Annotated in this window: 436 protein-coding genes, 4 tRNA genes, 3 rRNA genes, 1 other RNA gene, 1 pseudogene and 2 riboswitches (2 of these 447 running past the window's edge); of the genes and pseudogenes, 263 read left to right on the forward strand and 182 right to left on the reverse strand. The window is 40.5% G+C overall.

Annotated elements, in window-relative coordinates; translation table 11 throughout:
• The 4 genes from IEZ33_RS05655 to IEZ33_RS05670 form a co-directional block, all read right to left on the reverse strand.
• A protein-coding gene (locus IEZ33_RS05655; RefSeq protein ID WP_191602722.1) for a protein kinase domain-containing protein crosses the window boundary here: on the reverse strand, positions 1 to 2,342 show its 5' portion. 1,873 nt of this gene lie to the left of the window's left edge; 2,342 of the gene's 4,215 nt are visible here — the first part of the coding sequence; it begins with the start codon at positions 2,340 to 2,342; its stop codon lies beyond the left edge, outside the window.
• Between the two features lie 4 nt (positions 2,343 to 2,346).
• A complete protein-coding gene (locus IEZ33_RS05660; RefSeq protein WP_191602723.1) occupies positions 2,347 to 3,387 on the reverse strand; it encodes an FHA domain-containing protein in 1,041 nt (346 codons plus the stop codon).
• Positions 3,388 to 3,720: 333 nt separating this feature from the next.
• A complete protein-coding gene (locus IEZ33_RS05665) occupies positions 3,721 to 6,573 on the reverse strand; it encodes an HD domain-containing phosphohydrolase (RefSeq protein ID WP_191602724.1) in 2,853 nt (950 codons plus the stop codon).
• A gap of 125 nt (positions 6,574 to 6,698) precedes the next feature.
• Positions 6,699 to 7,535 carry an aminoglycoside phosphotransferase family protein gene (locus IEZ33_RS05670; protein ID WP_191602725.1) on the reverse strand — a complete coding sequence of 279 codons (837 nt, stop codon included), beginning with the start codon at positions 7,533 to 7,535 and terminating at the stop codon, positions 6,699 to 6,701.
• 187 nt (positions 7,536 to 7,722) lie between these two features.
• Here IEZ33_RS05670 and IEZ33_RS05675 point away from each other — a divergent pair, with 187 nt between their 5' ends.
• From IEZ33_RS05675 to IEZ33_RS05725, 11 genes are all read left to right on the forward strand, one after another.
• Positions 7,723 to 8,154: a hypothetical protein gene (locus tag IEZ33_RS05675; protein ID WP_191602726.1), complete on the forward strand. Its 432-nt coding sequence runs from the start codon at positions 7,723 to 7,725 to the stop codon at positions 8,152 to 8,154.
• Between the two features lie 37 nt (positions 8,155 to 8,191).
• Positions 8,192 to 8,620 carry a toxin-activating lysine-acyltransferase gene (locus IEZ33_RS05680; RefSeq protein ID WP_191602727.1) on the forward strand — a complete coding sequence of 143 codons (429 nt, stop codon included), beginning with the start codon at positions 8,192 to 8,194 and terminating at the stop codon, positions 8,618 to 8,620.
• A 111-nt stretch (positions 8,621 to 8,731) separates the two neighbouring features.
• Positions 8,732 to 8,995 (forward strand): hypothetical protein, encoded by a 264-nt coding sequence (locus IEZ33_RS05685; protein ID WP_191602728.1) that lies wholly within the window; start codon positions 8,732 to 8,734, stop codon positions 8,993 to 8,995.
• Positions 8,996 to 9,465: 470 nt separating this feature from the next.
• On the forward strand, positions 9,466 to 9,768 hold the full coding sequence (locus IEZ33_RS05690; protein ID WP_191602729.1) for a hypothetical protein: 303 nt from the start codon (positions 9,466 to 9,468) through the stop codon (positions 9,766 to 9,768).
• A 50-nt stretch (positions 9,769 to 9,818) separates the two neighbouring features.
• The gene (locus tag IEZ33_RS05695) at positions 9,819 to 9,968 is read left to right on the forward strand and encodes a hypothetical protein (protein WP_191602730.1); all 150 of its coding nucleotides are present in this window, start codon (positions 9,819 to 9,821) and stop codon (positions 9,966 to 9,968) included.
• A 272-nt stretch (positions 9,969 to 10,240) separates the two neighbouring features.
• A complete protein-coding gene (locus tag IEZ33_RS05700) occupies positions 10,241 to 10,447 on the forward strand; it encodes a hypothetical protein (RefSeq protein WP_191602731.1) in 207 nt (68 codons plus the stop codon).
• 505 nt (positions 10,448 to 10,952) lie between these two features.
• Positions 10,953 to 13,250 (forward strand): peptidase domain-containing ABC transporter, encoded by a 2,298-nt coding sequence (locus IEZ33_RS05705; protein ID WP_191602732.1) that lies wholly within the window; start codon positions 10,953 to 10,955, stop codon positions 13,248 to 13,250.
• Positions 13,234 to 14,589 (forward strand): putative HlyD family type I secretion protein, encoded by a 1,356-nt coding sequence (locus tag IEZ33_RS05710; protein WP_191602733.1) that lies wholly within the window; start codon positions 13,234 to 13,236, stop codon positions 14,587 to 14,589. The genes IEZ33_RS05705 and IEZ33_RS05710 overlap by 17 nt, the downstream gene beginning before the upstream one ends.
• On the forward strand, positions 14,586 to 15,971 hold the full coding sequence (locus IEZ33_RS05715) for a TolC family protein (protein WP_191602734.1): 1,386 nt from the start codon (positions 14,586 to 14,588) through the stop codon (positions 15,969 to 15,971). Before IEZ33_RS05710 ends, IEZ33_RS05715 begins: the two co-directional genes overlap by 4 nt.
• Positions 15,972 to 16,009: 38 nt before the next feature.
• Positions 16,010 to 17,182, forward strand: coding sequence for a cupin-like domain-containing protein (locus tag IEZ33_RS05720; protein WP_191602735.1), 1,173 nt, complete (start codon positions 16,010 to 16,012; stop codon positions 17,180 to 17,182).
• Positions 17,183 to 17,207: 25 nt separating this feature from the next.
• Positions 17,208 to 18,650, forward strand: a complete 1,443-nt coding sequence (locus tag IEZ33_RS05725; RefSeq protein ID WP_191602736.1) for a gluzincin family metallopeptidase — start codon at positions 17,208 to 17,210, stop codon at positions 18,648 to 18,650.
• A gap of 14 nt (positions 18,651 to 18,664) precedes the next feature.
• On the opposite strand, the gene IEZ33_RS05730 is transcribed toward IEZ33_RS05725, so the two are convergent.
• Genes IEZ33_RS05730 through IEZ33_RS05740 form a run of 3 tightly spaced genes read right to left on the reverse strand, consistent with a single transcriptional unit; the run spans position 18,665 to position 23,080 of the window.
• On the reverse strand, positions 18,665 to 20,248 hold the full coding sequence (locus IEZ33_RS05730) for a cryptochrome/photolyase family protein (RefSeq protein ID WP_191602737.1): 1,584 nt from the start codon (positions 20,246 to 20,248) through the stop codon (positions 18,665 to 18,667).
• A gap of 4 nt (positions 20,249 to 20,252) precedes the next feature.
• Positions 20,253 to 21,773, reverse strand: coding sequence for a cryptochrome/deoxyribodipyrimidine photo-lyase family protein (locus tag IEZ33_RS05735; protein WP_240009646.1), 1,521 nt, complete (start codon positions 21,771 to 21,773; stop codon positions 20,253 to 20,255).
• Positions 21,752 to 23,080 carry a DASH family cryptochrome gene (locus IEZ33_RS05740; RefSeq protein ID WP_191602738.1) on the reverse strand — a complete coding sequence of 443 codons (1,329 nt, stop codon included), beginning with the start codon at positions 23,078 to 23,080 and terminating at the stop codon, positions 21,752 to 21,754. Before IEZ33_RS05740 ends, IEZ33_RS05735 begins: the two co-directional genes overlap by 22 nt.
• A 181-nt stretch (positions 23,081 to 23,261) precedes the next feature.
• Between IEZ33_RS05740 and IEZ33_RS05745 the strand changes: the two genes are divergently transcribed.
• Positions 23,262 to 24,188: a GAF domain-containing protein gene (locus IEZ33_RS05745; protein WP_191602739.1), complete on the forward strand. Its 927-nt coding sequence runs from the start codon at positions 23,262 to 23,264 to the stop codon at positions 24,186 to 24,188.
• A 186-nt stretch (positions 24,189 to 24,374) separates the two neighbouring features.
• On the opposite strand, the gene IEZ33_RS05750 is transcribed toward IEZ33_RS05745, so the two are convergent.
• From IEZ33_RS05750 to hemC, 13 genes are all read right to left on the reverse strand, one after another.
• The gene (locus IEZ33_RS05750; protein WP_191602740.1) at positions 24,375 to 24,911 is read right to left on the reverse strand and encodes a flavodoxin; all 537 of its coding nucleotides are present in this window, start codon (positions 24,909 to 24,911) and stop codon (positions 24,375 to 24,377) included.
• A gap of 34 nt (positions 24,912 to 24,945) precedes the next feature.
• Positions 24,946 to 25,833, reverse strand: coding sequence for a helix-turn-helix transcriptional regulator (locus tag IEZ33_RS05755; protein ID WP_191602741.1), 888 nt, complete (start codon positions 25,831 to 25,833; stop codon positions 24,946 to 24,948).
• Positions 25,834 to 26,003: 170 nt separating this feature from the next.
• Positions 26,004 to 26,267, reverse strand: a complete 264-nt coding sequence (locus tag IEZ33_RS05760; RefSeq protein ID WP_191602742.1) for an amphi-Trp domain-containing protein — start codon at positions 26,265 to 26,267, stop codon at positions 26,004 to 26,006.
• Positions 26,251 to 27,837: a metallophosphoesterase gene (locus IEZ33_RS05765; RefSeq protein WP_206696910.1), complete on the reverse strand. Its 1,587-nt coding sequence runs from the start codon at positions 27,835 to 27,837 to the stop codon at positions 26,251 to 26,253. Before IEZ33_RS05765 ends, IEZ33_RS05760 begins: the two co-directional genes overlap by 17 nt.
• Positions 27,838 to 27,862: 25 nt before the next feature.
• Positions 27,863 to 28,597 (reverse strand): histidine phosphatase family protein, encoded by a 735-nt coding sequence (locus IEZ33_RS05770; RefSeq protein WP_240009647.1) that lies wholly within the window; start codon positions 28,595 to 28,597, stop codon positions 27,863 to 27,865.
• Between the two features lie 97 nt (positions 28,598 to 28,694).
• On the reverse strand, positions 28,695 to 29,792 hold the full coding sequence (locus tag IEZ33_RS05775; RefSeq protein ID WP_191602743.1) for an HprK-related kinase B: 1,098 nt from the start codon (positions 29,790 to 29,792) through the stop codon (positions 28,695 to 28,697).
• Complete coding sequence (locus IEZ33_RS05780; protein WP_191602744.1) at positions 29,792 to 30,682, reverse strand: GAK system ATP-grasp enzyme; 891 nt, start codon at positions 30,680 to 30,682, stop codon at positions 29,792 to 29,794. The genes IEZ33_RS05775 and IEZ33_RS05780 overlap by 1 nt, the downstream gene beginning before the upstream one ends.
• Positions 30,675 to 32,345: a phosphotransferase gene (locus IEZ33_RS05785; protein ID WP_191602745.1), complete on the reverse strand. Its 1,671-nt coding sequence runs from the start codon at positions 32,343 to 32,345 to the stop codon at positions 30,675 to 30,677. The genes IEZ33_RS05780 and IEZ33_RS05785 overlap by 8 nt, the downstream gene beginning before the upstream one ends.
• 235 nt (positions 32,346 to 32,580) lie before the next feature.
• The gene (locus IEZ33_RS05790; protein WP_191602746.1) at positions 32,581 to 33,387 is read right to left on the reverse strand and encodes an SHOCT domain-containing protein; all 807 of its coding nucleotides are present in this window, start codon (positions 33,385 to 33,387) and stop codon (positions 32,581 to 32,583) included.
• A gap of 350 nt (positions 33,388 to 33,737) precedes the next feature.
• Complete coding sequence (locus IEZ33_RS05795) at positions 33,738 to 34,967, reverse strand: heme biosynthesis HemY N-terminal domain-containing protein (protein ID WP_191602747.1); 1,230 nt, start codon at positions 34,965 to 34,967, stop codon at positions 33,738 to 33,740.
• On the reverse strand, positions 34,964 to 36,337 hold the full coding sequence (locus IEZ33_RS05800; RefSeq protein ID WP_191602748.1) for a uroporphyrinogen-III C-methyltransferase: 1,374 nt from the start codon (positions 36,335 to 36,337) through the stop codon (positions 34,964 to 34,966). The genes IEZ33_RS05795 and IEZ33_RS05800 overlap by 4 nt, the downstream gene beginning before the upstream one ends.
• The gene (locus IEZ33_RS05805; protein ID WP_240009648.1) at positions 36,338 to 37,096 is read right to left on the reverse strand and encodes a uroporphyrinogen-III synthase; all 759 of its coding nucleotides are present in this window, start codon (positions 37,094 to 37,096) and stop codon (positions 36,338 to 36,340) included. It abuts the gene before it with no gap.
• Positions 37,097 to 37,101: 5 nt separating this feature from the next.
• On the reverse strand, positions 37,102 to 38,025 hold the full coding sequence (gene hemC / locus IEZ33_RS05810) for a hydroxymethylbilane synthase (RefSeq protein ID WP_191602749.1): 924 nt from the start codon (positions 38,023 to 38,025) through the stop codon (positions 37,102 to 37,104).
• Positions 38,026 to 38,207: 182 nt separating this feature from the next.
• Here hemC and argH point away from each other — a divergent pair, with 182 nt between their 5' ends.
• A complete protein-coding gene (argH, locus tag IEZ33_RS05815) occupies positions 38,208 to 39,614 on the forward strand; it encodes an argininosuccinate lyase (protein ID WP_191602750.1) in 1,407 nt (468 codons plus the stop codon).
• A gap of 108 nt (positions 39,615 to 39,722) precedes the next feature.
• Here the strand turns inward: argH and IEZ33_RS05820 are convergent, their stop codons facing one another.
• Entirely contained in the window at positions 39,723 to 40,676 is a 954-nt protein-coding gene (locus tag IEZ33_RS05820; RefSeq protein ID WP_191602751.1) for a hypothetical protein, read from the reverse strand.
• A 168-nt stretch (positions 40,677 to 40,844) separates the two neighbouring features.
• Here IEZ33_RS05820 and lptM point away from each other — a divergent pair, with 168 nt between their 5' ends.
• From lptM to trxA, 6 genes are all read left to right on the forward strand, one after another.
• Positions 40,845 to 40,964, forward strand: coding sequence for an LPS translocon maturation chaperone LptM (gene lptM, locus IEZ33_RS20985; RefSeq protein ID WP_420844871.1), 120 nt, complete (start codon positions 40,845 to 40,847; stop codon positions 40,962 to 40,964).
• Positions 40,965 to 40,975: 11 nt separating this feature from the next.
• Positions 40,976 to 42,229 carry a diaminopimelate decarboxylase gene (gene lysA / locus IEZ33_RS05825; RefSeq protein ID WP_191602752.1) on the forward strand — a complete coding sequence of 418 codons (1,254 nt, stop codon included), beginning with the start codon at positions 40,976 to 40,978 and terminating at the stop codon, positions 42,227 to 42,229.
• Positions 42,230 to 42,240: 11 nt separating this feature from the next.
• Positions 42,241 to 43,071 carry a diaminopimelate epimerase gene (gene dapF / locus IEZ33_RS05830; protein ID WP_191602753.1) on the forward strand — a complete coding sequence of 277 codons (831 nt, stop codon included), beginning with the start codon at positions 42,241 to 42,243 and terminating at the stop codon, positions 43,069 to 43,071.
• A 9-nt stretch (positions 43,072 to 43,080) separates the two neighbouring features.
• A complete protein-coding gene (locus tag IEZ33_RS05835; RefSeq protein WP_191602754.1) occupies positions 43,081 to 43,749 on the forward strand; it encodes a DUF484 family protein in 669 nt (222 codons plus the stop codon).
• The gene (locus IEZ33_RS05840) at positions 43,746 to 44,456 is read left to right on the forward strand and encodes an HAD family hydrolase (protein WP_191602755.1); all 711 of its coding nucleotides are present in this window, start codon (positions 43,746 to 43,748) and stop codon (positions 44,454 to 44,456) included. Before IEZ33_RS05835 ends, IEZ33_RS05840 begins: the two co-directional genes overlap by 4 nt.
• Before the next feature lie 103 nt (positions 44,457 to 44,559).
• Complete coding sequence (trxA, locus tag IEZ33_RS05845; protein ID WP_191602756.1) at positions 44,560 to 44,889, forward strand: thioredoxin TrxA; 330 nt, start codon at positions 44,560 to 44,562, stop codon at positions 44,887 to 44,889.
• Between the two features lie 93 nt (positions 44,890 to 44,982).
• Here trxA and IEZ33_RS05850 read toward each other — a convergent pair whose 3' ends face one another.
• Positions 44,983 to 46,410, reverse strand: coding sequence for a peptidoglycan DD-metalloendopeptidase family protein (locus IEZ33_RS05850; RefSeq protein WP_191602757.1), 1,428 nt, complete (start codon positions 46,408 to 46,410; stop codon positions 44,983 to 44,985).
• Between the two features lie 107 nt (positions 46,411 to 46,517).
• On the opposite strand from IEZ33_RS05850, the gene tyrS reads away from it, so the two are divergent.
• The 4 genes from tyrS (at position 46,518) to rrf (ending at position 53,467) form a co-directional block, all read left to right on the forward strand.
• A complete protein-coding gene (tyrS, locus tag IEZ33_RS05855; RefSeq protein WP_191602758.1) occupies positions 46,518 to 47,825 on the forward strand; it encodes a tyrosine--tRNA ligase in 1,308 nt (435 codons plus the stop codon).
• A gap of 449 nt (positions 47,826 to 48,274) precedes the next feature.
• A 16S ribosomal RNA gene (locus IEZ33_RS05860) occupies positions 48,275 to 49,812 on the forward strand.
• Positions 49,813 to 50,206: 394 nt separating this feature from the next.
• A 23S ribosomal RNA gene (locus IEZ33_RS05865) occupies positions 50,207 to 53,092 on the forward strand.
• A 260-nt stretch (positions 53,093 to 53,352) separates the two neighbouring features.
• Positions 53,353 to 53,467 (forward strand): 5S ribosomal RNA (rrf, locus tag IEZ33_RS05870).
• The 16S, 23S and 5S rRNA genes sit together here, the layout of an rRNA operon.
• 840 nt (positions 53,468 to 54,307) lie before the next feature.
• Here the strand turns inward: rrf and IEZ33_RS05875 are convergent.
• Positions 54,308 to 54,910: a LysE family translocator gene (locus IEZ33_RS05875; protein ID WP_191602759.1), complete on the reverse strand. Its 603-nt coding sequence runs from the start codon at positions 54,908 to 54,910 to the stop codon at positions 54,308 to 54,310.
• Between the two features lie 99 nt (positions 54,911 to 55,009).
• On the opposite strand from IEZ33_RS05875, the gene IEZ33_RS05880 reads away from it, so the two are divergent.
• Positions 55,010 to 56,407 carry an aminotransferase-like domain-containing protein gene (locus IEZ33_RS05880; protein ID WP_275672802.1) on the forward strand — a complete coding sequence of 466 codons (1,398 nt, stop codon included), beginning with the start codon at positions 55,010 to 55,012 and terminating at the stop codon, positions 56,405 to 56,407.
• Positions 56,408 to 56,539: 132 nt separating this feature from the next.
• Here IEZ33_RS05880 and IEZ33_RS05885 read toward each other — a convergent pair whose 3' ends face one another.
• Positions 56,540 to 57,253, reverse strand: coding sequence for a glutamine amidotransferase-related protein (locus IEZ33_RS05885; protein ID WP_191602761.1), 714 nt, complete (start codon positions 57,251 to 57,253; stop codon positions 56,540 to 56,542).
• Between the two features lie 213 nt (positions 57,254 to 57,466).
• Positions 57,467 to 59,860, reverse strand: a complete 2,394-nt coding sequence (ppsA, locus tag IEZ33_RS05890; protein WP_191602762.1) for a phosphoenolpyruvate synthase — start codon at positions 59,858 to 59,860, stop codon at positions 57,467 to 57,469.
• 216 nt (positions 59,861 to 60,076) lie between these two features.
• Here ppsA and IEZ33_RS05895 point away from each other — a divergent pair, with 216 nt between their 5' ends.
• The 19 genes from IEZ33_RS05895 (at position 60,077) to IEZ33_RS05985 (ending at position 76,085) form a co-directional block, all read left to right on the forward strand.
• Positions 60,077 to 60,880: a pyruvate, water dikinase regulatory protein gene (locus IEZ33_RS05895; protein ID WP_191602763.1), complete on the forward strand. Its 804-nt coding sequence runs from the start codon at positions 60,077 to 60,079 to the stop codon at positions 60,878 to 60,880.
• Between the two features lie 434 nt (positions 60,881 to 61,314).
• On the forward strand, positions 61,315 to 64,017 hold the full coding sequence (rnr, locus tag IEZ33_RS05900) for a ribonuclease R (protein ID WP_206696911.1): 2,703 nt from the start codon (positions 61,315 to 61,317) through the stop codon (positions 64,015 to 64,017).
• A 29-nt stretch (positions 64,018 to 64,046) separates the two neighbouring features.
• Positions 64,047 to 64,814 (forward strand): 23S rRNA (guanosine(2251)-2'-O)-methyltransferase RlmB, encoded by a 768-nt coding sequence (rlmB, locus tag IEZ33_RS05905; RefSeq protein WP_191602765.1) that lies wholly within the window; start codon positions 64,047 to 64,049, stop codon positions 64,812 to 64,814.
• Between the two features lie 10 nt (positions 64,815 to 64,824).
• Positions 64,825 to 65,895, forward strand: coding sequence for a nicotinate-nucleotide--dimethylbenzimidazole phosphoribosyltransferase (cobT, locus tag IEZ33_RS05910; protein WP_240009649.1), 1,071 nt, complete (start codon positions 64,825 to 64,827; stop codon positions 65,893 to 65,895).
• Position 65,896: 1 nt separating this feature from the next.
• Entirely contained in the window at positions 65,897 to 66,688 is a 792-nt protein-coding gene (gene cobS / locus IEZ33_RS05915) for an adenosylcobinamide-GDP ribazoletransferase (RefSeq protein ID WP_240009650.1), read from the forward strand.
• Positions 66,685 to 67,284 carry a histidine phosphatase family protein gene (locus IEZ33_RS05920; protein WP_191602768.1) on the forward strand — a complete coding sequence of 200 codons (600 nt, stop codon included), beginning with the start codon at positions 66,685 to 66,687 and terminating at the stop codon, positions 67,282 to 67,284. Before cobS ends, IEZ33_RS05920 begins: the two co-directional genes overlap by 4 nt.
• 80 nt (positions 67,285 to 67,364) lie before the next feature.
• Positions 67,365 to 67,988, forward strand: a complete 624-nt coding sequence (locus tag IEZ33_RS05925; RefSeq protein WP_191602769.1) for a trimeric intracellular cation channel family protein — start codon at positions 67,365 to 67,367, stop codon at positions 67,986 to 67,988.
• Complete coding sequence (gene cobO / locus IEZ33_RS05930; protein WP_240009651.1) at positions 67,988 to 68,596, forward strand: cob(I)yrinic acid a,c-diamide adenosyltransferase; 609 nt, start codon at positions 67,988 to 67,990, stop codon at positions 68,594 to 68,596. The genes IEZ33_RS05925 and cobO overlap by 1 nt, the downstream gene beginning before the upstream one ends.
• On the forward strand, positions 68,590 to 69,639 hold the full coding sequence (locus tag IEZ33_RS05935; protein ID WP_191602770.1) for an endonuclease/exonuclease/phosphatase family protein: 1,050 nt from the start codon (positions 68,590 to 68,592) through the stop codon (positions 69,637 to 69,639). The genes cobO and IEZ33_RS05935 overlap by 7 nt, the downstream gene beginning before the upstream one ends.
• Positions 69,640 to 69,771: 132 nt before the next feature.
• Positions 69,772 to 70,383 (forward strand): YitT family protein, encoded by a 612-nt coding sequence (locus IEZ33_RS05940; protein WP_191602771.1) that lies wholly within the window; start codon positions 69,772 to 69,774, stop codon positions 70,381 to 70,383.
• 75 nt (positions 70,384 to 70,458) lie between these two features.
• Entirely contained in the window at positions 70,459 to 70,986 is a 528-nt protein-coding gene (locus IEZ33_RS05945) for a GNAT family N-acetyltransferase (protein ID WP_191602772.1), read from the forward strand.
• 25 nt (positions 70,987 to 71,011) lie between these two features.
• A complete protein-coding gene (locus IEZ33_RS05950) occupies positions 71,012 to 71,704 on the forward strand; it encodes a pseudouridine synthase (protein WP_191602773.1) in 693 nt (230 codons plus the stop codon).
• A 71-nt stretch (positions 71,705 to 71,775) separates the two neighbouring features.
• Complete coding sequence (locus tag IEZ33_RS05955) at positions 71,776 to 72,150, forward strand: DUF2750 domain-containing protein (protein WP_191602774.1); 375 nt, start codon at positions 71,776 to 71,778, stop codon at positions 72,148 to 72,150.
• A gap of 93 nt (positions 72,151 to 72,243) precedes the next feature.
• Positions 72,244 to 72,591, forward strand: a complete 348-nt coding sequence (locus IEZ33_RS05960) for a BufA1 family periplasmic bufferin-type metallophore (protein WP_191602775.1) — start codon at positions 72,244 to 72,246, stop codon at positions 72,589 to 72,591.
• A gap of 11 nt (positions 72,592 to 72,602) precedes the next feature.
• Entirely contained in the window at positions 72,603 to 73,439 is an 837-nt protein-coding gene (gene bufB, locus IEZ33_RS05965) for an MNIO family bufferin maturase (protein ID WP_191602776.1), read from the forward strand.
• A 6-nt stretch (positions 73,440 to 73,445) separates the two neighbouring features.
• Positions 73,446 to 74,207: an HvfC/BufC N-terminal domain-containing protein gene (locus IEZ33_RS05970; protein ID WP_191602777.1), complete on the forward strand. Its 762-nt coding sequence runs from the start codon at positions 73,446 to 73,448 to the stop codon at positions 74,205 to 74,207.
• Between the two features lie 7 nt (positions 74,208 to 74,214).
• Positions 74,215 to 74,754 (forward strand): DoxX family protein, encoded by a 540-nt coding sequence (locus IEZ33_RS05975; protein ID WP_191602778.1) that lies wholly within the window; start codon positions 74,215 to 74,217, stop codon positions 74,752 to 74,754.
• 137 nt (positions 74,755 to 74,891) lie between these two features.
• Positions 74,892 to 75,419, forward strand: coding sequence for a pyridoxamine 5'-phosphate oxidase family protein (locus tag IEZ33_RS05980; RefSeq protein ID WP_191602779.1), 528 nt, complete (start codon positions 74,892 to 74,894; stop codon positions 75,417 to 75,419).
• Positions 75,420 to 75,446: 27 nt separating this feature from the next.
• A complete protein-coding gene (locus IEZ33_RS05985; RefSeq protein ID WP_191602780.1) occupies positions 75,447 to 76,085 on the forward strand; it encodes a TetR family transcriptional regulator C-terminal domain-containing protein in 639 nt (212 codons plus the stop codon).
• 57 nt (positions 76,086 to 76,142) lie between these two features.
• On the opposite strand, the gene guaD is transcribed toward IEZ33_RS05985, so the two are convergent.
• The 4 genes from guaD to dbpA form a co-directional block, all read right to left on the reverse strand.
• The gene (guaD, locus tag IEZ33_RS05990; RefSeq protein WP_191602781.1) at positions 76,143 to 77,459 is read right to left on the reverse strand and encodes a guanine deaminase; all 1,317 of its coding nucleotides are present in this window, start codon (positions 77,457 to 77,459) and stop codon (positions 76,143 to 76,145) included.
• Positions 77,459 to 79,837 carry a xanthine dehydrogenase molybdopterin binding subunit gene (gene xdhB, locus IEZ33_RS05995; protein WP_191602782.1) on the reverse strand — a complete coding sequence of 793 codons (2,379 nt, stop codon included), beginning with the start codon at positions 79,835 to 79,837 and terminating at the stop codon, positions 77,459 to 77,461. Before xdhB ends, guaD begins: the two co-directional genes overlap by 1 nt.
• The gene (xdhA, locus tag IEZ33_RS06000; RefSeq protein ID WP_191602783.1) at positions 79,830 to 81,296 is read right to left on the reverse strand and encodes a xanthine dehydrogenase small subunit; all 1,467 of its coding nucleotides are present in this window, start codon (positions 81,294 to 81,296) and stop codon (positions 79,830 to 79,832) included. Before xdhA ends, xdhB begins: the two co-directional genes overlap by 8 nt.
• 365 nt (positions 81,297 to 81,661) lie before the next feature.
• A complete protein-coding gene (gene dbpA, locus IEZ33_RS06005) occupies positions 81,662 to 83,047 on the reverse strand; it encodes an ATP-dependent RNA helicase DbpA (protein WP_191602784.1) in 1,386 nt (461 codons plus the stop codon).
• 306 nt (positions 83,048 to 83,353) lie between these two features.
• Here dbpA and IEZ33_RS06010 point away from each other — a divergent pair, with 306 nt between their 5' ends.
• Positions 83,354 to 85,645: a bifunctional diguanylate cyclase/phosphodiesterase gene (locus IEZ33_RS06010; protein WP_191602785.1), complete on the forward strand. Its 2,292-nt coding sequence runs from the start codon at positions 83,354 to 83,356 to the stop codon at positions 85,643 to 85,645.
• Between the two features lie 764 nt (positions 85,646 to 86,409).
• Entirely contained in the window at positions 86,410 to 87,819 is a 1,410-nt protein-coding gene (locus tag IEZ33_RS06015; RefSeq protein ID WP_191602786.1) for an alanine/glycine:cation symporter family protein, read from the forward strand.
• Between the two features lie 158 nt (positions 87,820 to 87,977).
• Here the strand turns inward: IEZ33_RS06015 and IEZ33_RS06020 are convergent, their stop codons facing one another.
• From IEZ33_RS06020 to IEZ33_RS06065, 10 genes are all read right to left on the reverse strand, one after another.
• Positions 87,978 to 88,913 carry a LysR family transcriptional regulator gene (locus IEZ33_RS06020; protein WP_191602787.1) on the reverse strand — a complete coding sequence of 312 codons (936 nt, stop codon included), beginning with the start codon at positions 88,911 to 88,913 and terminating at the stop codon, positions 87,978 to 87,980.
• Between the two features lie 46 nt (positions 88,914 to 88,959).
• Positions 88,960 to 89,973, reverse strand: coding sequence for an ABC transporter ATP-binding protein (locus IEZ33_RS06025; protein WP_191602788.1), 1,014 nt, complete (start codon positions 89,971 to 89,973; stop codon positions 88,960 to 88,962).
• On the reverse strand, positions 89,970 to 91,022 hold the full coding sequence (locus IEZ33_RS06030) for an ABC transporter ATP-binding protein (RefSeq protein WP_191602789.1): 1,053 nt from the start codon (positions 91,020 to 91,022) through the stop codon (positions 89,970 to 89,972). The genes IEZ33_RS06025 and IEZ33_RS06030 overlap by 4 nt, the downstream gene beginning before the upstream one ends.
• Before the next feature lies 1 nt (position 91,023).
• On the reverse strand, positions 91,024 to 91,962 hold the full coding sequence (locus IEZ33_RS06035) for an ABC transporter permease (protein ID WP_191602790.1): 939 nt from the start codon (positions 91,960 to 91,962) through the stop codon (positions 91,024 to 91,026).
• The gene (locus tag IEZ33_RS06040) at positions 91,959 to 92,939 is read right to left on the reverse strand and encodes an ABC transporter permease (protein WP_191602791.1); all 981 of its coding nucleotides are present in this window, start codon (positions 92,937 to 92,939) and stop codon (positions 91,959 to 91,961) included. Before IEZ33_RS06040 ends, IEZ33_RS06035 begins: the two co-directional genes overlap by 4 nt.
• A gap of 58 nt (positions 92,940 to 92,997) precedes the next feature.
• Complete coding sequence (locus IEZ33_RS06045) at positions 92,998 to 94,527, reverse strand: ABC transporter substrate-binding protein (protein ID WP_191602792.1); 1,530 nt, start codon at positions 94,525 to 94,527, stop codon at positions 92,998 to 93,000.
• Between the two features lie 549 nt (positions 94,528 to 95,076).
• A complete protein-coding gene (locus IEZ33_RS06050) occupies positions 95,077 to 95,934 on the reverse strand; it encodes an ABC transporter permease (protein WP_191602793.1) in 858 nt (285 codons plus the stop codon).
• A complete protein-coding gene (locus IEZ33_RS06055) occupies positions 95,934 to 96,767 on the reverse strand; it encodes an ABC transporter permease (protein ID WP_191602794.1) in 834 nt (277 codons plus the stop codon). The genes IEZ33_RS06050 and IEZ33_RS06055 overlap by 1 nt, the downstream gene beginning before the upstream one ends.
• A gap of 115 nt (positions 96,768 to 96,882) precedes the next feature.
• A complete protein-coding gene (locus tag IEZ33_RS06060) occupies positions 96,883 to 98,031 on the reverse strand; it encodes an extracellular solute-binding protein (RefSeq protein ID WP_191602795.1) in 1,149 nt (382 codons plus the stop codon).
• A 69-nt stretch (positions 98,032 to 98,100) separates the two neighbouring features.
• Positions 98,101 to 99,165 carry an ABC transporter ATP-binding protein gene (locus IEZ33_RS06065; RefSeq protein ID WP_191602796.1) on the reverse strand — a complete coding sequence of 355 codons (1,065 nt, stop codon included), beginning with the start codon at positions 99,163 to 99,165 and terminating at the stop codon, positions 98,101 to 98,103.
• Between the two features lie 167 nt (positions 99,166 to 99,332).
• Between IEZ33_RS06065 and IEZ33_RS06070 the strand changes: the two genes are divergently transcribed.
• The 7 genes from IEZ33_RS06070 to IEZ33_RS06100 all read left to right on the forward strand — a co-directional run bounded on the left by IEZ33_RS06070 (position 99,333) and on the right by IEZ33_RS06100 (position 104,529).
• Positions 99,333 to 100,112, forward strand: coding sequence for an MBL fold metallo-hydrolase (locus IEZ33_RS06070; RefSeq protein ID WP_191602797.1), 780 nt, complete (start codon positions 99,333 to 99,335; stop codon positions 100,110 to 100,112).
• A gap of 36 nt (positions 100,113 to 100,148) precedes the next feature.
• On the forward strand, positions 100,149 to 101,195 hold the full coding sequence (locus tag IEZ33_RS06075; protein WP_240009652.1) for a LacI family DNA-binding transcriptional regulator: 1,047 nt from the start codon (positions 100,149 to 100,151) through the stop codon (positions 101,193 to 101,195).
• A 14-nt stretch (positions 101,196 to 101,209) separates the two neighbouring features.
• Positions 101,210 to 101,995 carry an inositol monophosphatase family protein gene (locus IEZ33_RS06080; protein ID WP_191602799.1) on the forward strand — a complete coding sequence of 262 codons (786 nt, stop codon included), beginning with the start codon at positions 101,210 to 101,212 and terminating at the stop codon, positions 101,993 to 101,995.
• Between the two features lie 142 nt (positions 101,996 to 102,137).
• Complete coding sequence (gene ylqF, locus IEZ33_RS06085) at positions 102,138 to 103,157, forward strand: ribosome biogenesis GTPase YlqF (protein ID WP_191602800.1); 1,020 nt, start codon at positions 102,138 to 102,140, stop codon at positions 103,155 to 103,157.
• Positions 103,158 to 103,166: 9 nt separating this feature from the next.
• A complete protein-coding gene (locus IEZ33_RS06090) occupies positions 103,167 to 103,547 on the forward strand; it encodes a YacL family protein (protein ID WP_191602801.1) in 381 nt (126 codons plus the stop codon).
• A 71-nt stretch (positions 103,548 to 103,618) separates the two neighbouring features.
• Positions 103,619 to 104,224, forward strand: a complete 606-nt coding sequence (locus IEZ33_RS06095; RefSeq protein ID WP_191602802.1) for a hypothetical protein — start codon at positions 103,619 to 103,621, stop codon at positions 104,222 to 104,224.
• A 107-nt stretch (positions 104,225 to 104,331) separates the two neighbouring features.
• A complete protein-coding gene (locus IEZ33_RS06100; RefSeq protein WP_191602803.1) occupies positions 104,332 to 104,529 on the forward strand; it encodes a YwbE family protein in 198 nt (65 codons plus the stop codon).
• Between the two features lie 7 nt (positions 104,530 to 104,536).
• Here the strand turns inward: IEZ33_RS06100 and IEZ33_RS06105 are convergent, their stop codons facing one another.
• Both IEZ33_RS06105 and IEZ33_RS06110 read right to left on the reverse strand, forming a co-directional pair.
• Positions 104,537 to 105,469 (reverse strand): LpxL/LpxP family acyltransferase, encoded by a 933-nt coding sequence (locus IEZ33_RS06105; protein WP_191602804.1) that lies wholly within the window; start codon positions 105,467 to 105,469, stop codon positions 104,537 to 104,539.
• Positions 105,447 to 106,166 carry a 3-deoxy-D-manno-octulosonic acid kinase gene (locus tag IEZ33_RS06110; RefSeq protein WP_191602805.1) on the reverse strand — a complete coding sequence of 240 codons (720 nt, stop codon included), beginning with the start codon at positions 106,164 to 106,166 and terminating at the stop codon, positions 105,447 to 105,449. Before IEZ33_RS06110 ends, IEZ33_RS06105 begins: the two co-directional genes overlap by 23 nt.
• 121 nt (positions 106,167 to 106,287) lie before the next feature.
• Between IEZ33_RS06110 and IEZ33_RS06115 the strand changes: the two genes are divergently transcribed.
• Entirely contained in the window at positions 106,288 to 107,307 is a 1,020-nt protein-coding gene (locus tag IEZ33_RS06115) for a glycosyltransferase family 9 protein (protein ID WP_191602806.1), read from the forward strand.
• Between the two features lie 63 nt (positions 107,308 to 107,370).
• Here the strand turns inward: IEZ33_RS06115 and IEZ33_RS06120 are convergent, their stop codons facing one another.
• Entirely contained in the window at positions 107,371 to 108,324 is a 954-nt protein-coding gene (locus tag IEZ33_RS06120; RefSeq protein WP_191602807.1) for a methylenetetrahydrofolate reductase, read from the reverse strand.
• A 163-nt stretch (positions 108,325 to 108,487) separates the two neighbouring features.
• On the opposite strand from IEZ33_RS06120, the gene IEZ33_RS06125 reads away from it, so the two are divergent.
• From IEZ33_RS06125 to ppnP, 4 genes are all read left to right on the forward strand, one after another.
• Positions 108,488 to 109,030 (forward strand): DUF1285 domain-containing protein, encoded by a 543-nt coding sequence (locus IEZ33_RS06125; protein ID WP_191602808.1) that lies wholly within the window; start codon positions 108,488 to 108,490, stop codon positions 109,028 to 109,030.
• 131 nt (positions 109,031 to 109,161) lie between these two features.
• Complete coding sequence (locus IEZ33_RS06130; protein WP_191602809.1) at positions 109,162 to 110,499, forward strand: DEAD/DEAH box helicase; 1,338 nt, start codon at positions 109,162 to 109,164, stop codon at positions 110,497 to 110,499.
• 124 nt (positions 110,500 to 110,623) lie between these two features.
• Positions 110,624 to 111,517 (forward strand): transcriptional regulator GcvA, encoded by an 894-nt coding sequence (gene gcvA, locus IEZ33_RS06135; RefSeq protein WP_191603558.1) that lies wholly within the window; start codon positions 110,624 to 110,626, stop codon positions 111,515 to 111,517.
• Between the two features lie 77 nt (positions 111,518 to 111,594).
• Positions 111,595 to 111,882 carry a pyrimidine/purine nucleoside phosphorylase gene (ppnP, locus tag IEZ33_RS06140; protein ID WP_191602810.1) on the forward strand — a complete coding sequence of 96 codons (288 nt, stop codon included), beginning with the start codon at positions 111,595 to 111,597 and terminating at the stop codon, positions 111,880 to 111,882.
• 84 nt (positions 111,883 to 111,966) lie between these two features.
• Here ppnP and IEZ33_RS06145 read toward each other — a convergent pair whose 3' ends face one another.
• Both IEZ33_RS06145 and gloB read right to left on the reverse strand, forming a co-directional pair.
• Positions 111,967 to 113,634, reverse strand: coding sequence for a lytic transglycosylase (locus IEZ33_RS06145; protein ID WP_191602811.1), 1,668 nt, complete (start codon positions 113,632 to 113,634; stop codon positions 111,967 to 111,969).
• A 60-nt stretch (positions 113,635 to 113,694) separates the two neighbouring features.
• Positions 113,695 to 114,468: a hydroxyacylglutathione hydrolase gene (gene gloB / locus IEZ33_RS06150; RefSeq protein ID WP_191602812.1), complete on the reverse strand. Its 774-nt coding sequence runs from the start codon at positions 114,466 to 114,468 to the stop codon at positions 113,695 to 113,697.
• Positions 114,469 to 114,558: 90 nt separating this feature from the next.
• On the opposite strand from gloB, the gene IEZ33_RS06155 reads away from it, so the two are divergent.
• The 4 genes from IEZ33_RS06155 to dnaQ all read left to right on the forward strand — a co-directional run bounded on the left by IEZ33_RS06155 (position 114,559) and on the right by dnaQ (position 116,986).
• Positions 114,559 to 115,299, forward strand: a complete 741-nt coding sequence (locus tag IEZ33_RS06155) for a methyltransferase domain-containing protein (RefSeq protein ID WP_191602813.1) — start codon at positions 114,559 to 114,561, stop codon at positions 115,297 to 115,299.
• Complete coding sequence (gene rnhA, locus IEZ33_RS06160; protein WP_191602814.1) at positions 115,296 to 115,739, forward strand: ribonuclease HI; 444 nt, start codon at positions 115,296 to 115,298, stop codon at positions 115,737 to 115,739. The genes IEZ33_RS06155 and rnhA overlap by 4 nt, the downstream gene beginning before the upstream one ends.
• A gap of 126 nt (positions 115,740 to 115,865) precedes the next feature.
• The gene (locus IEZ33_RS06165) at positions 115,866 to 116,198 is read left to right on the forward strand and encodes a YggL 50S ribosome-binding family protein (protein WP_191602815.1); all 333 of its coding nucleotides are present in this window, start codon (positions 115,866 to 115,868) and stop codon (positions 116,196 to 116,198) included.
• A 71-nt stretch (positions 116,199 to 116,269) separates the two neighbouring features.
• Positions 116,270 to 116,986, forward strand: coding sequence for a DNA polymerase III subunit epsilon (gene dnaQ / locus IEZ33_RS06170; RefSeq protein WP_191602816.1), 717 nt, complete (start codon positions 116,270 to 116,272; stop codon positions 116,984 to 116,986).
• A 102-nt stretch (positions 116,987 to 117,088) separates the two neighbouring features.
• On the opposite strand, the gene nhaB is transcribed toward dnaQ, so the two are convergent.
• The gene (gene nhaB, locus IEZ33_RS06175; protein ID WP_191602817.1) at positions 117,089 to 118,591 is read right to left on the reverse strand and encodes a sodium/proton antiporter NhaB; all 1,503 of its coding nucleotides are present in this window, start codon (positions 118,589 to 118,591) and stop codon (positions 117,089 to 117,091) included.
• Positions 118,592 to 118,751: 160 nt separating this feature from the next.
• Between nhaB and sohB the strand changes: the two genes are divergently transcribed.
• Positions 118,752 to 119,774: a protease SohB gene (gene sohB / locus IEZ33_RS06180; protein ID WP_191602818.1), complete on the forward strand. Its 1,023-nt coding sequence runs from the start codon at positions 118,752 to 118,754 to the stop codon at positions 119,772 to 119,774.
• Between the two features lie 78 nt (positions 119,775 to 119,852).
• Here the strand turns inward: sohB and IEZ33_RS06185 are convergent, their stop codons facing one another.
• A complete protein-coding gene (locus tag IEZ33_RS06185; RefSeq protein WP_191602819.1) occupies positions 119,853 to 120,593 on the reverse strand; it encodes a CsiV family protein in 741 nt (246 codons plus the stop codon).
• The gene (gene mfd / locus IEZ33_RS06190; protein WP_191602820.1) at positions 120,590 to 124,006 is read right to left on the reverse strand and encodes a transcription-repair coupling factor; all 3,417 of its coding nucleotides are present in this window, start codon (positions 124,004 to 124,006) and stop codon (positions 120,590 to 120,592) included. The genes IEZ33_RS06185 and mfd overlap by 4 nt, the downstream gene beginning before the upstream one ends.
• Positions 124,007 to 124,570: 564 nt before the next feature.
• Between mfd and IEZ33_RS06195 the strand changes: the two genes are divergently transcribed.
• Genes IEZ33_RS06195 through sthA form a run of 9 tightly spaced genes read left to right on the forward strand, consistent with a single transcriptional unit; the run spans position 124,571 to position 133,212 of the window.
• Positions 124,571 to 125,908, forward strand: a complete 1,338-nt coding sequence (locus IEZ33_RS06195) for a Na(+)-translocating NADH-quinone reductase subunit A (RefSeq protein ID WP_191602821.1) — start codon at positions 124,571 to 124,573, stop codon at positions 125,906 to 125,908.
• A 3-nt stretch (positions 125,909 to 125,911) separates the two neighbouring features.
• On the forward strand, positions 125,912 to 127,108 hold the full coding sequence (locus tag IEZ33_RS06200) for an NADH:ubiquinone reductase (Na(+)-transporting) subunit B (protein ID WP_191602822.1): 1,197 nt from the start codon (positions 125,912 to 125,914) through the stop codon (positions 127,106 to 127,108).
• Positions 127,101 to 127,895, forward strand: coding sequence for a Na(+)-translocating NADH-quinone reductase subunit C (locus IEZ33_RS06205; RefSeq protein ID WP_191602823.1), 795 nt, complete (start codon positions 127,101 to 127,103; stop codon positions 127,893 to 127,895). Before IEZ33_RS06200 ends, IEZ33_RS06205 begins: the two co-directional genes overlap by 8 nt.
• A 2-nt stretch (positions 127,896 to 127,897) precedes the next feature.
• Positions 127,898 to 128,560 carry an NADH:ubiquinone reductase (Na(+)-transporting) subunit D gene (locus IEZ33_RS06210; protein WP_191602824.1) on the forward strand — a complete coding sequence of 221 codons (663 nt, stop codon included), beginning with the start codon at positions 127,898 to 127,900 and terminating at the stop codon, positions 128,558 to 128,560.
• Entirely contained in the window at positions 128,560 to 129,168 is a 609-nt protein-coding gene (nqrE, locus tag IEZ33_RS06215; RefSeq protein ID WP_191602825.1) for an NADH:ubiquinone reductase (Na(+)-transporting) subunit E, read from the forward strand. Before IEZ33_RS06210 ends, nqrE begins: the two co-directional genes overlap by 1 nt.
• Positions 129,169 to 129,208: 40 nt before the next feature.
• A complete protein-coding gene (gene nqrF, locus IEZ33_RS06220) occupies positions 129,209 to 130,435 on the forward strand; it encodes an NADH:ubiquinone reductase (Na(+)-transporting) subunit F (RefSeq protein ID WP_191602826.1) in 1,227 nt (408 codons plus the stop codon).
• Positions 130,436 to 130,495: 60 nt separating this feature from the next.
• Positions 130,496 to 131,521 (forward strand): FAD:protein FMN transferase, encoded by a 1,026-nt coding sequence (locus IEZ33_RS06225; RefSeq protein ID WP_191602827.1) that lies wholly within the window; start codon positions 130,496 to 130,498, stop codon positions 131,519 to 131,521.
• A 30-nt stretch (positions 131,522 to 131,551) separates the two neighbouring features.
• Positions 131,552 to 131,785: a (Na+)-NQR maturation NqrM gene (gene nqrM / locus IEZ33_RS06230; protein ID WP_191602828.1), complete on the forward strand. Its 234-nt coding sequence runs from the start codon at positions 131,552 to 131,554 to the stop codon at positions 131,783 to 131,785.
• Between the two features lie 32 nt (positions 131,786 to 131,817).
• Positions 131,818 to 133,212, forward strand: coding sequence for a Si-specific NAD(P)(+) transhydrogenase (gene sthA, locus IEZ33_RS06235; RefSeq protein WP_191602829.1), 1,395 nt, complete (start codon positions 131,818 to 131,820; stop codon positions 133,210 to 133,212).
• Between the two features lie 64 nt (positions 133,213 to 133,276).
• Here sthA and IEZ33_RS06240 read toward each other — a convergent pair whose 3' ends face one another.
• Together IEZ33_RS06240 and IEZ33_RS06245 are read right to left on the reverse strand one after the other, a co-directional pair.
• Positions 133,277 to 133,831 carry a hypoxanthine-guanine phosphoribosyltransferase gene (locus IEZ33_RS06240; protein WP_191602830.1) on the reverse strand — a complete coding sequence of 185 codons (555 nt, stop codon included), beginning with the start codon at positions 133,829 to 133,831 and terminating at the stop codon, positions 133,277 to 133,279.
• 33 nt (positions 133,832 to 133,864) lie between these two features.
• Complete coding sequence (locus IEZ33_RS06245) at positions 133,865 to 134,707, reverse strand: YihY family inner membrane protein (protein WP_240009653.1); 843 nt, start codon at positions 134,705 to 134,707, stop codon at positions 133,865 to 133,867.
• Positions 134,708 to 135,084: 377 nt separating this feature from the next.
• Between IEZ33_RS06245 and IEZ33_RS06250 the strand changes: the two genes are divergently transcribed.
• The 8 genes from IEZ33_RS06250 to IEZ33_RS06285 all read left to right on the forward strand — a co-directional run bounded on the left by IEZ33_RS06250 (position 135,085) and on the right by IEZ33_RS06285 (position 143,658).
• A tRNA-Arg gene (locus IEZ33_RS06250) sits at positions 135,085 to 135,161 on the forward strand.
• A gap of 119 nt (positions 135,162 to 135,280) precedes the next feature.
• The gene (gene tig / locus IEZ33_RS06255) at positions 135,281 to 136,615 is read left to right on the forward strand and encodes a trigger factor (protein ID WP_191602831.1); all 1,335 of its coding nucleotides are present in this window, start codon (positions 135,281 to 135,283) and stop codon (positions 136,613 to 136,615) included.
• 73 nt (positions 136,616 to 136,688) lie between these two features.
• Positions 136,689 to 137,321: an ATP-dependent Clp endopeptidase proteolytic subunit ClpP gene (clpP, locus tag IEZ33_RS06260; protein ID WP_191602832.1), complete on the forward strand. Its 633-nt coding sequence runs from the start codon at positions 136,689 to 136,691 to the stop codon at positions 137,319 to 137,321.
• A gap of 16 nt (positions 137,322 to 137,337) precedes the next feature.
• Positions 137,338 to 138,618: an ATP-dependent protease ATP-binding subunit ClpX gene (clpX, locus tag IEZ33_RS06265; protein ID WP_191602833.1), complete on the forward strand. Its 1,281-nt coding sequence runs from the start codon at positions 137,338 to 137,340 to the stop codon at positions 138,616 to 138,618.
• A gap of 226 nt (positions 138,619 to 138,844) precedes the next feature.
• Positions 138,845 to 141,232, forward strand: a complete 2,388-nt coding sequence (gene lon / locus IEZ33_RS06270; protein ID WP_191602834.1) for an endopeptidase La — start codon at positions 138,845 to 138,847, stop codon at positions 141,230 to 141,232.
• Positions 141,233 to 141,354: 122 nt separating this feature from the next.
• Positions 141,355 to 141,627: an HU family DNA-binding protein gene (locus IEZ33_RS06275; protein ID WP_191602835.1), complete on the forward strand. Its 273-nt coding sequence runs from the start codon at positions 141,355 to 141,357 to the stop codon at positions 141,625 to 141,627.
• Positions 141,628 to 141,671: 44 nt separating this feature from the next.
• Positions 141,672 to 141,748, forward strand: a tRNA-Asp gene (locus IEZ33_RS06280).
• Positions 141,749 to 141,828: 80 nt separating this feature from the next.
• A complete protein-coding gene (locus IEZ33_RS06285) occupies positions 141,829 to 143,658 on the forward strand; it encodes a SurA N-terminal domain-containing protein (protein ID WP_191602836.1) in 1,830 nt (609 codons plus the stop codon).
• Between the two features lie 92 nt (positions 143,659 to 143,750).
• Here the strand turns inward: IEZ33_RS06285 and IEZ33_RS06290 are convergent, their stop codons facing one another.
• Genes IEZ33_RS06290 through IEZ33_RS06320 form a run of 7 tightly spaced genes read right to left on the reverse strand, consistent with a single transcriptional unit; the run spans position 143,751 to position 151,631 of the window.
• A complete protein-coding gene (locus IEZ33_RS06290; RefSeq protein ID WP_191602837.1) occupies positions 143,751 to 144,659 on the reverse strand; it encodes a Dyp-type peroxidase in 909 nt (302 codons plus the stop codon).
• A 43-nt stretch (positions 144,660 to 144,702) separates the two neighbouring features.
• Positions 144,703 to 146,499, reverse strand: a complete 1,797-nt coding sequence (locus tag IEZ33_RS06295; RefSeq protein ID WP_191602838.1) for a BatD family protein — start codon at positions 146,497 to 146,499, stop codon at positions 144,703 to 144,705.
• 17 nt (positions 146,500 to 146,516) lie between these two features.
• Positions 146,517 to 148,277 (reverse strand): vWA domain-containing protein, encoded by a 1,761-nt coding sequence (locus IEZ33_RS06300; RefSeq protein ID WP_191602839.1) that lies wholly within the window; start codon positions 148,275 to 148,277, stop codon positions 146,517 to 146,519.
• Positions 148,277 to 149,272, reverse strand: coding sequence for a VWA domain-containing protein (locus IEZ33_RS06305; RefSeq protein ID WP_191602840.1), 996 nt, complete (start codon positions 149,270 to 149,272; stop codon positions 148,277 to 148,279). The genes IEZ33_RS06300 and IEZ33_RS06305 overlap by 1 nt, the downstream gene beginning before the upstream one ends.
• A complete protein-coding gene (locus IEZ33_RS06310; protein ID WP_191602841.1) occupies positions 149,265 to 149,747 on the reverse strand; it encodes a DUF4381 domain-containing protein in 483 nt (160 codons plus the stop codon). The genes IEZ33_RS06305 and IEZ33_RS06310 overlap by 8 nt, the downstream gene beginning before the upstream one ends.
• On the reverse strand, positions 149,747 to 150,655 hold the full coding sequence (locus tag IEZ33_RS06315) for a DUF58 domain-containing protein (protein WP_191602842.1): 909 nt from the start codon (positions 150,653 to 150,655) through the stop codon (positions 149,747 to 149,749). The genes IEZ33_RS06310 and IEZ33_RS06315 overlap by 1 nt, the downstream gene beginning before the upstream one ends.
• Positions 150,656 to 150,665: 10 nt before the next feature.
• Positions 150,666 to 151,631, reverse strand: coding sequence for an AAA family ATPase (locus IEZ33_RS06320; protein ID WP_191602843.1), 966 nt, complete (start codon positions 151,629 to 151,631; stop codon positions 150,666 to 150,668).
• Positions 151,632 to 151,757: 126 nt separating this feature from the next.
• Here IEZ33_RS06320 and IEZ33_RS06325 point away from each other — a divergent pair, with 126 nt between their 5' ends.
• Positions 151,758 to 151,979 carry a DUF2835 domain-containing protein gene (locus IEZ33_RS06325; RefSeq protein ID WP_191602844.1) on the forward strand — a complete coding sequence of 74 codons (222 nt, stop codon included), beginning with the start codon at positions 151,758 to 151,760 and terminating at the stop codon, positions 151,977 to 151,979.
• Between the two features lie 78 nt (positions 151,980 to 152,057).
• Entirely contained in the window at positions 152,058 to 153,092 is a 1,035-nt protein-coding gene (locus IEZ33_RS06330) for a quinone-dependent dihydroorotate dehydrogenase (protein WP_191602845.1), read from the forward strand.
• Between the two features lie 100 nt (positions 153,093 to 153,192).
• On the opposite strand, the gene rmf is transcribed toward IEZ33_RS06330, so the two are convergent.
• On the reverse strand, positions 153,193 to 153,402 hold the full coding sequence (rmf, locus tag IEZ33_RS06335; protein ID WP_191602846.1) for a ribosome modulation factor: 210 nt from the start codon (positions 153,400 to 153,402) through the stop codon (positions 153,193 to 153,195).
• A gap of 127 nt (positions 153,403 to 153,529) precedes the next feature.
• On the opposite strand from rmf, the gene rlmKL reads away from it, so the two are divergent.
• The 3 genes from rlmKL (at position 153,530) to IEZ33_RS06350 (ending at position 157,063) form a co-directional block, all read left to right on the forward strand.
• Entirely contained in the window at positions 153,530 to 155,740 is a 2,211-nt protein-coding gene (rlmKL, locus tag IEZ33_RS06340; protein WP_191602847.1) for a bifunctional 23S rRNA (guanine(2069)-N(7))-methyltransferase RlmK/23S rRNA (guanine(2445)-N(2))-methyltransferase RlmL, read from the forward strand.
• 81 nt (positions 155,741 to 155,821) lie between these two features.
• Positions 155,822 to 156,679: a formyltetrahydrofolate deformylase gene (purU, locus tag IEZ33_RS06345; protein WP_191602848.1), complete on the forward strand. Its 858-nt coding sequence runs from the start codon at positions 155,822 to 155,824 to the stop codon at positions 156,677 to 156,679.
• Positions 156,680 to 156,802: 123 nt separating this feature from the next.
• Positions 156,803 to 157,063 carry a formyltetrahydrofolate deformylase gene (locus IEZ33_RS06350; RefSeq protein WP_191602849.1) on the forward strand — a complete coding sequence of 87 codons (261 nt, stop codon included), beginning with the start codon at positions 156,803 to 156,805 and terminating at the stop codon, positions 157,061 to 157,063.
• 76 nt (positions 157,064 to 157,139) lie between these two features.
• Here IEZ33_RS06350 and IEZ33_RS06355 read toward each other — a convergent pair whose 3' ends face one another.
• A complete protein-coding gene (locus tag IEZ33_RS06355) occupies positions 157,140 to 158,210 on the reverse strand; it encodes a DUF3549 family protein (protein WP_191602850.1) in 1,071 nt (356 codons plus the stop codon).
• Positions 158,211 to 158,280: 70 nt separating this feature from the next.
• On the opposite strand from IEZ33_RS06355, the gene IEZ33_RS06360 reads away from it, so the two are divergent.
• The 4 genes from IEZ33_RS06360 to can all read left to right on the forward strand — a co-directional run bounded on the left by IEZ33_RS06360 (position 158,281) and on the right by can (position 161,111).
• Entirely contained in the window at positions 158,281 to 158,616 is a 336-nt protein-coding gene (locus IEZ33_RS06360; protein ID WP_191602851.1) for a YqcC family protein, read from the forward strand.
• Entirely contained in the window at positions 158,613 to 159,521 is a 909-nt protein-coding gene (locus IEZ33_RS06365; RefSeq protein ID WP_191602852.1) for a DUF1853 family protein, read from the forward strand. The genes IEZ33_RS06360 and IEZ33_RS06365 overlap by 4 nt, the downstream gene beginning before the upstream one ends.
• 112 nt (positions 159,522 to 159,633) lie before the next feature.
• Positions 159,634 to 160,494, forward strand: coding sequence for a putative RNA methyltransferase (locus IEZ33_RS06370; protein ID WP_191602853.1), 861 nt, complete (start codon positions 159,634 to 159,636; stop codon positions 160,492 to 160,494).
• Positions 160,494 to 161,111: a carbonate dehydratase gene (can, locus tag IEZ33_RS06375; RefSeq protein WP_191602854.1), complete on the forward strand. Its 618-nt coding sequence runs from the start codon at positions 160,494 to 160,496 to the stop codon at positions 161,109 to 161,111. Before IEZ33_RS06370 ends, can begins: the two co-directional genes overlap by 1 nt.
• Positions 161,112 to 161,189: 78 nt before the next feature.
• On the opposite strand, the gene IEZ33_RS06380 is transcribed toward can, so the two are convergent.
• Both IEZ33_RS06380 and IEZ33_RS06385 read right to left on the reverse strand, forming a co-directional pair.
• Positions 161,190 to 162,143, reverse strand: coding sequence for a LysR family transcriptional regulator (locus IEZ33_RS06380; RefSeq protein WP_191602855.1), 954 nt, complete (start codon positions 162,141 to 162,143; stop codon positions 161,190 to 161,192).
• Between the two features lie 162 nt (positions 162,144 to 162,305).
• A complete protein-coding gene (locus IEZ33_RS06385; protein ID WP_338040943.1) occupies positions 162,306 to 163,499 on the reverse strand; it encodes an AGE family epimerase/isomerase in 1,194 nt (397 codons plus the stop codon).
• Between the two features lie 139 nt (positions 163,500 to 163,638).
• On the opposite strand from IEZ33_RS06385, the gene IEZ33_RS06390 reads away from it, so the two are divergent.
• Both IEZ33_RS06390 and IEZ33_RS06395 read left to right on the forward strand, forming a co-directional pair.
• On the forward strand, positions 163,639 to 164,874 hold the full coding sequence (locus IEZ33_RS06390; RefSeq protein WP_240009654.1) for an ROK family transcriptional regulator: 1,236 nt from the start codon (positions 163,639 to 163,641) through the stop codon (positions 164,872 to 164,874).
• Positions 164,875 to 165,069: 195 nt separating this feature from the next.
• Positions 165,070 to 166,572 carry a TyrR/PhhR family helix-turn-helix DNA-binding protein gene (locus tag IEZ33_RS06395; RefSeq protein WP_191602856.1) on the forward strand — a complete coding sequence of 501 codons (1,503 nt, stop codon included), beginning with the start codon at positions 165,070 to 165,072 and terminating at the stop codon, positions 166,570 to 166,572.
• 128 nt (positions 166,573 to 166,700) lie between these two features.
• Here the strand turns inward: IEZ33_RS06395 and IEZ33_RS06400 are convergent, their stop codons facing one another.
• Both IEZ33_RS06400 and IEZ33_RS06405 read right to left on the reverse strand, forming a co-directional pair.
• Positions 166,701 to 166,862, reverse strand: coding sequence for a hypothetical protein (locus IEZ33_RS06400; RefSeq protein WP_191602857.1), 162 nt, complete (start codon positions 166,860 to 166,862; stop codon positions 166,701 to 166,703).
• A 178-nt stretch (positions 166,863 to 167,040) separates the two neighbouring features.
• Positions 167,041 to 167,865: an HAD family hydrolase gene (locus IEZ33_RS06405; protein WP_191602858.1), complete on the reverse strand. Its 825-nt coding sequence runs from the start codon at positions 167,863 to 167,865 to the stop codon at positions 167,041 to 167,043.
• A 195-nt stretch (positions 167,866 to 168,060) separates the two neighbouring features.
• Between IEZ33_RS06405 and IEZ33_RS06410 the strand changes: the two genes are divergently transcribed.
• Positions 168,061 to 168,270: a DUF1289 domain-containing protein gene (locus tag IEZ33_RS06410; protein ID WP_240009655.1), complete on the forward strand. Its 210-nt coding sequence runs from the start codon at positions 168,061 to 168,063 to the stop codon at positions 168,268 to 168,270.
• On the opposite strand, the gene IEZ33_RS06415 is transcribed toward IEZ33_RS06410, so the two are convergent.
• Both IEZ33_RS06415 and IEZ33_RS06420 read right to left on the reverse strand, forming a co-directional pair.
• Entirely contained in the window at positions 168,267 to 168,617 is a 351-nt protein-coding gene (locus IEZ33_RS06415; RefSeq protein WP_191602860.1) for a HopJ type III effector protein, read from the reverse strand. The two genes, IEZ33_RS06410 and IEZ33_RS06415, sit on opposite strands and share 4 nt — an antisense overlap.
• A 58-nt stretch (positions 168,618 to 168,675) precedes the next feature.
• Positions 168,676 to 169,878, reverse strand: coding sequence for a Bcr/CflA family multidrug efflux MFS transporter (locus tag IEZ33_RS06420; protein ID WP_191602861.1), 1,203 nt, complete (start codon positions 169,876 to 169,878; stop codon positions 168,676 to 168,678).
• 329 nt (positions 169,879 to 170,207) lie between these two features.
• Between IEZ33_RS06420 and IEZ33_RS06425 the strand changes: the two genes are divergently transcribed.
• Both IEZ33_RS06425 and IEZ33_RS06430 read left to right on the forward strand, forming a co-directional pair.
• On the forward strand, positions 170,208 to 170,663 hold the full coding sequence (locus IEZ33_RS06425) for a PA2169 family four-helix-bundle protein (protein WP_191602862.1): 456 nt from the start codon (positions 170,208 to 170,210) through the stop codon (positions 170,661 to 170,663).
• A 51-nt stretch (positions 170,664 to 170,714) separates the two neighbouring features.
• On the forward strand, positions 170,715 to 171,167 hold the full coding sequence (locus tag IEZ33_RS06430; RefSeq protein ID WP_191602863.1) for a PA2169 family four-helix-bundle protein: 453 nt from the start codon (positions 170,715 to 170,717) through the stop codon (positions 171,165 to 171,167).
• A 93-nt stretch (positions 171,168 to 171,260) separates the two neighbouring features.
• Here the strand turns inward: IEZ33_RS06430 and IEZ33_RS06435 are convergent, their stop codons facing one another.
• The 8 genes from IEZ33_RS06435 to IEZ33_RS06470 form a co-directional block, all read right to left on the reverse strand.
• The gene (locus IEZ33_RS06435; RefSeq protein ID WP_191602864.1) at positions 171,261 to 173,252 is read right to left on the reverse strand and encodes a response regulator; all 1,992 of its coding nucleotides are present in this window, start codon (positions 173,250 to 173,252) and stop codon (positions 171,261 to 171,263) included.
• 33 nt (positions 173,253 to 173,285) lie between these two features.
• Positions 173,286 to 173,747, reverse strand: coding sequence for a response regulator (locus tag IEZ33_RS06440; protein WP_191602865.1), 462 nt, complete (start codon positions 173,745 to 173,747; stop codon positions 173,286 to 173,288).
• Positions 173,734 to 175,227: a sensor histidine kinase gene (locus tag IEZ33_RS06445; protein WP_191602866.1), complete on the reverse strand. Its 1,494-nt coding sequence runs from the start codon at positions 175,225 to 175,227 to the stop codon at positions 173,734 to 173,736. Before IEZ33_RS06445 ends, IEZ33_RS06440 begins: the two co-directional genes overlap by 14 nt.
• Entirely contained in the window at positions 175,224 to 175,463 is a 240-nt protein-coding gene (locus IEZ33_RS06450; protein WP_191602867.1) for a histidine kinase, read from the reverse strand. The genes IEZ33_RS06445 and IEZ33_RS06450 overlap by 4 nt, the downstream gene beginning before the upstream one ends.
• Positions 175,464 to 175,496: 33 nt before the next feature.
• Positions 175,497 to 176,825, reverse strand: coding sequence for a sigma-54-dependent transcriptional regulator (locus tag IEZ33_RS06455; protein ID WP_191602868.1), 1,329 nt, complete (start codon positions 176,823 to 176,825; stop codon positions 175,497 to 175,499).
• 162 nt (positions 176,826 to 176,987) lie between these two features.
• Positions 176,988 to 177,896 (reverse strand): mechanosensitive ion channel family protein, encoded by a 909-nt coding sequence (locus IEZ33_RS06460; protein ID WP_191602869.1) that lies wholly within the window; start codon positions 177,894 to 177,896, stop codon positions 176,988 to 176,990.
• Between the two features lie 52 nt (positions 177,897 to 177,948).
• Positions 177,949 to 178,146, reverse strand: coding sequence for a hypothetical protein (locus IEZ33_RS06465; protein ID WP_191602870.1), 198 nt, complete (start codon positions 178,144 to 178,146; stop codon positions 177,949 to 177,951).
• Positions 178,147 to 178,218: 72 nt separating this feature from the next.
• The gene (locus IEZ33_RS06470; RefSeq protein ID WP_191602871.1) at positions 178,219 to 178,395 is read right to left on the reverse strand and encodes a DUF1328 domain-containing protein; all 177 of its coding nucleotides are present in this window, start codon (positions 178,393 to 178,395) and stop codon (positions 178,219 to 178,221) included.
• 335 nt (positions 178,396 to 178,730) lie between these two features.
• Between IEZ33_RS06470 and IEZ33_RS06475 the strand changes: the two genes are divergently transcribed.
• Complete coding sequence (locus IEZ33_RS06475; protein WP_191602872.1) at positions 178,731 to 180,566, forward strand: ABC transporter ATP-binding protein; 1,836 nt, start codon at positions 178,731 to 178,733, stop codon at positions 180,564 to 180,566.
• 121 nt (positions 180,567 to 180,687) lie between these two features.
• Here IEZ33_RS06475 and IEZ33_RS06480 read toward each other — a convergent pair whose 3' ends face one another.
• Positions 180,688 to 182,811, reverse strand: a complete 2,124-nt coding sequence (locus IEZ33_RS06480; protein WP_191602873.1) for a TRAP transporter permease — start codon at positions 182,809 to 182,811, stop codon at positions 180,688 to 180,690.
• Between the two features lie 124 nt (positions 182,812 to 182,935).
• The gene (locus tag IEZ33_RS06485) at positions 182,936 to 183,964 is read right to left on the reverse strand and encodes a TAXI family TRAP transporter solute-binding subunit (RefSeq protein ID WP_191602874.1); all 1,029 of its coding nucleotides are present in this window, start codon (positions 183,962 to 183,964) and stop codon (positions 182,936 to 182,938) included.
• Positions 183,965 to 184,222: 258 nt separating this feature from the next.
• On the opposite strand from IEZ33_RS06485, the gene IEZ33_RS06490 reads away from it, so the two are divergent.
• The 4 genes from IEZ33_RS06490 to IEZ33_RS06505 all read left to right on the forward strand — a co-directional run bounded on the left by IEZ33_RS06490 (position 184,223) and on the right by IEZ33_RS06505 (position 188,395).
• On the forward strand, positions 184,223 to 184,837 hold the full coding sequence (locus IEZ33_RS06490; RefSeq protein WP_191602875.1) for an HAD family hydrolase: 615 nt from the start codon (positions 184,223 to 184,225) through the stop codon (positions 184,835 to 184,837).
• A gap of 93 nt (positions 184,838 to 184,930) precedes the next feature.
• Entirely contained in the window at positions 184,931 to 185,686 is a 756-nt protein-coding gene (locus tag IEZ33_RS06495; RefSeq protein WP_191602876.1) for a class I SAM-dependent methyltransferase, read from the forward strand.
• 90 nt (positions 185,687 to 185,776) lie between these two features.
• Positions 185,777 to 187,729, forward strand: a complete 1,953-nt coding sequence (acs, locus tag IEZ33_RS06500) for an acetate--CoA ligase (RefSeq protein ID WP_191602877.1) — start codon at positions 185,777 to 185,779, stop codon at positions 187,727 to 187,729.
• Between the two features lie 24 nt (positions 187,730 to 187,753).
• Positions 187,754 to 188,395 carry a response regulator transcription factor gene (locus IEZ33_RS06505; protein WP_191602878.1) on the forward strand — a complete coding sequence of 214 codons (642 nt, stop codon included), beginning with the start codon at positions 187,754 to 187,756 and terminating at the stop codon, positions 188,393 to 188,395.
• Here the strand turns inward: IEZ33_RS06505 and yidD are convergent.
• Positions 188,392 to 188,622 carry a membrane protein insertion efficiency factor YidD gene (gene yidD / locus IEZ33_RS06510; RefSeq protein WP_191602879.1) on the reverse strand — a complete coding sequence of 77 codons (231 nt, stop codon included), beginning with the start codon at positions 188,620 to 188,622 and terminating at the stop codon, positions 188,392 to 188,394. The genes IEZ33_RS06505 and yidD overlap by 4 nt on opposite strands.
• A gap of 128 nt (positions 188,623 to 188,750) precedes the next feature.
• Between yidD and IEZ33_RS06515 the strand changes: the two genes are divergently transcribed.
• From IEZ33_RS06515 to IEZ33_RS06525, 3 genes are read left to right on the forward strand one after another with little or no spacing between them, the layout of a single operon-like run.
• Positions 188,751 to 189,626 carry a prephenate dehydratase gene (locus IEZ33_RS06515; RefSeq protein WP_191602880.1) on the forward strand — a complete coding sequence of 292 codons (876 nt, stop codon included), beginning with the start codon at positions 188,751 to 188,753 and terminating at the stop codon, positions 189,624 to 189,626.
• On the forward strand, positions 189,623 to 191,635 hold the full coding sequence (locus tag IEZ33_RS06520) for a TonB-dependent receptor plug domain-containing protein (protein ID WP_191602881.1): 2,013 nt from the start codon (positions 189,623 to 189,625) through the stop codon (positions 191,633 to 191,635). Before IEZ33_RS06515 ends, IEZ33_RS06520 begins: the two co-directional genes overlap by 4 nt.
• A 21-nt stretch (positions 191,636 to 191,656) precedes the next feature.
• Complete coding sequence (locus IEZ33_RS06525; RefSeq protein ID WP_191602882.1) at positions 191,657 to 192,571, forward strand: hypothetical protein; 915 nt, start codon at positions 191,657 to 191,659, stop codon at positions 192,569 to 192,571.
• Here IEZ33_RS06525 and IEZ33_RS06530 read toward each other — a convergent pair.
• Positions 192,545 to 193,306, reverse strand: a complete 762-nt coding sequence (locus tag IEZ33_RS06530) for an alpha/beta fold hydrolase (RefSeq protein ID WP_191602883.1) — start codon at positions 193,304 to 193,306, stop codon at positions 192,545 to 192,547. The genes IEZ33_RS06525 and IEZ33_RS06530 overlap by 27 nt on opposite strands.
• 68 nt (positions 193,307 to 193,374) lie before the next feature.
• Here IEZ33_RS06530 and IEZ33_RS06535 point away from each other — a divergent pair, with 68 nt between their 5' ends.
• Positions 193,375 to 193,980 carry a CDP-alcohol phosphatidyltransferase family protein gene (locus tag IEZ33_RS06535; RefSeq protein WP_191602884.1) on the forward strand — a complete coding sequence of 202 codons (606 nt, stop codon included), beginning with the start codon at positions 193,375 to 193,377 and terminating at the stop codon, positions 193,978 to 193,980.
• Between the two features lie 15 nt (positions 193,981 to 193,995).
• On the opposite strand, the gene yfaE is transcribed toward IEZ33_RS06535, so the two are convergent.
• From yfaE to IEZ33_RS06575, 8 genes are all read right to left on the reverse strand, one after another.
• The gene (gene yfaE, locus IEZ33_RS06540) at positions 193,996 to 194,295 is read right to left on the reverse strand and encodes a class I ribonucleotide reductase maintenance protein YfaE (protein ID WP_191602885.1); all 300 of its coding nucleotides are present in this window, start codon (positions 194,293 to 194,295) and stop codon (positions 193,996 to 193,998) included.
• Positions 194,279 to 195,412, reverse strand: coding sequence for a class Ia ribonucleoside-diphosphate reductase subunit beta (gene nrdB, locus IEZ33_RS06545; protein ID WP_191602886.1), 1,134 nt, complete (start codon positions 195,410 to 195,412; stop codon positions 194,279 to 194,281). Before nrdB ends, yfaE begins: the two co-directional genes overlap by 17 nt.
• 107 nt (positions 195,413 to 195,519) lie before the next feature.
• The gene (nrdA, locus tag IEZ33_RS06550; RefSeq protein WP_191602887.1) at positions 195,520 to 197,784 is read right to left on the reverse strand and encodes a class 1a ribonucleoside-diphosphate reductase subunit alpha; all 2,265 of its coding nucleotides are present in this window, start codon (positions 197,782 to 197,784) and stop codon (positions 195,520 to 195,522) included.
• 302 nt (positions 197,785 to 198,086) lie between these two features.
• Complete coding sequence (locus IEZ33_RS06555) at positions 198,087 to 198,821, reverse strand: heparan-alpha-glucosaminide N-acetyltransferase (protein WP_338040944.1); 735 nt, start codon at positions 198,819 to 198,821, stop codon at positions 198,087 to 198,089.
• 68 nt (positions 198,822 to 198,889) lie between these two features.
• Positions 198,890 to 199,531 (reverse strand): pyridoxamine 5'-phosphate oxidase, encoded by a 642-nt coding sequence (pdxH, locus tag IEZ33_RS06560; RefSeq protein ID WP_191602889.1) that lies wholly within the window; start codon positions 199,529 to 199,531, stop codon positions 198,890 to 198,892.
• Between the two features lie 2 nt (positions 199,532 to 199,533).
• Positions 199,534 to 200,166: a 2-polyprenyl-3-methyl-6-methoxy-1,4-benzoquinone monooxygenase gene (gene coq7 / locus IEZ33_RS06565; protein ID WP_191602890.1), complete on the reverse strand. Its 633-nt coding sequence runs from the start codon at positions 200,164 to 200,166 to the stop codon at positions 199,534 to 199,536.
• An 11-nt stretch (positions 200,167 to 200,177) separates the two neighbouring features.
• Positions 200,178 to 200,519: a histidine triad nucleotide-binding protein gene (locus IEZ33_RS06570; RefSeq protein ID WP_191602891.1), complete on the reverse strand. Its 342-nt coding sequence runs from the start codon at positions 200,517 to 200,519 to the stop codon at positions 200,178 to 200,180.
• 35 nt (positions 200,520 to 200,554) lie between these two features.
• Positions 200,555 to 202,804 carry a 7TMR-DISM family protein gene (locus IEZ33_RS06575; RefSeq protein ID WP_191602892.1) on the reverse strand — a complete coding sequence of 750 codons (2,250 nt, stop codon included), beginning with the start codon at positions 202,802 to 202,804 and terminating at the stop codon, positions 200,555 to 200,557.
• A 53-nt stretch (positions 202,805 to 202,857) separates the two neighbouring features.
• Here IEZ33_RS06575 and IEZ33_RS06580 point away from each other — a divergent pair, with 53 nt between their 5' ends.
• The 15 genes from IEZ33_RS06580 (at position 202,858) to IEZ33_RS06650 (ending at position 215,287) form a co-directional block, all read left to right on the forward strand.
• Positions 202,858 to 203,118, forward strand: coding sequence for a hypothetical protein (locus tag IEZ33_RS06580; RefSeq protein WP_191602893.1), 261 nt, complete (start codon positions 202,858 to 202,860; stop codon positions 203,116 to 203,118).
• 149 nt (positions 203,119 to 203,267) lie between these two features.
• The gene (locus IEZ33_RS06585) at positions 203,268 to 203,450 is read left to right on the forward strand and encodes a Flp family type IVb pilin (protein WP_191602894.1); all 183 of its coding nucleotides are present in this window, start codon (positions 203,268 to 203,270) and stop codon (positions 203,448 to 203,450) included.
• Complete coding sequence (locus IEZ33_RS06590; RefSeq protein WP_191602895.1) at positions 203,450 to 203,899, forward strand: A24 family peptidase; 450 nt, start codon at positions 203,450 to 203,452, stop codon at positions 203,897 to 203,899. The genes IEZ33_RS06585 and IEZ33_RS06590 overlap by 1 nt, the downstream gene beginning before the upstream one ends.
• 23 nt (positions 203,900 to 203,922) lie before the next feature.
• A complete protein-coding gene (locus IEZ33_RS06595; protein ID WP_191602896.1) occupies positions 203,923 to 204,705 on the forward strand; it encodes a CpaB family protein in 783 nt (260 codons plus the stop codon).
• A gap of 20 nt (positions 204,706 to 204,725) precedes the next feature.
• Positions 204,726 to 206,093, forward strand: a complete 1,368-nt coding sequence (locus IEZ33_RS06600; protein WP_191602897.1) for a type II and III secretion system protein family protein — start codon at positions 204,726 to 204,728, stop codon at positions 206,091 to 206,093.
• Positions 206,090 to 206,611, forward strand: a complete 522-nt coding sequence (locus IEZ33_RS06605; RefSeq protein WP_191602898.1) for a hypothetical protein — start codon at positions 206,090 to 206,092, stop codon at positions 206,609 to 206,611. Before IEZ33_RS06600 ends, IEZ33_RS06605 begins: the two co-directional genes overlap by 4 nt.
• Positions 206,612 to 206,614: 3 nt before the next feature.
• The gene (locus IEZ33_RS06610; protein WP_191602899.1) at positions 206,615 to 207,886 is read left to right on the forward strand and encodes a CpaE/TadZ family protein; all 1,272 of its coding nucleotides are present in this window, start codon (positions 206,615 to 206,617) and stop codon (positions 207,884 to 207,886) included.
• Between the two features lie 21 nt (positions 207,887 to 207,907).
• Positions 207,908 to 209,185 carry a TadA family conjugal transfer-associated ATPase gene (locus IEZ33_RS06615; RefSeq protein ID WP_191602900.1) on the forward strand — a complete coding sequence of 426 codons (1,278 nt, stop codon included), beginning with the start codon at positions 207,908 to 207,910 and terminating at the stop codon, positions 209,183 to 209,185.
• 1 nt (position 209,186) lies between these two features.
• Positions 209,187 to 210,113, forward strand: coding sequence for a type II secretion system F family protein (locus tag IEZ33_RS06620; RefSeq protein ID WP_191602901.1), 927 nt, complete (start codon positions 209,187 to 209,189; stop codon positions 210,111 to 210,113).
• Entirely contained in the window at positions 210,110 to 210,973 is an 864-nt protein-coding gene (locus tag IEZ33_RS06625) for a type II secretion system F family protein (RefSeq protein WP_191602902.1), read from the forward strand. The genes IEZ33_RS06620 and IEZ33_RS06625 overlap by 4 nt, the downstream gene beginning before the upstream one ends.
• Positions 210,966 to 212,345, forward strand: coding sequence for a tetratricopeptide repeat protein (locus tag IEZ33_RS06630; protein ID WP_191602903.1), 1,380 nt, complete (start codon positions 210,966 to 210,968; stop codon positions 212,343 to 212,345). Before IEZ33_RS06625 ends, IEZ33_RS06630 begins: the two co-directional genes overlap by 8 nt.
• Entirely contained in the window at positions 212,345 to 212,821 is a 477-nt protein-coding gene (locus tag IEZ33_RS06635; protein WP_191602904.1) for a TadE/TadG family type IV pilus assembly protein, read from the forward strand. Before IEZ33_RS06630 ends, IEZ33_RS06635 begins: the two co-directional genes overlap by 1 nt.
• On the forward strand, positions 212,805 to 213,374 hold the full coding sequence (tadF, locus tag IEZ33_RS06640) for a tight adherence pilus pseudopilin TadF (protein WP_191602905.1): 570 nt from the start codon (positions 212,805 to 212,807) through the stop codon (positions 213,372 to 213,374). The genes IEZ33_RS06635 and tadF overlap by 17 nt, the downstream gene beginning before the upstream one ends.
• Positions 213,375 to 213,385: 11 nt before the next feature.
• Complete coding sequence (locus tag IEZ33_RS06645; RefSeq protein ID WP_191602906.1) at positions 213,386 to 214,645, forward strand: TadE/TadG family type IV pilus assembly protein; 1,260 nt, start codon at positions 213,386 to 213,388, stop codon at positions 214,643 to 214,645.
• A 3-nt stretch (positions 214,646 to 214,648) separates the two neighbouring features.
• The gene (locus IEZ33_RS06650) at positions 214,649 to 215,287 is read left to right on the forward strand and encodes an OmpA family protein (RefSeq protein ID WP_191602907.1); all 639 of its coding nucleotides are present in this window, start codon (positions 214,649 to 214,651) and stop codon (positions 215,285 to 215,287) included.
• Between the two features lie 96 nt (positions 215,288 to 215,383).
• Here the strand turns inward: IEZ33_RS06650 and purD are convergent, their stop codons facing one another.
• The 10 genes from purD to dsbD all read right to left on the reverse strand — a co-directional run bounded on the left by purD (position 215,384) and on the right by dsbD (position 226,480).
• Positions 215,384 to 216,667, reverse strand: coding sequence for a phosphoribosylamine--glycine ligase (gene purD / locus IEZ33_RS06655; protein ID WP_191602908.1), 1,284 nt, complete (start codon positions 216,665 to 216,667; stop codon positions 215,384 to 215,386).
• A 23-nt stretch (positions 216,668 to 216,690) separates the two neighbouring features.
• Positions 216,691 to 218,268 (reverse strand): bifunctional phosphoribosylaminoimidazolecarboxamide formyltransferase/IMP cyclohydrolase, encoded by a 1,578-nt coding sequence (gene purH / locus IEZ33_RS06660; RefSeq protein WP_191602909.1) that lies wholly within the window; start codon positions 218,266 to 218,268, stop codon positions 216,691 to 216,693.
• A gap of 82 nt (positions 218,269 to 218,350) precedes the next feature.
• Entirely contained in the window at positions 218,351 to 218,629 is a 279-nt protein-coding gene (gene fis, locus IEZ33_RS06665; protein ID WP_191602910.1) for a DNA-binding transcriptional regulator Fis, read from the reverse strand.
• Between the two features lie 90 nt (positions 218,630 to 218,719).
• Positions 218,720 to 219,703 carry a tRNA dihydrouridine synthase DusB gene (dusB, locus tag IEZ33_RS06670; RefSeq protein ID WP_191602911.1) on the reverse strand — a complete coding sequence of 328 codons (984 nt, stop codon included), beginning with the start codon at positions 219,701 to 219,703 and terminating at the stop codon, positions 218,720 to 218,722.
• A gap of 157 nt (positions 219,704 to 219,860) precedes the next feature.
• Positions 219,861 to 221,183: a zinc-ribbon and DUF3426 domain-containing protein gene (locus IEZ33_RS06675; protein WP_191602912.1), complete on the reverse strand. Its 1,323-nt coding sequence runs from the start codon at positions 221,181 to 221,183 to the stop codon at positions 219,861 to 219,863.
• Between the two features lie 47 nt (positions 221,184 to 221,230).
• Positions 221,231 to 222,115 carry a 50S ribosomal protein L11 methyltransferase gene (gene prmA, locus IEZ33_RS06680; protein WP_191602913.1) on the reverse strand — a complete coding sequence of 295 codons (885 nt, stop codon included), beginning with the start codon at positions 222,113 to 222,115 and terminating at the stop codon, positions 221,231 to 221,233.
• Positions 222,116 to 222,177: 62 nt separating this feature from the next.
• The gene (gene accC / locus IEZ33_RS06685) at positions 222,178 to 223,518 is read right to left on the reverse strand and encodes an acetyl-CoA carboxylase biotin carboxylase subunit (protein ID WP_191602914.1); all 1,341 of its coding nucleotides are present in this window, start codon (positions 223,516 to 223,518) and stop codon (positions 222,178 to 222,180) included.
• Between the two features lie 20 nt (positions 223,519 to 223,538).
• Positions 223,539 to 223,982, reverse strand: coding sequence for an acetyl-CoA carboxylase biotin carboxyl carrier protein (gene accB / locus IEZ33_RS06690; RefSeq protein WP_191602915.1), 444 nt, complete (start codon positions 223,980 to 223,982; stop codon positions 223,539 to 223,541).
• A gap of 63 nt (positions 223,983 to 224,045) precedes the next feature.
• A complete protein-coding gene (gene aroQ / locus IEZ33_RS06695; protein WP_191602916.1) occupies positions 224,046 to 224,495 on the reverse strand; it encodes a type II 3-dehydroquinate dehydratase in 450 nt (149 codons plus the stop codon).
• Between the two features lie 137 nt (positions 224,496 to 224,632).
• On the reverse strand, positions 224,633 to 226,480 hold the full coding sequence (gene dsbD, locus IEZ33_RS06700; protein ID WP_191602917.1) for a protein-disulfide reductase DsbD: 1,848 nt from the start codon (positions 226,478 to 226,480) through the stop codon (positions 224,633 to 224,635).
• A gap of 128 nt (positions 226,481 to 226,608) precedes the next feature.
• Here dsbD and IEZ33_RS06705 point away from each other — a divergent pair, with 128 nt between their 5' ends.
• Genes IEZ33_RS06705 through IEZ33_RS06715 form a run of 3 tightly spaced genes read left to right on the forward strand, consistent with a single transcriptional unit; the run spans position 226,609 to position 229,005 of the window.
• On the forward strand, positions 226,609 to 227,400 hold the full coding sequence (locus IEZ33_RS06705; RefSeq protein ID WP_191602918.1) for a tetratricopeptide repeat protein: 792 nt from the start codon (positions 226,609 to 226,611) through the stop codon (positions 227,398 to 227,400).
• A gap of 10 nt (positions 227,401 to 227,410) precedes the next feature.
• Positions 227,411 to 228,460: a DUF2333 family protein gene (locus IEZ33_RS06710; protein WP_191602919.1), complete on the forward strand. Its 1,050-nt coding sequence runs from the start codon at positions 227,411 to 227,413 to the stop codon at positions 228,458 to 228,460.
• Positions 228,461 to 228,462: 2 nt separating this feature from the next.
• Positions 228,463 to 229,005 (forward strand): GNAT family N-acetyltransferase, encoded by a 543-nt coding sequence (locus IEZ33_RS06715; RefSeq protein WP_191602920.1) that lies wholly within the window; start codon positions 228,463 to 228,465, stop codon positions 229,003 to 229,005.
• A 74-nt stretch (positions 229,006 to 229,079) separates the two neighbouring features.
• On the opposite strand, the gene IEZ33_RS06720 is transcribed toward IEZ33_RS06715, so the two are convergent.
• Complete coding sequence (locus tag IEZ33_RS06720; protein WP_191602921.1) at positions 229,080 to 230,420, reverse strand: anti-phage deoxyguanosine triphosphatase; 1,341 nt, start codon at positions 230,418 to 230,420, stop codon at positions 229,080 to 229,082.
• A 125-nt stretch (positions 230,421 to 230,545) separates the two neighbouring features.
• On the opposite strand from IEZ33_RS06720, the gene IEZ33_RS06725 reads away from it, so the two are divergent.
• On the forward strand, positions 230,546 to 230,836 hold the full coding sequence (locus IEZ33_RS06725; protein WP_191602922.1) for a LysR family transcriptional regulator: 291 nt from the start codon (positions 230,546 to 230,548) through the stop codon (positions 230,834 to 230,836).
• 28 nt (positions 230,837 to 230,864) lie between these two features.
• Here IEZ33_RS06725 and IEZ33_RS06730 read toward each other — a convergent pair whose 3' ends face one another.
• From IEZ33_RS06730 to pabB, 3 genes are all read right to left on the reverse strand, one after another.
• Positions 230,865 to 231,599 carry a phosphoadenylyl-sulfate reductase gene (locus IEZ33_RS06730; RefSeq protein WP_191602923.1) on the reverse strand — a complete coding sequence of 245 codons (735 nt, stop codon included), beginning with the start codon at positions 231,597 to 231,599 and terminating at the stop codon, positions 230,865 to 230,867.
• Between the two features lie 130 nt (positions 231,600 to 231,729).
• Positions 231,730 to 232,380, reverse strand: coding sequence for an NUDIX hydrolase (locus tag IEZ33_RS06735; RefSeq protein WP_191602924.1), 651 nt, complete (start codon positions 232,378 to 232,380; stop codon positions 231,730 to 231,732).
• Between the two features lie 4 nt (positions 232,381 to 232,384).
• Positions 232,385 to 233,791 (reverse strand): aminodeoxychorismate synthase component I, encoded by a 1,407-nt coding sequence (gene pabB / locus IEZ33_RS06740; RefSeq protein WP_191602925.1) that lies wholly within the window; start codon positions 233,789 to 233,791, stop codon positions 232,385 to 232,387.
• Between the two features lie 69 nt (positions 233,792 to 233,860).
• On the opposite strand from pabB, the gene IEZ33_RS06745 reads away from it, so the two are divergent.
• The 6 genes from IEZ33_RS06745 (at position 233,861) to IEZ33_RS06770 (ending at position 238,658) form a co-directional block, all read left to right on the forward strand.
• The gene (locus IEZ33_RS06745; RefSeq protein ID WP_191602926.1) at positions 233,861 to 234,733 is read left to right on the forward strand and encodes an alpha/beta fold hydrolase; all 873 of its coding nucleotides are present in this window, start codon (positions 233,861 to 233,863) and stop codon (positions 234,731 to 234,733) included.
• Between the two features lie 163 nt (positions 234,734 to 234,896).
• Positions 234,897 to 236,225, forward strand: coding sequence for a DUF5610 domain-containing protein (locus IEZ33_RS06750; protein WP_191602927.1), 1,329 nt, complete (start codon positions 234,897 to 234,899; stop codon positions 236,223 to 236,225).
• 91 nt (positions 236,226 to 236,316) lie between these two features.
• The gene (locus IEZ33_RS06755; protein WP_191602928.1) at positions 236,317 to 236,820 is read left to right on the forward strand and encodes a GspH/FimT family pseudopilin; all 504 of its coding nucleotides are present in this window, start codon (positions 236,317 to 236,319) and stop codon (positions 236,818 to 236,820) included.
• The gene (locus IEZ33_RS06760) at positions 236,814 to 237,158 is read left to right on the forward strand and encodes a hypothetical protein (protein ID WP_191602929.1); all 345 of its coding nucleotides are present in this window, start codon (positions 236,814 to 236,816) and stop codon (positions 237,156 to 237,158) included. The genes IEZ33_RS06755 and IEZ33_RS06760 overlap by 7 nt, the downstream gene beginning before the upstream one ends.
• A 54-nt stretch (positions 237,159 to 237,212) precedes the next feature.
• Positions 237,213 to 238,133: a type II secretion system protein gene (locus IEZ33_RS06765; protein ID WP_191602930.1), complete on the forward strand. Its 921-nt coding sequence runs from the start codon at positions 237,213 to 237,215 to the stop codon at positions 238,131 to 238,133.
• 15 nt (positions 238,134 to 238,148) lie between these two features.
• Positions 238,149 to 238,658, forward strand: a complete 510-nt coding sequence (locus tag IEZ33_RS06770; protein WP_191602931.1) for a hypothetical protein — start codon at positions 238,149 to 238,151, stop codon at positions 238,656 to 238,658.
• 121 nt (positions 238,659 to 238,779) lie between these two features.
• Here IEZ33_RS06770 and IEZ33_RS20990 read toward each other — a convergent pair whose 3' ends face one another.
• The gene (locus tag IEZ33_RS20990; RefSeq protein ID WP_420844872.1) at positions 238,780 to 239,061 is read right to left on the reverse strand and encodes a PP0621 family protein; all 282 of its coding nucleotides are present in this window, start codon (positions 239,059 to 239,061) and stop codon (positions 238,780 to 238,782) included.
• 34 nt (positions 239,062 to 239,095) lie between these two features.
• On the opposite strand from IEZ33_RS20990, the gene IEZ33_RS06775 reads away from it, so the two are divergent.
• From IEZ33_RS06775 to IEZ33_RS06860, 18 genes are all read left to right on the forward strand, one after another.
• Positions 239,096 to 240,748, forward strand: a complete 1,653-nt coding sequence (locus IEZ33_RS06775; RefSeq protein WP_191602932.1) for an NAD+ synthase — start codon at positions 239,096 to 239,098, stop codon at positions 240,746 to 240,748.
• Positions 240,749 to 240,846: 98 nt separating this feature from the next.
• A complete protein-coding gene (gene murI / locus IEZ33_RS06780) occupies positions 240,847 to 241,683 on the forward strand; it encodes a glutamate racemase (protein ID WP_191602933.1) in 837 nt (278 codons plus the stop codon).
• 63 nt (positions 241,684 to 241,746) lie between these two features.
• Positions 241,747 to 242,625, forward strand: coding sequence for a DMT family transporter (locus tag IEZ33_RS06785; RefSeq protein ID WP_191602934.1), 879 nt, complete (start codon positions 241,747 to 241,749; stop codon positions 242,623 to 242,625).
• 112 nt (positions 242,626 to 242,737) lie between these two features.
• Positions 242,738 to 243,430 carry a CsgG/HfaB family protein gene (locus IEZ33_RS06790; RefSeq protein ID WP_191602935.1) on the forward strand — a complete coding sequence of 231 codons (693 nt, stop codon included), beginning with the start codon at positions 242,738 to 242,740 and terminating at the stop codon, positions 243,428 to 243,430.
• Between the two features lie 7 nt (positions 243,431 to 243,437).
• Positions 243,438 to 243,815: a DUF4810 domain-containing protein gene (locus IEZ33_RS06795; protein ID WP_191602936.1), complete on the forward strand. Its 378-nt coding sequence runs from the start codon at positions 243,438 to 243,440 to the stop codon at positions 243,813 to 243,815.
• Positions 243,812 to 244,471 (forward strand): DUF799 domain-containing protein, encoded by a 660-nt coding sequence (locus tag IEZ33_RS06800; RefSeq protein ID WP_191602937.1) that lies wholly within the window; start codon positions 243,812 to 243,814, stop codon positions 244,469 to 244,471. The genes IEZ33_RS06795 and IEZ33_RS06800 overlap by 4 nt, the downstream gene beginning before the upstream one ends.
• 322 nt (positions 244,472 to 244,793) lie before the next feature.
• On the forward strand, positions 244,794 to 245,555 hold the full coding sequence (locus IEZ33_RS06805) for a MipA/OmpV family protein (RefSeq protein ID WP_191602938.1): 762 nt from the start codon (positions 244,794 to 244,796) through the stop codon (positions 245,553 to 245,555).
• A 145-nt stretch (positions 245,556 to 245,700) separates the two neighbouring features.
• Entirely contained in the window at positions 245,701 to 246,801 is a 1,101-nt protein-coding gene (locus IEZ33_RS06810) for a sensor histidine kinase (protein ID WP_191602939.1), read from the forward strand.
• The gene (locus IEZ33_RS06815; protein ID WP_191602940.1) at positions 246,798 to 247,556 is read left to right on the forward strand and encodes a LytR/AlgR family response regulator transcription factor; all 759 of its coding nucleotides are present in this window, start codon (positions 246,798 to 246,800) and stop codon (positions 247,554 to 247,556) included. Before IEZ33_RS06810 ends, IEZ33_RS06815 begins: the two co-directional genes overlap by 4 nt.
• Before the next feature lie 303 nt (positions 247,557 to 247,859).
• Positions 247,860 to 248,879, forward strand: coding sequence for a GTPase RsgA (rsgA, locus tag IEZ33_RS06820; RefSeq protein WP_191602941.1), 1,020 nt, complete (start codon positions 247,860 to 247,862; stop codon positions 248,877 to 248,879).
• 88 nt (positions 248,880 to 248,967) lie between these two features.
• Entirely contained in the window at positions 248,968 to 249,159 is a 192-nt protein-coding gene (locus tag IEZ33_RS06825; RefSeq protein WP_191602942.1) for a DUF1289 domain-containing protein, read from the forward strand.
• Between the two features lie 133 nt (positions 249,160 to 249,292).
• A riboswitch (TPP riboswitch) is annotated at positions 249,293 to 249,395 on the forward strand.
• 167 nt (positions 249,396 to 249,562) lie between these two features.
• Entirely contained in the window at positions 249,563 to 251,614 is a 2,052-nt protein-coding gene (gene thiC, locus IEZ33_RS06830) for a phosphomethylpyrimidine synthase ThiC (protein WP_191602943.1), read from the forward strand.
• Positions 251,614 to 253,230, forward strand: a complete 1,617-nt coding sequence (thiE, locus tag IEZ33_RS06835) for a thiamine phosphate synthase (RefSeq protein WP_191602944.1) — start codon at positions 251,614 to 251,616, stop codon at positions 253,228 to 253,230. The genes thiC and thiE overlap by 1 nt, the downstream gene beginning before the upstream one ends.
• Before the next feature lie 15 nt (positions 253,231 to 253,245).
• Positions 253,246 to 253,446: a sulfur carrier protein ThiS gene (gene thiS / locus IEZ33_RS06840; RefSeq protein WP_191602945.1), complete on the forward strand. Its 201-nt coding sequence runs from the start codon at positions 253,246 to 253,248 to the stop codon at positions 253,444 to 253,446.
• A 4-nt stretch (positions 253,447 to 253,450) separates the two neighbouring features.
• Positions 253,451 to 254,242 carry a thiazole synthase gene (locus IEZ33_RS06845; protein WP_191602946.1) on the forward strand — a complete coding sequence of 264 codons (792 nt, stop codon included), beginning with the start codon at positions 253,451 to 253,453 and terminating at the stop codon, positions 254,240 to 254,242.
• Complete coding sequence (thiH, locus tag IEZ33_RS06850) at positions 254,242 to 255,429, forward strand: 2-iminoacetate synthase ThiH (RefSeq protein WP_240009657.1); 1,188 nt, start codon at positions 254,242 to 254,244, stop codon at positions 255,427 to 255,429. The genes IEZ33_RS06845 and thiH overlap by 1 nt, the downstream gene beginning before the upstream one ends.
• 237 nt (positions 255,430 to 255,666) lie before the next feature.
• Positions 255,667 to 256,977, forward strand: a complete 1,311-nt coding sequence (paeA, locus tag IEZ33_RS06855) for a polyamine export protein PaeA (protein ID WP_191602947.1) — start codon at positions 255,667 to 255,669, stop codon at positions 256,975 to 256,977.
• Between the two features lie 138 nt (positions 256,978 to 257,115).
• Positions 257,116 to 257,511: a hypothetical protein gene (locus tag IEZ33_RS06860; RefSeq protein ID WP_191602948.1), complete on the forward strand. Its 396-nt coding sequence runs from the start codon at positions 257,116 to 257,118 to the stop codon at positions 257,509 to 257,511.
• 107 nt (positions 257,512 to 257,618) lie between these two features.
• Here the strand turns inward: IEZ33_RS06860 and aroA are convergent, their stop codons facing one another.
• Both aroA and IEZ33_RS06870 read right to left on the reverse strand, forming a co-directional pair.
• The gene (gene aroA / locus IEZ33_RS06865) at positions 257,619 to 258,893 is read right to left on the reverse strand and encodes a 3-phosphoshikimate 1-carboxyvinyltransferase (protein WP_191602949.1); all 1,275 of its coding nucleotides are present in this window, start codon (positions 258,891 to 258,893) and stop codon (positions 257,619 to 257,621) included.
• A gap of 81 nt (positions 258,894 to 258,974) precedes the next feature.
• Entirely contained in the window at positions 258,975 to 259,862 is an 888-nt protein-coding gene (locus IEZ33_RS06870) for a MurR/RpiR family transcriptional regulator (RefSeq protein ID WP_191602950.1), read from the reverse strand.
• Between the two features lie 206 nt (positions 259,863 to 260,068).
• Here IEZ33_RS06870 and alc point away from each other — a divergent pair, with 206 nt between their 5' ends.
• The 3 genes from alc to IEZ33_RS06885 all read left to right on the forward strand — a co-directional run bounded on the left by alc (position 260,069) and on the right by IEZ33_RS06885 (position 263,008).
• Positions 260,069 to 261,061, forward strand: coding sequence for an allantoicase (gene alc / locus IEZ33_RS06875; RefSeq protein ID WP_191602951.1), 993 nt, complete (start codon positions 260,069 to 260,071; stop codon positions 261,059 to 261,061).
• A gap of 104 nt (positions 261,062 to 261,165) precedes the next feature.
• Positions 261,166 to 261,696, forward strand: a complete 531-nt coding sequence (locus tag IEZ33_RS06880) for an ureidoglycolate lyase (protein WP_191602952.1) — start codon at positions 261,166 to 261,168, stop codon at positions 261,694 to 261,696.
• Between the two features lie 10 nt (positions 261,697 to 261,706).
• A complete protein-coding gene (locus IEZ33_RS06885; RefSeq protein ID WP_191602953.1) occupies positions 261,707 to 263,008 on the forward strand; it encodes a urate hydroxylase PuuD in 1,302 nt (433 codons plus the stop codon).
• A gap of 109 nt (positions 263,009 to 263,117) precedes the next feature.
• On the opposite strand, the gene IEZ33_RS06890 is transcribed toward IEZ33_RS06885, so the two are convergent.
• Both IEZ33_RS06890 and IEZ33_RS06895 read right to left on the reverse strand, forming a co-directional pair.
• Positions 263,118 to 263,756 carry a GNAT family N-acetyltransferase gene (locus tag IEZ33_RS06890; protein ID WP_191602954.1) on the reverse strand — a complete coding sequence of 213 codons (639 nt, stop codon included), beginning with the start codon at positions 263,754 to 263,756 and terminating at the stop codon, positions 263,118 to 263,120.
• A 48-nt stretch (positions 263,757 to 263,804) separates the two neighbouring features.
• Positions 263,805 to 264,308, reverse strand: coding sequence for a YchJ family protein (locus IEZ33_RS06895; RefSeq protein ID WP_191602955.1), 504 nt, complete (start codon positions 264,306 to 264,308; stop codon positions 263,805 to 263,807).
• A gap of 80 nt (positions 264,309 to 264,388) precedes the next feature.
• On the opposite strand from IEZ33_RS06895, the gene sbcB reads away from it, so the two are divergent.
• The 5 genes from sbcB (at position 264,389) to pyrC (ending at position 272,187) form a co-directional block, all read left to right on the forward strand.
• A complete protein-coding gene (gene sbcB / locus IEZ33_RS06900) occupies positions 264,389 to 265,849 on the forward strand; it encodes an exodeoxyribonuclease I (RefSeq protein ID WP_191602956.1) in 1,461 nt (486 codons plus the stop codon).
• 15 nt (positions 265,850 to 265,864) lie between these two features.
• Positions 265,865 to 266,887 (forward strand): AI-2E family transporter, encoded by a 1,023-nt coding sequence (locus IEZ33_RS06905; protein ID WP_191602957.1) that lies wholly within the window; start codon positions 265,865 to 265,867, stop codon positions 266,885 to 266,887.
• A gap of 284 nt (positions 266,888 to 267,171) precedes the next feature.
• Complete coding sequence (locus IEZ33_RS06910) at positions 267,172 to 269,058, forward strand: DEAD/DEAH box helicase (RefSeq protein ID WP_191602958.1); 1,887 nt, start codon at positions 267,172 to 267,174, stop codon at positions 269,056 to 269,058.
• Between the two features lie 119 nt (positions 269,059 to 269,177).
• Positions 269,178 to 271,145 (forward strand): LTA synthase family protein, encoded by a 1,968-nt coding sequence (locus IEZ33_RS06915; RefSeq protein WP_191602959.1) that lies wholly within the window; start codon positions 269,178 to 269,180, stop codon positions 271,143 to 271,145.
• 7 nt (positions 271,146 to 271,152) lie between these two features.
• On the forward strand, positions 271,153 to 272,187 hold the full coding sequence (pyrC, locus tag IEZ33_RS06920; protein ID WP_191602960.1) for a dihydroorotase: 1,035 nt from the start codon (positions 271,153 to 271,155) through the stop codon (positions 272,185 to 272,187).
• A 66-nt stretch (positions 272,188 to 272,253) separates the two neighbouring features.
• On the opposite strand, the gene IEZ33_RS06925 is transcribed toward pyrC, so the two are convergent.
• A complete protein-coding gene (locus tag IEZ33_RS06925; RefSeq protein WP_191602961.1) occupies positions 272,254 to 272,769 on the reverse strand; it encodes an NUDIX domain-containing protein in 516 nt (171 codons plus the stop codon).
• Positions 272,770 to 272,868: 99 nt separating this feature from the next.
• Positions 272,869 to 272,953, reverse strand: a tRNA-Leu gene (locus IEZ33_RS06930).
• Between the two features lie 178 nt (positions 272,954 to 273,131).
• Here IEZ33_RS06930 and IEZ33_RS06935 point away from each other — a divergent pair.
• From IEZ33_RS06935 to IEZ33_RS06965, 7 genes are all read left to right on the forward strand, one after another.
• A complete protein-coding gene (locus tag IEZ33_RS06935) occupies positions 273,132 to 273,863 on the forward strand; it encodes a DUF599 domain-containing protein (protein WP_191602962.1) in 732 nt (243 codons plus the stop codon).
• Positions 273,853 to 274,554, forward strand: a complete 702-nt coding sequence (locus tag IEZ33_RS06940) for an O-methyltransferase (RefSeq protein ID WP_191602963.1) — start codon at positions 273,853 to 273,855, stop codon at positions 274,552 to 274,554. The genes IEZ33_RS06935 and IEZ33_RS06940 overlap by 11 nt, the downstream gene beginning before the upstream one ends.
• A gap of 174 nt (positions 274,555 to 274,728) precedes the next feature.
• The gene (htpG, locus tag IEZ33_RS06945) at positions 274,729 to 276,657 is read left to right on the forward strand and encodes a molecular chaperone HtpG (protein ID WP_191602964.1); all 1,929 of its coding nucleotides are present in this window, start codon (positions 274,729 to 274,731) and stop codon (positions 276,655 to 276,657) included.
• A 234-nt stretch (positions 276,658 to 276,891) separates the two neighbouring features.
• Positions 276,892 to 277,809, forward strand: coding sequence for a sensor domain-containing diguanylate cyclase (locus IEZ33_RS06950; protein WP_191602965.1), 918 nt, complete (start codon positions 276,892 to 276,894; stop codon positions 277,807 to 277,809).
• Between the two features lie 152 nt (positions 277,810 to 277,961).
• Complete coding sequence (locus tag IEZ33_RS06955) at positions 277,962 to 278,501, forward strand: DUF3750 domain-containing protein (RefSeq protein WP_191602966.1); 540 nt, start codon at positions 277,962 to 277,964, stop codon at positions 278,499 to 278,501.
• Between the two features lie 72 nt (positions 278,502 to 278,573).
• A complete protein-coding gene (locus tag IEZ33_RS06960) occupies positions 278,574 to 279,338 on the forward strand; it encodes a GNAT family N-acetyltransferase (protein ID WP_191602967.1) in 765 nt (254 codons plus the stop codon).
• A gap of 225 nt (positions 279,339 to 279,563) precedes the next feature.
• The gene (locus tag IEZ33_RS06965) at positions 279,564 to 279,971 is read left to right on the forward strand and encodes a GFA family protein (protein ID WP_191602968.1); all 408 of its coding nucleotides are present in this window, start codon (positions 279,564 to 279,566) and stop codon (positions 279,969 to 279,971) included.
• A 79-nt stretch (positions 279,972 to 280,050) separates the two neighbouring features.
• Here IEZ33_RS06965 and IEZ33_RS06970 read toward each other — a convergent pair whose 3' ends face one another.
• The 3 genes from IEZ33_RS06970 to IEZ33_RS06980 form a co-directional block, all read right to left on the reverse strand.
• Positions 280,051 to 280,680 (reverse strand): class I SAM-dependent DNA methyltransferase, encoded by a 630-nt coding sequence (locus tag IEZ33_RS06970; protein ID WP_338040949.1) that lies wholly within the window; start codon positions 280,678 to 280,680, stop codon positions 280,051 to 280,053.
• A gap of 24 nt (positions 280,681 to 280,704) precedes the next feature.
• Positions 280,705 to 281,790 (reverse strand): Fic family protein, encoded by a 1,086-nt coding sequence (locus IEZ33_RS06975; RefSeq protein WP_191602969.1) that lies wholly within the window; start codon positions 281,788 to 281,790, stop codon positions 280,705 to 280,707.
• A gap of 156 nt (positions 281,791 to 281,946) precedes the next feature.
• Positions 281,947 to 282,267, reverse strand: a complete 321-nt coding sequence (locus tag IEZ33_RS06980) for a type I restriction-modification enzyme R subunit C-terminal domain-containing protein (protein ID WP_206696913.1) — start codon at positions 282,265 to 282,267, stop codon at positions 281,947 to 281,949.
• Positions 282,268 to 282,355: 88 nt separating this feature from the next.
• On the opposite strand from IEZ33_RS06980, the gene IEZ33_RS06985 reads away from it, so the two are divergent.
• Complete coding sequence (locus IEZ33_RS06985; RefSeq protein ID WP_191600835.1) at positions 282,356 to 283,549, forward strand: IS4 family transposase; 1,194 nt, start codon at positions 282,356 to 282,358, stop codon at positions 283,547 to 283,549.
• A 163-nt stretch (positions 283,550 to 283,712) separates the two neighbouring features.
• On the opposite strand, the gene IEZ33_RS06990 is transcribed toward IEZ33_RS06985, so the two are convergent.
• The 5 genes from IEZ33_RS06990 to IEZ33_RS07010 form a co-directional block, all read right to left on the reverse strand.
• Positions 283,713 to 284,468 (reverse strand): GntR family transcriptional regulator, encoded by a 756-nt coding sequence (locus IEZ33_RS06990; RefSeq protein WP_191602970.1) that lies wholly within the window; start codon positions 284,466 to 284,468, stop codon positions 283,713 to 283,715.
• Positions 284,469 to 284,510: 42 nt separating this feature from the next.
• On the reverse strand, positions 284,511 to 285,632 hold the full coding sequence (locus IEZ33_RS06995; protein ID WP_191602971.1) for an ABC transporter ATP-binding protein: 1,122 nt from the start codon (positions 285,630 to 285,632) through the stop codon (positions 284,511 to 284,513).
• A gap of 33 nt (positions 285,633 to 285,665) precedes the next feature.
• A complete protein-coding gene (locus IEZ33_RS07000; protein WP_191602972.1) occupies positions 285,666 to 286,526 on the reverse strand; it encodes a carbohydrate ABC transporter permease in 861 nt (286 codons plus the stop codon).
• 9 nt (positions 286,527 to 286,535) lie between these two features.
• The gene (locus IEZ33_RS07005; RefSeq protein WP_191602973.1) at positions 286,536 to 287,471 is read right to left on the reverse strand and encodes a carbohydrate ABC transporter permease; all 936 of its coding nucleotides are present in this window, start codon (positions 287,469 to 287,471) and stop codon (positions 286,536 to 286,538) included.
• Positions 287,472 to 287,547: 76 nt separating this feature from the next.
• A complete protein-coding gene (locus IEZ33_RS07010; protein WP_191602974.1) occupies positions 287,548 to 288,819 on the reverse strand; it encodes an ABC transporter substrate-binding protein in 1,272 nt (423 codons plus the stop codon).
• Between the two features lie 238 nt (positions 288,820 to 289,057).
• Between IEZ33_RS07010 and nagB the strand changes: the two genes are divergently transcribed.
• From nagB to nagA, 3 genes are read left to right on the forward strand one after another with little or no spacing between them, the layout of a single operon-like run.
• Positions 289,058 to 289,858 (forward strand): glucosamine-6-phosphate deaminase, encoded by an 801-nt coding sequence (gene nagB / locus IEZ33_RS07015; RefSeq protein ID WP_191602975.1) that lies wholly within the window; start codon positions 289,058 to 289,060, stop codon positions 289,856 to 289,858.
• Positions 289,855 to 290,736: a glucosamine kinase nucleotide-binding domain-containing protein gene (locus IEZ33_RS07020; RefSeq protein WP_191602976.1), complete on the forward strand. Its 882-nt coding sequence runs from the start codon at positions 289,855 to 289,857 to the stop codon at positions 290,734 to 290,736. Before nagB ends, IEZ33_RS07020 begins: the two co-directional genes overlap by 4 nt.
• Positions 290,733 to 291,872: an N-acetylglucosamine-6-phosphate deacetylase gene (gene nagA, locus IEZ33_RS07025; RefSeq protein ID WP_191602977.1), complete on the forward strand. Its 1,140-nt coding sequence runs from the start codon at positions 290,733 to 290,735 to the stop codon at positions 291,870 to 291,872. The genes IEZ33_RS07020 and nagA overlap by 4 nt, the downstream gene beginning before the upstream one ends.
• A gap of 10 nt (positions 291,873 to 291,882) precedes the next feature.
• On the opposite strand, the gene IEZ33_RS07030 is transcribed toward nagA, so the two are convergent.
• From IEZ33_RS07030 to IEZ33_RS07045, 4 genes are all read right to left on the reverse strand, one after another.
• Positions 291,883 to 292,626, reverse strand: coding sequence for a TSUP family transporter (locus IEZ33_RS07030; RefSeq protein WP_191602978.1), 744 nt, complete (start codon positions 292,624 to 292,626; stop codon positions 291,883 to 291,885).
• A 50-nt stretch (positions 292,627 to 292,676) separates the two neighbouring features.
• A complete protein-coding gene (locus tag IEZ33_RS07035) occupies positions 292,677 to 293,426 on the reverse strand; it encodes a DUF3726 domain-containing protein (protein WP_191602979.1) in 750 nt (249 codons plus the stop codon).
• Positions 293,426 to 295,147 (reverse strand): hypothetical protein, encoded by a 1,722-nt coding sequence (locus tag IEZ33_RS07040; RefSeq protein ID WP_191602980.1) that lies wholly within the window; start codon positions 295,145 to 295,147, stop codon positions 293,426 to 293,428. The genes IEZ33_RS07035 and IEZ33_RS07040 overlap by 1 nt, the downstream gene beginning before the upstream one ends.
• A 238-nt stretch (positions 295,148 to 295,385) precedes the next feature.
• On the reverse strand, positions 295,386 to 296,279 hold the full coding sequence (locus IEZ33_RS07045; protein WP_191602981.1) for a LysR family transcriptional regulator: 894 nt from the start codon (positions 296,277 to 296,279) through the stop codon (positions 295,386 to 295,388).
• A 96-nt stretch (positions 296,280 to 296,375) separates the two neighbouring features.
• Here IEZ33_RS07045 and IEZ33_RS07050 point away from each other — a divergent pair, with 96 nt between their 5' ends.
• The 4 genes from IEZ33_RS07050 (at position 296,376) to IEZ33_RS07065 (ending at position 301,019) form a co-directional block, all read left to right on the forward strand.
• A complete protein-coding gene (locus IEZ33_RS07050) occupies positions 296,376 to 297,821 on the forward strand; it encodes an aldehyde dehydrogenase family protein (RefSeq protein ID WP_191602982.1) in 1,446 nt (481 codons plus the stop codon).
• Positions 297,822 to 297,834: 13 nt separating this feature from the next.
• A complete protein-coding gene (locus tag IEZ33_RS07055; protein ID WP_191602983.1) occupies positions 297,835 to 298,827 on the forward strand; it encodes a membrane dipeptidase in 993 nt (330 codons plus the stop codon).
• A gap of 133 nt (positions 298,828 to 298,960) precedes the next feature.
• Positions 298,961 to 300,520, forward strand: a complete 1,560-nt coding sequence (locus IEZ33_RS07060; RefSeq protein ID WP_191602984.1) for a BCCT family transporter — start codon at positions 298,961 to 298,963, stop codon at positions 300,518 to 300,520.
• Positions 300,521 to 300,638: 118 nt separating this feature from the next.
• Positions 300,639 to 301,019: a RidA family protein gene (locus IEZ33_RS07065; protein ID WP_191603563.1), complete on the forward strand. Its 381-nt coding sequence runs from the start codon at positions 300,639 to 300,641 to the stop codon at positions 301,017 to 301,019.
• A 257-nt stretch (positions 301,020 to 301,276) separates the two neighbouring features.
• Here the strand turns inward: IEZ33_RS07065 and IEZ33_RS07070 are convergent, their stop codons facing one another.
• Positions 301,277 to 302,401: an FAD-dependent monooxygenase gene (locus IEZ33_RS07070; RefSeq protein ID WP_206696914.1), complete on the reverse strand. Its 1,125-nt coding sequence runs from the start codon at positions 302,399 to 302,401 to the stop codon at positions 301,277 to 301,279.
• Positions 302,402 to 302,504: 103 nt separating this feature from the next.
• On the opposite strand from IEZ33_RS07070, the gene IEZ33_RS07075 reads away from it, so the two are divergent.
• A complete protein-coding gene (locus tag IEZ33_RS07075) occupies positions 302,505 to 303,395 on the forward strand; it encodes a LysR family transcriptional regulator (RefSeq protein ID WP_191602985.1) in 891 nt (296 codons plus the stop codon).
• A gap of 35 nt (positions 303,396 to 303,430) precedes the next feature.
• Here IEZ33_RS07075 and IEZ33_RS07080 read toward each other — a convergent pair whose 3' ends face one another.
• Both IEZ33_RS07080 and IEZ33_RS07085 read right to left on the reverse strand, forming a co-directional pair.
• Positions 303,431 to 303,628: a CPXCG motif-containing cysteine-rich protein gene (locus tag IEZ33_RS07080; RefSeq protein ID WP_191602986.1), complete on the reverse strand. Its 198-nt coding sequence runs from the start codon at positions 303,626 to 303,628 to the stop codon at positions 303,431 to 303,433.
• 305 nt (positions 303,629 to 303,933) lie between these two features.
• Entirely contained in the window at positions 303,934 to 304,734 is an 801-nt protein-coding gene (locus tag IEZ33_RS07085) for a response regulator (protein ID WP_191602987.1), read from the reverse strand.
• 340 nt (positions 304,735 to 305,074) lie between these two features.
• Here IEZ33_RS07085 and IEZ33_RS07090 point away from each other — a divergent pair, with 340 nt between their 5' ends.
• Positions 305,075 to 305,521, forward strand: coding sequence for an MOSC domain-containing protein (locus tag IEZ33_RS07090; protein ID WP_191602988.1), 447 nt, complete (start codon positions 305,075 to 305,077; stop codon positions 305,519 to 305,521).
• A gap of 48 nt (positions 305,522 to 305,569) precedes the next feature.
• Positions 305,570 to 305,740, forward strand: a complete 171-nt coding sequence (locus IEZ33_RS07095) for a hypothetical protein (RefSeq protein ID WP_191602989.1) — start codon at positions 305,570 to 305,572, stop codon at positions 305,738 to 305,740.
• A gap of 93 nt (positions 305,741 to 305,833) precedes the next feature.
• Here the strand turns inward: IEZ33_RS07095 and IEZ33_RS07100 are convergent, their stop codons facing one another.
• The gene (locus tag IEZ33_RS07100; RefSeq protein WP_191602990.1) at positions 305,834 to 306,247 is read right to left on the reverse strand and encodes an HPF/RaiA family ribosome-associated protein; all 414 of its coding nucleotides are present in this window, start codon (positions 306,245 to 306,247) and stop codon (positions 305,834 to 305,836) included.
• Between the two features lie 123 nt (positions 306,248 to 306,370).
• On the opposite strand from IEZ33_RS07100, the gene nhaR reads away from it, so the two are divergent.
• The 3 genes from nhaR to IEZ33_RS07115 all read left to right on the forward strand — a co-directional run bounded on the left by nhaR (position 306,371) and on the right by IEZ33_RS07115 (position 308,512).
• Positions 306,371 to 307,261 carry a transcriptional activator NhaR gene (gene nhaR / locus IEZ33_RS07105; RefSeq protein ID WP_191602991.1) on the forward strand — a complete coding sequence of 297 codons (891 nt, stop codon included), beginning with the start codon at positions 306,371 to 306,373 and terminating at the stop codon, positions 307,259 to 307,261.
• An 83-nt stretch (positions 307,262 to 307,344) separates the two neighbouring features.
• A complete protein-coding gene (locus IEZ33_RS07110; RefSeq protein WP_191602992.1) occupies positions 307,345 to 307,836 on the forward strand; it encodes a 2-thiouracil desulfurase family protein in 492 nt (163 codons plus the stop codon).
• Positions 307,837 to 307,936: 100 nt separating this feature from the next.
• Positions 307,937 to 308,512: a nucleoside deaminase gene (locus tag IEZ33_RS07115; RefSeq protein ID WP_191602993.1), complete on the forward strand. Its 576-nt coding sequence runs from the start codon at positions 307,937 to 307,939 to the stop codon at positions 308,510 to 308,512.
• Positions 308,513 to 308,554: 42 nt separating this feature from the next.
• Here IEZ33_RS07115 and lnt read toward each other — a convergent pair whose 3' ends face one another.
• The 5 genes from lnt to miaB form a co-directional block, all read right to left on the reverse strand.
• Entirely contained in the window at positions 308,555 to 310,090 is a 1,536-nt protein-coding gene (gene lnt / locus IEZ33_RS07120; RefSeq protein ID WP_191602994.1) for an apolipoprotein N-acyltransferase, read from the reverse strand.
• A gap of 63 nt (positions 310,091 to 310,153) precedes the next feature.
• On the reverse strand, positions 310,154 to 311,023 hold the full coding sequence (locus tag IEZ33_RS07125; protein WP_191602995.1) for an HlyC/CorC family transporter: 870 nt from the start codon (positions 311,021 to 311,023) through the stop codon (positions 310,154 to 310,156).
• Positions 311,024 to 311,035: 12 nt separating this feature from the next.
• Positions 311,036 to 311,500 carry an rRNA maturation RNase YbeY gene (gene ybeY, locus IEZ33_RS07130; RefSeq protein ID WP_191602996.1) on the reverse strand — a complete coding sequence of 155 codons (465 nt, stop codon included), beginning with the start codon at positions 311,498 to 311,500 and terminating at the stop codon, positions 311,036 to 311,038.
• Positions 311,500 to 312,489, reverse strand: a complete 990-nt coding sequence (locus tag IEZ33_RS07135) for a PhoH family protein (RefSeq protein ID WP_191603565.1) — start codon at positions 312,487 to 312,489, stop codon at positions 311,500 to 311,502. Before IEZ33_RS07135 ends, ybeY begins: the two co-directional genes overlap by 1 nt.
• An 84-nt stretch (positions 312,490 to 312,573) precedes the next feature.
• Positions 312,574 to 313,923 (reverse strand): tRNA (N6-isopentenyl adenosine(37)-C2)-methylthiotransferase MiaB, encoded by a 1,350-nt coding sequence (miaB, locus tag IEZ33_RS07140; protein ID WP_191602997.1) that lies wholly within the window; start codon positions 313,921 to 313,923, stop codon positions 312,574 to 312,576.
• Between the two features lie 253 nt (positions 313,924 to 314,176).
• Between miaB and IEZ33_RS07145 the strand changes: the two genes are divergently transcribed.
• Positions 314,177 to 314,887 (forward strand): hypothetical protein, encoded by a 711-nt coding sequence (locus tag IEZ33_RS07145; protein ID WP_191602998.1) that lies wholly within the window; start codon positions 314,177 to 314,179, stop codon positions 314,885 to 314,887.
• Between the two features lie 38 nt (positions 314,888 to 314,925).
• Here the strand turns inward: IEZ33_RS07145 and IEZ33_RS07150 are convergent, their stop codons facing one another.
• Positions 314,926 to 315,381, reverse strand: coding sequence for an EVE domain-containing protein (locus IEZ33_RS07150; RefSeq protein WP_191602999.1), 456 nt, complete (start codon positions 315,379 to 315,381; stop codon positions 314,926 to 314,928).
• Positions 315,382 to 315,502: 121 nt separating this feature from the next.
• Between IEZ33_RS07150 and IEZ33_RS07155 the strand changes: the two genes are divergently transcribed.
• Positions 315,503 to 316,606 carry an HD domain-containing phosphohydrolase gene (locus tag IEZ33_RS07155; protein WP_191603000.1) on the forward strand — a complete coding sequence of 368 codons (1,104 nt, stop codon included), beginning with the start codon at positions 315,503 to 315,505 and terminating at the stop codon, positions 316,604 to 316,606.
• A 54-nt stretch (positions 316,607 to 316,660) separates the two neighbouring features.
• Positions 316,661 to 317,584 carry a histone deacetylase family protein gene (locus IEZ33_RS07160; RefSeq protein ID WP_240009660.1) on the forward strand — a complete coding sequence of 308 codons (924 nt, stop codon included), beginning with the start codon at positions 316,661 to 316,663 and terminating at the stop codon, positions 317,582 to 317,584.
• A gap of 100 nt (positions 317,585 to 317,684) precedes the next feature.
• Here IEZ33_RS07160 and IEZ33_RS07165 read toward each other — a convergent pair whose 3' ends face one another.
• Genes IEZ33_RS07165 through IEZ33_RS07175 form a run of 3 tightly spaced genes read right to left on the reverse strand, consistent with a single transcriptional unit; the run spans position 317,685 to position 321,824 of the window.
• Positions 317,685 to 318,356, reverse strand: coding sequence for an RluA family pseudouridine synthase (locus tag IEZ33_RS07165; RefSeq protein ID WP_191603001.1), 672 nt, complete (start codon positions 318,354 to 318,356; stop codon positions 317,685 to 317,687).
• On the reverse strand, positions 318,356 to 321,178 hold the full coding sequence (gene rapA, locus IEZ33_RS07170; RefSeq protein ID WP_191603002.1) for an RNA polymerase-associated protein RapA: 2,823 nt from the start codon (positions 321,176 to 321,178) through the stop codon (positions 318,356 to 318,358). Before rapA ends, IEZ33_RS07165 begins: the two co-directional genes overlap by 1 nt.
• Positions 321,179 to 321,200: 22 nt before the next feature.
• Positions 321,201 to 321,824 carry a YigZ family protein gene (locus IEZ33_RS07175; protein ID WP_191603003.1) on the reverse strand — a complete coding sequence of 208 codons (624 nt, stop codon included), beginning with the start codon at positions 321,822 to 321,824 and terminating at the stop codon, positions 321,201 to 321,203.
• Positions 321,825 to 321,884: 60 nt separating this feature from the next.
• On the opposite strand from IEZ33_RS07175, the gene IEZ33_RS07180 reads away from it, so the two are divergent.
• Positions 321,885 to 323,225 (forward strand): DNA recombination protein RmuC, encoded by a 1,341-nt coding sequence (locus IEZ33_RS07180; RefSeq protein WP_191603004.1) that lies wholly within the window; start codon positions 321,885 to 321,887, stop codon positions 323,223 to 323,225.
• Positions 323,226 to 323,243: 18 nt separating this feature from the next.
• Here the strand turns inward: IEZ33_RS07180 and IEZ33_RS07185 are convergent, their stop codons facing one another.
• From IEZ33_RS07185 to IEZ33_RS07195, 3 genes are all read right to left on the reverse strand, one after another.
• On the reverse strand, positions 323,244 to 324,389 hold the full coding sequence (locus tag IEZ33_RS07185) for a cation diffusion facilitator family transporter (RefSeq protein ID WP_191603005.1): 1,146 nt from the start codon (positions 324,387 to 324,389) through the stop codon (positions 323,244 to 323,246).
• A gap of 184 nt (positions 324,390 to 324,573) precedes the next feature.
• Positions 324,574 to 325,479 (reverse strand): recombination-associated protein RdgC, encoded by a 906-nt coding sequence (locus IEZ33_RS07190; protein WP_191603006.1) that lies wholly within the window; start codon positions 325,477 to 325,479, stop codon positions 324,574 to 324,576.
• Between the two features lie 2 nt (positions 325,480 to 325,481).
• On the reverse strand, positions 325,482 to 326,060 hold the full coding sequence (locus IEZ33_RS07195) for a thymidine kinase (RefSeq protein WP_191603007.1): 579 nt from the start codon (positions 326,058 to 326,060) through the stop codon (positions 325,482 to 325,484).
• Between the two features lie 366 nt (positions 326,061 to 326,426).
• Here IEZ33_RS07195 and IEZ33_RS20995 point away from each other — a divergent pair.
• Together IEZ33_RS20995 and IEZ33_RS21000 are read left to right on the forward strand one after the other, a co-directional pair.
• Positions 326,427 to 326,795: pseudogene (locus IEZ33_RS20995) on the forward strand (methyl-accepting chemotaxis protein); the annotation flags it as partial.
• A 102-nt stretch (positions 326,796 to 326,897) separates the two neighbouring features.
• On the forward strand, positions 326,898 to 327,203 hold the full coding sequence (locus IEZ33_RS21000; RefSeq protein ID WP_240009692.1) for a CZB domain-containing protein: 306 nt from the start codon (positions 326,898 to 326,900) through the stop codon (positions 327,201 to 327,203).
• 57 nt (positions 327,204 to 327,260) lie between these two features.
• Here IEZ33_RS21000 and ybfE read toward each other — a convergent pair whose 3' ends face one another.
• Positions 327,261 to 327,563 carry a LexA regulated protein gene (gene ybfE / locus IEZ33_RS07205; RefSeq protein WP_191603009.1) on the reverse strand — a complete coding sequence of 101 codons (303 nt, stop codon included), beginning with the start codon at positions 327,561 to 327,563 and terminating at the stop codon, positions 327,261 to 327,263.
• Between the two features lie 29 nt (positions 327,564 to 327,592).
• Between ybfE and IEZ33_RS07210 the strand changes: the two genes are divergently transcribed.
• Entirely contained in the window at positions 327,593 to 327,802 is a 210-nt protein-coding gene (locus tag IEZ33_RS07210) for a DUF2788 domain-containing protein (RefSeq protein WP_191603010.1), read from the forward strand.
• Between the two features lie 62 nt (positions 327,803 to 327,864).
• Here the strand turns inward: IEZ33_RS07210 and IEZ33_RS07215 are convergent, their stop codons facing one another.
• Positions 327,865 to 329,874, reverse strand: a complete 2,010-nt coding sequence (locus tag IEZ33_RS07215) for a carboxy terminal-processing peptidase (protein ID WP_191603011.1) — start codon at positions 329,872 to 329,874, stop codon at positions 327,865 to 327,867.
• Between the two features lie 120 nt (positions 329,875 to 329,994).
• On the opposite strand from IEZ33_RS07215, the gene IEZ33_RS07220 reads away from it, so the two are divergent.
• A complete protein-coding gene (locus IEZ33_RS07220; protein ID WP_191603012.1) occupies positions 329,995 to 331,305 on the forward strand; it encodes a M18 family aminopeptidase in 1,311 nt (436 codons plus the stop codon).
• Positions 331,306 to 331,412: 107 nt separating this feature from the next.
• Here the strand turns inward: IEZ33_RS07220 and IEZ33_RS07225 are convergent, their stop codons facing one another.
• Positions 331,413 to 332,717 carry a TolC family outer membrane protein gene (locus IEZ33_RS07225; protein ID WP_191603013.1) on the reverse strand — a complete coding sequence of 435 codons (1,305 nt, stop codon included), beginning with the start codon at positions 332,715 to 332,717 and terminating at the stop codon, positions 331,413 to 331,415.
• A gap of 140 nt (positions 332,718 to 332,857) precedes the next feature.
• The gene (locus tag IEZ33_RS07230; protein WP_191603014.1) at positions 332,858 to 334,114 is read right to left on the reverse strand and encodes a hypothetical protein; all 1,257 of its coding nucleotides are present in this window, start codon (positions 334,112 to 334,114) and stop codon (positions 332,858 to 332,860) included.
• Between the two features lie 106 nt (positions 334,115 to 334,220).
• Here IEZ33_RS07230 and IEZ33_RS07235 point away from each other — a divergent pair, with 106 nt between their 5' ends.
• Complete coding sequence (locus tag IEZ33_RS07235) at positions 334,221 to 335,003, forward strand: 5'-3' exonuclease H3TH domain-containing protein (RefSeq protein ID WP_191603015.1); 783 nt, start codon at positions 334,221 to 334,223, stop codon at positions 335,001 to 335,003.
• Between the two features lie 98 nt (positions 335,004 to 335,101).
• Complete coding sequence (gene gltX / locus IEZ33_RS07240) at positions 335,102 to 336,583, forward strand: glutamate--tRNA ligase (RefSeq protein WP_191603016.1); 1,482 nt, start codon at positions 335,102 to 335,104, stop codon at positions 336,581 to 336,583.
• A 91-nt stretch (positions 336,584 to 336,674) separates the two neighbouring features.
• Here the strand turns inward: gltX and IEZ33_RS07245 are convergent, their stop codons facing one another.
• The 8 genes from IEZ33_RS07245 to IEZ33_RS07280 form a co-directional block, all read right to left on the reverse strand.
• Positions 336,675 to 338,561 carry a methyl-accepting chemotaxis protein gene (locus IEZ33_RS07245; protein ID WP_191603017.1) on the reverse strand — a complete coding sequence of 629 codons (1,887 nt, stop codon included), beginning with the start codon at positions 338,559 to 338,561 and terminating at the stop codon, positions 336,675 to 336,677.
• A gap of 198 nt (positions 338,562 to 338,759) precedes the next feature.
• On the reverse strand, positions 338,760 to 339,074 hold the full coding sequence (locus IEZ33_RS07250) for a DUF3301 domain-containing protein (RefSeq protein ID WP_191603018.1): 315 nt from the start codon (positions 339,072 to 339,074) through the stop codon (positions 338,760 to 338,762).
• A gap of 34 nt (positions 339,075 to 339,108) precedes the next feature.
• Positions 339,109 to 340,494 (reverse strand): sigma-54-dependent transcriptional regulator, encoded by a 1,386-nt coding sequence (locus IEZ33_RS07255; protein WP_191603019.1) that lies wholly within the window; start codon positions 340,492 to 340,494, stop codon positions 339,109 to 339,111.
• A complete protein-coding gene (locus tag IEZ33_RS07260) occupies positions 340,495 to 342,576 on the reverse strand; it encodes a sensor histidine kinase (RefSeq protein ID WP_191603020.1) in 2,082 nt (693 codons plus the stop codon). It lies immediately after the preceding gene.
• Between the two features lie 63 nt (positions 342,577 to 342,639).
• Positions 342,640 to 343,590 (reverse strand): AEC family transporter, encoded by a 951-nt coding sequence (locus IEZ33_RS07265; RefSeq protein WP_206696915.1) that lies wholly within the window; start codon positions 343,588 to 343,590, stop codon positions 342,640 to 342,642.
• Between the two features lie 11 nt (positions 343,591 to 343,601).
• Positions 343,602 to 344,279: a response regulator gene (locus tag IEZ33_RS07270; protein WP_191603021.1), complete on the reverse strand. Its 678-nt coding sequence runs from the start codon at positions 344,277 to 344,279 to the stop codon at positions 343,602 to 343,604.
• Positions 344,280 to 344,288: 9 nt separating this feature from the next.
• Positions 344,289 to 345,707: an ATP-binding protein gene (locus tag IEZ33_RS07275; protein ID WP_191603022.1), complete on the reverse strand. Its 1,419-nt coding sequence runs from the start codon at positions 345,705 to 345,707 to the stop codon at positions 344,289 to 344,291.
• A 232-nt stretch (positions 345,708 to 345,939) separates the two neighbouring features.
• Positions 345,940 to 348,777: an FAD-binding and (Fe-S)-binding domain-containing protein gene (locus IEZ33_RS07280; RefSeq protein ID WP_191603023.1), complete on the reverse strand. Its 2,838-nt coding sequence runs from the start codon at positions 348,775 to 348,777 to the stop codon at positions 345,940 to 345,942.
• A gap of 399 nt (positions 348,778 to 349,176) precedes the next feature.
• Here IEZ33_RS07280 and IEZ33_RS07285 point away from each other — a divergent pair, with 399 nt between their 5' ends.
• The 6 genes from IEZ33_RS07285 to prpF all read left to right on the forward strand — a co-directional run bounded on the left by IEZ33_RS07285 (position 349,177) and on the right by prpF (position 356,276).
• Positions 349,177 to 349,890 (forward strand): YebC/PmpR family DNA-binding transcriptional regulator, encoded by a 714-nt coding sequence (locus tag IEZ33_RS07285; RefSeq protein ID WP_191603024.1) that lies wholly within the window; start codon positions 349,177 to 349,179, stop codon positions 349,888 to 349,890.
• A 92-nt stretch (positions 349,891 to 349,982) separates the two neighbouring features.
• Positions 349,983 to 350,129: an oxidoreductase-like domain-containing protein gene (locus IEZ33_RS07290; RefSeq protein ID WP_240009661.1), complete on the forward strand. Its 147-nt coding sequence runs from the start codon at positions 349,983 to 349,985 to the stop codon at positions 350,127 to 350,129.
• 193 nt (positions 350,130 to 350,322) lie between these two features.
• Positions 350,323 to 351,216, forward strand: a complete 894-nt coding sequence (gene prpB / locus IEZ33_RS07295) for a methylisocitrate lyase (protein ID WP_191603025.1) — start codon at positions 350,323 to 350,325, stop codon at positions 351,214 to 351,216.
• Positions 351,217 to 351,244: 28 nt separating this feature from the next.
• Entirely contained in the window at positions 351,245 to 352,375 is a 1,131-nt protein-coding gene (gene prpC / locus IEZ33_RS07300; protein ID WP_191603026.1) for a bifunctional 2-methylcitrate synthase/citrate synthase, read from the forward strand.
• A gap of 82 nt (positions 352,376 to 352,457) precedes the next feature.
• Positions 352,458 to 355,052 (forward strand): Fe/S-dependent 2-methylisocitrate dehydratase AcnD, encoded by a 2,595-nt coding sequence (gene acnD, locus IEZ33_RS07305; RefSeq protein ID WP_191603027.1) that lies wholly within the window; start codon positions 352,458 to 352,460, stop codon positions 355,050 to 355,052.
• A gap of 42 nt (positions 355,053 to 355,094) precedes the next feature.
• The gene (gene prpF, locus IEZ33_RS07310) at positions 355,095 to 356,276 is read left to right on the forward strand and encodes a 2-methylaconitate cis-trans isomerase PrpF (RefSeq protein WP_191603028.1); all 1,182 of its coding nucleotides are present in this window, start codon (positions 355,095 to 355,097) and stop codon (positions 356,274 to 356,276) included.
• A gap of 321 nt (positions 356,277 to 356,597) precedes the next feature.
• Here the strand turns inward: prpF and IEZ33_RS07315 are convergent, their stop codons facing one another.
• Positions 356,598 to 357,446 carry a LysR substrate-binding domain-containing protein gene (locus IEZ33_RS07315; RefSeq protein ID WP_240009662.1) on the reverse strand — a complete coding sequence of 283 codons (849 nt, stop codon included), beginning with the start codon at positions 357,444 to 357,446 and terminating at the stop codon, positions 356,598 to 356,600.
• Between the two features lie 108 nt (positions 357,447 to 357,554).
• Here IEZ33_RS07315 and IEZ33_RS07320 point away from each other — a divergent pair, with 108 nt between their 5' ends.
• Both IEZ33_RS07320 and IEZ33_RS07325 read left to right on the forward strand, forming a co-directional pair.
• Positions 357,555 to 358,478 carry a DMT family transporter gene (locus IEZ33_RS07320; RefSeq protein WP_191603029.1) on the forward strand — a complete coding sequence of 308 codons (924 nt, stop codon included), beginning with the start codon at positions 357,555 to 357,557 and terminating at the stop codon, positions 358,476 to 358,478.
• A gap of 357 nt (positions 358,479 to 358,835) precedes the next feature.
• On the forward strand, positions 358,836 to 360,413 hold the full coding sequence (locus IEZ33_RS07325; RefSeq protein ID WP_191603030.1) for a phage tail sheath family protein: 1,578 nt from the start codon (positions 358,836 to 358,838) through the stop codon (positions 360,411 to 360,413).
• Positions 360,414 to 360,474: 61 nt separating this feature from the next.
• Here IEZ33_RS07325 and IEZ33_RS07330 read toward each other — a convergent pair whose 3' ends face one another.
• Positions 360,475 to 360,963 carry a 6,7-dimethyl-8-ribityllumazine synthase gene (locus IEZ33_RS07330; RefSeq protein WP_191603031.1) on the reverse strand — a complete coding sequence of 163 codons (489 nt, stop codon included), beginning with the start codon at positions 360,961 to 360,963 and terminating at the stop codon, positions 360,475 to 360,477.
• Positions 360,964 to 361,082: 119 nt separating this feature from the next.
• Positions 361,083 to 361,234: riboswitch (FMN riboswitch) on the reverse strand.
• A gap of 199 nt (positions 361,235 to 361,433) precedes the next feature.
• On the opposite strand from IEZ33_RS07330, the gene IEZ33_RS07335 reads away from it, so the two are divergent.
• A complete protein-coding gene (locus tag IEZ33_RS07335; RefSeq protein ID WP_191603032.1) occupies positions 361,434 to 361,940 on the forward strand; it encodes a GNAT family N-acetyltransferase in 507 nt (168 codons plus the stop codon).
• Positions 361,941 to 362,242: 302 nt separating this feature from the next.
• Here the strand turns inward: IEZ33_RS07335 and IEZ33_RS07340 are convergent, their stop codons facing one another.
• Positions 362,243 to 363,124: a LysR family transcriptional regulator gene (locus IEZ33_RS07340; RefSeq protein ID WP_191603033.1), complete on the reverse strand. Its 882-nt coding sequence runs from the start codon at positions 363,122 to 363,124 to the stop codon at positions 362,243 to 362,245.
• A 102-nt stretch (positions 363,125 to 363,226) separates the two neighbouring features.
• On the opposite strand from IEZ33_RS07340, the gene IEZ33_RS07345 reads away from it, so the two are divergent.
• Complete coding sequence (locus tag IEZ33_RS07345; RefSeq protein WP_206696916.1) at positions 363,227 to 363,649, forward strand: hypothetical protein; 423 nt, start codon at positions 363,227 to 363,229, stop codon at positions 363,647 to 363,649.
• A 235-nt stretch (positions 363,650 to 363,884) separates the two neighbouring features.
• Here IEZ33_RS07345 and IEZ33_RS07350 read toward each other — a convergent pair whose 3' ends face one another.
• The 3 genes from IEZ33_RS07350 to IEZ33_RS07360 are packed head-to-tail and all read right to left on the reverse strand — an operon-like array spanning position 363,885 to position 367,010.
• Positions 363,885 to 364,205 carry a YdbL family probable chaperone protein gene (locus tag IEZ33_RS07350; protein ID WP_191603034.1) on the reverse strand — a complete coding sequence of 107 codons (321 nt, stop codon included), beginning with the start codon at positions 364,203 to 364,205 and terminating at the stop codon, positions 363,885 to 363,887.
• 10 nt (positions 364,206 to 364,215) lie between these two features.
• Positions 364,216 to 364,413, reverse strand: coding sequence for a YnbE family lipoprotein (locus tag IEZ33_RS07355; protein ID WP_240009663.1), 198 nt, complete (start codon positions 364,411 to 364,413; stop codon positions 364,216 to 364,218).
• A 59-nt stretch (positions 364,414 to 364,472) separates the two neighbouring features.
• Entirely contained in the window at positions 364,473 to 367,010 is a 2,538-nt protein-coding gene (locus IEZ33_RS07360; RefSeq protein ID WP_191603035.1) for an intermembrane phospholipid transport protein YdbH family protein, read from the reverse strand.
• 188 nt (positions 367,011 to 367,198) lie between these two features.
• On the opposite strand from IEZ33_RS07360, the gene IEZ33_RS07365 reads away from it, so the two are divergent.
• From IEZ33_RS07365 to IEZ33_RS07375, 3 genes are read left to right on the forward strand one after another with little or no spacing between them, the layout of a single operon-like run.
• A complete protein-coding gene (locus IEZ33_RS07365) occupies positions 367,199 to 367,993 on the forward strand; it encodes a glycoside hydrolase family 25 protein (protein WP_191603036.1) in 795 nt (264 codons plus the stop codon).
• Positions 367,990 to 368,922, forward strand: a complete 933-nt coding sequence (locus IEZ33_RS07370; protein ID WP_191603037.1) for a hypothetical protein — start codon at positions 367,990 to 367,992, stop codon at positions 368,920 to 368,922. The genes IEZ33_RS07365 and IEZ33_RS07370 overlap by 4 nt, the downstream gene beginning before the upstream one ends.
• A 38-nt stretch (positions 368,923 to 368,960) precedes the next feature.
• Positions 368,961 to 369,383 carry a GNAT family N-acetyltransferase gene (locus IEZ33_RS07375; protein ID WP_240009664.1) on the forward strand — a complete coding sequence of 141 codons (423 nt, stop codon included), beginning with the start codon at positions 368,961 to 368,963 and terminating at the stop codon, positions 369,381 to 369,383.
• On the opposite strand, the gene IEZ33_RS07380 is transcribed toward IEZ33_RS07375, so the two are convergent.
• The 7 genes from IEZ33_RS07380 to IEZ33_RS07410 all read right to left on the reverse strand — a co-directional run bounded on the left by IEZ33_RS07380 (position 369,380) and on the right by IEZ33_RS07410 (position 376,508).
• Positions 369,380 to 370,411, reverse strand: a complete 1,032-nt coding sequence (locus IEZ33_RS07380; RefSeq protein ID WP_191603038.1) for an adenosine deaminase — start codon at positions 370,409 to 370,411, stop codon at positions 369,380 to 369,382. The two genes, IEZ33_RS07375 and IEZ33_RS07380, sit on opposite strands and share 4 nt — an antisense overlap.
• A complete protein-coding gene (gene xdhC, locus IEZ33_RS07385) occupies positions 370,395 to 371,219 on the reverse strand; it encodes a xanthine dehydrogenase accessory protein XdhC (protein WP_191603039.1) in 825 nt (274 codons plus the stop codon). Before xdhC ends, IEZ33_RS07380 begins: the two co-directional genes overlap by 17 nt.
• Before the next feature lie 47 nt (positions 371,220 to 371,266).
• Complete coding sequence (gene uraH, locus IEZ33_RS07390) at positions 371,267 to 371,620, reverse strand: hydroxyisourate hydrolase (RefSeq protein WP_191603040.1); 354 nt, start codon at positions 371,618 to 371,620, stop codon at positions 371,267 to 371,269.
• Positions 371,621 to 371,774: 154 nt separating this feature from the next.
• Positions 371,775 to 372,842 (reverse strand): BMP family ABC transporter substrate-binding protein, encoded by a 1,068-nt coding sequence (locus IEZ33_RS07395; RefSeq protein ID WP_191603041.1) that lies wholly within the window; start codon positions 372,840 to 372,842, stop codon positions 371,775 to 371,777.
• A gap of 109 nt (positions 372,843 to 372,951) precedes the next feature.
• Positions 372,952 to 373,884, reverse strand: a complete 933-nt coding sequence (locus tag IEZ33_RS07400; protein ID WP_191603042.1) for an ABC transporter permease — start codon at positions 373,882 to 373,884, stop codon at positions 372,952 to 372,954.
• A gap of 3 nt (positions 373,885 to 373,887) precedes the next feature.
• On the reverse strand, positions 373,888 to 374,964 hold the full coding sequence (locus IEZ33_RS07405; RefSeq protein ID WP_191603043.1) for an ABC transporter permease: 1,077 nt from the start codon (positions 374,962 to 374,964) through the stop codon (positions 373,888 to 373,890).
• Positions 374,961 to 376,508, reverse strand: coding sequence for an ABC transporter ATP-binding protein (locus tag IEZ33_RS07410; RefSeq protein WP_191603044.1), 1,548 nt, complete (start codon positions 376,506 to 376,508; stop codon positions 374,961 to 374,963). The genes IEZ33_RS07405 and IEZ33_RS07410 overlap by 4 nt, the downstream gene beginning before the upstream one ends.
• 572 nt (positions 376,509 to 377,080) lie before the next feature.
• Between IEZ33_RS07410 and uraD the strand changes: the two genes are divergently transcribed.
• From uraD to rlmM, 4 genes are all read left to right on the forward strand, one after another.
• Complete coding sequence (uraD, locus tag IEZ33_RS07415; protein WP_191603045.1) at positions 377,081 to 377,605, forward strand: 2-oxo-4-hydroxy-4-carboxy-5-ureidoimidazoline decarboxylase; 525 nt, start codon at positions 377,081 to 377,083, stop codon at positions 377,603 to 377,605.
• A 118-nt stretch (positions 377,606 to 377,723) separates the two neighbouring features.
• A complete protein-coding gene (locus tag IEZ33_RS07420) occupies positions 377,724 to 378,815 on the forward strand; it encodes a GGDEF domain-containing protein (protein WP_191603046.1) in 1,092 nt (363 codons plus the stop codon).
• A gap of 41 nt (positions 378,816 to 378,856) precedes the next feature.
• A complete protein-coding gene (locus tag IEZ33_RS07425) occupies positions 378,857 to 379,528 on the forward strand; it encodes a TIGR01621 family pseudouridine synthase (protein WP_191603047.1) in 672 nt (223 codons plus the stop codon).
• Between the two features lie 71 nt (positions 379,529 to 379,599).
• Positions 379,600 to 380,652: a 23S rRNA (cytidine(2498)-2'-O)-methyltransferase RlmM gene (rlmM, locus tag IEZ33_RS07430; protein WP_191603048.1), complete on the forward strand. Its 1,053-nt coding sequence runs from the start codon at positions 379,600 to 379,602 to the stop codon at positions 380,650 to 380,652.
• An 82-nt stretch (positions 380,653 to 380,734) separates the two neighbouring features.
• Here rlmM and IEZ33_RS07435 read toward each other — a convergent pair whose 3' ends face one another.
• Positions 380,735 to 382,411 carry a L,D-transpeptidase family protein gene (locus IEZ33_RS07435; protein ID WP_191603049.1) on the reverse strand — a complete coding sequence of 559 codons (1,677 nt, stop codon included), beginning with the start codon at positions 382,409 to 382,411 and terminating at the stop codon, positions 380,735 to 380,737.
• Positions 382,412 to 382,445: 34 nt separating this feature from the next.
• Positions 382,446 to 382,694 (reverse strand): YkgJ family cysteine cluster protein, encoded by a 249-nt coding sequence (locus IEZ33_RS07440; protein WP_191603050.1) that lies wholly within the window; start codon positions 382,692 to 382,694, stop codon positions 382,446 to 382,448.
• Between the two features lie 157 nt (positions 382,695 to 382,851).
• Between IEZ33_RS07440 and IEZ33_RS07445 the strand changes: the two genes are divergently transcribed.
• Positions 382,852 to 384,093 (forward strand): diguanylate cyclase, encoded by a 1,242-nt coding sequence (locus IEZ33_RS07445; RefSeq protein WP_191603051.1) that lies wholly within the window; start codon positions 382,852 to 382,854, stop codon positions 384,091 to 384,093.
• A gap of 86 nt (positions 384,094 to 384,179) precedes the next feature.
• Here IEZ33_RS07445 and gatB read toward each other — a convergent pair whose 3' ends face one another.
• Genes gatB through gatC form a run of 3 tightly spaced genes read right to left on the reverse strand, consistent with a single transcriptional unit; the run spans position 384,180 to position 387,390 of the window.
• Positions 384,180 to 385,625, reverse strand: a complete 1,446-nt coding sequence (gatB, locus tag IEZ33_RS07450) for an Asp-tRNA(Asn)/Glu-tRNA(Gln) amidotransferase subunit GatB (RefSeq protein ID WP_191603052.1) — start codon at positions 385,623 to 385,625, stop codon at positions 384,180 to 384,182.
• Between the two features lie 2 nt (positions 385,626 to 385,627).
• Positions 385,628 to 387,088, reverse strand: a complete 1,461-nt coding sequence (gene gatA, locus IEZ33_RS07455) for an Asp-tRNA(Asn)/Glu-tRNA(Gln) amidotransferase subunit GatA (RefSeq protein ID WP_191603053.1) — start codon at positions 387,086 to 387,088, stop codon at positions 385,628 to 385,630.
• A 14-nt stretch (positions 387,089 to 387,102) separates the two neighbouring features.
• Positions 387,103 to 387,390, reverse strand: a complete 288-nt coding sequence (gene gatC / locus IEZ33_RS07460) for an Asp-tRNA(Asn)/Glu-tRNA(Gln) amidotransferase subunit GatC (protein ID WP_191603054.1) — start codon at positions 387,388 to 387,390, stop codon at positions 387,103 to 387,105.
• Positions 387,391 to 387,637: 247 nt separating this feature from the next.
• Between gatC and IEZ33_RS07465 the strand changes: the two genes are divergently transcribed.
• Genes IEZ33_RS07465 through IEZ33_RS07495 form a run of 7 tightly spaced genes read left to right on the forward strand, consistent with a single transcriptional unit; the run spans position 387,638 to position 396,715 of the window.
• Positions 387,638 to 388,681, forward strand: coding sequence for a rod shape-determining protein (locus IEZ33_RS07465; protein ID WP_191603055.1), 1,044 nt, complete (start codon positions 387,638 to 387,640; stop codon positions 388,679 to 388,681).
• Between the two features lie 46 nt (positions 388,682 to 388,727).
• Positions 388,728 to 389,534 (forward strand): rod shape-determining protein MreC, encoded by an 807-nt coding sequence (gene mreC / locus IEZ33_RS07470; RefSeq protein ID WP_240009665.1) that lies wholly within the window; start codon positions 388,728 to 388,730, stop codon positions 389,532 to 389,534.
• Positions 389,531 to 390,004 carry a rod shape-determining protein MreD gene (mreD, locus tag IEZ33_RS07475; protein ID WP_191603056.1) on the forward strand — a complete coding sequence of 158 codons (474 nt, stop codon included), beginning with the start codon at positions 389,531 to 389,533 and terminating at the stop codon, positions 390,002 to 390,004. Before mreC ends, mreD begins: the two co-directional genes overlap by 4 nt.
• 12 nt (positions 390,005 to 390,016) lie before the next feature.
• Complete coding sequence (locus tag IEZ33_RS07480; RefSeq protein WP_275672803.1) at positions 390,017 to 390,628, forward strand: Maf family protein; 612 nt, start codon at positions 390,017 to 390,019, stop codon at positions 390,626 to 390,628.
• Positions 390,621 to 392,075 carry a ribonuclease G gene (rng, locus tag IEZ33_RS07485; RefSeq protein ID WP_191603057.1) on the forward strand — a complete coding sequence of 485 codons (1,455 nt, stop codon included), beginning with the start codon at positions 390,621 to 390,623 and terminating at the stop codon, positions 392,073 to 392,075. The genes IEZ33_RS07480 and rng overlap by 8 nt, the downstream gene beginning before the upstream one ends.
• Positions 392,075 to 395,881: a YhdP family phospholipid transporter gene (locus IEZ33_RS07490; protein WP_191603058.1), complete on the forward strand. Its 3,807-nt coding sequence runs from the start codon at positions 392,075 to 392,077 to the stop codon at positions 395,879 to 395,881. The genes rng and IEZ33_RS07490 overlap by 1 nt, the downstream gene beginning before the upstream one ends.
• Positions 395,882 to 395,887: 6 nt before the next feature.
• Positions 395,888 to 396,715, forward strand: coding sequence for a carbon-nitrogen hydrolase family protein (locus tag IEZ33_RS07495; protein WP_191603059.1), 828 nt, complete (start codon positions 395,888 to 395,890; stop codon positions 396,713 to 396,715).
• Between the two features lie 26 nt (positions 396,716 to 396,741).
• On the opposite strand, the gene yjgA is transcribed toward IEZ33_RS07495, so the two are convergent.
• The 9 genes from yjgA to IEZ33_RS07540 form a co-directional block, all read right to left on the reverse strand.
• Positions 396,742 to 397,272: a ribosome biogenesis factor YjgA gene (yjgA, locus tag IEZ33_RS07500; protein WP_191603060.1), complete on the reverse strand. Its 531-nt coding sequence runs from the start codon at positions 397,270 to 397,272 to the stop codon at positions 396,742 to 396,744.
• A 6-nt stretch (positions 397,273 to 397,278) separates the two neighbouring features.
• Complete coding sequence (mgtE, locus tag IEZ33_RS07505; protein WP_191603061.1) at positions 397,279 to 398,631, reverse strand: magnesium transporter; 1,353 nt, start codon at positions 398,629 to 398,631, stop codon at positions 397,279 to 397,281.
• A gap of 24 nt (positions 398,632 to 398,655) precedes the next feature.
• Positions 398,656 to 398,925: an HPr family phosphocarrier protein gene (locus tag IEZ33_RS07510; RefSeq protein WP_191603062.1), complete on the reverse strand. Its 270-nt coding sequence runs from the start codon at positions 398,923 to 398,925 to the stop codon at positions 398,656 to 398,658.
• A gap of 2 nt (positions 398,926 to 398,927) precedes the next feature.
• Positions 398,928 to 399,383 carry a PTS sugar transporter subunit IIA gene (locus IEZ33_RS07515; RefSeq protein WP_191603063.1) on the reverse strand — a complete coding sequence of 152 codons (456 nt, stop codon included), beginning with the start codon at positions 399,381 to 399,383 and terminating at the stop codon, positions 398,928 to 398,930.
• Positions 399,384 to 399,400: 17 nt separating this feature from the next.
• On the reverse strand, positions 399,401 to 400,870 hold the full coding sequence (locus IEZ33_RS07520) for an RNA polymerase factor sigma-54 (protein ID WP_191603064.1): 1,470 nt from the start codon (positions 400,868 to 400,870) through the stop codon (positions 399,401 to 399,403).
• Positions 400,871 to 400,944: 74 nt separating this feature from the next.
• Positions 400,945 to 401,670: an LPS export ABC transporter ATP-binding protein gene (lptB, locus tag IEZ33_RS07525; protein ID WP_191603065.1), complete on the reverse strand. Its 726-nt coding sequence runs from the start codon at positions 401,668 to 401,670 to the stop codon at positions 400,945 to 400,947.
• The gene (gene lptA / locus IEZ33_RS07530) at positions 401,670 to 402,185 is read right to left on the reverse strand and encodes a lipopolysaccharide transport periplasmic protein LptA (RefSeq protein ID WP_191603066.1); all 516 of its coding nucleotides are present in this window, start codon (positions 402,183 to 402,185) and stop codon (positions 401,670 to 401,672) included. Before lptA ends, lptB begins: the two co-directional genes overlap by 1 nt.
• Complete coding sequence (gene lptC / locus IEZ33_RS07535; protein WP_191603067.1) at positions 402,160 to 402,720, reverse strand: LPS export ABC transporter periplasmic protein LptC; 561 nt, start codon at positions 402,718 to 402,720, stop codon at positions 402,160 to 402,162. Before lptC ends, lptA begins: the two co-directional genes overlap by 26 nt.
• 34 nt (positions 402,721 to 402,754) lie before the next feature.
• Positions 402,755 to 403,717: a calcium/sodium antiporter gene (locus tag IEZ33_RS07540; protein WP_191603068.1), complete on the reverse strand. Its 963-nt coding sequence runs from the start codon at positions 403,715 to 403,717 to the stop codon at positions 402,755 to 402,757.
• A gap of 199 nt (positions 403,718 to 403,916) precedes the next feature.
• Here IEZ33_RS07540 and IEZ33_RS07545 point away from each other — a divergent pair, with 199 nt between their 5' ends.
• The 10 genes from IEZ33_RS07545 to IEZ33_RS07590 all read left to right on the forward strand — a co-directional run bounded on the left by IEZ33_RS07545 (position 403,917) and on the right by IEZ33_RS07590 (position 411,033).
• Positions 403,917 to 404,687, forward strand: a complete 771-nt coding sequence (locus IEZ33_RS07545) for an ATP-binding cassette domain-containing protein (protein WP_191603575.1) — start codon at positions 403,917 to 403,919, stop codon at positions 404,685 to 404,687.
• Positions 404,687 to 405,469, forward strand: coding sequence for a lipid asymmetry maintenance ABC transporter permease subunit MlaE (mlaE, locus tag IEZ33_RS07550; RefSeq protein WP_191603069.1), 783 nt, complete (start codon positions 404,687 to 404,689; stop codon positions 405,467 to 405,469). The genes IEZ33_RS07545 and mlaE overlap by 1 nt, the downstream gene beginning before the upstream one ends.
• 1 nt (position 405,470) lies before the next feature.
• On the forward strand, positions 405,471 to 405,938 hold the full coding sequence (gene mlaD, locus IEZ33_RS07555) for an outer membrane lipid asymmetry maintenance protein MlaD (RefSeq protein WP_191603070.1): 468 nt from the start codon (positions 405,471 to 405,473) through the stop codon (positions 405,936 to 405,938).
• Positions 405,938 to 406,558: an MlaC/ttg2D family ABC transporter substrate-binding protein gene (locus IEZ33_RS07560; RefSeq protein ID WP_191603071.1), complete on the forward strand. Its 621-nt coding sequence runs from the start codon at positions 405,938 to 405,940 to the stop codon at positions 406,556 to 406,558. Before mlaD ends, IEZ33_RS07560 begins: the two co-directional genes overlap by 1 nt.
• 4 nt (positions 406,559 to 406,562) lie before the next feature.
• Positions 406,563 to 406,859 carry an STAS domain-containing protein gene (locus IEZ33_RS07565; RefSeq protein ID WP_191603072.1) on the forward strand — a complete coding sequence of 99 codons (297 nt, stop codon included), beginning with the start codon at positions 406,563 to 406,565 and terminating at the stop codon, positions 406,857 to 406,859.
• Between the two features lie 154 nt (positions 406,860 to 407,013).
• Positions 407,014 to 407,253, forward strand: coding sequence for a BolA family protein (locus tag IEZ33_RS07570; protein WP_191603073.1), 240 nt, complete (start codon positions 407,014 to 407,016; stop codon positions 407,251 to 407,253).
• Positions 407,254 to 407,269: 16 nt separating this feature from the next.
• Positions 407,270 to 408,532, forward strand: coding sequence for a UDP-N-acetylglucosamine 1-carboxyvinyltransferase (gene murA, locus IEZ33_RS07575; protein ID WP_191603074.1), 1,263 nt, complete (start codon positions 407,270 to 407,272; stop codon positions 408,530 to 408,532).
• 1 nt (position 408,533) lies between these two features.
• A complete protein-coding gene (gene hisG, locus IEZ33_RS07580) occupies positions 408,534 to 409,169 on the forward strand; it encodes an ATP phosphoribosyltransferase (protein ID WP_191603075.1) in 636 nt (211 codons plus the stop codon).
• An 8-nt stretch (positions 409,170 to 409,177) separates the two neighbouring features.
• Positions 409,178 to 410,488 carry a histidinol dehydrogenase gene (hisD, locus tag IEZ33_RS07585; RefSeq protein WP_191603076.1) on the forward strand — a complete coding sequence of 437 codons (1,311 nt, stop codon included), beginning with the start codon at positions 409,178 to 409,180 and terminating at the stop codon, positions 410,486 to 410,488.
• Positions 410,489 to 410,490: 2 nt separating this feature from the next.
• Positions 410,491 to 411,033: an SRPBCC family protein gene (locus IEZ33_RS07590; protein WP_191603077.1), complete on the forward strand. Its 543-nt coding sequence runs from the start codon at positions 410,491 to 410,493 to the stop codon at positions 411,031 to 411,033.
• On the opposite strand, the gene IEZ33_RS07595 is transcribed toward IEZ33_RS07590, so the two are convergent.
• Positions 411,027 to 412,082: a S1C family serine protease gene (locus IEZ33_RS07595; RefSeq protein WP_191603078.1), complete on the reverse strand. Its 1,056-nt coding sequence runs from the start codon at positions 412,080 to 412,082 to the stop codon at positions 411,027 to 411,029. The two genes, IEZ33_RS07590 and IEZ33_RS07595, sit on opposite strands and share 7 nt — an antisense overlap.
• A 19-nt stretch (positions 412,083 to 412,101) precedes the next feature.
• On the opposite strand from IEZ33_RS07595, the gene IEZ33_RS07600 reads away from it, so the two are divergent.
• The gene (locus IEZ33_RS07600; RefSeq protein WP_191603079.1) at positions 412,102 to 412,863 is read left to right on the forward strand and encodes a Nif3-like dinuclear metal center hexameric protein; all 762 of its coding nucleotides are present in this window, start codon (positions 412,102 to 412,104) and stop codon (positions 412,861 to 412,863) included.
• A 23-nt stretch (positions 412,864 to 412,886) separates the two neighbouring features.
• On the opposite strand, the gene IEZ33_RS07605 is transcribed toward IEZ33_RS07600, so the two are convergent.
• Entirely contained in the window at positions 412,887 to 413,339 is a 453-nt protein-coding gene (locus tag IEZ33_RS07605; protein ID WP_191603080.1) for a ZapG family protein, read from the reverse strand.
• Between the two features lie 127 nt (positions 413,340 to 413,466).
• Between IEZ33_RS07605 and zapE the strand changes: the two genes are divergently transcribed.
• The 8 genes from zapE (at position 413,467) to IEZ33_RS07645 (ending at position 419,584) form a co-directional block, all read left to right on the forward strand.
• Positions 413,467 to 414,564 carry a cell division protein ZapE gene (gene zapE, locus IEZ33_RS07610; RefSeq protein WP_191603081.1) on the forward strand — a complete coding sequence of 366 codons (1,098 nt, stop codon included), beginning with the start codon at positions 413,467 to 413,469 and terminating at the stop codon, positions 414,562 to 414,564.
• Between the two features lie 188 nt (positions 414,565 to 414,752).
• Complete coding sequence (gene rplM, locus IEZ33_RS07615) at positions 414,753 to 415,181, forward strand: 50S ribosomal protein L13 (RefSeq protein ID WP_191603082.1); 429 nt, start codon at positions 414,753 to 414,755, stop codon at positions 415,179 to 415,181.
• Between the two features lie 14 nt (positions 415,182 to 415,195).
• Positions 415,196 to 415,588 carry a 30S ribosomal protein S9 gene (rpsI, locus tag IEZ33_RS07620; protein WP_191603083.1) on the forward strand — a complete coding sequence of 131 codons (393 nt, stop codon included), beginning with the start codon at positions 415,196 to 415,198 and terminating at the stop codon, positions 415,586 to 415,588.
• A gap of 186 nt (positions 415,589 to 415,774) precedes the next feature.
• Positions 415,775 to 416,368, forward strand: coding sequence for a ubiquinol-cytochrome c reductase iron-sulfur subunit (gene petA, locus IEZ33_RS07625; protein ID WP_191603084.1), 594 nt, complete (start codon positions 415,775 to 415,777; stop codon positions 416,366 to 416,368).
• Positions 416,368 to 417,603 carry a cytochrome b gene (locus tag IEZ33_RS07630; protein ID WP_206696917.1) on the forward strand — a complete coding sequence of 412 codons (1,236 nt, stop codon included), beginning with the start codon at positions 416,368 to 416,370 and terminating at the stop codon, positions 417,601 to 417,603. The genes petA and IEZ33_RS07630 overlap by 1 nt, the downstream gene beginning before the upstream one ends.
• Positions 417,604 to 417,605: 2 nt before the next feature.
• Positions 417,606 to 418,388: a cytochrome c1 gene (locus IEZ33_RS07635; protein WP_191603085.1), complete on the forward strand. Its 783-nt coding sequence runs from the start codon at positions 417,606 to 417,608 to the stop codon at positions 418,386 to 418,388.
• 94 nt (positions 418,389 to 418,482) lie between these two features.
• A complete protein-coding gene (locus IEZ33_RS07640; protein ID WP_191603086.1) occupies positions 418,483 to 419,115 on the forward strand; it encodes a glutathione S-transferase N-terminal domain-containing protein in 633 nt (210 codons plus the stop codon).
• Between the two features lie 82 nt (positions 419,116 to 419,197).
• Positions 419,198 to 419,584: a ClpXP protease specificity-enhancing factor gene (locus tag IEZ33_RS07645; protein WP_191603087.1), complete on the forward strand. Its 387-nt coding sequence runs from the start codon at positions 419,198 to 419,200 to the stop codon at positions 419,582 to 419,584.
• Between the two features lie 29 nt (positions 419,585 to 419,613).
• Here IEZ33_RS07645 and IEZ33_RS07650 read toward each other — a convergent pair whose 3' ends face one another.
• The 3 genes from IEZ33_RS07650 to IEZ33_RS07660 are packed head-to-tail and all read right to left on the reverse strand — an operon-like array spanning position 419,614 to position 422,376.
• The gene (locus IEZ33_RS07650) at positions 419,614 to 420,207 is read right to left on the reverse strand and encodes an SIS domain-containing protein (RefSeq protein WP_191603088.1); all 594 of its coding nucleotides are present in this window, start codon (positions 420,205 to 420,207) and stop codon (positions 419,614 to 419,616) included.
• A 5-nt stretch (positions 420,208 to 420,212) separates the two neighbouring features.
• Complete coding sequence (locus IEZ33_RS07655) at positions 420,213 to 420,596, reverse strand: YraN family protein (protein ID WP_191603089.1); 384 nt, start codon at positions 420,594 to 420,596, stop codon at positions 420,213 to 420,215.
• On the reverse strand, positions 420,556 to 422,376 hold the full coding sequence (locus IEZ33_RS07660; protein WP_191603090.1) for a penicillin-binding protein activator: 1,821 nt from the start codon (positions 422,374 to 422,376) through the stop codon (positions 420,556 to 420,558). The genes IEZ33_RS07655 and IEZ33_RS07660 overlap by 41 nt, the downstream gene beginning before the upstream one ends.
• Positions 422,377 to 422,417: 41 nt before the next feature.
• Here IEZ33_RS07660 and rsmI point away from each other — a divergent pair, with 41 nt between their 5' ends.
• The 4 genes from rsmI (at position 422,418) to rluF (ending at position 425,892) form a co-directional block, all read left to right on the forward strand.
• A complete protein-coding gene (rsmI, locus tag IEZ33_RS07665) occupies positions 422,418 to 423,278 on the forward strand; it encodes a 16S rRNA (cytidine(1402)-2'-O)-methyltransferase (protein WP_191603091.1) in 861 nt (286 codons plus the stop codon).
• A gap of 31 nt (positions 423,279 to 423,309) precedes the next feature.
• Positions 423,310 to 424,572, forward strand: a complete 1,263-nt coding sequence (locus IEZ33_RS07670; RefSeq protein WP_191603092.1) for a DEAD/DEAH box helicase — start codon at positions 423,310 to 423,312, stop codon at positions 424,570 to 424,572.
• 72 nt (positions 424,573 to 424,644) lie between these two features.
• On the forward strand, positions 424,645 to 425,127 hold the full coding sequence (locus tag IEZ33_RS07675) for a YehS family protein (protein ID WP_191603093.1): 483 nt from the start codon (positions 424,645 to 424,647) through the stop codon (positions 425,125 to 425,127).
• 21 nt (positions 425,128 to 425,148) lie between these two features.
• Positions 425,149 to 425,892 (forward strand): 23S rRNA pseudouridine(2604) synthase RluF, encoded by a 744-nt coding sequence (gene rluF, locus IEZ33_RS07680; protein ID WP_191603094.1) that lies wholly within the window; start codon positions 425,149 to 425,151, stop codon positions 425,890 to 425,892.
• 31 nt (positions 425,893 to 425,923) lie between these two features.
• Here rluF and IEZ33_RS07685 read toward each other — a convergent pair whose 3' ends face one another.
• Together IEZ33_RS07685 and IEZ33_RS07690 are read right to left on the reverse strand one after the other, a co-directional pair.
• Positions 425,924 to 426,094 (reverse strand): DUF2986 domain-containing protein, encoded by a 171-nt coding sequence (locus tag IEZ33_RS07685; protein ID WP_191603095.1) that lies wholly within the window; start codon positions 426,092 to 426,094, stop codon positions 425,924 to 425,926.
• Between the two features lie 75 nt (positions 426,095 to 426,169).
• Positions 426,170 to 426,255, reverse strand: a tRNA-Leu gene (locus IEZ33_RS07690).
• A 153-nt stretch (positions 426,256 to 426,408) separates the two neighbouring features.
• Between IEZ33_RS07690 and queA the strand changes: the two genes are divergently transcribed.
• From queA to secF, 5 genes are all read left to right on the forward strand, one after another.
• On the forward strand, positions 426,409 to 427,470 hold the full coding sequence (gene queA / locus IEZ33_RS07695) for a tRNA preQ1(34) S-adenosylmethionine ribosyltransferase-isomerase QueA (RefSeq protein ID WP_191603096.1): 1,062 nt from the start codon (positions 426,409 to 426,411) through the stop codon (positions 427,468 to 427,470).
• 32 nt (positions 427,471 to 427,502) lie between these two features.
• The gene (gene tgt / locus IEZ33_RS07700; RefSeq protein WP_191603577.1) at positions 427,503 to 428,621 is read left to right on the forward strand and encodes a tRNA guanosine(34) transglycosylase Tgt; all 1,119 of its coding nucleotides are present in this window, start codon (positions 427,503 to 427,505) and stop codon (positions 428,619 to 428,621) included.
• A 71-nt stretch (positions 428,622 to 428,692) separates the two neighbouring features.
• The gene (yajC, locus tag IEZ33_RS07705) at positions 428,693 to 429,019 is read left to right on the forward strand and encodes a preprotein translocase subunit YajC (RefSeq protein WP_191603097.1); all 327 of its coding nucleotides are present in this window, start codon (positions 428,693 to 428,695) and stop codon (positions 429,017 to 429,019) included.
• Between the two features lie 75 nt (positions 429,020 to 429,094).
• Positions 429,095 to 430,945: a protein translocase subunit SecD gene (gene secD, locus IEZ33_RS07710; protein ID WP_191603098.1), complete on the forward strand. Its 1,851-nt coding sequence runs from the start codon at positions 429,095 to 429,097 to the stop codon at positions 430,943 to 430,945.
• A 9-nt stretch (positions 430,946 to 430,954) separates the two neighbouring features.
• Positions 430,955 to 431,866 (forward strand): protein translocase subunit SecF, encoded by a 912-nt coding sequence (gene secF / locus IEZ33_RS07715; RefSeq protein WP_191603099.1) that lies wholly within the window; start codon positions 430,955 to 430,957, stop codon positions 431,864 to 431,866.
• A gap of 104 nt (positions 431,867 to 431,970) precedes the next feature.
• On the opposite strand, the gene asd is transcribed toward secF, so the two are convergent.
• Positions 431,971 to 432,828: an archaetidylserine decarboxylase gene (gene asd, locus IEZ33_RS07720; protein WP_191603100.1), complete on the reverse strand. Its 858-nt coding sequence runs from the start codon at positions 432,826 to 432,828 to the stop codon at positions 431,971 to 431,973.
• Positions 432,829 to 432,855: 27 nt separating this feature from the next.
• Positions 432,856 to 434,349, reverse strand: a complete 1,494-nt coding sequence (locus IEZ33_RS07725) for an HDOD domain-containing protein (protein WP_191603101.1) — start codon at positions 434,347 to 434,349, stop codon at positions 432,856 to 432,858.
• Positions 434,350 to 434,474: 125 nt separating this feature from the next.
• Here IEZ33_RS07725 and motA point away from each other — a divergent pair, with 125 nt between their 5' ends.
• Together motA and IEZ33_RS07735 are read left to right on the forward strand one after the other, a co-directional pair.
• Positions 434,475 to 435,329 (forward strand): flagellar motor stator protein MotA, encoded by an 855-nt coding sequence (gene motA, locus IEZ33_RS07730; RefSeq protein WP_191603102.1) that lies wholly within the window; start codon positions 434,475 to 434,477, stop codon positions 435,327 to 435,329.
• A gap of 33 nt (positions 435,330 to 435,362) precedes the next feature.
• Complete coding sequence (locus IEZ33_RS07735; protein WP_191603103.1) at positions 435,363 to 436,265, forward strand: flagellar motor protein MotB; 903 nt, start codon at positions 435,363 to 435,365, stop codon at positions 436,263 to 436,265.
• A gap of 19 nt (positions 436,266 to 436,284) precedes the next feature.
• Here the strand turns inward: IEZ33_RS07735 and rsgA (IEZ33_RS07740) are convergent, their stop codons facing one another.
• On the reverse strand, positions 436,285 to 437,313 hold the full coding sequence (gene rsgA, locus IEZ33_RS07740) for a small ribosomal subunit biogenesis GTPase RsgA (RefSeq protein WP_191603104.1): 1,029 nt from the start codon (positions 437,311 to 437,313) through the stop codon (positions 436,285 to 436,287).
• Between the two features lie 72 nt (positions 437,314 to 437,385).
• Here rsgA (IEZ33_RS07740) and orn point away from each other — a divergent pair, with 72 nt between their 5' ends.
• From orn to ftsW, 24 genes are all read left to right on the forward strand, one after another.
• Positions 437,386 to 437,928, forward strand: coding sequence for an oligoribonuclease (gene orn, locus IEZ33_RS07745; RefSeq protein WP_191603105.1), 543 nt, complete (start codon positions 437,386 to 437,388; stop codon positions 437,926 to 437,928).
• Positions 437,929 to 438,068: 140 nt separating this feature from the next.
• Positions 438,069 to 438,542, forward strand: coding sequence for a tRNA (adenosine(37)-N6)-threonylcarbamoyltransferase complex ATPase subunit type 1 TsaE (tsaE, locus tag IEZ33_RS07750; RefSeq protein WP_191603106.1), 474 nt, complete (start codon positions 438,069 to 438,071; stop codon positions 438,540 to 438,542).
• A gap of 79 nt (positions 438,543 to 438,621) precedes the next feature.
• Positions 438,622 to 439,962, forward strand: coding sequence for an N-acetylmuramoyl-L-alanine amidase (locus tag IEZ33_RS07755; RefSeq protein ID WP_191603107.1), 1,341 nt, complete (start codon positions 438,622 to 438,624; stop codon positions 439,960 to 439,962).
• Positions 439,963 to 439,997: 35 nt separating this feature from the next.
• On the forward strand, positions 439,998 to 441,923 hold the full coding sequence (mutL, locus tag IEZ33_RS07760) for a DNA mismatch repair endonuclease MutL (protein ID WP_191603108.1): 1,926 nt from the start codon (positions 439,998 to 440,000) through the stop codon (positions 441,921 to 441,923).
• Entirely contained in the window at positions 441,923 to 442,855 is a 933-nt protein-coding gene (gene miaA / locus IEZ33_RS07765) for a tRNA (adenosine(37)-N6)-dimethylallyltransferase MiaA (RefSeq protein WP_191603109.1), read from the forward strand. The genes mutL and miaA overlap by 1 nt, the downstream gene beginning before the upstream one ends.
• 97 nt (positions 442,856 to 442,952) lie before the next feature.
• Positions 442,953 to 443,198 carry an RNA chaperone Hfq gene (hfq, locus tag IEZ33_RS07770; protein WP_191603110.1) on the forward strand — a complete coding sequence of 82 codons (246 nt, stop codon included), beginning with the start codon at positions 442,953 to 442,955 and terminating at the stop codon, positions 443,196 to 443,198.
• 34 nt (positions 443,199 to 443,232) lie between these two features.
• The gene (gene hflX / locus IEZ33_RS07775; protein WP_191603111.1) at positions 443,233 to 444,519 is read left to right on the forward strand and encodes a ribosome rescue GTPase HflX; all 1,287 of its coding nucleotides are present in this window, start codon (positions 443,233 to 443,235) and stop codon (positions 444,517 to 444,519) included.
• Between the two features lie 40 nt (positions 444,520 to 444,559).
• Positions 444,560 to 445,804 (forward strand): FtsH protease activity modulator HflK, encoded by a 1,245-nt coding sequence (gene hflK / locus IEZ33_RS07780; RefSeq protein WP_191603112.1) that lies wholly within the window; start codon positions 444,560 to 444,562, stop codon positions 445,802 to 445,804.
• Positions 445,804 to 446,673 carry a protease modulator HflC gene (hflC, locus tag IEZ33_RS07785; RefSeq protein ID WP_191603113.1) on the forward strand — a complete coding sequence of 290 codons (870 nt, stop codon included), beginning with the start codon at positions 445,804 to 445,806 and terminating at the stop codon, positions 446,671 to 446,673. Before hflK ends, hflC begins: the two co-directional genes overlap by 1 nt.
• Positions 446,674 to 446,789: 116 nt before the next feature.
• A complete protein-coding gene (locus tag IEZ33_RS07790) occupies positions 446,790 to 446,987 on the forward strand; it encodes a DUF2065 domain-containing protein (protein ID WP_191603114.1) in 198 nt (65 codons plus the stop codon).
• Positions 446,988 to 446,999: 12 nt separating this feature from the next.
• Positions 447,000 to 448,178 carry an ATP phosphoribosyltransferase regulatory subunit gene (locus tag IEZ33_RS07795; RefSeq protein ID WP_191603115.1) on the forward strand — a complete coding sequence of 393 codons (1,179 nt, stop codon included), beginning with the start codon at positions 447,000 to 447,002 and terminating at the stop codon, positions 448,176 to 448,178.
• Between the two features lie 33 nt (positions 448,179 to 448,211).
• Complete coding sequence (locus tag IEZ33_RS07800) at positions 448,212 to 449,510, forward strand: adenylosuccinate synthase (RefSeq protein ID WP_191603116.1); 1,299 nt, start codon at positions 448,212 to 448,214, stop codon at positions 449,508 to 449,510.
• A 162-nt stretch (positions 449,511 to 449,672) separates the two neighbouring features.
• Entirely contained in the window at positions 449,673 to 450,380 is a 708-nt protein-coding gene (locus tag IEZ33_RS07805) for a response regulator transcription factor (protein ID WP_191603117.1), read from the forward strand.
• Complete coding sequence (locus tag IEZ33_RS07810) at positions 450,377 to 451,681, forward strand: HAMP domain-containing sensor histidine kinase (RefSeq protein WP_191603118.1); 1,305 nt, start codon at positions 450,377 to 450,379, stop codon at positions 451,679 to 451,681. Before IEZ33_RS07805 ends, IEZ33_RS07810 begins: the two co-directional genes overlap by 4 nt.
• Positions 451,682 to 451,733: 52 nt before the next feature.
• Positions 451,734 to 452,086: RNase P RNA component class A (gene rnpB, locus IEZ33_RS07815), an RNA gene on the forward strand.
• A 203-nt stretch (positions 452,087 to 452,289) separates the two neighbouring features.
• Entirely contained in the window at positions 452,290 to 452,745 is a 456-nt protein-coding gene (gene mraZ, locus IEZ33_RS07820) for a division/cell wall cluster transcriptional repressor MraZ (RefSeq protein ID WP_191603119.1), read from the forward strand.
• On the forward strand, positions 452,742 to 453,683 hold the full coding sequence (rsmH, locus tag IEZ33_RS07825) for a 16S rRNA (cytosine(1402)-N(4))-methyltransferase RsmH (protein ID WP_191603120.1): 942 nt from the start codon (positions 452,742 to 452,744) through the stop codon (positions 453,681 to 453,683). Before mraZ ends, rsmH begins: the two co-directional genes overlap by 4 nt.
• Positions 453,684 to 453,687: 4 nt before the next feature.
• On the forward strand, positions 453,688 to 453,948 hold the full coding sequence (gene ftsL, locus IEZ33_RS07830; protein ID WP_191603121.1) for a cell division protein FtsL: 261 nt from the start codon (positions 453,688 to 453,690) through the stop codon (positions 453,946 to 453,948).
• On the forward strand, positions 453,945 to 455,699 hold the full coding sequence (locus tag IEZ33_RS07835) for a peptidoglycan D,D-transpeptidase FtsI family protein (protein ID WP_191603122.1): 1,755 nt from the start codon (positions 453,945 to 453,947) through the stop codon (positions 455,697 to 455,699). The genes ftsL and IEZ33_RS07835 overlap by 4 nt, the downstream gene beginning before the upstream one ends.
• Positions 455,700 to 457,184 carry a UDP-N-acetylmuramoyl-L-alanyl-D-glutamate--2,6-diaminopimelate ligase gene (locus IEZ33_RS07840; RefSeq protein WP_191603123.1) on the forward strand — a complete coding sequence of 495 codons (1,485 nt, stop codon included), beginning with the start codon at positions 455,700 to 455,702 and terminating at the stop codon, positions 457,182 to 457,184.
• Entirely contained in the window at positions 457,174 to 458,523 is a 1,350-nt protein-coding gene (locus IEZ33_RS07845) for a UDP-N-acetylmuramoyl-tripeptide--D-alanyl-D-alanine ligase (RefSeq protein ID WP_191603124.1), read from the forward strand. Before IEZ33_RS07840 ends, IEZ33_RS07845 begins: the two co-directional genes overlap by 11 nt.
• A gap of 14 nt (positions 458,524 to 458,537) precedes the next feature.
• Positions 458,538 to 459,620 carry a phospho-N-acetylmuramoyl-pentapeptide-transferase gene (mraY, locus tag IEZ33_RS07850; RefSeq protein WP_191603125.1) on the forward strand — a complete coding sequence of 361 codons (1,083 nt, stop codon included), beginning with the start codon at positions 458,538 to 458,540 and terminating at the stop codon, positions 459,618 to 459,620.
• An 8-nt stretch (positions 459,621 to 459,628) separates the two neighbouring features.
• The gene (murD, locus tag IEZ33_RS07855; protein ID WP_191603126.1) at positions 459,629 to 460,975 is read left to right on the forward strand and encodes a UDP-N-acetylmuramoyl-L-alanine--D-glutamate ligase; all 1,347 of its coding nucleotides are present in this window, start codon (positions 459,629 to 459,631) and stop codon (positions 460,973 to 460,975) included.
• Positions 460,972 to 461,373 carry the beginning of a putative lipid II flippase FtsW gene (ftsW, locus tag IEZ33_RS07860; RefSeq protein WP_191603127.1) on the forward strand. It continues 804 nt past the right edge of the window, so 402 of the gene's 1,206 nt are visible here — the first part of the coding sequence; it begins with the start codon at positions 460,972 to 460,974; the stop codon falls past the right edge of the window. The genes murD and ftsW overlap by 4 nt, the downstream gene beginning before the upstream one ends.

Here is a 461,373-nt window from a genome sequence, read left to right on the forward strand (position 1 = left end):
ATAAAGGCTTGTGTGTCCTCTAGTGTGAGCGGCTCAAGAAGCAGTGCGTCGATAGGATGGTGTTGTAACCTAGCAGGAATTGTCTGGCGGGACGTGGTGACAATGGCTGGTTTGAACGCACGGCGATCGGTGTCGAGGGTGCTTGTTGTGCTATTGTCTTCCATCAAATAGGCGATGAAGTCTAATGTTGTCGGGTCAGCCCAGTGTATGTCTTCAAAAATATAGAGGGCATTTTGGGCATTATGGTGGCTATTTTTCGGCTGCGTGATGGATAATAGGTAGGCTAGGCCTTCAAAAAGCAGTGATTTTTGTACCTTGGTATCCAGTGTTGATAGCTTCAGTGTCTCAAGGTCGTCAATGCTTAGCCACGCCGCTAATATGGTCGTTATGTCAGATTGGCTGCCAATAAACGTCCCTTTATTAATCAGCGATTCCAGCTGAACACCTTGCTTTTCTTCTTTATTAAATACCGTGTTAAGTAAGCTTTTTACAAGGGAGATGACTGGGTATAAGGCGTTATTAATGTATTCCGGTAAAGATTGAAAAATGGTCTGAGAACGAGAAGACTCTAAGCGTCTAAATTCATGAATTAAACGAGACTTACCAATACCGGCTTCGCCGTAAAGGTGAAGGGATTTTTTAGGCCATGCGGTTGAGGCGTGTTCTGCGTTATCGTCCTGAACCATGGTTTCGGCTAACGCGTTTCGTAAACTCGCTAATTCTTGTGTGCGGCCAATTAAGTCGCTGGAATTTCTAGTGCCACGTATAAAGCCAAAGGCCTCGATTATTCGTTCGGCTTTGAGTTTTACGTTTGGTATCTGAGCTTTTTTATGTTTTTCTGTCGCATCGTCAAATTGGTAATAGGGCGCTAGAATCGCCTTAGTATCCAGTGAGCAAAGAATGCTTTTATTGTTTCCTAAATACGCTAAGTCCGTTGCGCAATGATTCGCAAACCCATCTGGAACCTGACTACCGCGTTTTAATAACATGTCGCTGTGGATGCCAATATTCAGTTCAAACGCGCAGCCATGGAGAGCGTTCATCATTGGCTGTTGCTTGTTTGCCAAACTGATAATGTCTAACGCTGTACGTGCGGCTAAGCGGGCATCATGATCGCTGGCTGTGGGGTGTCCAAAATAAAATAATGTCATGTCACTTAAGTTGCCGACATGGAAGCCCCCATATCGTCTTGCTATATCAATGCATTGACTACGAGTGGCATGGAAAAACGTTTCAATAACACTTAAATTTGAGTGCGCTTCTTCTAATCCTTTGACTCGCATTCTAAGGGCTAGAGTCGTTATTTGCTTTCTTTCGGTGATCTGGCTGGTATCCACTGGAATGAAACTTGGATCATCTTTTCTAAGAACCAATGTGGCGTCGGTATTATCATGCTCAGAGTCGAATGTACTCGATGGTTTTTTTGCGCTGATGGGCAAAATTAAGCCAACGAGATTGCTGATCACTAATTGATCTAACTGGCGGTAAAGTTCTTCCGCGCTGCTAACTCGCTCACTGGCATTTTTGCGCAATACGGTTTGTAACAAGTGACCTAGCGGGTGCGACAATAAAGTAGAAGGGATTGGGACGGCGGTATCGCTTAAATGTTTGTGATAGGTTTCAGCCGCACTGGAGCCGTAGATGGCCGGCTCGCCTGTTAGACATTCGAGAAAAACTAACCCCCATAAGTAGAGGTCCGAGCTAAATGTGGCCAGCTCGCCGCGTAACTGCTCTGGTGAGCAATAGGTTGGTGTACCAATAGACTCTTGTGTCATGGTCAACATTTGGTAGTCTTCAGCTCTTTGACCAAGCGTGAGCGTACTGATACCAAAATCGAGTAATTTAACGTGTGCTTTGACCCCTGATAAGGAGAGCATAATGTTCGATGGTTTTATATCTCGATGAATAATGCCTTGTTTATGGGCATGAACCAGCGCATCGAGCACCTGCAGCATGATGTGATAGGTTTCTTCAACATCGAGTGCGCCTTTTAGTTTTATGTATTCGTTGAGAGAGGTTCCATCAACGAATTCAAATACACTGAAAACATTGGTGTTATTAACGCTGCCCTTATCGAGTAAGCGAACAATATTTGGATGAGAGAGTTGGCAAACAAAATCACATTCTCTTTCAAAACGCGCTATTTGACGTTGTCTGTCCTTGTCGTCAGCGTGTTTTTCTAAATGAAGAAACTTGATGGCGACACTTTGATTTGTCTTTTGGTGTGTTGCGTGATAAACAACACCAAACCCTCCTTGGCCAATTTGCCGCTCTAACGTATATTCATCTGATTGAAATTGTTGAGCAATGTTTGTATGGTCTGGTGTTGTTAGTTCTGACATGGTATCAATGGCAACCTATATTTGCTTCTTGTTTATTCCCTTTCTTAATGATTATTTTTGACGCATTCAGCCTTACTTCACCGTCCTTGAGTTGAACTAATTGACATGCATCAAAGCCACTAAAGCTGATACTGTCTCTTAGGCGAGTGCGTAATCTATGCAGTCTAATGCGAGCATTATCTGGCTCTATGCCTAATTCTTTAGAAAGGTCATTTAAATTGATCCAGCCTTGATTGTTTTCTGCATAACCTTGCGATCGATCATCAATGGATTTACGTGCTAGGCATAACATAAGATAGAGTTGGCTCTGAATTCGAGTTCCTTCAATGACAGAGGTTTGAATTGAATCATGGATTGATAACTTAACTTCTTCTTCGTCATCAGATACCTCTAAACGAAACTCCAAATCATCTAAGGATTGAGCGATTGGTCTGTTTTGAACTGTTTTATATTCTATATGATTATATTGCAAGCAATATGGGCGACCTTCTATGTTGACTATTTCGCTGTCTTGAAGGCAGAGATTGTGCTGGTTATCAATAAGGTGCCATTGATCATTTTTATAATGCATGGTGCATTTGTCAGAGATGAAGGTCATGGGCTTTTGTAAATAGATAGGAGAATAATTTTTTTGAATATTCACCATCATATCGCAGGGCTCGTTGCTGTTGATCATGGTGAAACTTTCACCTGTCTTTGAAGAAAACACAATCACATCGTTCTCTTTCAGCGGATAAATTTGTGCCTTTATAAGTTTATGTTCATTAACCCAAATGCCATTGGTGCTCTTGTCTTCAATAAACCAGCTGTTGTCTTTCCAAAAGATAATCGCATGGATACGTGAAATATCACTACGAGTTAGGTGAGTGTGGCAGTTATCTGCGCGCCCGAAGGTATGATAGGTTCGTAGGTGGACGTTATGTCCTGAAGATGATTGCAGAGCGCCACTTTTGGTGGGCCGTTTAGATACGTGATAAGACTCCAAGAATGGCATGCTAGTGTTATTTGCATGAGATGATGCTTCAAAGCTCTTTACATTTGGCATAATGACAGATCCTTTTGATATCTATTTAAACACGATAAAATTATGGATTTCCGTAGTTGAAAAGGCTAATCTCACCGTATTATTACGCAGCGCTAACTTTAGCTACAGGTTTATGTTTTTATATAGCACTAATCATTTCTAGTTTCTAGTATCAAACCCTGCTTGTCTACCGCTTTTAATATTAAAAAATAATTTTTTGCTTTTATACTGATTTGGTTGAATTGTGTACGCTAGTGTAATGGCATTCTATTGAAATTGTGTTACAAGGAATGGTTAAATAGAGGGTTGTTTAACGAGTCTAGAGCATGAGTATTTGGTCATTACTTGCGACGATTATTCTGATTTTTTCAAGATTTTTTGTTTATCAATAAAGTCAATTTGTTGAGGTTTCAAGTAAGATTTTGCATAGTCAAGATAGACCTCAGATTCAATAAAGAAATAAAACGTTTCTTTATCAATGTGTTGGTTTTTTACCATAGAGGCTAATATTCCTAAGCTTTCTGAGAGGGTTTTGGCTTCTTTATAAGGACGGTCAGCCGAGGTGAGTGCTTCAAAGACATCGGCGATCGTCATTATTTTCTCAGCAACGCTTAATTCCCCCGCTTTTAATCGTCTTGGGTAGCCTTTTCCGTCCACACGCTCGTGGTGATTGCCTGCAATATCTGGCACTCTTTTTAAATCGTCTGGTAAGGGCAAGGTGGACAGCATTCTAATGGTTTGAACGCTGTGGTCGTTAATCGTAAAACGTTGTTCGGTGGTAAGCGTGCCATGTTTCACGGAGAGATTATAAAGTTCACCTAAGTTATTTTCGTATTCAGGCAGTTCCATATCAAACCCCCAGACATTGTTAGGGTTGTCTTTTTCTACAGGAGGGCGTTTCTCATTCCATAAAATAAGATGTTCCGGTTTATCATCCAGCAGTTTTTCTAAAGCGGGCAAACGTTCAACGTTCATGGGTAATCTTTCTTTTTCAGCTCTCGAAAGTCCCATCGATGCATCGAAGTGACGCCACCATGTTTTTTGTGAGATTGTTTTCAGGCGCTCTATGCCATCTTTTGAAAAGTTTTCGCTGCCTATATTGGCTTGGGATATAAATTCGAAATCTTGTTTTAATTGATCTTGAGTTTGGTTTTTCTTTTTCAGAAGATGGGCTTCATTCTGATGGTCTAACCGACCTTTTAAATACTCTATTTCTGCGTCTCTCCAGAGAACGTCGAATCGAGTGCGTATTTCATGAATACGATTATAGAGCGCCTCTAATTTTGTCGATTTGTCTACTATGTGTTCCGGGGTAATGATTTTGCCACAATCATGCAGCCATGCGCCTATGTGGAACTCTCTTTTTTCTTGTTTGGACATTTTGAAGCGTTTGTAAGGGCCTGCTTCTGTTTTCTCTGCGGCGTTTATCATCATTTCCGCCAGTGTTGGGACTCTTTTACAATGGTTACCCGTATGATGTGATTTTTCATCTACAGCATCGGCGAGTAGTTTTACAATAGAATCAATAAATGTGTTTTGAGATTCGATGTTGTTTCGTGTTTCTATGGCCGTTCCAACGGCCCCAGATACTTCCTGCACAAAACGCTGAAAGGAATCATCCCGTAGCATGTGTTTTTTGTCTAATAAGACTAATACGCCAAGCAGTTTATCTTGGCGATCTAACAGCGGGATAATAAAGAGAGACGCTTTATCTTCTTGGTTAAAAATTAGCCTAAATTCATCTTGAATGTCTTTATTCTCGAGGCTTTTACAGCGGATCATCTGCTGTAAAAGGCTCGTATTATGTGTGGTGGTTAAGGCAAATTCAGTGGCTTCTTTGCTTCGAAGGTAAACCGCGCCCCCTTTGCATTCTGTAATGGATACCAAATGAGACAGTACTTTTGCTAACATTTTTTCTAAATCTGGGTCTCTTGCTAACTCTTTTGAAATAGATTGAAACTCTCTAATAGTAGACGCCATTTTTTGAGTTGATTTCGCCAGTGTATTTACTTCTTTAATAAAGGAATTTACGGCGATAGTATGACTGAAATCGAAATTTCCTAAGGCATTCACCTCGTTAGCTAAACGTTTCAAAGGCCTTGAAATGAGGAGCCCAAGAATCCAGCCAAAGAGGAGTAATACAAGAATGACAATCAAGGACACTTTGATCTGAGTGATTAAATGACGGTTGGATTTTTCAAATAAGTCTGCTTCTTTTACTGCAAAGAGGAGAGACAGAGGCGTTGCTTGGTTTTTATCAATATCAATTTTTATTCCGAACCAAGTATTATTGTTATCGTTTAAACGTATAAGTGTGTTAAAGGGTTGTTTATGATCGGCTAAAAAACTGAGTGCCGGTTGTTGTAGTTCATCTAATTTAGCCAGTCTTAAGCCATCATTATCTGATTTAATTAAGTCCTTGGTGATTGGGTAGCCAATCACATTATTCTCAGGGTCAGTAAGCGCAATAACAGTGTGTTCCGATGGTTGTAAAGATTGCATAATGGATGAAAAATCTTTTATTGAGGCGTCTAACCCAACCACCGAACGTGTTTTGTTGTTTTTTAACGCGACGGTTATGCCGGCTTCTTGAGTGGTGAAAAACACATAAGGTGTTGTAACGACGATGTCTTCTGAGCGTTGAGCTTTTTGAAACCAAGGGCGTAATCTTGGGTCGTATTGATAATCTTTAGGATGTCTTGTTTCTATTAATACCAAGTTTTCATCATAGAATAACCAGTTAGGTTCTGCTGTTGAATGGCCGGTGTTATTTTCAATACTTTGCAGTAAAAAAGACGCTCTTGAAGGCGCATTTAACTGGCTTTTTGCTTTAGGCTTCAAATGCCGTAACAAGAAAAAGTCACCGTTCTCATAGCCAACATACACTGAGCTCAGTATTGGCAAGCTTTTTAAGACCGTAAAGAGCACAGGCAGTCTGTCTAATCGTTGTTCAAGTGTGTCGAGAGTGGTTATTGGATCAAGCTCAAGCAGTTGAATTGTGTTTTGGATCGGGTGTGTTACTTGCTCTAATTGAAGGTTGATTGTTTTAGCCACATGCTTTGCACTGTCTTCAACATGTGAAACCAGTACATCTCGATTGCTAAAAAAAGATTGAGTCGTTAGAAAAACAGCCAGCATTAACATGCATAAAACGATAACAGAGCTTACTAACAACTGAACGCTAATACCTTTTGTGGCATTTTTCATGCTAATCCTTTTAGAGCTAAGATTTTTAAATTATCTTAGCTCTCTTTTCATATTTTTTAAAAGGATTAATTAGTCATTTATTTCATTTCTATTCTTGTTAGGGAAACTATAACGCAAGTGCCTGATCAAGCTTGCTTGTTTTTCTGCTTTTTAATTTCAATTGAAATAATTTTAAGAAGCGATTTTCTTTCAATGTAATTACAAGATATTAATCTCGATGACGCTACAGGTAAACGCCAGCGTTGAATTTCTCTTTTAAGCTCTTTGGTGGTGAGATGTGGGTTTTCTTTACAATAGGCTTCAATAAAGGTGTGAATAATCAGTTTTCTAAAGAGAATAATGACTATTTTTAAGTAAAGGGGAATGTTGTTTGCGATCGAGGAAACTTGGAATTGAATAATAGCCAGTGTTAAATCGGCTATTTTGGGCCCTCGTGCTACGCCGCCCCAATCAATTATGTGCAAATTATTCTCCGCTATCATGATATTTCCAAAATGAAAATCACCATGGCAGAGGTCGTTGCCATCTTCTAGAGTCGATAAATAATTAATGATCATCTTCTTTTCTGATGGGGTTAATAAAATAGTTTGATTTATCCTATCGGCTAGTTGCTCCTTAAAAGACGCTAAACCCATGGTGCTAAGTTGGTGAACACTTTCGAAGAGTTGGGCGGAACATTTTACATGTGTTATTAATTTAAATGGAGATTTAGACACGTCTTCAATTAGTGTGAGCCCACGTATTTTTTGGAAAATAATGCCTTGTTGAGACCCCACTTTAACCAGGTCATAAACGGCCGGAGTACGAATACCCAGTTTATTTATTTCGTGAGAAGCATCAAATTCATATTGAGCGACTTTAGGGTCTATATGTTTATGGAAAAGTTTTAAAACATAATTTTTTCGATATTCATATACATTTGCGCAATGCCCCGATCCAATGACTTTACCAAAATGCATCATGATTGCCCCTCAATCCTTTGAGATTATGTTTTTTCAAAAGAAAGTAATGTTTTTCGTTTTAGATGTCAAATATAGAATTGTTTTGATTGTGATTTAAAAGTTATAACGATATTATTTTTTATTATTGACAGAGATAGGATTAATAATTAACCTATTTGAACGTTAAATTTACAAGGACGTAAAGATAATGATGTACAACACTCATAAATCGCTTTTACCTACTGTTAAAGATGTAAATGAACTCTCCTTTTGGCAAGCATTAGGAGTGTCTTCTATGCTGGTATCTTGTCATGTCGATTATTCTAAAATGATGGTGCTGGATCTATTCGAACTAATCAATAAGTCTATTAAAAACCAAGAACTCATTTTGTTTTTTAATCATGAGAATAAGCCTACTTTTATGGCCGTTTACTCTACTTTATTAAGTGATTGGGATGCTTCTATTATGATAAAAAGTAATAGTGATGATGTCATATTATTTGAAAATATTATTTCACCTTTTTCCTCTCCAATACATTGTTATCGATTCCTTAAGTTTTACTGTCAGAAAAACTCAATTCCATCAATGCAAGCCTATGTTTTGGCGTTAGAAAAAAAATCTGTTAGAAAAATTTGGTAATGTAAATAATATTAATCGGATGATAAAAGGTGAATCAATGGATTTTGAAACGTCGCTAGGAATGTGTGTGTGGTTATTATCTCAGTCTGAATACCATAAGAAATGGAGTATAAGAAATCTTGACTCTGAAATAGTCTCTCCTTTACTACATAATCAATTGAAAATTTATTTTGATGAGAGCCAAAACCCTATTGGCTTGGCTTCATGGGCATGGATAGGCGAAAAACAGAAAAACAGAATTTTACAAGATAAAGGGACTTTAGCGTTTGATGAATGGCAATCTGGAGAGTTCTTATTGTTTCATGATTATATTGCGCCTTGGGGCCATGCTAAGGCGATTCTAAAAGATTTAAGGACTCATGTTTTTCCGAATGAGACCGCCTTTAGCTTAGGTAGAAATATGGATGGCTCAATTCGTAAGGTATATCAGTGGAAAGGCGTCAATGTGAATAAGAAAATATTTTAAAGAAAAAAGCACTAAAATTTAGAAGGTTTTTCCTTCTAGGAGCCGCGCAGCTAATACATGAATGTTAGCTGACTATTCAAACGTGAAAAACTGTAGAAAGGAGTTCTATTTATGTCACGTATTTATAAAAAAACCAGCAATGCTAGTTCATCACTTTTATCCGGTATCGCATTTGGAGGCGGAGGTGGTGGAGGAGGTGGCGGTATTTATACGAAACGAAGTTGGAGCGGAGTGTCTAGCGAAGAAAAAGCCGCCGCTTGTGCGGCAGGAGCTACGGCAGGCTCTCTTTTGTCTACTTATTCTCCACATCCAGTAGGTAAAGCTGTTGGAATCGCGATCTCAGCAGGAACCGCCTATATCTGCACGGACGACTAAATATTATTTTTAAGTAATATTTATAACAGAAGTGTTACGCTTTTAAAGTGCGTAACACATCAACTAAAATATAATTCGAAACTAAGATCTCCTTAAAATGATAAAACATACAGTATCACTTTTAATTATTTTAATTATATCTTCATATTTTATATTCTCATCTGATCTAGATAAGATATTTAAGTTTTTACTAATGCTTGTTGTATTTGTTTGTCATTATTGTTGTGGATCAGAATACAGAAAAAAATAATTTGATTTTGTTAATAAGATGTTTTGTTTTAGATGGTTGGTAATATAATTAAAACCAATTTTTAATGACTAGAAAAGATGTCAATTTACATAGTACGATATTTTAAATAATATAAACGTATTAAAATTTAGAAGGCTTTTCCTTCTAATAACAGCGCAGCTAATACATGAATGTTAGCTGACTATTCAAACGTGAAAAACTGTAGAAAGGAGTTCTATTTATGTCACGTATTTATAAAAAAACCAGCAATGCAAGTTCATCACTTTTATCCGGTATCGCATTTGGAGGCGGTGGAGGCGGTGGTGGTAATAATGGCGCGCGGCGCTCTGTTCAAGCTCGTCGTGAAGCTCAATATGGAAATACATGGAGTGATTCAACATGTGATACTTTAGGTGATACAAACGCGGTATCAGGTACCGTTTCATTTGTGTCTGGTGTTACTCCTGGAGGTCAAGCTGTATCATTAGCTGCCGGTTTAGTCTCGGCAGCAGGAACAGCGATCCAATATAATAACTGTGACTAGAGAAAACACCCTATATTAAATTTGATATAGGGTGTTTTATAGGATGTTAGATGACTAGAACTCAAAGAGCTATAATTCCTGGTATGTTAGCCTCTTTTTGGCTTGGTAAAACGAATCCAGAATTCATTGATGGTGTTGTTATCGTGTTAATCTTGATAATAATAGCTTCTATTAATATTTATTTTGAAAATAAATATTAATAGAAGGAGGGCTTTATATGTTAATAATGTATCTATTTATTTTATGGTTTTAGTTTAAAATATATGAGAATTAAAAATTTAAAATGTTATAGAGATGGTTCGAAAGTTATACTGCCAATCACTGTGATTTTGAAAATGTAAATAAAACGATATTTTAAATAATATAAACGTATTACAATTTAGAAGGCTTTTCCTTCTAATAACAGTGCAGCTAATACATGAATGTTAGCTGACTATTCAAACGTGAAAAACTGTAGAAAGGAGTTCTATTTATGTCACGTATTTATAAAAAAACCAGCAATGCACGTTCATCACTTTTATCCGGTATCGCATTTGGTGTGGTGGTGGTGGTGGTGGTGGTGGTGGTGGTGGTAGTTTTTGGAGTGAACCTGATACTATTTGCACTGGCGCTGCGAACGTGGCTGCTTATGGTTTTACAACATCGGCGACAACAGTCGCTACTATTGGCGGCGGACTAATCGCAGGTCCTGTAGGAGCGACATTAGCAGGTACGACAACAGGCTTGGCCACTCAAGCATTATCAGGTGATATCTATAATGCAGTTTATAATGACTGCATGGGTGCTTTTGAGGATTAAAAATAAAAGAGCATGGTGTAAAAGCCATGCTTTTTGGATTGTGTAATTATGAAATTATTTTTTCTTATCTTTCTTGTAATGATTTTTATAAAGTCATGTTTTTTGTTTATTTTTTATGATGGGTTTATTAAATTAGAAAGCATAATTCATCTTCTTGTTCTTTCAGTTTTAATTTCATTTTTTATAACTAGAGCTAGAAAATAAGTTTTATTTATTTATTTATTTATTCGGGCGTTGATCTGTTTTTATGCATCGTTGGTCTTATAGGACTTGCTATTCATAACAGTTTTCTTTGGTTTATATGCTCATTCAGAAATGATTTTGAGTAGTTCACTAAAATTAAGGGTTTTGTAAAATATCAACAGCTAGGACGCATGGAGGCGCCTATGACTAATCACTACGCTAACAGAGTACCAAGAAGAATTCCTGCATTGGTCAAAGAAGATTTTCTTAACCAACTAGATCAATCTTTGAGCGATCTTGGTATTAACGCTCGCTTAGGTCTGTTGTTATCTGCCAATATTATTGATAACCATATTGCGACTACTATCGTGATGAAAACGCTGGAGCAATATAATGACGTTGACTATCAATGGATGGATTTCAGTGCTCTTTTTAAGTCTGGCCTTCCGAAAGAAGCGCAGATCATTCTTTTATCAAAGAATGGTGATACGTTTCTACTGAGTCGGGGAGAAGGTGATAACTTTATTCTACGTACGTTTTTTCATCTCGATCAAGAGGTGTTCCGTCACCAAGACACACTATCGAATTTGATGAAAGACTTTAATATAGTGGCCCAGGCTTTGGTTATAAAAAGTGCTTGTACATCACCAAAAAAAGAAAACAAAAGTCCTCAAAACTACACTTATCATCATTTCTTTCGCCATAAAAAAACCATTCTAAGTATCATTGGTTCGGCTGTTTTTATGGCGTTATTGGGTGTCGCAACGCCACTAGGCTTCCAAACCTTTACCGATAAAATATTGCCTTATTCGGCAACCGGTTCGTTGTATGTTGTGGCGACCTTTTTATTATTATCCGCTATCGCATCAAGTGTTTTTAAATGCTTCCATGATTTTCAAGAAAATGTCTTGTTTGCTAAATATCAGAACGGGTTAGGGAAAGACGTTTTTAATCGTTTATTGGGCATGGAGGTTGCTTATTTTGACCAGCATAAAGTTGGCGATTTAACTAAATTAGTGGATCAGGTAAAAGAAGCGTCTAACTTTTTAATCCGACAAGCTTTGGCGTCTGTTGTTTCGGTTATCTCTTTGGTTATTGTGCTGCCTATTTTGTTTATTTACAGTGCTAAGTTGACGGGAATAGTACTGATTATTGGAGTGTTAATGGCGTTTACTATTGGCGTTGCACTTAAGCCAATTCGTAACAGAGTGATGCAAGCGTATGGTTACGATGCTGGTTTTCAATCAACTTTAATTGAGACTCTAAAGGGGATGAAAACCATAAAATCTTTATCGAATGAATCGCATTTTCGTAATAGAGCCAATATCTCTTTGGAGACCAATTTGTATGGGGGCTTTAATGTTGCAAGACTAAGTAATGTTGTAAGTGCATTGGTTAACTTTCAAAGCCAACTCATTACTATTTCGGTGATTTTCTTTGGTGCACAAGCTGTATTTTCTAATGAACTGACCATAGGCCAATTGATTGCTTTTAATATGTTGGCAAATAATGTGGTGAATCCATTGGTTGCTTTGGTGATGACCGCAAGCGGTTGGGAAAATTTTAAGCTGGCCAATAATAAATTGAATGAACTGCATACTCAGACGTCTTCAGAAAGACCATTGTATTCAGACAAGATCGATTTGAATGGTGATATAGAATTTGATGATGTTTGGTTTTGTTATCCTAAGCTAGAATCAGAAAGCACAGACCTAAAAGAAGAAAAGTATGTATTGAAAGGCGTCAGTTTTTGTATCTCCCAAGGTGACATCATGGGTATTGTTGGAAGCAGTGGCTCTGGTAAATCCACAGTGGCGGCCTTGCTAATGGGGTTTTATAAACCAACGAAAGGGAAGATTAAAATTAATGGTTTTGATATCAGCTTGCTAACTCCTGAGTTATTGCGATCTCATATTTCTTCAGTTCAGCAAACCAGTTTTTTATTTAATGCCTCAGTAATTGAAAACATTCACCTTGGTCGATTGGGCTCTTCTGTAGAGGATATTCAAGGTGCATTAAAAGGCGCTGGGGCGGAAGACTTTGTCGACACTATGCCGCATAAAATGTATACGAAACTGTCAGAGGACGGTGATAATCTATCAGGAGGCCAAAGACAGAGACTTGCCATTGCTAGAGCGTTGGTGAGACAAGCCGATATTTTGCTGTTCGATGAAGCGACTAGCGCACTAGATAATCAGACGGAAGATAGAATAAAAGAGACGATTTATAAGGCGTGCCGAAACAAAACGGCATTAATCATTGCCCATCGTTTAAATACCTTATCTTACTGCGATAAACTGATTGTGATGACTCAAGGTCGTGTTGAGATAATAGGAACACATGAAGATTTGATTCAAACTGAAAACAGTTACAGCAAAATGTGGTCGTCTCTCTCTAGCCGAACAGATGAGAAGAGGGCGCTGAACAATACATTACCTAAACAAGGATGTTTAAGTAAGGCACTTAAGGAAGAGAATCAAGCGCATGCGATACAGTTTTAGAGAGATACATACCCTCAATATTTTGAGTGATAACCCTATATACAGCCAATATTTTAGGACGCCTAATGATCTGAAAGTCATGGTATGGATAATTCTACTTTGTTTTTTGGTGGCCACTGTAGGTGCGTTTTTGTTCACGGTTGATAAGATTGTGCCTGCACGAGGGATTATTGACACCAAATCTGAATTGTTTGACGTTCGCAATACCGAACCTGGTTTTATTGAAAAAATGTTTGTGAGGGAAGGCGATCTAGTCAACATGGGTCAAGTATTAATTCAATTCGATACCGAATTCATTGACCTTGAAATAAATAGCTTACAGCAACAAAAGGACAATTTATCCAGAAATATATGGAGCGATTTTTTTCAAATAAAAAAATTAATTGATACTCAGACAAAGACAACACTGAGTCTTTCTTTGGAGAAGATTCCCAATCCTATTAATCAATTAGGTTACGGAGAGTATTTGTCAAAACCATTTCTCGATACTAAAGCGGTTAATGACGAGCGTCAGCGTAATTTAGTCGAGCAAGTACGGTCTGGTCAGCGCCAACAGGACAATATTCGCGCTCGAATAGTGTTACAACAAAAAGAAAGGCAAAGAATAAAGCGTTTGTATATAGATGGTATTGAAAGTCTATCCAGTCTTGATCAAGTTGAAGCCAATGTGTTGTCATTGCAAGCGCAATATGAAAGTAACCTTGATAAGGTTCAGTCTTTAGAGGCCGAAATTCAACAGTTAGAAAAACAACAAACTCAAGCGCAAAGCGAATACGTATTGGATCGGTTGATCCGTATACACGATCAGTTGGATAACTTTCATCGAATTGAATTTGAGTTATCGTCAAAGCAACGTACCAAAACAGACCTTAAGGTAACATCGCCGATTGATGGAACCATTGATGCTTTAATGGTTCAAGGTGACAACGAGCGAATACCAGAGACAACAACACTGCTTTCTATACGACCACGCTACTCTGAACAAGATTTAGAAATAGATATTCAAATTCCGGCAAGTTATGCCATTTGGGTGAATCCCGGCATGGTTTTTCGAGCTAGCTCCCTAGGGAACAATCCTGATGATCATGGTTATATCTTAGGAGAAATTACATTTATTGCGGCGTCTTCGCAAATTGACGAGTCATCGAGTGAAAGGGTTTATCGAATGAAAGGGAAAATTTCGGAAATAAAAGCGCTAAGAGTCGATTCTAAGGAGACATTATTACGTCCTGGAAGCGCCTTAACTGTTGACATTCGTGCTGGTGAAAGGCGTTTAATCAATTATATTTTTGATCCTTTTACTAAGTATCTACGGACAGCCCTAAGTGAACCATCATGAATCGTTTAGTCATCGTTGTTTTATGGTTTTTCTCTGTTGAGTGCTTCGCTGAACAAGTATTAAATTTAAAGCACTATCTGGATCTTCATCTTAAGCAAAATCATCGGTTAACAGCACTGTTAATACAGCAACCCAGTCAATCTTTAGCTTTACAAATCGGTCGAGAGTATTGGAAGCCCAGTGTATCGGCTGTTGCCGCAGTGGAAGAGCAACGATCAAGTAGTTTGGCTGATCAAATGTCTTTCCATCAATTCAGTGCGGGTATTGAGAGCCAGTGGGTATCGGATATTGGTACACAGGTCACACTGAATATAAGCCAATTGAATGGTGAAGGTCTGGGTAAAGAGGTTTTATTTAAACAGCAAAGTGCACAAAAATTGACAGCGACCATTACTCAGCCTTTATTAAAGCATAACCGTGTGCGTTATCAGCATATTGAGCAGAGATTAGCTGAAAACCAATGGTTGCAATTTATTAATTCGCAAAACCAAGTGAAATTGAATGTGTATCGTGATGCTTTATCTGGTTTTTTAGATTATCAAATTGCTTATGAGAATTGGGCTCTTCAATCGGCTTTATTGACCAGCATAAAGAAGACCGAAATGTTAGTCGAAAAAATGTATGAAGTCGAGAAAGCGACACTGTACGAGCGCCAGCAAGCGCGTCTTCAACGTCTGACTCAAGAGGCTGAGGTGAACAGTGCATTTTCTCAATTGGCTGTTTCTCAAAGTGCCGCTTATCTTGAAGTACGGTCAAATGAAACATTGTTACTTCAGCCTTTTTCTTTAACGGAATTTATTCGCTTAATGATTGACTCGGCGAGCGTTCCTTTGCGGTTAGATGAACATCCTGATTACTTAGCATTAAGACTAATGTATGAGTCGTCAAGTTTGGCGTATCAGAAAGAAGAAGACGCCTTAAAGGCTAATCTGGATGTTTTTTATCAAATTCAAAAGACGCATTATCAAACGTCCATGAATGAAAAAGAGGAGGTTTTTGGGTTGCGGTTTTCTTATTTATTAACCAATAAGAGTGTTCAGCTGCAACGGTCTTCGTTGAAAGCCAAAGTCGAGAGTGCGGAATTGGAACAGCAATTAGCCTTGCACAAAATGACTGTGCTATATGATGGCTATGTAAAAAACAGTCAAAGTCTAGCCAAGCAAGTGGGTGCATTGGCCAATCAAGTCGAGTTGGCGAAAACGGGTCTAGAGCAACAAAGGCGACGTTATCAAGTTGGTAAGGCCAGTTACTTTTCATTAGAAGAGGTGCAAAAGGAGTTGATTGATCAACAAATTGAATGGTTAGGTAAGCAAAAGAACTTAATTGAGTCGTTAATTCTAGTGTCCTACTACACTCAGTTTGATATTAGAAATGCCCTATAAATGTGTTTATTTAGAGCCACTATTTCAAGGATGGAAATATGCAAAAATTAGTGAGTATGGAAAATATGAGTGTCAATGTTCGATCTGAGTATCAATCACCCATTGTCGCCACGCTGGCGCAGTCTTTAAAAGATGGGTTTGAAAACCCAGAGAAACTCTCTGGGCGTTGCCAATTCGAATTTTTTGAAGAAAATGGAAAAATACATTTTTTGTCGGTGCAATTTGATCCTGCCGTTCTCACTCTCAGTGCAGAGCCTTTTTTAGAAAGTGATGCACAAATCAGTATGCCTCTCAGTGTTGCCGAAAAAATAATAGCGAACCTTGAGGGTGTGGATTATCGCGACCCAGACATTATTGGTAAAATGAACATGTCTGGAAACCTTCATATTGTGAATCATCTTGCTAAAGCCTTGGTTAAACCATCCAGGGCAACTCAATCTACGTTTGATGACGCAACTGAGCGTTATAGAGAGGCTTACTCTATGACGTCCATTCTTTATCTGGATTCACCGACTGAATTGCAAATTTTAGAAACAATTGAATCAAAGCAGCCGTTTATTATTCGTCATTTGGAAGCGAATAATGGTGGGCAAATAAAATGGACGCTTGAGCAACTGAGAAGCAAGTACGCGGATGTTTTGTTGAGAGTTCGATCAGCAACAGAGAAAGAAACGGTCGCTGATTTTATTGATAAGCTGATGCACTTAAAAAAGCAGAAGGCGACAGACATTATTGAAGGCCATACAAAGGTGTATACGGAAGGCTGTTCTTTGCCTTGGCAAATGATAGACGATTTTTTACCCCACTACTTTACTCCCCATGATTTTACTGAACCGCAGATCTGGTTGGGTTCCGTTCCTATTGATGCTCCTGCGAGTAGTCTACACAGGGACCCGTTAGACGGTTTTTTATATCAGCTTATAGGGCGCAAAAAAGTGATTTTGTTCTCTCCTGATCAGGCTCGATGTTTATACCCGATGAAGGCGTATAACAATTATCAACCTTGTTGGGTCAAGCCAGAGTCTGCGAACTTTGACTTATTTCCACTTTTTAAAAGCGCTCGACCTGTTGACGTTATTTTAGAGGCTGGTGAAATTTTGGTGCAACCCGCTGGTTGGTTTCATGCCGTTTATTGCCTTGATTCACCGACGTTCTCAGTGAGCTATTTTCTTAGGTTTCCTGTCGGTGTTGAGTCATCTGAGCTGAGTTAAAATGGTTAGAGTTAGGGAAGGGAGTATGTCTTTTCAAATGCAATACGATCAATGGCGCTTTACTGTGTTTGGGGGACGTTTTCCCCAATATAATCGCCTTAATGAATTAAACGATGAGTTAACAGGGGAATTCAAAAAGGCCTTGATCGATGAACTTGCGAGCGTTCAAAAAAAAGCCTTGCTATTCAGCCAATCGTCGCTGGTGTTTGAACAGAAAGTGGCGTGCTTTGAGGCGTTAGATGCTCAATTTGATTCTTTGGAGTCCATGCTGTTTTTGCTAACGATACAGTATCCAAATGAGGACTTTCGTGAATGTCAGGCGTACCTTAATGATACCGAAACACTCTTGTTTAAAAGTGTCAGTCAATTTATGACTAAGCTGTTAATGGCGTCTTCAAACATGCTCCCTTTATGGGGGAAACGATTGCAAGAAGAGCACAGTACACCGCCTCAAAATAACGCATCAGGGGACGATGGTCTAGGCTTAATAACAGCAGACAGTGGCTTTATTGAGCAATTGCAACATCGGATCAAATCTGACCCTATCGAACAGAATGGTTACCCTAAAAGCTTTAATCAAGTGTGTATCAACAACGGTCGCTTTATAAAAGAGAAGGTCTTGAAAAGCGATGTCACTACAAACTTGCATTTAACACAGTCTGACGACGTGTTCCGTCGATCAAGGTCGTATTTCAGCGTCATTATGTCTGCCTCAGTACAAAGCAAAACACTTAGTCTACAAGGATTAAGGGCTATCCAGAGACAACCATGGCGTGATTTTTATATTTCCATTATAGAAGCCATTCAGTTTATAGAAAGGCAGTTTTCTAAATACGATGAGCGTTTTCAAGGTAAGGTGATGAATGCTTTTTTAGCGGGGAGAATTCGCTTTGTTGAGGATGTAGCGGCGGCTTCATTTTGTTTCGATACCCCTAATGGATCGTTTATTCAGGTGACTTTTGTGGGGGATCTTGAGTCATTGGCTCTGCTTGCTCATGAATGTGGTCATTTAATTCATCAAGAGTTAATTCGGGATAAGTGGGTATTAAGGCAGGATATCCAAACGTGCCTAACAGAATCCATCGCCATGTATTTTGAAAACCGAATCGTGAAAGATAGGTTGTTAGAGGAAGCATATGATGCCGCTGTCTTTCAGGCGTGGCTACTGAGGCAATACAATGAATGGGTTAATCGACATGAACTGTTTGAGCGATTTGAACTGGGTCTTTATAAGCTTGATAGGGTAAACCAAACTCAGGTTGCTCATTTATGGAGGACGCTCATTAGAGACTATTATCCCTGTAACATTGTTTTTGATCCGATGTTTGAATACGAAGGCTTTAAAACGCCTCATTTAAGTTTCTCGCCTTTTTATCACTCGGTCTATCCAATTGCGTATTTATACGCCATCGATATAAATGAAAAGAGGTTGAAAAAATTAATAACGCTTCTCAGTCTCCATATATAGATTAGTGTCATAAATTAGAGTGTATTGAGGGAATTGAATACGTCGTTTGCCTTATTTAAAATGGCGCTTCTATCCTCTTCTGATTGTTTGTCCCAATTTCGATAGATCATGCTCATTCTTGGGTTGGAGGCCAATTTTTCGCGATGTTTATTGATAAAGTGCCAATAGAGACTGTTAAAGGGACACGCTAGATCGCCAGTCTTTTGTTTCACTTTGTAGTGACAGTTAGAACAATAGCTGCTCATTTTTTGGATATAATTACCACTGGCGGCATACGGTTTTGACGCAACCCAGTTGTCGGCAAATTGACTCATGCTACGTGTATTTGGCAATTCTACCCATTCAATGGCATCAATATAAATACCTAAATACCATTGATCGACTTCTTTAGGGTCGATACCCGCAAGCAAACAAAAGTTACCTGTTACCATGAGCCTTTGAATATGGTGGGCATAGGCATAGTCCAAAGATTGCTTTATCGATTGAGAAACACAGTGCATTTTTGTATTACCATCCCAAAAAAATGACGGCAGTGCCTGTTTTGCTTGTAATTGGTTTTGTTGCGTATAATCCGGCATATTCACCCAATACATGCCTCTTACATACTCGCGCCATCCCAGAATTTGCCGAATAAACCCTTCAATTTGAGCCATACTAATTTCTTGATTATCTTGATAAGTCTGTAATGCGGCTTTGATCACTTGCATTGGAGACAGCATTTTTGAGTTAAGTGCAAAAGATAATCTTGAATGATAGAGGCTCCAGGCATAGGCCGACTGATCCGTCATCGCATCTTGAAAACGACCGAAATTCACTAATAAGTTTGAGCAAAAAAACGTGAGTAACGCTTTTGACTGTTGTCGGCTATTAGGCCATATAAGGTTTTTTTCAGGCTGGCCAAGATAGGGAATTTGATGGCGGTGAATACGTTCAAGGATATGTTCTACCGAATTCTGAAAAGTCAGTGGTTCAGGGATATCCTCTAAGTTCTGTGGCTTTAATTTATTTCTGTTTTGCTGGTCGAAATTCCATTGACCCTGAACGGGCTCACCGTTATCTTGCATTAAAATACAATACTTCTTTCGCATTTTTCGATAGAAGGCTTCCATACGAACGGTTTTATTGGGCTTAAAGTGCTGCTGAATATCTGCAAACGGCAGTAAAAAATGTTCGCTTTCAACTTGGTTACATACCCATTCGCTCTTAGATGAAAAGGTCTCAAGTTGTTGACTAAGGCGATATTCATCCGGTCTCTGGTATTCAAATTCTTCTATTGAAAATTGCTTACACAAACGATGGATTAAAGAGGGAAGGTCTTTATCATTTTGGGTATCATCTAATGTTAAATAGCAAACATGGTGACCTGATTTAATTAGGGCATGAGCAAAGTTTTCCATCGCCGAGAAGAAAGCGCAGAGTTTATGAATATGATGTTTTACATAGAGTGCCTCTTGATGCAATTCGGCGATTAAATACAGCACCTCATTTGGCTTTTTTTCACCATTGGTTTGTGGATGAGAGTTGTTAAACCAAGAGTGGCTTGCATTAAGTTGATCACCCAGAATGAGTCGAAGTGTTCGGTATGTTTTATTTAGCATAAGGTTACTTTTTTGATTTAGTCACTTTTTTAGTTGGGCGAATGTGTGTTTTTAAAATGCGATATTTTTCACTTTTTACATCTGTTCGCTTCTGAAACCCCCATAAACGATCCCTAGCGGCTTTGGATGCCGGTCTAAAATCGATAATGGGACTTGGGTACTCTCGACCAATTTCTATCTCATACATCGCTTCTTCCATGGGGGTCAATTCCCATGGTTTATGAACAATTTCATTGGGTATGCAGTTGAGTTCTGGTACCCAGCGTTTAATAAAGAGGGCATCAGAGTCATGTTCTTGAGATTGTAAAATCGGATTGTAAATACGTATGGTGTTGGTGCCTGTGATACCGGCTTGCATTTGAAATTGTGGGTAGTGGATGCCGGGTTCAAAATCCAAAAAGAGTCGTGCTAAATGATGTACACCCAAACGCCAGTCAATGTTTAAGTGATGACATAAAAAGCTAACTAACATCGCCCGCATTCTAAAGTTAATGTAACCTGTATGATGCAGTGCTCTCATACACGCATCAACTAAAGGGTAGCCCGTTGTTCCTTGCATCCAACAAATTAGGTCTGATTCTACTTTGTCGTCTTTTCGATAAGGGTAATTATGGTAAGCTTGATTGACTGCACGTAATTCCATATCGCATTCAGATTCAAACTTTTGAATGAAGTGACAATGCCAATGGAGCCTTGAACTAAATGCAATGAATGTTCGACGCCATTTGGGTTTATTCCAGTGTTCTAATAGATATTGATAGACTTCCCTTAGACTGATGTTTCCCCAAGCTAAGTAAGGTGATAAACGAGAGCAAGCAGACCGACTCAAGGATGGACTTGAGATAGAGTAGTAATAAGCTTTGCCTCGTTCCTCAAAAAAACTTTCCAAGGTTTTTATCGCCAGTGTAGGGCCTCCCGTTTGCATGCCCTTTTTAGTTGTCTGCCAAGATTCTGGGACTGTTATCGGTGTGGGTTCAAAAGCAAACCAGAAGATCTTCTTTAATTCAATTTTAACGATCGGTCTTCTCATAATTTTATCCCAATGCTTGTCCCAGTCCACCCGGCTAACAAGCCCTCTTATGACGGCGGCTGTCGGCGACTCAATCCATGTTATTTTCTTTTTTTGAACCCAGTTGCTAATTATTTTATCGCGTAAGTATGTTTTTCTGATTCCTGTTTCTTCATAGCTAAAGAGGTGACTAAAAGGCGTCTTTCTGAACAGTGTTTCTAACGCGTTGATCGCCTCATCAAGTACAATGTGTATTTGTGTATGATATTGAGATAATTGCCGATTAAGGTCCGCTAATGATTGCCAAACGAAACGCCAATGACGCTCATCGTAGTGAGGATCTGCAATTAATGATGGTTCAAAAATATAAAGCAGCATGATAGGTTTTTTTTTCTCGCTTGCCGCTAATAATGAAGCGTGATCGGTTAAACGAAGATCCCGTTTTAGCCAGACAACAACGGGTAAGTCAGGTGAATTTGTGTCTAGGTGATTCATTATAAAATTTGAATGGGCCAATCGGCTGCATCCACAGAGTCCAGTTGACGGTCAAATTGATCTCCTTGCCATTTCGAAATAAAAGCCCCATTTGGATCATATATTTGAGTTTGTTTTTCTAAATTAAAATGACGACCTCCTTTAGGGTCTGCTCCCACCCCAGCGATATATTGCCAATTCCCCCAGTTAATCGCGACATCATAATCAATGAGTTTTTCTTCAAAGAGCGCTGCGCCATAACGCCAATCAATACCTAATTCGTGAATTAAACAACTGGCGGCTAATTGACGACCGCGATTACTTATATAACCGGTTTGGTCCAGCTGATTCATACAAGCATTCACAATAGGGTAGGGTGTGCTTCCATTACACCATTTTTGAAACCGCTCTGCGTAATAGCGGCCTTTATTTGATTTACCAGTAATGCCTTGGGGTTGAAAAAGTTTGGCACCATAGTATTGAGCATATAAATGAAAATATTCTCGCCATAAAAGCTCAAAGTAAATCCAGTAAGTTGACTCATTTGCTCCATGCTGGTTTTCATAGTCAGTGAGTGACTGTAAAACTTGTCTAGGGGAGAGGTTGCCGTTCGCTAACCAAGCTGAAAATTTGGTGGAATTTCCCCAACCTTCTAATGCATTGCGAACGCTTTTGTAGGATGAAGGAGAATTGCTTGAAAAATAGGCATCAAGCTGATTGTGAGCCGCCCTTTCTCCTCCTGAAAAAAAGTAGGGAGTCGGTTTCATATTTGCCTTGTTTACAATAAAGCGGCTTGCTGGAAACAGAAAAGAAAATGCGTCTAAACTTGCAGGAAGAGAATAGGGTTTATCGATCACGGTTGGCGGATCGAATGATTCGACTTGACGGCGGAATTGACTAAATGTTGAGGGGACGGTATTAAATTCAATCGCCTTTTTATCAAAGAGTGTGAGACCATCTTCAATCACAAAACGCACATCATTAAATTGCCTTTTTAATGATTCAAGGATTTTACTTTCGTCCACTCCAGGGTGCCTATGGCGATAGAAAGATGTTACAGGTATGTCATCAAGTAGGGCTTTGAAGGTTTGGGATGCAGAGTAAGGAGAAAGGAGCAGTTTATTACCAAGTTTTTGTAAACTACGATCTAGATTATGAAGACTTTCTTCTAAGAAATTTTGCCTGCGATTGCCGATGTGTTTTGTACCAAATACACTCATCGAGTGATTGACCTTGTTCACGCAATAGATACACAAGAGCACATCAACTTCAAAGGAGGCTAATTGCATTAATTTATTGTCATTTACTCTTAAATCATCACCAAACCAATAAATGCCTATTTTCTTCATGACTCGTATTTCTCTTAATTCTTCTTAAATCTATACGATATTTAATGTAGGCTAGATCATTGTAGAAACGATAATTGAAAAATAACGCATCAAACACCAATCGTTTTTTAAGTTAAGATGATATAAAGGGTTTGGTTGAGCCATTGAAATACGTTAGTTTAACTGGATGTTGGAGGATTTTTTGGATATTCCGCAGGTTCCTGATATTGAAAAAAATCGGTTAAAAAGTCTAAGATCTTTAAATATATTAGATTCTTCTGCTGAAGAACGTTTTGATCGAATTACGAGAATGGCCAAGCGTATTTTTAATGTGCCGATCGTACTGGTTAGTCTGGTTGATCAAAATCGTCAATGGTTTAAGTCTTGTATTGGATTAGACGTACGAGAGACGTCTAGAGACATTTCTTTCTGTGGTCATGCCATTTTAAAGGATGAAGTATTGGTAATAAAGGATGCGAGCAATGACGAGCGTTTTTTTGATAATCCTTTGGTTACTCATTCTCCCAATATTCGGTTTTATGCTGGTTGCCCTGTTAGGTCTGAAGATGGGTATCGATTAGGGACATTATGCTTAATCGATCAAGAGCCAAGAGCGTTTTCTGAAGAGGACATTGAAGCACTAAAAGATTTGGCTAATATGGTTGAGCTAGAGCTTGCAGTGATTCATTCTCTGACAACGGACGACGCCACAAAAACGCTCAATAAGGAAGGGTTTACGATTCTGGCTCAAGACCGACTTGATTCTTGCCTAGAAGCGGACATCCCCGTTGCGGCAATTACCCTTAAAATTGATGATTTTCAATCCATAAATGATACCTTTGGGAGCGAGGAAGGAAAGCGTATCCTTGAAATGCTCACAAAATTTTTTAACACTGAGAGTTCCGATATTGAGCTATTTGGTCGCTTAGGTGATTGTACGTTTATTGCTTTATTAACAAATAAAAGTATTGATGAGATGGCCTCTTTGATGCAAAACCTGAGTGACACATTTAAAAATAGAGAAAGAGAAACCTACTTTAAATATGAGGTAACCTTTACTTACGATGTCGTCAGGTTTAGCTCTGATGTACCTTGCTCAATTCAGGCTGTTATAGATGAATCTGAATAAAATAGGAAATGTGTGGCTACCCTCAGCTAGGAGAGGTGAGAGATGAGAGAGTAGCCACTCTCCACGCATTAGAAAAAGTGTATAAATATTCTACTAAGATAAGTCGCATTTGGCCATTCGGGGCAGCGAATGGGTGCAATTCCAAATAGAGACGCTTTCTTATCTTAGGTGCCAGTCAGCGAATATTTATGCCGCTTCAAGTTCTCTTTCTGCGTAAAGTTGGATAACCCACTGTTCAATCCTTTGATCAGTTAGGTCAAACTGTTGATCTTCGTCGATCGCTAATCCTATAAAATGTGTTTTGTCCTGTACACACGCCCGTGATGCTTCAAAATCATAGCCTTCCGTTGACCATTGTCCGATGAAGTTTGCTTTTGTTGGAAGTAACTTTTCATACAGCCACCCCATTGCATCCACAAAGTAATCGCCATAGCCAAATTGGTCACCTAGCCCGTATAAAGCGATGGTTTTATCTTCTAAAGAGAGTTCGCTCAGTGCGTCTCCAAGGTCTTCCCAGTCAGATTGAATGCCACCAAAGTCCCATGTTGGTATTCCTAAAATCAACATGGAATAGTCTTCTAACAAGCTAAGTTCTATGTCTTTAATGTTAAATAATTCAACATGTATTCCAAGCTCAGTATATTGAGCCGCGATTTTATAGCCAACTTCTTCTGTGTTGTTGGTATCGGTTCCATAAATAAGAGCAATCGGTGTCTGGCTCATAATGTAAACTATTCCTGTCCATTACTAATTTTAATTAATGAATTTGTCTATATTGAGTGCTATTCACGCCAAAATGTTGCGTAAATACACTTTCAAATTGCTCTTCTGAAAAGCCACTTTGCTTAATAATATGAGGTTTGGCGTTAGGGTCTTTTCTGAGTTTTTCCGCGGCAAATGCAATGCGTATTCTTTGGTGATACGACTCAATAGATTGTCCTACTAAATGCATAAAGCCAATGGACAGAGCGTCAATATTTAGTCCAACTGAGAAGGCGAGTTCATCTAGGTCAAGCACTTTTCCTGCTGGTACTTCCAAAAGGTTCTGGGCCTTAAATAACTTGCTTTGACACCCTTCACATTCTGATAAGTGTTTCAGCATCTGTATTTGTTCAATTAAGGTGAACATACAAGCGTAAATATGTCCTGCTAAGCTAATGGACAACCCTGTGTGATTAAGCATCGACTCACATAACTTTGAGACGGTTCTAGTTAAAGGCAGAGTGATATAAGGGTCAGTGTTGCCTAATATTTGCTCCATACTGGTAAAGTGTTGAATGACCTGGTCTTCTGTTTGACCTAGAATCAAAGATAAGTACTCAGTACTGATAACCACTTGAAGTAAACTGCGTTCCTCAAATTGCTTCATTGAGAACTGTCCAGAGATAACGTCTTTTTGATAGTGGATTTGTACTGAGTGAATGTCATCAACGCTTTGAATCGACTTGGACCCTATAAAAGAGAAGTACACACCTTTCTTTGCTGTTTCTGTAAAAACGGTGTCTTTTTTGGCTCGCAAATGCATATTGGAAAATTGCAAGCCTGCCAGTAGGTGTACCTGCTTTTTGTGGCCCTGAACCCACTCATGTAGAGTATCTTCGACATCCCCGTGGTCGTCATAAATATCTTGCATAGTTAAGTGCATCGCCGTTTATTCCTGCTTCATTGATAATGGTTATCATTAAAAAGCATTTATATTTTAAATGCAAGTGATTCTCATTATTTTTGGTAAAGAAAGAGTAAATATGTAACTTGGGAATGAAGAGCACGTTTTTTTGTTGTTCGGGCTATGTCAAAGGACATCACCCGAACGTCTTATGCTATTTTTAATGGGGTGGTTGATAGGGGTTTATTCTGCTTGTTCCAGCTTACTTTTAGTTCAATTTTATGACGTGACGCGCCTTCACTTGCGGTGATTTTAAAGTCCAATAAACCATTGGGTTGTAATGTAAGAACGCCTTCTTCGTCTGAAAAAGTGACTTCTCCTTTGCCAATACCCTCTGCAATGGAGATGAGTAGCTCTTGAATCGATTGAGGGTCTTGTAATGAAACGTGTTGAAACTCATTTTTTAATCGCATTACGTATACTCATCTTCAATGTTTTGTTAAGTTGTTTTAACGTTTTTTTTTCGGCTTTACTCTTTACCGCATGTTCTTTTTTTACAGCCTTTAAGAAGCGTTTTGGCTGAAGCACCTTGACGGTGTCGAAATCTGAACTCAGGCCGACAATGCGCCCTTGAGGCTGAATCATAGTAACGCCGTATCCAACACCCATCAGCCCCTCTTTTATTCGAGAGTTTCTATCCAGTGTGATGTCACATTCAATATGCAGCAATCCTTGCTTAACATTTAACTGTTGCCCTTGATGGTAATTTACATGACCACGAACAACCGCGTGGATACCGCTCTTGCGAATAATAGCCACACCATCTCTTGTGAGGGGCTTGTCAGACTTGCGGTATTTTGTTCGAAAGGTGTTCGCTACTGAGCTGTAGTAGAAATCGAATAGGTTGTTGTGTAGCTGCTTTTTAAAGCATTTGTTCAAGTAGGAAACGTCTTTTTTGGCAATTAATTTACTGATGGTGTCATCCACTCCTGCATGAACAAACAGGAAAGAACCTTTTTTATAAGCAAGTTGCATCTCTTTAAAAAACCACGAAAATTCGCCTTTTTTTGAAAGGAATAACTCTTGGCACTTTTCTGCTGTTGCGTAAACCTGTGGCAAGGTTAAGCCGGCTTTTAAGCAGTTTTTTTCAAATGAATGCGTTTTTGTGCGCATTTTTTTAAGCTCACGCTCAATGCCTTCATCGGGTACTAGGTTTTTTGCAAGTACAGGAAACGCGATAAACCAGTTATCTGAAGGAAATAGTCTCGCTTTGCATTCCGCTTCATTTGGTGTTCCTTTTTGCCAATCCGTATTGGCTAAGTATAGATCGAATACTTCCTTGAGCAATGGAACGACTTTATTTCCCATTCGTACAAACATATGTTCATTGCCGGTATCTCGTTCGCCTGCAATAGAAAGTAAACCAATCAATAAGCGCAAGTCGTGATTTCCGGCTAATAATTTCACATCGGCCCCAAGGTCGATAAGTTCTTTTAACTTCCGTAATAAGGATAAATTACTCGGGCCTTTATCAAGGCAATCCCCACCAACAATAAAGGTGCACTTTTTCCCCTGTTTCGTGAGCGTTAACTGCCCAAACGCATCATGGGTTACACCACCCGTTGTTAATAGTGAGGCCTCAAAAGCATCGGCATCCGCATGAGGGTCTGAAATAAAGAAAAGGGGCTTTGATGGCCACTGCCATTTTGGTTGTTTGTGTTCCGGGTGGACGGCTCGGAAAAGAGTATCTTGTTTATTTATTAATGCATCGGCAGAGCCTTTTTCAAGTGGCCAATCTGCGTGTTTTAATCGCTTTGAATCTGTTTTAGTTAATAATGCTTTAGCGGATGCAAATAGGGCGTTATTTGATTCTTGACTGACCATTCTGGTGTCGTCGCTTTTCTGTAATTGCTTTTTGGACGGCTTTTTAATTTTCTTTATAGTATTAGTTATCTTAGACGCATTATTTGCTTTTAGTTCGGCCACTTTCTTCAAAGAGCTAGACTGTGGAACAAGAGTTAATGCTGGTGAAGAAAGTGCCATAAAAGTGCCTATAAATGTCGTGTTGTTAATCGTTAAACGAATTGAGCTGCTGACGAATCTTCCATTCGCCTGCAATGTGTTGCCATTGACCGTCTATTTGTTGTTGGATCATCACTGCGCGTCCATGGTGCATGCTAAACTGTTTAATATCGCACATGTTTATGACATTTAAATGAAATGCCGCATGTCGAAAAGACGCACCATGGCCAAAAAACAATCTAACTTCTTTGTCTGTTTCAGTGGGTTCAGTAACCAAATGCTTTTTAATCGATTGATTTACCAAGTAATTTGAAACTCGCTTGCCAGCCATCATTAATGATTCAGCGCCTTGAAGTGGTAAACAATAATGACTGTCTGATTTCCAATTTTCAGGTGGTACTTCAAATCGAGGGTCAGATTTTAATACGTCTTCTATTTCTTTTATCGTTAAATTGGCGAGGCTACCAACGCTTCTTTCTGATAGGTCGTTATGGGTTATATGAGTAGGTGCCTCTGAAAAAATATCAGCCAGTTCTCTTTGATAAATCTCCGCTGTTTGCCAAGCTCGTAATTGATTTGATGAATGAACAACAGGATGGAGTGCCCAGTTATTCTCTTTTATGAATGAGGCAAACTTTTTAGCTTCTAGCACAATTTCTTGTTTTCCTGCTTCTGATAGTTGAAAGGGTTGCAACGCACTGGGTGTGTTTTTCCTTTGGTGATAAGCACCGTGACGAATTAACGCAAGAATGGGAAAAGAAGAGAAAGCCATTGTGGTCATATTGTTCTCAAAGCGCCTTTTTAATTCAGGATTAGGGTGATTGGATGTTAAAGCATCCTGTCGCCACTTCTAGCTTATGGCGACATGATGCTCTACTTTATACTGTCTCGTTTTGTGTGAGTTCTAGGTAGGTTTTTGCCAGATAATCAAAATCGACACCCCCAGAAACTTCGTAAACAGTCACTTTATTTAAAACGGCTAAATAGTTCTCTAAGGCTGGAATTTCTGGGCCTGAGAGAAATTCGCCCTGTGTGTTTTGATAAAAAGGCCCTGGGCTTTTCATAATGGCGCCGATTAACTCTTGATTCTCTTCTGGATTCACTTTTTTAAGCTCAGGCTTTGCCGAACTTTTTCTATCCCAGTTTAATAATAAAACTGTGTCTAACGTGGCTTCTAGATCAATTTTGTTTTCGCCATAAACCTCGTCAATCATGACATCGTATTTTTGTTCTAAATCCCAAAGTTCAGCTTGTGGCAAACGCTTAAGCTTCTCTTGTTCTTCCGTCTCAAGAATAGACAGCAATCTCGGGTTATGTAAAATAGTGCCAGGGTTAATACGTGGAAGTTTAGGTACACCACGAGCGATAATGTTGTCACGATCATTTGTTAAAAATAAGCGATCATTGGAAATAAACTTCGCATGTGGGTGATCCATTAGTTTTAACATTAAAGTGGATTTTCCTCCGCCAGAGAAAGCCGCAACGGCGGTACCCTTGCCACAAATGCTGACTGCGGCGGCATGGCAAATAACGTGATCCTGTTGCTGTAAATAATTCATGTACTGGTTATTAATAAAGTTAACCACTTGATTGATGTTTTTCAGACAGGGACCAATGGCTAAACGGCTAAAGTTACTCTGGAAAAATACCATTCCGGTTCTTACTTTATGCAGTAATCGACCTTGGTGCATGTCAACATAACTGTCTTTACGACCGGACTTGCCCGCTTCTCTTGCCCAATCTGCCCAAGGGTAGCTAGGTGCTGGTTTGTCACTTTCTATAAGATAAATGACTATGTCTGCTGTGGCTTTATGTTGTGGGTAGCTGCAGAAATAACTTTCTAATTCAAACATTAATTTAGCGGTATTACTCAATACAGTGATATGACAATGGCTTAAATCAAGATCAAATTGGTAGCGACATGACTCTGTGTTGATGTCAAGTTCTTGTGTGATTGTGTTTAGATGAGTATTCATTATTTACCTAATGTTGTTAAAACGTAATGGCTATAAGCGTCGGCGGCATCGACGTTGCAGCCTTCTAATGCGCCTTTGAATCCACCAAAAGCGGAAACTTCAAAGACAATAGGGCCTTTATCCGTGAGCGCAATATCAACGGTGGTGAAATCTAGATTGAATGATTTTTGGGCAAGATGACCTAACTCAATAAGCGCTTCGGTAGGCTGATAGTTTTCATAACGTCCCCCGTCGTGGATTGTGGTATTCCATGCGTCGCTTTGAGATACGCGAGCGTAGGTGCAGACATACTCACCTCCAATAAACACCATCCCTAAATCCATGCCAGAAAGGTTGACCTTTCTCTGCAGGTACATCATGGGGTTACTTACCCTAAAAGACGTCAGAGCATCTCTTAATTCTTCATCCGATTGACTCGACTCCAATATGGTCATACCTCTTGCCTTGGTTGAGAAGAGGGGCTTCAGGACGGCACGGCCATACTGCTTAATGGCGTTAATGGCCTGATCAATATGTTCTGTCACAAAAGTGGAGGGCATAGGGATGTTGGCATTACGTAAACTAATGGTGCAACTTAAACGATCAACCAAACGAAGTATGCTTTCAGCTGAGCTGAAAACACGCACACCAGAGGCTTCTGCGACACGCAATAGCTCGATTCTGTCTAACATACTTGGACTATATTCTTGACTGGCTTTTTTGACAACTAAACCATCTAGTTCGCAAAGGTTTACCCCATTTGCAAACAGACTTTTGTTTTCTAAATCGAGTGCAATATCCGCCATATCAATAACTAAGCGAAAGCCTGTTTTTTCCTCTAGCTTATCGGCCAATACTTCTGTTGACCATTTACCGGGAATGCCAATAACGCCAATACGTAGATTACTCAATGAATAAGTCCTCCAAAGGGATGATAAATAAGTGTTCTTGACCTTTTTCTATCGCTAGGACTTTATCTAGCAGGTAATTTGAGCGTAGATACATGCGTTTAGATAAATTAGGGTCAAGGATAAAGCGTGTAGAAGAGGCAAAGGAACGAATTAATCCAAGCGCAATGCGTAATTCAAACGTCGTGTCGTTTTGAATAGGTTCGGATTGTCGAATGGATTGAAAGAAATGCATGGCCACTTGCATCATTTTATCGCGGCGTTGCTTGTCAAGAATGGTCAGTCTATATATGGAAACCATAAAAACCGAAATGTCCTGTGCATAGTCCCCATACTTGGATCTATGCAGGTCGATAAAATTAATCCGCTTTTCTTCAGGGTCATAGATGATGTTGTCTAGATTAAAATCTCCATGAGTATAAACTGAAAATGGGCATCTCCATTGGATTTCTTTGACCTGAGCGAGTTTTAACTTTTCTTCAAATGAGTGTTGTAACACGCCACAAATCATGGCGTTTTGTGTGTCAAACTGAGGGTGCACAGCGTAGATGCTAGGTAAGCGTTTGCGGAGCTGTTGGATAAACTGGGCATCGGCCTCCTCTGCTGTTTTAGTTTGCGACCAAATAGAGTTTAAGGTGGTTAATAAATGCTCTATGGCGTCATCTAAAACCAGTTTATTACCATTGACAATTAACGACTCAAAGGTAACACCTGGAAGGTGCTCTATTAGTAAAGAGGCGTTTTTTTTGCGGCTATTGTATGCCAAAATTTTAGGCGCGAGTCCGGGGTAGATGTGGTGCCAACGCTCAACCCCTTGACGTTCCTCTTTGAGTTTCTTTTTTTCACCTTCCTTGAAAATTGCGAGATAGGAATTGTCTTGTTGGCCATCTTCTGTTTGTCTTCGAATACCTGAGATGGCACTGCCTGAGCGAGTTTCAGCAACCGTTTCAATTTGAATTTCATCTGAGTTGAATTCAAACTCATCCGCCACACTGGATAAAGAATGGTATCTGTGTCGATTCATTTTTTGGCCAATGCTTATAGACAGCACCGTATCAGAAATTTGCGTCATAATGTCTAACATTTGTCTGATCAATGAGGTGCAAAATATCGCCTGAGTAACGACCGTATTTAACGTAATGGTCGCTTCAGAGTTGATGGCCGCACTGAACTTTGATTGAAAGTTACTTTGTAAGCTGATGCTCTTTTTTCCAAGTTTGATCGCTTTTTGGGAATTGGACTCATTGAGGATCGATTCAACTGATTCAACAGCCATTCGTATCTGTCTTATAAGTGCGGCGTATTCTGACATTGGAATAAGGGCCTGTAGCGACAGATAATCCTCTTTAGTTAAAGGGGTTGGTTTAGAGAGTTCTTTTATTGACTGTCGAGCGAGTTGAATGAGTGAATGAATTTCTTGAGACAAATGCTCTAAAGCTTTCAGTCGAAATCGATTTGTGTCGTTCTTAGACTCTTTAATTTCATTGCCAACGGCATTTTGAATGCGAAAAAATAAATTTGCGGAATAGCCAGATCGTCCATAAATTTGCTCTGCAAGTATTTCGCTGGGGTGTAAGAAAAACAGTTCTACCTGTAAAAATTGTTGGCTAATTTCAATGAAGAAAAAATGCAGAGTTTCATTGGTAACCTTATTTAATTTTGCCATCGACAGGTAAGTAACCTATTTAATATGAATATCAAAAGAAATTTTTGTTAAAGCAAGCTAACAAAAAATCAAAACGAATCAGTTCGTATTAGTATAGAGAAACTTTAAGTGGCTTTGGTTACGGTAAGATGACAGTTAAGGAAATTGCAGTTGAAGCCGGTGACTTAACATAGTTTAAAGTGAGAAGAGACAAGTAAAACCTGTCTCTTTGATAAGATTTAATCAATGTATTCGTTTAGATACGATTTAACAATTCTGCTTTTTTATTATTGTAGTCGTTTTCTGAAATAGCACCGGCATCACGTAATTTTGCCAGCTTTTCAATTAATCCAATGATGTTATCAACCGATGTGTCAGACCCTGAGTTTAATGAATTTGTTCCCTGAGTATTCGGTTGAGGCAAAGTATGATTGTTTTGTGGCACAAACGATGGTTGATGGTTTGTGTCTAAAAAATTATTTTGTGGTGGTGGCGTTGGTGCTGAAGTTTGAGTGCTACCAGATACAACAGGCAAACTGTTTACGGCAATCGTTCCATATTGACTGCTGAACGTTAGAGAGTCGTTTCCGCCTTGTTGTTGGCTGACACCACCAATATTGTTGTCTAATGTATCGTATACTGTAACTTGACCGTTTACTTCTACCGCTAATCGATTAGGAAAAACAGCATAGCGGATGTTATTTTGAGCACCGCTGCTAAATGGTTGCCCTAGGCCCAGATCTTGTGGCCACCACTGGTTACTGTTTCTTGAGCCTATTGGTAAAGGTGCAAAAATTTGACTATTAGAAAGTGCGTTTGCCAAGTCATTACATAAATTGTCTACAGTCATTTTCAACCCATTGTTGAACATATCGCCAACCATTGTCATTCCACCGCGCATCCATTGCCCAGACCCGCCTAACTCTGGGCAACTAAATTGCGCCATTGTACAGCCACCATTATTGACGGCAATCAACATATGAAGCACTGCATCGTAGCTAAGGTTGTAACGTTGACTAAGGTCGTTAATAAGTTGCTGGCCTTGAGGGGTTAAATTTTGCATTTGATTACTCTCTTGTAGTGGCGGAGAGCTGTTCTTTGACTAAGATAATACAATTAATCAAAGCAGGTGCAGCACTTGCTGGACGACAGGTTCCGTAGGCGTGCAGTCTATCACATCTATATCAAACAAAATTATGACAATTGACTTTATTTTGATCAATTTTATAGTGCATACGATTGAGGGTTATCTCAACGGATTTGTGTCATTGCTTTGAGAATGTTAAGCAATTGATAAATAAAAAATATCAATTTCGCTTTGATCGAAGCAGGCAGTAAAGAAGAGCGAATACTGATTCGCTTGAAGATAAAAAAACCACAGCATACGTTTAATTTATACTGTGGTTCTGTTTTTTAAGGTAGAGGCAAAGCTTTTAAGTGTTTTGCTGAATGCTGTAAGCTAGTTAACATTAGCTGCTGACTGTGTTCTTTTTCTCCCAAAGCATTTAATAGTCTTCCAAGTTCCCCTAAAGCTTCACTGCTTTGGTCAATATCAATAGCAGACTGATAATAGTCTTTTGACTTACCCCAAAGCTTTTGTTGCTGGCTTAATCGACCACACACTAACAATAAATTGGCACTTTGCGGGTGCACTTTAAGCCATGTTTCCGCAGTCTGTAAGGCATTTTTGGAATTAGTATGATTAATATGTCCATATTCAAAAATTAACGTCTCTGACCACTGATGATTTAAGCTCTGTCTTATAAATTCTTCCGCTTTTCTGGTGTTTTCAAAACTGATTAGCGATCGAGCGTATAAAACACGCATATTCTCGTCTTTGTCTATTTCGCTGAATTTATGCCAAATGTTATCCATTTCTTTAATCAGGTCTTCTTCTTTGTGACCTAATTTTTTACGGTATTGCATGTTATCTAAAAGGGCTAAAAAAGCTTTCTTTTCCAGTTCAAGCATATTTTCCGTGTCTAAAATGCCTTCTTTTTTGAGTTTTGGTGTTAGCGTTAAAATAGCATCCCAGTCTTTTAGGTGGGTATAAGCCTGAACGAGCATTTTTAAAACCTGTCTATGCTTCGGTTTTACCTTGTGCAGTCTTAGTAGGGTGGCCAGCGCACTTTCATAATGTTTTTGACGCATTTGAATTTGGCTTTGAGCAAAGCTGATTGCAAAATCGGCTTCTGGTGTCGACTGATGCGCTGTCTGTAGCCATGTTTTTGAGCGTTCATGCTCTTCTTGTTCGCTGGCTGCGTAGGCGGCTCCGATATAATTAATTAACGGATAGGGGACTTTATCTGCACTCTTTGTTAGGAGCTTCTCTGCCCGCAACCAGTTTCCACCGACCAATTCCAATAAGCCTCTAATGGTGTTTCGTGACGCACGTTTTTGGCTTATGTTGCCTGTTAGTTTTGCTAAGGATGATCCCGGTCTCAGGGTGGCAAACAGAATACGTTTTGCCCAGCTTAAGGCAACAAGTAGAACCAATATAAATAACAAGAATACCCAGAAGCTGGTTTCAATGGTAACGCCAGCAAAAGCAATTAGAATGTAACCAGGATCTTGCCTCATTAATAACCCAAGGGTTCCCCCTAGAATTAAAAAAATAATCATTACTAAGAGGAACTTTCTCATGCGCTTACCTCTTCTGGACTAATTTCTAGGGCTTTCTCTGTGCTCTCTGTTGGTGGTTGTTGATGTTTTTCTTCTACTGGTTCAGTTGTGTTTGGCTCGGTTGCAGAGTCTTCGATTGTGGCATTATCAGAAGTCGAGTTTATTGGTTCTACTGGTGGTGTATTTTCTCTGGTATAAGTGGATGTTTGTTCTTTGTGTTCTTCCACTTTTATCGATTGGTTATTATCGCCTATGGACTGCCACTCTTTCATTAATTTCTTAATCGCCGTTAGCGAATCCCTCGGTAATGGCAGTTCTGGCTGAGGGTTGATTTGTTGCAACGCCGTAATGCTTGTCATAAAGGCAACGACAGGTTTTGCTTTAAGATCAAAATGAGTACTGACGGCTTCTACAACGTGATTCAAAGAAGTTTGATAAACAGTGCGTTGCTTCTTCAAAAGCGCAAGCTGGGCAACACTGATCTGAACTTGAATTGAACTGACCAGCTCTTGATAATCTGCCGCCGGCAATAGGGCCTTTATGGGTTTATGGTTATAGTTGATCACGATCAAAGATTTAACGGATGCCCACAGTTCAGTCCATGTTGACTGCAGCGTTCTTTCTTCTTGGTCGCTGTTGTTCGCAGCGTCGTTAGATGCGTTGTTCTTCATCCACTCTTTAGATGGCTCTCTTTGTGGAAGTTGCTCTATTTGTGTTGCTAAAGCATCTAGCTGTAAGTAGAGCCCTTCAGTATCAAATGCGGTGGTTGCCTTCAGGGATTGAATGTCTTTTGCGATGGCTTTTCTAGTTTCAAAAAGAATGGGATCGGCCATTTCTCCTAAGATCTGATCTGCAGACGATAATAGGCTCTCTGCCCCGGTAATATCACTTTCCATTAAAAGTCGTTGGTTGGCTAAGCGAATCAGGTACTCTGATTCCGCAAGTTTCCAATCTTCTTTTGTGGTGTTGCCTATTCGATGTAGCTGTTGACCAAAAGACGCCAATTTATTATTTTGCTGACTAACCTGTGCCTGCGCACCGTTAATGTTTTCAATGATTTTTTTGATTTCTTTATCTTGCTGCGCCACTCTTTTTTCCATAGAAGGCAGTGATTGAGCAAGGGTGTTTTGTTGTGTGACTTTTTGATCTAAATTGTTTTGTGTACGGCTAAGTTGTGAAACTTGCTGAGAAATAGGTTGTATTGTTTTTACAGTGACTTGTTGTTGGTAGATACTCCATCCGCTCATACCAATGGCAACCACGCCTATGGCGATAGCGACTAATGATAGTTTATTTTTGTTGTCTTTCTCTGACTCCGCTATCATTTGACCCTTGTTTTCAATTAATTGGTCTGTGTCCGAGGCCGTCTTATTCGATGCATTTTCTGTCATTTAAATATCCTGTAAACAATCAATGGCTTGCAACATACTGTTGTCGTCTGCACCAGGTGCTTGTGCGACAGATTGCCAGCCGTGGCGTAAAGCTAATTCAGCCACTCGCTGACTTGGAGTAATTATTGTCTTATCACACCACATTTTTGCATGTTTTGCTAAAGAAGCTTGTAAATTTTCTAACCCTTCGCCACTGGTGATTAAAATTAGATTAGCAGAATCTCCAGAACTTAATTGATCGAATGGGTGATTTATGGGGGCGCGTTGGTATAAATTAAGATACTCTACTTTTGCGCCTCGCTGCTCGAGAATCTCGGCTAATGTTGGTCTACCGCCTTCACCTCTAATAATCAGTACTTTTTTATGTGCTAGTTCTGATAGCGCTGACCAGGTTAATAAATCTTCAGTGGTTTGGCCTGAATTTGTTGTTGCAGGAATGCCTTCCTGTTGCAGCAGTGCCGTGGTGCCTTTGCCTATACCTACCCAAATAATGCTTTCAGGGAGCATTGGCCAACATCGGTCTAACCATTTAGCCGCTTCACGAACGGCATTTTTACTGACAAAAATAACAAAATCATATAAGTCGATATCAAAAATTTTCGATTGTATAGCGGCTTTCTTTTGAGGGTCGGTGATCGGGCAAATATCCATCATGGGGATGGCAATAGGAAACGCTCCCAGAGATTCATAAAATAAACAGCTGTGCTGGTTTTCAGGTTCTGGCCGAGTAATTACAATTTTTTTTCCGGATATTTGCATCTTGATTAACCCATTACATCGGCAAGTAGCTTATCGGCTCCCTTGCTTAGAAGTTCTTCTGCCAGCTTTGTGCCCAATTCGTCTGCGCTTTCTTTAGAACCGAATGACTCAGCCGTGATAACGGTTTGTCCGTCAAGAGAGCCCACTAGTCCACGTAAATAAAGTGTATCTGAATCTAAGGTAGCAAAGCAGGCAATAGGCGCTTGGCAACCGCCATTTAAGCGTTTATTAACCGCTCTTTCAGCGGTCACACAATAATGTGTTTCTAGGTGGTTTAATGGTTCTAGTAACGCATTAACTTTGTCGTCATCTAAGCGAGATTCAATGCCCATAGCCCCTTGGCCGCCAGCAGGTAAACTGATATTGTCTGAAATGTAATCTCGAATACGGTCTTCCATTTGAAGTCTAATTAACCCTGCAGACGCTAAAATAATGGCATCGTATTCACCCTTGTCTAATTTTTTTAGACGAGTATTAACGTTGCCTCTCAAGTCTTTTATAACCAAATCTGGACGCATTCTTTTCAACTGGCAAGAGCGTCGTAAACTGGATGTTCCCACAACAGAACCGACGGGTAACTCATCGAGGTGCGTGTAATTATTGGAAACAAAGGCGTCAGTTGGGTTCTCTCTCTCACATATTACGGCCAAACCTAAACCATCAGGAAAATCCATTGGGACATCTTTCATTGAATGTACGGCTATGTCAGCACGTTTTTCAAAAAGAGCACGCTCTAGTTCTTTAACAAATAGGCCTTTACCGCCAATTTTAGAGAGAGGTGAATCGAGTATCTGATCGCCTTTTGTCGTCATTCCTAACAACTGAACGTCTAGCTCTGGGTATAAGGCTTCAAGTTGATCTTTTACATTGTTTGCTTGCCATAAGGCAAGTTGACTTTCACGAGTGGCGATAACAATTTTTTCTTTCACGAGGGCTCCTAAATAAAGGGGGCTATCTTTATCTGAAAACGAATTTCAATGTGATAAGTTGGTGGTAGCGTATTGCTCTATGATACCCACAAAGACACCATGCGTCATCCTCAAAGCCTTTATAAAACCTCTTGGTTAAGGTACTCTTTGAGCCTTTGTTGACCTAAGTGGGAAGGAATTGAATGACTGATACAACTAAAGCGACGAATCAACAGTGGGGTGGCCGTTTTTCTGAGCCTGTGGATGCATTTGTTGCGCGTTTTACGGCCTCTGTTGAATTTGATCAACGCATGGCAAGTCAAGATATAAAAGGCTCTATTGCTCATGCTACTATGTTGACGCATGTGGGTGTATTAACAGAGTCAGAGCGCGATCAAATTATTCAAGGATTAGAAGAAATTGAAGGTGAAATCGATCGTGGTGAATTCCAATGGTCAATTGAGCTTGAAGATGTTCACATGAATATCGAAGCTCGTTTAACTCAAAAAATTGGCATTACAGGAAAAAAACTGCATACGGGACGATCTCGTAATGATCAAGTCGCGACAGACATTCGTTTATATATGCGTGATGAAGTTGACTTTTTGCTAGAAGAAATTACGCGTATGCAACAAGGGATTTTAAGTCTAGCTGAAAAAGAAGCGCATACTATTATGCCTGGCTTTACTCATTTACAAACGGCTCAGCCTGTGACTTTCGGTCATCATTTAATGGCTTGGTATGAAATGGCACAGCGTGACTATGAGCGTTTGCTTGATTGCCGTAAACGCATTAATATTTTACCTCTAGGTGCCGCCGCATTGGCAGGAACCACTTATCCTATCGATCGAAATATGACGGCTGAGTTGCTTGATTTTGAGCGTCCGACTTATAATTCATTGGACTCTGTGAGTGACCGAGATTTTGCTATTGAATTCACTTCTGCGGCTTCTATTATCATGATGCATTTGTCCCGCTGGGCAGAAGAAATGGTTATGTGGGTATCGGCACAGTTTAATTTCATTTTTCTACCAGATCGCTTTTGTACTGGTTCGTCAATTATGCCGCAAAAGAAAAACCCAGATGTACCAGAGTTGGTTCGTGGTAAAACGGGTCGAGTTTATGGGCATTTGATTGGTTTGCTTACTCTAATGAAGTCACAGCCGCTGGCTTACAACAAAGATAATCAAGAAGATAAAGAACCTTTATTTGATGCGGTTGATACATTAAAAGGGTCTTTGCGAGCCTTTGCTGACATGATTCCTGCTATTCAGTCCCGTAAAGAGTATATGTTCGAAGCCGCACGCAGAGGCTTTTCAACGGCAACGGATTTGGCGGATTATTTGGTTCGTGAAGGTGTCGCTTTTCGTGATGCTCATGAAATTGTGGGTAAAGCGGTTGGCTTTGGAGTGCAAGAAGGCCGCGACTTGTCTGAGATGACATTAGAAGAGTTGCAATCCTTCGGCAGTATGATTAAAGCCGATGTGTTTGATGTATTAACTTTGGAAGGTTCTGTTGCGGCACGTGATCATGTTGGTGGAACGGCACCAAGACAAGTGCTACTGGCCGTAGAAAGAGCAAGGTCTGAATTGGCGGAGCGTTTAGTCTAAAATCCTTTTCAATATGCGGTTACGACCTGGTGAAAAAGGAGATCTATGGACCTCCTTTTTTATGAATTCATTACCCAATCCTTTATTGCTTAGTTGATTTTTGACCTATTACTGATTCGGGTCGAATTCAAGACCTAACAATCGGGAAAACGGTGAGTTAGGGCTAAGCATTTCAGGGGTGATACCAAATTCAAAATGAAAAGACTCTTTTTGATTATTGCAGCCTGCAGGTACAATAAACCATTCGCCAGATTCTCCTTCGGGAGGCATTTTCCAGCAAATCCCTTTTATATTGACATAGCGCGTGCCGTCCGAATCTTTTGTTATTTGATACCCCTTGTTTTTGATGAATCCTTTTAAATATTGTTTTTGCTCTTGAATAGCCTCTTGTAGCGCTGTTTTATATTCTTGTGAAAACACATTTTTGAACATGTCGTCGTTTTTCTGTTGTAACGTTGGAAGCGACTCTTGAACTATCTCAAAAGAATTCGCTAAAGACATCGGTTGTTCGATTTCAGTGTAGTTTTTTAGGTCAATAGAGACCGCTTCATTATTGCTTTTTATTGTTCTGATGGTTGGAAACTCTGGCGGTTGTGTCTTTGATGTCTTTGCGCTGTCGTTATGTTGTTTTTTTGCAACGTCAGAGACGATTGTTGTTTGCTGGGGGGAGGGACTTTTTTCGGCCGTTTGATTTTTTTCTATTCGTGAGTCTGATGTATCTGCTTTTGAAAGCCGCTGGCTATCTTGCGTTTGCTTGTTTTCTTTTTGGTTCCCTACGGCTTTGCTTGCTTCAATACTTGCTTGATCTGTATTTGAGGGCGTGGGTATTTCAGATGCAACTTCTTGAGCGTAATTTAGCTGTACGGAGATGGTGTTTTTGAATTGATTTGGTCTTGTATCTTGTGATCCTGTCAGCAAATAGAGGCTGTCTATAGCGTAGATGCCTATTAAATGGGCAGTGGATACAAGGATTAAGACTAAAAACCATTTTTTTACAGATTCCAAGAATGGTTTTTTACCGTCTTTATAAGGGGGGTTACCCTCGTTACTGTTAATGCTCATTCCTTTCGTAAAACGCGTAGGTCAAATAGGCGTTAAGAATACTATATAGATCCATTCGTACAAGCGTTTTAACACTAAATTTACGATGAGTTTTAATCTATGAGGCTTGGGTATTGCGACACTCACAAGTATACTGTCTAGATTATAGTAATCTAGTTGAGATCAGTGATGTCTAAGTGGCTCTGCGTAATCTTTTTTTCAAGCCTTATCATTGCTTGTGGCAATAAAGGCGCATTATACCTGCCTAAAAGTGAAAAAAACGTTGAGACGATATCGTCTAAAAATTAAGGAGTTATTGAGTGGATTTTTTTAATTATTCAGCAGATACATTGCATGCTGAAAACGTGTCTTTAGATCAAGTTGCTGAGATTTATGGTACGCCGACTTATGTTTATTCTAAGGCCACAATTGAACGTCATTATAGTGCTTATGCGGATGCCTTTTCTTCTTACCCAACCTTGATTTGTTATGCGGTAAAAGCGTGTTCTAATATTGCATTCCTTAACGTTTTAGCAAAAATGGGATCTGGATTTGATATCGTTTCCGTTGGTGAGCTTGAGCGAGTTATTCGTGCTGGTGGTGATCCTGCTAAAGTAATGTTTTCGGGCTTGGGTAAGCAAGCTCATGAGATGCAGCGGGCGTTAGAAGTTGGCATTCATTGTTTTAATGTTGAATCAGAAGCTGAACTGTATCGCTTAAACGATGTGGCAGGCTCATTGGACAAAAAAGCGCCTGTTTCTCTTCGAGTAAACCCCGATGTTGATGCTAAAACCCATCCTTATATCTCCACTGGCTTAAAAGAGAATAAATTTGGCATTGATATTAAGGATGCGGTTCGTATTTACCAATTGGCTAATTCATTGCCGCATTTAGATGTCATGGGTGTGGATTGTCACATTGGCTCCCAATTAACAGAGTTAAGGCCTTTCCTGGATGCTTTTGATCGACTTATGACCTTAATTGATGAGCTAAAGAGCGTTGGTATTACCATTAAACATGTCGATCTAGGGGGGGGGTTAGGCGTTAAATACCGTGATGAAGTTCCTCCTTCGCCAGCAGAGTATGCTGAGCTAATTTTACAGAAAGTCCAAGGTCGTGATTTTAGTCTTGCTTTTGAGCCAGGTCGTTCTATTGCGGCAAACGCTGGGGTAATGTTGACTCGGGTAGAATTTCTAAAATGTACAGATCATAAAAACTTTGCCATTATTGATGGCGCCATGAACGATTTGATACGCCCTGCCTTATACAGCGCTTGGATGGATATCATTCCAACAAATTTAGCCGCTAAAGGTGATGGAGAAAAAATTTATGATCTTGTTGGGCCTGTGTGTGAAACCGGTGATTTTTTAGGTAAAGAGCGTCGCCTTAATTTAGCGGCAGGTGATTTATTAGCGGTTCGTTCTGCTGGCGCATATGGGTTTACTATGGCGTCAAACTATAATAGCCGAAATCGCGCTGCTGAAGTGATGGTTGATGGTGATCAAGCATACCTTATTCGATCTCGCGAAACGATTGAGCATCAACTTGCTGGTGAACAGCTTTTACCTAAATGAGGGATTGAGTTGTGTTATTAAAATTCACGAAAATGCATGGTTTAGGAAATGACTTTGTGGTCGTTGATGCGGTCTCTCGTAAAGTTTTTTTTAATAAAGAGCAAATAGAAAGATTGAGTGATCGTAATCGAGGCGTCGGCTTTGATCAACTTTTGATTGTTGAGCCGCCATTAAACCCTGAAATGGATTTCCGTTATCGAATTTATAACTCTGATGGTACAGAAGTAGAGCATTGCGGTAATGGTGCTCGTTGTTTTGCTCGGTTTGTTCTCGAAAAGGAGCTAACGAATAAAACCATCATTAATGTTGAAACCCGTAAGGGTCGTATTCAATTGAGAGTACTCAATGATGGCCAAGTAACGGTAGATATGGGTGAACCAAGCTTTATTCCTGGAGATCTTCCGTTTACAGTAGATAAGGTCGAATCGTTATACACTTTGCGTGTTGGCGAAAAAAATATTGATATTACCCCTGTTTCTGTAGGTAATCCTCATGCGGTTCATAAAGTAGACTCTCTAGAAGATGATTATGTAGCTACGATTGGTAAGGCTTTAGAGTCTCATGGCCGTTTTCCGAATAATGTTAATGTTGGTTTTATGCAGGTACTCAATCGTTCTGAAATACAATTACGTGTTTATGAGCGTGGAGTGGGTGAAACACAGGCATGTGGAACCGGTGCTTGCGCCGCCGTTGTTGCTGGTATTCAGCAAGGTTGGTTGGATTCAAATGTTGTGGTTCACCTTACGGGTGGCGATTTGCAAATTGAATGGCAAGGGGAGGGCTCTCCCATTTTAATGACAGGACCCGCCTCAAAGGTGTTTGAGGGACAAATTTACTTATAAAGGTAATCTATGAAAGAATCTGACGTCGCTCAATATTTATCTGACAACCCAAGCTTTTTTAAGCGTCATTTAGGCGTGCTGGAGTCCCTGTCTATTCCTCATCCAGTTAATGGTGACGCTATTTCTTTGTTGGAAAGACAGGTTATGTTATTGAGAAAAACGGCGTCAGATCACCAGTCTGAATTCCAGAGGTTGGTAGCGGTTGCTCGTGAAAATGAATCGATTATGCTTAAAAGTCGTCGACTTATTCTTGCCGGTTTAGAATCCGATTCTTTGGATGAGTTTCTGTCCTTAATGGATGATATTCTTCGTAATGAATTCGATATTTTGTTTAATAATTTTATTTTATTTTCAAATGAACCCCATTCTTCAAACGTGCGTATTTCGAGCGTTGATGATGCAGAGCCTGTCTTGAAAGAGATTTTATTGCGTTCAGGGTGTTATTCTGGCGTTTTATCTGTGGCGGAATCGCACTATTTATTTGGTGATGTGAGCGATAAAGTTATGTCAGCCGCTGTGCTGCCCCTTGTGTCGCGGATTAATGGCGATGTAAGGTATTTAGGCGTTTTAGCGTTAGGAAGTAGTTCACTAGAGAAGTTTAGTAAAGACAAAGGAGATTTGTTTTTATCTTACTTGTCTGAATTATTAAGTGCGATTTTACTCAGGTTAATAAAATGAACTTGATTACGTTTGATTTAGATAACACGTTGTGGGACGTTGAACCTGTTATTATTCGTGCCGATTACGCTATGGAAAATTGGTTTGATGACCGCTTTCCAGAATTTTCTCGAAAGTTTAATCACAATAAACTCCAAGAAATAAAAATGGAGCTTATTGCAAAAGACCCTTTACTTAAAGTGGATATATCTAAGGTGAGGGTAGAGATGTATCGTCGTGCCTTAATTCTTTTTGGTCTACCTCAAGAAGAGTCTATTAAAGTGGCTGTATCAGCGTTTGCACACTTTAATGAATGGCGTCAAAAAGTGGATCATTATCCTCATACAAGAGACATGTTAAAGCAGCTAAAGAAAAATCATCGCCTTGCGGTTATTACGAATGGTAATGCGGATGTCTTTCACCCTTATGTTGGTCTTGGCGATGTGTTTGAGTTTGCTATTCGGGCTGACAAAGAGGGAGTGTCAAAACCGGATGTCAGTTTGTTTAGGAAAGCGGCCGATGCAGTAAACCTGCCAACAGAAGATGTTATTCATATTGGTGATAACCCTTATGATGATGTTTTTGGTGCAAATCAAGCTGGATGTCGAAGTGTCTGGTTCAATCGGCATGGTGCTCGGCGATGGAAAGACGATTGGCCGGGCAGACCTGATGCTGAAATACATTCGTTGATTGAGTTACCTAGTGTTGTTGCCTACTTAACCAGATAGTTAATTACTATTAAGTTATTAGGTAATTTTCATTTTTACAGTTTAAAAAAAATGCTAAACTTGACGCATTATTAATTGAAGTGATTATTTAAAGGAAGTTCAAATGGGTGATAATACCGTTCAAATTACAGATGCTCAATTCTCTGAAGAAGTTCTAAATTCAGATGTTCCTGTGTTGGTTGATTTTTGGGCACCATGGTGTGGTCCTTGTAAAATGATAGCGCCAGTTTTAGAAGATGTTGCTGAAGATTATTCAGACAGATTAAAAGTGGTTAAACTTAATGTCGATGAGAACCAGGAGACAGCTCCTAAGTATAATGTTCGCGGTATTCCAACTTTGTTAATTGTCAAAGGTGGAGAAGTGATTGCTACTAAAGTTGGTGCGGTATCAAAATCTCAACTTGTTGAATTTGTTGAAAGTGCAATAAAATAAGTTTCGATTAGATTGTAATTGAAATAAAAAAGCAGCGTGAATCGCTGCTTTTTTTTGGCCTTAACGTTTAGGTTTCAAGTAAGTCTATGTAAACTAATTCCGTATATTGGCTAATTTTTCTTGGTATTCCATTGAGTGGTAACCTTCAAGCATTGATGTAATCTTTTTTGAGTATGGAAGGTATTTTTTCAGATCCTTTTTAGGCATTGGATCATCGTTCGGTAGTTTTACTGTAACAGGGTTCTTATGTACTCCGTTTATCCTAAACTCATAGTGTAAGTGTGGGCCTGTTGCCCAGCCTGTCTGTCCAACATAAGCAATGGTTTTTCCTTGTTTAACTCTTGCGCCTTTACGAGTCCCTCTTGCGAAGCTTCGTAAATGTGCATACAGCGTTGTGTAGCCTTTACCATGGTCTATTATGACGACATTGCCATAACCATTTTGTTTGCCAGCAAAGCTGACTTTACCATCTCCTGCTGATTTAACTGGCGTTCCACTAGATGCGGCATAGTCTACACCCCTATGAGGGCGGCTAGTCTTGAATAGTGGATGAATTCGGTTTGGATTGAATTTAGACGAAATTCGGGTGAACTCAACGGGGGTGCGTAAAAACGCTTTACGCATGGCCAGTCCATCAGGTGTGTAATAGCTGGAGCCACTATTTGTTGCATAGCGAATGGCTTGATACATTCTGCCATTGTTTATGAATTGCGCGGCTAAAATGTTACCAAGACCAATTTGCTCACCATCAAGATACTTCTCTTCATACAGAATACTAAATGTATCCCCTTTTCTTATGTCCAGAGCAAAATCTATGTCCCACCCGAAAATGTTTGCCATTTCAATGAGGAGGCGTTGGTCAATACCTGACTTTAAACCATCAACAAACAAAGAATTGTTAATAATGCTTTCTTTGTATGTTTGCACAAGATCGGGTTCTCTGGTGATGCGTGTCGAGTTGAACGTTTTGTCTTCACGAGTGAATTCAATCTTCTCAAGTTTGCTTTTTACAAGAGTTAATTTTTGTAATTCTTTAGTGCTTTCTTGAATTTCAAATTCAAGAGTTTGTCCAGGTCTCATCTTTAAAAGATCATTTTCTTTTTTATCGGCCTGAGACACTCTGTAAATATCGGTTGCGGATACTCCGTGCTTGGCCAGAATAGTAGAAAGAGAATCACCAGCACTGACGGTTTCTTGCTCATGTAAGTAAGTGATCTCTTTCTTTTTTAGGTTGTCTGGAATCGGTAAATCTGCAAGCTCAGTTGTCTTATTTGGTATGGTGCTAATAGTTGTCTGTCGTGTTTCATCCTCAATAGGAGCGGCCTCTGCTTTTTGGAGAGGCGCAATAAACGAGATCGATTTATCGAGATCGTCCATGTCTACAATTTGTAAGTTGGCTTCAAGTGTGATGGTTTTTGTTGATTGATTTGAGCCATCAGGAAGCAGCGAAATTATCAAAAGTAATAGGGTAGAGATTACTACTAATAATAGTAGGAGTTTAAATGGAAGTTTTTTAATCAAGACAATACCTAAAATCTAAAATAAAGCCCTGTAATGCTACCAATATTGCCTTTATAATTAAAAGCTTTTAACACATTAATTACATTATTATAGATTTGGATCGAAATATGAGTACAGGTACAAATGTTCTATTGGCTGATTTACACGCTCGAGGCTTAATTTCTCAATTAACTGCTGAAAATGAATTGCATGAACACCTGAATACGGGCAGCCGAACCTTGTATTGTGGTTTTGATCCAACAGCAGACAGCTTGCATATAGGAAGCTTAGTTCCTTTGTTAATGTTAAAGCGTTTTCAATTGTCTGGCCATAAACCCTTGGCACTAGTTGGTGGTGCAACGGGTTTGATTGGTGACCCAAGTTTTAAGGCTGTTGAACGTAAGTTAAATGGTCCTGACGTTGTCGAAGAGTGGGTTGCTAAGTTACGCAAACAAGTAAGCCAGTTTATTGAATTCAATGATCAGCCTAATAGTGCTGAAGTGGTCAATAATTATGATTGGACTAAAGAGCTTAGCATTCTTGATTTTTTAAGAGACATTGGAAAGCATTTCTCTATTAATTCAATGATTCAAAAAGAATCGGTTAAACAACGAATTAATCGAGAAGGGGAGGGGATCTCCTTTACCGAATTTACTTATATGATATTGCAGTCTTATGATTTTGCGGAATTAAATCGTATGAATGGTTGCTCATTGCAAATTGGCGGTAGTGATCAGTGGGGTAATATTACTGGTGGAACAGACTTAACACGGCGTCAAAATGGTAATCAAGTATTTGGTTTAACAATGCCGCTTGTTACCAAGTCTGACGGAACAAAATTTGGAAAGACAGAATCGGGAACTATCTGGTTAGACAGCAATAAAACCAGTCAGTATGCCTTTTATCAGTTTTGGTTAAATACCGCTGACGCTGATGTTTATAAATTTTTAAAATACTTCACTTTTCTGTCAGTTGAAGAAATCGAAAGTATTGAAGCGAAAGACATTGAGAGTGAGGGCCGACCGCAGGCTCAAGGTATTCTTGCAAAAGAAGTTACAACTTTGGTGCATGGTGCTGAAGGACTTGCGGCAGCAGAAAGAATCACGGCAGCGCTCTTTAATGGAGTAGCAGAAGAATTAAGTGAACAAGACCTAGCGCAAATACAGCTTGATGGGTTGCCTTCTAGCACATTAACTAGTGGATCACTAGTTAATGTGCCTTTGACCAGTTTATTAAGTGAGCATGGCCTTGCGGCAAATGGTAAACAGGTAAAGGATGCGCTTACTCGTAATTCATTATTTGTTAATGGTGTTGCTAAAGGAATGGAAGATAATATGAGCGCAACTGAAATATTCGCTCAGACTAATGGTTATTATGGAAAATACTTTCTAGTTAAACTGGGCAAAAAGAAACATCACTTATTTGTATTAGGTTAGTCATCACATTAATTGATATTTCTTGGTGTTTAAAAGGCGTTTCGGCGCCTTTTTTGCTCTGTTTAGGTTGTATTTTGTTCATGTGTTACGTTTTCATTAAAGTTTTGAACTTTTTTTAGTTAAATGCCAAAAAAGGGTTGCACTAAATCTGTAGATCCTTAATATACGCCCTCGCTGACACGGACAACCACTCAGAACAACGAGTGACTGCCCAGAAAGAAGAAACAAAATACTGTGTTCTTCTTGTCTTACTTTAGTCAGCACGCTCTTTAAAATAGTTAATCAGATAATTTGTGTGGGCGCTCGCTGGAGACTTCGAAAAATTTGAAGTCTTACGAGAGTCCAAACACTTTCAATTCGTTCTTGTTTGTTTGATTTATCAAACAAACATTTAAGTTTAGTTAGAGTTAAATTTGAGTAAGCAAGCTGATTTATCAGCACAAGATCTTAAACTGAAGAGTTTGATCATGGCTCAGATTGAACGCTGGCGGCAGGCTTAACACATGCAAGTCGAGCGGAAACGATGTAGCTTGCTACAGGCGTCGAGCGGCGGACGGGTGAGTAACGCGTAGGAATCTGCCTAGTAGTGGGGGACAACATGTGGAAACGCATGCTAATACCGCATAAGCCCTACGGGGGAAAGGAGGGGATCTTCGGACCTTTCGCTATTAGATGAGCCTGCGTGAGATTAGCTTGTTGGTGAGGTAAAGGCTCACCAAGGCGACGATCTCTAGCTGGTCTGAGAGGATGACCAGCCACACTGGGACTGAGACACGGCCCAGACTCCTACGGGAGGCAGCAGTGGGGAATATTGGACAATGGGCGCAAGCCTGATCCAGCCATGCCGCGTGTGTGAAGAAGGCCTTAGGGTTGTAAAGCACTTTCAGAGGGGAGGAAAGGTTGTTGATTAATACTCAATAGCTGTGACGTTACCCTCAGAAGAAGCACCGGCTAACTCTGTGCCAGCAGCCGCGGTAATACAGAGGGTGCAAGCGTTAATCGGAATTACTGGGCGTAAAGCGCGCGTAGGTGGTTTGTTAAGTCGGATGTGAAAGCCCAGGGCTCAACCTTGGAATGGCACCCGATACTGGCAGGCTAGAGTACGATAGAGGAGTGTGGAATTTCCTGTGTAGCGGTGAAATGCGTAGATATAGGAAGGAACATCAGTGGCGAAGGCGACACTCTGGATTGATACTGACACTGAGGTGCGAAAGCGTGGGGAGCAAACAGGATTAGATACCCTGGTAGTCCACGCCGTAAACGATGTCTACTAGCCGTTGGGTTGTAATGACTTAGTGGCGAAGCTAACGCAATAAGTAGACCGCCTGGGGAGTACGGCCGCAAGGTTAAAACTCAAATGAATTGACGGGGGCCCGCACAAGCGGTGGAGCATGTGGTTTAATTCGACGCAACGCGAAGAACCTTACCTACTCTTGACATCCAGAGAATTCGCTAGAGATAGCTTAGTGCCTTCGGGAACTCTGAGACAGGTGCTGCATGGCTGTCGTCAGCTCGTGTTGTGAAATGTTGGGTTAAGTCCCGTAACGAGCGCAACCCTTATCCTTATTTGCCAGCACTTCGGGTGGGAACTTTAAGGAGACTGCCGGTGACAAACCGGAGGAAGGTGGGGACGACGTCAAGTCATCATGGCCCTTACGAGTAGGGCTACACACGTGCTACAATGGCGCATACAGAGGGCGGCGAACTTGCGAAAGTAAGCGAATCCCACAAAGTGCGTCGTAGTCCGGATTGGAGTCTGCAACTCGACTCCATGAAGTCGGAATCGCTAGTAATCGTGAATCAGAATGTCACGGTGAATACGTTCCCGGGCCTTGTACACACCGCCCGTCACACCATGGGAGTTGATTGCTCCAGAAGTAGCTAGCTTAACCTTTCGAGGAGGGCGGTTACCACGGAGTGGTCAATGACTGGGGTGAAGTCGTAACAAGGTAGCCCTAGGGGAACCTGGGGCTGGATCACCTCCTTAAACGATACGAAGCTCTGGTGAGCGTTCACACAAATTATCTGATGACTACTTTATAGCGGCAATTGTACTAGGATAGAGTCCTAAGCAAGGTGTTGATGAAAGTGATTATGTGATGACCTGTCATCATATTCTTCGTCTTATTCATAAATGTCTGACTTAGTGCTTTGCACTAAACTTGCTCTTTAACAATGTAACTTTTTGAAATAGACGATAATCAAGCGTCAAACCGGTGGAAAGCATCTTTCTCTTTATTGAGAATAACCTGGATGACTTTCTAAAATCGTAAAATCCAGTGATGACACAAAAGCATCGTTGGTATGTGATCTAAGTGTTGTTTTGATACTGGCTCTTCTTTAAGAAGCGTTAGGCATCAAAAAACTACTTTGGGTTATATGGTCAAGTGACCAAGCGTGCACGGTGGATGCCTTGGCAGTCAGAGGCGATGAAGGACGTGGTAATCTGCGATAAGGTTCGGGGAGTTGATAAACAAACTTTGATCCGAACATTTCCGAATGGGGAAACCCACCCGCTTGCGGGTATCATTAACTGAATACATAGGTTAATGAGGCGAACTCGGGGAACTGAAACATCTAAGTACCCGAAGGAAAAGAAATCAACCGAGATTCCCTAAGTAGCGGCGAGCGAAGGGATTAGCCCTTAAGTTGATTTGGTGTTAGTAGAACAAGCTGGAAAGCTTGGCCGTAGAGAGTGAAAGCCTCGTATACGAAAACGCCTTATCAATGAAATCGAGTAGGACGGGACACGTGGTATCCTGTCTGAATATGGGGGGACCATCCTCCAAGGCTAAATACTCCTGACTGACCGATAGTGTACCAGTACCGTGAGGGAAAGGCGAAAAGAACCCCGGCGAGGGGAGTGAAATAGAACCTGAAACCGTGTACGTACAAGCAGTGGGAGCGGACTTAGTTCCGTGACTGCGTACCTTTTGTATAATGGGTCAACGACTTATTTTCAGTAGCAAGGTTAACCATTTAGGGGAGCCGTAGGGAAACCGAGTCTTAATAGGGCGTTTAGTTGCTGGGAATAGACCCGAAACCGGGCGATCTATCCATGAGCAGGTTGAAGGTTGGGTAACACTAACTGGAGGACCGAACCCACGTACGTTGAAAAGTCCGGGGATGACTTGTGGATAGGAGTGAAAGGCTAATCAAGCTCGGAGATAGCTGGTTCTCCTCGAAAGCTATTTAGGTAGCGCCTCGTATCTCACCATTGGGGGTAGAGCACTGTTTGGGCTAGGGGGTCATCCCGACTTACCAACCCCATGCAAACTCCGAATACCGATGAGTGCAATTACGGGAGACACACGGCGGGTGCTAACGTCCGTCGTGGAAAGGGAAACAACCCAGACCGTCAGCTAAGGTCCCAAAGTTACAGTTAAGTGGGAAACGATGTGGGAAGGCTTAGACAGCTAGGAGGTTGGCTTAGAAGCAGCCATCCTTTAAAGAAAGCGTAATAGCTCACTAGTCGAGTCGGCCTGCGCGGAAGATATAACGGGGCTAAAACTGTACACCGAAGCTACGGATGCAAGATTTATCTTGCATGGTAGAGGAGCGTTCTGTAAGCCGTTGAAGGTCAAGCTGTAAGGCAGGCTGGAGGTATCAGAAGTGCGAATGTTGACATGAGTAACGATAAGGGGAGTGAAAAACTCCCCCGCCGGAAGACCAAGGTTTCCTGTCCCATGCTAATCAGGGCAGGGTGAGTCGGCCCCTAAGGCGAGGCAGAAATGCGTAGTCGATGGGAAACAGGTTAATATTCCTGTACTTATGTATATTGCGATGGAGAGACGGAGAAGGCTAGGCTAGCACGGCGATGGTTGTCCGTGTTTAAGGTAGTAGGTTGAAGGCTTAGGTAAATCCGGGCCTTCTTAAGACCGAGAGCTGATGACGAGTCCTCTTTTGGACGAAGTAGTTGATGCCATGCTTCCAGGAAAAACTTCTAAGCTTCAGATATACATGAACCGTACCCCAAACCGACACAGGTGGTCAGGTAGAGAATACCAAGGCGCTTGAGAGAACTCGGGTGAAGGAACTAGGCAAAATGGCACCGTAACTTCGGGAGAAGGTGCGCCGGTTAGTGTGAAGGATTTACTCCGTAAGCATTGACCGGTCGAAGATACCAGGTGGCTGCGACTGTTTATTAAAAACACAGCACTCTGCAAACACGAAAGTGGACGTATAGGGTGTGACGCCTGCCCGGTGCTGGAAGGTTAATTGATGGGGTTAGCGTAAGCGAAGCTCTTGATCGAAGCCCCAGTAAACGGCGGCCGTAACTATAACGGTCCTAAGGTAGCGAAATTCCTTGTCGGGTAAGTTCCGACCTGCACGAATGGCGTAACGATGGCCACACTGTCTCCACCCGAGACTCAGTGAAATTGAAATCGCAGTGAAGATGCTGTGTATCCGCGGCTAGACGGAAAGACCCCGTGAACCTTTACTATAGCTTCACAGTGAACTTTGAACCTACTTGTGTAGGATAGGTGGGAGGCTTTGAAACTAGGACGCCAGTTCTAGTGGAGCCAAACTTGAAATACCACCCTGGTATGTTTGAGGTTCTAACTCAGGTCCCTTATCGGGATCGAGGACACTGTGTGGTGGGTAGTTTGACTGGGGCGGTCTCCTCCCAAAGAGTAACGGAGGAGCACGAAGGTGTGCTCAGCATGGTCGGAAATCATGCGAAGAGTGTAAAGGCAAAAGCGCGCTTAACTGCGAGACAGACACGTCGAGCAGGTACGAAAGTAGGTCTTAGTGATCCGGTGGTTCTGTATGGAAGGGCCATCGCTCAACGGATAAAAGGTACTCCGGGGATAACAGGCTGATACCGCCCAAGAGTTCACATCGACGGCGGTGTTTGGCACCTCGATGTCGGCTCATCACATCCTGGGGCTGAAGCCGGTCCCAAGGGTATGGCTGTTCGCCATTTAAAGTGGTACGCGAGCTGGGTTTAGAACGTCGTGAGACAGTTCGGTCCCTATCTGCCGTGGACGTTTGAGATTTGAGAGGAGCTGCTCCTAGTACGAGAGGACCGGAGTGGACGAACCTCTGGTGTTCCGGTTGTCACGCCAGTGGCATTGCCGGGTAGCTATGTTCGGACGGGATAACCGCTGAAAGCATCTAAGCGGGAAGCCTCCCTCAAGATGAGATCTCACTGGGACATAAGTCCCCTAAAGAGCCGTTGAAGACTACGACGTTGATAGGTTGGGTGTGTAAGTGCTGTGAGGCATTGAGCTAACCAATACTAATTGCTCGTGAGGCTTGACCATATAACACCAAAGTGGTTTTAAGTGATAAAGAGAGACTGAGAAAACTCGAAAAGAGAAGGGTCAAACGCATCATGAAAAGATCATAGAGACACAGATTACGACGCGCATCAGCGATGATGTGGCTGGTTTGATACTTGGTTATCGCTATTTCAAAAAAGCATTGTTAAAGATTCAAGCACGTACTGGCGTGTTGTGAGTGAACAAGCTGGATTAAGCCTAAGGGCTTAACACAGGCACTCAGAACGAACGCAACCGGTTTGCTTGACGATCATAGAGACGTTGAACCACCTGATCCCATCCCGAACTCAGAAGTGAAAAGCGTCATCGCCAATGGTAGTGTGGCATTCGCCATGTGAGAGTAGGTCGTCGTCAAGTTTCAATTAGAAAGCCCTGATGGCTCACGCCGTCAGGGCTTTTTTTCGTCTGTAGGTCATATATGGACGGCAAAATGTGCGTCTTGTCAGGTTAAATCAAGCGAAAAGGTTGTGCTTTAGCGTAACAATCATCAAGGATATCGCCTCTGTTGTTGGCATAAATACCGACCTTGTATGATGATTTTAATGGTTGTTGATGTATATTATTTATACCATTATCGGGAGGCCGAAGCGACCTTGAGGCACTATTCTGACCTCGTATATTGAGTGGCCCCCGCCTCATTTACTCATCTCGAAGAGTATCAAGAAGCGCCCTCAGGTGACTTCGTATTACCAGGTTGAGCGGTAAAAAAGTGCGAGGTCGGGAACCGATAATTATTATCTAACTAAATTAGCGAGTACGCAAATTATGAGCGCATTTGTAGGTATTGATATCGCGATAAAAACGCTTGCTCTCGTCGTAAGTCAGAATGATAAAAAACCATTTTAGAAAATCGGATTTAGCGTTTGCGTACCGCGGCTCTAGAAATGATTAAAGACGATGAAAGGCATGCTCAGTGTTACCAACAATGCAAAACTGAGCCACTTCAACAATTGAAAACTAAACACTCTATATTTGATACATTCGAACCTTTTCTTCACTCTTGTGTTGCTCAAGCCAGCCTCATGTATTTATCAACTGTTGTTCTATTTAGAGTGATAAAGGCTTTGGGTTGCAAAGGAAGTTTGTCTTTATTATGACCGTATTTACATCAGTATCGAGGAAGTAAACTTTAAGGAGAGATTGAGCTTTTCCTATGATTAAAGGTGCTTTACTCCTGCAGGCAGAATTAATGTGTATTTATATAAATATCATTGGTAGCGTTGACAAAAGTAGAACTCCCATAATGCTGTTAAATATTCGATGAAATTTTGGTTGTTGAAGTCTAGCGGAGACTAACTTTCCTATTGTAATCCACATAAAAGAACCGGGTAGGGTCGCAATATTAAACATGATAATGCCGAGTAAAGCAGATGGCCAAAAAAGGTCACCATTTAGTGTGAAAGCCGAACTTGCGGTAATTAAGCTCGCCCATGACTTGGGGTTGATGGCTTGAAAGCTAGCCGCTTGGAGTACGCTCATAGGCTTAAGGTGGCTGTTTGTGTTGTGTATTTTTGCCGTCGCGATTTTTATAGACATATAAATAATATAACCCGCCGCCATAATAGTGCATACCTTGTGCATATATGGCCAGATTTTAAATAACTCTCCGAGTCCTAGTAGAATGGTTATATGCAATATTGTCATTCCTAAGCGGATTCCAATTACGTGTGGCAGTGTTTTTTTTATGCCAAAGTGCGCACCAGAATGAGCTAATAAAATATTATTCGGACCTGGTGTCATTGTGCTTATTAAGCAAAAGAGTATGAGTGCAGGTGTTAACTCGAGTAGTGCGCTATCCATATAACAATCCCAAAATAAATAATTGTATTGATACAATTAATGTTGTAATGTGATTTTATATTCTCATTTAATACAATTTTGGGCAATTATTTTATTGTTATGGATACAATTTTTAATTTCACGAAAAATGACTTTTTTCAGGTATGTTCGAAGCTTCCAAAATATAAGGCTCTGGTGTTTTTGATTGAGCAAGCTATTCATTCTAAAGAACTACAGCACAAACAAAAGCTCCCCCCTCAGAGAGTGTTAGCGGATCAACTAGGCATTACGCACGGTACGGTTACAAGAGCTTATGATTTGCTTGAAAAAAAAGGATTGGTAGAAGCAAAGCTTGGTGCTGGAACTTATGTGAATGCGTCAGCTAGTGTCTTTTTAGATGAAAAGCTGGTTAAGGAATATGACTTTGCCTCCAGTATGCAACCAATGCTTGGTCAGCAATTTCTTGTTAAAGATGCTCTAAATGATCTTTCTGATGATTTGAGGTCAATAGAAGAGGTTATGAATTATTTCCCTAAAGGGATTCAAAAGCATAAAAAAATTGTTGCATCATGGCTTGCAACGAAAAAAATTGAAACAGTCGCAACGGATATCGCTTTTACTCAAGGTGCGCAGCAAGGAATTTATACTTGTCTTAATATTCTTTCTCAACAAGGAGATTACGTTTTGCATGAAGAGTTGGCTTACCCCGGCTTTTTTCGTGCGGCTGAGGCGAATAAACTGAAAACTATAGAGGTTCCATTAACGAGTGAGGGCTTGGATTTAGTCTCATTGGAAAAATATTGTCAGGAATTTAAACCGAAGTTGCTGTATATCACGCCAAACATTCAAAATCCAACAAATATTAAATACTCAAATGCGCAGTTAGACTGTATTGCAAAATTGAGCATAAAATACCAGTTTTATATAATTGAAGACGATGTAAATTATTGCTTACCAGAAAACTGGAGTATCCCTCTGCAACAAAAAATTCCAGACAGAGTCTTTTATTTGTCGAGTTTATCTAAGTATGTCGCAGGCGGATTAAGAGTTGCCTATGCTCTGGTTCCCAAGGCATGGCAACAGGCCTTTAATTTAAACATCCACAGCCAATGTTGGATGGTGTCAACCTTGTCTACAGAGCTTGCAACGCGTTTTTTACTTGAGAAAACCTTTTTATACAATCAATTTCAATTAGAAGAAGAAATGCGATTCCGGCAGCAGGCTTTTGAGGATTTTTTAAAAAAGCATGCGTTAACCGCTCGTAGAGGGGGGCTAAACATTTGGTTGACCTTGCCTAGTTATATAAATGCGCATCAGTTTAATAATTTTCTGGCATTAAAGAAGATTAAAGTCCGAGTAGCTGACTTATTTCGGTCGCCTAAATCCTCTTTGCCTTCGGTTAATTGTCTACGTATCTCGTTAGGCGGTTTTAATACAAGGGCAGATTTTAACGAGGGGTTAGACGAGTTTGAAAAAGCGCTAATGGAGTTTAATGACCAACAGGATATTGTCATTTAAATCTTATTGATTGTTAACAATGTTGTGCTCGATGTTTGTGATTAATTCAGGATTTCGCGCTCAGATTTAAGTGTAGGTCTTTCAATTTTTCACCAAATAGTTCGTGTTGAGAAAGGTTCATTGTCTATTAAATTACTGAGTAAGGAAGCGGTGGATCCATTTTCTAACGACGGCTTCGTCTGTTTTTTTCTTCAATGATTCGATAGCTTTCAATATAGTCTCTTCTGGAATGACGTCTTTTTTTAAGTTCATAAGGTCTTGTAAATAGTTTTTGTCGAACTCGGGATGCCCTTGCATTGTTAGGATATTACGGCCAATACTTAGCATATGATTTGGGCAAAAGTCATTTTTTAAAATTACTTGGCTATTTATTGGAGCTTGAACCACTTGATCTTGATGAATAACAATGAAATTCAGCGGCTGTTTTTCATCATTTGTATTCCAAGGCATAGAAATAGTAGAGGCAAAGCGAGTCGTTGAAATGCCTAAGCCCCAACCTTTAGGTGATTTTTCAACCTTCCCGCCAAGTGCCTGAGCAATGATCTGATGTCCGAAACAGATGCCGAGTAATTTTATCTTTTCTTGTTTTTGAATTGAACGAATGAAATTCTCTAATGGCGGGATCCAACTGTGTTCTTCGTAAGCTCCGTGGCGGCTCCCAGTGATTAGGTAGGCATCGCATTCCGATATATTTTGGGGAAATTGATGACGTTCAATATCATAGATAGAAAATGTTAGCGCCGAACTGGTAGGTGATAAAAGATCAATAAACATATCACTGTATTCACCGTGCTGATTTACTAGGGCTGTATTAACGGAATCACATTTCATAATGCCTAGTTTCATGCTTTTCCTTCCCTTCATTTTAATGTAACAGACAGTGACTTATATTCGAGAAGATTATTCATAATTCTGTCTACAAAATCCATTGAAATTTTTCGTATTGAAATAAAAAAAGCCCCAATACAATATGTAATGGGGCTAAACTAGAGAGAGACTGCCTAAAAAATGTCGCTTCAAGGGGGACAGCGAACCATTAGATAGACAGGATAGCTGTGATTAAACAGCCTTCTGATTTGATGTGTTACTTTTCAGTACCTCATCAAGATGCAGCCAGGTTTCCAGAACGGTGTCTGGGTTTAAAGAGATGCTTTCGATGCCTTGTTCAACTAACCAATCAGCGAAGTCGGCGTGATCCGATGGTCCTTGACCACAGATCCCAACGTATTTTCCTTTTGCCCTACACGCGGAAATCGCCATTTTTAGAAGCGCTTTGACGGCATCGTTACGTTCATCGAATTTGTCCGCGATTAAGCCTGAGTCACGATCCAGTCCTAGTGTTAGTTGTGTTAAATCATTAGAGCCGATAGAGAAACCATCGAAATACTCTAGGAATTGATCGGCTAATAGTGCATTTGATGGTAGTTCACACATCATAACCACTTTTAGACCATTGTCTCCACGAGCCAACCCTTGCTCTTTGAGTAGTTCCGTTACTTGGCGTGCTTCTTCCACTGTTCTAACAAAAGGAATCATTATTTGCACATTGGTAAAGCCCATCTCATTGCGAACTCTTCTGATTGCCTCACACTCAAGAGCAAAGCAGTCTTTAAAGGATGGGTCTATATAACGGGCTGCACCACGGAAACCAAGCATTGGGTTCTCTTCATCTGGCTCAAACAATGGGCCACCAATTAAGTTGTGGTACTCGTTCGATTTAAAATCGGATAAACGAACAATCACAGGCTTATCAGAGAAAGAACAAGCAAGAGTTGAAACACCTTCGACCAGTTTGTCGACATAGAACTCAACTGGACTATTGTATCCAGCAATGCACTGAGATATTTCTTCTTGTAAGCTAGCATCAAGTGAGTCGAACTCAAGTAGCGCTTTAGGGTGAATGCCAATCATTCTATTAATGATGAATTCTAAGCGAGCAAGGCCGATGCCTGCGTTAGGTAGCATGGCAAAGTCAAAGGCACGATTCGGGTTACCGACGTTCATCATCACTTTTACAGGAATGTCAGGCATATTACCGACTTCAGATGTGATCACTTCAAAAGGTAAAATATCTTTATAAATCATGCCCATATCACCCTGAGCACAAGATACAGTGACGGCTTGGTTTGTTTTTAATACTTTGGTCGCATCACCACATCCAACAACCGCTGGAATGCCTAATTCACGCGCAATGATGGCCGCATGGCAGGTTCTGCCTCCTCTATTTGTAACAATAGCAGAGGCTTTCTTCATAATCGGTTCCCAATCTGGGTCGGTGATGTCAGTAACAAGCACATCCCCTTCTTGAATTTTGTCCATTTCGCTAATTGATGATAGAACTTTTACTGAGCCAGCGCCGATTTTATGTCCAATGGCTCGACCTGTTATCAAAATATCGCTCTCTTGTTTTAAAACGAATCGCTCCATACTTTGGAGGTTTGATTGGCTGCGAACCGTTTCTGGTCGGGCTTGTACAATGTACATCTTTCCATCGATACCATCTTTGGCCCACTCGATATCCATTGGGCGCTGGTAATGTTGTTCGATAATACAGGCTTGGCGAGCTAGGTCTTCAATCTCCTCATTTGTCAGAGAAAAGCTGTTTTGTTTTTCTAATGTAACAGGAACAATTTGTACCAGTTCTTCCGAGCCCGACGGTGCGTATTCCATTTTTTGTGCTTTACTGCCTAATGTTTTTCGAACAACAGCAGGGCGTTTATTGGATAACGTTTTCTTATGAACATAGAACTCATCTGGGTTTACAGAGCCTTGAACCACCATTTCACCCAAACCGTAGGCGGCTGTGATAAATACAACGTCATCAAATCCTGACTCTGTGTCTAAGGTGAAAAGCACGCCGGAAGCTCCAATATCGCTTCGAACCATTTTTTGGATCCCAGCAGAAAGAGCGACGCCTTTGTGCTCAAATCCTTGATGCACTCGATAAGAAATGGCTCGGTCATTAAATAAAGAAGCAAAAACGCGTTTAATAGAAAGCTTGATACTTTCTAAACCGCATACGTTAAGAAAAGTTTCTTGTTGGCCCGCAAAAGACGCGTCAGGTAAATCTTCGGCCGTTGCTGAAGAGCGAACCGCAAAAGAGGCATCATTGTTATCAGTACTAAGAACAGTAAATGCCGCTTCAATTTCTTGATTAAACGCTTCAGAAAAAGAGGCATCTTCAATCCACGTGCGAATTTTTAACCCGGCATCGGCCAAAGCATGAACGTCATCGACGTCTAATGAGTCTAATAAAGTATGAATACGGTCGTCTAAACCGCTTTCAACTATAAAGGATTGATAAGCGTAAGCCGTGGTAGCAAATCCATTAGGAACTTGAATTCCCAAACGAGTTAGATTTGAGATCATTTCGCCAAGAGAGGCATTTTTTCCGCCAACTTGATCAACGTCTGTCATTTTCAGATCTTTAAACCACTTGATAAATTTGCTCACGATGACTCCTAATGTTTACGCGATATTATTTTTATAACTTGTGTTTACGAACCAGATTATTTTCGGTGTAATGAAAATAACAATCACACGCTTCCCACAAAGCAGACTTATTGTAGGGAGATTCATTGGAAGGAATAAACCTGAATATTTGATGTAGTTTTATTTCAATCAAGAAAGTTGATCTTGTCAAATAACAACAAAATGGTGGAAAAACGTATGAAAGTGTATTTTGTATCAGATGGCACGGCTATTACAGCCGAAGTGTTTGGCTCGGCTATGTTGTCTTTTTTCGATGTGAAAATTGACACCTTAAGTGTGCCTTTTTTGACAACAGAAGATAAAGCGAGAGGTTTCTGTAAGCAAATTAATAATGAAATTGCATTAGGTCATCAAACCTTAGTTTTTTATACGATCTCAGATCCTGTGATTAGCGATATCATCCAAACAAGTGACAGTCATTGTTACAATTTATTTGGTGATTTATTGTCTCCTATAGAAAATGCGCTAGGGGTAAAGGCAAGGCCGACCGCTCAAAAAGCACATGGCATAAAAGAAGGGGTATACGATGGTCGTATTGATGCAATAAATTACGCCTTAGCCAACGATGACGGGTGTTCAATAAAAAATTTAGATGAGGCACATGTTATTTTATTAGGCGTTTCTCGTTCAGGAAAAACCCCCACCAGTTTGTATTTGGCCATGCAATATGGAATTAAAGCGGCAAATTATCCGTTAACGGAAGATGACTTTGATCCGCTCAAACTTCCTAAGGCACTTAAAGAGCAAAAGAGAAAGCTTTATGGATTAACGATTGATGCAAATAGGTTGCATGAAATTCGCACAGGAAGAATGGCCTCGAGTAAATATGCCTCCTTACGTCAATGCCGATATGAATTGTCTGAGGTAGAAACACTTTATAGACAAGAGCGGATTCCATTTTTAAACTCGACGCGACTTTCTGTGGAAGAAATTTCCACCAAAGTAATGGCGGATATGAACTTAGATCGACATAGAGTCTAGTAATTGATCAGCGAATACATCTAAAAAACTGATCTATTCGCTAAAATCATGACTTCTTTACACGAAAAAGACTTTTTCATCCTATTGGATACCCAAAGTTATTTGCATAAGGAAAGGTAAACGCATGCAAAAAAGCGAATAATCAAGACTTTGTTGTCTACTTTCACTGTATCTTGTGCTGTTATCGCACAGAATGGCTTCTTTAATTGCTTTATACTGTTTTTGGTTAAAGTGAATTCTTCTCTTCTTAGTATTAATGAATGCCCACCTTGCTCCATCTATTAAAGAGTATTCTTTGAGAATGATCTATAATGGGTAAAAATTGTCATACCTCATTGTTATTATCAATTCTGCTTGTTTGAGTTCGGTATAGAGGTTAGGCAAAAACCATTACAAGCAACCTATATGTATAGGCTGTTTAATTGAAGGATAGAATGACTTTGAGTAAAAAAAATATAAATGATCCCTTTCTCCAGCGTGAAGCCTCTAAATATGAAAACCCCGTTCCAAGCCGTGAGTTCATACTGGAGTTCTTAGCCGGTGAAAACCGTCCTATTGGGCATGAAGAGATGTGTGGGATTTTTCAACTTCAGAATGACGATGAGATTGAAGCGCTGCGTCGTCGTTTAATTGCTATGGCACGAGACCATCAGCTTAACTCACTTAATAATGAATATACCGTACTCGAAGAATCAGACCTTATTGAAGGTAGAGTTCAGGGAAACAAAGAAGGTCATGGATTTTTATTACGTCAAAATGACGATGATATCTTTTTGTCCTCACGTCAAATGCAAAATGCAATGGACGGTGACTTAGTAACTGTTAGGTTGTCAGGTCGAAATGTCAAAGGACGTTTAGACGGCATTATTGTTGAGGTCTTAGAACGAAAAAATCATCGCATAGTGGGGCGTTATTATGAAGAGAGCCAAGTTTCTTTTGTGACACCTGAAAACCCTCGTATATCGCAAGATATTTTAGTTTCAAAAGAATCTGGATTAACCCCGAAACATGGGCAATATGTTGTCATAGAGCTGTTAACTTTCCCAGAAAAAGGCCAAGCCGCTACGGGCATCATAACCCAGGTATTAGGCGACTTTATGGCTCCAGGTCTAGAGATAGACATTGCTATCCATAAATTTGATATTCCAAACGATTGGCCTGCCGCTGTGTTACAGCAAGTTAAGCATTTCGGTTTTGACGTCGATGAAGCCGATAAGGTCAATCGAGTCGATTTACGTGATACGCCTTTTGTCACTATTGATGGCGAAGATGCGCGCGATTTTGATGATGCTGTTTACTGTGAAAGAACACCGGGTGGTTGGAAATTGTTTGTTGCCATTGCCGATGTATCGCATTATGTGAAAAAGGGCACGGCATTAGACGAAGAAGCGACAGTGCGTGGTAATTCGGTGTATTTTCCTGGTCGCGTTGTGCCAATGTTACCAGAGGTCTTATCGAATGGTTTATGTTCATTAAATCCAGACGTTGACCGTCTTGTTATGGTGTCTGAAATCTCTTTAACAACGCGTGGCAAGATGCGTGGTTATAAGTTTTATGAAGGTATTATTCGTTCTCATGCCCGTTTAACTTACTCGAAAGTTGCTAAAATGATTGCAACGGAAATAGATGATCAAGGTGAGGCATTAAGGCAGAGATATGCTTCTTTAGTATCCCATATCGACTCTTTATTTGGTCTTTATAATGTTCTCAAAGACGCTCGTGCTGAACGTGGTGCAATGGAGTTTGATACCGTTGAGACTCGTATGGTGTTTGATCAAGAATCTAAAATTGAGCAAATTGTTCCTATTGAACGAAATGATGCGCATAAGTTGATAGAGGAATGTATGTTGTGCGCAAACGTTGCGACCGCTGAGTTTCTATTAAAAGCCAATATCCCTGCATTATTTCGTGTGCATGAAGGGCCAAAAGAAGAGCGTTTACAAACGTTAAGAACGTATCTGTCTGTTTTAGGTCTGGAATTGGGTGGTGGGTTAAAGCCGACGCCCGATGACTACGCGTTGTTATCTCAACAAATTCACGGTCGAGTTGACGCTCGTAGTATTCAAACTATGATGTTGCGTTCAATGAGTCAGGCGTCTTATCAAGCGGATAATCATGGCCACTTTGGCTTGAATTATACGGCCTATACACACTTTACCTCTCCTATTCGTCGTTACCCTGATCTCTTGGTTCACAGAGCCATTCGATATTTGATTCGCGGGGAAGGTCGTCCTAAAGTAACTCAGGCATACCGAGTACCGAATAGTCCAGAGATTAAAAAGAATAAAATTTACAGCTACGATGATGCTCAAATGGATGATTTGGGAACCAATTGTTCCATGACGGAAAGACGTGCGGATGAAGCTACGCGTGATGTTGAGTCATGGCTGAAATGTCAGTACGTAGAACAGCATATTGGGGAGGGTTTTGATGGTGTTGTTACTGCCGTCACGCCATTTGGCCTTTTTGTCGAACTGAAAGATTTATTTGTAGATGGTTTAGTCCATATATCATCGTTAGGAAAAGATTACTTTATCCATGACCCTGATTTACAAGCCATTATAGGCGAACGTTCAGGACGTGTTTATCGTTTGGGGGATGTGCTTAAGGTTGTTGTTGCTAAAGTTAATTTAGAACAGAGAAAGATTGATTTAGACCTGCAAAATGATGGCACGGCAAATAATAAAAGTCGTCGTCCTAAACCTATCAAGCGTGACGATGTATCAGAATTAGACATGCAACTTGCTCAACTGCCTTCATTGGAGCTGGGTGGAAGGGCTAAGAAGAAGGAAAGGTCCGATTCTGGTACTGAAAACGCTTTTAAAGTGGACGCTGAAGAAGTCGCTCTTACAAATACCAATGAGGCGGTCAGTAATAAGCCTAAGCATCGTAAAGGGAATGGCGAGAATACACGACCAAGTAGAACTAAGGTGAAAAAAAAGCCAACAAAGAAAGTTGATTTAAAAAGTAACGGTGATGAAAAAGTAAAGCCGAAAAAGAAGAAAAAACCTTTAGTAAAGAGCAAAGACAGTAATGCGCAAAAGGTAAAGGTTAAAAAAGATGCCGATACCGCTGTAAAAAAGACGAAGAAAAAGTCTAAAAAAAGTAATGCTAAGCCGAGATCCGGTACAGCGTAATACAATTATAAGTTGAAAATTAGGTAATTATGTCAGATTTAGAATGGGTTTACGGCATTCATGCTGTTGAAAATTTATTAGCTCAACAGCCAGATAAAATCAAAGAAGTGCGTTTTCAAGAAGGCCGTGATGATAAAAAAATTCAACGATTAACAAAGCTGTGTCGTGAACAGAAAGTGACGCACAATATTGTGCCACGAAAAGATATAGATAAGCTTTTCTCGAGCCATAAAGAAAGGGTTGTACACCAGGGTGCCGCTGCGCTTGCAGAAGTGACTAAAGCTGGAGATGAAGCCGATCTTCATAAATTGATAGGGGCGCTGGATGAACCCGCATTAATTGTCATTTTAGATGGTATAACTGACCCACATAATTTAGGTGCTTGTTTACGTAGTGCCGATGCGGCCGGTGCTCATGCCTTAGTGATGCCAAAAGATAAATCGGCTCCATTGAATGCAACGGTAAGCAAAGTAGCTTGTGGCGCGGCTGAAAGCTTGCCTGTTTTTTCTGTCACGAACCTTGCTAGAACAATGAAGAAGTTACAAGATCAAGGTGTCTGGATTTTCGGCACGGCAGGGGAGGCCACTCAAACTATCTACGAACATGACTTAACCATTTCAAGTGCCATTGTTATGGGGGCCGAAGGTGATGGTATGCGCCGCCTAACCCGTGAGCAATGTGATTATTTGGTGAAGTTGCCAATGGCGGGTGTGGTATCGAGCTTAAATGTGTCGGTTGCTACGGGTGTGTGTTTGTATGAAATCGTTCGTCAGCGTGCAGTAAAAAATGAATCTTAGGGATACCTTTGTGAAAGCATTTGATTTTCCAGACATCAGGCCTTTGTCTAGGGCATATGAGTCTGCCTTAATGGGGAGAATAAATAATAAAACGAAACCGCTAGGTTCTTTAGGTATGTTGGAAGAATTGGCTTTGACTTTGGGGTTGATTCAAGGCTCAGAGACCCCCCAAGTTGATAAACCTAAAATGCTGGTTTTTGCGGGCGATCATGGCGTAGTTGCTCAAGGTGTTAGTCCTTTCCCGCAGGAAGTGACGTGCCAAATGGTCATGAATTTTTTAGCGGGTGGAGCGGCCGTAAGTGTTTTTTGTCAACAGCATGCTGTGCCTTTACAGGTAGTTGATGTCGGTGTGAATGGTGAGTTTGAATCCATGCCGCTGTTGACAAATCGTAAGGTTAATATGGGAACAAAAGATTTTTCTGTGGCGCCAGCCATGACAGAAAGTGAATTTCTACTTGCTTTAAATGCGGGTGTTAAAGAAGTCGATGTGGCCCATTCCGAAGGTAAAAATATTTTATTGTTTGGTGAAATGGGAATTGGAAATACTACTGTAGGCGCGGCCTTGATGAGTGCCATTTTGTCTAAGCCTGTAAGGGAGTGCGTAGGCGCTGGCGCTGGGGTAACGCATGAGGGAATTGAGAAAAAAATCTCTGTTATAGAAAACACCTTTGCTCGAATTGAAGCCCATTATGACACGCCAATCGCTCAGTTGGATGCAGATGTTCTTGCTCAAGAGCTTGCTGGGTTTGAGGTTGTTGCTATTGCCGGTGCTATGTTACGCTCGGCTGAATTAGGCATTGCTTATGTTGTTGATGGCTTTATTTGTACATCGGCGTTGTTATTAGCATCAAAGCTGAATAAAAGTGTGGTGGATTATGGGATTTTTGCTCATCAGTCTCATGAAAAAGCCCATCTTGATATGCTGGCCCACTTTAAAGCGAAGCCTATTTTGTCCTTATCCATGCGTTTAGGTGAAGGTTCAGGCGCCATAGTCGCTTTGCCTATTATTCAAAGTGCGGCCCTATTTCTAACGAATATGGCCAGCTTTGAAAGTGCTGGAGTGAGTGAGGGGAATGGGTAGCATGCTCCCATGGGCAGACATAAAGGAAAGTGCTAGGCGATCTTTGGTTACTTACACTCGTATTCCTTTATCTGTTGATTGGGGCCAACCGACACCGAGTTTACCTCCCATCGCCTGTTTGCCATGGGTAGGGTTGTTAGTTGGTATTCTCAGTGCTTGGCCACTCGTTATTGATTTTCTTGGGTATGAATTACAGGCTTTATTCATGCTACTTACGGCGGTACTGATAACGGGTGCGTTCCACGAAGATGGCTTAATAGATGCGGCCGATGGGCTTGTGGGCGGTTGGACTGTTGAAAAACGGTTAGAGATAATGAAAGACTCTCGGATCGGTAGCTATGGGTCTATTACTATCTGGTTTGCTTTGTCTCTAAAGTTTTTACTGTTATTTAGAATACTTAATGAATCGAATTCGGTTTGTTGGGTTATTGTTATTTGGTTATTTATTCATTCTGCTGCTCGCGTTTTACCGCTATATATCACTAGAAAATTGCCCTATGTCACTTCAGGTGTGAGTAAAGCGGCTAACATGATTCAAACCTTATCTTTTAAACAGCTGTGCTTTGCGATTACCCCTGCCTTTTTATTGGCTCTTTTCTCTTTTGGTTTACTCGGTGCTATGGTCTTTGGTGGGCTTATTTTTGCGCTTAATTCTTTAATAGGCATCTATTTGAAGCAAAAATTGGATGGATTTAATGGCGACACTTTAGGGGCAAGTGAACAAATAGCCGAAGTTATTCTGTTGTTGATGTCACTGTTTTTTATCATTTCATTGCAGGGAGTGATGCTTTGAGACTTTTTTTAATCCGTCATCCCAAGCCAAATGTAGCCACTGGAACCTGTTACGGACAAACGGATTTAGATTTAGCAGAAGGTTGGGAAATACAAGCTGAAGCGCTTAAAAATTGGTTGAGTAATCGTTTGCAAGGGCAAACTTGTTTTCAACACAGCCCATTGAAAAGGGCCTCTTCCTTGGGTGATTATTTACACAACCAGTCTAGTATTGAGCATGAGTTAGTCGAATTAAACTTTGCTGATTGGGAGGGTCTACTCTGGAAGGATATACCTCATAATCAAATTGAAGCGTGGGGGAGTGATTTAGAATTCTCGGCACCATTTAATGGTGAGTCCTTAAATGAGCTTCGACAGAGACTCTCAGTTTGGTGGACGCATCAACAGAATCAGTCGTTTGATAATCTTGTCGTTGTTACTCATTCTGGTGTGATTAAAGTTCTCGTCTCCATGTTGTGTGGTTGGCCTATGAATAAGTCCTATTTAATAGATGTTGGCTTTTGTAGTGTGACAGAGTTGTCTATTCAAAGAGGCTCTTCTGCTCAGGATGCTTATATTATGCTTAAACGACTGGGTGCGGGCGATTGGGTTATGTAGAAATACAGGGCCCAGAAAGACATGGCCCAAAAAGACCTTGTTTAGAAATAGAGTTAATGCGTTATGGTGAATAAAGAATTATGACATTATATATTTTGGGAATGATTGGCATCGCTGCTTTTGCCATCACAGGTGTGATCTCATCTGGTAAAAAGGGCATGGACCTATTTAGTCTGGTTTTTTTAGGAATGGTTACCTCGCTTGGTGGTGGCACCATTCGTGATGTGATTCTGTCTATGGAAACGGTTTATTGGGTAAAAGATACATCTTACCTTTGGGTAGCGGCTCTGTCGTCTATGTTTGCTTTTTTTGCAGTGCGTGTCATTGAGAATAGAGAAGGTTTGTTTAATTATGCGGACTCTTTTGGACTAGCCTTGTTTACCGTCGTTGCAACAGAAAGGGTGCTGCTCTACGGTTTTTCCCCAACGATTGCCATTACAATGGGTATCATTACAGGGATTGCTGGTGGAATGATCCGGGATATTCTGAGTCATAGGCCACCATTAGTATTAGGAAAAGAGTTTTACGCTACTCCTGCGTTTCTTGGTGCGTGCTTTATTGCCGCTTTAGAATCGGTTATTCCTGATCATGAATTTAACGCTATTTATGCTGTATCATTAATTTTCATATTACGTGTATTAGCAATACGAAAAGGACTTTACTACCCCAATTGGCTTTTATATCAAAAAAAGAGACATGATTAATGAGTGTTAATACAGAGAAAAACACAATGAATGAAGCACGTTTATTGAAAAAGAAAGCCATTGTTGATGAACGGATTGCGGCGGCAACAGATGAGCGTGGTGTAACAATACTGCTCACTGGAAACGGTAAAGGAAAAAGCTCTAGTGGTTTTGGAACTATGGCTCGTGCTATAGGGCATGGACAAAAATGTGCGGTTATACAGTTTATTAAAGGGCGAAAAGAAACGGGTGAACAGCTATTTTTTGGGCACCATCCTTTGGTTTCTTTTCATGTTATGGGTCATGGTTTCTCTTGGGAAACTCGTAATCCTGAACTGGAAAAGCAGGCGGCTGAACAAGCGTGGGAATTAGCGAAAACTATGTTAGCCGATCCAGAGATCCATTTTATTTTATTGGATGAGGTGACCTATATGTATAAATATGGCCATTTAGACGTGGAAGAGCTATTGGACGCTTTAGCCTCCCGCCCAATTCATCAGAACGTTATGATGACCGGCAGAACAGCTCCTCGTCGATTACTTGATACGGTTGATACCCACAGTAAAGTTGAAAATGAGCGCCATGCTTTTGCAAATGGGGTAAAAGCGCAGGTGGGGATTGAGTGGTAGTTCGAGTTGCTACGTTTAATACGGCGTTAAGTCGAGCGAATCGTGGTGACTTAGCGCGATCTTTAGCCAGTCAAAATGATCGTCAAGCCCAATGTATCGCCCAAATTATTAAAGAAGTATCACCGGATATTCTGTTATTAAATGAATTTGATTATGACGGCCGTGGCCTCAGTCTAGAGTCGTTTCAGACGCATTATGTGTCTCCTATTACAGATGTTTACCCTTATACTTTTATTGCGCCTGTTAACACCGGAATGCCTTCGGGACGTGATTTAAATAAAGATGGTGTAGTCTCTAATAGTGGTAGCGATGCCTTAGGCTATGGTTTTTTTCCTGGTCAATATGGTATGGCTATGTTGTCTCGATTTCCTATAAAAGAGAACTTATCACGGACTTTTCAACAGTTTCTGTGGAAAGATTTTCCTGATGCTTTATTGCCAAAGAACGCTGTTGGGGATGACTGGTTTGACCTTGGCGACTTGGCTGTTCTTCCTTTAAGTTCTAAATCTCACTGGGATATCGCGATCGAGATTGATGGGCGTATTGTACATTTTTTATGCTCTCACCCAACGCCACCGGTATTTGATGGGGCAGAAAGAAGAAATGCATGCCGAAATCATGATGAGATTCGCTTTTGGACTGAGTACCTTAATCAAAATCAGAGTCTTTATGACGATTGTGGGCATATTGGTGGGTTAGCCAAAGGGGCTTCATTTGTCATTCTTGGAGACTTAAATGCATCGGTTAGTGAGGGTGACTCATTAAATGGTGGGATAGGAGGATTACTATCACATCCAAGGGTGAACTCGAATGTGATCCCTTCTAGTAAAGGATCAAAGGAATATTCGCCAAATGTTGTTAATGCTGAATACCATACGGCCAGTTGGAAGGTAAGGGCTGATTATGTTCTATCTTCCGTTGATTTAGCGGTTGTTGATTCAGCGGTTTTTTGGCCTGATTCAAGTGATTCGAGGTCAGTATTAGTGACACAAGCCTCGGATCATCGTTTGGTATACCTTGATTTAAGTATTAAAGACAGTTAGACCTGTATTGAATACTATACGTAGGTTGTCTTTTTTATATCACAGTGTTTTGTATTTACTTCTTATAGGCGGTGTCTTACTTTAGAATTACCTTTCCGGCTTTGTGCCAAAATGAGTAAAGTAGAGAGAGAAATGAGTTCAAAAAATGGCGTTGCAAAACACAGTTTCTTGGAAGATATACAAGCCATGGTTATCGGTACGTTACTGGTTTCGTTAGGCGTCACAATTTATGGTGAGGTAGGGTTATTGACTGGAGGGACAGCAGGTTTGGCTTTTCTTGCTCAATATTCAACCTCTCTAAGTTTCGGTACCGTCTTTTTTATTATCAATTTGCCGTTTTATTGGTTATCAATAAAGCAAATGGGCTGGGAGTTTACAGGTAAAACTTTTTTCAGCGTATTTTTAGTATCCTTTTTTTCAGAAATGACCCCAAACTTTATTCATTTTGAAGAGATAAACTCGCTTTACGCGAGTGTTGTTGGTGGCTTTTTAATTGGTGCCGGTTTTCTGATGCTTTTCCGGCATAATGCCAGTTTAGGAGGGTTAAATATTTTAGCTCGATATCTGGCTCATACGCGTGGTATTTCAATGGGAAAATTTCAAATGTGCGTCGACAGTGCGGTTATTTTCCTTTCGATTTTTACTGTTGATTGGACGTTAATTGTTGTTTCTATTATTGGTGCTGTTGCTCTAAACTCGATTATTGCTGTTAACCATAAGCCTGGTCGATATAATGTTACTTAAATGTATTTAGTTCATATCATGAGTTGGAGCGGTTAATATAGGCGCTCTACTATTAGTATTAGGCGAGAAAAATTGATGGTGTTATTAAAGTTAGAAAAACTTGAGCCTTACTTGGACGATCTAGTCCTTTTATTGATTGATGCTGTTGAAAATGGTGCATCTATTGGCTTTTTACCACCTGTAAGTGAAGAAGAAGCAAAGAACTATTGGTTAAAAATTCAAGATGAATTATTGAGCTATGATCGTCAGGTGTTGGCCGTAAGGCATGAGGATCGTTTAGTTGGAACCATTCAAATTGAAACGTCCCCTAAGGCCGATGCGTTACATCGTTGCAAAGTTGAAAAGTTAATAGTTTTGCATGATTACCAAGGGAAGGGCTTCGCCAAAGCCCTTATTGAAGGGGCGGAGAGAGTCGCTGCATCAATGCAAAAGCAACTGATTTTTTTAGAAACAAGAACGGAAGATTCTGCCTCATATTTATTTACTAAAATGGGCTATATTACCAGTGGAGACATACCTAATTACGCGCGTGGTGCCAGTGGCAATTTAGAAGCAACCACCTTTTTCTACAAAGAAATTGAACCTACGTTCGAAACGTTTTAATCCTACAAATTCACGAGAGAATCCATTGAGACTAGATTTCTATGTATCCCATGCTGAAGGCATGAGTCGTAAAGACGCAAAAATTAACATCACTAAAGGTCGGGTCGAAATCAACGGCACTGTGATTAAAAAAGCCAATCATCAAGTTAAAGAAAGTGATGAGTTAACGCTGGATGACGTTGTTTTGAGTTGGCCTACAGAACGGTATTATTTACTTCACAAACCTGTTGATTATGTCTGTGCGACGCAAGATGATGAGCACCCAATCGTGTTGGATTTGTTGCCGGTTAATCTGCATAAAGATTTAAAGGTCGTTGGACGTTTAGACAAAGACACGACAGGCTTACTGTTGCTAACAACGGACGGACAATGGTTGCATCGTATCACGTCGCCTAAGCACGAGTGTTCAAAAACCTATTTAGTGCATTTATCGTATCCTATTGATCAGCAAGCCGTGACAAGGTTAATGGAGGGCGTTATGTTGAATGGCGAAGCCGCACCAACGCGACCAGCTAAAGTGGAGATTGTTACTGAGACTTGTATTCGATTAACCATCCAAGAAGGTAAATACCACCAGGTTAAACGCATGTTAGCCGCTGTAGAAAATCACGTTGTTGCATTGCATAGAGAAAGTATTGGGAACGTTCGTTTAGATGAGACATTAGCGTTAGGTGAGTTTAGAGCGCTAACCCCTAAAGAAGTAGACTCTTTAAATTAAATTGTGCTTACACGGTTCCCTTTATATTCAAATACATGAATATACCATGAAAAAATACAAGAGAGTGTTTTATGTCGCAAGAATTATCGGTAGATCAGAGAGTTATGTTATTGGCCTCCCCTGATGAAGAACGTTTAACCTATTTCATAGAGCAAGTTAATGTCTCTAATGAAGTGTGGAGCCTAAGCAATGACCAAGGCTTTGTGATGGTAGAAACAGATGAGGGTGATTGCGTTATGGTCTGGCCTGATGCTGAGTTTGCGGCTCAATGGGCGGTGGATGACTGGGATGATTGTGAGCCAGTGTCGATTGATCTTGATACTTTTAAGTCTACTTGGCTACCGAGTTTGATTACAGATGAAGTGTCTATTGCTGTGTTTCCGAACATTGAAGATGAAGGGAAATTATTGTCGGCCGTGACCCTGACAGAAAAACTTCAAAAATAAAACGATAAAAAAATGAACTAACCTTTTTCATAGCGGTCTATTATTTCATATGCGCATTAATTAACTTTTACATCACATTATGAGGCAATTACTATGAAATTAAATTTAAACAAAGCTCTAATCGCTGGTGCGGCGGCGGCAACCTTTTCAACAGTAGCCGATGCGAAGCCAAACGAACAATTATCCATTGCGCCAAATGCTCCTGATGCGATTAAAGCACAGTTTTCTGAGTGGGTGGGTGGTGATAGCATCCGTGGTCGTAAAGATCGTTGTTATGGTATTGCCTTGTCAGGCGAAAACGATTGTAAAGCGGGTGCAGGAACAAGTTGTGAGGGTACATCGACTGTAGATTTCCAATCTAATGCTTGGACGTATGCTCCTAAAGGAAGTTGTGAATTTATTATGACGCCTAATGGTAAAGCGTCCAAGAGTGCGTTTTAAGTTAGTTCCTGATGATATCGCATCCTTTAAAAGGGTTAGCGGGTATTAATTTAAAGCCTCAACACTACGATGAGGCTTTAAATTTATCAGATGAAAGTGTTTGGTTTGAATTTCACACTGAGAATTTTTTTGTGGGGGGCGGCCCTCGTTTAGATTACCTGCAGCAAATATCACAACGTTTTCCAATTAGCTTACATGGTGTTGGGGCGTCATTAGGAAATGTTTTTAATGGTTTTCTTGAGCATTTAATGCAAGTAAAGCAACTCGTCAAAGAGTTTAATCCTACTTTAGTTTCAGAGCACGCCACTTGGTCAGCTCATCAGAAAAATTATTTTGCTGATTTATTGCCATTACCTAAAACCTTGCTGGCATTACAGCAACTGTGTGATGGTATTGATCGTTATCAAAATGCCATCGGTCGTCCTATTCTTATTGAAAATCCGAGTAATTATTTGAACTTTATGTCTGAACTCGATGAAGCCGATTTTTTAATGGAAGCAGTTAGTCGAACAGGTTGTGGATTGTTAATTGATGTCAATAATTTATATGTAAGTCATCGAAACTGTGGTTTAGATGTCGTCAATTATTTTTCTCGCATAGAGCCCGCTGTGGTTGGTGAAATTCACATTGCAGGTTTCTCAAAAGATGAAAAGTTGGCCGATTCATTGTTGATTGATAGTCATGATTCCCCTGTAGATGATGAAGTCTGGCGTTATTTGTCATTAGCGCTAGCGCGGTTTGGTCCTGTTCCTGTGTTATTAGAAAGGGATGATAAGATTCCTTCTTTTTCTGAATTAAAATCTGAACGAGACGTTGCCCAGTCATTATTAAACACATTTAATTTGTGAGGCTCTATGAATTCATTGGCTGACTATTTTAATGTGTTTTCTTACTACTTGAAAACGGGAGAGAATGAGGGTATTAGTGGTTTTTTAGAGGAAGATAATAATACGGAAGTTATCAGTATTTATAGAAATGGTTTTATAAAATCATGCTTATCTGCATTAAAAGCAAACTACCCCAGTGTTGTTAACTTATTAGGTGACGACTACTTCTCTCAAATAGCCAAAAAATACATTTTTGAGTTTCCTCCAATGCACGCCTCACTCATTCATTATGGAGAGGGATTCTCTGATTTTTTGTTATCAGAAATAACGGATCTAGCTTATCTAAAAAGCTTTTCGTTACTGGACCAGTGTTGGTCGTGCTCTCTTCATAGTAAAGAAAGTGATGTTTGGGATATAGGCCGTGTAAATCGCATGATTTCTGAGGGGGTGGATTTGAGTCAGCTACCTGTGACCTTAGTCGAATCCGCTCACGTTATTCATCTTGACTATAATGTATTTGATACGTGGATTTTTCTAAAAAATAACAACGTACTGACTCAACCAATTGCGCTTTCTCAAGAGGTACAATCTATATTGATTTGGCGCTGTGCGGGCGAAGTTAGGGTGCGAGTGCTAGAGCCACTAGACCGGATGATTTTAGACACCTTAAAAACAGGTGCGAATCTAGAAGTGGTTACATCTAATGCTCTGAAGATAGAATCGCATTTTGATGTATCGACCTATTTTTCAGAGCTTTTACAAAATCGATTATTAACCTTGGTCTCATGAGGTGCTTATGAGTGTCTATTCAAAGTTTGTCCGTTTTTACCGTGTTCTATTTGATAAAGTAAGTCATTGGTTAGTGCCTTTTGTACTTTTTGGTTTTCGTCTTCAAATTGCCAATGTATTCTTAGCTTCTGGCCTGTCTAAATGGAATGGTTTTTTTCAGTTCAATGCGGATAAGTATGATTTGTTTCTGTATGAGTTCTTTTGCCCTGATCCAATTAGACCAGGGGCCTTATTGCTGTGTAATCCTGATACATTAGATTATGAACCCGGTTCGACTATGATTGGGTTTATTGAATTTTTGGCTGTTATGGCTGGAGTGGTTGAAGTGGCCTTGCCGATATTATTAATTGTTGGTCTGTTATCACGTTTTGCTTCTATTGGTTTAATTGGCATGACCTTATTTATTCAATTAGCTGTTTTTCCTGAATGGGGGCATTGGGTTAACCCGGCATCTTGGTGGTTTGGTGCTTTGATGGTGCTACTGGTTTTCGGCCCAGGTAAATTTTCTCTCGACCGATTTATTGGCCTCGAGAAAAAGAGTGAGTAGGGAGGAAAGCGATTATATAAGTGACGTTGGGATCTTGGTTATTTGTTTTTGTTATACCTGTTATATTTTTTTTATGACGTGGTGTGTGTGAAGTTATGATAATATGTCGTTTTTCAGTATTAAAATAAGCCTACAGCATGAAAAATAAAGCTTTACAGCATCAATTAAATACCGAAGTAATGGCTTTGTTAGAAAATAAAAAAAGTATTTTCTTATCTTCCGTAAGCAAAGATGGTTCACCACATGCTTCTTACGCACCCTTTGCAATGCAAAATGACGCCTTATTTATTTTAATAAGTGGCCTTGCTGCACATACGCAAAACTTACTACATACGCCTAATTTATCGGCTCTGATTGCTGAGGATGAATCTCAATGTGATGATATCTTTGCGCGCCTTCGAGTGACTTACGATTTGAATGCAGAAGTGATTGATCGAGACAGTGAGGCTTGGCGAGATGGCGTTTCATTATTGTATGCTCGTTTTGGTGAAAGAGTTGAGCAAATTAGCCTGTTAGGTGATTTTGTTCTTTTTAGATTGACCCCAACAAAGGGCCGGTTAGTAAAGGGGTTCGGCAAAGCTTACGATATTTTAGGTGGGACATTGGCGGGTGAAGAATTGGTGCATATCTCACCAAAAATGCTATCAAATGGATCGCAACTTTAAAATAACAATGAAAGATAAGGGAATCCCGTGAGTAAACGACAGGTGAATCGTGAAGAGATATGTGTGCGTATTCTTGATGCGGCTGAAATTGAATTTGGCTTAAAAGGATTTAATGGTGCGAGTTTACAGCACATAGCTGAACGAGCAAGTTTACCTAAAGCCAATATAGTGTATTATTTTGAATCTAAGTTAAACCTGTATAAAACGATTCTTAATAGAACAACAACTATCTGGAATGATGTCTTTGATAAAGCAACGGCTGAGGATGATCCAGCCGTCGTGTTAGATAAATTCATTCGAACAAAGTTAGTACAAAGTATTGAGAGGCCAAGAAGTTCACGTATTTTTGCTATGGAAGTGATACAAGGTGCTCATCATATAGAGGATTTTTTGACGGAAGAGCTGCAGCCTTGGTTTAAGGGAAGAGTGGCGGTAATTGAAGCATGGATAGCACAAGATAAAATGAAAGCCGTTGACCCTGCAAGTTTAATTTTTATGATTTGGTCTACTACGCAGCATTACGCTGACTTTGAATCACAAATAACCAAACTTACCGAGACAGAAACCCTTAATTACGACGCGTTACATACTATAGGGAATACCATCAGTCAAATTATTTTGTCTGGCTGTGGTTTGCAAGTGCCTGGCACGCCGTTAGAAGACTAATTTAAAGGAAACCGTTTCATCATGAAGTGAAACGGTTTATCAAAACGCATTGCTTTTCTATTTTTCTTCTTCTCTAGTATGAACACACTTACCCGCAGAATAGGTTTGACGGATGGTTCTGTCATCACCTAATGTCATAAGAACAAAAAGGGTTTCATCTAAACTTTTAGACTGTGCTAAGCGATAGTTCAATAAAGGCGTTGCTTGATAATCAAGTACAACAAAGTCGGCCTCTGTACCGACTAAGAGGGTGCCCACTTTATCCTCTAGCCTAAGCGCTCTCGCACCGCCAAGAGTGGCTAAGTAAAGCGATTTAAATGGACTTAATTTTTCACCTTGCAGTTGAATAACCTTATAGGCTTCGCTTAATGTTTGCAAAAGAGAAAAACTTGTACCGCCGCCGACGTCCGTTCCTAAACCAACATTCACACCGTACTCTTCCGCTTTGTTTAAACGAAATAAACCACTACCTAAAAAGAGGTTAGATGTTGGACAAAATGCGATAGCCGACCCTGTTTCATTTAGTCTATGGTACTCGTCATCACATAAATGAATTCCATGAGCGAACACGGAGCGATCGCTAAGCAGGTTATGCTGGTCATACACATCTAAGTAATTAGTGCAGTTAGGGAAAAGGGACTTTACCCACTCACATTCTTGCGTGTTTTCTGAAAGATGAGTGTGCATATAGAGGTTATCAAATTCTTGCAGTAATTCTCCTGCTTTGGTTAACTGCTCTGTTGTGCTGGTTGGGGCAAATCTTGGCGTAACGGCGTAATGTAAGCGACCCTTTTCATGCCACTTCTGAATAAGTTCTTTACTGTCTTGGTAACCGCTTTCTGGCGTATCAACTAAAAAATCGGGAGCGTGTCTATCCATCATGACCTTGCCGCCAATCATTCTTAAATTACGGGCTTCAGAGGCTTCAAAAAATGCGTCAACGGATTCTTTATGGACGGTCCCAAACACTAATGCGGTTGTCGTGCCATTGCGCAGCAACTCATCTAAAAAAAATTCGGCAACGGATCGAGCATGCGCCTTATCATGAAATTCACCTTCAGCTGGGAAGGTATAGTTATTCAACCAATCCAGTAATTGCTCACCATAAGACGCAATGATGCCAGTTTGCGGGTAATGGATGTGTGTATCAATAAAGCCTGGGGTAATTAAACCGTTGGTAATTGTTGTAATGTCCGCTATGTCTTTATAGATAGGCAATAGGTCCGTGCTATTACCTAAAGCAATGATTTTATCGTTTTCAACGACAAGTAAGCCGTCTTCAAAATATTGATAAGATGCCTCGATGCCCACTACAGCAGGGTCGTCTAAGCTATGAAGGATTGCTGAACGCCATGCTCTTATTGATAATGTCATTAAATGCTCTTATTTTGTTGGTTGATTTTATGTTTCATTGATTCGATACCAAATAAAATTCTTTCAGGTGTTGCCGGGGCATTAATCTCAGGTTGGTAGCGATAATCACTCATAGAGGATACCGCGTCCTTGAGTGCGCACCAAACGGCGATCCCTAACATAAAAGGAGGTTCGCCTACCGCTTTAGAATGATAAACAGTCTGCTCAGGGTTTTTTCGACTTTCAACGAGTTTGACTCGTAAATCTAATGGTGTATCTGCAATAGCGGGTATTTTGTAACTGGCTGGTGAATTAGTCATCAGTCGACCTTGATTGTTCCAGATGAGTTCTTCTGTGGTTAACCATCCCATGCCTTGGATAAATCCTCCTTCAATTTGACCAATATCGATGGCTGGGTTTAGGCTTGCTCCGACATCGTGCAAGATATCTGTTCTTGATACTTTGTATTCACCCGTAAGGCTATCAATTAAGACTTCACAGCAGGCTAAACCATACGAAAAGTAGTAAAAAGGTCGGCCGCTTGCTGATGCACGATCATAGTAAATTTTAGGTGTCTTATAATAACCCGTACTGGATAGTGAAATCTGATTGAAGTAGGCCAATTGAATGAGCTCATCAAAAGAACAAAAATGGGTGCCAGCACGAACATGGCTATTACTAAACTCAATCTCTTGCTCAGAAACTTGATAATGTTTTGCGGCCAATGCAACAAGTCTTTGCTTGATTGTGATAGCGGCATTTTGTGCGGCTTTACCGTTTAGGTCTGTGCCAGAAGACGCCGCCGTAGGTGATGTATTTGGCACTTTCTCTGTGTTGGTCGCGGTTATCTGTATGCGGTTACAGTCGACCTGTAATACTTCAGCAACGATCTGCGCTACTTTCGTATTTAACCCTTGCCCCATTTCTGTACCACCATGATTTAAGTGGATACTGCCATCAGTGTAAATATGAATAAGCGCACCAGCTTGGTTCAAAAACGAGGAGGTGAATGAGATGCCAAATTTTACAGGTGTCATTGCAAGTCCTTTTTTTAAAATGGGACTTTGCTTATTAAAATGGATGACTTCTTGTCGACGATTGTAGTAATCGCTGCTTTCTATCAGTTCTTGTGTCATCTCTGGCAAAATATTGTGTTCTACCGTCTGATGATAAGGTGTGGTATTTCGAGCATGCGTACCGTAGTAATTAAGGCGACGAATATCGAGCGGGTCTTTATTGAGGTTTCGGGCAATGGTGTCCATAATATTTTCAATTGGCACCATTCCTTGAGGACCTCCGAAGCCTCTGTAAGCGGTATTGGACGCTGTATGGGTTTTACAGCGGTAACCCGTGATGGTTGCGTCGCCTAAATAATAGGCATTATCCGCATGGAACATGGCTCTATCAACGATGGCACCAGATAAATCTGGCGAAAAACCACAATTACCAGCCAGTTTTATGTCTACTCCATGCAATCTACCATCATTGTCGTAGCCAATATCGTAGCTGACAAAAAATGGATGACGTTTGCCTGTCATCATCATGTCTTCCATTCTGGGTAGCCGCATTTTTGTCGGCTGTTTTGTTAGGTGTGCGATCACGGCACATAAACAGGCTGGCATTGAGGCTTGAGTTTCTTTACCGCCAAACCCACCTCCCATGCGACGCATATCAACAACCACATTATTCATGGATACATTTAAAACACTGGCAACCAGTTTTTGAATTTCAGTGGGGTTTTGGGTTGAGCTGTAAACGACCATTCCTCCGTCTTCGGTTGGCATGACAGAGGCGATTTGCGTTTCTAAATAAAAATGTTCTTGGCCGCCAATATGAAGTTTCCCTTGTAAACGGTTTGGCGCACTGTTAAGAGCGGTCTTAGAATCACCTTGTATATGCTGATGAGTTTCTAATACAAAATGCTCTTTTGCTAGTGCTTCCTCAACATCTAAAATGGCGTCAAGTTCTTCGTACTCTATAATGGCGGCTTGTGCGGCTTTTCTAGCCGCGTCGTGACTGCTGGCGGCAACCGCTAAAATAGGTTGACCATAATATTCAACAAGGCCTTCAGCGAGTAACGGATCTCCAGGGGCGACGGCGCCAATATCGGCATTTCCAGGAATGTCTTTTGCTTGAATAACAAGCCTCACTCCGGGTATTTGGTAACAGGGTGCTGTATCAATTGAAAGAATGCGTGCATGTGCTTTATCACTCGTGCGTGCATATAGGTGAAGTTGATTCGGGAATTCAGCTTTGTCATCAATATACAGTGCTTCACCAGATACTTGTTTCTCAGCACTTTCATGCTTTATTGCACGGCCGACACCTGTCGTAATGGATTGGGTGAATTGTTTTTCTAATTCTGCTTGAGTGCTTTTTTGAGTGAATGAACTAGACATAGGCCGTTACTCGCGTTAGTGAATAATCTCTGTTGTTACCTTGAGCCAGTTGCGTTTGAGTTTCTAAGTAGTATTTTCGTAGTAAATTTTGCCCAACTAATAGCCTGTATTCTTTGGAAGCTCTAAAATCACTTAATGGAGCAAAATCGTTTACGAGTGACTGACAGGCCTGCTCAAATGTTGATTCATTGAACTCTTTTCCTATTAGTGCATTTTCACAGTGGCTTGCTCGTTTTGGTATACCTGCCATCCCACCAAATGCCGCTCTTGCTTCTATGATGATTGAGTTTTCAAGAGTGATATTGATGCCTAAGCAGACGGCGGAAATATCATCGTCTAAACGTTTAGATATTTTATAGGCTTTAAACAAAGAATTGGTTTGTTTTGGAATAATAATTTTTTCAATAAACTCAGCCGATTGCCTAACGGTTTTTTTGTAGTCTACGAAGTAATCTTCAATGTTGATTATTCTTTTTTCATGACCACGGCGAAGTTGCAGTTTTGCACCGAGCGCGATGAGTAGTGGTGGTGAATCGCCTATTGGAGAGGCATTGGCAATGTTTCCGCCAAGGGTGCCTTGATTACGAATTTGTAGAGAAGCAAACCTATGCAATAGGTCGCCGAAATCCGGGTATTCATTTTTCAATAGTTTATAACCGTCAGATAAGGACAGGGCTGCGCCTAATTCTAAGCGGTCATCGAAGGAATCGCTTCCTTTCATATCCGTTACATTACCGAGATAAATTAAGGTGGTGAGCTCTTTGTGAAATTGCGTCACGTCTAGTGCCAGATCGGTTCCCCCTGCAAGTAAATGGGCATCAGGGTGATCTTGGTAGCATTTGGCCAGCTCGTCCGTTGTTTGTGGTGAGAAGCATTGATGTTTTGAATCTCTAAAGCCTTCTTTTGTGATGGGTGGAATGGCTTTTAGTAATTCTACAGTGGGCTGCTCTAGGGCATCAAAGGTATCGGCTTTCGTGTTATTACAGGCTTTCTTTGTTGCGTCGTAGATGGGTCTGTATCCCGTACAACGACACAGATTGCCAGATAACGCCTCTGTGGTTTTACGTTTGCAATATTCGGTATTATTTTTTTGCAGAGCAAAGATAGACATAACAAAGCCTGGTGTACAAAAACCACATTGCGAGCCGTGACATTCTGCCATGGCTTCTTGCACTGGGTGCAATTGACTTTTATTTTGTAAGTCTTCAACGGTAATAAGCTGTTTACCATGTAATGCGCTGATAAAGGTTAAGCAGGCATTTACACTTATATATCGCAAACGCTTTCCCGTCTCGTCTGGTTCTGCTAACACCACTGTACAGGCACCACAATCCCCAGAGGCGCAACCTTCTTTTGTTCCTGTCTTATTACGAACATTCCGCAAATAATTCAATACAGTCAGGTTAGGATCAAGGTCATGCTCAGTGCATAATTCTTGATTAAGTAAAAATTGAATCAAAGGAATCTCCTTAACGGCAGCTTTTTAGAGGGCAATGAAATATTTTTAGCACATATAGACATAAGTTTCATGGTTCAAAAGAGAGTTTAGATAAATTTTGTCCGATCGGTCAAATATTGAATTGAATATTCTTTCTTTTGGGGTGGTTTATAGTAGAAAACACTGTGTTAATGGATCTTGTGTTCAATTCAACGCGTAATTTAGTGTGCAATGAATGAAGGGTTTTAGTAAGGGCCTGATAGATTGAATATGGAGGATCGCTCCTTTCCATAATAAGGAGCTGGTTTGAGTACGGAGCTGGATTGGTTATGTGCCATTATAGAAATGGCACATCGATTCTACGAAAGGGTAGAGGTAATGATCTCTTAGCGAAGCGGGCGAACTTTAATTTTTCTGCCTTTAATTTTACTGTTTTCTAGCGCTTTCACGGTAGATTTGACTAAATCACTTTGAATCGCAACATAGGCTTGGAAATCAAACACATCAATTTTGCCGACTTGGTCTTTTTCTAGACCTACGCCGGCTGTAAGTGCGCCAACAATGTCTCCTGGTCGGAGCTTATTTTTACGTCCAGCATCGAATGCTAAAGTCGTTACAGATGGAAATAAACGGTAGCTAAAATCCATTTCTGGATCGATATCGGTAAAGCCTGCCGTCATACCAAAGCGCTCTTCTACACCCTTTACTTTGTAGTCATCCTTATTCGTCACCAGGTTGACAGCGATGCCTTTTGCTCCTGCGCGGCCTGTACGGCCAATTCGATGAGTATGCACATCGATATCACGAGTCATATCAAAGTTGACAACCATATCTATTTCTTTCACGTCAATTCCTCGAGCGGCAACGTCAGTGGCCACTAAGACAGAGGTGCTGCCATTACTAAATTGAACTAGAACTTGATCACGTTGACGTTGATCTAAGTCTCCGTGAATAGCTTTAGCACTGACTTTATTGTCATCTAACCAGTCCGCAACCGCCTGAGATTCAATTTTAGTATTGCAAAAAACAATGGCTTGACGAGGTTGGTAATGACGGAAGCTTGCTAATAGACTTTCGAGTTTTGTTTCTTTATTGACACGCACGAAGCACTGTTCTATGTCGGGTGAAAGTTCAGAACTTTGCTCAACTTTTATACTAATAGGCTCGTGTTGGAATTCTTTACTAAGTTGAATAATAGTCTCTGAATAAGTGGCCGAGAAAAGCAACGTTTGCCTTCTGTCAGGCGTCTGTTCAATAACGGTGCGGATACTGTCAATAAAGCCCATATCAAGCATGCGATCAGCTTCGTCAAGTACTAGGGTATTTAGATGATTGATTTTTAATGTATCTTTACGTAAGTGCTCTAATAGTCGCCCAGGCGTACCAACAACAATGTGAGCACCATGTTCTAAAGACCCTATTTGAGGTCCAAATGGCATGCCCCCACAAAGGCTTAAGATTTTTATATTGTCTCGGTAACGCGCTACTTTTCGTATTTCTTTGCAAACCTGATCGGCAAGTTCACGAGTCGGACACATAACTAATCCTTGAACGCCAAAAAACTTAGGGTTGATTTTTGCTAGCATGCCAATAGCAAATGCCAACGTTTTACCACTGCCTGTTTGAGCCTGAGCAAGTACATCTGAGCCATTGATAATAGGAGGCAAGCTCTGCTCTTGGATTGGTGTGAATGTTTTGAAACCTAAATCAGATAAAAGAGAGGTAAGTTCAATTGGCAATGTTACTGGTAGATTATGAGTAAAGGTGATCACGGTGGGCCTAATTCGGAAAGATAAAATGGCGTTAATTTTAGCACGATTATTGAGAACATGCTGATTAAAGTCTGCCTGTTATTGATATTGGTAGGTAATTTTTAATGGTTTATTTATCTAACTGTATTATTTGTCATAAATGCTGTTTAACTAATGAAACCAGTGGCGTTATTGATGATAATAGTCACTGTTGATATGCCTTTTTGTGCTTAGCTATTTGCAATAAAAGACATATAGTTACATTTTTATATTTTTCATAGACTGAATAAAACCTTATAGTGAAACCATTGGACAAGGGGAAGTAGCGTGTATTCTAAAGATTATCTAAATAAGTCTTACTTGTTGGTTTTCTTTTTGATTTCCTTTTGTGGTGTGTTTGCTGCGTTTGGTTTATTTCAAGGTGAAAAACAGCGCATTATTTATGAACAAGAAGTATTTGCAGATCAATTTTCAGAGTCGTTGTTAATGGCTCTAAATGACTACAAACTTGAGACGTTGTCTGTATCTGCATTTTTTCATTCTACAGAAAATTTGGATGTTTCTTATGAGCAATTTATGCGCTTTGGTGAAGCCTTATTTTCCAAGAAAATTTATCCGATTAGGAATGTATATTTTGCAAAATACATTCATAAAAATGACATAGACGAATTCTTATTAGAACAAGCCAAAATAACGGGTGATAAAAACATCCAGTTGCGTACAGATAGCGCTCAAGGGTCTTATCTTCCTCTTACTTATGGCTACCCTGATGTAATCACACATGGTGTTGACTTGCTTTCGAATCACCTCCCTTATAAAACGCTGGCTAAAGAGGCCATGGTAACCAGTGATACGATTATGACACCGCCTATCGTATTGCCTCGAGATAAAGTGCGAGGGCTTGATCATAAAAATGCATTTGTATTGAGGCACGCGCTTTTCAATAAAAACAATGAGTTTAAAGGACTTGTTGGTATAGCTTTTACCATTGAGGGGCTCTTATCTCAAGCAAATATGGATATAAATGAGGGGTTTTCGTATCGTTTAGCCGATATTACAGACCTTTCAAAAGATGAGCCTCCAACTTGGTTTTTTGAGAGTAACAATCATTTTTTTCACCTTTTAGCTTCAAAAGAAATGCAAAAAAAACAATTTGAATTTGCAGGGCGCATTTGGCTTATTGAAAGTGGTTTTGAGGACACGCCACACTCATTAATTCAATGGAAAATTTTTGTGGTTCCTTTGTTTACGTATTTGTTTCTGTCTCTTATTGTTAGTTTTTTTGTTTATAAGTTAAGCCGTGCTTATCGTTCCTCGCTAGATAAAGCGGAATATTTTTTATTAACGGATGAGCTAACCGGTTTAAGTAGCCGATATGACATTAATGAGCAAGTATCAGAACAAATTTCAAAATCAAAAAATGGATCTATGTTTGCGGTATTGTTACTCGATTTGGATCACTTTAAAACGGTCAATGATGCGTTTGGTTATTCTGTCGGAGATAAATTGCTGGTTAAAATCGCTCAACGGTTACGAGGGGTCCTTCCCGAAGATGCAAAAATAGGGCGTATTGGAGCGGATGAATTTTTTGTTGTCTTATCTGTTGTTTATGTATTAGATCGCTTAGCGATTACTGAGTTGGTACAAAAAATCATTAATGAAATTAGTGAAAGCTATATTGTGGATGAAAGAAATTTAACGGTGGGCTGTAGCGTTGGTATCTCAATGTATCCTGAGTTTGGCATGGATGGGCCAACATTAATGAAAAATGCGGACATGGCCATGCACAAATCAAAAACACTTGGCCGCTCTACTTATTATTTCTATGACAGTGAAATGGGAGACCGTTTAAAACGCAATGTCTTAATTGAAACTCGATTGCGTCTTGCAATGAAAAACAATCAATTAGAGCTCTATTTTCAACCTAAAGTGGACCTATTGACGTTACGCTGTATTGGGTTAGAGGCGTTATTGAGATGGCAGGATGATGAGTTAGGCAGCGTGTCTCCAGCTGAATTTATTCCAATAGCTGAAAGTTCAGGTATTATTTTGCCTTTGGGCGAATGGGTTATCGAACAGGCCTGTATTCATATGGTTCAGTGGCGTGAAAAAGGAGAGACGGTACCCCCAATTGCTATTAACTGTTCAGCGGCACAACTTAGAAGAGATGACTTTTTAGAACGCTTAGTGAGTTTTATTGAAAAATATGGAATAGATACTCAGTACATTGAGTTAGAGGTGACGGAATCTATCTTGATTGATGATGCAGAAAGGTGTGCTGAACTGTTGCGAGAGGTGAGTGCTTTAGGGATGAAGATTTCGCTAGATGACTTTGGCACAGGTTACTCCAGTTTAAGTTACTTAAAAGATCTTCCTTTTGACTGTGTGAAAATAGATCAGGTTTTTATCCGGGATATCTTAGAAAATGAAAAGCATGCCGCATTAACCTTAGGTATCATTCAAATGAGCCATAGTTTCGGATTAAAAGTTGTTGCAGAGGGGATCACAAGTCAAGAGCAGTTGGATTTACTGAGGAAGTATGGCTGTAACTTTGGGCAGGGTTACTTATTTGGTAGGGCTTATCATTCTGATCAAGTGGTATCGAATATCGAAGCCTAAGACATCTATAGCCGTTAGTTCTATTTGACCGTGAGTACCTTCATCTCAGACTTTTTTCGGCGTTCAGAAAAGAGAAAACAACGATCTAGTTGACTTCAATTTATTGTTACAAGAACGCTCTATCCGCTTGGATCCTACATGCCTTATAAGAGCGCTCTATTTATCATTTAAAAAAGGCGCTTTAAGGGGAATAAAGCGCCTACAGTCGGTTTAGATCATTAAAACTCCAAACCGTATGCTACTGTTAGGGTTCTACTTCTGTCTTCAAAATACAATTCATTCGCTGTTACCAAGCGTTGCGAGCAATTGGTGAAGTAGTCTTAATTTAAGAGGTTTTCTTTAGATATATTCAATTTTCCTGCGGATGATTTAAAGTCAAATGAAGAGTCGACCACTGTATAACGATCAAATTCTGTTAACGGAAATTAAATGATATATTAAGAGTTAATGATACTCGTTATTATTTGTGATGTATACTGTTTCACTTTATAAAATCTTAGATTGTTTCTATCTTAATGATAAGTAAGCGAGGAGGCGCGGTTCCGGTTTCTCTGATTAGTCTGAGTTTTTCTTCGTCTGCACTGTCTTCCTGGCACTGTCTTCATGACATTGTTTTCACGTTTGCTTTTAACGCATTAATACTTAATGAATAGAGCTTGATAGATTAGGTAAAGGTATCCATCAAAGGTTAAGTGTTTAGTTTTGGTGCAAAAACATTTAGTATACCCGCGAATTATTACACTCAGAAGCATAGGGCATGTTTTATGGATCCAATTATTAATTTTCTCAATGGTATTTTTTGGGGATACATTCTGATTTATGGGTTATTGGCAGTAGGGATTTATTTTACCGTCAGATTAGGTTTTTTACAGATTAGACACTTCCCAGAATTTATTCGCACAGTCCTGAAAGCGCCAAGTAAAGACCGTGGAGGCATTTCTCCTTTTCAGGCGCTTTGTACTAGTCTTGCCTCTCGTATTGGTACAGGTAATTTAGCCGGTGTTGCTGTGGCTATTACATTAGGTGGTCCTGGCGCTATTTTTTGGATGTGGATGGTGGCTCTTGTAGGTATGGCGACAGCTTATGCGGAAAGTACACTAGCACAGCTGTTTAAGGCACGAGATGAAAACGGTCAATTACGTGGCGGTCCAGCATTTTATATCGCCAAAGGGTTGAATGCGCCTTGGGCTGGAGCAATTTTTTCAGTGTCTTTAATTATCGCATTCGGCTTGGTGTTTAATGCTGTTCAGGCTAACTCTATTGCAGGGGCGATGGAAGGTGCATTTGATTTGCCTCCTATGGGTGTTGGTATCTTTGTTGCTATTTTAGCTGGTATTGTGATTTTTGGAGGCATTCGCACTGTTGCAAAAGTCTCTGAGTTAGTCGTGCCTATTATGGCTGGCCTTTATCTTTTGGTTGCCTTCTACGTAATTATTGTCAATCTCTCTGAAGTGCCCCATATTTTAAGTTTAATTGTTAAGAGCGCATTTGGTTATGAGGAAGCGCTTGGTGGGATTGCTGGCGCTATGCTAAATGGTATTAAACGTGGCTTGTTCTCGAATGAGGCTGGTATGGGCTCGGCGCCAAACATCGCGGCTGCAGCGACGCCAAATCCACATCACCCTTCTTCACAAGGGATGGTGCAAGGCTTAGGTGTTTTTATTGATACAATTCTTGTGTGTACGGCCACTGCGATTATGATTTTACTTTCAGGTGTTATTGAAGGTGGTTCTAGCCTAACGGGTGTTCCACTGACACAAGAGGCCATGGGAGTTCATATTGGATCGGCGGGTACATATTTTATCGCTATCGCTATTTTCTTCTTCGCTTTCACTTCCATTATTGGGAACTATTCCTACGCTGAAAACGCGGTTATTTTTTTGAAAGGCGGTAAATTAGGTGTTTTAGCCTTGCGCGTTGTTGCTTTAATGATGGTTGTTTGGGGGGCTTATGAAAGTGTCGCGACCGTGTTTAATTTAGCGGATGCTGCCATGGGGCTAATGGCGACAATTAACTTGATTGCCATTAGCTTGTTGTCTGGACTTGTTGTGAAGTTGACTAGAGATTATTTCGAGCAACGAAAAACAACGGATTCTCCTATTTTTGATCCTAAAGATTATCCGGAAGTCTCTGATAAAATAGATTTAAATATATGGGATGAAAGCAAAAAGTAATATTTTTTAGTTTTTATTCATTGATAAATAAAATGCCTCTTAGTTAAACTTGGAGGCATTTTTATAGAAAGCCATTGCATTTATAGAAAGCAGGGATGGCACTTTAAAGTGCTTACCTTATTGAACGCCATGGTTATCCCTGTGAAGTAAGGCAGTGATTAAAAGCGTTTCTTATGTTTTAAGCGTTCTTTGAGACTTTCCCAGAAAGTATTTAAATTAGGATTTTTGTTCATTTTTGAGCGATATAAACGTATTTCTAATGGAATGTGCCATTCTTTTTCTCCTGCAAGGGCAACCTTTCCATATTCAAGTGTATCTGACATCAACCGGGATGGGACCCAGCCAATACCAAAGCCTTCTTTAATCATCGCCTTTACATTTATCGAATGGTAGTTTTCGTTTATTGTTTTTAATTGCGCGACCTCTTTTTGCCGTTGTAAATGGTGCAAGATAACGGGTTGTAAAAAAGAGTTATCATAATAACCGATGTGCGGCAGTGGCTTACGGCGGTTTCCAGGCAGTGCGTATTTTGCTTCGCCCTCGTTATTGATAATACTAAAAGGGATTAATGTTTCATCGGCAATAACGCAGTATTCATAATTTTCGTCTTCTAAAGTATGAATAAACGGTATCGCTGGATGCCAAAAACATAACATTAGATCACATTGATTTTCTATTAAAGCATTGATAAAGTCCATCCCAGACCAAGAGCTCGATTTTAAATTACTGTCTAATTCCATGCCAATTTCTTGGCTAAAGGGTTCAATTACGTCTTTATAAAAGCTTAAAAATAGCGTTTGTGTCGTAGCAAAACTGATCTGAGCTTCGCCTTGTTTTCTGATCTCTTGGCATCGCTCTTTTGCATCCCTTAATTGGCGTGTAATTAACTCGGCACTATGAAGAAATACTTCCCCTTCTGGCGTCAGTGATAAGGGCAGTGTGTTGCGGTCAATTAGTGTGACTTTCATTTCTTCTTCAAGTAACTTAATGCGACGACTAAACGTAGGTTGCGTCACATTTTGTTCATCAGCTGCACGAGAAAAATGCCGTGTTTTTGCAAGCGCAATGAAGTCTTCAAGCCACCTTATTTCCATAATAACACTCCTTTTTCTAGAATGTTAAAGTCAAGAAAGTCGTGTTTCATAAACGGCTCTCCTCCACGGCATGACAAGCGACGATGCTACCATCGGACTGTTTTTGCATCTTTGGTGTTTCTTGTAAGCACCTTTCTTGAGAGAAAGGACAGCGGGCTTGAAAAGGGCAACCGACGATGGTTTTGTAGGGCGTAGGTACTTCTCCAATTAATCTAATGGGCTTTTGAGTGTTGTTGTCTAGCCTAGGAATGGCGGACAAAAGGGCTTGAGTATAAGGGTGTTTTGGCGCCTCAAACAACGTCTTTGTTGGTGACAGTTCACAGATAGTGCCTAGGTACATGACAGCGACGCGGTTGGAAAAATGTTCAACCACAGAAAGGTCATGAGTGATAAATAAGTAAGTTAACTCATGCTCGGCTTGTTTATCCATCATTAGGTTAAGAACTTGGGCTTGTACTGAGACATCGAGAGCGGCTAAAGGTTCGTCAGCAATAATTAAATGCGGATCAACAGAGAGTGCACGCGCAAGGCTAATTCTTTGGCGTTGCCCCCCAGAAAATTCGTGAGGATAGCGATCGACCCAAGAGTTTGAGATTCCAACAGACTCAATTAATTGGGAGACTTTTTCGTCTACCTCTGTACTCGATAGATGCGGGTTGTGAAAGCGAATGGGTTCACTAAGTGTTTGATAAATGGTCATCCGCGGATTTAGAGAAGAATAAGGGTTCTGAAAAACCATTTGCATACGGCGGCGAAAAATTAAACGCTGACGATCATTTAAATTATCAATACGTTGATCTCCGTAGTAAATTTCGCCAGCATCTGGTTTTAGTAGCCCTATAATGGATCTGGCTAAGGTTGATTTTCCGCACCCAGTTTCTCCAACAATACAAAGAGTTTCCCCTTTATGTAGCGTTAAGCTAATACCATTCAAAGCATAGACAGTATTTTGCTTTTTATAAGAACGTCCCTTATTAAGGCGCCATTGAGACATCCATTTTTCATTAACGGTAAAGCGTTTCTCAAGATGGCTAATTTGCAGAAGTGGAATACGTTTCATAGATCCCTCTCGTTACGCTTATCTACATTGTCTTGCAAAGTGTCTTTTGTTTCGAGATCAAGGGTACTAATATCAAGCTCTTCCAGCATCATGTCTTCCACCATAAAACAAGCGACATGAGAAACTCCGTTGTATAAAAACTCAGGTTGCTCTTGTTTGCATTTATCCATTGCGTAAGGGCAGCGGGTATGAAAAGCACACCCTCTAGGTCTGTCTGTTAAAGAAGGCATAGCACCTTTAATTTGATTTAGTCGTTGTCCTGGAAGTGACATCTGAGGTAGGGCATTCAGTAAACCTTGAGTATATGGGTGTTGAGGATCGTTAATGATTTCAAGAGTAGGCCCTTGCTCAACAATCCGACCCGCATACATAACTATGGTACGCTCTGCTACACGAGATACGACCCCTAGGTCATGGCTTATTAAAATGAGTGCAACATTATTATCGTCGCAAATGTGTTTAAGTAACTCTAAGATTTCGGCTTGAATGGTAACATCTAGGGCGGTTGTTGGTTCATCAGCAATAATAATATCTGGTTTCATTAGTAGGGCGATGGCTATGATGACACGCTGACGCATACCACCGGATAGTTCATGAGGGTATTGGTTAAAACGATTTTCTGGCGATGCAATTTGTACTTGAACCAGTTTCTCAACAGCAAGGTTTTTCGCCTCATGCATACGTAAATCTGTGTGACTGCGAATGGCTTCAACCATCTGTTCCCCAATGGTTAGTACAGGGTTTAATGTCATCATTGGGTCTTGAAATATCATGGCAATGCGTTTGCCACGAATATGGCGCATTTGCCGATTAGATAAATGGCTCAATTCATCGCCATTTAATTTAATTGACCCTGACTTTATGTAACCAGGACGACTAATTAAATTGACAATTGAAAAACCTAAAATAGATTTCCCCGCTCCGGATTCTCCAACAAAAGCAATCCGTTCGCCATGTTTTAAGGAAAAATTAATGTCGATTAGCGCCGCTAGGTCTTCCTGTTTCAATTGGAAAGAGACATTAAGGTTACGAACGTCTAACAGATCCATATTAGTCCTTATATGCTCTAGGGTTTAGGTGGTCTCTGAGCCAATCGCCAAGAAGGTTCATAACTAAAATAAGTACAATCAATGTTAGGCTTGGTAGAACACAGATCCACCAAGCGCCTGCAAACATATAGGTAAAACCAGAGGAGATAAGTGAGCCAAGTGAGGGTTGTGTTACTGGCATACCTAATCCTAAAAAGGACAGGCCAGCTTCCGCAATAATGGCATTGGCAATTTGAATCGTAAAGATAACCAACAAAGGTGATACCGTATTGGGCAGAATGTGTTTGAACATAATTCTGCCAGGCCCTATGCCCATAATACGAGCGGCATCTATGTATTCTTTTTGCTTCTCAGATAAAACCGACGCTCTTACCGTTCGAGCAAACAAAGGCCATTCAGCCAGCCCGATGACGAGTATAAGCATATACATAGCCAGATGTTGATAAGAGGCCATACCAAAAATAGCTTGGAAGAGTGCCATTACAATAATGGCGACCATCATGTTAGAAAAAGACAATTGAATATCGGCACAACGCATCAAAAAATTATCCAAGCGACCGCCAAAATAGCCAGACATTAATCCAATACAAATACCTAAAACCCCTTGAATCAGGACGGCAAAAATACCGATAGTTAAAGATAAGCGTGTTCCATAGAGAATAACGGATAATAAATCTCTACCTTGTCCATCCGTACCGAGTAAAAATCGACTGTCTCCATCAATCCAGTAAGGTGCAATTTCAGAGTTCGCTAAATCCATAAAATTTGGATCGCGAATATCAAATGGTGCGATAAGCGGGGCGGCTAAGGAAATAACGCAATAAAATGCAAAAATTAGCAGCGACATAACCGCAATTTTATCACTTAAAAAACCGTGCCATAGATGAATCCAATGTTTTGACCTTTTTTTATTGTGACGCTCTTTAGAGGTTTCTTTCATAATCCATGACTCGATAAACGGACTGTCGGGTTAACTAATCCGTATATAAGATCAACCAACGTATTAGTAATAACAAACATTGCTCCAACAACCATTAAATAGGCTGAAATCAGCGGGGTATCGACGCGGCTAATCGCATCCAAAAACAAAAAACCCATTCCTGGCCATTGAAAAATAGTTTCAGTTAATATTGTGTAGGCAACTAAGGTCCCTGCTTGTATACCCGCAACAGTAATGATCGGGAGTAATGTGTTTTTTAGCGCATGAATAAAGTAAATACGCACAGGAGACAATCCTTTTGCCCAAGCAAACTTAATGTATTCAGATTGTAACACTTCCATCATTTCTGAGCGTATTAGGCGAACAAACAGTGGCATTAATGATAAGGCTAAAGTTAAGCTAGGTAGGAATAAGTGCTTAATGCCATCCCATGAAGTAAATCCTGTTTCCCAGAATGAAAAAACAACTTCCGTTTCTCCACGACCAAAGCTCGGTGCAATTTGCCATTCAACAGAGAAAAAATACACCAAAAATATAGCGATAATAAAAATAGGCACAGACAAGCCGATAGTGCTAAAAAACATGAGGGCTTTTGAAATTAAACTTTTCGGTCGAATGGCCGCAATAACACCACATGGAATGGATATAAAAATAATTAAGAGAATAGCGGAAAAGGAAAGCTCGAGAGTGGCAGGAAGTTTTCTTAAAATAACGTCTAAAGCTGGCTCTTTATAGTAATAAGAAACGCCCAAATCACCTTGTAACGCTTTTTTTGCAAATCGAACGTACTGAGCATATAAACTGTCGTTTAGCCCTAGTTCATCACGGATTTTCTCTCTTTCTTCTAGTGTTACCGATTGACCAACCATTTGTTGTACTGGATCACCCAATCGCCCTTGTACAAGGAAACTTATGATGCTGATCACCGTCATAACAATTAGAGCTTGTACAAAGCGCCTAAATAAAAACTGTAACATGGGTTAAAAAAATCCTGTTGATTGGTATGGTGTTATTTTTTTTTGAGAGTTTTGGCCATTATTCAACAACGAGGTCACCTAGATAAGGATAATTTATGTTATTTACGATATTTTCAATTCTTAAGTTCTTTTTGGACGCCCACGAGAGGCTTTGCCACAATAGAGGTATGATGGCCGACTCTTTCGCTAGAATATGCTCTATTTCTTGTAAAAGTTGAGCGCGTTTTTTGGGATTCATTTCATTGTTTGCGGCACGTATACGATCATCAATTTTTGCATTGCAATAGCTGCTGGCATTATAAGCACCCAGTCCCGTATTTCGATCAGTGCAAGCGATTAAAAATTCAAATAAATTATTTGAATCATTCGTGTCTGATTGCCAGCCCACCATCATAATATCAGCATTACGATTATCAAATTCTTGGAAATATTGCGCTTTTGGGAGTGTTTTTAATTCAACTGAAATGTTGATTCTGGCAAGCATGGCAACGACGGCTTGTGAGATTCTTTCGTCATTAACATAGCGATTATTTGGTGCCATCATAGAAACTCTAAAGCCATCCTCATAACCTGCTTCCGTCATCAGTTGCTTCGCTTTGGTTAAATTGTAGAGAGGCTTAATTTCCTCTACATGACCCAAAAAGGGAGGGGCGCTGAGTTGTCCCGCGGCTTCTCCAAACCCTTTTAATATTTTCTCCACAATAAGAGGTTGGTTGATCGCAAGATTGATCGCTTCACGCACTTTCTGACTACGAAATTCAACTCTCCTTGATTGATTCATATGTAAAAGTAGAATTCGAGTACTGGGCATGCTGATAAATTTAATATCTGACGAACGTTTTATTCTAGGAATATCAAGCGGTGAAATAGGGTGGATTAGGTCAACGTCACCGGATAATAGGGCGGCTAAACGTGTTGAGTCAGAACGGATCGGGGTGAACTTGATATTATCAACGTTTCCAGGAGAATTGATATCCCAGTATTGAGTAAAGCGCTTAAAGTTAAGTTCAACCCCAGGTTCCCGTTGAGTCAGTATGAAAGGACCTGTGCCTGATATATTTTTTGATGCAAAAGTCTCACCAAATTTTATAATTTCATCTCGACCATTATAAAATTGGCTGTCCATGGGGAAGACATAGGTCAAAATATTTAAAATTAGCGGAGTCTGTTGGTGCATAATGACATCAACCGTGAATGGATCGACTTTTTTGGCCGCGGCGATGGCATTAAACATGGCTCGAAAATCTGGCGAATGTTTCAAGCGTTGAATGGTAAAAACAACATCGTCTGCTGTAAGCGTATTTCCAGTATGAAAAATTACGCCTTCTCGTAAATGAATTCGCAAAGTTAGATCATTGATCTTTTCCCAGTGAGTTGCTAGTCGCGGTTCAAATTCATCGGCTTGATTACGGCGTAATAAAGGGTCGAAAACCAAATGAGAAAGTTGCAATGTGGCCTCGGATAATTGCTCATGAGGATCTAAGGAGACCGCATCAGCATCAAATGCCATGGATAACGAAGCCGCATGAGCACTAACGTTAGCAAACCATACAGTAATAGTGACCAGTAAAAGGGAGATTTTTCTCATTATTATTCCTTTTAGACCAAAGAAGACTTTTATTATACAAAAATACTAAAAGTCAGTTGGGTTGGTTCTCATTAATTAAGATAATCAAAAGCATGGTACAGAAAGACGCTTGAAAAATCAGCTGTTCTCTTTTTAAAGGGGAGGTTTAGTCGTTTTCTTTTTAGTGAAAAATGAGTGACTAATTGAGAGAAAATGCGTGTTGTATTTTTAGGAGACAACTATATCAGACATAAAAAAAGCGTAAAAAAACCTAATTTGACTGCGATTAGTTCAGGTAACCGCATTGATGTCAAATCAGGTTATTGAACGATTATAAGACGCTCATTTTTTTTTACTTTGATTTGCGTCACCTAAATTTTGGTTTAAGTGCATGCCGTTTTGATACTTATTCCATCACAAGTCCACTTTTGTGCACTGAGCCTTACCAAAAATTGTTTGTGTTTAGACAGTGCGGTGTCGAAAAGAGTGATTACATTACTTTGTTGACGTGATGTCTACCTGTCAGAATACGAGCACTAGCGTTCTGACAGGCAATGAGAAAGAAGACTTTTATTTTCCAATTTTTGATAGCATTTCTGGTTTCATGAATTTATTAATGATGATCATAAACCCAATGGAAGGAATCAGTAGGATCAATGCGGTGATAGAGGCGATTTGGTAGTTGCCTTCCATGCTGGCTGTATAAAGCAATAATGGTAAGGTGGTAATATCTGGTGCGCCGACAAAGAAAGTTCCGGTGAACTCATCCAATGATTCTAAAAATACAAAAATGCAGCTGGCTATAATACCAGGCATGGCTTGCGGTAGTATAATGTGAAAAAAGGTATAAACAGGGCCTGCCCCTAAGTTGCGCGAAGCGCGCTCAAGCATGGGGTCTGTTGATGAAAACGCTGCGACACTGATCCAAACGGAAAACATTAATCCATGGACGCTGTGAACTAAAACAACCCCTAACAAGGTTCCATTTAGGCCGAAATCATAGAATATGCGAGCAATATTGATGTAAACCGTTAAATTTGGAAATGCTTGCGGAATTAAAAAAAGCAGCATCCAAAACGCCCTAAATGGCATGCTTCGCTTTGACAAGGCATATCCTGCAGGCACAGATACTAATAAACAGACAATCACAGTGAGTACGGCAATAAATATGCTGGTCATTAAAGAGCCCGAGACGTCACTGTAAGGGTTGAATACTTGGTGCCAATATTTAAATCCCCATTCAGAGGGCAGAGCATGAGGAAAATACCAAGTTTCTGCCACAGTCCAAATTAATAAATTGGTAATAGGGCCAAATAAGGCAAAGGCTAGCAATAAAATGAAAATACATTGTATCCAAAAACTAGTACGCATTTTATTTAATAGAAACGTTCGCAAAAGAGGTGTTTGATATTTTATTGAATTTACCATTAAATCGCTCCTTTCTCTTTTAAGCTTTGGTGAAGGTAGAACCAGGCTAACCCGGCACAAATTAGATAAGAGACGAGCCCAAGGGCATTGGCGACATGGTAATCTCCATAAGAATTAATCCTAAACGCCATATCCGTTGCCATCATAGTAGGTGTACCAGTGCCTATCATTAACGGTACAGAAAGAACGGACATAATGGTAACCGTCGACAAGATCATAGCGACTCCAATCGTAGGGGTAATTTGCGGCAACATGATTTGAAAAAGAATACGAATCCGAGAGGCGCCTAAGTTTCTCGCGGCACGGATCTGAGACTCGTCTAATGCGGCCATCGCGCCAGTAATAAGTAATGTGCAGAAAGCCAGCTGCTTCCAGACAAAAACAATGATAATGCCACTCCATCCAAGAAAGGATACGGTTTCAAGCGGGGTTAGCATTCCTGAGGCAATAAAGGCATTATTCATTAAGCCATTTTTGGCAAGAAAGGTTCGCATCATCTGTGCCGTTACAATAAACGGGATAAAAAGGGGGATGCGATAAATAAAGCCAAGAAGGCTAACGATAGAGCGAAACGGAGATAAAGTAATTAAAGCGGCAATGCTAATAGACAAAATAGCTAATAGTACAACGGAAGCCAATACTATGATGATGGTAAAAAGAATGTCATTTGAATAGAGTTCAAAGGCTTTTTCTAAGTGCGCTAGAGTGAGACCACCCTCGTCTGTAGTGATGGCCGAGTAAAGAGAAAAAAACAATGGATAAAGGAAAAAAAGACCGACCATAAGTGCGGCGGGTGCAATTAACCATAGGTTGTAAGATGTTGAAGAACGCATGGGAATATCCTAACAGAGAAGATTCTTTGAATGCCTAAACCTTCAATTAAGTAAAGGCATTCAGAGCCTACTTTTACCCCATGAAGGGGTAAAATCAGTATTAAAAGAGCTAATTTTAATTAGACACTTTACGCTCGTAGCCTTCTTTAATGTCATCAAAATAAGGCGCTATAGGAAAGCTTTTGCCATACTGGGATAAATCATTGGGGGTGATTTCGGCAAAGAGCTTTGTCCATGTCGCTTTGTCTAAATTACCTTGAACATGCTGTGCGTCGATGCCTGGATACCAGTTAAAGCGTTTTACAATACCTTCAGCCTGAATATCTGGGCTGGTTGCCATCTCAATAAATTCACGTGCCAATTGAGCATTTTCCGCTTTTATTGGTGTAACATAATACATCGGTTGCCCTGGCATTCCCGGAGCAATAAGAGACAGCTTCATTGATGGTGGGATTTTGCCTTGGTCCTTCCAGCTATAAAACATGTCGACCCATACTGGCCCCATAAAAATTTCACCACGATTCAACATATCCAAAGTGCCCGCATTCCCTGGAGTAAACGTGATGTTTTTATTGAAGGCTTTCAGTTCAGAAAAAGCCTTGTCCCAGCTTGTTGCTATATCTTTATTATAAGGTGCGCTTGACAGGGTAGCCGCCTCAGTTCCATAGGCATAAATCCAACCAGTCACAAAGCTCACCCCTGACATACCGTTCTTTATGCCGTTATAGCCAAATGCTTTTGGATTATCTTGAGTCCATTTCACTAATTCATCGTAAGACTTTGGTGGTGTTTTAATAAAATCACTATTATAGGCAATTGCCGTTTGGCTGTGGAACATAGGCATTACATAACCATTTACATCAACGCCAAGAGCATTCTCAGCACTGTCACGAGTCACTAATGTTCCTGTTTTGATATCGGAGCGGTACTTAGCTAGTAAACCGTCGGCCACCATTTCACCACCGATTTTTTGGTGTACAACCGCCACATCGACATCCCAGTGTTCTAAGCCACTGTTCTTTTGTGCAGACAGTTTTTCGAGAATCTTATGGGATCCTGCATCGCCCGGGCCGGTACCAACTATATTGATTTTAACCCCTGGGTGAGATGCTTCAAATTTAGGCGCTAAATAGGTTTTGACATAATCAACCATATTCTGGCCACCTGCAGAGACAACATTTAGTGTCGTTTCTGCTTGTACGTACCCAGAAAACTGAGTAAGGCCAATTGAAGCAAGTGCAATGATCTTAGTTTTCGTTAACATGGTTTTTCCTCATTTGTGTAATGTGCAAAATGGCAATTAAATCGATAATGGATTTTGATACAGAGCATATTAAAAAATATGCAATGCATCGGCTGGAACGCATAGGGTTACGGGAGTGTCCTCAAGCAGGTTTTCATGATGATCTGCTTGAATTGTGTGCTTCCCGCAGTGCACACTAATTTGATAACTCCCACCTAAAAAAGCGCTTTGTTGAACGTCTCCTAAAATACGTAAGGTGTTAGTTTCGCTATCAGATTGTGGGTGGTTTTGCGAATGTGTTGTTAAGCTAACGTTTTCGCTACGGAAGAAGAGACGGTAGGGAGCACGCTTATTATTGGATGAGAGCTGCGCCTTTGGTTGAGTGAGGCTTGAGAATGAAACCTGCTGTTGCAGCTCTTCAAGAGATGAAAAGGTTAATTTGTTGTTGGCCCCCATAAAGTCCGCAACGAAAGCGGTTTTAGGTTTGTGATAGATTTCTTCTGGAGTGCCTATCTGCTCTATTTGACCTTTATTTAATACGGCTATTCTATCTGCCATAACCAGAGCTTCTTCTTGATCGTGGGTCACGATTAATGAGGTAAACCCCAACTTTTTCTGTAGTGCCTTTATTTCATGGCGCACGTTAAGCCTCACCTTGGCATCTAGATTTGATAAGGGCTCGTCTAATACTAAAACGTCAGGACGAATGGCTAAGGCTCTTGCTAAGGCTACTCTTTGACGTTGTCCTCCGGACAACGCCGTGACCTGTTCATCTTGTAATCCGTCTAAATTCACAATACTTAATAGCTCATTGACCCGTGCTTGTATTTCTGGTTTGTTGACTTTTTGAATTTTTAATCCGTAGCCAATATTCTGCGCTACTGTCATATGGGGCCATAGCGCATAACTTTGAAAGACCATGGTGATATTACGCTTCTCAGCCGCTAATTTAGAAAGGCGGCGATCGCCAATATAAATGTCTCCTTTTTGGATCGGCATAAAGCCACACAGTGCATTCAGCAGTGTGGTTTTGCCACAGCCAGATGGGCCAAGTAGGGCAATCATCTCACCTTGAGCCACGGCAAGATTGATATTATGTAGAATGACTTTGTCGCCATAGCTAGCATGTAAATTCTTAATATTTAGGTGTGTCATTATTTATCCGCTGTGTAAAAAACTTAAATCTACATTTTTTTAATTAATGAACACGTGTTCATCGTTTTGTAAAAAAAATGCAACTTGTTACTGACATTATGGATGTCTACTTTGTCGTATCTTTATGACAATTTAATTAAATAAACATGACACTTTGGTGTATTGAGATGAAATTAGATGTGATTGGTTGTGGTAGTGCGTTCTCAACGGTAAATAATACGTCATCAATAATTGTCAAAGATGATGATGAAAATCAGTGGCTTATAGATTGTGGCCCAACAGTCCCTAGGGCCATATGGGAAAGAGGAATAGACCCAAATGAGATTAATGTAATTTATTTTACCCATATTCACCCTGATCATTGCTCTGGATTAGCCGCATTGCTGAATCAGTGGAAGAGTTTTAAGAGAACGGAACCTTTAGATATTTTTTGCCAATTTGAGCAGCGAAAACCCTTAGAGCAACTGCTGAATTTATCGATTTGGCCAGAAACAGAGCTCTGTTTTGATATTCATTGGCATGAAATTAAAACAGAATTCAGTTGGAAACATTGGCAGTTGGCGACAGCGAAAACACAACATGAAATAGATAACTGTTCTCTTCGCATTACCTTTGAGGATCAGGTGTTTTTTTATAGTGGTGATGGTCGTCCAACCGCAGAGACAAAAGCACTTATGCAAGGTGCTGATGTGGCGTTTCAAGAATGTGCTTCGTTCGAGGCTCTTGAGTCAAATTCTTCTCATGGAGATTATCCAAATTGCGTAAAGCTATTAGTGGAAACAGGTGTCCAAGCCCTTGGCATTTATCATTGTTTTGACAGCGAAATTCCTAAAATTGAACGCGTAATTGCAGATGCGGAAGGTTTGTTTTTAAGTCGAGATGGGCTGTGTATTGATTTAACTGAGTTAAAGGCGCAGCAGTATTCAGTGTTCTCTGAACCAAATTAACCAGCAAAGCAAGTGAAAGAAAGAAGGAAAATATTGGTGAAGTCTACAAAACAATCTGCGGTTACCGCGCAAGATGTGGCGGATTTAGCAGGAGTATCGCGAGCCGCTGTTTCTCGAACGTTTACTAAGAATGGCAGTGTATCGATAGAAACACGAGAGAAAGTAGAAAAAGCGGCTGCCCAGCTAGGTTATCAAGTTAATTTTTTAGCTCAAGGGTTGAACCGTAAACGGAGTTTGTTGATCGGTGTTGTGGTTGCACGGTTGAGCGATCCTTTTCGAAGTCAGTTATTGGAAGGTTTATTAAATGAAATTCAAGCGAGAGGCTATCAAGCCCTAGTGACAGAAGTGGGAAACGCCGAAGAACTGGAGGCAACGATTAGACGTTTTACTCAGTTTCGTGTGTCAGGCGTTATTGTTACATCGGGGCAGCCTCCAATAGGTTTAATAAAAGAGTGCATTCATTTTAATATTCCCGTTGTAGGCATAAATCGCTACGCCAAAATCCCTCACGTTGACTTTGTTTGCTCGGATAATGTCACTGGGGCGCAACTGGCGGCTCAGCAACTTATTAAAAGTGGTTGTCAATCTATAGGTTGGTTAAATTACCGTTATTCTACTTGGGGGGGGGTGACTCGGGGCGACGCTTTTTCACAAGTATTACAAGCTACCGAGCCTTGGTGTTATCAGAATTTAACCACTATTTGCGCTCAAGAGGATGGTTATGAAGGAGGACGAAAAGCGGCTCATGAAATGTTAAAAAATGGGGGGAAGCTTGATGGCATCTATTGCGCAAATGCGTTACTCGCTTGCGGTTTTTTAGATGGTATGAGAGAGCATGGAATGGATGCACCTAACGATTTCCATATTATTGGGTTCGATGATACGCCTCAGACAGCTCAATACAGTTATCGATTATCTACCATACGACAAGATGTAATGGAAATCGCCAAACGGGCTTTATGGTGTTTAGAGAGTCGCGCCCAGGATGCCTCTTTATTACAAAGGTTGGAGGTGGTTCCTGTGTCATTAGTGCTGAGAAACACCTCTCCCGAAGCTTTTTCCGTTAAACCGTCACACAGCTAAAGGATAAAAAAACCATGACTATTAATGCAAATTATGATGTTTTAGAAAATGCGATAAAGCGTGCAGGAGAAAAAGCTCAGACGTTTCGTAAAGGCAGTTTGTCTATCACTGTTAAAGGTCGTCAAGACTTCGTATCTCAAGCGGATGTGTTAGTTGAAAATGAACTGAAAGAAGTGATTAAGGCACTATATCCTAATGATTCCTTTCTAGGGGAGGAAAGCGGTTTAACGACACAGTATGTATCTCATGATGGTTCTTCAGAGACTGGTATGTGGGTTATCGATCCCATTGATGGCACCACAAATTATTTACAAAAGATGGATTATTGGTGTGTTTCAGTCGCTTTTGTGAAAGGTAACAAGATTAAGTGGGGTTGTATTTATGCGCCAGATAGAAATGAATTTTTTGTCGCTAGTCGTGGCCAAGGCGCTTTTTTAAATGGTAACCGATTGAATATGAAAGAGCCATTAGAAGGGCATGCGATACTTGGATTGGGCCGTTCCAATAGAACCTCTTTGCAAAATTATCTTGATTTAATGGTGGTCTTAGACAGGTACAGTATTGAATACAGACGTTTTGGGGCTGGAGCGCTGATGTTGGCGCATGTCGCGTCGGGGTTAGTGCATGGCTATTACGAGGCGCATTTAAACAGTTGGGATGCATTAGCCGGTGTGATATTAGTCGAAGAAGCGGGTGGTATTGTTTCGGACTTTTTAGCAAATGAAGGACTATTAAAGGGAAATCCTATTTTAGCCGCTACGCCTAACCTGTGGAATCGTTTACAAGCTGATACATTATGAATTGGGGGTTATATCTGTGCAATATCTCATGCGCTGGTATTTATAATCATATTTTCTGAATCGTTGATTTCATAGAATGATAATGTCACGTTTATGCTATTATTCGCGGCATTATTAGTATGAAGTATAAAGAGGTGAAAGAGTGAGCGTTCAGTGGTTCCCTGGGCACATGAACAAAGCTAGGCGTGAAATAGAAGATATTATGCCTCAAGTGGATCTTGTTATTGAGGTGTTGGATGCACGCATACCTGATTCGAGTCAAAACCCGATGTTATCTACCTTGCGTGGTGATGTTCCAGTTTTACGTTTGTTAAATAAGAAGGATTTGGCTGATCCTGAGCGCGTTGCTTTGTGGTTAAATCATTGGCGTGACAACGATGATATTGCCGCACAGCCATTTTCTACGATGGATAAAACCGATCTACACAACTTGAATCAATGGGTAAAACGCTTAGTTCCCCATCGTGGTACAGCCGAGAAGCCCATTCGGGCCATGATTGCAGGTATTCCAAATGTAGGTAAATCGAGTTTAATGAATGCCTTGATTGGCAAACGTGTCGCAAAAGTAGGCGATGAACCTGCAGTGACTAAGGGGCAACAAAAATTAAAAGTGACGCCAGAGTTTCAAATTCTCGACACCCCTGGGATCTTATGGCCAAAAATTGAAAACCCTAGAGCGAGTTATCGCTTGGCCGTAACCGGCGCCGTCAGAAATACCGCGATGGACTACGAATTGGTGGCATTAGATGGAATCGCTTTTTTTATGGAGCATTATCCTGAGGCGCTGATGACCCGCTACAAATTGAAAGAGATGCCAACGACCTCAGATGACGTGCTTAAAATCATTGGTCAAAAGCGCGGCGGTTTAAGAGCGGGTGGTAAGGTTGATATGCACAAAGCGGCGGAAGTTTTCTTAACGGATACTCGAGCTGGTATTGTTTGTCCATTTGTCATGGAAACGCCGTCTATGATTATTGCGGAAGAACAGATCGTTGAAGAAAAGAAAGCGGAAAAAGAAGCGGCTCGATTGGCGCGCTTAGAAGCCGCGATACCTCAACGGCAACAGCAGAAAAATAGAGAATATAGAGCTAAAATGGAATTGGCAGAGGGATCAACTCAACATCAGGATGATGCCACGAACAATGCAAAAGATGAAAAGTGAGTAAGCACCATGGACTATGAAATAGCATACAGTGAAGAAGAGCATGGTTATCGCGTTCAGATGAATTATGAATTTTCCGTTATTGCTGATTGGATAAGCGAGCATTTAACTGGCCGAGAAGACATTCAAAAAGTGTTACAATGCATTCGCTTTGCCGAGGATAAAGAGGAGATCAGTCGATTTACTCAAGGTAATTTTGATATTGTTATTCAACAAAGCGGTGTGAGTGTTAGTCGTAAAGTCGACATGTCAGACGCTCGTGATGAAATAGTGGCTATGTTTGATAACCAAAGTGATTTTTATCAAACATCCGAAGAAGGCATTCAAGCTGAATGCGGTTTAGAAGATTTGACCGGAATTATAGAAAATTGGCACGATGTTGTTCAATAAGATTGTTAGTCAAGCTGGCTGGGTTTACACTAGCACCTTGTAATTCTTTACTTTTGCTTTAGGGAGCCAACATGCTCATCGAATTGGAAAAAGCCCGTACTCGAAATAATTTAGTTCGCATATTTCGTGAAGATTTAGACGGTCCAGATGGTTGGAGCGATGGTTTTGTAGTTGCCGCCAATGAAGAAATGGTGATTCTGCAATTATTAGACGAAAGTATTCGCTTAAATGGCTACCAAGTTTTGTTCTTAGAAGACATCAGTGATTTCGTTCATCCTGCGCCTTTTAATGATTTTCAAAAGCGTGTGTTGGAACTTCGTGGAGAAGAAGTAGAATATCTTAATATTGAATTGGGTGATCTAGGACAGCTATTACTGGATATCAGTGAAGAATTTGGTCTTGTTACTTTGCATCGAGAAGAGTCTGAAAGTGATAGTTGTGAGATTGGCCGTGTCTTAAAGGTTGATGCAGTAACGTTTGAACTGGAAGAAATTGGTTCGGATGCTCGTTGGTTTGATGACACCTATGAATACGATTTGTATGACATTACTCGTATTGAATTTGGTGGCGCTTATGAAGATGCGTTATTGCTTGTTAATGAAGATTTGGGCGATGATGCCTACGAGTTGTCCGAGGAATATGAAGACGATGACTTTGACGAAGTAGAAACACGTTAATTATTGGTTATAACAAAGACAGGCGCCTCTAATTAGAGGCGTTTTTTCGTACTTGTTTGTCGCTACTGCATTTAGTGCTGATTTGCTGTTTATTATTAGGTAATGTTATGTCCGTACCATCAAGGTCAAAGATAAAAATTGGTTCAAAAGTAATGATCATACAAAAACAAGATCAGGCTTCCGGAGAGCTTACACAAGGTAAGGTTGAAAGGTTGTTAACGAAATCCCCCAATCACCCTCATGGCATAAAAGTTCGGCTTGATACCGGTGAAGTAGGTCGCGTTCAATCGTTAGACGAAACCTAGTCAAGTTTTAATAAGGGTCTTTATCAGCCTCATTTTGTTGAGTTTTGAAGCGTCTATGAGTCCAAAAGTATTGCTCCTTTTTGGTGTTAATTAATTGCTCCATCATCTTGTTCATGGCAATGGCATTGTCCACATCATCTGGATAGGGGAAGCCCTCTGGTGTCTCTTGCAGAGAAATGTGATAGCCCGTTTCCGTGCGATAATAGTCATACAGTAAAACAGGGGCGTCGGTAATTCTAGAAACCTTTCCAATATGGGCGATGGTGGCGCAATTGATTCCAAAAAAAGGCGCAAATACGGAAGCTTTTCTACCATAATCTTGATCGACAGCGTACCAAACTGCACGATTGCTTTTTAGTGTTTTTACGACTTCTCTCATATTGCTTCTTTCGATGGTTTTCTCAAAAGTTCTTTCTCTTTGACGCTCCATAATCCAGTTAAGAACTGGATTGCTTTGAAGTTTATAAATAGGGTGAACCTTAACAAAACGCGTCATTTGACCACCACATAAATCAATAGAAGAAAAGTGACCGCCAATAATGACGCAGCCTTTTTCTTGATCAAACGTCTTTTTTAAGAGTGCTTCTCCTGAGAAAGTAACACGTGGCGCTGTATGTTCTACAGGAAAGAACCAGCTTATTAGCATTTCAAAAAAGCCCATCCCCATACTCTCAAAGTGTTTTTGGGCGAGTTGCTTCCTTTCATTCTGACTCATGGTTGGGTAACACAGTTTAAGATTGGTTAAACAAATATTGCGTCTACGGGGACTGATTTTATGTAAGAGTCGACCAACCTGCTTTCCCAAAAAACGTTGTAATTTCCATGGTAAATGAGCCAGCAACCATGCGATGCCAACCCCAAACCAAGTCGGCCAATAACGAGGAGACACATAAGGCCAAATACTTTGATTTAAGGTACTAATTTTTTTCGGTTTTGCCATGGTAGCCTTCTAGTAATTGAGACCAATAATGTTCTTTAAAATGAATGTCATTATGTAAATCATTTTCTTTTTTTAAAGATCGAAGCAGACGTTGTAAATTGCTTTCTTGCCAGTCATTTCTCGGTGTGCGTTGATCGCATTTATCAAAATCAATTAGCCATATCTTTTGTGTTTGATCGATCATGATGTTGTGGCAATTTAAGTCTGAATGATAGATACCTGCTTGGTGGAAACGCCTAATAGTCTGCCCAATTTCGTGCCAATCTATTGAACTTTTTTCTTTTAAATAAACGAATAGTTCTTTCGTATTTTTGAGTGTTTCAATAAGTATGAAGGCTTCATAAAATCCGTGATATTTAACGACTTTTCCTGCGATTGCTCGTGGAACAGGTAGGCCTTTATTTGTCATATACTCAAGAAGTTGTAGTTCTTGGGATGGGCGGGTTTTTTCCATGCCTTTAAAAAGGAACCGGTACTTTATGAACTTTGAAATAAGTCCACCTCGACGGTATTTTCTTAATACATACGCGCCAAAGTTGTTTTCTATAAACCAAACGGTGCCACGGCCACTAGCGGTGCCGACAAGTTCATTTCGCGATAGCCAATAGTCAGCCGAAAACCAATCTTCAGTGATAGGAAGAGCTGTATCACTGAGGAGTAACTCACTATTATTAGTAACTAATTGTCTTTGAAGCATCTTTAGATCAGTTTTTCGTTATGAGTAAATAAGGCTGATGGAGTTTGTTTTTTATAAGCTCACTTTTATGTCGTAAGGTATTCTATAATAGACATCGTTTGAACGCAGTACTTGAGGCAAAATGAATTTAGATAAGATTAATCACATTGCTATTCTTCGGTTATCCGCTCTAGGCGATGTTTGTCATGCTATGTTTGTTGTGCATGCAATTAAGTTACGTTATCCAAAGGCAAAAATCACTTGGATAACAGGTCCTTTAGAGTCAAATCTTGTACGTCATTTATCTGATGTAGATGTGCAGGTATACGATAAAAAAACCGGAGTAAAAGGGATGTATGAGCTAGGAAAAGCGCTCTCACATCTTCATTTTGATGTTTTGTTACACATGCAATGGTCTTTAAGAGCGAGCTTTTTAAGTAGGATGATTAGTGCAAAGCAACGCATTGGTTTTGCTTTAAGTCACTCAAGAGAAAAACAACATTGGTTTGTTAATAAATTGGCCCCAGAGCCGCAAGGGCCACATGTATTAGACGCTTTATTTTCATTGGCACAGGCTATTGGTGTGACTAATCTGCCTGCACACTGTGACATTCATTTGGAAACGCTGACAGAATCACTCCCTGAACGTTTTGTTGTGATTAATCCGAGTGCGTCGAAAGCAGAACGTAATTGGACTGTTCAAGGGTATCAAGGACTTATCAAATACTGTTTAGATCAAAATATTACGGTCGTGTTGACAGGGAGCCCTGCGCCATCGGAAGTGTTTTTTGCTAATGAGATACTTAAGGGGATTTCGCCCTCACCAAAATTAATTAATCTAGTGGGTCAAACCAGTCTATCGCACATGCTAAGTGTCATTAAGGCCGCGGAGTTAATTGTATCTCCTGATACGGGACCTGCGCACATGGGTACTCTTGTGGGTACCCCCGTAATAGGCTTATATGCCCATTCAAACCCAAAAAGAACAGGACCTTATCAAGATTTAGATAAGGTCGTTTCTGCCTATGATGTGTTGGCGGTAAAAGAATACGCTAAACCCGTATCTCAGTTGCCTTGGGCTGCGAGAGTGCATTATGCTGATGCTATGAATAATATACTTTTAGACGATGTATTAAAGGTTGTGGAAAGCGTATTAAAGTAATTAATAAAATGCACAGAACAAATGAGTCAAACGCATTTGTTCTGTTGTTAAATTTAATAACCTTTAAAGGGCGCGCTCTGCTAGTTTTAAATCTAAAGTGGCTTTTAACAGTTTGAATAAGCGAATTGACGCGTCAATTTCATCTTTTCTATTGGTTAAACTTTCAATATTAAGTCCAAGGGGCACGTCCAGATCAAGCGTTGCCTCAATAATTTGCTCTAAGGCGTTACGGCAAATTTTAATGGACTCAGCTAATGGGTCTTTTGCATCTAAAATGCGATGTCTTGTGGCGTCTGGAATGGAAATGCCTAACCACTCCATAAAATCTAACGTCTTCTCACTGCCACAAGGAGTAAAGGTCAATATGATGCGTTTAGGTTGGCTATTTTGCTCACGGCATTCTCTAGCATAACGACTTATTAAATCAATGGTTGCTTGTGGGTTGTAAACGGCTTGGGAAATAAAGAAGTCGCAACCATCAGCTGATTTCTTTAATAGTCGCTCATGCTCATCTCCTTTCTTCGCGTGGCGCTCAGCAATGGTTACACCGCCTAAATTAAATTCTTGAGGCTGGCTCTTTAAGCAATTATAAGCGTTGGATAATGGTAATTGAATATTACCCTCTGAAGAAGGGGAGCCGACTAAAACAAGGTCACGTATTCCAAAGGTGTGCCATGACTCGTCAAGCCATTTGATAAACTCGTGCTCAGATCGAGCCGAAACACTTTTGTAGGTAATGACCGGTTTCCTCGCAAGTTGGCTTAATCTATTTGACCAAGCTCTTGGATCATGTGTTTCCATAAATGGGAATGGTCTAGGCTTATCAGTACGGCTACTCTCATCCTGAATGTCATAAACAATTAAGCCATCAAATTCAATATGATGTAAGCGATTCATTAATTTGGTTGAAACTTCGATTAGCATTGGCTCTTCAAGAGACGATTTTGGTGGTGTTGTTCCAATAAAATAGACTCCTCTAGAAGGGTCTTGGAATTTACTTGCTAATACAGATTTCATAATGGCACACTCATAGTTAAAACGGAAACCGATCCATCGCTGGGTTTCATATCTACCCATTGGATGTCGCTATTTTAACAGTGAATTGAATTCAAGATCTTTATAATAGTGTTGAAAATTATTAATGTTAAAGTGAGGTTTGTTAATTCATGGAGGCTAGCTTATGAAAAATGTAGATCTTGCAGTGATTGAGGCGAGTGAGAAAATGCCGCCTGTGCATTTGTGGAAACCCGAATTATGCGGGGATATGGATTTAGTTATTCGGGCGAACGGCGAATGGATTCATGAAGGGGCTCCTATGAAGCGGGCTTCGATGAGAAAAATGTTTAGTCGTATTTTATGGTTAGAGGATGGAGAGCATTATCTTGTTACACCCCATGAGAAAGTGCGTATTCAGGTAGAAGATGCTCCTTTTTTGGTAACACAATCGAACATAGAGCGTGATTCTAATGCTTGCCTAGTGACTTTTACAACTAATGTAGATGATGTTTTAGTGCTCGGAAAGGGTTGCGATTTGTGGGTTGAAAAAGGACCAGAAGGCGATCGACCTTACCTTAGTATGAGGTACGGAATGAAGGCCATGCTGCATCGAAGTGTGTATTATGATCTGGTTAATAATGGGTATGAAAAAGAAATCGAGGGAAAACAGCATGTCTGTATTGAAAGTGCAGGTAAAGAATTTTCACTAGGCGTTTTTGATACCTAGTTTGGGGGATAAATATCGTTACTAAAGGTCGTCTTATTATGTAATAGAGTATTACCATTGTCAGCTCATAAGGTATAATTCATGATCTGTTGACAGCAAGTGCTGTATTTTTTATTTACGAGGTTATTTTTTTGCAATTTACTGATTTTGGTTTCGACAATCGTATTCTCCAATCATTAGGCCATTTAGGCTTTGATGAAGCAACTGAGATACAAGCCCGTGCTATTCCGGAAGCGATGGCCGGACGTGACTTATTAGCGTCATCCAAAACCGGATCAGGAAAAACCTTAGCGTATTTATTACCAGCATTGCACCGTGTTTATAAAGTCAAGCCTTTGTCCAAGCGCGATCCTCGTGTTGTGGTCCTAGTGCCGACTCGAGAATTAGCGAAACAGGTTTTTGCTCAGCTTCGATTATTGCTTGCGGCTACACGCTTTACATCGAATTTAATTTTGGGTGGTGAAAACTTTAACGATCAAATTAAAGCCTTGCAAAAAGACCCTCACTTTATTGTGGCAACACCCGGTCGATTGGTCGATCACTTAAAACAACGAAACTTTTTTTTAGATGGACTTGAATTGCTGATTCTAGATGAAGCAGATCGGATGCTTGATTTAGGGTTTGCAGAACAGCTTAAATACATTGACGATGCCGCTAACCATAGATTGCGCCAGACATTATTCTTTTCAGCCACTCTCGATAATACTGACGTAAATGAAATTGCGCAGCTTTTACTGAGAGAGGCATCTCGTGTGGCTGTTGGTTCAGGTATCGATGAACATAAAGACATCACTCAGGCGTTTTATCTGGCTGACCATCTAGATCATAAAGAAGCATTATTGACGCATTTGTTGACGCATGAAACCATTAAACAAGCCATCATTTTTACGGCGACAAAAGCGGATACAGTGCGTCTGTCAGAAAAAATTCTTGCCTTGGGCCACACTACGCAGGCGTTAAATGGTGATTTGTCTCAAGCGGCTCGTAACAAGACGATGGACAGCTTTTCTCGTGGGCATTTTCAAGTGTTGGTAAGCACGGATGTGGGCTCTCGGGGCTTGGATATTGCTAATGTCTCCCATGTGATTAACTTTGATATTCCCAAGCAAGTTGAAGAATATGTGCATAGAACCGGAAGAACGGGCCGTGCTGGGTTTAAAGGTGATGCAATCTCTTTAGTTGGACCGAAAGATTGGCACAATTTTAAAGCGTTAGAGGTGTTTTTAAAGCGGTCTTTCTCCTTCTCTGTGATTGAAAGTTTAGCGCCATCATTTAAAGGGCTTGCTGCTAAAAAAGTATCGACGGTCTCAAGTAAAAAAATTCAAGAAAAGTCTCATCAAATACAGCCAAAAAGTAAAAAATCTACGGGCACTAAAAAACGTTTTGATGTGTCTCAACAGGAAGGTTTTGAACCATTTCGCTTGCCAAAAAATAAACGAACATTGCCAATTGATGATTCTGAAGATTAGAATACAGTTTAATTACGGATATAAGGTTGCAGGTTGATATTTGTATTGATTTGCAAAGCTACCTTGACAGATTTTACTTCTGGGCTAATTATAAGTTCTTTCTTATCTATATGGAGATAAGGTCATTAATCGTTTACCGCCACTAAATGCACTGAAATCATTTGAATCGGCCGCGAGGCACGGAAGCTTTAATAAAGCCGCTCAGGAGTTATTTGTCACTCCTTCCGCAATAAGTCATCAAATAAAAACGCTCGAATCCTTTCTTGGCCTTGAGCTTTTTCGCCGTACTAAACGAAAAGTCATTTTGACTGAGGCCGGAGAAGAGTACATTGAACCAATCAAAAAGGTATTCGAGCTGATTGAGATGGCCACTAATGATGTCTTGAGTAAGCAAAAGCAAGGTTCTTTACATTTAGCGGTCTCTCCTATCTTTTTGAATCGCTGGCTAATGCCTAGATTGGGTGACTTTTACGCCAAACACCCTGAGATAGAACTGGAAATCAGTTCGTCAGTTGGACTCATTAATTTTGATGTGGCTGATATCGACATGGCGGTGTATTTTGGTAATGGTGAATGGGAGGATGTAGAGCAACACTTTTTAAAACCGGTCATTTTAGCTCCTGTTTGCAATCCAAAAATTATAAAAAATGATCTACCTATCAATACACCGGAAGACATGCGTTTTTACCCTTTGCTGCATGTCACTAAACGTAAATATGAATGGCATGGTTGGTTAGAGCAGAATGATTTAGACCCGAAACTTTTTCGCCGAGGGTTGATGTTTTCGACTGGGTCGTTGACGGCCGGTGCCGCGGTACAAGGTTTAGGGATTGCTTTGGCTGATCCTGATCTAATTCAGCCAGATGTAGAGTCAGGTAAGTTAGTGGTTTTATTTGAGCAGCACCTTATTACAAATCGCTCATTCTATTTGGTCTATCAAAAACGACGATCTATGACACCAGCCATGAAAGCGTTTAAAAATTGGATGATGCAGGAAATTCAACCAAATCCAGAGTAATTACATTAGAAAGTGTTCGCTGTATGTAGGTAAAAACCGTATATTACTTATTTTAAAAAATAGTCTAAGGGGTTGATATGTCTGCACTTGCAGTGAATAGTTATTTTGATGATAGGGTTAAGTCTATTGCATTAGAAAATGCCGAAGGTTCCTCAACTGTAGGTGTTATGACTGTTGGCGAGTATGCATTTGGAACCGTTAAACGTGAGTATATGACAGTCGTGTCTGGCGCTCTTAAAGTACGTTTACCGAATAGTAGTGATTGGCAGATCTTTGAGAAGGGGCAAACATTTATTGTTGAAGCAAATCAGAGTTTCGATGTTATTGTTACTGAAACAACCGCTTATTTGTGCCGTTACGAATAATTATTTTAGAACACAGATCCATAAATAAATGAAATAAAAGGGGCGTCGCGATAATTTGCTTCGCCCCTTTTAGGTGACTGATTACTAGCCGCTGACAACATTGACTAATAGGGTAACTTGGTCGCCTGGCTGCACATATTTTTTACTGCCTACTATTGGGTTCCACTTCTTAATATCAGAAATTCGCACATTGAACTTTTGGGCTACTTTTCCTAATGAATCCCCCGCTCTTAGAGAGTAGACAATTCGCTTAACAACGCTGGGCCTAGCACTGTTGCTTTTATTCGTTGTTGTTTGCCAAATGGTCAGTTTTTTTCCAAGTCGTAACGGATCAGCAAGCCCTATATTATTCCAACGGGCTAAGGTTTTTGTATTCGTTTTGTATTTTCTCGCTATATCCCATAAAGTATCCCCACTTTTGATGGTGTGATACGTTTTTAGCTTGTTGGTGCTTGGTGCTTTTTTTTGTTTTTGTATTAAGCGCTGATGAGAGCTTAAGGTATAGCGTTCAATTTTACTGCCTGCAACAGGAATCATTAATTGCTGTCCAACACGGATAAGCGTTGAGGACATTTTGTTCACATCCTGAAGTACGGCAATTGTTGTATTATGGTTTTTTGCAATCAGCAAAAGGTTATCACCAGCATCTACAGTATAACGTACCCAAGTAACTCTTTGGTCAACAGGAATAGACACGAGTTTAGTTCTGAAACTCTGCGCTTTCTCAATAGGTATTAGTAGTCTATGGGGGCCATCTGGCGACGTTGCCCATTGATTAAAACCTGGGTTTAATAAATAGATTTCATCAATGCTTGTGTCGGCCATTTTTGCGGCTTCGGCTAAGTCAATTTGACTGCCAACATTAACAATCTCAAAGTAAGGTTTGTTTTCAATAAAATAGGGCTGATACTTATACTGCTCTGGATTTTTAAATATTTTGGCGAGAGCAAGCAGTTTTGGTACATAAGCACGAGTTTCTTTCGGTAAGTCTAGAGACCAAAAATCGGTTGGTTTGCCCGCTTTTCTGTTTTTCTTTATGGCTCTTAATACGGTTCCTTGGCCTGAGTTGTATGCCGCTAAAGCGTGTAACCAATTGCCATCAAACATGTGGTTAAGTTTAGTTAAATAAGAAATAGCGGCCTCTGTTGAGCTGACAATATCGCGTCGACCATCATACCACCAGTCTTGAGTTAAGCCGTAAGCTAACCCTGTAGATGGAATAAATTGCCAAGGGCCCGATGCACGCCCATGGCTGTAGCCGAAAGGGTCAAAGCCACTTTCAACAATCGGTAAAAAGGCAATCTCTAAAGGTAAGCCAGCTTCTTCCAGTTGTTCTACAATATGGAATAAATACCTCTCTCCTCTTTTCGAGACTCTATTTAAATAAGATTGATGAGAGTTGTACCATTTGATTTGACTTAATAAGCGAGGCTTATCATGGTCTAGGTTGAGTGCATAACCAGCCCTAATGCGATTCCATAGATTTTTATCAATTGGCTCAATAATGTCTTGTTGAGTTTTTGATCCTGCTTCTACCTCATCTATTTCAACTGAATCAATAAGCGTAACGACTTCAAAACCGGCTTGATTAGCCTTTTTGTTATTAAAGTCACTAATATCCTGTTGTGTATATCGCTCTGCTTCTGAAGAGGATTGGGCCGTTTCTTGAGTGGTTTTTTGTCCCGGTACAATGGTTTGACAACCCGTAAGGATGAAGCCAGCAACAAGTAGTATTAGCGCATTATTTAGCATTTGAACCTTTATCATGATAAAAAAGTATGGATATTCTATAGAGCTGACAAGATAGGTCAACTAATAAGCATCTTTTGCTCTCCTTACTTGAGAGAATTGATCGCCTGGGTTGTTAGATCTGACTTCATTTAATTGTTTAGCGGCTTTTTCAACTAGGGCGGTAATGTCTGTTCTCATAAAAGGGTTACAGGCTAATTCTAGGTCAATAGTACTGGGTAGTGTCGGCGTATTTTGTTCTCTGAGGACTTTACATTCTTCTATTACGGATAGTAGTCTGGTGTTATCTGGATCTAGACTAAGTGCAAACTTGTAGTTGTTTAATGTGTATTCATGAGTGCAATAGACTTTCGTTTTTTGAGGAAGTTCTTTTAACTTGTTCATAGCGGTTAACATCTGATTTGCCGTGCCTTCCATTAGGCGACCGCATCCGCCTCGAAAAAGAGTATCTCCTGAAAATAGAATAGGGATGTTTCCACTATCAGAAAAGTAACAAATGTGGTCTAAGGTATGAGCTGGGGTTTCTATTGCCTTGAATGTATGCTCAAAAACGTGGATAGAGTCGCTGTCTTCAACAGGGTGCGTAATCAAAGGTTGTAGATGGCTGGGGCCATAAACAGGGCAATTGAACCGCTCCTTTAGTTGTTGAACACCGCCTGTATGATCTGGATGGTGGTGAGTGACCAGGATGCCAACGAGTTTTTTGTTTTGCTGGGTTAAATAATCTAAAACGACCTCTGCGTCACCAGGGTCAACAACCCAAGCCAAATCCTTGCTTTTCTGTAAAATAACCCAGATATAATTATCATTAAAGGCTGGTAAGGGTAGAATGTTCATAAAAACTCACTTTATTAAATTAGGTGATGTCTGATTGTCGGAGTAAATAGCGACTTTTTAAGTTTGTGTAAACAGAGCTGAGTTGATTGTATGGTGGATGAGCAAGTAAGACAATTATTCCAGAAATGGTACCAATCGGATTTAGGGCGAAGCGTGCTTGAGAGGGAGCTGTCTATCCTAGAGCAGCAAACCGAGGGGAGTGTTGGTTATTTTGCTGTTATTCAAAGTCCTCTAATGGATCTACGACTTTCTAAATCGCACATTAAACATCAAATAATGCTGGCTCCTCTTATGGAATTAGGGGCATCTGAAAACACCATTATTGGCTTTTCAAATGAGTTGCCTGTCGATTCTGATAGTGTTGATGTGCACATTATGCATCACTCACTTGATTTGTCGGATTCGCCACATGATGATGTTCGTGAAGCGGCAAGAACGCTTATTCCTAGTGGGCGCATTGTGATTGTGGGTTTTAACCCATGGAGCTTGTTGGGTGTTAGAAAAATAGCGTCTAATCGTTCGTTGGCTCCTTGGTGTGGTCGGTTCATTGCACCACAAAGATTGGAGGATTGGTTGAAGGTGGCTGGTCTTACCTTGGAATCAATTGAATATGCTTGCTTTAGACCTCCTTTTAGAAAAGCGTCCTGGCATAAAAAAATGGCTCGTGTTGGCAAAACATTAGAATTAACGCATCTTCCTTTGGGAGGGGTATACGTTATCTCAGCAACAAAACAAGTTCGTAGTCATATTGTCATTAAACCTCGTTGGAAGAGAGCAAAAGTTCGAGTTCCTTCTATTAGTAAACCCATAGTTAAAGAGATGCAAGATTGAAAAAAGTTGTGATATATACAGACGGTGCATGCAAAGGAAACCCAGGTCCTGGTGGATGGGGAGCTTGGCTAACTTTTGGTGAACATGAAAAAAAGCTCTGCGGTGGTGAGCCCGAAACGACGAATAATCGCATGGAGTTAATGGGCGCAATAGAGGGCCTGGCCGCATTAAAAGAAAAGTGTGATGTGATACTTTACACTGACTCTTCCTATGTGCAAAAAGGCATAACAGAGTGGTTGCAAGGTTGGAAAAAAAGAGATTGGAAAACGGCGTCTAAGCAGCCAGTTAAAAACCAAGATCTATGGCGTCTACTGGACGAACAATGTCAGCGCCATGATGTGGTTTGGAAGTGGGTAAAAGGCCATGCCGGCATTGAGGGAAATGAGATAGCGGATCAACTGGCAAATGACGGTATTGAGAAAATGCAGTTATCTAAATAAATGCGTGCTTCATTTTGATCTAGCCTGCTCTTTTTGACTTAAAGGTAGGGTATTCACTCATACTGTGTTTCAATTGTCAGCTACATGAATGGTTTAATTAAAGCGTTTGACGCCACAGGAAATAACATGAAAGAAAAAAGAAATAGAAGACTAAGAAAAAAGCTGTATTTAGGTGAATTTGCAATAAAAGGATTTGAGTATTCATGTGATTTAGACATAAATTCAGAGCCCGAGTTTGATGTTTTTTTTGAGCGTTTTTTAGATGTGCTTGAAGAAAGAAAGTTGTGTATGGGGAGTGGTGGAGACTTAACATCGTTAACTGGTTTCATTTGCTCTGAGTTACGTTATGGTTCGGCAACGAATGACGATTTGGTTGCGATTGAAGCTTGGTTAAATGCTGAAACGGTAGTATCCAATGTTGTTATGGGTGAGTTAGTGGACGCCAATTACGGCGAATAGCAGGCGACTGATAAAGTCTGTTCTTTGCGTTAGTTAAAATATTTAATTGTTGTTAGTGAGGTTTGTAGCACATGGCCGAAAGATTCGTTGTTTTAGATACAGAAACAACAGGCATAGATCCTAAGCAAGGGCATCGTATTATCGAGATCGGTTGCGTTGAAATGATTGGGCGCAAACTCACAAATCGACATTTTCATGTTTATATTAACCCTGAGAGACCTGTTGAGATAGAAGCCTTCAATGTTCATGGAATCAGTGATGAGTTTTTGTCGGATAAGCCTTTATTTAGAGAAGTCGCGCAAGACTTCCTTGATTTTATTAAAGGCGCTGAACTGATTATTCATAACGCTCCTTTTGATGTTGGCTTTATGGATAATGAGTTTTCGATGCTTGGTAGCATGCCTAAAACCAGCGATGTGTGTAGTGTTTTTGATACCTTGCAATTTGCTCGTAAAAAGCATCCAGGGCAAAAGAATAACTTAGACGCATTATGCCGTCGTTATGGAATTGATAATTCTCATCGTGAATTACATGGCGCATTATTAGACGCTGAAATTCTTGCAGATGTGTATTTATTAATGACCGGCGGTCAAACATCATTGGGGTTAACAAATGATGATCTTAACGATGAAGAGGGTAATGACTCATCATCTTGGACGATTCGCCGTTTTGCATCAGATCGATCAATGTTGAAAATCATTCGCGCCACGGAGAAGGAGCTTGCGTTGCATGACGGACGCTTAGATCTAATTGAAAAAAGTGCAGGGCGAGCTCTCTGGCGTGAGTAAAGCGAATATCAGATGACTATTGGTCGAATGATGACGTTGTTTTTTCTTTAAAAGACCCCTATGCATTGTAACGGATGCATAGGGGTTTTTTATATTACTTCTTTATAAAAGGAAGACGACGCATAAGCCGCCAACAGTGCTTAGGACTATCGTGTATGGAAGTGCCATCCAGACCATCTTGCCGTACGATAAGCGTAATAATGGAGCAATTGCGGAGGTGAGTAAAAACAAGAATGCGGCCTGGCCATTAGGTGTTGCAACACTCGGAAGGTTTGTTCCTGTATTTATAGCAACGGCCAGCAAATCAAATTGCTCTCTACTAATGGTTCCCGCATCAAGGGCGGCTTTAACTTCACCTATATAGACGGTCGCCACAAAAACATTGTCACTGATCGCAGACAATACACCATTGGCCACAAAGAACATGATCGGCTGAATGTTTGTTGGCATATTTAAGACAATATCAATGAAAGGTTGGAAAAGGTGTTGTTCGTGTATAACAGAGACAACTGTGAAGAAAACTACCAGTAGTGCTGTAAATGGGAGGGCTTCTTCAAATGCATGACCAATTCTGTGTTCTTCAGTTATGCCGTTGAATGCGGTCAACAGAACGATGATCATCAGCCCAACAAGACCGACTTCAGCGATATGGAAAGCAAGTGAGAAGACTAAGATGGCCGCGACAATACCTTGAATAATGAGCTGTGCCTTATGGTGGCTAGTACTGCGTTTACTTTCTTCCATTTCAAAGTTTTTTAGTATTTGGCGAACGTTCTCTGGTAAATGCGCTCCATAATCAAACCATTTGGTTTTTTCCAAAACAATTACGGTAAGCAATCCACAAATTAAGACAGGCATAGAGACTGGCGCTACCTTCAGGAAGAACTCAATAAAATCCCATCCTGCAACTTTAGCAATTAATAGGTTTTGTGGTTCACCAACTAATGTGGATACGCCGCCCAATGCTGTGCCGACAGCGCCATGCATTAGTAGGCTTCTTAAAAATGATCTGAACTCATTTAAATCGCCAGCATTTATAGGAAGAATTTTAGCGTCACTTCCTGGGTCATGACTTTTGTTGGATGATTGGTCTGAGGCCACTTTGTGGTAAACAGAGTAGAAACCAACACCAACGCTGATTAAGACAGCGGTCACAGTAAGAGCGTCAAGAAATGCCGATAAAAAAGCCGCAGAAAGGCTGAATATGAGGGATATGGCTGTTTTAGATCGTACTTTTACTAATAATTTATTAAAAATAAATAGCAGCATGTCCTTCATGAAGTAAATGCCTGCAACCATAAACATCAACAATAAAATCACTTCTATATTATGAACCACTTCGTCGTAGACACCGCTAGTACTTGTTAATCCTAAAATCACGGCTTCAATCGCGAGCAAACCTCCTGGTTGAAGTGGGTAACATTTCAGGGCCATTGCCAAGGTGAAAATAAACTCAATAATCAACAGCCATCCAGTGATAAAAGGCCCTAAGACGACGAGCAATAGTGGGTTAAGTACCAAAAAGGCGATAATAACTTGTTTGTACCATAATGGTGATGACCCTAAGAAATTCTTACTGAAGGCTTTTGCGAGAGTATCTTGCATTCCTTACTCCTATACTTATATTTATATTTGAATTCAAAATGGTACGAATCATATGTGAATAAAGCATGTGACACCATAGGTTTATATTAGTATGTTGCATTGTTTTTCTATATATTTGCCTCATTAATTCATTGTCTCAATATATTAGAAGGGAAAAAAATTGGAATTTTTTACAGAATATGCAGGTTTTTTATTAAAGCTATTAACGGTGGCGATTATTTTTGGGTTATTTATCGCGGGGGTTGCAAGTGGGAAGAGTAAGCCAAAAGAAGGAGGTATTTCGATTCGTAATATGAATGACCAGTACGAAAAGAGGAAAGATATTTTACATTCTGAACTTCTAGATAAAAAAGAACTAAAAAAATTAGCTAAAGAGAAAAAGAAAAGAGCTAAAGAAAAATCGGCTAAGTCTGAAGAAGTGGTAGAGCGCCGAAAGGTGTTTGTCTTAAATTTTGATGGTGATATTAAGGCCTCAGCCGTTGATGCAATGCGTGAAGAAATTACGGCTATTTTGAGTGTCGCAACGGAAAAAGATGAAGTGGTTGTGCGCCTCGAGAGTGGCGGTGGTATGGTGCATTCCTATGGTTTGGCGTCGTCCCAGCTATTAAGAATCAAGGAAGCTAACGTTCGTTTAACGGTTTGTGTTGATAAGGTTGCGGCGAGTGGCGGCTACATGATGGCTTGTGTTGCGGATAAGATCATTGCGGCGCCTTTTGCTGTTTTGGGTTCTATTGGTGTTGTTGCTCAAGTGCCTAATATCCATCGATTACTTGATAAAAATTTGGTTGATGTAGAGTTGCATACAGCCGGTAAATACAAGAGAACCTTAACTATGTTGGGGGAAAATACTGATGAAGGTCGCGAGAAATTTAGGCAGGACCTTGAAGATACCCATGTTTTGTTTAAAGAATTTGTGTCGTCTCAAAGAGATGTAGTTGATATTGAATCGATTGCAACGGGTGATGTCTGGTATGGCACTAAAGCATTGGACAATAAACTAATCGATGAGTTGTCTACTAGTGATGGTTATTTGGTGAATCGATATAATGATTCTGATGTGTTTTCTGTCTCTTATAAAGAACCTAAGAAAATGGCAGAGCGTCTTGGTTTGTCAGTATTGTCTGCGGTTGAGACTAAATTTACTAAATGGTTTTCGTCTGCTTCTCAACACAGGGGGTATTAGTTACTGGTGTATTTTAGTTGGAGTTTTAGAAACAACAATGTAACGTGATTAAATTGTTGTTTCTAAGACGCGAAGGCGTTAGCGGTTTGTCTCGCCAATCTTTTTGATATTCGACATCAGGTTTTCTAGTGCTTGTTGTTGTATGGCGTCCTCTAGTTCCATTGGTTCAAAATACAATAATGTTCCAATTAATGGATGATCCAAGTAATTAAGCTTTTTGCTGGCGGTTTTATTGGCTTGAGTGATGTCTAAGCGAGCGCTCGGTAATGGCTTTGCTTGATTTTGTGTCTCAATTTGGTCAACTTTTGAGCTATTATTAAAGCTTTGAGTTGAGATTGCGGTGGCAGCAAATTGATAGTGGCTTAAATTGATGTCTGTTTCTAGGTAGCGACCAAGTGTGATATTGATTGTTCCTGATAATTCAGAGTAGCCAGTTTCTTGAGGTGGGCTATTAATAGTACGAGATAGGGTGTCTCCTTTGCGATCAAATATTAGTGTCCATGAGTGATTGGTCAGTACTTTTACGCCACGTTGGATTTTTTTTCGGTAAGTGTCGAATGGGTTGTTAATTGTTTCGATATCCGCACCATTTGAGCCATTACCGGACGAGGTAGGGCTTTCATCCTGTTTGGTGAACTTGGGTATGCCATTTAGACTAAGTATATTTTTATATTCAATGTATTCGGTTGTGTCTTCTTTTGGCCATTCAAATGTCATGATGTAGGCCTTATAGGCACGAGCGTCAGAGTCGTATTCATCGGCGTGCAAAAACGCGCTGATTAGACTTATCCCACAGGCAAGCAATAACTGAATTTTCAATGTAATAACTCCAAAGTCTTAAAGGTTTGTTGGAATCGTGAGTCGGCGGAAGGCATGTCTACTATGTATTTAAGTGTGTCAGATCCAACCAGTTTATAGGATTCCGGTTTTGTTTGTATGAGCTTTATGAGTGTCATTGGGTTGACTGGCGTTGAAGGCCCAAAGTGCAGTTTCCCTTCGTTGCTATTGGCTTCAATTTTTGTGATGCCAAGTTGCACGGCTTTTAATTTCAGACCGGTTTGTCTAAATAGGTTTTTGGTCGCATCTGGTAATAAGCCGAATCTATCTATCATTTCAACTTGCAAGTTTTTCAGCTCGCCTTCAGTTTTTGCATTTGCAATACGCTTGTACAATATAAGGCGACTGTGAACATCATCAAGGTAATCACTTGGGATTAATGCAGGTACACGAAGGTTAATGTCTGTTTGTTGAGGCGAGCTGATATCGACATCCGGCGCTTCCCCTTTTTTAAGAGAGTTTACGGCTCTGTCTAGCATTTCCATGAATAATGAAAAACCGACATGCTCTATGTGGCCACTTTGGCCATCGCCAAGTAGTTCGCCTGTCCCGCGGATTTCTAGATCATGAGTCGCGAGGGTGAAGCCTGCACCTAAGGTGTCGGCTAATTGAATGGCTTCAAGGCGTTTTTCTGCGTCCGAGGTGATTTTACGATCCGTTGGTGTGAGCAAGTAAGCATAAGCTTGATGATGTGAGCGGCCAACTCGACCTCTAAGTTGGTGTAGCTGTGCTAAACCAAATTTATCGGCCCTTTCTATAATAATGGTATTGGCATTCGGAATGTCTATGCCGGTTTCTATTATGGTTGTACAGACTAAAATATTGGCTCTTTTATGATAAAAGTCAGACATTACTTGTTCTAACTCTCGCTCTCGCATTTGTCCATGGCCAACGATAACACGCGCTTCTGGGATGAGATCAATCAGTTCTTCTGCTGCCTTTTGGATTGTTTGAACATCATTGTGTAGGAAATAGATCTGGCCTCCACGGTGGAGTTCTCGCAGAATAGCCTCTTTAATGTTGTTGCTATCCCTTTCTTTTACAAAGGTTTTTACAGACAGTCTTTTGGCTGGTGGTGTGGCGATAATAGACAGGTCTCGTATACCTGATAGAGACATGTTTAATGTTCTTGGTATGGGTGTCGCTGTCAAAGTGAGAATGTCTACTTCTGCTCTTAGTGCTTTAAATTGGTCTTTTTGTTTTACGCCAAAACGATGCTCTTCATCGATAATAACTAAACCAAGGTCGGCGTATTTAATGTCGCTTTGAAGTAGTTTGTGAGTGCCCACAACAATATCCGCTTTTCCTTGAGCCAATTGTTCGAGTGCTTCAGAGGTTTGTTTTCCACTACGGAAACGAGATAAGAGCGCGACTTCAATGGGCCAATCGGCAAAACGGTCGCGAAAGTTTTCATAATGTTGTTGTGCGAGCAGGGTGGTTGGCACTAAAACGGCGACTTGTTTTCCTCCTTGAACCGCAAGAAAGGCCGCTCTCATAGCGACTTCTGTTTTACCAAAGCCAACATCGCCACAGACGAGCCTATCCATTGGTTTTTGGTTTTTCATGTCGTTTATGACCGCATCGATAGCAAGTTGTTGGTCTGGCGTTTCTTCAAATGGAAAGCCAGCAGAAAAAAGTTCATATTGATCGTCTGGTTTTGCGAACGCATGCCCAACTCTGGCTTCTCTTTTTGCGTAAATCTCGAGTAATTCAGCGGCGGTATCTCGTGCTTTTTCGGCCGCTTTTTGTTTTGCAACACTCCATTTCTCAGTGCCCAATTTATGCAGGGGCGCGGTATCTTCATCACCACCAGTATAGCGTGAAATAAGTTGTAAAGATGAGACTGGGACGTAAAGCTTGGCGCTATTGGCATAACCTAATGTGAGTAGCTCTGTTTCTTGGCCATCTATTTCTAAATTGGTAAGACCTAAATACCGTCCAACGCCATGATCAATGTGAACGACCGGCGCATCAATTCTTAGCTCTGTTAAGTTTCGAATAATGGCATCTTCGTTGATGTCACTTTGTTTGCGCCGACGATATTGAGAGACCCTCTCGCCCATAATTTCATTTTCAGCGATTAACGTTAGAGTGTTGCTGATTTGAAAGCCGCGATTGATGCGGCCTATTGTAATGCCAAATGATAGTCGGCTATTCAGGAACTGTTTCCAGGAGTCAACACTTTCAGGGTAGATTTTATGTTTTCTGAATAGGTCTAAAAGTGCTTCTCTGCGCCCTGCTGACTCAGCAACAATGAGCACCTTGTGTTCATAAGTGTTGATAAAACTCTGTATTTTATTAAGAGGATGTTCAGCCTTTGAATCAATTAAAAGGGAAGGTGATGCGCATAAAGAGGAGTGTGCTCCGTCCGGAGAAAGTACAATATGAGCGAATTTATTTAACTTAGCGAAATACTCATCTTCTCTAAGGTTGATTTCATTTGGCTCGAGTATAGGGCGTTCAATATCGTACCCTAATGATTCGTGACGACTAATGTATTCGGCTTTTACCGCATTTACGTCTTCCGCAAGTGTTCCAGTTTGAGCGAGTAAGGTGCCACTTGGAAGGTAGTCAAAGAAGCTTTGCGTGTCGTTAAAAAAAAGGGGTAAATAATATTCTATTCCAGTGGGGATGATGCCATTAGAAATATCTTGGTAAAACGGTGAGTTGAGAGGTGCGCTTTCAAAGCGTTCACGCCATTTTTGACGAAACAGTTGAATGCCTTCTTTAGTAATCGGGAATTCACGGGCAGGCAGTAACTGAATTGAGCTAAGTTTACCTGAGCTTAGCTGAGTTTCTGGATCAAACCAACGTAAGGTATCGATTTCATTGTCGAACCAGTCAATTCTTATTGGTTGATCTGCTCCCATGGGGAAAACATCCATAAGCGCGCCACGAACTGAGAATTCACCATGTTCCCGAACGCTTTGGACATTGTTGTATCCGCCGCTAATTAGTTGTCCAACAAGAGATTCAAGTGAGAGTATTTGTCCTTCGCTTAGTTTAAACCGTTGTGAGTCAATGTGTGATTTTGGGCAAAGTCTGACCACTGATGCTGCGACAGTTGTCAATATAATGGCGCTTTTTAAGTCTTTTAGTTGAGCAAGAGTTTCTAATCTTTGAGAAATAATATCTTGGTGCGGTGAAAACGCATCGTAAGCTAACGTCTCCCAGTCGGAAAACCGTAATATTGGCAATTCTTCATCGTTAAGAAATGACAGCTCGTCTTCAACTTCGTTTAGTTCGGCTACTGAGTTGGCGAGAAGAACAATGGGGTTACTATGTTGTTTTGCGATTTCTAGCAATTGCAGTGTTAATGTGCTGCCAGAAATGCCTTGTATGGCGTTGCGAAAGCCTGGCTTTGTATTAATAGTAACCTTTGTGAGTAAAGTCATTGGCGGTAAGGTTTTCCTAACTTAATTTGGTTATTGTTCAGCATGTAGGTTTGACATTATTAATATCCAATAAACGGGAATCGATACATTGTGTTCTGGCTGATATTGAACCCTTAGGTCTTATCCCGATGAGAGCTACAATCTATAGTAGAGGTTATTGTGTCTATTATTAGAAGGGTTATCAATCGCTAGGGAAAATTATTGCGTGGTTTTGAGTCAAACATTGTACATAGAGGCCATAGATAGAATTTAACAGAGTCTTATATCAAAAGCGCATTATAAGGTTATGTTTTGTTTTTAAAATGTAGTTTTCTTTCTACTATCAGTACATTGAAAGATCATTTAACAATAGATTGGCATCAAATAGTCCGTACTACTCAGGAAATTCGTTGTTAAGCTGTAGTCAATCAAGGTAATGATCTTTATAATGCTAGAGTTTTTTGGTGAAGTTGCTTTGTGTTTGAAAATTACAAAAAAATGTGATTTTTGTTGTTAAGTCTTTTTTTTAAAACTAGAAATACAGCATAAAGTGCTTTTGTGTTCAATATTCGTTGGGCAGAACATATGTTTAAAATTACTAAAGGCCTTGATCTGCCGATCAGTGGCGCTCCCAATCAAGTGATTGAAGATGCTGCAGCCGCACGCTCAGTGGCTGTGATCGGACCGGATTATCATGGTATGAAACCGACTATGATGGTTCAAGTTGGAGATAAGGTTAAAAAAGGTCAGTTACTCTTTACTGATAAAAAAACGGAAGGTGTTAAATATACTGCACCTTCAGCAGGTGTTATTTCCGCGATTAATCGTGGGGAAAAACGTGTACTTCAATCTGTTGTTATTGATGTTGAAGGGAATGACGCTGAGACGTTCTTTTCGTGTTCCGGTTCTGAGTTAAAAGCATTAGAGCGTCAACAAGTTGTTGATAATTTAAATAACTCAGGTTTATGGACTGCTTTTAGAACCAGACCCTTCTCAAAAGTGCCTGCGCTTGATAGTGAGCCTAACTCAATATTTGTGACGGCCATGGACACTAACCCTTTAGCCGCTTCTGCTGAAGTCGTGTTGTCTGGTAAAACTGAGCATTTTGCTGATGGTTTGGCTGTGATAGCAAAGCTTACAAAGGGTTCTGTTTTTGTTTGTAAAGCACCCGGTACTAAAATCCCCACAACATCTGATGTAAGTGTGCAAGAGTTTGATGGTCCACATCCAGCTGGGTTGGCCGGTACACATATACATTTTCTTGATCCTGTTAGTGATAAAAAGACGGTTTGGTCTATCAATTATCAAGACGTCGTGGCGATTGGTCAGCTTTTCACAACAGGTGAATTAAATTCTGAGCGTGTTATCTCATTAGCTGGACCTCAGGTTGTTTCTCCTAGGTTGTTGCGTACACAAGTTGGTGTGAACCTTGATGAGTTGACGGCTGGTCAATTGAAGTCAGGAGACAATCGAATTATTTCTGGTTCCGTATTGTCTGGGCGCAAAGCATCTGGGCCTTACGCGTATCTAGGGCGTTACAATCAACAAGTAAGTGTATTACTTGAAGGTCGTGAACGTCAGATGATGCATTACCTTCGTGCCGGTCATGAAAAACATTCTGTATTAAATGTTTTTATGTCGAAACTGCTTGGTAAAACCGACTTTGCTATGAGTACTACAACGAATGGTTCGGATCGAACTATGTTGCCTTTAGGTCACTTTGAGCGTTTGGTTCCAATGGATATTTTGCCAACTCAGCTATTAAGAGCACTCGTTGTTAATGATACTGAGCAAGCGCAATTGTTAGGATTATTGGAATTGGACGAAGATGACTTGTCGCTTTGTACTTATAGTTGTTCTGGTAAATTTGAATATGGCCCGATCCTTCGGGATTGTTTAACTCTGATTGAAAGAGAGGGGTAAGATATGGGGCTTAGAAAAGTTCTAGACGATATGGAACCTCATTTCCATACAGGCGGTAAATATGAAAATTGGTATGCTTTATACGAAGCCGTAGATACTATTTTTTATCGTCCAAGTTCTGTTACGAAAGCAAGTGCGCATGTTCGTGACGCGGTAGACATGAAACGCATCATGATTTTGGTGTGGATGTGTACTTTTCCTGCTATGTTTTTTGGCATGTATAACATTGGTTACCAAGCTAATACAGCCATGGAAGCGATGAGTATTGCAAGTCCTGATACATGGAGGCATTCAATAATTGGTGCGTTGAGTGGTTATGACTCCGCTAGCTTATGGGACAACATGATATATGGCGCTTTGCACTTTTTGCCTGTTTATCTTGTTACCTTTATTGTCGGTGGTTTTTGGGAAGTATTGTTTGCTGCAGTTCGTAAGCATGAGGTTAACGAAGGCTTCTTTGTGACTTCTATTCTTTTTGCTTTGTCTCTGCCTGCTACGGTTCCTTTATGGCAAGTCGCTTTAGGTATTACCTTTGGTGTTGTGTTAGCGAAGGAAGTATTTGGCGGTACAGGTAAAAACTTCTTGAATCCCGCTCTTGCAGGTCGTGCCTTTTTGTTCTTTGCTTACCCAGCTTCTATGTCGGGTGATGCTGTTTGGACTGCGGTAGATGGCTTTTCTGGAGCGACAGCATTAAGTCAATTAGCGGCTGATGGTGTAACTGGTTTGACGGTTGCTTGGTCAGATGCATTCTTTGGCTTCATTCAGGGGTCTATGGGTGAAACATCTACCTTCGCCATATTAATCGGTGGTGGTGCGCTTCTTATTATGAGAATTGCCGCTTGGCGAATTGTGGCTGGTGTGTTCCTAGGTATGGTCGCCGTTTCGATTCTATTTAACCTGATTGGTTCCGACACAAACCCAATGTTTGCGACGCCTTGGTACTGGCATCTTGTTTTAGGTGGTTTTGCCTTTGGTATGATGTACATGGCCACTGATCCTGTATCGGCCTCTATGACAAATAAAGGTAAATGGTTTTACGGTGCTTTGATCGGGGTAATGGTTGTGTTAATCCGTGTCGTTAACCCGGCTTATCCTGAAGGTATGATGTTGGCTATCTTGTTTGCTAACTTGTTCTCACCTTTTATTGACCATTTTGTTGTACAAGCAAATATCAAACGGAGGAAAGCTCGCAATGTCTAGTAACGATAGTATTAAGAAAACGTTGGTCGTTGCTCTATCTTTGTGTCTGGTTTGTTCCGTATTTGTTGCGGCCGCCGCGGTTGGCTTGAAGCCTATTCAAAAAGCCAACAAAGACCTAGATAGGAAGCAAAATATCTTAGCAGCAGCGGATATGCTTGATCCTAATAAGTCAGTAGATGAAATTTTTGAGTCTATTGAGACGCGTTTGGTTGATATGTCTACAGGTAAATTTGCTACTGAGGCGGAACTTGCTTCAGTGGGGATTGATCCATCTACATACGATCAAAACGTCGCGTCAAAAGATCCTGCTTTATCTGTCGCCTTGAAGCCTGAAAATGATATAGCCAGCATCAAACGTCGAGCTAAATACAGCTCGGTTTATTTGGTTAAGTCTGGAGATCAGATAGAGCGTATTATCTTGCCGGTTAAAGGGTATGGTTTGTGGTCAACTATGTATGGTTTCATGGCATTAGAGGGCGACTTTAACACAGTTATTGGTTTTGGTTTTTATGATCAAGCTGAAACGCCCGGGTTAGGTGGTGAAGTTGATAACCCAAATTGGAAAGCATTGTGGAAGGGTAAGATGGTCTACAATGAATCTGGTGAGGCTGTATTGGCTCTAGCTAAAGGTCCTGTTGATTCTGCAGATCCTCAAGCGGCTTATAAGGTTGATGGCTTGTCTGGTGCAACATTAACGAGTCGAGGTGTAACAAATCTTGTTCATTATTGGTTGGGTAATCAAGGCTTTGGTCCTTTTTTGTCTGGTCTTAAAGGCGAGGGGCAGTAATTATGTCTGAAGTAAGAAAAGTGCTTTTTGCACCTATTATGAATAATAACCCAATTGCTTTACAGATATTGGGTATTTGTTCAGCACTGGCTGTTACAAGTAGTTTAAGTGTTAGTTTGGTTATGGCAATTGCTTTAACTTTGGTAACCGCTTTTTCCAACTTTTTCATTGCCATTATTCGTAATCATATTCCAAGCAGTATTCGTATCATTGTACAGATGATCGTTATTGCATCCTTGGTTATTGTTGTTGATCAAGTCTTGAAAGCGTTTGCTTTTGAAATAAGTAAGCAACTCTCTGTGTTCGTTGGTTTGATCATTACAAACTGTATCGTAATGGGGCGTGCAGAAGCTTTTGCCATGAAAAACCCTCCAGGGATTAGCTTCATTGATGGTATCGGTAATGGTCTAGGTTACAGTGCAATGTTGTTAATTGTTGCCTTTTTCCGTGAGCTTTTGGGTGCTGGTAAATTGTTTGGTGTTGAAATATTTCAAACCGTTCAAAACGGCGGTTGGTATCAGCCTAATGGTCTGATGTTGCTTCCACCAAGTGCTTTCTTTGTTATTGGTCTTGTCATTTGGGCGTTAAGAGCTTGGAAGACAGATCAAGTCGAAGCGCCTGAATTTAAAATTGCTGCCAATTCCCGCGCTCAGGAGGCTCATTAATGGAACATTTAATTAGTTTGTTCATCAAGGCTGTGTTTGTTGAAAACATGGCATTGGCGTTCTTCTTAGGTATGTGTACTTTCTTGGCGTTATCAAAGAAAGTTGAAACGGCTATTGGTTTGGGGATTGCTGTCGTTGTTGTTTTAGCAATTACGGTTCCGTTAAATAACCTTATCTACAAAAACCTGTTGGCTGATGGGGCACTTGAATGGGCGGGGATGCCAGGGGTTGACCTTAGTTTCCTTGGCTTGCTGAGCTATATTGGTGTCATTGCCGCTATTGTTCAAATTCTCGAGATGACGCTGGATAAATACATGCCAGCGTTATATAACGCTCTAGGTGTATTTTTGCCATTGATTACTGTGAATTGCGCTATTATGGGAGCGTCACTTTTCATGGTGGAGCGTGATTATAACTTCGGCGAGAGTGTTGTTTATGGTGTTGGTGCAGGTATCGGTTGGGCGCTGGCTATTGCGGCGCTAGCAGGTATTCGTGAAAAACTTAAATATTCTGATGTGCCGGCTGGTCTTCGTGGTTTAGGTATTACCTTTATTACGGTGGGTCTAATGAGTCTAGGATTTATGTCTTTCTCAGGTGTTCAGCTGTAAGTGACGTATCAAGAAGAACCATGAATAGGATTTATTAAACATGCTTAACTTAGAAATTATTCTAGGTGTGGTGATGTTCACTGTTATAGTGCTTGCTTTGGTTGCCATTATCTTGGCTGCTAGAGCAAAACTAGTAAGTACAGGTGATGTCACTATACATATTAATGGCGAAAAAGAAATAAAAGTGGCGGCTGGTGGGAAGCTATTGCAGACTCTGGCAGAGAATGGTGTTTTTCTATCTTCTGCTTGTGGTGGTGGTGGTACCTGCGCTCAGTGTAAATGTGTGGTTAGTAGTGGTGGCGGCTCTATGTTGTCAACAGAGCAATCTCATTTTAATCGCCGTGAGGAAAAAGAAGGCTATCGTTTATCTTGTCAAGTGGCTGTTAAGCAAGATATGCATGTCGAAGTTCCAGAAGAAGTATTTGGGGTTAAGGCTTGGGATTGTACTGTTGAGTCTAATCCAAACTTAGCCACCTTCATTAAAGAATTGACGCTTAAGTTACCTGAAGGCGAAAACGTTAATTTCCGTGCCGGTGGTTATGTTCAGCTTGAGGCGCCTGCCCATACTGTGCATTATAAAGATTTTGATATTGAAGAAGAATATCGTGGTGATTGGGATAAATTCAATCTTTGGAAGTTTACCTCTGTTGTTTCTGAGCCGATCATTCGTGCTTACTCAATGGCAAACTATCCTGAAGAGCGTGGTCTTGTGAAGTTTAATATTCGTATTGCTTCACCGCCTCCAGGCAAAGATGATGTTCCTCCTGGTCAGATGTCATCTTATGTTTTTGGTTTAAAACCTGGTGATACGATTAAAGTATATGGTCCTTTTGGTGAGTTCTTTGCTAAGGATACTGATGCTGAAATGGTATTCATCGGTGGTGGTGCTGGTATGGCGCCTATGAGATCTCATATCTTTGATCAACTTAAACGTTTGAAGTCAACGCGTAAGATGAGTTTTTGGTATGGTGCACGTAGTTTGCGAGAATCATTCTATGATGATGAATACGACACTCTTCAAGCTGAAAATGAAAACTTTAAATGGCATCTAGCGCTTTCTGATCCTCAGCCAGAAGATAATTGGGAGGGTTACACTGGTTTTATTCATAATGTACTGTATGAAAATTACCTGAAAGACCACCCTGCTCCAGAAGATTGTGAGTTCTACATGTGTGGACCTCCAATGATGAACCAAGCCGTAGTAAAAATGCTTCAAGATTTGGGTGTAGAAGATGAAAATATTCTACTAGATGATTTTGGTGGCTAGATTGTTTATCTAAATAAAACCCCACTTATGTGGGGTTTTATTTTTATAGTAAGAAAAAATATGCGAAACAAAATAATATTGATTTTAGCTCCAGTTATTGTTCTTTTTTTGATTATCAAAGGGTTGTCGTTTTCGCCTGAATTGGTTAGCTTTTCTGGGCCAACCATGGGCACAACTTATACAGTTAAGTTTTATACTGTTGATAATGACGTCCGTGTTCAATCATTAAAAGATGATGTGGACAATGTGCTGCTTCGTATCAATAAGCTGATGTCAACTTATGATCCATCCTCTGATTTATCCTTATTTAATAAAATGCCGAGTGGTTCAAAGCAAGAGATTTCTAGCGAGTTCGCGCATGTTGTTGATAAGGCACTGCTGATTAGTGTTATGTCAGATGGTTATTATGATGTAACGGTTGGTCCGTTAGCCAACTTATGGGGGTTTGGCCCTGCTAAGGGGAGGGATGAGCCGCCGACAGATATAGAGATTGATCGAGCCAAGCAAAAAGTTGGTTATAAAAACTTATCGCTGTCTGGTAATGTTTTGTCAAAAGTGAACGATATCTACGTCGACCTATCTTCAATTGCAAAGGGTTATGGTGTTGATGCAATTGCAAATGAGCTGGATAAAAATGGTATTGAGAGCTATTTAATTGAAGTGGGAGGGGAAATTCGAACTAAAGGTAAGAAAGAGAATGGAGAACCTTGGAAAATAGCCATAGAAAGTCCTGCTGGTGGCCATAATGTCGCTCAATTAATTATTGATGTTAATAACCTTGCTATTGCGACTTCTGGTGATTATAGAAATTATTTTGAAAAAAATGGCGTTCGATATTCGCACATAATTAATCCAAAAACCGGGCGTCCAATAACTCATAAGCTAGTATCTGTTACAATTATAGATAAGACGGCCGTTATGGCCGATGGTATGGCGACGGCGATAACAGTGCTTGGACCGGAAAAAGGGTTAGAGTTTGCTGAAAAGCACGGTATAGCGGCCTATTTAATGATTAAAAAAGACTTTGGCTATGAAGAGCGTGTTTCTAGCGCTTTTGAACCATATCTAAAAAATTCAATCGAATAGAATACGTATTTTTATATTAAGGGGGTTGTGATGTTAACAATTGTTTTGGCTTTTGTGCTTATGTTGCTTTTGGTTACGGCAATGGCTGTCGGTGTGTTGATGGGAAGGAAGCCTATATCTGGGTCGTGCGGGGGTATGGGAGCATTAGGTATGGAAGTTGCTTGTGATATCTGTGGTGGCGATAAGGGGAAATGTGATGAAGAGAACAGTTCGACCGCTGTATCCTCAAAGAATGACGACCAGTTTTACGACGCATCAAAATAACGAATAATGACAATTAATATCGAGGGGTGATTATGACGACGAGACATTATGATGTCGTAGTATTAGGTACAGGCCCAGCTGGAGAGGGTGCTGCGATGAATGCGGCTAAAGCTGGAAAAAAAGTGGCTGTAATCGAGTCTAGTGAACGTGTTGGTGGTAGTTGTACGCATTTAGGCACAATTCCATCTAAGGCGTTAAGGCACGCAGTTAAAGAAATTATTGCTTTCAATACTAACCCTATGTTCCGAGACATCGGTGAGCCTCGTTGGTTTTCATTTCCAAAGGTCCTTACTCATGCCAATAAAGTCATCGATAAGCAGGTGATGGGGCGAACAGAATATTATGCTCGTAATAGAATCGACATTTACTTTGGTAAGGGTAAATTTAAAGACGCTAATACCGTAGAAGTTAATACATATGAGAAGGGCCCTGAGCTTTTAGCTGCCGATAAATTTGTTATTGCAACTGGTTCTAGGCCTTATCGTCCAGCAGATATCGATTTTAATCATCCAAGAGTATATTGCTCAGATACTATCCTAAGTTTAAGTCATACTCCTCGTTCATTAATTATTTATGGTGCTGGAGTCATTGGCTGTGAATATGCTTCAATATTTTGTGGCTTAGGTGTTCGAGTTGAATTGATTAATCCTGGAAAAAAACTACTTAGCTTTTTGGATGATGAGATTACAGATGGCTTAAGTTATCACTTGCGAGATAGTGGTGTGTTAATTCGACATAATGAATCTTATGAAAAAGTTGAAACGGCTGAGCGAAGTGTCATTGTTCATATGAACTCAGGTAAAAAAATTAGAGCTGATGCATTTTTGTTCTGTAATGGTCGTTCTGGAAATACAGACAGTCTTAATCTTGAGGCCATAGGTTTAGAGGCAAATAGCCGTGGTCAATTAGCGGTTCAAGAAACCTATCAAACCGCTGTCGAAAATGTATATGCCGCTGGTGATGTAATTGGTTGGCCTAGTCTTGCTAGTGCCGCATACGATCAAGGTCGTGCAGTAGCTGCAAATATGTATGGACTGGATGGAGGGCACTTTATTCATGAAGTACCGACTGGTATTTATACCATTCCAGAAATTAGTTCAGTTGGTAAAACAGAAGCTGAGCTGACCGCTGAAAAAGTACCTTACGAAGTCGGAAGGGCTTTCTTTAAGCACACGGCACGAGCTCAAATTACAGGTGAGCCTGTAGGGATGCTAAAGCTATTATTCCATCGGGAAACTTTGGAGTTATTAGGTATTCACTGTTTCGGGGATCAGGCATCAGAAATCGTTCATATTGGTCAGGCTATTATGAAGCAACCGGGTGAACTGAATACGGTAAAATACTTTTTAAACACAACGTTTAATTATCCGACAATGGCTGAAGCGTATAGGGTTGCGGCATTGAATGGTTGTAATAGAGTGTTTTAGCCGATAGGGCTGAGTTGTTTATATTGAAAAAAAGCGCCAAATTGGCGCTTTTTTTGTAATGATATTAGTGACCTTTAACTGCGTAGATGGCAGGAAGGTTTCGGAAGTAACCTTGATAGTCCATCCCATAGCCAAATAAAAACCTATCTTCAACATTTAGGCCTATGTAATCTGGGCGCATATTTTCAACCTTTCTATCATGCAGTTTATTAGCAATGGTTGCTGTATAAACTTTGTTTGCTCCTTGATCTTGAAACCATTGTTTAATGGCTAGTAGTGTGTGCCCCTGATCAAATAGATCATCTATGACTAATATGTCACGATTTTTTAATTCTGACTGAGGGTAATTCAGCCATTTAAGGCCACTGCCTGTTGTTTCCATGCCATAACGCGTAGCGTGAATATAGTCTAGCTCTAGAGGAAAGTTCAAACGTTCTAAGAGTGCAGCAGAGGGTATAAGGCCGCCGTTCATAACACAAATTACCAAAGGTATCTTATCACTTAGATCATCGGTGATTTTTTTGGCCATTATGTCTAGAGCGTCATTAATTTGCGTAGTATTTACTAGGCAGTCAGCTTCTTCTAATAGGGTATTGAGTTCATTTATTTTTTGATTCATTTAATGAGTCCAGTATAGTGAGCAAAGATTAACTTATAGATTCGTTGTCTGGTTGTTATTAATTTGATCTTTATGAAGGCTTGCGCATAAACAAGTCGATATGAGAATAATATGCCAGCTTAATTGAAGCCATATTATTAATGTTGGTAGTGCCGCAAAAGCACCATAAACAACTTGGTAATTAGCGAACAATTGTGCGAATGAGGTGAAGAGAGTATTCAATAATGAAAGTGCTAAGGTCGCAAAGATCGCTGAGATAGCAGCAAGTTTTGCTTTTACAGGGGCGTTAGGAGACAAATAATTTAGTGTAAATATCATAATGAAGTAAAGGATGACGCTACTAAACTGCACTAAATGAGTCGTGAACTCACCAATTGCCAGCCCCTGCCATCTAAAAGTAAGGAGGGTGCCGTAGAGGCTTAATGAAGCGGCTAATAAAATTGGGCCCAGTGTTAATATAGCCCAATAAGTTAGCAGTCTTTCTCTTATGTTTCTTAGAGATGAGATTTGCCATACTTCTTGTACTGCAATTTCAAAGCTATTAAGTAGTAATAAGGCGGTTAAAATAAGCATGACTAAACCAGCGAGAGGAAGGCTTTTAGCTTGATCTGAAAATTTTATAAGATAAGGTAAAATGACTTCGCTTGTGCCTGGTGCTAGATGCGCTTCTAGTAGTTGCAATAATGTAGATTGCATTTCCTGTAATGCGGGCGTAAAACCAAGGATACCTAAAATGATGGTAATGATAGGTACAGCGGCAAGAAGGCTTGCTAATGTGAGTTGCGCCGCTCGTAAACCAGAGTTGCTTTCTTTGTAGCGGTTATAAACAATTAAAACGTAACTTTTGAAAAAGTGTAAAGCTGATCTAGATGTCAAAATAACCCCATTAATAATGTAAGTTTAATAATTTTAATAATACCTGATCTTTGCTGTCTTGTAAGTTGTAACTTTCTTTGTAGGGTCTATATAAAAGTAATATGTGTAACTAGCGTGCAAATAGTGTGCATTCTCAATTTTTATGCTTGCTTATGGTGCTTTGTGCTTGCTGCGTGCTGGTGGGTTTGTTAGTATGCGCTCGTTCCTTTTGTGATTTTTAACCGATTAGTGGTCGTTGTTTGTTTTTCGATCTCTTTTTGGGTCCTTTGTGATAAAAAGTCATTTTAGCCCAGACTTTCTGGGCTTTTTTACATCATTATGTTGACGAATGGAATTCCTTCCATATAATAGCGCACCACGTAACAGTAATGAGTTAAGCGCCTGTAGCTCAGTTGGATAGAGCATCCGCCTTCTAAGCGGACGGTCAGGGGTTCGAATCCCTTCAGGCGCGCCATTCTCTTATTACTTAAACATTTAATTCAAAGTCTTGTTGATTACATAAGAGTGAATGCACACAATTGCTGCATGTTTTTAAATCAACATTATTAAGGCAAATTCCCGAGAGGAAGTTTTATGCAAGTTTCTGTAGAGACAACATCTGCTATTGAGCGCGTACTTACAATTACGGTTCCTGCTGCTCGTATCGATGATAAAGTAAGTTCTGAAGTCGCTAAAACAGCAAAAACTGTTCGTATTGATGGTTTTCGTAAAGGTAAAGTGCCAGTTAATGTTGTTAAAAAACGTTACGGTCAAGGTATCCGTCTTGATGCAATTGAGCAAATCATGCGTGATGCGTATGTTGAAGCGGTTCAAAAAGAAGATTTGCAGCCTGCTGGAATGCCTACTATTGAACCTAAATCTATGGATGAAGGTGCCGATTTAGAATTTATCGCAAAAGTAGAAGTTTACCCAGTTGTTGAGTTGGCTGATGCGTCAAATATTTCCGTTGAACGCGTTATCTCTGAAGTGACAGAGGCTGATGTAGATACAATGCTTGAAACGCTTCGTAAACAAAATGCGGATTGGGTAGTTGTTGAGCGTGAAGCGGCAGACGGTGATCAAGCGACAATCGATTTTGTGGGTTACATTGCTGATGAAGCGTTTGAAGGTGGCGAAGCTAAAGATCATAAATTGGTTATTGGTTCCAATACTATGATTCCTGGGTTCGAAACAGGCATTGTTGGCATGAAAGCGGGTGAATCTCGTGATGTAATGGTCACTTTCCCAGATGATTACCAAGCCGAAGCGCTAAAAGGTAAAGAAGCTAAGTTCGTAATTACTGTGTCTGAAGTTGCAGAGCAATCCATCCCTGAATTAGATGATGCTTTTGTTGAAAAGTTTGGATTAGAAGAGGCAACTGTTGCGGCTCTTCGTGCTGAAGTGCGTAAAAACATGGAGCGTGAACTTAATCAAGCGGTAAAAGCTAAGCTGAAAAATGCTTTGTTTGATGCTCTATTAGAGAACAACCCTGTCGATGTACCTTCAGCGTTGGTTTCTCAAGAAGTTGATGGTTTGCGTCAACAAGCTGCACAGCAATTTGGTGGTCAAGGCTTTGATGCATCACAACTTCCTGCTGAGCTGTTTCAGGATGAAGCAACTAAGCGTGCTAAATTAGGTTTGTTGATCTCTGAAGTGATCAAGCAAAACGAGTTAAAAGTTGAAAATGATCGAGTACAATCTTTCTTAGAAGATATGGCTCAGGCGTATCAAGAGCCTCAACAGGTTGTTGAGTTTTATCTAAAAGATAAAGAGCGCTTAACTCAAATCCAATCTGCTGTACTTGAGGAGCAAGTTGTTGATAAACTGCTTGAGTCAGCTAAAGTTACTGAGGTAACTTTAGGATATGAAGATGCTATAAAGCCAAAAGCTGAAGCTACTGAAGCAGTAGAAGAAAGCGAAGAAGCATAAGTTTACTCTTATATTTCTATTTAAGGCCGACATAGTAGATGCTGTGTCGGCTTTTTTGTTTTAAGGAATTAGTATGAATTTAACAAACCCTACAACTGGTCCAGTAGCTATTACTAGTGCTGGTCTTGTACCAATGGTTATTGAGCAAACTGCTCGCGGTGAACGATCTTTTGATATTTATTCGCGTTTGCTCAAAGAGAGAGTTATTTTTTTAGTCGGTCAAGTAGAAGATCACATGGCCAATTTAGTTGTTGCTCAGCTATTGTTTTTAGAATCTGAAAACCCTGATAAAGACATTCATTTGTATATCAATTCTCCTGGTGGTTCTGTTACAGCGGGCATGTCTATTTATGACACGATGCAATTTATTAAACCAGACGTTAGTACTATGTGTATTGGTCAAGCGGCGAGCATGGGTGCGTTATTATTAACTGCTGGTGCAGCTGGTAAGCGTTATTGCCTGCCAAACTCTCGCGTAATGATTCACCAGCCTTTGGGTGGGTATCAGGGGCAAGCTTCTGATATTGAGATTCATACTCGTGAAATTATTAAAATCAAAGAGAAATTAAACGAAATTATCTCGTTTCATACTGGTAAGCCGGTCGAAGATGTCGCGAAAGATACGGACCGTGATAACTTTATGGATCCAGAAGCCGCTAAAGCATATGGCTTAATTGACGATATATTATTGAAACGAGCAGTTTAAGACAGGTGAATATTTAATGTCGGATGATAAATTTGGTAAGGGAGAGCACTCAGATAGGCTTTTGTACTGCTCTTTTTGTGGCAAAAGCCAAGATGAAGTTAAGAAACTGATTGCTGGTCCTTCTGTATATATTTGTAATGAGTGTGTTGATCTATGTAGTAATATCATTACACAAGAGTTGTCGCAAATTGACAGCGAAGATCCAGAAAAGCAAGACGAATTGCCAACGCCAGTAAAACTTAAAGCGGCTCTTGATGAGTATGTAATTGGTCAAGAGAAAGCCAAAAGAGTATTGGCCGTTGCTGTTTATAATCATTATAAACGTCTACGCCATCAATCTAAAAGTAGTAATATTGAATTAGGTAAAAGTAATATATTGCTGATTGGCCCTACTGGTAGCGGTAAGACGTTATTGGCTCAGACGTTGGCGCGAGTGTTGGATGTGCCCTTTACTATCGCTGATGCAACAACCCTGACAGAGGCTGGTTACGTTGGCGAAGACGTTGAAAATATCATTCAGAAACTGCTTCAGAAATGTGACTATGATGTTGAGAAAGCGCAAAGAGGTATTGTCTATATTGATGAAATAGATAAAATTTCTCGTAAGTCAGATAACCCTTCAATTACGCGAGATGTATCTGGTGAGGGTGTTCAGCAAGCATTGTTGAAACTTATTGAAGGTACGGTTGCTTCTGTTCCTCCTCAGGGTGGTCGAAAGCATCCTCAGCAAGAATTTTTACAAGTTGATACGTCAAATATCTTGTTTATTTGTGGTGGCGCGTTTGCAGGCCTAGATCGAGTGATCAGTGATCGTACTGAAAAAGGCAGTATTGGCTTTTCTGCTGTGGTTAAGAGTAAAGAAGAAGACAAAACGTTTTCTCAATCCGTACATCAGGTTGAAACTGAAGATTTGGTTAAGTTTGGTCTTATTCCTGAGTTTGTAGGTCGTTTGCCAGTGGTTGCTACATTGTCTGAATTAGATGAAGAGGCTTTGATAACCATTCTAAGTGAACCAAAGAACGCTCTAACGAAGCAATATCAGCATTTGTTTGAGCTTGAAGGTGTAGAATTAGAATTCACTGAAGAATCTCTTAAAGAGGCGGCTAAGCTTGCTTTAGAACGTAAAACGGGTGCGCGTGGCTTAAGAAGTATCCTTGAATCGGCTTTATTAGATTCAATGTATGATCTTCCTTCCCGGGCAGATATTACTAAAGTGGTTATGGATGGCCAGGCTATTCGAGGTGAAGGTTTACCTTTGATGGTCCTTGAAAAAGAAGATGATGTTGCCAATAAGTAATTATCTTTAGTACTGATATAAGGCCAGCTTGATAATAAGTATATCGAGTTGGCCTTTTTTGTTGGTGGAAATTCTATGTTTTTTATTTTATCTATAATAGGATCTAAGCAACATATTGATAATACTCCATGAGTCGAGCTTGTTTTTCTATAGATAGCCCTTATGTTTTCTTATATCAAACCTCTTTTACTTTTTGCGCGTGTAATGCGCTTTATTGGAAAATATTATGTCTGAACAGATAACGCTTCCTATGCTGCCATTAAGAGATGTGGTGGTATACCCTAATATGGTTTTGCCTCTTTTTGTAGGTCGTGCAAAATCCATAGCCGCTCTTGAGGCCGCCATGGATGATAATAAATTTGTTTTTTTAGTCGCTCAACAAGATTCATCGAAAGATAACCCAACTGTTGAAGATTTGTACCCAATAGGTACTACTGCAAAAGTGATGCAACTGCTTCGGCTTCCTGATGGCACTGTGAAGGTTTTGGTTGAAGGCGCGGCTAGAGCACGGGTTGATGCATTAGTTGACCTTGAGAATTATGTTGAAGCGCAAGTAACTGAAGTGGTTTCTTCTGATGCAGATGAAAGTTCGTACTTGGCCATTCGTTCTGCACTCTTGAAGCAATTAGATGAATATGTTGCTGGCAGTAAAAAAATCCCAGCCGAAGTAGTGACATCCGTTAAGGTGATAGATGAGCTAGGTGTGCTCATTGATACGATTGCTGGTCATATGACGTTGAAGCTCGAAGATAAGCAAAGTATTCTTGAAATGAGTTCTTTGATTGAGCGTGGTGAGTTTTTGATTGCACTTATGGAGGGTGAATTAGACATAGCGCATCTAGAGAAGAGTATTCGCAGTCGAGTCAAGAAACAGATGGAAAAAAGTCAGCGCGAATATTATCTGAATGAGCAAATGAAGGCCATTCAGAAAGAGCTTGGTGACATGGATGAAAGCGGCAATGAACTTGATATTCTTCAGGAAAAGATAATTGAAAGTGGCATGTCGGCAGAAGCGATAGAAAAAGCAGAAGGCGAATTAAAGAAACTTCGGATGATGTCACCAATGTCAGCTGAGGCGACAGTTGTAAGAGGTTACATTGACTGGTTACTTTCTTTACCTTGGAAACAGCGCAGTAAAGTTCGTAATGACCTTGCCTACGCTGAAAAAATTCTTAACCAAGATCATTATGGCCTAAATGATGTAAAAGAAAGAATATTGGAGTTTTTGGCGGTTCAACAGCGAGTTAAAAAGGTAAAGGGTCCTGTTCTGTGTCTTGTTGGGCCTCCTGGTGTAGGTAAGACCTCTTTAGGTCAATCGATTGCCAAGGCGGTTAATCGTAAATACGTAAGAATGTCTTTAGGTGGTGTACGGGATGAGGCTGAAATTCGTGGCCATAGACGAACTTATATTGGCTCGATGCCTGGTAAGTTATTACAGAAACTTTCAAAAGTAAAAGTGAAAAACCCTCTTTTCCTACTTGATGAAATCGATAAAATGGGAATGGATCAGCGAGGAGACCCTGCTTCAGCTCTTCTAGAGGTTTTAGATCCAGAGCAAAATCATACTTTTAATGATCATTATCTAGAAGTGGATTACGATTTATCCGATGTTATGTTTATTTGTACTTCCAACAGCATGAATATACCTGGTCCTTTATTGGACCGAATGGAAGTAATACGTATCCCTGGTTACACCGAAGATGAAAAGCTGAATATTGCTCGTCGCTACTTGCTGCCAAAACAAATAAAATTATCTGGCATGAAAGACAGTGAAATTGAAGTAACGGATGACGCATTAACTGGGTTAATTCGTTATTACACTCGTGAGGCTGGCGTGCGAGGCTTAGAGCGCGAATTAAGTAAAGTATGTCGTCGAGTTGTTAAGCAACAGTCACTCTCGAAAAGTAAAGATGCGGTTGTTGTATCAGGAGATACTTTAGAAGAGTTTTCTGGTGTGAAGCGTTTTTCTTATGGTAAGGCGGAAGAAAAAAATCAGATTGGTCAAGTTACCGGATTAGCATGGACATCCGTTGGTGGAGAGCTTCTAACCATTGAGGCGGCCGCATTAACAGGTAAGGGTAGGCATGTAAAAACCGGTTCGTTAGGCGATGTAATGCAAGAATCGATTCAGGCGGCATTGACTGTTGTTCGAAGTAGAGCGGTTGCGCTTGGTGTTGATGAAGATTTCCATGAAAAAATAGATCTTCATGTGCATGTTCCTGAGGGGGCAACGCCTAAAGATGGCCCAAGTGCTGGTATAGCAATGTGTACCGCTATGGTCTCGGTGCTTGCGAAGGTGCCTGTAAAGGCATCTGTCGCGATGACAGGAGAGATTACTCTACGAGGCGAGGTCTTGGCTATAGGCGGCCTTAAAGAGAAGCTGTTGGCGGCTCATAGAGGCGGTATTAAAACGGTCATTATTCCTCACGAGAATGAGAGAGACTTAAAAGAAATCCCTGATAATATTAAGGCTGATTTATCTATTTATCCGGTAAAATGGATTGATGAGGTCTTAGATATCGCTTTAGAGTACATTCCTTCACCAAAAAAGATAGAAACTGCTACTTCTAAAGAAAAAATTGTTGATGAACAAGAAGCTGTGAGTCATCATTAGGTGAAACCTCTGAGTTGACAGAGGGTAGGATTGGCTTGTATAACTGCTCATCCTTTTTTCTCCTAATGAAAAGAAGTCTTAAAAAGCTTTAAGGAACCACGAAAATACTGAAGGGGTACAACGTGAATAAATCTGAACTGATTGATGCAATTGCAGCTTCCGCTGATCTTTCCAAAGCCGCTGCTGGTAATGCGCTAGATGCAACTTTACAAGCCATTACTGAATCGTTAGCAAAAGGCGACCAAGTAACTTTGGTTGGCTTTGGTACATTTGCTGTTAAAGAACGTGCAGCTCGTACTGGTCGTAACCCTCAGACTGGTGAGGAAATTCAAATTAAAGCAGCTAAGGTTCCTGGTTTTAAAGCCGGTAAAGGTCTTAAAGACGCTGTTAACTAATCATTAGATAGCATTACTTATTTGTTTGTTATTTGAAAGAGTTCGGAGCAGTAGTTCAGTTGGTTAGAATACCTGCCTGTCACGCAGGGGGTCGCGGGTTCGAGTCCCGTCTGTTCCGCCATTAGACAAAGAGGTGTGTTCCAGATGGAGTACACCTTTTTTTGTATAGACATACTTGAAGGAAAACATCATGGAGGCTATATGCTCCAAAATATAAGAGATAAGTCACACGGGATCGTCGTTAAAATTATAGTTGGCTTCATCGTTGTGACTTTTGCGTTATTTGGTGTGGATGCTTTGGTAACAGGATTTAACTCTTCTGATACTGTAGCCGAAGTTAATGGTACGGAAATTACTCGTACAGATCTTTTGCAAGCGGCAGAAACGCAAAGGCGTCAATTAATTTCCATGATGGGAAATCAGATTAATCCTGCTTTACTTGAAGATAACTTGTTACAAAGACGTGCTTTGGATGATTTGATTCAACGTGCGGTTTTATTGAACAATGCAGAAGAGATGAATCTTGGTGTTTCAGATGCGCAAGTAGATCAATATTTATTACAGGCTGGCGAGTTTCAGACTAATGGTCAGTTTGATCAAAATAAGTACGTAGGTTTTGTTCGTTCCCTTGGTTATACGCCTCTTTCATTTAAAGAGCGTGTTAAGAAAGATATTTTATTGCAGCAAGTTCGTTCTGCCGTCGCCGCATCAGAATTTGTTGTACCATATCAAGTTGATATGATTGATATGCTGCAAAATCAGACTCGTACATTTGATTATGTAGAATTTGATCTGTCAGCAGAAACAGAAAAAATGGATGTGACTGATACGGAAATTGAAACCTATTTTTCGGCTCATCCAGATGAGTTTAAACAAGAAGAACAAGTCTCTTTAAATTATGTGCTTATTAAATCAGCTGATTTACGTGACAAAGTTGATGTGACCGATGTTGAACTAAGAGCGGCTTATGATGTTGAGGTGTCACTAGAGCGATCAGAGGAGCGTCAGGTTTCTCATATTTTATTAGAGCTTGGAGAGTCTCGTTCTGAAGAGGAGGCCAATGAGCTAATAAAAGAAATTCAGCAAAAGTTGGATTCCGGTGTCTCGTTCGCCTCTCTTGCTGAGTCCTATTCTGATGACCTTGGTTCGAAAGCCTCTGGAGGTGATTTAGGCTACATTGAAAAAGGCATTATGGGCGATGATTTCGATCGTTCCGTATTTGATATGCCTCTAGGTGAAGTACAGCCAGTAAAAACGGAGTTTGGTCTCCATTTAGTACAGGTGAATGATATTGTTGAAGCGGATGTGGCTAGTTTTGATGATTTGAGGGGGCAGTTAGAAGAAGATATTATTGCTCGGAAAATTGAAACGGCTCTTTTGGGTGAGCATGAAAATATTTCTGATTTAGCTTATGCGAGTGATCGTTTAGAGCCTCTTTCAAAAGAATACGGTGTGGAAATTCTAACGTCTGATCTATTTGGTCGAGATGGCGGAGTCGATCAATTAACCTCTAATCCTCAGGTTATAGCGGCCGCTTATAGTCCTCAAGTGCTAGAGGATGGGCAAAATAGTAACCTTATTGAGTTAAACGATAATGAGGTTGTTGTTGTTCGAGTAAAAGAGCATAACCCCGAATCGTTAAAGTCGCTTGAAGACGCTCGAGAGCAGGTTGCCTCGGTCTTGATTCAACAAAAAGCAGTTAACTCTTTACAGGAGAAAGCGGATACCGCCCTGGCTAATTTAGACGATCAAGATTTAAATAGCGTGACGGGTGCGGCACGTGGAGAAAGTGCTGTTTCTGAATTGGCATTTACCTTGCCACACCCTGAGTCAGAACCTGTTACGGCTATCAAAAGCTTATCAAATGGTAATTTGGTGGTGTTACGCTTGACGGCTGTTGAATCTAAAGCATCTGATGGCGCGTCTGAACAAACCGAGCTTTATGAACGTTATTTGAATCAAACTAATTCAACGCTTTCAGCTCAAGCTCAACAGAGTTTACTGTCTAATTCTGCTGAGATTGAAAGATAACTTTGTAATTGGTTTACAAAAAAACCACCAAGTGCTTAGCATTTGGTGGTTTTTTATTGAGTGATTTAGAGATGATATAGCCAGTTAGGGTGTTATAGCTGTTTCAACCAATTTAAGCTTGGAACAAAGAAAGATTGCCCTGTTACAGCCTGAGTGTATTTCATTAAGTGATCGGTTTTGCCTTCATCATCTCCAATTAACATGCTTTTTAACATAGCATTAAAATTATCTGGTGTGCGACAATAACTGGCAAACATTAATCCCGATTCTTTCAGTGTTGAAAAAGGCATGCTTTGACGGAGAATTTCTAGCGATTCGCCTTGTTGGTTTTTTATCGATGTTCTTTTTGTGTGTGCGTGTGGTGACTTTTCTGCTGAAGTAAATTCGATGTTATCTACTTTACTCCTACCAAAGATGGTTTCTTGTTTATCAATAGAGAGTTTTTCCCAGCTGTCTAGTTTGTGTATGAACTTCTGTAAATGAAGATAAGAGCCACCGCTAAACGTGGGGTCTTCTTCTCCAACGAGTGCAACCTCAACTCTGTGGTCCCCTGTCGGGTTTTCAGTGCCATCAACGAATCCAGTTAAATCTCTGTTGTCTAAATATTTAAAGCAAGCTACTTCTTCCTCTAAAGTGGTGATATGGGAAAAGAGCTGATAAATAGCCTGAGCAAGCAGGTGGGATATGTCTCTTCTATCTGAGCGAATATGTAATATCAAGTCAACAGGTGTATCGGGAGCTTGCTGGGTGTCTATCTGACTAAAGCCAGTCAGTTGTAGCGGTTTTATGTGTGAAATTTTTGACCAGTACTCACTGCCAATACCTATCGCTGCATGCAAGTTTGCCTCTTTGTAGGTGTTTTGCATCTTGACAATAATATCAGGGCATTGCTTGAGTGCTAGGGCAATTTGTTGTTGTTTGTTTGCTTTCGCATTGAGAGTAATAAATAAGGCATCGCTTGATTGTTCGGCCGTAATACCTGTTTGATGTTCTGATGGCATAAAAAGCCTCCTAGAAGTAAATTAGTTTGATGCTTTTGTATTATTAAAAATTGGGATATAAGGTTTTTAATTGGTCTGAAGGACTGGTTTTCTGTACTCCGTTAAAGTGTATCTCTAATGCGTCGGCTAATGCGTCGCCATTCCATTGATTGGTTGCTTTGTCTGAATACATGCTTAACTCAGATTCCATAATTAATTGGGTGATTTCAGGGGAGTCGCTTAAGCGTTTTATGTCTTCTAGTCCTAAAATATTCTCGTCACCCCAGCGGACTCTTGCCCACTCTAAAAGGTATCCTCTCAATTGAGATAATTGATTGGACCGGCAGCATTGAATGAGGTGCTGATAAGCTGATGCTTCATCGATTGCTGAGACTGGTGCAAACTCTTTAATTGTTGGTATACCAATATCGGAAGCCGTTTTTCTTTTATTTCTTTTTAACCAAATGAAGGTGCATGTAAGCAGGATAATTATTAAAAGAGACAGTGCGATTATTATTTTTAATACAGTACTTGGGTTTTCTCCAGATACTTCCAGCTCTACTTCGATACTTTGAGACTCGGTTTGTTTTTGCTTTTTAGGTTTGGCGAGTGATATAGGTTGGCTTGGGTTGTCAAGTGGTTCATTTTTGGCTCCGCCATCTTGCTGGTTAGCGGATGGGTTTGTGTTAGTTTGATTGTTTAATGACCCACTGCCTAGCGGCAAAATAGAAAGGGATAGGCTGTCCGTTGCTGTTACTTCAATCGCTCTTTCTTCTACATTCCAAAATGGAATTTCTATTGATGGAAGTGAAATGACGCCTTCTCTTGTTGGTACAATCTCAATCGTGAGAGATTGGCTGCCATTAATTCCTGAGCCTGACTTACTGCTGCTAAATTCTGCAGGTTGAGGGTAAAGTTTATAATCAGGCGTGCTGGAAAAAGCAATAGGGGGAATTTGTTCAGGTAATGCGCCTGCGGCACTAATTTCGATTTTCCAGGTAAGGGTATCTCCTACGTGAACATTTGTCATTGGGGACAGGCTAGTATTGATGCTGACCCTTTTTGCAGGTAACCAGTAGTCGCTAGAATAACTTGCTGGTATAGGTAAAACTTGTAAAGAAATAGGTAGACTTTGGACCTTAATGATTCGTCTACCTGTATTGGTGTTGATCATGGCGGATATGGTTTGCGGGGCAATGTCTAATTGGCCGCTGACTTGAGGGAACGCTAAATAGGTTCTTGTTCTCACTTGGTAATTTGTGCCATTAATTAATTCAATTCGGGCTTGATCGTCAATAAGTCTTTCGATGACAAGGTTGGCATGATTTGGGGTAGAGATATTTGCGTTTTGAAGTGCGACAGAGGTGAACAGCTCCATTGTTAAAATAATTTGCTGTTGTAGGTAGGGTTGAGGGTCAGAAGAGGTCATTTTTAGAATAACGGGAGGGTTGCCATTTTCATCGAGCAGTTGAGGTGCATTTTTCACTTCTAAAATAAGTGCTTCGGATTTGTGTTCACCAACGTTAATCGGTGGAATTTCTATTTTACCGACTGACTTGGGCATTAAATTAATTACCCAGAAGTTTAATGCTTGGCTGGTTCCTAAATTAAAGCGAAATTGGCTGTTTTGACTTTTTCCTAATATCTCAAAATCGCGCTTTAGTTCGGTTAGGTCAGGACCGGAACCTGTATCAGGGAAGTCTGTGCGTATGCTAAGTTGGACGACCTCATTTTCCACAACGGAATCTTTATTAAGCGAAGAAATTACGGAAGCAGAAAAAACATTAACGCTAATTAGATACAAAGCGGCAATTGCAAAGAGTCTTAATTTACTCAGTAAAAAGTATATTGAATCTACCATAGTCGTTTTTTTTATTACTACCATATTGGCAGTCCGTCCTCTTGTTTAAATCGATTTTCTGCTCGTTTCTCTTGATGTTGATACCAGAGTTTGCGTTTTAGTAAACCACCGGGATCATCTTGTATTTGTCGCAACCATTGATCTAATGCAATTTTTTCTTCATCAGACAATGGGGCATTTTCTGATTTGGAATGATTATCCAAGTTTTTCTTGTTGTCAGATTCTTCACCTGGCTCTTGATTTTCTGCTTGCTCTTGTTGATTTTCTTCTTGCTCATCGGATGAGTTATTTTGCTTGTTATTTTTCTGATCTGATTGTGCTTGGTTATTGTTGTCTTCGTTTTGTGATGTTTGTTCTTGTTGGTCTGAGTCTTCTTCTGAGTCTTCTTCTGAGTCAGCCTTGTTTTGCTGCTGTTCTTTATCTTGTTGTTCTTTTTGCTTCTGCTTTAAATAAGCTAGGTTTTCTTTTGTCTCTTTTGAGTCTGGATTCAGCTCTAAAGATTGTTCATACGCTTTAATGGCATCCTCAATTTCACCTGATAAAGCTAGGCTATTACCTAAATTGTAGAAGTCGTTGGCCGAAGACGCTTGTGATTCTAGCACGTCTGCTGCTTCTGCATATTTTTCTAACGCATAATTTGATGCGGCTTGCCATTTTTTATTTTGAAATAACTCGGCGGCTCCTTCCCAATTGCCTTGATCGACACGGCTTTGAGCTCGTTGATCATTTGTCATAAACCAGTCTAATGGAGAGGCCATGCTTGGAGGCGGATGGACAGTGAAACTGATTATGATAAGTAGGTAGGCGCCAGGGCGGAACTGTAAAAGCAGCCAGATCAAGAATGGCATCATAAACCAATGGCCTTTTTCAATCCAAATATTACTTAACGCATTTGATTCTTGTAAGGTCTTTTGATTCATTTTGACGTTTGTTGTTATGCTGTTTATTACCTTGTCTGTTAAATGGTTATTATAATATTGCCCATTTAGTGAGTTAGCTAATTGCTTTAATTTATCGTCTGGGAGTTTTGGTTCAATGAGCCGATTGTTTTTTCTAAGTCGATTGCCATCGGGAAGAACAATTTCGCCACCTTCTTGTGTGCCTATGCCTATAATACTTACGTTTAAGGATTTGATCTTGTCTAATTGAGGGATCTCTCTTACTTCTTGATCACTGACGCTGTCTGTAAAAATAATTAAATTAGTAGGTGATGAGGTGTTATTTAGTAGACTCAAAGAGGTTTCGATTCCAGACAGTAAATTGCTTCCATATAAAGGCATGATTAATGGATCAAGGGCCAGTAAAAAGTGTGTCAATGTCGTCTTATCTGCACTAAAAGGACTGATTGTATAAGCATCACCTGCGAATGCTACCATTGCCACCTCGCCTTCATCGATGGCGTTTATCACATCTTGTAGTTTGTGTTTCAACCTAGTCAACCTATTTGGCTTAATGTCGGTTGCGTATAAGGAGATGGATTGATCTATTAATAGGATCGTCTTTGCATTAGAGGCGTAAGTCGGCTGGGGTTGTTTTTCCCAGCTGATGCCTGATAGACCAATAATGGCTAAACATACACTGAGTAAACTAAACCATTTTGGCACAGCGCGGTTGTTATTCGTTGAGGTTAAAAATGGTAAAAGTTTAGGGTCGATAAAGCCTTGGAAGTTGGTTTTTTTTATCCCTTTTTGGTTGAATAGAAATACACAAATGAGAGTAAATACAATAAGTAATAACCAGGTGGGTCGGGCGAAATACAGGCCGGGTAATAGCTCCATTAATTACGTCCTTTAAAGAGTGATTTTTTTTGTAGAATTAGACCGGCACCCGCACATAGGAGACTAAATAATCCGAGCCAATGCAATAAGGTTGTTTTAGGCCTTTGCCATAACGCTTCGCTGGGGGTTGGTTCTAGTTGGTCTATTAAGTGGTAGATAGCATTCAGCTCATTTGTGCTTCTGGCCCTGAAGTAATGGCCTTCAGTGATAGTGGCAATATTCTGTAATAATGGCTCATCAAGATCGGATGATGGGTTTATCACCTTGGGACCAAAAAAACCTTGTACGACCATTTCTTCTGCGCCAATGCCAATTGTATGGATTTTAACGTTTTGTGTGGCGGCAAACTCAGCGGCCTGAAGCGGTTGTACTCGACCGGCGGTGTTGGCTCCGTCAGTCATAAGAATCATTACTTTTTTGTCGCTATCTTTGCCTTCAAGTTGTTTGATGCCCAGCCCGATGGCATCGCCAATTGCCGTTTGCTCTCCAGCAAAGCCAATTTGGTTTTCATTGATTAAGGTGTTAACTGTCTCTACATCATAGCTTAGTGGTGCTTGTAGATAGGCTTTAGTACCAAACACGATAACGCCAATTCGATCACCTTTTCTTTCAGTGATAAAATCGTTTAAAACGTGTTTTGCCGCACTAAGTCGATCCGCAACGTCTTGATTGACCTGCATATCGGTGACTTGCATGCTGCCAGATAAATCTAAGGCAATAAATAAGTCCCTACCAGACGGTGTTATTTGAATGGGTTCTCCTATCCAAACAGGCCTAGCGATCGCGGTTACAAAGAGTGACCATGAAAGTAAAAGCAATAACAGAGTTGGGTTTTTTATTAAGGCGTTAGCGGGTTTATTATTTGACTCTATGTCTATCAAGCTTGCGGTAGGCCACCATATAGCCTCGCTATTAGGTGTTGTCGGCTTTGTGAAGCGCATTAAGATTGGTAAAGGTAATAAAATGAAAAACCAAGGCCAAATAAATTCAAGCATTATGTTTTTTTATCCATTTCTTTGTTGTTTGTATTAGCTTAACCCGTTCTTCTTCAGTGAGGGATAATTCTTGTTGGTACTGACCATCAATAAACCAGTGACCGAGATTAGAAAATGAATCGTGCACTCCCATATTTTTATCCAATATTGGCAGCAATTCATTGGTCAGCATAGAGGCATAGAGTGCTTGCTTATGTGTTACTAAACAGCGCTTTATAACTGTGTGGCAATGAATCAATAGTTCTTTATCACTGAGTTGGGATGTCTCAGTTTTTTCCAATAATTGTATCGCGATTCTACGATAAGCGTTTTTTTTATAGTGTCTTATCAACATAATCCCAATTATGATGATCCCAGTGAGAAAAGTAAGCAGCACTAACCAACTCCACCATATGGGGGGCCACATTGGAATGGCTTGAGGCAGTATAAATGCTTTATTTGGGAGGTCTATCCCTGTCTGTAACGTTTCATTCATTAGTGGATAGCCCCTATTGTCAGTAAATGACGAGCAATATCCACAGGCGACTCATGCAAATCATATTGATGAACATGGGCTCCAAGCTCGTTTAATTGCTTTTTAAATAGAGCGTTTTGTGCCTCGAGTTGTGCTTTTACTTTCATTTGAGAAACAGACAGCCACTTTAAACCGTTAGTATCTTCCATCAAATATTGGCCGCTAGGCAATCTCTGTGCATTGTCATCAGTAATTTTAATCCAATGAAGGTAATTGTGCTTAGCCAGTTGAGCGATACTTTTCAAATCTGCTGTAGAGAGTGTTAATCTGTCACTTAATATAATGACATTTTGCTGTTTTATGGAGGAGGTTTTGTACAGCGCATTCCATGGCTCTAATGTTGAGGGAACGGCTCTATGCTGAATATGGGTCGCATCTGCTAGGTGAGATATAAGTAAAGAAAAGAGCTTCTTATTGTGGGTATAAGACCTTTGGTGTATCTGATCCCCGAAACTTAGACAGTATCCTAAGCTATCGTGCTGTATTTGGGTTCTCCAGGCAATGAGGCTAGCAACTTGAGCCATTCTTGTTGATATGAAAGTATGTTGTGTACCAAAATAACCAACGCCACTGATGTCGAGCATCAATAATCGTTTGTGCTCATTCTCTTGGGCATAAATTCGAGTATGAGGTACGCCCGTTCTCGCTGTAACTCGCCAATCTATATGGCGAAATTCATCGTGTATTTGATATTGTCTTAGCTCCATCATCTCCATTCCATGACCTTTAACCTGCCTCTGGTGTTGACCAGTAGGCTGCGAGCGTTGCGCTTTTTTTGGCGCTTTTCCTAAATGCTTGGCATAAGGGGCAAGTGCAATTAAGTCGCTGTTGTCAAGAATAGGTGAAAGTGGTGATATTAGCTTATCCATAAAATACAGCCTATATCACAGGAACTCTTTCAAGGAGTTCATTAAGAATATCGTCCGTTGTAAGCCCTTTGGCTTCGGCTTCAAATGAAGGCAGGATTCTGTGTCTAAGAACGCTGTGCGCTATGGCTTTGACATCATCGGGAGTGACATAGTCCTTGCCATTAATTAATGCGTGAGCCCTGGCGCATCGATCTAATGCGAGAGTACCTCGGGGGCTGGAACCGAATTCAATTAACGCCTCTGTCTCGGGGTAAATGGCTTTTAAATAATGTTCAGAATGACGAGTCGCCATGATCAACTGGACAATGTATTGCTCTACTGTTTCGGCCATATATAAATCCAAGGCCTTGGATCTCAAAGACAAAATATCTTCAGTTGAACAAACTGGCTTACTAGGTTGTGCTTTTGAGTGCTCGCCTTGCCTTACCCTGCGTAATATTTCCAGCTCTTCTTCGGCCTTTGGGTAATCAACTTTTATTTTCATCATAAAGCGGTCGAGTTGTGCTTCAGGAAGAGGGTAGGTTCCTTCTTGCTCAATGGGATTTTGTGTAGCGATAACAAAAAAGAGTTCTGGTAGAGAGTAGCTTTTATTACCAACGGTAACTTGTCTTTCACCCATTGCCTCAAGCAGGGCAGATTGCACCTTAGCCGGTGCACGATTTATTTCATCTGCAAGAATGATATTGTTCATAATTGGGCCGGCAACGAATTCGAATTGGCCTTTCTCTTGCTGGTAGATATCTGAGCCAGTTACATCACCCGGTAATAAATCTGGAGTGAACTGTATTCGTTGGAATTGACTGTCGATACTATTCGCCAGGGCTTTCGCGGCGGTTGTCTTTGCTATACCTGGAGGACCTTCGAGTAAAACGTGTCCATCTGCGATTAACGAAATTAATAGGTTCTTGATTAAGTTACTTTGTCCAACAATTGTTTTGTTGAGTTCGTCCTGTAAAGTGCGAATTAAAGTATCCATTAACTCAATATTCCTCATACTTCTGTTATTAAAACGGGAGACACAATATAATGCGTCATCTTAATGGATAAAAAATAGATAAAACAATACAGTAAGTGTAAGAGAAGCGTAAGAAAGGGCTTTTAGATGGCAAAAATAGTTTTAGATATAAGTATTTCAGCGTTCAAGTTCAAAGAAATGTATAAAGGAACGGTAAAAAGTCTTGTTGCAAAAAGTAGAGATGGTCGAAATGTCCAGTTGCCCCTATCTATATTTACCTCTTTTGTTACCCATCAAGGTCTCTATGGTACCTTTGAAGTCGAATTTGATGAAAACAGGAAGTTAGTTGGCGTCAGTAAAATCCGCTGAAATGTCATCATATTATTTTATCTAATATTGTTTATAAGCCGTTGAGTCTTTATTGTCACAACCTAAAGAGGATAAAAAATGTATAACCTAGCGCGTTCACTTCTTTTTAAATTAGATGCAGAAGTATCTCATGAGCTTTCTTTGGAATTACTTGCCGCTGGGCAGCGTCTAGGTGTTAACAAGTTTTTTATTGAGAATGTGCCATCTGCTTCTGTTGATGTAATGGGGCTTACTTTTCCAAATGCTGTTGGCTTGGCGGCAGGGCTTGATAAAAATGCCGATGCTTTTGAAGCCATGGGAGCATTGGGGTTTGGTTTTGTGGAAGTGGGTACAGTGACGCCAAAAGGCCAGGCAGGTAATCCAAAACCTAGGTTATTTCGTTTACCAGAACATCAGGCCATTATTAACCGCATGGGCTTCAATAATAAGGGTGTTGAGCATATGGTTGGGCAAATAAAGCAGCACAACTATTCTGGTATATTAGGTGTTAACATTGGAAAAAACTTAACCACGTCTGTTGATGACGCTGTCAATGATTATTTATCTTGTTTACATGCCGTTATACCCTACGCAGACTACATCACGGCTAACATTAGCTCACCAAACACACCTGGCTTACGAAGTTTGCAGTTTGGTGAGAGTTTAGCCGGGTTAATTTCTCCTTTAATTGATGCTCGAAACCGATATTTTGACGAACATGGTAAAAAAGTACCATTGGCCGTTAAAATTGCGCCAGATATGTCTTCAGATGAGATTCGTTTAGTGGCTGACACGCTTCAACAGCAAGGTGTTGATGCTATTATCGCAACTAATACAACGCTCTCTAGAGACGCTGTGAAGGGTCATAAAAGGGCGGATGAAGCGGGTGGCTTAAGTGGCGCACCCGTTAGAGATGCTTCAACTGAGGTGGTTAGGGTGCTGTTCGATCATTTACAGGACAGTCTACCCATTATTGGGGTTGGTGGCATCATGAATGGTAAGGATGCGGTTGAAAAACTGCAGGCTGGTGCGAAATTAGTGCAAATCTATTCTGGATTTATTTATCGCGGTCCCGACCTAGTGCGTGAAGCAATTGAAACGACATCCGGTTTTATAAGAGAAAATGCAAACTAATCCATAATCGACTATCTTAAGTATCTTAACCCAGTAAATGGATACTACAACCATACATGCTGGGTTAAGATGGGTATAATAGCCGCAATAAAAAGCAGAATTAGCTGGCGAAGCTCGCTATTTTGTGGGTTCCTTCTACTGAGGTAAAGCCGTTCCACATATCTTCTCGACCTTCTCTCCAGCCTGCTAGCCAGTCAGGGCGAGCTTGTTCAGAGAATTGATCAGATAGTCCTTTAGAGCGTCCAGCCATACCGGCTCTGTAGCCTTTAGTGTAAGCTCTTTGGTGGATATCGCGTTTTTGTTTCTTCATAAAAGAAATCCTCTTTTAATATATACTGTCGTTTTATGAACGATTAACAAATAGTTTAGATTTTAGTATTTGTCTAAAAACACTTTTGTCTAAAAAAACATTAATTTGTACAAAAAAGTAATTAAAAATGAATACAGTTACCAACACATTAGAAACGTCACCGTCTTATCAATTGGAAATTACCTGCCCATTGGGTATGGAGAACGTTTTAGAGCAAGAGCTGCATGCCTTAGGACTGACTGATACGCGTCTTGGAGAAGCCCAAGTTAAATTAAACACAAACCTTGAGGGAGCGTATAAAGCGTGCCTATGGTCACGTGTTGGTAATAGAGTTATGTTGCCATTGGCACAATTTACCATGTCGTCAGCGGATGAGCTTTACGATGGTGTAAAAGCAATTGATTGGAACCTGCATTTAACAGAATCCTCGACGATTGCGATCGATTTTCATGGAACGAATGAAAGTATTCGAAATACTCAGTTTGGTGCCGTAAGAGCAAAAGATGCCATCGTGGATTATTTTGTTGAACGCACTGGCGATCGTCCAAGTGTTGAAAAAACTCAGCCAGATGTAAGAATTGCGGTTCGTTTAAAACGTGATTTGATGACTGTGAGTCTAGACTTATCCGGTGACAGTTTGCATCGACGCGGTTATCGTCAAAGTGGCTCATTTGCGCCTTTAAAAGAAAACCTTGCGGCGGGGTTATTATTGCGTGCCGGTTGGGGAACAGAGGGAAGCTTTAAGCAATTGGTGGATCCTATGTGTGGTTCCGGGACATTTCTTGTTGAAGCGGCCATGATTTCCTTAAATATGGCGCCAGGATTGCGCCGGACGTATTGGGGCTTCAAAGGCTGGCAACAACATGATCACAGGATGTGGCAACGACTGAACGATGAAGCAAAGAACAGTAAAAAATCGTTTGATGAGGTTGGCATTACCTTTAGCGGGACTGACAGTGAGCAAAGGGCCATAGCGGCTTCTAGAGAAAACATTAAAAGAGCCGGTTTAACGGGGTTAATAGATGTCAGTATGTCGCCTTTTCAAAATCACGAGTTTAATCTAACGCAAGCTCCGGGACTGGTCATTACTAACCCTCCTTATGGTGAGCGTATTGGCGAAGAAATGGCGCTGATGTCCTTGTATCGTCAATTAGGTGAATGGGTTGTGACTCACTGTAATGGATGGCGTTTTTATATGCTGACTAGTATGGAAAACTTAGCTAAGCAGATTCCTATTCGACCAGATAAAAATACTCGTGTAATAAATGGTGGCATTGAATGTCGAGCTTATCGTTTCCCAGTAGAAGATAAGTTTATTAAGCACGATGTGGTTTCTTCTGCTGTGCTGAGCTCTGGTTCGCAGATGTTTGCGAATCGATTGGCGAAAAATGCGAAAAAAATGCAAAAGTGGGCGTCCAAATCAAAGATATCCTGTTATCGAGTATACGATGCGGATATGCCAGAGTACGCTGTTGCTATTGATATTTATGATGGTTGGGCTCATGTCCAAGAATACCAAGCGCCTAAAAGTGTTGACCCAGCAAAGGCGCAGCAACGCTTGTATGATGTGATTGCTGCTGTCCCTTCTGCGTTGGGTATTCCTGAATCACAGGTCGTATTAAAGTATCGTCAAAGGCAATCAGGTAAAGGCCAATATGAAAAATTAGACACTTCCAAGCATGAAATGACAGTGTCTGAACACGATTGCGACTTTATTGTTAATCTAAAAGATTATCTGGATACGGGTTTATTTCTGGATCATCGTCCAGTACGTAAATTGATTCAGACAAAAGCCAATGGTAAGCGTTTTCTTAATTTGTTCTGTTATACCGCAACGGCATCAGTGCATGCAGGACAAGGTGGAGCCCGCTCGACATTAAGTGTTGATATGTCTAACACTTATACCGAGTGGTCTCGACGAAATATTGAATTGAATGAGTTTTCCGAAAGAGATCATAAAGTGGTTCGAGCCGATTGTTTTGAGTGGCTGCGTACAAACGAGGAAGAATTCGACCTCATCTTTATGGATCCGCCCACTTTTTCCAACTCCAAAAAAATGGCTGATGTGTTGGATATTCAAAGAGACCATGTTGATTTAATCAATCTGGCGATGAGTCGTTTGTCCAAAGATGGTGAGCTTATATTCTCTAATAACTACCGTCGTTTTCAATTGTCTGAAGACATATTGAATAAATACGATGTAGAGAACATAACGCCGCAATCCATAGATTTAGATTTTGAGCGTAATACCAAGATCCATCAGTGCTGGATTATAAAGCACGGTGCTGAAAAACAGGCTCGTATTTCTAATATGGATTTGTTTTCTTCTGATTTATAAGTGTTGTTTTTGTCGCGATGCTGATTAGCAAAAGAAAAACGTATTTTAATTGATTTGTTTTAAAGGTTTAGATGTAGAGATATGAAAAAAAGCATTCGTCTTGTTATCAGTTGTCCTGATAAAGTGGGAATCGTTGCCGCAGTGAGTCAGTTCCTAACAGAAAGAAATGGCTCAATCTTAGAGGCGAGTCATCATACCGATTTGGATCAAAGGCGTTTCTTTATGCGTCATGAAATTGATGCAGAGACGCTTAATATTAATGTATCGCAGTTTCGCGAGCAATTTACCGACATTGCCGCAGAATATGGAATGGACTGGAGTGTTTCTGATAGCTCAGAAAAACCAAAAGTTATTCTTCTAGCGACCAAAGAGTCTCATTGCTTAAATGACATCATGCATCGTTGGCATACGGGTGAATTGGACTGCGATATTGTGGGCGTTATTGCCAATCATGAAGACCTAAGGTCAATGGTCGAGTGGTATAAGATTCCATATTACTGCGTTGTGGTACCAAAAGAAGATAAGATGCCAGCTTTTAAGGAAATGGAACAATATATAGATGAATCAGCTGCTGAAACGATTGTTTTGGCGCGATACATGCAAATTTTCCCCGAGTACTTATGTGAAAAATATAAGCATAGAGTGATTAATATTCACCATAGTTTTCTGCCTTCTTTTGTTGGCGCGAAACCTTACCATCAAGCGGCCGTTCGCGGTGTTAAGCTTATAGGTGCAACTTGTCATTATGTGACTGCAGAGTTGGATGCTGGGCCGATTATTGAGCAAGATGTGATTCGCGTGCGCCACAGTCATGCTGCGGAGGATATGGTGCGTTTGGGTAAGGATATAGAGAAATTGGTATTATCACGAGGCTTACGTTTGCATCTAGAAGGCCGAGTATTGGTGCATGGAAATAAAACCGTTATTTTTGACGCATAAAATCTATTTTATGTGAAAAATGGCTAATTTAACGTGTTCTTAGATAAGATGTGTTTGTTTATTGGAAATATTGTCTATAGTTAATGAAAGATATTTTATAAATGTTAGCCGCGAGGTTGAATTATGAAACTTAAATTAACACCCACTCAAAATCTTTGTATAGGCTTTTTAGAGTCTGGCTTTAAGGTTGTGCAAATTGGCGATCATTTTTATTTTATGAAAGGTGATCGTAAGCAAAAAGTGCTCTCCAAGACCTTAGATGCATTAGTAAGTCGCGGTGCTTTGGAGCATAAGAACGATGGTGATTATGAACTTAGTGCTGAGTTTTTAGAGTACCGGAAGCAAATGCGCTCCCCAGTCAAAAGCCCTAGAACGCGTCATTAACGACAGAAGGCCTTGGTGCTATGGTCATCTGTCGTTAAACGCTTTATGGTTTTGATCAGGGGGCCTCTATGTCACTCTACTGTAGCCTGTTATTGTTCGTTTTGCGGAATAGGTTGGCCACACCTTGAGCTAAACGGATACTCACGCCTTTATTTTTAAATAGATGCCATAGGGGATCTTTAACTTCTGGTGTGTGCGTGAGTTCTGTGGCCACTTTTGAAAAGGCATGAAAGCCATCATCACGTTGTGCTAGGTTCTCCATACAGTGATGCAATAATTCGGGGTCTTTAGCAAGCCAATGAGGGCACTTTGCGACTAAAGCAACGACTAATTGTAATTGCCCATCCGTGGCTTTTTTTTCAGCACTAATCAGAGACAGTTGCAATATTTGGCTCAATTTCTGGTGGCCAGCTGAACGCGAAGCGGCACGTATTAAAGATGCTTTGAAATCAATGTTCGTGGACTCTTGAAACTCTGTAACTATGAAGTGTAAGTACTCTTCATCAAGTTGTTGGTGCTCTAGAGATTTTGCTAACGCGGAAGCGAGTTCGATGGGGGCCAGTTTTAAGGCCTTTTTAATGTAATCTCTGTAGTTATCTTCATTAGCTCGGACAGCAAGGTCAGCAATTCCTTGAAGACCAATGGATTCCCAATTATTGTCTGTTCTACTTATTTTACCGGAAAGGTAATCGATTAACTGAGTGAAATAATGGGATGGCTCTTGTTGCATTCTTTTTGCTAGCACGGCATGGAAGTTTGCCATGCGCTCAGTATCAGGCTGAAAGGCATATGGGTTATCTGTTAACGCGTTGGATAAATCTGTTGTGCTGTTGTTATGTAAAATTTTGTCGACTATGGATTTGATGAAATGGTCGCGAGTTCCTAAATTAATGCTGCCTTTTTCGTCTATGGGTAAACGAATAAACCATATACTCATGTTGTTTTGTGGAGATTCATCGAACGAGGGTTGTAGGACAATTGCCAGTGACGCATGCTGTCTAAAAGGGTAGGGGTATGCTGCTTGCATTCTATCGAATTGAATTACCTCTTGGGGAGTCAATTTTTGAATGTGTCTTCCTAAATCAAAATAAGTTGCTTTGCATTGTACTGATTCAAATAAATCAGATAAAGATTCGATGGGTTTCATTGTGGTTTCTGTTCCGATACAAGAAAATGGGGTAATCTTACCGTTTTTTAGAGGAGAAATCAGGTTGGAAATGTACCATAAGCTTGCGGATTTATTGTTAGAGCTAGAAGTGGTGTTGCGAAAGGCTAATATGTGGGAAATGGACATTCCTTCTCAAGAGGACTTATTAAGTAATGAGCCTTTTTGTGTGGATACACTTAATTTTTTACAATGGCTAAGGTTTGTATTGATACCAAATTTTAAAATCATGATTGAGAACGCGATAGCGCTACCCACCCAATGTAATATTCTACCAATGGCTGAAGAGTATTTTGCTGGTGGTGTTTGGCGAGAAAATGAGTCAATTGAAGTATGTGAAACAATTAAATCTATAGATGCATTATTGTTTTCGACAGGATCGAAATGAATAATGCCATCTACAAACATCAAGCTGTTAATGATTTAGCTTGGCTATTTGAAGCGCCAATGATTGTAGCTGATCTAGATTTAAAGCCGTATTGGCTAAAAGAATTACCCCATAAGCTTAGCCAACTGGATGAATCACCAGAACCTTTACTCGACGCCTTAAAACGCTGTAAATCGCACTTTTTAGGAGCGTATTTTGAGGTACTATTCTCTTTTGGGATTCGCCACTTTTCCACTTTAGAGATTGTTCTTGAGCATCAACAGCTGATTAACCCTGATGGTTCAACATTAGGAGAAGTTGATATGCTAGTGACATCTCCAGAAGGGACGGTCTTCCAATTTGAAATAGCGTTAAAGTACTTTCTTGAAGTAAATAAAGGCGTTGATACAGATTGGATTGGACCAAATAAGACAGACAGTTTAAGTAAAAAAACACATAAAGCCAGGACCAAACAACTTACCGTGTTAGACTCGGCTCCAGGAAAAGCGCTGCTTAAAAAAAATGAGATAGAAGAGACGGTTGAACCTGTTCTGCTGATATTTGGTTATTTATTTTATTGTGGTCGACCTATAAATAAAGCTGTAAGACCTCAGTTAGAGGAAAGCGAACACGTTAAATGGATGTATTTTAATCAGTTTGATGTAGACGAATGGGGAGAATATTGTTTTTGCGAGCTAATTAAACCAAAGTGGATTACTCACAAAAAAATGCAATCAGGGGAAATTGTATCCTATCAAGAGGTTCATCAGTCTTTAACGCATACTTTTGTAAGAGACACTCGTCCCAAAATGTATTTAGCTTGGAAAAAATGTGTAAATGAGGTTGATTTACGGTTCAATAATCTAATGCAAGATCATACAATGCAGCAGCCAGTGCGCATTTTTATTGTCCCCAATGAATGGTAGATCATACCAAGAAGTTGACGACTGCCACTGCATTGATTCACTCAAGGTTGAAATATTCTTGTTAATTATTTAACGAGTCTCTAGACTGTATAAAAAATATTTTGGAAGAAAAGTGCCCACGTCAAATACTCTCTTATGTCCTCTTGATAAACAGCCTTTAACGTTAGAAAGTAGAAGCTTAAAATGTGCCTCCGGTCACGGTTTTGATTTGGCTAAGTCGGGTTATGTGAATTTGTTACCCGTTCAAAATAAACGTTCTAAAGATCCTGGTGATAGCAAGGAGATGGTTGCCTCTAGAAAATCCTTTTTAGAGTTAGGGCACTATCAACCCATTGCCGATTGCATTGTATCCTATGTTCTAGATCGATTTTCACCGGCTAAGTCTCTGCGTTTATTTGATGCAGGTTGTGGTGAGGGATATTATCTTAACTATCTTGAGTCGGCCTGTATTGAAAAGAACTATGATACCGATCTAATCGGATTAGATATTTCAAAATGGGCTATAATGGCCGCGAGTAAGTCGAACAAATCCATACAATGGGTCGTTGGGAGTAATGCGGATATCCCTTTGGGGAATGGCTCCCTTGAAGTCGTCACTTGTTTGTTTGGCTTCCCCATGTTTACTGAGTTTTCTCGTGTTTTAAGTCAAAACGGCATCTTGCTTTTAGTGGATGCCGGGGCAGAGCATTTGATCGAGCTTAGAAAGATTTTATATTCAAATATCCATGATTACGAAGATGGTTTAGCGACTGGCATTAATGGCTTTTCTTTGATCGATGAGCAAAATTTGAAATTTACCTTTGGATTACAGTCGCCGCAAGAAATACAGAACCTATTGTCGATGACTCCTCATATTCACAAGGCACCTTATTCTGGAAAAGAAGCCTTAAAAAAGATTGAAAAATTAGACCTTACAGCCGATGTTAAATTGCGTTGGTATGTTAAAAATACAGTTATTTCTGAGAGTGATTGATGACCAAATTAGTTCAACTATTTAATAATAATCGCAAATGGGCTGCTAAGGTAAATGCGGCGGACCCTGCTTTTTTCCCTACCCTATCAAAGCAGCAGCAGCCGGAATATTTATGGATTGGCTGCGCGGATAGTCGTGTACCTGCAAATGAAATTGTAGACCTTTTACCCGGTGAAATATTTGTTCATCGTAATATTGCAAATGTGGTTGTGCACTCTGACTTAAATTGTTTGTCCGTTATTCAATTTGCTGTTGATGTGTTAAAGGTAAAACATATTATGGTTGTTGGTCACTATGGTTGTGGCGGTATTAAAGCCGCGCTTGAGTCTGATTCACATGGTCTTATTGACAACTGGTTGGGTCATGTCAAGGATGTTTATCGCTTTCATAAAGAGAAAATGGACGCAATTAATGACCCGAAAGAGCGCTTTGATACTCTATGTGAATTGAATGTTATTGAACAAGTTGCCAATGTTTGTCAAACAAGTATCCTACGCAATGCTTGGGATAACGGGCAAGATATTCAAGTGCATGGATGGGTTTATAGTATTGAAAATGGCATTATTCGTGATTTAGACGTTACAGTAACTGGTCACAGTGATTCAACAAACCTTTGATTTTAAGGCTGGCGTTTGGTGTCACTCTAAAATTGTATTTTACTTGGCGTAATTAGAGTGACGGATAAAAGAAAATAATTAGAGCTTGTTGGATTCGGCAATGACGTTAGCGCATTCAGAAATGGTTGACCTTAACCACATATGGCCTGGATCATGTTGTAATAATGGGCTCCAAAGCATTTTGAGTTCTACAGGTGGTATTTCAAAAGGGGGCTCTAGAAGCACTACCTCGTCTGTTCTTTCCATTAGCCGTGTTGCCAGTGACGGTAACGTGACGATAAGTCCGAGCTGTTGAGAGGTTCTCATGGCCACATTATAGTTGCGTGTGAAGAGACGAATGTTGCGTTTATGACCCAAATTAGCAAGCGTGCTATCCACCCAACCCAGTTTTTGTACTTCTGCTGGCTGAATGCCAACGCCCACGCCAAAACCCGTTTTGCTAACCCATACATGCTGTGCTTCTAAATACGCTTCAAGGGTAAAGTTTTCGGCATAAGGACTATTTTTTGGAACCAGGCATGAAAATCGATCTACCCACACCAATTTTTGGTGAAAGGACTGAGGAAGTGCGTCAAAACGATTGATAACTAAATCTACTTTGCCTTTCTCAACATCATGAAAATTGACATCACTTGGGTTCATTACATCTAGAATCGCATTGGGTGCTCCAGTTTGCAACCGCTCCATTAAGGGTGGTATTAAAGTGGCTTCAGCGTAGTCACTCGCCATAATTCGGAAGACGCGCGTACTTGATTCGGCGTCAAAGCTTTGGCCAAGGTGCAGAACCTCATCAACCGACTGAAGTATTAATTGAACTCGTGGTTGTAATTGAGTGGCTAATGCGGTTGGCATCATGCCGTCGCTGGTTCTGACCAACAATGGGTCATGGAATAAGTCCCTCAAGCGTCTTAAGCCATTACTCATTGCCGGCTGCGTAATACCAAGTTGATTCGCTGCATGAGTAACATTTTGTTCGCGTAACAATGAATCTAAGTAACGTAATAAATTAAGATCAACCTTATCAAGTTGCATTATTTTTTTCCCCAGTTGTTATGGGGGAATAATACTGCATTTCAGCTTATATTAGAAATACGCTATAAGCGCTTTCATTCATTACTGAGCGGCATCACGTTAAAAGTCTCTTTAATCACGCCTTCTTCTCGAATCCAGACAAGCAAATGCGAGCGTAGCCTTTTATTCAAGATTGCTACCAATTTGCTTGATGACTTCGTAGCAGGCACCCATTGTATGGTAATCGGTTTTCCCGGCAGGACTTTTACAATTATCAATAGTTTGATTATCTTGAGTTAGAATTCGAAACCAAGCACCGTATTTATGATCAATCATGTGGTTCCAGCTGTATTCCCAAAGAGCGTTATATTTGTCCCAATAAGACGGATCATTTGTTGTGTTTGCAAGCCATGCGGCGGCGGCAAATGATTCAGCCTGCACCCAAAAATACTTATCTCCGTCACAGATAGCGCCGTTTGTGTCATAGCCGTAACACAGTCCGCCATTTTCATGATCCCACGCAAATTTCCATGCCGTATCGAATAAATACTTCGCCGTATTAACCATCCAATCTGACGCTTGTCTTGCGTTTAGCATCATGAGAAGTTTACACCACTCGGTTTGATGGCCTGGCTGAAAACCCCACGGCCGGAATAAATTTTTAGGGTCATTTTTATTATATTCCCAGTCTATCTGCCAGTTTTCGTTGTAATGCTCCCAGATTTGGCCTTCAGCAAGGCGAGCTTGTCGTTGGCAAATGTTTTTGGCTACTTGCTGGGCTCTGGTAAGAAACTTCTCATTTCCGGTTGCATCAAACGCCATGATCAATGCTTCGCATGAATGCATGTTTGCGTTCTGTCCTCTATAAGGGGATACCTGATACCAATCTGAAGAAATTTCATCTTTGTATAGGCCATCCTGCTCTGACCAAAAATGTTTTTCCATGAGATCGAATGTTTCATCGATCCAATGTCTAGCTTGCGTTGCCCCTGCTTGAAAAGCTACGGAATAAGCAAGTAAAACAAAGGCAAATCCATAGCAGTGATTTGTTTGGTCTAGGTTTTCACGGCCCTTCAGTAACCAAACATAGCCTCCATTTTCGTTCAAATGACGTTCCCTTAAATAGTTCAGTCCATGATGTACGGCGGCTAAATATTCTGGTTCATTGGTTGCCTGATAGGCCATTGCATAATTAAAAATAAAACGAGTGCTACTGACTAAATGGCGTGTTTCGGTGTCATAAATTTGTCCGTCGTCTTTGAAATAGTGAAAAAAGCCTCCTTCTTTATCAATACATCTTGGGTGGTAAAATGCCATGGTGTGCTGAATATGTTTAGTAAGAAAATCGATAGAAGCATAATCATTTGTCTTTTCCACGCTAAGGCTCCAAATTAATAGTAAAAGAAGGTTTAATGGATGATAGAAACTTTACTTAATTAAATCAACTAGATTTATTAATTCTAAATAGGTAGCTTATCGCCTTCTTCTTCTTAGCGAATTTTTAACGGTGTGGAAAATGAAGGTGGCAAAATTGGGCCGTGTGCCAAAGCGTAAGAAAATAGTTGGATTGGGGAGTACTTCTGAGCAAGGTCGCCGTTATAACGAGCGTGTAATTCTACATGTTGTCAGAAAACACCCAAATATATCCCGTATTCAAATTGCTCTTGAAACAGGCCTAAGCGCACAAACCATTTCTGTTATTACTTCTTCGTTATTGGCAAAAGGAATGTTGCAAGTCACAGGAAAAGTAAAAGGTAACCGTGGTCAGCCATCTATCATGTTAACCATTTGCCCTGACGGGGCTTATGGACTGGGCATTAACGTAGATCGAGATCATATAAGCGCTGCATTGTTGGATTTTAGTGGTCGATGCATTCTATTAAAAGAGCATTCTATTCATTTTCCTTCACAAGATGACGCTCAAGCTATTGCGTTGAACTTGATTGCTGAAGTAAAAGCTATTCTGGGAGAAAAATGGGGCCGGGTTCGAGGTGTTGGTCTCGCCAAGCCTGACTTTATGTCTTTATGGCTGGATTCATTAGCTTCTGAAATACCTAATCAAGATCCGCTTACTTCTTTGCGAGAGTCTCTACGTTATTGGGAAACGGACGAGTTTTCGACCTGGCTAGAGGTGCAGACTAATTTACCATGTGTTACTGAGAACGATGCAAATGCCGCGGCTTTAAATGAGCTCTTATTATCAAAGGCGTCAAAGAGAAGTCACTTTTTTTACATTTTTATCGGTTCAGCTTGTGGAGGCGGCGCCGTCATAGAGGGTGAGTGTTTTCTTGGTGCTAACGCAAGAGCTGGAAATTTTGGTTTGATTCCAACAACAACAGGGCGGTTAGGAAAACAAATTTTAGAGGCGCTTTCTTTATCGTCACTGAGTCGTTTTTTATCTGCTCAAGGACGGCCATTTCCAACAACTGAAAAGGACTGGGCAGAAGACACTATTCAAGGTTTAGTTGATCAATGGGTTGATTTGGTGTGTTCTGAAATCTTACCCGGTATCTTCTCCGTGATTGCACTGTTTGACCCTCAAAGTATTGTTTTTGGCGGGCGTTTGCCTCTTTCTGTGCAAACAAAGCTGCTGTCTGTTTTAATAAAGGTATTGCATACTCATTGCCCATTAGGGATGAACATTCCCAATTTGGAAATTGCTGAAACAGCAGAGACATCTGGTATGGTCGGCGCAGCAATTCTGCCTTTATATGACACTTTTTCTCCCCATCGATCACTTTTGCTTGTTTAATAACTTGTTTTGTCGACAATTTGTCGTTTTATTTAATTTAAACACTTGTTTTCCGACTGTTTAAAGAGATATTGTCAGACAATGTGATTTGCTAATATGAATTATTGTGCGCGTTTTATATTCATTTTTTAGGAAATGATTCAAGCAATAATGCTCGTTTTAATTTGTACATCAATAATAAAAAAGAGTGGTGTAATGCGTTTAGAAATAGAGTGTGAAAGTCGAATAGGTATGGCTCGAGAGGTCTTGGAGCTATTTATTCCATATGACATTGATGTTAAAAGAATTGAAGTAGATACAGATCAAAAAAGCATGCATTGTGCTTTTCCTGATATATCATTTGATCAGTTACAAACGCTATTAGCGGCTATACGACGCATAGAAGGAGTGAAAGGCGTTAAGACAGTCATGTTTACTCCTTTTGAACGAGAAAAAAATGCGTTGCTTACCTTGTTAGAGGCGCTTCCCGATGGGGTAATCGCGGTTGATTTACAGGGGGTTGTTACTATGGCGACTGAATCCGCTGTGAATGACTTATCGGTTCAATATGATCAGTTAATTAATCAACCTCTAAATAAAGTCATTAAAGGCGCTCGTTTTAATTTTTCTGAAATGAGCCGTGTTACACGAGTACAAAGCAAGCGAGTTCGGGTGAATGGCCAGAATATACTTATGGAAATGTTGCCCACTTTTGTGGCAGACGAGAAGGGAGACTCTATACCAACAGGGGTGGTTATTAATGTTAAGTCGGCGGCTCGTGTAGATGAGCAAGCAGCCAGTATACCTAGGTCCCCTAATTCTAGTATTGCATTGCCTTTATCTGACTATCTCACACGAAATATTTCAGTGAGTGAATCCATGTTGTTGTGTTTCAAGCAAGCGGAGGCCATTGTAGGGTTGGATATGCCCGTTTTAGTTTATGGAGAGATGGGCGTTGGTAAAGAAGAGTTGGTTAAAGCTATGTATCAGCAATGGTGTTCAACACATTATAATCTTGATTGTGAACTACTTTGGTTGACAGGTGAAAACATTAATCTAAGTGATATTGAAAGACTTTCTTCTGGGGAGGGATGGTGTGTTATCCCATCCTTGGAAGCCATTGCAGAGCCTTTTCAAAAAGAACTGATTCAGTTATTGAAGTCTCAATCTCGTTCTAATTTTGGTATGAGAATCGTTACTCTCTCCAATCTCTCTTTAGAGGCGTTACGTGAGGTTTCTACTTTAAATAAAGAGCTGTTTTATTTACTGTCAGCCTTAACTTTAAGAGTCCCCTCTTTAGTCGACAGAAAAAATGATATTGAGGGCCTTGCCGAGTTGTATTTGCAAGATGTTGCCGACAAGTTAAAACGAAAAAAACCTAAGTTAAGTAAAGGCGCTCTGATCAAAATGAAGCTTTATTCTTGGCCTGGTAATTTGCACGAATTTAGGAATGTATGCCTACAAGCTGTTGTATTGAATCAAACAGACGTTATTAGAGTAGATGATCTTAGACTTGAACAGAATGAGGATAAGTTAAACGCTATCGAATTAATAGACGATTCACTGGATAAGACGATGAAACATTTGGAAGCTAAATTGCTGAAGAATTTGTATCCAAATTTTCCTAGCAGTCGCTTGTTGGCAAAGAAAGTAGGATTGAGCCACAGTGCCGTAGCAAACAAATTAAGAGATTACGGTATAGGTAAAGGCCTAACATAACGGATGAGCGCCAAAAATATTACTGTATAACGCAATTGGGCATTGATTGGCCATGTGATCAATCAATGCCACTATTCATGGTAATTTGGCATAAGTAAGACCTTCTGTATTTTTTGAAGACACAAAAATTAAAATCGATCTACTTTCTTTTTTGTGCTTTTCGTTTTCTCGATCTCTTTAATTTTAATTGGCTTTAATTGTGTTTTGTCTTGATTTAAAGCGCCTGTTAGATTTTTCACCATGAAGGCGATCGCTGCGCAAACAAATGCAAACAATATAAATTCGATCATAATACTATCCCAAAATTTCAATGTCGTTATAACATGCCTTACTTATAATTCTGAGTAAAGCAAACTGTGTTGCATTTTTGTAAAAGAGCTGTAAATCCCATATATTAAATATAGGGCCGCTTTTGTTAAATTCAATGAAAAATTAGTATGGCTACCTACTTTCGTGAGTTTTAACGACTTAGGACAAGTTAAATCGCTCTCTTAAGAAGTGCGCAACGCCATCTTCATCATGATGCCCAATGACTTTGTGAGCCGCTTCTTTAACTTGTTCACTTGCATTGTCCATGGCATACGCTTCATCTGCCATTTTGAACATGGTTAAGTCGTTATCGCCGTCACCGAAACAAATTACTCGAGATACCCCAAGTTCATCTTTTAAAGATTGGATAGCGGTTCCTTTACAAGCTTCTTTGTGGTGTATGTCAATCCAGTACGCGTCTTCTTGGTAAATGCCTCCACCAGAGTAGGCAACTAAATGGGGAGAACTATGGATCGCTTCTACAATTTTAGTAGCGGATTGTAAGGACGCCATTGCGCTAATATTCGTTATAGAAGTGCCTTTATGAAGCTTATACAATGGATTAAGGGGAAGGTCCTCATATCTCCCTAACTCGCCAAAAATGCTATTGCACAGGTTGGTTTTCAACGGTGGGTGATATACAGATTGATTGCCATCGTTTTCAATACAAAAAATAAAAGGTGTAACGCCTTCTGCTTCAAAGAGGGCTAATGTTTCTTCGATCTCTAGACGTGAAAGTAAGCTTCTATGACGATAAGAGCGCGTTAGAGGGTCCCATTCTTCTATCCCATTTTTGAAAATTTGAATAGTGGGGAAATTATGGTTTTTAATACATGGTGTAGCGGCTAAGTGTGTTCTGCCTGTGGCAATGGTATAAGCAATGCCTGCCCCATGTAACTTGTGTAAAGTTTCGCAGGTAAAAGGAGATAACGACTGTTGTCGATTAAGCAGGGTACCGTCTAAATCAAATACAACTAACTCCATAAAAGCCTCATCTATTTTATTTTTAAGATAATGGAATTCTCATTTTACAAGACTTCTACTTTTTTTAATATGCGTTAGCAATAAAGCGGGATAAACCGTTTCTATTTTGACGCGGTTTTGGCGGAATAATGTATCAAATTAACCTATTCTTATAAGGTAAGGTAAACGTAACTTTTAACGATGGGAGGAGCCTTTGTGGTAACTAAAGAGACACCATGTGTAAGGCGATGTTGTTTAGATCAAAAAGACGTGTGTATGGGGTGTTTTAGGACATTAGATGAAATTTTACATTGGCACCAATATAATGAAGAGGAAGCCAAAGTGGTGTTTGCTTTGATCGAGAAAAGGCGAAATGCCTATTATCGTCTTTTCCCGAAAGCAAGATTATTATTGGATGAAAATTAGTTTTTTGGCGTTAATGCAATCGATTCGAATGTTACAGAACGCCAACCGTGCTCAATAAATTGACGAATATTCTGATGATCTTCGCCCAACGGGTTTTCAAGTACATCTTTACGATAATAATCACCAAAAAGTGACAAGGTTTCCTTTTCGTTAAGTTCGTGGAGCATAGCAAAAGCAAAAATTTTGCAGGACCCATTGTTGGTCCCTGCTTCATTTATTTGTGAACCGTTAACAAATTTAGCTTCAGTGAATTGATATTCTTGTTCGATTATTGACATCGTTGCTGCGAAGGAAACTTGCTCTGGTGTTGTTTTTAATTGCTCGATTAAAGAGTCTGTTGTAAACATAAAGTTTAAGCCTTTGGATAAAAGTCAGTGTTTTGAGTCGTAATGGTTAATAATACAGTTACAGATCATTGTTTGTCTTAGGAGTATCTATATTGCGCGCAATAAACCAAAAACAAAGAAAAGACAATATGCCTGCTGTTGCCATAATGCTGATCATTGGCGTGACGGTACCATTATGGAATAAGCTGACTAATGTTCCGCTTAGTGCCCCAGCGGCGAAGCGTGCGGTCCCTGCAAGCGCTGTAACACTGCCATTGTTATTCCCTGCATGGTTAAGTGCCCCAGCAACTAATGTGCCTCCTAAAACACCTAGTGTACCAATATAAAAAATACAGGTAACTATAATGAGTATTAGAGGAGGGTTTTCAATAAATGCAATAATAGCAAGTGCAATGGACGCTGTCAGTAAGACGATCATGCCATAAGATGCCATCTTTCTAATGCCAGTTTTACTAATAAATTGGCTATTCAGTGTGGTAAAAAACATGATGCCAATGATGTTTAAAGCATATAAGAAGCCATAATTCCCTTCATCAATTCCATACAGCTCTATATATACATAGGAAGACGCTGTGATAAAGCACATCATACCGCTGAATAATAGGGCGCCCGCCATAATATGACTAAATACTCCCGGGTTATTTAGCAGTTCCCAGTAAGTAATTAAAGATCTTTTGAAAGATAGGCTTTTTCTTTTTTCTTCAGTTAACGTTTCAGGAATATTTTTGCCAAATAAAACTAAAGCGATACAAGCGATCAGCGCCAAAAATATAAAAATATAATGCCAATCGAAAGTAATTAAAATGACACCGCCGAGTATTGGTGCAATAAGAGGTGCTACAGACATAACTAACATGATATAGGACATGGCTTTAACAAAGTCCTCTGCCGAAAAGGCGTCTCTTACTAATGCCGACACACAGACTGTAACGGCCGCACCTCCAAATGCTTGAATCGCCCTACCTGTTAACAACCATTCGTAATTTTGGGAAAAGGCGCAAACGAGACTACCGAGAAAAAAAAGAATTAAACCGGCAGAAACCACTTTTTTTCGACCGTAAGCATCTGAAATAGGGCCAAATATAATCTGAAAAGCCGCAAAAATGATGAGATAAAGACTCAATGTTAATTGTATTAAGCCTATGTCAGTTTCAAAATTTTTAGCAATTGTTGGAATCGCGGGTAGGTAGGCATCAATTGCCAATGGCGTTAAACCACTCAGTATGCCTAATATCAGAATCGTTGAGAGTGTCAGCTTCATAATTATCTCGATTTGTGGAATGCACCACATTATACAGAAACACACTTTCCCATCTTTAAAAATTTATACAGATTGAAAGATAAGTCATCTTAACTTATACCCATTAAGAATGCCGGTTGATTTATTTCTAGATAATACTAAGTAATTATTACAAAATCTGTGTATTTTTTTCAAAATTATTAAACTTTTATAAATATTATATTTAAATTTTAAAATAGGGTTGAAACCTGTTTTTTAATCCTTAGTTAAATAATACGTGACGTCTATTGTTCTAAATTGAATGAATAATAAGGCACTTAAATATAATTTTTTAATATGAGGTGTATATAATGAATACGCAAGAAATAGAGGTTAATAATGTTTCAAACATCGTAAAGACAATGAATGGTGGCATTGAATTTTATCAAAAGGCGAAACAAGAAATATCAGAGAATCATATTCAAGGTTTTTTTAATAAGATAATTGATAAAAAAGAGTTGGCTGTATTTAAGTTGCAAAAATTTGCAGTAAAAGAAAACAAAGGAAAGCTTGAAAGTGGCCATGACTTATCCATTAAAGCCAGGGAGTACTACACTCAAATTTCAGATGTGTTTAGTAAAGAAAGCACAACGCATCATTATGTAAGTCAGCTTGAAGAAGTGGAAGATAAGGTACTTAAAGATATTGACGCCGCATTACAGCAAGATCAACTTCCTGAATGCAGTGCGGTGCTTAGACAAATCCAAGCGGACATGAAAGAGTGTCATGATGAAATGAAAGCTCTGAAACAATCTACGCGGCACTAATAATTCGTTAAAAACGTAAATAATTTTGATTATAATAAACAGGAGTATATTATGAACAGTCATTTATCTAATGTTCACCAAGTATCTGATATTATTAAAGTAATGAATAGTGGTATCAATTTTTATGATAAGGCGAAAGATCAGATAGAGAACCCAGAAATTAAACAATTATTCGTTCATATGATTATTGAAAAAGAGCGAGCAATAGCCGAACTGCAACCATTTTCAGAACAAGAAAATGGTCATATTGAGCAAGGGAATGATATTGCTGTTGACTTTAGAGAAGGCTATGCCAAGGTTCTTGACGCTGTAAAATCTGATAGCACACTTCATATTTACGTTGATCAATTAGAAGAAGTAGAGGATAAAGTATTAGAAAAGCTTAACTCAGCTCTTGAACAACCTCAGCCTGCTAGTTGTCAAGCCACCTTGAGGAAAGTTAAAGTTAATATGCAACAATGCCATGATAAAATGAAGCGTTTGCAAGTTATAACAGAAACTTAGTTATTATTAGATAAAATAGCCGCTTATATAGCGGCTTTTTATTTTTTATAATTAGGAGAGGCTCTTATGTGATGTCCTTTTAAATTTAATATACTAGGTGAGAGTGGAAGTTATTTTTTTTAAGACATTCATGCTAACAGGTTTTAATATGGATCTTCTTACCTTTAATTGAGAAAGTATGGATCTATCTGGCTCTTCTCCACTTAAAATAACAATTTCTCCTGAAATTTTTTGTTCTCTTAGTTTCTTTACTAGATCTAATCCATTCATATCTGGCAAACCGATATCTATTAATATTAAATCCCAGTGGTTCCTTTCTTTCATTGAACGAATGCAGGATCGGCCATCTTTGGCTAGAGTTGTTTTTATATTCAGTTTAGCTAATAGTAATGACATAAGCTGTGCACTGTCGCTATCATCTTCAACAAGTAGGCAGGTTTTGGTTTGTGTCAATTCAAGGTTATTGGGGTTACTTGTCTCGGCTAATAAAGTTACGTTAGGAGGGGCCGTTACTGAGTTATTCGTTAAATATTTGGACAGGCTTCCCCATAGGATTTTTTTATCAATAGGTTTCGCTAAGACATCGTCAAAACCGAGTTGAATCAGTTCTGGCTTAATGCTTTGCTGAAGAGTGGCTGTCATAGCGATTATACGGCCTGTAAAACCTTGTTTTCGAATAGCGATGATGGCCTCTCTGCCATTCATCATTGGCATATGTAAGTCCATAATAACTAATGAAAACTCAGGCTTTGATTGGCTTCTTTCTATTATTTTATTAAGAGCCTCTAATCCATTCTCAGCAAACTCAACATTGGCTCCAGTCGTTTGAACCAAATGTCCTGTTAAGCTTCTGATATCGACTAAATCATCAACAATTAAAACATCTCCAATTAATTTGGGTTTGTCCGTATCTTGCTGGTAATTTTTTGACAAATGTATGTCTAAATGCTTATTTGGGGAGCTTTCTTCAACCTGTAACTTCAATCTGATTGTGAAGCAGCTTCCGAAGTCTTGTTTTGATGTGACGCTAATTTCACCACCCATACGGTTTATGAGCTCAGAAGAAATAGCTAATCCTAACCCTGCGCCTTCTTCTTTGCGTGTGACTATGTCTTCTACCTGTTCAAAGGGCCGGAATATGTCAACTAACTTATCTTGGCCGATGCCGATGCCTGTATCGGTAACTTTGACCAACATTGTGGGCGTTTGAGTCGCATCGACTAAAGAAAGCTCAACTTTTACCGACCCTTCTTTAGTGAATTTTATAGCATTACTGATGAGATTAATGAGTATTTGTCTAAATCGCGTTGCATCGATTATAATTTTTTCGGGAAGGGGAGTCGCTGAGGTAATAGAAAGCATTAATCCATTATCTAAGGCGGACATATTCATTAAAGAATATACATCAGATAGGAGCTCTCCAAGATCAACCTTTGTCGCTTTGAGCTCAAGTTTATCGGCTGTGATTTTTGATAGGTCTAATACATCATTCAATAAGTTTAATAAGTGCTGGCCGTTATTAAGGATAATATTAAGCTCTGAAGAAGCATATTTGTGCATTTCACTTTCAAGCAACATTTCTGTATAGCCTAGAATCGACGTCAATGGCGTTCTTAGCTCATGGCTTAGATGCGCTATAAAGCGATCTTTTGAACGGTTGTCTTCTTCTGCTTTTTGTCTTTCTAGCTTCTCTTGCTGAATTTCTTTTCGGCTTAATGCGTAACGAATCGCTCTATCAAACCTAGGGCTACTAAGATCAGACTTGATAATAAAATCTTGAGCTCCAGCTTCTAAAGCCATTTGATCAAGCTGCTCATCTGATTGACCTGTTAGCATAACTATCGGAGTGGTTATTTGTTGTGAGGTTGCTTCTTGGAGAATGCTAAGCCCATCAATTTCCCCCAGTCTATAATCGAGCAAACATAAGTCATAATGACCAGTTTGTAGCTCTCTTAATGCTAATGTATGATGGGTTACCCAAAATAACTTGAATGAATAACCACTAAGTTCGTCTAAGCAGTCTTTTGTTAATACATAATCATCCTCGTCATCTTCTACAATCAGTATGTGGGTTACCTCTTTCATTCCATCTCCTAAACGTTTCTTCAATCTGATCCGTTAGCGTCTTTCGCTTTCTGGTAGTTCGACGAACTCAACCCAATAGCGACCAAGCGTTTTCATAAGCTCCACTAGGCCAGCAAAATCAACAGGCTTGGTAATATAGGAAGCCGCACCAAGTTCATAGCCTTTAACCATGTCTTCTTCTTGCTTCGACGTTGTTAGTATGACGACGGGAATACCGCGTAATTTTGGATCGGCTTTAATGCGTTGTAACGCTTCTCTTCCATCAACTTTAGGCATATTAAGATCTAATAGTATTAAGCTTGGTCTCGGATATCTCTTAGCGTCTGAATAATGTCCTTCATTGTTTAAAAAATCGAGTAACTCCTTGCCATCTTCAACGGTATATAGGGTATTAAGCACGCGACTTTCATTAAGTGCATCGTGGGTTAATAAACGATCATCCTCATCATCGTCTGCCATTAAGATTGTGATAGGCCTGCTTTTATTCAGTGACATTCAGTATGACTCCTTCATCTGTATTGCTCATTAGTGGTATATAAATGGTAAATGTCGCACCTTTATCTGGTTCCCCGAAGGCGGTTATTGATCCACCATGGCGTTCTACAATGCGTTTGCAGACAGCTAAACCTATGCCCGTTCCTTTAAATTTACTGCGCCCATGAAGTCTTTGAAACGGTGCAAAAATCTTATCGGAATAACTCTGATCAAAGCCGATACCATTATCAGTCACAGTGATTTTGTACCAATTTTCCATGATTTTTTTATCAAAGGACGATGTTTTTTCTTCTTGATCAAGAGTGATATTTATTAAAGGGGCTGTCTCTTGTTTTTTAAATTTAAGTGCATTTGCAATCAAGTTTAGAAATAACTGATGCATTTGTGTTTGATCGGCTTTAATGGTCGGCATTGAAGGGTAAATAATGTTTGCATTGGACTCATTAATATTAAGCATTAGGTCGTCTAGACAATTTTCAATCGTTTGATTTAAATTGACATCTTCAAAAGGTTTTCCCCTAGTGGACACTCTTGAAAATTCTAGTAAATCAGTAATCAGTTGCCCCATTCGGCTTGCTGCGTTGCGCATTCTAGCGAGATAATCTGAACCTTTTTCACCAAGTTGGTCCCCAAACTGGTTTTCTAATCTGTCTCCAAATGCTTGAATCTTTCTTAACGGTTCTTGTAAGTCGTGAGAAGCAACAAAGGCAAAATCTTCTAACTCTCGGTTACTTCTAGAGAGCTCTTCTGAATAGAGTGTGAGTTCTTTGGTTCTTAATGCAACCGCTTTGGTAAGCTCAGCATTGTTATTTTCTATTGTTTGAATTCTATCTTGCTCTTTTCTTAGGTTGATTCGAGCAAGATAGACCATACCAAAAATCAGAAAGACACTGGTACTAATGGAAATGGCAAAAGTAAGTTTTGAACTCTCACGTGTATTTTTCAGGTCATTATGTAGATTAATTTGAAAAGTATTTTCGTTTTGATTGATTTGTTGAAATAGATGATTAATTTCACTGTATAGGTTTCGACCTTTATGGGTAAGAATAACTCGTAGAGCGAGTAAGTCTTTTTCTTCTTTAGCTAGTTTAACTATGTGGCTAAGTTCAGTTAATTTTAGATTAACTAATTCAACAAGTTCGCTTAGCAGCGCCTCTTGTCCAGCTATGTTTGATTGTAAATTCGACACATCTTTAAGTTGTTTTGATACTTTGTCAAGTGCATCCTCATAAGGCTTTAAGTAACTTTCGTTGTTGGTTAATAAGTACCCGCGTTGTCCTGATTCAGCGGCGAGCACACTGATATGTAATAAGCTTACAGATGTCATCACTTTAGAGGTGTTGTCTAAATTCGTCTGTAATGTATCGAGTGACTTTATCGTGTCATAGGTAAGGTACGCATTTGTACCAATAATGGATGTAATGAAAAGTGAAATTAATAACCATGTTGAGTTGTTGTTAACATCGATAACTCTATTCATTCAGCAGGGTTCTCCATGTTGCTCAATTCACTAAGGCGTTGTAATGAGTCACTGCATTCTTGGCAATTTAAAATGATCTTATCGAGTAGCTCTAAGATGTCATCTTGGTTATCCGATTGAGGAAGCATCATTTTCACCAGTTCAGTTTGCATCGACACTCGATTTAATGGTTTTCGAGCATCGTGAACCAATTTAGTTACCTCTTTTGGTGAAAGAGGTTGCACTGCATTCTTCATAAAAGCCTCGTGATGTTTTTAAGTAAGCATTTCTTAATCCAATATATGACCATAGCTGTGTAATCTGTTGTACAAGGTTTTCGTACTGATCCCCAACATTTCTGCTGCCAATGTTTTATTATTACTGACTTTCTCAAGTGTTAAAAATATAAGTTCTTTTTCTAAGTCTTCAATTTTCTGTCCGGCAGTTAACACATTGTATGTGGCCTTTTGGGATTCTGAAAAAGGCGAAGCAAAATTATCAGGAAGTTCAAGGTCGATATTTTCTGGATCGCTCATGATAAACGCTCTATGAATGGTATGGCGTAACTCCCTCACATTCCCTGGCCAGTCATAGTCCATTAAGGTGTCTATTTGCTCTGGTTTTAATGTATATTTACGGTCGCTTTCAGTATTTAGATCATCTAAGAAAGCTTGAGCCAGAAGCGGAATATCTGTTTTCCTTTCTTTTAGAGAGGGAATTGATATAGGGAAAACAGCTAAACGAAAGTAAATATCTTCTCTTAGAATGTTATTTTGAGCAATTTCTTCTATGGGCCTATTCGTTGCACTGATTACTCGACAGTTAACAGGAAGCTCTTTTGTACCGCCTACCCGAGTAATCTTCTTACTTTCTAATACTCTTAAAAGGGAAGGCTGCATATCAATAGGCATTTCAGTTAATTCATCAAGGAAGAGCGTACCTTGCTCAGCTTGTTCGAAGACGCCCTTTTTTTGATTTACGGCGCCAGTAAATGCCCCTTTTTCATGACCAAACAGTTCACTCCCAAGGAGCTCTTTAGAGAAAGCCCCGCAATTAGTTGTTACAAGTGCCCCTGTAACTTGACTGGCAGAATGGATGGCTTGAGCAACGACTTCTTTACCAACGCCACTTTCCCCCATTAACATAACATTGGCATGTGTCTGACTGACCCGCTCAATCATTTTATAGAGCTCTTTCATTGAAGCTGATTCTCCAATTAAGCAGTCAAAGTGCTTAATTGGAGCGTTCTTCAATGGTTTTTTTGCATGAGATGAAGAATTGAATAGATCTTCAAGGTCGTCTTTTTTTAAGGGTTTTAAGAGGTAATTTATTTTAGGGCCGCAGAGTTCTGCAATGACATTTTTAATTAAAGGATGACCTGTAATAAAAGTTACTTTAGATGAGCTTGATTCGGCTTGTATCTGTTCCAGCAAATGTAACCCGCTGCCATCAGGCAACATAAAGTCTAATAAAATATGGTCATAATGAGCAAGATGCAATGATTCTTTAGCCTCATGGATAGTACCAACAGAGGCTACTTTGTAGCCCATCAGCTCAATAATCTTACAGGCCACTCCTGTGAATTCTATATCATCATCAACTAATAAAATGGATGTCATTATCTAAAAACCTATAAAAAAATGGGAAATGAGTCGCTAGGCCTATGATATAAAACCTTATTAATGCTCATGACATAAATTGTACCTCATTTTCAACCTAAAAATTGAACCTAGGGCGGTATGAACATGTTTTGCTGTTGATTTACTCATTCATTTACGGTTTTATCGCTCAATTCTATTCTTTGTTGGTAACATTGAGTCTAATTTTTCGCCACCTTTAGCGCCAAAATCAAGCGTTCTTATAGGGAAAGGAATCAGAATGTCTTCGTCACTTAGGGTTTTTTGAATTAGCGATATCGCTTTATGTCTAGCTTGCATAAAACCGGTTTCTCCAGGGTACTTTATCCAAAACCAGACCAGTAAATTAATGCTACTATCGCCAAAGCTTTCAGCGTAAATGGCAGTCTCTTCTTTCTTGATGACAAAATCACAACTATTAAGAGCGTCGGCAATGACCCGTTCTGCTTTTTCTGGATCATCAGCATAAGAAATACCAACGGGAATCTCAATTTTACGTATCCCTAATGTTGAGTAGTTCGTGATTATGTTGCGAAATAATAGCTTATTAGGAACGGTTTCTAGTTGGCCTGAAAAAGTTTCTACAATAGTGTTGCGAAGGTTGATGGTTCTAATGGTTCCAAAAACATCGTCTGCTTCAACAATATCGCCAATTAAAAAAGGCTTTCTAATTCCCATGACAATTCCTGCTATGAGGTTTTCGGTCATGTCTTGAAATGCAAAGCCGATTGCAAGACCAATAATACCAGCGCCTGCGAGGATGGACGTTACTGTTCCTGAAAGTCCTACAAACTCTAGAGCAATAAAACCACCAATAGAAATGATGATGATTTTGAATATAGAGGCCAGCAGTACCGCTATTTGTTCAGAATCAAACAGACGTTTTAGCAATGTAACTACTACTCTACTGGTTATTTTTGCAATAAAAATAAACAGAATAGTAATAACAATTGCGAGAAATACGTTTGGGAGGAGCTTTATCCCAAGCTCTATCCAGATTTGCAGTTTCTCATGGATAAGCTCCCAAAATCGATTGAATACATCAAATTCCATATCGAATACACCTAATATAAAAACAGATTAATAGAAACGTGTAATCAAAGAATTAACAATCGGTGTCACTAGCGCCTGCTTTCTCTTTTGCGGCTTCACAAGTGTCTTCGATCGCATTTCCAGTGTCTGTGATGACCTCATCCACTTTCTCACCTGCATTTTCGGCACTGTTACTGCCACATGCTGTTAAAGAGACAGATAAAATGGCCGCTGTGAAAAAGGTAGCGAATTGTTTTGTGTTAATGTTCATAATGGTTTTCCTATACAGTTAAAATAAGTGTTTAAAAATCGTTTTTCTAAGGCTTGATTCTACAAAGTCTTTCTAAGGCTTCGGCGCCTTCCCTTTAAGCGCGTTTGCAATTAAAGAAATGACAAATAAAACAATAAATACAAAGAACAAAATTTGCGCAATGCCTGAGGCAGCGCCTGCGATTCCGCCAAAGCCTAATAAAGCGGCTACAATGGCAACAACAAAAAATATAATGGCCCAACTCAACATGATTTTCTCCTATTCAATGTGATGTATCTAAGATATAGCATTAGCTGTGCCAGTTATATTAAGTTATTGAAAAATATAATTATTTTTTTATTTTCTCTTTTCTTTTCATCACTTTTTCAAAGGTGGTGGGAATAAAATACTTACTCTTTTGTAATTTTTTCATTGCCCCAACAGACTAATGGAATAAAAACAGTCAGTGAGTAAGAACTATTTACATCTTTTAGCAAACTATTCCATGTTAGAATTCTTCTCATCTATGGCCGTGGCTGATTTTTTATTGGGCTTATCGCTATGAGAAGTTCATCAATGTAAACCAATTTAAACAAGGTAAATTCATGTTTAACTTTTTTGAGCGGCTTATCCCTGCTTATCCTGACCAAGAACCAACAGCCGCTCCGAATACGTTGTTTGCGTTTTGTTGGCACTTCTCTAAAGGCATTGGCTTGCCTTTAATGGCTATGTCTATGCTGACCGCCTTGATTGCTATTTTGGAGGTCACTTTATTTGGCTTTATGGGGCAATTAGTCGATTGGCTTATCACCAAAGACCCCGATACATTTTTAGCAGAAGAGGGGACGCGCCTTTTATGGATGGGCGGGATGGTGTTGGTGGCTATGCCTTTACTGACGTTTCTGCACTCGGCGCTTGTGCATCAGACCTTGCTTGGTAATTACCCAATGGGGATTCGCTGGCTAGCACACCGTTATTTATTAAAACAAAGCATTACCTTTTTTCAAGATGATTTTGCTGGTCGTGTATCGACTAAGGTAATGCAGACATCCCTTGCTGTCCGTGAAACGGTTATGAAACTTTTGGATGTATTGGTATACATTTTGGTGTACTTCATATCAATGTTAGTCTTAATAGCCCAGTCCGATTTTAGATTAATGCTGCCTATGTTGGTGTGGTTAGTGGCTTACATTTCTATTCAATTGTTTTTTGTACCTAAGCTTAAAAAAATCTCAACAAAACAGGCAGACGCTCGTTCAATTATGGCGGGTCGTATCGTGGATAGTTATACCAATATATCGACTGTAAAGTTATTCGCTCATACTTCTCGTGAAGCGGATTACGCCAAGGATAGTATGAACGGTTTTTTACAAACGGTTTATGCTCAAATGCGCCTAGTAACAGGCATCAATGTAAGTGTACAAGTTTGTAATTATCTATTGGCATTTATTATGGCGGCATTAGCCATTACTTTGTGGATCGGAAGTGCTATTAGTGTTGGTTCAATTGCGATAGCGGTGAGTTTGGCTTTAAGGCTTAATGGTATGTCTCAATGGATTATGTGGGAAATAAGTGCTTTGTTTGAAAATATAGGCATGGTTGCGGATGGGATGAAAACGTTATCAAAGCCATTAACCATTCAGGACAAAAAAGGTGCGCCCAATTTGGTTGTTAAAGAGGGACGCATTGAATACCAAGAAATAGGGTTTCATTATGGCAAAGGGTCAGGTGTGATTGATCATTTCAACCTAGACATAAAGCCTGGAGAGAAGGTTGGATTAGTTGGACGTTCAGGTGCAGGTAAATCTACTTTGGTCAATCTTCTGATGCGATTTCATGAAGTTGAATCTGGGGAAATTTTAATTGATGGACAAAATGTTAACGGTGTTAAGCAAGACAGTTTACGAGCCCAAATAGGTATGGTAACTCAAGATACCTCTCTGTTACATAGAACGGTTCGTGAAAACTTGTTATACGGTAAGCCTGATGCTTCAGAAGAAGAAATGATCAGAGCGGCGAAACAAGCCGAGGCACATGATTTTATTTTGGAGCTAACCGATCCCTTTGGTAATACTGGTTACGATGCCATGGTTGGTGAACGTGGTGTAAAGTTATCCGGTGGACAACGCCAGCGAGTGGCCATCGCTCGAGTATTACTGAAAGATGCGCCACTTTTAGTATTAGATGAAGCGACCTCGGCATTAGATTCGGAAGTAGAAGCCGCTATTCAAACAAGCTTATATCAACTCATGGAGAATAAAACGGTGATTGCGATTGCGCATCGCTTGTCTACCATTGCCGCTATGGATCGATTGATTGTATTAGATCAAGGGAAGATGTTGGAACAAGGCACACATGATGAGCTTGTCAAATTAGGCGGAGTGTATGCAAAACTGTGGAACCATCAAACAGGCGGCTTTTTAGCGGAAGAGATAAATTAGCTTGCCTGTGGCAATAGGTTCTCTGAAAGAATAGTATTTTCATGATACTTAATGAGAATTTGGCGCTTAAAAAGCGCTAGAAGCATTTTTGCTCTTAGCGCTTTTAAAAGGAGTAATTTTCCTATGTAGAGGCTTTCGCGTAGCTCTTAAAGCCTTTCATAAAGAATGCAAAGAATAAGACGGCGCCAGCCATTTGCCAAATAAGCTCTATGCCAGGCCAAAGTAAAGCGATGGTGGCGATTAGTAATAATCCTCTAGAGACCAGATTTAGTTCATCTTCAAGGTACCCCTCCATAACAGCAACAAAAGCATAAAGACCTATAATACCGAAGATAGTCAATCTTACCATTTCTTCAAAACTGCCACCAATTAATGGTGTATAAGCCATGAGTAAAGGAATGAGGTATAGGCCTTTAGCCAGTTTCCATGCTGTTAGTCCGGTTCTCATCGGTGGTGTTTTAGCAATGGCGGCGGCGGCAAAAGCCGTTAAGCAAACGGGTGGAGTGACATTACTGTCCTGAGAAAGCCAGAAAATAATCATATGAGCTGTGACTAAAATCATCGCAATGGTTTCAGCACCAAGTGATTGATCTAACAACATTCCCTTAAAGTCAGATGGTACTTGTGACAAGAGTAACGCCGCTTCATCCGGAGACATTCCTGACGCCAATTTCGATAGAGACGCGGGATCAACTAACATAAATACGGCTTTAGCGGTTTCTGGAAGGGCACCACTCGCCATGATCTCAATTAATTGACTTTCCGCAATTAAATTGTATAAAGCCGGTGCTGACAAGGTACCTAACACTATGTAAGACGCCGTAACAGGAAGTCCCATCCCTAAAATAAGAGAGGCCAGAGCAATAAGAACGATAGTGAAGATTAAACTCCCGTCTGCCCACCCAGTAATCATTAGAGAAAAGGTATTACCTACACCTGTTGTACTGATGACATTGACGACTAGCCCAATTCCAACTAACAAAACGGCTGTTGTTGACATGTTCTTAGCGCCCTGAGCCATTGCATCAAGAATGTCGGTAAAACTCATACGATGCGCTTTTGATAGCCAGGAAGAGAATATTACGGCTAAAATACTGATACCGGCCGCGTACGTTGGTGTAAAGCCTTGTACTAAAAGTGTTACAAGAACAGCTAATGGAACAATATGGTGCCAGCCGGATTTAAAAACGTCCTTAACTGTTGGCCCGTCGTCTTCAACCGCAATGACTTTGCTTCGTTTCGCTTCTACCCGTACAAAAAAGCCAACACTTAAGAAATACAAAAGCGCCGGGATGGCCGCAACACTGATGATGGTAACGTAGGAAACTTGAGTATACGAAGCCATAATGAAGGCACCAGCCCCCATTACAGGAGGCATAAGTTGACCGCCAGTGGAAGCCGCGGCTTCAATTCCTGCTGAAAATCTGGCTGGAAATCCAGCTTTTCTCATTAAAGGGATGGTAATAACCCCAGTCGACACTGTATTGGCAACAGAAGACCCTGATACCGATCCCATTAACCCTGAACCAAGAACGGCTACAAAACCAGGACCGCCAATCATTTTGCTCGCCAATGAGCGAGATAAGTCAATAATAAAGTCGCCAGCACCGGATTTGACAAGAAAAGCCCCAAACAGAATAAACATGAAGACAAAACTCCAGGATATTCTTGAAATAGAGCCAAACATGCCATCGGTACTGAAGTAACTTCGGTACAGTAAGGTTTCTAAGCTGAGGCCTGGGAATGAGAAGGTCCCGCCAATCCATTGCCCCCATAAAACCACATAGGTTAAAGCAACAAGGATAAGTGTCGGAATAAACCAACCGCTGGTACGTCGAATGAGTTCTAATGCCAACAGGATGGCAACGCTGGACGCAATCCAATCGCCCGTATTGAACGTGACGCCGCGGGCGTATAAGGCATCTTCAAAGAAAACGACATAGAGGGTGATACCCGCTAATGCAATGATTAATAGCGTATCAATCAACAGGGCCGTTTTACTGTTTAAAAGTGAAGGGTGTGCGGGGATTAACAGAGCGCATAAAATCCCGAATCCCGAAAAGTGAAAAGCTGAAACCCACAACTCTGGTAGGGTGCCAATGGTATTAATGTAAATATGCGCAACAGCAAGAAAAATTGAAAAAGCAAAAACAAAACGAGTGACACCAGTTTGAGAACGATGTGCCGTCTCGAATTCTTGTAAATCTGGTTGGGACGTTTCTGTTTGGCTAGTTGACGTGTTCATGAAGCAACTACCTTTTTAAACAAAGAAGATCAAATAGAGCACTTATCAACATTAAACAGTTCTATTCAACATGGAAATGAATTGGATGTTTTATATTGATAAGTGCAAGTAACGCGAGAAAATATTACTTAGCGATTAAGTGATCAGGGATTTGAATGCCTTGTTCACGATAATAGCGAGCGGCACCAGGGTGCAAAGGCATTGGAAGCCCATCAATGGCTTTTTCAATTGCCATGACACTGGTTGCTTTATGGATAGCACTTAAGTAGCTTAAGTTTTCATAAATTGCTTTGGTTAATAGGTATATGTCATCGTCGGAAAGATCCGCTCTGGCGGCTAAGAAATTTGGTTGGGCCACTGTATTAATGGGTTTAGTTTGTCCTGGATAGGTATTCGCGGGAATGACATAACGAGTCCACAACGTATAATTTCCATTCGCGGCTTTCATTTCTTCGTCTGTAAAATCCAATACTTGTACTTTATCGCCCATGGACGCATAAGCACGAGTAATAGCGCTAACTGGTACTCCAGCAGGTGTATTCATACCGTCAATATTGCCATTTTGCATGGCATCTGCGCTGGCGCCATAACCCATATACGCTAGACTAAATTCATCAGCATCAATGCCAAGGCCAGTCAATAATTGACGTCCTGAACCTTCGGTACCAGAGTTCTTTTTACCAATTGAGAACTTGTTGTTGCCATTTTGCAATGCTCTTAAATCATCCACTGTCCCAGTCTTGACTAAGTCGCTTTTGAGTACGAAGTGTTCAACGTTCTGCCATAGCATACTAACGGAGCGTAGATTTTCTTGTTTGCCTGACGATTCAAGAGGGCCCTCTCCGTTCCAAGCCCAAGCGCCATATAGGCCTTGAAGAATGGCGAATTGAGCTTGATTCTCTCGAAGTAACTTAATGTTTTCACCTGATCCAGCGGAACTAATAGCGGAAATGGATATGCCATGCTTAGGCTCAAGTTTGACCTTGCTTAGCGTGGCGATTGCAACGCCAACAGGGTAATACGTTCCACCTGTTGAAGCCGTTGCCATAATGTAATTGCGTTGGTCGGCGGCTTGGAGTTGTGTTGTTGACAGCATAATTGCTGCAGCGGTTGCCGTCGTGATAAGTGTTTTTGTGACTAAGCCCAATTTCATTTTATTTTTCTCCTAGTTAGGTTGTGTCAATAAATGTATTTACAAGTATTGTGCCTATTTTTTTAACTTGTTGATTTTTATGTTTTTATTTTATTTTTTGAGATATTCTTCCTTATTTAGGTCATAATTGGCTTATTATGTGATTTAGAGTATAGGCAAAAAATTGCTCATAAAATAAGGCTGAATTCTTTGTCTATACAGGTTTTTTTCAAGAAAATGCTTTTTTATAAGCAAAATCTTGCCAGTTAGGATGTTTTAATGAACGCTTCTGTCTCTATTAAGGTCGTCTTGTTTGATTTGGGGAATGTGTTGGTTGATCTTGGTGATCGATCTGAATTAAACACAATGCTTAACGCGTCTGGAAACGAAGCTGAGATTTGGCTTAAATGGCTCCATTCCCCATTGGTGAAACGTTTTGATTCAGGTCTAATATCTTTTGAGGAGTTTGCAGAAAATATGGTGGAAGATGTGCCTTCTTTAGGAAGCGTAGATGAGTTTAAGACCCGCTTTTCTAATTGGCCTAAAGGGCTTTATTGCGGAGCACTCAATCTGGTGAAAAGCGTGAAACCACAATATCATCGAGCCATTCTCTCCAATACGAATGAAGCTCACTGGTCAAGACTGATGTCAGAAATGAAATTAGCCGGAGCTTTCCAAAGCTATTTTGCATCCCATCAAATGGGGCTGGTGAAGCCAGATAAAGAAATTTATTTAAAAGTGGTTTCTTCTTTAGGTGTGATGCCTGAAGAAATCCTTTTTATAGACGATAATCGAGTGAATGTCGAAGCGGCAAGGAACATAGGTATTATTGCCCATCAAGTAAAAGGAGTTAATCAATCAAAAGCCGTATTACAACAATACCACATAGTCTGATTGAGTATTTTGATTGAGCAACTCGTTGCCATTGACACCTAACTACTGGTAATGTGCTGCGTTTAAAAACTTTTTAGAAGGAGGGATAGTTGAATGAGAACATACTTTAACACAGCTTCAGATATGTATTCTAGAGCCCGACCAACTTACCCTGCTGAGCTGTATTTTTGGTTGTCGAAACAAGCGCCTGGATTGTCTCTTGTCTGGGATTCCGCATGTGGGACAGGGCAGGCATCCGTTGACCTGGCGGCGTATTTTGAACGTGTTGAAGCATCGGATATCAGTGAAGCTCAAGTAGCAGAAGCTACGCCCCACCGCAAAATTAATTATCATGTTTGCTCTTCTGAAATAACCCCTTTTGAAGACAACAGTTTTGATGTTGTATGTGTTGCTCATGCTCTCCATTGGTTTGACTTAGACTCATTTTGGGCTGAGTTAAAGAGAGTGTTGAAGCCTGGAGGTTTGTTTGTTTGCTGGGGCTATAATTGGATACGACTTGGTGATCATGAAGACGATGTGATTGATCGATATGTGTTGCAAAAATTGCATCCATATTGGCAACAGGAAAGTAAAATTTTATGGAGAGAGTACAAGGATATTGCGTTTCCTATGAATTTGATAGAAGTCCCTAAGTTTGAATTAACCCAGAATTGGAGTATGTATCGTGTATTTGAATACATACGTTCATGGTCTGCTACTTCGATTTTGATTGAGTCTGATGGGGATCAGTTTTTAGAAGAAGCTTGGATGGAGATGATTAAGCTCTGGGGTGATCCATTACAGAAAAAGACCATAAAATTGCCATTTTTTGTTAAAGCAGGACGATTTGAGGATAGCCCCGCTAATTAGGTTTAAGACTAAAGTGTAATATCTCCTTTTTCTCAGGTATATATAGTAGAGAAATGCCTTAATAATAAATTTAATAATAGGAGCTAATTAATGGAGCTGTCGACGATCTCATTACCGCAAAAGGTGCAAAATCAAGCTAATATAACTCAAGAAAAATTTCAAACCCTTTATCAAGAATCTATTGATAACCCAGACTCTTTTTGGGGTGAAATGGGGAAAAGACTGGATTGGATTACTCCCTATACAAGTGTTAAGAAAACGTGTTTTGATAAGAATAATGTTGAAATACGCTGGTTTGAGGACGGATTTTTAAATGCGTCTTATAACTGTACCGATCGCCATCTACCGCAAAAAGGAAATAAAGTTGCCTATTACTGTGAAGGAGATGAGGAAGGAGAAACGGTCGCTGTAACGTATCAAGAATTGCATGATGATGTGGCTAGATTAGCAAATGGATTGAAATCGTTAGGTGTGGGCAAAGGAGATAGAGTCGCTATTTACATGCCAATGATCCCTCAAGCCGTTCACGCTATGTTAGCGTGTGCTCGTATTGGAGCAATACATTCTGTTATTTTTGGAGGCTTTTCAGCGCATGCAATTGCTGACCGTTTAAATGATTGTACTGTTAAAGTTGTTTTAACGGCCGATGAAGGTAGACGTGCGGGTCGAATTATTCCTTTAAAGAAAACCGTAGATCATGCGTTGGCTGGTGGATCTTGCCCATCCGTAGAGAAAGTGGTGGTTTTTCCATGTACTGGTGCTGATGTTCATTGGAATGAAGAGATTGATGTTAATTGGGTGGATTTGACGGCACCTTTAAGCAAGGTATGTGCCCCTGAGCCAATGAACGCAGAAGATCCCCTGTTTATTCTCTATACCTCCGGTTCAACAGGTCAGCCTAAAGGTGTTGTGCACACGGTTGGCGGTTATATGGTGTATGCCTCACTGACTCATGAGGTAGTATTTGACCTTAAAGAAGATGATGTGTACTGGTGTGCAGCCGATGTAGGATGGATAACAGGGCACTCTTATATTGTTTATGGACCACTTTCTAACGGTGTAACCAGCATTTTATTTGAAGGTGTGCCTACTTACCCTGATTGCGGGCGAGTAGGAAGAATCGTTGATAAATATAAGGTTTCAATATTGTATACCGCACCAACTGCGATTAGAGCATTAATGGCAAAAGGTAATGAGCCTGTCGCGACTTCTGATAGACTGTCGTTGAGAGTACTTGGAAGTGTTGGTGAGCCAATTAATCCAGAAGCATGGTGGTGGTACTATTCTACTGTTGGTGAAGAGCGCTGCCCAATAGTGGATACTTGGTGGCAAACGGAAACTGGTGGCATTATGATGAGTCCAAGAGTGGGTGGTTTAAATATGAAGCCGGGTTCTTGTACTGGTCCATTGTTTGGTGTTCAACCCGCACTTGTTGATACTGACGGTAAGATTATCGAAGGTACGGGTGAAGCCGAAGGCTGTTTGGTTTTATTAGATTCTTGGCCTGGACAAGCTCGATCTGTGTATGGTGATCACTCTCGGTTTGAGCAAACCTATTTTAGCACCTTTGAAGGTATGTATTTTTCAGGCGATGGTGCACGAAGAGATGCCGATGGCTATTATTGGATTACTGGCCGAGTGGACGATGTATTAAATGTATCAGGGCATAGATTAGGTACAGCTGAAATTGAAAGTGCTTTAGTGGCTCACCCTTCCGTAGCTGAGGCGGCTATTGTTGGTTATCCGCATGATATTAAGGGGCAGGGTATATATGTTTATATTACGCCAGTGGATGGTATTGAGATAACGGATGAATTAACGAAAGACGTGAGGCAGTTTGTTAGAGATGAGGTTGGTGCTATTGCCACACCGGATTTAATGCAATGGGCAATAAAGGGGTTACCAAAAACCCGCTCGGGTAAAATCATGCGTCGTATTTTAAGGAAAATAGCGGCTAATGAGCACGGCCAGTTGGGAGATACGAGTACGCTTGCTGATCCAACAGTAGTTGATGAGCTGATTGAAAATCGATTGAATGTATGATTTTTACTGGATTGAGGTGAACTTGTGATTACACTACTGATTGCTGATGATCACCCTTTGTTCCGAGGCGCTTTAAAAAGCGCCTTGGAAATGGAGTTTCCGTCGGTAACAGTGTTCGAAAGTCAAGACATAGATGAGACGGTTAAGTTACTTGGAGCCAGTGTCGATTTAGACTTGCTTTTACTTGATTTACATATGCCTGGAAGTGGTGACCTTTATGGCCTTATTCGGATTCGTAAAGCCTTTCCTGACATTCCCGTGGCGATTATTTCGGGGACCGATGATGTGCTAACCATTGCAAAAGCTTTGGATGCTGGTGCCTTAGGCTTTATCCCTAAAACCAGTCAGCCAAAAGTTATTGCAAGCGCCGTTAATAGTATTCTCCAAGGAAATGTATGGCTTCCCGTTGAAGTATCAGAAGAAATTAGTCGTTTACCAAGATCCGACCTAACGATGATTCAGCGTGTAGCAGAGCTCACGCCACAACAATATAAAGTGCTTTGCTATTTACATGAAGGTTTGTTAAATAAGCAAATTGCCTATGAACTTGATATTTCTGAAGCGACTATAAAGGCACATATAACCGCTATATTTAAAAAATTAGGGATTAATAATCGCACACAAGCCGTGCTCATTGCCAGTGAGTTAAAGCTTCAGCTTGCTTAATGCTCGGTTTTTCTTTCTGGTACTGGATCTACTCCACCTTCGTGAAAGGGGTGACACTTCGATAGGCGTTTTAATCCAAGACCAACCCCTTTTGCCGTCCCGTGTACTTCAATTGCTTCAATCATATAAGATGAGCAGCTTGGGTAAAAGCGACAGTTATTACCCAGTACTGGACTCATAATGTATTGATACCCTTTGATAAAAATTAGGGTTGTTTTTTTTAACATAAAATATAGCCTTATTTTTCTGTATTGTAGCTTATCTATATCATTCTTTGTGTGTATTTATATTACCTTAGCTGGTGCTGTTTTTGGTATTTTGGTATTGTGTGCTCATTTGTATTTAAGGATATTATATGACAACGATTTATTCTTCTCTTGATTCTACAACTATCGTTGCTTACCAAGGAGAGCCAGGGGCTTATTCCCATCTCGCTTGTAAACATACTTTTCCTGACTTGAACTCGGTACACTGCGCGACGTTTGTTGATGCCATGCAAATGGTTGAAAAAGGAGAGGCGACCCTTGCGATGATACCTGTCGAGAATTCTACCGCGGGACGAGTAGAAGAAATTTATCGCGAATTGAAAAAAACTAAGCTTTATGTCGTTAAAGAGCATTTCGAACCTGTGAATCATTGTTTAATCAGTTGTCATGGCAGTGAATTGAGTGACATTAAAAATATAGGCAGCCATCCTCAGGCTTTAGCCCAATGTGATACTAACATCAAGTCTTTAGGCGCTAAAAATGTGGCTATGTACGATACGGCTGGAGCCGCTAAGTTCTTAGCAGAATCTCAAGACCCTAATCTTGGCGTAATTTCTTCTGAACTGGCGGCGGAACTCTATAATTTAAAAATTTTACAATCTGAATTTAATGATACTAAAGGAAATACCACGCGCTTTCTAGTGTTTGCTAAACAGCATAAATTACCGGTCTTTGATCCAACCCAAACCTATATAACTTCGTTTATGTTTCGAGTTCGAAATGTACCTGCCGCTTTATACAAAGCAATGGGAGGATTTGCGACGAATAATATTAATTTACTTAAGTTAGAAAGTTACATGGTGAATGGACGTTTTACGGCTACACAGTTTTATATTGATGTTGAATCTCATTTCCAAACGCCTGCTATGCAGCTGGCATTAGAAGAGCTTAGGTTTTTCTCCGAGGACATTCGGATGTTAGGCACATATTTAGCCGATGACTATAGAAGTATTGAAAATAGATGAAAAGAGCAACGTATCTTTGTTTGGTTTTGAGTGTGAGTACCGTTGGGTCTTTAACTTACGCCCAAGATAATCAAGTTGCGATTGGTATTTTTGGAGAAGAGTTAAACCAAGTGGTTACTCCATCTAAAATGTATCAATCTAGACAAGAAATTTCTTCCTCTATCTCGGTATTAGATCGTAATTTCATTCAGCGTTCAGGGGCAAGAACAGTAGAGGAATTGATAAGATTTGTTCCTGGCTTTTTTGTCGCACCTTATTATGATTCAGGCGAAATTGTTGTTGCTTATCATGGAACTCAGTTAGATAAATATCGCAGAATTCAAGTCTTGGTCAATGGTCGCTCTGTATACAGTTCGGGGTTGGCCAGAGTTGAATGGTCTAGTCTTCCATTAAACATACAGGATGTGGAAAGAGTTGAAGTGAATAGGGGGCCAAATGCGGCCAGTTATGGCGCGAATTCCTTTTTTGCTGTTATTAATATTATTACAAGAGCACCCCAAGATACTTTAGGTGGTGCGCTTAATATGTACACGGATGAGAGAGGTGATAACAATCTGTATGCCCAATACAGCGACCTGAATGGGGATTGGAGTTACCGTGCGTCAGTATCATCAAAAAATATTGAGGGATTTGATGTCGATGCCTCAAATAAAGAGAGAAATGATGGGTACGACACACAAATTGCGAACCTTTATTTGCTGCATGAAAGCGAAAGAGGGCAGTTTGAATTAGACTTTGGTGAAGCGCGAAATACAACAAAAAAAGAGACAGTTGATTCCGCTTTTGAAAGTAGATACCCCTCTGAAGAAATAGAAAGATCGTATTTTAAAATAGACTGGACAAAGCCAGTGTCGTTAAAGCACGAAATCAGTGTTCATTATTATTATGAAAGGGCTGATGCCTTAGAAAAGCGTTATGTTGCGATTCCTAACACTATGATGGATATTGAAATAAGGGGCAATACTTACAGAGTAAACCCGTATGAAGTTATTTTTAACGCTGCTGCTGCAGGTTCAATCGTTAACTCAGTCTATTACAATGATCTGGTTGAAACGCGTCAAGATATTGAACTTCAAAGCAGTTTAGAGATAAGTAAAAATCTTAAAGTGTTAACGGCATTTAATTATCGTTATGACGAAGTGGACTCTTATTCTTATTTGCAAGGGACACACAGCGATGAGCTTGGGAGGATTTCTTCTAACCTTGAGTATTCTCCAAATGAGAGTTGGATAGTGAATGCGGGTGGAATGCTTGAGACGAGTAAAATCGATAACATGTATTTTTCACCCAAATTTGGTGTGACTCGGCGTCTTAATGCCAATCAATCATTAAGGGCTAATGCATCTAGAGCCATCAGGACGCCTGATATTTTTGACCAATATGCGCGTTGGAACGTTCGTTTAGCTTCTGGTGAGGAGTCTGGAGTAACTTATGCTGAGAATGGAGAAAGTGAAGAGGTAATAACAAGTTATGAGATTGGTTATTTCCATTCTCTGCCTCGGTATGGGGTAAATTACGATTTGCGTCTATATCAAGATCGTATAAAAAATTTAGTTCTAAGTAGTAAAAAATTTGCGATTGTTGGTAACTCAGTTATCGATGAGGGAGAGGTTGTCGACCTCACTATTGATGGTGCTGAGTTTGAAATGGATATGAGGTCTCAGGAGGATGTATTAGCGCGCCTAACCTTAGCTTATCAAGACACTGATACGAATGAGCAAAGATTGATTGATACTACCTCGCCGTTCAGTTTATCTATGTTTGTAAGTGCGCCTATTTCTAATCACCTTAGAGTTAATGGGCGTTATTTTTATGTAAAAGAGTTGGGGAGTTATGATTATAAAAATGTAAATGTATGGTTATCTGGTGATTTTCCACTAAGCTACTATAAATCGATTAGTTTTGGTTTTGGGGTCGAAAAGCGTTTGGATGATCAGCCTTTTTTAATTAAAGATAATCATTATCGAAACGATCAATTCTATTACGGGTTTGCGAGCTTTAAATTTTAATAATTACTTTATGGAAGAGTAGTGAAGCAGCTTTTTTTGGTACTGTTTACAAGTTTCTTTTTTTCAGCCGCCAGTGCCAATGCTGTTATTGTGCATGAAAGGAATTTTAAAGCGGCCAATGTGATAATTCATAAGATTGAAACGTATTCTGATTTTATTGGAATGCAGTCTATGGATTCGTCTACATATGTTTCTTCTAATAAGGAATCGCTCCCTCAAATTGTTATAGCCGTTGGTTTAAAGGTCTTTAGAGCCGTGTGTAATGCACCTTCAGATAAGACTATAGTCGCTATTTTCCTTGGAAGAGAAGAGTACTTATCGGTAAGAGATCGCTGTCTTTCACCATCGACCGCTGTATTTTCAGGTGCGAACTTAGCATTGAGGCTGCGTGTCTTGAAATACATTTTGCCTAACGTAAATCGCTTAGGGCTAGTGTTTAGTCAAAACTTAAAGCTAGATGAAAAGTATTTTCAAGAACAGGCTTCTTTGCATGAACTGAGTTTTGTTTTTAGCCCTACCTCAAATGATCGAGCTTCCATAATTAAAGCAATGAATAATACCGTTGCAGATACGGATGCTATGTTTTCTCTGATAGACTCAGAGTTGTATCTGCCTCAAATAATCCAAGATGTCTTGAAGTTATGTTTTCGTCAACGAAAAATCATGGTGGGGCCATCCAATAATTTTGTTAAAGCTGGTGCATTGTTTTCTATTTATTCTGATGCAGAAGAGCAAATAAGATCGTTAGCGAATCTTTTAGTGCATCTAAACGCATACCCTATGGGTACCGTAGCCCCTTTTTATCCTCCCAATCTTAAAATTGTCTTTAATCCGTATTTGGTGCGATCCTTTGGATTGGTCCTACCCTCGGCAAAGTATTTGGAAAATGCTTTTGGGCTCTGTCCAGAATTAGGGTGTGCAAAAACGCTTGATTAATGAGATAAATGGCACGGGTTTTTCGGCGTGAAGCCAATGTCCGGTTCCTTGAATGGTTTTAACTGTCGTATTTGGAAAGTGCTCTAATATCGCGTTTTTATGTTCTGGTTCAATATAATGAGACCGTTCTCCTTTAATAAATAATGTTGGCTTAGTATAAGCCTTATTCATTAAAGGTTTTTTAAGTATGGTTTGATAATTATTTTGAAGCGTATCGAGTGCTATTCTCCAACTAAATGTCTCTTCTTTCTTAATAAGGTTCTTCAAAAGAAAGCGTTTTACATTGATATCTGACACGTAGTTAGAGAGCTGTTCATCGGCTTCTGAGCGGTTTTTGATCTTTTTTAAGTTAATGGCTTTCAGTCCTTTAAAAATTTCCAAGTGGCTGGGGCTATAGTCAACAGGGGAAATATCAGCAATCATCAATTTAATAATACGTTCGGGAGCATCTGATGCAATTTGCATTGCAACTTTTCCTCCCATCGAATGTCCAAGTAGGTAAGATTCCGTAATAGAGTTATGATCCATCCATTCAATGATGGCTTTCGCTGTATTAGGGTAGGTAGCTTCTTTTAACTCGGAGGAGTTTCCATGGTTCGGAAGGTCTAAACAGTGTACTTGATAGTACTCACTTAGGTTCTGCGCGATTGAATGCCAGTTATCGCAATTACCAAATAGTCCATGAAGTATTATAAGGTGTTTACCTGTTTGACCATATTGTTTCGCATAAATCATAGTTGTGCATCTGTATGTTAAATTACCAGTTTAACAAGTTTCTTACTTTTCAATAAAGACCGTTTTACATGTTAGATAAATATTTTATTAAGCACCTACGTGACCCATTAACTAAAGTGGCCTTTTTGGCTGTGCGGGCTGGTATTACAGCAAATCAAATAACCATCTTAGGCTTTATAATAGGGATGATGTCTCTACCCGCATTGTTATATCAGAGATATGAGTTAGCATTATTGTTCATTTTATTAAATCGCTTTATGGATGGGCTGGATGGTGCTGTTGCTAGGTTGAAACAACCCACTGACTTAGGAGGGTACCTTGACATAACCTTAGACTTCATTTTTTATTCGGCTGTGGTTTTTGGTTTTGCTTTGGCTGATTCAAGTAATAATGCGATAGCGGCCGCATTTCTTATTTTTTCTTTTATGGGAACGGGAAGCAGCTTTTTGGCTTTTGCCGTCATGGCTGAAAAAAGAGAAATTCGTAGCTTAGACTACGGGAGTAAATCCTTGTTTTATCTTGGCGGCTTAGCTGAAGGGGGTGAAACAATTGGTTTTTACATTTTCGTATGTATTTTTCCTAGTTATTTTGCCATTGCAGCGTGGTTATTTGGTGGGATTTGCTGGCTTACAACCTGCACTCGATTATATGCAGGTTATAGGACATTGAAGTAGAGGCTACCTTATTTACTAACTAAGAAAAGCAATTTCAATATCACTTTTCACAATGGCGCAACAGGCTAACAAATAACCACTTTGAACCCAGGCCAATGGTTCTGAAGGGTACATGACATGACCTCTAATTAATTTTAATGAGCAAGAACTGCAATAGCCTTCTCGGCACTGATATTCCACAAAAACCCCAGCTCTTTCGAGCTGAGGTAATAATGGTTCTTGGTCATTTACCAATATTTGTTTCTTTCCCCACAGCACTCTATGAAGGGGAGTATCTTGGCTGTCTTTTAGTGGTGTATTAGAGGTCAAAGTCATCGAAATCTGATTCACCTAAATCGTTATCAATTTGGCCAACTAAGTAAGAGCTTATTTCTGCTTCCTGAGGAGCAACTTGTACATTATCACTAACCAACCATGAGTTAATCCAAGGGATAGGGTTACTTTTAGTATTAAAATAAGGCTCTAGACCAACGGCTTGCATGCGCATGTTGGTAATGTATTCTACATATTGACTTAAAATCTGGGCATTTAGACCAATCATAGAGCCATCTTTGAACAGATAGCGTGACCAATCTTTTTCTTGTTCTGCCGCTTCAATAAAAATATTTATCATGTCTTCTTTGCATTCACGAGCAATAACAGCCATTTCAGGGTCATCTCTACCATCGGCCATTAGGTTTAGCATGTGTTGAGTTCCCGTTAGATGAAGAGCTTCATCACGAGCAATTAATTTGATGATTTTTGCATTACCTTCCATTAATGTTCTTTCGGCGAACGCAAAGCTGCAGGCAAAACTGACGTAGAACCGTATCGCTTCAAGCACATTTACTGATGCGATTGTTAAGTAAAGTGCTTTCTTCAATTCTTTCATGCTGATAACGACATCACCACGACCCGAAATAGTATGTGTTCCTATGCCTAATGTGTTGTACAGGTTTACCATTTCAATTAGACGATCATAGTATTTTGATACACTATCGGCACGGCGTGTGATTTCTTCATTTACAGTAATATCGTCAAAGACAACGGTAGGATCGTTGACGATATTACGAATAATGTGTGTATAGGAACGGCTGTGGATGGTTTCACTAAATGCCCATGTTTCTATCCATGTTTCTAGCTCTGGTAAAGAGACGATAGGTAGCAAGGCCACATTGGGAGAGCGTCCCTGAACGCTGTCCAGTAATGTTTGGTATTTAAGGTTGCTTAAAAAAATGTGTTGTTCGTGCTCTTCTAGTTTTTGAAAATCTTTGCGGTCTGAGGATAAATCAACCTCTTCTGGTCTCCAAAAAAAAGAGAGCTGTTTTTCAATGAGCTTTTCAAAAATTGGGTGCTTTTGTTGATCGTAGCGAGCAACATTGACATTTTGCCCAAAGAACATGGGTTCTTTCATACTATCAAAACGCTTTCTGTTGAAAGTAGAGTAGCTCATGAGTTGATGTGTTTCCTTTAACTTAATTATATTAATCAGAGTGTTGTTGATAAAGTAAAATGCGGAACGAGAGAGGCTCTATTTCCGCATAGCATGCGAACGGTTTATTATATCTTACATGCACCGCTAGCGCAGTCGTCCATGTCTTCTTGTTTGTCTTCTGCCCCATCGCGAGTGTTGTGATAGTACAAGGTTTTAATGCCTAGCTTGTAAGCCATTAAAAGGTCTTTTAACAACACCTTCATTGGTACTTTATTGGAGTCAAACCTTTGTGGATCATAGTTTGTGTTTGCTGAAATAGACTGATCAATAAACTTTTGCATAATGCCGACTAGCTGTAAGTAACCTTCATTTGAAGGTATGGTCCACAATAATTCGTAATTGTTTTTCAGCTTTTCAAAATCCGGAACCACTTGTTTTAATATACCATCTTTACTCGCTTTAACTGAAACAAAGCCCCTTGGTGGTTCAATACCATTGGTTGCATTACTAATTTGAGAAGAGGTTTCAGATGGCATTAGTGCCGTTAAAGTAGAGTTTCTAAGGCCATGAGTAACAATATCAGACCTTAACGTTTCCCAGTCGTACACAAGCTCAGTGTTGCAGACGGCATCTAATTCTTTTTTATAGGTATCAATTGGTAAAATACCTTTTGAATAAGTTGTATCATCAAAAGCTAGGCATGGTCCAAATTCCTTAGACAGTTTATTGGAGGCCTTAAGGAGGTAATATTGAATGGCTTCAAATGTTTGATGAGTCAATTCATTTGCGCTTCCATCCGAATAACGAACACCATTTTTAGCAAGATAATAAGCGTAGTTAATAACACCAACACCTAATGTACGACGTAACTCAGTCGCTTTCTGAGCGGCATAAATCGGGTAGTTCTGATAGTCAAGTAAGCTATCAAGTGCTCGCACAATCAATTCAGATAGCTCTTCTAACTCATCTAAGCTCTCAAGAGCGCCTAAATTGAACGCCGATAAGGTGCAAAGAGCAATTTCCCCTTCGGTATCATCAATTTTATTCAGTGGTTTTGTCGGGAGAGCAATTTCCAAACACAAATTACTTTGTTTTATCGGTGCAACAGCTGGATCAAATGGGCTATGAGTATTGCAGTGGTCAACATTTTGTAAATAAATTCTACCTGTGCTGGCTCTTTCTGAGGCAAACAATGTGAACAAATCGGACGCTTTAATTCGCGTTTTACGAATAGCGCTATCATTTTCATATTGCACATACAGTGTTTCGAATTTTTCCTGATCAGCGAAGAACGCATCGTATAGACCCGGTACATCAGACGGACTGAATAAGGTGATGTCTCCACCAGAAATTAAACGCTGGTACATTAAGCGGTTAAATTGAACACCGTAGTCAAGATGACGAACCCTATTTTCCTCTACACCTCTATTGTTCTTAAGTACAAGTAGACTTTCAACTTCTAAGTGCCAGATTGGATAGTAAACGGTTGCCGCGCCACCTCTGACACCGCCTTGAGAGCAGCTTTTTACGGCTGTTTGGAAGTGCTTATAAAAAGGTATGCAGCCTGTGTGAAATGCTTCTCCTCCACGTATAGCACTGCCTAATGCTCGTATAGCGCCAGCATTAATACCAATGCCCGCTCTTTGGCTTACATATTTAACGATTGCACTGGAGGTTGCATTTATTGAGTCTAATGAGTCCCCGCATTCGATTAGAACACAGCTGCTAAATTGTCTTGTTGGTGTTCTGATCCCAGACATGATTGGTGTTGGGAGTGACAGTTTAAATTTGGACACGGCATCATAAAAGCGGCGGATATAATCTAATCGTGTGTTTTTATCATAGTCAGCAAAGAGGCACGCAGCCACTAGGATGTATATAAATTGAGGGCTTTCATAGATTTTCCCTGTCACGCGGTTCTGTACTAGATATTTACCTTCTAGCTGTTTAACGGCCGCGTAAGAAAAATTCATGTCGCGAGAATGATCAATAAAGTCATTCATTTTTTCAAAATCATCTTGAGAGTAGTTTTCTAGCAGATGTTTATCATAACGGTTTTGCTCTACTAAGCTTTTAACATGATCCAACAAGTGAGGGGGTTCAAATTGACCAAAGGCCTTTTTGCGTAAATGGAAAATCGCAAGGCGTGCCGCCAGGTATTGGTAGTCAGGGGTTTCTTCTGAAATAAGGTCCGCAGCTGATTTGATCAGTGTTTCATGGATGTGAGTCGTTTTGATGCCTTCAAAAAATTGAATCTGTGCTTTAAGCTCAACTTGAGATACGGAAACATTGTCTAATCCTTCAGCGGCCCATGTAATAACTTTATGGATTTTTTCTAAGTTAATTGTTTCTGTCTTGCCGTTTCTTTTTGAGACTGTAATGGTGGTCATGGGGTTTTTTCCAACTGTGCTGTGCTAAGGAAGAGGATGGTGAGAATACCTTATATAGTGTTATTTATATTTTTTTATACTATATGTAGTGATTCATGAAAATTATTTTGTAGAAGATAGAGCTCATTGAGATGAAAATCAAGGTTTGAAAATCAGATATTGAAAACGCTTAAAGCAGACTAAGTGATCACTTACGTTAATAGGCTCATGATGTGGAAACTGTGAAATTGGCAATAGAATTAAACTATATTTTTAAAGATTTTTTTGTCTAAAAGGTTTTTCAATTTGTGTGTAATAAGTGTTCAGTTAAGTTGCTTTATTAAAAAAGTGGCTACGCTGATTAAACTGTAAAGTATGATTTGATGAAGTAGGTAAATTATAAGTGCATGTTGTCCAAGCCAGCTCAAAATTCTGACCAAAGAGTTGTTACGCACTGTGATTTTACTCAGAAATTTACCTATGATTGGGCCAAAAAATACACATGCAATCCAGGGAAAAGGATAGACAATGTCTAAAGTATATTGGGGTGCTCCTAATTCGTTAAGAAGAAAGTGATGTATATTTGGGAACTGTAACCAGCTTGTTACGAAAAATATCAGGCCAATTGCTAAGCCAATGATAGCGTTTAATCTTGGATAACGTGCAAATGGGTAGAGAATGAAGCTAGCTAACAGAATGAAGTGTAAAATGCCAAAATAAATCCATTGGGAAGGGAAGGCAAGGTAGGTAATAAGTGAAATAGAGGCCGCTGCTATAAGTAGCTTCATTTGCCGAACTAAAAACTTTTTGAAATGGCTTGTTTGGAAAGGGGGTGGGATTTTACTTATATAAGTTGACCAACCAACAGCCGTTAAAAAAAGGAAGAGAATGACTGCCCTAAAGTTTACCCAGAATGAGTCGAATAGATTGTAGCTTATGTAGTTAAACTCTCTGAGATCCCAGCAGAAATGAAAGATAATCATTAGTAGAACCGCCGACCCTCTATAGGCGTCGAGAAAAATGTGCCTAGAGCTTGTCGGTGAAGGGGGCATAGTCATCTTTACTGTGATTTGTAAATGTTAGAAAAGGAGGCAAAAGTAGAGAGTTTATTTTGCCTCCCTGTTACTTAAGGGGCTAAGCGAGTTCTTACCCAGCCATCATCTTTTTTCTCATAGGATAACCTGTCATGGAGCCGACTTGGTCTGCCTTGCCAAAACTCAATGTAATCGGCTTCCAGTATGTATCCTCCCCAATTATCTGGACACGGAATGCTGGAATTTACATACTCTTGCTCTAGTCTTTTAACGCTCTCGTGGAGATCTTCCCTGTGCGCAACAGGTTGACTTTGATTTGATGCCATTGCAGCCAATTGACTGCCTTTTGGGCGGCTTAAAAAGTAAGCTTCTGATATGTTACGTGATAACTTTTTTATTTGGCCTTCTATGCGTACTTGTCGGCTTAGTGATGGCCAGAAAAAGGTAAGGCAGGCGTTGTTGTTGTGAGCAATCTGTTCGCCTTTATTGCTTGAATAATTGGTGAAAAATGAAAAGCCTTCCTCGCTCCTCTGCTTTAAAAGCACAACCCGAGCATGGGGTTTATTATTCTGGTCAACTGTGCTTAACGTCATTGCCGTAGGGTCTTCGGGGCAAGTTTCAATAGCCTTATTTAGCCACTCATCAAATACTTGCAGCGGATCGTTTGGAGTACTTTCTTCTAATAAGTCTTCAAACTGGTAGTCTCTTCTAATTGAACTGATATCTCTATTCATGATTATACTCTGTAAGTCGACATGGTCATAATTTTGGAAACGCGAGTCATTATGCTCATAATGATCGGCGGGAAAACGTACCCTCCTGATTGTAACGCCATTTCTTTATGTTGAGCTTCATCTAATCGCATCTGTTGCAAGACGGCTTTGCTGCGATGATCTTCTGTTGGTAGCGCATCTAGGTGCTTATCAATATGCAAGCACACTTGATCTTCTGTTGCGGCAACAAAGCCTAGGCTTAATTTATCACTGATTAATCCAGCTCCTGCACCGATAACAAACGACGCGCCATAGAAGAAAGGGTTAAGTATGCTTGGCTTACTGTTTAAATCTAATAAACGTTGTTCGCACCAAACTAAATGATCAATTTCTTCGCGTGCAGCATGCTCCATTTCCTCGCGAATGCTCTCCAGTTTTGCTGTTGTTGCTTGACCAGCATATAAAGCTTGAGCGCATACCTCACCGGTATGGTTTATCCGCATAAGCCCACTTGCGTGTTTGTTTTCCTTAGAAGAAAATTCGGACTCTTTGTGGTTATTAGCAGGTGATGGGCGTGATGCCGTGGCGGCACCTGGTGTGACGGTTCTTAATGCTCTATCCAGCTGGACGATTGCCCTGTCAAAAAATGAAACCATGTTGTTCTCCTCTAGCCTGGAGGCCAAGTCATTTGCTTGCCTGCAAGAACGTGCATATGAATATGATAAACCGTTTGGCCGCCGTCTTCATTGCAATTCATAACGACTCGGAAGCCAGATTGATCAACGTTTTTTTGTTTTGCTATTTTGCTGGCGATAATAGGCAATTTACCAATGATGCGTGAGTCTGTGTTCTCAATATCATTTAATGTGGCGATGTGTTTTTTCGGGATGACTAAAAAATGAACTGGAGCCTGAGGCATGATGTCTTCAAATGCAATGACATCATCATCTTCGAATAAAATGTTTGCCGGTATTTCTTTATTAACAATTTTGCAAAAAAGGCAATCCATAACTGTTCCTTTGATTCTTGGTTGTTTGTACTTGCTTACGAAATGTGTGATGCGTTTTTAATTCTTAAGCCTTTGGACGTGAAGCGATTCAGACTTTCTTTAATGTGTTGTTCTATGTTCTGGTCAGAAAACAAGTCATCAAATCCAAGGGTAAGAGCGTAATTTCTCGACATTTTAACGTTTTCAGTAATTAAAATACATTGATCTCCAGCATGAAGCTTCATTCTAATTTGTTTTAATGCAAGGTTGGGGATGTACCCTTCATTTTCAAACATGAGAATAAGGTTGACGGTGTTTTTTGTCGTTTGAGTTTTGACATCCGTTAGTAGCTCATTAATGCTTTTTATTTGAATGACATTGTTTGGCCAGTTTTGTAGTGTTCGCAGCACCCTTTCAACCAGTACGGATTGGTCGCCAATTACAAGGATTTGAGCTGGGTCGGCTTTAAATGTATCGAAAGTGATAACCTGTTGTCTTGAGTTGGCTGGGAAGTGTATTGTCAAAGAATCGTTTTCGATTTTTAAACGACCATTTAATCTATCTACAATATCCTTTATCAGGCGTATCCCTAGATTGTTGTCACGAAATTCATTTTTAATTTTATTAGAAATCGGATGACAGACAATATCAATCGTTTTAATCCCAAGCTTTTTGTGCAGAGTGTGAGCTAAGTTGATGGTAAGCAGCTCTCCATTTAGGTGCTTACATTCATGGATCAAATTAATTAAAAGTTGTTTGAGTAGTTTGATATGACTCAGTAATTCAACGCCATTGGTGTCGCTTGTGAGTATAGTAAGATCTGAGTTGTCTTGATCTGTATTGTTAAATGTATCAATTGCATTTTGAATGATTTTTTCTATTAGCTCAGGTTGTTCGTGTTTGCTGTCTGCTTTTTCAAGTAATGTTAAGTTTGTAGACAGAAGTTTTAGGTTATTTGCCGCCGTGTAAGCATACGAAGTAAGGCTTTTTTCATGTTCTTCTAATGGTCGTGCTTGCCAGTAGCTAACGTAAGTATCAATAATATTGATTTGTCGCCTCATTCTTTCTCCCGTATCGGCAAGAAGCGGAGAGAGGTTGGTGTCTTGAGTAGTGGGTGCTATTTGATTTTTATTCGAAAAGCGGAAGGGCGCGATGCGCTTCATCATGCCGATAAAGTAGATGCTTGACTCGATTAATACCAAGGAGGTCAGTCCCCATTGATAAAATATTGGACTAGGGTAAATCCCATAAAGGCTCAATATCCAGAGATACATACCTATTAAAACAATGCCTCTTGAGAGAATGTAATGACCTGAGTGCGTTGTTTTTTTTCCATAAGCATAAAGTGCGATACCGAGCAAAGCGGTGTTTGTGATAAGTGAATCGGCTAATAAAAATGATGTACTTACTATGGACGGAAAAAAGAAAAGCGTAATGCTTAGAATGAAATTACCCCACCCAAAGAAGGCTAAATATCGATTTATTTTTGGATAGTAAAGTTGAGTGTCTAAATAACAGCGAGAGAAAAAAGTGAGTGTAGATAAATATAAGAGTATAAATGCGTAAAAAAAACTTTGTAGATTAGTGGCTTCGATGGAGAAAAAGTAACGGAAAAAACCATGGAATGACAAGTGGAGCATTAAAATACTTATTAAAATACCGCAATAAAATGCATACATTGAGTGTTTTGTTTGAATGAAAAGTAATAGGCCGCCTAAAAGAAAAATAAACGAAATGCTTATAAATAGGCTTGAGAGTAATAGATTATTAAGCGTCATTTTTATTAGTTCGGTATTGTCGAGAGCGAATAACTGTATGTTGACGGGTAATGAAGACGATACTTTGAGGTAAATGACGAGGCTGTTATGTAGCGTTTCTGGTAAGGGAACGATATGGTCTAAGTGTTGCGTTTTTCTCTCATGAAAAATAGTATTCGTTTCCATTGAGTACGCCGCTTGATCTTTGAGGGTCTGAGGAAGGAATACCTCTAATGCATTTACCTGAGGTGCTTTAATGTAAAGGTAAGTTGCGCTGTTGGTTGTTTTTTGAATAGACACCTCGCTTCTAACCCATATACTGCCATTCGTTTGAGTTATGTGAATAAAGGGCTTGTTGACATAAGTAAAGAGACGGTCGCTATGTTTGTTTATGATTCTTTCCGTTGGTTGGTTATTTATGTCTTGGTAAATGCTGGCGACGTTCCCTAAATTCACCAATGATTGTTCATCGTCAATGATGGCCATGTTTTGAACACAGAAAGAATCAATTGAAAAGAGTAAGGTAATCGTTAGAATGATGAATTTCATTCAAAAGCAGCCTGATTAAGTAAAGTTATATTATTAACTATCTAAGGGGATAAATGCTATATACAATTTTGGTCAATTATTATGTCGAGTTTAGTATTGCGCTTCTTATAATTACGTTCTTTTTTAGGCGTAAAAACACAGAGTTAAGAACAAAACTTCTTTATTTATACGGTTTAATCGCGTCACTGGGCTTTTTACTGGATTTACAGTGGGTGTCTGGTGTTGTTTTTGGTTTTATCTTGCTTGAATTGGGGAGTGTATATCGTCAGTACGTAGATATAAAGCTCCCTAATAAAGGGAACGATGAGAAGTGATAAAAGCCTGTTTGTATAAGTGTTTAGCGCGTAAAAAAGTTGAAAAGCTTAGTTTGGCAGAGTAGGATTGTAATTATTCAATTTTGCGTTTTCTTTTAGAAAGTTAAAGGTTGAATACAACCCCATGATAATATCAAAAGGATGGTTATATGATTCTAACTAAAATAGCAAAGAAATTTACTAAAAATACGGCTGGAGTAACTGCGATTGAATACGCAATCGTTGGTGTGGCTGTAGCTGCATTGGTTGCTACAGTCTTTGGTAATACTGGCACATTAAAAACAGCGTTTGATGATGCATTCGGTAAAATATCGACTTCAGTAAAAGGCTAATGAGTCAAAGCTTATATATTGCTTTTTACATGCTTGTATCTGCTTCTGTTATCGGTATTTATACCGATATCAGAAGTAGGACTATATCAAACCGTTATTGTCTGTTAATTCTAATGTTGGCGTGTTTTTGCTCTTGCTTTGACGGGGGCGCGGTATTGGCAATTTTGAGAGTGTTTGGCATTCTATTTATCGGTGTGATTTTATTTTCTTTATCTATTATAGGGGCTGGGGATGTTAAATTGCTAGCGGCTTATTCAGTAGGGATTTCCACCGAATACTGGTGGCTTACCCTCTATCTGATTCTAATTTTGGGTGCGGTTTTGGCATGCATCTATGTCGTATACGGGGTGTTAGCAAATAAGATGAGTGAGGTTAGGCGGCGTGGCTTGCCTTACGGAGTGCCGATTACTTTGTCTTGTTTGTTTGGGATATGGCTGAGTATCTATTAGTCGTATCAATTTAGGAGCTTTAAATGGGACAGCGAGCCGTTTTTTTAATTGGGTTTGTGTGCGTTTTTTTAGGTGTTATAGGGCTGTATTTACAACTGCAAGATCCAATATCAATGACAAAGCCAGATGTTGTCAGTGTTGAGGAAGAATTGAAAATAAGAATGGTTGTGTCTAATCAAAACCTTGATAAAGGGGTCTTAGTTCAGCCAGAGTACTTTAGATATGTTTATGTGGGCGAAAGCGAAGCGTTAGCAATTGGAATTGCTGAAGATCAGAATATTGAATTCAATACTGGCATGATATTAGCTAAGGACATAAAAAAAGATGAGTTTTTAGGCGTCAATTACATACTATCTCCTGAAGACGATAATTATATAAATGCGCAGTTGTCTGAGGGAATGTCTCCATATTCACTGAAAATTCCAAAAACAAATTTTTATGGTGCAGGGATCAATGTTGGTGATTTAATCGATATTGTTGTTATGACTTCAGACGATGAGAATATTGGTGGGTCAGGTAATGATGGTAGGATTGAGTCTTTTCGAACTCTAGCAGTATCACCATTAATCACTCAGGTTAAAGTTTTGAATATTGATTCTTATTCAGAGACCCGCCAGGAATTATCCCTTACTATCGAGTTGAGTAGGCATGATATAGCGAAAATGATTATCGCCACTAAAATTGGCCTGGTGGAAGTGTTTCGTTCATCTATGAGTGTTGATGTATCAAATACTACAAAAGCTAGGACTCAAGACGTCTTATCTGATTATCAATCAGTTCTTGAATATCGTGGAAGTAAAAAATAGGTCAATAAAGGTTATCTTGTATGTATTACAAATTATTTAGAGAAGGTTTAAGGGGGATAGTTGTTGTTTCTTTTATACTGTTATCTTATGCCTCAGCTTCTACCGCGATTAATATTGGTGAAGGCGAAGCGAAAACGCTTTCTTTTGGTGAAAATATTTCTACTGTATTTATTTCTGATGCAGACGTAGCGGACTATCAAGTCGTTAACAATAGAAAGTTAATTGTTTATGGTAAGTCAGTAGGTCAAGCCCACTTAGTTGTTTTTGGCGAAGAAGGGGAGACTCTTGAGGAGCGTAAATTAATTATCAATAAGAGTTACACTTTTATTGAACAGCAGCTCAAATTTCGCTTTCCAAATTCCGAGATTAGATTGACAAATTTTGGCGAGCAATTTGTTGTTTCAGGAACGGTGCCATCTGAAAAAGAAAAAGAGGCTGTTTATTTGCTGGTTGGAGAGCTGCTTGGTAAAGATTTTGAAGAATATAAAGTGAACTGGCATTTGGCTGATGACCAACAATTGGAAATTGATTTTCTGACACGCCGGACATACAAGGGATTAGTAAATCAAATTGAAGTGGCGAATACTAAGCAGGTGAATGTAAAGTTAACCGTTGCAGAGGTGTCGAGTTCGTTTGTTGACCAAATAGGGATTAACTGGGGGAGCGTTCTCAGTGATGGGTTTTCTGGTAACGGTCAGTTCTCCGACTTTGTGATTGGATTTGATGCTGACAACATCGCTGCCTTTATATCAGCAGTAAGTGATGACACTATTGGTCAGGTACTTGCTGAGCCAAACTTATCTGTTATTTCAGGTGAAACCGCCAGCTTCCTTGTTGGTGGTGAAATTCCTATTGTATTCCGAGTTGATGATGGCTATAAGATTGAGTACAAAAATGTTGGAGTGGGCCTTGATTTAGCCGCAAAAGTACTATCGGATGACAAGATTAAATTGTCAATACAGCCCGAGGTAAGTTCAGTAGATGAGCAATATGCTAATGAGTTATTGGGTGTGCCAGGCTTTAAGGTAAGAAAAGCGAGAACCACTGTTGAGTTAGGGGATGGTCAGAGCTTCGTTTTAGGTGGCTTGTTAAGCAGCGATGATCAAGAATCCCTCTCTAAAGTGCCGGGCTTAGGTGATATTCCAATTTTAGGAACACTTTTTCGTTACGCAACTACTAAAAGGGTAAAGACAGAGCTTATTATTGTTGCTACGGTTAATTTAGTTGAACCTATAGAGTCATCTAGCATTCAGCTACCTACTATCGCTAGAACGTCTAGCTTGTCGCGGTTTTTTGTCGGTTTAACCCCTGAAATAAAAAACAAAGTATCACCTGAAGCGGTCAAATGGCGAAATGAAATACTGTCAACGGGTGGGTTTAAACAATGAAAAATATTCTTTTTACTCTACTTATATCAACTGCCGTTGTTGGTTGTTCTACTGCACACATAGCACCTAAAGAAAATACAACGAGTATTATTCCTGTTGTGTATCAATATGATTTGAAGGCAGATGAGGGTCAGGAAGTAAATGGTTTGAGTCATGATTTAGATGGCTACATAAATCAAAATATAGAGTCTTTAATAAAACTGGATATTGAGTTAGTTTCATCATCAGCAACAGGTGAGGTATTATCAAAAACGGCGTATGAGCTTTTGTTATCTCTGGGTGTTGACTCTGGTAAAATAGTAGTATCTAAGCTTGAAGAGTCTAATAATATTGATTTCTCCTTGATTGCTAAGAAATACGAAGTTCAAGTACCAGTATGCGAAAGTAAAGCCATATTTGCATATGGAGGAGATAGTTATGGTTGTTCTGTTGACTCGATGCGTTGGGCTACTATAGTTAATCCACAAAAGATGTTGCCTCAACAAAGTGGTAATCAATTTATGTCTTCACAGGAATAGCATATGTTTGATTTAGTTGACATTCTCAAAAACAGTCGCGATACTCAAGAAGAGGATTCATCTCGAAGTGGGCCTAAAACAGCGTTCTTTTTTCAGACTTCAGAATGCCGATCTTTAGTTGAGGAAACGTATCGATTTGATGATAAGAAAATACCCAAATCTGTTCTTTTTAGCTTTGATTTGGTTGCCAATAGAGTAACTGATGATGATTGTGAAATTGCTATTTTTGAATTGACAGACAGTGACACCTTAGCTGAAGATGCTGAGCGATTAAGTCATATTATCCCTTCTTCGGTATCTGTTATTATTATTGGTCTAGCGGACTCTATATCTACCGTTAGAATGTTAAAAAGTTTAGGCTTTTACTATGTTTTTTGGCCGATAAATAAGCAAGAATTGTCCGAGTTTCTGGCCGTAATTACAAAAAAACACCAAGAGGCAAATCTGGGCAATATTTATCGTCGAGCTAAGCGTATTGCCGTGTTTGGTACTAAGGGTGGGGTTGGGGCGAGTTTAATCGCGGCTGAACTAGCATCGGCTTTATCTGTCAAAAAAAAATCCGACAGCTTGTTGGTCAACCACAATTATGATTGCGGTGACTTAGATATTCAGGTAGGTAATGTCAAGTTAGATAAAAAGTCTGTTGCTAAGGGTACGTTAACGACTGATCTTGATGAAACGTCTGTTAAGTCATTGATGATGCCTCTTAACTCAAAATTAAGGTATTTGGCTTTAGCAAAAGACCAGCTTCAATCTGATGAAGTTCGAGAAGTAACGGATATGGTTATTTCTTTAACCAGCTCTGAGGCGAACTTGATTGTAGAAGATTTATCCGCATCGGTTTCCTTTGATCGTACACCAGAATGGTTAATAGAGAACTTTAATATTTTAATTCTGGTTCTTGAACCTAGTGTCTCTTCCTTGAGGGAATCGGTAAAACTCATTAAACGTATTAGAAATATTCAGAATAACAGTGAGTCTAAGAAAAACTTACGTATTATTGTGATTGTAAATCATCATAGGCATAAAAAGATGGAGACAGTTTCCATTGAGGAAATTTCAAAATACCTATCACACAAAGTCGATTACGAATTACCTTATGAAGAAAATATTGCGTTAGATATTTCTAAAGGTAAAAGGGTGATCGATAGTGGTAGCAGGTTTAGTCAAAATATTATTAAGCTTTCCTCTCAAATTGTCGGTGAAAACAAGTCCTTTCAGAAAAAGAAGTCGTACTTATCTCGGTTGTTGTCTAAAAAGAAAAGCACGGTATAAATAATTATATTAGGATCTTAAATGTTAGGTACTAAGGCTATTTATAGAAAGTTGCGCAATGAGATTTTTGAGGCATTAGATGCTGAAGCAATTTCTAAGCTGACCAAGGAGGAACTATCAAGACAGTTACTGAGTGCGGTCGATTTATTAATTCAAAAAGATAAGCTGTTAATCCCTACCACTGTCCGTCAAGATTACGTTAAATCCCTTCGTAATGAGTTGGTTGGCCTAGGCCCTCTACAGATATTGATGGAAGATGACTCTATATCAGATATTATGGTAAACGGGCCTGATAATGTATACATTGAGAAAGGCGGACTAGTAGAAAAAAGTTCGGTTGAGTTTGTTGATAATCAGCAGTTAATAGAGGTTTGTAAGCGAATTGCCTCCAGGGTAGGCCGAAGAGTTGATGAATCTGTGCCGTTATGTGATGCGCGCCTCGCCGACGGTAGCCGTGTTAATATTGTTCTCCCTCCTATTGCCATCGATGGCGCCTCCATTTCAATTCGTAAGTTCAAAAAACACAGTATTGATTTTGAAAAATTGGTTGAATTTGGGGCGATGAGTCCTGAGATGGCTCGTGTACTTATGATAGCGGCCAGATGCCGAGTAAATATTGTGATATCTGGTGGTACTGGTTCTGGTAAGACAACTATGATGAATGCTTTATCTCAGTATATTGCTGAGAATCAGCGTATTGTAACCATTGAGGATGCGGCTGAACTTAGGCTTTTACAACCTCACGTTGTTCGTCTTGAAACGCGTACGGCTGGCATAGAGGGTACAGGAGCCATAGGCCAGAGAGAGCTGGTAATTAACTCCCTTCGGATGAGGCCAGACCGAATAATTATAGGTGAGTGTCGCGGGTCTGAAGCATTTGAAATGCTGCAAGCTATGAATACGGGTCATGACGGCTCTATGACAACCTTGCATGCCAATACACCAAGAGACGCAATATCTCGTATAGAAAGCATGGTTATGATGGCAACCTCTTCTTTGCCGCTGGAAGCTATTCGCCGAACTGTAGTGAGTGCAGTAGACATTATTGTGCAAATCAGTCGCTTACACGATGGTAGCCGGAAAGTAACTCACATTAGTGAGGTAATTGGTATTGAAGGAAGTAATGTTGTTATGGAGGATATTTTTAAGTTTGAAGGGGCAGAGCAATCGAGAGAATCTGGCAAAATTCAAGGGAAATTCATCACTTCAGGCTTAATGCAAAGATCTATTCTAATTGAAAAGGCACGTTCTTATGGGTTATCTGAAGAGTTACACAAGTTATTCAATGTGAGGCGGTAAGATGATGAATCTATTTATACTTGTTCTCTGTATTGGTTTGTTATGCATGTATTCAGGAATAAGGACAATAGGGAGTAGATTAAACTTTTTGGATGAGCAAAAAGAGTCTTCTATTGAAACCTCTATAAATGATAATAGCGCCATAGATTTAGAACAGCTGAGTCATATTCCTTGGTATCGAAGAGTGTCCAGAGCCTATTCAAATTTATTAAAAGAGTTGGGGGTATTCCCTACATTAAAGTTGAGTTTGTATTTAATGTCATCACTACTCATTGGCTATTTCTTGAATGATATTTTTTTGAAATTTGACTTGATATATGTCTTACCCTTTGTTTTTTTCTTGAGTGTGTTGCTTGGTGTGCAGTTATTAAATCGGCATGCAAAGAAAAAATTCGACGAGTTTTTTCCTGAAGCATTAAATATGCTAGCTAGTGCTATTTCGGCTGGCGAGAGTTTAATGCATTCAATTATTTATGTCGGAGAAAATATAGACAACTCGGTTGGGAAAGAGTTTAAACGGATGGGAGAGCATTTAAAGATAGGAGACTCACCTGATGAGGTCTTTAGAAAAGCATGTGTGCGATTCCCTTATCCATCGTTTCGTTTCTTTGTGATTACTATGAGAGCGAATATTGCTAGGGGGGGGCAATTAAGGCATGTAATTGTGAATTTAAACAGGATTATGTTTGAAGCAAGAGCCATAGATAAGAAAAAATTTGCTTTAACATCAGAGGCGCGAGCCTCTGCAAAAATTGTATTTTCAATACCATTTTTGTTTTTATTTGGCGTGATGCGTTTTTTAATGCCAGAAAATTATTTTTTTGTTATGGAAGATGACGTTGGTCGTCAAATTTTATATTACATGCTTATTAGCGAAGCTATTGGTATGTTAATAATTTATTTTATTATGAAGGGGGTGAAGGCATGATAGGTTTATACCCTCTTTTATTTATTTTGTGTATTTCATTAGGAGTGATGTTCGTATTTCAAAGCCTTTTTTTTGTGAGAAATAGGAATAAAAAACTAACACAAGCTTTAGAGGGTGGAAATAAAGGAAGTAATATTTTCTTTAAGATTAAGCGTTATATTTCATCTTTATTTAGTATTAATAATGATGACATACAGGAGAAATTTATAGCGGCAGGGTTTTACGAAGCTAGGTTTGCACCGTATTATTTTCCATTAAAGTATAGTTTTACAGTATTGTTTCTTCTGATTGTTTGGTACTTTGGCTCTGATATAGAAACTCTGAATAAAATTATTTTTTCTATGCTTATTTTAATCGGTTTTATTATTGTCCCAGATGCTTACTTAGATATAAAAAAGAGAATTTTATCAACTAAATTAAGCCGTCAACTACCTTATTTAATTGATTTGCTTAGCGTTTGTGTTCAGACTGGTTTAACAATTGAAGCGTCTATATTTTATCTAACAAAAGAAATGATTGATTTTGATAAAGATATGGCATTCATGTTGAAAAAGGTGTCTGATAAATCTCAAATCAGCGGGATTGAAAGGTCGTTAAATGATTTGTTGTTAAGGGTACCAACAAAAGAAATGAGAAGTTTTGTTTTTACTCTTACACAAAGTATAGAGTATGGAACTTCCATTCAGACGGCATTGGATACGTTGGCAAGAGATATTCGTGAGTTACAAGTATTGGACCTAGAAGAGAAGGTGGGTAAGTTATCTGCAAAAATGTCAATTCCTCTTATTTTATTCATTATGTTTCCTATTGTTATTCTTATAACGGCTCCTGGTATTATGAGGATGATGGGGAATGTATAATAAAACATTATTAAGTTTGCTATTTATACTTTTCTTATCTGGCTGTGTGCCGCAGAACACAAACACTAACGAATCAGCGGGAGAGAAAGAGAAAAATGAGTTTCTGATGATTCAAGCGAATAACTATAATGGCTTAATAGAGCTTTATTCTTCACTATTGAAGCAAGATACAATTGAATCAAATGAAAAAAATAGCTTAAGATATAAGCTAGCAAACGTATATTTTAATGCTGGTGATTCTGAAGCGGCATTATTTCAACTAGATCAATTATCTGAGACAAGCATCAACACTAAAGAGCGTTACTTGCTTCAAGCAAGGTCTCAATATAAAGAAGCTAAATATGAAGCGGCTCAAGTCTCTTTAGGCAAAGCTTTTAAGTTAGATGAAAAGTATTCTGATGCGTATAACTTTCAAGGTATTTTGTTTACGGAGCAAGGAATGCTATATGATGCAAGAAAGTCATTTTCTATAGCTCGTCAAAATTCTTTTGATGATGCATCAGTACGAAATAATTTGGCAATGCTTGATATTCTTGAGGGAGATTTTAACTCCGCTTTAAAGATTTTATTACCCATTCTGCAATCTGGACAAGCAGATGATATGATTAAAGCGAACATGGTTTTGATCTATGCAAAATTGAATAAATTTAGTGAATTTAGAGCAATGCTTGGAAAAAAAATGTCTGATGAGGAGGCATTTGAGCGATTTCAATTGATGCATAATTTAGAAATTCAAAAAACACCAAGTAGTGATGTTGGTATTGTAAAAAATGTAAATCCTGTCAAGTTTTTTAAAAACAGAGATGGCGTTTTGATTGTACCAAGTAATGATCCATCAAAATTTTATGATAAGATAAAAGAAAGTGAAGTAAGTTCTGGCGTAGTCTCGACTGATTCTTTGGAATATATGTTAAACAATAATTTATTGTTTCCAGATGTTGTAGTTGATCAAGAAGTAAATGGCAACCTAATTGACAGTCTGTTACGAAATGAATTTGAGCATGGAGAAAGTGTAAAATTTTCTGAAAATGGTTTTGCTTCAGATGAACTAAAAAAAACGCAAATACTTGGTATAACTTATGATTTTAAAAATAATACCCATCGATTTTCTATAGCGTTTTCTGACAAGGCTTTGAGTTACAGTAGTTTTGATCTACTAGCAGGGGATCAGTGGGTTGTGGATGTACAAGGGGCATTCAAGGAACCTAACAGAAATATTTATAAGTTTAATAATGAGTTTGTTGAACAATCCGCAATCTCCGTATATCCTGATTTTGCTAGGATTATTTACAAACTTAAAAATGGCACATCGATTGCCCCAGTATTAACGACTAAAAATAACATTCTCATTGTTGAATGGAAATCAGTATAATGAAGTTTACTAGCGCAAAAAAAAACAAAAAAGGTACTGTAGCAATTGAGTTTGGTATAGGTATTTTTGCTTTTCTTTCTATGTTTTTGCTTTGGGGAGAAATGGTTATGATGGGTTTTTTTTCATCGATGCTCGACTATACTGTATCTGAAGCTTCAAGAGAAGTAAGAACATTGTCTGTAGAAGATTATAGATCTGCTTTTGTTGCTCGAATAAACAGGCAAGATACCTTATGGTCAAATTTTATAGACACAAATAAATTTAAAATCAGTGTGAAATATTATGATGATATCTCATCTGTTGCTGATGATGAAAACCTAGGTGATGACGAAGCAGCTCTTTCTACTTTAGCTGTCTATAGTATTAAATACGATTACACCCCCATTTTTAAATTATTTTATAAAGATGGGGTTGTTGGGTTATCTAGACAGGTTATTAATTTACAAGAGTATGAGCGCGATGAGTTTACTAGATAAGAAAAGATCTTATCATTACCAAAAGGGTAGCTTTGCTATAGAATTTTCCTTAGTGGCTATTTTTTTTGCAGGTCTATTCGTTTTGACTCAAGATGTTATTATTAAACAATCTATTAAAGGGAAGTTAGATAGATTATCCTACTCGGTTGTAAATATTGTTAGGGAAAGAACTCAGCTTTATGACAAAAGTACCGTGATTGACTTAAATCAAGCTAATGATCTATTGAAAATAGTCAAGCGTTCTTTAAATGAAACCATGTCAAATTTTGATGAGTCTAAGCTAGGTTTAGCAATTGAACAGCAAAAATTTGAAGAAAACTTAAGTCCATCACCTATTAGAGTTAATATAGAAAGTTTTAAACTTGGCTTGTATGATTGTTCCCCTGCAAATTCAATTAGCTCAAGAATAAATTTGGCACCAGTGAGTTTACTAGGTAGAAAGGTGACCCTATACCAAGTAACTTTATGTTATCAATCTGACAACTTGTATGGCGATTTGATTGGTGAAAATCATGAGTTAGTTAGATCCTCATCTATTACTGTTGAACGCTAAAGGTGAATAACATGCAATTAAAAACTAAAGGCTCTCAAAATGGCCTTGCCGCTATATTATTCATAATTATATTCCCGTTTATGTTTGGCGTTTTTGTTTTAGGTGTTGAAGGTACTCGGTACTTGCAAGAAAAGGCGCGCTTAGGAGATGCTGCGGAAGCGGCTTCATTGGCTATCGCCGCAAATAATGCAGACGCTAATGCTAATAAAAAATTTGCTTTAAACTTTGTTAATGCCTATAGCCAAGATGCTACATTAACACTTAGTGATATCAACATTGTTGAAAAAACATGTAAGCAAATTTACGGCAGTAATTGTGGTAAACCAGGTGTATATGACAAAGATGGTAACCAGTTTGTAGAGTATAGAGTTTCTATAGATACAAAGTATAAAAGTTGGTTCCCTAGTAGCGATTATCATGCTGGCTTTGAAGAAGATCAGCTTATGGATGCTTCGGCTGTGGCTCGTAAATTTAGGGGAGATACAGTAGATGTGGCCTTTGTAGCTGACTTTTCAGGATCAATGGCATGGTGGTGGGATGGTGAGTATAAGTATAAGGGAGTGCTTCGTGTTATAGAAAATATAACAAAAGAGCTCGAACAGTTTAATAAATTAGATGCTGTCGCTGGTAGTAAATCAAGTAGTAAAGTGGCATTTGTGGGATTTAGTGAATATACGAGGGTGGGGAATCAATACTACTCCAATGTTACATATAAAAATAAAAATAAAAATAAAATTGACTATGATAAAACCGCTAAATATTCATCAAATAGTATTCAGAGTAAGAAAGTTAATTATCAATGGAGTGGTAATTCAAAGTTCGACACTATCGAACTTACAAATAACATCACTTCTTTCCAGAAAGACATAAAGGTTTTTATACCAAGCGGTGGGACAGCATCTTATGAAGGGTTAATAGCTGGTGCAAATGTTATTTCTAAGGGAGATAATCGGAAAAAGTTAATATTTATTCTATCTGATGGTGTAGATAGTAGTAGCTCAATTGGGCGTGAATTATATACAAAACGTAATATGTGTCAAAATATTCGAGATGACCTAAACAGTAAAGTGATTTCCGGTAAAAACGTTGAGTCAGCCATCGTAATTATAGGTTTTGATTATGATATTAAAAATAGCCCTGATCTAACAAACTGTGCCGGTGGGGATAATGTCTATGAAGCCACGAATTACGATGACATTTTCAACACTATTCTGGAGCTAATCTTGGAAGAAGTAGGGCATAACTATAACAAGGATTACAAGGTCGAATAAAAAATGAAAAACCAATGTCTAACGATGGCTCTATTTTTGTGTATTAGTGGTTCTACTTTTGCGGACAATAGCAAAGAAGCACTGCAAGTATATTGTTCCAAAGATAATGGGACGTCACGGTTTACTGTGTCTGTTGGGCAGGCTATCCCAGTATATAATATGCATCAACCTATGTCGTATGTTGTTGGTGAGGCAGTGGATGAGACGATAGATAATGTCTTTATCCAAAGGCTGCAATATGCCGGTTTAACCAGTGAGTGTGCGGAGTATTTGGTAAAAAATGGCCAACTTTCGAAAAATAATGTACCTGGTAGCTCCGTTATTGGCCGTGTCTTTTTTGGTTTTGATCAATCTACTTTAAGCGAAGAATCAAAATATGTGCTTAATGAAGTGATTGAGACGTTACGTTCTGATGATTCAAACCTTATTTTAGAAGGGAATACGGACGCTACTGGAAGCGTCGATTATAATCTTGCTTTAGGTTTGGAAAGAGCTTCAGGCGTTAAAAACTATGTGGTTGATAGTGATGTTGCTCAAACGAAAGTAACGGTTAAGTCTAATGGTGAAGCATTACCCATTGCGGATAACAGTACGTCAGCTGGAAGAGCACAAAACCGTCGAGTGGATATTCTTGTAAACTAACGGTTACATGTTAACGATTGTAAATTAAGTGTCGTATGAATAAAAAAACTCCAATTCAATTTGAAATGGAGTTTTTTTTTGATCTAAAAAAGGGCGTTAGTCTTCTCTTGATACGGCTCTGTGGCCTATGTCTGTACGGTAATACACCTTGTCCCAAGTGATGTTGTTCACAATCTCATACGCCCCTTTTTGAGCTTCTGATACTGTTTCACCTAAAGAGACAGCACACAGTACACGTCCTCCGTTGGTAACGACCTTGCCATTTTCCATCGTGGTGCCAGCGTGGAAGACTTTCTGGTGTGACTCGAGCGCATTATCATGCCCGGAAATAACATCACCTTTGGGGTAGCTGTTTGGGTAACCGCCAGCCGCCAGCACAACACCTAAGCTCGCTCTAGGGTCCCATTCGCATGTCTGTGTTGCTAAGCTACCATTTATCGCTGACAAGCACAGGGACACTAAATCAGAGCGTAAACGCATCAGTATTGGTTGTGTTTCAGGGTCACCAAAGCGACAGTTGTATTCTAATACCTTAGGGGTTCCATCTTTAGCCACCATAACACCAGCATACAAGAAACCTCGGTAACGATTGCCTTCCGTATTCATACCTTTAACTGTAGGCATAATAACTTCGTTCATTATTCTGTTATGTATTTCTGGCGTTACCACTGGCGCTGGCGAATAAGCGCCCATGCCGCCAGTGTTTGGACCTAAGTCTCCATTGTCACGAGCTTTATGATCTTGGCTTGTAGCTAATGGTAAAACCGTTTCTCCATCAACCATACAAATGAAACTGGCTTCTTCTCCTACTAGAAACTCTTCAATAACCACACGACTACCAGCATCTCCGAATGCATTACCCGCAAGCATGTCTTCTACGGCCTCAATAGCCTCGGCTTCTGTTTGCGCAATAATAACGCCTTTACCCGCGGCTAAACCGTCTGCTTTAACGACGATAGGCGCGCCTTGTTCTTTGATATAGGCCACAGCCGGCTCTATTTCAGTAAAGTTGCCATATGACGCTGTAGGAATCTTATGACGATCTAAGAAGTCTTTAGTGAAGGCTTTGGATCCTTCAAGCTGGGCGGCGTCTTTGGAAGGGCCAAAAATCGCCAGATCGGCGGCTTCAAAAGCGTCAACAACCCCAATTACTAACGGTGCTTCAGGTCCAACGATGGTTAAATCGATAGACTTCTCTTTTGCAAAAGCAACTAATTTTTCGATATCGGTTACGCTGATGTCTATATTAGATACTTTGTTTTCAAGCGCTGTGCCTGCATTACCTGGCGCAACAAAGACATGGGTAACCGTTGTATTTTCAGCGACTTTCCACGCCAAAGCGTGCTCTCGGCCACCATTACCAATGATTAAAATTTTCATATAAATCTCCTATTGGTATTAAATTAGTGACGGAAGTGGCGAATGCCAGTAAAGACCATTGCCATGCCTGCTTCGTCAGCGGCGGCAATCACTTCTTCGTCTCTCATTGATCCGCCGGGTTGGATAACGGCACTAATACCGGCTTTTGCTGCTGCATCAATGCCGTCTCTAAATGGGAAAAAAGCGTCAGACGCCATTACAGAGCCAACCACTTCAAGGTTTTCATCAGCCGCTTTAATGCCAGCAATTTTCGCACTATACACTCGGCTCATTTGACCTGCGCCTACACCGATTGTTTGTTCTGCTTTTGCATAAACAATGGCATTGGACTTAACAAATTTAGCGACCTTCCAAGCAAAAAGTAAATCATTCAATTCAGTTTCTGTTGGTTGGCGCTTTGATACGACCGTTAAATCTTTTATTGTCATGACATGATCGTCACGGTCTTGTACTAATAAACCACCGTTTACGCGTTTATAATCAAGCGCAGCGGGTGTTTCTTTTGACCATTGGCCACATGCAAGTAGGCGAACATTTTGCTTCTTAGAAACAAGTTCAATCGCTTCTTTTGAAACACTTGGAGCAATGATGACTTCTACAAACTGACGTTCTACGATGGCTGATGCCGTTTCTGCGTCCAGCTCTTGGTTGAACGCGATAATACCGCCAAATGCAGACGTTGGATCTGTCTGGAAGGCTAGATTATACGCTTCTAGTTGAGTTGTTGCCGTTGCTACACCGCATGGGTTTGCATGCTTAACAATAACACAAGCTGGTTTATCGAAGCTTTTAACGCATTCTAAAGCCGCATCCGTATCGGCTATATTGTTATAAGAAAGCGCTTTCCCCTGCAGTTGTTTGGCTGTACTTATAGAGGCTTCTTTTGGATTTTCTTCTACATAAAACGCTGCTTTTTGATGGGGGTTTTCTCCGTAACGCATTTCTTCCGATTTATGGAACTGAAGATTAAATGTGCGAGCAAAACTTTCTGTTCCACCAGAGGCTTTTTTACCTAAGAAATTAGCAATAGCGCCGTCATAATGTGAAGTGTGCTCAAAAGCTTGAACCGCAAGGTCAAAACGTGCCGATAATGTTAGGCCACTATCTTCTTGAAGAGCATTGATAATGTCTTTATAGTTATTCGGATTGACTACAATGGCGACATCTTTATGGTTTTTTGCTGCTGAACGAACCATAGTTGGACCGCCAATGTCGATGTTTTCAATCGCCATCGGTAAATCGCAATCAGGGCGTTCTATTGTCGCCTCAAACGGATATAAGTTTACCACTACCATGTCGATTTCGTCGATTTGGTGCTCTTTCATTATATCTTGGTCAATATCACGACGGCCAAGAATTCCTCCATGAATTTTTGGGTGCAGAGTTTTAACTCGCCCATCCATCATTTCGGGGAACCCTGTGTAATCAGATACTTCTGTCGCTGCTACGCCAGAGTCTTGCAATAGGCGATATGTGCCACCAGTAGAAAGGATCTCTACATTAAGTGCCGTAAGCTCTTTTGCAAATTCAACAATACCTGTTTTATCCGATACGCTAATTAATGCTCTTTTGATTGGAGTGATTTGATCTTGAGTAGCCATTGTAGTCTCGTAGTTGTCAATTATTTGATTAAACGGTGAGGGGTAAAACAAAAAAAGGGCGTAAATCGCCCTTTTTAAACTCTTATAGCATGCCGTACTGTTTCAATTTTTTGCGTAACGTTCCACGGTTAAGACCGAGAATTGTTGACGCTTTGGTTTGGTTGTCTTTAGTGTAGCTCATTACCGATTCTAAAAGAGGCGCCTCTACCTCAGCTAAAACCAATTGATAAAGATCTGTAATAGGCTGACCATCAAGGTGGGAAAAATAATTTTTTAACGCTTTATCTACATTGTCACGAAGGGTTTGTGACTCTTCAGAAGAAGCGGCTTGAAACGTGTGATTGTGAGTTTGTTCTAACACAGAATAACCTTCTAGTTTAAAGCTAACCAAATTTAGCGCTTTTGTGAGCTTAAATAATTTTAAACCTGTAAAAGCGCTTTAAAGCAAGTTCTACTCAGCGTATTGATATTGTTGAGTAAAAAATTGATGTAATTGTTTTAACTGTTCTTCTGTTTCCTCAATACGATTAAACGTATTACGAAAACTTGAGTCATCAGCCAAAGTTTTTAAATACCAGCCTACATGTTTGCGAGCAATTCGAATGCCTGAATAGTCTCCATAGAAACGATGCAATTTTCTCACGTGCTCAGTAACAAGTTGGGCTATTTCCTGTAACGACGGTGGTGATAGTTCTTTATTTGTTTGTAAAAAGTGGTTTATCTCTCTAAAAATCCAAGGTTTACCTTGGGCGGCTCGGCCAATCATTATCCCATCCACTTGAGTGTAATCTTTCACAAATTTTGCTTTATGAACATCTGTGATGTCACCATTTGCGAAAACGGGAATGTTTAAGCTTTGCTTTATACGAGCAATAGTGTCGTATTCTGCTTCACCTTTAAATCGACATTCTCGAGTTCTACCGTGTACAGCTAACGCTTGTATGCCTATGTCCTCCGCCATTTTAGCAATGGTAAGTCCATTTTTAGTATCAGGACTCCAGCCCGTTCGGATTTTTAAGGTTACGGGAACCGAAACACTTTTTACAACCGACTCTAATATACTTTGAACCAGTTTTTCATCTTTTAATAATGCAGATCCAGCGGCTTTATTGCACACTTTCTTTGCAGGACAGCCCATATTAATGTCAATTATCTGGGCACCTAATGAGACATTAAGCCGTGCGGCTTCACTCATCATTTCTGGATCTCCACCGGCAATTTGTATGGATCTTGGGGAAATCTCAAGGTCATGAATAAGCCGATGTTTACTCTTATTAGAATTCCATAACCGTACATCGGAAGTAACCATCTCTGAGACCGCAAGACCAGCACCAAGGGAATGGCATAATTGACGAAAAGGGAGATCCGTCACACCAGCCATAGGGGCAAGAATTAAAGGGTTATTCAGCGAGTAGGGACCGATAGCGTAGGCCATGTTGTTCCTGTTTATTGAGTTCGGTATGTTAAAGATCTATAACCGTGTCGAGCGGGCGTGAATAATACCTATGCCTTAGCCGTTTTTGAAGTCTTGACAAGCATAATAATTGACTATTTTTTGTTCTTTTTCATATTTATGTTGAATTTAGGGTTGTTTAGTATGATTCGGTGTTTGATGGGTAGATTTCTAATCTATGAGTGACGGCTTGAGCACCCGGATCGTATATTGGAATAACAATGTGTATTGGTGTATTTGGAGGCATATAAGTAATGTCGAGGAAGTCTTTATGTAAAAAATTATTAGGTGAAAAAAGTCGGGCCGCAACCGGTGCTCCGTTTAAGTCGAAGAACTCTAGTGCAATTTTTGGCATGGTTTGGGAATATCGACTGGTGTTTGTCATAATCGCATTCACTAGTAAGGCATTCTCTTGACTAGGGTGACTTTGAATTCGAACATGCTGAATATTGATCGCCGTAATGTCTTCAAAATTAGGTATCACGCAGCCAGTGTAGGTACAAAATATTTTGTAGAAGGGTCTAAACTGGGCGGATCTACTGCCCGTTTCAAAGAAATGGTAGGCGGTTTGCAGCAGTAACGTTAATGTTAAAATAAAGATACCCAATAACCATACTATAGTATGGCTTTTTTTCTCCGAGACGTCTTCATTATTTATTAGCGGTGCAAGTCTTTCAAATGCTTGTTCTTTTGACTTATTGTGAGAATGATCAGTAGAAGACGCTGCTGGCTCATTTGTAGAGTGCGCTAAGGTGTGCAGCGCTTTCATGTAGTCCGGTTCTTGTTGTTCTTCAGTATAAGATTTAAAGTCAGATGGCTTACTCTCATGGTTGGGCTCAGTTCTTTTTGGTTCAGACCTTATGAGGTTTTTAATGCTTTCATTATAAACTTGAGTTTTGGCATGATGGTCGCTTGTTGGTTGCGAAGCACTTGCCTGTTTAGTGGCTTCTTTTTTGTTCCATATGTCTGTATTAGATGATGGATCAAGCTCGGCAAACTCTCTTTCCCATGGGGCTAAATGATTATTGTATGACTCAGAAGCGTCATCTTCTTGTTCGCTATTTAGTTTGTTTCTTTCAATGGCTTTTTTTGACGAAGGGTTTAAGTTTGCTTCACTGTTGTGTTTGTCTATTGGGGATAAATCATCATCATCAAATAGAGTGTGTAACCATTCAGGGTTAACAATAGGATTTTCGTCATTCAAATGAGCGTTTTTAATGACAGAATCAGAATGGGTGACTTCTGATGTCTTCTCTAATTGTTTATTTTTGGTTGGTTCTGTTTTTTCAGACTCCAGCGGAGTCTTAGATGATGAATTTTTTTTCTCTTCAATTGGTTTAGCTTCAAATATATGAAAGCATTGTCCGCAGCGAACTTTCCCTTTCGCCATGGCCAGTATATCCGCCCCAACGCGGAACGCCGTTGAGCACTTTGGGCAGCGTGTTATCAAGCTATCAGTCATACTTCTGTGATTTGTTCCAATTTAAATTATAAGAGTATATCTGTATGTTATTTCTTGGTTCCGACTATCCTAACCCATTCTTCGTGTTCTGTAATGGAGTCTATTATGAACCAGGTGGTATAAGCATCAATTACTTCTTGGGACTGTGAGGATAAAATTCCTGATAAGGCGAGTAGTCCTCCTGGCGCAACCAGTTCTGAAATTGTAGGCGCTAGCTGTGCAAGAGGGCCAGCAAGAATATTGGCAACAACGATTTCGGCTTGTAAATTACTCTCGTATGGGGGCCGCTTTACTTCGAGTCTAGTACTGTCTATCTTGTTTCTAACGGCATTCGCTTGTGTTGCTTCCACGGCTTGCGGGTCAATATCTATGCCAACCATATTTGTCGCCCCAAGCAAGAGACCTGCAATGCCGAGTATTCCTGATCCACAGCCATAATCGATAATAGTCTTATTTTTGCAGTCGATAGAGTCCAGCCATTGAAGGCAGAGTGCCGTCGTTGGGTGAGTTCCTGTACCAAATGCTAAGCCTGGGTCGAGCATAAGGGTGACCGCTTCAGGGTCTGGCACTTCTCGCCAGCTAGGGCATACCCATAATCGCTCGCCAAATTGGATAGGGTGGTAGCTGTCCATCCATTCCCTTTCCCAGTCTTTATCTTCCAAAATTTCAATTTTAAAATCTAATTGAAGATCTAGCTTTTTCGCGGTTGTTTCTAAAATAGGTCTAATGGCATCGACATCGGCATCGGCTTCAAATAATCCGGTTATTTTTGTGTGATTCCAGAGTGGCGTTGTGTTGAGCTCAGGCTCGTAAACTGGGTCATCATTTACATCTTCAAAGGTGACCACCATTGCACCGCATTCAAGTAAAGTATCCTCTAATTGAGGAATGTATTCAGGTGTTGCATGGGTGCGTATTTGGAGCCAAGGCATAAAAAATCCATATAATTTAAAAAAGGCTACTTTATCGTAAATAAAGTAGCCTATGAGTTTACTTACAGACCGAGTTTCTTTTCTAGATAATGGATGTTAACACCGCCAGCAATAAAGTTAGCGTCTTCCACTAAATCCTGTTGTAGCGCGATATTGGTTTTAATTCCATCAATGAAGGTTTCATCTAAAGCAACAGAAAGTCGTTTTAACGCCATTTCTCGAGTCGGAGCATGGCAAATGATCTTAGCAATCATAGAGTCATAAGTTGGTGGAACGGTATACCCACTATATAAGTGCGAATCAACACGAACCCCCATTCCTCCCGGTGCGTGGAAGTAATCAACTTTCCCAGGGCAGGGCATAAAGGTCTTCGGATCTTCGGCATTGATTCTTGATTCAACGGCGTGACCATTAAGGACCACATCTTCTTGTTTAATAGAAAGAGGAAGGCCACTAGCAATACGCAGTTGTTCTTTCACGATATCAATACCGGTAACCATTTCTGTAACAGGGTGCTCTACCTGAACGCGGGTATTCATTTCAATAAAGTAGAATGCGCCATCTTCATACAAGAATTCAAAGGTCCCAGCACCACGGTAGTTAATTTGGATACATGCATCAACACAGGCTTTTAAGCAAGCGGCTCGAGCTTCAGCGTCCAGTAGAGGGGCAGGCGCTTCCTCTAATACTTTTTGATGTCGGCGTTGTAATGAACAATCACGGTCATATAAATGAATCGCATTGCCTTGTCCATCTGCCAGAACCTGTACTTCTACGTGTCTCGGGTTTGTTAGGAATTTTTCCATATAAACCGTACTGTCGCCGAAGTAAGAGCCAGCTTCAGATTGCGTAATGCTGATTGATTTTAACAAGCTTGCTTCACTGTGGACAACACGCATACCGCGTCCACCCCCACCCGCTGCCGCTTTAACAATAACCGGGTAGCCAATTTCTTTGGCGATTCTCAAACATTCATTTGAATCGGTAGGAACGGCACCATTAGAGCCTGGTACGGTTGGTACGCCAGCCGCTTTCATTGCTTTAATAGCAGACACTTTATCGCCCATAAGGCGAATAGTTTCTGCTTTAGGGCCTATAAACGCAAACCCCGAGTTTTCTACTTGTTCTGCGAAATCCGCATTTTCGGCTAGGAAGCCGTATCCAGGGTGGATTGCGGAAGTGTCAGTCACTTCTGCGGCACTGATAATGGCCGGAATATTTAAATAACTTTGCGCTGAAGGGTTAGGTCCAATACAAATGGACTCATCCGCTAAGCGAACATGCAGTAGATCACGATCGATTTTAGAATGAACGGCTACTGTTTTTATACCGAGTTCTTTGCATGCACGCAAAATACGTAATGCAATTTCGCCTCGGTTTGCAATCAAAACTTTATCAAGCATGATAGAACCTATTCGTTGGATTAAACAATAGTAATAAGAGGTTGATCAAACTCAACTGGCTGGCCGTCTTCGACTAAGATGGCACCAATTGTACCCGCTTTATCCGCTTCGATTTGGTTCATCATTTTCATTGCTTCAACAATACATATTGTATCACCAACTTTTACTTTCTGACCGACTTCAATAAATGGTTTTGCGCCTGGCGCAGAAGAACGATAGTACGTTCCTACCATTGGTGAAGGAACGACGTGACCGACCACTTCAGCAGGCGCGCTTGCTTCAGCAACAACAGGTGCCGCTGCAGGTGCCGTGGCTGGAGCGGCGGCGACAGGAGCCGCTGCATATTGTACGGGTGCACCACCGCGATTGATACGAACGCATTCTTCGCCTTCTTTAATCTCAATCTCGTAAATATCGGATTCTTCGATTAATTCAATTAGTTTTTTTATCTTACGAATGTCCATAATAACTCTCTTTTGTCATTGTCAATTTATCCTGTTATCTAACGATACAGGGTTTTATTCTAATTAATAGGTCATTGATTTTTCGTACTCTTGCATCGCAAAATCGAGTGCATATTGATAGCCAAGCACACCCATGCCACAAATTACGGCTCGTGCAACATCTGAAAAATAAGAATGGTGTCTGAAAGGTTCACGTGTATGAACATTGGAGAGGTGAACCTCTACAAATGGGATATTCACGCCCAAGATAGCATCTCGTATGGCAACACTTGTGTGGGTAAATGCCGCCGGATTAATGATAATAAAATCCACTCTGCTTCTCGCTGCATGAATCGCATCAATTAGGGTATGTTCAGCATTTGATTGAATAAATTCAAGAACATGTCCTTTTTGGGAAGCGGTAACGTTTAATTCCTTTTCTATATCGTTAAGCGTCGTGTGACCATAAATTTCTGGTTCACGAGTGCCTAGAAGGTTTAAATTAGGTCCATTAATAACTAAAAACGTAGCCATTCTATTTCCAAGATTTAATTATTTAGCGTGAAATTATCGATAAAAAGCGCGAACTTGTCTAGTTTTGTTGGAAAAAAGACACTGTAATGTTTTTTGATGTCTAAAAACAAACATTAGTAAACCAACTTCACTTCCCTTTATTGACTGAATCCATTTCTAAGAACGCTTAGTCGTTCAATAACTTCTTTTAACGAGGGTTCTCCAATTAATGAAAACTCAGGTAATTCCTCGCCACTTGCTGTTAAAAAAATTAAGGCAGGTGGACCAAACACCTTAAATTTATCCATTATAGTTTGGTTTCCTAAATCATTTTTGGTGACATCTACCCTAACTAATGTGAGTTCTTTTAGCATTGGAAAAACGTCTTTATCGTAAAATATTTCTTGCTCGATGACCTTGCAGCTAATGCACCAGTCTGCATAAAAATCGAGCATAATAATATTGTTGTTTCCGTTAGATCGAATAAAAAGATCCAATTCATCAAGTGACGTTACTTGTGCAAATTTAAGCGTGTCATGATCGCTCGTGCTTTTGGTTGATGGATGTTCTTGAAGAGGATTAAGTAGATTACTTGACCCCGTAGCACCGCCAACAATATATAAAATAGCCATTAACAGAGAGATCATAACGGTTAATAATCGAAGCGGGTGGTGTTTACCTAAGAGGATTGAGTTTAGGAAGTAAGCGGCAATGGCCATCAACCAGATCCCCCAAAGGTAGAGATGAAAGTCAGATGTAATCCACCTAGTGATTAGCCAGATGGCTACAGCGATTAGACCAAAGCCCATCATCGTTTTAATATCATGCAACCAATCGCCTGATTTAGGTAAAATAGAAGGGCCAAATATTCCTACTAGTAACAGTGGTACGCCCATACCTAACGCCATCACAAAGAGCATAAAAGCGCCGTACACTGTCTCACCTTGAGTACTTATAAAAAGTAATACGCCTGCTAATGGCGCTGATACACAGGGGGAAACGACCAAGGTAGCGAAGACAGCACTTAAAACAACCCCCACACTTTTATTAGACGGCTTGTCCCGCGTTTTAACTTGAAGTTTTGACTGTATAAAATTGGGCAGCTTCAGTTCATAAACACCAAACATAGAGAGTGCCAGTGCAATAAATAGAATTGCACTGAGTCCCAATATAACGGGGTCTTGTAAATACGCTTGGATATTCAATTTAAGACCGAAAAAGCCGACTAGCCCGCCAATAAGGGCGTAGGTCAGAGCCATTGAAAAAACGTAGAGCGCACTGTAATAGAACGCAATGAGTGGTGTTTTTTTATGGCCGACCACAATAGCCGATACGATTGGAATCATAGGCAAAACGCAGGGTGTCATTGATAATAACAAGCCTAAACCAAAAAGAGTAAGCGCGGCCGTTAACCATGAATCATTTTTTAATAGACTAATAATATTTGATGTTGCAGAAGGCGTAAAATTCGCACTAGTGGTTTCATCTTGTGGTAATAATTGATTTTTTTGAAGCGGTGCTTTCTCCATTGATGCGTCGTTATTGATGATGTTTGCGTTTGATGGGATGGTGAACTCAAAAGGTTCCAGTTGAGGCGGATAGCACAAGCCTTTATCAGCACAACCTTGATAGCCTATAGCGGCTTGGACAACTCTGCCTTCAGGAAGGGTTTTATCGTACTTGATTTCAGCGGTAAAACGGTCTCTATAGACAGTTACATCGCCGAAATACTCATCATGTTTGTCTTCACCTTTAGTAAAAGGGCTAAAAGAGAGTGTGTTGGCATCTTTGCCTTTTAAAGTAAATTGATGTTGGTATAAATAGTAACCATCTGCGACAATCCATGTGGCTTTAATTGTGCCATTCTTAGGCGCTGCGACACTTAATTGAAATGCTTGACTAACAGTTAGAAAGGTATTTTGAGTAGAGCCAAAAGGTAATTTAAAATCTAATGCCTGCACAAAGGTTGTAATACATAATAAAATGACAGCAATGGTAAAGCGCATGAATTCCAACTTAATATAAATATGTTTAACTTAACTTTAGTATTTATCTTCTAGCGACCTATTATTGGTGGTCACGCATATGATAGACCAGATAAAATCATTAAAGTTGCAAATATAAAGGGGTGGTCTTGAAGAATTTTTATTTTACGATATTCGTATCAATTGTGCTGTTAAGCGGTTGTAGTGTAACTGAAAAAAATATAGCGACTTCACAAAGCCGCTCAAAACCGTTAGAAAACGTCACAACGAATATTCAGAAAGGCATTATATCGGCTAATGATGCGGCTGAGGTGTCAGGAAAGAGTAAAACCGATCTTATTTTAATGGATTTGTTAAATCGAGGCCAGAAAGCGCTTTCTCAAATGAGGTTGTTAACGCCGGAAGAAGATAATGCGAATATGTACTTTCAAGCGGCATTAGGCAGAGATCCAAAAAATCCAGACGCGATTTATGGGCTTGCCCAAATCGTAACCTATTATACTCGTTTCGCATGGGATAGTGCTCAGAAAAAGCAATTTAACTCAGCCAATAAATACATCGAACTGGCTAATTTAGTGAATCCAAACGATCCTTTAATCAAGGAGACGCAAAAGAAAATTTTTGAGTTTAGGCACCATTTAGCCACTCATGTAAAAGTGGATAGGGTGAACAGTAAGCTCAATAAAGCGAAAAATACCAATCCAAACGCATTCTTTTTGCCAAAAACACTTTTTTCGTTACCAGAAGATGAAATTCTTCAGCAGATGCAGCCAATTATTGATAAAGTGACTACTCAAAAATCATCGATAGAAATTAATTGGGTTAACGATAAAGAAGCAAGATTGTTGTATCAAATAATTAACAGTCGAGTGCCTGATTTTCGGGTGAGAGGAATGATTTTTCATCGTCCAAGTTATATGATTGAAGTTAAGCAACAATAGGATAGACACTATGTCGAGTATGTTGAGTAAGTTAGCGTTTTGGAGTGATCGAGATAATCTCTCCGGTATAGGTAAAGGGGTGGCTGCATTTCTCGTCGTCCTAATCTGTTTGTTGTCCGTTTTAGGCATTTATTGGAGTTCAGAGCCAGATGCGTTTGATGTTGTTGCCGTTGCTAAAGAACGGGCTGAGGTAAGAGGTTACCTAAATAATAGTAAAAAACTGGTTGTTGGTTACACCACAACCAGTACATTACATACCATGGTTGAGACCTTATTAGACAAACCAGGTGGGTTTATTAGTAATGATATTATGCCGCCCGGTGTTTTTATGGACAATATGCCTAATTGGGAGTTTGGTGTATTGGTGCAAGCTCGAGATTTAGCAAGAGCCTTGCGTAAAGACTTTAGTCGTTCTCAGTCACAATCAACAGAAGATGAGAATTTAAAAGTCGCTGAACCTCAATTTAATTTTGATGCCAATAGCTGGGCTTTGCCTTCAAGTGAGGGTGAGTACCGACGTGGTAATAAAGAACTGCTTGAGTACCTTGATAGACTTGCCAAAAAAGAAGACCAAAATGTTCAGTTTTATGCTCGCGCCGACAATTTACGAAATTGGCTAGCCGATGTTGAGACTCGATTAGGCAGTTTGTCTCAGAGGTTGTCGGCAAGTGTTATTAATGTTCGAGAAAATACCGACTTAGCTGGAGAAGCAAATGCCCAGCAATCAACGGTGAATGGTGATCAGCAACGAGTAAAAACATCTTGGTCTAAAATAGACGATGTATTCTATGAGGCTCGAGGCGCAAGTTGGGCTTTAATTCATATTTTAAAAGCGATAGAGGTGGATTTCGTTTTCACTTTGCAGGATAAAAATGCGTTGGTCAGTTTGCGTCAAATAATTCGTGAACTTGAATCAACGCAAAGTACTGTCTGGTCGCCAATTATATTAAATGGCAGTGGTTTTGGTGTGTTAGCCAATCACTCATTAGTAATGGCGTCTTATATTTCAAGAGCCCATTCGGCCATGAGTGATTTAAGACGCTTGTTAGAACAAGGCTAAAAATGCGGCCAAGTAATACTGACTTTTTAAGTGACTCAGAAAAAGGCGCGTATCCTGCGCCTTTTTATCGTGTGGCTGAATTGGAAGATGCTCCAGACATTCAAGCTATTTATAATGACGCAATTTTAACAAGACGATCTTGCGGCCATACAGCTGAAATTTCCCTTGTAACCGTCATTGACTGGTTAGAGTCATCTCATGAAAAAAGGCCCATTTGGATTATAGAGAATCACAAAAGCATCATTGGCTGGTTTGCGGTGGAAGACTTTTATGGCTTACCCGCTTTCAGCTGTGCTGCCGAAGTCAGTGTGTATATTTCACCACTATTTCAGCGTAAAGGGATGGCCACGAAAGTTTTGCACTTTATTGAGGTTTTTTTAGGGTGTGTTGATGTAACGCATTTAGTGGCTTGTATCTACGGGCACAACTCTGAAAGCCTTAATTTGTTTAACAAACACGGTTACGTTCAATGGGGGTGTTTGCCTCAAATTGCTTTAATTGACTCACGGAAATATGACTTGCTTATTTTGGGTAAACGAATTTAATTTTCAGGGTGTAAAAAACCAAAACGCCTTATAGTGCTCTTAATCAGTCTGGCTATATAAGGCTTGAGACTGAATTACATGGGTTCAAAAACAGAGCCTAAACTTGGAACGAAAAGTTTGTTATACAGTCTGCTTGCATAATCATCCGTCATGGAAGCCATATAGTCACAAATAATTCTATGGCTATTGAGCCCTTGTGACTCGCTTGCTTGCCACTCCTTCGCAATTTCTCTCGGTAAAAGTCTTATGGGGTCTGAGCTCAATGCATCAAATATTTCCATGATCATTTGTTGCCCTTTATAGACAAGCATTTGAACTTCTGGTTTTAAGATAATATGCTGCATTTCAAATTCTTTAAGGGCATTAAGGGCGGTTTTTTGCGCCTGTGGAAGTGTAACTTGAAAGCGTAATAATGGGTGTTTGAAGTTATGGTTTTCCTCTATTTGGCAAGAGGTGATAAACCAGCTAACCAGCTGACCAATGGCGTCTTTGCGTAAATGACTTTGCTTACTGAATAAGTTGTCTTTTAATGTTATTAATTGTGTCTCTAAAAAATCCGAATCTAATTGGCTTAAAACGGGATTTAGGTGTTCCTCCCATAAGCTTTTAGTCACCATGCCCAACACGATGGCGTCTTCTAAATCATGAACGCCGTAGGCAATATCATCTGCTAAGTCCATTATGCTGGTATCAAGGCTCGAATGAGAGGAATACAAATGTTGTTTATTGGTCTTCTGAGTGATTTTTTGCAATTCATTTCTGTCGTCTTTTGTAAAAGGTGACAATATCCATTCGAGTAATTGGCTTTCTTCTTCGTAAACGCATTTTGGTGGTGTCCAATTCGAGGCCTTAATTTGTCTGAAGTTTGCTGGTTTATTTGGGTATTTACCGACCACTGAATTATGCAATACGGGGTATTTTAGTACGCCTAATAAGGACCGTCGAGTAATGTCCATACCATAGGTTGGGGAGTACGACCCTCGTTTTCCTAAAATTCTAAGGGACTGCCCGTTTCCTTCAAATCCACCGTGTTCAGCCATCATGAAATTAAGAGCGACTTCACCACCATGGCCAAATGGAGGATGACCAATGTCATGACTTAAGCAAATGGTTTCCATCAACGCTTCATCTGCTAGCCATTCTTGTAGTTCGGAATGCTCTGCAAAAGCGTATTTAAGCTGATGAACTATACCGCTGCCAATTTGAGATACTTCTAATGAATGGGTTAATCGAGTTCGGCTGTAATCATTTTGTCTAATTGCAAGGATTTGAGTTTTTGATTGTAAACGACGAAAGGCCGCACTGTGAATAATTCTTGCGCGATCTCTTTGATAGGGGGTTCGATGATCGTTTATTCTTGATTGAGCTACGCCAGATTGACGTTCTTGCCATGGTAGGTGAAGTGCGCTGGTCATCGTAATGCTCCGATCGATGTTTAATAAATAGCTTTATTAATAGCATCTTTCATTAAAAATGGATGTAGGTCAATGTTTGGTCTGGAAGGATTAGGCATAATATTCTTATCATATAAGGAAAACTTATGCTAAATAACCAACATTTAATGACGTTTAAAACGTTAGTTGAATTTAAAAGCTTTACGTCGGCCGCAAAAGTATTAAATCTTACCCAGCCTGCGGTCACTCAGCATATACAAAAGCTAGAAAAAGAGCTGAATCAACAACTTGTAATTAGGCAGGGAAAAGGTGTCCTAATGACGTCAGCAGGAGAGCGACTGTATTGCTACATTAATAAAGTATTTGATGAATATCAGAACTTTAGGTGCGCTTGGGATAAGAGTAGTGATTCTGCAAAAAAAGTGGGCTCTGCCTAGAGCCCACCCTTTAATGACTAAAGATATATTATTGCGCCTGCGTAGGAATAAGGTTACCTATGTGCAATCCGCATTCCTTGTTTTCAGTTTCTTCCCACCACCACCTGCCTTCACGTTCATGTTGATTAGGTAAAATAGCCCGCGTGCAGGGCTCGCAGCCAATACTGGTAAACCCTTTTAAGTGAAGAGGGTTGTAAGGCACATCAAACATCTTGATGTAATTCCAAACATCTTCAGAACTCCAATTTGCTAAAGGGTTAAACTTGTATAATGGACTGTCGTCTAAGCTGAAGCTGGTATCCAATTCTGCGATTTCTAATTGATTACGTGTACCATGACTTTGATCTTTTCTTTGGCCTGTTATCCAAGCATCTAAGGTATGTAACTTTTTCCTTAATGGCGCGACTTTACGAATGGCGCAGCACTCTTTGTGGCCATCTTCATAAAAACTAAATAAGCCTTTTTTTTGTGTGAATGCTTCTAAAGAGGCGTTGTCAGGCGATAAAATGGCAATGGGGATATTGTAGTGCTTACGAACAGTTTCAATAAATTGGTAGGTTTCAGGATGTAAGCGTCCCGTATCTAAAGAAAAAACGTGGATGTTTTTTTTTGCTTTTACCGCCATATCTATCAAGACAACGTCTTCAGCACCACTAAAAGAAATTGCAATATTGTCAAAAGTCGATATGGCTCCTTTTATGATTTTTTTTGCGGCGGTCGGGTCATGCGACTGGATAAAGTTATCTACATCAAATTGAGTCATAAAGAATTCCAAATTAATCGTTTATAGTGCGACTCTATCAAGTTGTTTAAAAGAGAGGAAATAAGAAAGCGCACTAACCTTATAATTGAAGTCAAAAAAATTATAATTGGAGACTAGGTTATTCCTTTATTTAGAGAGCAGAATGCGAATCTAATGCTTTATAGAGTTCGTAAAGAATGCCAGCTGTCAGTCCCCATATGGTAATATCTTGATACTTAATTTCAAAGTAGCCGGTATGGAGATCGGATAAGTTTCGTCGAGTAAAGGTATAATTTGTGGGTGTTAAGACATAATCCAATGGAACCCAATGTGTTGATTCTACTTCATCGAGAGATAAGGTCATGTCTTGTAAGGAGATAACTTCAGCGATGATGGGTTTGACACAGAAGCCTGAGATGGTGAGATAATCACCAAGCTCACCGATTAATTGAAAGCAATCCGGAGGTAACCCGACTTCTTCATGGGTTTCTCTTAAGGCCGTTTGAATAAGATCAGAGTCGTCATCGTCATATTGACCGCCTGGAAAAGAAATTTGACCTGGATGGTTGCGCAAGTGTTTTGCGCGTTGAGTTAGCAATATATGAAGTCTATCGAAATTATCTTTCCAGATAGGGATGAGTACAGCGGCTGTTTTAAAATTTTGGATTCTTTTTTGCTCAGTTAGAACCGCATCCGGATTGCGCATAATTTGTCCGGACTCGTATTGATCTAAAGCGGATCGAATCTGTCCAATATCTGGTGATAACGGTGGAGAGTTTAAAAACTGCTTAAAATCACTCATATTTTCATTTACTTCTATGAAAGTTAACTTCTAAAGTATGGGTTAATTTTCCGACTTTTGTGAAGGTTTCTTGATATTCTTCGTCACATATTGAGTCTAATACAAGACCTCCTCCAGCCCAACAGTGAATATTATCCTTGTCAACAATCAAGGTACGGATAGTGATACTTGAATCCATTTGGCCATTACAACTGAAATACGCGATTGAGCCACAATACGCAGAACGAGTATGAGGTTCCAGTTCATCTATAATTTCCATTGAGCGTATTTTAGGTGCCCCCGTTATTGAGCCACCTGGGAAACCATTTTTGAAGACCGTAAAGTGTTCCCAAGTATTGGCGATTTCACCCGTAATAGTTGAAACTAAATGGTGCACATTTGCGTAGCTTTCAAGGAAAAATAGTTTGGGTACTTTGATGCTTCCTGTAATACAGCTCCGTCCCATATCGTTTCTAAGTAAATCAACTATCATTAAATTTTCTGCGCGGTCTTTTTCTGACTCAAGCAGTTCTTGTGCCAGCTTTTCATCTTCTTCTAAAGTATGGCCTCTTGGGCGTGTCCCTTTAATCGGCTTGGATTCAATTTGACTGTCATTGCATAAAACAAACCGTTCCGGGGAATGGCTTAATATGGCTTGATTGTTATCTAAATTAACATAGGCGGAAAAAGGGGTGGGGCAGGCTTCTCGTAACGTACGGTAGGCTTCAAAGCTGTCTCCCTGACATTTCGCACTAAAGCGTTGCGCGAGGTTTACTTGATAACAATCGCCTGCACGGATGTAGTGCTTTACTCTATTGAACTTTTCTTGATACATGTCTGCTGTCATATTCGACGAGAAGGCAGTATGTAATTCAAATGAATCAATAGTACGCGGGGGCTCACTTGAAATTCGATCTAATACAGATTGTTCAAGAGACTCGTCACACCAAGGCGTTAATACCAGTAGCGTTTCTTGGCTCTCGTGAAGGCTGATAATTGCCCATCCATATAAACCAGCTAGTATCTTTGGAATGGATACATCTTGGATAGTATTATGAGGAAGGGTTTCTAAATAACGCCCGCTATCATAGGAAAAATAGCCTAAAACTCCGCCTGTAAAAGGAAGGTCTTTAGAGGCTTTTTGAGCCCAAGGTTCCTTGCAAATTGTATGGATTAAGGTTTCTAGGGTATCAAATGGGGTGCCAATTGGTTCAATGTTGTATAAAGGCGCATTTCGCCAAACCAAAGAATGATCTGATTCTTGAGCTTCAAGTATGGCCAACGGGTCAGCAACCAAAATATCAAACCGAGTGTCAGAGAAACTCTTGTGATTACTGTCAAGTAATATGGCTAGAGGAAGGTCCCTGAAGGATTCGAAAAGGGTGAGTAATTCTTCTTGGTAAGGAAGATTTATCAGTCTAATGTCTGTCATAATAAACCTAGGGAATATAAAGCTCGGTATTGTATCCGCATAATTGGTGTTCTTATAGGTATATTACAAGTGACAGAAGTTTTTTTTATTAAATCGTCCTCTACCCATTTGGCTTATCGTCATTATCGTAACGATCGAGCCCCAAAAGGCTCGTGTTTACTTTTATTGCATGGAGCCGGCGTGGGCGGGGAGCTTACTTGGGAGAGCATGATTCCATATTTAACTCGTTGGGAAACAATTTTAGTTCCTGATTTAAAGGGGATGGGTAAAAGTCATGCGCTCTCGGGTGAAGAGGAGCCCTTTACTGCAAAGTCTCTTGCAGAAGATATGTCTCATTTATTGGACTATCTTGAGTGGCAACAATTTGATGTTGTTGGTTACTCCTTAGGCGGTTTGGTGACGTTATTATTAAACCAACTAAACATTGAAAAAGGCTTGCCATTGATTAAGAAAATGGCCTTGTTAGAACCCGCAACATTGGACCGAGAAAACTTACTTGAGTTACAAGGGTTACGCAATAAGTATCGAGCGGCTTCTAGAACCATTCGAGAAACCGGTGATGTTGAGCTTGGCATTGCCCACTTTATGGATGGCGTTTCTCCCAATAGAAGAAAACATCCTGTGGCAGAGAAAACCACCAAAACTCGGCTTGCTCATAGGCCATTTGGTTTTGCCTTTGCTTTAGATAGTGTCACAGATTTAGTCGATGATTTTGTTTCTAAGCCGCATTTAAGGCAAGTGATGTTAGAATCAACGCAAGAAGTGTTACTTTTTTCAGGAGGCATAAGTCATAAGTCATTAATTCTTCATTATGACTTATTAGAGCAGCAACTAAACGGTTGGCGACATGTTATTATTGCTGGTGCTGATCATTCTTTGCCGTTTCAGAAGCCAAGGCAGGTTGGACAAATCCTTAATGAGTGGTTTGTTAATGGTAATTGATATAAAGAATTATCTGCTTAGGTCGTTGTTTTTATAGCGTATTTGTTTTTTTAGAAGATAAAGGTACAAATAAATTATAAAATTGATTAAAGTTTGTTCTATTTTGGTCGATAACTGACCATGTAGTATTAATTTTATCGATCTTTCACAAAGGCGGCATGGTATGTCTGACTTTTTTAAAACGGCTAGCGATTTAACTAAAACGTATTTTCAGAATGACTTTCAAAGGACTGAAAGAGAAGTCCAGTCTCCTGTTAATCAAACTTTTCGTTCATCGGATAAATACGATCCCGCAAACCAGAGCGCTCGTGTCATGGGAGTGGTTCAAGAGCGTTTATTCTCTTATGTTGCTCGTTCTACTTCATCTGAAAGTGTTTCTTCTAATGAGAAAGCCAGTGAAGCCAGTAAAAACCAGGCGTCAAAAAATGATTTTTCTCCCGAGGCCGTAAGCCAAAGAATCATTGGTTTTGTTGGTAACTATATGGATAAGCTACGCGATGGTGGCGCCAGTGAAGAGCGTTTAAAAACGGTTTTTGAGTCCGCCCAGTCCGCTGTGACACAAGGTATCGAAGACGCTACTGAAAAGCTGTCTAGTCTTAATTGGCTTACGAACGATGTGCAAAACAACATAGCATCAACTCAAACACAAATTGAAAAAGGTTTTGAATCTTTATCTGAGCGTTTTTTTGAACCGCAAGCGCAACTTGAAACCAGTGAGGCTTCTCGAGGTGTTGCCGTATCATCTGAGACCCAATACAGACAAACAAGCTCGACAGAAATTCAAATAGAAACACGTGATGGGGATAAGGTGAGCCTGTCTCTGTCTGCTTTAGAAGCCTATCAAAGTCAAGTATCTGCTGCCAAAGTCGAAAATGAGAATGGTAGTGCGACGGCCTTTTCTCGTTATACAAGCAGTCAAAGTGAATTTGCCTTCGAATTTTCCCTAGATGGTGAGCTTGATGACGCCGAACTTGAGGCCATTAACTCATTAGTAAATGATCTTGCTGATGTCGCAGATACGTTTTTTAGTGGTGATATGAAGTCTGCCTTTGAGCAAGGACTGAAGCTAGGATACAATTCAGATGAACTGTCTGGCTTCGCTATGGAGCTAAATTATTCAGAATCGATTCGTCAGTCTTCTGCCGCGGCAGCTTATGGTCGTAACCAAGGAAGTGCAGCTGACGGGCTAGGCCAGTCTGTTATAAAGCCACTGGCTGAATTCAATAAGGAATTGACTGAAATTTCTGAGAAATTCTCTGCTCAGTTTGAAAATATGCAAGAGATCGCTACTCAAACACTGAATAGAATTTTTGAGATGCGCTCTGAATTAGAAGAGAAAAAACAATATATTGCTGAAATATTTGGTTTTACAAATGCTCTATTTTCAAACGCATTGTCTAAAAATAGTGACATTAATAAAGACGCTTCCTCTACAGGGAATGCCGTTCAGGGTGTGGTAGAAAATTCTGAGGGCAGTACTTCCAAAGCCTAAGACTACTGGCGTAGTTTGTTGTAAGAAAACTTGCTACAACATTGTTTGATATGTATCTTTTATTTTAATCAAGAAACAAGGACGTTTCTTTATGACACATGAACACGGTTTTTCACTAGTTGAAGTTCTCATTGTCCTGATGATTATTGCAATAATCAGCCGTACTTTCCCATCGTCTATTAATCTTTTTGCGTTTCAAAAAAAACAAAATGCGCTTTATAAAACGCAGCAAGACCTTGCTTTATGGCTTATAAGGGCAAGACAATTAGCCGTAAATATAAATAAAGAAGTGATCTTATGTGGTGGTGATCAATGCGATGGAAATTGGACTAAAGGGTTAGCAATACGCTCTGATAATGTCACTATTTCAACACTTTCATTTGATTTAGGTATACATGTTAGTTGGAAAGGTTTTCCAGTTCAAAAAAAATCCATTATTTTTCTTTCTGATGGATTATCAAGCTACCAAAATGGAACTTTCTATCTTTGTCATTCAGGTTTTTATTGTTATATCCGATTGAATCAAAGCGGACGGTTTTATACGTCATCTATTTTGCAAGACACCAATGATGGAGGGGGCGGCCACTTATGCTAAAGTATCCTATCAATACTAAGGGATGGGTATTATTGGAGGTTATGGGGTCTTGTCTTTTATTAGGCGTCGTCTTAATGGTTTTAAATAATCAAATGCAAGCGCAGTGGCTGTCGTTACAGCATGAACTTCATGTCCAGAGTGATAAACAGAAAGCCGCAGAGTTAAAGATGATGAGATCGATGCTAAAAGACAATGTGTGGTTGTTAGAAGCTGATCCTGAATGGCCATTAGTTAAAGAGAGTGGTACGGAAGAGACACACAATGTGATTGAGCGACCTAGTTGCAATCATTGTCGAGATGTCTTGTTAGAAAAGTGGTTTGAAAGCCGCTATCCCTAGTATTATTGATTCTATTGAAAATAGGTAACGTAAGTTTCAAGCTAAAGGAATAGCATGAACAAAAATCAAAAAATGAAATCTCAACAACAAGGATGGATGTTATTTGAAGTGATGGTAGCGACCATCATTATGATGCTTCTCCTTTCTTTAATCGTGCCTATATTAAGTCAAGCAAAGCAACATCACTCCATCGTGCAACAGAGATTCCAAGCTCAGGCATGGATCGAAGGTTTCAAGGATAATTTGGTTGCTCAATGGGGAAAAATGTTTTGGAAGGGGTGTGGGAATTGGCCGGGACATACCATCACGATATCTCCTTACGATTCCGTTAATCTCCCTCAACGAATTAAAAATAAATCATTACAGGCTCACAGTGACTGGATTCAAGGTAGATTATTGGGTGAATGTTTGAGTTTACACACTTTGAATGAGCTTGAGTTCGAGTTTTCTTCTGAGTGCAACTGGAAGGTCAACCAAAAAATTGCCTTCTCTCACTGTCATGTTCCTCATTATGGTTGGGTGGAGTCGATTAAAGGGAAAAAAGTAGGCGTTCATCTCAACTCCCCAAGTAACGCATTAGATATTGAGTACCCACTTAGTGGGATGATTTTAAGTAATAAACCTTTTGTTTGGTATCTGGCCAAAGGAAAGAGTTCACAAACATCATTATGGAGAACACCTTTAGACAGTGGTAATTCTCTGGAATTGTGGAGTGGTATTAAATATCTCGCTGTTTATCCAATGTTAGATACAAATATGGATGGAATCTTGGATGAATTATCTACTGAGTACGGATCATTCTCGGTAGACAGTATTCGCGCTTTTTGGGTTGAGTCTTTAGTCACTTATGAAAACTGTAAACCTGATAAAAATAACCCTGTACAGACATATAAAACCTTCCGAGGAGACTCTTGGGTGTATGACAGCCGATGTACGTTTTTAACGGACTTTATTGTCCCCATGAATCTTTTATAAACGTTGGGATACATAATGCCAGATGAACGTTTAAATGGGTTTAGGTTCAGATACAGATCCCAGCGTCTTCAACAGTTGGGTTTTATTAGTTTGCCTATTATTTTCTTATCGATATCGATTGCGAGCCTGACAATGCTTTATTATGAAAAACTGTCTGAATCAAGGCAGTGGGTTGCATTGCAAGCTCCCATGGTAAATAAGCAGATTCTATGGTCTGAGTTTATAACTAAGGTACTTGTTCATCTTGATCAGGGTATTGCGGAAGTCAGCCCATGCAATGGCTTTTGTCCGCTTAGCTCATTAACAAATGTGTTTCATGTAAATCAAGATGTCAGTATTTATTGGAAAGCGGAGTATTTTACCTTTATTAATCAATCTGAAGGCCGTACTTTATCGTATCGAATGTGCGCGAAAATGTTCCAACCTGAAACTAATATGGCTGACAACGAGGATACTCATTGCTGGTGGTTGAGAGATGAAGCAGGGTCACTACGGCTAATGAGTCACATGAGACTTGAAGAATAAACTCAAGCGCCGAGTGCTAAAAGATGAATTTTTAATCAATAAGCACTAGGGGCGACAGAGAGCTTGGTTGGTGTGAGATGATATCCTAGTGTAAAAATAGAACAACGAATCGTACTTTTAGCTAGTCTATTTTTTTCTTGTGTTCTAAACTGCAAAAGAAGTCTCTTTTTGACCCTTTCACAGCATGTGTTTTTGGCGTATATATTTTACAGTACGCACATTGGACCATGTCTTCCTCTTTACTTTCTTTAGAGGGTGTATCTTGTTTGGTGTTGATTTTTTGATCTATCAGGCTTTTGATATTTCGGTAGAGCCACCAAAGAAGCAGAAAAATAATTATAAAAACGATAAAACGAACGATCATATACTTTACCTTAGTTGGGTAATTCCACGACAATAGCATTATATTTTAGCAGAGTTAACGAGATAGTAACCGTATGACATTCAGAGTAGCAATGGCCCAGCTTGATATGCTGGTTGGCGATATTAAGGGTAATACTCAAAAAGTAATCGATGCCGCAGAACGGGCAAAACAAGAACATCAAGCAAGGGTTATTGTATTCCCTGAACTAACACTAACCGGTTATCCGCCAGAAGACCTGTTGTTAAGAGCAAGCTTGGAACAGCGCATCGAGCAGGCGTTGGAACGCATTCTAGCAAAAGTTCATGACATTTATGTTGTCGTTGGTTACCCACGCCGAATTAATGGAGAATTATTTAACTCTGCAGGCGTTATTTATAATGGCTGTTTAATTGGGGAATATGCCAAACAAAAATTGCCTAATTATCAAGTGTTTGATGATAAGCGCTACTTCACAGAAGGACGAGATCCTCTTGTTGTTGACATGGATGGTGTAAAAGTAGGGCTTAGTATTTGTGAAGATATTTGGCACCCTGAGCCTATCGCCTTATCTAAACAAGCGGGTGCGGAGCTTATCCTAAATTTGAATGCATCGCCTTTCCATATCGAGAAAATGGGGGAACGTGAATTATTGCTGCATAAAAGGGCTGTTGAAACTCAATTACCAATTGTGTATGTGAATTACATGGGGGCACAGGACGAGTTAGTTTATGAAGGCGGCTCTTTTGTTGTAAATGGCCGAGGTCAAAAAGTAATGCAAGCTCCTTGGTATGAACATGGCCTGTTTACGGTGGATTTTATTGTTCATGATGAAACGGCCTTAGATACCTTAACCAGTCGCTTGCAAGCGTGTGAAGGGAGTATTTCTCCAGCACTTTCGATGGAAGCCAGTGTGTATCAGGCGATGGTTTTAGGGTTACGTGATTATATTGAGAAAAATCGCTTTAAAGGTATTGTTCTTGGGTTAAGTGGGGGAATTGATTCTGCTCTTACTCTGGCTGTTGCCGTGGATGCTATTGGTGCTGAGCGTGTTCAAGCCGTAATGATGCCTTATACTTACACTTCCTCAATGAGTCTTGAAGATGCAGAAGAGGAAGCGAATTTGCTGAATGTCGAATACAGCGTTTTGCCAATTGAATCAATGGTAAATGCCTTCACGAAGATACTCTCCTCTGAATTTGAAGGTTATCCAAAGGATACGACGGAAGAAAACTTACAAGCGAGAACCCGTGGTGTGACCTTAATGGCCATCTCTAATAAAAAGGGTTATATGGTTGTTACAACCGGTAATAAGAGCGAAATGGCTGTGGGTTATGCAACGCTGTATGGTGATATGGTTGGTGGTTACTCTGTTTTAAAAGATGTTTTTAAAACACTTGTTTTTAAACTGTGCCGATATCGAAATACTCTGGGTTATGTTATTCCAGAACGAGTGATTACAAGGCCTCCTTCGGCTGAGCTGGCTCCTGACCAAAAAGATGAAGACTCTTTACCTAGTTATGACATCCTTGATCAAATACTGCAGATGTATATTGAGCAAGATATGAGTGCTGACGCCATTATTGAGTGTAAACAGTTTGATCGTGAGACAGTGTACAGGGTATTAAGGCTTGTAGACATTAACGAATATAAACGCCGCCAAGCGCCGACTGGGGTTAGAATAACCGCTCGTGGCTTTGGTCGAGACCGCCGTTACCCTATGACGAATGGTTGGCATATTGGCGATTAAGAATACTATTTGTATAAAGCGTATTTTATCTCTCTAGAGTCGATACGCTTTTGTTTTATTTTTTCTTATGCGAAGTGGTGTAAGGGTGATAATTTACTGTGCATATTGTCGTATTTGACTCAGGCATTGGTGGCACGAGTGTGTTAGAGCATTTGCAGCGAGATCTACAGCACGCTCATTTTTCATATATTATGGATAATTTATATATGCCTTATGGTCGTCTGCCTCTGGCATTACTGCATGAGCGACTTGTTTTTTTATTAAATACCGCCGTTAGACATCTGCATCCGATCGACTTAATTGTTGTCGCTTGCAATACAGCCAGTACCCAGGGATTAGACATGTTACGCAAGCATACTCATATCCCTATTATTGGTGTTGTCCCCGCGATAAAGCCAGCTTGTCTGCTTAGCAAAAAAAGTATCGGTTTATTAGCGACGCCAGCAACGGTTAATAGTCATTATACTCAGAACCTTATTGATCAACATGCTTCAGGCAAACCTGTACATTTATATGGTTCAACGACATTAGTCCATCTGGCAGAAGAAAAATTTTGGCGAGGCTATGTTTCCCCAGAAGCGGTTAGGGTGGAGTTGAAGAGACTTAATGTTGATCGGGATATTGATTGCCTCGTCCTTGGCTGTACACATTTCCCCATATTAAAAGAAGAAATTCAATTGTCATTAGGTGAATCTACTCAATTGATTGATTCTGGAAAGGCGATAGCAAAAAGGGTGAGGTCACTTATTTCAGATACTACACTTATTTCAGACACTACACTTATTTCAGACACTACACTTATTTCAGACACTACACTTATTTCAGACACTAATAGGGGAAAGCAAATTGATAAAGTAAAAACCACAACGTCCTACTTCTCAACGGCGAAATTGGACAGTAAACAAGGTTTAGTTGTGCACTGTCTTACGAGCTAATTTCAACCTTTCATAACACCATTCTTTTTTTATCTATCAATACTGTTGATCAAGGGGTTATTTTTGACTAATCATTCGCAATCACGAGGTGAGTTTGTGCTGGTTTTAGTAACCGTTCTTGCCGCATTTGGTTGGGTATTTTCGAAAGAAGCCATTGCGAGTTTTCCACCTTTACTTTTTATGGGAATCCGTTTTTTTATTGCCGGTATTATTCTTGTGTTACTCGGAAAACGTTTTTTTCGAGGACTTGATAAAGAGAGTGTTAAAAAAGCTGTTTTAGTTGGGGCCGTAGGAAGTGCAAGCATGGGGTTCTGGATTTCAGGTCTGGATCACAGTGATCATTTAGGTGTTGGTGCTTTTATTATGAGCCTTGGCGCAATATTAACGCCGATTATGGCAAAGTTTATATTTGGAGCTAAACCTACGAGAAGCATATGGGTCGCCTCTTGTATTGCTATGCTTGGACTTGGGTGTTTATCTTTAAGTAATGGCTTGGATTTTGAACTGTCCCATTTATTCTTTTTGGCAAGTGCATTAAGCTCAGCCTTTCAAATGAATCTGATGTCGCGCTTTACTTTGAACATTCATGTTCTTGTACTTTCATCATTCCAGTTAATGGTAACGGGAGCGGTATTGCTCTGTATTTCTTTTTCTTTTGAGACAATGCCTGAAACCGTTTCTTTGGAAGTGATAAAATGGCTCTTGCTCAGTATCTTAATCGCCACCAGTTTACGGTTTTTTTTACAGACTTATGGACTGAGCCTAACGCCGGTAAGCCATGCGGCCATCTTATTAAATTTAGAACCCGTTTGGACGGCTATCTTGGCGACTTTTTGGTTTAGTGAAGTGATGAAAATGAATCAAGTTTTAGGATGTAGTTTGATTTTCTTAGCGATGCTAGTCAGTCGATGGAGACAGCTCATTGTTTTTATAAAAAAATGATGTGTCTGTTGAACGTCTTTATTGATAGCGTCATTCTTGATACAAAATGAAATACTTATTTATTTCCTAATGAAATAGAATAAAGCTTTACCTAACTACACGGAGTTAACTCATGCCAATACGTTCACAGTATTTCTTCAAAACATCTATTTTATGCTTAATTACGGCAGCGACTGTTATAACGGCTGGTTGTTCGGCAACACAATCTCACCGATCGATAGAGTCGGAAACTGTGAGTAGTTATAATACTAATTATAAAGGCCTTAAGACGACATTGGTTGTCGGTAATTTTCAGAATAGGTCGTCTTATATGCAGGGTTTATTTTCATCTGACACGGACAAGTTAGGCAATCAGTCCAAAACCATACTAAAAACACATTTACAGCAAACCAACCGATTCAAAGTGGTAGATAGAGAGAATCTTGAAGTACTTCGAAAAGAAGCTGAACTGAATGGCGTTAAGCAAAAACTGACCGGTGCTCGTTATACTATCACGGGTGACGTTACTGAGTTTGGGCGAAAAGTAACGGGTGATAAGCAACTATTTGGTATTTTAGGGTCAGGAAAAACTCAGGTGGCTTACGCTAAAGTCAGCCTTAATGTTGTGGATGTTGTGAATGGCGAAATTGCGTATTCAACTCAAGCGGCGGGTGAATACGAATTAAGTAATCGTGAAATCGTTGGTTTTGGTTCTACGGCAAGTTATGACGCGACATTGAATGGTAAAGTATTAAACTATGCGATTACCGAAGCTGTTAATAATATGGTGCGTGATTTAGAGAATGGATCATGGCAAGTAGAGTAAGATAAGTATGATTTTGTTTTTAAAGTCTAGCGTTAGAGGTAGGCTCATTATTTTTGGATTGACTTTATTTATCGCAGGTTGTTCAAATAAGCAAAGTACCTTTTATTGGGGGAGTTACGAAGATTTGATTTACGCCATGTATATTGAGCCTGGAAATGCCGATTCCACAACGCAGATCTCAATGCTGGTTACCGATATCCAAAAAGCGGAGTCAAAGGGGCTAAGAATTGCACCAGGCATACATGCTCATTTAGGGTACATGTATGCCTTAGAAGGAAATATGGCTCAATCAAAAGCAGAGTTTATGACTGAAAAAGCATTATTTCCAGAATCATCGGTACTCATAGATGGCATGATGAGTCGACTGGCGGGAGCGAAAAAATGAGCCTATTAACGCGATTTGTATTTTTAGTCATAATACTGCCTGTGATGCTCGTTATCACAGGGTGCGCCACATCACCAACACCCTACGATTATGATGCATTGATAGCCGCAAAACCACGTTCAATTGTGGTTATTCCACCTAAAAACAATGCCATTGAAGTGAATGCGCCTTATGTTTATCTGTCGACCATTTCTCGTCCACTGGGTGAAAAGGGGTATTATGTTTATCCGGTCGCTGTGATCGATATTTTCATGAAAGAAAATGGGTTACCAACACCGGAAGAGATGAACCTTGTTTCTTTAGATAAAATTTATCAGCATATTGGTGCCGATGCGGTGTTATATACAGAAATTATTGACTGGGGGCAAAAATACACTATTTTGTCTTCAAATACTGTTGTGCACGTTTCTATGAGGTTAGTTGATGCTCGTACAGGTGTTAAGTTGTGGAGTGCAAGGGCTTCTGCGGTGAGAAGTTCTGATTCTGGTAACAGTGGTCTAGTTGGAGCATTAGTCACCGCCGTTGCATCTCAGATTGTTAACTCTATTTCTGACCAAACCCCTGAAGTGGCCCGAATGGCGAATAATCAGGCTATTTATGATTCCCGCTCTGGCTTGTTAAATGGACCATACGCAAAACCCGACGAACAACAGTAATAAAAACGCCAATTGTATTCTACACTTGGCGTTTTTGTTTCACCTCGTAATGTTCTCTTTACTTACAGTCCTCTTCAATTTTATTTTAAATATTCTGCATCAAGTTTTAACTGTTTTTAAAGTTAACTGTTTTTAAAGCTAACTGTTTTTAAAGCTAACTGTCTATAACGATTAATAGAACTGACTCATTGTCACATTTAAATGCTCATTATCTTTTTATATTGCACTTCATCAGTTGTTGCTTCATGCCGAGCTCTTTTAATGCAAAATGCCATTCTGGTTAACGAGTAAATGATTAAACTTTATATAAAGGGGTGTGTTTATGGAATGGTCAAACAATAACCGTGTTTCGATTGGTGCTTCTACCGCGGTGATTCTGGGTGCATTGATGTCGACCTCATCTTTAGCCGCTGATTTTTCGGCAACCGTTGGCGGTATTGTAATGGGGCAAGAGAATTATATTATAGGTGAGGACAGTGAAGTAGAGCTCTTACCTTATGTCTCTTTAGAATACGGCATGCTTACTTTAGATGAGGATGGATTAGCATTAACCTTTGAAATAGATGGTAAAAGTGCAGTGAGTGCGGGCCTTAGTCAGAGATCATCGGTTTTTGAGCGTAAAGACAATAAGGTATTAAAACATTTTGATAAAAGAGATACCGCAACAGAGTTAACCGTAAATTGGATAAAATCATTTGATGAGGGCGACGTTTCTTTTGCCGTGGCTGGAGATGTATCAAATACCCATGATGGTTATGAAGTTATGCTCGGACTCTCGAAACAAATTCCATCATTTGGTGGTCTTGTTATTCCAAGTGTGGAGTTAAGTTTACAATCTGAAGCGTTGGTCGATTACTATTATGGTGTGAAAGATAGCGAAGCCACATCGAGTATTGCCTCATATAAAGCCAAAGAAAGTCTTTCAGCAGGCCTGTCAGTCGCTTATAAGTATCGTTTTTCAGAGAGTTGGAGCGCTTTCTCTCATGTTGGCTGGACTTATTTAGGATCAGGTATATCCGATAGTCCTATCGTTAAAAAAGACAATGTGTGGCTTGCCGTCATCGGTGGTATGTATACATTTTAATTAGTTGATTTACTAATGAGCATTCGGTCCGCCTTTTATATTTCTTTAAGAGTACTGAACGATTCTAGTATGTTAAGTTTTATAGAAGGCGAAATAGCCAACGTCATTCAATGTGAAATCTATTTATCTGAGGTGAGTGCCTTTAATGGAAAAGAAATCGCGCATTTTTGATAAAAAGGGCTTTGTTAAAGATACATTGCAAACCGTCCTAATTTGCTATGTTATTGCTATGGTTCTTTGGTGGAGTGATGGAGGGGAGTTTTGGCTCTCTTTTCAAGTGTCGTTGGTATTTGGTCTCTCCTGTTTACTTTGCATTAGTTGCGGTTTTTATTTCCTAAAGCATTACTTGCATACGGCGATTATTGCATTGATCGGAAGTTTAATTGGTGCTTTGATTGGCGTCATTCATCTTATTTATCGTATTTACGGTGATATCAGTCATATTCTAAATGTACCGTTTTCGGATATGGTATTAAGAATTCTATTTAGTTTTTTAATTACTTATATTTTCTATAGTACTCATCGCCTTAATGAAAAAGATAAAGAGCTGCAGGCCCAGAAACTGAAAACGCTTATGCAAGAAAAGCAATTAACTGAATCCAATTATAAGATGTTACAGTCTCAAATGGAGCCGCATTTCCTATTTAATACATTAGCCAATATACGAGTTTTAATCGATATCGAGCCAGAATCTGCGAAAAAAATGACGGATAACTTAACGGATCTATTACGTGCTTCTATGACAAAAGCGCAGAAGCAAATAATATTCTTGAAAGATGAACTGGAAATTGCGAGAGCTTATCTCGATATTCAAAAAGTCAGAATGGGTGATAGGTTAGCCTACACATTGACGATTGATGATAGGCTTAAAGATGAAAAATGCCCCCCGTTTGTTATTCAGCCATTGGTTGAGAATGCCGTTTTACATGGCTTAGAGCCCAGTGTTGAAGGAGGAAAACTCAGCATTAGAGTGTTAAGAGACCAGACTCATATTATTGTATCAATACAAAATTCATCTGGTGAAGTACTAAATACAGCGTTGGCAGGGAGTACTTCTGGCCCTCTAGATCAAGAGTCGAAAGGAAATGGAATTGCTATGAATAATATACGGCAAAGAATGGCGTTGCTTTATGGTGATGAAGCCAGTTTGACTTTAGAAAAAAAAGTGGACAAGGACAAAAAAGAATTAACGAGCGACGTGTATTTAAAATGGCCGTTACAAATTGAAAGAAGTGAGTTGATATGAATGTTTTAGTTGTTGATGACGAGCCTTTGCTGCGCTTTCATATGCAAAAAATGCTCAATGAACTATGGGAAGAGGTTGATCACATTGTCACAGCAAACTCTGGTGCAGAAGCTTTAAAGTTAATGCAAAAAATTGATATCCATACTATTTTTATGGATATCAAAATGCCAGGAATGAGTGGTCTAGATGCGGCTAAAGAAATACGGCGCCTAGGCTATAAAGGAAATCTAGTGTTTGTAACAGCCTATGATGAGCATGCTATTGAAGCCTTTGAACAAGAAGCTGTTGATTATCTCTTGAAGCCAGTAGGAGAGTCACGTTTAAACTCGTGTATAGAGCGATTAATGAAACAGGATAAAACACTCATAAAATATGAACTGGATGCTGATCAGATAAATCGCTGGTTACCGAGTGATCAATCTAGCGCGCAATACTTATCTTGGATTAACGTATCGATTGGCGATCGAATATTGGTTATCAATGTAGACGATGTATTCTGTTTTATCTCTGAAGATAAATACACCACAGTGGTGACAAAAGAGGGCGATTACTTAATTAAAAAATCCATCAAACAGCTTATAAGTGAACTTCACCCAGATCGTTTCTGGCGTATACATCGTGCCGTCATTGTTCAAGTAGCGAAAATTAGTCAAGTTATGAAGGATGAACAAGGTCGATACTCACTGAGTCTAAAGGAAATGCACAAGGTGCTTCCTGTAAGTCGAAACAATACCTATCTATTTAAGCAAATGTAGTTTGGCATACAGTTTGTCATCGTATCGACACAGGTTTGACATAAGTTTGAAATAGAATCATGAGTGAGTGAGTTTGATTTGATGGAGATACTTTATTGAGTAGGGGTTATTTCTTTAGTGGTATTGCTAAATAAAAAACTTGCTCTATTGTCTCGGTCAGTTGAAAATCAGCATTCAGTTAGTGTGTTAAGAATGAGCTAACTGTAATAATCTCAGGTTTTATTCTAGGTAAACTTCTGTGTAGTTTCTGTTGGAATAAATAATTTTCCTTATATGAATGACGAATAGTCTTCTGGATTTAGCATGTCAGATTTGAAAAAATTCACAGCCACCCAATTAGGTTGGAGTACTTTCTTTAACCAACAACTGTCTCTTGAAGAAATGGAGTCCTGTTTTCCAGCAAGAGTGACCAATATTGTTTTGAATAAGATTGAGTGTTTGTGCGAACAAGGTGATGTTTCATTATCTATTGAAAGTGAAATGGATGGGTTGGTTGCTGGTGATTGGTTGCTACTTACTGAAAAAAATCGCTTTTATCGAGCTTTAGAGCGTTCAACTGAGCTGCATTCACCGTCTTCTTTGCATAAAACGCTTGTTGCAAATTTGGACACATTATTTGTTGTTTCCTCAATGAATGATGGCTTTGACTTAGCCTATATTCAAGAAAGTGTGGCATTGGCGAAAAAGTCTCATATTGAGGTGGTTGTTATTTTGACTCATAAAGATCAATGTGAAGATTATTATGTTTATTTAGATCAAGTCCAAGCCATTCGTAATGATCTTGTTATTGAAGCCATAAATTCACGTGAAGAAAGCAGCGCTAACCGTTTACTTGATTGGTGTGGCAAAGGCCAAATGGTGGCTTTAATAGGGAAAGAAAACTCAGGGAAAAGTCGTATTGTAAAAACCTTACTCTCGGTGACTCAGACACCAGATGAAAACCGTTTTGGTAATAAAGGCGCGCAGGAATCGAATCAATTTTATTTACTAAAAGAGGCCGGCCTGATTTTTGAGTCGGCGGCCATAAAAGTTTTATGTCAGACTCAAACACGAGAAGATCAAATTCAAGACACCTTATTAGAAGTTAAGCGTCTAGCGAAAGAGTGCCGCTTTGCCAATTGTAAACACACTGTTGAACCGGGTTGTTCGATACAAAGTGCGATCAAACTTGGTCTATTGGATGAATCACTATTAAGAGCCATTCAGTCCGATGATAAGGACGTTGACTCGGATGCAGAGAAAAGAGCATTGGACAAAAAGTCCGATAAATTATCGAAAACTTTGCATTCTATTTCACGGAAAAATAAAAAAGAAATAGAATAAGTGCGGGTTACTATAAAAAAGAGGTCCTCCCTCTTTTTTATAGTTTTATAGAATGATACAGATCAACCGTCATAACTGGATTCGATAAATGAAGAGTAAACAGAAGATAAAATCTCCCTGTGTCAATATGTGTAATTTAGATGAGAATGATGTGTGTCTTGGTTGTTATCGTTCTGCGAAAGAGATTACGATTTGGGGGCGAAGCAGCCATGACGAGAAAAGAGAAATTATGGCCAAGGTGAGAGAAAGGGAAAAAAACAGCCCTTTTTATAGTGAGTAAAGGAAGATAAAAGATTCTCTCGGATGATCTTTTAAAGACAAATTGCACTCTTCAAAGGCTAAAATTTATTCCGTTAATATCCAGATAGACCACTCTTCCTGCTTTACAATCCAATCAAAGCTAAGTATTCTTCAGGCACTTGTCGGAGTGCCATTTGGCTGAGATCGCTTTTAAGCGGGATCCGCAGAACCTGATCAGGGCTAAAAACCTGCGTAGGAAACAAGAAAATCGTTATCTTTTCTTATCTGCATCGAATGTACTTCTATTGGGTTATTCCAAGAGGCATTCTTTGTTGTCTTATGGGTACCAATAGAAGGTTTGAAGCGTCATTCTCTTTTTAGAGATGCGTTAAGGCCACACACCAGACAAGCAATTCTCCATTTAACATTATTGAGAACGGCTTATGTCATCAAATAACGAATTAGTTAATACAGCAAACGAGTTAATCAAAAAACCAAGTAAGCAAAGTCGTGAAGCTTCACGCCAAGCCGCTAAACAGTTCATAGAATCTTTACAAGCCACGCCTTTCCCATCTTCTGAACGAATTTATGTTGAAGGTTCAAACCCTTCCATTCGCGTTCCAATGCGACAAATTAATTTGTCGGATACGCCAATTGGTTCTGATCCTAAGTCGTTAACATATGAACCGAATGAGCCTATTTATGTGTATGATTGCTCTGGGGCATATGCGGATCCTGATGCTAACATCGATGTCCATAAAGGATTACCAAGACTGAGAGAAAATTGGATCAAAGATCGAAACGATACTGAGCACTTAGCACAATTATCTTCTGAATTCTCTAAAGAAAGGTTGGCAAATGCGGCTTTAGATGAACTGCGTTTTAAAGATTTGCCGACTCGTTCTCGGGCGAGCGAGGGTAAAAACGTCACGCAGATGCATTACGCACGTCAAGGTATTATCACTCCAGAAATGGAGTTTATTGCCATTCGAGAAAATCAGAACCTGGCGGCCATTAAGAGTGAATTACTGCGACGTCAACATGCAGGAAAAAATTTTGGCGCTAATATTCAGCAATACATAACCCCTGAGTTTGTAAGAGATGAAGTGGCGCGTGGTCGAGCGATTATCCCGAACAACATCAACCACCCTGAATCTGAACCTATGATCATTGGGCGCAACTTTCTGGTGAAAGTGAATGCCAACATCGGTAACTCGGCGGTCACTTCATCGATTGAAGAAGAAGTTGAAAAACTGGTTTGGTCTACCCGCTGGGGTGCCGATACAGTAATGGATTTATCAACAGGTAAGAATATCCATGAAACTCGTGAATGGATATTGCGTAACTCCCCCGTTCCTATTGGAACCGTTCCAATTTACCAAGCGTTAGAAAAGGTCGATGGTGTAGCCGAAGACCTGAATTGGGAAGTATTTCGAGATACTTTGTTAGAGCAGGCCGAGCAAGGAGTGGACTACTTTACTATTCATGCTGGTGTTTTGCTTAGGTTCGTACCCATGACGGCCAAGCGCTTAACGGGAATTGTCTCTCGCGGTGGCTCTATTATGGCGAAATGGTGCCTTTCCCATCATGAAGAGAACTTTACTTACACTCGTTTTCGTGAAATTTGTGAGATTTGCGCTCAATACGATGTGGCCTTATCTCTTGGTGACGGTTTGCGTCCAGGTTCTATTATGGATGCCAATGATGAAGCGCAAATGTCTGAATTACGCACCTTAGGGGAGCTAACAAAAATAGCGTGGGAATACGACGTTCAAGTGATGATTGAAGGTCCTGGACATGTTCCAATGCAGCTGATAGAAGAGAATATGACAGAGCAATTGAAATCCTGTCACGAAGCGCCTTTTTATACTTTAGGGCCATTAACGCAAGATATTGCACCAGCTTACGATCACATCACTTCCGGCATTGGTGCCGCTCAAATTGGTTGGTATGGTTGCGCCATGTTGTGCTATGTCACACCAAAAGAGCATTTGGGTTTACCGAATAAAGAAGATGTTAAAGAAGGTCTAATCACCTATAAGATCGCCGCTCATGCGGCGGATTTAGCTAAAGGTCATCCAGGCGCTCAAGTACGAGATAATGCTCTTTCTAAAGCGCGTTTTGAATTTCGTTGGGAAGATCAATTTAATTTATCTTTAGATCCAATTCGCGCACGAGCTTATCACGATGAAACGATTCCACAAGCTTCTGGTAAAGTGGCTCACTTCTGTTCAATGTGCGGTCCCAAGTTTTGCTCTATGAAGATCACCCAAGAAGTCCGAGATTACGCGGATGGACTCGAAGCGGCCAAATTAGAACGAATTGATGCGACGGATATTACCCATGTTGACGCACAGACTGGCATGCAAAAAATGTCGGAACAGTTCAAAGAACTAGGGAGTGATGTGTATTTAACAACGGATGTATTGGAGGAAAAAGGGACATTACTCAAGCACAAGGCTAAAGAGGCCTTATTAAGCGGAGAGGAGGGTTAATGTTATCAATGACTTCATCTCCTCCTGTGATTGTGTGTGTTGGTGGTTCGGACCCCAGCGCGCACGCTGGTTTACAGGCTGATCTTCGAGTGGGTCAGGATTTGGGTGTGCATGTAACTACGGTAGTCAGCGCCTTAACCGCGCAAAACTCTCAATCGGTATTCGCTGTGTACCCTATGAGTAAAGTGCAGTTCGATCAACAATGGGAAAGTATCTTGCAGGATATGACACCAAGCGTGGTAAAAATTGGTCTACTACCTAACGCAGAGTTAGTGTCAGCAATCGCTACTTGGTTGGCCAAAATAAAAATGGATAATCCTAATTGTCGTGTTGTTCTTGATCCTGTTGGTGCTTCTTCTACTGGACAGAGATTGCGCACTCAACCGTTAGAAGGCACCACCGATTCAGTGGGTCCCAGCTCAAGTGCATTAGACTTGTTGCCATTGGTTGACTGGATCACGCCGAACATTCAGGAATTTGAGGAAATAATCACGTCAAAGCTCGAAAAGGATAAGCCAACAGCAAATTTGAGTTTAACAGAAAGTGTTGATTTATTATTAAGTCAAAATCCTGAGTTAAGCAAAGTTCAATGGATTATTAAGGGCGGTCATGGTGTCAATCAAACAGACTCCTTATTAGAGTCAGATGACTGTGTGGATTGGTTATTTTCAAGTCGTGTCAAAGTGGATGGCTTAGTCTCGCCTTTTGGATTTTCTTCAAAGAGGCAGAAAAATTGCCATAGTCGCGGAACGGGGTGCAGTTTTGCCACGGCATTAAGCAGCTTTTTGGCTCTAGGTTATGATGAAATGGACAGTCTAACCTTAACAAAAAGCTATATTAATCATGCGCTTGAATTGAGCTATCAAGTGGGTAAGAAAACTGGCCCTCTAGCCGCGTGTGGCTGGCCTGATCAAATAAAACACCTTCCTGAAGTCCTTCAAGTGACGGCTGACCAATGGCTTTTAGACGGTCTTTGTTTTCCTGAAATAGCCTCTAGCTCTCTTGGGCTTTATCCTGTGGTGGATTCGCCTGTATGGATTGAGCGTTTACTAAAAGCTGGCATCAAAACGATTCAATTAAGAGTAAAAGACCCGGACTCGAGTACTTTAGATCAAGATATAAAACAGTCAATTGAACTTGGTAAGACCTATCGTGCTCAGGTTTTTATCAACGATTATTGGCAAAAGGCCATTGAGTATGGCGCTTATGGCGTGCATCTGGGACAAGAGGATTTATTGACGGCCGATTTGACTCGCATTGCTCACGCCGGCCTGCGCTTAGGCGTCAGTACACATGGGTATTTTGAGATAGCGAGAGCACGTAAGGTTCATCCAAGCTATATTGCTTTAGGCCATATTTTTCCAACACAAACAAAAAACATGCCGTCTCAACCTCAAGGTACGGTTCGATTGCACAAGTATGCAAGGTTATTGGCTGGTGAATATCCTACAGTGGCTATTGGTGGCATAAATGCAACGGTTTTTGACGAAGTGTTGGAAACCGGTGTAGATGGTATTGCTATGGTTACAGCCATTACTCAATCTAATGATCCTGAGGAAGTTGTTAGCCGCTTTATGGAAAAATTCCTTCACACTGACCTACCTATTACGTCTTGATAAAAGGATACAATCATGAAAAAAATCAAACTAAATGATTCATCTTTTCAATTTTCAGGTGAGTCTATAGGCGATTTGTTAGATCACCTTCAATCAAACAAAGACGGCATAGCACTCGCTGTTAATCAAGAGGTTGTCCCCAAAAGTCAGTGGAGTAAAACGTTAATACGACAAGGCGATAATGTACTGATTTTTGAATCCATTGCAGGAGGGTAATGACATGCGCTTATTAGAAAAGGATCCACTGATCATTGGTGGTCAAACATTTACCTCTCGTCTTTTCACTGGCACAGGTAAATATGCCAATTCAAACTCCATGATGGAGTCAATAAAAGCCAGTGAAAGTGAACTGGTTACCTTATCCCTGAGGCGAATGGATTTAGCGAATCACAGTGATAATATTCTGAAGCCGTTGCAACAGCATGGTATGAAATTATTACCGAATACCTCAGGAGCTAGGTCGGCAAAGGAAGCTGTTTTTGCCGCGAACTTAGCCCGCGAGGCATTGGAAACCCATTGGGTGAAGTTAGAAATTCATCCTGACCCTCGTTACCTCATGCCAGATCCAATCGAAACGTTGGCAGCGGCGGAGACCTTGATAAAACAAGGTTTTATTGTGATGCCCTACGTTCATGCTGACCCGGTGTTATGTAAGCGATTGGAAGAAATTGGCTGTCAGTGTGTTATGCCTTTGGGTGCACCTATTGGTTCTAATAAAGGGTTGGCGAGCCGTACTTTTCTAGAAATTATTATCGAGCAGAGCCAAGTGCCTGTCATTATTGATGCGGGTATAGGTTCTCCTGCTGACGCGGCATTGGCGATGCAACTCGGCGCTGATGGTGTTTTGGTTAATACAGCCATGGCGGTAGCACGTAACCCGGCCGCAATGGGGTATGCGTTTCGATTGGCTGTTGAGGCGGGAAGAGTTGCCTATCACTCGGGTCTTGGTGAGGTTGAGCAAAACGCGATAGCCTCGAGTCCTATGACCGACTTTTTAGCTGGATTATCTTGATGCAAACAAAAGAACGCATGATCGAGGAGAAACCACTTAATTTTATTGGCCAGTCTCCCGCTGTAAACGATCAATTTAGTGGCGCTTTAATGTCTTTAGATTGGCAAGAAATGGGAGAGCGGGTGGGCTCTAAGACAGAGCAGGATGTACGCCGAGCCTTAGCAAAATCACGTTTGCAATTTGAAGACTTTATGGCGTTGGTTTCACCTGCGGCGGAAGCCTTCTTGCCGCAAATGTTAAGGCGAAGTCAGCAGTTGACGAGGCGACGTTTTGGCTATGGTATGGGGGTGTTTGCTCCTCTGTATTTGTCGAATACCTGTGCGAATGAATGCAGTTATTGTGGCTTTTCTATGAGCAACCCCATTAAAAGACTTACTTTAAATGAAAGTAATGTTTCAGATGAGGTGAAGGCACTCAAAGAAAAGGGGTTTGATAACCTGTTATTAGTGACTGGAGAAACATCGAAAGTGTCGATGCCCTATTTCAAGAGAATGTTGCCCTTAATTGCACCTCACTTTAGTCATCTATCAATGGAAGTTCAGCCTTTAGAGGTAAATGACTATAAGGAACTTAGGCAGTTTGGTTTAGATGCCGTGTTGGTCTATCAAGAAACCTATAATACAACTACGTATGCAAAGCATCATACAAAAGGAAAAAAGGCCGATTTTAATTTTCGTCTGGATGCTCCGGATCGTCTTGGGCAAGCGCATATTCACAAAATTGGTTTAGGGGTATTACTGGGGCTGGACGACTGGCGTACGGACAGTGTGCTTTTGGCGCATCATTTAAGGCATTTACAAAAACGTTATTGGCGTTCTCGTTTTAGTGTTTCTTTTCCACGGATTCGACCTTGTGAAGGGGGGATTCAAGTGAAATCAGAAATTACTGATAAACAGTTAATTCAGTTGGTATGTGCTTGGCGTTTGTTTGATGAGGATCTAGAGTTAACCTTGTCGACAAGAGAGTCGGCTGACTTCCGGAATAATGTATTACCAATAGGTTTTACCAGTATGAGCGCTGAGTCCAAGACACAACCTGGTGGTTATTCTGAAAGCTCGAAAGAGGCCCTAGAGCAGTTTGAAATATCGGATGATAGATCGATAGATGAGGTTAGTCAGTTAATCAAGGCTCATGGATTAGAAGTGATTTGGAAAGATTGGGACAAAGCTTACAACCAAAGTTTTTAAGGGCACTTTAGAGAGCTCAGTGACCAATAATAAAGTGAAAATAATGATTGTTTTTCAGAGAAGATCGTCATTATAATCCGCGGGTTTTCTATCGTAGAAAATACCGCAAATGATCAGCTCTTGAGCTTTACTAAACTCAATACGCTTCCAATCGCGGTAGTACCTTATCGTAGCCTGTTGTTCCTCTGAATAGCAGGCTAGTGCGGTCTAAATATGACCTTTTGATTGGAGTGTAACATGTTTGATTTGCTTGGGATTGGTGCATTAATTGCAATCAGTGCCATTTTTGCTATGTCCGAGATAGCAATGGCGGCTTCTCGTAAAATAAAATTACGAGTCATGGCTGATGATGGCGCTGACAAGGCCCAGGCTGTGCTAGATTTACAAGAGCAACCAGGGGCATTTTTTGCCATGATTCAAATTGCGCTTAATGCGATAGCAATCCTTGGTGGTATTATTGGTGAGCAAGCATTAACACCCTATATTCGTGATTTTGTGTCTTACTTTTATTCTGGGCATTTGGTTGAGCAAATTAGCTTTTTTGTCTCTTTTCTTACATTAACGTCTTTATTTATCTTATTCGCTGATTTACTACCAAAGCGATTGGCTATGATTATGCCTGAAGCGGTTGCCGTAAAAGTGGTGACCCCGATGCGTTGGGTGACCTTTGCACTGACGCCTTTTGTGATGTTTTTTAATGGATTAACGAATGTTGTTCTCCGTGTTTTTAAGTTCCCAACGGAAAGAGAGGACATAGTAACAACCGAAGACATTGTCGCTATGATGGATGCTGGTGCTGAATACGGTAGTTTGCCCCAGCAAGAATACCAACTTATTGGGAACGTTTTTGAATTGGATTCACGAAGTCTGTCTAGTGTGATGACCCCCCGAGATCAAATTGTCTATTTTGATATCGATGAAACTAGCGAAGCCATCAGTCAAAAAATCATTGAACATCCCCATAATGATTTTTTAGTTTGTAATGGAAGTTTAGATAAGCTTCAAGGGATTATCGAATCAAAAGAGATTTTGCGCTTGGTACTGAAGGGGAAACCTGCACAGATAGAGCAGGATATGATTGATAAGGACATATTTTATCTACCTGAAACATTGACACTATCGGAATCGTTAAATGCCTTTAAAGTGGCCTCTCAGCCTTTTGCCGTTGTGGTAAATGAATATGCTCTTATTGTAGGTATTGTGACAGTAAAGGATTTGTTGAGCAGCTTTATGGGGGAATTGATTACCCATGAGGCGGAAGAACAAATTGTACGTCGTGATGAGTCCTCATGGCTGATTGATGGATTAACGTCAATAAATGAGGTAGATCGCTGCCTGGATGTCGACGCTTTTCCTGACCGATCTCAATATGAAACCATAGCTGGTTTTATGATTTATATGTTGAAACGTTTACCCAAACGCACTGATTACGTGATTTTTTCTGGATATAAATTTGAAGTGATTGACTTAGAGGGCGTGCGAGTTGAGCAGTTACTGGTTACCAAACTTGACGCAAATACTGAAATAAGGCTTAACATAACGAATTAACGATAATTAAGATTCGCTTTTGACAGATCGCTGACAACCTTTACCTGCCAGTTACCCATGTTTGACACACCTTGACAATTAGATAGTACATAATTAACTCATCAAAACAAGCGAACAAATACGTTAGAGGAAATTAGTATGAATATGAAAAAAATGGGTCTAATTAGTGCTGTTGGTTTTACCGCTTTAATGGGGGCTTCTTTAGCCACAAATGCTTTAGCAGATGGCCATAAAGGGGATCATAAGGAAGGTAAAGGCAAGCATCATAAAATGGAAATGCGAGATCCCGCCAAAATGGCGGATCGCTTAGCGGACTCTTTGGAGTTAGATGACGCGACCAAAGTGAAAGTCACGGCATTGCTTGAAAAACGTTCAGAAGAAATGAATAACTTAAGACAGACTCACAAGGCGGAACTTGTTGCTTTGTTAACACCAGAGCAAGCTCAGAAGCTTGAATCCATGGAAAAACGCCGTGGAATGAAAGGTAAACATCATGGTAAAGGCATGAAACACGATCAAGAAAATAAAGGCTAAGCCATTTATATTTCAATAGTCTGTAGTGCAATAGATGAGTTTGTTTAAACTAGCCCCTTTACAAACCTCTTAACCCCAACCTTAAAAAGTTGGGGTTTTTTTTATCTTTATTTTGAGATTTTAGAGAATAAATCAAAATAGGTAGGGAAGGTTTTAGAAGTACAGCCCGGATCGTTAATAGTAACTTGCGAATTTGAAAAGGCGACCAATGAAAAACACATCGCAATTCGATGATCATCATACGTATCAATAGCAACATGTTGTACGTTTTCTAGAGGCTCAACATAGATATAATCTTCTCCTTCTTCTACTGTTGCACCTAGCTTCTTAAGCTCAGTTGCCATGGCTGCCAGTCGGTCAGTTTCTTTTACTCGCCAATTATAGATATTACGTATACGAGTAGGTCCTTTAGCAAACAGTGCTGTTGTGGCAATAGTCATGGCGGCATCTGGAATGTGATTCATATCCAGATCTACGCCATTTAACTGATCTTTTTCAGCTTCTATCCAAGTTGGACCATAAGTGATTTTTGCTCCCATAGCGGCGAGAACTTCGGCAAACTTAACATCACCTTGAACGCTGTCAGAACCCACCCCATGAACTTTAATTTTGCCTCCAGCGATGGCGGCGGCGGCCAGAAAGTACGACGCTGAAGAGGCATCGCCTTCCACCATGATTTCACCAGGACTCTGATAGGTTTGTTCTCCCTTCACGAAAAAGGATTGGTAGTTGTTATTTTCCACGACAACACCAAATTGTTTCATTGAGTGAAGAGTAATGTCTATATAAGGTTTTGAAACCAATTCACCTTCAACCTCTATGGTTAGGTCGGCTTTAGCTAAAGGAGCAGACATTAATATTGCCGTTAAAAACTGGCTTGAAATATGACCTTTTATCGATACTTTCCCTCCTGCTAAACCATTGGCTTTAATAACTAAGGGAGGATAACCATCGTTTTCTTGATATTCAATTTCAACTCCAAGAGCCTTAAGTGATTCAACTAAATCGCCAATTGGACGTTCGTGCATTCTTGGTTCGCCGTGCAGTCGGAATTCTCCAGTGCCCAGACAAAGCGCCGCTGTTAGTGGACGCATGGCCGTGCCAGCATTTCCTAAAAATAGATCGGCATTTGTAGCATTAAACGGTCCAGAATTCCCTTCAACAACACACGTATTGGCGTCTTCTAGTGTGTATTTTATACCAAGCGATGTTAAGGCGTTTAGCATGTGCCTTATGTCATCACTTTCTAATAAATTGGTGATTTTGGTCGTGCCTTTCGCTAAAGCCGCGAGTAATAAAATTCTATTTGATAAACTTTTTGATCCGGGAATCTGAATTTCACCATTTGCCGAGGTAAGCGGGCCAAGCGTAATTGAATGCATTTTTTTTCCTGAATGTAGTAAGCGTTAAAGCTGGTTAATTATAAAAGAGTCAACAGTGCTATAAAAGGATAGGGAATAGAATTAGTCATCTAATTCGTCCATAGGGGCCCCATTATTTAGAGCGGCCATATCGAGTTCATTGAGTATTTGGTAAGTGGACTCAATTTTTTGTATACGAACATGGGCATCATTATAAGATTCTTGATAGACGCTATTAGCGAGCATGCTAATTAGGTTCATCACACTGGCATAGGAGTCGAAGGCGGATACACCACGTACAACACAAGAAAAATGTAAATCACTGACTTCACTGGGGTTCACATCGGCATGGTCCGTAATGTAAATTAAGCGAATGTCATTGATTTTAAGCGAGGTCATTAAATTCTTTAACCAAGCCGGTCGACGGCGAATCCCCATAATGATAACCACATCTTCTTTAGTAAAGGATGCAATTTCTTCTCCAAGCGTTTGGCCAGGTACGGGTAATAATGACACGTTTGGACGACATTGAGTAAGTTGTTGTCGTAAATGTAAGCCAAGAGCATGGTTATTACGGTAGCCAATAATATAGACTTTTGGTGCGCTACTAATCCATTGAACGGCTTTTTTATAGCTAATTGGGCTTATTGACTCAAGTGTTTTTTGAATGTTCGCCTGATCACATTTAACATAATCTTGGAAAATATTTGATAGCGGTTCCCCATCAGGCATTTTTTGCGCAATAGGTGCTCCCCATCTTCTGGCGGCCCTGACTTGTTTTTTTACTTCACCGAAATCACGATAGCCAAGCCTTTGTAATAATCGAGTGACCGCGGATTTTGATACCCCAGCCAATTTTGACAACTCGGTTGCAGAATAGGTCGCAATGTCTCCTTGATGATTGAGAATGCAAGACGCTAATTTTTGCTGAGTTGGCGACAATTGCTCGTAAATTTCTTTGATGCGAATTTCTATAGATTGGTCTTGCATTGTGTCATTGATTTCATAGATAAAGTTTAGAGAATAATGACGGAAAAAGAGCATTCATGGAAGGAAAAACCGAGATTGTTTATGAAATGTCTGTAAAAGATGTCAATAATGGATAAAAATCAATTTGAAACAATTGTTTCTTTAACTTAATTATGAAATTATTGTTTTTAATTTGAAAGTGTATTTGTCTATTTTGAGGGGTATTCATGTCTAGTAAAACGGCAACTTGGTATGGTGTTAATTTGGCTTCTGAGCGGTTAGGTGCTAAGGCTATCTACGCAAGTGATGATTTCTTTGCCGCAAAAGAACGTATGATCCAGGATCAAGATGCCGTGTTTATCGATGGTAAATACGATGATAATGGTAAGTGGATGGACGGATGGGAGTCTCGAAGAAAACGATCAGAAGGATATGATTATTGCATCGTAAAGCTAGGCGTATCAGGGAAGATAAATGCATTGGACATCGACACTCGACACTTTACCGGTAATTATCCTCCTGCTGCACTTGTTCAAGCTTGTCACTGCAAGAAGGATCCAGATGAGAATACCGATTGGATCAATATAACCGATACCGTGGCATTAGAAGGCAATCAGCAACACATAGTTCCTGTAGATAATGATCGAATATTCACTCACATTAAATTGAATATTTACCCCGATGGTGGCGTGGCTCGTTTACGTGTTTATGGCCAACCCAATATTGACTGGCCTACTATGGATACTTCTACTGACGTTGATTTGCTTGCGCTGCTTCATGGTGGCAGGGCGATCGCGACAAATGATGAGCACTTTGGGACCATGCACAATCTAAATCTTCCAGGGAAAAGCATCCATATGGGCGATGGTTGGGAGACTCGACGTCGCAGAGAGCCTGGAAATGATTGGGTAATTATGGCATTAGGACACCCTGGTGAAATTAGCGCCATACAAATTGAGACCAGCTTTTTTAAGGGAAATTTCCCTGATTCATGCTCAATACAGTTTGCTAATATCGACAATCTTCCTGATTCCAGTTTGGCGGCCCAAAGCTTATATTGGCAAGAGTTATTGCCTCAACAATCCCTTAAAGCGGACTACGATCATTACTTCAAAGAAGACGTGTTGAAAGTTGGTAAGGTAACTCATATAAGGTTAAACATATTCCCTGATGGCGGTATCAGTCGAGTTAGACTCTTCGGAAAACCGTCTTTTGATTAAAAGAGAGCGGTTGAGATAAGTGCCATATACTCTTTAAAAGCGGATTTCCAGAAGAATAGGGTTTATCTTAAAATAGGCATGTTTGATAAAGGAGGGGATGCTCGATGAAAATTGATTTACTGACGGCGGAAAATTTTCAGGAATTTGGTGACGTTATTGAAGCAAACAGTGCTCGAACACATTATCTAATTAATGGCGGTACGACCACTCGTTTTCATGATTTAGCTGATGTTCAGGTCACACCACATAATGAAGAGTCAGTGCGCTCGGGTATTAGTATTTTTCGTGGAGACGCAAGAGTATTTCCTTTATCTATCTCAATGTTAGAGCGTCACCCTTTAGGCTCACAGGCTTTTTTCCCACTAAATCAGAGACCTTATTTGGTTGTGGTGGCACCAGAGTTAGATCAAGAACGCCCTGATATTGAAAATATAAAAGTATTCTGGGCATCGCCTTCACAAGGTGTCAATTATGCTCAAGGAACATGGCATCATCCATTAATAGCGCTCGATGCTGTGTCGGATTTTTTAGTCGTTGATCGCATTGGCTCCGGCCCTAATTGCGATGAATATGAAATTGATAAATCGTTAGTATGCCGCATAGAGCAAGTTGATTTTGCTTGTTTTCCTAGCTAAGTGAGGGGTTATGTTAGAAAGTCATCTACATGAATGGCTCAATTTATTTGTTCGCTGGTTCCACATCACCGCTGGGATTGCTTGGATTGGAGCCTCCTTTTATTTTAACTGGCTTGAGAATAATTTGATTCGCAGCGGCCCACAAAAAGAAGGTATTGCAGGGTATTTATGGGCTATACATGGTGGAGGGATATACCGCTTAGAAAAATATAAAACAGCCCCTGAAACCATGCCTAAAACCCTACACTGGTTTAAATGGGAAGCCTATACAACTTGGTTAAGTGGTATGGGGCTACTGATCGTCCAATATTATTTTAATGCCAGTTTGTATCTTATTGACCCCGCCGTGATGGATATAACACCTACAGTGGCCATCATGATCAGTTTGATGTGTATTCTTTTTTCTTGGTTGCTTTATAACGGACTGAGTAATCTGTTAGCGGATAAGCCAATGATCCTGTCGGTTGTTGGGTTAGTTGCTTTTGTCTGTGTTGCCTATGGTTTAACTCTTGTCTTTAGCGGACGTGGCGCCTTTATCAATATGGGGGCTATGATTGGAACCATGATGGTGGCGAATGTGGCGCATGTCATTATGCCGTCTCAAAGAGCGCTCTTATCCGCTGTGGAAAAAGGTGAAACAGTCGATCCAAAGTACGGTGCTAAGGCACTGCTTAGATCAAGACATAATAATTATTTAACCCTACCAATCTTATTTATTATGATAAGTAATCATTATCCTTCTACCTACGGGAGTGACTTTAATTGGGTGGTTTTAATTGCTCTGATGGTACTGAGTGCGGGTATAAGGCATTACTTTAATATTCGTCATCAACCTGAAAAAAACGTTTGGATATTGCCTGTTGCCTGTTTGTGCCTATTTAGTCTAGCTTGGGTGACGCAACCTTCGTCTTATAAACCTGTGGCTCTGTCGACAACTGAGTCTAAGGCTCAGTCAGCATCGAAGGAATCAATGGGCTCTGCTGCTGTGGACTCTACGGCGTCTTCTGACTTGGGTGTTCAAATAGTGCAAACTAGCCCTACTCAAGAGACTATGGCGAATGATTTAGATGCAAAAGCTTACGCTATATTGGAAGCGAGATGTGCTTCTTGCCATAGTGCTCGTCCTAGTTCGACTCTGTTTTCTGCGCCTCCAGCAGGTGTTATGTTCGATTCAAAGGTTCAAATTGAATCTCAAATGTTGAAGATTTATCAGCAAGCGGTTCTTCAAAAAACCATGCCTCTGGGGAATTTAACGAAGATGTCAGATGAAGAAAGGGATATGCTGGCAAGGTGGTTTCAGTTTCACCAATAGCAGAATGCTTTGATAAAAAGCCCTCAGTACAGCGTCTGTGCGTGAGGGCTTTTTATTGGTGCACTAACCAGGTGTCTGCATTGCTCAAGTGTTTTATAAATCATGTAACTTAAAGGTTAGCGGGTGCTTGATATTCCCAAATACTGGCTGTTTTTTGAGTGAATCCTACTTTTTCTAAATACGATTGATACTCTTCAGTTTGGACATTCGCTGTAATTGAGGAAAAACCAAACTTCTTAGAAAAAACATTGCTAGAATCAAATAGGTAGTGCCCAAGTTTATAGTCTCTGTAGGTGGGTGTTACTATATCAAGGTCAATTTCAAAGTGTTTATCAGAGTGATGGATGCCAGAGATGATACCGACCACCTTTTCTTGTTCAGTTAATAAATAATACTCGCGATTGTCTGAAACGAGGCGCCGTTTGAAGTCTGGATAAAATGTCTGAATGTCTTCTGAAAAGCAATCTAAAAAGTAGGCTATGTAACCGGATTGTCCTGACTCAACACCGCTTTTAATGACATTAAATATAACCTGTGAACGGTGTATTTTAACTAAAAAGTAGACATTGATAAAAACAATAAAAGCATTTACTACGGCAACAGGATAGGCTCCAATCAAAGTGCCATAAATTGAAAAAGTCAAGCTGCCAGCAAGGCTAATCCAGCGTAACCTAACAATCGAGCTCATCATCAAAGATACGGCGATTAAAAACGACGCAACATAACCAACAATATCAATCCAAAGCATTATTTATTCCTAATGTAAACCCAATAATAATCTTTACTGGGATACGATTTATCCGCAGCATTTTTTAAATTTTTTGTTTGAACCACAGTGACAAGGGTCATTTCGTCCAATATTCATGCTGGCTGATTTAATGAGGGGCGTATTGCCTTGAACTTCGTGTTCTCCTGAAATGTAGTACCAAGACTGATGGATCTTTTTAAAAAGTGATCGCTCAGAAAGTCGGCCAATGTGTTTGCCTTCTTTGAAATGAGCGCAAAATGATACCATTCCGGTTTTATCTTTCTCATTACCTTCAAGTGTTTCTAAAATCTCCAGCTTTATCCATTGAGTATGATCGTTACTCTCAGATATGTCTTTCTCAGTTTGTTCCGAGGCGTCTTCAAGTTGTTGTGTTTGTTGAACGTAACGAAAGTTTTTTAACGCAAATGCGGAATACCGCGATCTCATCAATGCCTCAGCCGTTGGTGCTGTGCCAGGATTGTTGTGATACATTGCACAACACATTTCATAGGGGAGTGCTGTTCCGCACGGGCAATTATTCGGTGCTGGCATATTATATGTTCCTCTTGTCGCCAAAAATTTCCCAAGGTGCGTATAATACCTTTTATTTTAATGTCTAACAGGAATAATTAGTGACTTCTTCAGCACCTACCTCGTTTTTTTGGTTCGACTTTGAAACAACGGGCGTTGACCCAGCTAAAGATAGGCCAATGCAGTTTGCAGGGATCAGAACGGATTTAGAGTTCAATGTGATTGGTGAGCCAATTATGTTTTATTGTCGACTCGCTGATGACGTATTGCCAAATCCAGAAGCGTGTTTATTGACTGGTATTACCCCACAGGACGCCAATAGAGAAGGGCTGTGTGAAGCCGAGTTTATGCAAGCTATTGAGCAAGAAATGTCTGTCCCTGGTACCTGTTCATTAGGGTATAACACCTTAAGGTTTGATGATGAAGTGGTTCGTTTTGGCTTCTATCGAAATTTTATCGACCCTTATGCGCGTGAATGGCAAAACAATTGCTCACGCTGGGATGTGATTGACTTAGTTCGTATGGCTTATGCTATTCGACCTGACGGTATTAAATGGCCGCAGGATGATGAGGGTAATGTCTCACTCAAGTTGGAAGCCTTAACAAAAGCCAACGGTATTAGTCATGAGCAAGCGCATGACGCATTATCGGATGTGTATGGCACCATTGAAATGGCGAAGTTGATTCAACAAGTCCATCCTAAATTATTTGCTTACTATTTTAAAATGCGGCAGAAATCCGAGCTGCAAAATTTTATTAACCCTCTAAAAATGACGCCTTTCTTACATATATCAGGTATGTTTGGACGTGAGAAAAAGTACGCTGCATTTGTCGCTCCTGTCGCCCCACATCCGACCAATAAAAACGGTGTGGTGGTTTTTGACTTAATGGCTGATGCGCAACAATTGCTTGATTTGTCTGTGGATGAACTACGCCACGGGGTATTCAGTAAAACAGAATCACTGGATGGGAAACCTCGTATTCCTCTGAAGGTTCTACACTATAATCGCTGTCCAGCGGTTGCGCCTAGTGCATTTCTCAAAGATCATGCTGTGGTAGAAAGATTGCAGCTAGATGGTGAGTTATGTCGTCGGAATTTGTCCATTATTAAATCAACACATGGACTGGTAGAAAAGCTCACTCAGGTCTTCCATCAAGAAAATTTACCGATTCATAAAGATCCTGATCATATGCTTTATTCCGGTGGTTTTTTTTCGAATGATGACAAGAAGCGTATGGAAGAAATAAGAGAAACTCCTAGTGATTGCCTGAATGAATTATCATTATCCTTTGATGATCGACGGTTACCTGAAATGCTAATGCGCTATATCGGGCGTAATTATCCGGACCAATTGTCTGATGCCCAGCGTATTGAATGGGAAGAATATAGACGATTCCGCTTATTAGAGGCTGAAGGGGGCGGTAGCATTTATATGGACGCCTATTTTGCACAATTAAATGACATAGCGCAGCGCAGTGAATTAACTAATACTAAGCAGATTATGTTGCAAGATTTAGCCGATTATGGCCAAAGTATTTATCCCTTAAATGAAGATTATTAATACGTAGGTAATTGAATGAGTGAGTTGAATCGAGGCGTCTCTTGGTTGGTTAGCTTGGCTGCACTGGTGATTATTATTGCAGGCTTGAAATCCGCGTCTGAAGTTGTTGTTCCTTTAATGTTGTCTGCGTTTATTGCCATTATTTGTGCGCCCATGCTGTCCGCTTTACGCAGGAAGAATGTGCCAACTTGGCTGGCAATTCTTCTGATTGTTACCTTGATCATGTTGAGTGTTAGTTCGCTTGGGGTATTTGTTGGCGCGTCGTTAGACGGTTTTAATCAGCAGCTTCCTAGCTATAAAGCAGGCATGATAAAAGAGCTTGATGGCGTTATTACTTTTGCAAATAGTATAGGGCTGCATATTTCTGAGGAGCAGGTAAGGGGGTATTTTGACCCTTCTATATTAATGCAGATGGTGGCCAATACACTTAGCGGACTTGGAAATGTTTTAACAAACACATTCTTGGTTATTATGACTGTAGTATTTATGTTATTTGAGGCCGCAGACTTCCCAGAAAAACTGTCGCATGCTTTAGGTGATGCTCGTGCATCTCTAAAGAATTTTAAAGATTTTGCTAATGCTGTAAATCGTTATTTGGCAATCAAAACAAGTGTGAGCATTCTAACGGGTTGTGTTGTCAGTATATGGCTGTATGTTTTAGGGGTGGATTTTCCGATATTATGGGGCGTTTCCGCTTTTTTGCTTAACTTCGTGCCTAACATTGGTTCTATTATCGCGGCCATTCCTGCCGTCATGCTGGCGTTTGTTCAATTAGGTGGTTTAGCAGCTGGTTTAACGGGGCTTGGTTTTGTCGTAATTAATTTAGTCGTAGGTAATATCATTGAGCCGCGTTACATGGGCAAAGGCTTGGGGCTCTCAACCTTGGTCGTTTTTCTGTCATTGTTATTGTGGGGGTGGGTCTTTGGTCCCGTAGGAATGTTGTTATCCATTCCATTAACCATCATTGTTAAAATTGCAATGGAAGCAAACCCAAAAACGCATTGGGTTGCGGTTATTCTAGATGATCATAAAAGTTAACTAGAACTTATAGTATGTAATACTTTGCTCCACCTCTTACGGTTTAGCTAATTCGTTATTCCGTAAGAGATGAATAATTGTTTTGTAGGTTGAATACATCGCATTTGTATGAGACTTGACAAAATGAACCTTTACGCTTTAATTAATTTGGTTCTTGAGAAAATCACGCTGGCGTATTTTTTATAATTGTTGTAGTATTCGTCACCGAGTTTTTTCCTCGAGTATTTGTAAGGCTATTCAAATTGAATGGGCCTTGCCCCACCAATTAAAAGGTATTCATTTACATGTCTGACGCTGATATTCAGCCTACATTTGTTTCGTTGGGCCTTGCTGCCCCTATTCTTAAAGCGGTTGCTGATCTCGGTTACGAGCAGCCATCGGCTATCCAAGCGCAAAGTATTCCATTTTTATTAGAAGGTCACGATCTTCTAGGGCAAGCGCAGACGGGTACTGGTAAGACAGCGGCGTTTGCGCTACCGTTGTTATCGCGCATAGACGTAACAGATAAAACAACTCAATTATTGGTGCTTGCGCCAACTCGTGAGTTGGCAATACAAGTTTCCGAAGCATTTCAAAGTTATGCTCGCCACTTACCTGATTTTCATGTTTTGCCTATTTATGGCGGCATGTCATACGACACACAACTGCGTCAACTGCGTCGTGGTGTTCAAGTCGTTGTTGGTACACCGGGTCGAGTTATGGACCACATCCGCCGTAAGACCTTAAAGCTTGATGGTATCAAAGCTTTAGTGCTTGATGAAGCGGATGAAATGCTACGTATGGGATTCATCGACGATGTTGAATGGATTCTTGAGCAGATTCCTGCACAGCGCCAAATCGCCTTGTTCTCTGCAACCATGCCAAATGTTATTCGACAAGTGGCAAATCGTCATTTGAATAATCCGAAAGAAGTGAAAATTGTCACTAAAACATCGACAGCGATGACGATTTCTCAAAAATACTGGCAAGTAAGTGGGCTTCATAAGCTTGATGCATTGACTCGTATTCTTGAGATGAGCGAACACGATGGTATGATAATTTTTGTTCGTACTAAAGCCGCTACAGTAGAATTGGCAGAAAAACTAACGGCTCGTGGTCATGCTTGTGAAGCGTTGAACGGTGATATCAGTCAGAATCTACGTGAACGTACAGTTGATCGCATTAAAAGTGGTCAAATTGACATCCTTGTTGCAACAGATGTTGTAGCTCGTGGTTTGGATGTTGAGCGGGTAAGTCATGTTGTTAACTATGACATTCCGTACGATACAGAGTCTTATGTTCACCGTATTGGTCGTACAGGGCGTGCTGGTCGTTCAGGTACCGCTATATTGTTTGTTGCGCCGCGTGAGCGTCGTATGTTGCAAGCCATTGAGCGTGCAACTCGTCAACCGATTGAAAAAATGCAATTGCCAACAGCCTCTGATATTAATCAGCAACGTGTAGAGCGTTTCAAGCAAGGCATTACGGACACAATTGATAATGTAAATTTGGATTTCTTTTTGGAGCTTGTTGAAAGTTATCAGAAAGAGAATGATCAAGATCCAATTAAAGCAGCGGCGGCATTAGCTTATTTGGCTCAGGTTAAGTCTCCAATTTTGCTTAATGAAATGGAAGTTCGTCAAGAGCGTCGTGAGCGCAGTAACGATCGTAATGAGCGTCGCGAACGTCCAGAGCGTGGAGAGCGTCCACCACGTAAGCAAAATCCAGTTACCAAAGAACCGATGCCATTAAAAGATGATCCAAGCATAGCGATGACTCGTTACGTTGTTCAAGTCGGGTATCGTGATGGTGTTAAACCTGGAAACATTGTAGGTGCTATTGCAAATGAAGCGGATATTGAAAGCCGTTACATTGGTCATATTGAAATCTATGAAGATTTTGCGACAGTCGATTTGCCAACTGATATTGCAAAAGAATCGATGCCAAAACTGTCATCGACTCGCATCTGCGGTCAGAAAACAGATATTGCCGTACTTGAAGACGCTGATGCGTTAAATAATCGCGCGCCTTCTGCTCCTCGTCGTCCGCGTGAAGGTGGCGGTCGTCGTGATGGCGGTGGTCGTCGTGATGCTGGTCGTGGTGGTAATTCAGGCAGTGGTGAACGCCGTCGTCGCAGCAGTAACGATGCTGGTGGTGATAGACGTCCTCGTCCCCCACGTCGTGACAGCTAATTCTTGATGAGTTTCAAAAAAGGCCGCTTTATGCGGTCTTTTTTTATGTCTCTATCTGTTGAAATGTTGCCGGCTGTGGGAAAATAGCTTACAAAATCATTCAAAGGTATGACGTTGATATGGCTGTTGATGACGAAAATAAGAATAAAATCTATATTACTCCTTTCTTGTTTATTTTAAATGGGGCCTTTTTACTTCTCTTATTCTATTTTTTAACGAGAATAATTTTTTACACTTATAATAAATATCAATTTCTAAATCAAGATCTGTATTCTATTGGGTATGCTTTTCTGCATGGTGTTCGTTTTGATGCGGCGTCCATTGCATTAATGAATGCACCATTGGTATTAAGTTTATTTATTTTGGTGTGGTTTAAAAATTGGCATCGCTTTACTCTTAACTTTACTTTTGCTTACTTCGCTATTGTTAATTCTTTATCGTTAATCGTAAATCTAATTGACACTGTGTATTTTCCTTTTGTTGGAAGACGAAGTGGTTTAGAGGTTCTCTCAATGATGAGAGACGTTTCTATGCAAGGCCCTCAAATTTTATTGGATTATTGGTGGTTTTGTTCTATTGGCGTGACAATATTATTGTTTTTTATTGCGGCGCTGATTTCCATTAAAAATAGAGTGCCAAGTATTGAAAAAGGAGTGGGGACGTATTTTTTTGTATGTGGTTTAATTGTCGTTAGCTTTGTTTTTTCGGCAAGAGGCGGGTTGCAAGCCAAACCAATTCGTAGTTTGCACGCCTATGCGTGGCCTAATTCAGAGTTGGGGTCTTTGGTATTGAATACCCCTTTTACTCTGATGAGAGAATCCACAACTAACATCAAGAGAATGACGTTTTTTCAATCTGAGTCAGTGGCTCATAAGGTGGTAGAGCCAGTTCATCAAAGTGCTGATCTTGTTGAAAAGGATGCGTCAGACTCACAACTTGCTTTGAAAGAAATGCCTCCCCAAAATGTGGTTGTGATCCTTCTGGAAAGCTTTAGCCTAGAGTATTTTGGTGAGCCATATGGTAAGACAAATTATGTTCCATTTTTAACGACTTTAACGGAGAAAGGGCGCTTTTACCCTAATGGCATCGCAAACGGTAGGCGCTCTATTGAAGCCATACCGTCCGTTTTTTCAGGTATACCGTCTTTAATGTCAGAAGCGTTTATGCGTTCTCCCTTTCAATCCAATAAAGTCTATGGGATAGGTGAAATTCTGAAGGCGCATGGTTATCAGACGGCGTTCTTTCATGGTGCTAAAAATGGCAGTATGTATTTTGATGATACGACTTATCGGCTTGGCTTTGACGAATATTATGGTTTAGATGAGTACCCAAATTCAGATGATTATGATGGCCAATGGGGAATATTTGATGAGCCTTTCTTGCAGTTCACCGCTGGCAAAATAGACGAATTAGAGCCTCCTTTTTTGGCTGGGGTTTTCACTATTAGCTCGCATCCGCCTTATACTTTGCCAGCCGAATATGAAAATGTGATGACTAATGGTGTAACACCTATGCATAATGTTGTGCAATATTCCGATTTGGCATTAAGGCGTTTCTTTGAGGCAGCCTCACAAAAAGAATGGTTTAACAATACTTTGTTTGTTATTACAGCGGACCATACTTCAGATAATTTCGATAAACGTTTTGGCACGCCTATGGGGCGACATCAAATACCGATTCTTCTGTATCACCCAAATGGCATGATTAAGCCAGAAACTGTTCAAGAAGTGGCGCAACAAGTGGATATTCCGGCCACAATAATTGATTACCTGAAGCTACCAGAGAAAGATAAACTGATGCCTTTTGGTCGATCTCTTTTGCAGCCTGCACCATTTGGAGAGGCGATTATAAGAGAAGGAGGGGCTTATTGGCTTATACTGGATGATCAGTATATGAAGCTGACCTTTGATGGTTTGCCTGTTTATGACATGGGCAAACTGCCTGAGACATTCCATATAAAATCTAAGTCGGATAACCCCCAACCAGAACGACTATTAAGAGAGCGTATTAATGCATACGTTCAACTGTATATTAATGGCTTAATTGATAATAACCATTACCCAAATTTAGCAAAAGAAACTCAATAGGCAGAGTATGAATCAAATTACGATAATAAAACCGGATGATTGGCATTTACATTTTCGAGATGGGGATATGTTGCAAGAAACGGTGCCAGCTACGGCTCGCTGTTTCTCACGAGCTGTTGTTATGCCAAATTTGGTGCCACCAGTAACAACGGGAGCGCTGGTTGCAGAGTATCGTCAAAGAATTGTATCTGCTATCCCTCAGGGCGCTTCCTTTTCCCCTTTAATGACAATTTACCTAACGGATAAAACGACAGTTCAAGACATTCAAGAGGCGAAAGCAGCTGGCGCGGTAGCGGCAAAAATGTACCCTGCTGGTGCAACCACCAACTCGGATTCAGGCGTAAACTCATTGGATTCATTGTATCCGGTATTTGAGGCCTTGGCAGAGCACGATATGCTGTTGTTGATTCATGGAGAAGTGACGCAAAAGCACATTGATATATTTGATCGAGAAAAAGCGTTTATTGATCAGCACATGGTAAAAATTGTTGAGCGAGTGCCACAACTAAAAGTGGTCTTTGAGCACATTACAACAGCGGATGCCGCCGAGTTTGTTCTATCCGCTCGTGTTGGTGTTGCTGCAACGATTACACCGCAGCACTTATTGCTGAATCGTAATGATATGCTGGATGGTGGAATTCGCCCTCATAACTATTGTTTACCTATCCTAAAGCGCCAGTCTCATCAAGAAGCACTTCGAGCCGTTGTTGCGTCGGGTTCTAACAAATTTTTTCTCGGGACCGACTCTGCACCTCATGCCAAACACAGGAAAGAATCTGATTGCGGTTGCGCTGGCTGTTACAGCGCATGGTCGGCACTAGAGCTTTATGCACAGGTGTTTGAGGAGTTGGGAGCCTTGGATAAACTAGAGGGTTTTGCCAGTACTCATGGCGCTGATTTTTATGGTCTTGCCCGTAACACAGAAACGGTTACCTTAGTGAAAGAGTCTTGGACTGTTCCCGAAAGTATTACCTTGCCAGATGGTGACTTGATCGTGCCGTTTTTTGCTGGTAAACAGGTTGCTTGGAAGTTAAAAGCTTAACTCAATATCTTGACCAATGTGGCTATTAATTTGATCCTAGAGCGGATGCTTTTATAATGCCAAATCTTATAAAAGCTCTTCTACTATTTGTTTGAGTAAAAAGGTCTCTCGTTCAATCGACAGACCTTTTTTGGGGCTTCTAAGCATCGTATTTTCGTTATGCTCGATGGCTTTATGAATGTTTTTCCATACTGGTGTCATGCCATTTTGTATTTCGTATGTTTCTAAATTGGTAGACTTTAGTTGACTGTCAATATCACAAAGGTAGCAGTAAGACTTCATATGAACGATGTCAAAGCCTTCTTTGTGCCAAGGGCGGTACTCTTCATACCGACCAAATTCGCGAATGTTTGTAATGCTATGCGCACCAGTTTCTTCCAGAAGCTCTCTTATTAAACCCTCAATATGACTTTCCCCTTTATCAATGCCACCACCAGGTAGGGTGTAGTCATGATACCTTTCTGTATATAAAAGAAGTATGTTTTCACCCTTAAGCACAATGCCTCGAGCGGCTTTTCGGGTAAACACAGAGCCCGATAAATCGGTGATGTCTGAATGAATAGAGGATCGTAATAATCTCATTAAATAAAACCTACTGAATTTCTTAGGATTGCTATAATTTAGATGCGGAAATGTTCAGTATTAATTTTATGAGACCGGAGAGGATTATCTAAGTATAAATGGTGCGGATGGAGAGACTCGAACTCTCACGCCGTGAAGCACTGGAACCTAAATCCAGCGTGTCTACCAATTCCACCACATCCGCAAAAATGAAGTGACGAAATAATACTTGTTTTAAATTTATGTTCAAGTGTTTTTTTTCATTAAGATGAAAAAAATTGATCTAAAGCATCCATATAAATCAAGAATGAGTGTAAGACATAGAAAGTAGAAAATGGTTTAATAATCAAATACTAATAAGGTCACTTTCTGGGTTGTACTCTATGCAAATGTTGTCAGATTTTTTCCTGTCGAATACTGAAAATGTACTTACCTTACTTTTCTTTCTTGGTTGCTGGTGGGGGTACGCTTGGTATGCTCAGTATAATTCTCGTCGTAAAGCATGTTTAGTGAGTGTTTTGCACCAATACAGAATGGCTTGGATGAGCCGTTTACTAAAGCGAGACAACCGCATTGCTGATACCTCGGTTATGGCAAACCTTGAGCGCAGTAGTTTGTTTTTTGCTTCTAGTTCTTTAATCATTATTGCGGGTTTATTCACCGCGTTTAATTATTCAGAAATTGCGATAGATGTCATTTCTGAATTTTACGTTCGAGCACCAAATAGTTCTCACGAATGGGAGCTTAAAATAGTTATGTTGGTGGTGATATTTGCTTATGCGTTTTTTACTTTTACCTGGTCAGTTAGGCAATATAACTTTTGCTCTGTCCTTGTGGGCAGTGCTCCTTTGGCTTCAGAAAGAGGAACGTCTGAAGAAGAAAGGGAGTCGTATGCCTTACATATGGCAAAAGTCTGCTCTTTAGCGGCTAACCAGTTTAATTATGGGTTGCGCGCTTATTATTTTGCTATGGCATTTTGCGGCTGGTTTATTGGACCGTATTTTTGTATGGTGAGCAGCTTGTGTGTCGTCTTGGTTTTATATCGCCGAGAATTCCGCTCAAAAACTTTTAAAACTCTAAATCGTGGATTGGTTATCAAAGAGCATGCTTCCTAATTTTCCAGCACAGGTACCAGAGGGTTTGGCACCTAAAAACCGTACGGTAGAAATGAACGATACCCTTTATCAATATTTAGTAGCTCATTCTGTAAGAGAAACGGATCTGTTGACCCGGTTGCGTAAAGAAACGGCGCAATACCACATGTCAAGAATGCAGCTTTCTCCTGAGGTAGGGCAATTTTTGGCTTTGTTAGTTAAGCTGATGTCGCCTAAAAAACTATTAGAAATTGGTGTGTTTACCGGTTACAGCACTTTATCCATTGCTCAAGCTATGAATAAAGACGCTAAGCTTATAGCATTGGAAAAAAAGCAAATGTGGTTAGACATTGCCAATCGCTATATTGATGAAGCTGGCCTTTGTGATCAAGTTCAAACGATTTGTGGCAAGGCGTTAGAGTCTTTACAACCTTTTGTTGAATTTGAATCTGAGTCCTTTGATTTTATTTTTATCGACGCTGATAAAGCCAACCTCATTGAGTATTACCATCAATGTAAGCAACTTCTGAGGAAAGGTGGGTGTATGGCAATAGACAATACTTTATGGTGGGGTAATGTTGCCAATACCTCTTTTACAGATAAAGACACGAACATTGTCCGACAATTAAATACCTTGGTTCATCAAGATGACACGGTAGATGTTTCTTTATTGTCTATTGGTGATGGATTGACCTTGGTTCGAAAGAAATAAAGACACAAAATATGTAAGGAATTGCTTTTTGTCTTCTTATTTCTGTTTTTGTTGTATTTTTTAGATTTCTTTCTCTTGAAATTCTTTTTAATGGCATTACCTAATGAGTACTCGTTAGAACTTACAGGGTCACTTTTTTGAGTGATCTGCCATTTTAGAGGAGCACTTTGTAACATGGCAACTGATACACAAAAAGAAACGTTAGGCTTTCAAACAGAAGTAAAACAACTTCTACATTTGATGATCCATTCTTTGTATTCTAATAAAGAAATTTTCCTACGTGAGCTAATTTCCAACTCATCAGACGCGGTTGATAAATTACGTTTTGAAGCCGTATCTAATGCTGATTTGCTCGCTCAAGATCCGAATTTACGCATCCGCATTGAGTTTGATAAAGAGTCTAAAACCATTGTCATTGATGATAATGGTATTGGTATGACTCGTGAAGATGCCATTGCCAATCTAGGCACAATTGCCAAATCTGGTACAGCGTCTTTCCTTGAGAAGCTAAGTGGCGATGAGAAAAAAGACAGTCAGTTGATTGGTCAGTTTGGGGTAGGTTTCTATTCAGCGTTCATCGTTGCGGATTCTGTCGCGGTAGAAACACGTTACGCTAATGCTGCAGCGAACGAAGCGGTTCGTTGGGTGTCCGATGGTTCAGGTGAGTTTACTATCGAGAACATCGAAAAAGAAACCCGTGGTACTCGTATTACCTTGCACTTAAAACCAGAAGAGGTTGAGTTTGCCGAAAATCACCGTCTGCGTACTCTAATCACTAAATATTCTGACCACATCTCTATTCCTGTTGAAATGGAGAAAGTGGTTTATCCAGAAATGGATGAAGAAGGTAACCCAAAACCCGTTGAAGAAAACAAAGCACCTGAGTTTGAAGCCGTTAACTCAGCGAAAGCTCTTTGGACACGTAGTCGCACAGACGTTTCTGATGAAGAATATAAAGAGTTCTATAAGCACGTTTCTCATGATTTCCAAGACCCGTTGAAATGGTCTCATAATAAGGTTGAAGGTAAATTAGAATACACCAGCCTATTGTATATTCCGTCTAAAGCGCCTTATGACCTTTGGAATCGTGATATGCAACGCGGTCTGAAATTATACGTTCAGCGTGTGTTTATCATGGATGAAGCGGAAGCTTTCTTACCTCCTTATATGCGCTTCGTAAAAGGTGTAGTAGATTCTAATGATCTGTCATTGAATGTATCTCGTGAAATTCTTCAGAATGACAGCGCTGTTGACTCTATGCGTGCCGCTTTAACCAAGCGTGTCTTGGACATGTTAGCTAAGATGTCTAAAAATGAGCCAGAACAATACCAAGCCTTTTGGGATGAATTTGGTAATGTAATCAAAGAAGGCCCAGCGGATGACATGGGCAACAAAGATAAGATTGCTGGTTTATTGCGATTCAGTACTACGAAAGACGATGCACCAGAACAAACGCACTCTTTAGCGAATTATATTGAGCGCATGTCAGAAGGCCAAGATAAGATTTACTATATCTATGCTGAAAGTCACAACACCGCGAAAAACAGCCCGCACCTAGAAATTTTGCGTAAAAAAGGCTTTGAGGTTCTATTATTAAGTGACCGTATCGATGAGTGGATGATGTCTTCTCTACAAGAGTTTGACGGCAAATCTTTCCAAGATGTGACGAAAGGTAAACTTGATTTAGAAGAAGATACTTCTGAAGAAGCGAAAAAAGCGAAAGAAGAACAAGCTGAAAAAATGAAACCTCTGTTAGATCGTATGACGGACGTTTTAAAAGAAAAAGTTACGGCTGTTAAAGCAACGGATCGTTTAACCTCTTCTCCAGCATGTCTTGTTGTGGGTGAATATGATATGGGTTTGCAAATGCGCCGTTTGCTGGAGCAAGCTGGTCAGCAACTGCCAGAGTCTAAGCCAAGCTTAGAGGTCAACCCAGAGCACCCAATTGTTGTCAAAATGGACGCAGAATCAGATGAAGAGCGTTTCAATGACATGGCATGGTTGTTATTTGAACAAGCGACGTTGTCCGAAGGTGGGCAGCTTGAAGATCCAGCCACTTTTGTAAGCCGCATGAATAAATTGATTGTTCAGCTTAGTCAGTAAAATTACGGTCAGTCAAAAATAAAGTATGTAAATTAGACTTTATTGATCTAACCTATAAAAACCGCCTCTAGTAATAGTGGCGGTTTTTTTATCTTTATAGAGTTGTCTCAATGAATCGGTATGAGTGAGGCATTCTATTTGATTTATTTGCGTCGGTATTCCCAAAAGTCAAAAGTAGCTACCTTGCTGATCTCTAATGACTAGAGCGGCCATGGATGATAAAACAGGTGAAGAATGGTTGAATCGTATGAATTTTTAAAAGCCGTTATTGATACAATCACAGAGCACATTGTTGTTATAGACAAAAATGGGGAGATCTTATTCGTCAATCATTCCTGGAAGTCATTTGGTCAAAAAAATTCGTGTTTAATTGACGAAGAGTGGAGCGTTAACTATTTGAGCGAATGTGATAAAGCCGCTGCTATGGGGGATGACTTTGGTTTAAAAGCGGCAAATGGAATTAGGGCGGTCATTATCGGCGATGAAGAAAACTTTTACTGTGAATACCCTTGTCACAGTGACGATGAAAAGCGCTGGTTTATGATGCGCGTAACGTCTTTTTGTATTCAGAGAGAGAAATGTTTTGTTATTTCTCATCAAAATATTACAGAAAGAAAGCTTGCTGAAGAAGAGGTTCTCAATCTATCCCGTATTGATGGGCTAACGGATATAGCAAACCGTCGATATTTTAATGAATTTTTAGAGGGTGAATGGAAGCGCTGTTACCGTCTTCGAGCGCCAATTAATCTTGTTATTATTGATCTTGACTATTTTAAATGTTTAAACGATACCTATGGGCATCAGGTAGGTGATGCTTGTCTCAAATCTGTTGGAAAAATTTTAAAAGACCTTGTTCGAAGACCTAGTGATATCTGTGCCCGGTATGGTGGAGAGGAATTTTCGATAGTTTATGGCAACACAACGTTAGAGCAAGCCGTGTTTTTAGCCGAAAAAATATTAACTGAAATACACTTACTCAAGATTCCTAACGAAAATTCGCCAACACTCCCGGTGTTGACAGCAAGTATAGGAGTAGCCTCGATGCAGCCTAATAAGATCAACAATAAGATTGATCTTATTAAAAAAACGGATGAATTATTGTATGCCGCTAAAGAAAATGGCAGAAATCAGATATTTTCTGAGGAGTTTTAAAGACTTTTGTAACGCCATTGATCTTTAGCATTAAGCACGCCAGGTTAACTTAAGTAATTCGTAAACAATACGAATAATTTTTACACGCTTTATTTTCGTCTTTAAGATTGTGATAAATTTGTATTTTGATACATCAAAGGGTACTTAATCTAATGCGATTAATTAAAACGTTAGTACTGTTCTGTATAACATTGTTGCTCGGTGCTTGCTCTAATAATAATTGGCAAACGGCTAGTCGCGAGCCTGCTGGTATTGCACCCGCACCTGAAAAAGAAAAATCCGCTGTCATTGAAGTCTATGCCGCGGATGCGTTTAGTTGGAGAGGCTGGTTTGCCGTACATACCTGGATCGCAACAAAAGAGGCCAATGCGGCTGAGTACACCGTTTATGAAGTCGTGGGGTGGCGAGTCAAAAGAGGGTTACCCGCGCTGCATCAATATAAAACAACCACCCCTGATCGATATTGGTTTGGATCTAAGCCTGAAAAAGTACTGTCTCTGACAGGGAAGAAAGCGGAGCGCATAATTCCTCAAATCACGGCAGCGGTCAATCGATACCCTTGGGCTAATGAGTATACTGTTTTTCCAGGGCCCAACAGCAATACTTTCCCTGAATGGGTTGGTTTACAGGTTCCAGAGCTGGGTTTGAGCTTACCTTTTAGTGCCATTGGCAGTGGCTATGCGGATAACTAAGGCTTTCTATTTGTTACGAGTTAAATAAGATCAGTTTTATCATGAACCCAGTTAATAAAGGACAGAGATATCTTGGATTTTAACTCATTGAATTGTATGGACATTGAGACAGCTGGCTTTAAATCGTGGCCAGCCCTAGAGGAAAGGAAATCGAATGCTGTCGTACTTAGATTCTCCAATGGCTACACAAAAAGAGCCAATTCAGTGAGTGTGCTATCAGAGCAAACCGGCGATCTATCAATGCTTGTAAAGCGTTATGAAGCATTTTTTGAAGGCAAAGGTTTGCCCTGTATTTTTCGTCTTCCATCTTTTACCAATAATCAGGCGCTTGATGCCTATTTAGGCTGTCAAGGTTATCAATTGATAGACAGGTCTTTGGTATTATACAAATCTCTTGAAGGCACTACTTTCAATGATTCTAACATTGTTGAAAAGCGCCGCGATGAGTGGATGCTGTCTTATTGTCAGATAAATGGGCTTGATATTGCAAAACAGGCTACTCATCTTGACATACTCAATCGGATTAAAGATAGAGTGATTATGGCTGTCTTAATGGAAGGTGAAGAGGAAATAGCTTGTGGCTTAGGCGTAATCAGTCATGGTTATTTTGGACTTTTCGACTTTGTCACTAAACCCAGTGTTAGAAAAATGGGTTATGGTACAACCTTGTTAAATGGCATGCTCTACTGGGCCGTTGAAAACGGAGCAAAGAACGCCTATTTACAAGTCGTATCGGAGAATCAAGCGGCATTAAACCTGTACCAAAAGTTAGGCTATAAACCATGTTATGAGTATTGGTACCGTATCCGCGATAAGGTAAATACACTTTCTGAGTGACTTTGATTGGCTTTTGCTCCTAAGGATCAGCCGCAAATAGATCCGGCACTTTGGCTCCCTGCTGAATTGTATTCGTTGATGCATTAATGCGTTTTTTTGTAAGAAAAATCTTAGATGTATGTGAAAAATTGTGGTTTAAATTAATTAAACTGGCTTAGAATGAGAAATTCTACAGCCTCGCCATGAGTCTGTCTTTATTTCAATTTTACATATTGAGGACTATTAATGAGTGTAAAACATAATGGGTCATGCCTTTGCGGTGAAGTGATTTTTGAAGTAGAAGGTGAATTTGAAAGTTTTTTCATGTGTCATTGTCAATATTGTCGCAAAGATACTGGCTCGGCTCATGCCTCTAATTTATTTTCGACTACAGCAGTAGTAACGTGGATATCAGGCGAAAATAACATAAAGACATATCGTTTGCCATCGACAAGGCACGTAAAGAGTTTCTGTACAAACTGTGGTTCTGCTCTGCCAAATATTCAAATGGGAGGGGCATTTTTAGTTGTGCCAGCAGGAAGCATTGATACGCAAATTTCAAATAAACCAAATGCTCATGTTTTTGTTGCAAGCAAGGCCGATTGGGATCAAGACCTAGAGCAGATTCCTATGATGGAAAGGCTACCATGTTAAATTGAGGAAACACAAAACATGAAGCGTATGTGAAATAGTGTAGACATATACTGATTGAGTCGGTCGAGTGTGAAAAATTTCACTGCCTCGTGATGCACTCAAACCTTTGGCAATAAGCGACTTCATCGAGAGTTTTTATGTCATTGTGCTTTTTAAGCTCATGATGCGCCGTAATTAAGAAACTACCTGTTCCTGCTGTTGGGTCAACAATCACATCATCCAAGTTTGGTTTCATCAGTTCCACCATTGCTTCGATTAGAACGCGCGGAGTGAAGTATTGACCTGCGCCTGATTTTTTCTCTCTTGCGTTAATTTCAAGCAAGCCTTCGTACATGTCGCCTAAACCTTCGTTTTTAGCGGAATACCAGTCTAAGTTATCAATTTCAGAGACTAATTTATTTATTAAGGTAGCAGGTTTACGAATACAGGTTGAGGCATCGGCAAAAATGGCTTTGGTAATTAATGAGCCATTTGTGCCTAAATAAATAAGCAGTTTTTTGTATTCTTCTAACCGTGTGACGGCGTTAAATTTTTCGATGTCTGACCAGCGATAACCTTTAGGAATAAGCTCTTCCTGTCCTGTTTCTTCTACCATTTTCAAAAACACAAGATAGGTTAATTCGTTTAGATATTCGTGGTAAGTAACGCCGTCGTCACGCAACAGGTTACATAGATTCCAAAGTTTGTTGATTAGGTCTTGAGTGCTTATGTTTGTCCTTGAGTTGTTTACGCGTTAATGGGTAAACAAATTAAAGAATTCAGTGTTTAGGTAGTAGTTGTCTTTACCCAGTTTGTGTTTCGTTAACACACCAATATCAACCAGTTGATTTAAGTATTTACTGGCCGTATTCCGGTGAATATTCAGCTCGTTTACTAAGAATTCCACTTTTGTATAAGGGTGTATAAACAAATTATTAATCAGCTCGTGGCTATAGAGTTTGGGAAGTTGCGTTTTAATAAGATGCTTATGTTTTTGCATTAATGCCATCATGGCTTTGATAGTCGCTAAGGTATCTTGACTGGTTACTTGCAGTGCTTTTAGCATATACAGTAACCAAGGTTCCCAGTTATTGGTTTCCCGTACTTGTTGTAATAATGCATAGTATTCGGCTTTGTTTCTGTTTAGGTAGCGTGAAAGATACAAAATAGGTGCACCTAACAGGTTTTGTTTGCTTAAAAACAGTATGTTTACAATGCGCCCCGTTCTGCCGTTACCATCGTAAAATGGATGAATGCTTTCAAATTGATGGTGGATCAACGCCATTTTAACGAGGTCGTCGTAATCACTAAGTTCGTCATTATTGATGAAAGCCTCTAGGTCACTCATTAATTTGATGATCTCATCGCCCGTTTGTGGTGGCGTATAAACGACTTGCTGGGTTTGTTGATTAACTAATTTTGTCCCACCTTGTTTTCTAAATCCTGCGTCGTTATTTTCTATAATACGCTGGATTTCAATAATGGTATTGTTAGTCAATATGCCAGTTTTTGTAATGGTTTCGTAGCCGACCTCAAGCGCCTTGGCGTAACAATGGACTTCTTTTGCATTATGAGAGGTAAATTGTTGAGATGGGTAATGGCTACGGTATAAATCATCTTGTGTTGTTATGATATTTTCGATTTCTGAGCTTTCTTTCGCCTCCTGTAAGGATAAGGTCGCTAATAATATGTATTGATTTGGCAAGGTAACGGCCAACCCTTTTAACTCCCCAAGCGCCTGATGCGCTTTCGCTGTCGCCTTTAAAACCGCTTTGGTTTCTATATCACCCAGTTGTGCTAACGGTGTAAACACATGGTTATTTGCATTGGTATTTGTCATAGGTGTTTGTCATTATTTTCTGTTTTTCTGTGCACGATGAAAACACATGCATAAAAAACAACTTAATTTGTGCATAATCTAGCACACGCGCACACGAAAAATAAGTTTTATGTGCGCGTTTTTCTGTCGTACACATGGTTTTAGTATTCATGTGCGTTAACTTGCCCAGAGTGCTTTATTAAAGTTACTCAAAATATCGGCAATGGGTTGTTCAAACAATTTACTGGCGCGTTTGGTGCCACCAATTTGTTTAAAGATACCTTCGTTAAGGTTGCTTTCATCTACAATCACATTCGCTTTTATTTGCCCTGCAATGGTTTCAAGCCACTCTCGTTGTGGTGTTTTCCACGGTTGGCGACTTAGAATATTCGCTAAGGCGTTATCAACTCGCTGCTCATAAGGGACTAATGCGCCTCCCAATGCTGCTTGACGAATAATTAAAGGGGTCAGACCCTGAGGTATCCCCACGAATTTCATATAAATAACAATTAGTTAACGCAAGAAGGGAACGTTCATGGCCCTTGGTGATCAATAATTTCGCCAAAAACAACCAAACACGAGAGCCATGAACGCGACGACTATTTTGAACAAAATCCTCCCTCTTGTCAGCCCCAATATGCACAAAACTCGGCGCAATGCTGTCGCGGCCTGCATTCAAAGTCTTGCTCAGGGCAATCTCAGTACGGTGACCAACATTGGAAGAGGTATTCAATCTAAAACTTTTGAAAAGCACTGCATCAAACGTGCTGATCGAGTACTTTCTAACGCTCATTTACAACAAGAATCACTCTCTATTTATGCTCATATGTGTCACCTTTTTGCGAGCCAAGGGCGACCTATTATCAGTGTCGATTGGTCTGATCTTGATGCGCGAAAACAACACTTTCTCATTCGAGCGGTAGTGGCCTTTCAAGGTCGGCCATTTACTCTATACGAGGAAGTGCATGACATTAAAACCAAGGAGAAACCGAAAACACACAAGTACTTTCTTTCCACGCTAAAATCACTTCTTCCAAAAGAGACCAAACCAATCATTGTCACGGATGCCGGTTTTAAAATGCCTTGGATAGAGTTAGTAAAAAGCTTAGGTTGGGATTATGTCGGACGTGTCCGTCGACCGCGTAAATTTTTTGATGAAGAAAGCCAATCATGGCGCTGTATCTCACATTTATTTCCGACAGCCAATGCCACGCCAAAGTCACTTTCGTTGAATCTAGGACAATCAACGCCTCACTTTTGTCATCTGGCGCTCTATAAAGGAAAGCCAAAAGGTCGGCACTCTTTAAACCAAGACGGATCAACGAAAGCATCAAAGACATCGTTAACCGCGGCACGTGGAGCAAAAGAGCCGTGGTTGTTGATTTCATCATTGCCAAAAAACCGCTCGTTTGCCAAGAAAAGCGTGAAGGTTTATCAGACACGAATGCAAATAGAAGAAAGTTTTAGAGACATGAAAAGCACAAAATTCGGCTTAGGTTTCGAGCATAACTACACTAAAATTTTAGCCAGAATGAAGCTGCTGGTTTTACTGACAACGCTGACCGCTATGGTGCTTATCTTATTAGGCAAAGTGGTTGAACTGGCTGGATTAGCGTATCGTTTTCAATCGTCCAGCACTCGCAAACGCAGAGTGCTCTCTCATTTTTTTCTGGGCAAAAGAGCATTGTCTACGAATCTAAAAATCACCCTCAAACAATGGCGAGAAGGAGTTCAGCAATTCGCTGAACAGCTGTTTAAGGGAGAAGGTTTTATGGTTTAAATTCGTGGGGATACCTCAGGGTCAGACCCCTTTACTTCGAATAAAAACTTAACTTATTGAAATTAAATTATTAATTCTATAGCTGGCTTGTATTACTCTTATAAAAGGTGAGCGTGATGCCATATGGCCAGTTACAGTTAATGGAAATTGGCGCGTAGCTATTTTAAATAGTGTCACGAATCTCGGCGACAAAATCGTAGGAGTCTCCTGGGAACCATGATCGCGTAAACTCAACGTGAGTGCCTTCATGGTTGATGCCAGTTCGTTCTATGTATAAAGCTGCACTCAGTTGGGGTATGTCGAGCAAATTGGCACGTTGTTCGTCGATGCTGATGGCCCGTAGCCTTTGTAGTGCGCGAACTGGACGACAACCTTGTTGATCTAATAAGTCATAAAGAGAGCCTTCCATTGCAAATGGGTTGAGGATGTAGCAACTCGGGATGGTGGCTAACTCCAAGGCCATGGGTTTTCCGTCGGCATAACGTAGGCGATAAAAACGCACAACTTCTTGGTCTTCAGACAGTTTAAGGGCTTTGCATTCGTCTTCGTGTGGCATACCTAAAGAGCGATCAAGCCATTTAGAGGTAATGGTTTTTCCACGAGCTTCCATAACTTCAGTAAAGCTGCGTAAATGATTCAGTGGTTGTTCCACTCGCTCAGAGACAAAGGTGCCTGCGCCTTGTCTCTGAGTGAGAATTTCGTCTTTAATGAGCTCATCAATGGCGCGCCGAACCGTCACACGCGAGACATCTAAATGCTTGGCAAGGTCGCGCTCGGGAGGTAGAGTGTCACCCCCCAGAACACGGCCTTCTACAATAGCGGTGTGGATGGCTTTCTTTACTTGTATATAAAGAGGAATGCCTTTTGCGCGTAAGTTATCGGCTTCGCCAAAGAGAATATTTACCCGATTTTGACTCATTCTATTTTCCCAAGGGTAGGCCCCACATGTTAACGGTGTGGCTCATGAAATGGATGTTTTTTTAGCCTCGATATGGCTTGCCAATCTAGGTAAGGCGGTTCCTTTATCATTAAACAAGTAGACGCTGTTTGGCCTTATTCCAAAGTGGACGGTATCGCCGGCTTTATACTGGTTATCACCATCGATTTTTAGCACCAGCTCGCCTTCTTTGGGGATGTCTACGTATAAATAGGACAATTCCCCAAGATGCTCTACGAGCGTCACTTTCCCTTCTACTTTATTGTCTTCACATTGTAATGACATGTGCTCAGGTCGCAGCCCTATTTGAACCGTATCTCCCACATTAGCGCTTGAGCTGTCGATTGCGGCCGAAATCACGCGGCGGGATTCTAGCATAATTTGCGTGTTTTCGTTGCCAACAGCCACTATTTTTGCGTTGAGAAAGTTCATTTTGGGTGAGCCAATGAAACCTGCGACAAACTGTGTTTGTGGATGGTGATATAAATGTAAAGGTGAGCCCACTTGTTCTACTCGGCCTTGGTTCATGACGACGATCTTGTCGCCGAGTGTCATGGCTTCTACTTGATCATGGGTGACATAAATTACTGTCGCTTTTAATTCTTGGTGCAACTTACCAAGCTCAACCCGAGTTTGTACCCGTAATGACGCATCGAGATTTGATAAAGGCTCATCGAATAGGAAGACTTTGGGGTCTCTTACAATGGCACGACCAATCGCCACCCGCTGACGTTGACCGCCGGATAACTCTCTTGGCAAACGTTCAAGTAGGTGATCAATTTTCAGTTTTTTGGCGGCTTCAACCACCTTATTATGAACAAAGGTTTTGTCTTTTCCTGAGATCTTTAGCCCGAATGCCATATTCTTATACACATTCATATGTGGATACAGAGCGTACGACTGAAAGACCATGGCAATGCCTCGTTTGGCAGGTGACCGGCCATTTACACGCTCGTCATCTATGAATAAGTCTCCTTCGGTGATGTCTTCTAATCCTGAAAGTAAGCGTAATAAGGTAGATTTACCACAACCAGACTCGCCGATAAGGACGACAAATTCGCCATCTTGAATATCCAGATCGATGCCATGCAGTACGTCTACATCGCCAAAACGCTTTTTAATGTTTTTGAGTGTGACACTTGCCATAAAAATTCTCTCCAGCGGTCATCTTTGTTGGGGTTATTTGACCGCTCCGCTCGTTAAGCCGCGAATCAGTTGTCTTGAAAAAATAGTGTATAAAACCAGTACCGGTACAATGGCCAAAGTGAGTGCCGACAATACGGAGTTCCAATTGGTCACGTATTGACCGACAAATTGTTGTACACCTAAGGTGATGGTGCGAGTTTCTTCCCCTGGCGCCAAAATAAGTGGAAACCATAGATCGTTCCAAATGGGGATCATGGTAAAAACGGCCACCGTTGCCATGGCTGGCTTCAGAAGCGGCAGGATAATACAGAAGAAAATTTTATATTCACTGACCGCATCACAGCGAGCCGCTTCTGTTAGCTCCTTCGGAATAGTGCGAACAAATTCCGACAAAATATACACCGCGAGGGGGAGACCTTGAGCTATGTATACCAGCACTAATGCCGTTAATGTATTCGCCAGATCCAGCTCAACCATTAAGCTAAGAATACTGACGGTTCCAAGCCGAATAGGAATCATAATGCCCATAGCAAATAGGAAGGCGATAAAGAAGTTACCACGAAACTTGTACTCAGTTAGAGCCCAAGCGGCCATGGCGCCGAGTAATAGCACTAGACCAACGGCTAATAGGGTGACGACTAAACTGTTCCATGAGTAAAGTCCAAAATCAGACCGCAATAAAACTTCTTGAAAACCTGCTAAGGTAAATGACTCGCTGTCGGGTAGCCCTAACGGGTCTTTAAAAATGGCTTTACGGGTCTTAAAAGCATTAATAATGACCACAATAATGGGAAACAGGGCGATGACGGTATAAGCCAATAGAATGGCGTGAATAGTGACGCTCTTTGACACATTGAGTGGGGATGAAGGCAAAAAGCCAGTTACTATTTTCATATTTGCCTCCTAAAATTGGAATCGTTGGATACGACGTTGAACGAAGAAAAGAAATAGCATGACACCCACTAAAATGATTAAAAACATGAGGGTGGCAACAGCGGCTCCCATGCTGGCACTGCCTTGTTGTAATTGGAAACCAAAGAAGGTTCGATAAAAGAAAGTACCCATCAGGTCGGTTGAGAAGTTAGGTCCTGCTAAGGCACCTTTAACCGCGTAGATCAACTCAAAAGCGTTGAAGTTGGCCACAAAGGTTAAAATTGAAACCATCGCAATCGTCGGTAAAATCAAAGGCAATTTGATGTACCAAAACGTCTGTAATGGATTGGCTCCATCAACCGTACCGGCATCAACAATATCATCTGGAATATTGAGCAATGTGGCGTAAATAAGCATCATTGGAATACCAACAAATTGCCAAACGGAAATAAAGCTCAAAGTAATAAGCGCGCTGCCTTCTTTGCCTAGCCAAGCATCAAAATACTGACCAAGACCGATGTTATACAGGAAGTCTTCTGAAATTCCCCAAATAGGGCTAAGCAATAATTGCCAAACAAAGCCGATAATCACAACGGATAGCATGGTTGGCATAAAAATAAGCGTTCGGTATGTGCCTGATAAACGTAATTTTGGTGAACTCAATAGAATGGCAAGTAATAATCCAATTGGATTTTGCAATAACATATGAATGACAAAAAACTTAAAATTGTTAAGTAAGGCATTCCAAAACGCATGAGACCAATTGTCGTCCGTTACCAGGGTAATAAAATTCTGCAAACCCACAAAGGTACTGTTACCGTCTTGCGAATTGAACAGGCTTAAGAAGAGTGTATCGAGTAAAGGGTACACGCTAAAAGTAATGTATATCAGCAATGCTGGCGCAAGGAAAATGACAAGATGCCAGGGAAAAGGTTTTTTTTCATCTTGATGATTATGTTGAGTCATAACGCTGTCTCTAATAATGCTATCTGGAACCATAAAATAGGGAAGGCGTGAATAGCCCTCCCATGGTCTGCTTAAATTATTGTTGAGGAGCGTACCACTGCTCTAAGCCATTCTGTGTTTCCTGAGCGGCGGCTTCTGGCGTCATTGTGCCGTTGATGACCTGAGCACTGACGTTCCAAAGTTGATTTTCTAAGTTTGGCGTACCTCGAGATAGGATTTGATAAGAGTTACGAATAGTCGACTCGCACTGATCTCTCCAGCTAATGAATTCTTGAGCAACCGGATCTTTGATGGCTATTTTATGATTTGATAATGGGAAAAAGCCTGGTACGGCATTCGCAAACAGTTCGGCAAATTCTTGGCTGGCCATCCAATTTAGCAGCTCCGCTGCCGCTTCTTTGTTTTTTGAATTAGCATTAATGCCGATACCAATATCCGTGTGATCACTGATATAACAAGAGTCGCCATTTTTAGCGACAGGAGGTGGGAAGGCGCCAAACTCAAAATCCGCTTGGTTATTAAAGGTTTGGATGTCCCAAGAACCAGCAGGGTAGATGGCGGCACGTCCTAGTGTAAATAGGTTTTGTGAGTCAGAATACTTTTGCGCTTCAAATCCACGACCAAGGTATGGTTTCCACTGAGCCAACTCCTTCCAAGTATCGACATAAGCGTCGTCGGTTAATTTAGCTTTGCCTTCTAACAATGCCTTACGACCAGATTCGCCTTTCCAGTAGTTTGGACCAATGTTTTGGAATCCCATCGTTGCGCTTTCCCATTGGTCTGCTGTACCCATTGCGAGCGGTGAATAACGACTTTCCGACTTTATTGCGTCCAATACGGTAAAGAATTCATCTCGTGTTTTTGGTACAGAAAGGTTTAATTCTTTAAAAATCTCTTTGTTGTAGATAAACCCATGAATAACAGAGGCCATCGGTAGACAGAATTGATCTTTACCATCATCGGTTACCCATGCACTTTTAGCAACATCAGAGAACTCATTCAGGCCCTGTACGTCATTCAGTGAGTCTAAATAGCCGCTTGTAAAGAGTGTTAATGAGGTGTCAAAAGGACGGCAAGTAATTAAATCACCAGCCGTACCGGCTTGCAGTTTTGCTTGCAACGCTGAGTTGTATTGAGTTGGGGGGGTCGGCGCAAAATTTACTTTCGTATCTGGGTGACTTTTATTAAAGGCGGGAATAATAACGTCTGACCATATATTCGCATCATCGCTACGCCAGCTTTCTATCGTTAATGTTCCTGCCGCATTAACCATGCCAACACTGCTTAACATAACAGCAGTAGCGATAGCATATTTTGATACGGATAGGTTGGAATGTGCATTAGACATGGTTTTTCTCCGTTTGTGTTTTTTGTGATTTGTTATCTATTTTTATTGTAAATATTAATTATTGGTATCTTTTAGGTATTGTTTGTTTTTAGAAATTAGCACCAATATTACGTATTGGCAAATAAAAAAAGTAAAAATTAAGAAAATATTTTGACCTTTATAGATTAAAGGTACTATATTGGTATTATTATTTTGGGGTCTCTATTTTAAAGATCAATGTGTTTAAAGGTAAATGTTTATGCAAGTAATTATCCTGCCAACACCAAAAGATGTGGCGTTACATGCTGCAAATAAGGTGGTGGATGTGATTATAAAAAAAACGAGGCCAGTCCTTGGGTTAGCGACAGGGTCTACACCGATTGCGTTATATAATGAATTGGTCTGCCGACATCAAGCGGGCCGGCTGTCTTTTAAGTCTATAAGAACCTTTAATTTAGATGAGTATATTGGTATTGATGAGGACCATAAGCAAAGTTATCGTTCTTTTATGAATCGATACTTGTTTGATCTGGTGGATATTGATTTAACGAATACCCATGTTCCTGCGGCGACCAGTTTGGACCCTGATGTTCTAAACCATAATGCGGTGTTATACGATGCAAAAATCTCGGCCGCTGGAGGCATTGATTTACAAATTCTTGGAATTGGGACAAACGGTCACATTGGTTTTAATGAGCCAACCTCTAGCTTTTCTTCTAGAACACGAATTAAAACCTTGTCGGAATCGACTATTGCGGCAAATAAACGTTTCTTTATGGCCGATGAGTTTCAACCTTATCTGGCGATTACCATGGGTATTGGAACGATTTTGGAAAGTAGAGAGATCCTATTGATGGCGACAGGAAAAGAGAAAGCCTCTGCCGTGAAAGACATGATAGAAGGGCCTTTATCCTCAATGTGTCCAGCTTCCATTCTCCAGCAGCATGAGAAAGCAATCATCATATTAGATGAAGAGGCCGCAAGCTCATTAACACTCAAGGAATATTATCTATGGTGCGAAACAAAGCGTCAGCAATTGCATAAAGGAAATTGTGTATGACAGAACTTTATATAGGTGTTGATGGCGGTGGCACTTTTTGTCGTGCCCGTCTTGTGACGAGAGATGGCGCGGTGTTAGGCGAGGCCGTGGCAGGATCGGGTAACCCACGTATTGGGATTGAAGCGGCATGGCAAAATATTATGAATGCTTGTCTTGAAGCCTGTCGTCAGGGCGAGATCGCACCTGAAGAATATCCGAAAATTACTCTAGGGTTAGGTCTTGCCGGAGCCAATCAACCATTGGAACAAGAACTGGTTATTTCTCAGTCATCTCCATTTGGTCGGCGGTATTTACTCACTGATGCCCATTCTGCTTGTTTGGGGGCTTTTAATGGTGAGGAGGGAGCATTACTTATTTTAGGTACGGGCAGTTGCGGTGTTTTTTACCACAATGAAATTTTCCATATTGTGGGTGGCTGGGGCTTTCCTTTATCGGATCAAGGCAGTGGTGCTCGCATTGGATTATCCGCCCTAGAGTATTCATTAGCGGCTCTGGATGGGATTTCGCCTGCGTCACTTATGACAGACAGTATTAATGCCGAATTTTCGTTATCTCCAGAAAAATATGTCTTGTTTCAAAACCGCCACCCGTTACCAAAAGAATACGGTGCATTTGCTATTCAAGTGTTCGAATTCGCTCAGCAAAAAGACCCTATTGCTTTGAAAATAGTACAGGAACAAGTGATCTGGATTAGTCACTATTTAGAGTGTTTAATGACTAAGGGTGCGGAGAAGATTGTGCTTGTTGGTGGTGTCTCTGATGTTATTAAGCCTTATTTGCCAGAACGCTTTTCGACTTATCTCACTAAGCCTAAAGGCGATGCTATGTCTGGCGCCATATTGATGGCGCAACAGCAAATAGGGAGAAAAGCAGTATGAAAAGCGTATTTGCCAAACGACTTTTTGATGGCGATCAATGGTTAATTAATCGGACCGTCACGTTTAGCGGGAATCGAATTGTCTCCATTGAGGCGACGGATTTGCCCAAATGCAGTGATATGGATGTGGTTGATATCCTTGCTCCAGGGTTCATTGATGTGCATGTTAATGGTGGGGGAGGCACCTTATTTAATCATACTCCTACCCTGTCGGCTTTAGAAAAAATTGTTCAAATTCACGCTCAATTTGGTACCGTTGCGTTAATGCCAACACTTATTTCTGATGATTATACGATTATGTCTCAAGCACATGATGCTGTGTGCGAGGCCTTGGAACAAAACATGGCGGGGATACTGGGTTTACATTATGAAGGGCCGTATTTGAACCCCGTTCGTAAGGGCGTACATAATGAATTTCAGTTACGACAGCCCAATGAAGGTATTTTGGCTACCTTACTTGATGTAAGCCATCATGGAAAACTCATGGTTACCCTAGCTCCAGAACAAGTTCGTGAAGGCTTTATTGAATGGTTGGTCTCGCATAATGCCATTGTGAGCATTGGACATTCGGCCGCGACTTATGAACAGGCCATAGCGGCTGTAGAGAGTGGAGCAAGAGGTTTCACGCATTTATTTAATGCCATGACCCCTCTGACAAGTCGTGAACCTGGTGTTGTCGGTGCCGCACTTCAAACAAAAACAGCAACCTGGTGTGGTTTGATTGCTGATGGCCATCATGTGCATCCTGCCTCTATGCGAATAGCGATCGCCGCAAAAGGTTGTGAACATATGATGCTGGTAACCGACGCCATTCAGAGCGTAGGGTCAAACGAAACAGAAATGGCTTTTTTAGGTAAAAAAGTGATGCGCAGTGATGGAAAGGTGACGACAGAGGATGGCACATTAGCCGGATCGGATTTAGATATGGCATCAGCCGTTCGTAACACCATCTTTTTAACTGGACGAACGCCTGCCGAGGCATTGCAAATGGCGTCGCTCAGACCCGCAGAGTTTTTAAAAATAGACGATCAATTTGGACGTATCAAAGACAATTATCGAGCCAGTATGGTGGCTTTAAATAACGATTACAGGGTACAAAAAACCTGGATCGATGGTCATGTAGCTTGGGGTCACTAACGAGGCCAAACTAGGTAAGCATGGATAAGCTCTTTAATAGAATCACCACAGCGGAAATGGTCGACAAAGCCATAATGGTTTTTCTACTAGGCGCAATAAAAGCAAGCCACTTAAACCTTGATAAACGGTAGCCTATTATCACCCCTGGTAGCATTTTTATACAAAGTATATAAGCTTCTTGACTCATTCCGTCAGCCACTACCAGTAACATAATGGAAATAGGCGTACCGATTAAAAAGAAGCAGAGTAATGCTTTTCGAGTCACATCAGGTGTTTGTGCTTTGTAAAGCAGAGCCATGATAGGTCCACCGATCGAGGTAACGGTGCCAGAAAAGCCAGACAAAAAGCCGGCTATGACTAGGTTAGGATGAGTTAATGTAATTGAAGTGCGGACTGACGTTACGAGAGACGCAACCAAAAGACTGATACCAATCACAACACCTAAAAGCCATTGCGGTATATACGCTAATGTAAGGACGCCACACCATGATCCTGGTATGCGTGCGAGAATGGCTGGCAATACGTTTGTCATCTCAAGAGACGGCTTTTCATTGAGATACATAAGTAAAGACAAAAGAAACCCCAGCATCAGAATGGGACCAGGCATGTAATTTTCATTTATTATAAATAAGGCAGGAGCGCTTAAAAGAGCAAAACCAATACCGACTCTGGCTTGAACTAATGTTCCTGTAAGGACTATGGCCAAAGATAAAAAATCGATGGCCGTATAGGAAATCTGTGTCAAAGCAAGCATTGGTAACTCTTCACGCGGTGAGTTTTAAATAAAGATCAGTTGCCAAGGCTTTAATTGGCACCTGCTCCCTGTCTTGACTCTTCAGAGTTTTCAACTAAAACAGCGGCACCAATTTGGTTTATTTCTGCCCACAGAGCGGCATCGATTTCGATACCATGATCGATAGTCTTTTCTTTTATTCGTTCTATTTTATCGGCACTCATATGAAATCGAGTTTGGTGATCGTTTGAATTTTGTAACGATGAATCTAAGTCAACTCGTGAACTGCAGATGATGGTGAGTGCTTGTTTATCTTGCTCATTACTTTCAAGGTGAGTAACGGCCTGGCTAAACGATGGGTAGCGAGCCCCTGCTTTGATCGCCGCCGTGTATTCGGTCACAATTTGACTGCCATTTCTCCAATAAGCGACCACACTTATGCCTCGACGACCGCAATCAGTTAGCGCTTTTAGGATAAACTTTCGATTGTGACAATTATGCACACTGATCGTTGCTATGCCGCATTCGAGCGCTTTTGCGTGAGCCAGATCAACGGCGGAGGCGATACAATTTAAGGCGCTTCGACCATGGCTATCAATAATTGCTGAGGTACTGTCTTCATAAACGACAGTGCTCATCGCTTTATTTTTATCATTTTTAATATAAGGAAGTGTATTTTTCAGCTCCTGCAACCCATCAAGCCCATGCTTTTCTAACCATAAAATCATGTTTGCGGCGTCTTCATAGTTACCAACATAGTAGTTAGCGGCTTCAAAACAACGACGTAATGCCGCTTTTAATTCATTCATAGATACATGCATTAGATATTACCTTCTTTTTTTGGTGCCAAAGGCATAAACCAATCGTCATTAAAGCTATTTCCAATATCTTCAAGTAAAGGCGCGCCTTGGAACATGGTATTGCGGACCCATAACTTTGAGCGAGGATCAAATTTACTGACACCAAAAAAAGCTAATTTAGCTCTTAATAAATGCATGGGTAAGACGTTTTTATCGAGTAAATTGGCTTGAATATCACCATATACACAACGGTTCATGCTTTGAATGCGCCTTACAATGCCTCTTAATTTTGGTTTTGTTACCATAAAGCGAGCCGTAGTATGGTTGGGGAATATTTTTATGTAATCACAGAGTTGGTCGTAACATTTACGAACCGCATAACCAACGCCAAGGGCCATTTGTTTGTCCTTGCCTTTTTCTGTTGCTGATTGGCCTAAACGAGGTTCCATTTTTTCTTCCGAACGATACCAAAAAATGTCCCTAGAACCGCTCTCGGAAAAATCGATTTTTAAGGCCCAAGCATAGCGGTTTTCGATGACCTGCTTTAAGGTTTGAACTGGCATAACCGGGTCTAAGTCTAAAAACTCATCTGAGCTATGGTAGTGTTCTAGGTTATCTACGAGTTCAGGGTGCAATTCAAGTAGTAGAGAAACGAGCAGCTCTTGTCCTTGTAGTGAACATTCATCTTCGCTCCATAAAATTAAACCGTTCCAATTCTCGAGCTTCGATTCAAGGCGTTGGCTTAATCGTTGCAGATCCTTTAAAACCACGAGATTATTTTGACTTTGCCAATCGTCCTCAGTGTGGGTCTCGGACATATGGTTCTGTACACGATGAATTAAGCGATTTAACCTTTCTTTAGCGTATTCGTCATACTTACCCAGTTGTCTTACTCTTGCTAGGGCTAATTCTCGCATTTCGATCCATTGGTTAATCAACATGGGGTGGTTCATTAAATAGGGCGCCATACCCAGCCCAGTGGAATTACCAATACCAAAGTAGCGCTTAATATCGGCTTGCATGGGATTAAACGTGGCCGATGATCGCATTTTAGCAATGTGTTCTGCTTGGAATAAACTAAAGTTACGTAACATAAAGCAAGCAAACATTTCAGCCGAGAAAGGACGCGCAAAATCTGGCCAGCGAGTAGAGACTTTTTCCCAATCGGCCATGCCTAACTTACCACTGCCATAGACGGCTGTTGTCCGGTAGAGATAACCCACTTTGGCTATTTTATCTATGTCTGGCTGCCCGCCCGATGCCAGTTGATCAACGACGTAGTCAAAATTACGAGCACTACGATTCGCTCTTGATAGGACAAATACTCTAGAATCGACGCGTCCTGCCTCTTGTTTAGGCACATTTTTACGTAATATTTCTAGGTAAGCCTGATCTATTTTTCCGCTAACTAACGCCATGGTTAGGTCCCATTTAGAGGCAATAACACGGTCGTTTCTCTCATCTGGAGATAAATAGTCCGAAAAAATAACAAAACTAAAAAGGTTATGAGGTGTTTGAATCTCGTAGATAACAGTGCCGTAGCCTTCATTATCCAGTGACATTGTGCTCATGATAATTTGCCAGCGCTCACGCATCACATGGCGTACTAATATACGCATAAAGCTTAAACGGCTTTGATGCATAGCACCTAAACGCTCTAAATCCATAACTTGATCAATTGGACGAAGCGGTAACGCATTGCTTCCTCTTAATGAAGATGTAATCGCAGCGGATGTCGTCATGAAGCACACTCTCTTATGAATTAGTTTACAATACCGGTCTGAGTTAATTGGCATTTATGGGGTAGTCATGCTCCATGATTGACTATCAATCCGTTGCCATCAAATCAAAAAGCTCTATCATTAAATAAGTTATTCTTATCAAAATGCTGTAAACCATTATTTATACTAGTGTTCTAACTTTTTAAGATATTGGTTAGTGGGTTCCACTTTTTGATTGATATCAATTTATCTCCACCATTTATCGTTTTGCTTTAGTCATAATAAAGTTTGCAAGGGCATTGGCTGCAGGAGACAGTGATTTGTTATTGAGTTGTACAAGGCCAATTCTTCGAACCACATGGGGAGTATCCAGAGGAATAAAACATAAGCTTTTGCTTTCTTTTGGAAAGGCATAACGAGGTAAAGTGGTTATTCCAACACCGGCTTCTAGCATGGCAATTAAAGAAATCATATTGGATATGTAAAACTGAGACCGGCCTAACAAAGGGCTGGCTTCACTGTCTTCTAAAAGCCGAGATGTGCCATTACTGATAAAGCGATGCGCTAATAATGTTTTCCAGTGAATTCCTTTTTCTGTGGCCAGTGGATGATCCTTTGGGCAGACTACGCCAATTTGATCTTCCCAAATGGGGTGGAACTGTTTGTTTGGGTGCTCATCTTTATGAAAGAGGCTGGCGATACCAAAGTCTACCTGTTGATTTTCTATCATGTTAAGTACAGCATCTGAGTTATCGTCAAAAAAACTGACGTTTAGATCGGGTGAATCAGCAACAAATTCCAATAACAATTCGGGTAATACTTGGCTGGCAATTGAGGGAACAGAAGCCAATCGTATGTGTCCTGTTTTATGATCGGCCATCAGCATCATGTCTTGAGTAATGCGATCATGGTGAGCAATTAATTCCTTGGCTTTTGGTAAAAATAACTCTCCAAAGGGGGTCAGTTCTGCTTTGGCTGATTTGGTATTACGCTTTTCAAAAACATCTTCACCTAATTTATTTTCTAGATCTTTGATTGATAATGAAATGGCCGGTTGTGTTCTGTGAGCCCGCTCTGCCGCCACGTGGAAGCCCTTCAGCTCGGCTACCCAGACAAAATGACGCAGTTGAGTAATCTTTAATTCTGGCAACATAATAAAAAAACCTTATCACTTAATATTATTTATTAATTTTTATTATTAAATCATGAGTATTAGTATGATGCCAATACCACATAGGAGTAACAAAACATGTCCGATACAGTTTTTCGTAATTACATCGCCGGTGAGTGGGTTGATGGTAACAGTAAGAATATAGATAACATTAGCCCGGCTGATACTAACGATATTATAGGCACTTACGCTCAAGCTGATAAATCTCAAACTCTTGCGGCTATTGAAGCGGCTAAGCAAGGGCAATTGGAATGGGAGAAAAGTGGGTTAGAGCAGAGATACTCCGTTTTAATGGCTATTGGTGATGAGTTGATTGCTCGCAAAGATGAATTAGGCGAGTTGCTTGCTCGCGAAGAAGGGAAAACGTTGGCGGAAGGGGCAGGTGAAACCTATCGTTCTGGTCAGTTTTTTCATTACTATGCGGCCGAAGTATTGCGTCAAATGGGTGAAACAGCCGATTCAGTCAGACCTGGTGTAGAGATAGAAACACGTCGAGAACCTGTTGGTGTAGTGGGTATTATTACACCATGGAACTTTCCAACCGCAACCGGTGCCTGGAAAATTGCACCCGCATTGGCTTATGGTAATGCGGTTGTCTGGAAGCCTGCGAATCAAGTGCCAGCCAGTGCGTGGTCATTAATGGAAATTATTTCTCGTCAGAACCTTCCTGCAGGTACCGTTAACCTAGTTATGGGACCGGGTTCTGAAGTAGGTGACACCTTAATTCACTCTCCTGATATCAATGCGCTCACTTTTACTGGATCACTTGAGACCGGCCGGAAGGTTGCCGTTGCGACGGCGGAAAATTTAATTAAATGTCAGCTAGAAATGGGCAGTAAAAATGCATTGATCGTATTAGATGATGCGGATTTAGATAATGCTGTTGAATGTGCTGTCGGTGGTGCTTACGGTGGCACGGGACAAAAATGTACCGCGTCTTCTCGTCTTATTGTGACCGAAGGTATCCATGATCTGTTTGTTAGTAAAATGATTGAACGCATGCAGAAGTTGGTTGTTGGCCACCCTCTAAAAGAAGGTGTCCATATTGGCGCGGTTGCTGATGCTCGTCAAATGCAGCAAAACCTTGATTATCTTGCACTTGCTAAGGAAGAGGGTGGTGAGTTGGTTTATGGAGGGGCTGTATTAACGGAAGAAACAGAGGGTTATTATATGCAACCTGCTCTATTCGTAAATACGACCAATCAAATGACAATCAATCGTGAAGAAGCGTTTGCACCTATTGCCTGTATTATAAAAGTAAAAGATTACACGGAAGCATTAACTACGCTAAATGATACGAATTTTGGTTTAACAGGCGGTATCTGCACAACGTCTCTTAAATACGCGAATGACTTTAAACGCCATGCTAAGACAGGCTGTGTCATGATTAATTTACCAACCGCAGGTACGGATTACCATGTTCCATTTGGGGGACGTAAAGATTCCAGCTTTGGTCCTCGTGAACAGGGTACTTACGCGAAAGAGTTTTACACTGTGGTGAAAACCACTTATATGCGCGCATAGAAAGGGCCGAATCATGCATCAGGATCTTATCGTCATCGATGGTTTGCAATACTCGAATTGGGACAGAAATATCTTCTTACAACTAAAGGAAGGTGGTGTCACCATGGTGCATGCGACCATTGTTTATCATGAACAAATTCGTGAAACCTTGTTGCGCATTGGTGAATGGAACACGCGTTTTGAAGAGAATGCCGACCTCATTATGCCGATACGTTGTGCTGATGATATCCGAATCGCGAAAGCCACTGGTCGAGTCGGCATTATGTTTGGTGCACAAAATTGTTCGCCAATCGAAGATGACATCAGCATGATTGCGATAATGCGTGAGTTAAATCTAATGATCATGCAGTTGACCTATAACAATCAAAGTTTATTGGCTTGTGGTTGTTATGAATCGGTTGATAGCGGCGTTACTCGCTTTGGTCGACAGGCCATTAAAGAAATGAACCGAGTTGGAATGATAGTCGATATGAGTCATAGCGGTGAACGCAGCACGCTTGATGCCATTAATATATCAGAACGACCCATTGTTATTTCCCATGCAAACCCACTTAGCTTCCATGAAGCAAAGCGAAATAAATCGGATTTGGTACTGAAAAAACTGGCGGAATCCGGTGGATTGTTAGGTTTCAGTTTGTATCCATTCCATCTTCGTAATGGTTCAAACTGCCGTCTCAGTGAATTTTGTGACATGGTCGCCAAAACGGCGGACTTGATGGGGATCGATAATATCGGCATAGGTACGGATTTGTGTCAGCAGCAACCATTATCTATTTTAGAATGGATGAGGAATGGCCGTTGGTCAAAGTTAAAGGATTATGGTGAGGGTTCAAAATCCAACTCGGATTGGCCGGACCCTCTGGCTTGGTTTAAGGATAGCCGTGACTTCCCTAATCTTACCAAAGGTCTAATGGATCGGGGGTTTAATGATACTGAGGTCGCGAAAATTATGGGGCAAAATTGGTTGAGGTTCTTCGATGAAGGATTAACACCAAACGCTTCTTAAGACGCCTAATCGGATATCTTAGTAAATGAATTAATAATTAATAGGTAGCCAAGTTAACGGGTGCGGTAATGCATTCGTTAACTCAGGATAAACTCAATAACTATAAAAAATAACTATCCCCAGGAGACTTACCATGAGTAGAGTATCTCAAGACGGCTTACGGCCAAACCAAATTGATAGCCAAAATTCAGGGTGGCTCGCAGGAGTGGATTTACCTGTATTTATCATCAGTGGCGGTGGCTTAGCTCTTTTTGTAATTGCGGCACTGTATGACATTAATGTGGTATCCGCATGGGTAAATGCCACTTTTGCTGTATCGACCAAATTATTTGGCGCCTATTGGCAAGTACTGCTATTACTGACTTTTGTTATCGGCTTGTTTTTGGCTATAGGGCGAACCGGTAACGTTGTATTAGGCGGTATTAAAGCCCCAGAAATTTCCACGTTTAAGTGGATGTCGATAATCATGTGTACTTTATTAGCTGGTGGCGGTGTATTTTGGGCCGCCGCCGAACCGATGGCGCATTTTACTTCTGCACCACCTTTGTTTGGCGAAGCCGAAGGCGCTCAAGCGGCTTATAACGCCTTAGCTCAAAGCTTTATGCATTGGGGATTTTTAGCCTGGGCTATCTTAGGTAGCTTAACCGGCGTGGTATTCATGTATTTGCATTATGAAAAAGGTTTGCCACTTAAGCCAAGAACGCTGCTCTACCCTGTTTTTGGGGATAAGGTAATGACAGGACCTTTTGGCGCGATCGTGGATGCGAGCTGTGTCTTGGCGGTAGTTGCTGGAACGGTTGGACCGATTGGATTTTTAGGATTGCAAGTGAGCTTTGGGTTGGAGAAACTCTTTGGCATTCCAGACACATACACGACTCAGTTACTCATCTTATTAACCTTGATTGGTATCTATACTTTGTCAGCCGTGAGTGGTGTAACAAAAGGTATTCAAATATTAAGTCGCGCCAATGTCATCCTTGCCGTTGTTCTCATGGTGTTTATTTTATTATTTGGCCCAACGGCATTCATTATTGATAGTTATCTACAAGCGTTTGGTATTTACCTTGATCAGTTCATACCTATGGCAACGTTTCGAGCGAGCCCTGGTTGGCTCGATTGGTGGACAGTATTCTTTTGGGGCTGGTTCCTTGGTTATGGTCCATTGATGGCGATGTTTGTTGCTCGTATTTCTCGTGGACGCACCATTCGTCAAATGGTGATATTGATTTCTGTTGTGGCTCCTATTATTACCACTTTTTGGTTCACTATTGTTGGTGGTAGTGGTTTGGCGTTTGAGTTAGAAACCCCAGGTGTGATTTCAGAACCTTTCACCGGATTCAACCTTCCGGCGGCATTGTTGGCGATTACCGAGCAATTACCAATGGGATCATTAGTGTCTGTACTTTTCCTTATTTTGACGACGATATTTGTCGCGACAACTGGTGATTCCATGACCTATGCCGTCTCCATGGTAATGACTGGAACGGATCAGCCTAAAAGTTCCATTCGTGTTTTTTGGGGCATTATTATGGGGGTAGTGGCTGCACTACTCATTTCCATAGGAGCGGGCGGTATATCGGCATTGCAATCATTTATAGTGATCACGGCCGTACCCGTATCCTTAGTGCTTTTACCTTCACTTTGGACGGCGCCTCAGATCGCTAAAAAAATGGCCGATGAGCAGGGTTTATAAATAACGTAATTATTTTTTGAAGTGTTAGAGAAGGTGTGATGCCTTTTCTAACATTGGTAGTAATAGCCATCAAGATCATTTTCTTTAATTAAGAGACAAAAAATCGATGAATACATCCATAAAAACCCCAGTTAAAACCAACCTTTTTGCGTCTAAAGCACCATTAGAATGGGCAATTATCGCTAATGGCCAGTTGTCGACAGCTCAGATTCCAATCGATCAGCAAGGTAACGTAGTTGAAGGGGGAATCGAAGCTCAAGCTCGCCAGACAATGGATAATCTTAAACATACGATTGAGTCGGCCGAGTTAACTATGGACCATGTGACACAAGTATTAATTTACGTAACAGATAGATCCCAATTACCCGTCTTTAATACAGTCTATGCTGAGTATTTTTCCGCCCCCTTTCCTAACCGCGCCGCTATGATTGTGGCGGGTCTTGCTAGAGAGGAAATGCTTTGTGAAGTGGTTGCTTACGCAGCGGTCCCTCAAATCTAGATTAGTGTTTTCTCTAATGTGAAATACAAAGGACGCCTCTGTACATGTTATTCAGTAAAGCGTATTTCAGTGTTAGAAATACGTTTTACTTGTGTATGGTGTTTCGACTATACCCGATGACATATTGTGTGGCTTTGTGGCTTTGTTGCTTAAGCGAAGCCTCCTAGCTGCGCATGAAAATGAAGAGATTTAATGTCATCTTCCATGGTTTTTTAAGATTTCCATTCATTGATTTATGCACCTTTAGCTGTCTCTTATCAAATCTCTAGACCCTGCATCCATAGCTGGCTTAGAAGCTCAGGGGCCACCGTCAAGGCGGCTGATTTAGGTGTGCTATTGTCGTTTGACGGGGAGAATATTTGTTTCGCTAATTGTCTGCCAATGGCTTGAGTCGTATTCGTTTTGGTAATACGGTGTTTATAAAAAGCCGCGAGAGCTTGCTCCAACTGAGCGTTTTCTTGTAAAAACTTAACAAGATGCCATGCGTCTTCTAGCGCCTGACAAGCACCTTGTCCTGAGGTAGGTAAAGGAGCATGAGCTGCATCACCAATAATCAAACTATTGCCTTTATGCCAGTAGGGTAATGGGTCAATGTCATGCACAAAGATGCGATTAAGGGATGTTTTGTCATAAGATTTTAGGACATTTTGTACTGGTTGAGGCCAATGACTAAAACGTTGATGTAGCTCTTCACACCAAGAGGATAGAGCTCGCGTTTTATTAATCTCAGTATTCCACGCTCCGGCCCAAAAGCACAGGTTATTTTTAATAGGGACAATACCAAAGCGTTCCTCTTGACCACGGAAATCGCTAATCTCCCTGCCTAGGTTCTTCTCTTTGAGTTGGCTGATACCAATAATATTAATGAACCCTTGGTAACGTGGTATTGCGTTTTCTGAATGAATAGACTGGCGCACGACTGAATTCATTCGTCCATCTGCACCAACGACTAAATCAAACCTTTGTTTGAAGGCTTCAATATTGAGTAAGTCTATCGAGTGATTAAAGTGTGTTTTCACTCCCAATTTACTGAGTTTGTGTGCCATTAGTGCTATCAGGTCGCGACGTAAGAGAGTCACACTGTTAAATCCGCAAAGTGCATTGATCGCTTTAATATCAAATTCACTTTGCTTTTTACCATTTTGATTAAATTGGTGCATAAAATGAGGCACTCCACCGAGTTTTATGGCCGCTTTTTCTAGCTCCATTTGCCGCAAAACAAACACAGCATTAGGCCATAAGGTGACACCCGCTCCCAGGGTGCTGATTTGTGAATTGCGCTCATATAAACTTACTTTATGGCCTTGTTTTGTGGCCAGTATGGCCAGCGCCATGCCTGCAACACCAGCACCAATAATGGCTATTTTTTTCGTTTTAATCATATCGTTTACTCTTAATAATTATCCGTTAGTGATTGTGACAAAACGATTATTGAGGATAAATACGTTATGATGGTGTTCTTTATCCCATTTAATGAGAAAATCAATGCTTGAAAGAATTGAACTTCAGTGGCTAATTAGCTTCCAAGCAGTCTATAAAAAACTGAGCTTTAAGTTAGCTTCAGAACAACTTCAGTTACCAACGTCTAATGTTAGCCGTCATGTTGCTTTGTTAGAGAAGCAGATGAAACTGAGGTTATTAGAGAGAACCACCCGAAAAATGTACCCTACGGCTGCGGGTAAACAACTTTACCAATCTATTGTGCCGTTAATGCAAGCTATGGAAGTTGCATTGGAAGAGGTGTCATTAAAGGGAGAGTCTTTATCTGGAAGCTTAAAGATTATCATGCCTGATCTTCCATTTTTAGCGGAAGCTGTTACCGATTTTTGCGTTAATCATCCCCAGATTCATCTTAGTTGCGATACGCAATTAAACCCATCAGAAGGATTATTAGAGGGTTTTGATCTAATACTGCGCTTCGGTCGTGGATTATTAGAGGATTCTGGTTGGGTTGCGAAAGAGGTAACACGTTGGTCTAGCTGTGTAGTTGCCTCACCGCAATTGCTTAAGCATCATGTTTTGCCTAACTCTTTGGATGAATTAAGCAAAGGTCCTTGTATTACTACTTTATCAATACTACAAGGTATGCCTTGGCGATTTAAGCATAATCAAACTATTCACGTGCAATCCAGTTGCAAGGTTAATAGCGGTAATCTGGCGAAAGCTGCAGCCTTAAAAGGATTGGGTTTTGCAATATTACCTCTGCATGCCTGCCAAACAAGCCTACAAAATGGTTCACTTATTAAAGTAGAGTTAGACAGTGAGCCAGAAGATCTCGTGTTGTATGCATTATATTCTGGAAAAAAGTATCCACTTGAAAAAGTAAAAGTGTTTTTAGATGCTCTGCAATATCGCTTAAATCGATTGGACGAATGATGAGGGGAAAAAACGAATTCAAAATACAGAGAATATCAATAAGTTTCGTTTTCTGAATGGACAATAATAGAAAGAGTGCCATCTAAGGTTACTTCGATATGAAAAACAATAGGGCGGCAACAAACTTGGCAATCTTCTATGTATTCTTGGCTGTCATCTAACGCTTCAATAATGACCCCTATCATTTCACCACAGTATGGGCAGGAGATGTCTTTTTCCAATATATGGCTCATATTTGTTGCCCTTTTTAAGTGTCTCAAGCTAATGATGCTGAATGTTCATATGGTTATGCCACGTATATTGTAAAGTAGAACTTATACTCCATTCTTGCAATGGTGCTTTTATGTTATTTTTTAAACTACTTTTTGCGTCCGAATAATTGGAAAAGTTCGCATGGAGCGCAAAAGGCTTTAGTGAAGGTGAAGGCAATCGCCTTGGTATTTGAGTTTTTACATGAGGTGTCAATAGCTGCGGGACGTAGACGTTAATAGGCTGTTTGAAGAACTTGTGAACCGTTATTGCTTAATTGGCAGTTTTTTTATTGACTCTCTAATAAGGCTTCTCTACTGTCATTAGAGGAGTCTAGTGCCGCGCTGTTTAATGACAGTGAATCCATTAATTTGTTAAGCGACCTCAATGTTTTACCTTCATTTGTTTCTTCATCAATGTGAACGGCAACTCGACATTTGCAGCTTGTTAAATCTTTAAAGTCTTGAGCTTCTATTCGGATGACTCTACACACTAAATTGCTCAGCTTAGTAGTTTGCTTTTCATTGATTTCTATATTGAGACTAACGCTACATTTTGAAAAAAGAGAAATGTGTTCACTGTATTCCATTTCAAATAAAATACCTGAAATACTGATGTTATTTATTAGGCCAGAAGTAGCAAAGGCATCATTGAACTGTAGGGATAATTTATGAGGTGGGATGTTAAAAATTCGAGCGTTCCGTCGTTGTTCAGCACTGTACCAAGAACGACGTATAGCATCTTCAAGCTTCTCAGTGGTAAAAGGTTTGACAAGGTATTGGTTTACTCCCTTTTCAATTGCGTTGACAACGAAATCCTTACTGTCTTCGGATGTCATCATAATAAAGGGTGTGCTTTTCATTTTTGGGTGTGATCTGACAAAGGACAATAATTCGAAGCCGTCTAAATGAGGCATTTCTAGATCAGAAATTATAATATCGACAGCTTGTTTTTGAAGGATCATTTTGGCGGCTAAGCCATTTGCCGCAGACAATATTCTTTGACTTCCTAGCTGATTGTAAACGGTACTCTTCACGACTGATCGGACCGATTGACTATCGTCAACAATCAAAAAACTAACATTCTTCACTAATAGGGCCTTTTCTTTTATGCATTTTTTGACTCATTTACACAACGAGCTTAATAGATTGTAGAGCATGATAAAAAATGTATCTATAGTAAGCCTATAAAACAAATTAATAATTCTCATTTGCGAATTTTTAGACTCAGACGATTATTACAATACATTTCAAACCAGTCGGTAAGCATTGTATTTTATTCATTCTCTGGACTTATTTTTTAGATTAGAAGAATAGAGAAAGCCAGTAATTTTTTGTGAAGGGATGCGATACAGGGCCTGCATACTGTTTATATAATGGAACCAAATAATAGGCCTTCTGCAATAAATAACACACTTTATAAGGTAGCAAATGATTCAAGCGATATTTGTATCGAAAAAATCAAAACAGTCACAAATTGGAATCGATGCGGTAAAAGTCGATGCGGGTAAAGGGATTGTGGGTGATAGATATTACGGTAAACGTAGAGAAGCAGGTCTTAATATTACCTTTATCGAAAGTGAGGAAATTGAGGCGTTTAATGCGAATTTTGGTCAGCATATAAGGCCGTCTGACACACGTCGAAATATCGTCACTCAAGGTATTCGATTGAATCAGTTGGTTGGTAAAGAGTTTGAGATTGGCGGTGTTCGTTTTTTAGGTGTGGAATTGTGTGAACCCTGTGCGTCTCTTGGAAAATTATTAGCCAATGATTCATTAACCGCGCCACAAGTTGTGAAGGCCTGGTTAAACAGGGGAGGGTTAAGAGCGAATGTTTTAACGACAGGTATTTTACGCGTGGGAATGCCTCTAAAGTGATAACTATTTAGAGGAGGGTCCTACAAAACGTCGTGAAAGATGGCTTAAATGGGAAAAACCCTTTATATACGCCTTTGTCACCCAGCAGAAGACCACCTTATTCCCTTGATGGTGGCTTTAGGTGCGCAGAAAATGCAGAAGCAAGCTGCATTTATCATGAGAAAAATTTATTTGGTGGTTGGACGACTTCAAGTTTTCGCTTTGATTAACTTGTTTTGAAATAAATCTCGCGCATTCCGTTACACAATGCAGGCAGCGACTTAACTGCCTGCATTTTTATTATCGTCTACCAGATGCAGACGCTTAAATTCATTAAGAGTGCTGATAATAGCCATACTCATTTTCATATTCTTCGTAAATATCCGGTTTGCTGGCCTTTTTCGGTGTCATTCGACGTAAGGCTGAATTTATGCGTGTGGCTTTGTGTTGTAAACGTTCTATGCGTTTAGTCACCGTTCGGCTTGCTTTATCAGCCGCTTTGTCAATCGCCGAGCGTAAATGAGCTTGTTTATGGTCGATAACGATGTCTTTTTGACCATCCAACTTAACTAAGACTTGGCAGCGCATATCCTCACCGCCTTTAGGGCCATTTATATCAGAAAGTGTCACAATGACGCGTTTAATTTTATCGAAACGAGAATCTAACGCAAAGAGAATACGACGTTTGACATACTCTTTTAATTCAGATGTCAGTGCTAAATGGCGTGTCTGTACCTTGATTTTCATAGTGCTCTCCAGTATCTGTCTTCAGATAAGTAAAGTTGAAGTTTTAGAGTACAAAGATAAAATCAAAAGGTATAATCGAATTATTTATCCTTATTGTCAGTTTTTTTCGAACTATAGGTGGGTATGATTAATTTCAAGCACTTGCACTATTTTTGGGCGGCCGCAAAGCAGGGTGGTATTATAAAAGCCAGCGAGAACTTACATATCACACCGCAGACAATCAGTGGCCAAATAACGTTATTAGAACATCAACTTGGTACTGAATTATTTACCAAGGTGGGGAGGAAGTTAGAGCTCACGGATACCGGCCGTATGGTATTGAGCTATGCAGATGAAATCTTTTCTCTGGGTAATGAGCTTGAGCAGTCTGTTCGCACAGAGTCGACAGATCGGACTCACGTTCTGCGTATTGGATTAGCCGATGCGGTGCCAAAGTCTATTGCTTACCGACTACTGTCCCCAGCTATGTCTTTAGAATACCCTGTTAGACTTGTTTGTCGAGAAAGCAGTTTGACCAGCTTATTGGGAGAGCTGGCTATGCATAAACTTGATTTTATTATTGCCGATGGCCCTATTCCGCAAAACTTTGGTGTTAGGGGGTATCATTATCCTTTGGGTGACTGTGGTGTATCTTTTATGGCGTCGCCTTCATTAGTGAAGAATTTAGGCGGAACCTTTCCCCAATGCCTTACTGGTGTGCCATTACTGATTCCAAGTGATGTTTCTCTGGTGCAAATGCAATTGCTGCAATGGTTAGATAAACATCACTTGCACCCCAAAATCGCAGGTGAATTTGATGACAGCGCCCTGATGAAGGTATTTGGTCAAGCTGGAGCGGGTATTTTTGCTGTACCTTCGGCCATTGCGGAGGAAGTCGTTAATCAGTATCAAGTTGAAGTAATTGGTGAAACTGAAGAAATACGAGAGCAATTTTTCTCTATTTCAACTGAGCGCAAGTTAACTAACCCTGCTTTGTTAGCCATTAATTCGTCTGCAAAAGATTGGTTAAATTAGAATAATTATGCTGGTCGTTGTTTTCATTATCAACGGCTAGGCCGTAGTCGAAAAGGTTGTTTCTTAAACAAAGGTTTTAATTCATGGCTAAGATACTTGTCAGTGCCTGTTTGCTGGGTTGTAAAGTTCGCTACAATGGGAGTGATGTGAATGTTGATGAGACGTGCTTTGATCAACTGGCTCGATATCATGACGTAATTGCGTTTTGTCCGGAGGTTAGCGCGGGTCTTCCTACACCTAGGCCAGCAGCAGAGATCCAAGAAGGAAGTGGTATCGATGTATTGCAGGGGAAAGCGACGGTAATTGGGACGGATGGCGTAGATGTCAGTGACTTTTTTTGTCGCGGTGCTGAAATGGCTTTACAAAAATGCAAAGATGAAGGTATTTCATTGGCGATATTAACAGAGTCAAGCCCATCCTGTGGCCGTCATTCGATCTATGATGGTGGTTTTTCAGGGGGAAAAAAGCCCGGTCAAGAGGTTACGACAGCGCTTTTAAGTCAGCATGGGATTAAGGTTTACAGTCAGTACGAGGTTTGTACTTTGATGGCAAATCTACCAGCAAACGCTAGATAGTCTGTTAACGAGAATCTGACTACATAGACAATATCTTTAGAATAGCTAACAATAGTTTCAAAGATACGTTTAAATATTTTACTTGATAACGGAGAATACAATGGCTCTTTATACCAATCAAACTGATAAAAGTGACGCTGTATTACGAGCAGTTGCTCATATGCCAACCAAAAGTTTGTCTGTACTTTTTGATGAATCTTTTTCTGAAATCTTATCGGATGCCGATTTTATGCGTATTGCGGCATTGTTGGCAGAGAAAAGCGAGAGTGAAGGAGGGTGTCCTATTGGTGCCGTGATTATTGATAATAAGACGCGAAAGATAGTCGGTAAAGGTCATAATACGTTAGTGCAAGAAGATCATCCTTATAATCATGGAGAGACCTCAGCGATACGTGATGCTGGACGCATCGACTTTAGTCAAACAACGATTTTCACCAGCTTAAGTCCTTGTGATGTCTGTGCGACATTGATTTATATGAGAGGTTTTAAACGTGTTGTGGTTGGAGATGTAACGAATGCAGGCGGTAATGAAAGTGTGTTAAGAGAAAAAGGGGTTGTGGTTGATATCTTGGAAGATCAAGCAGGTATTGCGCTTTACGCTAGGTATCGGTCTGCTAGGCCCGATCTGGATCTTGAAGACTGGCAAGGCGTTAGTGCGGTTAATCATAGTCACTAGGTAGCCGTACGGCTAACAAATGTAATGTCGATTTCCACGTGCTTAGGTATGGCTAGGCTTTATGAGTAACGGAATGCCTTGCAACAAAATCATTAAAAAGATAAGCGTGATAACGACTAAGTTTCCATATTGGACATAGGGTGTTGTGCCGACTGTCGTAATAACGGGTGCTGTTAGTGTGGTACGGACAAACTGTGGTGCTTGAGCGGTAATTGCACCTTGATAATCAATAATGGCTGAAATCCCCGTATTTGTTGACCTTACCACGTACCGCCCGGTTTCTTTTGCTCTGAACTGCGCTATCTGCAGATGTTGAATAGGTCCAATAGAATGGCCAAACCAACCGTCATTACTCACAGTAATAAGAAAATCGCTGTCTTTTGCTAAGGATCGGACAAGTTCAGGATAAACGATTTCATAGCAAATGAACGCGGCTACTCCCCACTCTCGTGCCTGTAAAACAGGTTGATTCGGCTCACCAGCACTGAACATTGACATGGGCATACCAAATAGATCCAATAATTTACCAACGTAATCGGCAAAAGGGATGTATTCACCAAAAGGCACTAAGCGTTGTTTGAAATATAGGCCAAATCCTTCTCCCATTGCCCATATGCTATTGTGGTAGCGATCTTTCTCTTGGTTATAGTAGGGCACACCCGTAATTAACGTCGTGTCTGAATTTCGAAGCGTTTCATCAAAAGGTTTCAAGTGGTTCACGACTTGATGATATAGGTAGGTTATGGCTGTTTCAGGCCAAACGACGAGGTCACTGTCAAGGTTTTCAAGAGTCATCTCTTGGTAATAAGTCAGAGACTTAGCGGCTTGTTCAGTGAGCCATTTCTCTTCTTGCTTCAAATTGCCTTGTACTAGTGTGGTTTTAATTGTGTCTTTTGGCGTAACCCATTGAACGTTGTTGAGGGTGAGTGTCGTGCCAGATACCCATAAAGAGATAACCATGATTATACTGATGGATTCTTTCAGACACTGACCTTTGGTCTTTTTAAAAAGAAAGACGGGTAGGCTAAAGCTAAGTAAGCAAGCAAAAGTCAGTAGCCATATACCACCAATAGGAGACAGTTCAAAAAGAGGGCTTTTTTCCATTCCATACCCTGCTAGTAGCCATGGAAAGCCAGTAAATATATGACTTCGTAAATACTCAGTACTTAACAAACCGAGTGAAATAATCAATGCTTTAGAGAGTTTCGGAATAAGAGTAAATACACGAGAACACACATAGCCAGCCAATGCATGGAAGGCGGCTAAAAGAGCAATAAACGCAAAGGTGATTAAAAGAGAGGGAATCAGGCCAACTTGACCATAGTTTACAACGCTGACAAAGATCCATGAAATGCCTGCACCAAAATACCCTAAGCCGACAGAGAACCCAAACCAGCTGGCTTCTTTGTGAGATTGCGACTGGGTGATTAACCAAGAAAAGCCAACTATACTAGCGGCGGCGGCTGGCCAGAAGTAAAAAGGGGCGAAAGCAAAAACACTCAGCGCACCACTGACGGCACCAATAAGAAACAGTCTTAAAAAACGCTTCTCCAGTAAGGTTTGGAAAAAAAATCGCATTTAAGGTTGTCCTATCGGTGTGCTAGTGGTGATTGGGTAAAGCGGATGCCTCAGGTCAAACTCCTAAAGCGACTCTCTGTCTTCTAAAACTTCAACATGCAATGTTTTGACTCGACGTCCATCTGACTTCATTACTTGAAACTTGAATCGGTCAATGACAATCTCTTCGCCACGAATAGGAACGTGACCAAAATGCTGAACGAGAATGCCGCCAATAGTATCAAACTCTTCGTCACTGAAGTCAGTTTTAAAGAAACTATTAAAATCATCGACTTCACACAATGCAGGAACCATAAAATGACTTGAGCCATCTAAAGGTTTGATATCCTCATCATCGTGTTTATCTGTTTCGTCTTCAATTTCACCAACAATTTGTTCTAGTACATCTTCTATCGTAACTAAACCTGAAACACTGCCATATTCATCCAAAACGATGGCCATGTGATAGCGCTTCGTTCTAAATTCGTTTAGCAGTACATTGAGGCGCTTACTTTCCGGGATGAAATTTGCAGGACGCAGTTGATTTAGGATGTCTTCGGTGGTTATTTCTGAATCTTTAAATAATAGTGGCAATAAATCTTTTGCAAGTAATACGCCGAGTATTTCGTCTGAGTCTTCTCCAACAACAGGAAAGCGCGAATGGGAAGAATCAATTATTTTTCTAATGGTGGTTTTAGGGTCATTGTCTGACTTAACGACCACCATTTGGGATGGAGGAATCATGATGTCTCTGGCTTGAACCTCAGAAACTTCAAGTGCTCCTTCAATAATAGTAAAGGCATCCCTATCAATTAATTCAGATGAAACAGCTGCTTCAAGCAGATTGATGATGTCAGTACGACTTTTCGGTTCGTCGTTGAAAGCCTGAGTTAAACGCTCAAACCAAGATTTCGACTGCTGATCGTTTGAGGTACTCGATCGATCTTCGCTCATATTATTCTGATCTCACTCGTTTATCAGATAGGGGTTAGGTATGCTGAATAATGTTAATAAGTCAATTTCCATTGATTCCATTTCTTCAGCGTCAACGTCGTCTATGTGATCATAGCCACGAAGATGTAATATGCCATGAATCACAAGATGTGCCCAGTGATTAAAGACAGGTTTTTCTTGCTCTATGGCTTCATTTTCTACAACTTGTCGACAAATTACTAAATCGCCTAAGAGAGGTAATTCCAGGCCAGGAGGTGCTTCAAAAGGAAAAGATAAGACATTCGTTGGTTTATCTTTTCCTCGATACTCATGATTTAATGATTGACTTTCTTCGAGGTCAACAATACGAATGGTTACTTCGAATTCGTCGCCTATTGTCGGCAAGGCAACGTTTACCCAGTCCTCGAATTGTGTTTGACTCGGTAGATTGCTTGAATCTTGTGTGGCAATCTGTAAGTCTAATTCCAATGTAGGCATTATTTTTCCTCAAGCGATTGGTAAGCCGCTTTCTTAGCTTTACGCTCTTCTTCTTGTTCAACATCAAACACCTCATAGGCTTCAACAATGCGTTGAACCAGAGGATGACGAACAACGTCTTCCGAGCTGAAATGCGTCATACTAATGCCTTTCACATCTTTTAATACATGCATGGCGTGGGCTAATCCTGAGTTTGTTCCTCGTGGCAAATCAACTTGAGTGGTATCCCCGGTAATGACGGCCGTTGAGCCAAAACCAATACGTGTTAAAAACATTTTCATTTGTTCTCGTGTCGTATTTTGACTTTCATCTAGAATGATAAAGGAATTATTTAATGTTCTGCCTCGCATAAACGCTAAGGGTGCGATTTCAATAACGTTCTTTTCAATTAACTTTTCAACAAGTTCAAAACCTATCATTTCGTATAATGCGTCGTACAAAGGGCGAAGGTAAGGGTCGATTTTTTGAGCCAGATCACCAGGTAAAAAACCCAGTTTTTCTCCCGCTTCTACTGCAGGCCTAACAAGCATGATGCGTTCAACTCGGTCACTTTCAAGCGCTTCGACTGCACAAGCTACGGCTAAATAGGTTTTACCTGTACCGGCAGGTCCAATACCAAAGTTGATGTCGTTTTTACGAACTTCACGCACGTAACTATTCTGGTTTCCACCCTTCGGTTTAATATGTGCTTTTCGTGTTTTAATGACTTGAGTTTGCATGCTCTCTTTGTCATTAAGAGACGCTAATGCTGATTCTTGAAGATAGAGGTGGATTGTCTCACGTGTAATCTCAGTTTCAGCCAGCGCTTCTCGATATAGATTCTCTAATAGTGTCTTTGTGGCACTCACTCGATCTGCATATTTGCCAGATACATCAAATAATTCACCACGATAAGTGATTTCAACTTCCAAGCGAGATTCAATTAATTTGATGTTTTCATCAAGCTTGCCGCATAACGCGGCTAAAGCGGAAGTTTGTGCTGGCACCATACGAATTTGTTGTGAAATAATAGTTTCCAAGTGATTCCTTATAGAGTTAAGAGTCTGCGATGACGGATCTTATATAATTGTCAATCAAAGATCAAAATCGTCTTCAAGTTCTGAGTTTACTAATTCACCATGTAACGAGTTCGGTGAGGTTTGAGTAATCAAAATGTCGGCAAATTTACCGATTAAACGAGCATCAACGGTAGGAAAGTTGACTAATCGATTGTTCTCACTCCGACCTTGCATTCGACCTGGATCTTTAGGAGAAAACCCACTTACTAAGATACGTTGTACTGATCCCATCATATTGGCACTAATATCAAATGCTTGTTGAATAATACGGCGCTGTAAAATGGCTAAGCGCTGTTTTTTCAACTCTTCTGTTGTATCGTCTGCTAATTCAGAGGCTGGCGTACCAGGACGCGGGCTGTAAATAAAGCTAAAGGAATTATCAAAGCCAATTTCTTGAATAAGGTTCATTGTGTCGATGAAATCTTCTTCTGTTTCACCAGGGAAGCCAATGATGAAATCAGATGAAATACTTATTCCTGGGCGCGCTTCTTTAATTCGGTTCAGTTTATCTATATATGACTGACGATCATGGCCACGCTTCATCGCCGTTAAGATCTTATTTGAGCCACTTTGTACTGGTAAGTGCAAATGACTAACCAATTTTGGTTGCGTACGGAAGGCTTCAATTAAGCTGTCTGTGAATTCAACTGGGTGAGACGTGGTAAAACGAATGCGTTGAACGCCATCGATTTCGGCAATGGCATGAATGACATCGGCAAGATCAAGTTCGTCATCACCTTCTTCAGAGCGATAAGCGTTAACATTTTGCCCTAATAAATGTATCTCACGCACACCTTGCTCTGCCAGCTGGGACACTTCATTTAAAATGTCTTGAAAAGGACGACTCACTTCTTCGCCGCGAGTATAAGGAACGACGCAAAATGTGCAGTACTTACTGCAGCCTTCCATGATAGAAACATAGGCTTCAGCACCATCGACTCTAGGTGCTGGCAAATGATCGAATTTTTCAATTTCAGGGAAGGTAACATCCGTGATAGGGATGTGTTTATGGGCCGCATTAACCATTTCAGGTAATTTATGCAAGGTTTGAGGCCCAAATATCATATTAACGTGTTTCGCACGTTTACGAATGGTGTCGCCTTCTTGACTGGCTACACATCCGCCCACACCAATGATTAAATCGGGGTTTTTATCTTTTAGTTTTTTCCAGCGGCCAAGCTGGTGATAAACCTTATCTTGTGCTTTCTCTCGGATAGAGCAGGTGTTTAGCAGTAAAACATCGGCTTCATCTGCATTGTGAGTAATCTCCATCTCATGACTGTCACCTAATAAATCGGCCATTCTTGACGAATCGTATTCGTTCATTTGGCAGCCATGAGTTTGAATGAAAAGTTTTTTTGCCATGTAATTTATAACCTGAAATGTATTGTCAGTTTGACTTGCTGCCCATTATATTGGGCTTTAACGAATATGCCCAGCGTTGGGCTTAAAAGTCCTTATTAAAATGAGGATTTCTTGTGTAATGGGCTATCACTGAACAAAAATAATAAAAAAACGCCTCAGTTACCCAAAATCAAGTGGTATCTGTTAAGAGCGCTGGTGTTCATGAGCAATTCATTCCACAATATATTGAAAGATAATGAGATGGAATCATGCAATGAACAAAAAAGTGATCTTTAGTTCGGTCTTAATGGGGTTAAGTACATTACAAAGTGTCTCAGTGAGCGCTGAATCAACAACTCATGATACTCGCCTCCCTAACTTTGAAGTTGGAGCGAGTACCGGCCTACTGTCGAGTGAGCAGTTCTATGGATTGGATGTCACCATTAATATGCCTGTGACAGACATGATAACGACTCAGTTTCTTGTTAACAGTGACTATTTTGTTGCAAATTCGTCAAAAGATGACTACTCCCAGTCGGAAGTTGTCGGTAATGCTTTTTTACGTAGTAATGCCGGTCGTGTTGGGGCCGGTCTTGGCTACAAAGAGCGCAAACCTGGAGATGAAGCGTTAGCGAAAGAAAGCAGCACGGCATTGAGTTTCTATGGTGATCTTTATTTTGGCGATTTTACCGTTGGTTTATCGGAAACGGAATACGAAGAGGATATTGATACTTTTTCTGGTCAAACAATAAGCTTGGCCTACTATTTAGATCCTAATAGACAAATGTTCTTGCGAAAGGAAAAAATGAATCGCAATGATATTATGGTCGTTGGGGTAAACTTACAGCCCGAAAAATTCTCTAATCATGCCAGCATAAACTTATCGTTTGAAACAGGGGATGAGCATTTTTACATAGGGTTAGGCATTTCTTATTTCTTTGATACGGCGATTACCTTAAAGCAAAGAGACCGAAACTATCATTAATCTGTTATCGAATCCGTTTTGTAGGCCAATACACTTTACTAAAGGTATTGGCTTTTTAAAGTAATAATGTTCCATTCTTCTTCTGTGATTGGCATGACCGAAAGTCGATTGCCTCTTTTCAAGAGATTCATGTTCGCTAACTCTGGACTTTCTTTTAAGCTAGAGAGAGTCATGGTGTGTGAAAATTCACGGACGAACTCTATGTCCACCATATACCAGAGGGGATTCTCAGGAGAGGATCGAGCATCAAAGTAATCACTTTTAGGATTCCATGCGGTGTGATCTGGATAAGATTCTTTTATGACTTGAGCAATACCGACAATACCAATATCTTTACAACTTGAGTGGTAAAAAAAAACTTGATCGCCCTGTTTCATGCTCTTCATATGGTTACGGGCTTGATAGTTTCTCACGCCATCCCATGAAGTAGGCTTTGCCTTGAGGTTTTCTAAGGAGAATGCATCGGGTTCGGATTTCATTAGCCAATAATTCATTTATTTCCTCTTGGTTTCATTTTGCTACAGATTTTAGGTTTCAGATTAAGTGTACTCAAACTACAATGTAATAAAAAGTAGAGCGAGTTTGCTTTTTGGTTAAGGGTTACAATGAGGCATTATGAGTCAATTTGCGTGTAAAGAGTTTTCAGCATTAGATAAAGAGCTCAAAGATGATCTTCTTGAATGTTATGCAGAAGCTCAAGTCGAAATAGAAGACATCTTAAATAAAATTGAAGATGAAGGATTTTCTTTCGAAAAATTAGATGATTTATTTCGTTCATTGCACAGTATGAAGGGTAATTGTTCGGTTTGTTTTTTAGATCCTTTGGTTGAATTATTGCATAAACTAGAGGAAATTGTTGACGGTATGCGTGGGCGCTATATTACGTATGATTACCAGTTGGGCGCTTTAACGAACGTCATTCTGGATGAAGTAGGTTCTCTGCTTCAGCAGCTGTATAAAAGCCATGGGGCAGATCGAAATATTCTAGATCTAATGCAGGTCAATCTAGATGAACTTTACGCTATGGAGAATGACAGCGTTAGGCCGGATAAGGCGGCGCAGATTATTAAAAGTATTGCTGATTTTAAAGAAGGAACCTTAGGTAACCAGAAGAACAATGCAACACTACTGATTACTGTTGAGTACACCGAAGCCCAACAAGAAGATATCGATCGATTCAAAGCGCTGTCGTCTAAGCTCAATCGTTTGCTTGGTTATTCTCCAGAACGGGGAGAGCGTATTTTAAAGCTTTGTTTACTGATAAATGAAGAGTTAAAGTACCCAGAAGACCCTGTTCAATTAAGTGCAGCGGCCTATATGCATGATATGGGAATGGCGTTGGTGTTAAAGTTTGAAGAAGGTAATCCTAATCGAGAACGTGCAATTTCGAGTCACCCTATGGTTGGTGCTCAGTTATTGCATAAGCACGAAGGCTGGGATCATGCTGTTTCAATTGTAATGGCACACGAAGAAAAGTTTGATGGCAATGGTTTTCCAGAAGGGTTAGTTGGATCACTCATTCCAACTGGCGCATTTGTGGTGTCTATCTCCGCTATGTTTATTGATATTGTGTGGGGTAAGTCGGGGGATGAATATAAGAAAAGTGCCATGAGAGCGATTCAAAAAGTGAATTTAGAAAGTGGCAAGCGTTTTCCGCCTCATTTAATCGAAGCATTTAATAGAGCGGCACGTAAATTGTTGGTGGCTAAGAGTCAATAGCAATTTATCCTCATTAAGGTTTATATTCGCTTCGTTAATATTTGTTGTATTTTTATGTCTTTTCTACCCTTAGTTTACCATGTTAATTACAGTATTCCGTTTCCTTCTGGACATCGTTTTCCAATGAATAAGTTTGCCTTTTTGGCCGAACATTTAAGAGAAAAGGCTATCTTGACGGCGGATAACTTGTTCACTCCAGGCCCTATGTCACTTGATTTATTAATGAGGGTACACAATGCCGACTATGTGCGGCGTTTTGTTCGAGGTCAACTCTCTTCGAAAGAGCTAAAAGAAATAGGGTTACCCTGGTCTGATTGGTTAGTGGAACGGACACTTCGGGCTGTCTCGGGTACTGTGTTAACCTCTGAGTTAGCGTTAGAGTATGGTATAGCATGCCATTTAGCTGGCGGCACACATCATGCTCATCCGTCTCATGGCTCAGGCTTCTGTATCTTTAATGATTTAGCTGTCGCAGCGTTTTCTTTACTGGAGCAAGGTAAGGCGAAACGCATCATGATAGTCGATTGCGATGTACATCAGGGTGACGGTACGGCCTGTTTCTTTGCGGATAATCAACAGGTGATAACGGTGTCTTGGCATTGTGAGGATAATTATCCTCAGACTAAGCAAGTAGCAGGCATTAATATTGCGATTCCTAAGGGGGCAACTGACGCCCTCTATCAATCTATTATCGAGTCAACGATGCCGAGTTTATTAGAACAATATCAACCCGATTTTATATTCTATGATGCTGGTGTAGACGTGCATCGAGACGATCGTCTAGGTTACGTTAATTTAACCGATCAGGGTATTTTCCAAAGAGACTTTTACATCTTAAAAACCTGTCATGAACAGGCGATTCCTGTTGCCGCTGTCATTGGTGGTGGCTATGACAGAGACGAAAGGGTGGTTGCCAAGCGGCACAGTTTGGTTCATCAAGCAGCTAAGCAAGTGTTAGATTTAAGTAGCACCTCGTAATAAACCTGCTATAAGAAATTTAGTACGTTATTCACTTATGTTGGTTTATTAGTGGCAATTCGAAAATTAACCAACGTTATTTATGAAAAATCTAATACAGTTAAAAAGGGCATGGAGAAACAAATTTTATCCATGCTTGAGTAAATGGGTGATGAAATTCCAGCCTGTAAGCATGCAGTAATAAACGGGTGTTGTGAGGCAAAATGTCCTTGTCATAAAATTCATCGCCAACGATAGCGTGGCCAATGCTTTGCATGTGCACCCTAAGTTGATGGGAGCGACCAGTAATGGGTTTTAACTGAACTCGGATTGCTGCAGATTCTTTCTTTATGACTTGCCAATGGGTTTCGGCGGGCTTGCCCCATTCTTTACAAACTTGTTGTCTTGGTCTGTTGGGCCAATCACAGCGAAGAGGTTTCTTTACTACACCATACTCGCCAAAGAAAGGCCCTCTAACCACAGCTTGATATTCCTTTTCGACAATGCGTTCACGGAAATGCTCTGAAAGCCGTCGATGACATTCTAGTGTTTTTGCTACTAGTATTAGGCCAGATGTTGCGTAATCTAAACGATGTACTGCATGCGCTTCACCAAAATGCTGTTGTGCACGAAAAATAATAGAATCTTGTTTGTCGACGCCTCTCCCAGGTACCGACAAAAAATTTTCAGGCTTATTTATTACAGCAAACCATTCATCTTCATACAAAACTTCCAGCGCGAGCAATTCGGCTGGAGGCTTTGTAATCAAGTTCGACTCTTGAGCTAGGCTCATTATGGCTTCGTGGTCAAAATAACGCGAATGGCATCAAGTCGAATGGTGTATTCGTCAATTCGTTTTAGACCTTCGTTCATATTAACTTGGAGCTGCTCTAATTCTTCAGAAGACACCTCTTCATTATGTTGCTGTAATTCGAACAAACGGTCTATCTCGCTTTGCCAGTTATGTTGATAATCCTGCTTTGCCGCTTGAATGATTGGACGGGCTTGGTCTTGCGCATTTAATTGGTGCGTTTGCAGTACCTCTAATAAGTCTTTGCGTAAAGCAGCAACCCATTGCTCAGCAACTCTATTTGGAACCCCTTTTAACTTCTCGGCCCATTTATCTGCAGTAAACTGCTTGTGGAGGAACTTACCGCTTGAATCAGACAGTTGCCACATTGGCGTAATGGGTAATGACTGACTGAGTTTTAATCGAGGATGCGCACTGGACTCAATGACAAACATACTTTCAATTAAAACGGTTCCTTCTGGTAGCGCTCCAATAGGTAATGTTGCGGATGTTAAGCGACCTGATTCGAAGGCTTGCACTTCATCCATTAGCATGGCGATCAACGGATGTTCCCAGGTAGCGAAGGCGACGTCTTCTCTTTGGCTTGCTTGGCGGCGGTCTAATACAAGCATTTTACCTTCGTCTTCTACACCAGGAAGCACCTCGATCATCATGTCTGTCGACGGTCTGATAAACCAAGCGCTTTTATCTTCGGTGTCGTCCATACATTCAGCGTAAATATTAAAGGCATGAGTAACGTCTTCGATGTATTTATGCAGGCCTTTCGTTGCTGTCTCTTGAATGGTATTAATTAAAAACTTTGCTTGTTCTGGTCGACAAGATGTCATCTCAAGCAATCTATTGCGACCTTCTTCCATTTGCGTCAACAGTGCTTCGTGATAAATGTGCGCTTCATCTAGTAGGGCTTCATCGTCATCATGACCAAGTAAATAACTTTTTAACTGCTCAGAAAAGGCGTGATTTACTTGATCACCATTGGACGTTGTACGGCAAAAAGCATTTAAGCCTTTGTTGTACCAATTAAACAGCCTTTCTTGCATGCTGCCAACAAGATAGGGAACGTGAACGTGCACATCGTGGGTTTGACCAAGTCGATCCAATCGGCCGATACGTTGTTCTAATAGGTCAGGGTGTTCAGGCATATCGTACATAACCAGATCATGACTAAACTGGAAGTTTCGACCTTCGCTGCCAATCTCGGAACAGATTAATATCTGAGCGCCTTCAGGATCAGCAAAATAAGCCGCGGCTCGATCTCGATGAATCAGCGGCATTTGTTCATGGAAATTTGCGCTTTGGAAACCAGCAAAATTCAGTTGTTCACTTAACCAATGAGCCATATCCGCTGTATGACAGATAACCAATACCTTATCAGCTTGGCACTCTAAAAACTCTTTTAGCCATACCCACCTAGGATCATAAGCCCAGAGTGCTGAGTCAACGCTTGCCTGTGGGTAGGGGTGATTCTTAGCGCTTTCATACGCTTCTGTCATTTCTAGAGGGTAACTGGACAGCTTTCGTTTTGGGAACCCCCCGATTGCTGAACGGGTATTTCTGAAGACTTCTCTTCCTGTTCCATGCTGGTCAATTAACCAATCAATCGCATCAGCCGCGGCTTGAGTTAATAGGTCGTCATGAAGGTTATTTTTAAGTACTTCAAACCATTCTTTTGCACTCACTTGAGCGGTGTAATGCCCAAAGGCTTCTGTCCAATTGGGTGTTTCTGCGAGTTCTTTACCTTGGCTCAAAGGCAGTAACATTTCCGCTAGGTTAGCCGCCTGTTGAAACTCATTTTTTTGTTTTTTGTAACGCTCAAAATCGTAATAATGATCAGGATCAAGCAGCTGTAATCGAGAGAAGTGCTCTTCTTCACCCGTTTGTTCGGGGGTCGCACTTAATAGGAGTAATGATTCAGATGTTTGAGCCAGTAACGCAGCCGCTTGATAATCTTGACTTGGCGTTTCTGGGTGCCAGCTTAAATGATGAGCTTCATCAATAATGACCATGTCCCATTCAGCACAAAGCATGTCTTGTAATGCTCGAGGGTGATTAGCCGCCCATTCTAATGGTGCGATGACTAATGGTTGCTGCTCAAATGGGTTATCATCGTCTTCATACAACTCTTCATATACAGATTCATTAATTAAAGCAAAATGTTGATGAAAACGACGAAGCATTTCCACTAACCATTGATGTTGTAAATTTGTCGGCGTTAAGATAAGTGCGCGCTTGCATAAACCGTTGAGCATTCTATTATGCAAAATCAAACCGGCTTCTAGCGTTTTGCCTAAGCCAACTTCGTCGCACAGTAACGCGCGCGCAACGGGCCTATTGGCGATCTCATGTGCAAGGTAGATTTGGTGTGGTAAAAGTTCAGCTTTTAAGCCCATTAAGCCTCGAACTGGTGAAGACGCTAAGCGGCCCTGGTGTTCTAGTGTGTGGCGACGAAGGTCGAACCACATGCGGCGTGCAGGAGAGATAGATAAAATCGCATCTAATTCGTTCTTATCATTTCTTGGAAACTGAACGATGCTTTCTTCTAACCAGTCATCCCCAATAAAATATTCATACAGTCCATCAATTTCACGCACCTCTTCAATAAGAAATGGCTCATCTTGGAAGTAAAGTTCGTCACCAACGGTTAATGTGCGTCGGACTAAACTAGTTTGGCTAACAGAATAATGACGGTCTGTTTCCGCATCAGGGAAGTGTAGAGTAAAAGATTTGCTTTTTAATTCAACAATAATACCGATTCCGAGGTCTGACTCGTTACGGCTACTCCATCTTTGTCCAGTTTGATACATAGTGATTAATAATCCAATCTAGTTATTTGTTGTCTAATTCAGGTTCAATAAAAATAATGCTGCCTTGACCAAGATTCTCAAGTTCAGCTTTTTGTTCTTTCCACGAGTTTGGGATAACACCTAGCTCTATGGTTATGTCGGCATCGAAATGCTTTTGTTGCACTTCTATGTCGCTCTGCTCTAACCAGTACTCTACTTTCCCCAATAAAGAATAGGACACTTTTATCGAGACTGCGTTCCGTGGGTAAATTTCTTTAAATAGGGTTTGGCTGAGGGCTTCTTGCACCGCTTGACTATAAGCACGGACTAAGCCCCCCGCACCCAATTTAACGCCACCAAAGTAACGAGTCACTACCACGGTGGTTTCCCCAAAATTTGAATGCTGTAACACATTTAACATGGGCTTTCCTGCCGTTCCTTTTGGTTCTCCATCATCACTTTGATCCCACAAATGCACGTTATCTGGTGCGCCAGCAGCAAAGGCCCAGCAATGATGGTTGGCATCAGGATATTGAGTGCGCAGACTTTCAATAAACGCTTTTGCTTCAGCCCGGCCGCAGGTTCTTTTTACGCGAGTAATAAATTGACTGTTTTTAATTACCAGATCAAAGCGTTGTTCTTCTATTGGGCTTAGGTAGTAATCCATGTAAACTTGTTATCTATTGTTTTCTATAAGTATTTTTAATACAGAAGGGTGGGTGATTTCATGACAAATTGGCTTATGCCTGCACTATGGAGCCTGTTAGGCTTTGGTTTAGGTGCCATTATCGTCTCTTTTATTGCGTACTCTATTGTACAGTCAATCAAGCGGCAGTGGCAGCAAGAAGAAGAAAAAAGCCAAAATTTGTTGAATAATCACGCTCAATTAGTACAACAAATGCGAGAGCAAATTCATGTAATGGAAAAAGAGGCGATTACGTTAGAGCAGCAGTTTGCTTCAGCACAACAAGTCTGGCAGGAAAAGGAAGTATTTTACCAGGTACAGAAGCGACAGTCAGAGGTTGAGTTTAAGCAACTCGCGCAAGAAATTATGAGTCAGCAAGGACGCCACTTGGCGGCTGAAAACGAAAAGCAAATTTCTTCTCTACTCGCCCCTTTGGGGCAAAAAATACACTCTTTCCAACAGAGAGTGGAACAAAATTACAGTGAAGAAGCCAAGGAGCGTTTCTCGTTAATCAAAGAAATTAAGGGGCTACAGCTGTTAAATCAAAAAATCAGCGACGACGCGATGAATTTGACGGATGCGTTAAAAGGTCAAAACAAAATTCAAGGTGGGTGGGGAGAGGTTATTTTAGAACGGATTTTAGAGCGTTCAGGTTTAGAAAAAGGTCGCGAATACAAAACCCAAGTGTCCCTACAAACATCAGCTGGCAAACGCTATCAGCCGGATGTGATTATTTATCTACCTGAAGGTAAGCAGATTATTGTGGATTCCAAAATGGTCCTGGTAAGTTACTTGTCTTATGTAGAAGCTGAAACAGAAGAAGACAAAAAGCGATCCCTCAAGTTGCATTTGGATGCAGTAAGGCGACATGTAAAAGAGCTTAGTGCTAAGGAATATCACAATTTAGAAGGCGTCACTTCATTAGATTTTGTGTTGCTTTTTATCCCAATAGAAGCCGCATTTGGCTTGGCGCTACAGGCCGATAATGGTTTGTTTAGCGATGCTTTCGAGCATAATATTATTATTGTTGGCCCATCTAACTTGTTAGCGACGCTGAGAACCATACAAAATATATGGCGCAACGAGAAGCAAAGCCAAAACGCATTAGAAATCGCCAAACAAGCGGGGGCTATGTACGATAAATTCGTTGGATTTGTTGCTGATATGGACGACGTAGGTAGTAAGATTCAACAGGTGAATCGAAGTTATGACAATGCTATGAAAAAGCTCACCACAGGCCGAGGCAATTTGATTAACCGAGCAGAGCAGCTAAAAGTGATGGGTGCAAAAACCAATAAACAATTAACCGTGCGTGATGATCATGATGAAAACACTGACTCACATTCTAAGTTAGAAGATGAGTCAGTGTTATTTAAAGAGTAAAGGCCTGCTTAAATGGCTTTAGAATTGCCACAATACGCTGATGTGGTGGGAGTAGGGTAGAGCTAATAAATCTTGCTCAATGCTCGCGTTGAGTTTTTTAAAATCCGTATTTTCTGGTGTAGCTAAGGCTTTACCTATAAGTTCAATTTCTAGGCCGTGTTTTAAATAATGTAATTGAGTACGCTCTAGATCAATATAGTCGGTATGTCTGCGTAAAATAAATCGCAGGTCGGCCAGAACTTGATCCCTTTCATGAAAAATGGCCGTTCTTTTTTCTCCTTTATGGGTTACACCTTCAGGATCTATGTGGATTAAGACGTCTTCAACGTTAGTATGATTTGACTTGATTACTTTGATGAGCTTGTCACTTATGTAATGGCCTTCACTTACACTGATATAAGAAGGCACGTGCACATGCATGTCTAAGTAAATTTTCCCGGCCATTGAGCGAGCCCGAATATCGTGCGGTGTCATGACATTTTTTAGGCTGCTGGCCGTTTGAGTGATTTGTTCTATGATTTTTTTATCGGGCGAGGTATCCACTAACTCTGCAATGTTTTCTAGAATCATTTCAATGGCAATTTTACCGATTAGCAGAGCCACTAAGATGGATGCCACTTTATCAGCCCAAGGCCAACCAAGGTAAACGCCACCTAACCCAGCGAGTACGGCTACTGAAGAGAGTGCGTCACTACGACTGTGCCAGGCATTTGCAATGAGCATCTTACTGCCGATCTGTTCACCGGCTCTCCTTGTATAATGAAAAATAGCCTCTTTTACCACAATGGTTACTAGAATTGCAGCCAAACCGTACCATGTCACAGTCGGTATACTGTTGTTAATAAAGGTGTCTAGTGCGATACCCAGTGCAACAATAATGAGAACGAGTCCAAGGAATACTGTTGTGAGAGTTTCAAAGCGACGATGGCCGTATGGGTGTTCGGCATCAGGTGCGGCATGTGCATTATTGGCCGCAATATAAACAAATACATCCGTCACTAGATCAGACAAGGAATGAATGCCATCGGCGAGCAATGCCTGAGACTGAGATAAATAGCCCGCCGCAATCTTAGCGAATCCAAGAACGGCGTCCCAAACGGCTCCAACCAAGGTTACTTTCTTGGCAATTTCTTGTTCTGTAATAGTGTTCTTACTGTTTGTCATATAAGTCTAATGTTAATTTATTGGCTAAATGGCGTGTTGAATGCGGTTGGTTTTTATTGAATAAGCTAACTTGGGGTTGAATGTTGTTTGTGCGGCGGCTGTTTCTCCCCAATGTTATCCACCTAAATTGTGGACAACATTGGGGAGCCATGGTTTCGCTTTTAGATTTGCGAACAATGCTTGATTATAGCGCTTGGTTAATTTCAAACCAAAGACTATAAGAAGCAAAAAATTCTCTAAGAGTTAACGTCATTAAGGCGAAATTCGCGTCAAGGTCTGCCAAACCCCCGCCCTGTGAGTCACTGAAAGCTTGATCTTTAAGCGTGTCATCAAATTTCACTTTACGAAGTGTTAAGTCTTCATGCAAAACAAAGCTTAATTTTTCAGTCCATTTAAGGCCAAGGTTGCTAACCATCATGCCTTGTTCTATATGACGAGTAACGTCTTCGGATAATGGGTCCAATGATTTAAAACGTATTTTAGCCTTATCTTCTGAGCTGTCTTGTATTTCACACTCATCGCCGGTTTCTAAACTGGCTGGTAGGTCATTTTTTAACAGCCAATCACTCATGATACTGGAGGGTGAGACTTGTGCTTGCAACGGTGCCATGGAGAAGCTTCCAAGGGTTGTTTGCAATTGTTTGAATAACAGCTCGGTTAAGCCTGCATTTGTGCTATTAATGACTAAAATTTTTGCCGTTAAATCAAGATAGCACCAAATATCCGAACGTTTAGAAAAAGCCTTTGGTCTTAACGTAAAGATCAACTCATCTTTGAGGTCTGTTTTTTCTTTTCTACCGACTTTCCGGCCTTCTAAAATTTCAATTTCAGAAACCTTATTCTCCAATTCTTCGCGAACAACAGAAGAGGGTAATACTTTTTCTTCTTTGCCTGCTCTTAACATTAAGCAATTGTTACCAATAAGACTCCATTGTTCACTTTTTCGTATAAGAGGTAACCAACCAAAAGAGAACTCTTCTTGACTGCCGCATTCTTTAAGAGGGAAGTCAGGTAACTTGTCGACTAATTCATTGGTATCGAGTGTGTCTACGTTTTTGAGTTGGAAAATTTGAATATTGTTAAACCACATGGTTAGCCCTTAAGTGCTTCTTTAAAATGTTTGCGACATACAGATAGGTATCTATTATTTCCACCGATCTCAACTTGAGCCCCTTCTAGAACGGGATTCCCTTCTGTGTCAACTCGAATGACCATAGTGGCTTTCCGGCCACAATGGCAGACTGTTTTTAATTCAACAAGTTTATCAGACCAAGCTAATAATGCTTGGCTACCTTCGAATAATTCACCTTTAAAATCGGTGCGAATACCAAATGCAAGAACAGGAATGTTAAGACGGTCGACAATCTCTGTTAATGCATACACTTGTTCTTTTGTAAGGAATTGCGATTCGTCGATAAGAATACAATCAATTTTTTGAGTCTCGAGTGTTTCTTTAATACTTTGAAAAATATTGGTTTCTTTATCAAATAATTGAGCTTCAGCTGAAATGCCAATTCTAGAGGAGATCTGGCCGACTGCATAGCGATTATCTAAGGCGGCGGTTAATAGTAATGTCTGCATGCCTCTTTCTTGATAATTATGAGCAGACTGTAATAAAACAGTGGATTTTCCAGCATTCATTGCCGAAAAATAAAAATACAATTTTGCCATGGGTTTATTCTGTCGTTAGTGGTAATTTATCTCATTATAACAAACAACAGCGTGTAAGAGGTTTATATGTGGGGAAAGAGTAAACAAATCCAGCAACTAGAAGCGAAAGTAGAGTCTCTTGAGCTGGATAGAGTGTCTTTGAGTCAAGAGCTGTCTGAGTTACTCTCAAAGCATCAAGTGGCTCAAACAGAACTTGAAGCCCTGCGTTTTGCACCCAAAGATAAAGCAGTAGATGGTTTATTAATTGGTGGTATGGGTCTTTTAGAGGGCATAAGGGACTCCATTGAAGGAAGTATGCAAACCTTAAGCAATGAAAGTAAAAAGCTAGTTAATTTTGAAGAAACAGCAAAAGAGAGTGCCGAAGCAATGAATGCTTTGGAAAAAGCCATTCATGTCATTCAAACGGGTGCAACAGAAAGTAATGAAAGTGTTAAAACCTTAAAAACACTGGCCAGTAATATTACTCAATTTGTAGGCATCATCAGTGGTATTTCAGAACAAACCAATTTATTAGCGTTAAACGCCGCTATCGAAGCGGCGCGTGCTGGTGAGCAAGGACGAGGTTTTGCCGTCGTGGCTGATGAAGTTCGCTCGTTGGCGCAAAAAGCGGGTGATGCAAGCTCTGAAATTGCACAATTGGTCGAGGCCATTGAAAAGAATACAGGGATTGCTGATAGCCATATTAATACGGTTGCAACAGGTTGTTCAGAGTTGGTTACCTTAACCGGAGAAACCGTAGTTAATGTTCAAAATGTTATCAGCACGGCATTGAGTACGCAAAAAGAGCTGGATAATGAAGCGACAAACTGTTTTCTTCATACGGTAAAAATGGATCATATGGTATGGAAAGCTGACATCCATCGCCGTTTTGCGTCTGATAAAGTCGCTGATACATCGGGTATATCCAATCATACTAATTGCCGATTAGGCAAATGGTATGCATCTGAAGGGAAAGCACTTTTTCAACATAATTCGGCGTTTAAACAAATTGATGAACCTCATAACGACGTTCATCGCTATGGTATCGACGCATTAGAAGCAAAACGAGCGGGTGATATTGATAAAGGCATTCAGTTACTTGCGAACATGGAGTCCGCAAGTGTCAAGGTCATTAATTTATTGAGTCAATTAGAAACGCGCTAAATCGGACGTTAGTGCTGTATATTTGATTCCGTCTAAAGCGTGCTGACTTAAGGTTTTTTACTCTTTAAGGGTGCGCTTTTTTCGACTCCCTTTTTGTTTCGAAAAAGCGAGAGCGATTTGCATAGTGAGCCATTCCGCCCGCTTTATATCTTGCTCTAAACATAACGCATCCAGTTTTTCCACTGTCTCTTGGTCAAGCGTTATCTCAAGCCGTTTAAGTCCCTGTTTTTTGTCTTTTTCTCTCTGTATTTTTTTATTTTTTTTAAGTTGATCCTTTCTCGATAAAGGCTGAGTAACGGGTCGGCCTCGTGTTTTACCAAATAAATCGATAGTATTGCGGTCTGAAGATGATTTTGCCATGTTAATGCTTACTAAGGGTGTTTAAAAAAATGGAAATAGAAGAATTTGAATCCATTATGATGACAGTAATGGTATCTGGTTTATGTCTTTTCTTATTGTTTATTATGTTTGATTTAGCGCGTAAAGCCAATGCTGGTCGATTGGGTACTTTTATCATTGTGGGTGGGTTAGGTTTAGGAATGATGGCGTTTGCGCTAAAAGGAATTATTATCGAGTTGTTAACGGGTTTTTCTGGTTAACAACTCGTTAGGCCATTTAGGTGACTGTTTTGTATTTTTAAGTCACCTAAATGAGAATAACATTATTGATTGAGAGTGATAAAATCTAACAAAATTTCTCCCGCTTCGCGTTCATAACTGTCTTCATCGGCAGGAGTGATGTCATCGATTGTCTCAACTTCTTCTAACCCAAGCGCTCTTCGACGTTTGTTTTCGCGAGCAATTTCATCCTGCTCACCGGTCTCTTGTTGTTCTGTTCTAACTTGTTTATTTAACGAAATGGATTTAATCCCTTCGGTTTTTTCTTTTATATAATCAATTTGCTCAAGGACTGAGATGAAGTTCGGGTCTTTTTTGATGCGATCTTCATGTGCTTTCGTCAATTTAGAGGTCATTGATGGGATATCCCAATAAACAGGGTAACGCGTTTCATGAATTTGATCCCATGGGAGGGGATTCTCAAGAGCACTTTCACCCACACTTTTTTCATCTAACAGTGATGGAAAAGCAATATCAGGAATGACACCTTTGTGTTGTGTACTGTCACCAGAAACACGATAAAACTTCGCTTGAGTTATTTTAAGTTGGCCTTTATCAAGTGGCTGCAGCACTTGAACTGTCCCTTTACCGAATGTCTGGCCGCCTAAGATAAGGCTTCGGCCATAGTCTTGCAACGCCCCAGCAACAATTTCAGAAGCCGATGCGCTCATTCTATTGACCAATATGGCCATAGGACCGCTATAGGTTACACTACGGTCTTGATCGCCTAAAATATTAACTCGTCCGCTGGCGTCACGAATTTGCACTGTAGGCCCTGCAGGAATGAAAAGGCCAGCGAGTGCATTAGCTTCTTGAAGAGAGCCGCCACCATTACCTCTCAAGTCTAAAATTAAGCCAGAAATGTTTTCTTTACGGAGCTCTTCAATGAGCTTTTTGGTATCACGAGTGGAACTTTTATAGTTCTTATCACCGGCTTGAATAGCGGCAAAATCAGAATAAAAGGTAGGTAATTTAATAACACCAATTTTATAGGTTTCACCTTCTCTTTCAACTTCAACAATGTGTTTTTGAGCCGATTGATCTTCTAACTTTACTTTTTTTCGAATAATGGAAATAATTTTACTGGTTTGGCCGTTACCTTTTGAAGGAATGATTTCAAGATTGACAACGGTATCACGCTCTCCTCGAATCATATCGACAACGTCATCAAGTCTCATGCCAACGACGTCTATCATGTCTTTTCCGTCTTGACCTACCGAGATGATTTTATCGTTTGGTGCTAAATCACTTTGCGTGGCGGCAGGTCCGCCTGGTACTAGCCTTACCACTTTCGTGTCTTCATCTTCTTGTTGTAAAACGGCTCCGATCCCTTCAAGAGAAAGGCTCATATTGATATTAAAGGTTTCAGAGGCACGGGGTGCAAAATAGCTAGTATGGGGGTCTAAGCTTAGGGTAATTGAATTAGCGAAGATTTGAAAAATGTCCATCGCATCGGTTTGTTCAATGCGTTTTAGTTGATTTTTATAGCGTCGTGTTAAGGACTCAATAATGTCCTCTTCACTTTTACCGTTCATATTAAGAATAAGGGCTCTATTCTTAATCCGCTTACGCCATACTTCGTCGAGTTCCGACTGTGTTTGAGCCCATTGAATGTCATCAGGGTCAATCGTAAGGGACTCTTTTTTTGTGTAATCGAAGTTTTTGACGATAGAAGGCAACGTTTTGAGTAATTGATCGAGTCGTATTTCTAAGTGATCTAAGAAGACGTTGTAGATAACGTACGCGACGGACGTATCTCCCGATCTGAGTGCATCATCAAACGTCAGCTTATATTTTGCGAAGCTGTCTATGTCGCTTTGTAGGAAAAAGCTTTTGCTGGGGTCTAAGGAACTTAAATATTTGTCAAAAGCCATTAACGATATTTCATCATCGATAGCGGTTTTGTTATAGTGAACACGTTCTAGCATTTCAACAAGCTGTTGAGAGACTTTTTGGTTTTCTTCTAATGGCTTAAGTTCGGTATAGGCAAACGTATTGGAGGCGGAAAGTGTCGCCCCCATTAATAGGCAAAGAAATAAATTTTTATAATTCATCTGGATTCGGTTCTCTTAAATAATTATCCATATTCATTTTTGAAATCATATTAGACATGATGCAAGATGACCAGTTAATCCGTTAAAAAGTCTTTTTTAGATTCAGGCATTTAGAAAAATATGAAAAATCAAGCTTTTAATCACTCCTTATTATCATTTTTACGCAATTCTCCAACCCCGTTTCATGCCGTAGAGAGCATGAAGGCCACATTACTCGACAATGGTTTTACTGAATTAAAAGAAAAGGACCATTGGGTGATAGAGGAGGGTGGAAACTATTTTGTAACACGAAATGCGTCTTCGGTTATTGCGTTTACGGCACCAGAACTTAACTTTCATACGACAGGTTGGAGAATGGTTGGGGGACACACCGATAGCCCCTGCTTAAAATTAAAACCTAACGCTCATGTTGTGCGTTCCGGTTATCATCAATTAGGTGTTGAGGTATATGGCGGTGTGCTTTTACATACTTGGCTTGATCGTGATCTCTCTTTGGCCGGACGGATAACCGTAAAATTGGATTCTGGGGACAGGGTCAGCCGTCTGATTGATTTTAAAGACCCTATTGCCGTTGTACCTAACCTTGCTATTCATTTGAATCGCTCTGTAAATGAGGGGTTCTCTGTTAACCCTCAAGAAGAGATGCTGCCTATTTTAGGTCTTGCCAAATCAGAATTTGAATTACAGTCAGTGTTAATGACTCAAATTGAAAAACAATATCCAGGGTTGAATGTGAAAGAAATTCTGGATTTTGAATTATCTTTATACGATACCCAAGCGCCCGCTCTTGTAGGATTAAATAAAGAATTTATTTGTTCAGCTAGGTTAGACAACTTATTGAGTTGTTTTGTCGGTTTAGAAGCCTTGCTTGCTGGTTTAGACAGTAAGCAGCCTGCATTATTAATTTGTACGGATCATGAAGAAGTGGGTAGCTTATCGACTAGTGGGGCGAACGGTCCTTTCTTAGAGGATGTATTGCAGCGTTTATCGCCAAATCCTGAGCATTTTGTACAAGCCATTAATCGCTCGATGTTAATTTCTGCCGATAATGCCCATGGTTTACATCCGAACTATTCCAGTAAACATGATAAGTTGCACGCTCCGATGATTAATTCCGGTGCCGTGATTAAAGTCAATAATAATCAACGTTATGCAACGAACAGTGAAACAGCAGGTATCTATCGTGATCTTGCCAAGCAAGAAGGGTATGAGGTACAAACATTTGTTGTTCGCTCTGACATGGCGTGTGGCAGTACGGTAGGGCCTATTATCGCTGGCGGTATTGGTGTGCCGACAATTGATATCGGTTTACCGACCTTCGGTATGCATTCAATTCGAGAGCTTGCAGGCAGTGAAGATGCCTATGGTTTGGCTAAAGTATTAACCCGCTTTATGGATACGCCTGTACTAATGTCTAATGAAGAAAAATAACGCAGCCTGATTTTTTTAGGCTCGTGTATAAAAAAGCCTCCTGCATAGTCTACATATGCGGAAGGCTTTCTTTTATCCTTAACTGGTCCTTTATTGAAACCTAAAGTCTATTTTAACCAAGCACCTAATTTATGAATTTCGTCTTCTGTTAAATCACCCGTTAGCTCTAATAGATTCAATTTTTGAACAACAAACCCATAGCGTAGCTGTTCGTAAGTATTTTGCGCATCATAAAGGTTGGATTGAGCCGTCAACAATTCAACAAGATTACGTATTCCTGCATCATATCCAGCTTGGGTTGCTTCTAATGCACTTGTACGTGATTTTACTAGCTGAGCTTGTGCGTCTATCTGTGCGACCGATGTTTGTAAATCGAGATGCAGGCTGCGTAAATTTAATTCTAACGTCTGTATGGCCGCGGAACGAGACTCTCGTACAGCTTCCGTGTTGGCCGCTGCTTTGCGAACAGACGCATTAATCGCGCCACCTTTATAAAGAGGAATGCTTACTCCAATACCAATTGAGGCATCCGTTGAGGCACCATCGGAAGATCTATTCGGTGAAGAGTCTGAATCAGATTGGCTTAAAGAGCCTGTTAACACAACGGTAGGTGAACGACCATTCGATTTTTCAATTTGGATATTTTTTTCAGCGGCTTGTACAGCTAAATCGAGTGTTTTGATGTCCGTGTTCTGCTTTTGGGCAAGTTTAATCAGTTGCTCTATAGTCAGGTCGTTATCGAGCTTAATCTGATAGCCTTTCGATAATTCAGGGATTTTGGTTATATGTCTTCCCGTTCTCTGATATAGCGCTTGCTGGGCTTTTAATACATTAGAGTAAGCAGACAAAGACTGTACTTTGATGGCGTCATAAGCGGCTTGCGCATCTTGCAAATCAGTCACAGAGACTAAGCCCACATCGAATTGTTTTTTGACTCGATCTAATTGGCTCGCATTGCTTAAAACCTGTGCTTCGGTATTTTTCAACGCGGCTTGAGCGGCAAGTAGGTCAAAATATTCTGTAAGCGATTTTAGCGCTAGGTTTTCTTGGGCATTTTCATAATCAATGGCTGCACTATTAAAACCTATTTCAACAGCATCGACGGCATAGCTTAATGCAGGAGAATAAATAGGATAATTCATATCAAGTGAAAGAGAGTTTGATAGCACGTTGCCATCATAAGATTTGTTGTCTGTGTCCGTGTATCCTAAATTGCCATTAAAGGTAATGCTTGGGAATAAATTGCCTTTAGTAATGACAACTTCTTCTTTTTGAGCATCATAAGTTGCGGCGGCTGAACGTAAGCTTGGGTCATGTTCTTGCGCCAGTTTATACACGTCGAATAGTGACTCTGCATAGGTGTTGCTTATGCTTGCTGCTGCAATAACCGTAGCTATAATATGCTTTTTCATGAATATGTTATGCCCTTAAGTATGAAAAATAATAATATTACCTCAGAAGACAAAAATGCACAGCTATCTTATGAGTATATCTTATATAAACGACAGCCATATTTATGCAGACTGATCGTTTATCTGGTTAATAAAATGAATTATTGTGTCAAGGTTACTGTATAGCGTAACGTTTTTGTTTGCTTTGGTGATAAGGTTCCGATGAAGCGTCGAGAATGTATCCCGTTAGGTTCTGATGACGCGCCAGAGGTATTCGAGATGATGCCGTTCATATTGTGAGTAATACTGTAGTCTTTTCGTTCTGTCGATAGGTTTTTTAACGAGAGCTCCCATGTCTGAGATAAGGGCAAACTTCTACCCGAAGCATTGATAAGTTTGAGCTCACCTTCAACATCATGGCTTTGGTTTGGTGAGAGTTCTAATGTTTGATCTAAGCGGGTTTTTTCTAAGAAAAGCGCGCTGCTCGGTAAGAATAACTCTCCTTTTTGCCAATAAGTCTGATAATTACCCGGTAATGTTTCCTGGGTCAGTTTTACTTCATAGGCCTGCTGGAAACGCATCGATTGCTCCCCTAAAAACTGGGGATGCGTCGCTACATCGGATTTAAGCGTGCGCTTAATAATTGACAGTTCTTGTTCTTGTATAGGGATGAGATATTCGGATAAAGGCTCAATATCCAATTCTCTGTTCATTAATGGAATAATGATTTCGTCGTTTGCATAGCTTACTGATGGCGAGGCATCTGCTGCTGCGGAGTACAATCTTTCTGTTTTAAATCTGATATTTTGATTCGGTGTCTGAGACAGATGCAATATTGGGCTGTGTAAAGTGATGTTTTTATTTGATAAATTTGAGATCAACGCATTTTCGATTAATTTAACCGAATTGTCTTGAAATAGAATACTTAACTTTGGCTGCCAGGATAAGCTTTGTGTTTGGTATGTAATATTTCCTGTATAGGTGTTTTGTGTCTTATCATTGACCTGGGATGTTTTAGTGCTGGGAATCAGATAAAAATCTGAGATAGGCAGTTGTACGGATTTGGCATTTATTTTTAAGGAGAAGGTGTTTTGTGTTACTTGAGTCAATTGTCCCTGAAAATTTAATGCTCTTGTTTTGTGTTCAACTTTCACTTCTTGGTTTAAATGTTTGATCCAATGCGTTAAATGATTGTCTAAAGCGCTTGATATACCAGTAAAATTTTTATCTAGAGGGAGGAGGCTGCCCCCTGTTATCGGTAGTTTTGGCTCTTTATTTTGTAAGTTTTGTTCTACAATTTGGCTCGAACCAAGACCAATAACAGCGTTGATGTTTGTTTCATTCGCATAGCTGTGGTTGCACGTAAGCAGCGAAATGGAAATAGCCATAGCCGTCGTGCTTTTAGATAAGGTAATCATTTTTAATCCTTCTAAACAATGAGTCGATATAGAGTGGCAAGTTTCATGTTACTCTTTTATATCATTAAGGTTATCACTCATTATGGAAAAATAAATAAGGTAATTTGTGCAAAAAAAAATACTTCTTGTCGATGGTCTAAATCTAATTAGGCGAATTTATGCCGCGTTAGAGAGCGAACTGGATACCATAAGACGAATTGAACGAACTCAAAGTACGTCAATTGATACATTGACACGATTAACAAAACAATTTCTCCCTTCTCACGCTATTGTGGTTTTCGACGCTAGTGGAAAAACTTGGAGGCATACTATTTTTCCCGAATATAAATTAGGAAGAGTGCCTATGGATGATGCGCTATTAGATGCGCTACCAGAGTTTGCTAAGCTATTTCGTTTTAATGGGATTGTGTCTATGCGTTTAACGGGTTGGGAGGCGGACGATATTATTGCCACATTAGCCGTAAAAGCAGCACAGAATAATATAAAATCTTATATTGTTTCCACTGATAAAGGATTTTCTCAGCTATTGGGAAATTCAAATATTTTGCAATACGATTGTTTTGCTAAAGTAGGATACGACAAGGTATGGGCGGAAGAAAAATTCGGCCTCCCGTGTGACGAATTAACGGATTATTGGGCGTTGGTTGGAGATACAACAAATCGTATTCCCGGTGTGATGGGCGTGGGTCCGAAAACCGCATTAATAATTATGCAAAAGAACAATACAATCGAAAAAATTTATAATGACTTAACTGGGTTAAGCGAAAAACAGCAAAAAATGTTACATGGACATTATGAACAGTGCTTATTAAGTCGTCAGCTGGTGACGTTAAAAACGGATATTGATGTAGGGGTACGTTTATCCCAACTTACTTATCCACGTAACTGAATTATAATAATATGTAAGAAAAGGCGAGTTAGCGTACTTTTCTATTATAAACACGATTATAATGCCTTCAAATTTGAAACAGGATAAAGAGAGAACGCATGTCTGAAGTAAGAACTCGCATAGCCCCTTCACCAACGGGCGACCCTCATGTTGGAACCGCTTATGTTGCGCTTTTTAATATGGCTTTCGCGAAAAAAATGGGTGGTAAATTCATTCTTCGCATAGAAGATACGGATCAAACTCGTAGTACTCCAGAATCCGAAAAAATGATTCTAGATGCTTTGAAATGGCTTGGCTTAGATTGGGCAGAAGGGCCCGATGTCGGAGGACCTTATGGACCATATCGTCAGAGTGAGCGAGGTGATATTTACGCTGAATACGCAAAAGAGTTAGTTGAAAGTGGACACGCCTTTTATGCTTTTGAGACCTCTGAAGAGCTTGATCAAATGCGTGAAGAGCAAAAAGCTCAAGGTTTGCAGCAAAAATATGACGGTAGAGCGCTGTTATTGAGTGAGGCTGAAATACAGGCAAAACTTGACGCGGGAACGCCTTACGTTATTAGGATGAAAATTCCTGAAGAAGGCACCTGTGTTGTTGAAGACATGTTACGAGGTCAAATTGAAATTGAGTGGTCTCAAGTTGATATGCAAGTCTTGTTGAAAGCCGATGGGATGCCTACCTACCATTTAGCAAACGTGGTTGATGATCATTTAATGAAAATCACCCATGTTATCCGCGGCGAAGAATGGATCAACTCGGCGCCAAAACACATTTTGTTGTACCAGTACTTTGACTGGGATATGCCGACATTGTGCCATATGCCCTTGTTACGTAACCCAGATAAATCTAAGTTATCGAAACGTAAAAATCCAACGAGTATTCTTTATTATCAGCGTATGGGGTATTTACCAGAAGCGGTAATTAATTATTTAGGTCGTATGGGTTGGTCAATGCCTGATGAAAGAGAGAAGTTTACTCTTGAAGAAATGATTGAGCATTTTGACATTCAACGTGTTTCTTTAGGTGGCCCAGTTTTTGATGTAGAAAAACTAAGTTGGCTAAATGGTACTTGGATTCGTGAGAATTTAACTCATGATCAATTTGCCAGTAAGTTTGTTGATTGGGCACTTAATCCCGAATATCTTATGCAAATTCTTCCGTTAATCATTCCTCGTGTTGAAAAGTTCTCTGATGTGGCGGATGTGGCTGGGTTCTTCTTAAAAGGATTGTTGCCAGTTACCAAAGAAGATTTTTCAAGCGTTAAAATGGAAGAAGAGACTTTACGTAAAGCCATGCAATTTTCTCTTTGGAAGCTTGAAGCATTACGTACATGGGAAAAAGACGACATTTTTGCTGTATTGAAAGAGTTAGCTCAGGCATTAGGCGTTAAGCCAAAAGACTTCTTTGCACCATTGTTTGTGGCTATTTCAGGCTCCACAGCTTCTGTTTCTGTATTTGATTCTATGGCGATATTGGGTCCAGATTTATCTAGAGCAAGGTTGAGAACGGCTGTTAATGCGTTAGGTGGACCATCTAAGAAAGAGGCAAAACGCTGGGAAAAAGAGTTTCTAGCACTATAAAGAAAAAGTGCAACGCATAACGTAAGTAAAAAAAACCAGTATCGAAATACTGGTTTTTTTTGGTTTACATAACGTTCATACTACGCAGTGGCTAGTCCGTAGTGAATACCCGTGTTTTATTGTCTAAGTCACTGACCAACTCATGTATATGGTTTGTGTTGCCAGCAATGCTGTTGATTGATTCTGTATCTCCTTGAAGTTGCTGTGCAATGCTATCCATATCTTGACTCATACTAACGGCTGTTTTGGCTACCTCTTGAATAGATCTTGCCATATCAACAGAAGACAACGAACTTGTCTGAGCGCTCTGTTCTATGTCTTTCATTGCGGTTTCTGCTTTTGCGCCATACTCTTCAATGGCTTTCAGGCTTTCTTGCCCGCTTTCCATTGTTTCAATTGCGTTTTTAGTCGAACCTTGAATAGTGCTAACTATTTCAGTTATTTTCGACGTGGCATCAACTGTTTTTTCGGCAAGAGAGCGGACTTCATCGGCAACGACGGAGAAGCCTCTTCCGGCTTCACCTGCTCTCGCCGCCTCAATGGCTGCGTTCAATGCAAGTAAGTTTGTTTGGTTCGCAAGGTCATTGATCATGCCAATGACATTGTCAATGTCTTTAGACAGTTGACCAAGTTCGTTAAGCTGAATACCCGTTTTCGTAACCACTTCAACGGTTTTACTTAAGTTGGATAGTGCGCCTTTTATGGTTTCGGCTCCGGTTTTAGCGGACTCATAGGTTTCTTGAGACTGTCTACTTAAACCTTCCGTCGTGCTAGAAATACTTGAAATTGTAGTCGATATCTGATCCGTTGCGGCCGCCAAGGAATTGGTCTGTAAGCTCACAGACCTGTTACTATCTGCAATACTACTAACCGAGGTATTAAGATTACCAACCATACCATTGACTTCTTTGGTAGTAGAAATAACATCGCTGATAACAGAACTAAGTCCAGTAGTCATTTCATTCACAGAGCTGCATAAGGCATCGAACTCATCATTTCGTTTTGAATTAACAGAAAGACGAGCGGTCAGATCTCCTCCTTTGACTTTCGATAAATCTTTAATTATTTGATTGAGAGTGTTGTTAACACTTTTACCAATGCTCGCCATCATTAAGGCGGCAATCAGGGCAACAATCGTACTCACACTGATTAGTGTAAAACTTGCTTGGCTCGACATTGATTTCGCCGCTTGTTGGGCTTCAGTCACGACGTTGTCAATGTAGACGCCCGTTTCTAGTCGAGAGTCAATGAATAGCTGTCGTTGTGTGGTAAAGGTTTCAGAGGCGGCTTTTAGGTTTTTATCTTGAGCAGCAAATAGTTGAACAGCTTCATAATATTGATTGATCACCTCCCCAAATCTGTCCTCTAAGCCAAAGTTGATTACGCGCTTATAGAATTTGTCGTATTTATCTTGAAACGTAATCGAGTTTTCTTCAGTTGGCTCAAAAATGTAGTTTTTTTCAGCTTCCCTGACCGGCAGAAATTCTTGCTTTATTAAGCTTAGAAAGGACACTTTCTCAAATACATTCAAGCCCAGTGTCTCTATTGATCCCATTACCCCAGAATTGATGTCAAAACCAATAATATGGCGCTGTTCTACCAGTTCACTTAATGCCATCGAATATTGAGTTAACAATTGTTTGGTGTTGCGCAGTAAGTCCTTCCCTTTTTTTTCCTCAAGAATGCTAACGTCTTTTTCTAACGCATTAGAGTAGTTCTCAGAATCAGAATTGATTTCATTAATAAATTCTTGATAGTTGCTGTCATCAATAGAATTAAGTCGCTCATATTTTTCCATCATGGTGATGGTAAGACTGTCCAAGTTCTTCTCAACGAGCGAAAGGTTTTGCAACTTCGCGGCTGACTTTTCTTGAGATTCTAGTCCATTCAAAGCGACTATCGTTACAATCACAAATCCAACAATCGCAGAGGCCAGTAAGGCGATTAGTTTTGACCGAAAACTGAGGTTTGATAACATAACGCTTCCTTTAATTATTTTCTTTATGAGGACAAATATAGTTGATCTGTAAGGTAATTACTAACATAAAATCAAAATAATTCACAACTTTAGCGAAAGGCTATGATTCGCTTCAACACTTTTTGAACTAAAAGTGTGTAAGCTTTTAATGTTTTTTCGTAATGAATTGTATTCGATTTTTTTTGCCTATCTTATTTTTTAAATATGGTAGGCTGGAAGTTCAATTTTTATAGGGTTACTGCTTTCAAATGTCACCTTTCCTTTATATCTGGCTTCCCCTGTCGAGGTGAACTCAAACTGATACTCCCTCTTTATCCTTAATTGGCCTTTTGACCAAATAATACGCCATTTTTGTAGCGCCACAGATTGATCCAATAATTGTACGTCATGTTTTTTGCAATGAGTTTTGACATGAGCTAGGGCATTCTCCCGTACCGAGTTAGCATTCCACCAAAAATAGCCAATAGCCGCTAAAATAATAAAAATTACAATATCAATTAGTTCAATGTACATTTTTTTCTCAAATAGTCATAAGTATTGAGTGTAACTAACTGTCTTGATTATCAAGATAGTCGCTGCGGTTTAGACCGTATTTTTGCATTTTTTGATTTAGCGTCCGCCTTGGTAGCTGCAATATCTCTAGCGCTTCCTGGATATTTCCTTTGCAGCGCTCTAAGCTTGAGTCGATTAAGCTTCTCTCATAATCCTGAACTTTTACGCTCAGTGGAAGAGGACTGTATTGGTAGTTCGGCTCTTGTGTATGATAGCCATTTAAAATTTTTGCAATCGTAGTGTTTGGCTCTAATACGTAGCGTAATGCAATGTTGCGCATTTCCCGTATATTTCCAGGCCAACTGTATATCATGAGTGTTTCATGGTCGATAGGGCTGAGTTTTTTTATAGGGACACCTCTTTCATCCGCAAATTGCCGACAGAAATGTTTAAACAGCAATGGAATGTCGTCACCTCTCTGTCTTAATGTTGGTAAATGTATTTGAGATACATTTAAGCGAAAGAAGAGATCCTGCCGAAAGCCATCTAAACGTTGCAAGTCTGTTTTTGCGGCGGCAACTACCCTTAAATCGACCTTGGTAGATTGATTGCTGCCCACCCGTTCCAGTGTATTTTCTTGTAATACCCTTAGCAGTTTTATTTGCATTGCGATTGGCATACTTTCAATTTCATCGAGAAAAAGGGTCCCTTTGCTGGCGTTTTCAATTTTACCAATGCGCTTTTTGTTGGCTCCAGTAAAGGCACCCGCTTCGTGGCCAAAGAGTTCGCTTTCAAACAGTTCAGCTGGTATTGCTGCGCAGTTAATGGCTACAAAGGGGTGTTCAGACCTGTGACTGGTTTTGTGTAACGCCTGAGCAACCAGTTCTTTTCCGCAACCGGTATCCCCATAAACAATCACATTGGTGTCCATTTTAGCAAAGGTATTTATTTGTTCTCTGACCTGTTTGATTGGGTGGCACTGGCCAATAATTAGCTCTTCAAGGCCTTCAAGACCATCTAAATAGCGGTTCTGATAGTGTTGATTGAGCCATAGTTGACGCTTTTCGATGGCTTTTTCAACTGTGATTGACAGCCTTTTTGGGTCAAACGGCTTTTCCAAGAAGTCAAAGGCGCCGTCTCTTAATGAGCTAACCGCCATGTCGATATCGCCATGGCCAGTGATTAAAATAACGGGTACCTGAGGATCTTTTTCTAACAGTTTGGCGAGTAAGCTGAGTCCGTCCATAGGTGACATTCGGATGTCGCTGATAATGACACAGCTTTCATTTTCGCTAAAATCATCCAGTAGCTGTAAGGGGTTGGTGAATTCAACAACATCATGGTCAGATAACCCCAGCCATTGTGACGTTGTTGATCTAACGAGTTCGTCGTCGTCAATCAACCAAATTTTAATACCGGAAGGTGTTTTTTGATTTTGCATCTATTCTGCTCTTTGTAGTGTCAAGGTAAAGGCTAGGCCACCGAGAGGAGAGATACCCGCAATCAGTTGTCCTTTCATATCATTGGCTAAGCTTGCGCTAATAGCGAGCCCAAGGCCAAGCCCTTTACCAACAGGTTTGCTTGTATAAAAAGGCTCAAGTAAATGAGGTAGGATGTCTTTATCAGCGCCCGGCCCATTATCACTGAATTCAATAATGAGGTTCCCTGAATTTTGATCAAATGTTGTATTGATTTGAATCTGTGGCGAAATGGATTGTTCCTCACACGCTTCAAGTGTGTTTTTTATTAAGTTGGAAAAAATTCTTTCGAGTCGACTGGGCTCAGCAAAAACGTAGGGATGAGAGAAGTCCTTTATAATACTCAATGAACGTGTTTGGTCGCCTAAACTGATTAGTGCATTATCAAAGCATTCTTCACAATGTGTTTTAACAAGATTCTCAGGTCTTCGATATGCCAATACTTTTAGCTCGCTGGTTAAGCTGTGCATGCGACTGACGAGTTGTTCGAGTTTGACTAAGGTTGCTTGAGCTTCTTCAATATTATTTCGTTCCAGTAGCAGTTCAGCGCTATAAACCAAAGTGCGTATTCCGGTTAAAGGCTGATTAAGTTCATGAGCAATGGCGGTTGACATCTGGCCTATCGCGGCTAATTTCTCACTTCTTAACAGTTCTTTTTGTGTTTTTTTAAGGGTCGCCGTTCTTTCCGAAACGCGCAATTCTAATTGTTGGTTTATTTTAGTTAAGGCCTGCTCAGCACGCTTTCTTTTGCTGATATTGATCACAGTGACTAAATACCCTTGTGAATCTGACCATTCAATCGGCGAAACGGACAGCAGGGCAGGAAAGCTTTCGTTGATTGATTTTTTTAAAACGACTTCCTGCTCAATGAATTTTTCTGTGCTGCTATTTTGGAAAATTTGATTTAGTCGAGCCATCAATTTGGGATCGCAGAGATCAACCTCGAGAAGGTTGTATAAAGACGTGCCCACTAATTCGTGTTCTTGCTGAAAGTAGCGATGACCTGTTGGGTTAATAAAAGAAATTATACCTAAATGGGTCAACTGAATTAAGCCAACGTGTGTGTTTTCGATAAGAGCGCGCTGCAATTGAGTATTCTTTGAAACTAAGCGTTGGTTTTCGACGGCTGAGGCTATTTTAAGGGACCGTTCACGTCTATAAAGTAAAAAAGTGAGGATCAGAGAGATTAAGATAACACCGCCAAAAGCGATAAAATTAGCGGTTCGAACAATTTGTTGTAATGGTGTTAAAAAGTGCAAAGTCCAAGATAAATCGTCTAGCAACACGTTTTGTAAGAGAAACTTTTCACCATTACTCTCATATATCTTAGATTCGGTCTGATCTAAAAAACGAATTGGGGTGAGTTTTTGATCCCATTTTAGGTCAAATATATTCTTAGAATTGTTTGCGATAAAAGTCTGGTGGCTTTTGCCGGTAATGGCAATTAAGTCGCCGACAACTGTCCAGCTCTCGATGAGTCGATTTAAATTTACTCTGACACCTATTGAACCAGTGATAACGGTATTTTGATAAATTGGTGCCAGTACTAAGTGAGTAACCTGTTTATTATTTTTGTTGTAGCCAGTTAATAGTATGGATTCCCCTTTTTGATCCTCTAATTCAATTTTCAAAATGTGAGGTTCAAAATAATGACTTAAATCGTCGGAGTCAGATTGGGTGCTAGAAATGAGCACTTTACCTTTGTCATCCAAAACAAACCAAGCTTGTGTCTGAGAGGCTTTGTTTAAGTCTTCTAGTTGTCTTTGAATGGATGTTAAAAGTGGGGCGTTATTCGTACTGGTTCCGTCTGTCAAAAAGCGTCTTATACTGGGGTTTTCTGTTAGCGTATAAGGCAAAAAGCGATAGTCTTTCAGCTCTCTTCTAAGATCGGCGACGTAAGTTAATAGCTGGTCTTCACCTGCTCGGTGTTTATTGATTAAAAGCAATTGTAGAGAAATGGCTTGAACGCCCCAAAAAACCACATAAAGAGCAATGAGGCTGGTGACAAAAAAGAGCGCTTTATTTTTTTTATAGGGAATGCTCATAATTGGCTATTCAATTAGGTTGTGTGTTTGTGGCGTATTATTAATATTTTTACTCAAATGCAGTTACATTAAATTATATGAGCTTAGTAATGCAATTCCTAAACTGGTTGTGAAAATAGACGCTAGGGTAGTGATTACAATAATGTTCGCTGCAAGCTTATCATTGCCTCCAATCGACTTGACCATGACATAGCAAGCTGCTGCAGAGGGAGCGGAGGACATCAGTAACAGCACGCCCAACTCCATGCCTCGGTAACCTAAAAAATAGCCCCCTAAGGTGGTAACCAAAGGAATAACAATCAGCTTACCAAATGATGAAATAAACGCATTAGAGAAATCTTCTTTCATGGTTTTAAAGCTAAGTGACGCACCAATACACAGTAACGCTAAGGAGAGCGTCATTTGTGCGAAGTAGTTGCCTGTTTTTAAGATAATATCAGGCATTTGAATGCCCAAATAAGAAACAACAATCGCGGACAAAATAGCGAGTATTAAAGGGTTTTTTATGATCTTGAGTAAGGTGTTCTTTAAATCGGCGTTTTTATTTGCGGCACGATTTAACGTGATAACAGACAAAATATTAAAAAGTATAGTAACACCACCAAGGTAAATTGACGCGACAGAGTAGACGTCTTCTCCATACGCGTTGACGCAGTAGGCCAGTCCGATAATACCCATGTTTGAGCGAAAGGCGCCCTGAATAACAACACCACGATCAAGTTTATTGGGGATGAATTTAGCTGAAAAAAGTTCAAGCACCAGATACAGTAAAAAGACAGACGCAATGCCATATATTACCAATGAAAAATCAGTGCCTTCAGTAAAAGGGGTCTTGATAATGCTCAAAAAAAGTAAAGCGGGTAAAGTGACATTGAAAACCAGCTTTGAACCCACATCAACAAAATTGTCATTAATTAGTTTTATTCTATAAAGGACGACCCCCAATACCAATATAATAAATATTGGCATTGTGACCGATAACGAGAACTGCAGAACATCAAAAAAATTATTCAATGAAATGGTCTCTAGTCGTTATTTTCAAAGCGATAACCTGCACCATAAACCGAATGAATAACATTTAGCTCTGGCGCAATTGCTGAAATTTTCTTACGTAATTTTTTAATGTGGCTATCAATGGTTCTATCACTGACGACACGGCTGTCGGTATAAATGCTTTTCATTATAATTTCACGGCCAAAGACGCGTCCCGGCTCTTTAATCAAAAGCTGCAGTAGTTGGAACTCAACTGTTGTTAGGTCAATTAATTCACCCTTGTAAGTAGCTCGAATGCGGTCGACGTCAAGTTCGAAGCCGTCTGTTTTAGGTTCTTCAATTTTATCAAGCGACACTCGGCGTAAATTAGATTTTACCCGAGCGACTACTTCACGAGGGCTAAAAGGTTTGCAGATATAATCGTCAGCACCCATTTCAAGGCCGATTAATCGATCAATTTCTTCCGCTTTTGCGGTTACCATAATAATGGGTACTGAGCTGAATTGGCGTATTTGTTTACAGATTTCAATGCCATCAAGTCCTGGAAGCATTAAATCTAAGAGAATTAAATCCACTTGTTCTTTTTTGACGTAATCGACAACGATATCGCCTCGATCAAGATGGTGATGTTCGTAACCTGACTGTTCTAAATAGGCGCTAACAAGCTCGGCTAGTTTGATTTCATCTTCAACAATTAAAATTCTGCTCATAATATTTATCTAATCCTGCTGGTTTAACGGTAGATTGATTTTGATTCCTAAGCCACCTTGAGGCGAGTGATATGCACTCATACTACCATTGTGGCCATCAATAATCTGGTTGCAAATTGCAAGTCCTAAACCTCGCCCGCCAGTAGCGCGATTACGAGAGTTCTCGACTCGGTAAAATTGTTCAAAGATACGGTCTTTATCTTCATTACTCACGCCAGGCGAAGAGTCTTCAAAATGAATTTCAATAACGTCAGCGGTTTTACTTAACGTTATAAGTAATGATCCGGGTGCATCGGTATATTTCAATGAGTTATTCATTAAATTAGAAAACAGCTGGAACAACCTGTCCCTGTCTGCCATGAGTGCATACTTGGTTTTTTTCTCAACCTGTAAAGTTAGTTCAATATTCTCATCATTAAAGGTTCGGGTCATCGCTTGCACGGTATCTTGAAGTACTTCATCGATGTTCGATGGCTCCATATGATAATCCAAGCTGCCCATATCGTGCATGGATAATTGATTAAGATCATCAATCATTCGACCAATGTGCATGGTTTCTTGTAACAACGACTCTAATGACTCTGGTGACATTTTTATAATACCGTCCTGCATGGCCTCAATTTCACCGCGTAGAATAGCCACGGGAGTTCTCAGTTCATGAGCTGTATCCGCCACCCAACGCTTTCTCGCTTGACGTGTTTTGTCGAGAGTTTTTGCTAAATTATTAAGATCTCTTCCCAAATCAGCCACTTCATCATGACCTTTTACTTTTAATCGAGTCTCAAACTCCCCGGCCGCTAATTTCCTGGTTGCCCTTCTCATAGAGCAAATGGGTGTACTCAGCCACTGGGCGAGTGGCCAAGTAAGCAAGGCCGCAATGGTTAACATAAAGGCAGAAATCAGCAAGAGCGCTTCACCTTGTTGTTTTACGAAGCGCAATGTGTGATCTTGAACCAACTCTTTAACAGATTTGAGTCCAACATAGCCGACCGTTTCAGAGTTTACTATTACAGGTTCCGTTTTTACTTTTTTAAATGCGCCTTTACCGATAATGGGCTTTTGGTTTTTATCAAACAAAAGAAAGCGGGTTCTAAAATACTGAGAAGGATAGATTAAATCCAAGTTAGGGGTTGAGGGTGGTGGAATAAGGTCTCGCATATTTTGCAGCTTAGCTTTCTTCCAGTTCACTTCTTGGCGAATCTCTTCAACCAAAAAATCCCAATTCTTGTAGTAGAAATACAAATTACCACTGCGAGTCGACATTTGCTTTACGAACTCTGCGTCTCTTTCGTCTGTATAGCTAACGAAGCCTTTGTCAAAGCTCCATTGAAAAACCTGCCACATAGAAACAATTACAAGCACGTTACTCAATACAAAAATGGCAAAGAGTTTGTGTCTTATTTGAAAAAAGTGGAAAGGGTTTTTCATTTTGCTCGCTTAATTTCGTGATTATGTACGACTAACTTTATATTAAAATAGTTAGTTTATCCTGATATAACAAGGATATGCTTATAAAGAAATTAGAGCTAGCACTATGCTGTGTAAAAAATAAGGAACTCAAATCTTATCTGTTTTAACTGCAAGTACGTAAATGTACGCCCTTCATCGGATAATCGGCTTGAAAAGGGAGTGGCTAGCATCTTATTAAAGTCAATGCCCCTTATTTTATTTGCTTTTTCTGACTGACTTTGTCCAATAAATAATAAATAGATTGGTACGGGATGCCTGAATGTTCGCTTAATCCTATCTCACAGGTGCGACTGCTAGAAATACCCAATTTGGTGTTTTTAGGCAGTTGTGATTTTAACGTTCGTAATGCCGAGGCATTTAACTCAGGGGTGAAGAACCCTTTATCCCCTGCAAAGCCACAGCAAGCAATATCATCTGGAATAAAGACATTTTTACTGAGTGTATTGGCGAGGAGTATCATTTTATCCGCTAAGCCGCTTTTCGTGGTGCTGCAGGTTATATGAAGGCTGATCAGCTCTTCAGTTGGGGTGATATTAAGGTTTGGTAAAAGGTATTTGAGGGCAAATTCAATAGGATCATAGCACTGTAACGACACGGGTCCTTGTTCTAGCGTTCTGGCAACGCAGGGGCTGGTATCAAAGAGAACTGGATAGCTTCCGTTGTTCGAGGCTTTTTTTATTGACGTGATTAGCTCATTGCGTTTGTCCTGAGCAACCTCTAAAAAACCTTTGCTTTGGAAGGGCATGCCGCAACATAAATCGCTCAGGTTATCCGGTAAGATAATGTCGAAGCCAGCCTTATGGAGCAGTTCGTAAATCAGTTCAGTAAGCGGTCGTTGATCTTCTTGGTCTGGATCTATGCCCATTGTGCGAGCGGCACAGGATGGGAAATACACCACTTTTTTTAACGCATTATTTGACTGAGGGAATAGGGTAGAGGGTTCTGCCCATGCATTGCTTTTAGGTAAGTTTGGACGCCACTCACCGACCATGCCTCTAGTCAATGCATTCGTTGTTTTGGTCAGTGTGCGCATTAATGTGTTGCCAAAAATATACCGGCCTGCATTTGCTATGGTTAACCCTAATTTGACGCCCTTTGTTGTGGTGGAAAAATGTTCCGCAATCCAAATTGCCTTGCGCTCACCTTTATTGTTGTTTTCCTTTCTCAAAAAGCGCGTAAGGTCGCCTGTATTGATGTCTACAGGGCATAAAGTGCTGCATAAACCGCAACCCGCACAGGTGTCATCACCATAGAACTGGTAGTCTTTACTCAGTGTGTTTAACCTTTGTTCATCGTCTTTATCGTGCTTTAGTCGGGAGATTTCCCTTTGCACAACAATTCTTTGTCTTGGTGTCAGTGTCAGGTCTCTAGATGGGCAGCTGGGTTCGCAAAAACCACACTCGATACAAGCGTCAATAAGTGGGTTAGAAGCGGGGAGTGGCTTGATGTTTTTTAAGTGGGCTTTGGGGTCATTATTTAGGATTACGCCCGGGTTCAGTAGGTCATTAGGATCAATAATGGCCTTTAGTTGTTGCATAACTTTGTAAGCTTTAGGCCCCCACTCTTTTTCTACAAAGGGCGCCATGTTGCGTCCTGTTCCATGTTCAGCTTTTAACGAGCCTTGGTAGCGTGTCACGGTAAGCTCTGTTACCTCTTCCATTAGCCCTTCATAACGTTGCTGTTCTTCGACACTGTCAAAGGATTGAGGGAAGACAAAGTGCAGGTTACCTTCTAAGGCGTGCCCGAAAATAACCGCATTATGATAATGCCATTTTTCAAACAGTTGATGCAGATCCTTAACGGCTTCGGCAAGTCGTTCAACAGGGTAGGCGACGTCTTCGATTAATACGGTACTGCCGGTAGTTCTAACCGCGCCGACGGCTGGGAAAATGCCTTTTCGAATGGACCAGTATTGGCTGGTTATCGCTGGATCTTTCTCAAAAGGGGCATTGAGACTTGTGTTAATACTCTGATTGGCAAGTGTCTCACTAATGTCTTGTATCTGTTGGTTAAGCTCGGCATCAGTGTTGGCACGGGTTTCAACCAGTAATGCGGCACTGCCTTTTGTTAAGGATGGCATCAAAGGAGACATGGTTTCATGATGACGGACGGCTGATAGGGCTGGCCAATCCATAAGCTCAACGGCTTCGATTGGACATTGTTTGAGTACACCGACGGCTTTGCAAGCCAGATCAACAGAGTCAAAAAACATCAAAGATGACGCTTTAAAGGGAGAATCGATAACCGTGTTGTAGCGGATTTCTGAGATAAATCCTAACGTTCCCTCTGAGCCAATCATAAGGTGTTGTAATATGTCTATTGGGTCTTGATAGTCTATAAGGGCGTTAATGGCATACCCGGTTGTGTTTTTGAGGCGGTATTTGTGGCGAATCTTTTCAGCCAGTTCCGAGTCCGCTTTAACTGTGTTTGAGAGGTCGGTCAATGCGTTTAATAAATCCGACTTTTGTTTCTTAAATGCCGTAACCGAGGTTGGGTCGGCCGTATCAACCTTAGTACCGTCAGCAAGGATCAGAGTCATACTGTCCATTGTGTAATAGGTATTTTGTGCTGTACCACAACACATGCCGGAGGCATTGTTAGCGGCAATACCGCCAATTTTTGCGGCATTGATTGAGGCTGGATCAGGACCAATTTTACGGCCATAGGGTGATAGATACTTATTTGCTTGCGCGCCGCGTACGCCAGGTTGAAGGGCTATTTTGAGTCCATCATCCAGAATTGTGTGTCCATTCCAACCATCTCCCAAAGTAATCAGGATGAATTCTGTTATCGCTTGGCCTGATAGACTGGTTCCGGCTGCACGAAACGTAACGGGTATTTTGTGTTTTTGAGATTTTTTAAGAACGTCGACAATGTCCTCTTCGCTGTTTACCTGAATCACGGCTTTAGGAATTAATCGGTAGAAGCTAGCATCGGTGCCATAAGCAAGCGTGCGTAAGCTATCTTGTATAATTCTATCCGATGGGATGAGGCTAGATAAGTCATTGAAAAATTGTTGAAAGTTCATAATGCTCTCTATATTGGTATTACCAATTTTATTATTTGTTAGAAAACTGTAATAATAATCTATGCTTTAGTCAATATATTTAGGATTTATATGGTTTTTGGATGAATAGTATTGGTAATACCATTTTATTTTTTTGTTGTGAGGATTCTTTGATAAATTCGTGTTATGCAATTCTGGTGTGTCTTTCTCCTCTTATCCAATTAAGTGACTAACCGGGATGAATTACGGCTAGAATTGAATTTGACCGCTGATGCAGTTGGCCTTAGCAAGACCAACTACCTCTTATTCATCTTGTTATATCTTACGCTCTTGAGGATTGTTTTTAGTAGGGTGGTTCCCTAGAAGCAGAGTTCACGATAAAATCGAACTTTCGAGACAACTTATAATAGGAAAAACCAAATGGGCAGAGCCTTCCAAAACCGCAAAGAGTCGATGGCAAAAACGTCTGATCAAAAAGCGAAAGTGTATAGTAAATACGGTCGTGAAATATACGTTTGTGCTAAGTCTGGTGGTGTTGATCCTAATGGTAACTTAGCACTACGATCAATGATTGATCGTGCCAAAAAAGATCAAGTACCCACTCACGTTATTGATAAAGCACTTGATAAGGCAAAAGGTGGCGGTGGCGAAGATTTCGATACGGCGCGTTATGAAGGTTATGGTCCAGGCAGCACAATGGTCATCGTAGATTGTTTATCTGACAATCCAAACCGTACTTTTGGAGACGTGCGAACGTGCTTCAACAAAGTAAAAGCAAAAATTGGCACCCAAGGCAGTGTTAGTCATATGTTTGACCACAGCGCCATTTTTTCATTTACGGGTGACGAAGAAGCTGTATTAGAAGCCCTGATGGAAGCGGATGTGGATGTAACGGATATTGAAAACGAAGACGATAAAATTACTGTTTTTGCACCTCATACGGACTACGGAAAGGCCAAAAATGCTTTATTAGAGTCCTTTGAAGGTATTGAGTTGGATGTGGATGAGATTCAATTTGTTCCTCAAAACACAGTAGAGATTGAAGGCGAAACGGTAGAGCAGTTTGAGCGTTTTCTAGAGTTGTTAAACGATCTAGATGATGTGCAAAACGTCTATCACAACGCTGAATACTAGTCATAAATTAGTATAATGTTGTAAATAAAAGGGGATTGTTGTCTGACAATTCCCTTTTTTATTGTCTACAATTTATAGTTAAACAGGAGTGAATGATGAGCGATAAACCATTACCACCAGCCGATGGTGAATGCTGCGAAAGTGCATGTGAGCCTTGTGTTTGGGATACTTACTACGAAGAGTTAAGAGAATGGAAGGAAGAGCAAAAACAAAAAACCAGTGATGAGAAAGCGGATTAAACTTTATAGTGTCACTTCAAAAGCCAGTTATTTTACTGGCTTTTTTACCTGTAAGATTATTATTGTCGACAATATTAGGACAATTTGCCTTTTAATTGCTCTGATTTTCGTTTATTGTTGACAATAAGCTCTTTCGATTAAGTACTCTATTTTCTTTTAATCGATGAAAAATTATTACTTTAAGGGGATAACCATGGCGAATACATTATCTGCTGGTGCTCGATTTCGTAAAGCACTAGAAGACTCTAACCCATTACAAATAGTCGGTACTATTAATGCGTATCACGCCATGATGGCAACAAGAGTTGGGCATAAAGCCATTTATTTATCCGGTGGTGGTGTGGCGAATGCGTCTTACGGTTTACCTGATCTTGGCATGACATCCTTAAATGATGTGTTGGAAGATGTACGTCGTATTACTTCGGCGGTGGATACACCTTTATTGGTAGATATCGACACAGGCTGGGGCGGTGCATTCAATATCGCTAAAACAGTGAAGGATATGACTAAAGCTGGAGCCGCGGCTGTCCATATAGAAGATCAAATCGCCCAAAAGCGCTGTGGGCATCGCCCAAATAAAGAGATTGTATCTCTGGATGAAATGGTTGATCGTGTCAAAGCGGCTGTCGACGCTCGTACCGATGAAGACTTCTTTATTATTGCCCGTACAGATGCTTTCCAACAAGACGGGTTAGACGCCGCAGTTGAACGAGCGCAAGCGTGTTTAGAAGCCGGTGCTGATGGTATTTTTGCAGAAGCCGTACATACGCTAGACGATTATCAGGCCTTCTCTAAAGGCATTGGTGGTCGCCATTTATTAGCCAACATCACTGAGTTTGGTGCCACGCCTTTATTTAATAAAGAAGAGTTGGCCGCTCATGGTGCGAGTATGGTGTTATATCCGCTATCGGCTTTTCGTGCGGCCAATCAAGCGGCTTTAAATGTGTTTGAGCATATATTACAAGACGGCGATCAAAAAGCCGTTGTCGACACCATGCAAACGCGTATGGATCTGTATGATTTCTTGAATTACCACGATTTTGAGCAAAAACTAGATGAGTTATTTGCCCAAGGTAAAAATAAGTAAACCGAATTCGGAAGAGGAGAGAATAACAATGGCTGACGCTAAAAAACTCACTGGTGCGGGACTTCGTGGACAATCAGCTGGATCAACAGCACTTTGTACCGTTGGTAAATCGGGTTCTGGGTTAACCTATCGTGGTTATGATATTCATGAATTGGCGGAAAAATCGACCTTTGAAGAAGTGGCTTATTTACTGTTAAAAGGCAAATTACCGAATCAAGACGAGCTTTCAGCTTATATTGATAAAATTAAATCACTGCGCCAATTACCTGATGCGTTAAAAGTGGTTTTGGAACAAATTCCAAAAGAAGCACACCCGATGGATGTGATGCGAACTGGCTGCTCTATGTTAGGTAATGTAGAAACAGAAGCGAGTTTTGCCGATCAAGAAGACATGGCGGATCGTTTATTGGCCGTGTTCCCATCAATTATTTGTTACTGGTATCGTTTTAGTCATGATGGTATTCGCATAGACACAGTCACAGATGACGATTCTGTTGGTGGACACTTCTTGCACCTATTGCGAGGTGCCAAGCCGAGTGAATTGCATGCAAAAGTCATGAATGTGTCATTGATCCTGTATGCCGAACACGAATTCAATGCGTCAACCTTTACCGCACGAGTTTGTGCTTCTACGTTATCTGATCTCCATAGCTGTATTACAGGAGCAATCGGCTCACTTAGAGGTCCATTACATGGAGGGGCGAACGAAGCAGCGATGGATATGATTGAGCAATGGACTTCGGCTGACGAAGCGGAAACAGAAGTATTAGGCATGCTTACTCGTAAAGACAAAATTATGGGCTTTGGACACGCTATCTACAGTACTTCTGATCCGCGCAATGGCATCATTAAGAAATGGTCTAAAAAACTCTCTGATGATGTTGGTGATACCGTTTTATACGCCGTATCAGAGCGCGTTGAAGACGTAATGTGGCGCGAAAAGAAACTCTTTTGTAATGCAGATTTCTTTCATGCCAGTGCGTACCATTTTATGGACATCCCAACGAAATTGTTTACTCCTATTTTCGTTTGCTCACGTCTGACAGGTTGGGCTTCTCATGTATTTGAGCAAAGAGCGAATAACCGTATTATCCGACCCAGTGCAGACTACACAGGACCAGAACCAAGAAACGTAACCCCGATTGAATCACGTACCTAGAATCTGATCATCCTTCAATCTAATCAAGAGTCTGGTGTGCACCAGCTCTTGATTATTGGCCGCTTTAAGTGAGTTCCCTATCATGAATACCCAATACCGAAAATCCCTTCCAGGAACGCAACTGGACTACTTTGACACCCGAGAAGCCATTGAGGCACTTAGCCCTGGAGCCTATGATGAACTGCCTTATACCTCTCGAGTATTGGCGGAAAATTTAGTAAGGCGCTGTTCTCCAGAGACTTTAAATGCGTCCTTGTTGCAGTTGATTGAACGTAAACAAGAGTTGGATTTCCCTTGGTTTCCAGCGCGGGTAGTGTGCCATGATATTTTAGGACAAACGGCTTTGGTTGATTTGGCGGGTTTACGTGATGCCATTGCATTACAGGGGGGTGACCCAGCGAAAGTAAATCCAGTGGTGCCAACACAATTAATTGTGGATCATTCGCTTGCGGTCGAACACGGTGGCTTTGATAAAGAAGCGTTTTCTAAAAACAGAGCCATTGAAGACCGTCGTAACGAAGACCGTTTTCATTTTATCAACTGGACTAAAAAAGCCTTTAAAAATGTGGATGTGATTCCGCCCGGAAACGGCATCTTGCACCAGATTAATTTAGAACGTATGTCGCCTGTTGTGCATTCACGGGAGGGTGTGGCGTTTCCAGATACCTTGGTTGGTACAGACAGCCATACCCCTCATGTAGACGCATTGGGCGTTATTGCTATTGGTGTTGGTGGTTTAGAAGCGGAAAGCGTTATGTTAGGTCGAGCTTCTTGGATGCGTTTGCCAGACATCATAGGCGTAGAGCTCACTGGTAAAAGGCAAGAAGGCGTCACAGCGACAGACATAGTACTCGCCATAACCGAATTCTTACGGGCTCAAAAAGTGGTTTCCTCTTATTTAGAGTTCTTCGGTGAAGGGGTACCGCATCTTACCCTAGGTGACCGAGCCACCATTTCAAATATGACACCCGAGTTTGGTGCCTCTGCGGCCATGTTCTACATTGACCAACAAACAATAGACTATTTAACTTTAACTGGCCGCGATCCTGATCAAGTGGCACTGGTTGAAAACTACGCGAAAACAGCGGGCTTATGGGCGGACAGTTTGACAACCGCACGTTACGAAAGGGTGTTATCGTTCGATCTTTCCAGTGTAGTGAGAACCATTGCTGGGCCATCGAACCCTCATAACCGCGTACCAACCTCTGAATTAGCGGCTCGCGGTATTTCTGGGGTAGTGGAAAATGACGAAGGTTTAATGCCTGATGGTGCCGTTATTATTGCGGCCATTACCAGCTGCACTAACACCAGTAATCCACGCAATACAGTGGCCGCTGGTTTACTTGCCCAAAAAGCCAATGAACTCGGCTTAACCCGTAAACCTTGGGTAAAAACGTCGTTTGCACCGGGATCAAAAGCCGCTCAGCTCTACTTAGAAGACGCTAATTTATTACCTGAGTTAGAAAAATTAGGCTTTGGCATTGTGGGGTTTGCCTGTACAACCTGTAATGGTATGAGTGGCGCGCTGGATCCAGTGATTCAACAAGAGGTGATTGACCGAGACTTATACGCGACCGCCGTCTTATCCGGTAATCGTAACTTTGATGGCCGAATTCACCCTTACGCCAAACAAGCTTTTTTAGCCTCACCGCCTTTGGTTGTTGCCTACGCCATTGCCGGCACCATTCGCTTTGATATTGAAAAAGACATTCTAGGCGTGGATAAAAATGGCAATGAAGTGACGCTAAAAGACATTTGGCCGAGTGATGCTGAAATTGACGCGATTGTTGCTAAAAGTGTCAAACCAGAGCAATTCAATGCCGTTTACATTCCTATGTTTGAAATCAAAGAGGACACCAGTGCAGCCGTAAGTCCATTATACGATTGGCGCGAGATGAGTACTTACATCCGTCGGCCACCTTATTGGGAAGGGGCTTTGGCCGGTGAACGCCGCTTATCGGGCATGCGCCCCTTAGCCATCTTGGGAGACAACATTACCACGGATCATTTGTCTCCATCGAATGCGATCATGAAATCCAGCGCCGCCGGTGAATACCTCGATAAAATGGGGTTGCCAGAAGAGGATTACAATTCTTACGCCACTCACCGAGGAGATCATTTAACGGCCCAACGCGCAACCTTTGCTAACCCAAAACTGCTAAATGAAATGGTGCAAGAAAACGGCCAAGTGAAACAAGGCTCGTTAGCCAGGGTGGAACCCGAGGGAAAAGTAACCCGTATGTGGGAAGCGATTGAGACTTACATGGAGCGAAAACAACCGCTGATTATCGTGGCTGGTGCGGATTACGGGCAAGGCTCCTCCCGTGACTGGGCCGCCAAAGGTGTGCGTCTGGCTGGGGTCGAAGTGATTGTTGCAGAAGGTTTTGAGCGCATTCATAGAACGAATCTAGTCGGCATGGGCGTGTTACCACTTGAATTTGAAGAGGGCACCAATCGCCATACTCTGGCTTTAGATGGGACAGAAGTCTTCGATGTTCAAGGCGCTCGTACACCAAGAGCGACAATGACTTTAGTGCTTACGAGGACATCGGGTGAGCAAATGACGGTGCCGGTTGTTTGTCGTCTGGACACAGAAGAAGAAGTCTCAATTTACGAAGCGGGTGGCGTCTTGCAACGTTTTGCAAAAGACTTTTTGAGTGAAGCGGAAGGTGTTTAACACCGCTCCTTGTGAATCGAACGACTGTTTAGGAATGACGTTATGGTAAAACCTCAAATTAAAATACCCGCAACCTACATGCGTGGCGGCACCAGCAAGGGGGTTATCTTCAAGCTAGAAGACCTGCCAGAAGCCGCTCAAGTGGCTGGTGCTATGCGTGATGCTTTGCTTATGCGAGTGATTGGTAGCCCTGATCCCTATAGTAAACAAATAGATGGCATGGGGGCCGCCACTTCCAGTACCAGTAAAACAGTGATTATGGCCAACAGTCGTCGTGAAGGGCATGATGTGGACTACTTGTTTGGTCAGGTATCGATAGACAAAGCCTTTGTCGATTGGAGCGGTAATTGCGGTAATCTCTCCGCCGCTATTGGCCCTTTTGCTGTAGCGAATGGCTACATCGACAGTCGCCGAATTCCTGAAAACGGGGTAGTGGAGGTACGTATTTGGCAGGCTAACATTGAAAAAACCATCGTTTCTTACGTACCTATCGTCAATGGCGAAGTGCAAGAGCTGGGTGATTTTGAATTAGACGGTGTGACGTTTCCCGCAGCGGAAGTAAAATTGGAATTTCTTAACCCTGCGGATGAAGGTGAAGACGGTGGCTCCATGTTCCCAACGGGCAATGTTGTGGACACATTAAGCGTGCCTGATGTTGGTGAGCTGCAAGTTACTATGATTAATGCGGGTATTCCGACTATTTTTGTCAATGCCAACGCAATTGGTTATCAAGGGACGGAGCTGCAAGATGACATTAATAATGATGAAAAAGCCTTAGCTATGTTTGAATCCATACGTGCTCACGGAGCCATTAAAATGGGGTTAATTCAAACCTTAGAGGAAGCCAAAATTCGTCAGCACACACCCAAAGTCGCTTTTGTTTCACCGGCTAAAAGTTATGTCTCTTCAAGCGGTAAAGCCATTGATGATACGAACATTGACCTTTTGGTACGTGCCTTGTCGATGGGTAAGTTGCATCATGCTATGATGGGTACGGCGGCTGTAGCGATAGGCTCTGCCGCGGCCATACCTGGTACCTTGGTTAATCTAGCCGCTGGTGGTGGAGATAGAGAAATGGTGGAATTCGGACATCCATCTGGCACGCTTAAAGTTGGTGCCAAAGCCATTCAAGAAAACGGCAACTGGGTCATCGAAAAAGCCATAATGAGCCGCAGTGCCAGAATTCTAATGGAAGGCTGGGTTAGAATCCCACCACCAGAATGAGCTTGTAAATTGTTCCGGCGGGTCAACGAACCGAACTCTCATTCGCCCTTTTGGGGAGAGCATAAAACAAAAAGCCCTCGTCTTTTCTGCCTACGCCACTGTCGTCACTGGTGCAGGGAAAACGGAGGGCTTCTCATAAAAAAACACCGCGATAGAAACAGGGACGTCGCCAATCTTAAAAAAGCAAATCATAATCGTCTCAATTAATCGATTTCTATCGGTTAACTGGTTTCAATACCTGTTTTTAGCGCTTGTTTTACTCGTTGTTTGAATTAAAGAATCTGATCGGACTTCTGATTTATAAGATTGGATGTCCAAGGTTCAGTTCAAAGTGCATTCGACGAATGCACTTATTGCACTTGATGGGTTATTTTTACGCGACACTAAGTAAGTTGGTGCATGGGCGATATCCCGATCGACGGCGCGAAATGACAGTCCTTCGGTTCTATGCAATGACAAGAGCGAACGTGGCACCATACCAATGCCCATTCCAGCGATAACGCAGCTGATCATAGTATAGTAGCTGGGAATTTCTATAATGCGTTCGCACGTTCGTTCTTGCCGCTTGAGCCATTTTTCAAGTCGGTCTCGATACGAGCAGCCCTTGTTGTAACCCACCATTGTGAGTGATTCTGGTAGTGGGTTTTGATCGCCCCAAGCCGCAGGCAGAATAAGAACCAATTCTTCATCAAAACACTGTACGCAAGACAGTCTTGGGTCGTCAGGTGGGTCCGCTGTCATAACAAGGTCTAAGTCGCCTTCCAGTACTCGTTCAATGAGTGGCATTGAGGCGGCCGTCATCAGTTCAATTTGCACCGCAGGATAGGTGTTGTGATAACGAGAAAGTACAGTGGGTAGTCTTGAGGCGGCGCTGCTTTCCATAGAGCCTAATCTTAATAGACCCGATGGCTCCGCTTTGGTTAATTCGGCGATGGCGCTTTTTTTCAACTGCAGAATTTTATCTGTGTAGTCCAATAACCTCAGCCCCGCAGAAGTCACAGACAATCGATTATTTTCCCGTAAAAATAGATCAACATTTAGTTCGCTTTCCAGCTTTTTAATTCGTGCAGTGACATTAGATGGAACTCTATGTAACGCTTCGGCTGCTCTGGTAACGCCTTTATGTTCTACCACGGCTTTAAATACAATCAGATCTGAAATATCCATCATAATGCTCCAAGCTTTCACTATTTATGAATGTATTGTTCATTATTATTCATTATTAGTGAAATTATAATAACGTTATACTGTAAAAAATTAAAGCAGAGAGGGCTGAAAATGAATCAATCAAATGTGACATCCTCCATATCAATAGCTGGCATAGGGTACGCCTTAGCGGCTGTTGCCATTTGGACTGGCTTTATATTGGTATCGAAAGCGGGCGCCTTGGCTGCCTTATCGTTACCAGATATGATGATGGTACGATTTGGCACGGCGTTTATCCTGTTTTCTCCATTTATTTGGCGTCATCGAAACACTATTTTGCAATGGCGAATGTTTGTGTTGGGCAGTATCGGTGGGTTGGCTTATGCTTTATCCGTGTTTAATGGTTTTCAACATGCGCCAGCGACACATGCGGCATTGCTTCTGCCTGGTTTAATGCCGATTATGATCGCCGTTTTTGCTTACTTTTTAGCAAACGAGAGGCATTCACCCGCATCTTGGGTTGGGATTCTAGTGAGCAGTTTAGGGATTCTCGTTTTACTCGCTGAAACCATGTTATCTGGTGTGTCCTATTGGCTTGGTGATATGAGCTTTATCATTGCTTGTGTCTTTTGGGGTATTTTTACTGTCTTATTGCGCCGCTGGAAGTTTGCACCTTGGCACTCAACATTGGGGATTATTACGGTAACCACATTACTGTTTGCACCGGTTTATGTGTTGTTTTTACCGCATCACTTGGGTGATGCCTCTTGGGAAATGATTGGTTTGCAAGCTTTTTATCAAGGCGTAATGGCAACCACAGTACAAATGATATTTTATGGACGTGCCGTTCACATTTTAGGCGCCACAAAAATGGGCGCTTTCATGGCTCTTGTGCCTGTTTTTGCAAGCGTGTTGGCCGTGCCATTATTTGGCGAGTTATGGACTCAAGGGTTAACCTTTGCATTGATCATGATTCTAATCGGTACCTTAATTGGTCATGTACCTTTTACAAAGTTGCGCGATTATTCTGTTGGCCGAAAAGCGATAAAAGCATGATATTTTGTTTCAAAAAACCTTACAAATCAAAAAAACTTGGAATAATTCAGGCCATCATTTAATGTTTCGTTCTGTCTGTTTTACTTTATGAAATTGCAAAAATACGTCTTTAAAATATGTATTGGTCAATTCAAATAATTAGCTCATATATATCAATCGGCTAATTGATTTCTTTTAAAAAACTCCCTTCATTCAGCCTGTTATTGTACGGTTCAATATTCATGTACTAGAATGTTCAAAGACCGTCTATCGCGCTTAATATGTGGCACGTCTCTGAAAACAGTAAGTTGATAGCATTTTGATCCAATATTTTCACCTTTACCTGAGTGAAAGTGAAACGAAAGGGAGTAAAGAGGTATGGTTTCTACTATCAAAACACCTGGTGTGTATATAAACGAGATAAATGCTTTTGGTAATTCTGTTGTTCCTGTAGCAACAGCCGTTCCGGCTTTTATTGGCTATACCCCTAGCGCTGAGTATCAAGGAAAATCGTTCTATAATAAGGTGCAGAAGATATCGTCTTTTGCCGAGTTTCAAGCCATTTATTTAACCTCTTTACCATCCTCTGCAGCAGATCCGGCGGCTCAATACCATCCAGAGTATTATTTGATTGAGCAAGACACAGAGCCTAAAAATGGAGATTACCTTCAACTGAATGAGCGTGGCTATTCGGTTGTACCGGACCCAAGCACTGTTTATTACTTATACAATAGTATTCGACTTTTTTATCAGAACGGTGGAGGCGATGCGTATATTGTGTCGGTAGGTTCCTATGGTCGAGTAAACGGAAAAGCGGGGAAGGTAGGAGAGCAGATTGTTAATCCAAATGTACATCTAGCCGATTTGCAACGCGGTTTAACATTATTAAAAAATGAATCAGAGCCTACCCTCTACGTTTGTCCAGAAGCGACGCTGCTATCAATAGACAATAATGGTACCTTGATGGAATCTATGTTGTCACAAGCAAATGACGTGCAAACCGCGGTTTGTTTGTTTGATATTATTGGCGGTAATACGCCCGATCCTATTACATATACCCATGATATTGAAACCTTCCGTAATAAAACAGGTTCAAAAGGGTTAAAATTTGGCGCTGTTTATTATCCTTTCATTGGTACGACTATCATGCAGAGCCATGAAATTAATTATACCAATTTGTTTGGCGGGGATACCCAACAGCTGAAGAGCATCCTGAGTCCTGTTTCTGCACCGAATAGCATAGTGGAAGATATTATCGACATGATTGATCTACCTTCCACAGAGAATTCGCTGACCCAATCCCAGCTTAACGAGTCTTTGCTTAACGCTTCCACAGATTACGATCAAATTATTAATCATGTATTGAGTGAGGCCAATGTATTACCTCCAAGTGGTGCCATGGCGGGCATTTATACTGTCAATGATAATAACAATGGGGTTTGGCATGCTCCAGCAAATACCAGCATTGTAGGCGCTTCTCGTCTTCCTATTCACTTGACTGACGCTCAGCAGGCCGATTTGAATATCGAGGTATCTGGGAAGTCGGTTAATGCGATTCGCTTTTTTAACGGGCAGGGGATCTTAGTTTGGGGAGCCAGGACGTTGGATGGTAACAGTCAAGATTGGCGTTACCTCTCTGTTAGGCGCACAATGAGTTTTCTTGAGCAATCCGTAAAACTGGCGCTTCGTGCTTATGCATTTGAAGTCAATAGCATGAATACTTGGATGGCGGTTAAAAATGAAATAAGTAGTTTCTTGGTAAGCATTTGGAAAGAAGGGGGATTACAGGGAGCAAGTTCAGCCGATGCTTTTCAAGTGGAGTGTGGGTTGGGTGCTACTATGACGGCTGAGGATGTGTTAAGAGGCTTGATGAGAGTATCCATCAAGGTGGCGGTGGTACGTCCTGCTGAATTTATGGTCCTAACCGTTGAACAAGAGATGGCGACGTCTGGTTAGATGAATGACGCCGCTATCAAATAGTGTTAACAAGCATTTGATAGCGGCGTCATTCATTTACTTAACGTTGCTTTGCTTTTTCTGTCAATTGAATGGTTCTGTCACAAGCATTGGCGAGTTCCGTGCCTTTTTTCAAAAAATGCCGGCTAAAGTAGTCTTTATGTTCGTCATGTTCGTGAAAATTATGAGGCGTTAGAATAGCTGTTAGCACTGGTGTTTCTGTTTCTAACTGAACTTGCATTAACGCGTTACAAACGGTTTGTGCGACAAAGTCATGTCGATAAATTCCGCCATCAACGACTAATCCACTGGCAGCAATGGCAGAGTAATGCCCACTTTTAGCAAGTAACTTGGCTTGCAGTGGAATCTCGTATGCACCCGGTAAGGCAATCACATCAATCATTGATGCATCGTAACCACGAGAAACTAATTCAACTTTAAAGCCTTCTAGACAGTTTAAGACGATTTCTTCATGCCAAGTGGCATGTAAAAAAGCAATGCGTTTTGTTGCTGGTGTGAAATCAATAAGATTCGTTGAGCTCTGATTCATTGTAAATTCCTAAAATAAAGGTGAATCAGGGCGAACGGACAGGCAAAAACACCATAAAAATATGGCATCCCTATTTAGAGTCGATATACGAATATAACGACACAGTGAGGTGTTGTCTGACACGCTCTCTATCATCCGGACTGTAACCGTCGGTTCTGGAGTCACACCAGATCTGCTGACCCTAAAATAAAATTTCTATTAGGCGCTCGCGGACTTAGAAAAAACCTTCCTTACCGCCGGTGGGGAATTTCACCCCGCCCCGAGAACGAATCGGAATAATCCGATGGACGGGAATATACTTTTTTTCGCCAGATCTGTCAAAGAGGGTTCACTCGATTCATTTTATGGTACGCATAAATTTTCTTTTTTATTTACGTAAATAAAAGGTCACCAAAACGCTTTCTAGGTCGTGTTTTTCGTAGCAAAAATAGTATGATTAAAGAGGTTAATAACAACATAAGGAAGCTGGTATGGAAATCGCTATTGCAAGAGGTACGGTAGAAGATTTGTCTTCGATAAATGCAATATACAATCATTATATTCGAAACAGTAATGCGACCTTTGATACAGAAGAGTGGGGAGTACAATCTCGTTTAAATTGGTTTCAGATATTTAATAAGGAAGAAAGTCCTTATAATTTATTGGTAGCCAAGAATAAAGGCCAAGTGGTGGGCTTTGCCTATAACACAAAATTTAAAGAAAAAAAGGCCTATTGTACGTCTTCTGAAGTCACCATTTATATAAAGCCCGATATGGGAGGGCAAGGGATGGGTGCAAAACTGTACGATGCATTGTTCTCCGCTATAGACACAAAAACATTACACCGATTGTATGCCGCGATCACGCTTCCGAATGCCGCTTCTATTCGGCTGCATGAAAAGTATGGGTTTGAGTTAGTGGGAACCATGACGGAGGTTGGTTATAAAAATGGTGCGTATCATGCCGTCTCATTGTATGAAAAATCCCTCTGTGGTTGAGGTGTAATACATGCTATTTACTGACATCCCAAAAAAGAAAAGTGCCGCATCAACCGATTATACTCTGATGCACTCCAAGCGATTAGATGGCATCAAGGCAAACCAGCTAATAATGACTTGAATAAACTCTCTAGGGCTCAATAAGTGTGAATGAATTGGGTGATACTCCCACTGATCCAGAATTAGAGCTTACTTTTTTGCCAAATAAAGGCACGTTTGACGCCTCACTTACGAAATATAAAATACATTTTTCTTTAAAAGGTATTGTTCTAATTTTGGTGTTTTATTATTTAAACACCACGTCATATGGAGCGGACTAGTGCTTTAACCAATTGTTGTATTTCTTTATTCCCACTGAATTTCTCAAGATAGCAAATATAATATTTCTTGCCACTTGGTATGATGGATTGATAGGGCATAAATAGGCGTTTAGATTTTAATCGTTCAACGGCCATAGCTGGATCTCCAATAACAATACCTGATGCGTTTTCAGCAGCAGATAAAGCGACGTCAAGCGTATCAAAGAACATTGAATTAGAACCTTCCGTTTTTATATTTTTATTTTGATCCAACCAAGTAAACCATTCTTCACCATCTTGTGTAGCATGTAATAAATTTTGTCCTTCAAGAGAGAGACTATTGTCTAGAATGCTTTTCCTAATAGAGTCTGAGCACATAGGCGTTAAAATCTCAGGAAACAACTCGATAAAAGCTAAATTGCTTTCTGATGGCTGCCCTCTGACAATAGCTAAGCTAGCCACATTATTATCTAGTTGTATTGCATCAGCATGAGTACTTCTTATTTGTATATCTATTTCACTTAGTTCAAGTTTGATCTTTTCGATTCTCGGGAGAAGCCAACGCAATGCAAAGGTGGATGGGGAAAATATTTTAATGTCAGTACTTCGTCTATTGGGTAATTCAAACTTTCCAACGACCTCAAGCAACTCATAGGCAACCTCTAAGAAACGCCTTCCTTCCGAGGTGAGCTCTAAGCCTGAATTAAGTCTCTCAAAAAGCACTACATCATAAAACGCTTCCAGTTGTTGTATTTGTTTACTTACAGCACCTTGAGACCGATTTAATTCAAGAGATGCTTTGTTAATGCTCTTTCGTTCAGAGCAAACAATGAATGCTTGAATGGTAACTAGGCTAGGGAGAGATTTATAAATTTTTGATCGCATTTTGAGTATTCCAATAGGAGATACCCCATATTAAATATATTAGTTTGATTAGAAAACATGAATTTCTATAACATCGGTTGTTCACAAACCGAGGAGAAAGAAATGATACATAAAGATGAAATAGTTATTAATGAGTCTGCTCAAAAAATGAAAGCGAAAATCATCTGCTACCTTGCTGAATTAGAGAAGTGCAATATAGAAAAAATATGTCAATTGTTTGATAAAAATGCCGATATTTACTCACCGTTCCTTGGATGGATGAAGCCAAGACCATTCTTTGAAAAACTTCGCGACGTTTCTGGCCCAAGTAAAATCATCCCGATTGATATTTTCTTAAGCTCGAATGATAATCTAAGCGTTACAGCTTACTTTAGATACGATTGGACTTTATCCGATGGGTCTACCGCACCATTTGATTGCATCGATATTTTTGACTTTACTACTGAGATGTTAATAGAAAAAATGGTCATAGTTTATGACACCCACCCCATTAGAGAAACGGTGGGTGACAAATATTCCCATTAAAAAGGTTTAAAATACTATATTTCTAGATATAGTATTTTATTTTGGATTAGCCTTAAATTACTTAAGCAATGATCTGTTTGCTACTTGAGATCCGTTCTGGGCCATCAAACTGTCATCGGGAAGCATCACCGTTGTTTTGATGGCTCGGAACGGCGCTACAGTGCTGAAGCTCTAAAGAGTTTATTGTTGGTTGTATTTAAATAAATACGATGATACTTCCGTTAGTTGGTTTTCATTACTTTTTCAACCACTGTCCATTTGATTCAACGTAATGACCATTTTGCGTTTTTTCAATGGCTTTTTTAGCGGCTAATGCTTCGACTTGAGAAAGCGTTAGCCCATTCTTCTCGGCCAATTTTAGGTATTGAGCTTTTCGTTTCATGTTGATTTCGTTAATAAGGCTTTTAGCGTCTGCATTTTGCACGACCATTCCTAGGTAACCGGAGCTGGCTTCTCCTACTATGCCTTGATTCTTGGCTTCATCTAGAGACAATGCCCAAGCAGAAATAGAGAGACATACGGCCGTAAGCAAGGTGATAAGTTGGATTTTTTTCATTTCGTTCTCCTTAGAATAAGTCACTGTCGTCGCTGAATAATGAATCTAATTCTCTGTCTACTTTGACACGAATTTCATGGTCTACTTTTACATTTAAATTAATGGTAATGGGTTCTTTGGTAGCCACTTCAACTCTGTGTGTGCAAGCGCTTAATAGTAAAATGCCAACCGTTGCGGTGAACATGTTACGACCGAAGGTGTTTATCATAATATTGTCCTGTCTCTAGATTCTTTTAAGGCCAACCTATTGGTTTTTAGTTACGGTTCCTAGCTACGGTTTTTAAGATACGTTTGCTCAACTTGGTGCGTGATCTCATCGCTTAAACGTAACGCTCTGAGTAATGTAAACACATTTTCTTCATGATTGTAGTTAAAATTCACCTCTTGAGCTTGCTTTTTATTGTAACCTTTTAATTTTACGTTAAGCGTTAAGTCACCATTTGGCGCCAGTTTTACGTTGCTATCAAGTCGTTGTATATCCAAATTTTCCAATAACCCTAAGACCTGTGTTAACTCTTTCTGTTGAGATTTAATGGCGTTAAAAGCCTCGTTGTTTTCAATGATCAGAGAAGCTTGGTTTTGGTTAGAGAGTGTACCTTGCTGAATTTCAATGTTATTGCCTTTAATAACAATAGGAAGCGCGCCTGTAAATTTCCCGGTTACTTGGATGCTTGGATCATTATAAAGCGCCATGATTTTACTGGCTTCAATATCATTAAAACGCACATGAATGGTTTGATCATCTGCTCCAATAAGGTATTTGTCGACTAGAAAATAGCCATCGAACAGGTTGCCCTTTACATTTTGAATAAGGGGTTGATGGTTCCTTAGCGCCAACTCTCCTTGAAGTTTATTGATTATGATACCAGCGCGTAATTCGCTCAGGCTAAAATTCGCTTTATCTAAGATAAGTTTTTCATTTAGGTATTGGGCTTCCAACTGAGTGTCTAAGCTATCAAGTAAGTAATCATCATACAGACCGGAGACTTGATCCAGTTGGAGAGTAATAGACGCCTGTTTGGTGTGAGCATCGCCTATGATTTTTCCAGAAAAATAGCCTTTAGTAAGTTGCCCAAGAGGATCCATTTTTTTGATGAATGCATTTAATTTTGCTGTACTTTGCTTCGGTATGGTTATTTCAAATGGGTGGCCTTTGTCTGACAGCGTGTTCGAGGCGATTACAGAAACACCTTCGATGAGCATGTGGTGGGACGCTTCCAAATGGTCCTTAAATTCGCCTTCTGAGTCTATTTTGATCTTTGTGAGTTTTGCTTGAGGCGCTTGAAGTGACTTGAGTGTACTGGTTGCTTTAAGGTTTATAGCTGGTTTGTTCTCATTGAGATTAATGTGTGTCTCAATGGTATTTACTAGTCCACTCAATGTAAGCTTCTCAAGTTGATTTAATGTGATCTGACTGCTGACTATTTGGCTGACTAGGGTTGACTTTAATAAGAGGTTTGAATCAAGTGTTGCCAGCAGTTTACCCTGGTAATGTTTAAACTGATAGGGCCACATTTTTCCTGCAGCAATATTGATTTGACTGCTTATTTTGCCAATGGGAGTAGTCCCCCCTGAGCGACTAAATAAATGTGTTAAGGTGTAATTTCCAACAAGAGTCGCTTCCTCTGAGTTAATGCCTGTAAATTTAGGAAGATGATTGGCCGCTATCTGATATTTTCCCGTTAAGGTTGCACCACTCAGTTGGGTACTTATGCGAATATTTTGGAGGTTTTTGGTACGGGCTTGAACGCTAATCTCGCCTGCTAGAGTATCGGGTTGATCGAGTTTGACGGTTATATTTTTAGCATTGATCTGATAGGTATTCTTGTCTCTGCTTTTTAATTGGACAGTCGGTATCGTTAATTGAGTGTGATTGAGACGAATCGCTTCTGGAATATTCAGTTGCCAATCAAAGGCGGCTTGAGCTTGTATAAAGTCTTGATATTCGGATTGAGGGGAGTTGTTTACGCAATTTTTATCGAACTTTACTTGCGTTATTAAATCTTTGGGGTCAAAAATGAATACTTGGCTAACTAAATTAAAGCGAGATAGGAGTGTGCCTTTAACGGCCAAAGTTGACTGACACAGTGCGTTATTTGTGTAGGGAAAAAACACATCAAGTAGACTTTGTATTTGAAGGTTTTTGCCATTAAATTCAAATTTATGATCACTCTTTAATTTTGTATCATTAGATAGAATTGTAATCTGTGCATTTGGGTCTGTAATAAGGTGTTCTTGCAAAAATTCTTTGATTATTTTATCTCTATTAGCCTGAATAGAGCCTGATATTTTATGATCCGTCAGTTTAATCGTCGCACTTAAATCACCTTGCACAGTAAAGTGGTTAAGCGTATTTTCAGAAACGGTTAGGCTAACGGGTTGCGTTAGTTGGTCATTTTGAATGCTGAGCGTGTTTATCATTAATAGAGGACGCGTTTTTGGCAGTGCTAGATTAATCGCCCCCGTCAGACCTGCTTCTGTGTTACGTATTGATTGGGTTGTTGTGTTGACGGTACTGTTTGTTTTTGAGTTGAGAGTTAAAGTGGCATTGTTTATGACCAGATAATCATGACTAAGTTCAATGTCTTGTAGTTCAAGGGTGTGTTTTTGATAAGTAAGGCAAATTGTCTTGGCTTGAAGAGATAGATTAGCGGTCATAGACCAATCTAGGCATTCTAATTTAATGTTGTGCTCATTCAATTGAGGCGCTAAAAACCCTTGAGTCAGAGGGAGCCGAAAAATGTAGGCGGCGGCCAAGATCAGTAATAATAGAAATAGGATGAAGGTACTTATTCGTTTTAGCATTGTTTCCTTAAGTGATTCGCTCAGTGTATTTCTATTAACAATCAGTGTTAAACGATATTACGATAAGATACGTTTTTTGAGAACATGGATCAGCGCTTATTTTTACCAAGGCATTGAGGATGATTTGTCATTCATACCTCATAATGAGTGCTTATTGAAATGCTGATTATCATAGGGGATCTCATACTATGAGTGAAGGTAAACGCAGTAAATTAAGGTTAGTTGGCTATGTATTTTGTGCCATTGTCTTTACGTATATTTTATTCAAGAGACCACTAATTGTCTCTCACAATACACAAGCCCCTTTACTCTCGGATGACGCTTCTCAAGGTGAAAAGGGCAAGTCAGTCGCAGGCTCTTTGCATGGTATCGACGTTTCCCATGATCAAGGCAAAGTGAATTGGACTTCAGTTGCGCATTCAGATATTAAGTTTGTCTACTTAAAAGCCACCGATGGGATGACTTATCAAGACCCAGACTTCAAAGCGAATAGTGACGCATTAGCACAAATAAATGATTCGGCAGAAAGAATTTGGGTGGGGGCATACCATTTTTTTGAGGCCGAAGATGATCCTGCGAAGCAAGCACAGAACTTTTTGCTGTCTTTAGCCGATAATAACTTGACATTAGCGCCTATGATTGACGTGGAAATTACTCGTGGTGTACCCGCTGATGAAATTAAGAAACGCTTAAAAACACTGCTAAAAATCATTGAAGAAAGCACTGGCTGTAAACCCGTTTTGTATTCTTATGGCGATTTCTGGAAAGCTAACATTGGTGAAGGTTTTAACGAATATCCATTTTGGTTGGCCGATTACGATGGTGCGATGACTGTACCTGATGGATTGAAAAACCTTGTCCTATGGCAACATTCTGAGACAGGTCATGTGGAAGGCATTAATGGCCATGTTGACTTGGACATTGTCGTTGATGAGGCTCGCTTAAAGGATATTAAATGTCATGGTAAAAAGGAGGTAAAATGAAGATGGATCATCGGTTGGATAATGGGTTACTAGGTCGGTTTGATTTATTGATACTGTCTACATTTCTGATCTTGTTTTTAGGCTTACATCATTTTGATTATTTTTCGTCTTTCTCGGGTTTCTTCCAACAAGAGGAACTTCATTATAGTAATGTTTCTTATTTACAAGGGCTAGAAGCGCAATTAGGGAAAGAACTTGGGCATTTACTAGCGTTACAAACGTTAGTTGATGTGGCGGCAAGCAGTCAGGTTGGGATCTCATTTATTCTTGATATTAATGTTGAGGTGGGGCGATTATTAAGTCAGTTATCGGCTGTACTTGAAAAGGGCAATGAGGTAGTGCTGTTATCATTAGCCGGTATTGGTACCATTCAAGCTCTTTCAGCGCTTTGCGAGTACGTGTCTTCATGGTTTTTAGAGTTATTTATTCTCTTGCTTGCGCTTTGGACTGTATTATCATGGATCGATCGAACTCTCTTAACCAGCGTGACATGGCATGCTATTTTACGTTCGGCTGGGAGCCTATTTTTAGTCAGCTATTTGATCATTCCGTATAGTATTCATTTATCCTCAGGCTTAAGTCATGCAGTCGATCATTACTTTGAAGATAAAGCCAGCTACCAATATTTTTCAGCCATGTCTAATGAGTTATCTGGTGTTAACAATAAAGGCGATTTAAAGCAGCATGCCAAAACCAGTATCCAGTTTTTACATAAGGCGTCTTCTGCAAAATTGTCGCAAAAGACCCAAAGAAGCAGTTATGTGGTGATGCAATTTGCCGCTAAGATGGCATTAACCTTATTCATTATTCCCGCATTTTTGATGTTGGGATTATATTATGTAATCTGTAGGCTATTCCCGATACATCACGTGTGTATTAAAAAGTTAGCGGCGATCGGTATTGATCGTAATCAATTAGCATCACATTAATGTGGCGCTGCATTGACTAGGAATTAAGAGGGCCTCGTATGAATTTTTATATTGTCGATAAATTGGAAGAAATGGATTTAGTTGTTATCCATAAAACCTTAAGTTCTACTTATTGGGCCAAAAACATCCCTTTTCCTATTTTAGTAAAAGGACTGCAAAACTCGTTATGCTTTGGGGTAATGAATACGGATTATCAGCAGGTAGGCTTTGCTAGAATGATAACGGACCGAGCTACATTTGCGTATTTGGCTGATGTTTTTATTTTGCCTGAATATCGTGGGCTGGGTTTAAGTAAACGGTTAATGAGACATATCCTTGACCATAAAGATCTGCAGGGACTAAGGCGTATGGCTCTGGCTACCAGTGATGCTCATGGTTTATATGAAAAATTTGGCTTTAAGGCATTGGCTAACCCTACTTCCTTTATGGAAGTATGGCAGCCTGATGTTTATTCAAATTAGCTTATAGCGGATGCTTTAAAGGATGCATTAAGCATGTCGAGATAGATCGCTTTTTGTTCTCTGGATAGCCAAGCACCTTCAAAGGCATTCTTAGCCAATTGATAAAGTTCGTCCTCTGTCAGATTTGACTCCGTTATTAATGAATTAAAATTCTCATTCATGTAGCCTCCAAAATAGGCTGGATCATCTGAGTTGACTGTCGCATTTAGGTTAAGTCGTAGCATTTTTTGAATGGGGTGATTTTTTATAGAATCGACTACACAAAGCTTGAGATTAGAAAGAGGGCAGACGGTTAGTGTCAATCGACGTTTTAAAATTTCAGCCGTTAATTGTGTGTCTTCTAGCGCTCTATTACCATGATCTATACGGTCAACATTAAGAATGTCTAAGGCTTGCCAAACGTATTCTGGTGGGCCTTCTTCACCTGCATGCACCGTGATTTTTAGTCCTAACTCTTTGCAGCTTTGGAATACGCGGCTGAATTTCTGGGGGGGATGGTTAAGTTCAGAGCTGTCTAAGCCTACGGCGTCTATTTTATTTAAAAAGGGCTTGGCTAATTCCAGCGTTTCGAAAGCGCTCTCTTCACTTAAATGCCGTAAAAAAGACATAATAAGTCGATAAGTCATTCCCCATTTTTTCTGTGCATCGTCAAGTGCTTTGGTGATACCGTTGATTTGAATCTCGAAAGAGACGCCTCTTTCTAGGTGTCCTTGGGGGTCAAAAAAAACTTCAACATGAACAACATTCTGAGAATGAACTTTTTCTAGATAAGCCATAGTCAGATCATAAAAATCAACCTCTTTAAGGAGAACAGACATTCCTTGATAATAAAGGTCGAGAAAATCTTGCAAGTTAGTGAATTGATAGGCGGCTTTTAGCTCATCAATTGATTTGTATTTTAACGTAATCTGATTACGTTCGGCTATTTGAAACATTTTTTCAGGTTCAAATGTGCCTTCTAAGTGAAGATGAAGTTCCGCTTTCGGCATACGCTCTGCAAGGCTTAGCAGTTCAGTTTGAGTTCTCATAAAGTACCTCTTTTGATCTTTTTTCTTGCTTAGTAGGCGTTTGTTTCTGCCTATATTTTAATAATTGAGAAAGCGTTGAGACGGCAATTTCTCCAGGCTGTTTACTGACTATTTCAGGTTCGCCCATTGGGCATTCCATACGTGCTATCGCCTCAGAAGAAAAGCCTTTGTCTCTTAGTTTATGTTTAAAACGGGCGCTTTTCGTTTTTGAGCCGATTACGCCTAAATAAGCAAAATCATTGTGTTTTAATATGGCTTCAGATAAGTCTAGATCAAGTTGATGGTTATGGGTAAGTACAAGGTAGTAACTGTTACTGGGTAAGTCTTTTATTTCATCTACAGGGTAGTCCGAGTGAATTTTAATAATATTTTCAGGACATTCTTGTGGGAACTCATTCGCACGGCTATCTATCCAATAGACTTTACAAGGGATTTGACCTAAGCAATGAATAATGGCTTTGCCGACATGACCTGCGCCAAAAATCGCAAGGCTGAAATCGGCTTGAAAGACGCTTTCAAATAACAATGACACCTTACCTCCACAACATTGCCCAAGTGTCGCCCCTAGCGGGTACTCTTTAATTTCATTTATAGGTTGCCGGTTTTCTAAGCATTGGCGGGCATAAGCCATGGCCTTCCATTCAAGATGGCCACCGCCTATAGTATTAAAAATAGCGTCTTTGGTGATCAACATACGGGCACCAATTTCTCTTGGTGTTGAACCTTGAATAGAAACAACAGACACCATAACAAAATTTGTTGCTGCTTTTTCAAGTTGTGCAGCTTGTTGAACCCAATGCGTTTTCATAAGCATCCTAGTGTATTTTGTCCTTGTTGTTATTAATAGAAGGTATTTTAGCTTCCTTTATACGTACTGTATCCATAAGGAGAGACTAATAATGGTACATGATAATGCTCAGTCGAATCATTGATACCGAATCGAATAATAACCTTATCAAGAAAGTTGGGTTTTTTTTGTTGTATGCCTTTATGTATAAAATAATCGCCAACCTCAAATTCAAGTTCATAGGTTCCTATTTCAAAATCGCTTTGCGCTAGAATGGGGCTATCGCAGCGACCATCACTATTGGTTATTGCTGAGGCAATTTTTGATTTGTGGTTGTTTTCTAAACTAAAAAGTGTAATGGCAATGCCAGCCGCTGGTGTACCGTGTGTCGTGTCTAAAACATGAGTTGTTAAATATCCCATAATATTTTCCTTTCGTTTAAGTATATATTGAAACTATTGTTTTAATTTTTTATTGGAAAATATTCAATGTTTTTTTGATGGACTTCTGTTCAAAATGGATTGAATCTGGAATATCGAGCAGCGATGTATATTGAATCGCTGCTCGATGGATGAATTATTGAGGAATAGCGTCTGTTATCCCTTCAACATACCAATTAACTTGAGCAAGTTCAGTGTCAGTTAAAGTATGCCCTTTTGCAACAACAACCTTGCCTTCGTTATTTTTAATAGGTCCTGTGAAAGGGCTAATTTTACCAGAACGAACATCGTCATATGTCGCTTGGATTTTGGCTTTAACGTCAGCAGGTAAGTTATCATTGATGGAGGAAATGCTTAACATATCGTCTTTAAAACCACCCCAAAAGTCAGCTGGCTTGTAGGTACCATCCATAACGGCTTCTGTTGTTTTAATGTAATAAGGTGCCCAATCATCTCGTACTGAGAAAATGTGAGCATTAGGCGCAAAATGGCTCATATCAGATGCTTGACCAACGGCACGCATACCACGCTTCTCGGCGGCAATAAGTGGCGCAGGGCTGTCTGTATGTTGTAGTAAAACATCTACGCCTTGATCCATCAGTGCATTGGCTGCATCGGTTTCTTTACCTGGATCATACCAAGAGTTTACCCAAACAATTTTGAATTCAACATTTGGGTTGACTGTTTTAGCTGCCATGTAGGCTGAATTGATGTCTCGAAATACTTCTGGAATAGGAAAGGACCCAATATAACCAATTTTATTGGTTTTGGTCATCATTCCGGCTGCTACACCTGACACATAACGACCTTCATAGGTACGCAGTGCATAAGTGCCTAGATTTTTAGCGCGTTTATAGCCAGTGGCATGTTCGAATGTGGTTTTAGGAAAACGCTTAGCGACTTTAAGTGTTGGGTTCATGTAACCAAAAGAAGTTGTAAAAATCAGGTCGTTCCCTGATTTAGCTAATTGTGTAATGACGCGTTCCGCGTCAGCACCTTCTGCAACATTCTCAACATAGGTCGTTTTTACTTTACCCTCAAAGTGTTTTTCTAGCTCTTCACGTCCACGGTTATGCTCGTAACTCCAACCATGGTCGCCAACAGGCCCAACATAGACAAAACCTACTTTAAATGGATCTTCTGCGTGTGCTGCAGATAGACCTGCGACAAGACCTAGGCCTAATAATAAGCTTTTTAACTTCATCGATTTAACTCCTATACGCTTAATAGCGCTCTACATGGTTATACTTAATACTATCAATACAGCAGACCAATATATTCACAATTGTCTATATTAGCCATGCGTCACTTTTTTACGCCATTTGTCTTGGGTCGAAAGGTTTTCCAAGCGACCTTGGTGCCAGTAACTTTTCTTTAAAATGATCAGCGCTGATGATGACCATGACCACTACGGTGGCGACATAAGGCAGCATAGCGAGAAGGTTTGGAGAAATATTCCAACCCATTCCTTGTAAAACGAGATGCATAATACTTGCCAAACCAAAGAGATAAGCCCCGAGCATAATACGGCCAACTCTCCAAGAAGCAAATACAACAAGGGCCAAAGCGATCCAGCCACGTCCAGACGTCATGTTTTCAATCCACATTGGAGTATAGACAAGTGACATGTACGCACCAGAAAGCCCAGCCATAGCCCCACCAAACATAACAGCACAGTATCGAACTCTTAATACTTTAATGCCAATAGCATTTGCGGCATGCGGATTTTCACCTACGGCTTTAATGACTAACCCAATGCGGGTTTTGGTGGCGACATACGAGACCAATGCCGCTAAAGCAAAAGAAAGATAAACCAGCAAATCGTGAGTAAATAAAATGTGCCCAATAAACGGGATATCAGACAGTAGTGGAATCACAATTGGTTGAAAGCCTTGCACTGTTTGTCCGACGACGCCTGAGCCAACAAAAGCGCTTAAGCCAGTACCAAATATGGTTAACGCTAAACCAGTGGCGACTTGATTTGCGCCAAGGTGTAGAACTAAAAAGGCAAATATCAGGCTCATAAACATACCTATGATAATGGCACCTAGAACGCCTAATCCAACAGAGCCAGAAGTATAAGCGGCCAGGAAACCAACAACGGCTCCCATTAACATCATGCCTTCTTGACCAAGATTGAGGACGCCTGATTTTTCACATATGACTTCGCCTAATGCGATTAAGAGTAGTGGTGTACCCGTTTTAATGGCGGCAAATAGAACTTGAGACAGTAATTCAGCGTCCACGCGTTACTCCTGGATAGGGCTGTTGTTTGAAATAAAGGACACTCGATAGCGAATAAAAAAGTCGCAAGCAAGTAGGAAAAAGAGTAAAACACCTTGGAACATGCCGACAACGGCGGTAGGCACTCCGATTTCAATCTGTGCTAAATCACCGCCCATATAAAGCACGGCCATAAAAGTAGCGGAGAGGAGGGCGCCTAATGGGTGCAAACGACCAAGGTAAGCGACAATAATAGCGGAATAGCCATACCCTGGAGAAACACTTGGAATCAACTGTCCAATTGGCCCCGTTACCTCAGACACACCCGCTAAGCCCGCTAAGGCGCCTGCGAATAGCATAACAATCCAGCTGATTTTTTTACCGTTGAAGCCAGCGTATCTTGCTGCTGGCTCATCTTGACCAAACACACGAATTTGAAAACCGATATGACTCTTGTTTAATAATACCCAAGCCCCTACGGCTGCAATGATTGCGAAAACAACACCAAGGTGTATTCTCCCTTCATCAAATAAAATCGGCAGGGTTGTAATATCCGAGAATAAGGCGGACTCTGGAAAGCCATAGCCTTGTGGATCGCGTAAAGGTCCATGAACAGCCCAGAGTAATAAATAAAGTGCAATATAATTAAACATAATCGTTGTCAGTATTAAGTTTGAATTAAATTTCAGCTTTAAATAAGTGGGTATGGCCGCCCAAAACATCCCAGAAGCAATGCCACAAATTAATGTGATGGGAAGCGCAAAGGATGAAGTGGAATCAATAAAGGCGAGTGCGGCCGCACTGCCGCCAAGCGCGCCCATTAACAATTGGCCTTCAGCACCGATATTCCATAAATTAGCGCGATAACATAAAGATAATCCAACGGCGCATAGTAATAAAGGCCCCATTTTTACAAACATTTCACCAATGTTGTACATATCTGATAATGGTGCAATAAGGAGCACCTGCATGGCTTGTATCGGGTCTTTACCAATAGCCGAAAAAAGAATAGAGCCAAATATTAGTGTTAACACAATGGCTAAGATCGGTGAGGTAATCTTCATTAACGTACTTTGTTCAATTCTGGCTTGCACGCGTATCATAGCGATGCCTCCTGTGATTCGGAAATAAAGCTACCAGCCATCCATAAACCTATTTGCTCGATATCGGTTTCGTCTGTTTTAACTATTGGCGATAAATACCCATCGCATATCGAGCCAATTCTGTCTGCCAGTAAAAATAGCTCATCAATATCCTCTGAGACTAATAATATGGCTGCGCCTTTGTCTCTTAGTTCCAGCAACGATTGATGAATCGATAACGCGGCACCAACATCCACACCCCAAGTTGGGTGAGCACAAATGAGAACAATTGGGTCTTGGCCAATTTCTCGCCCCATGATGAATTTTTGAAGGTTGCCACCGCTCAAGCTTTTTGCTTCTGAGAACTCGCCATGGCATTTTACTTTGTAGTTTTCAATGATGCTTTGAGCATAGGTTTGGACTTTTTTCCAATTCACTAGACCTTTATTGACAAAATCTCTTTTTTGCGTCAATAAGGTGTTTTCACTCAGTGACATTTCAGGCACAGCGCCCCGTCCAAGACGTTCTTCTGGTACATTTGCCATTCCTAGTTTACGTCTTTTGCCTGCATCAAAGGCACCAATATCTTGCTGATTAAGATAAAGCATATTGTCAACAGGGCGGCCATCTTCACCGCTGATTGCGGCCATCAATTCATCTTGACCATTCCCCGCAACGCCCGCAATCCCTAATATCTCTCCGGCTTTTAAGGAAAAATTTACTTTTTTTAATGAAGTGCCAAAAGGCTGTTTGGTCGGTAGCGTAAATTCTTTTGCTTCAAAAATGACAGTATGACCGTCTTTTTTCGAGTAACCTGCGTCTTGATCTGCTAGATCACCAACCATCATTTTAGCAATGCTAGAGGCCGATTCCTCTTGAGGAGAGCAGGTACTAATGACCTTTCCCCCACGAAGAATAGTGGCTTTTTGGCATATTTCGGTGACCTCATGCAGTTTATGGCTGATGAATAAAATACTGCATCCTTCACTAGATAACTTTCTTAAAACAACAAATAGGCTAGATACTTCCTGAGGCGTAAGCACAGAGGTTGGTTCGTCTAAAATCAGTAATTTTACTGACTGAACTAAGCAGCGAAGTATTTCAACACGTTGGCGTTCACCTATTGACAGAGAGTGTATATAACGACTTGGATCAACATCCAATCCATATATTTGCGAGAGATGACGTATTTTATCCGAAAGGTTATCGACTTCTGACAGCTGCTTTTTGCTTAAACATAATTCAATGTTTTCAGTTACAGTAAGTGTCTCAAAAAGGGAGAAGTGTTGGAATACCATGCCAATGCCCAAATCTCTAGCATCACTTGGCGATTTGATTTGCACCGTTTTACCATCCCAAAGCAGTTCACCTTGATCAGGAGAAACAACGCCATAGATGGTTTTTACAAGGGTACTTTTACCTGCACCATTTTCACCGAGTAGTGCATGTATTTCCCCGGGGAGTAAAGACAGGTTAATTGAGTCATTGGCAAGACAACCAGGGTATTGCTTAGTTATGTTGCGTAATTCAATTCGATAAGCAGTGTGATCTGTAGATAATGTCACAATGTGTTCTCTATACAATAAGTCATCAATAAATGACTAAGTTTTTGTTTAATTCAAATATTTACATCAACATAAAAATAAAGAATGTTTGCTGATGGTGCGTAGAAAATTTGTTGTGCTTTTTTGGTGCGTGTCAGTATCAATATAGATTTAAATCTGTCTTTAATATAGACAGTGAAGAAAATAATTGAAACTTTTGTTTTGATTATTCAATATATGTGCCAATAGTTTTGATCACCCGTATGTTTTGAATTAATCTAGATAATACGTAAATTTATAATAATTGTCTTCTTGGTCAATATTAAATTCAATAAAAACAGGTAAAAAATGAAACGGTCTTCATTCTTCAGTCTTGTTTTAGGATGGAATTAATGAAGGTTTGTTTTCAATGTTTATGCCTTTGCTTATAAAGAGAAGTGCCGTTTTTTGCTGGAGTGCTTAATTCAAACAGTTTTGATGCTTTGAAGTAGAGTGTTCATGGTGGGAGGTCCCTGTTCTATTTTGGTCTACAAGAGCGTCGATCTAAATAGAACAGTTTATTAAGAGTTTTTTACACTATAAGGTTTTAGCGTATGAAAAAATTGAAAAATAAACCCAGTGAACTGTCTTATGAGGGTTTTATAGAGGTGTTTCGGGACGTTTATGAACATTCCTCATGGGTTGCCGAAGCGGCTTGGGAGTTTGTTCAGCGAGCGGATCAAAAGGTGTTTTTTGATGACATCGATGCTATGGCTAACTTACTGAAAGAGGTTGTGAATAACAGCCGTTATGAGCGAAAATTAGCGCTGCTTAATGCGCATCCGGATTTAGCTGGTAAAGCAGCATTATCTGGCTCATTAACAGCGGACTCGGCAAATGAGCAAGCTGGTGCCGGGTTAGACTCTTGTACTAAAGATGAGTTAGCTCGGTTCCATCAATTGAATACCTGCTATAAACAAAAAAATGGTTTTCCATTTATTATGGCGGTTAAGGGCGCGACAAAACATCAGGTTCTTCAAGGTTTTGACTCTCGTATTAAGCATGATACAGATCAAGAGTTTTTGTGCGCTGTGAGTGAGGTACATAAAATTGCTATGTTTAGATTAGAAGATAAATAATTTGTAATCATTCAAACGGTTAAACCCTATGATACTTCTGAATGCTTAGTCTATAATGCAATCAGTTGCTGTGTTATCGCAATTTATTTTCATACTATAAGATAAATGGGTCGTTCGTTTGAATTATTTTTCAAAAAAAATAGACGATATTTTGTTTATGGGGGTTACAGATAGGTCTGATGAAGGCCCGTATAATCTTCAAATCACAAACTTGTCCTATCTTTTAACATTATGTGGCATTACATTCACCGCCATACTCTATATGTTCTGGTCTGTGTGGCCAGCTTTTTGGTTTCAAGTTGTTTCGGTTTTTATTTGTGTGATAGGGGTTCGTCTCAATTTAAAGGGCTTCTATAGTCAATCCGCCATTTTTTTGCCCTTTTTCTTAATGGGCTTCCTTCTAGTAAGCTCATTTTTTTTTATTGGTTCAAGTAATGGGTTGCATTGGGTTGCTTCCTTGATTCCTATTTATGCTTTTTCTGTATTCCATAAGAAGCATTACCTTAAAAGGGTAGGCGTTGTTCTAATTGGTACCATTGTATTTTTCCTTTGTGAGTTGCTTGCACCAAACGACTCCGTTCTTATCACGAGTGAACAGCAGATTTGGATGAGAGTATACTCTTTCTGTATGTGTACCGTATTCGCTTCTTTTATTATGAACTTGTTAATCAGCCGGTTAATAAAGGCTAACACCTTTTTAAAGAGATTGGCTGAAGTGGATGAGTTAACTGGAATTTCAAATCGTCGAAAAGTATTAGCTGATGCCGTAAATGTGTTCGCTAGCTCAATATTGAATAAAGAGAAATCTTCTTTTGCCATTATTGACTTAGATCACTTTAAAAAAATTAATGATACTTATGGGCATGATGCAGGGGATTTAGTGTTACGAGATGTGGCTCAGACAATGGCAAATAAAATAGGGACGGCATTTAAACTGGGACGTTATGGTGGTGAAGAGTTTGTTATTGTTATGCCAAATACAGATAAAGGCTTAGCTCAAAAGGAAATGGAGGCCGTTCGCAAGTCTATCGAAAGTCTTTATATTGAAACTAAGCTTGGCATTGTTGTTCCTGTAACAGTAAGCATCGGCATATCTTCTATCGGTTTCAATACCAGTCGATATGAAGAGCTCTTGTCGGAAGCGGATCAGGCTTTATATGAAGCAAAGAATGCGGGCCGAAATCAAGTTCAAGTGTTTTCTTTGTACTGATTTATGGTGTTCTTTTTTCTTCTACTATTTTTGAGGTTGTTATGACTGATGTAAGAGGATGTCGAATTCTACATTCAAACGAAGACTTCCTTGTTGTCTATAAACCAGATGGAATGAGTTTTCATGCTGAGTCAGGTGAAGTTGGTTTTATAGAATCCCTTTATAATATGACTTCATATACGGAACTATTTCCTGTCCATCGACTGGATAAAATGACATCGGGCTTATGTCTTGTGGCGTTACATAAATCAGCCGCCCAAACATTTGGACGACTGTTTGAAGCGCGCCTTGTGCAAAAAATGTATGTGGCTGTTTCGGAGAAAAAGCCAAAAAAGAAACAGGGAATTATTAAAGGTGGAATGTCTCCCAGTAGGCGGGGGCAATGGAAGCTTACTCAAGAGCTTAATAATGTAGCAGAGACTCGTTTTTCTTCTTGTTCATTAATGCCAGGAAAAAGACTGTATTTTTTGGCGCCCAAAACGGGTAAAACACATCAATTACGGGTTGCAATGAAGAGCATTGGTGCGCCTATATTAGGTGATAAGAGATACGGAGGCGGAGAAGCTGAAAGAGGTTATCTGCATGCTTGTTATTTATCATTTCACTGGAACGACTCTGTTCATTCATATTTTCAGTTGCCAGATGAACGAGGTGACTTTAATGTCATCTCAAATAATCTGATCGAGCATTATTTTCAAGAAAATCACGATTAGACTGAATAAAAAATAAGATTATCCGCTTTGTCTGTCCATTAACATGTAAAATGGCGGTCAGAGGTATTTTTATGAAGAATGTATTACTTTATTGTCGTCAAGGTTTTGAAAAAGATTGCGCGGCTGAAATTTCAGATTTAGCCAATCAAGAAGGGTTTTATGGTTATGCTAAAGTAACCGCAAACTCAGGTTTTGTTGTTTATGTTATGGATCAAGCCGACGCGGGTGAGCGTTTAGTGAAAGGGTTGAGCTTTAATAATTTGATCTTTGCTAGGCAGATTATTGCTGTTAATGATGTATTGGAAATGTCTCAGGGGTCTCGAGTTGAGTCCTTATTGGACGCAGCACGTTCTTTACCTCTTGCAGAAGATTTATGGATTGAAACAGCGGATACAAATGAGGCTAAAGCTTTATCTGGCTTGATTAAAAAGTTCGAAAAACCTTTAAGGAGCGGTTGGAAGAAATCTGGCTTGATTCGCACTAAAGCGGTCGGGGTGCGTCATCATGTATTTTTATTGGATGGGGAATCGGCGTATTTAGGTGTGTCTTATGATGTCTGCAGAAGCGATCATTTGATGGGGATTCGCCGTTTGCGCTTTCCCTCGGCCGCACCGAGTCGATCAACATTAAAGTTAGAAGAAGCTTTTCATCAGTTTATTCCAGCTAATCAATGGGATAAGCATTTATCTGAGGGGTTGGTTGCAGTCGATTTAGGTGCGGCCCCTGGTGGTTGGACTTGGCAGTTTGTGCAGCGAGGGATTCATGTCATTGCCATTGATAATGGCCCGATGCAGAAAGCCTTGATGGCCACAAATTTGGTCGAGCATGAAACGTCTGATGGGTTTAAGTATCAGCCAAAACGTCCAGTCGATTGGTTGGTTTGCGATATGATAGAGACGCCAATGCAAGTCGCTTCTCTTATGTCAAAATGGCTTGTTAAGGGGTGGACAAGAAAAACGATCTTTAACTTGAAACTGCCAATGAAGAAGCGTTATCAAGAAGTGGATCAGTGTCTTGAGTTTGTGCAGTCTGAATTAAAGCAAGCTGGTCTATCATACAGTTTGCAAGCAAAACATCTTTATCACGATCGCGAAGAAGTAACGGTCTGTATTATTACACGGTAACATCAGAAAGTCGTGCTCTCTAAAAGCAGTCTTGATAGCAATGCCCGCTTCTTTCTAATGAAGGAAGTGGGCATTTCTTTGTTTAAAGACTTTCTTTAGGATTAAAGGAGTAATAACCCATGGCTTCTTCCATTAATTCATCCCTTTGATAAATGTCATTACGAAATTCAGGCATTCCATTTTCGTTAGGCGCTACCGTGAAATACACTAGATAAACAGGAATCTCTTTTGGTAAAGAAACCACATTTGTGGCCTTGGATTTTTTAGCTTTCTCTAATTCTCCTGTTCTTTTTGAGCTTGATGCAACAATTAACTGAGCGAACTCTTCTGGTTTTTCAAGTCTTACGCAGCCAGAGCTAAAGGCTCGGATGTGCTCTTTGAAAAGATGCTTAGATGGAGTGTCATGAAGATAGATATCATTCTTATTCGGGAACATGAATTTATAAGCCCCGAGCGCATTGCCTTCGTCGGGCGTCTGTTCGAATCTGTATCTTAGATTGCTGTGTGTGATCTCAGGCCAGTTTATGGTTAAAGGGTCAAGTTGCTTGGCACCAACCGTCCAGCTTGAATAAACTTGATAACCGTGTTTTGTCAAATAGTTTGGGTCTTGGTGTATTTTAGGTAAGAGCGTTTCTTGCGCGATTCTATGGGGTACTCTCCAGGTCGGGTTGGTTACCATATAAGTCATGTTGCCCTTAAAGACAGGAGTCTTACGCTCATTTTTTCCTATAACCACCTTCATTGTTGAGTGTTGGTCATTTAGAAAGGTGTGGACTTTGTAATCGGTTAGATCAACCCAGATGCGTTCTGACTCAAGCGTTGATGGTAGCCATCTCCAGCGCTCTAAGTTGTAAGCAATTTGTTGGGCTCTCACTTTTACAGGCACATTAAGCATCTCAATGGTTTGAGCTCCTGCATGCCCATCTTCCAGTATGTCATGACGTTTTTGGAAGTGTATTAATGCAAGCTTCAACTTATCATCAAAATAATCTTCGTTGGTTTTACGAGTTGAGAAACGAATGTCTCCAAGTTGAATCAATCTAGCCCTAATTTGGGCGACTCGTTCTCCTTGATCGCCAACAGAAAGAGGGACGCCTGCTTTAACCCGGATGTCAGGTTCTTTGTTGTTAAGGTTTTGGTAATACACTAACCATTTTTGCAATACTTGATAATTTGGGTGTCTGGGTGCGAGAAGTGGCAAAAAACGAATCATATCCGATGTTTTTTCTAAAAAGAGAATTTCAGACCAATCATTAGTTGGCGCATCTAATTGCCAGTTAGGGTCGATTAATTGAGGCTCGTATCGCCCAATGCTTAAGTCGTGAGCATAGCTGGAAAAGGCAATAGTGGTAATGACATCCAATTCGGCGAGCTGTTTTTGGCTTGGTGTGGGAAGTGATAAGTACTCTTTGATTTCTTCGGTGTAATAATGGACTGGGTTTAACCCATGAGTGTAAGACAGCTCTAAGATATCAAGCAGTTGATGTATTGATGAATCAATTGTGTCTTTTTGAATCCAGAAAGGGGAGTAATCTCTTTGCTCGTAGGCCGATAAAACGGCTTCATTGGGAATGGCCTGTCCTGCAACGGGTGTAAACGCTGTTAGCATGAGTGAAACTTGAGCTTGAACATTGGTTTCAATTTGCTTTTGACTTGGCGGTGTAAGAATAAAGGCGTTTTTCGTTTTAGGTGTTGAGCATGCTGTCAGCACTAATGACGTAATTAAAATACATGCAGTTCGTATAGTCGTTGACTTCATTAAGTCTTCCTTTGTTATTGGCAATAATAATAGATTAAGTTGAACTTTCCATGACGGTTAATAGTAAAATAGCCTCATCTCTATTACTACCGCAAGTTTCTAGGTCTGGCTTAAAGTCAGCACAAACCTTCGGTCTATTCGCTGAATTAAATATCGCGCAGTTCATATTGTCTAATAAGTGAACGCACCTTACGCCTGCGGCTTTGCCCTTAAGCATGTCTGGTATTGGAGAGGTGATTGATGGCGCAATACAGCATGCGCCACAATTTGTGCGACATTCCATACAATGATTCCTTGTTAATAGATACTACGAATGTTTAAATCGTTGTTATACTAAGGATGGTAGCATTAAAGTAGAGTGAAGCTGAGTGCTTTGCTCTAAATATTAAGTATTTAAAACTGTCTTTAATCGTCTGAATTAAAGCAAAGAGATGTGATTCGTGAAAAATAAGATTTTATTGGTTGAAGACAGCCCTGTTGTATTAAAAGTGCTTCGATATCTGGTTTCACAAAATGACTTATTCATGCCGGTTTTGGCAAAATGCTATGCGGATGCTCAGGAATGTTTAGAAGCGCATTCAGGTGATTTTTTTGCCGCGGTTGTTGATTTAAATCTTCCCGATGCTGAGCACGGTGAAGTTGTTGATTTGGTGTTAGATAAGCAGATTCCATGTATTGTGCTTACAGGAAACTTCGATGATGATCTTCGGCTTAAATTGCTTAATAAGGGTGTTGTAGATTACATTACCAAAGACAGTCGTTATTCATTTAATCATGTAATGAAGGTTTTGGATCGATTAGAAAAAAATCGACGTATTAAGGTACTTGTCGCTGAAGATTCGTCAACCAGTCGGCTTTTTATTAAAATCCTATTACAGCAGTATCAATTTCAGGTTCTTGAGGCTGAAAATGGTCAAGAAGCATTAGCGATACTGGAGCAAGACAGCCATATTCGTATGTTGATAACAGATTATAATATGCCCCTTATTAATGGATACGATTTGGTGCGTATGCTGAGGCATAATGAGCGTTTTAAAGATTTGGTTATTATTGGTTTGTCAGCAGAGGGTGACTCTTCTTTATCGGCTAAGTTTATCAAATCTGGCGCTAATGATTTTCTAAAAAAACCCTTTTATCATGAAGAGTTTCATTGTCGGGTAAATCACAATATAGAAGCTCAAGAAATGTTACAAACGATTCGTGATCTTGCCAATATTGACCCGTTAACTAAGTTGTACAATCGTCGATTTTTATTCACCGAAGGTGAGTCTCTTTATCAAAAATCCATAGCTTCTGATCGAGTGTTGTCTGTTGTGATGCTGGATATTGATTTCTTTAAGCGGGTTAATGATACTCATGGTCATTTGATTGGCGATGCTTTGTTGTTGGAGTTTTCTGCGTATTTGGTATCGGTTTTTCCTGATGAAATGATTAGTCGATTTGGAGGGGAAGAATTTTGTGTTTTGATCTCAACTGAAAGTTCTGAATTAACCATTCAGCGCTTTGAGGCTTTTCTAAGTGAGATAAAAAAAATGACATTTACAGAAAATAAGATCACGATTACTTGTAGTGGCGGCATGAATTGTGACATGCAGCCCACATTAAGTCAGGCAATTGAGATTGCCGATGAAAGGTTATATACAGCAAAAAATACAGGGCGGGACAAGTTTATTTTTGAGTAAATTGCTCTTAGCAAGGGGCTTAAATAGTGGGTTGATATTACTTTATTAGGGAAAAGCCCCTCAGCTTGACAGCTGAGGGGCTTTTGCTAGCCTTTTAGCAGTTTCGCTAAAATTGGGTTAACAATGCTGGGATTGGCTTTACCTTGTGATGCCTTCATCACTTGGCCGACAAAGAATCCAATCATTTTCTTCTGCTTGTCTGGCTCTGCAGCGCGATACTGATCTACTTGATTTTGATTTGCATCTAAAATGGTTTGAATCATTTCTTCAATGGCTTTGGTGTCGGTAACCTGTTTTAAGCCTTTGTTTTCAATAATCTCGTCAGCCGTACCTTCACCATCCCAGATGGCTTGGAATACGTCCTTTGCTGTTTTTCCATTAATGGTGTTGTCTTCAATGCGTTGTAATAAAAGACCTAGGTTTTCGGCAGAAACAGGCGCATCAGCAATATCAATTTGGTTTTGATTCAGTAATTTGCTCAATTCGCCCATTACCCAGTTTGCAGACAGTTTTGGGTTTTTAGCGGCCAAGGTAACTGTTTCAAAATAATTGGCCATTTCTCTTGAGGATGAAAGCACGTTGGCGTCATATTCGCTTAGTTTGTACTCTTCCATAAAGCGTTGTGCTTTTTGTACAGGCAATTCAGGTAATGTCGCTTTAATAGAATCCACGTATTCTTGTGTCAGTACAACAGGCAGTAGATCTGGGCAAGGGAAGTAACGGTAGTCGTTGGCATCTTCTTTGGATCGCATGCTACGAGTTTCGTCTTTTTCCGGGTCGTATAAACGCGTTTCTTGGGTGATTTTGCCACCGTCTTCCAAAATGTCTGCTTGTCTTTCAACTTCAGTGTGAATGGCTTTTTCAATGAAGCGGAATGAGTTTACATTCTTTATTTCTGTACGCGTACCATACTCTTGCTGACCTTTAGGGCGCAGCGAAATATTTACGTCACAACGCATGGATCCCTCGGCCATATTTCCATCGCAAATGCCAAGATAGGTAACAATTGAGTGGATCATCTTAACATAAGCGACGGCTTCTTTAGCGGAGCGAATGTCTGGTTCAGATACGATTTCAAGTAATGAAGTGCTTGAGCGGTTAAGGTCTATTCCTGTCATGCCATGAAAGTCTTCGTGCAATGACTTGCCTGCATCTTCCTCTAAGTGAGCACGGGTAATGCCAACGCGCTTTACTGATCCATCTTCAAGGGTGATGTCTAGGTGCCCAATGCCAACAATAGGGTCGTCCATTTGACTTGTTTGATATCCCTTTGGAAGATCTGGATAAAAATAATTTTTGCGGGCAAAAACAGATTTCATGCCAATTTCAGCGTTTACCGCATGACCAAACATAACCGCCATACGTAATGCTTCTTTGTTTAGTACAGGAAGAGAGCCCGGCATACCAAGGTCTACCAGAGCGGTTTGAGTATTTGGTTCGGCACCAAAACCAACAGCTGCACCAGAAAATAATTTTGATTTAGTCGAAAGTTGAGCGTGAATTTCAAGGCCAATTACAATTTCCCAGTTCATTCTTATACTCCTTCAGTCAGTGTTGGTGTATGTGTGTGCCAGTCTGTATGTTGCTGAAATTGATGGGCCACATTCAACAGTTTTGCTTCGGCGAAGTAGTTGCCCATAATTTGTAAGCCAACAGGCATTTTGTTAATAAAGCCAGCTGGGATGGACATAGCCGGAATGCCTGCAAGGTTGACTGAAAGGGTATAAATGTCTTCAAGGTACATTGCTACCGGATCTTGTGTTTTGCTGTTTAAGCCGAATGCCGTGGTTGGTGCAACTGGTCCCATGATGACGTCGACTTGGGAAAGTGCATCAACAAAATCTTGTTTAATTAGGCGGCGGATTTTTTGCGCCTTTAGATAGTAAGCATCGTAATAGCCTTCGGAAAGAGCGTAAGTCCCTACCATGATGCGTTTCTGTATTTCTGCGCCGAAGCCTTCAGAGCGTGATCTCATGTACATGTCTAACAAGTCTTTTGGGTTTTCACAGCGATGTCCAAAGCGGACGCCATCAAATCGAGATAGATTAGAGGATGCTTCCGACGGAGCAATGACGTAGTAGGATGGAATGCTTAAATTAAGGTTTGGTAGGGAAATATCAACAATTGTTGCCCCCAACTTTTCAAACTCCTTTACCGCGTCTAAGGTGACTTTGGCAACCTCTTGATCGAGCGCGTCGCCAAAATACTCTTTTGGAAGGCCTATTTTTAAACCTGTTAGTGGTTGGTTTAGTTGGGCTGTATAGTCTTCTTTGTCTGTTTCGGATGATGTTGAGTCTTTTTCGTCAAAACCAGCGATGCTGTTTAATATGTGTGCACAATCTTCTGCAGAACGTGCCATGGGTCCCGCTTGATCTAAGCTTGAAGCAAACGCAATCATACCGAAACGTGATACGCGTCCGTATGTTGGTTTTAGACCAGTGATTCCGCAAAATGAAGCCGGTTGACGGATGGAGCCGCCTGTATCTGTTCCTGTTGCGGCAACAATTAAACCGGCAGCAACCGCAGCGGCGGAACCACCAGAAGACCCGCCTGGCACAGCATTAAGATTCCATGGGTTTTTTACGCTACCAAAGAAACTGTTTTCATTGGATGAGCCCATGGCGAATTCATCCATATTTGTTTTCCCTAGCATAATGCTGCCGGAATTTAACATCCTTTGTGTCACCGTTGACTCGTACGGCGGTACGAAGTTATTTAGCATCTTAGACGCGCATGTAGTCAATGTGTTTTGTGTGCAAAATAAATCTTTGTGGGCAACAGGGATGCCAATTAATGGGTTTGTCTCGCCATGGCTTAGTCTGATGTCAGCTTGTTTGGCGGCGGTCAGCGCGTGTTCTTCTGTTACTGTGATGAAGCTATTGATCGTAGTGTCAAGCTGTTTGATGCGATCAAGAAAATGTTGTGTTAATTCAACACTTGAGAATTCTTTTGCACGCAATTGTTGTGCAAGTAAGCTGATGTTTTGGCTGTGCATTTCGATAAATCCTATTAATCAATAACTTGCGGGACTAAATAAAGGCCTTTCTCTGATTGAGGCGCAATCGCTAAATATGAATCACGTTGATTGGACTCAGTTACCGTATCTTCTCTAAGTCTTTGTGTCATTTCCAAAGGGTTGCACAAGGGTTCAACCCCTTCAGTATCAACAGATTGCATTTGCTCAACCAAAGTCAATACACTTGATATCGATTCTTGATATTGTTCCGACTCATTATCAGATAGCGACAGTCGAGCTAAATGAGCGATTTTTTGCACGTCTTGTTTGTTGAGCGACATATTTCACCTAAATAAATTAAATATGAATGAAAATTAAATAACGTCTATTGTATCTATATAGAAGATGAGTAGAAAGCATCTAAAGCTAAAAACTCTGGTTCAAGGATGAAAAAGAAAATAATTTTAAGAAACAAGAAAATAGATGGGGTCAATTTGCAATTTTAATGCCTTTCGACTTGCTCAAAAGGCCGATGGTTGTTACATTTTCATGCTGTTTCGTAATGTATCTATCAGGGTGTAGAAATTCATGTTTAAGAAAATTAGGGGAATGTTTTCAAGTGATTTATCGATCGATTTAGGGACAGCTAATACCCTTATATATGTTCGTGATCGTGGAATCGTTCTTGATGAACCATCTGTTGTTGCTATTCGTCATAACGGAAATCAAAAAACAGTGGCCTCTGTTGGTACGGATGCGAAGAGAATGCTAGGTAGAACGCCTGGGAATATAACGGCTATTCGCCCTCTGAAAGATGGTGTTATTGCAGATTTTCATGTAACTGAAAAAATGCTGCAATATTTTATTTCTAAAGTGCATGAAAATAGCATTTTAAAGCCGAGTCCAAGAGTTTTAGTGTGTGTTCCTTGTAAGTCAACTCAAGTAGAGAGAAGAGCAATTAAAGAATCTGCATTAGGGGCAGGTGCTAGGGAAGTGTATATTATTGAAGAGCCAATGGCCGCGGCTATTGGTGCCGGATTGCCGGTTGCCGAAGCGTCTGGCTCAATGGTTATTGATATTGGTGGTGGCACGACTGAAATCGCCATTATTTCATTGAATGGTATTGTTGCATCGGAATCCATTCGTGTTGGTGGTGATCGATTTGATGAAGCTATTACCACTTATGTGCGTCGTCAATATGGTAGTTTAATTGGAGATGCGACAGCAGAAAGAATCAAAACCGAAATTGGTATGGCTTATCATACTGGTGAAGAGTTACAAATTGATGTTCGTGGGCGTAATCTGGCTGAGGGCATTCCTCGCGCTTTCACTCTTAGAAGCAGTGAAATATTGGAAGCATTGCAAGAGCCTTTGGCGCAAATAGTGCAAGCTATTAAGGGTGTATTAGAACAATCACCACCAGAGTTAGCGGGTGATATTGCTGAGTCAGGTTTGGTTATTACTGGTGGCGGTGCTTTGCTGAGAGAAATAGACCGTCTTATAAGCGAAGAGACTGGGTTACCTGTCATAATCGCTGATGACCCTCTTACCTGTGTCGCACGTGGTGGTGGCATGGCTTTAGAGATGATGGATAAGCACGCTTCAGAGTTATTTACGGCAGATAACGAATAGAGCTTAGGAGTTTGTTATTAATAGCTCACTGTTTTTTGAAGGTAAGGTGTCGGCGTTACGCTTTGCCTTTTTAGTGTTCTTATCCATTATGATGATATGGGGTGACGCTCGTCACTCTGTATTTTTTCCGTTTAGACCCTATCTTAGTTGGTTGGTTACCCCTATTCAGGTCGTAGTTACCATGCCTCAAAAAGTTATTTCTTGGTCATTTGAGCATTTAGCAAGTCGTGAAGATTTGGTTGCTGAAAATCAGGCGTTAAATCAAGAATTGCTGGCATTTCGTAGTCGCTTACAAAAACTGGATTCTCTTAGAGCCGAAAACGTTCGCCTTCGGGAGTTGTTAGATGCGTCTCAAAAGGTAGAAGAGAAAATCATAATGGCTGAAGTGATTGGTTTTGATCAAAATGCCTACAGTCATAAAATTCTTATTGATAAAGGTTTCTCTACGGGCGCTTATGTTGGTCAGGCGGTGCTTGATGCAACAGGTGTAATGGGGCAGGTGGTTGAAACCAGTGCCTATAATAGTCGCGTCCTTTTGATTGCTGACGCAAGTCATCAAGTTCCTGTGCAGTTATCGCGTACTGGCTTTCGCAGTATTCTCAGAGGGGTGGGTGACTTGAGGCGTATGGAGTTGTTGAGTGTTCCTCATTCAGCGGATGTCAAAAAAGGCGATATTTTATCAACGTCTGGTTTGGATACTCGATTTCCTAGTGATTATCCCGTTGGTGTTGTTCGAGCTGTTCGTCATATACCTGGTAAACCTTATGCGGATGTTGATGTGGTCCCGTTAGCTCAATTGGCGCGCAGTCGTCATATTATGTTGATTGATAAGTTAGAGCGGGTGATGGAATGAAGTCTAGCTTTGTTTTTATACTAACCTTAATTGTTGGTTTAATGTTGGAAGCCTTAACATTCCCTGAAACCATGTTGTGGTATCGGCCTGAATGGGCCTTATTAGTTATTTTGTACTGGGTCATTGCCTTGCCGTTTCGCGTTGGCGTTGGTGTGGCTTGGGTTCTTGGGTTAATGGTCGATCTGTTGCAGGGTGGAATCATAGGGCAGCATTCCCTTACTTATGTCATTATTGCTTATTCTTGCGCTGTTTTTTACAAACGGTTGCGTATGTATCACCGGTGGCAGCAAGGTATTTTCGTGGCTCTTCTAGTAAGCTTGAATCAATTGCTTGATTTCTGGATTGATTTTTATGTTGGTAGTGCAGAACCAACCTTAATGATTTTTATGCCGGCACTTATAACGGGGCTATTATGGCCTTGGTCTTTTATTGTTCTGCGCAGTGTCCGTCGCATGTATTCTATTCGATAAGGTTTAATTTTTATGGTTATTTTAGGCTCAGCATCTCCAAGGCGACAAGAGCTACTCGCGTTATTAGTTGCTGATTTTTCTATTGTGCCGGCGAATATTGATGAATCGTTAAAAGAGTCTGAATTGGCTGATGATTACGTTCTGCGGATGGCTTCTGAGAAAGCTCACGCGGCTTTTATTAAGTGGAGCCAATCCTTTGAGGGAATAGGTGGTTCACCTATCGTCATTGGTGCGGACACCAGTGTTGTTGTTGACGGCAAGGTGCTGGGTAAACCGAATTCGTTTGATGAGGCTTATACCATGTTAAGATCTCTATCAGGTCGTTCCCATCAAGTAATGACGGCCGTTTGTTTATTTGACAGTCGGTTTAAACACTATCAGACTGCAAATGTTGTTACAGACGTTACCTTTAGAGTCATTTCAGATCTAGAGATAGAGCAATATTGGAAAACAGGAGAGCCAAAAGATAAGGCTGGCTCTTATGCTATTCAAGGGCTGGGATCCGTTTTTGTCTCCTCAATTGTAGGCTCCTATTCGGCTGTTGTGGGCCTCCCTTTATTTGAAACTGCGCAGCTATTTGAGTCGCTTGGAATTCACCCTTTACAGGAGATATCACATGAGTGAAGACGTATTAATTAATGTTACTCCTATGGAAATTCGCGTCGCCTTGATTGAAAATGGTGGCTTACAAGAGGTCTATATTGAACGCTCTAGCCGAAAAGGTATTGTGGGTAATATTTATCAAGGCAAAGTAGTCCGAGTTTTGCCTGGTATGCAAGCTGCGTTTGTTGATATTGGTCTTGAAAGGGCGGCTTTTATCCATGTATCAGAAGTGGCTCATCGTGATGCGATTAATCCAAGTGATCAGATCGGAGATTATCTAAGAGAAGGTCAGTCACTTGTTGTGCAAGTCACTAAAGATCCTATTAGCTCTAAAGGCGCAAGGTTGACGACACATCTGTCGATTCCATCTCGATACCTCGTATACATGCCAGACCAAGATCATGTTGGCGTCAGTCAAAGAATTGATGATGAAACAGAGCGTGAACGATTAAAACAATTGGTGTCTTCCGCGTTGACGGGTGTTGATGAGACCAGTGGTTATATATTAAGAACAGCTGCAGAAGGTGCTGGTGAGGAAGAAATTCTTTCCGATATAAAATTTCTGACTCGCTTATGGCAATCAGTTAAGAAGCGTATAACGCAAGTAAAAGCCCCCGCTGTTATCTATGAAGATTTGCCCCTACACCTCAGAACAATGAGGGATTTAGTGAGTCTTAAAACAGAAAGAATCCGCATTGATTCAAAAGAGAACTATGCGAAGCTCAAAGGGTTTGCAGAAGACTTTATTCCGGATCTAGGAAATAGGATAGAACTCTACCTTGGCGAAAGACCAATTTTTGATATGTACAGTGTTGAGGATGAAATTCAAAAGGCACTTGATCGTAAGGTGCAGTTAAAATCTGGTGGGTATCTATTGGTTGAACAGACAGAATCTATGACAACCATTGACGTTAATACCGGTGCGTTTGTTGGCAGTAGAAATTTAGAGGAAACCATTTACAAAACGAACCTTGAGGCCGCGACGTCTATTGGTCGACAGCTAAAGTTGCGCAATCTAGGGGGCATAATTATTATTGATTTTATCGATATGGAAGATGAAGAGCATAAAAGACAAGTGTTAAGGATGTTAGAAAAGGTCTTGGACACAGATCACGCTAAAACGAAAATTACCGGTGTATCTGAGCTGGGATTGGTTGAAATGACACGTAAACGTACCAGAGAAAGTTTGGGGCAGACATTGTGCGAACCTTGTAAGTCATGTCATGGTAGTGGCTTGGTTAAAACACCCGAAACGGTTTGCTATGAAGTGTTTCGAGAAATTTTACGTGCGGATCGAGCTTATAACTCACAAACGTATACGGTGTTGGCTTCTTCTCTTGTGGTCGAGCGTTTTCAAGATGAAGAAAGTGCCGCTGTTGCGGAGCTGGAGGCCTTTATAAGTAAAGCGATTCATTTTCAAGTAGATCCAGTTTATACCCAAGGTCAATACGATGTTGTCTTAAGATAATGAAAACGGAAGATGGGAATGCCGTCCGTTTTGTTACGGGTGTTATTTGGTGGGTGGCCGTCGTTGCTTTTACGGCTTTGATAGCATGTTTGATTATCTTTAAGCATGCGCTTCCTTTTGTAAGTGAATACAAGTCTCAAATAGAAAGCAACCTAACTCAAATAATTGGCTACCCAGTCAGTATAGAAGAAGTTACGGCATCCCTTGAGGGAATTGATCCTATATTTACTGTCCGTGGAATCTCCTTAGACACAGAGAATGTTACTTCAGCCATTCAAATGGAAGCGTTGTCTGTCAGAATTGACTTTTTTAAATCCATTCTTAACCTTACTCCACACTTTGCCTATATTCGCTTTATTAAGCCGAAAGTTGAGATTGTTGAGTCTTCAGGGCAGTGGCGCTTAGCGGGAGCCATTCTTGATAATTCGATAAAAAGCAATGTCGGTTCTGCGAGGTTGATGGATTATTTGCTTACTCAGCGCCAAATTACCTTGTTGGATAGCGAAATTCATTTATCCAGTGAATCCTATGGGGAGGGGGTTTTTTCTACACATACTTTCTATATGCAAAGAATACGAAATGGCATAGGTATTCAAATGGATTTGCATCACAGTGAGCTCGTTGATCCTTTAGCCTTAAAACTGGAGATTGAGTTAGAATCCAGTGACGATTTTTTGATTAATGCGCATTTGATTTCACCAAAAATCCAACTTGATAAAGACAACGTTATAGGATTAGGGGATTTTGATATTGCGTCAGTGGCAAGTCGATTTGAGTTATGGGTGCGTTATCAAAGTGATCGAACGGTTCAGGTCACCGGATTATTAAATGAAATGAACCTTGTTCAGACGGGCGAGAAAGAATTATCAGGTTCAGCTAAGTTCAAAGCGTTTTATAATGTAAAGCAAGATAACGCTCGTTTAGAAGTATCTGATTTACTCCTTATAGAGAAAGGTTATCCCTCTTATAAACCGACAAATTTAACGTTGGATCTAAACTTAAAAGACAATCGTAAGATTGATTTATTATTTGATCAAGTAGACTTATCTTTAGTAAGTAGGTGGGCATCAACTTATATAAACCCAGAGTGGTTTGCCAGAAAACTGCTTGATGAAATGTCATTTACTGGGACTGCCTTGAATGGTTCTTTGCGTATTCCTATTGATGATTCACGTAGTTTTGAGTTCGTAAGTAATGTCAAAAATGTGTCTGCAAACGGTTTTAATGGCATCCCAAAGATAAATCGTCTAAACGGGATTTTAAGTTTAACGGAAGCGGATGGTTACATAGAGTTTGATGCAAAAAATGCCACTCTTGGTTTCCCCGAATTATACGATGAGACTTGGGATACGTCCTCTCTTTCTGGGTTGGTTGAATGGCGATCTCTCAATGATATCTTTTTAGTCAGCGGTACGGGTTTGCATGTTGAAAGAAATGGTGCTGATGTAGAAGGCAAATTCCGGTTAGAAATTAGGAAGGATAGCCCTGATTGGATTTTACTGGATATTAAAGGGAAAAATATTCCAGTTGACGACCGTTTAGATTACATACCTAAAACGGTTCTTAATAATAAAACTCGAGAATGGATTGAGAGCGCCATTACGTCTGGTTCGGTTGGTAGTTTGGAATTAATCGTTCAAAGTGAATTAGCCGCAGGCGCTTCTCCTCATGTGTTGCTGGATATGAGGTTAGAGGATGTTGAGGTATTATTTGCTCCTGACTGGCCGCCGGCCAAAAAAGTAAAGGGGCATTTTCAGCTTGATCGAGAGGGTATTGTTGTTCGAGTTGATGAGGCTTTGCTTTCTAATTTAAAGGTTAGGGGGGTTGAGGTATCGTTGCCCTTTTCAAGGGGAGGGTCAGACCTTTTGGTCTCAGGCCCTATTTCCTATAAAGTGGATGAATTGCTATCCGTACTCAGACGTACGGATTTATCTAAAACGGTATTGACACCTTTTGAAGATTGGACGGCATCAGGCGACGTTCAAGGTCATTTTTCGGTGTCTGTGCCCCTATCGGAAGAAAGTAATGAGCCTCTGGTTGATCTAAAGTTAGAATTCTTAAAGAATACGCTTCAAATCAGCAGTTTGAATCTGGACGCAGAAAACCTTTCAGGAAAGGTTAATTTTCATTCCATTAGCGGTTTATCTCAATCTCAATTAAGTTTTACTGCCCTTGGCGGTGAGTCTGAGGCCAGGTTGACCTCGGCCATTGGTACGGATGGGTTAATGTCTATTGGTGTTGCTCTTACTGGCAATGCTGATATTAATCGAGTACTTGAATGGCAAAAAATGCCACCCATATTAGTCGATTCAACCTCAGGAAACGTAGATTATGAAGCGGATCTGTCTCTAAATAATCCGAATCTAGGCGATATCTTTTTAAACATTAAGAGTAAATTAGTTAACAGTGTTATTACCCTGCCAAAGCCGTTCAAAAAAGATGAGAACGAAGTTAAAAACTTTGCCCTTAATTTATATGGCTCAGAAAAACGGTTGATGGTCACCATTCAATACGATGATCTGATTCGTACCCGATTTAAGTTATCTGATGGTGAAATGGCCGGAGGGGAGTTTTTGGTAGGAGTTGATCGCCCTTTATCAAATACAATAGAGAGAGGGTTTAATATAATCGGTCAGCTTCCTTATCTGAATTTTGCGCAATGGCTAGAATCGTATCGTTATTTTTCAGGTGACTCATCTGAGGTGGCATCAAGTGATATTGTGATTCCGGGTTGGCTAAATAAAGTGCAGTTGATAGTGGACGCGGCTTCTGTAAATGAATTTAATGAATGGCATAATGTTAAGGTGTCTTACGATCGTTTGGTTGCGCCTGATGAATTTCAAATTGGAGCCGATGAATTTAACGTTAAATTGAGTCAAGAAAAAAATAAATATCTTTTGCATGCGGGCTATATTAACTGGTCTTCTCCTAAATCCGATCCGTCTGACGGGGATAGAATTTCCCCTATTAAGGCCTCCCAAGTTCCTAATGTGGATATCAAGGTTGATGAATTAATTTACAATGGCGCAAGTTATGGTGATTGGCAGTTTTCAGTTACAAATGAAGGCGATAGGCTGAGAATTGAGCCTATATCAACCAAGCTCTCAAATGGGCAGTTTACCGGGAGTTTGTTTTGGCAAGACCAGGGGGAGCAATCGAACGTTGAGCTGGTTGCGTCAATTAAAGGTGAAGATGCCTCCGAGTTATTGAAAAAATTTGCGCCAACGCCTTTTTTAACATCAAAAAATTATGTGATTGACATTAATCTTAGTTGGTTAGGGCATCCGATGTTTTTTGATAAAGAGTCGCTATCGGGTAGGATCACGTTTGAAAGTCAAAAAGGTAAGTTTACTCAGATTGATCAACTTCCGTCATTTTTGAAAGCGCTAGGTATTTTTAATATTAACGCGTTAACTCGTCGTTTGTCTCTTGATTTCTCTGATGTGTATGAGCCAGGTCTAACATACGACACGTTTAACGGAGTGCTATCGTTACAAAATGGTATTGTGCAAACCTCATCTCCAATTGAGATCGTTTCACCTACTGCAGAGTTTGTGTTGGCTGGTGAGGCAAATTTAATTACAGAAACGTTAGATGAAAAGCTGACGGCCAGTTTCCCTCTGGGTAATACTCTACCCATAGCGGGGTTGTTAATCGGGGCTCCTCAAGTTGCAGGTTTACTTTATATAACGGATAAATTAATTGGTGATCAATTGGCAAAAGTGACCAGTGTTCGTTACGAAATTAAGGGGTCGTTTGATAATCCAGAAATTAAGACGGTTAAATACCAGCCTATTAGGAGATGACCTAGCGTGAAAATATGTGCGATTCAGCTCACCAGCGGACCTGATTTTGCGGCTAACTTAGACGAAGTCCAGCGTCGCATTCTTGATGCTGTCCAAGAAGGCGTAACCTTGATCATACTTCCGGAGAATGTGTTTTTATTCAATGGGAAAGCAATGAGGGAGTTGTCTGAGCAAGAGTCTATTCAAGAAAGTCTATTTACGACTCTAAATAAGTTGTCTGTGACCTTAGGTGTTTGGATTGTCGTTGGCTCGCACCCTTCTTTAAAAAGACCTGATGGAAGTGTTGTAGCAGGCTCTAGAGTGCGTCAATCTTGTTTGGTGTTTTCACCGTTTTCTAGTGAATGTTTTCGTTATGATAAAATTCACCTATTTGATGTCAATGTTGCAGATGGAGTGGGTCAATATAAAGAATCTGATTTTATTGAGCCGGGAGAGCTTAATCCCATTGTTATTGATGTTGACGGTTTAAAAGTAGGTCTGTCAATTTGTTATGATTTGCGTTTTCCAGAATTGTACCGTGAGTTGGTTTCTAAAGGTGCTGAGCTTATTGTTGTTCCAGCTGCGTTTACCTATGTTACAGGTAAGGCGCATTGGAATACTTTATTAAGAGCCAGGGCAATAGAAAATCAAGTTTTTATAGTGGGTGTTAATCAATGTGGTTTTCATGGTAAGAACAGGCAAACGTACGGACACAGTGTTTGTTATTCTCCATGGGGAGAAGATTTAGGGCAGCTTGCTGATGAGCCGGATAATTTATATGTGAATATCGATACTGACAGAATACAGGAATGCAAGTCGTCAATGCCTGTACTAGAACATAGACGACTTACATAGCTATAGAAGAGGAACATTGTTGAACTTTAGACATTTATGCCTAATTTTTCTTCTTTTACCTCTCTGATATACTTAAATAGTTTTTTTCGGGAAGTGCTTTTTTTGCCTTCGGCAAGCTCTTTCACAGATTGTCTAACAAGTTGTCTAAAATGTTGGATATCTACATTCGGGTTTTCTTCTAAGTATTTTTGGACCTCTTCGGTGCTGTTTTCACCAATCAAAGAGTCTCGAAGCGCTTCAAGAGAATGGAAAAGTTTGTTGTGGGCAGCTGAGCTGCTGTCAAACAAAGCGACTCTTGCCTCAATAGCCTCAGCGTCTTCATTGCGCATAAGTCGTCCAATGTATTGCATATGACGACGCATGGCTTCTCTTTGGTTCAGTCGAGTGGCTTCCGTCAGAGCAGCACGAAGAGTGTCAGACATTTCAACTTTTTGCTGCTGTTGCTTACTCAAAGCGAGAAGTTTTTTGCCTAATACCTGCAACTCCTCCATTTCTCTTTTTATTTGAGTTTTGCTTTTGTAATTCTCGTCGTCTTCTAAATGTTCGAATTCTGTCATGTTGGCCTAAATAAGAAATATAGTTGCTAATCCAAGAAAGGAAAGAAATCCTACAACGTCAGTTACTGTGGTAAGGATTACGCTTCCTGCAAGGGCTGGGTCTATGCCTAAGCGATTTAGTGCTATGGGCAAAAGTGTGCCTGTAAGAGCGGCAAACAGAAGGTTAATCATGATTGCGCCCGCTATGATATAGGCTATCTCAAGGTTGTCAAACCAGAATGCTGTTAATGCGGCGACAACCGTAGCCCAAAGTATACCATTTAATAAGCCTACGATGATCTCTCGGTTGAGTAGCCAGCGAGTATTTGTTGAACCTATTTGTCCTAGGGCGATGCCTCGTATAACTAATGTTAGTACTTGGGAGCCTGCAATTCCACCCATACTGGCAACAATTGGCATTAATATAGCCAGTGCAACGACTTGATCAAGTGTGCCTTGAAAAAGCCCAATGACGTAAGAGGCTATGAAAGCCGTAATTAAATTAATACCAAGCCAAACCGCTCGCCTTCTGGTCGTCTTCATGACAGGAGAAAAGGTGTCTTCGTCGTCGTCAAGGCCCGCCATACTCAGCATAGAGTGCTCAGCTTCGTCACGGATAACATCAACAACATCATCTATGGTTATTCGGCCAAGTAACTTTCCACTTTTTTCGTCGATTACTGGCGCTGAAACCAGATCTAACTTTTCAAATACCTGTGCGACTTCTCTGGCTGATGTATTGGATGTTATTACCGTAGTCTCGGTATCCATAATTTCGCGTATAGTAGCGTTTGTATCGGCTACTAATAACTTTGTTAATGGCAGTGTGCCTAAAAAGCGGTCTGAGCGGCTGACAACTAATAAGTTATCAGTCATATCGGGTAGTTTCTTATGTCTTCTGAGGAAACGAAATACAATGTCAACGGTTATATTTGGGCGTATGGTAATTGTATCTGTATTCATTAAGCCACCAGCGGAGTCTTCTGGGTAGCTTAGTAGGGCTTCAACTCGTAATCTATTCTGTGCTGACATGGAGGCCAGCACTTCTTTAACAATTTTTTCTGGTAAGTGTTGTAGCATGTCAGCGAGGTCATCGGTCTCGAATTGCTCTGACACAGCTAAGAGTTGTTTAGTATCCATTTTTTTAAGGAAAGGAATACTAATGTCTTCAGTTAAATATTGAAGGATTTCACCTTCGTTTTTGCTATCAATTAGGTCCCAAAGAAGTTGTCTCTCTTTAGGGGGGGATGACTCTAATAAGCGAGCGACGTCTTGAGCCGGTAACGCGCCATTTAATAAATAGCGTATTTGGGAAGTGGTGCCAGCCTCAAGTGAGGCTGTTACGGCTTTTAGATGTGTTAGCGTCGCTTGCTCTGACATAATGACTTTTCTTAAATTGAAGGTCTATTCACCCTCACCAAAGCGGTTATTAATAAGCTCAATAATGGCTGTTAATGCAAGCTCTTCATCTTCACCATTTGCTTTGATAGTGATTTCAGTACCTTTACCTGCCGCTAACATCATCATGGCCATAATGCTTTTGCCATCTACGTTACGACCATCCTTTTCAATGGTGATATCACAGCTGAATTTAGATGTGGTTTCCACCAGTTTACCTGCCGCTCGTGCATGCAGTCCTAACTTGTTAATTATAGTAATAGATTGTTCTTGCATGTTTATCCTTGTAGCAGTTTTTCAAATGCTGCAAATAGTGATTCATTAGTTTGCGCTTCTCTTAAAGCGTTTAACCCATTGGGTGACTGTGCTAATTGTGCAATTTGAGCAAGTGTCGAGAGATGGGCGTCGCATTCACTTGGCGGTACAATGAGTGCAAAAATCAAATCTATAGGTTTTCTGTCTATAGAGTCAAAATCAATAGAGCTTTCTAACGACATAACTAATATTGCAGCATGATTAGCCGACTCTAATCGACAATGCGGGATAGCGATGCCTTCCCCGATTCCCGTACTACCAAGTTTTTCTCTGGCTAATAGTCCCGCGTAGATTGCATTTTCGTCACAATGTAATCTGTTTGATACCGCACTTGCTATATTTTCCAGTACTCTTTTTTTGCTGATAATCTTCTGTTTTGCCAGAGTCAATTCTGGTTTTAACATAGTAATAAGTGACATGAGTCTTTTATCCAGTATTAAACTAATCGTTTTCTTTCGTTTGAAGGAGGAATGTTCATTGCTTCTCTGTATTTTGCAACCGTTCTCCTTGCTACATTAATCCCTTGTTCTTCTAGAATGGTGGCTAATTTATTGTCACTTAATGGTTTCTTAGCAGGTTCTTCGGCAACAAGTTTTTTTATCATAGCGCGGATTGCTGTGGAAGAGCATTCTCCGCCTGAAGCCGTATTTACATGGCTTGAGAAAAAATATTTTAATTCGAATATTCCTTTCGGTGTATGCATGTATTTTTGCGTGGTCACGCGGGAAATAGTGGATTCGTGCATGCCCACTTCTTCGGCAACATCATGCAATACCATCGGCTTCATTGCTTCCTCGCCTTGCTCGAAAAAGTCTATCTGTTTTTCAACAATACAGCTAGCCACTTTTAGTAGTGTTTCATTGCGGCTTTGTAAACTCTTTATAAACCACTTGGCTTCTTGAAGTGAGTTTTTTATGTATGTTGCGTCCTCAGTATTCTTCAGAGTATTTGCCATTGTTGAATAGGTTTTGTTGATTTTTACTGGCGGTAGAGCGTCGTTGTTTAACTCAACCTGCCATTCACCATTTTTCTTCTTAACTGAGACATCTGGTATAACATAATCTGTGTCATCTGCATCAATTAAACTGCCTGGCCTTGGGTTGAGCTGCTGTATTAAATGAATAACGTCTTTTAATGTATCTTCTTTTAGTTTCGCGCGTCTACAAAGCTGGGAAAAATCTCGGTTACCTAAGAGGTTTAGATAGTGATCAACTACCGTTTTTGTATTTTTATACAAAGGGTGTGTTGAATAGGCTTCAAGTTGAACCAGCAAGCATTCTCGCAAATCAACGGAACATACCCCCACAGGGTCAAAGCGTTGTAGTCTATGTTGAACAGCAACAACTTCGTCTTCTTCTAAATCTTCAATGGTTCCCTGAAGAGAATCCCATATTTCATGCAGTGAGGCACCTAGGTAACCATCTGGTTGAACGCTTTCAATAAAAGAATAGGCAATTTCAATATCTCTGTCTGACATCGTAGTCAGGTTAAGTTGCCATATTAAGTGATCCTGAATGCTCTCAGAAGCGGAATTGCGACTTTCAAAATCAAAATCCCCTTCGAAACCTTGGGATTCAGACACGGCCGCGGAGCTTTGAAAGGTGTCTTCCCATGAGCTATCAATAGAGAGCTCTTCTGGAATACTATCCGTCCATTCAGATTCAATTGTGGCTTCTTCACTTGGCTGAGTTTCTGGCTCCTCTTGCTTTTTTTGTTCAGATTCGTTTGCCGTTGTCTCAGATGAGCTTTGTTCATCGTCAATTTCTAATAGGGGGTTTGACTCAAGAAATTCATGTATTTCTTGTTGTAAATCTATTGTAGAAAGCTGCAATAAGCGAATAGCTTGTTGTAGCTGCGGGGTCATGGTCAGTTGCTGACCCATTTTCAACTGTAGAGACTGCTTCATAGAGAAACGCTTTTTGTTTGATTATGTTGGAACGAGTTATGCATAGTACTCCCTTTTATTGGGAAATTAAAAGATTAAAGGCGGAAGTTCTCACCTAAATAAACCTTTTTTACTTGTTCATTGTTGATAATGGTCTCAGCATCGCCCGAAGCGATGATATGGCCGTTTCCGACAATGTAAGCTTTGTCGCAAATATCAAGGGTTTCCCTTACATTATGGTCTGTAATAAGAACCCCAATGCCGCTTTCTTGTAATTGCCTAATGATTTGTTTTATATCGCCAACAGAGATAGGGTCAACACCTGCAAAAGGTTCGTCTAATAATATAAATTTAGGGTTGGTTGCTAGGGCTCTGGCTATTTCTGCTCGTCGTCGCTCGCCTCCAGAAAGAGCCATGCCTAAATTCTTTCTAATATGAGTAATATGAAATTCTTCGAGAAGTTTTTCAAGTTCTTCTTTACGCTGTGTGTCTGTTAGGTCTTTTCTGGTTTCTAAAATGGCAAGGATATTGTTCTCAACAGACATTTTTCGAAATATAGACGCTTCCTGCGGAAGGTAGCCAATGCCTTTTTGAGCTCTAGAGTGCATGGCCAATGTCGTTACAGGTTCTCCATCAATATATATTTCACCGTTATCATTTTTAACCATGCCTACTATCATATAAAAACAAGTGGTTTTACCTGCTCCATTAGGACCCAGAAGACCAACGGCTTCACCGGACTCGACAGAAAGAGATACGTCAATTACGACAGGTCTTTTTTTATAGCTTTTCGCTAAGTTTTTAGCTTCCAGTAATGCCATTATTTACCTTCTTGTGTTTGCGGTAATAAAGTCATATTTACTCGACCTGAATCATCCCTTCGAGCTGTGAAGGTGCCTTTATCTATCATGTATTGAATGAAGTCAGCATTGATTTCGTCACCTTTAAGCTTTACGTAGCTTTGTCCACTTAATTCAAGCGTAGCGTCGGTTGTTTGATAACGAATTTTATCTCCATGGCTAATTATATGATTCCCATCTTCATCGATTTGTTGGCTGAATTTTGCAGGTGATCCCGTTGCATCCAGTTGGCGAAACTGGTTGGTGTCTGTTGAGCTTGTAACTTTTAGGTAATCGGCTTGAATGAAAATGGAGCCTTGCTTAACAGTGACATTACCTTCGTAAATCGCTATCCCAGAGCCCTGGTCAAAATAGGCCTTGTCAGCCGCAATGTTTAAGGGGCTTTGCAAGTCATTATCCAACGCGTAACTTAGCGTGCTAGAAGTCAGGATGGCGAGCGCTATCAATCTTTTATTTAGCTGTTTTATATTGACCATTTACTTCTCCGCTAAATGCAACAGTTTCGTCATTTATATTTACGCCAATATCAGTGGCTTGGGTTTTGCCTGATTCAGACAATAATGAGGCATTACCAGTAGCAAAAATTTCTTGCTTGGTTTCGCTGTAAAGTATTTTATCCGCGCTTAAATGAACGGTGTTACCAGATTTGCTGGTGTGAACTATCTCACTACGGCCGTATAAATTAATCTCTTTTGTGGAGTCGTTAATCAGTCCTGAATCGCTTTTTGCGACCCAACTGCCACCTTGTTGTGATTCTGACATATTTGGCTGTTGAAGATAAGACTCATTTGCTTCGTTGTAGTGCTTGAGTTCTTTGGCGCTTAATGTTTCGACCTTGTTACCACTTATGTCAAATGCCACTATTTTAAAATCCGTAATAAAATAGTCTGGTGCACTATCAAGTGCTTCGGCTTCAATTAAAGATTGTTTTGGGGTCAGACCCATATAAAATGCCAAGAAGAATAGCAATAGTCCACCTAATAACAGTGGTAAGAGTTGCCATTTTTTCATTTTGTTACCTTGTTTTTCAATTGATTCACGTTACTTAGATAGTGCTCGATTGATAAAGGGTGAATAAATACACTAGGTAGCCAATTATTAGAGGAGCACCAACCCATTTTGGGATTGCCGTTCGTTTTTTAGAATTAAAAAATACGATTAACAAACAAAATAGCATCGTCAAACCAAGAACCCATACGTAATCACGGTAAAAAACATTGCTTTCAATGAAGCTTGGGGCCAGTAATGCAGGTAAGGGAAGTACTGTGGCTAAATTAAAAAGATTCGACCCTAAAATATTACCAATAGCCATGTCATGATGGCCTTTCTTTACGCTCGTTATTGAGGCCGCTAACTCAGGTAGGCTGGTACCTATTGCCACAATAGTCAGTCCAATCAGCAGTTCGCTGACACCAAAAAATTGAGCGATACCAATGGCACCCCAAACAAGCAGTTTTGAGCTGCCGATTAAAGCAATCAAGCCAAGAATAGCGATCAGAAGAGATTTTCCTAGACTTGCTGTCTCGGCGTCTGGTAATTCTTCGCTCAGCTCTTCTTCTAAGTTTTTACTGCCACGTAGCAATAAGGTTAGCACGACAATAAAAGCGATAACTAAAATGACACCATCTGAAATGCTTAGGTGTAGATCGTAAAGTAGAGCGCCAACCAGTAAGGTGATGAACATTAACAAGGGCACCTCTTTGGTAGATAGCCCTTGTTTAATTGAAATGGCGCTTATAAAAAGTGTTGAGCCAAAAACTAAAGCAATATTGGCGATATTAGAGCCTAGTACATTGCCTATTGCTATTTCTGGGGCACCATCAAGTGAGGCGATTGCTGAAACCACCATTTCAGGTGCGGATGTTCCTAATGCGATAAGAGTTAGGCCAATGATGATAGGGCTAATGTTAAGTTTTTCAGCCACTAGAGCTGAATGTTCAATGAACTTGTCTGAACTTATAACCAGTATTATTAAGCCAGAGATTAGTGCGGCAATAAAAAGTAGCATTTAGTGTTTAACTCTCAGTTTTCGTAAGGAGTGTTATTTAATGAAGTTTATGAAGTAAATTCAAGACTTAACCGATGTTTATGTCGAGATAAATCCTTTCTATTTGCATTCTCTTTAACTTATGACGATGGTAGTATCGCAATACTGAGTTTGAGAGAAGGAAAGGTCTTTGTCAGAATTCTATGTAGATATCCAAGGTATGAGTTTTTCTCGAGGCAACAGAGAAATCTATAAAAATGTTTCCATACAAATCCCCAAAGGCAAAATTACCGCTATTATGGGCCCAAGTGGAACGGGTAAAACAACCTTACTTCGCTTAATTGGTGGACAGTTATTTCCTTCTATCGGGAGCGTTTTAGTAGATGGTAAGAATGTTCCTTTAATTTCTCGAACTGAACTTTACACTCTGCGTAAAAAGATCGGAATGTTGTTTCAAAGTGGCGCTTTATTTTCGGATATCAGTGTTTTCGAAAACGTCGCTTTCCCTTTGAGAGAACATACAAATTATAAGGAAGAGACAATACGAGACATTGTCTTAATGAAATTGGAAAGCGTCGGTTTGAGAGGGGCGGCTCAGTTAATGCCTTCAGAGCTTTCCGGTGGGATGGCACGTCGTGCGGCTTTAGCTCGAGCGATCGCCCTAGACCCTGAGCTGGTTTTGTATGATGAGCCTTTTGCAGGGCAAGATCCGATATCGATGGGGGTTGTTGTTGAGCTTATAAAGCGTTTGAATGATTCTGTTGGAATTACATCGGTTTTAGTGTCACATGATGTTACAGAATCATTGTCCATTGCAGACTATGTTTATATTATTTCGAATGCCTGTGTGGTTGCTCAAGGGACGCCAGAAGAAATTCGTTGTTCTGATGATGAAAGAGTTGTGCAGTTTTTGGGTGGTTTGCCCGATGGTCCTGTACCGTTTCATTATCCGGCAAATTCATATAAAGCGGATTTGGACTTGGAGAGGTAATGAAAAACCTAACAAAAGTAGGCGCAAGTGTATTCGATTGGCTTGAATCAATTGGTCGGGCTGGATTGCTCTTGTTTCAATCGGTTTTCCATAGGCCGAAATCACTTGTTGGTGCGTTGGCGTTGCTAAATAAACAGATTTATTCTGTGGGTGTTCTTTCGCTGGTTATTGTCGTCGTTTCGGGGTTGTTCATTGGGATGGTTTTATCCCTTCAAGGGTACTCTATCTTAGTTAAATTTAGCTCTGAGCAATCCGTTGGCCAACTGGTTGCCTTAACTTTGTTAAGAGAATTAGGTCCTGTCGTAACTGCCTTATTATTTGCTGGCCGTGCCTGTTCTGCTTTAACGGCTGAGATTGGTTTGATGAAAGCAACTGAGCAATTGTCTAGCCTCGAAATGATGGGAGTAGACCCTTATAGGCGAGTAATCGCACCTCGTTTTATTGCTGGGCTAATTTGTCTTCCTATATTGAGTATTGTTTTCTCAATGGTTGGTATAATGGGGGGAGAATTTGTGGCCGTCGATTGGCTTGGCATTCATGATGGTAGCTTTTGGAGTTTGATGCAGCAATCGGTGATATTTAGTAATGATGTTTTAAATGGGGTAATAAAGTCATTTTGTTTTGCAATTGCCGTGACTTGGATTGCTGTCTATCAAGGATACGAATGTGTTCCTACATCAGAAGGAATTGGCAAGGCGACAACAACAACGGTTGTTTTGGGGTCATTATCAGTTTTGGCGTTAGACTTTGTTTTGACAGCCGCAATGTTTGGGGATTTTTAACATGAGAAACAAGCAAGTTGAGTTGCTCGTTGGTGCATTTGTAGTACTGGGCTGTGCTGCTTTAGCCTATTTGGCTATTCAGGTGAGTGGGTTGGCGTTTTCGGATAAAAAAGCGTCCTATCAAATTGTGGCTAGATTTGATGATATTGGTGGATTGACTCAAAGAGCAAAAGTATCGGTTGCAGGGGTGACGGTTGGTAGTGTAGAGAGTATTTCTCTAGACAAAGAGTTATATATGGCGCTGGTGACCATGAATATAGATAAAGATGTGGATAATTTGCCAACTGACAGTGCGGCGGCTATTTTAACTAGCGGTTTGTTGGGGGAGAAATACATAGGTATATCGATAGGGGCGGAAGATACTTATCTCACTGAGGGAGAAGAAATTTATGATACTCAGTCGGCGCTTGTGTTAGAAAACTTAATTAGTCAGTTTCTGTTTAACTCTACTTCAGGGGATAGTAAATAATGTTTAATCTTGTTTGTAGGTATGCGGCTTCATTCTTTATGGTCTTCTTGTGCGCACATGTGTATGCGAATGAGGAGGCGAGAAAGACAGTAATAAATGTTGTCGATCAATTTAACGTAGAAATAGTGCAGGATAAACTGTTTCTAGCAAAAAATAGAGGTGAATTGGTCAAACGAGTAGACGCTATTTTGTCGCCTGTTATTAATTTTGATGATTTTTCCAAAAAAGTCATGGGTAAGTACTATAGAAGAGCAACTGCTGAGCAAAGGCAGCGTTTTGCTATCGTTACAAAGGACACTTTGTTAGATACATATGGTGGGTCTTTGTTAGAGTTTGATAGTAGCAAAATCAAAGTATTGCCTTTGGGGCCTCAATCTGGTCGTGAGGTTAAGGTCAATGTTGAGTTTGTTACTGATGCAGGCTCTCCTATCGAGATCGATTTTTATATGGAACCTGATACGGCGTCGAGCGCTTGGTTTTTAAGTAATGTTGTTATTAATGATATTAACTTTGGTCTGACGTTCAGAAAGCAATTTGGAATCATGGTTCAAAGTAATAAAAATAATATTGATAAAGCAATTGATGCGTGGCAGAGATCTCTTGCAAGCAAAGAAGGGTGAGATATTGATTAACTGTATTTCAACTAATCAAGGTGTTTTGTTAGAGGGGAGGTATCTCTCTTCTCAGCTTGAATCTTTACAGAATGAGCTTTTGGCTCTTGTATCAAAAAGTTCTGGTGAGTTGGAGGTTGATTTGAGTGGAGTTGTTGGTGGTGATAGCAGTTTAATATCCGTTTTATTGGCTTGTATGCGACAGGCTAATAAAGAGACCAAGAAAATTTTATTTATAGGATTTAGTCAACAGTTAATGGGTTTGTTACAGCTCTCTAACTTAGATGAAATCGTTGTTGCTTCTAGATAGGTTGTGTGATTTTGCGCTTATCTTTCTTTTATACTTCTTTTTTCTAATAATATTTCAGTAATTTTACGTAAGAATGCAAGAATGGTGTTAAGAAGTCCTCTGTCCTGATGTAGAATTCATGCATTATTTTATAAGCATGAATTTAGGAGTCTCTGTGAATTCAAACGAAGTACAAAAATTACTTGAATCTTCCATACCAAACTCTACCGTTATTGCTGAAGGCGAAGGCTGCAATTTTCAAGTGTCAGTGGTTAGCACAGCATTTGAAGGTTTGTCCACAGTCAAAAGACAGCAATTGGTTTACTCACATTTGCAAGAGGCCATTTCTTCTGGCGCGATACACGCAGTGACAATGAAAACGCTTACCCCTGATCAAGACAAAGCAAAAAACTAATACAAGAGAAAATATTATGGATAAGCTACTTATTAGTGGTGGTAGAGTTTTAAATGGTGTTGTTAGAGCATCTGGCGCGAAAAATGCTGCCTTGCCTATTCTTGCAGCAACTTTGCTTACAAAAGAGTTAATAACGATTAAGAATTTACCCCATCTTCATGATATTACAACCATGTTGGAGTTGCTGGGGTCGATGGGGTGTGGCGTTGTTGTTGATGAGAAAATGTGTGTTGAGCTAAATGTCTCTACTTTAGATAATTATGAAGCTCCATATGAGTTGGTTAAGACGATGAGGGCCTCAATTTTAGTTCTTGGCCCTTTGGTAAGTCACTTTGGTAAAGCCATCGTTTCTTTGCCTGGCGGTTGTGCAATAGGAAGTCGTCCTGTCGATCTTCATTTGCGCGGCTTAGAGGCAATGGGGGCAAAAATTGAAGTTGAGAATGGCAATATCATTGCAAGTGTTGATGGTCGTCTGCAAGGTGCTAGGATTTTCTTCGATAAAGTGACGGTAACCGGTACGGAAAACTTGTTAATGGCGGCGTGCCTTGCAGAAGGTAAAACAGTTTTAGAAAATTCCGCACGTGAGCCTGAAGTGGTAGATTTGGCTGAGTGTTTGATTGCAATGGGAGCAAAAATTTCTGGCCATGGTACGGATACTATTACGATTGAAGGTGTAGAACGGCTGCATGGAACGACTTACTCAGTGATGCCTGATCGAATTGAAACAGGTACTTTCCTGATTGCTGGAGCGATCACTGGAGGTAAGGTTCGAGTAATTGATACGGATGTAAGTTCCTTAGAAGCTGTAATCGCTAAACTAGAAGAGTCTGGTGCGACCATTGCAACGGGTGATGATTGGATAGAGCTTGATATGAAAGGAGAGAGAGCGATATCCGTAAACATTAGTACCGCTCCGTATCCAGCTTTTCCAACGGATATGCAGGCCCAGTTTATGGCATTGAATGCTGTTGCTGAGGGGGTTGGTAGTATTACTGAAAATATCTTTGAAAACCGTTTTATGCATGTGAATGAACTGATGCGTATGGGGGCGGATGTTGAAGTGACGGGTAATACCGCCATCGTAAGAGGTTGTGAGAGTCTTACTGGTGCCCCTGTAATGGCGACAGATCTTAGGGCGTCCGCTAGTCTAGTTTTGGCGGCGTTGGTGGCTAAAGGTGAAACTAAGATAGATAGAATTTACCATATTGATCGTGGCTATGAATGTATAGAAGAAAAGCTTGGGTCTTTGGGGGCTAAAATTTCAAGGGTGCTTAATTAAGATGAAGAACACATTGACAATTGCTCTTTCGAAAGGGCGAATATTGGATGAAACGCTGCCTCTTTTTGAAAAAGCGAATATTATTCCTGCAGAAGATATAAAGAAAAGCCGTAAGCTTATTTTCGATACTAATCACGACAACATTAAACTGGTGATCTTGAGAGCCACAGATGTGCCCACATATGTAGAGCATGGTGTTGCTGATTTTGGTGTTGCTGGTAAAGATGTTCTGATGGAGTCGTCTACTAAAAACTTATATGAATTGGTGGATTTGAAAATTGCTAAGTGCCGTCTTATGACAGCTGGTGTCGTAGGCGTGGAGCTTCCAAATCGACGACTCAAAGTTGCTTCTAAGTTTGTAAAAACCGCAAAATCGTATTTTGCTGAGCAAGGTATCCAGGCCGACGTCATTAAATTGTATGGTGCTATGGAATTGGCTCCTATTATGGGGTTGGCTGATTTAATTGTTGATATTGTTGATACTGGTAATACTTTGAAGGCGAATGGTCTGGAAGCGAGAGATCATATTGCCGATATAAGTACACGTTTGGTTGTTAATAAAGCCGCCTATAAAACGAAATATCAGCAAATAGAGCCGATTCTGGAAATGCTTAGAAATGCAGCGAATGAGGCCTAGGGGGGATTTTGAATATTAATATTACTAATTTATCGTCTTCAGATACGGACTTTTATTCCAAGCTAAATGCACTATTGGCATGGGATTCTGTGTCAGATTTTGACGTTCAATCTAGTGTGCTAAAGATAGTTAATGATGTTCGACTTAAAGGGGACTCAGCCTTAATTGAATACACTAACCGTTTCGATCGTCGTTCAATTGAAAGTGCGAATGAGTTAGAAATTAGCAAGGCTCAATTGCAAGCGGCGCGAACTAGAGTTGATTCGGACATTGTGGCGAGCTTAGAGGTGGCGGCTAAAAGAGTTAAGGATTATCACGAGAAGCAGATTCAACCTTCATGGCAATACCAAGAAGAAGATGGAACTGTTCTAGGTCAAAAAATTACTCCTTTAGATAGAGTGGGTGTTTATGTTCCTGGAGGTAAGGCCGCTTACCCATCTTCTGTATTGATGAATGTTATGCCTGCTAAAGTGGCGGGCGTGCAAGAAATTATTATGGTTGTACCGACACCGGATGGTTTTGTTAGCGATATTGTTTTGGCGGCTGCCGATATTGCGGGTGTTGATCGTGTTTTTACTGTTGGTGGTGCTCAGGCTGTTGCGGCATTGGCCTATGGTACAGAGACTATTCCGAAAGTAGATAAAATAGTTGGCCCTGGTAATATTTATGTGGCTACGGCTAAAAAAATGGTGTTTGGTGTGGTGGGTATCGATATGATTGCTGGCCCGTCAGAAATTTTAGTTGTTTGTGATGGTAAAACGGATCCTGATTGGATTGCTATGGATTTGTTTTCGCAAGCGGAGCATGATGAAGATGCTCAATCTATTTTGGTTTCTCCAGATAAGGCTTTTCTTGCAAAAGTTCAGCAATCAATGGAGTGTCTGCTGGAAACGCAATCACGAAAGTCCATTATTTTGTCCTCGTTAGAAGGACGCGGTGCCTTCATCCATGTCGAGGATATGGAGCAGGCCATTGAGGTGGCGAATCATGTTGCGGCTGAACATTTAGAGTTATCGGTTGATCAGCCTGAAAAGTGGGTCGAAAAGGTTCGACATGCAGGCGCCATTTTTATGGGGCGCCATACGCCTGAGGCGTTAGGTGATTATTGTGCTGGGCCTAATCATGTCTTACCAACATCTGGTACGGCAAGATTCTCATCGCCTCTAGGCGTATATGATTTTCAAAAACGAAGCTCTTTAATTTATTGTTCTCCAGAAGGTGCAAGTAGCCTTGCGAAAATAGCGTCACCTTTGGCGAGAGGGGAGTCTTTAGAAGCTCATGCTTTGTCTGCTGAATATCGTATTATAGAGACTCAGTAATTATGGAAATAAAGCGATCGGGCGCACTTTATCAGTTGCGCTGGGTAACTAGGGTTCTTGCTGTTGTGATCTTGCTTTTGGTGGTGATAGGGATGTTGCTGCCAAGTCGGTATCATATCGAAAGGTCAATTTTTATTAACGTGCCAGTTGATAGGGCGTCTTTGTATTTAGGTGATTTATCGGCTTGGCATCAATGGATGTATTTGCCTAATGAGGGTGAATTTCTAGAAAATGATTCTGCTTCTGTGGTGGAGGGTGAGCCATCTCTAGTAATAAAAAATCTTGATTCGAAGGATGGTTTGCTAGAAATCGTTTCATTTGGTGATAATACTGTCAGCTTCTATGTGATTCCTAAGGCGGATATGTTGCCTGTTTCCAATCAGCTTGATTGGCGAGCTGAGGGCCGGGGTGTTCGAGTCAGTTGGCAGGTTGATGGAGAGTTAAATGCGGGCTTTATTTCCCCATACATTGCTTTTTTTGCGAATGATATTGCTGGGAGTAATATGGAAAATAGCTTGCAGTCCCTAAAAGAACGCCTTCAATAGTATTGGCTCGAACGCCCCATTTCTTCGAGTGGTTCAACTTTAATGTTGGCTTGATAGGACTGGTTGCCCCTAATACCAATAATGTTAATGTCTGAGTTTATAGGGAGTTTGGAAATGATTGATTTTGCCATTTCTTCTGTCCAAATCTCCTTATTGTTGATTTTTGCTATGATATCGCCCACTTTTATGCCGGCTTCTTGAGCCGGACTCATGTTGTCTACCATCGAGATCAAGAGTCCTCGGTGAATTGGCAGTTCAAGCGACTTGGCTACTTCATGCGTGAACTCTGTTGTTTTGATGCCTAGATACCCTCGAGTAACCTTTCCATGTTTAATTATCTCTTGCATTACATAAAGTGCATCGTGAATTGGTATGGCAAAGCCTATTCCGTGAGATCCGCCGGTATTGGAAAAGATAGCTGTATTAATGCCAATTAACTCTCCGTTACTATTTATTAAAGCGCCACCTGAGTTGCCTGGGTTTATTGCGGCATCAGTTTGAATAAAGTTCTCATAATTATTGAGCCCAATGTTATTTCTGGCAAGTGCGCTTATTATCCCCATAGTGACGGATTGTTCGAGTCCGTATGGGCTGCCAATGGCAAGAGTGATATCGCCAACATTGATGTTGTTTGATGTGTCTATCGCTGTGTCAGGGGCGTTTTTTTCAGGGATTTTTAAAACCGCTAAATCTGTTGTTGTGTCACTGCCTATTAATTTTGCTCTGATTCTTACCTGATTGTTCAGTACGACAATAATTTCATCCGTATTCATGATTAAGTGTTTGTTAGTCAGTATGTAGCCGTCGTGGATAAGTATTCCTGAGCCTAGGTTTGTAAATGATGGCTCTGGTTGTTTGTGGAGGTTTTGAAGATGTTGTTTGTTTATGTAGGTATAAATATTGACTACGTAGGGGGTGGCTTGTTTAATTTGATTGGAAAATGAAACGATTTGGTTGGAGTTGTTAATGTGTATGGTTTTCAACCCCCAGCCAATGAGCGAGCCAATAATAAGTATAATTATGGCTGAAATGAAGGTTAATAATTTCATAAGTGGGGTCTTAATTGTAATGAAAAGAAATGATTTTATTAAAAGATTGAATGCTATCTTAAATATAGAGCAGTTTAAAGACTACGCGCCGAACGGGTTGCAAATAGAGGGTTCTGATGAAATTAAGCGTGTCGTTACAGGGGTTACGGCCTGTCAGGCTTTGATTGAAGAGGCCATTCGGTTGGAGGCGGATGCGATTGTTGTTCATCACGGTTATTTCTGGAAAGGTGAGCCTTACCCTATCACTGGTATGAAGTATCGAAGGATTGCTGCATTGATTAAAAATGATATTAACCTATTTGCTTATCACTTACCTTTGGATGCTCATCCTGTGTTGGGTAATAATGCGGGTTTGGCGGATCAGTTAGGGCTAATCAGCCGTGTCGGTTTGCAGTCTGGTGTTGAATTGGATAAAGCGATCGGTCTTGTGGGGGTGCTTGATGAAGCGGTTTCGTCGCAAGATTTTCGTAAAATGATAGAGAAAGCCGTTAATCGTAATGTTTTGTTTGAAGTGGTGAATGAGCAAAGTATCAGGAAAGTCGCTTTGTGCACTGGTGGTGCTCAAGATTATATTGAGCAGGCGTCGGAAATGGGTGCGGATGTTTTTATTACTGGTGAAGTTTCTGAGAGGACCATTCATTTAGCTAGGGAAATGGGTATTCATTTCTGCGCGGCGGGTCATCATGCTACTGAGCGTTTTGGTCCTATGTTATTGGCAAGGCACTTGCGTGATGCGTTTGGACTGGATGTGGTGTTTGTTGATATTGATAACCCAGCTTAGTGAGTTATCAATACCGTGTTAGGTTAGCTGCGAAGAGGTTGTTCTTGTGCTTCATTATCTTTAGATTGAAGTCCAAAATCTTCGCTGAGTGTGCCTGATGCGTTAATTGAATAATCCTTTGGTGGCTCGGCAGGAGTATTGTTATCGATACTATTGCTTTCTGTCGAGTCAGTATCAATTGATTGAGTAATCATGTTACTTGTTGCAAGAGATGCGGCACCGCTGGCTAATTGTTGCTTTAAGTTACGCATAGCTTTTTCTGTCGAAAGAAGCTTTTCATTTGTTTCCGTGAAAAAGGTGTCTATTTCGGATTGTTTTCGTTCGATTTCAAATTGAATAGAATCTACAGAAGACTGCGCGCCATTGATTGAGCTTTTGGTCGCGCTTTGATTGCCTTTTTTGATTGCTAAACCGGCAATAATTCCTAATGCAACACCACTAATAAAAATAATAATGTCAAATACTTCTAGGTTCATGACTAACTCCTGAAAATGAATAACTCTATTATAACGGAAAGACCTTAACTTAGGACACTCCTAATGATGTGGTTTTGCTGTGATTTTGTTAGAATTAGTTAACTAATTAATTGTGTGATGGGTAAAGATGACACCACTTGAACGATATAAGAAGGACTTAGAGCGTCCAGACTTTAATTATGATCCTGCTCAGGAGGAGGCTGTCGCCGCCTTACAAGATCTATTTTTGCGTTTAACTCGGCCAAAAGAGCAAAAGAAAAAAGGCCTTTTTAATATTTTTACAAAAGGTGACTCCGTTACTGTTGAGAAGGGATTGTATTTTTGGGGCGGCGTCGGTAGGGGGAAGACTTACTTGATGGATACCTTTTATGACTGTCTTCCTTTTGAAAGAAAGACGCGACTGCATTTTCATCGTTTTATGCAGATGGTTCATAAAGAACTAGCACAATTGCATGATGTTAAAAACCCATTGGAAATTGTAGGTAAGCGCATTTCTGCAAAAGCTCAAATTATCTGTTTTGATGAGTTCTTTGTAAAAGATATCACGGATGCCATGATTCTTGCTGGTTTGTTAAAGGTGCTATTTGATAATGGCACAGCGTTAGTGGCAACGTCGAATATAGAGCCTGATGGTCTCTATAAGAATGGTTTGCAGCGTGCTCGTTTTTTGCCTGCAATAGAGTTGGTAAAAGAACACACAAAAGTTATGAACATCGATGGTGGCGTTGATTATCGCTTGAGGGCGCTTAAGCAGGCTAGGTTGTACTATACTCCTCTTGGAGAAGAGGCGAATAAAAGTTTGTCTCAAAGCTTCGCTCGATTAGTTCCGGACCTGACACAGGTGAAACAGGGTGGCGCAATTGAAATTGAAGGCCGCAAAATTTCTTTAATTGAGAGTTGTGAAGATGTTGCTTGGTTTAATATATCATCTTTATGTGATGGTCCAAGAAGTCAGGTAGACTATATAGAAATAGCAAAGCTTTACACTACTATAATATTAAGTGATTTACCGCAAATGGATGCCTCAAAAGATGATATTGCAAGGCGTTTTATTAGTTTGGTTGACGAATTTTATGATCGTCATGTGAAGCTAATAATATCGGCCGAGGTTCCAATTCATGAGATTTATGTTGGAACGCAATTGGCCTTTGAGTACGACAGAACAATTAGCCGCCTGTTAGAAATGCAATCTGAAGAATACTTGGCGCTTGAGCATAGGCCCTGAGACGGCTAGGCGTATTTAGTTCTAAAAATACTTTTAATGTGGTGGGCGATTGATGTATAATTCGCTCGCCTTTTTTAAGGTATATGCAAGTTGTTAGATAATTACTTTTAAGTTGTTGTTTATTTAACAACCAATAATAATAGGTATTGAGTACGCTACTTAAAGCGTACAAATTGAAAGGGTTTTTGATGAAAACTTTTAGTGCAAAACCTGCTGAAGTGACACGCGATTGGTATATCGTTGACGCTGAAGGCAAAACACTTGGTCGCTTAGCTACAGAAATCGCTCGCCGTCTACGCGGTAAGCATAAAGCGGAATATACGCCTCACGTTGATACTGGTGATTACATCGTTGTTATCAATGCTGAGAAAGTGCATGTTTCTGGTAACAAAGCGCAAGACAAACAATACTATCGCCACACTGGTTATCCAGGCGGTCTTCGTTCTATGAGTTTTGAAAAGTTGATTGATCATGCTCCTGAGCGTGTTCTTGAACTTGCCGTTAAAGGTATGTTGCCTAAAGGTCCTTTAGGTCGTGCAATGCACAAGAAAATGAAAGTGTATGCTGGAACTCAGCATCCACATGCAGCACAACAGCCTCTAGAACTTAAACTTTAATACGGAAGATCATTATGTCTGCTAATCAATACTACGGTACAGGTCGTCGTAAAACCTCTACTGCACGTGTGTTTTTAAAAGCCGGTGCTGGTAATCTAGTTATCAACAATCGCACAATTGAACAATACTTTGGTCGTGAAACGGCTCGCATGGTTGTTCGTCAGCCTCTTGAGTTGGTTGATGCTACAGAGAAATTCGATGTTTACATCACTGTTAAAGGTGGTGGTATCTCTGGTCAAGCTGGTGCAATCCGTCACGGTATTACACGTGCATTGATGCAATACGATGAATCTTTACGTCGTGCTTTACGTACAGCTGGTTTCGTTACTCGTGACTCTCGCGAAGTTGAACGTAAGAAAGTTGGTCTACGCAAGGCGCGTCGTCGTCCACAATTCTCCAAACGTTAATATTGGATTTTTGTTTAAAACGCCTGGTTATCCAGGCGTTTTTTTTATGCGTTATATCAGTATATTTATCTGTTAAGGGAATGTTCCCTTGCCAGAGGCGCTTGTTTTTTTTACTATTCGCAAGGCATAATTTTAAGATTGTCAGCTTAAGGGCTGATATTTGTAATTTGGTGGGAGAGAACCATAATGAGTCAAAGCGGCGTAAATAAAGGTCGACGTCGATTTCTGATTGGAGCAACTAGTGCTATTGGTGCAGTTGGTGCAGTTGGTGTAGCGACCCCTTTTGTTGCTTCTTGGAACCCGAGTGCAAAAGCTAAGGCAGCTGGAGCTCCGGTCAAAGTCGACATAAGTAAGTTAGAAGTTGGTCAACAGGTGATCGTTGAGTGGCGAGGTCAGCCAGTTTGGGTTGTGAACAGGACACCGGAAACTTTATCTAACTTAGATGAAATATCTTCCAGATTAAGTGATCCAGAATCGATCAGGGACCAGCAGCCTTCTTATGCTCAAAACACGTATCGCTCTATCAAGCCAGAAATTTCGATACTTTTAGGCATTTGTACTCATCTTGGTTGTTCCCCAACTTATCGTCCTGAGATTGCTCCGGAAGATTTGGGTCCTGAATGGGTTGGTGGTTATTTCTGTCCGTGTCATGGTTCTAAGTTTGACTTAGCTGGTCGTGTATATAATGGTGTTCCTGCGCCAATTAACTTGTCTGTTCCGCCTCATCAGTACCTAACCGATACTGTTATTGAGATTGGTGTTGATGGAGGAAATGCATAATGGCAGTGCTGAAAAATTTAATGGGTTGGATTGACGACCGCCTTCCGGTTACTCAAGCTTATGAAAAGCATATGAGTAAATATTATGCACCAAAAAACTTTAATGTTTTTTATATTTTTGGTGTGTTGTCCATGGTTGTTTTGGTTAACCAGATCCTTACAGGTGTATGGTTGACTATGAGTTTTACTCCGTCAGCTGAAGCGGCATTTGCTTCGGTTGAGTACATTATGCGTGATGTTGAGTATGGTTGGTTGATTCGATATATGCACTCAACAGGGGCTTCTGCCTTTTTTGTTGTTGTTTATTTGCATATGTTTCGTGGACTTTTATATGGTTCTTACCAAAAACCTCGCGAGCTGGTTTGGTTGTTTGGTATGGCAATTTATTTGCTGCTTATGGCTGAGGCGTTCATGGGGTATTTGCTTCCATGGGGGCAGATGTCTTACTGGGGCGCCCAGGTAATAATATCCTTGTTTGGTGCTATTCCTGTTATCGGTCCTGACTTGGCTCAATGGGTTCGTGGTGACTACCTAATTTCTGGTATTACACTTAACCGTTTCTTCTCTTTGCATGTTATTGCGTTGCCTTTAGTTTTGGTTGCATTGGTTGTGCTGCATTTGCTTGCATTGCATCATGTGGGTTCAAATAACCCTAAAGGTGTGGATATCAAAAAGCACAAAGATGAAAATGGTATTCCTTTAGACGGTATTCCATTCCACCCTTTTTATTCTGTACACGATTTAGTTGGTATTGCAGTATTCTTGTTTGTATTCTGCTCGGTAATATTTTTCTTCCCTGAGATGGGGGGGTATTTCCTTGAGAAGCCAAACTTTGAGGCCGCTAACCCTTTAAAAACACCTGAACACATTGCTCCTGTATGGTATTTCACTCCGTTTTATGCCATTTTGCGTGCGGTAACTTTCCCATTATTTGGTTTGGATGCTAAGTTCTGGGGTGTGGTTGCAATGGGAGGGGCTATTGCCATTCTATTTGTGCTTCCTTGGTTAGATCGTAGTCCTGTCAAGTCGATGCTTTATAAAGGTTGGATTAGTAAAATCTTCTTATTCGTGTTTTGTATAAGCTTTGTTGTTCTTGGTGTGCTTGGGGTTTTACCTTCAACAGAGCTTCGTACAACCATTGCTCAAATTGCCTCAGTCATATACTTTGCGTATTTTCTCTTAATGCCTTGGTATACTCGTTGGGAAAGTACAAAACCAGTGCCGGAGAGGGTGTAATAATGAAAAGGTTTTTTGCAACAGTTGCACTTGTTTTATTGCCTACTCTTGGTTTTGCTGCTGGTGGTCATGGGGTTGAGCTTCAACATATGAGCGCTGATTTACATGATAAATCATCGCTTCAGCGTGGCCTTCAAACGTTTACAAACTATTGTATGGGTTGTCATGATGCCGGTTATGCTCGTTTTGAGCGTGCAGCAACAGATTTAGGTATCCCGGTAGATTTATTTGAAGAAAACTTATTGCCTTCAGGTAATAAAATTGGTGACTTGATGTCTAATTCTATGGACTCAGCAGACGCTAAAGGTTGGTTTGGTGCTCCGCCTCCAGATTTAACGTTAGTGGCTCGGGTTCGTGGTAAAGATTGGGTCTACAGTTACTTGCAGGCCTTCTATGAAGATGAGGCCCGTCCTTGGGGCGTAAATAATACAGTTTTCCCTAATGTGGGCATGCCTAACGTGCTTGAAGCGTTGCAGGGTGTTCGTCATATGACGTGCGCACAGGCTCCGGCTCACGATGAGCATGGTAAGCCACTGTTTGATACTTTGACTGGTGATGTGCTAACTGAGGAAAAATGCAATGTCGTTGCTCAGAAGACAAAAGGCCAACTTACAGATGGTGAGTTTGAGCAGGTTGTTTACGACTTAACTAATTTCTTAGTATACATGGGTGAGCCAAGTCGATTACAAAGTGAGTCTTTAGGTCTAAAAGTGCTATTGTTTATCATTTTGTTTGGTATATTTGCCTTTCTTCTTAATAAAGAGTACTGGAAAGATATACATTAATAATCCAGTGACAGTTGATCGGTTTTGATCGACTGTCACTTTTGTATTGTGGCCCCGTCTGGGGTTTTCGTTGTTTCTATAATAGGGGTTTTACATGGGTGTTATAGCTAAACGCTCCTCAATGACTTTTTTCTCTGATGGAGAAGATCATTATAGTCATCGAGTACGAATAGTATTGGCTGAAAAAGCAGTCACGGTTGATATTATTGATGTTGACCCATTCAATAAGCCAGACGAATTGGCTGATATAAATCCATATAACGAGCTTCCAGCTTTGATTGATAGAGACTTGGTTTTATATGAGCCAAATGTAATGATGGAATATTTAGATGAGCGTTTTCCTCATCCTCCATTATTGCCTGTTTATCCGGTTGCGCGTGCTGAAAGCCGTTTGTTTATGTATCGTATTCAAAGAGACTGGGCGAAGCTTGCTGACCTTATATTGGTAAGTAAAAATGCTGAGGAAGTCGCCGTTGCTCAGAAGGAGTTGCGTGAGGGTTTAATGAACGTAGCGCCAATTTTCGAAGAGAAGCCTTATTTCATGAGTGATGAGTTTACAATTGTTGATTGTTGTATGGCTCCGATTTTATGGCGCCTTCCTATCTTAGGTGTTGAAATTCCTAAGGACCAAGCTAAGCACTTACATAAATATATGGATCTTTTGTTCTCAAGAGAGTCATTTATTGAGAGTTTGTCTGAGGCTGAGCAAGAAATGCGTCTCGATTGATTCGCGTTGTTTTGTTTGTTATAAATATCTAAGAGGGGCTTTCGGGCTCCTTTTTCATGCAATATTTAAATTGGAAGAGATCATGACACCAAAAAGATCGTATCTACTCAGGGCGGCCTATGAATGGGTTGCTGATAATGATTTAACGCCATATTTATTGGTTGATGCAAATCACAAATCAGCCGTCGTTCCCGTTGAGTTTGTGCAGGATGGGCAAATTGTGTTGAATATTGGTATGGGGGCGGTTCGAGATCTCTTAATGGATCAAACAGGGGTTTCTTTTAGTGCAAGGTTCTCTGGAAAGCCTATGCAGGTTTTTGTCCCTATTGAGGCCGCTTTAGCTGTATACGCTAAGGAAAATGGCGACGGTTTGTTTTTTCCTGAAGAAGAGTTTCCAGGAGATTCTGATCCAACGCCACCATCTGAGCCAAAGAAAGAAAAAGGCTTTACCTTAAAAGTGGTTAAGTAAAAGCGTATTTGTTATGTTTGGTTATGTGTTTAGTCTTCATAGCCAAACAGTTGGCGCTCGATAAGTTCAACTAAAGTATGTATGACCAAGGTTTGGCACTCATGAACCCTAGCCGCCCCCAGAAGATTTATCTTAATCTCTGTATCATCTTGCGATGTCAAAGAGGAGACATTTTTGGCTTCTGGGCTCGTTAGTGCAACGACGTGCAGTTTTCGTTCGTGAGCGGCCTGAATAGCTTGAATGATGGGGGATGTGTTGCCTCTGTTAGCCACTACAAACAGGACGTCACCAGCGTTACCTAAGGCTGTAATTTGTTTTGAAAAAACATCATGATAGCTGTCGTTATGGCTGATTGCGAGAATGGCTGTACCTTCAGAGCTAAGGCTTATGGAAGGGAGTCCAGGTCTTTCTCGATCCATCCTATCAATTAAGAGAGTGTTGAAATATTGTGATAGATAGGAGCCTGTGCTATTGCCGCAACAAATAACCTTATTTCCAGCGGCAATGCTGTTAAAAATAACATGTGCAGCATGTTCGATATGAGGTGGGAGGTTTTCAAAAGCTTGTTGTTGTGCCTCAAAGCTTTGGGCAAATTGAGTATAGATCGTTTCTTGAAAATCCATAGTGTTTAGAATATTGCCTTTATCCAGTTTAAATTATGTTTACTAACCTCTCCGTCGAATAAGATTGCATCAAATCGGATGGGTGATAGCTCTAATTGTTTTTCTTTTAGCCAATATTGGGCCGTTTTAACTATTCTCTTTCGTTTAGAGGGGGTGATGCTTTCAGCCGCCGAGCCTCTAAATTGAGTGGATCGATATCTTACTTCTGTAAATATAATACTTTTAGAGTCTGTAAAAATTAAATCAATTTCTCCAAATCGACATGAAAAATTTTTCGCAATAAAAATCAGATCTTGTTCTTCTAAAAATTGTTTTGCTAAAAGTTCAGCTTGATCGCCATTGATTTTTTTAAGGGGAAGTAAGTTCTCCCGGTTTTGTTTCCATAACATTTGTTAAACTTCCTTGTTTATAGGTAACGAGTTCAGTTCTTTTATTGAAAACTTGCTGGCTATCCAGTGATAAAATCCCAGTGCTCCCAGACATTTTTGCATTGGATACTTGTTGAAAAACCGTAAATCGGTTTGCAAGTAAATGAGCATCTTGTCCGAGTGATTTAAGTCGCTTTATAAAAATTGAGTCATTTGACTTAAAAAGGTTGTCATTAGGATTTTCTTTAAGAATTGAGGGCAGTTCATTAAAAATGATGCGCTCAATATCCTCCCTTTTTGTTAGCTCACTAAGTTGTTTGTTGTTAATAGTGCTGGTTGATAGCAGTGGTATGTCTGAGGCAAAGTAAAAATCTAAAAGGGGTCTGATTTGTTTAGCGTCATCTAAGCGACCGACAAAAAAAATGTAATCCAAGTCTTGTCTTGAGCGCTCAGTAGATGTTACGTCTTCAGAAAGCGTGGTTTCTAGCCATTTTTTGCGTTTCTGGCTTTCAGTAACTAGCAGTAATTTTTTAATGGTGTCTTGTCTGCTTTTTGGGGCGTTCTCGTAACTAAGTTGTGTAAGCAGTTCCACATCATTGCTTTCTGCAAGGGATTTGAAATCATCGGCTTGTCTAAGTGCCCAGGTTTCTTCTGTGCTGATGATAGCGGCTGTTTTAGCTCCTTCGTTTTGTGCGAAGCGAATCAACTCGATTATTTCATCTCTAGCGTCAAGAGAAAAGTGAAATAGGTTTGGTTTTAAGTTTTGAAAATCCAGTCGGTTGAGTGCAATGACCGGTTTTTCCAATTCTAAATAGGATAACTCTGCTAAATGTTGTTTTTCAAGTGGGCCAATGATGATGTCAGGGTTGTGTAGGTTGGCATTGCTAAGCGCTATCGCCATGGAGTCTACTGTTGTTGTGTCTATGAGGTGGAGCTCGGCTCTAGGTTGCGGTTGATTGTAATAAGCGTACAGAAAGCCATCAAGAATAGCGCGAGATGCATTGCTTAGCTTACCTGTAAGTGGCAGAAGGAGGGCGATACTTTTTGGTGCTAGTTCGTCAATGCTTGATAAGACTAGAAAGTCTTTTGGTGGTGTGATAGCGGCTGGGTGAAAGGGGTTTTGTTGTTGCCATAGTGTGAATTGGTTAAGTTGTTTTGCTGTGGTCGAGGCGTTGTGTCTCAGAATAGAGCTAATAAACAGCCAACCATTTAAAATCGAATCGTTACTGTTTTGAAGGTATGTTATTTCTGAGTCGGTTAAGTTTTGTACATTAGACCAAAGTTGCTGTTGATTGGCGTTTATTTCTTCTAGAGGTAAGGATAGATTTAATTTTAGTCGCTCTTTCGTTGCGGCTGGCCAGTTTTCTAAACCCTCAAGAGATTCACTTCTCAGTAAACTTATTTTATTTGTATTGCTTGGATGGTTGGCTATCGGAAATCTTTTCGCTTTAGATAAATAGCTCAGGGCGTTAAGGGCTCTGTCTTGTAAGTTACTAACCGAGGCGGCAAGAAGTAAACCATCAAAGGTTGAAGTGGTGTTTAGATTGATTACATTATCTTTAAGTATTTGATGGGCAATAATGTAGTTGCCTTCTTCTACTGCAACTTGAGCGGCTCTGAGAAAGTAATTTGCTGCAATGTCTTGATTGTTGCTGGATTGCGCAAGAGAAATTAGGGTATCAAATGAAGTTTGTTCTTCTGCTGTCGTAGCTTGATGTGTGGGCGTGGTTTTTTGCTGAACTTCAATGGCGTTGCAGGCGCTTAACAATACAGCGAATAAAGATAGTGTTATGATGCGCATGGTTAAAAACTCATATTCTGTAAAAATGACAAAGAGACATTATGGTATCACATAGTTCGGATGAAGCGAGAGGTGCTCTATACATTGTTGCCACTCCTATAGGGAATCTAGAAGATTTTAGTGTGCGTGCAATCAACACTTTAAAGAAAGTTGACTATATTGCGGCGGAAGATACACGCCATACAAAGCGGTTATTAAATCATTTTGATATAGATACCAGACTGTTCTCTTTACATGATCATAACGAAAGGGATAAGGCATCCTACATTGCTGAGTTACTTTCTCAAGGTGTTTCTGTGGCGCTGGTTTCTGATGCCGGTACGCCATTGATTTCAGACCCTGGATACCACGTAGTAAGTCATTTGCGCAATGAAGGGTTTACTGTTGTTCCTGTTCCTGGGGCTTCTGCTTTAATTGCGGCCTTATGTGCATCGGGTTTGCCGACGGATCAATTTTACTTTGCAGGTTTTTTGCCTGCTAAAACGAAATCTAGAAAGGAAGTGATGGCTTCTTGGAAAACACAGCCTGGTACTGTTGTGTTCTATGAATCTACACACCGAATTATGGAATCAATGAAGGATTTGGCTGAGGTGTTTGGGTCGTCTGCTAAGTTGGTTTTAGCGAGAGAGATTACGAAAACGTTTGAAACATTCCTTTCTGGTTCAGCAGATGAAATATTACAACGTTTTTCTGATGATGCAAACCAGCTGAAGGGTGAATTTGTCGTGATGTTAGATCATCGAGAAGAGTCTGATAGTGAGTCAGAAGAGTTGGAAAATCGTCGAATATTGTCCATACTTTTAGAGGATCTTCCTGTTAAGCAAGCGGCTCAATTGGCTGCAAAAATTACAGGGCATAAAAAAAATGCACTTTATCAAATCGCATTAGAATTGCAGTCGTAACCTTTTTAACTATTGTTTAGTGAATGTATTTATGAGTTTTGAATCTCTTGGTCTGCACGCATTGTTGCAAAAAACCGTTGATAATTTAGAGTATAAGCAGGCAACCCCAGTACAAAATCAAGCCATCCCCTCTATTTTGAATGGTCATGATGTTGTGGCAGGGGCTCAAACGGGCACAGGTAAAACCGCAGCATTTGTCCTGCCAATTTTGCACAGGTTGCTTAATGCCGATGCTGAGTCTATGGGTGAATTAAATAAGGTGCCTGATGTTCCAAAGATTAAGGCATTGATATTGACCCCCACTCGCGAGTTGGCACAGCAGGTTTATAAAAGCTGTATAACTTATAGCAAAGAAACGAACATACGATCGGTCGTGGCTTATGGTGGGGCCAGTATTAATACTCAGATCGCTGAGCTTAAGGAGGGGGCGGATATATTAGTAGCAACACCTGGTCGATTGTTAGAGCTAACGTTCAAGAAGTTGGTTGACCTTAGAGAGATAAGTGTTTTGGTATTTGATGAGGCTGATCGAATGCTGGATATGGGGTTTATGGCTGAGGTGAGTCGAATACTAAAGCGCTTGCCAGAAAAAAAACAGACATTGCTTTTTTCGGCCACTTTTAATGATGAGGTTTACGCGCTAAGTAAGTCTCTGATGTCATCGCCAGTTTATATTGAAGTGGGAGAAAGAAATCAAGCCGCCACAAAGGTGGATCAGGTAGTTTATGCTATTGATTCAGGTCGTAAAAGAGCGTTTGTCTCGTATTTAATTGGTTCGAAGAATTGGCAACAAGTACTTGTCTTTACTCGTACTAAACAAGGTGCGGATGATCTGGCAAAAGAAATGAATAAAGATGGTCTTGAGGCGCAGTCTATTCATGGGGATAAATCTCAAGGTGCTAGAGATAGGGTGTTAAGCGATTTCAAAGCCGGTCGTTTAAGGGCGCTTGTGGCTACCGATGTAGCGGCTCGTGGTCTTGATATTCCTAGTTTGGAGCAAGTTATTAATTTTGAATTACCATATAATGCTGAGGATTATATCCATCGTATTGGTCGTACAGGAAGGGCGGGTAAGGCGGGTTTAGCTATCAGTTTGGTGTCAGCAAAAGAGCAATACTTATTAAAAGACGTTGAAGAACAAATGGGTGAAACTATAGTGCAGCAATGGTATCCAGGTTTTGAGCCTGATTTAAATGCAGACGAAGTTTCTTCGAAAAAGCATCGTAGTGGTAACTCGAAGAAGAGGGCAAGGGATAAGGCGATTCAGTCCTCTAAACGGAAAAGCAGAAAGTAAATTCAGTTTTTAATGCGATTACCTTCTGACCTAGAGGGTAAATATAATTTTATTTCCTATTGAGAAGATATAATGACGAACAATGATGTACTGCGAAAAGTGCGTTTTATTTTTGACTTTAACGATGAAAAAATGATTAAGCTTTTTGCGCTTGGAGGGCGAGAGGTTTCTAGGGCTGAAGTAAGCGATTGGTTGAAACAAGACGATCATGAAAACTTTAAAGAATGTGAGGATGTTGCTTTGGCGAGTTTTCTAAATGGCTTAATCGTCGATAAAAGGGGGGCTAAGGAGGACGGCGCGATCGTTGAGGCAGAGCCGCGTTTAACAAACAATCAAATTTTTGCAAAATTGAAAATCGCTCTAAATTTAAAGGCTGAAGATATTTTAGAGTTAATTGAAATGGCGAATTTCAAGATTAGCCGTCATGAACTGAGCGCTTTTTTCAGAAGACCGACCCATAAGCACTATCGTGAATGTAAAAATCAAGTGTTGAGACAGTTTTTGCAAGGGCTACAATTGAAGTTGCGCCCTGATGTATTAAATAACGAAAAGTAAAAACGTACTTAAGGTGAAAATGTGACTGAGACATCAGCAACCCGTTTAAATAAGTTTATTAGTGAATCTGGTTTTTGCTCACGACGAGAGGCTGATAAACTTATTGAGCAAAAACGTGTAAGAATTAATGGTCGTGTGCCTGAGTTGGGGACAAAGGTGCTTTCAGGGGATGAGGTGAGTGTGGATGGCAAACAGATTACCCCTTCATCCAGCAATAAGTCGGACCGCACTTATATAGCGTACAATAAACCTGTTGGTATTACCTGTACTACGGAAAAGCACGTTAGAGGAAATATTGTTGATGCAATTGGTCATAAGGAGAGGATATTTCCAATAGGGCGTCTTGATAAACCTTCAGAGGGATTACTCTTTTTAACCAGCGATGGTGACATTGTTAACAAAATTTTGCGAGCGGGCAATAACCATGAGAAAGAATACCTTGTGACAGTTGATAAACCTTTTGGCGATCGTTTTGTTAAAAGAATGTCTCAAGGTGTTCCTATCTTAGATACAGTGACTAAGCCCTGTGTTGTGGTGCCTCAAAGTCGTACTATGTTTAAGATCGTGTTGACCCAGGGCTTAAATAGGCAAATACGCCGTATGTGTGAATATCTCGGCTACGATGTGGTTAGGTTAAAAAGAACTCGAATCATGAATGTTCGTCTTGGAGGGTTGAAGCCAGGCGAGTGGCGTGATTTGACAGACGAAGAAATGCAGCAAATTAATAGTGCTGTTAGAAATTCTAAGAAAACAGCTGACGCATAAGGGTTTGGGTTATTGTATTTGAGGGAGGGTTCTATTCAATCGCTATGGCTCCCTCATTTGTTATGTCATCTTGTTGTGTGGGTAAAGTGGTGATTCTGTCTGCTTTAGCTATGTACTTAGTTTTGCTCTTGGGTAAGTTTTTTTCGTTGGCTTTTTTGGATTTCTTAGTCAATATCTGTTTGATTTTTTTTCGACGATTCATAAATGTTCTCAAATATCGCAATGTGATTTTATTTAAAGAAAAAAAAACCTGATCCAAGGATCAGGTTTTTAATGTTGGTACCAGTGGGCGGACTCGAACCGCCACGCTTATTAGGCAACGGATTTTGAATCCGTCGTGTCTACCAATTCCACCACACTGGCTTGAAACGTGCGAAGTATTATGCGTATTTTTATTATATTGTCAATTTTTTTATTGCTAATGTGGATTTTTTTTTAGATAAGTCCCAATTCGTACCTTTTTACTTAATTTTTCGATAGAATGCTGGGTCTTTTTTTTATGAGTGCTATTCGAATATGCGAGTTTCCGATTATAGGTTTGATTTACCGGATTCCTTAATTGCGCGCTATCCTACTGAGGTGCGTACATCCAGTCGCCTACTTCAATTAAATGGTATGACGGGTGAATTGAGTCATCGTTCCTTCGGGCAAATTCTTGATCTGGTTAGGCCGGGCGATTTGATGGTGTTTAATAACACTAGAGTAATTGCAGCTCGTGTTTTTGGGCAAAAAGCATCTGGTGGAAAATTGGAAATATTGGTTGAGCGCTTGTTAACGCCTTTTGAAATCTTAGCCCATGTTCGATCCAGTAAATCACCTAAGGAAGGCAGTGACATTCTTCTCGGTACGGATAAGAGCGAATCTATTCCTGTAAAAATGTTAGGTCGTCAAGGCGCCTTGTTTCATCTTAAGTTCGATGAGCCAGTGCTTGACGTGCTTGATAGGGTTGGTCATATGCCGTTACCACCTTATATTGAAAGGCCAGATGAAGAGTTTGATAAAGAAAGGTATCAAACTGTTTATAATGCAAAGCCTGGAGCCGTTGCGGCTCCAACAGCAGGGCTTCATTTTGATGATGAAATTTTGCAGAAGTTAAGAGATAAAGGGGTTAATATTGCTTTTGTTACATTGCATGTTGGCGCTGGAACGTTTCAGCCAGTGAAGGTGGAAGACGTAGAAGATCACCAAATGCACGCGGAGTACATAGAGGTAGATCAGGAAGTTGTTGATTTAGTTACGAAAACTAAATCTTCTGGCGGTCGAGTTATTGCGGTTGGTACAACCAGTGTTCGTAGTTTAGAGTCGGCAAGTCAATCTGGAACTTTGCAGGCTATGACGGGTGATACAAGTATTTTTATTTATCCTGGATATAAATTCAAAACAGTAGATGCCATGGTGACAAACTTTCATCTACCTGAGTCAACTTTGATTATGTTGATTAGTGCATTTGCGGGTTATGCTGAAGTTATGCAAGCGTATTCGGCCGCTATTGAAGAGAAATATCGTTTTTTTAGTTATGGCGATGCCATGTTTATTACCCGGAACCCTGAGGCTTTTGGGCCGGAGAGTGAGGAATGAGTTTGATGAGTGAAAAGCGCCCTGAGTGTTTTATGGAATTCGAAGTGTCAGCGAAATCGGGTAAAGCGCGTCGCGCAACACTGCGTTTTCCTCGAGGTAATGTGGAAACGCCTGCGTTTATGCCCGTTGGAACGTATGGTACGGTGAAAGGAATGCTAACTAAAGATATTGAAGAAATTGGTGCGGATATCATTCTTGGCAATACGTTCCATCTTTGGTTGAGACCAGGGACTGATGTTATTAAAGCGCACGGTGATTTGCATGACTTTACTCAGTGGAAAAAACCTATATTGACGGATTCTGGTGGTTTTCAGGTATTCTCTTTGGGGGATATGAGAAAAATTACGGAGGAGGGTGTAAGTTTCCAATCTCCAATAAATGGATCAAAGGTCTTTTTGAGTCCGGAAATATCGATGCAAGTACAAAGAGATCTTGGTTCGGATATCGTAATGATTTTTGATGAATGTACCCCCTACCCAGCGACAGAACAAAGGGCGGCTGAGTCAATGAGGATGAGCCTTCGTTGGGCTGAGCGCTCTAAGAAAGAGCATGGTGACAGCCCTGCTGCTTTATTCGGCATCATTCAAGGGAGTATGTATGATACGCTAAGAGATGAGTCTCTAGAGGGGTTGGTCGGTATTGGTTTTGATGGTTATGCAATCGGTGGCTTATCTGTTGGCGAGCCAAAAGATGAGATGATGAGCGTTCTCGATTATATTACACCAAAAATGCCAGAGGATAAGCCTAGGTATTTAATGGGTGTGGGAAAACCGGAAGATTTGGTTGAGGGTGTGAGGAGGGGGGTAGATATGTTTGATTGTGTCATGCCAACTCGTAATGCTCGTAATGGGCATTTATTCACTTCCGTAGGCGTTGTTAAGATTCGAAATGCAAAACATCGGCATGATACGGCTCCTTTAGATAATGAATGTGATTGTTATACTTGTAAAAACTTTTCTCGGTCATATCTACATCATTTGGATAAGTGTCAAGAAATGGTTGGTGCTCAATTAAATACCATACATAATCTGCGTTATTATCAAAATCTTATGTCTGGATTGCGTAAAGCGCTCGATGAGGGTAGATTTGACGCGTTTGTTGATGAGTTCTATGCCAAGCGTGGGTTAGATACGCCTGCTTTGGTAGGGTAAAGACTTCAGTAATGTGAAGGGTCGTAATTACGCGGCCATTAATAATGTTTAAATAATTGGAGAATGTAAAGATGATCGCATTGATCTCACCGGCTTATGCTGAAGGTGGCGCACCTGCAGATGCTGGTATTTTTAATATTGTATTGCTAGTTGGTTTTGTTATTATTTTTTATTTTTTAATGTGGCGCCCACAAGCAAAGCGTGCAAAAGAGCATAAAAACTTGCTGTCTACATTGGCGAAAGGTACAGAAGTGGTAACAAATGGCGGCGTTCTTGGAAAAGTGACGCGTGTTGATGATAATTATGTTGCCCTTGAAGTATCTGACGGTGTCGAGCTTAAGTTTCAAAAAGCAGCCGTCGCTGCAGTGTTACCTAAAGGAACGCTGAAATCTATCTAGTCCTTCTAAGCGCCTTCATAACGAAGGCGCTTTTTTTATGTTTCTTATTTTCTCTTTAGGTGTAAAGGAATTTTTATGCTTAACAAATACCCCTTGTGGAAGTATTTGCTGATTGTTTTCGTATTGGCTCTTGGTTTGTTGTATGCCCTGCCAAATTTATACCCAGATGATCCAGCGTTACAGATTTCAAGTCAGAAAGCGACATTGGTCGTTGATGAGCGTTTAGTAAGTAAGGTTTCTAAAGCATTAGATGAGTCTGGTGTGCCTTTAAAGGCGGCGGAGTTAACTTCAGTTGGTGCGACTTTTCGTTTCTACAATGGTGAAGATCAGCTTGCTGCAAATCCTATTGTTTCCTCTGCGTTAGGTGATGACTATGTAAGTGCTCTGAATCTAGTGCCAACAACGCCAGATTGGCTTTCCGCATTAGGTGCTGGTCCAGCAAAATTAGGTTTGGATTTGCGCGGTGGAGTGCATTTTTTACTTGAAGTTGATACGCCTGCTGCTTTGCAACAGCGATTTGTTGTTGCTGCGAGTGAAATGAAAACATCATTACGTCAACAAAGAATACGTTATCGAAGCGTGGATGTTGACGGTGGGGTCTTATCAATTCGCTTCTTGAAGCAGGAAGATTTGGATTTGGCTCAAAGTACGCTTGAAGATGAATTTGAAGAGTATCTTTATTCAGCGAAAGAGCTAGATGGTGAGTTCTATTTAGAGGCCCGTTTTTCTGAGGTTTCTAAGCAAGAGATAGAGGCTTATGCACTTCAGCAAAATTTAACGACTTTACGTAATCGTGTAAATGAGCTGGGTGTAGCTGAGCCTTTAGTTCAGCGTCAAGGCAGTAATCGTATTGTTGTAGAATTGCCTGGTGTGCAGGATACGGCCGCAGCAAAGCGTATCATTGGAGCGACGGCGAACCTAGAATTTCGTTTAGAAGCGGGTCTAGATGAGTCTTCATCTAATGTTGAGGAAATGTCTTTTAGAAGCAATAGTGGCCGTACGGCACGTTTAGAAAGAGATATTATTATAACGGGTGAAAGTGTTTCTGATGCGAGTTCATCTTTTGATGAAAATGGTCAGCCCCAAGTTAATATTAGCCTTGACTCTAAGGGCGGTAAACAAATGAGTAAAGTGACTCGTACTGCGGTTGGTCGTAGTATGGCGGTTGTTTTTATTGAGCACAAGTCTCGGACTCGTTTTGTTGAGGTTGATGGTGAGTTGGTAGAGGAGCGTCAATCTTTTAGCGAGAAAGGTATTATTTCTTTAGCGACAATACAATCTACTTTAGGTAATGCTTTTAGAATTACAGGCTTAGACGGTCCAAGAGAGTCTTCAGATTTGGCGTTGTTGTTGCGTGCTGGTGCGCTAGCGGCTCCGATTTATTTTGTCGAGGAGAGAACGATTGGCCCAAGTTTAGGTGCTGAAAATATTCGCCTTGGTATGGTTTCAGCGCAAATCGGCTTGCTTGTTGTCATGTTGTTTATGCTTGTTTATTACAAGGTGTTTGGTGTTTTTGCAAACATATCTCTTGCGATGAATATTGTTCTATTGATGGCGTGTATGTCTTTATTGTCAGCAACCTTAACCTTGCCAGGTATCGCGGGTATCGTCTTGACTATGGGAATGGCGGTAGATGCGAATGTGTTGATTTTTTCTAGAATAAAAGAAGAGTTGGCGGCCGGTACACCAAATCAGCAAGCGATACATTCTGGTTTTAATCGTGCGTTCACAACTATTCTTGATGCGAATATTACCACCTTGTTGGTTGCTGTTATTTTGTTCGCTGTCGGTACGGGGCCTGTGAAAGGGTTTGCGGTAACCTTGTCGTTAGGTATTTTGACGTCTATGTTTACAGCGATCGTAGTGACGCGTGCACAAATTAATTTAGTGTACGGTGGGCGCAAAAATAAGCGCCTGTACATTTAAGGGGATGATATGAAGGTATCTACTATTCCGTTTATGGCAATGAGAAAAATTGTTGCTGCTGTCTCTCTTTTACTTATTGTTGCGTCCATTATTTCGTTGTCTACGAAGGGCTTGGAATTTGGATTGGACTTCACTGGCGGCACTTTAGTTGAAGTCGCCTATGACGTTGCCCCAGATTTGGATCAAGTGCGCTCTTCTCTAGCCGAAAATGGTTATGATGATGTTGTTGTGCAAAACTTTGGCTCTTCGACTGATGTTGTTGTTCGTCTTTCCAATGTATTCACTCCAACATTGGGTGATGAAGTTTTATTGGCGTTACAACAAGAAAATTCAGGTGTTGAGTTAATGAGGTCTGAATTTGTCGGAGCGCAAGTTGGGGAAGAGTTGAGGGAACAGGGAGGACTTGGAATGCTGTTGGCATTGTCAATTGTGATGATGTATGTAGCGGTTCGTTTCCAGTTTAAGTTCTCTGTTGCTTCTGTTGCGGCATTGGCACACGATGTAATCATTACCTTAGGCGTGTTTTCAGTGCTGGGTATGGAGTTTGATCTTACCGTGTTGGCAGCGTTGCTTGCGGTTGTTGGTTATTCGCTTAACGATACTATCGTTGTTTGTGATCGAATTCGTGAAAACTTCCGTATTATGCGTGAAATTGAAACGGTAGATTTGATTAATGTTTCAATTAATCAAACGTTGGGCAGAACCTTGATAACGTCTTTGACAACAATGTTTACCTTATTGGTGTTGTTTTTCTTTGGCGGTGAAGCGATTCATAGTTTTGCCTTTGCTCTCTTGGTCGGGGTTATTATAGGTACGTATTCGTCTGTTTTTGTTGCGGCAAACCTTTTGATTGCGCAAAACTTGACGAGGGATGATCTAATTCCGCCACCTAAAGAAGAATTCGAAGATGAGATGCCTTAATTAACGGTAAATGGTTTTAGAGTGATAAAAACCGCACTAATTTGAATTAGTGCGGTTTTTTTGTTTTTCGACAGCTTTTTGAGAGTAGTAACGCTGGTGGAAGGTTATATTGTTGTGGTTCCTAACTGCATGCCCATGCTTGTTGGTGTGTCGGCAGCAAGTGATGCCTCCCAGTTAATGGCGTCTTTACCAAATAATACTATGGCAGTAGAGCCTAGTTTAAAGCGTCCCATTTCCTCGCCTTTTTTCAGGTTTACTTGGTTTAGCTGATCGTAATCCCAGGTCATAACGTGTTTGCTAAAAGGAGTGACTTGACCGGCCCAAATTGTTTCAATGCTGGCTACAATCATGGCTCCTACAAGAATGACTGCCATAGGGCCTGCTTCTGTGTCAAAAAGACAGACGGTACGCTCGTTTTTAGCAAAAACGGATGGGATTTGCTCTGCTGTGACCTTATTAACCGAGAACAATTTTCCAGGAATATGGATCATTTTGATCAGTTTGCCGTCTAGTGGCATATGGACTCTATGATAGTCTTTTGGGGATAAATAGATGGTTGCAAATTTGCCACCTAAAAACCGATTTGATAGGTCTGCATCGCCGCCTAAAAGTGTAGTGAGGCTGTATGAGTGACCTTTCGCTTGCATAATAGTGCCGTATTCAATGTCGCCAATTTGGCTGACTGCGCCATCTGCTGGGCATGCAATGGCATTCTTTTCTTCAGTGATGGGTCTCAGCTCTGGTTTTATTGCTCTAGTAAAAAAATCATTAAAATTGCGATAGGCAAAAGGGTTGTTTTCAATCGCTTCAGACATGTCTACTTTGTACTTGCTTACGAAGTGTTTAATAAAAGTATCTTTTACAAAATCAGTCTCGCATTCCGCAATGCGTCCTATGCATCGAGAAAGTAGTTTCTGCGGAGTAATGTGTTGTGCAAATGCAAAAAGTTGATCTTTATTCACGAGAAAATCCTGTTGGTAGTGTTTGTGTTAGGCTTTAGCAAGGGCTTTGCTTAGTGTCAAAATGATGGTTTTAAATGTGGTGTAGTCGTTATCGTTGAACGTTGAACGAGTATCAAGCCATATTATGAAAGAGCTTCCCAGTTTTTGAGGGCATGAGCCTATAAATAGATGGCCTCTTTCGTCCAGAATCTGTTGGGCTGAAAGCGGGAATTTAGCTATTGTTGTTTTTAGCTTTGGGCTTGGTAAGTTTGAAACGCTCTGCTTTTGGGCTAAATGCGATAAAACGGCTGATGGCGAGTTCCAGTCAATTTTTTTAAGCACATCTAAGTCATAGCCAAATTGCAGTGCAGGCGCTATTTTGTTTGAAGGGTGTTTTGATACTAATACTAGTGCATGCTGAGCATTTGGGATAACGATCTTTATTGTCTTTAGTGCTTCTCTAATGAGTTCTTTTTTGTCTCCAGTGTAGTTCTTATACAGCTCACCAATGATTTTGCTTGGTTGCTGAGGAGGAGATGGTTGAGCTGGGTGCCTTTGAATCTCTTTAGATACATAGAGTGTTGGAGATAGCAACTGACATGCAATTGGTATTTTATCTGAGTGGTTGTAAAGTTGGGCTGCTTCAACAGCTGCATAATGCGTGGCTTGTATGACTTTTCCTTGTTTGCAGTGCAATACGCATGAAATGACTTGGTAATACAAGTTTATGTTTTTCGTTCCCCAGTTCATGTTGTTTGCCATATGAGCGACTTTTGTTGCGCAAAATGCTAACAAAAGAGGGCTGTTGGCTAAAATTGTGAGTCTCCGGTCTTCGGTGTAACCTGGCATTTCATCAGGATCTGATGCCAAAGAGGCGAGGCTTTGAAGTTCTTTTGGGTTGGGGATATGGTCTGTTAAAAATGAGTTGATAATGATGTGTGGGATTTGCCAAATTTGAAATACCTTTACAGCTAACTCATCCAGTCGGCAGCCAATTGATGATTCTTCGGCGGCTTTAAGGGTTTTGCCATCTTTTAATAGTTTTACCATTAAACTCATTTTGGGTTCAGCATAAAACCACATCATCCATCTAATGGCGTCTCTAAAAAAGGTGACCCAAAAAATATCTTCAGAGTTGTTTATGCGCTTTTCTATGGCCCACCTTTTGGCTATTGATGCGGCTTCATAACTAATTTGAACTTGCCTAAGAAAGTGTTGATGAGCAGGGTCTTTGGCTGAATATTTACATGGCTCTAGTTTGTTGAGTACTTTTGACAGTCCGTCCATGCCTACCATTGACGCGGCATGGTTGGGTGTTTTTATGTCGGCTCGCTTATTTGAAACAACTTTATTGGCTTCTGATAAAATAGTGAACGCTAAAAAGGGCTCTGAAGAAATATTGCTTTGAAGTTTATCAAGTGTTTCATCAGGCGATTTCACTTGTTTTTTAAGGCGCGAATAATTGCCAGCACTGACTGGTAGTTTTTTGCTTTGTAAAAAAGTTAGCCATTCTTCTAGGCCAAAGGGTGACTTGTCGCTCATAGCTGGTTACATTAATGGCTCAAAATAAATTTACTAGGGTCATTATGATTTTTTATCATGATGCCAGTTATCATACTGTATTATCTTGATAGAGCATACACCGGAAAGCTTAGGGATTAAAATATATGTTTGCAATTTTGGGAATGTTGGTTGTTATAGTCAGTGTGGTTACTGGTTATCTAGCGTCGCATGGGAATCTTTTGGCTTTGTGGCAGCCTTTTGAGGTCTTGATTATTTGTGGTGCTGCATTGGGTGCGTTTATGACCGCTAATCCGCTCTCTCTTCAGAAGCGAGTGTTCAAAATGTTGCCTCGGATTGTCTTAGGAAGTCGTCATAATAAAGGTTTTTATTTGCAATTGTTGACTTTGACTTATTGTCTGTTTCAGAAAAGTCGCCAAAATGGATTTCTGGCAATAGAAGAGGATATTGAAAACCCTTTCAGTAGTGAATTGTTCATGGGTTTTCCTGATGTTCTTCGAGATCATGAAGTGGTGAACTTTCTTACTGACAATTACAGGGTTTTTGCTTTGACTGGTTTAGCTAGCTATGAGATTGATGCAATTATGGACGCTGAGATCGAGCAGATGGAGGAGGAATTGTTGGCTCCCTCTCATGCTGTCAATAAAGTTGCGGAGGCTCTGCCTGGTTTTGGGATTGTCGCGGCTGTATTGGGTATCGTCATAACCATGGGGTCTATAGGTGGGCCAATGGAGGAAATTGGGGCTCACGTTGCCGCGGCCCTAGTTGGTACTTTCTTAGGGGTCTTTTTTGCTTATGGTTTTGTTGGGCCTGTATCATCTCATTTGGAAAGTTTGGGGCAGCATGAGGTGAAGGCGTTATTATGTCTTAAGGCTTGTTTAGTCTCTTCTGTTGCTGGTTACGCTCCTCCGGTTGCGGTTGAAACCGGGCGCAAATTGCTGCCAGCGGATTTAAGGCCAAACTTTTCTGAGCTATCGGATTATCTTAAGCAATATAGATAAGTTAACGTTTAAGGATGTTGTTGGGCAAATATCATGAATGAATCTGAAAACTTAGTCATACGTCGCGTAAAAAAAGTAAAAAAACATGGTGCTCATGGTGGGGCTTGGAAGATTGCTTTAGCGGATTTTGCATTGGCTATGATGGCTTTCTTTTTGGTTTTATGGATTATTAATGTATCTTCACCAGAAGAGTTGGCTGTGATAGAGGGGTATTTTAATGATCCGTTAGGTCCTGCTACGGCGGGATTTAGTGCGAACCCTATTGATTTGGGGGGGAGTCCAGCCGTGAGCATTGAGCGTAAGTTGCAATTGGATTTAACTGAGCAGGGCAGTACGCAAGAGCCAACTAAAGACGATAAAATTGGATCTGGAAATAATGGCGAAAAATTAGAAAAATTAAGTGGAATGGCTGATGAAACTTTAGAGAAATTAAATCAAATTGAAGAATCTGAAAAAAATGTCAAATTAGAAATAACGCCAGAAGGCGTTCGAGTCACTATTTTAGATGATCCAGAAAAGCCTATGTTTGAAAAAGGCAGTGATCGGATGTTGCCCGATGTGGAAAATCTGCTGTTAAGCATGGGTGGGATTATTAAGATGATTGATAACTCAATTGTGATTTCTGGGCATACAGACTCTTCTCCTTTTGGTGGGGGGGAATTAAATAATTGGGACCTCTCTTCGAAACGTGCTAACTCTGCAAGGCGTATTATGGAAGAGAGTGGTGTGGGTGGGTTAAGGATTGCGCAAGTTATCGGTTTGGCGGATAGTATTCCATACGATCAATTCAATTTAGAAAGCCCTCAAAATCGAAGAATCACGATTACTATATTGAATGATGATTCCTATCAAGAGCTAATTGAAAGGAATCGTAAGCGTTTTGGTTTTGATGTTTTTGAGCAGCATATTAAACTGGATCCTGAGTCTGTGTTTTGATGCTCGGCTTCATTATTTCCTAAATATTTTCAACTATGGACTGTTTGATTCTAAGGTAGCTTTTGAATCGTTTTTCACTGATTTTATTTTGGTTAAGCGCGGTTAAAATGGCGCACCCAGGTTCTTTTTCATGTGAGCAGTCTCTAAAGCGGCAGTAGCCAAGGTGTTCCCTAAATTCAACGAAGCCATTTAGCAGCTGATCTTCGGTAATATGCCACAAACCGAATTCTCTTATTCCTGGTGAGTCTATTAAATCACCCCCCATCGGAATGTGAAATAATCTCGCTGTGGTGGTTGTGTGTGTGCCCTTTTTTCTTTTGGTTGATAGTTCACCGACTGTAATATCAACTCCAGGTAATAGCTCATTGATTAAAGAGCTTTTTCCTACGCCAGATTGGCCGACAAAGACACTGGTTTTTTGCTTTAAAAAAGAATAAAGATTTGCCATTCCATTTTGGTTTTGAGTGGATGTTCTTATTATTTGGTAGCCAAGCTCCTCATAGGTGGTAAGCAATTTGTTGAGGTTTTCTCTGTTTTCTTCGTTAATCAAGTCGGTTTTATTAAGGAGAATGACTGGTGGGATACCAACGGTCTCAGCGGCGACTAAGTAACGGTCAATCAGGTTGGCGTGCGCAATAGGTTCTGCTGCGACAACAATAATAATATGATCGATGTTTGCTGCAACAGGTTTTAATCGCCCATGAATGTCAGGTCTTGAGAGTGAGTTATGGCGATCAAGAGTAGCAACAACAACGCCACCTTCGGCTTTCTGAGGGCGCCATACGACGCGGTCTCCTGTTACTAGCTGGCCAAGGTTTGCACGCAAGTTGCATTTTGTAAGTACTCCTTCGTACGGAGGTGTAATGCCTTCCACTTCTACTTGGGTTCCAAAGTGAGATAAGATTAATCCTTCAACTTCTGGCCCAAGATCAGATGATTGCAGAACTTCTTCTGCTCGATCAGCCCTTTTGTTGACTCGTTCTGAGCGTTCTTTGTGTATTTTTTCAATACGCCAAGCTTGATGTTTTGTAAGTTTTCTTTTTGACATTGATTTCATTGGTCCATTATTTTGTGGCATAGAGTATAATGCTTAGCAACTATAATAAAGGATTAGGCAATAATGAGTTTAAACAAAGATAACCTTATTTGGATTGACTTGGAAATGACAGGTCTGGATCCTGATGTAAATACGATCATTGAGATCGCTACTATTGTAACTGATAAGGACTTAAATGTACTTGCAGAAGGTCCAAGTTTGGCCGTTCATCAGGCAAAAGAAGTGATGGATGCAATGGATGATTGGTGTACTCAACATCATGGTGATTCTGGTCTGACAGCACGAGTGCTTGCAAGTACAGTTGATATGACGGAGGCACAACGTAAAACAATAGAATTTTTGTCTGATTTTGTTCCCGCGGGCGCGTCACCAATTTGTGGCAATAGTGTTGGCCAAGATAGGCGTTTTTTATGGAAATATATGCCTGAACTGGAAGCTTACTTTCATTATCGTTACCTTGATGTTAGCACAATTAAAGAACTTGCTCGTCGCTGGCAACCGGAGATCTTGGACGCGTTTAAAAAGAAAGGTGCTCATTTGGCGATGGATGATATCAAAGAATCGATAGATGAGTTGAAGCATTATCGTGAGACTTTTTTTAAATGATAGGTGATAGGTGATAGGTTGACATAAAACTATTGATTAAGGCCCTGAAAAGTCTTTGTAAATAAGGTGTTAATGGATGAATGTCTTTGGATAGAATTCAAATAAGTAAAACGCTGTCTGTTCTGATTTGGTGCTTCTAAATGAAAAATGAAAAAATAGTATATGGTGAAGAAGCAATGGAGCGCTTTGGTGGTTCTCTGTTTACGTCGCTTTCAACCCTGAAGTCTGTGCACTTCGATGGTGATTTAGGCATGGGTAAAACAACCCTTGTTCGTGGTGTTTTGAAAGGCGGTGGTTACAATGGCCCTGTAAAAAGTCCTACCTATACTTTGGTTGAGCCATATGATGTTGGTGATTTTCAGGTTTTTCATTTTGACTTATATCGACTTCTTGATCCTGAGGAGTTGGAGTACATGGGCATAAGGGACTATTTTGAAGAAAAGTCACTTTGTTTGATTGAATGGCCAGACAAAGGTAAAGGAATTCTTCCTGAAGCGGATTTGGTTATTCGACTGTCTCTTGAGGGTGATGGAAGGCGTGTTTCTCTTGAGCCACTTTCTGTTGCAGGGGTAGAAGCGGTAACTCTTTTACAAGGGGTTATGTCATCCGAATGATGTGGCGGGAATTGGTTTTGGTTGAGCTCTTTGGATGTCGCCGCTATAGTGAATGTATTATTAACTCTAGCTGTATGATATGAATGTAGATTTTAGTTTCACAACACCGTTTTATGTGTTTTTTTGTTTTGTCGGTTTTCTTTTTAGTGGAGAGTCTTTTGCCGTCGAGGTAAAAGACATTCGTATAGCACAACAAGAAGGAGAAACTCGGCTTGTTTTTGAGTTAGATAAGTCGACAGATCATCGTTTATTTTCATTGTCTAATCCAGATCGTGTTGTTTTGGATATCTCGGGATCTACCTTTCCGGCCTCTTCTCAAGAGGCGTTAAAATCACTGCCTTCTGGCGTATTAAAGAAAGTACGTTTTGCGCAACGTGACAATGGAACGCGTTTTGTCTTAGATTTATCTAAAGCAGTAAAGTCTAAAAGCTCTACTTTGTCTGCTTCGGGGAAGTTTGGCCCTCGGATATTGGTTGAGCTGGAGTATGGTCCGACTAAGAAAGCGCCCCCTGTTGTGTCGAAAAGCTTATCAAGTTTAGCGGCTATAAAAAGAGATGTCGTGATAGTTATTGATGCTGGTCACGGAGGCAAGGACCCTGGTGCAATTGGCAAATATAAGGTGCGTGAAAAAGATATCGTGCTTTCAATTGCGAAAGAATTGGCGAAAAATCTCTCTGCCCTGGAGGGTTTTAAGCCGGTTCTAACGCGTTCGTCGGATGTCTATTTGCCTTTGCGGGATCGATCTCAGGTAGCGCGTAATGCGAATGCGGATTTATTGATTTCTATTCATGCAGATGCATTTACTAAATCAAGCGCTAGAGGGGCTTCTGTTTGGGCGCTGTCTTTGAGCGGTAAAACTAGTGAAATGGGTCGCTGGTTGGCAGAGCAGGAACAGTCTTCCGAGTTGGTGGGAGGGATTTCACTTGATGATAAAGATCAATTATTGGCTGAAGTGCTTTTGGATATGTCGATGAATTCAACCATTCAGTTTAGTTTAAATATCGGTTCGAGTGTGTTGGGTGAAATGGGGCGTGTGGCAAAATTACATAAAAGCACTGTGCAGCAAGCAGGGTTCGTGGTTTTAAAATCTCCCGATATTCCGTCTATTTTAATTGAAACGGGCTTTGTATCCAATGCGACCGAAGCGAAGAATTTAGGTAGTTATGCATACCGTAAAAAATTAGCATCTGCTATTGCTAAAGGGGTGAAAGCCTCCTTTATGAAAAACCCTCCAGAAGGAACGTTACTTGCCTGGAAGCAAAATCAGACGAGATCCACTATATATACTGTCACTAAGGGAGACACGCTTTCTGAAATTGCAAAGAAAAACAGTGTTTCTTTGAGTCGATTAAGAGGGGTTAATAGCCTCAAAAATGATGTTATTTGGATTGGCCAAAAACTTCGTATCCCGTCTAGTTAAATTATCAAGCTGTTCATATTGTTATAGGTTTTTATATGCAAAGAATACACCTTCTGAGCCCAAGGCTTGCTAACCAAATTGCGGCGGGAGAGGTTGTAGAGCGTCCAGCCTCGGTCGTGAAAGAATTGTTGGAAAATAGTTTGGATGCAGGTGCCACTCAGCTTGATATAGAGGTTGAGCAAGGTGGTGTTCGCCAAATAAAAATTCGTGACAATGGCGTTGGTATTGAAAAAGAGGATTTGGCGTTGGCCTTAAGTCGCCATGCTACGAGTAAAATTTTGACCTTGGATGATCTTGAGTCGGTAAGGACGCTTGGTTTTAGGGGGGAAGCATTAGCGAGTATAAGTTCTGTATCAAGGTTGCTTTTAACCTCTAAGTTTGCTGATAGTGATGAGGCGTGGAGGGTTGAGGCTGAAGGTAAAGATATGGCGACCGCGGTTAAGCCAGCTTCTCATTTACCAGGTACGACAATAGAGGTAAGGGATTTATTTTTCAACACACCTGCAAGACGGAAATTTTTAAGAACGGAAAAAACGGAATTTTCTCATTTAGAAGAAGTGGTTAAACGGCTGGCTTTAAGTCGTTACGATGTTGGTTTTCGGTTAAGCAATAATGGTAAGCAAGTGTATGATTTACGAGCCGTCGCTGATCAAATGAGTGCAGAGCATAGGCTTGCTTCATTGTTGGGTAAAAAATTTATCGAAAATGCATTAACATTAGATGTTGAGGCGGCTGGGTTAAGGCTTTGGGGATGGATAGGTTTGCCTACTTTTTCAAGGTCTCAGGCTGATTTGCAATACTTTTTTGTAAACGGTCGTGTGGTGAAAGATAAATTAGTCGCTCATGCGGTGCGTCAGGCGTATCGTGATGTACTTTATAATGGTCGTCATCCAACGTTTGTACTTTATTTGGAGTTAGATCCTGCGACAGTGGATGTTAATGTTCATCCAACAAAGCATGAAGTTCGTTTTAGGGATGGCCGTTTAGTGCATGACTTCTTGTTTAGCAAAATTCATAAGGTACTAGCCGATGTGCGTCCCGAGTCTGACGGGGGAGGTGCTCAGGTTGAGCTTAATGCAAGCCAGGCTGTGCCACTTGTGAGTGATATAAGAGAGCAGTCTAATTTGTCACTGCATCCACAATCTTCGCCTGAACTGTCTTCATCAGATAGTGTGAGTTCTGAGCTTGGTTCAGTGTTTGATAAGACTTGGGTTAATCCTAGTGAGGTAAAAAACCAGCTTTCAGCCGTTAGTGATTTGACCCAATTTGCTGGTGCTGTGGGTGGTATAAATACGGCTCATGAGTATGTCAATCCAGAAACTGGTGAAATTAGTGCATCTGTCAATGCAAATAAAATCAGTGAGGGAGTATCCGTAATCCCGCCTTTGGGTTTTGCCGTGGCTCAGCTTCATGGTGTGTATATTTTGTCTGAAAGTGCTTCTGGGCTTATTGTTGTTGATATGCATGCAGCGCACGAGCGAATACTTTATGAGCGTATGAAAAATGCGTTTTATCAAAACTCAATTGTTTCTCAGCCATTATTGGTGCCTATAAATGTGTCTGTTTCTCAAAGTGAGGCGGATATAGTTGAAAGTGATGGTGCTGTTTTTCGGCGATTCGGCTTTGTTGTTGAGCGAACTGGTCTTGAAAGTGTTATGGTTCGAGAGGTGCCTGTCGTGTTGATTCAGTCAAATATTGAGAGTCTTGTGAGAGATGTGATTAGTGATTTAAATGAAAATGGTGGATCGGACCTGTTAGAAGCGAGAGCGAATGAACTAATGTCATCCATGGCGTGTCATGGGTCGGTAAGGGCAAACAGAAAGTTAACAGTTACCGAGATGAATAGCTTGCTACGCGATATGGAGATTACGGAGCGAAGTGGACAGTGTAATCATGGGCGTCCTACTTGGACTCAGTTGAGTATGTCTGACTTAGATAGATTGTTTTTGCGAGGTCGTTAGTGAAAAAGCCTGTTGTTGTTTGTTTGATGGGGCCAACAGCCTCCGGTAAAACGGGTCTTGCTGTGGAGCTCGTACGAAATCATAATTGTTCTATCATTAGTGTTGATTCTGCCCTGGTGTATCGCGGAATGGATATAGGTACAGCTAAGCCAGACGCTGAAATGTTAAAGGTAGCACCTCATCGCCTTATCGATATTATTGATCCGAGCGAGTCTTACTCGGCAGCGGACTTTTTGGCTGATGTTAAGGGTGAAGTGGCCGACGTTGTATCTGAAGGTAGAGTTCCTCTTCTTGTTGGTGGGACTATGATGTATTTCAATGCCTTGAAAAAGGGGTTGGCAGTCATGCCTCAGGCCAGTCAAGAGGTTAGGCAAAAAATTGAAGAGGACGCAAGGTGTCGTGGTTGGGAAGGTGTTCACTCGGATTTGGCTAAAATTGACCCTGTTTCGGCATCAAGGATTCATCCTAATGACCCTCAACGATTGCAGCGAGCTTTGGAGGTCTTTCTTATTAGTGGTAAAACGATGACTGAATTTTGGGCTGAACAGGCTAGGCAAACTTTACCATTTGACATGATTGATATTGCGGTTATGCCTCAGGAGCGAAGCGTTCTCCATGGGCGTATAAAAGAGCGTTTTGATATCATGATGCGAGAAGGTTTTCTCGATGAAGTTGCAATGTTGCGTGCTCGGGGGGACTTGCATATTGACTTGCCATCGATACGGTGTGTCGGGTATAGGCAGTTATGGCAGTATTTAGATGGGCAAGATTCTCTAATTGATGCTATAGATAAAGGGGTAATTGCAACTAGGCAATTGGCGAAACGTCAAATTACTTGGTTGAGAGGATGGGAAAATCTTCAAGTGTTTGATAGTTTATCGAAAGATCTTGCTGGTGAGGCCTTGAAATACATCGAAAGCAGGATTATATAGGGAAATAGAAAAAGAAATCGTGTACTATCTATAATATTGTTTTAATGGGTAAATAATTTTTTTTTGCCTGTATTTTTGCTTATTTAAGGAGATTCAAATGTCAAAAGGGCAATCACTACAAGACCCTTATCTTAACGTTCTACGTAAAGAAAGAGTACCTGTTTCTATTTTCTTGGTGAATGGAATTAAATTACAAGGTCAAATTGAGTCTTTTGATCAATTTGTGATTTTGTTAAAAAACACAGTAAGTCAAATGGTGTATAAGCATGCCATTTCCACTGTTGTTCCATCTCGTACAATTCGTATCCCGTCTCCTGATTCTCCAGAAGACGCAATTGAATAGCCTGCTTATTAAGGGCTAGTATAGGAAGATTAATTTGTTTTTCGAACGCCCAGATAGTGGTGATCTAGCTGTTTTGGTTCATATAGACTTCAATGATCCATTGAATTCGTATGGACCAGAAGAGTGTGTGGAACTTGCAATATCAGCTGGTGCTGATCCTGTTGCTGTTGTGACGGGTTCTCGTCAGAAGCCAGACCCTAGGTATTTTGTTGGTACTGGTAAGCTTGATGAAATCATGGACATTGTTGTTCGTGAAGAAGCGCAGGTCGTGATTTTTGATCACTCATTAACGCCGTCCCAAGAGCGTAATCTTGAAGGATTTCTTAATTGTCGAGTTCTTGATAGAACTGGACTGATATTGGATATATTTGCACAGCGTGCACGTACGCATGAAGGTAAGCTTCAGGTTGAGCTTGCCCAATTACAGCATCTATCCACTCGTTTGATTCGAGGTTGGACGCATTTAGAGCGTCAGGGTAGTGTTGGCAATAGGGGGCCAGGTGAAACACAGCTTGAGACCGATAGACGTTTAATTCGAGAGCGAATTAAAGCCATACAGAAGCGTCTAGAAAAAGTTAATGTCCAGCGGGATCAAAGTCGTCGCGCTCGTACTCGATCTGCTACACCAACGGTATCTTTAGTTGGCTATACCAACGCAGGCAAATCGACTTTGTTTAATCGTGCTACGGGTGCTGAGGTCTTTGCTGCGGACCAATTGTTCGCCACGCTGGATCCTACACTTAGGCGTTTAGATATGCCTGAAATTGGTTCGATTGTTCTGGCGGATACGGTCGGTTTTATTCGTCAGCTGCCTCATCGTTTGGTAAAAGCGTTTCAGGCGACATTAAAAGAGTCCTCGGAAGCGGATTTATTGCTTCATGTGGTTGATGCAAGCGATCTGTCTCGTGATGAAAATATTCAGCACGTTAATGATGTGTTGCGTGAAATTGAGGCTTATGAAATACCTACTTTGGTGGTATTCAATAAGATAGATGCGTTGTCAAATGTTGCTGCAAGAATCGATCGTGATGAGGATGGTAAGCCTTATCGTGTATGGTTGTCTGCAAAAACAGGCGAGGGTATATCTTTATTAAAGGCGGCAATCTCAGAGTTGCTTGGCGAAGATATTATTCAGGATGTATTGGTTTTGCCAAATAATTCTGGTCGCTTTAGAGCTATGATGTTTGAGCAAGGTGCCGTGATTTCTGAAGATTATGATGAGGATGGTCGCTCTATTTTAAATGTCCGTCTGCCTAAAAAAGATTTTTTACAGATTTTAGCTAAAACAGGTTTAAGTGAAGAGCAGTTGCATGCTGCTTAGTTTTATGTAGATTTTTTTTGAATGATAATGGAGAGGCTTTATGGCCTGGAATGAACCGGGTAATAATGACAAAGACCCTTGGAACTCTGATAAAGATCGAAATACAAGTGGTCAGTCTGATACTGATAAAAACAATGATTCTCCCAATAATGATCCTTGGGGGAGAGATAAGCGTAACGAACAAGGGCCGCCAGATTTGGATGAGGCTTTTGGTAAGTTAATGGAGATGCTTGGCGTCAAAAAAGGGGGGCGCAGCGGCGGCTCCGGTGGCGGCGGCAATCTATCAAATAAATTTGGCGGTAGTCTTGTTGCAATTGTATTGATAGGTATTTTAGGGCTTTGGGGGGCGGCTGGTGTTTATCAGGTGGATCAACAAGAGCGCGGGGTTGTGTTGAGGCTTGGTAAGTATTATGAAACAGTGATGCCGGGTCTTCATTGGAATCCGCCTATGATCGATTCTGTTAGCAAGGTAAATGTGACCAAAGTTCGCTCACATGACCACAAGGCGTTAATGTTAACGGTTGATGAGGCAATAGTAGAGGTGGGTGTGTCTGTGCAGTATTCTGTTCAGGAGCCTAAAAACTACTTGCTAAATGTTCGTAATCCAGAGGAGAGCTTGGCTCAAGCCGTCGAGAGTGCCTTGAGGCATGTTGTTGGTAGTTCGCAAATGGACCAAATATTGACAGAGGGTCGTGAGTTGTTGGCGGATGATGTCAAACTTAGATTGCAGAATTACATAAATGTATACGGTACTGGTTTATTGATTTCTAAGGTTAACGTTGAAAATACTCAAGCGCCTACTCAGGTTCAAGAGGCATTTGATGACGTAATCAAGGCGAAAGAAGATGAGCAGCGAGTTCGTAATGAAGCTGAGTCTTATGCTAATGGTATTATTCCAGAAGCTCGAGGTCGTGCGCAGCGTATTCGAGAGGAAGCGGAAGCGTATCGTTCAGAAATTGTTGCTAGGGCGTCTGGTCAGGCAGATCGTTTTGATCGTATGTATCAAGAATATATAAAAGCACCTGAAGTAACGAAAAGACGTTTATATATAGAAACTATCGAAGATGTTTATTCTAAATCGAGTAAAGTTGTTGTCGATGTTGATGGTGGAAATAACATGATGTATCTGCCACTGGATAAGATAATGGAGAATAAAGCGACAATGAAGTCGTCAGCTGCTTCAAGTTCTGTTTTGCCTTCTAATAGTATTGGTAATATAACCGATCAGGTCATTGAAGAAATTCGTAAAAGACAAGGTGCAACGCGTAGAGAGGGCCGAAATTAATGAAAAATTTATCAGTATCTTTACTGTTCATTGTCTTGCTTTTGGTTTTAGTGGCTTCTCAAACTCTTTACGTAGTTAAGGAAACTGAGCGTGCGGTTGTTCTAAAGTTTGGTGAGATAGTTGAAGACGATGTTCAGCCGGGGTTGCATTTTAAAATACCGGTCATGAATGAAGTGAAAAAATTTGATTCACGTATTCTAACAATGGATTCACGTCCTCAGCGTTACTTAACATTGGAGAAGAAGGCTGTTATTGTTGACTCGTATGTAAAATGGCGCATTGAGTCAGTATCCAAATTCTATACAGCAACTTCTGGTGATGAAGTTATTGCAAACCGGGTTTTGTCGTCGCGAGTGGATACAGGTTTAAGAAACCAGTTTGGTGAGCGAACCATGCATGAAGTGGTCTCTGGTGAGCGAGACCTGTTGATGGATGAGCTTCGTGTCGGCTTGGATGATGTAGCAAAATCTGAACTTGGTATTACTATTGTTGATATTCGAGTTAAAAGAATCGATTTACCGCCAGATGTTAGTGAGTCTGTATATCAGCGTATGAGAACTGAGCGTGAGCGTGAAGCACGTGAACATAGATCAAAAGGTCTGGAGTTGGCTGAAGGTATTCGTGCTGATGCAGATAGACAGCAAGTTGTACTTGAATCTGAGGCGTATCGTGATTCAGAAATGATTCGTGGTGATGGTGATGCGACTGCTGCGGAAATTTATTCTAAGGTATACACACAGGATCCGGAGTTTTACGAGTTCTACCGTAGTCTACAGGCTTATCGGACGAGTTTTAGCTCTCAGGGTGATGTTTTTGTAATACAGCCTGACAGTGAGTTCTTTAAGTACCTAAATAATATTGAGCCGTAGCTTTGTATATTTAGCCTGAATCCTGTTTGAAGTCTATTTGTTCAAATAGGAAACATGGTATGATAGAAAAAACCGGGTAATTTCCCGGTTTTTTCATGTTTAAAAAACGAGAATGTATGCACGAACTGTTCCAGTCGCTACTTGTTGGCATTAGTTTATTATTGATTGTTGAGGGTGTGATGCCTTTCTTAATGCCTGATGTTTGGCGCAAAATAATGATCAAAGCTGTATCTAGTTCAAGTGTTAATCTGCGCATTTTAGGTGCTATGAGTATGTTTTTGGGATTGTTGTTGCTTTATATAGTACGAAGCTAAGAGGAAAAACTAATGACATTAGCTGATCGCTGGCTACTACCTGATGGTGTTGATGAATCTTTGCCTGTTCAGGCTGGAAGGATTGAAAATTTAAGGCGAGCATTGCTCGATCTTCATCATTCTTGGGGTTATCAGTTAGTCATTCCGCCATTATTAGAGTATTTAGATTCTCTTTTAACCGGTGCCGGATCTGATCTAGATAACGAAACCTTCAAAGTGATTGATCAGTTGTCAGGTCGTATGATGGGTATTCGTGCCGATTTTACGTCTCAGGTGGCTAGAATTGACGCGCACTGTTTGAAAGGTGAGTCGATTCAAAGGTTGTGTTACTGTGGTAGTGTATTAAGAACGGTGCCATCCGGTTTGGATGGTACGCGTAGTCCGATTCAGCTTGGTGCTGAATTGTACGGACATGGCGGCGTAGAAAGCGATATCGAAATCTTATCCTTAATGATAGAGACGCTTTCTGTTGTGGGGATAAGTGCGCCTGTTTTGGATTTGGGGCATGTGGATATCGTTAGGGATTTGATGGCCGTTTGTGATCTGACGGATTTTCAGCGTGATACAATCGCCGAATTCTATAAAACGAAAGACCTTCCGGAATTAAACCGTTTTGTTTCCTCTATTGATGTTTCTAAAGAGCAATCTGATTGGTTAAATGCGTTACCGCGCTTATGTGGGGATGCGTCGGTGCTTGAGAAAGCGGCTCTTGTCCTTAGTGGCGTTAGTGAGAAAACTGATCTGGCCTTAAAAGAATTGTTGCTTGTCAAAGAGACTGTCTCCTTGCGTTTTCCCGATGTTCGTTTTCATTTCGATTTGAGTGATTTGGTTTCGTATAATTACCATACTGGTTTGGTCTTTGCTGCTTATTTGCCTGGTTATGGTAATGCTATTGCTCGTGGTGGTCGATATAATAATATCGGTGAGGTTTTTGGGCGCTCCCGCCCTGCAACCGGTTTTAGCGCGGATCTTAAAACCTTAGTTATGCTGTCTGATGGTGAAGTAGAAAAACGTCCAGTTGTCCTAGCTCCGACAGAGAATGATATTGCGTTGTGGGATGCCGTTTCAAAATTGAGGCGAGAAGGTTTTAAGGTTGTTCAAGCGCTAGAAGGTGAAATTCCTGCGGTTGATGTCGATTTTAAATTGATTTGTGTTAAAGGAGATTGGCAGACAATTGCTGCTGATCTGTAAAATTTCGTTAAAAATTAAATGAGACCTGAAATTATGGGCAAAAACGTAGTTATTCTAGGTACCCAATGGGGTGATGAAGGTAAAGGTAAAGTTGTTGATTTACTTACTGAGGAAGTAGCCGCTGTAGTGCGTTTCCAAGGTGGTCATAATGCAGGACATACCCTTGTAATCGATGGGAAAAAAACTGTTTTGCATTTGATTCCTTCAGGAATTTTACGTGATAACGTTCAATGTATTATCGGTAATGGTGTTGTTCTTTCCCCTGCTGCTTTGCTAAAAGAAGTTAATGAGCTGCTTGAACAGGGTATTCCTGCGGTTGAGCGGTTGAAGATAAGCCCGGCTTGTCCTTTAATACTTCCTTATCATATTGCTATGGATCAAGCGCGTGAAATAGCAAAGGGTGCTAACAAAATAGGCACCACTGGTCGTGGTATTGGGCCAGCTTATGAGGATAAAGTGGCTCGTCGAGCGCTTCGAGTGGCTGATTTGTTGGATCCAATTCGGTTTGCTGAAAAGTTAAAAGAAGTTTTGTCGTATTACAACTTCATGCTAAAGAATTACTATCATGTGGATGAAATTTCATACGATGAAGTCTATGAAGAGGGCCTGAAAATGGCTGAATTCATTCGTCCCATGGTGACTGACACTATTTCATTATTACATGATTTACGTCGCTCAGGCGCTAACATCATGTTTGAAGGCGCGCAAGGGTCTTTGTTGGATGTAGATCATGGTACGTATCCTTATGTAACTTCCTCAAATACTACGGCAGGTGGTGCTCCAACTGGTACTGGTTTTGGCCCATTGTATTTTGATTATGTGTTAGGTATTACAAAAGCTTATACGACGCGCGTTGGCTCTGGCCCTTTTCCAACAGAATTGTTTGATGAAGATGGTGAGATGTTGGCCGCTCGTGGTCATGAGTTTGGTGCTACTACTGGGCGCGCTCGTCGTTGTGGTTGGTTTGATGCGGTTGCTTTGCGTCATGCTATACAAATCAATTCTGTTTCAGGAATGTGTCTCACTAAATTAGATGTGTTAGATGGGTTTGAAACAATTAAAGTATGTGTCTCTTATGTTGATGATAATGGGAATCCGGTTGCGGGCTCGTTAGTGGATAGTGAAGGTTATGAGGCGGCACGCCCTGTTTATATCGAGCTTCCTGGTTGGGCTGAATCTACAGTGGGTGCGCCTGATTTCGATTCATTGCCTAAAAATGCTCAAGATTATATTCGCTTCCTTGAAGAGCAGGTCGGTGTTCCTGTTGATATTATCTCTACTGGTCCTGATCGTATTGAAACTATCGTTTTAAGAGACCCTTTTAAACTTTAGCTGCTAATTGATTGTAAAAAAGCCGATTTATTCGGCTTTTTTTATGCCTGGCCTGTACTTGTATTTAGTGTAAAAAGTTTGAAAATCAAACAGATGTCTTATATTGCGTAAGATAGAATGCTGTTATTAATAAATGCATGATTTTCTTTTGAGAGGTTTTTTATGGTTAAGTTGCTGCTTGCAGATGATGATGCTCGTTTGTCTGAGTTAATCAAGGAATATTTTAATGGAGAAGGCTATGAAGTTATTCATGCTTGGAATGGTCGAGAGGCAATAGAGCTCATGAATCAAACTTCTCCGGATGTAGTTATTCTGGATGTGATGATGCCTGAATTGGATGGTTTCGAGACTTTAAAGCAAATTCGCATTAAGAGTAAAATTCCTGTGATTATGTTGACCGCGAAAGGCGATGATATTGATCGAATTCTTGGTTTGGAGATGGGGGCAGATGACTACCTGTCAAAACCATTTAATCCAAGAGAGCTTTTGGCTCGCATAAAAGCGATCTTGCGCCGCTCTTCAAATGAGAAATCTGAAGACGCTACGGGTGATATGGAATTGGATGGTTTGTTATTAAGAAGGAAAGATCGCAGTGTCTTTCTTGAGGGGGAGTTGATTGAGTTAACAACTTCAGAATACACCTTGTTGGAATGTATGTTGTCACTGCCTGGGCAGGTTCTTACTAAGCAGGAGTTATCAGAAAAAGCACTTGGTAGGAAGTTGACTCTCTATGATCGCAGTCTTGATATGCATATTAGTAATTTGCGTAAAAAAATAGGTTTGCTACCTGATGGTGAGCCAAGAATTAAAACAGTGCGTGGCGTTGGTTATATTTTTGTAGAGCATGGGAAAGGCACTTCTTTATTATGAAGAATACTTTTTTCAGAGTATTTTTAGTTATTTTATTATCTAACATTGTAGTCGTTAGTATTGGCTTTGGTGTAGTGAAGCTTATTCAGCGTCCTTTGCAGGTGTCTGCGGATGTTCTAGGTGATGTGGGTGTCCAGCTGGTTACGGCTTATGAGAAGCTTGGTGAGGTACCTATTAAAGAGTTGGCGAAAAAGTATGAGCAGCAATTGTCGGGCAAATTATTCCTTTATCAAGAAAATGGTGTTTCTCTTTTAAAACCTTTGCCAAGGAATTTTCCTGGTAAGAATGAGGGGCGACTTGGTAGGCCATTAGCTGATTTCCTGGATAGTCAGTTTATTCAAGTAATAGGGACGAGTAATGTTCAATATTTGCTTATTTACAGGCCCAGTCCTCATCTGAAATCTTCCAATTCTGAGTTGATTTTGCCTTTCTCTTTCTTAGGGTTGCTTGTGTCCAGTGCGGTTGTTGCCTACTGGCTCTTGGGTCCGCTTTTGAAACTACAAAAGGCCACTCGCTCTTTCGGTCGAGGAGATATGGAGGCTCGAGTTGATGTTAAGTTAGCTCAGCGGTCTGATGCCATCGGCAAGCTTGCGCAAGAATTCAATGAAATGGCTGAGCGCATAGAGGTATTGTTATCTTCTAAAGAGAGGCTAATGAGGGATGTTTCTCATGAACTAAGAACCCCTCTTTCAAGAATAGAGGTGGCACTAACGATTGCTGAAGATAAGCAGGGGCTCCCTATTCAGCAAAGTTATTTAGATCGTATACGTAATGAATTGCACGAGTTAGATGAATTGATTGGACAAGTGTTAACTTTGAGTCGTCTTGAAGCGGCTTCTCTTAAGAAAGAGAAGATTGACCTCCAGCGCTGGGTTAATGATATTGTTGATGATGTGAATTTTGAATCCCAGCTTAAAAGCGTTCACGTTGTAAAAATTGGGGCGTTTCCAAAGGTGCTTTTAGGGGACCCTTTGCAGTTACGGCATGCTGTTGAAAATGTGCTACGCAATGCCTGTTTTTATGCTTCAGAGGGAGGGCGAGTTGAAATTGAAACCAAAGAAGTTTCAGGCTATGCACAAATAATCATCCGCGATGAGGGTCCTGGTGTTGACGAAGATAAATTGGAAAAAATCTTTCATGCTTTTTATCGATCTTCTTCAGCTCGAGAGTCAAACAGTGGTGGATTTGGTGTCGGATTGACCATTGCTCAGCGAATTATTCGTGCGCACAATGGGGCAATTGAAGCGAGTAATCGTCCCCAAGGAGGGTTAGAGGTTCGATTTTCTTTGCCCGTGGGTTAGTCTTGTTGATTTAACTTGTTATCTTGCGGGCATTTAAGTACCATGTGCGCCGCAAGTTGGCCAGGCAGTCGCTGTTTCTTATTTATAAGGAATGGAGGAAAGTCCGGGCTTCGCAGGGTAAAGTGCCAGGTAACGCCTGGGGGGCGAAAGCCTACGGAAAGTGCAGCAGAAAATACACCGCCTAAGCAGTTTACTGCCGGTAAGGTTGAAATGGTGCGGTAAGAGCGCACCGCGCGACTGGCAACAGTTCGTGGCATGGTAAACCCCACTTGAAGCAAGACCAAATAGGAACTCTTTGGCGTGACCCGCGCTGAGTTCGGGTAGGTCGCTAGAGGCATGCAGTGATGTATGTTCGAGATGAATGACTGTCCACGACAGAACCCGGCTTATCGGCCAACTTGCACTTCTTTATTTCAATTCCTTGTAATTCTTATTCTTACTTTCCAAAAAAGCCTTATATCTCTTGATACTTTTGTGCGCTTTTGTGGCTGAAAATAGGCTTATCCCACTTTTTTACAAAAAAATAATAAAAATTGTGTAATTTATTCATTCTTTTTTGTGAAAAGTGTTAAATTGTGGGTGAAAGTGTCGATAAGTGGAATATGGGTATGTTTAGAGGTCTTCATCATGTGAGTGTTGATGCAAAAGGGCGAATGTCCTTGCCGGCACGATTGCGTGATGAGCTTTTTCAATATGATGATTCAAAAGTCGTGGTAACTATTGACCCTATGTCCCGCTGCTTGCTCATGTATCCATTGCCTGAGTGGGAATTGATCCAAGAAAAGTTAGATAAACTGCCTTCATTTCAGCCACAAGCTAGAAAGCTACAACGCCTTTTGGTTGGGCATGCGACAGATTTGGAAATAGATTCGGCAGGCCGAGTATTATTGCCTGCGCCGTTACGAGAGTTCTCTCAATTAGATAAGAAAGTTGCTCTGCTAGGGCAAGGTAAAAAAATAGAAATCTGGAGTCAGTCTAATTGGGAAGCTCAAAGAGAAGAGTATTTAGATTTGAGTTCTTTTGATGAACAACAACTTGAAAGTTTAATGGATATTTCGTTATGACAGATTCCGTACCGCAACATATAAGTGTGATGTTAAATGAATCAGTAGATTATTTAATTACTGATAAAAATGGTGTGTATGTTGATGGCACTTTTGGTCGAGGGGGGCACTCAAGGCTGATCCTTTCTCGGCTTGATTCAGGCAAGTTGTTAGGCTTTGATAAAGACCCCGTTGCAATAGAGCATGGAAACGCATTGCATAATGAAGATGACCGATTTCAGATAGTTCAAGACAGTTTCGCAAATATGCTCGAACCCATTGAAAGTCTTCTGGATGCTTCCGGTCGCGTTGATGGTGTTTTAATGGATTTGGGGGTTTCTTCCCCTCAACTAGACGACGCTGAGCGTGGCTTTAGTTTTATGAATGATGGTCCATTGGATATGCGTATGAACCCCGATGAAGGGCTAAGTGCGGCAGAATGGGTTGCCAGAGTGGATGAAAAAGAGTTGGCTGATGTTATGTATCAGTATGGGGAAGAGCGTTTCTCAAGAAGAATTGCCAAAGCTATTTGTGAGTATCGAGCCCATACTCCAATAACAACAACGTTACAGTTTGCGAAAATTATTGCAGAAGCAAACCCCGCTTGGGAAAAAGGTAAAAATCCTGCTACAAGGGCGTTTCAAGGTATCCGCATATTTATTAATAATGAGTTGGGTGACTTGGAGGCGGGACTGGAAGTCGCTGCAAAATCCTTAAAAGTGGGTGGTCGTTTAGTGGTGATTAGCTTCCATTCACTGGAAGATAGAATTGTAAAGCGCTTCATGAAGCTAAAGTCTAAAGGCCCTGAAATTCCTAGATATCTACCCATTCAAAATGCACATTTAGATGTGAAATATAAGTCCATAGGGCGTGCCAATAAGCCATCCAAGCAAGAGGTCGAAGGTAACGTTCGATCCAGAAGTGCCGTAATGCGAGTGCTGGAGCGCACTGGTGACTAGGTCAATGTTGTTAACCGTATTTATTGCTTTGATTAGTCTTACGACTGTTTCCATTGCACTTGTATCTCAAGTATATGATTTTCGGAAAGATTTTTCATATTTGCAGAAAATGAAAAAAAATGAAACAAATTATGAGGTGGTTTGGGGGCAGTTGCTGTTAGAGCAAAGTGCCTTGACTCAACCGAGTCGCTTGGAGCAAGCGGCAGTAAAGGATCTTGATATGCGAGCCCCTAATCAAAATGAAATGGTAATAGTAAAACCATGAAAATAGAAAATAGTTCATATATTCCAGAGAAATGGCGTTTTTATATTGTTTACGGCATTGCTTTCACTTTATTTCTTTTGGTGGGGGGGCGACTGTTCTTTTTGACTGTAGTAGATAAAGATTTTCTACAGAATCAAGGCGACATAAGAGCAGAGAGAACGGAGACAATCCCGGCTACTCGAGGCATGATTTTAGATCGTCGTGGAGAGCCTCTAGCGGTAAGTACACCAACGTGGACCGTCATTGCTAATCCAAAAAAACTCTGGGCTGAAGAGTTTGACGAAGGTGTTTCACCAGAGTCGGAAATTAAGCGCCTAGCGGATATTATGGGAGTGGGTTCATCTTGGTTACAAGAACGTTTTGAAAAAAATCGAAATAAGTCTTTTATGTATCTTAGGCGACAGATTCCACCTCATGAAGCAGATAACATTATGAGTGCCAGTGTTGTTGGAGTAACGCGTCGAAAAGAGTACAAGCGTTTTTACCCAGCGGGAGAGGTTGCTTCACATGTGGTCGGTTTTACTAATGTGGATGATTCAGGTCAGGAAGGCATTGAGTTAGCCTATGATGAAGCGCTTCAAGGGGAGGCAGGTGAAAGAAGCTTTGTTAAAGATCTAAGAGGGAATGTAATTCGCACGATTGGTGAAGAGGTACCAGAGCAATCTGGTGAAAATATAGAGTTGAGTATTGATTTAAGGCTGCAATATTTGGCCTATAGAGAATTAAAAGCGGCGGTTACGGAGCACCGAGCTACATCAGCTTCTGCAGTGATTTTGGATGTGAAAACGGGTGAGATTTTGGCGATGGTTAATCAGCCATCATTTAATCCTAATGACCGCTCAACGTTAGAGTACGATCAGCTTAGGAATCGTGCTGTAATCGATTTATTTGAACCTGGGTCAACAGTGAAACCACTCACCTTGTCGGCTGCTTTATCTTCTGGGCAGTATACAACGGAGACAAAAATTGACACTTCTCCAGGGTATATTCGTTTTGGCCGTCAAACCATACGAGACCTAGGTAACTATGGCAAAATTGATCTAGAAACATTGTTGGTTAAATCCAGTAACGTAGCGACGTCTAGAATTGCGCTCTCGCTTCCGCAAGATGCCGTTTGGAATATGTTTTATAAGTTGGGTATAGGCTCTTTGGTGGGTATTGGTTTTCCTGGAGAAGTGACGGGAGTGTTACCTGTTCATACTCGCTGGAGACCTGCTGAAACGGCCACTCTTGCATACGGGTATGGTTTATCCTTATCTACATTGCAGCTTGCTCAGGCTTACATGGTCTTAGCAAATGGTGGATATAAAGTGCCAGTGAGTATTTTTAAGCAAGACGGACGCCCGCAAGGCGAACAGGTTATTCCAAGAGAAGTAGCTAAAGATGTTATAAAAATGATGGAAGCTGTTGTCGAGAATGGGTCTGGTAAGGCGGCTAAAATACCGGGTTACCGAGTTGCAGGTAAAACCGGCACAGTCCATAAAGTTGGTTCAAATGGTTATGAATATGATAAATATATTTCCTTATTTGCTGGTGTTGCTCCTGCGACAAATCCGCGTTTAGCTATGGTTATTATGGTAAATGATGCAAAAGGGCGCGAATACTATGGAGGAGAAGTATCTGCACCTGTTTTCTCGCGTGTAATGGAGGGAGCGATGACCATTTTAAATATCTCTCCCGATTTGCCTGATGGATTGAGAGAGGTTAGATTGGATAAAAAGTCTCCTCAGAGAGTTGTGTTGGGAGGTTAGATGTTTACTCTATTGCAGTTAGCCAAAAAAACGGGTTTAACCGTTCCGACTGACCTTTTGGGGTGTGTGGTAGATAATGTGCAAACTGACAGTAGAGAGGTTTCTTCTACTAGTTTGTTTTTTGCCTTGCCTGGTGTTGTTCATAATGGTTGGGATTATTTACATAGTGTCGCAAAGGGCGGCTGTAAAGTGGCCATTGTACCTGATTATCTATGTTCGTCTCTGCAGGCGTCTCTTGCAGACAGTCCTCTTATATTAATCCCCTCTGCTGATGTTGTGCGAAGTTTATCGCAATGTTTGAATGATTTTGTTTGTCAATATCCTGATAATATAATTGCGGTTACGGGTACAAACGGTAAATCTTCTATTAGTTACTATATCGCTCAATTGACCCGTTTCTTGCATTTCAAAAGTGGGATAGTAGGGACATTTGGTGTTGGCTCACTGGATGATTTAAAAGAGGCCAAACAAACCACCCCAGATCAACTGATGCTTCATCTTACATTTGATGATTTTTTCAAACAAGGGCTCCAGTATGTTGCCTTTGAGGCCTCATCCCATTCTCTTGATCAAAGGCGGGTTGATGGTATTCCGTTTAAGTGTGCCGTTTTTTCTAACCTTTCAAGGGATCATTTAGATTACCATGGGTCTATGGAGGCCTATGCAGAGGCCAAGCGAAAGTTATTGCAATACCCAAATTTGGAGAGAGTGGTTCTAAATTTAGACGATGATTATTGTGACTTTATGTCTAAAGAGGTTGTAGCTCCTATTTATACCTACAGTATTAAGAATTCATCAGCTGATTTTTTTGCCAGCAATCTAGAATATGGCGCTAATGGAACCTCCTTTGTGCTAAATACCCCAAATGGCGCTCAAACGGTATTTTTACCATTATTAGGTAGATTTAATGTAGAGAATGCCTTGGCATCGATTGCGGCTTTGTGGGATGAGGTTCCAAATGTATCTTTATTGCTGGACGCTGTTGAGTCTCTTCAAGGAGCACCAGGGAGGATGCAGAAAATCAACGTTAATGGCAAACCTTTAGTCGTGGTTGATTACGCACATACACCGGATGCTCTCTCATCCGCAATATCGGCTTTAAAAGTTCACAGCAATGGACGTGTTTTTTGTGTCTTTGGTTGTGGAGGAGATAGAGACAAAGGTAAGCGTCCATTGATGACAGCTGCTGCACTTAAAGAAGCGGATGGCGTTTGGTTAACCTCAGATAATCCAAGGACTGAAAATCCGAATGATATTTTATCTGATGCATTGAATGGAGTTGATTTACAAGTGCTTAAAAGTCGGTTGTGGAAACACGTTGATCGTCATCAGGCTATAATTGATGCTATCCATTATAGTCGCCCAGGTGATGTTGTGCTTATCGCTGGCAAAGGCCATGAAACGTATCAAGACGTGATGGGTGTTAAGCATTTTTTTGATGATGTCTTAGAGGCGCAAAAAGCGTTAGAACATTATGCTAATTGATCTTTCTCTCGGTCAAATTGCTGAAATTTGTCATGGGAAATTAATGGGTGATGACACATTAATTACCAATGTTGAAACGAATTCTAGGCAGTTCAAAGAATATGCGCTTTTTGTTGCGTTAAAAGGCGATAAATTTGATGGTCATGACTTTGTTTTAAACGCTTTTAAAGCGGGTTTTGCGGCTGTTTTGGTCGATAGGGACCTTGGTGTTTATCCAGCAATTATAGTTGAAGATACATTGAAAGCCTATGGTGATATCGCTCACTATTTACGTAATGCTTTTGATGGTCAAGTTGTTGCCATCACTGGCAGTAATGGTAAAACGACCGTTAAAGAATGGTTGTCGCAAATTATCTCATCCAAAAAAACTGTGCTTAAAACCTTGAGTAATGAAAATAATCAAATAGGTGTTCCAAAAACACTGTTTTCTTTATCACACACTCATCAGTTAGCTATTATTGAGACAGGAACGAGCTACCCTGGTGAGATAGAAAAAATGGGGCGTGTCATTGAGCCTGATATTGCGGTCTTAACAAATGCTAGCGGGTGTCACTATTCTGGTTTTGGCACTCTTGATGCTATAGCTCAAGAAAAAGGAGCGCTCTTATCTTCTACAAAAAAAGATGGTTGTGTCGTTTTAAATAGAGACGATCCCTTTTATTCCTATTGGGTTGATGTCTCTGAAAGTCGAGATGTTCGGTCATTCGGTTTTCACTCTGATGCCAATTTGTGGGCCGATAATATTATTCTTTACGCAGACTACTCCCTTGCACAATTTCATTTTCAAGGTTTATCCGTTTCAGCAAAAATCGCCAGTCCCGGAAAGCACCAAATCGCAAATGCGATGGCGGTAGTTCAAGTTTTATTGGCTCTGGGGTGGACGTTTGAAGACGCTGTGCACTCGCTCTCTATTCCTCTTGTTATACCTGGTCGACTGCAAAAAATTTCTTCTAAAAATCGTCCTCTTTTATTAAACGATTGTTATAATGCCAGCCCAAAATCTGTAAATGCTGCGATTGATGTTCTGCGGTCTCAAAATGCAGAAAACAAAGTGCTGGTTTTAGGTGCTTTGGGTGAACTTGGTTCTCTTGAGGAGTCTGTTCATCAAGATATCGGGCGTTATGCTTTTTCGTCCGGTATTTCATGTTTGATTGCGTTAGGGCCTATTGCTGGCATGGCGTCATCTGCTTTTTCTTCTCTTGGTGGTATGGCTTATGTCTATGGCTCCCATTCAGAGATTGCTCATAAATTAAAAGAATTAAATGACTCTTCTGCTGTTTTGATTAAGGGTTCTCGTTCCGCCCAAATGGAAAAAGTAATTGAAGAACTCGACTATTAGGAAATTATTACCTTATGCTACTTTTGCTGGCTGACTATTTAAGTCAATACGATGCGTTTTTTACTGTTTTCAATTACCTTTCTTTGAGGGCCATATTGGGTGTATTGACAGCACTCGCCATTTCTTTATTGATAGGTGGGAAGGTTATTACTTTGTTGCAAAAGTTACAAATGGAGCAGGCCATTCGTAATGACGGTCCTCAGAGTCATTTAAGCAAGGCGGGTACCCCTACAATGGGCGGTGCTTTAATTATTTTTTCAATATCAGTTAGTACCTTACTTTGGGGAGATTTAACGAATCGTTATGTTTGGGTTGTCCTCTTGGTTACTTTGGCTTTTGGTGCAATTGGTTGGGTAGATGATTATCGCAAAGTTGTCGAGAAAAACCCACGAGGCCTCCCGAGTCGTTGGAAATATTTTTGGCAGAGCGTGGTTGGTTTGGTTGTTGCTTTTTACTTGTATTCATCGGCCACAACGCCAGCTGAAACGTCTTTGATTGTTCCTCTCTTTAAAGATGTTGTCATTCCAATGGGGATATTTTACGTCGTGCTGACCTACTTTGTGATTGTTGGTACCAGTAACGCCGTTAACCTTACTGATGGATTAGATGGGTTGGCGATATTGCCGACTGTTTTGGTTGGTGGGGCTTTAGGTTTATTTGCGTATTTAACGGGTAATATTAAATTTGCGGATTATCTACTTATTCCATACGTTTATGGTACGGGTGAAATTATTGTTTTTTGTTCTGCATTAGTTGGTGCTGGATTAGGTTTTCTTTGGTTTAACACCTATCCTGCGCAAATTTTCATGGGTGATGTGGGGGCGCTTGCGCTTGGTGCGGCTTTAGGTGTGATTGCCGTTATCGTAAGGCAGGAGATTGTCTTATTTATAATGGGCGGCGTTTTTGTTATGGAAACGATTTCTGTCATTTTACAGGTAGCCTCTTATAAGTTGACAAAGCGTAGGATTTTTAGGATGGCACCCATTCATCATCATTTTGAATTAAAAGGTTGGGCAGAGCCTAAAGTTATTGTGCGTTTTTGGATAATAACGGTTTGTCTTGTTTTAGTTGGTATTGCCACGCTGAAAGTGCGTTGAGGATTAATATGTCTCTTATTTCTTCTGATCGAGTTCGAGCGGTTGTCGGGTTAGGTGTTTCTGGAATTTCATGTGCTCGCTTCCTTTCTCAGCAAAATATGGATTTTTATATTGTAGATTCAAGAGAGCAGCCACCTAGTCTGGAGGAGGCTAAATTGCTTTGCTCTAACGATAAGATTTTTTTAGGCGGTCTTGATGCTTTATTAACGTTACCTGTCACAGAGTTATATGTTAGCCCCGGTATACCTCTGAACCACCCAATATTAAAACAGCTCGCAGAACAAGGTGTTTTAATGAGGGGCGATGTTGATTTGTTCTGTGAATATGCGAATGCACCTATTGTTGCAATTACGGGTTCTAATGCTAAAAGTACTGTTACTACTATGGTTTCTGATATGTTAAACGTATCAGGCTACAAGTCGGTCGCAGGCGGGAATCTGGGCCCAGGGGCTTTAGAGTTACTGTCTGATGCTGTCGATTACTATGTGTTGGAGTTATCTAGTTTTCAGCTTGAGACAATTCACTCTCTAAGTGCAGCAGTGGCAACTGTGTTAAATGTTAGTGAAGATCATATGGATCGTTATGACTCTTTGCATGAATATCAGAAAGTGAAACAGCGAATTTATCGTAAATGTCGTGCCGCTGTTTGTAATAAACAAGATATTTTGACGGTTCCTTTGTTGCCTGATAAAACGCCTGTAAATGCCTTTACTACTGGCACACCAGATTTAAAGGAGTTTGGCTTGTTGGCCGATGGAGGCGATCAATGGTTATGCTATGGTGTTGAGAGATTAATTCACTCTTCATCGATTAGATTAAAAGGTAAACACAACTATGCCAATATATTGGCGGCATTGGCGATCTTGAAAATGCTGAATGTACCTTTTAAAAAAGAGGCTATCACTTCATATTTATCTGAGTTCTCTGGTTTGCCTCATCGTTGCCAAACCGTTCGTCAAGTGAAAGGGGCGACCTATATCAATGATTCAAAAGGAACAAACGTTGGCGCCACTATTGCGGCCATTGAAGGGTTTGGCTCAAATAAACCTAATATCCATTTGATTCTAGGTGGTGATGGCAAAGGAGCCGATTTTTCCCCTTTAGTTAAACCAGTTAGTAAGTATGTGAAGAATGCCTATTTATTTGGTGCTGATGCTGACAGCTTAGAATTTATCTTAGGTTCTGAAGTGACGTGCCATAGGTTTGAAAACCTTGAGTCTATTATTAAAGCTGTGTCCACTTGGGCGCAGGTTGGCGATATAGTGCTTTTCTCGCCAGCGTGTGCGAGCTTTGATATGTACAGTAGCTATGTAAATAGAGGGGAGCATTTTATTGATCTGGTAAGTGCGCTATGAGGCGGCTTAGTATTTTTGATAAAGTATCTTCTAAAGAGCTCTCCAATGTTGATGTCTATTTTTTAGTTTCGTCTTGTATGATAGTGGCTTTGGGTCTTGTAATGGTATCAAGTGCTTCTGTCGCCATTTCAGACAGTATGTATGGACACCCTTATTTCTTTGTTATTCGTCAGGTTTTGTACTTAGTTATAGCACTTATTGTTGGTGGTATTGTTATTAATTTGCCAACAGAATGGATGCATCGTTGGGGGATTCTTATACTGTTGGGTGCTCTGGTCTTGCTAATTGGCGTATTGATTCCGGGTGTTGGTAAAAGTGTTAATGGCAGTCAACGTTGGATTAGGCTGTTTATCTTTAACCTACAGGCATCAGAAGTGGCTAAAGTATGTATGGTTATC

Source organism: Marinomonas algicola (assembly GCF_014805825.1).
GTDB lineage: Bacteria > Pseudomonadota > Gammaproteobacteria > Pseudomonadales > Marinomonadaceae > Marinomonas > Marinomonas algicola.

Bases quoted from the DNA above. Each gene is read 5' to 3' on its own strand.
- IEZ33_RS05660 (WP_191602723.1), bottom strand. From the start codon at position 3,387: ATGCCAAATGTAAAGAGCTTTGAAGCATCATCTCATGCAAATAACACT.
- IEZ33_RS05665 (WP_191602724.1), bottom strand. From the start codon at position 6,573: ATGAAAAATGCCACAAAAGGTATTAGCGTTCAGTTGTTAGTAAGCTCT.
- IEZ33_RS05670 (WP_191602725.1), bottom strand. From the start codon at position 7,535: ATGATGCATTTTGGTAAAGTCATTGGATCGGGGCATTGCGCAAATGTA.
- IEZ33_RS05675 (WP_191602726.1), top strand. From the start codon at position 7,723: ATGATGTACAACACTCATAAATCGCTTTTACCTACTGTTAAAGATGTA.
- IEZ33_RS05680 (WP_191602727.1), top strand. From the start codon at position 8,192: ATGGATTTTGAAACGTCGCTAGGAATGTGTGTGTGGTTATTATCTCAG.
- IEZ33_RS05685 (WP_191602728.1), top strand. From the start codon at position 8,732: ATGTCACGTATTTATAAAAAAACCAGCAATGCTAGTTCATCACTTTTA.
- IEZ33_RS05690 (WP_191602729.1), top strand. From the start codon at position 9,466: ATGTCACGTATTTATAAAAAAACCAGCAATGCAAGTTCATCACTTTTA.
- IEZ33_RS05695 (WP_191602730.1), top strand. From the start codon at position 9,819: ATGACTAGAACTCAAAGAGCTATAATTCCTGGTATGTTAGCCTCTTTT.
- IEZ33_RS05700 (WP_191602731.1), top strand. From the start codon at position 10,241: ATGTCACGTATTTATAAAAAAACCAGCAATGCACGTTCATCACTTTTA.
- IEZ33_RS05705 (WP_191602732.1), top strand. From the start codon at position 10,953: ATGACTAATCACTACGCTAACAGAGTACCAAGAAGAATTCCTGCATTG.
- IEZ33_RS05710 (WP_191602733.1), top strand. From the start codon at position 13,234: ATGCGATACAGTTTTAGAGAGATACATACCCTCAATATTTTGAGTGAT.
- IEZ33_RS05715 (WP_191602734.1), top strand. From the start codon at position 14,586: ATGAATCGTTTAGTCATCGTTGTTTTATGGTTTTTCTCTGTTGAGTGC.
- IEZ33_RS05720 (WP_191602735.1), top strand. From the start codon at position 16,010: ATGCAAAAATTAGTGAGTATGGAAAATATGAGTGTCAATGTTCGATCT.
- IEZ33_RS05725 (WP_191602736.1), top strand. From the start codon at position 17,208: ATGTCTTTTCAAATGCAATACGATCAATGGCGCTTTACTGTGTTTGGG.
- IEZ33_RS05730 (WP_191602737.1), bottom strand. From the start codon at position 20,248: ATGCTAAATAAAACATACCGAACACTTCGACTCATTCTGGGTGATCAA.
- IEZ33_RS05740 (WP_191602738.1), bottom strand. From the start codon at position 23,080: ATGAAGAAAATAGGCATTTATTGGTTTGGTGATGATTTAAGAGTAAAT.
- IEZ33_RS05750 (WP_191602740.1), bottom strand. From the start codon at position 24,911: ATGAGCCAGACACCGATTGCTCTTATTTATGGAACCGATACCAACAAC.
- IEZ33_RS05755 (WP_191602741.1), bottom strand. From the start codon at position 25,833: ATGCACTTAACTATGCAAGATATTTATGACGACCACGGGGATGTCGAA.
- IEZ33_RS05760 (WP_191602742.1), bottom strand. From the start codon at position 26,267: ATGCGATTAAAAAATGAGTTTCAACACGTTTCATTACAAGACCCTCAA.
- IEZ33_RS05765 (WP_206696910.1), bottom strand. From the start codon at position 27,837: ATGGCACTTTCTTCACCAGCATTAACTCTTGTTCCACAGTCTAGCTCT.
- IEZ33_RS05770 (WP_240009647.1), bottom strand. From the start codon at position 28,597: ATGACCACAATGGCTTTCTCTTCTTTTCCCATTCTTGCGTTAATTCGT.
- IEZ33_RS05775 (WP_191602743.1), bottom strand. From the start codon at position 29,792: ATGAATACTCATCTAAACACAATCACACAAGAACTTGACATCAACACA.
- IEZ33_RS05785 (WP_191602745.1), bottom strand. From the start codon at position 32,345: ATGGCAAAATTAAATAAGGTTACCAATGAAACTCTGCATTTTTTCTTC.
- IEZ33_RS05790 (WP_191602746.1), bottom strand. From the start codon at position 33,387: ATGCAAAATTTAACCCCTCAAGGCCAGCAACTTATTAACGACCTTAGT.
- IEZ33_RS05795 (WP_191602747.1), bottom strand. From the start codon at position 34,967: ATGAGAAAGTTCCTCTTAGTAATGATTATTTTTTTAATTCTAGGGGGA.
- IEZ33_RS05800 (WP_191602748.1), bottom strand. From the start codon at position 36,337: ATGACAGAAAATGCATCGAATAAGACGGCCTCGGACACAGACCAATTA.
- IEZ33_RS05805 (WP_240009648.1), bottom strand. From the start codon at position 37,096: ATGCAAATATCCGGAAAAAAAATTGTAATTACTCGGCCAGAACCTGAA.
- argH (WP_191602750.1), top strand. From the start codon at position 38,208: ATGACTGATACAACTAAAGCGACGAATCAACAGTGGGGTGGCCGTTTT.
- IEZ33_RS05820 (WP_191602751.1), bottom strand. From the start codon at position 40,676: ATGAGCATTAACAGTAACGAGGGTAACCCCCCTTATAAAGACGGTAAA.
- lptM (WP_420844871.1), top strand. From the start codon at position 40,845: ATGTCTAAGTGGCTCTGCGTAATCTTTTTTTCAAGCCTTATCATTGCT.
- IEZ33_RS05835 (WP_191602754.1), top strand. From the start codon at position 43,081: ATGAAAGAATCTGACGTCGCTCAATATTTATCTGACAACCCAAGCTTT.
- IEZ33_RS05840 (WP_191602755.1), top strand. From the start codon at position 43,746: ATGAACTTGATTACGTTTGATTTAGATAACACGTTGTGGGACGTTGAA.
- trxA (WP_191602756.1), top strand. From the start codon at position 44,560: ATGGGTGATAATACCGTTCAAATTACAGATGCTCAATTCTCTGAAGAA.
- tyrS (WP_191602758.1), top strand. From the start codon at position 46,518: ATGAGTACAGGTACAAATGTTCTATTGGCTGATTTACACGCTCGAGGC.
- IEZ33_RS05875 (WP_191602759.1), bottom strand. From the start codon at position 54,910: ATGGATAGCGCACTACTCGAGTTAACACCTGCACTCATACTCTTTTGC.
- IEZ33_RS05880 (WP_275672802.1), top strand. From the start codon at position 55,010: ATGGATACAATTTTTAATTTCACGAAAAATGACTTTTTTCAGGTATGT.
- IEZ33_RS05885 (WP_191602761.1), bottom strand. From the start codon at position 57,253: ATGAAACTAGGCATTATGAAATGTGATTCCGTTAATACAGCCCTAGTA.
- IEZ33_RS05895 (WP_191602763.1), top strand. From the start codon at position 60,077: ATGAAAGTGTATTTTGTATCAGATGGCACGGCTATTACAGCCGAAGTG.
- rnr (WP_206696911.1), top strand. From the start codon at position 61,315: ATGACTTTGAGTAAAAAAAATATAAATGATCCCTTTCTCCAGCGTGAA.
- rlmB (WP_191602765.1), top strand. From the start codon at position 64,047: ATGTCAGATTTAGAATGGGTTTACGGCATTCATGCTGTTGAAAATTTA.
- cobS (WP_240009650.1), top strand. From the start codon at position 65,897: ATGCTCCCATGGGCAGACATAAAGGAAAGTGCTAGGCGATCTTTGGTT.
- IEZ33_RS05925 (WP_191602769.1), top strand. From the start codon at position 67,365: ATGACATTATATATTTTGGGAATGATTGGCATCGCTGCTTTTGCCATC.
- cobO (WP_240009651.1), top strand. From the start codon at position 67,988: ATGAGTGTTAATACAGAGAAAAACACAATGAATGAAGCACGTTTATTG.
- IEZ33_RS05940 (WP_191602771.1), top strand. From the start codon at position 69,772: ATGAGTTCAAAAAATGGCGTTGCAAAACACAGTTTCTTGGAAGATATA.
- IEZ33_RS05945 (WP_191602772.1), top strand. From the start codon at position 70,459: ATGGTGTTATTAAAGTTAGAAAAACTTGAGCCTTACTTGGACGATCTA.
- IEZ33_RS05955 (WP_191602774.1), top strand. From the start codon at position 71,776: ATGTCGCAAGAATTATCGGTAGATCAGAGAGTTATGTTATTGGCCTCC.
- IEZ33_RS05960 (WP_191602775.1), top strand. From the start codon at position 72,244: ATGAAATTAAATTTAAACAAAGCTCTAATCGCTGGTGCGGCGGCGGCA.
- bufB (WP_191602776.1), top strand. From the start codon at position 72,603: ATGATATCGCATCCTTTAAAAGGGTTAGCGGGTATTAATTTAAAGCCT.
- IEZ33_RS05970 (WP_191602777.1), top strand. From the start codon at position 73,446: ATGAATTCATTGGCTGACTATTTTAATGTGTTTTCTTACTACTTGAAA.
- IEZ33_RS05975 (WP_191602778.1), top strand. From the start codon at position 74,215: ATGAGTGTCTATTCAAAGTTTGTCCGTTTTTACCGTGTTCTATTTGAT.
- IEZ33_RS05980 (WP_191602779.1), top strand. From the start codon at position 74,892: ATGAAAAATAAAGCTTTACAGCATCAATTAAATACCGAAGTAATGGCT.
- guaD (WP_191602781.1), bottom strand. From the start codon at position 77,459: ATGACATTATCAATAAGAGCATGGCGTTCAGCAATCCTTCATAGCTTA.
- xdhB (WP_191602782.1), bottom strand. From the start codon at position 79,837: ATGTCTAGTTCATTCACTCAAAAAAGCACTCAAGCAGAATTAGAAAAA.
- IEZ33_RS06015 (WP_191602786.1), top strand. From the start codon at position 86,410: ATGGATCCAATTATTAATTTTCTCAATGGTATTTTTTGGGGATACATT.
- IEZ33_RS06020 (WP_191602787.1), bottom strand. From the start codon at position 88,913: ATGGAAATAAGGTGGCTTGAAGACTTCATTGCGCTTGCAAAAACACGG.
- IEZ33_RS06025 (WP_191602788.1), bottom strand. From the start codon at position 89,973: ATGAAACGTATTCCACTTCTGCAAATTAGCCATCTTGAGAAACGCTTT.
- IEZ33_RS06030 (WP_191602789.1), bottom strand. From the start codon at position 91,022: ATGGATCTGTTAGACGTTCGTAACCTTAATGTCTCTTTCCAATTGAAA.
- IEZ33_RS06035 (WP_191602790.1), bottom strand. From the start codon at position 91,962: ATGAAAGAAACCTCTAAAGAGCGTCACAATAAAAAAAGGTCAAAACAT.
- IEZ33_RS06040 (WP_191602791.1), bottom strand. From the start codon at position 92,939: ATGTTACAGTTTTTATTTAGGCGCTTTGTACAAGCTCTAATTGTTATG.
- IEZ33_RS06045 (WP_191602792.1), bottom strand. From the start codon at position 94,527: ATGAGAAAAATCTCCCTTTTACTGGTCACTATTACTGTATGGTTTGCT.
- IEZ33_RS06050 (WP_191602793.1), bottom strand. From the start codon at position 95,934: ATGGTAAATTCAATAAAATATCAAACACCTCTTTTGCGAACGTTTCTA.
- IEZ33_RS06055 (WP_191602794.1), bottom strand. From the start codon at position 96,767: ATGCGTTCTTCAACATCTTACAACCTATGGTTAATTGCACCCGCCGCA.
- IEZ33_RS06060 (WP_191602795.1), bottom strand. From the start codon at position 98,031: ATGTTAACGAAAACTAAGATCATTGCACTTGCTTCAATTGGCCTTACT.
- IEZ33_RS06065 (WP_191602796.1), bottom strand. From the start codon at position 99,165: ATGACACACCTAAATATTAAGAATTTACATGCTAGCTATGGCGACAAA.
- IEZ33_RS06070 (WP_191602797.1), top strand. From the start codon at position 99,333: ATGAAATTAGATGTGATTGGTTGTGGTAGTGCGTTCTCAACGGTAAAT.
- IEZ33_RS06080 (WP_191602799.1), top strand. From the start codon at position 101,210: ATGACTATTAATGCAAATTATGATGTTTTAGAAAATGCGATAAAGCGT.
- IEZ33_RS06090 (WP_191602801.1), top strand. From the start codon at position 103,167: ATGGACTATGAAATAGCATACAGTGAAGAAGAGCATGGTTATCGCGTT.
- IEZ33_RS06095 (WP_191602802.1), top strand. From the start codon at position 103,619: ATGCTCATCGAATTGGAAAAAGCCCGTACTCGAAATAATTTAGTTCGC.
- IEZ33_RS06100 (WP_191602803.1), top strand. From the start codon at position 104,332: ATGTCCGTACCATCAAGGTCAAAGATAAAAATTGGTTCAAAAGTAATG.
- IEZ33_RS06105 (WP_191602804.1), bottom strand. From the start codon at position 105,469: ATGGCAAAACCGAAAAAAATTAGTACCTTAAATCAAAGTATTTGGCCT.
- IEZ33_RS06110 (WP_191602805.1), bottom strand. From the start codon at position 106,166: ATGCTTCAAAGACAATTAGTTACTAATAATAGTGAGTTACTCCTCAGT.
- IEZ33_RS06115 (WP_191602806.1), top strand. From the start codon at position 106,288: ATGAATTTAGATAAGATTAATCACATTGCTATTCTTCGGTTATCCGCT.
- IEZ33_RS06120 (WP_191602807.1), bottom strand. From the start codon at position 108,324: ATGAAATCTGTATTAGCAAGTAAATTCCAAGACCCTTCTAGAGGAGTC.
- IEZ33_RS06125 (WP_191602808.1), top strand. From the start codon at position 108,488: ATGAAAAATGTAGATCTTGCAGTGATTGAGGCGAGTGAGAAAATGCCG.
- ppnP (WP_191602810.1), top strand. From the start codon at position 111,595: ATGTCTGCACTTGCAGTGAATAGTTATTTTGATGATAGGGTTAAGTCT.
- IEZ33_RS06145 (WP_191602811.1), bottom strand. From the start codon at position 113,634: ATGCTAAATAATGCGCTAATACTACTTGTTGCTGGCTTCATCCTTACG.
- gloB (WP_191602812.1), bottom strand. From the start codon at position 114,468: ATGAACATTCTACCCTTACCAGCCTTTAATGATAATTATATCTGGGTT.
- IEZ33_RS06155 (WP_191602813.1), top strand. From the start codon at position 114,559: ATGGTGGATGAGCAAGTAAGACAATTATTCCAGAAATGGTACCAATCG.
- IEZ33_RS06165 (WP_191602815.1), top strand. From the start codon at position 115,866: ATGAAAGAAAAAAGAAATAGAAGACTAAGAAAAAAGCTGTATTTAGGT.
- dnaQ (WP_191602816.1), top strand. From the start codon at position 116,270: ATGGCCGAAAGATTCGTTGTTTTAGATACAGAAACAACAGGCATAGAT.
- nhaB (WP_191602817.1), bottom strand. From the start codon at position 118,591: ATGCAAGATACTCTCGCAAAAGCCTTCAGTAAGAATTTCTTAGGGTCA.
- mfd (WP_191602820.1), bottom strand. From the start codon at position 124,006: ATGACTTTACTCACAAAGGTTACTATTAATACAAAGCCAGGCTTTCGC.
- IEZ33_RS06195 (WP_191602821.1), top strand. From the start codon at position 124,571: ATGTTTAAAATTACTAAAGGCCTTGATCTGCCGATCAGTGGCGCTCCC.
- IEZ33_RS06200 (WP_191602822.1), top strand. From the start codon at position 125,912: ATGGGGCTTAGAAAAGTTCTAGACGATATGGAACCTCATTTCCATACA.
- IEZ33_RS06205 (WP_191602823.1), top strand. From the start codon at position 127,101: ATGTCTAGTAACGATAGTATTAAGAAAACGTTGGTCGTTGCTCTATCT.
- IEZ33_RS06210 (WP_191602824.1), top strand. From the start codon at position 127,898: ATGTCTGAAGTAAGAAAAGTGCTTTTTGCACCTATTATGAATAATAAC.
- nqrE (WP_191602825.1), top strand. From the start codon at position 128,560: ATGGAACATTTAATTAGTTTGTTCATCAAGGCTGTGTTTGTTGAAAAC.
- nqrF (WP_191602826.1), top strand. From the start codon at position 129,209: ATGCTTAACTTAGAAATTATTCTAGGTGTGGTGATGTTCACTGTTATA.
- IEZ33_RS06225 (WP_191602827.1), top strand. From the start codon at position 130,496: ATGCGAAACAAAATAATATTGATTTTAGCTCCAGTTATTGTTCTTTTT.
- nqrM (WP_191602828.1), top strand. From the start codon at position 131,552: ATGTTAACAATTGTTTTGGCTTTTGTGCTTATGTTGCTTTTGGTTACG.
- sthA (WP_191602829.1), top strand. From the start codon at position 131,818: ATGACGACGAGACATTATGATGTCGTAGTATTAGGTACAGGCCCAGCT.
- IEZ33_RS06240 (WP_191602830.1), bottom strand. From the start codon at position 133,831: ATGAATCAAAAAATAAATGAACTCAATACCCTATTAGAAGAAGCTGAC.
- tig (WP_191602831.1), top strand. From the start codon at position 135,281: ATGCAAGTTTCTGTAGAGACAACATCTGCTATTGAGCGCGTACTTACA.
- clpP (WP_191602832.1), top strand. From the start codon at position 136,689: ATGAATTTAACAAACCCTACAACTGGTCCAGTAGCTATTACTAGTGCT.
- clpX (WP_191602833.1), top strand. From the start codon at position 137,338: ATGTCGGATGATAAATTTGGTAAGGGAGAGCACTCAGATAGGCTTTTG.
- lon (WP_191602834.1), top strand. From the start codon at position 138,845: ATGTCTGAACAGATAACGCTTCCTATGCTGCCATTAAGAGATGTGGTG.
- IEZ33_RS06285 (WP_191602836.1), top strand. From the start codon at position 141,829: ATGCTCCAAAATATAAGAGATAAGTCACACGGGATCGTCGTTAAAATT.
- IEZ33_RS06290 (WP_191602837.1), bottom strand. From the start codon at position 144,659: ATGCCATCAGAACATCAAACAGGTATTACGGCCGAACAATCAAGCGAT.
- IEZ33_RS06295 (WP_191602838.1), bottom strand. From the start codon at position 146,499: ATGGTAGATTCAATATACTTTTTACTGAGTAAATTAAGACTCTTTGCA.
- IEZ33_RS06300 (WP_191602839.1), bottom strand. From the start codon at position 148,277: ATGGAGCTATTACCCGGCCTGTATTTCGCCCGACCCACCTGGTTATTA.
- IEZ33_RS06305 (WP_191602840.1), bottom strand. From the start codon at position 149,272: ATGCTTGAATTTATTTGGCCTTGGTTTTTCATTTTATTACCTTTACCA.
- IEZ33_RS06310 (WP_191602841.1), bottom strand. From the start codon at position 149,747: ATGAATGAAACGTTACAGACAGGGATAGACCTCCCAAATAAAGCATTT.
- IEZ33_RS06315 (WP_191602842.1), bottom strand. From the start codon at position 150,655: ATGGATAAGCTAATATCACCACTTTCACCTATTCTTGACAACAGCGAC.
- IEZ33_RS06320 (WP_191602843.1), bottom strand. From the start codon at position 151,631: ATGGATACTTTAATTCGCACTTTACAGGACGAACTCAACAAAACAATT.
- IEZ33_RS06325 (WP_191602844.1), top strand. From the start codon at position 151,758: ATGGCAAAAATAGTTTTAGATATAAGTATTTCAGCGTTCAAGTTCAAA.
- IEZ33_RS06330 (WP_191602845.1), top strand. From the start codon at position 152,058: ATGTATAACCTAGCGCGTTCACTTCTTTTTAAATTAGATGCAGAAGTA.
- rmf (WP_191602846.1), bottom strand. From the start codon at position 153,402: ATGAAGAAACAAAAACGCGATATCCACCAAAGAGCTTACACTAAAGGC.
- rlmKL (WP_191602847.1), top strand. From the start codon at position 153,530: ATGAATACAGTTACCAACACATTAGAAACGTCACCGTCTTATCAATTG.
- purU (WP_191602848.1), top strand. From the start codon at position 155,822: ATGAAAAAAAGCATTCGTCTTGTTATCAGTTGTCCTGATAAAGTGGGA.
- IEZ33_RS06350 (WP_191602849.1), top strand. From the start codon at position 156,803: ATGAAACTTAAATTAACACCCACTCAAAATCTTTGTATAGGCTTTTTA.
- IEZ33_RS06355 (WP_191602850.1), bottom strand. From the start codon at position 158,210: ATGAAACCCATCGAATCTTTATCTGATTTATTTGAATCAGTACAATGC.
- IEZ33_RS06360 (WP_191602851.1), top strand. From the start codon at position 158,281: ATGTACCATAAGCTTGCGGATTTATTGTTAGAGCTAGAAGTGGTGTTG.
- IEZ33_RS06365 (WP_191602852.1), top strand. From the start codon at position 158,613: ATGAATAATGCCATCTACAAACATCAAGCTGTTAATGATTTAGCTTGG.
- can (WP_191602854.1), top strand. From the start codon at position 160,494: ATGACCAAATTAGTTCAACTATTTAATAATAATCGCAAATGGGCTGCT.
- IEZ33_RS06380 (WP_191602855.1), bottom strand. From the start codon at position 162,143: ATGCAACTTGATAAGGTTGATCTTAATTTATTACGTTACTTAGATTCA.
- IEZ33_RS06390 (WP_240009654.1), top strand. From the start codon at position 163,639: ATGAAGGTGGCAAAATTGGGCCGTGTGCCAAAGCGTAAGAAAATAGTT.
- IEZ33_RS06395 (WP_191602856.1), top strand. From the start codon at position 165,070: ATGCGTTTAGAAATAGAGTGTGAAAGTCGAATAGGTATGGCTCGAGAG.
- IEZ33_RS06400 (WP_191602857.1), bottom strand. From the start codon at position 166,862: ATGATCGAATTTATATTGTTTGCATTTGTTTGCGCAGCGATCGCCTTC.
- IEZ33_RS06405 (WP_191602858.1), bottom strand. From the start codon at position 167,865: ATGGAGTTAGTTGTATTTGATTTAGACGGTACCCTGCTTAATCGACAA.
- IEZ33_RS06415 (WP_191602860.1), bottom strand. From the start codon at position 168,617: ATGTTTACAACAGACTCTTTAATCGAGCAATTAAAAACAACACCAGAG.
- IEZ33_RS06420 (WP_191602861.1), bottom strand. From the start codon at position 169,878: ATGAAGCTGACACTCTCAACGATTCTGATATTAGGCATACTGAGTGGT.
- IEZ33_RS06425 (WP_191602862.1), top strand. From the start codon at position 170,208: ATGAATACGCAAGAAATAGAGGTTAATAATGTTTCAAACATCGTAAAG.
- IEZ33_RS06430 (WP_191602863.1), top strand. From the start codon at position 170,715: ATGAACAGTCATTTATCTAATGTTCACCAAGTATCTGATATTATTAAA.
- IEZ33_RS06435 (WP_191602864.1), bottom strand. From the start codon at position 173,252: ATGAAAGAGGTAACCCACATACTGATTGTAGAAGATGACGAGGATGAT.
- IEZ33_RS06440 (WP_191602865.1), bottom strand. From the start codon at position 173,747: ATGTCACTGAATAAAAGCAGGCCTATCACAATCTTAATGGCAGACGAT.
- IEZ33_RS06445 (WP_191602866.1), bottom strand. From the start codon at position 175,227: ATGAATAGAGTTATCGATGTTAACAACAACTCAACATGGTTATTAATT.
- IEZ33_RS06450 (WP_191602867.1), bottom strand. From the start codon at position 175,463: ATGAAGAATGCAGTGCAACCTCTTTCACCAAAAGAGGTAACTAAATTG.
- IEZ33_RS06455 (WP_191602868.1), bottom strand. From the start codon at position 176,825: ATGACATCCATTTTATTAGTTGATGATGATATAGAATTCACAGGAGTG.
- IEZ33_RS06460 (WP_191602869.1), bottom strand. From the start codon at position 177,896: ATGGAATTTGATGTATTCAATCGATTTTGGGAGCTTATCCATGAGAAA.
- IEZ33_RS06465 (WP_191602870.1), bottom strand. From the start codon at position 178,146: ATGAACATTAACACAAAACAATTCGCTACCTTTTTCACAGCGGCCATT.
- IEZ33_RS06470 (WP_191602871.1), bottom strand. From the start codon at position 178,395: ATGTTGAGTTGGGCCATTATATTTTTTGTTGTTGCCATTGTAGCCGCT.
- IEZ33_RS06475 (WP_191602872.1), top strand. From the start codon at position 178,731: ATGTTTAACTTTTTTGAGCGGCTTATCCCTGCTTATCCTGACCAAGAA.
- IEZ33_RS06480 (WP_191602873.1), bottom strand. From the start codon at position 182,811: ATGAACACGTCAACTAGCCAAACAGAAACGTCCCAACCAGATTTACAA.
- IEZ33_RS06485 (WP_191602874.1), bottom strand. From the start codon at position 183,964: ATGAAATTGGGCTTAGTCACAAAAACACTTATCACGACGGCAACCGCT.
- IEZ33_RS06490 (WP_191602875.1), top strand. From the start codon at position 184,223: ATGAACGCTTCTGTCTCTATTAAGGTCGTCTTGTTTGATTTGGGGAAT.
- IEZ33_RS06495 (WP_191602876.1), top strand. From the start codon at position 184,931: ATGAGAACATACTTTAACACAGCTTCAGATATGTATTCTAGAGCCCGA.
- acs (WP_191602877.1), top strand. From the start codon at position 185,777: ATGGAGCTGTCGACGATCTCATTACCGCAAAAGGTGCAAAATCAAGCT.
- yidD (WP_191602879.1), bottom strand. From the start codon at position 188,622: ATGTTAAAAAAAACAACCCTAATTTTTATCAAAGGGTATCAATACATT.
- IEZ33_RS06515 (WP_191602880.1), top strand. From the start codon at position 188,751: ATGACAACGATTTATTCTTCTCTTGATTCTACAACTATCGTTGCTTAC.
- IEZ33_RS06520 (WP_191602881.1), top strand. From the start codon at position 189,623: ATGAAAAGAGCAACGTATCTTTGTTTGGTTTTGAGTGTGAGTACCGTT.
- IEZ33_RS06530 (WP_191602883.1), bottom strand. From the start codon at position 193,306: ATGATTTATGCGAAACAATATGGTCAAACAGGTAAACACCTTATAATA.
- IEZ33_RS06535 (WP_191602884.1), top strand. From the start codon at position 193,375: ATGTTAGATAAATATTTTATTAAGCACCTACGTGACCCATTAACTAAA.
- yfaE (WP_191602885.1), bottom strand. From the start codon at position 194,295: ATGACTTTGACCTCTAATACACCACTAAAAGACAGCCAAGATACTCCC.
- nrdB (WP_191602886.1), bottom strand. From the start codon at position 195,412: ATGAGCTACTCTACTTTCAACAGAAAGCGTTTTGATAGTATGAAAGAA.
- nrdA (WP_191602887.1), bottom strand. From the start codon at position 197,784: ATGACCACCATTACAGTCTCAAAAAGAAACGGCAAGACAGAAACAATT.
- IEZ33_RS06555 (WP_338040944.1), bottom strand. From the start codon at position 198,821: ATGACTATGCCCCCTTCACCGACAAGCTCTAGGCACATTTTTCTCGAC.
- pdxH (WP_191602889.1), bottom strand. From the start codon at position 199,531: ATGAATAGAGATATCAGTTCAATTAGAAGAGACTACCAGTTTGAAGAC.
- coq7 (WP_191602890.1), bottom strand. From the start codon at position 200,166: ATGGTTTCATTTTTTGACAGGGCAATCGTCCAGCTGGATAGAGCATTA.
- IEZ33_RS06570 (WP_191602891.1), bottom strand. From the start codon at position 200,519: ATGGATTGCCTTTTTTGCAAAATTGTTAATAAAGAAATACCGGCAAAC.
- IEZ33_RS06575 (WP_191602892.1), bottom strand. From the start codon at position 202,804: ATGAAATTCATCATTCTAACGATTACCTTACTCTTTTCAATTGATTCT.
- IEZ33_RS06580 (WP_191602893.1), top strand. From the start codon at position 202,858: ATGCTATATACAATTTTGGTCAATTATTATGTCGAGTTTAGTATTGCG.
- IEZ33_RS06585 (WP_191602894.1), top strand. From the start codon at position 203,268: ATGATTCTAACTAAAATAGCAAAGAAATTTACTAAAAATACGGCTGGA.
- IEZ33_RS06590 (WP_191602895.1), top strand. From the start codon at position 203,450: ATGAGTCAAAGCTTATATATTGCTTTTTACATGCTTGTATCTGCTTCT.
- IEZ33_RS06595 (WP_191602896.1), top strand. From the start codon at position 203,923: ATGGGACAGCGAGCCGTTTTTTTAATTGGGTTTGTGTGCGTTTTTTTA.
- IEZ33_RS06600 (WP_191602897.1), top strand. From the start codon at position 204,726: ATGTATTACAAATTATTTAGAGAAGGTTTAAGGGGGATAGTTGTTGTT.
- IEZ33_RS06605 (WP_191602898.1), top strand. From the start codon at position 206,090: ATGAAAAATATTCTTTTTACTCTACTTATATCAACTGCCGTTGTTGGT.
- IEZ33_RS06610 (WP_191602899.1), top strand. From the start codon at position 206,615: ATGTTTGATTTAGTTGACATTCTCAAAAACAGTCGCGATACTCAAGAA.
- IEZ33_RS06615 (WP_191602900.1), top strand. From the start codon at position 207,908: ATGTTAGGTACTAAGGCTATTTATAGAAAGTTGCGCAATGAGATTTTT.
- IEZ33_RS06620 (WP_191602901.1), top strand. From the start codon at position 209,187: ATGATGAATCTATTTATACTTGTTCTCTGTATTGGTTTGTTATGCATG.
- IEZ33_RS06625 (WP_191602902.1), top strand. From the start codon at position 210,110: ATGATAGGTTTATACCCTCTTTTATTTATTTTGTGTATTTCATTAGGA.
- IEZ33_RS06630 (WP_191602903.1), top strand. From the start codon at position 210,966: ATGTATAATAAAACATTATTAAGTTTGCTATTTATACTTTTCTTATCT.
- IEZ33_RS06635 (WP_191602904.1), top strand. From the start codon at position 212,345: ATGAAGTTTACTAGCGCAAAAAAAAACAAAAAAGGTACTGTAGCAATT.
- tadF (WP_191602905.1), top strand. From the start codon at position 212,805: ATGAGTTTACTAGATAAGAAAAGATCTTATCATTACCAAAAGGGTAGC.
- IEZ33_RS06645 (WP_191602906.1), top strand. From the start codon at position 213,386: ATGCAATTAAAAACTAAAGGCTCTCAAAATGGCCTTGCCGCTATATTA.
- IEZ33_RS06650 (WP_191602907.1), top strand. From the start codon at position 214,649: ATGAAAAACCAATGTCTAACGATGGCTCTATTTTTGTGTATTAGTGGT.
- purD (WP_191602908.1), bottom strand. From the start codon at position 216,667: ATGAAAATTTTAATCATTGGTAATGGTGGCCGAGAGCACGCTTTGGCG.
- purH (WP_191602909.1), bottom strand. From the start codon at position 218,268: ATGGCTACTCAAGATCAAATCACTCCAATCAAAAGAGCATTAATTAGC.
- dusB (WP_191602911.1), bottom strand. From the start codon at position 219,703: ATGGCCTACGCTATCGGTCCCTACTCGCTGAATAACCCTTTAATTCTT.
- IEZ33_RS06675 (WP_191602912.1), bottom strand. From the start codon at position 221,183: ATGACTGATAGCTTGATAACACGCTGCCCAAAGTGCTCAACGGCGTTC.
- prmA (WP_191602913.1), bottom strand. From the start codon at position 222,115: ATGCCTTGGCTCCAAATACGCACCCATGCAACACCTGAATACATTCCT.
- accC (WP_191602914.1), bottom strand. From the start codon at position 223,518: ATGCTTGATAAAGTTTTGATTGCAAACCGAGGCGAAATTGCATTACGT.
- accB (WP_191602915.1), bottom strand. From the start codon at position 223,982: ATGGACATTCGTAAGATAAAAAAACTAATTGAATTAATCGAAGAATCC.
- aroQ (WP_191602916.1), bottom strand. From the start codon at position 224,495: ATGGCTACGTTTTTAGTTATTAATGGACCTAATTTAAACCTTCTAGGC.
- dsbD (WP_191602917.1), bottom strand. From the start codon at position 226,480: ATGCGCTTTACCATTGCTGTCATTTTATTATGTATTACAACCTTTGTG.
- IEZ33_RS06710 (WP_191602919.1), top strand. From the start codon at position 227,411: ATGTCGAGTATGTTGAGTAAGTTAGCGTTTTGGAGTGATCGAGATAAT.
- IEZ33_RS06715 (WP_191602920.1), top strand. From the start codon at position 228,463: ATGCGGCCAAGTAATACTGACTTTTTAAGTGACTCAGAAAAAGGCGCG.
- IEZ33_RS06720 (WP_191602921.1), bottom strand. From the start codon at position 230,420: ATGACCAGCGCACTTCACCTACCATGGCAAGAACGTCAATCTGGCGTA.
- IEZ33_RS06725 (WP_191602922.1), top strand. From the start codon at position 230,546: ATGCTAAATAACCAACATTTAATGACGTTTAAAACGTTAGTTGAATTT.
- IEZ33_RS06730 (WP_191602923.1), bottom strand. From the start codon at position 231,599: ATGACTCAATTTGATGTAGATAACTTTATCCAGTCGCATGACCCGACC.
- IEZ33_RS06735 (WP_191602924.1), bottom strand. From the start codon at position 232,380: ATGAGTGATTTTAAGCAGTTTTTAAACTCTCCACCGTTATCACCAGAT.
- pabB (WP_191602925.1), bottom strand. From the start codon at position 233,791: ATGACAGACATTAGACTGATAAATCTTCCTTACCAAGAAGAATTACTC.
- IEZ33_RS06750 (WP_191602927.1), top strand. From the start codon at position 234,897: ATGTCTGACTTTTTTAAAACGGCTAGCGATTTAACTAAAACGTATTTT.
- IEZ33_RS06755 (WP_191602928.1), top strand. From the start codon at position 236,317: ATGACACATGAACACGGTTTTTCACTAGTTGAAGTTCTCATTGTCCTG.
- IEZ33_RS06760 (WP_191602929.1), top strand. From the start codon at position 236,814: ATGCTAAAGTATCCTATCAATACTAAGGGATGGGTATTATTGGAGGTT.
- IEZ33_RS06765 (WP_191602930.1), top strand. From the start codon at position 237,213: ATGAACAAAAATCAAAAAATGAAATCTCAACAACAAGGATGGATGTTA.
- IEZ33_RS06770 (WP_191602931.1), top strand. From the start codon at position 238,149: ATGCCAGATGAACGTTTAAATGGGTTTAGGTTCAGATACAGATCCCAG.
- IEZ33_RS20990 (WP_420844872.1), bottom strand. From the start codon at position 239,061: ATGCTATTGTCGTGGAATTACCCAACTAAGGTAAAGTATATGATCGTT.
- IEZ33_RS06775 (WP_191602932.1), top strand. From the start codon at position 239,096: ATGACATTCAGAGTAGCAATGGCCCAGCTTGATATGCTGGTTGGCGAT.
- IEZ33_RS06790 (WP_191602935.1), top strand. From the start codon at position 242,738: ATGCCAATACGTTCACAGTATTTCTTCAAAACATCTATTTTATGCTTA.
- IEZ33_RS06795 (WP_191602936.1), top strand. From the start codon at position 243,438: ATGATTTTGTTTTTAAAGTCTAGCGTTAGAGGTAGGCTCATTATTTTT.
- IEZ33_RS06800 (WP_191602937.1), top strand. From the start codon at position 243,812: ATGAGCCTATTAACGCGATTTGTATTTTTAGTCATAATACTGCCTGTG.
- IEZ33_RS06805 (WP_191602938.1), top strand. From the start codon at position 244,794: ATGGAATGGTCAAACAATAACCGTGTTTCGATTGGTGCTTCTACCGCG.
- IEZ33_RS06810 (WP_191602939.1), top strand. From the start codon at position 245,701: ATGGAAAAGAAATCGCGCATTTTTGATAAAAAGGGCTTTGTTAAAGAT.
- IEZ33_RS06815 (WP_191602940.1), top strand. From the start codon at position 246,798: ATGAATGTTTTAGTTGTTGATGACGAGCCTTTGCTGCGCTTTCATATG.
- rsgA (WP_191602941.1), top strand. From the start codon at position 247,860: ATGTCAGATTTGAAAAAATTCACAGCCACCCAATTAGGTTGGAGTACT.
- IEZ33_RS06825 (WP_191602942.1), top strand. From the start codon at position 248,968: ATGAAGAGTAAACAGAAGATAAAATCTCCCTGTGTCAATATGTGTAAT.
- thiC (WP_191602943.1), top strand. From the start codon at position 249,563: ATGTCATCAAATAACGAATTAGTTAATACAGCAAACGAGTTAATCAAA.
- thiE (WP_191602944.1), top strand. From the start codon at position 251,614: ATGTTATCAATGACTTCATCTCCTCCTGTGATTGTGTGTGTTGGTGGT.
- thiS (WP_191602945.1), top strand. From the start codon at position 253,246: ATGAAAAAAATCAAACTAAATGATTCATCTTTTCAATTTTCAGGTGAG.
- IEZ33_RS06845 (WP_191602946.1), top strand. From the start codon at position 253,451: ATGCGCTTATTAGAAAAGGATCCACTGATCATTGGTGGTCAAACATTT.
- thiH (WP_240009657.1), top strand. From the start codon at position 254,242: ATGCAAACAAAAGAACGCATGATCGAGGAGAAACCACTTAATTTTATT.
- paeA (WP_191602947.1), top strand. From the start codon at position 255,667: ATGTTTGATTTGCTTGGGATTGGTGCATTAATTGCAATCAGTGCCATT.
- IEZ33_RS06860 (WP_191602948.1), top strand. From the start codon at position 257,116: ATGAATATGAAAAAAATGGGTCTAATTAGTGCTGTTGGTTTTACCGCT.
- aroA (WP_191602949.1), bottom strand. From the start codon at position 258,893: ATGCATTCAATTACGCTTGGCCCGCTTACCTCGGCAAATGGTGAAATT.
- IEZ33_RS06870 (WP_191602950.1), bottom strand. From the start codon at position 259,862: ATGCAAGACCAATCTATAGAAATTCGCATCAAAGAAATTTACGAGCAA.
- alc (WP_191602951.1), top strand. From the start codon at position 260,069: ATGTCTAGTAAAACGGCAACTTGGTATGGTGTTAATTTGGCTTCTGAG.
- IEZ33_RS06880 (WP_191602952.1), top strand. From the start codon at position 261,166: ATGAAAATTGATTTACTGACGGCGGAAAATTTTCAGGAATTTGGTGAC.
- IEZ33_RS06885 (WP_191602953.1), top strand. From the start codon at position 261,707: ATGTTAGAAAGTCATCTACATGAATGGCTCAATTTATTTGTTCGCTGG.
- IEZ33_RS06890 (WP_191602954.1), bottom strand. From the start codon at position 263,756: ATGCTTTGGATTGATATTGTTGGTTATGTTGCGTCGTTTTTAATCGCC.
- IEZ33_RS06895 (WP_191602955.1), bottom strand. From the start codon at position 264,308: ATGCCAGCACCGAATAATTGCCCGTGCGGAACAGCACTCCCCTATGAA.
- IEZ33_RS06905 (WP_191602957.1), top strand. From the start codon at position 265,865: ATGAGTGAGTTGAATCGAGGCGTCTCTTGGTTGGTTAGCTTGGCTGCA.
- IEZ33_RS06910 (WP_191602958.1), top strand. From the start codon at position 267,172: ATGTCTGACGCTGATATTCAGCCTACATTTGTTTCGTTGGGCCTTGCT.
- IEZ33_RS06915 (WP_191602959.1), top strand. From the start codon at position 269,178: ATGGCTGTTGATGACGAAAATAAGAATAAAATCTATATTACTCCTTTC.
- pyrC (WP_191602960.1), top strand. From the start codon at position 271,153: ATGAATCAAATTACGATAATAAAACCGGATGATTGGCATTTACATTTT.
- IEZ33_RS06925 (WP_191602961.1), bottom strand. From the start codon at position 272,769: ATGAGATTATTACGATCCTCTATTCATTCAGACATCACCGATTTATCG.
- IEZ33_RS06935 (WP_191602962.1), top strand. From the start codon at position 273,132: ATGCAAATGTTGTCAGATTTTTTCCTGTCGAATACTGAAAATGTACTT.
- IEZ33_RS06940 (WP_191602963.1), top strand. From the start codon at position 273,853: ATGCTTCCTAATTTTCCAGCACAGGTACCAGAGGGTTTGGCACCTAAA.
- htpG (WP_191602964.1), top strand. From the start codon at position 274,729: ATGGCAACTGATACACAAAAAGAAACGTTAGGCTTTCAAACAGAAGTA.
- IEZ33_RS06950 (WP_191602965.1), top strand. From the start codon at position 276,892: ATGGTTGAATCGTATGAATTTTTAAAAGCCGTTATTGATACAATCACA.
- IEZ33_RS06955 (WP_191602966.1), top strand. From the start codon at position 277,962: ATGCGATTAATTAAAACGTTAGTACTGTTCTGTATAACATTGTTGCTC.
- IEZ33_RS06965 (WP_191602968.1), top strand. From the start codon at position 279,564: ATGAGTGTAAAACATAATGGGTCATGCCTTTGCGGTGAAGTGATTTTT.
- IEZ33_RS06975 (WP_191602969.1), bottom strand. From the start codon at position 281,790: ATGACAAATACCAATGCAAATAACCATGTGTTTACACCGTTAGCACAA.
- IEZ33_RS06980 (WP_206696913.1), bottom strand. From the start codon at position 282,267: ATGAAATTCGTGGGGATACCTCAGGGTCTGACCCCTTTAATTATTCGT.
- IEZ33_RS06985 (WP_191600835.1), top strand. From the start codon at position 282,356: ATGAACGCGACGACTATTTTGAACAAAATCCTCCCTCTTGTCAGCCCC.
- IEZ33_RS06990 (WP_191602970.1), bottom strand. From the start codon at position 284,468: ATGAGTCAAAATCGGGTAAATATTCTCTTTGGCGAAGCCGATAACTTA.
- IEZ33_RS06995 (WP_191602971.1), bottom strand. From the start codon at position 285,632: ATGGCAAGTGTCACACTCAAAAACATTAAAAAGCGTTTTGGCGATGTA.
- IEZ33_RS07000 (WP_191602972.1), bottom strand. From the start codon at position 286,526: ATGAAAATAGTAACTGGCTTTTTGCCTTCATCCCCACTCAATGTGTCA.
- IEZ33_RS07005 (WP_191602973.1), bottom strand. From the start codon at position 287,471: ATGACTCAACATAATCATCAAGATGAAAAAAAACCTTTTCCCTGGCAT.
- IEZ33_RS07010 (WP_191602974.1), bottom strand. From the start codon at position 288,819: ATGTCTAATGCACATTCCAACCTATCCGTATCAAAATATGCTATCGCT.
- nagB (WP_191602975.1), top strand. From the start codon at position 289,058: ATGCAAGTAATTATCCTGCCAACACCAAAAGATGTGGCGTTACATGCT.
- IEZ33_RS07020 (WP_191602976.1), top strand. From the start codon at position 289,855: ATGACAGAACTTTATATAGGTGTTGATGGCGGTGGCACTTTTTGTCGT.
- nagA (WP_191602977.1), top strand. From the start codon at position 290,733: ATGAAAAGCGTATTTGCCAAACGACTTTTTGATGGCGATCAATGGTTA.
- IEZ33_RS07030 (WP_191602978.1), bottom strand. From the start codon at position 292,626: ATGCTTGCTTTGACACAGATTTCCTATACGGCCATCGATTTTTTATCT.
- IEZ33_RS07035 (WP_191602979.1), bottom strand. From the start codon at position 293,426: ATGCATGTATCTATGAATGAATTAAAAGCGGCATTACGTCGTTGTTTT.
- IEZ33_RS07040 (WP_191602980.1), bottom strand. From the start codon at position 295,147: ATGACGACATCCGCTGCGATTACATCTTCATTAAGAGGAAGCAATGCG.
- IEZ33_RS07045 (WP_191602981.1), bottom strand. From the start codon at position 296,279: ATGTTGCCAGAATTAAAGATTACTCAACTGCGTCATTTTGTCTGGGTA.
- IEZ33_RS07050 (WP_191602982.1), top strand. From the start codon at position 296,376: ATGTCCGATACAGTTTTTCGTAATTACATCGCCGGTGAGTGGGTTGAT.
- IEZ33_RS07055 (WP_191602983.1), top strand. From the start codon at position 297,835: ATGCATCAGGATCTTATCGTCATCGATGGTTTGCAATACTCGAATTGG.
- IEZ33_RS07060 (WP_191602984.1), top strand. From the start codon at position 298,961: ATGAGTAGAGTATCTCAAGACGGCTTACGGCCAAACCAAATTGATAGC.
- IEZ33_RS07070 (WP_206696914.1), bottom strand. From the start codon at position 302,401: ATGATTAAAACGAAAAAAATAGCCATTATTGGTGCTGGTGTTGCAGGC.
- IEZ33_RS07075 (WP_191602985.1), top strand. From the start codon at position 302,505: ATGCTTGAAAGAATTGAACTTCAGTGGCTAATTAGCTTCCAAGCAGTC.
- IEZ33_RS07080 (WP_191602986.1), bottom strand. From the start codon at position 303,628: ATGAGCCATATATTGGAAAAAGACATCTCCTGCCCATACTGTGGTGAA.
- IEZ33_RS07090 (WP_191602988.1), top strand. From the start codon at position 305,075: ATGATTCAAGCGATATTTGTATCGAAAAAATCAAAACAGTCACAAATT.
- IEZ33_RS07095 (WP_191602989.1), top strand. From the start codon at position 305,570: ATGGGAAAAACCCTTTATATACGCCTTTGTCACCCAGCAGAAGACCAC.
- IEZ33_RS07100 (WP_191602990.1), bottom strand. From the start codon at position 306,247: ATGAAAATCAAGGTACAGACACGCCATTTAGCACTGACATCTGAATTA.
- nhaR (WP_191602991.1), top strand. From the start codon at position 306,371: ATGATTAATTTCAAGCACTTGCACTATTTTTGGGCGGCCGCAAAGCAG.
- IEZ33_RS07110 (WP_191602992.1), top strand. From the start codon at position 307,345: ATGGCTAAGATACTTGTCAGTGCCTGTTTGCTGGGTTGTAAAGTTCGC.
- IEZ33_RS07115 (WP_191602993.1), top strand. From the start codon at position 307,937: ATGGCTCTTTATACCAATCAAACTGATAAAAGTGACGCTGTATTACGA.
- lnt (WP_191602994.1), bottom strand. From the start codon at position 310,090: ATGCGATTTTTTTTCCAAACCTTACTGGAGAAGCGTTTTTTAAGACTG.
- IEZ33_RS07125 (WP_191602995.1), bottom strand. From the start codon at position 311,023: ATGAGCGAAGATCGATCGAGTACCTCAAACGATCAGCAGTCGAAATCT.
- ybeY (WP_191602996.1), bottom strand. From the start codon at position 311,500: ATGCCTACATTGGAATTAGACTTACAGATTGCCACACAAGATTCAAGC.
- IEZ33_RS07135 (WP_191603565.1), bottom strand. From the start codon at position 312,489: ATGGTGCCAGCACAAACTTCCGCTTTAGCCGCGTTATGCGGCAAGCTT.
- miaB (WP_191602997.1), bottom strand. From the start codon at position 313,923: ATGGCAAAAAAACTTTTCATTCAAACTCATGGCTGCCAAATGAACGAA.
- IEZ33_RS07145 (WP_191602998.1), top strand. From the start codon at position 314,177: ATGAACAAAAAAGTGATCTTTAGTTCGGTCTTAATGGGGTTAAGTACA.
- IEZ33_RS07150 (WP_191602999.1), bottom strand. From the start codon at position 315,381: ATGAATTATTGGCTAATGAAATCCGAACCCGATGCATTCTCCTTAGAA.
- IEZ33_RS07155 (WP_191603000.1), top strand. From the start codon at position 315,503: ATGAGTCAATTTGCGTGTAAAGAGTTTTCAGCATTAGATAAAGAGCTC.
- IEZ33_RS07160 (WP_240009660.1), top strand. From the start codon at position 316,661: ATGTCTTTTCTACCCTTAGTTTACCATGTTAATTACAGTATTCCGTTT.
- IEZ33_RS07165 (WP_191603001.1), bottom strand. From the start codon at position 318,356: ATGAGCCTAGCTCAAGAGTCGAACTTGATTACAAAGCCTCCAGCCGAA.
- rapA (WP_191603002.1), bottom strand. From the start codon at position 321,178: ATGTATCAAACTGGACAAAGATGGAGTAGCCGTAACGAGTCAGACCTC.
- IEZ33_RS07175 (WP_191603003.1), bottom strand. From the start codon at position 321,824: ATGGATTACTACCTAAGCCCAATAGAAGAACAACGCTTTGATCTGGTA.
- IEZ33_RS07180 (WP_191603004.1), top strand. From the start codon at position 321,885: ATGACAAATTGGCTTATGCCTGCACTATGGAGCCTGTTAGGCTTTGGT.
- IEZ33_RS07185 (WP_191603005.1), bottom strand. From the start codon at position 324,389: ATGACAAACAGTAAGAACACTATTACAGAACAAGAAATTGCCAAGAAA.
- IEZ33_RS07190 (WP_191603006.1), bottom strand. From the start codon at position 325,479: ATGTGGTTTAACAATATTCAAATTTTCCAACTCAAAAACGTAGACACA.
- IEZ33_RS07195 (WP_191603007.1), bottom strand. From the start codon at position 326,060: ATGGCAAAATTGTATTTTTATTTTTCGGCAATGAATGCTGGAAAATCC.
- IEZ33_RS21000 (WP_240009692.1), top strand. From the start codon at position 326,898: ATGGTATGGAAAGCTGACATCCATCGCCGTTTTGCGTCTGATAAAGTC.
- ybfE (WP_191603009.1), bottom strand. From the start codon at position 327,563: ATGGCAAAATCATCTTCAGACCGCAATACTATCGATTTATTTGGTAAA.
- IEZ33_RS07210 (WP_191603010.1), top strand. From the start codon at position 327,593: ATGGAAATAGAAGAATTTGAATCCATTATGATGACAGTAATGGTATCT.
- IEZ33_RS07215 (WP_191603011.1), bottom strand. From the start codon at position 329,874: ATGAATTATAAAAATTTATTTCTTTGCCTATTAATGGGGGCGACACTT.
- IEZ33_RS07220 (WP_191603012.1), top strand. From the start codon at position 329,995: ATGAAAAATCAAGCTTTTAATCACTCCTTATTATCATTTTTACGCAAT.
- IEZ33_RS07225 (WP_191603013.1), bottom strand. From the start codon at position 332,717: ATGAAAAAGCATATTATAGCTACGGTTATTGCAGCAGCAAGCATAAGC.
- IEZ33_RS07230 (WP_191603014.1), bottom strand. From the start codon at position 334,114: ATGATTACCTTATCTAAAAGCACGACGGCTATGGCTATTTCCATTTCG.
- gltX (WP_191603016.1), top strand. From the start codon at position 335,102: ATGTCTGAAGTAAGAACTCGCATAGCCCCTTCACCAACGGGCGACCCT.
- IEZ33_RS07245 (WP_191603017.1), bottom strand. From the start codon at position 338,561: ATGTTATCAAACCTCAGTTTTCGGTCAAAACTAATCGCCTTACTGGCC.
- IEZ33_RS07250 (WP_191603018.1), bottom strand. From the start codon at position 339,074: ATGTACATTGAACTAATTGATATTGTAATTTTTATTATTTTAGCGGCT.
- IEZ33_RS07255 (WP_191603019.1), bottom strand. From the start codon at position 340,494: ATGCAAAATCAAAAAACACCTTCCGGTATTAAAATTTGGTTGATTGAC.
- IEZ33_RS07260 (WP_191603020.1), bottom strand. From the start codon at position 342,576: ATGAGCATTCCCTATAAAAAAAATAAAGCGCTCTTTTTTGTCACCAGC.
- IEZ33_RS07270 (WP_191603021.1), bottom strand. From the start codon at position 344,279: ATGAGCAGAATTTTAATTGTTGAAGATGAAATCAAACTAGCCGAGCTT.
- IEZ33_RS07275 (WP_191603022.1), bottom strand. From the start codon at position 345,707: ATGAAAAACCCTTTCCACTTTTTTCAAATAAGACACAAACTCTTTGCC.
- IEZ33_RS07280 (WP_191603023.1), bottom strand. From the start codon at position 348,777: ATGAACTTTCAACAATTTTTCAATGACTTATCTAGCCTCATCCCATCG.
- IEZ33_RS07285 (WP_191603024.1), top strand. From the start codon at position 349,177: ATGGGCAGAGCCTTCCAAAACCGCAAAGAGTCGATGGCAAAAACGTCT.
- IEZ33_RS07290 (WP_240009661.1), top strand. From the start codon at position 349,983: ATGATGAGCGATAAACCATTACCACCAGCCGATGGTGAATGCTGCGAA.
- prpB (WP_191603025.1), top strand. From the start codon at position 350,323: ATGGCGAATACATTATCTGCTGGTGCTCGATTTCGTAAAGCACTAGAA.
- prpC (WP_191603026.1), top strand. From the start codon at position 351,245: ATGGCTGACGCTAAAAAACTCACTGGTGCGGGACTTCGTGGACAATCA.
- acnD (WP_191603027.1), top strand. From the start codon at position 352,458: ATGAATACCCAATACCGAAAATCCCTTCCAGGAACGCAACTGGACTAC.
- prpF (WP_191603028.1), top strand. From the start codon at position 355,095: ATGGTAAAACCTCAAATTAAAATACCCGCAACCTACATGCGTGGCGGC.
- IEZ33_RS07315 (WP_240009662.1), bottom strand. From the start codon at position 357,446: ATGATGGATATTTCAGATCTGATTGTATTTAAAGCCGTGGTAGAACAT.
- IEZ33_RS07320 (WP_191603029.1), top strand. From the start codon at position 357,555: ATGAATCAATCAAATGTGACATCCTCCATATCAATAGCTGGCATAGGG.
- IEZ33_RS07325 (WP_191603030.1), top strand. From the start codon at position 358,836: ATGGTTTCTACTATCAAAACACCTGGTGTGTATATAAACGAGATAAAT.
- IEZ33_RS07330 (WP_191603031.1), bottom strand. From the start codon at position 360,963: ATGAATCAGAGCTCAACGAATCTTATTGATTTCACACCAGCAACAAAA.
- IEZ33_RS07335 (WP_191603032.1), top strand. From the start codon at position 361,434: ATGGAAATCGCTATTGCAAGAGGTACGGTAGAAGATTTGTCTTCGATA.
- IEZ33_RS07340 (WP_191603033.1), bottom strand. From the start codon at position 363,124: ATGCGATCAAAAATTTATAAATCTCTCCCTAGCCTAGTTACCATTCAA.
- IEZ33_RS07345 (WP_206696916.1), top strand. From the start codon at position 363,227: ATGATACATAAAGATGAAATAGTTATTAATGAGTCTGCTCAAAAAATG.
- IEZ33_RS07350 (WP_191603034.1), bottom strand. From the start codon at position 364,205: ATGAAAAAAATCCAACTTATCACCTTGCTTACGGCCGTATGTCTCTCT.
- IEZ33_RS07355 (WP_240009663.1), bottom strand. From the start codon at position 364,413: ATGATAAACACCTTCGGTCGTAACATGTTCACCGCAACGGTTGGCATT.
- IEZ33_RS07360 (WP_191603035.1), bottom strand. From the start codon at position 367,010: ATGCTAAAACGAATAAGTACCTTCATCCTATTTCTATTATTACTGATC.
- IEZ33_RS07365 (WP_191603036.1), top strand. From the start codon at position 367,199: ATGAGTGAAGGTAAACGCAGTAAATTAAGGTTAGTTGGCTATGTATTT.
- IEZ33_RS07370 (WP_191603037.1), top strand. From the start codon at position 367,990: ATGAAGATGGATCATCGGTTGGATAATGGGTTACTAGGTCGGTTTGAT.
- IEZ33_RS07375 (WP_240009664.1), top strand. From the start codon at position 368,961: ATGAATTTTTATATTGTCGATAAATTGGAAGAAATGGATTTAGTTGTT.
- IEZ33_RS07380 (WP_191603038.1), bottom strand. From the start codon at position 370,411: ATGAGAACTCAAACTGAACTGCTAAGCCTTGCAGAGCGTATGCCGAAA.
- xdhC (WP_191603039.1), bottom strand. From the start codon at position 371,219: ATGAAAACGCATTGGGTTCAACAAGCTGCACAACTTGAAAAAGCAGCA.
- uraH (WP_191603040.1), bottom strand. From the start codon at position 371,620: ATGGGATATTTAACAACTCATGTTTTAGACACGACACACGGTACACCA.
- IEZ33_RS07395 (WP_191603041.1), bottom strand. From the start codon at position 372,842: ATGAAGTTAAAAAGCTTATTATTAGGCCTAGGTCTTGTCGCAGGTCTA.
- IEZ33_RS07405 (WP_191603043.1), bottom strand. From the start codon at position 374,964: ATGATACGCGTGCAAGCCAGAATTGAACAAAGTACGTTAATGAAGATT.
- uraD (WP_191603045.1), top strand. From the start codon at position 377,081: ATGAAAAAATTGAAAAATAAACCCAGTGAACTGTCTTATGAGGGTTTT.
- IEZ33_RS07425 (WP_191603047.1), top strand. From the start codon at position 378,857: ATGACTGATGTAAGAGGATGTCGAATTCTACATTCAAACGAAGACTTC.
- rlmM (WP_191603048.1), top strand. From the start codon at position 379,600: ATGAAGAATGTATTACTTTATTGTCGTCAAGGTTTTGAAAAAGATTGC.
- IEZ33_RS07435 (WP_191603049.1), bottom strand. From the start codon at position 382,411: ATGAAGTCAACGACTATACGAACTGCATGTATTTTAATTACGTCATTA.
- IEZ33_RS07440 (WP_191603050.1), bottom strand. From the start codon at position 382,694: ATGGAATGTCGCACAAATTGTGGCGCATGCTGTATTGCGCCATCAATC.
- gatB (WP_191603052.1), bottom strand. From the start codon at position 385,625: ATGAACTGGGAAATTGTAATTGGCCTTGAAATTCACGCTCAACTTTCG.
- gatA (WP_191603053.1), bottom strand. From the start codon at position 387,088: ATGCACAGCCAAAACATCAGCTTACTTGCACAACAATTGCGTGCAAAA.
- gatC (WP_191603054.1), bottom strand. From the start codon at position 387,390: ATGTCGCTCAACAAACAAGACGTGCAAAAAATCGCTCATTTAGCTCGA.
- IEZ33_RS07465 (WP_191603055.1), top strand. From the start codon at position 387,638: ATGTTTAAGAAAATTAGGGGAATGTTTTCAAGTGATTTATCGATCGAT.
- mreD (WP_191603056.1), top strand. From the start codon at position 389,531: ATGAAGTCTAGCTTTGTTTTTATACTAACCTTAATTGTTGGTTTAATG.
- IEZ33_RS07480 (WP_275672803.1), top strand. From the start codon at position 390,017: ATGGTTATTTTAGGCTCAGCATCTCCAAGGCGACAAGAGCTACTCGCG.
- rng (WP_191603057.1), top strand. From the start codon at position 390,621: ATGAGTGAAGACGTATTAATTAATGTTACTCCTATGGAAATTCGCGTC.
- IEZ33_RS07490 (WP_191603058.1), top strand. From the start codon at position 392,075: ATGAAAACGGAAGATGGGAATGCCGTCCGTTTTGTTACGGGTGTTATT.
- yjgA (WP_191603060.1), bottom strand. From the start codon at position 397,272: ATGACAGAATTCGAACATTTAGAAGACGACGAGAATTACAAAAGCAAA.
- mgtE (WP_191603061.1), bottom strand. From the start codon at position 398,631: ATGTCAGAGCAAGCGACGCTAACACATCTAAAAGCCGTAACAGCCTCA.
- IEZ33_RS07510 (WP_191603062.1), bottom strand. From the start codon at position 398,925: ATGCAAGAACAATCTATTACTATAATTAACAAGTTAGGACTGCATGCA.
- IEZ33_RS07515 (WP_191603063.1), bottom strand. From the start codon at position 399,383: ATGTCACTTATTACTATGTTAAAACCAGAATTGACTCTGGCAAAACAG.
- IEZ33_RS07520 (WP_191603064.1), bottom strand. From the start codon at position 400,870: ATGAAGCAGTCTCTACAGTTGAAAATGGGTCAGCAACTGACCATGACC.
- lptB (WP_191603065.1), bottom strand. From the start codon at position 401,670: ATGGCATTACTGGAAGCTAAAAACTTAGCGAAAAGCTATAAAAAAAGA.
- lptA (WP_191603066.1), bottom strand. From the start codon at position 402,185: ATGGTCAATATAAAACAGCTAAATAAAAGATTGATAGCGCTCGCCATC.
- lptC (WP_191603067.1), bottom strand. From the start codon at position 402,720: ATGAAAAAATGGCAACTCTTACCACTGTTATTAGGTGGACTATTGCTA.
- IEZ33_RS07540 (WP_191603068.1), bottom strand. From the start codon at position 403,717: ATGCTACTTTTTATTGCCGCACTAATCTCTGGCTTAATAATACTGGTT.
- IEZ33_RS07545 (WP_191603575.1), top strand. From the start codon at position 403,917: ATGAGTTTTTCTCGAGGCAACAGAGAAATCTATAAAAATGTTTCCATA.
- mlaE (WP_191603069.1), top strand. From the start codon at position 404,687: ATGAAAAACCTAACAAAAGTAGGCGCAAGTGTATTCGATTGGCTTGAA.
- mlaD (WP_191603070.1), top strand. From the start codon at position 405,471: ATGAGAAACAAGCAAGTTGAGTTGCTCGTTGGTGCATTTGTAGTACTG.
- IEZ33_RS07560 (WP_191603071.1), top strand. From the start codon at position 405,938: ATGTTTAATCTTGTTTGTAGGTATGCGGCTTCATTCTTTATGGTCTTC.
- murA (WP_191603074.1), top strand. From the start codon at position 407,270: ATGGATAAGCTACTTATTAGTGGTGGTAGAGTTTTAAATGGTGTTGTT.
- hisG (WP_191603075.1), top strand. From the start codon at position 408,534: ATGAAGAACACATTGACAATTGCTCTTTCGAAAGGGCGAATATTGGAT.
- IEZ33_RS07590 (WP_191603077.1), top strand. From the start codon at position 410,491: ATGGAAATAAAGCGATCGGGCGCACTTTATCAGTTGCGCTGGGTAACT.
- IEZ33_RS07595 (WP_191603078.1), bottom strand. From the start codon at position 412,082: ATGAAATTATTAACCTTCATTTCAGCCATAATTATACTTATTATTGGC.
- IEZ33_RS07600 (WP_191603079.1), top strand. From the start codon at position 412,102: ATGAAAAGAAATGATTTTATTAAAAGATTGAATGCTATCTTAAATATA.
- IEZ33_RS07605 (WP_191603080.1), bottom strand. From the start codon at position 413,339: ATGAACCTAGAAGTATTTGACATTATTATTTTTATTAGTGGTGTTGCA.
- zapE (WP_191603081.1), top strand. From the start codon at position 413,467: ATGACACCACTTGAACGATATAAGAAGGACTTAGAGCGTCCAGACTTT.
- rplM (WP_191603082.1), top strand. From the start codon at position 414,753: ATGAAAACTTTTAGTGCAAAACCTGCTGAAGTGACACGCGATTGGTAT.
- rpsI (WP_191603083.1), top strand. From the start codon at position 415,196: ATGTCTGCTAATCAATACTACGGTACAGGTCGTCGTAAAACCTCTACT.
- petA (WP_191603084.1), top strand. From the start codon at position 415,775: ATGAGTCAAAGCGGCGTAAATAAAGGTCGACGTCGATTTCTGATTGGA.
- IEZ33_RS07630 (WP_206696917.1), top strand. From the start codon at position 416,368: ATGGCAGTGCTGAAAAATTTAATGGGTTGGATTGACGACCGCCTTCCG.
- IEZ33_RS07635 (WP_191603085.1), top strand. From the start codon at position 417,606: ATGAAAAGGTTTTTTGCAACAGTTGCACTTGTTTTATTGCCTACTCTT.
- IEZ33_RS07640 (WP_191603086.1), top strand. From the start codon at position 418,483: ATGGGTGTTATAGCTAAACGCTCCTCAATGACTTTTTTCTCTGATGGA.
- IEZ33_RS07645 (WP_191603087.1), top strand. From the start codon at position 419,198: ATGACACCAAAAAGATCGTATCTACTCAGGGCGGCCTATGAATGGGTT.
- IEZ33_RS07650 (WP_191603088.1), bottom strand. From the start codon at position 420,207: ATGGATTTTCAAGAAACGATCTATACTCAATTTGCCCAAAGCTTTGAG.
- IEZ33_RS07655 (WP_191603089.1), bottom strand. From the start codon at position 420,596: ATGTTATGGAAACAAAACCGGGAGAACTTACTTCCCCTTAAAAAAATC.
- IEZ33_RS07660 (WP_191603090.1), bottom strand. From the start codon at position 422,376: ATGCGCATCATAACACTATCTTTATTCGCTGTATTGTTAAGCGCCTGC.
- rsmI (WP_191603091.1), top strand. From the start codon at position 422,418: ATGGTATCACATAGTTCGGATGAAGCGAGAGGTGCTCTATACATTGTT.
- IEZ33_RS07670 (WP_191603092.1), top strand. From the start codon at position 423,310: ATGAGTTTTGAATCTCTTGGTCTGCACGCATTGTTGCAAAAAACCGTT.
- IEZ33_RS07675 (WP_191603093.1), top strand. From the start codon at position 424,645: ATGACGAACAATGATGTACTGCGAAAAGTGCGTTTTATTTTTGACTTT.
- IEZ33_RS07685 (WP_191603095.1), bottom strand. From the start codon at position 426,094: ATGAATCGTCGAAAAAAAATCAAACAGATATTGACTAAGAAATCCAAA.
- queA (WP_191603096.1), top strand. From the start codon at position 426,409: ATGCGAGTTTCCGATTATAGGTTTGATTTACCGGATTCCTTAATTGCG.
- tgt (WP_191603577.1), top strand. From the start codon at position 427,503: ATGGAATTCGAAGTGTCAGCGAAATCGGGTAAAGCGCGTCGCGCAACA.
- yajC (WP_191603097.1), top strand. From the start codon at position 428,693: ATGATCGCATTGATCTCACCGGCTTATGCTGAAGGTGGCGCACCTGCA.
- secD (WP_191603098.1), top strand. From the start codon at position 429,095: ATGCTTAACAAATACCCCTTGTGGAAGTATTTGCTGATTGTTTTCGTA.
- secF (WP_191603099.1), top strand. From the start codon at position 430,955: ATGAAGGTATCTACTATTCCGTTTATGGCAATGAGAAAAATTGTTGCT.
- IEZ33_RS07725 (WP_191603101.1), bottom strand. From the start codon at position 434,349: ATGAGCGACAAGTCACCCTTTGGCCTAGAAGAATGGCTAACTTTTTTA.
- motA (WP_191603102.1), top strand. From the start codon at position 434,475: ATGTTTGCAATTTTGGGAATGTTGGTTGTTATAGTCAGTGTGGTTACT.
- IEZ33_RS07735 (WP_191603103.1), top strand. From the start codon at position 435,363: ATGAATGAATCTGAAAACTTAGTCATACGTCGCGTAAAAAAAGTAAAA.
- rsgA (WP_191603104.1), bottom strand. From the start codon at position 437,313: ATGTCAAAAAGAAAACTTACAAAACATCAAGCTTGGCGTATTGAAAAA.
- orn (WP_191603105.1), top strand. From the start codon at position 437,386: ATGAGTTTAAACAAAGATAACCTTATTTGGATTGACTTGGAAATGACA.
- tsaE (WP_191603106.1), top strand. From the start codon at position 438,069: ATGAAAAATGAAAAAATAGTATATGGTGAAGAAGCAATGGAGCGCTTT.
- IEZ33_RS07755 (WP_191603107.1), top strand. From the start codon at position 438,622: ATGAATGTAGATTTTAGTTTCACAACACCGTTTTATGTGTTTTTTTGT.
- mutL (WP_191603108.1), top strand. From the start codon at position 439,998: ATGCAAAGAATACACCTTCTGAGCCCAAGGCTTGCTAACCAAATTGCG.
- hfq (WP_191603110.1), top strand. From the start codon at position 442,953: ATGTCAAAAGGGCAATCACTACAAGACCCTTATCTTAACGTTCTACGT.
- hflK (WP_191603112.1), top strand. From the start codon at position 444,560: ATGGCCTGGAATGAACCGGGTAATAATGACAAAGACCCTTGGAACTCT.
- hflC (WP_191603113.1), top strand. From the start codon at position 445,804: ATGAAAAATTTATCAGTATCTTTACTGTTCATTGTCTTGCTTTTGGTT.
- IEZ33_RS07790 (WP_191603114.1), top strand. From the start codon at position 446,790: ATGCACGAACTGTTCCAGTCGCTACTTGTTGGCATTAGTTTATTATTG.
- IEZ33_RS07795 (WP_191603115.1), top strand. From the start codon at position 447,000: ATGACATTAGCTGATCGCTGGCTACTACCTGATGGTGTTGATGAATCT.
- IEZ33_RS07800 (WP_191603116.1), top strand. From the start codon at position 448,212: ATGGGCAAAAACGTAGTTATTCTAGGTACCCAATGGGGTGATGAAGGT.
- IEZ33_RS07805 (WP_191603117.1), top strand. From the start codon at position 449,673: ATGGTTAAGTTGCTGCTTGCAGATGATGATGCTCGTTTGTCTGAGTTA.
- IEZ33_RS07810 (WP_191603118.1), top strand. From the start codon at position 450,377: ATGAAGAATACTTTTTTCAGAGTATTTTTAGTTATTTTATTATCTAAC.
- mraZ (WP_191603119.1), top strand. From the start codon at position 452,290: ATGTTTAGAGGTCTTCATCATGTGAGTGTTGATGCAAAAGGGCGAATG.
- rsmH (WP_191603120.1), top strand. From the start codon at position 452,742: ATGACAGATTCCGTACCGCAACATATAAGTGTGATGTTAAATGAATCA.
- ftsL (WP_191603121.1), top strand. From the start codon at position 453,688: ATGTTGTTAACCGTATTTATTGCTTTGATTAGTCTTACGACTGTTTCC.
- IEZ33_RS07835 (WP_191603122.1), top strand. From the start codon at position 453,945: ATGAAAATAGAAAATAGTTCATATATTCCAGAGAAATGGCGTTTTTAT.
- IEZ33_RS07840 (WP_191603123.1), top strand. From the start codon at position 455,700: ATGTTTACTCTATTGCAGTTAGCCAAAAAAACGGGTTTAACCGTTCCG.
- IEZ33_RS07845 (WP_191603124.1), top strand. From the start codon at position 457,174: ATGCTAATTGATCTTTCTCTCGGTCAAATTGCTGAAATTTGTCATGGG.
- mraY (WP_191603125.1), top strand. From the start codon at position 458,538: ATGCTACTTTTGCTGGCTGACTATTTAAGTCAATACGATGCGTTTTTT.
- murD (WP_191603126.1), top strand. From the start codon at position 459,629: ATGTCTCTTATTTCTTCTGATCGAGTTCGAGCGGTTGTCGGGTTAGGT.